This window comes from Rhodococcus sp. AQ5-07 (assembly GCF_009707305.1).
Taxonomy (GTDB): domain Bacteria; phylum Actinomycetota; class Actinomycetes; order Mycobacteriales; family Mycobacteriaceae; genus Rhodococcus_F; species Rhodococcus_F erythropolis.
Map to the genome: position 1 here is coordinate 4,064,956 of NZ_CP046099.1, position 460,066 is coordinate 4,525,021.

Annotated in this window: 444 protein-coding genes and 3 pseudogenes (1 of these 447 cut by a window edge); 230 read left to right on the plus strand and 217 right to left on the minus strand. The window is 61.8% G+C overall.

Annotated features, from left to right (window positions below; translation table 11 throughout):
- Positions 1-161 precede the first annotated feature (161 nt).
- Together GJB56_RS18910 and GJB56_RS18915 are read left to right on the plus strand one after the other, a co-directional pair.
- A complete protein-coding gene (locus GJB56_RS18910) occupies positions 162-299 on the plus strand; it encodes a hypothetical protein (RefSeq protein ID WP_019745545.1) in 138 nt (45 codons plus the stop codon).
- 302 nt (positions 300-601) lie between these two features.
- The gene (locus GJB56_RS18915) at positions 602-2,557 is read left to right on the plus strand and encodes an ABC1 kinase family protein (RefSeq protein ID WP_230091012.1); all 1,956 of its coding nucleotides are present in this window, start codon (positions 602-604) and stop codon (positions 2,555-2,557) included.
- Positions 2,558-2,571: 14 nt separating this feature from the next.
- Here the strand turns inward: GJB56_RS18915 and GJB56_RS18920 are convergent, their stop codons facing one another.
- From GJB56_RS18920 to GJB56_RS18935, 4 genes are all read right to left on the minus strand, one after another.
- Positions 2,572-3,303, minus strand: a complete 732-nt coding sequence (locus tag GJB56_RS18920; RefSeq protein ID WP_021331842.1) for a hypothetical protein — start codon at positions 3,301-3,303, stop codon at positions 2,572-2,574.
- Positions 3,304-3,341: 38 nt separating this feature from the next.
- Positions 3,342-3,626, minus strand: a complete 285-nt coding sequence (locus GJB56_RS18925) for a hypothetical protein (RefSeq protein ID WP_003939785.1) — start codon at positions 3,624-3,626, stop codon at positions 3,342-3,344.
- A gap of 127 nt (positions 3,627-3,753) precedes the next feature.
- Positions 3,754-5,361 (minus strand): AMP-binding protein, encoded by a 1,608-nt coding sequence (locus tag GJB56_RS18930; RefSeq protein ID WP_021331841.1) that lies wholly within the window; start codon positions 5,359-5,361, stop codon positions 3,754-3,756.
- A gap of 103 nt (positions 5,362-5,464) precedes the next feature.
- Complete coding sequence (locus GJB56_RS18935) at positions 5,465-5,656, minus strand: hypothetical protein (protein ID WP_021331840.1); 192 nt, start codon at positions 5,654-5,656, stop codon at positions 5,465-5,467.
- A gap of 25 nt (positions 5,657-5,681) precedes the next feature.
- Between GJB56_RS18935 and GJB56_RS18940 the strand changes: the two genes are divergently transcribed.
- Positions 5,682-6,197 carry a CGNR zinc finger domain-containing protein gene (locus GJB56_RS18940; protein ID WP_003940315.1) on the plus strand — a complete coding sequence of 172 codons (516 nt, stop codon included), beginning with the start codon at positions 5,682-5,684 and terminating at the stop codon, positions 6,195-6,197.
- 10 nt (positions 6,198-6,207) lie between these two features.
- On the opposite strand, the gene GJB56_RS18945 is transcribed toward GJB56_RS18940, so the two are convergent.
- The 3 genes from GJB56_RS18945 to GJB56_RS18955 form a co-directional block, all read right to left on the minus strand.
- A complete protein-coding gene (locus GJB56_RS18945) occupies positions 6,208-6,840 on the minus strand; it encodes a hypothetical protein (RefSeq protein WP_113682634.1) in 633 nt (210 codons plus the stop codon).
- Between the two features lie 87 nt (positions 6,841-6,927).
- Positions 6,928-7,464, minus strand: a complete 537-nt coding sequence (locus tag GJB56_RS18950; protein WP_230091013.1) for a hypothetical protein — start codon at positions 7,462-7,464, stop codon at positions 6,928-6,930.
- A 150-nt stretch (positions 7,465-7,614) separates the two neighbouring features.
- A complete protein-coding gene (locus tag GJB56_RS18955) occupies positions 7,615-8,778 on the minus strand; it encodes an LLM class flavin-dependent oxidoreductase (protein WP_019745553.1) in 1,164 nt (387 codons plus the stop codon).
- Between the two features lie 157 nt (positions 8,779-8,935).
- Here GJB56_RS18955 and GJB56_RS18960 point away from each other — a divergent pair, with 157 nt between their 5' ends.
- From GJB56_RS18960 to GJB56_RS18970, 3 genes are all read left to right on the plus strand, one after another.
- Entirely contained in the window at positions 8,936-10,267 is a 1,332-nt protein-coding gene (locus GJB56_RS18960; protein ID WP_113682883.1) for an MFS transporter, read from the plus strand.
- A gap of 141 nt (positions 10,268-10,408) precedes the next feature.
- Positions 10,409-11,074, plus strand: coding sequence for a TetR/AcrR family transcriptional regulator (locus tag GJB56_RS18965; RefSeq protein WP_029537099.1), 666 nt, complete (start codon positions 10,409-10,411; stop codon positions 11,072-11,074).
- On the plus strand, positions 11,071-12,726 hold the full coding sequence (locus GJB56_RS18970; protein ID WP_019745556.1) for an FAD-binding dehydrogenase: 1,656 nt from the start codon (positions 11,071-11,073) through the stop codon (positions 12,724-12,726). Before GJB56_RS18965 ends, GJB56_RS18970 begins: the two co-directional genes overlap by 4 nt.
- A gap of 193 nt (positions 12,727-12,919) precedes the next feature.
- On the opposite strand, the gene GJB56_RS18975 is transcribed toward GJB56_RS18970, so the two are convergent.
- The gene (locus tag GJB56_RS18975; protein ID WP_113682636.1) at positions 12,920-15,283 is read right to left on the minus strand and encodes an arylsulfatase; all 2,364 of its coding nucleotides are present in this window, start codon (positions 15,281-15,283) and stop codon (positions 12,920-12,922) included.
- A gap of 117 nt (positions 15,284-15,400) precedes the next feature.
- Here GJB56_RS18975 and GJB56_RS18980 point away from each other — a divergent pair, with 117 nt between their 5' ends.
- Both GJB56_RS18980 and GJB56_RS18985 read left to right on the plus strand, forming a co-directional pair.
- Positions 15,401-16,612: a DUF2254 family protein gene (locus tag GJB56_RS18980; protein WP_019745558.1), complete on the plus strand. Its 1,212-nt coding sequence runs from the start codon at positions 15,401-15,403 to the stop codon at positions 16,610-16,612.
- A 94-nt stretch (positions 16,613-16,706) separates the two neighbouring features.
- The gene (locus GJB56_RS18985) at positions 16,707-18,539 is read left to right on the plus strand and encodes an APC family permease (RefSeq protein WP_113682637.1); all 1,833 of its coding nucleotides are present in this window, start codon (positions 16,707-16,709) and stop codon (positions 18,537-18,539) included.
- Positions 18,540-18,547: 8 nt separating this feature from the next.
- On the opposite strand, the gene GJB56_RS18990 is transcribed toward GJB56_RS18985, so the two are convergent.
- Together GJB56_RS18990 and GJB56_RS18995 are read right to left on the minus strand one after the other, a co-directional pair.
- The gene (locus GJB56_RS18990) at positions 18,548-19,621 is read right to left on the minus strand and encodes a VIT1/CCC1 transporter family protein (protein WP_007729922.1); all 1,074 of its coding nucleotides are present in this window, start codon (positions 19,619-19,621) and stop codon (positions 18,548-18,550) included.
- 24 nt (positions 19,622-19,645) lie between these two features.
- Positions 19,646-20,491 carry an alpha/beta hydrolase gene (locus GJB56_RS18995; RefSeq protein WP_003939910.1) on the minus strand — a complete coding sequence of 282 codons (846 nt, stop codon included), beginning with the start codon at positions 20,489-20,491 and terminating at the stop codon, positions 19,646-19,648.
- Between the two features lie 191 nt (positions 20,492-20,682).
- On the opposite strand from GJB56_RS18995, the gene GJB56_RS19000 reads away from it, so the two are divergent.
- The gene (locus GJB56_RS19000; RefSeq protein ID WP_113682638.1) at positions 20,683-21,324 is read left to right on the plus strand and encodes a DUF4232 domain-containing protein; all 642 of its coding nucleotides are present in this window, start codon (positions 20,683-20,685) and stop codon (positions 21,322-21,324) included.
- Between the two features lies 1 nt (position 21,325).
- Here the strand turns inward: GJB56_RS19000 and GJB56_RS19005 are convergent, their stop codons facing one another.
- Genes GJB56_RS19005 through GJB56_RS19015 form a run of 3 tightly spaced genes read right to left on the minus strand, consistent with a single transcriptional unit; the run spans position 21,326 to position 23,675 of the window.
- On the minus strand, positions 21,326-22,396 hold the full coding sequence (locus GJB56_RS19005; RefSeq protein ID WP_230091014.1) for an ABC transporter permease: 1,071 nt from the start codon (positions 22,394-22,396) through the stop codon (positions 21,326-21,328).
- Positions 22,393-23,262, minus strand: a complete 870-nt coding sequence (locus GJB56_RS19010) for an ABC transporter ATP-binding protein (protein ID WP_080909865.1) — start codon at positions 23,260-23,262, stop codon at positions 22,393-22,395. Before GJB56_RS19010 ends, GJB56_RS19005 begins: the two co-directional genes overlap by 4 nt.
- The gene (locus GJB56_RS19015; RefSeq protein WP_007729675.1) at positions 23,259-23,675 is read right to left on the minus strand and encodes a GntR family transcriptional regulator; all 417 of its coding nucleotides are present in this window, start codon (positions 23,673-23,675) and stop codon (positions 23,259-23,261) included. The genes GJB56_RS19010 and GJB56_RS19015 overlap by 4 nt, the downstream gene beginning before the upstream one ends.
- A 308-nt stretch (positions 23,676-23,983) precedes the next feature.
- On the opposite strand from GJB56_RS19015, the gene GJB56_RS19020 reads away from it, so the two are divergent.
- From GJB56_RS19020 to cobU, 4 genes are read left to right on the plus strand one after another with little or no spacing between them, the layout of a single operon-like run.
- A complete protein-coding gene (locus GJB56_RS19020; protein WP_020970983.1) occupies positions 23,984-24,943 on the plus strand; it encodes an ABC transporter substrate-binding protein in 960 nt (319 codons plus the stop codon).
- Positions 24,944-24,950: 7 nt separating this feature from the next.
- Positions 24,951-25,985, plus strand: a complete 1,035-nt coding sequence (locus GJB56_RS19025) for a FecCD family ABC transporter permease (protein ID WP_019745569.1) — start codon at positions 24,951-24,953, stop codon at positions 25,983-25,985.
- Positions 25,982-26,770: an ABC transporter ATP-binding protein gene (locus GJB56_RS19030; protein ID WP_050657036.1), complete on the plus strand. Its 789-nt coding sequence runs from the start codon at positions 25,982-25,984 to the stop codon at positions 26,768-26,770. Before GJB56_RS19025 ends, GJB56_RS19030 begins: the two co-directional genes overlap by 4 nt.
- A complete protein-coding gene (gene cobU / locus GJB56_RS19035) occupies positions 26,770-28,092 on the plus strand; it encodes a bifunctional adenosylcobinamide kinase/adenosylcobinamide-phosphate guanylyltransferase (protein WP_113682639.1) in 1,323 nt (440 codons plus the stop codon). Before GJB56_RS19030 ends, cobU begins: the two co-directional genes overlap by 1 nt.
- Positions 28,093-28,094: 2 nt before the next feature.
- Here the strand turns inward: cobU and GJB56_RS19040 are convergent, their stop codons facing one another.
- Together GJB56_RS19040 and GJB56_RS19045 are read right to left on the minus strand one after the other, a co-directional pair.
- Positions 28,095-28,880, minus strand: a complete 786-nt coding sequence (locus tag GJB56_RS19040) for an IclR family transcriptional regulator (protein ID WP_113682640.1) — start codon at positions 28,878-28,880, stop codon at positions 28,095-28,097.
- A complete protein-coding gene (locus tag GJB56_RS19045; RefSeq protein WP_113682641.1) occupies positions 28,877-30,415 on the minus strand; it encodes an APC family permease in 1,539 nt (512 codons plus the stop codon). Before GJB56_RS19045 ends, GJB56_RS19040 begins: the two co-directional genes overlap by 4 nt.
- A 348-nt stretch (positions 30,416-30,763) precedes the next feature.
- Here GJB56_RS19045 and GJB56_RS19050 point away from each other — a divergent pair, with 348 nt between their 5' ends.
- From GJB56_RS19050 to GJB56_RS19085, 8 genes are all read left to right on the plus strand, one after another.
- On the plus strand, positions 30,764-31,354 hold the full coding sequence (locus GJB56_RS19050) for a MauE/DoxX family redox-associated membrane protein (protein WP_042925923.1): 591 nt from the start codon (positions 30,764-30,766) through the stop codon (positions 31,352-31,354).
- 44 nt (positions 31,355-31,398) lie between these two features.
- Positions 31,399-32,007, plus strand: coding sequence for a redoxin domain-containing protein (locus tag GJB56_RS19055; RefSeq protein ID WP_019745575.1), 609 nt, complete (start codon positions 31,399-31,401; stop codon positions 32,005-32,007).
- A 75-nt stretch (positions 32,008-32,082) separates the two neighbouring features.
- A complete protein-coding gene (locus tag GJB56_RS19060; RefSeq protein ID WP_029256402.1) occupies positions 32,083-32,754 on the plus strand; it encodes a methylamine dehydrogenase light chain in 672 nt (223 codons plus the stop codon).
- The gene (locus GJB56_RS19065) at positions 32,751-34,070 is read left to right on the plus strand and encodes a hypothetical protein (protein WP_113682642.1); all 1,320 of its coding nucleotides are present in this window, start codon (positions 32,751-32,753) and stop codon (positions 34,068-34,070) included. Before GJB56_RS19060 ends, GJB56_RS19065 begins: the two co-directional genes overlap by 4 nt.
- Entirely contained in the window at positions 34,067-35,656 is a 1,590-nt protein-coding gene (locus GJB56_RS19070) for a multicopper oxidase family protein (protein ID WP_113682643.1), read from the plus strand. The genes GJB56_RS19065 and GJB56_RS19070 overlap by 4 nt, the downstream gene beginning before the upstream one ends.
- Positions 35,657-35,683: 27 nt before the next feature.
- On the plus strand, positions 35,684-36,031 hold the full coding sequence (locus GJB56_RS19075; RefSeq protein ID WP_113682644.1) for a plastocyanin/azurin family copper-binding protein: 348 nt from the start codon (positions 35,684-35,686) through the stop codon (positions 36,029-36,031).
- On the plus strand, positions 36,031-36,354 hold the full coding sequence (locus tag GJB56_RS19080; RefSeq protein ID WP_092764752.1) for a cupredoxin domain-containing protein: 324 nt from the start codon (positions 36,031-36,033) through the stop codon (positions 36,352-36,354). Before GJB56_RS19075 ends, GJB56_RS19080 begins: the two co-directional genes overlap by 1 nt.
- A gap of 74 nt (positions 36,355-36,428) precedes the next feature.
- Positions 36,429-37,265, plus strand: coding sequence for a hypothetical protein (locus GJB56_RS19085; RefSeq protein ID WP_019745579.1), 837 nt, complete (start codon positions 36,429-36,431; stop codon positions 37,263-37,265).
- 95 nt (positions 37,266-37,360) lie between these two features.
- Here the strand turns inward: GJB56_RS19085 and GJB56_RS19090 are convergent, their stop codons facing one another.
- The 6 genes from GJB56_RS19090 to GJB56_RS19115 are packed head-to-tail and all read right to left on the minus strand — an operon-like array spanning position 37,361 to position 44,571.
- Positions 37,361-38,050: a SanA/YdcF family protein gene (locus GJB56_RS19090; protein ID WP_019745580.1), complete on the minus strand. Its 690-nt coding sequence runs from the start codon at positions 38,048-38,050 to the stop codon at positions 37,361-37,363.
- Positions 38,051-38,075: 25 nt separating this feature from the next.
- On the minus strand, positions 38,076-39,809 hold the full coding sequence (locus GJB56_RS19095) for an ABC transporter ATP-binding protein (RefSeq protein WP_113682645.1): 1,734 nt from the start codon (positions 39,807-39,809) through the stop codon (positions 38,076-38,078).
- A complete protein-coding gene (locus tag GJB56_RS19100; protein ID WP_230091015.1) occupies positions 39,806-41,608 on the minus strand; it encodes an ABC transporter ATP-binding protein in 1,803 nt (600 codons plus the stop codon). Before GJB56_RS19100 ends, GJB56_RS19095 begins: the two co-directional genes overlap by 4 nt.
- A 23-nt stretch (positions 41,609-41,631) precedes the next feature.
- Positions 41,632-41,979, minus strand: a complete 348-nt coding sequence (locus tag GJB56_RS19105; RefSeq protein WP_021331818.1) for a plastocyanin/azurin family copper-binding protein — start codon at positions 41,977-41,979, stop codon at positions 41,632-41,634.
- A 10-nt stretch (positions 41,980-41,989) separates the two neighbouring features.
- Positions 41,990-43,552: a multicopper oxidase family protein gene (locus GJB56_RS19110; RefSeq protein ID WP_113682647.1), complete on the minus strand. Its 1,563-nt coding sequence runs from the start codon at positions 43,550-43,552 to the stop codon at positions 41,990-41,992.
- Complete coding sequence (locus GJB56_RS19115) at positions 43,549-44,571, minus strand: ABC transporter substrate-binding protein (protein ID WP_113682648.1); 1,023 nt, start codon at positions 44,569-44,571, stop codon at positions 43,549-43,551. Before GJB56_RS19115 ends, GJB56_RS19110 begins: the two co-directional genes overlap by 4 nt.
- A gap of 146 nt (positions 44,572-44,717) precedes the next feature.
- Between GJB56_RS19115 and GJB56_RS19120 the strand changes: the two genes are divergently transcribed.
- Positions 44,718-45,449 (plus strand): TetR/AcrR family transcriptional regulator, encoded by a 732-nt coding sequence (locus tag GJB56_RS19120; RefSeq protein WP_113682649.1) that lies wholly within the window; start codon positions 44,718-44,720, stop codon positions 45,447-45,449.
- Positions 45,450-45,513: 64 nt separating this feature from the next.
- Here the strand turns inward: GJB56_RS19120 and GJB56_RS19125 are convergent, their stop codons facing one another.
- Positions 45,514-46,677: an alpha/beta hydrolase family protein gene (locus GJB56_RS19125; protein WP_113682650.1), complete on the minus strand. Its 1,164-nt coding sequence runs from the start codon at positions 46,675-46,677 to the stop codon at positions 45,514-45,516.
- 175 nt (positions 46,678-46,852) lie between these two features.
- Here GJB56_RS19125 and GJB56_RS19130 point away from each other — a divergent pair, with 175 nt between their 5' ends.
- Positions 46,853-47,293, plus strand: a complete 441-nt coding sequence (locus tag GJB56_RS19130; RefSeq protein WP_113682651.1) for a VOC family protein — start codon at positions 46,853-46,855, stop codon at positions 47,291-47,293.
- A 21-nt stretch (positions 47,294-47,314) separates the two neighbouring features.
- Here GJB56_RS19130 and GJB56_RS19135 read toward each other — a convergent pair whose 3' ends face one another.
- Together GJB56_RS19135 and GJB56_RS19140 are read right to left on the minus strand one after the other, a co-directional pair.
- Entirely contained in the window at positions 47,315-47,914 is a 600-nt protein-coding gene (locus tag GJB56_RS19135; RefSeq protein ID WP_031333823.1) for a TetR/AcrR family transcriptional regulator, read from the minus strand.
- A gap of 75 nt (positions 47,915-47,989) precedes the next feature.
- On the minus strand, positions 47,990-49,423 hold the full coding sequence (locus tag GJB56_RS19140; RefSeq protein WP_113682652.1) for an FUSC family protein: 1,434 nt from the start codon (positions 49,421-49,423) through the stop codon (positions 47,990-47,992).
- A 58-nt stretch (positions 49,424-49,481) separates the two neighbouring features.
- Here GJB56_RS19140 and GJB56_RS19145 point away from each other — a divergent pair, with 58 nt between their 5' ends.
- Complete coding sequence (locus GJB56_RS19145; protein ID WP_113682653.1) at positions 49,482-49,997, plus strand: MarR family winged helix-turn-helix transcriptional regulator; 516 nt, start codon at positions 49,482-49,484, stop codon at positions 49,995-49,997.
- Between the two features lies 1 nt (position 49,998).
- Here the strand turns inward: GJB56_RS19145 and GJB56_RS19150 are convergent, their stop codons facing one another.
- Complete coding sequence (locus GJB56_RS19150; protein WP_069145498.1) at positions 49,999-50,403, minus strand: PaaI family thioesterase; 405 nt, start codon at positions 50,401-50,403, stop codon at positions 49,999-50,001.
- A 118-nt stretch (positions 50,404-50,521) separates the two neighbouring features.
- Between GJB56_RS19150 and GJB56_RS19155 the strand changes: the two genes are divergently transcribed.
- On the plus strand, positions 50,522-50,965 hold the full coding sequence (locus tag GJB56_RS19155; protein WP_069145497.1) for a winged helix-turn-helix transcriptional regulator: 444 nt from the start codon (positions 50,522-50,524) through the stop codon (positions 50,963-50,965).
- 2 nt (positions 50,966-50,967) lie between these two features.
- Here GJB56_RS19155 and GJB56_RS19160 read toward each other — a convergent pair whose 3' ends face one another.
- The 4 genes from GJB56_RS19160 to GJB56_RS19175 all read right to left on the minus strand — a co-directional run bounded on the left by GJB56_RS19160 (position 50,968) and on the right by GJB56_RS19175 (position 53,154).
- Positions 50,968-51,423 carry a PPOX class F420-dependent oxidoreductase gene (locus GJB56_RS19160; protein ID WP_007729721.1) on the minus strand — a complete coding sequence of 152 codons (456 nt, stop codon included), beginning with the start codon at positions 51,421-51,423 and terminating at the stop codon, positions 50,968-50,970.
- Between the two features lie 33 nt (positions 51,424-51,456).
- On the minus strand, positions 51,457-51,900 hold the full coding sequence (locus GJB56_RS19165) for a hypothetical protein (RefSeq protein WP_442792726.1): 444 nt from the start codon (positions 51,898-51,900) through the stop codon (positions 51,457-51,459).
- Between the two features lie 211 nt (positions 51,901-52,111).
- Positions 52,112-52,927, minus strand: a complete 816-nt coding sequence (locus GJB56_RS19170) for a DUF72 domain-containing protein (protein ID WP_069145496.1) — start codon at positions 52,925-52,927, stop codon at positions 52,112-52,114.
- 44 nt (positions 52,928-52,971) lie between these two features.
- The gene (locus GJB56_RS19175; protein WP_007729726.1) at positions 52,972-53,154 is read right to left on the minus strand and encodes a hypothetical protein; all 183 of its coding nucleotides are present in this window, start codon (positions 53,152-53,154) and stop codon (positions 52,972-52,974) included.
- 81 nt (positions 53,155-53,235) lie between these two features.
- On the opposite strand from GJB56_RS19175, the gene GJB56_RS19180 reads away from it, so the two are divergent.
- The 5 genes from GJB56_RS19180 to GJB56_RS19200 all read left to right on the plus strand — a co-directional run bounded on the left by GJB56_RS19180 (position 53,236) and on the right by GJB56_RS19200 (position 57,062).
- Positions 53,236-53,556 (plus strand): GYD domain-containing protein, encoded by a 321-nt coding sequence (locus GJB56_RS19180; RefSeq protein WP_007729728.1) that lies wholly within the window; start codon positions 53,236-53,238, stop codon positions 53,554-53,556.
- Positions 53,557-53,600: 44 nt separating this feature from the next.
- Entirely contained in the window at positions 53,601-54,449 is an 849-nt protein-coding gene (locus GJB56_RS19185) for an LLM class F420-dependent oxidoreductase (RefSeq protein WP_175413801.1), read from the plus strand.
- A 75-nt stretch (positions 54,450-54,524) separates the two neighbouring features.
- Complete coding sequence (locus GJB56_RS19190) at positions 54,525-55,274, plus strand: SDR family oxidoreductase (protein ID WP_069145493.1); 750 nt, start codon at positions 54,525-54,527, stop codon at positions 55,272-55,274.
- 62 nt (positions 55,275-55,336) lie between these two features.
- Positions 55,337-55,801, plus strand: a complete 465-nt coding sequence (locus GJB56_RS19195; protein ID WP_113682654.1) for an RrF2 family transcriptional regulator — start codon at positions 55,337-55,339, stop codon at positions 55,799-55,801.
- Between the two features lie 118 nt (positions 55,802-55,919).
- Positions 55,920-57,062, plus strand: coding sequence for a GGDEF domain-containing protein (locus GJB56_RS19200; protein WP_020971004.1), 1,143 nt, complete (start codon positions 55,920-55,922; stop codon positions 57,060-57,062).
- 26 nt (positions 57,063-57,088) lie between these two features.
- Here GJB56_RS19200 and GJB56_RS19205 read toward each other — a convergent pair whose 3' ends face one another.
- Complete coding sequence (locus tag GJB56_RS19205; protein ID WP_113682655.1) at positions 57,089-57,973, minus strand: helix-turn-helix transcriptional regulator; 885 nt, start codon at positions 57,971-57,973, stop codon at positions 57,089-57,091.
- 167 nt (positions 57,974-58,140) lie between these two features.
- On the opposite strand from GJB56_RS19205, the gene GJB56_RS19210 reads away from it, so the two are divergent.
- The 4 genes from GJB56_RS19210 to GJB56_RS19225 all read left to right on the plus strand — a co-directional run bounded on the left by GJB56_RS19210 (position 58,141) and on the right by GJB56_RS19225 (position 61,496).
- Positions 58,141-59,178, plus strand: coding sequence for a zinc-dependent alcohol dehydrogenase family protein (locus GJB56_RS19210; protein WP_113682656.1), 1,038 nt, complete (start codon positions 58,141-58,143; stop codon positions 59,176-59,178).
- 42 nt (positions 59,179-59,220) lie between these two features.
- Positions 59,221-60,693 carry an MFS transporter gene (locus GJB56_RS19215; RefSeq protein ID WP_113682657.1) on the plus strand — a complete coding sequence of 491 codons (1,473 nt, stop codon included), beginning with the start codon at positions 59,221-59,223 and terminating at the stop codon, positions 60,691-60,693.
- Between the two features lie 111 nt (positions 60,694-60,804).
- Positions 60,805-61,053 (plus strand): DUF2255 family protein, encoded by a 249-nt coding sequence (locus tag GJB56_RS31670; protein ID WP_230091017.1) that lies wholly within the window; start codon positions 60,805-60,807, stop codon positions 61,051-61,053.
- A 29-nt stretch (positions 61,054-61,082) separates the two neighbouring features.
- Entirely contained in the window at positions 61,083-61,496 is a 414-nt protein-coding gene (locus tag GJB56_RS19225) for a (R)-mandelonitrile lyase (RefSeq protein WP_113682658.1), read from the plus strand.
- A 13-nt stretch (positions 61,497-61,509) separates the two neighbouring features.
- On the opposite strand, the gene lexA is transcribed toward GJB56_RS19225, so the two are convergent.
- Positions 61,510-62,199, minus strand: coding sequence for a transcriptional repressor LexA (gene lexA, locus GJB56_RS19230; protein ID WP_020909365.1), 690 nt, complete (start codon positions 62,197-62,199; stop codon positions 61,510-61,512).
- A gap of 77 nt (positions 62,200-62,276) precedes the next feature.
- Between lexA and GJB56_RS19235 the strand changes: the two genes are divergently transcribed.
- Positions 62,277-62,735: a hypothetical protein gene (locus tag GJB56_RS19235; protein ID WP_113682659.1), complete on the plus strand. Its 459-nt coding sequence runs from the start codon at positions 62,277-62,279 to the stop codon at positions 62,733-62,735.
- A 101-nt stretch (positions 62,736-62,836) separates the two neighbouring features.
- On the opposite strand, the gene GJB56_RS19240 is transcribed toward GJB56_RS19235, so the two are convergent.
- Positions 62,837-64,336, minus strand: a complete 1,500-nt coding sequence (locus GJB56_RS19240) for a flavin-containing monooxygenase (protein ID WP_113682660.1) — start codon at positions 64,334-64,336, stop codon at positions 62,837-62,839.
- Positions 64,337-65,107: 771 nt separating this feature from the next.
- On the opposite strand from GJB56_RS19240, the gene GJB56_RS19245 reads away from it, so the two are divergent.
- On the plus strand, positions 65,108-65,575 hold the full coding sequence (locus GJB56_RS19245) for a helix-turn-helix transcriptional regulator (protein WP_019745607.1): 468 nt from the start codon (positions 65,108-65,110) through the stop codon (positions 65,573-65,575).
- A gap of 167 nt (positions 65,576-65,742) precedes the next feature.
- The gene (locus GJB56_RS19250) at positions 65,743-66,630 is read left to right on the plus strand and encodes a ScbA/BarX family gamma-butyrolactone biosynthesis protein (RefSeq protein WP_019745608.1); all 888 of its coding nucleotides are present in this window, start codon (positions 65,743-65,745) and stop codon (positions 66,628-66,630) included.
- Positions 66,631-66,668: 38 nt separating this feature from the next.
- Here GJB56_RS19250 and GJB56_RS19255 read toward each other — a convergent pair whose 3' ends face one another.
- Complete coding sequence (locus GJB56_RS19255) at positions 66,669-67,313, minus strand: ScbR family autoregulator-binding transcription factor (RefSeq protein ID WP_019745609.1); 645 nt, start codon at positions 67,311-67,313, stop codon at positions 66,669-66,671.
- An 86-nt stretch (positions 67,314-67,399) separates the two neighbouring features.
- Between GJB56_RS19255 and GJB56_RS19260 the strand changes: the two genes are divergently transcribed.
- The 3 genes from GJB56_RS19260 to GJB56_RS31415 all read left to right on the plus strand — a co-directional run bounded on the left by GJB56_RS19260 (position 67,400) and on the right by GJB56_RS31415 (position 70,016).
- Positions 67,400-68,242: an NAD-dependent epimerase/dehydratase family protein gene (locus GJB56_RS19260; RefSeq protein WP_113682662.1), complete on the plus strand. Its 843-nt coding sequence runs from the start codon at positions 67,400-67,402 to the stop codon at positions 68,240-68,242.
- A 361-nt stretch (positions 68,243-68,603) separates the two neighbouring features.
- The gene (locus GJB56_RS19265; protein WP_113682663.1) at positions 68,604-69,722 is read left to right on the plus strand and encodes a hypothetical protein; all 1,119 of its coding nucleotides are present in this window, start codon (positions 68,604-68,606) and stop codon (positions 69,720-69,722) included.
- A 147-nt stretch (positions 69,723-69,869) separates the two neighbouring features.
- On the plus strand, positions 69,870-70,016 hold the full coding sequence (locus GJB56_RS31415; RefSeq protein WP_021345755.1) for a hypothetical protein: 147 nt from the start codon (positions 69,870-69,872) through the stop codon (positions 70,014-70,016).
- A 5-nt stretch (positions 70,017-70,021) separates the two neighbouring features.
- Here GJB56_RS31415 and GJB56_RS19270 read toward each other — a convergent pair whose 3' ends face one another.
- Positions 70,022-70,678 (minus strand): alpha-ketoglutarate-dependent dioxygenase AlkB family protein, encoded by a 657-nt coding sequence (locus GJB56_RS19270; RefSeq protein WP_205318832.1) that lies wholly within the window; start codon positions 70,676-70,678, stop codon positions 70,022-70,024.
- A 94-nt stretch (positions 70,679-70,772) separates the two neighbouring features.
- Here GJB56_RS19270 and GJB56_RS19275 point away from each other — a divergent pair, with 94 nt between their 5' ends.
- Genes GJB56_RS19275 through GJB56_RS19285 form a run of 3 tightly spaced genes read left to right on the plus strand, consistent with a single transcriptional unit; the run spans position 70,773 to position 72,071 of the window.
- Complete coding sequence (locus GJB56_RS19275) at positions 70,773-71,117, plus strand: ArsR/SmtB family transcription factor (protein WP_078377347.1); 345 nt, start codon at positions 70,773-70,775, stop codon at positions 71,115-71,117.
- A gap of 2 nt (positions 71,118-71,119) precedes the next feature.
- Positions 71,120-71,602, plus strand: coding sequence for an SRPBCC family protein (locus GJB56_RS19280; RefSeq protein WP_070795574.1), 483 nt, complete (start codon positions 71,120-71,122; stop codon positions 71,600-71,602).
- Positions 71,603-71,642: 40 nt separating this feature from the next.
- Positions 71,643-72,071 carry a VOC family protein gene (locus GJB56_RS19285; protein ID WP_070795573.1) on the plus strand — a complete coding sequence of 143 codons (429 nt, stop codon included), beginning with the start codon at positions 71,643-71,645 and terminating at the stop codon, positions 72,069-72,071.
- Here the strand turns inward: GJB56_RS19285 and GJB56_RS19290 are convergent.
- From GJB56_RS19290 to GJB56_RS19310, 5 genes are read right to left on the minus strand one after another with little or no spacing between them, the layout of a single operon-like run.
- Entirely contained in the window at positions 72,034-72,327 is a 294-nt protein-coding gene (locus GJB56_RS19290) for an Ada metal-binding domain-containing protein (RefSeq protein WP_113682665.1), read from the minus strand. The genes GJB56_RS19285 and GJB56_RS19290 overlap by 38 nt on opposite strands.
- A complete protein-coding gene (locus GJB56_RS19295; RefSeq protein ID WP_060937875.1) occupies positions 72,317-73,036 on the minus strand; it encodes a 2OG-Fe(II) oxygenase in 720 nt (239 codons plus the stop codon). The genes GJB56_RS19290 and GJB56_RS19295 overlap by 11 nt, the downstream gene beginning before the upstream one ends.
- Before the next feature lie 21 nt (positions 73,037-73,057).
- Positions 73,058-74,077, minus strand: coding sequence for an ABC transporter substrate-binding protein (locus GJB56_RS19300; RefSeq protein WP_113682666.1), 1,020 nt, complete (start codon positions 74,075-74,077; stop codon positions 73,058-73,060).
- A complete protein-coding gene (locus GJB56_RS19305; RefSeq protein ID WP_113682667.1) occupies positions 74,074-75,450 on the minus strand; it encodes an MFS transporter in 1,377 nt (458 codons plus the stop codon). Before GJB56_RS19305 ends, GJB56_RS19300 begins: the two co-directional genes overlap by 4 nt.
- Before the next feature lie 46 nt (positions 75,451-75,496).
- Positions 75,497-75,916 (minus strand): MerR family transcriptional regulator, encoded by a 420-nt coding sequence (locus GJB56_RS19310; RefSeq protein ID WP_007729752.1) that lies wholly within the window; start codon positions 75,914-75,916, stop codon positions 75,497-75,499.
- Positions 75,917-76,048: 132 nt separating this feature from the next.
- On the opposite strand from GJB56_RS19310, the gene GJB56_RS19315 reads away from it, so the two are divergent.
- The 3 genes from GJB56_RS19315 to GJB56_RS19325 all read left to right on the plus strand — a co-directional run bounded on the left by GJB56_RS19315 (position 76,049) and on the right by GJB56_RS19325 (position 80,458).
- Positions 76,049-77,458, plus strand: coding sequence for an ABC1 kinase family protein (locus tag GJB56_RS19315; RefSeq protein ID WP_019745620.1), 1,410 nt, complete (start codon positions 76,049-76,051; stop codon positions 77,456-77,458).
- A gap of 77 nt (positions 77,459-77,535) precedes the next feature.
- On the plus strand, positions 77,536-79,263 hold the full coding sequence (locus GJB56_RS19320) for a PucR family transcriptional regulator (protein ID WP_230091018.1): 1,728 nt from the start codon (positions 77,536-77,538) through the stop codon (positions 79,261-79,263).
- A 79-nt stretch (positions 79,264-79,342) separates the two neighbouring features.
- Positions 79,343-80,458 (plus strand): NDMA-dependent alcohol dehydrogenase, encoded by a 1,116-nt coding sequence (locus GJB56_RS19325; RefSeq protein WP_019745622.1) that lies wholly within the window; start codon positions 79,343-79,345, stop codon positions 80,456-80,458.
- Between the two features lie 57 nt (positions 80,459-80,515).
- Here GJB56_RS19325 and GJB56_RS19330 read toward each other — a convergent pair whose 3' ends face one another.
- Positions 80,516-81,511, minus strand: coding sequence for an alpha/beta hydrolase (locus GJB56_RS19330; protein ID WP_019745623.1), 996 nt, complete (start codon positions 81,509-81,511; stop codon positions 80,516-80,518).
- A gap of 201 nt (positions 81,512-81,712) precedes the next feature.
- Entirely contained in the window at positions 81,713-82,303 is a 591-nt protein-coding gene (locus tag GJB56_RS19335; RefSeq protein WP_019745624.1) for a GlcG/HbpS family heme-binding protein, read from the minus strand.
- Between the two features lie 184 nt (positions 82,304-82,487).
- On the opposite strand from GJB56_RS19335, the gene GJB56_RS19340 reads away from it, so the two are divergent.
- Positions 82,488-83,657, plus strand: coding sequence for a sensor histidine kinase (locus GJB56_RS19340; protein WP_029537118.1), 1,170 nt, complete (start codon positions 82,488-82,490; stop codon positions 83,655-83,657).
- Positions 83,654-84,283, plus strand: a complete 630-nt coding sequence (locus tag GJB56_RS19345) for a response regulator (protein ID WP_019745626.1) — start codon at positions 83,654-83,656, stop codon at positions 84,281-84,283. The genes GJB56_RS19340 and GJB56_RS19345 overlap by 4 nt, the downstream gene beginning before the upstream one ends.
- 20 nt (positions 84,284-84,303) lie before the next feature.
- Here GJB56_RS19345 and catC read toward each other — a convergent pair whose 3' ends face one another.
- Genes catC through catA form a run of 3 tightly spaced genes read right to left on the minus strand, consistent with a single transcriptional unit; the run spans position 84,304 to position 86,589 of the window.
- Positions 84,304-84,585 (minus strand): muconolactone Delta-isomerase, encoded by a 282-nt coding sequence (catC, locus tag GJB56_RS19350; RefSeq protein WP_003940264.1) that lies wholly within the window; start codon positions 84,583-84,585, stop codon positions 84,304-84,306.
- A 13-nt stretch (positions 84,586-84,598) separates the two neighbouring features.
- The gene (locus GJB56_RS19355; RefSeq protein ID WP_019745627.1) at positions 84,599-85,720 is read right to left on the minus strand and encodes a muconate/chloromuconate family cycloisomerase; all 1,122 of its coding nucleotides are present in this window, start codon (positions 85,718-85,720) and stop codon (positions 84,599-84,601) included.
- Between the two features lie 29 nt (positions 85,721-85,749).
- Positions 85,750-86,589: a catechol 1,2-dioxygenase gene (gene catA, locus GJB56_RS19360; RefSeq protein WP_113682669.1), complete on the minus strand. Its 840-nt coding sequence runs from the start codon at positions 86,587-86,589 to the stop codon at positions 85,750-85,752.
- A 198-nt stretch (positions 86,590-86,787) separates the two neighbouring features.
- On the opposite strand from catA, the gene GJB56_RS19365 reads away from it, so the two are divergent.
- Positions 86,788-87,558: an IclR family transcriptional regulator gene (locus tag GJB56_RS19365; RefSeq protein WP_029537119.1), complete on the plus strand. Its 771-nt coding sequence runs from the start codon at positions 86,788-86,790 to the stop codon at positions 87,556-87,558.
- Here the strand turns inward: GJB56_RS19365 and GJB56_RS19370 are convergent.
- Positions 87,555-88,493 (minus strand): AraC family transcriptional regulator, encoded by a 939-nt coding sequence (locus GJB56_RS19370; protein ID WP_047889028.1) that lies wholly within the window; start codon positions 88,491-88,493, stop codon positions 87,555-87,557. The two genes, GJB56_RS19365 and GJB56_RS19370, sit on opposite strands and share 4 nt — an antisense overlap.
- A 275-nt stretch (positions 88,494-88,768) precedes the next feature.
- Here GJB56_RS19370 and GJB56_RS19375 point away from each other — a divergent pair, with 275 nt between their 5' ends.
- On the plus strand, positions 88,769-89,338 hold the full coding sequence (locus GJB56_RS19375) for a flavin reductase family protein (RefSeq protein WP_019745631.1): 570 nt from the start codon (positions 88,769-88,771) through the stop codon (positions 89,336-89,338).
- A gap of 11 nt (positions 89,339-89,349) precedes the next feature.
- Complete coding sequence (locus GJB56_RS19380) at positions 89,350-90,978, plus strand: 4-hydroxyphenylacetate 3-hydroxylase family protein (RefSeq protein WP_020971036.1); 1,629 nt, start codon at positions 89,350-89,352, stop codon at positions 90,976-90,978.
- A 186-nt stretch (positions 90,979-91,164) separates the two neighbouring features.
- Here the strand turns inward: GJB56_RS19380 and GJB56_RS19385 are convergent, their stop codons facing one another.
- From GJB56_RS19385 to GJB56_RS19425, 9 genes are read right to left on the minus strand one after another with little or no spacing between them, the layout of a single operon-like run.
- On the minus strand, positions 91,165-92,055 hold the full coding sequence (locus GJB56_RS19385; RefSeq protein ID WP_020971037.1) for a phytanoyl-CoA dioxygenase family protein: 891 nt from the start codon (positions 92,053-92,055) through the stop codon (positions 91,165-91,167).
- Positions 92,056-92,065: 10 nt separating this feature from the next.
- The gene (locus GJB56_RS19390; protein WP_070796043.1) at positions 92,066-92,941 is read right to left on the minus strand and encodes an NAD(P)-dependent oxidoreductase; all 876 of its coding nucleotides are present in this window, start codon (positions 92,939-92,941) and stop codon (positions 92,066-92,068) included.
- A 5-nt stretch (positions 92,942-92,946) separates the two neighbouring features.
- A complete protein-coding gene (locus GJB56_RS19395; RefSeq protein ID WP_029256439.1) occupies positions 92,947-94,428 on the minus strand; it encodes a flavin-containing monooxygenase in 1,482 nt (493 codons plus the stop codon).
- A gap of 15 nt (positions 94,429-94,443) precedes the next feature.
- Positions 94,444-95,928: an aldehyde dehydrogenase family protein gene (locus GJB56_RS19400; protein WP_113682670.1), complete on the minus strand. Its 1,485-nt coding sequence runs from the start codon at positions 95,926-95,928 to the stop codon at positions 94,444-94,446.
- The gene (locus GJB56_RS19405; RefSeq protein ID WP_230091019.1) at positions 95,925-97,415 is read right to left on the minus strand and encodes an amidase; all 1,491 of its coding nucleotides are present in this window, start codon (positions 97,413-97,415) and stop codon (positions 95,925-95,927) included. Before GJB56_RS19405 ends, GJB56_RS19400 begins: the two co-directional genes overlap by 4 nt.
- Complete coding sequence (locus GJB56_RS19410) at positions 97,402-98,160, minus strand: gamma-glutamyl-gamma-aminobutyrate hydrolase family protein (protein ID WP_029256441.1); 759 nt, start codon at positions 98,158-98,160, stop codon at positions 97,402-97,404. Before GJB56_RS19410 ends, GJB56_RS19405 begins: the two co-directional genes overlap by 14 nt.
- Positions 98,138-99,223, minus strand: coding sequence for a Zn-dependent alcohol dehydrogenase (locus tag GJB56_RS19415; protein ID WP_113682671.1), 1,086 nt, complete (start codon positions 99,221-99,223; stop codon positions 98,138-98,140). The genes GJB56_RS19410 and GJB56_RS19415 overlap by 23 nt, the downstream gene beginning before the upstream one ends.
- Positions 99,224-99,243: 20 nt before the next feature.
- Positions 99,244-100,623: a glutamine synthetase family protein gene (locus tag GJB56_RS19420; RefSeq protein WP_019745640.1), complete on the minus strand. Its 1,380-nt coding sequence runs from the start codon at positions 100,621-100,623 to the stop codon at positions 99,244-99,246.
- Positions 100,616-101,290, minus strand: a complete 675-nt coding sequence (locus GJB56_RS19425; RefSeq protein WP_019745641.1) for a hypothetical protein — start codon at positions 101,288-101,290, stop codon at positions 100,616-100,618. Before GJB56_RS19425 ends, GJB56_RS19420 begins: the two co-directional genes overlap by 8 nt.
- A gap of 341 nt (positions 101,291-101,631) precedes the next feature.
- On the opposite strand from GJB56_RS19425, the gene GJB56_RS19430 reads away from it, so the two are divergent.
- From GJB56_RS19430 to aztD, 3 genes are all read left to right on the plus strand, one after another.
- On the plus strand, positions 101,632-102,225 hold the full coding sequence (locus GJB56_RS19430; RefSeq protein ID WP_019745642.1) for a TetR/AcrR family transcriptional regulator: 594 nt from the start codon (positions 101,632-101,634) through the stop codon (positions 102,223-102,225).
- A gap of 273 nt (positions 102,226-102,498) precedes the next feature.
- A complete protein-coding gene (locus tag GJB56_RS19435) occupies positions 102,499-103,956 on the plus strand; it encodes an APC family permease (RefSeq protein WP_037136700.1) in 1,458 nt (485 codons plus the stop codon).
- Between the two features lie 686 nt (positions 103,957-104,642).
- Entirely contained in the window at positions 104,643-105,890 is a 1,248-nt protein-coding gene (aztD, locus tag GJB56_RS19440) for a zinc metallochaperone AztD (protein WP_113682672.1), read from the plus strand.
- Positions 105,891-106,274: 384 nt separating this feature from the next.
- Here the strand turns inward: aztD and GJB56_RS19445 are convergent, their stop codons facing one another.
- Positions 106,275-106,742, minus strand: coding sequence for a VOC family protein (locus tag GJB56_RS19445; protein ID WP_019745645.1), 468 nt, complete (start codon positions 106,740-106,742; stop codon positions 106,275-106,277).
- Positions 106,743-106,844: 102 nt separating this feature from the next.
- On the opposite strand from GJB56_RS19445, the gene GJB56_RS19450 reads away from it, so the two are divergent.
- The 4 genes from GJB56_RS19450 to GJB56_RS19465 all read left to right on the plus strand — a co-directional run bounded on the left by GJB56_RS19450 (position 106,845) and on the right by GJB56_RS19465 (position 110,385).
- Entirely contained in the window at positions 106,845-107,819 is a 975-nt protein-coding gene (locus GJB56_RS19450; RefSeq protein WP_113682673.1) for a helix-turn-helix transcriptional regulator, read from the plus strand.
- A 121-nt stretch (positions 107,820-107,940) separates the two neighbouring features.
- Positions 107,941-109,149: an MFS transporter gene (locus GJB56_RS19455; RefSeq protein ID WP_230091020.1), complete on the plus strand. Its 1,209-nt coding sequence runs from the start codon at positions 107,941-107,943 to the stop codon at positions 109,147-109,149.
- Between the two features lie 102 nt (positions 109,150-109,251).
- Positions 109,252-109,920: a FadR/GntR family transcriptional regulator gene (locus GJB56_RS19460; protein ID WP_046379429.1), complete on the plus strand. Its 669-nt coding sequence runs from the start codon at positions 109,252-109,254 to the stop codon at positions 109,918-109,920.
- Positions 109,921-109,941: 21 nt separating this feature from the next.
- A complete protein-coding gene (locus tag GJB56_RS19465) occupies positions 109,942-110,385 on the plus strand; it encodes a hypothetical protein (protein WP_230091021.1) in 444 nt (147 codons plus the stop codon).
- Positions 110,386-110,478: 93 nt separating this feature from the next.
- Here GJB56_RS19465 and GJB56_RS19470 read toward each other — a convergent pair whose 3' ends face one another.
- Positions 110,479-111,093, minus strand: a complete 615-nt coding sequence (locus tag GJB56_RS19470) for a TetR/AcrR family transcriptional regulator (RefSeq protein WP_069145464.1) — start codon at positions 111,091-111,093, stop codon at positions 110,479-110,481.
- A gap of 176 nt (positions 111,094-111,269) precedes the next feature.
- Between GJB56_RS19470 and GJB56_RS19475 the strand changes: the two genes are divergently transcribed.
- The 12 genes from GJB56_RS19475 (at position 111,270) to GJB56_RS19530 (ending at position 122,495) form a co-directional block, all read left to right on the plus strand.
- Positions 111,270-112,505: a sedoheptulose 7-phosphate cyclase gene (locus tag GJB56_RS19475; protein WP_019745651.1), complete on the plus strand. Its 1,236-nt coding sequence runs from the start codon at positions 111,270-111,272 to the stop codon at positions 112,503-112,505.
- Complete coding sequence (locus GJB56_RS19480; RefSeq protein ID WP_029537128.1) at positions 112,502-113,530, plus strand: 3-oxoacyl-ACP synthase III family protein; 1,029 nt, start codon at positions 112,502-112,504, stop codon at positions 113,528-113,530. Before GJB56_RS19475 ends, GJB56_RS19480 begins: the two co-directional genes overlap by 4 nt.
- A gap of 3 nt (positions 113,531-113,533) precedes the next feature.
- Positions 113,534-114,736 carry an MFS transporter gene (locus tag GJB56_RS19485; protein ID WP_113682675.1) on the plus strand — a complete coding sequence of 401 codons (1,203 nt, stop codon included), beginning with the start codon at positions 113,534-113,536 and terminating at the stop codon, positions 114,734-114,736.
- A gap of 5 nt (positions 114,737-114,741) precedes the next feature.
- On the plus strand, positions 114,742-115,737 hold the full coding sequence (locus GJB56_RS19490) for a zinc-dependent alcohol dehydrogenase (protein ID WP_020909399.1): 996 nt from the start codon (positions 114,742-114,744) through the stop codon (positions 115,735-115,737).
- Entirely contained in the window at positions 115,730-116,551 is an 822-nt protein-coding gene (locus GJB56_RS19495; RefSeq protein WP_019745655.1) for an SDR family oxidoreductase, read from the plus strand. Before GJB56_RS19490 ends, GJB56_RS19495 begins: the two co-directional genes overlap by 8 nt.
- Positions 116,548-117,447 carry an NADP-dependent oxidoreductase gene (locus tag GJB56_RS19500; protein ID WP_019745656.1) on the plus strand — a complete coding sequence of 300 codons (900 nt, stop codon included), beginning with the start codon at positions 116,548-116,550 and terminating at the stop codon, positions 117,445-117,447. Before GJB56_RS19495 ends, GJB56_RS19500 begins: the two co-directional genes overlap by 4 nt.
- Positions 117,444-118,241 carry a VOC family protein gene (locus GJB56_RS19505; RefSeq protein ID WP_019745657.1) on the plus strand — a complete coding sequence of 266 codons (798 nt, stop codon included), beginning with the start codon at positions 117,444-117,446 and terminating at the stop codon, positions 118,239-118,241. The genes GJB56_RS19500 and GJB56_RS19505 overlap by 4 nt, the downstream gene beginning before the upstream one ends.
- Complete coding sequence (locus GJB56_RS19510) at positions 118,238-119,122, plus strand: TIGR03619 family F420-dependent LLM class oxidoreductase (RefSeq protein ID WP_020971055.1); 885 nt, start codon at positions 118,238-118,240, stop codon at positions 119,120-119,122. The genes GJB56_RS19505 and GJB56_RS19510 overlap by 4 nt, the downstream gene beginning before the upstream one ends.
- Entirely contained in the window at positions 119,119-119,787 is a 669-nt protein-coding gene (locus tag GJB56_RS19515) for an HAD-IA family hydrolase (RefSeq protein WP_019745659.1), read from the plus strand. The genes GJB56_RS19510 and GJB56_RS19515 overlap by 4 nt, the downstream gene beginning before the upstream one ends.
- Positions 119,784-120,746 (plus strand): ROK family protein, encoded by a 963-nt coding sequence (locus GJB56_RS19520; RefSeq protein ID WP_019745660.1) that lies wholly within the window; start codon positions 119,784-119,786, stop codon positions 120,744-120,746. Before GJB56_RS19515 ends, GJB56_RS19520 begins: the two co-directional genes overlap by 4 nt.
- 10 nt (positions 120,747-120,756) lie before the next feature.
- On the plus strand, positions 120,757-121,857 hold the full coding sequence (locus GJB56_RS19525; RefSeq protein WP_019745661.1) for an alcohol dehydrogenase catalytic domain-containing protein: 1,101 nt from the start codon (positions 120,757-120,759) through the stop codon (positions 121,855-121,857).
- 161 nt (positions 121,858-122,018) lie between these two features.
- Positions 122,019-122,495, plus strand: a complete 477-nt coding sequence (locus GJB56_RS19530) for a hypothetical protein (RefSeq protein ID WP_024487502.1) — start codon at positions 122,019-122,021, stop codon at positions 122,493-122,495.
- Between the two features lie 13 nt (positions 122,496-122,508).
- Here the strand turns inward: GJB56_RS19530 and GJB56_RS19535 are convergent, their stop codons facing one another.
- Positions 122,509-123,282 carry a DUF4190 domain-containing protein gene (locus GJB56_RS19535; protein ID WP_113682676.1) on the minus strand — a complete coding sequence of 258 codons (774 nt, stop codon included), beginning with the start codon at positions 123,280-123,282 and terminating at the stop codon, positions 122,509-122,511.
- Between the two features lie 175 nt (positions 123,283-123,457).
- Here GJB56_RS19535 and GJB56_RS19540 point away from each other — a divergent pair, with 175 nt between their 5' ends.
- The 3 genes from GJB56_RS19540 (at position 123,458) to GJB56_RS19550 (ending at position 126,285) form a co-directional block, all read left to right on the plus strand.
- Positions 123,458-124,165 carry a TetR/AcrR family transcriptional regulator gene (locus GJB56_RS19540; RefSeq protein WP_113682677.1) on the plus strand — a complete coding sequence of 236 codons (708 nt, stop codon included), beginning with the start codon at positions 123,458-123,460 and terminating at the stop codon, positions 124,163-124,165.
- Entirely contained in the window at positions 124,158-124,895 is a 738-nt protein-coding gene (locus tag GJB56_RS19545) for an SDR family oxidoreductase (RefSeq protein WP_113682678.1), read from the plus strand. Before GJB56_RS19540 ends, GJB56_RS19545 begins: the two co-directional genes overlap by 8 nt.
- Before the next feature lie 82 nt (positions 124,896-124,977).
- Positions 124,978-126,285, plus strand: coding sequence for a serine hydrolase domain-containing protein (locus GJB56_RS19550; RefSeq protein WP_113682679.1), 1,308 nt, complete (start codon positions 124,978-124,980; stop codon positions 126,283-126,285).
- 19 nt (positions 126,286-126,304) lie between these two features.
- On the opposite strand, the gene GJB56_RS19555 is transcribed toward GJB56_RS19550, so the two are convergent.
- The 3 genes from GJB56_RS19555 to GJB56_RS19565 form a co-directional block, all read right to left on the minus strand.
- Positions 126,305-127,141, minus strand: a complete 837-nt coding sequence (locus GJB56_RS19555) for a DUF1206 domain-containing protein (protein ID WP_019745667.1) — start codon at positions 127,139-127,141, stop codon at positions 126,305-126,307.
- Between the two features lie 61 nt (positions 127,142-127,202).
- Positions 127,203-127,604, minus strand: coding sequence for a hypothetical protein (locus GJB56_RS19560; RefSeq protein WP_020971062.1), 402 nt, complete (start codon positions 127,602-127,604; stop codon positions 127,203-127,205).
- A gap of 58 nt (positions 127,605-127,662) precedes the next feature.
- On the minus strand, positions 127,663-128,634 hold the full coding sequence (locus tag GJB56_RS19565) for a serine/threonine dehydratase (protein ID WP_113682680.1): 972 nt from the start codon (positions 128,632-128,634) through the stop codon (positions 127,663-127,665).
- A gap of 167 nt (positions 128,635-128,801) precedes the next feature.
- Between GJB56_RS19565 and GJB56_RS19570 the strand changes: the two genes are divergently transcribed.
- The gene (locus tag GJB56_RS19570; RefSeq protein ID WP_113682681.1) at positions 128,802-129,440 is read left to right on the plus strand and encodes an NAD(P)-dependent oxidoreductase; all 639 of its coding nucleotides are present in this window, start codon (positions 128,802-128,804) and stop codon (positions 129,438-129,440) included.
- A gap of 2 nt (positions 129,441-129,442) precedes the next feature.
- Entirely contained in the window at positions 129,443-130,390 is a 948-nt protein-coding gene (locus GJB56_RS19575; RefSeq protein ID WP_113682682.1) for a nuclear transport factor 2 family protein, read from the plus strand.
- Between the two features lie 38 nt (positions 130,391-130,428).
- Here GJB56_RS19575 and GJB56_RS19580 read toward each other — a convergent pair whose 3' ends face one another.
- The 4 genes from GJB56_RS19580 to GJB56_RS19595 all read right to left on the minus strand — a co-directional run bounded on the left by GJB56_RS19580 (position 130,429) and on the right by GJB56_RS19595 (position 134,894).
- Entirely contained in the window at positions 130,429-131,595 is a 1,167-nt protein-coding gene (locus GJB56_RS19580) for an alkane 1-monooxygenase (protein WP_020971065.1), read from the minus strand.
- Positions 131,596-132,016: 421 nt separating this feature from the next.
- Positions 132,017-133,000 carry an ABC transporter substrate-binding protein gene (locus tag GJB56_RS19585; RefSeq protein WP_113682683.1) on the minus strand — a complete coding sequence of 328 codons (984 nt, stop codon included), beginning with the start codon at positions 132,998-133,000 and terminating at the stop codon, positions 132,017-132,019.
- A 95-nt stretch (positions 133,001-133,095) separates the two neighbouring features.
- Positions 133,096-133,953 (minus strand): helix-turn-helix transcriptional regulator, encoded by an 858-nt coding sequence (locus GJB56_RS19590; protein ID WP_021331765.1) that lies wholly within the window; start codon positions 133,951-133,953, stop codon positions 133,096-133,098.
- Positions 133,950-134,894 carry a D-cysteine desulfhydrase family protein gene (locus GJB56_RS19595; protein ID WP_113682684.1) on the minus strand — a complete coding sequence of 315 codons (945 nt, stop codon included), beginning with the start codon at positions 134,892-134,894 and terminating at the stop codon, positions 133,950-133,952. Before GJB56_RS19595 ends, GJB56_RS19590 begins: the two co-directional genes overlap by 4 nt.
- A gap of 73 nt (positions 134,895-134,967) precedes the next feature.
- Here GJB56_RS19595 and GJB56_RS19600 point away from each other — a divergent pair, with 73 nt between their 5' ends.
- Positions 134,968-135,654 (plus strand): dienelactone hydrolase family protein, encoded by a 687-nt coding sequence (locus GJB56_RS19600; RefSeq protein WP_113682685.1) that lies wholly within the window; start codon positions 134,968-134,970, stop codon positions 135,652-135,654.
- Between the two features lie 13 nt (positions 135,655-135,667).
- Here GJB56_RS19600 and GJB56_RS19605 read toward each other — a convergent pair whose 3' ends face one another.
- From GJB56_RS19605 to kynB, 3 genes are read right to left on the minus strand one after another with little or no spacing between them, the layout of a single operon-like run.
- Positions 135,668-137,101: an amino acid permease gene (locus GJB56_RS19605; RefSeq protein ID WP_080909824.1), complete on the minus strand. Its 1,434-nt coding sequence runs from the start codon at positions 137,099-137,101 to the stop codon at positions 135,668-135,670.
- 52 nt (positions 137,102-137,153) lie between these two features.
- Complete coding sequence (gene kynU, locus GJB56_RS19610; protein WP_113682686.1) at positions 137,154-138,419, minus strand: kynureninase; 1,266 nt, start codon at positions 138,417-138,419, stop codon at positions 137,154-137,156.
- Positions 138,416-139,147: an arylformamidase gene (gene kynB / locus GJB56_RS19615; RefSeq protein ID WP_113682687.1), complete on the minus strand. Its 732-nt coding sequence runs from the start codon at positions 139,145-139,147 to the stop codon at positions 138,416-138,418. Before kynB ends, kynU begins: the two co-directional genes overlap by 4 nt.
- Positions 139,148-139,285: 138 nt before the next feature.
- Between kynB and GJB56_RS19620 the strand changes: the two genes are divergently transcribed.
- From GJB56_RS19620 to GJB56_RS19630, 3 genes are all read left to right on the plus strand, one after another.
- Positions 139,286-139,777, plus strand: a complete 492-nt coding sequence (locus GJB56_RS19620) for an Lrp/AsnC family transcriptional regulator (RefSeq protein WP_007730865.1) — start codon at positions 139,286-139,288, stop codon at positions 139,775-139,777.
- A 183-nt stretch (positions 139,778-139,960) separates the two neighbouring features.
- Positions 139,961-140,275 carry a hypothetical protein gene (locus GJB56_RS19625; protein ID WP_139120551.1) on the plus strand — a complete coding sequence of 105 codons (315 nt, stop codon included), beginning with the start codon at positions 139,961-139,963 and terminating at the stop codon, positions 140,273-140,275.
- A gap of 34 nt (positions 140,276-140,309) precedes the next feature.
- A complete protein-coding gene (locus GJB56_RS19630) occupies positions 140,310-141,266 on the plus strand; it encodes a phosphotransferase enzyme family protein (RefSeq protein WP_113682885.1) in 957 nt (318 codons plus the stop codon).
- Between the two features lie 48 nt (positions 141,267-141,314).
- Here GJB56_RS19630 and GJB56_RS19635 read toward each other — a convergent pair whose 3' ends face one another.
- The 5 genes from GJB56_RS19635 to GJB56_RS19655 all read right to left on the minus strand — a co-directional run bounded on the left by GJB56_RS19635 (position 141,315) and on the right by GJB56_RS19655 (position 146,453).
- The gene (locus GJB56_RS19635) at positions 141,315-141,941 is read right to left on the minus strand and encodes an MBL fold metallo-hydrolase (protein WP_113682689.1); all 627 of its coding nucleotides are present in this window, start codon (positions 141,939-141,941) and stop codon (positions 141,315-141,317) included.
- The gene (locus GJB56_RS19640; protein WP_007730860.1) at positions 141,938-143,026 is read right to left on the minus strand and encodes an S-(hydroxymethyl)mycothiol dehydrogenase; all 1,089 of its coding nucleotides are present in this window, start codon (positions 143,024-143,026) and stop codon (positions 141,938-141,940) included. The genes GJB56_RS19635 and GJB56_RS19640 overlap by 4 nt, the downstream gene beginning before the upstream one ends.
- Before the next feature lie 148 nt (positions 143,027-143,174).
- Positions 143,175-144,437 carry a helix-turn-helix transcriptional regulator gene (locus GJB56_RS19645; protein ID WP_020909420.1) on the minus strand — a complete coding sequence of 421 codons (1,263 nt, stop codon included), beginning with the start codon at positions 144,435-144,437 and terminating at the stop codon, positions 143,175-143,177.
- A gap of 22 nt (positions 144,438-144,459) precedes the next feature.
- Positions 144,460-145,629, minus strand: coding sequence for a DUF4185 domain-containing protein (locus GJB56_RS19650; protein ID WP_019745686.1), 1,170 nt, complete (start codon positions 145,627-145,629; stop codon positions 144,460-144,462).
- 119 nt (positions 145,630-145,748) lie between these two features.
- On the minus strand, positions 145,749-146,453 hold the full coding sequence (locus GJB56_RS19655) for a type 1 glutamine amidotransferase (RefSeq protein ID WP_230091022.1): 705 nt from the start codon (positions 146,451-146,453) through the stop codon (positions 145,749-145,751).
- Positions 146,454-146,584: 131 nt separating this feature from the next.
- Here GJB56_RS19655 and GJB56_RS19660 point away from each other — a divergent pair, with 131 nt between their 5' ends.
- From GJB56_RS19660 to GJB56_RS19685, 6 genes are all read left to right on the plus strand, one after another.
- The gene (locus GJB56_RS19660; protein ID WP_084325447.1) at positions 146,585-147,088 is read left to right on the plus strand and encodes a PASTA domain-containing protein; all 504 of its coding nucleotides are present in this window, start codon (positions 146,585-146,587) and stop codon (positions 147,086-147,088) included.
- Positions 147,089-147,217: 129 nt separating this feature from the next.
- Positions 147,218-147,994 (plus strand): aspartate/glutamate racemase family protein, encoded by a 777-nt coding sequence (locus GJB56_RS19665; RefSeq protein WP_230091023.1) that lies wholly within the window; start codon positions 147,218-147,220, stop codon positions 147,992-147,994.
- 36 nt (positions 147,995-148,030) lie between these two features.
- On the plus strand, positions 148,031-148,714 hold the full coding sequence (locus GJB56_RS19670) for a GntR family transcriptional regulator (protein ID WP_019745689.1): 684 nt from the start codon (positions 148,031-148,033) through the stop codon (positions 148,712-148,714).
- Between the two features lie 62 nt (positions 148,715-148,776).
- Positions 148,777-149,154: an ArsR/SmtB family transcription factor gene (locus GJB56_RS19675; RefSeq protein WP_021345802.1), complete on the plus strand. Its 378-nt coding sequence runs from the start codon at positions 148,777-148,779 to the stop codon at positions 149,152-149,154.
- Entirely contained in the window at positions 149,151-149,747 is a 597-nt protein-coding gene (locus GJB56_RS19680) for an SRPBCC domain-containing protein (RefSeq protein WP_021345803.1), read from the plus strand. Before GJB56_RS19675 ends, GJB56_RS19680 begins: the two co-directional genes overlap by 4 nt.
- A 133-nt stretch (positions 149,748-149,880) precedes the next feature.
- A complete protein-coding gene (locus GJB56_RS19685) occupies positions 149,881-151,920 on the plus strand; it encodes a YhgE/Pip domain-containing protein (protein WP_069145447.1) in 2,040 nt (679 codons plus the stop codon).
- Between the two features lie 38 nt (positions 151,921-151,958).
- Here the strand turns inward: GJB56_RS19685 and GJB56_RS19690 are convergent, their stop codons facing one another.
- The 12 genes from GJB56_RS19690 to GJB56_RS19745 form a co-directional block, all read right to left on the minus strand.
- Positions 151,959-153,158 (minus strand): DUF4185 domain-containing protein, encoded by a 1,200-nt coding sequence (locus GJB56_RS19690; protein ID WP_019745693.1) that lies wholly within the window; start codon positions 153,156-153,158, stop codon positions 151,959-151,961.
- Between the two features lie 173 nt (positions 153,159-153,331).
- Positions 153,332-154,117, minus strand: coding sequence for a RhlG family 3-oxoacyl-ACP reductase (locus GJB56_RS19695; protein ID WP_020909426.1), 786 nt, complete (start codon positions 154,115-154,117; stop codon positions 153,332-153,334).
- Positions 154,114-155,313 (minus strand): acetyl-CoA C-acyltransferase, encoded by a 1,200-nt coding sequence (locus GJB56_RS19700; protein WP_113682691.1) that lies wholly within the window; start codon positions 155,311-155,313, stop codon positions 154,114-154,116. Before GJB56_RS19700 ends, GJB56_RS19695 begins: the two co-directional genes overlap by 4 nt.
- Positions 155,314-155,392: 79 nt before the next feature.
- Entirely contained in the window at positions 155,393-156,376 is a 984-nt protein-coding gene (locus tag GJB56_RS19705) for an NADPH:quinone oxidoreductase family protein (protein WP_003943088.1), read from the minus strand.
- 31 nt (positions 156,377-156,407) lie between these two features.
- Positions 156,408-157,505: an acyl-CoA dehydrogenase family protein gene (locus GJB56_RS19710; protein WP_113682692.1), complete on the minus strand. Its 1,098-nt coding sequence runs from the start codon at positions 157,503-157,505 to the stop codon at positions 156,408-156,410.
- Positions 157,502-158,695 carry an acyl-CoA dehydrogenase family protein gene (locus tag GJB56_RS19715; RefSeq protein WP_003943047.1) on the minus strand — a complete coding sequence of 398 codons (1,194 nt, stop codon included), beginning with the start codon at positions 158,693-158,695 and terminating at the stop codon, positions 157,502-157,504. Before GJB56_RS19715 ends, GJB56_RS19710 begins: the two co-directional genes overlap by 4 nt.
- A 34-nt stretch (positions 158,696-158,729) precedes the next feature.
- Positions 158,730-159,488 (minus strand): 3-oxoacyl-ACP reductase FabG, encoded by a 759-nt coding sequence (fabG, locus tag GJB56_RS19720; protein ID WP_042446291.1) that lies wholly within the window; start codon positions 159,486-159,488, stop codon positions 158,730-158,732.
- 45 nt (positions 159,489-159,533) lie between these two features.
- Positions 159,534-160,568, minus strand: coding sequence for a phosphotransferase family protein (locus GJB56_RS19725; protein WP_029537145.1), 1,035 nt, complete (start codon positions 160,566-160,568; stop codon positions 159,534-159,536).
- Positions 160,561-161,343 (minus strand): SDR family oxidoreductase, encoded by a 783-nt coding sequence (locus GJB56_RS19730; protein WP_007730827.1) that lies wholly within the window; start codon positions 161,341-161,343, stop codon positions 160,561-160,563. The genes GJB56_RS19725 and GJB56_RS19730 overlap by 8 nt, the downstream gene beginning before the upstream one ends.
- Position 161,344: 1 nt before the next feature.
- Positions 161,345-162,565, minus strand: coding sequence for an acyl-CoA dehydrogenase family protein (locus GJB56_RS19735; RefSeq protein WP_019745701.1), 1,221 nt, complete (start codon positions 162,563-162,565; stop codon positions 161,345-161,347).
- Positions 162,552-163,355, minus strand: coding sequence for an enoyl-CoA hydratase-related protein (locus GJB56_RS19740; protein WP_113682693.1), 804 nt, complete (start codon positions 163,353-163,355; stop codon positions 162,552-162,554). Before GJB56_RS19740 ends, GJB56_RS19735 begins: the two co-directional genes overlap by 14 nt.
- A complete protein-coding gene (locus tag GJB56_RS19745) occupies positions 163,352-164,173 on the minus strand; it encodes an SDR family oxidoreductase (protein WP_020909431.1) in 822 nt (273 codons plus the stop codon). Before GJB56_RS19745 ends, GJB56_RS19740 begins: the two co-directional genes overlap by 4 nt.
- 158 nt (positions 164,174-164,331) lie before the next feature.
- Here GJB56_RS19745 and GJB56_RS19750 point away from each other — a divergent pair, with 158 nt between their 5' ends.
- Entirely contained in the window at positions 164,332-164,808 is a 477-nt protein-coding gene (locus GJB56_RS19750) for a MaoC family dehydratase (protein WP_113682694.1), read from the plus strand.
- A gap of 75 nt (positions 164,809-164,883) precedes the next feature.
- On the opposite strand, the gene GJB56_RS19755 is transcribed toward GJB56_RS19750, so the two are convergent.
- Positions 164,884-165,597, minus strand: a complete 714-nt coding sequence (locus GJB56_RS19755) for a TetR/AcrR family transcriptional regulator (RefSeq protein WP_019745704.1) — start codon at positions 165,595-165,597, stop codon at positions 164,884-164,886.
- A gap of 104 nt (positions 165,598-165,701) precedes the next feature.
- On the opposite strand from GJB56_RS19755, the gene GJB56_RS19760 reads away from it, so the two are divergent.
- A complete protein-coding gene (locus GJB56_RS19760; RefSeq protein WP_113682695.1) occupies positions 165,702-167,222 on the plus strand; it encodes an AMP-binding protein in 1,521 nt (506 codons plus the stop codon).
- 52 nt (positions 167,223-167,274) lie between these two features.
- On the opposite strand, the gene GJB56_RS19765 is transcribed toward GJB56_RS19760, so the two are convergent.
- From GJB56_RS19765 to GJB56_RS19790, 6 genes are all read right to left on the minus strand, one after another.
- Positions 167,275-167,562, minus strand: coding sequence for a putative quinol monooxygenase (locus GJB56_RS19765; protein ID WP_019745706.1), 288 nt, complete (start codon positions 167,560-167,562; stop codon positions 167,275-167,277).
- 56 nt (positions 167,563-167,618) lie between these two features.
- The gene (locus GJB56_RS19770; RefSeq protein ID WP_113682696.1) at positions 167,619-168,251 is read right to left on the minus strand and encodes an HAD family hydrolase; all 633 of its coding nucleotides are present in this window, start codon (positions 168,249-168,251) and stop codon (positions 167,619-167,621) included.
- Between the two features lie 38 nt (positions 168,252-168,289).
- Complete coding sequence (locus GJB56_RS19775; RefSeq protein ID WP_113682697.1) at positions 168,290-168,964, minus strand: TetR/AcrR family transcriptional regulator; 675 nt, start codon at positions 168,962-168,964, stop codon at positions 168,290-168,292.
- A gap of 68 nt (positions 168,965-169,032) precedes the next feature.
- Entirely contained in the window at positions 169,033-170,424 is a 1,392-nt protein-coding gene (locus GJB56_RS19780; protein WP_019745709.1) for an MFS transporter, read from the minus strand.
- A 250-nt stretch (positions 170,425-170,674) separates the two neighbouring features.
- On the minus strand, positions 170,675-172,330 hold the full coding sequence (locus tag GJB56_RS19785; protein WP_113682698.1) for an AMP-binding protein: 1,656 nt from the start codon (positions 172,328-172,330) through the stop codon (positions 170,675-170,677).
- 3 nt (positions 172,331-172,333) lie between these two features.
- Positions 172,334-173,305 (minus strand): phosphotriesterase family protein, encoded by a 972-nt coding sequence (locus GJB56_RS19790; protein WP_019745711.1) that lies wholly within the window; start codon positions 173,303-173,305, stop codon positions 172,334-172,336.
- Between the two features lie 158 nt (positions 173,306-173,463).
- Here GJB56_RS19790 and GJB56_RS19795 point away from each other — a divergent pair, with 158 nt between their 5' ends.
- From GJB56_RS19795 to GJB56_RS19805, 3 genes are all read left to right on the plus strand, one after another.
- Positions 173,464-174,024 carry a QsdR family transcriptional regulator gene (locus GJB56_RS19795; protein ID WP_003943195.1) on the plus strand — a complete coding sequence of 187 codons (561 nt, stop codon included), beginning with the start codon at positions 173,464-173,466 and terminating at the stop codon, positions 174,022-174,024.
- Positions 174,025-174,125: 101 nt separating this feature from the next.
- Positions 174,126-174,830, plus strand: coding sequence for a FadR/GntR family transcriptional regulator (locus GJB56_RS19800; protein WP_019745713.1), 705 nt, complete (start codon positions 174,126-174,128; stop codon positions 174,828-174,830).
- Between the two features lie 15 nt (positions 174,831-174,845).
- The gene (locus GJB56_RS19805; protein ID WP_113682699.1) at positions 174,846-175,652 is read left to right on the plus strand and encodes an ABC transporter ATP-binding protein; all 807 of its coding nucleotides are present in this window, start codon (positions 174,846-174,848) and stop codon (positions 175,650-175,652) included.
- Between the two features lie 12 nt (positions 175,653-175,664).
- On the opposite strand, the gene soxR is transcribed toward GJB56_RS19805, so the two are convergent.
- Positions 175,665-176,105 carry a redox-sensitive transcriptional activator SoxR gene (soxR, locus tag GJB56_RS19810; protein WP_113682887.1) on the minus strand — a complete coding sequence of 147 codons (441 nt, stop codon included), beginning with the start codon at positions 176,103-176,105 and terminating at the stop codon, positions 175,665-175,667.
- Between the two features lie 63 nt (positions 176,106-176,168).
- Here soxR and GJB56_RS19815 point away from each other — a divergent pair, with 63 nt between their 5' ends.
- Both GJB56_RS19815 and GJB56_RS19820 read left to right on the plus strand, forming a co-directional pair.
- Positions 176,169-177,599, plus strand: a complete 1,431-nt coding sequence (locus tag GJB56_RS19815) for an MFS transporter (protein ID WP_113682700.1) — start codon at positions 176,169-176,171, stop codon at positions 177,597-177,599.
- A gap of 32 nt (positions 177,600-177,631) precedes the next feature.
- Entirely contained in the window at positions 177,632-177,844 is a 213-nt protein-coding gene (locus GJB56_RS19820) for a hypothetical protein (RefSeq protein ID WP_020971089.1), read from the plus strand.
- A gap of 9 nt (positions 177,845-177,853) precedes the next feature.
- Here GJB56_RS19820 and GJB56_RS19825 read toward each other — a convergent pair whose 3' ends face one another.
- From GJB56_RS19825 to GJB56_RS19835, 3 genes are all read right to left on the minus strand, one after another.
- Entirely contained in the window at positions 177,854-178,948 is a 1,095-nt protein-coding gene (locus GJB56_RS19825) for a GGDEF domain-containing protein (RefSeq protein ID WP_113682701.1), read from the minus strand.
- Between the two features lie 237 nt (positions 178,949-179,185).
- Positions 179,186-180,325, minus strand: a complete 1,140-nt coding sequence (locus GJB56_RS19830; protein ID WP_113682702.1) for a serine hydrolase domain-containing protein — start codon at positions 180,323-180,325, stop codon at positions 179,186-179,188.
- A 104-nt stretch (positions 180,326-180,429) separates the two neighbouring features.
- Positions 180,430-181,299 (minus strand): oxygenase MpaB family protein, encoded by an 870-nt coding sequence (locus GJB56_RS19835; RefSeq protein ID WP_060938239.1) that lies wholly within the window; start codon positions 181,297-181,299, stop codon positions 180,430-180,432.
- A gap of 116 nt (positions 181,300-181,415) precedes the next feature.
- Here GJB56_RS19835 and GJB56_RS19840 point away from each other — a divergent pair, with 116 nt between their 5' ends.
- Positions 181,416-182,036, plus strand: coding sequence for a TetR/AcrR family transcriptional regulator (locus tag GJB56_RS19840; RefSeq protein ID WP_230091024.1), 621 nt, complete (start codon positions 181,416-181,418; stop codon positions 182,034-182,036).
- A 9-nt stretch (positions 182,037-182,045) separates the two neighbouring features.
- On the opposite strand, the gene GJB56_RS19845 is transcribed toward GJB56_RS19840, so the two are convergent.
- Positions 182,046-182,738, minus strand: a complete 693-nt coding sequence (locus GJB56_RS19845; protein WP_019745722.1) for a GntR family transcriptional regulator — start codon at positions 182,736-182,738, stop codon at positions 182,046-182,048.
- Between the two features lie 9 nt (positions 182,739-182,747).
- Positions 182,748-183,890: an acyl-CoA dehydrogenase family protein gene (locus GJB56_RS19850; protein ID WP_007730792.1), complete on the minus strand. Its 1,143-nt coding sequence runs from the start codon at positions 183,888-183,890 to the stop codon at positions 182,748-182,750.
- 127 nt (positions 183,891-184,017) lie between these two features.
- Between GJB56_RS19850 and GJB56_RS19855 the strand changes: the two genes are divergently transcribed.
- Positions 184,018-185,544, plus strand: a complete 1,527-nt coding sequence (locus GJB56_RS19855) for an aldehyde dehydrogenase family protein (protein ID WP_195849551.1) — start codon at positions 184,018-184,020, stop codon at positions 185,542-185,544.
- A 12-nt stretch (positions 185,545-185,556) separates the two neighbouring features.
- Here GJB56_RS19855 and sfnG read toward each other — a convergent pair whose 3' ends face one another.
- Positions 185,557-186,681 carry a dimethylsulfone monooxygenase SfnG gene (gene sfnG, locus GJB56_RS19860; RefSeq protein ID WP_020909446.1) on the minus strand — a complete coding sequence of 375 codons (1,125 nt, stop codon included), beginning with the start codon at positions 186,679-186,681 and terminating at the stop codon, positions 185,557-185,559.
- A gap of 98 nt (positions 186,682-186,779) precedes the next feature.
- On the opposite strand from sfnG, the gene GJB56_RS19865 reads away from it, so the two are divergent.
- The gene (locus tag GJB56_RS19865; RefSeq protein WP_047888996.1) at positions 186,780-188,000 is read left to right on the plus strand and encodes an SfnB family sulfur acquisition oxidoreductase; all 1,221 of its coding nucleotides are present in this window, start codon (positions 186,780-186,782) and stop codon (positions 187,998-188,000) included.
- 6 nt (positions 188,001-188,006) lie between these two features.
- Here the strand turns inward: GJB56_RS19865 and GJB56_RS19870 are convergent, their stop codons facing one another.
- Positions 188,007-188,669, minus strand: a complete 663-nt coding sequence (locus GJB56_RS19870) for a TetR/AcrR family transcriptional regulator (protein ID WP_113682705.1) — start codon at positions 188,667-188,669, stop codon at positions 188,007-188,009.
- A gap of 119 nt (positions 188,670-188,788) precedes the next feature.
- Between GJB56_RS19870 and GJB56_RS19875 the strand changes: the two genes are divergently transcribed.
- Complete coding sequence (locus GJB56_RS19875; RefSeq protein WP_113682706.1) at positions 188,789-190,183, plus strand: MFS transporter; 1,395 nt, start codon at positions 188,789-188,791, stop codon at positions 190,181-190,183.
- 6 nt (positions 190,184-190,189) lie between these two features.
- Positions 190,190-191,185: an ABC transporter substrate-binding protein gene (locus tag GJB56_RS19880; RefSeq protein WP_046379460.1), complete on the plus strand. Its 996-nt coding sequence runs from the start codon at positions 190,190-190,192 to the stop codon at positions 191,183-191,185.
- Here the strand turns inward: GJB56_RS19880 and GJB56_RS19885 are convergent.
- A complete protein-coding gene (locus tag GJB56_RS19885) occupies positions 191,172-191,999 on the minus strand; it encodes a helix-turn-helix domain-containing protein (protein ID WP_020971101.1) in 828 nt (275 codons plus the stop codon). The genes GJB56_RS19880 and GJB56_RS19885 overlap by 14 nt on opposite strands.
- A 139-nt stretch (positions 192,000-192,138) precedes the next feature.
- On the opposite strand from GJB56_RS19885, the gene GJB56_RS19890 reads away from it, so the two are divergent.
- From GJB56_RS19890 to GJB56_RS19905, 4 genes are all read left to right on the plus strand, one after another.
- Positions 192,139-192,807: a DsbA family protein gene (locus GJB56_RS19890; RefSeq protein WP_113682707.1), complete on the plus strand. Its 669-nt coding sequence runs from the start codon at positions 192,139-192,141 to the stop codon at positions 192,805-192,807.
- A gap of 145 nt (positions 192,808-192,952) precedes the next feature.
- Positions 192,953-193,384 carry a MarR family winged helix-turn-helix transcriptional regulator gene (locus tag GJB56_RS19895; protein WP_019745731.1) on the plus strand — a complete coding sequence of 144 codons (432 nt, stop codon included), beginning with the start codon at positions 192,953-192,955 and terminating at the stop codon, positions 193,382-193,384.
- Between the two features lie 70 nt (positions 193,385-193,454).
- A complete protein-coding gene (locus tag GJB56_RS19900; RefSeq protein ID WP_154606692.1) occupies positions 193,455-193,913 on the plus strand; it encodes a MarR family winged helix-turn-helix transcriptional regulator in 459 nt (152 codons plus the stop codon).
- Between the two features lie 48 nt (positions 193,914-193,961).
- The gene (locus GJB56_RS19905; RefSeq protein WP_046379462.1) at positions 193,962-195,626 is read left to right on the plus strand and encodes a DHA2 family efflux MFS transporter permease subunit; all 1,665 of its coding nucleotides are present in this window, start codon (positions 193,962-193,964) and stop codon (positions 195,624-195,626) included.
- A 74-nt stretch (positions 195,627-195,700) separates the two neighbouring features.
- On the opposite strand, the gene GJB56_RS19910 is transcribed toward GJB56_RS19905, so the two are convergent.
- The 3 genes from GJB56_RS19910 to GJB56_RS19920 all read right to left on the minus strand — a co-directional run bounded on the left by GJB56_RS19910 (position 195,701) and on the right by GJB56_RS19920 (position 198,086).
- A complete protein-coding gene (locus GJB56_RS19910) occupies positions 195,701-196,429 on the minus strand; it encodes a YdcF family protein (protein WP_019745734.1) in 729 nt (242 codons plus the stop codon).
- Between the two features lie 76 nt (positions 196,430-196,505).
- Positions 196,506-196,757, minus strand: a complete 252-nt coding sequence (locus GJB56_RS19915; protein WP_020971105.1) for a hypothetical protein — start codon at positions 196,755-196,757, stop codon at positions 196,506-196,508.
- Between the two features lie 45 nt (positions 196,758-196,802).
- The gene (locus tag GJB56_RS19920; protein ID WP_113682888.1) at positions 196,803-198,086 is read right to left on the minus strand and encodes a PucR family transcriptional regulator; all 1,284 of its coding nucleotides are present in this window, start codon (positions 198,084-198,086) and stop codon (positions 196,803-196,805) included.
- Between the two features lie 137 nt (positions 198,087-198,223).
- Here GJB56_RS19920 and GJB56_RS19925 point away from each other — a divergent pair, with 137 nt between their 5' ends.
- A complete protein-coding gene (locus GJB56_RS19925) occupies positions 198,224-199,099 on the plus strand; it encodes an SGNH/GDSL hydrolase family protein (RefSeq protein WP_097386729.1) in 876 nt (291 codons plus the stop codon).
- Positions 199,100-199,151: 52 nt separating this feature from the next.
- On the plus strand, positions 199,152-200,528 hold the full coding sequence (locus tag GJB56_RS19930) for a spinster family MFS transporter (RefSeq protein WP_113682709.1): 1,377 nt from the start codon (positions 199,152-199,154) through the stop codon (positions 200,526-200,528).
- Between the two features lie 51 nt (positions 200,529-200,579).
- On the opposite strand, the gene GJB56_RS19935 is transcribed toward GJB56_RS19930, so the two are convergent.
- Positions 200,580-201,830, minus strand: coding sequence for a Tat pathway signal protein (locus tag GJB56_RS19935; RefSeq protein WP_225989586.1), 1,251 nt, complete (start codon positions 201,828-201,830; stop codon positions 200,580-200,582).
- Positions 201,831-201,832: 2 nt separating this feature from the next.
- Positions 201,833-203,161, minus strand: coding sequence for a lipase family protein (locus tag GJB56_RS19940; RefSeq protein WP_113682710.1), 1,329 nt, complete (start codon positions 203,159-203,161; stop codon positions 201,833-201,835).
- Between the two features lie 156 nt (positions 203,162-203,317).
- On the opposite strand from GJB56_RS19940, the gene GJB56_RS19945 reads away from it, so the two are divergent.
- Genes GJB56_RS19945 through GJB56_RS19955 form a run of 3 tightly spaced genes read left to right on the plus strand, consistent with a single transcriptional unit; the run spans position 203,318 to position 206,766 of the window.
- Positions 203,318-204,067 (plus strand): succinate dehydrogenase cytochrome b subunit, encoded by a 750-nt coding sequence (locus GJB56_RS19945; RefSeq protein ID WP_041816310.1) that lies wholly within the window; start codon positions 203,318-203,320, stop codon positions 204,065-204,067.
- The gene (locus tag GJB56_RS19950; RefSeq protein WP_113682711.1) at positions 204,068-206,020 is read left to right on the plus strand and encodes a fumarate reductase/succinate dehydrogenase flavoprotein subunit; all 1,953 of its coding nucleotides are present in this window, start codon (positions 204,068-204,070) and stop codon (positions 206,018-206,020) included.
- Positions 206,017-206,766, plus strand: coding sequence for a succinate dehydrogenase/fumarate reductase iron-sulfur subunit (locus tag GJB56_RS19955; protein ID WP_047888993.1), 750 nt, complete (start codon positions 206,017-206,019; stop codon positions 206,764-206,766). Before GJB56_RS19950 ends, GJB56_RS19955 begins: the two co-directional genes overlap by 4 nt.
- A 3-nt stretch (positions 206,767-206,769) precedes the next feature.
- Here the strand turns inward: GJB56_RS19955 and GJB56_RS19960 are convergent, their stop codons facing one another.
- Positions 206,770-208,311 (minus strand): anion permease, encoded by a 1,542-nt coding sequence (locus GJB56_RS19960; RefSeq protein ID WP_154606693.1) that lies wholly within the window; start codon positions 208,309-208,311, stop codon positions 206,770-206,772.
- Positions 208,312-208,903: 592 nt separating this feature from the next.
- Here GJB56_RS19960 and GJB56_RS32000 point away from each other — a divergent pair.
- From GJB56_RS32000 to GJB56_RS20015, 11 genes are all read left to right on the plus strand, one after another.
- A complete protein-coding gene (locus tag GJB56_RS32000; RefSeq protein WP_021345840.1) occupies positions 208,904-209,455 on the plus strand; it encodes a LysM peptidoglycan-binding domain-containing protein in 552 nt (183 codons plus the stop codon).
- Between the two features lie 85 nt (positions 209,456-209,540).
- Positions 209,541-210,275: a signal peptidase I gene (gene lepB, locus GJB56_RS19970; RefSeq protein WP_070795527.1), complete on the plus strand. Its 735-nt coding sequence runs from the start codon at positions 209,541-209,543 to the stop codon at positions 210,273-210,275.
- Positions 210,276-210,380: 105 nt separating this feature from the next.
- A complete protein-coding gene (locus tag GJB56_RS19975) occupies positions 210,381-210,734 on the plus strand; it encodes a VOC family protein (protein ID WP_070795526.1) in 354 nt (117 codons plus the stop codon).
- Between the two features lie 54 nt (positions 210,735-210,788).
- Positions 210,789-211,838, plus strand: a complete 1,050-nt coding sequence (locus tag GJB56_RS19980) for a saccharopine dehydrogenase family protein (RefSeq protein WP_113682712.1) — start codon at positions 210,789-210,791, stop codon at positions 211,836-211,838.
- A complete protein-coding gene (locus GJB56_RS19985) occupies positions 211,835-212,419 on the plus strand; it encodes a TetR/AcrR family transcriptional regulator (protein ID WP_113682713.1) in 585 nt (194 codons plus the stop codon). Before GJB56_RS19980 ends, GJB56_RS19985 begins: the two co-directional genes overlap by 4 nt.
- 21 nt (positions 212,420-212,440) lie before the next feature.
- Positions 212,441-213,067: an SMI1/KNR4 family protein gene (locus GJB56_RS19990; RefSeq protein WP_113682714.1), complete on the plus strand. Its 627-nt coding sequence runs from the start codon at positions 212,441-212,443 to the stop codon at positions 213,065-213,067.
- Positions 213,064-214,164: a galactose-1-phosphate uridylyltransferase gene (gene galT / locus GJB56_RS19995; RefSeq protein WP_113682715.1), complete on the plus strand. Its 1,101-nt coding sequence runs from the start codon at positions 213,064-213,066 to the stop codon at positions 214,162-214,164. Before GJB56_RS19990 ends, galT begins: the two co-directional genes overlap by 4 nt.
- Positions 214,164-215,294: a galactokinase gene (gene galK / locus GJB56_RS20000; protein ID WP_113682716.1), complete on the plus strand. Its 1,131-nt coding sequence runs from the start codon at positions 214,164-214,166 to the stop codon at positions 215,292-215,294. Before galT ends, galK begins: the two co-directional genes overlap by 1 nt.
- Positions 215,295-215,413: 119 nt before the next feature.
- Positions 215,414-215,863, plus strand: a complete 450-nt coding sequence (locus tag GJB56_RS20005; RefSeq protein WP_003943059.1) for an RrF2 family transcriptional regulator — start codon at positions 215,414-215,416, stop codon at positions 215,861-215,863.
- Between the two features lie 31 nt (positions 215,864-215,894).
- Positions 215,895-217,088 carry a globin domain-containing protein gene (locus GJB56_RS20010; protein ID WP_060937831.1) on the plus strand — a complete coding sequence of 398 codons (1,194 nt, stop codon included), beginning with the start codon at positions 215,895-215,897 and terminating at the stop codon, positions 217,086-217,088.
- A 92-nt stretch (positions 217,089-217,180) separates the two neighbouring features.
- The gene (locus tag GJB56_RS20015; RefSeq protein ID WP_019745753.1) at positions 217,181-217,804 is read left to right on the plus strand and encodes a LysE family translocator; all 624 of its coding nucleotides are present in this window, start codon (positions 217,181-217,183) and stop codon (positions 217,802-217,804) included.
- Positions 217,805-217,806: 2 nt separating this feature from the next.
- On the opposite strand, the gene paaK is transcribed toward GJB56_RS20015, so the two are convergent.
- The 9 genes from paaK to GJB56_RS20060 all read right to left on the minus strand — a co-directional run bounded on the left by paaK (position 217,807) and on the right by GJB56_RS20060 (position 225,459).
- Positions 217,807-219,108, minus strand: coding sequence for a phenylacetate--CoA ligase PaaK (gene paaK, locus GJB56_RS20020; RefSeq protein WP_019745754.1), 1,302 nt, complete (start codon positions 219,106-219,108; stop codon positions 217,807-217,809).
- Positions 219,109-219,149: 41 nt separating this feature from the next.
- Positions 219,150-220,229, minus strand: coding sequence for a 1,2-phenylacetyl-CoA epoxidase subunit PaaE (paaE, locus tag GJB56_RS20025; protein ID WP_020909474.1), 1,080 nt, complete (start codon positions 220,227-220,229; stop codon positions 219,150-219,152).
- A gap of 4 nt (positions 220,230-220,233) precedes the next feature.
- Complete coding sequence (gene paaD / locus GJB56_RS20030) at positions 220,234-220,692, minus strand: 1,2-phenylacetyl-CoA epoxidase subunit PaaD (protein WP_044480149.1); 459 nt, start codon at positions 220,690-220,692, stop codon at positions 220,234-220,236.
- 50 nt (positions 220,693-220,742) lie between these two features.
- Positions 220,743-221,660: a 1,2-phenylacetyl-CoA epoxidase subunit PaaC gene (paaC, locus tag GJB56_RS20035; protein ID WP_042953177.1), complete on the minus strand. Its 918-nt coding sequence runs from the start codon at positions 221,658-221,660 to the stop codon at positions 220,743-220,745.
- 28 nt (positions 221,661-221,688) lie between these two features.
- Positions 221,689-222,006, minus strand: a complete 318-nt coding sequence (gene paaB, locus GJB56_RS20040; RefSeq protein WP_020909477.1) for a 1,2-phenylacetyl-CoA epoxidase subunit PaaB — start codon at positions 222,004-222,006, stop codon at positions 221,689-221,691.
- Entirely contained in the window at positions 222,003-222,971 is a 969-nt protein-coding gene (gene paaA / locus GJB56_RS20045) for a 1,2-phenylacetyl-CoA epoxidase subunit PaaA (protein WP_113682717.1), read from the minus strand. The genes paaB and paaA overlap by 4 nt, the downstream gene beginning before the upstream one ends.
- 92 nt (positions 222,972-223,063) lie before the next feature.
- On the minus strand, positions 223,064-223,849 hold the full coding sequence (locus GJB56_RS20050) for an enoyl-CoA hydratase/isomerase family protein (RefSeq protein ID WP_047890229.1): 786 nt from the start codon (positions 223,847-223,849) through the stop codon (positions 223,064-223,066).
- A gap of 27 nt (positions 223,850-223,876) precedes the next feature.
- The gene (locus GJB56_RS20055) at positions 223,877-224,734 is read right to left on the minus strand and encodes a 3-hydroxyacyl-CoA dehydrogenase family protein (RefSeq protein WP_113682718.1); all 858 of its coding nucleotides are present in this window, start codon (positions 224,732-224,734) and stop codon (positions 223,877-223,879) included.
- A complete protein-coding gene (locus GJB56_RS20060; protein ID WP_046379474.1) occupies positions 224,731-225,459 on the minus strand; it encodes an enoyl-CoA hydratase/isomerase family protein in 729 nt (242 codons plus the stop codon). Before GJB56_RS20060 ends, GJB56_RS20055 begins: the two co-directional genes overlap by 4 nt.
- 107 nt (positions 225,460-225,566) lie before the next feature.
- Between GJB56_RS20060 and GJB56_RS20065 the strand changes: the two genes are divergently transcribed.
- From GJB56_RS20065 to paaI, 4 genes are all read left to right on the plus strand, one after another.
- Positions 225,567-226,178: a TetR/AcrR family transcriptional regulator gene (locus GJB56_RS20065; protein WP_019745762.1), complete on the plus strand. Its 612-nt coding sequence runs from the start codon at positions 225,567-225,569 to the stop codon at positions 226,176-226,178.
- Positions 226,179-226,266: 88 nt separating this feature from the next.
- On the plus strand, positions 226,267-228,309 hold the full coding sequence (gene paaZ / locus GJB56_RS20070; protein ID WP_113682719.1) for a phenylacetic acid degradation bifunctional protein PaaZ: 2,043 nt from the start codon (positions 226,267-226,269) through the stop codon (positions 228,307-228,309).
- 6 nt (positions 228,310-228,315) lie between these two features.
- Entirely contained in the window at positions 228,316-228,627 is a 312-nt protein-coding gene (locus GJB56_RS20075; RefSeq protein WP_003943191.1) for an EthD family reductase, read from the plus strand.
- A 66-nt stretch (positions 228,628-228,693) separates the two neighbouring features.
- Positions 228,694-229,062, plus strand: a complete 369-nt coding sequence (paaI, locus tag GJB56_RS20080; RefSeq protein ID WP_195849625.1) for a hydroxyphenylacetyl-CoA thioesterase PaaI — start codon at positions 228,694-228,696, stop codon at positions 229,060-229,062.
- 18 nt (positions 229,063-229,080) lie between these two features.
- On the opposite strand, the gene GJB56_RS20085 is transcribed toward paaI, so the two are convergent.
- Positions 229,081-230,871: a CocE/NonD family hydrolase gene (locus GJB56_RS20085; RefSeq protein WP_113682721.1), complete on the minus strand. Its 1,791-nt coding sequence runs from the start codon at positions 230,869-230,871 to the stop codon at positions 229,081-229,083.
- An 82-nt stretch (positions 230,872-230,953) separates the two neighbouring features.
- The gene (locus GJB56_RS20090; RefSeq protein WP_080910340.1) at positions 230,954-231,400 is read right to left on the minus strand and encodes a cupredoxin domain-containing protein; all 447 of its coding nucleotides are present in this window, start codon (positions 231,398-231,400) and stop codon (positions 230,954-230,956) included.
- Positions 231,401-231,672: 272 nt separating this feature from the next.
- On the opposite strand from GJB56_RS20090, the gene GJB56_RS20095 reads away from it, so the two are divergent.
- Both GJB56_RS20095 and GJB56_RS20100 read left to right on the plus strand, forming a co-directional pair.
- Positions 231,673-232,035, plus strand: a complete 363-nt coding sequence (locus GJB56_RS20095) for a hypothetical protein (protein WP_029537164.1) — start codon at positions 231,673-231,675, stop codon at positions 232,033-232,035.
- Positions 232,036-232,042: 7 nt separating this feature from the next.
- Entirely contained in the window at positions 232,043-233,182 is a 1,140-nt protein-coding gene (locus GJB56_RS20100) for a cation:proton antiporter (protein WP_021345861.1), read from the plus strand.
- On the opposite strand, the gene GJB56_RS20105 is transcribed toward GJB56_RS20100, so the two are convergent.
- Entirely contained in the window at positions 233,166-233,927 is a 762-nt protein-coding gene (locus GJB56_RS20105; protein ID WP_031333849.1) for a DUF2127 domain-containing protein, read from the minus strand. The two genes, GJB56_RS20100 and GJB56_RS20105, sit on opposite strands and share 17 nt — an antisense overlap.
- A gap of 75 nt (positions 233,928-234,002) precedes the next feature.
- Here GJB56_RS20105 and GJB56_RS20110 point away from each other — a divergent pair, with 75 nt between their 5' ends.
- Positions 234,003-234,809: an alpha/beta fold hydrolase gene (locus GJB56_RS20110; RefSeq protein ID WP_019745770.1), complete on the plus strand. Its 807-nt coding sequence runs from the start codon at positions 234,003-234,005 to the stop codon at positions 234,807-234,809.
- A gap of 287 nt (positions 234,810-235,096) precedes the next feature.
- Positions 235,097-236,221, plus strand: coding sequence for a GGDEF domain-containing protein (locus tag GJB56_RS20115; protein WP_230091026.1), 1,125 nt, complete (start codon positions 235,097-235,099; stop codon positions 236,219-236,221).
- Position 236,222: 1 nt separating this feature from the next.
- Here GJB56_RS20115 and GJB56_RS20120 read toward each other — a convergent pair whose 3' ends face one another.
- From GJB56_RS20120 to GJB56_RS20155, 7 genes are all read right to left on the minus strand, one after another.
- Positions 236,223-238,550: a putative bifunctional diguanylate cyclase/phosphodiesterase gene (locus tag GJB56_RS20120; protein ID WP_113682723.1), complete on the minus strand. Its 2,328-nt coding sequence runs from the start codon at positions 238,548-238,550 to the stop codon at positions 236,223-236,225.
- A 237-nt stretch (positions 238,551-238,787) separates the two neighbouring features.
- Positions 238,788-240,410 (minus strand): MFS transporter, encoded by a 1,623-nt coding sequence (locus tag GJB56_RS20125; protein WP_029256518.1) that lies wholly within the window; start codon positions 240,408-240,410, stop codon positions 238,788-238,790.
- A gap of 92 nt (positions 240,411-240,502) precedes the next feature.
- On the minus strand, positions 240,503-241,666 hold the full coding sequence (locus GJB56_RS20130) for a VWA domain-containing protein (RefSeq protein WP_019745778.1): 1,164 nt from the start codon (positions 241,664-241,666) through the stop codon (positions 240,503-240,505).
- Positions 241,663-243,849 (minus strand): DUF5682 family protein, encoded by a 2,187-nt coding sequence (locus GJB56_RS20135; protein ID WP_021345870.1) that lies wholly within the window; start codon positions 243,847-243,849, stop codon positions 241,663-241,665. The genes GJB56_RS20130 and GJB56_RS20135 overlap by 4 nt, the downstream gene beginning before the upstream one ends.
- The gene (locus GJB56_RS20145) at positions 243,846-244,961 is read right to left on the minus strand and encodes an ATP-binding protein (protein WP_020909497.1); all 1,116 of its coding nucleotides are present in this window, start codon (positions 244,959-244,961) and stop codon (positions 243,846-243,848) included. Before GJB56_RS20145 ends, GJB56_RS20135 begins: the two co-directional genes overlap by 4 nt.
- Entirely contained in the window at positions 244,958-246,442 is a 1,485-nt protein-coding gene (locus GJB56_RS20150) for a DUF5691 domain-containing protein (protein ID WP_029256522.1), read from the minus strand. Before GJB56_RS20150 ends, GJB56_RS20145 begins: the two co-directional genes overlap by 4 nt.
- On the minus strand, positions 246,439-247,737 hold the full coding sequence (locus GJB56_RS20155; protein ID WP_029256523.1) for an SWIM zinc finger family protein: 1,299 nt from the start codon (positions 247,735-247,737) through the stop codon (positions 246,439-246,441). The genes GJB56_RS20150 and GJB56_RS20155 overlap by 4 nt, the downstream gene beginning before the upstream one ends.
- 116 nt (positions 247,738-247,853) lie before the next feature.
- On the opposite strand from GJB56_RS20155, the gene GJB56_RS20160 reads away from it, so the two are divergent.
- Positions 247,854-249,161: an HNH endonuclease signature motif containing protein gene (locus GJB56_RS20160; RefSeq protein ID WP_113682726.1), complete on the plus strand. Its 1,308-nt coding sequence runs from the start codon at positions 247,854-247,856 to the stop codon at positions 249,159-249,161.
- Between the two features lie 91 nt (positions 249,162-249,252).
- On the opposite strand, the gene GJB56_RS20165 is transcribed toward GJB56_RS20160, so the two are convergent.
- The 5 genes from GJB56_RS20165 to GJB56_RS20185 form a co-directional block, all read right to left on the minus strand.
- Positions 249,253-250,542, minus strand: a complete 1,290-nt coding sequence (locus GJB56_RS20165) for a PucR family transcriptional regulator (RefSeq protein ID WP_019745783.1) — start codon at positions 250,540-250,542, stop codon at positions 249,253-249,255.
- A 35-nt stretch (positions 250,543-250,577) separates the two neighbouring features.
- Positions 250,578-252,011 carry a phytoene desaturase family protein gene (locus GJB56_RS20170; RefSeq protein ID WP_113682727.1) on the minus strand — a complete coding sequence of 478 codons (1,434 nt, stop codon included), beginning with the start codon at positions 252,009-252,011 and terminating at the stop codon, positions 250,578-250,580.
- Positions 252,008-253,855: a DUF3556 domain-containing protein gene (locus tag GJB56_RS20175; protein ID WP_113682728.1), complete on the minus strand. Its 1,848-nt coding sequence runs from the start codon at positions 253,853-253,855 to the stop codon at positions 252,008-252,010. The genes GJB56_RS20170 and GJB56_RS20175 overlap by 4 nt, the downstream gene beginning before the upstream one ends.
- A gap of 85 nt (positions 253,856-253,940) precedes the next feature.
- Positions 253,941-255,413: a class I adenylate-forming enzyme family protein gene (locus tag GJB56_RS20180; RefSeq protein ID WP_113682890.1), complete on the minus strand. Its 1,473-nt coding sequence runs from the start codon at positions 255,411-255,413 to the stop codon at positions 253,941-253,943.
- Between the two features lie 132 nt (positions 255,414-255,545).
- Positions 255,546-256,439 (minus strand): LysR family transcriptional regulator ArgP, encoded by an 894-nt coding sequence (locus GJB56_RS20185; protein ID WP_113682729.1) that lies wholly within the window; start codon positions 256,437-256,439, stop codon positions 255,546-255,548.
- A 75-nt stretch (positions 256,440-256,514) separates the two neighbouring features.
- Between GJB56_RS20185 and GJB56_RS20190 the strand changes: the two genes are divergently transcribed.
- The 3 genes from GJB56_RS20190 to GJB56_RS20200 all read left to right on the plus strand — a co-directional run bounded on the left by GJB56_RS20190 (position 256,515) and on the right by GJB56_RS20200 (position 258,884).
- Entirely contained in the window at positions 256,515-257,135 is a 621-nt protein-coding gene (locus tag GJB56_RS20190; protein WP_020971145.1) for a LysE/ArgO family amino acid transporter, read from the plus strand.
- A 114-nt stretch (positions 257,136-257,249) separates the two neighbouring features.
- Entirely contained in the window at positions 257,250-258,572 is a 1,323-nt protein-coding gene (locus tag GJB56_RS20195; protein WP_113682891.1) for a ClC family H(+)/Cl(-) exchange transporter, read from the plus strand.
- 72 nt (positions 258,573-258,644) lie between these two features.
- Positions 258,645-258,884 (plus strand): DUF4440 domain-containing protein, encoded by a 240-nt coding sequence (locus GJB56_RS20200; protein WP_080572256.1) that lies wholly within the window; start codon positions 258,645-258,647, stop codon positions 258,882-258,884.
- A 29-nt stretch (positions 258,885-258,913) separates the two neighbouring features.
- On the opposite strand, the gene GJB56_RS20205 is transcribed toward GJB56_RS20200, so the two are convergent.
- The 3 genes from GJB56_RS20205 to GJB56_RS20215 form a co-directional block, all read right to left on the minus strand.
- Positions 258,914-260,101 carry a 4-hydroxybenzoate 3-monooxygenase gene (locus GJB56_RS20205; RefSeq protein ID WP_113682730.1) on the minus strand — a complete coding sequence of 396 codons (1,188 nt, stop codon included), beginning with the start codon at positions 260,099-260,101 and terminating at the stop codon, positions 258,914-258,916.
- A gap of 99 nt (positions 260,102-260,200) precedes the next feature.
- On the minus strand, positions 260,201-260,953 hold the full coding sequence (locus tag GJB56_RS20210) for an IclR family transcriptional regulator (RefSeq protein WP_019745792.1): 753 nt from the start codon (positions 260,951-260,953) through the stop codon (positions 260,201-260,203).
- A 79-nt stretch (positions 260,954-261,032) separates the two neighbouring features.
- Positions 261,033-262,400: an NAD(P)/FAD-dependent oxidoreductase gene (locus tag GJB56_RS20215; protein ID WP_019745793.1), complete on the minus strand. Its 1,368-nt coding sequence runs from the start codon at positions 262,398-262,400 to the stop codon at positions 261,033-261,035.
- 123 nt (positions 262,401-262,523) lie between these two features.
- On the opposite strand from GJB56_RS20215, the gene GJB56_RS20220 reads away from it, so the two are divergent.
- The 5 genes from GJB56_RS20220 (at position 262,524) to GJB56_RS20240 (ending at position 267,677) form a co-directional block, all read left to right on the plus strand.
- Positions 262,524-263,414 carry a LysR family transcriptional regulator gene (locus GJB56_RS20220; protein ID WP_113682731.1) on the plus strand — a complete coding sequence of 297 codons (891 nt, stop codon included), beginning with the start codon at positions 262,524-262,526 and terminating at the stop codon, positions 263,412-263,414.
- A gap of 92 nt (positions 263,415-263,506) precedes the next feature.
- Positions 263,507-264,970 (plus strand): benzaldehyde dehydrogenase, encoded by a 1,464-nt coding sequence (locus GJB56_RS20225; protein WP_113682892.1) that lies wholly within the window; start codon positions 263,507-263,509, stop codon positions 264,968-264,970.
- A gap of 132 nt (positions 264,971-265,102) precedes the next feature.
- Positions 265,103-266,620, plus strand: coding sequence for an MFS transporter (locus tag GJB56_RS20230; RefSeq protein WP_020909510.1), 1,518 nt, complete (start codon positions 265,103-265,105; stop codon positions 266,618-266,620).
- Between the two features lie 45 nt (positions 266,621-266,665).
- Entirely contained in the window at positions 266,666-267,013 is a 348-nt protein-coding gene (locus tag GJB56_RS20235) for a hypothetical protein (protein ID WP_021331699.1), read from the plus strand.
- Positions 267,006-267,677, plus strand: coding sequence for a Dabb family protein (locus GJB56_RS20240; RefSeq protein ID WP_113682732.1), 672 nt, complete (start codon positions 267,006-267,008; stop codon positions 267,675-267,677). Before GJB56_RS20235 ends, GJB56_RS20240 begins: the two co-directional genes overlap by 8 nt.
- Here GJB56_RS20240 and GJB56_RS20245 read toward each other — a convergent pair.
- Positions 267,660-268,589, minus strand: a complete 930-nt coding sequence (locus GJB56_RS20245; protein ID WP_113682733.1) for an alpha/beta hydrolase — start codon at positions 268,587-268,589, stop codon at positions 267,660-267,662. The two genes, GJB56_RS20240 and GJB56_RS20245, sit on opposite strands and share 18 nt — an antisense overlap.
- A 176-nt stretch (positions 268,590-268,765) precedes the next feature.
- On the minus strand, positions 268,766-269,851 hold the full coding sequence (locus tag GJB56_RS20250; RefSeq protein ID WP_019745800.1) for a TerC family protein: 1,086 nt from the start codon (positions 269,849-269,851) through the stop codon (positions 268,766-268,768).
- Positions 269,852-270,076: 225 nt separating this feature from the next.
- Here GJB56_RS20250 and GJB56_RS20255 point away from each other — a divergent pair, with 225 nt between their 5' ends.
- Positions 270,077-270,424, plus strand: coding sequence for a hypothetical protein (locus GJB56_RS20255; RefSeq protein ID WP_020909514.1), 348 nt, complete (start codon positions 270,077-270,079; stop codon positions 270,422-270,424).
- A gap of 4 nt (positions 270,425-270,428) precedes the next feature.
- Here the strand turns inward: GJB56_RS20255 and GJB56_RS20260 are convergent, their stop codons facing one another.
- Positions 270,429-271,661: a PucR family transcriptional regulator gene (locus GJB56_RS20260; protein WP_021345887.1), complete on the minus strand. Its 1,233-nt coding sequence runs from the start codon at positions 271,659-271,661 to the stop codon at positions 270,429-270,431.
- 171 nt (positions 271,662-271,832) lie between these two features.
- On the opposite strand from GJB56_RS20260, the gene GJB56_RS20265 reads away from it, so the two are divergent.
- On the plus strand, positions 271,833-272,660 hold the full coding sequence (locus tag GJB56_RS20265; RefSeq protein WP_113682734.1) for an SDR family oxidoreductase: 828 nt from the start codon (positions 271,833-271,835) through the stop codon (positions 272,658-272,660).
- Here GJB56_RS20265 and GJB56_RS20270 read toward each other — a convergent pair whose 3' ends face one another.
- The 4 genes from GJB56_RS20270 to GJB56_RS20280 all read right to left on the minus strand — a co-directional run bounded on the left by GJB56_RS20270 (position 272,661) and on the right by GJB56_RS20280 (position 277,031).
- A complete protein-coding gene (locus GJB56_RS20270; RefSeq protein ID WP_113682735.1) occupies positions 272,661-273,872 on the minus strand; it encodes a PucR family transcriptional regulator in 1,212 nt (403 codons plus the stop codon). It abuts the gene before it with no gap.
- A gap of 55 nt (positions 273,873-273,927) precedes the next feature.
- Positions 273,928-275,058, minus strand: a complete 1,131-nt coding sequence (locus GJB56_RS20275) for a thiolase family protein (RefSeq protein WP_021345889.1) — start codon at positions 275,056-275,058, stop codon at positions 273,928-273,930.
- Entirely contained in the window at positions 275,051-275,218 is a 168-nt protein-coding gene (locus GJB56_RS31420; protein ID WP_003942869.1) for a hypothetical protein, read from the minus strand. Before GJB56_RS31420 ends, GJB56_RS20275 begins: the two co-directional genes overlap by 8 nt.
- Before the next feature lie 235 nt (positions 275,219-275,453).
- Entirely contained in the window at positions 275,454-277,031 is a 1,578-nt protein-coding gene (locus GJB56_RS20280) for an AMP-binding protein (RefSeq protein WP_003942916.1), read from the minus strand.
- Positions 277,032-277,406: 375 nt separating this feature from the next.
- On the opposite strand from GJB56_RS20280, the gene GJB56_RS20285 reads away from it, so the two are divergent.
- Positions 277,407-278,756: an MFS transporter gene (locus tag GJB56_RS20285; RefSeq protein ID WP_020971159.1), complete on the plus strand. Its 1,350-nt coding sequence runs from the start codon at positions 277,407-277,409 to the stop codon at positions 278,754-278,756.
- On the opposite strand, the gene GJB56_RS20290 is transcribed toward GJB56_RS20285, so the two are convergent.
- The 5 genes from GJB56_RS20290 to GJB56_RS20310 all read right to left on the minus strand — a co-directional run bounded on the left by GJB56_RS20290 (position 278,757) and on the right by GJB56_RS20310 (position 284,270).
- Positions 278,757-279,392 (minus strand): TetR/AcrR family transcriptional regulator, encoded by a 636-nt coding sequence (locus GJB56_RS20290; protein WP_031333860.1) that lies wholly within the window; start codon positions 279,390-279,392, stop codon positions 278,757-278,759. It lies immediately after the preceding gene.
- Positions 279,393-279,452: 60 nt separating this feature from the next.
- Entirely contained in the window at positions 279,453-280,928 is a 1,476-nt protein-coding gene (locus GJB56_RS20295) for an acetyl-CoA hydrolase/transferase family protein (RefSeq protein WP_230091226.1), read from the minus strand.
- 160 nt (positions 280,929-281,088) lie between these two features.
- A complete protein-coding gene (locus GJB56_RS20300; protein WP_113682736.1) occupies positions 281,089-282,732 on the minus strand; it encodes an AMP-binding protein in 1,644 nt (547 codons plus the stop codon).
- Positions 282,733-282,746: 14 nt separating this feature from the next.
- Complete coding sequence (locus GJB56_RS20305; protein ID WP_020971163.1) at positions 282,747-283,625, minus strand: crotonase/enoyl-CoA hydratase family protein; 879 nt, start codon at positions 283,623-283,625, stop codon at positions 282,747-282,749.
- 45 nt (positions 283,626-283,670) lie between these two features.
- On the minus strand, positions 283,671-284,270 hold the full coding sequence (locus tag GJB56_RS20310; RefSeq protein ID WP_021331692.1) for a TetR/AcrR family transcriptional regulator: 600 nt from the start codon (positions 284,268-284,270) through the stop codon (positions 283,671-283,673).
- A gap of 117 nt (positions 284,271-284,387) precedes the next feature.
- Between GJB56_RS20310 and GJB56_RS20315 the strand changes: the two genes are divergently transcribed.
- The gene (locus GJB56_RS20315) at positions 284,388-285,029 is read left to right on the plus strand and encodes a nucleoside/nucleotide kinase family protein (protein WP_069145397.1); all 642 of its coding nucleotides are present in this window, start codon (positions 284,388-284,390) and stop codon (positions 285,027-285,029) included.
- A gap of 176 nt (positions 285,030-285,205) precedes the next feature.
- Here GJB56_RS20315 and GJB56_RS20320 read toward each other — a convergent pair whose 3' ends face one another.
- On the minus strand, positions 285,206-286,840 hold the full coding sequence (locus GJB56_RS20320) for a N,N-dimethylformamidase beta subunit family domain-containing protein (protein ID WP_113682737.1): 1,635 nt from the start codon (positions 286,838-286,840) through the stop codon (positions 285,206-285,208).
- A 256-nt stretch (positions 286,841-287,096) separates the two neighbouring features.
- On the opposite strand from GJB56_RS20320, the gene GJB56_RS20325 reads away from it, so the two are divergent.
- The 3 genes from GJB56_RS20325 to GJB56_RS20335 all read left to right on the plus strand — a co-directional run bounded on the left by GJB56_RS20325 (position 287,097) and on the right by GJB56_RS20335 (position 289,802).
- Positions 287,097-288,143, plus strand: coding sequence for a LacI family DNA-binding transcriptional regulator (locus GJB56_RS20325; protein WP_069145395.1), 1,047 nt, complete (start codon positions 287,097-287,099; stop codon positions 288,141-288,143).
- A gap of 90 nt (positions 288,144-288,233) precedes the next feature.
- A complete protein-coding gene (locus GJB56_RS20330) occupies positions 288,234-289,100 on the plus strand; it encodes an alpha/beta hydrolase family protein (protein WP_113682738.1) in 867 nt (288 codons plus the stop codon).
- A gap of 336 nt (positions 289,101-289,436) precedes the next feature.
- Entirely contained in the window at positions 289,437-289,802 is a 366-nt protein-coding gene (locus GJB56_RS20335) for an ANTAR domain-containing protein (RefSeq protein ID WP_113682893.1), read from the plus strand.
- A 136-nt stretch (positions 289,803-289,938) separates the two neighbouring features.
- On the opposite strand, the gene GJB56_RS20340 is transcribed toward GJB56_RS20335, so the two are convergent.
- Together GJB56_RS20340 and GJB56_RS20345 are read right to left on the minus strand one after the other, a co-directional pair.
- Complete coding sequence (locus tag GJB56_RS20340; RefSeq protein ID WP_113682739.1) at positions 289,939-291,273, minus strand: MFS transporter; 1,335 nt, start codon at positions 291,271-291,273, stop codon at positions 289,939-289,941.
- Positions 291,273-292,988 carry an amidohydrolase gene (locus tag GJB56_RS20345; RefSeq protein WP_020909525.1) on the minus strand — a complete coding sequence of 572 codons (1,716 nt, stop codon included), beginning with the start codon at positions 292,986-292,988 and terminating at the stop codon, positions 291,273-291,275. Before GJB56_RS20345 ends, GJB56_RS20340 begins: the two co-directional genes overlap by 1 nt.
- A 224-nt stretch (positions 292,989-293,212) precedes the next feature.
- Between GJB56_RS20345 and GJB56_RS20350 the strand changes: the two genes are divergently transcribed.
- The 7 genes from GJB56_RS20350 to GJB56_RS20380 all read left to right on the plus strand — a co-directional run bounded on the left by GJB56_RS20350 (position 293,213) and on the right by GJB56_RS20380 (position 299,480).
- Positions 293,213-294,115 (plus strand): Lrp/AsnC family transcriptional regulator, encoded by a 903-nt coding sequence (locus tag GJB56_RS20350; RefSeq protein ID WP_046379499.1) that lies wholly within the window; start codon positions 293,213-293,215, stop codon positions 294,113-294,115.
- A 79-nt stretch (positions 294,116-294,194) separates the two neighbouring features.
- A complete protein-coding gene (locus GJB56_RS20355; protein ID WP_020909527.1) occupies positions 294,195-294,851 on the plus strand; it encodes a FadR/GntR family transcriptional regulator in 657 nt (218 codons plus the stop codon).
- Positions 294,848-295,651 carry a class I SAM-dependent methyltransferase gene (locus tag GJB56_RS20360; protein ID WP_113682740.1) on the plus strand — a complete coding sequence of 268 codons (804 nt, stop codon included), beginning with the start codon at positions 294,848-294,850 and terminating at the stop codon, positions 295,649-295,651. Before GJB56_RS20355 ends, GJB56_RS20360 begins: the two co-directional genes overlap by 4 nt.
- A 56-nt stretch (positions 295,652-295,707) precedes the next feature.
- Positions 295,708-296,259: an acyl-CoA thioesterase gene (locus GJB56_RS20365; protein WP_020909529.1), complete on the plus strand. Its 552-nt coding sequence runs from the start codon at positions 295,708-295,710 to the stop codon at positions 296,257-296,259.
- A gap of 45 nt (positions 296,260-296,304) precedes the next feature.
- Positions 296,305-297,585 carry an NAD(P)/FAD-dependent oxidoreductase gene (locus GJB56_RS20370; protein ID WP_230091027.1) on the plus strand — a complete coding sequence of 427 codons (1,281 nt, stop codon included), beginning with the start codon at positions 296,305-296,307 and terminating at the stop codon, positions 297,583-297,585.
- A gap of 69 nt (positions 297,586-297,654) precedes the next feature.
- Entirely contained in the window at positions 297,655-297,978 is a 324-nt protein-coding gene (locus GJB56_RS20375; protein WP_019745820.1) for a DUF6292 family protein, read from the plus strand.
- An 80-nt stretch (positions 297,979-298,058) separates the two neighbouring features.
- Positions 298,059-299,480 carry a DUF2252 domain-containing protein gene (locus GJB56_RS20380; protein ID WP_019745821.1) on the plus strand — a complete coding sequence of 474 codons (1,422 nt, stop codon included), beginning with the start codon at positions 298,059-298,061 and terminating at the stop codon, positions 299,478-299,480.
- Between the two features lie 4 nt (positions 299,481-299,484).
- Here GJB56_RS20380 and GJB56_RS20385 read toward each other — a convergent pair whose 3' ends face one another.
- Together GJB56_RS20385 and GJB56_RS20390 are read right to left on the minus strand one after the other, a co-directional pair.
- On the minus strand, positions 299,485-299,742 hold the full coding sequence (locus GJB56_RS20385) for a WhiB family transcriptional regulator (protein WP_003943196.1): 258 nt from the start codon (positions 299,740-299,742) through the stop codon (positions 299,485-299,487).
- Between the two features lie 19 nt (positions 299,743-299,761).
- On the minus strand, positions 299,762-300,301 hold the full coding sequence (locus GJB56_RS20390; RefSeq protein WP_031333862.1) for an HNH endonuclease: 540 nt from the start codon (positions 300,299-300,301) through the stop codon (positions 299,762-299,764).
- 334 nt (positions 300,302-300,635) lie between these two features.
- On the opposite strand from GJB56_RS20390, the gene GJB56_RS20395 reads away from it, so the two are divergent.
- Complete coding sequence (locus GJB56_RS20395) at positions 300,636-301,646, plus strand: threonine aldolase family protein (RefSeq protein ID WP_019745824.1); 1,011 nt, start codon at positions 300,636-300,638, stop codon at positions 301,644-301,646.
- A gap of 1 nt (position 301,647) precedes the next feature.
- On the opposite strand, the gene GJB56_RS20400 is transcribed toward GJB56_RS20395, so the two are convergent.
- Positions 301,648-302,502: an LLM class flavin-dependent oxidoreductase gene (locus tag GJB56_RS20400; protein ID WP_020971177.1), complete on the minus strand. Its 855-nt coding sequence runs from the start codon at positions 302,500-302,502 to the stop codon at positions 301,648-301,650.
- Complete coding sequence (locus GJB56_RS20405; RefSeq protein ID WP_042953212.1) at positions 302,499-303,362, minus strand: patatin-like phospholipase family protein; 864 nt, start codon at positions 303,360-303,362, stop codon at positions 302,499-302,501. The genes GJB56_RS20400 and GJB56_RS20405 overlap by 4 nt, the downstream gene beginning before the upstream one ends.
- A 54-nt stretch (positions 303,363-303,416) precedes the next feature.
- On the opposite strand from GJB56_RS20405, the gene GJB56_RS20410 reads away from it, so the two are divergent.
- Together GJB56_RS20410 and GJB56_RS20415 are read left to right on the plus strand one after the other, a co-directional pair.
- Positions 303,417-305,102, plus strand: a complete 1,686-nt coding sequence (locus GJB56_RS20410) for a dihydroxyacetone kinase family protein (protein ID WP_195849552.1) — start codon at positions 303,417-303,419, stop codon at positions 305,100-305,102.
- Positions 305,103-305,203: 101 nt separating this feature from the next.
- Entirely contained in the window at positions 305,204-306,826 is a 1,623-nt protein-coding gene (locus tag GJB56_RS20415) for a long-chain fatty acid--CoA ligase (protein ID WP_019745828.1), read from the plus strand.
- A gap of 87 nt (positions 306,827-306,913) precedes the next feature.
- Here the strand turns inward: GJB56_RS20415 and GJB56_RS20420 are convergent, their stop codons facing one another.
- From GJB56_RS20420 to GJB56_RS20430, 3 genes are read right to left on the minus strand one after another with little or no spacing between them, the layout of a single operon-like run.
- On the minus strand, positions 306,914-307,540 hold the full coding sequence (locus GJB56_RS20420; protein WP_020909537.1) for a TetR/AcrR family transcriptional regulator: 627 nt from the start codon (positions 307,538-307,540) through the stop codon (positions 306,914-306,916).
- A gap of 12 nt (positions 307,541-307,552) precedes the next feature.
- Positions 307,553-308,314: a 3-hydroxyacyl-CoA dehydrogenase gene (locus GJB56_RS20425; protein ID WP_003942978.1), complete on the minus strand. Its 762-nt coding sequence runs from the start codon at positions 308,312-308,314 to the stop codon at positions 307,553-307,555.
- 28 nt (positions 308,315-308,342) lie between these two features.
- The gene (locus tag GJB56_RS20430) at positions 308,343-309,536 is read right to left on the minus strand and encodes a thiolase family protein (RefSeq protein WP_020971181.1); all 1,194 of its coding nucleotides are present in this window, start codon (positions 309,534-309,536) and stop codon (positions 308,343-308,345) included.
- Between the two features lie 367 nt (positions 309,537-309,903).
- Between GJB56_RS20430 and lanKC the strand changes: the two genes are divergently transcribed.
- Entirely contained in the window at positions 309,904-312,486 is a 2,583-nt protein-coding gene (gene lanKC, locus GJB56_RS20435) for a class III lanthionine synthetase LanKC (RefSeq protein WP_113682743.1), read from the plus strand.
- 629 nt (positions 312,487-313,115) lie between these two features.
- Here lanKC and GJB56_RS20440 read toward each other — a convergent pair.
- Positions 313,116-313,739 carry a hypothetical protein gene (locus GJB56_RS20440; protein WP_113682744.1) on the minus strand — a complete coding sequence of 208 codons (624 nt, stop codon included), beginning with the start codon at positions 313,737-313,739 and terminating at the stop codon, positions 313,116-313,118.
- A gap of 526 nt (positions 313,740-314,265) precedes the next feature.
- Here GJB56_RS20440 and GJB56_RS20445 point away from each other — a divergent pair.
- The 3 genes and pseudogenes from GJB56_RS20445 to GJB56_RS20455 all read left to right on the plus strand — a co-directional run bounded on the left by GJB56_RS20445 (position 314,266) and on the right by GJB56_RS20455 (position 316,117).
- Positions 314,266-314,442, plus strand: coding sequence for a hypothetical protein (locus GJB56_RS20445; protein ID WP_154606694.1), 177 nt, complete (start codon positions 314,266-314,268; stop codon positions 314,440-314,442).
- 158 nt (positions 314,443-314,600) lie between these two features.
- Complete coding sequence (locus GJB56_RS20450) at positions 314,601-314,816, plus strand: hypothetical protein (RefSeq protein ID WP_154606695.1); 216 nt, start codon at positions 314,601-314,603, stop codon at positions 314,814-314,816.
- Between the two features lie 62 nt (positions 314,817-314,878).
- Positions 314,879-316,117: pseudogene (locus GJB56_RS20455) on the plus strand (DUF222 domain-containing protein).
- Positions 316,118-316,243: 126 nt separating this feature from the next.
- On the opposite strand, the gene GJB56_RS20460 reads toward GJB56_RS20455, so the two are convergent.
- Positions 316,244-317,131: an SDR family oxidoreductase gene (locus tag GJB56_RS20460; RefSeq protein WP_019745837.1), complete on the minus strand. Its 888-nt coding sequence runs from the start codon at positions 317,129-317,131 to the stop codon at positions 316,244-316,246.
- Between the two features lie 232 nt (positions 317,132-317,363).
- On the opposite strand from GJB56_RS20460, the gene GJB56_RS20465 reads away from it, so the two are divergent.
- The 4 genes from GJB56_RS20465 to GJB56_RS20480 all read left to right on the plus strand — a co-directional run bounded on the left by GJB56_RS20465 (position 317,364) and on the right by GJB56_RS20480 (position 322,008).
- Positions 317,364-318,371: an AurF N-oxygenase family protein gene (locus tag GJB56_RS20465; protein ID WP_003943163.1), complete on the plus strand. Its 1,008-nt coding sequence runs from the start codon at positions 317,364-317,366 to the stop codon at positions 318,369-318,371.
- Between the two features lie 33 nt (positions 318,372-318,404).
- On the plus strand, positions 318,405-320,132 hold the full coding sequence (locus GJB56_RS20470; protein ID WP_019745838.1) for an FAD-dependent oxidoreductase: 1,728 nt from the start codon (positions 318,405-318,407) through the stop codon (positions 320,130-320,132).
- A 212-nt stretch (positions 320,133-320,344) separates the two neighbouring features.
- Positions 320,345-320,821, plus strand: a complete 477-nt coding sequence (locus GJB56_RS20475) for a Zn-ribbon domain-containing OB-fold protein (protein WP_113682745.1) — start codon at positions 320,345-320,347, stop codon at positions 320,819-320,821.
- Complete coding sequence (locus GJB56_RS20480; protein ID WP_020909545.1) at positions 320,818-322,008, plus strand: lipid-transfer protein; 1,191 nt, start codon at positions 320,818-320,820, stop codon at positions 322,006-322,008. The genes GJB56_RS20475 and GJB56_RS20480 overlap by 4 nt, the downstream gene beginning before the upstream one ends.
- Positions 322,009-322,038: 30 nt before the next feature.
- Here GJB56_RS20480 and GJB56_RS20485 read toward each other — a convergent pair whose 3' ends face one another.
- Positions 322,039-322,845, minus strand: a complete 807-nt coding sequence (locus GJB56_RS20485; RefSeq protein WP_080910312.1) for an alpha/beta hydrolase — start codon at positions 322,843-322,845, stop codon at positions 322,039-322,041.
- 168 nt (positions 322,846-323,013) lie between these two features.
- Between GJB56_RS20485 and GJB56_RS20490 the strand changes: the two genes are divergently transcribed.
- The gene (locus GJB56_RS20490; protein WP_020971187.1) at positions 323,014-323,985 is read left to right on the plus strand and encodes a helix-turn-helix domain-containing protein; all 972 of its coding nucleotides are present in this window, start codon (positions 323,014-323,016) and stop codon (positions 323,983-323,985) included.
- On the opposite strand, the gene GJB56_RS20495 is transcribed toward GJB56_RS20490, so the two are convergent.
- Both GJB56_RS20495 and GJB56_RS20500 read right to left on the minus strand, forming a co-directional pair.
- Positions 323,946-324,707, minus strand: coding sequence for an ankyrin repeat domain-containing protein (locus GJB56_RS20495; RefSeq protein WP_020971188.1), 762 nt, complete (start codon positions 324,705-324,707; stop codon positions 323,946-323,948). The genes GJB56_RS20490 and GJB56_RS20495 overlap by 40 nt on opposite strands.
- Entirely contained in the window at positions 324,704-325,414 is a 711-nt protein-coding gene (locus GJB56_RS20500; RefSeq protein WP_019745844.1) for a FadR/GntR family transcriptional regulator, read from the minus strand. Before GJB56_RS20500 ends, GJB56_RS20495 begins: the two co-directional genes overlap by 4 nt.
- A gap of 216 nt (positions 325,415-325,630) precedes the next feature.
- Here GJB56_RS20500 and GJB56_RS20505 point away from each other — a divergent pair, with 216 nt between their 5' ends.
- The 5 genes from GJB56_RS20505 (at position 325,631) to GJB56_RS20525 (ending at position 333,221) form a co-directional block, all read left to right on the plus strand.
- Positions 325,631-327,070, plus strand: coding sequence for an aspartate ammonia-lyase (locus GJB56_RS20505; RefSeq protein WP_020971190.1), 1,440 nt, complete (start codon positions 325,631-325,633; stop codon positions 327,068-327,070).
- Positions 327,070-328,515, plus strand: coding sequence for an amino acid permease (locus GJB56_RS20510; RefSeq protein WP_029256561.1), 1,446 nt, complete (start codon positions 327,070-327,072; stop codon positions 328,513-328,515). The genes GJB56_RS20505 and GJB56_RS20510 overlap by 1 nt, the downstream gene beginning before the upstream one ends.
- A 15-nt stretch (positions 328,516-328,530) precedes the next feature.
- Complete coding sequence (locus tag GJB56_RS20515) at positions 328,531-329,493, plus strand: asparaginase (protein ID WP_029256562.1); 963 nt, start codon at positions 328,531-328,533, stop codon at positions 329,491-329,493.
- Positions 329,494-329,670: 177 nt separating this feature from the next.
- The gene (locus GJB56_RS20520) at positions 329,671-332,385 is read left to right on the plus strand and encodes a helix-turn-helix transcriptional regulator (protein ID WP_113682746.1); all 2,715 of its coding nucleotides are present in this window, start codon (positions 329,671-329,673) and stop codon (positions 332,383-332,385) included.
- A gap of 14 nt (positions 332,386-332,399) precedes the next feature.
- Positions 332,400-333,221: a hypothetical protein gene (locus GJB56_RS20525; protein WP_020909552.1), complete on the plus strand. Its 822-nt coding sequence runs from the start codon at positions 332,400-332,402 to the stop codon at positions 333,219-333,221.
- Here the strand turns inward: GJB56_RS20525 and GJB56_RS20530 are convergent.
- The 3 genes from GJB56_RS20530 to GJB56_RS20540 are packed head-to-tail and all read right to left on the minus strand — an operon-like array spanning position 333,213 to position 336,298.
- The gene (locus GJB56_RS20530; RefSeq protein WP_019745850.1) at positions 333,213-334,913 is read right to left on the minus strand and encodes a SulP family inorganic anion transporter; all 1,701 of its coding nucleotides are present in this window, start codon (positions 334,911-334,913) and stop codon (positions 333,213-333,215) included. The two genes, GJB56_RS20525 and GJB56_RS20530, sit on opposite strands and share 9 nt — an antisense overlap.
- Positions 334,910-335,623, minus strand: coding sequence for a GAP family protein (locus GJB56_RS20535; RefSeq protein WP_113682747.1), 714 nt, complete (start codon positions 335,621-335,623; stop codon positions 334,910-334,912). The genes GJB56_RS20530 and GJB56_RS20535 overlap by 4 nt, the downstream gene beginning before the upstream one ends.
- A 15-nt stretch (positions 335,624-335,638) precedes the next feature.
- Entirely contained in the window at positions 335,639-336,298 is a 660-nt protein-coding gene (locus GJB56_RS20540) for a GAP family protein (protein ID WP_019745852.1), read from the minus strand.
- Positions 336,299-336,555: 257 nt separating this feature from the next.
- On the opposite strand from GJB56_RS20540, the gene GJB56_RS20545 reads away from it, so the two are divergent.
- Positions 336,556-336,768 (plus strand): hypothetical protein, encoded by a 213-nt coding sequence (locus tag GJB56_RS20545; protein ID WP_078377385.1) that lies wholly within the window; start codon positions 336,556-336,558, stop codon positions 336,766-336,768.
- Positions 336,769-336,880: 112 nt separating this feature from the next.
- Here the strand turns inward: GJB56_RS20545 and GJB56_RS20550 are convergent, their stop codons facing one another.
- The 3 genes from GJB56_RS20550 to GJB56_RS20560 all read right to left on the minus strand — a co-directional run bounded on the left by GJB56_RS20550 (position 336,881) and on the right by GJB56_RS20560 (position 338,519).
- A complete protein-coding gene (locus GJB56_RS20550) occupies positions 336,881-337,297 on the minus strand; it encodes a DUF7144 family membrane protein (protein WP_020909554.1) in 417 nt (138 codons plus the stop codon).
- A gap of 206 nt (positions 337,298-337,503) precedes the next feature.
- Positions 337,504-338,184: a cation transporter gene (locus GJB56_RS20555; protein WP_021333365.1), complete on the minus strand. Its 681-nt coding sequence runs from the start codon at positions 338,182-338,184 to the stop codon at positions 337,504-337,506.
- Complete coding sequence (locus GJB56_RS20560; protein ID WP_003943224.1) at positions 338,175-338,519, minus strand: ArsR/SmtB family transcription factor; 345 nt, start codon at positions 338,517-338,519, stop codon at positions 338,175-338,177. Before GJB56_RS20560 ends, GJB56_RS20555 begins: the two co-directional genes overlap by 10 nt.
- Before the next feature lie 128 nt (positions 338,520-338,647).
- Here GJB56_RS20560 and GJB56_RS20565 point away from each other — a divergent pair, with 128 nt between their 5' ends.
- Positions 338,648-339,412 carry an acyl-[acyl-carrier-protein] thioesterase gene (locus GJB56_RS20565; protein ID WP_113682748.1) on the plus strand — a complete coding sequence of 255 codons (765 nt, stop codon included), beginning with the start codon at positions 338,648-338,650 and terminating at the stop codon, positions 339,410-339,412.
- Here GJB56_RS20565 and GJB56_RS20570 read toward each other — a convergent pair.
- Positions 339,403-339,999, minus strand: a complete 597-nt coding sequence (locus GJB56_RS20570; protein WP_113682749.1) for a CHAP domain-containing protein — start codon at positions 339,997-339,999, stop codon at positions 339,403-339,405. The genes GJB56_RS20565 and GJB56_RS20570 overlap by 10 nt on opposite strands.
- Positions 340,000-340,130: 131 nt before the next feature.
- Between GJB56_RS20570 and GJB56_RS20575 the strand changes: the two genes are divergently transcribed.
- From GJB56_RS20575 to GJB56_RS20590, 4 genes are all read left to right on the plus strand, one after another.
- Positions 340,131-340,646, plus strand: a complete 516-nt coding sequence (locus tag GJB56_RS20575) for a toxin-antitoxin system HicB family antitoxin (protein WP_029256566.1) — start codon at positions 340,131-340,133, stop codon at positions 340,644-340,646.
- A 65-nt stretch (positions 340,647-340,711) separates the two neighbouring features.
- Positions 340,712-341,587, plus strand: a complete 876-nt coding sequence (locus tag GJB56_RS20580; RefSeq protein ID WP_020909560.1) for a DUF4097 family beta strand repeat-containing protein — start codon at positions 340,712-340,714, stop codon at positions 341,585-341,587.
- Positions 341,588-341,601: 14 nt separating this feature from the next.
- Positions 341,602-342,543 carry an ATP-binding cassette domain-containing protein gene (locus GJB56_RS20585; RefSeq protein WP_113682750.1) on the plus strand — a complete coding sequence of 314 codons (942 nt, stop codon included), beginning with the start codon at positions 341,602-341,604 and terminating at the stop codon, positions 342,541-342,543.
- The gene (locus GJB56_RS20590) at positions 342,540-343,331 is read left to right on the plus strand and encodes an ABC transporter permease (protein ID WP_113682751.1); all 792 of its coding nucleotides are present in this window, start codon (positions 342,540-342,542) and stop codon (positions 343,329-343,331) included. Before GJB56_RS20585 ends, GJB56_RS20590 begins: the two co-directional genes overlap by 4 nt.
- On the opposite strand, the pseudogene GJB56_RS20595 reads toward GJB56_RS20590, so the two are convergent.
- Together GJB56_RS20595 and GJB56_RS20600 are read right to left on the minus strand one after the other, a co-directional pair.
- A pseudogene (locus tag GJB56_RS20595) lies at positions 343,286-344,079 on the minus strand (2-phosphosulfolactate phosphatase). The gene GJB56_RS20590 and the pseudogene GJB56_RS20595 overlap by 46 nt on opposite strands.
- Before the next feature lie 12 nt (positions 344,080-344,091).
- Positions 344,092-344,919, minus strand: a complete 828-nt coding sequence (locus GJB56_RS20600) for a transglutaminase domain-containing protein (RefSeq protein ID WP_113682752.1) — start codon at positions 344,917-344,919, stop codon at positions 344,092-344,094.
- Positions 344,920-345,007: 88 nt separating this feature from the next.
- Between GJB56_RS20600 and GJB56_RS20605 the strand changes: the two genes are divergently transcribed.
- Positions 345,008-346,021 (plus strand): ABC transporter substrate-binding protein, encoded by a 1,014-nt coding sequence (locus tag GJB56_RS20605; protein ID WP_225989364.1) that lies wholly within the window; start codon positions 345,008-345,010, stop codon positions 346,019-346,021.
- Here the strand turns inward: GJB56_RS20605 and GJB56_RS20610 are convergent.
- Complete coding sequence (locus tag GJB56_RS20610) at positions 345,996-347,288, minus strand: MFS transporter (RefSeq protein WP_019745865.1); 1,293 nt, start codon at positions 347,286-347,288, stop codon at positions 345,996-345,998. The two genes, GJB56_RS20605 and GJB56_RS20610, sit on opposite strands and share 26 nt — an antisense overlap.
- 132 nt (positions 347,289-347,420) lie before the next feature.
- Between GJB56_RS20610 and GJB56_RS20615 the strand changes: the two genes are divergently transcribed.
- A complete protein-coding gene (locus tag GJB56_RS20615) occupies positions 347,421-348,542 on the plus strand; it encodes an endonuclease/exonuclease/phosphatase family protein (RefSeq protein ID WP_113682753.1) in 1,122 nt (373 codons plus the stop codon).
- On the opposite strand, the gene GJB56_RS20620 is transcribed toward GJB56_RS20615, so the two are convergent.
- Entirely contained in the window at positions 348,513-349,592 is a 1,080-nt protein-coding gene (locus GJB56_RS20620) for an alpha/beta fold hydrolase (RefSeq protein WP_113682754.1), read from the minus strand. The genes GJB56_RS20615 and GJB56_RS20620 overlap by 30 nt on opposite strands.
- Positions 349,593-349,698: 106 nt before the next feature.
- Here GJB56_RS20620 and GJB56_RS20625 point away from each other — a divergent pair, with 106 nt between their 5' ends.
- The gene (locus GJB56_RS20625; RefSeq protein ID WP_051253138.1) at positions 349,699-350,301 is read left to right on the plus strand and encodes a TetR/AcrR family transcriptional regulator; all 603 of its coding nucleotides are present in this window, start codon (positions 349,699-349,701) and stop codon (positions 350,299-350,301) included.
- Here GJB56_RS20625 and pip read toward each other — a convergent pair.
- Positions 350,289-351,248, minus strand: a complete 960-nt coding sequence (gene pip / locus GJB56_RS20630) for a prolyl aminopeptidase (RefSeq protein ID WP_113682755.1) — start codon at positions 351,246-351,248, stop codon at positions 350,289-350,291. The genes GJB56_RS20625 and pip overlap by 13 nt on opposite strands.
- A 100-nt stretch (positions 351,249-351,348) precedes the next feature.
- On the opposite strand from pip, the gene GJB56_RS20635 reads away from it, so the two are divergent.
- The 10 genes and pseudogenes from GJB56_RS20635 (at position 351,349) to GJB56_RS20680 (ending at position 366,917) form a co-directional block, all read left to right on the plus strand.
- Entirely contained in the window at positions 351,349-351,807 is a 459-nt protein-coding gene (locus GJB56_RS20635) for a hypothetical protein (RefSeq protein WP_019745870.1), read from the plus strand.
- A 4-nt stretch (positions 351,808-351,811) separates the two neighbouring features.
- Entirely contained in the window at positions 351,812-352,408 is a 597-nt protein-coding gene (locus GJB56_RS20640) for a hypothetical protein (RefSeq protein WP_113682756.1), read from the plus strand.
- A gap of 84 nt (positions 352,409-352,492) precedes the next feature.
- Positions 352,493-353,113 carry a TetR/AcrR family transcriptional regulator gene (locus GJB56_RS20645; protein ID WP_021333352.1) on the plus strand — a complete coding sequence of 207 codons (621 nt, stop codon included), beginning with the start codon at positions 352,493-352,495 and terminating at the stop codon, positions 353,111-353,113.
- A 9-nt stretch (positions 353,114-353,122) separates the two neighbouring features.
- Complete coding sequence (locus GJB56_RS20650; RefSeq protein WP_020971210.1) at positions 353,123-353,983, plus strand: 3-hydroxyacyl-CoA dehydrogenase; 861 nt, start codon at positions 353,123-353,125, stop codon at positions 353,981-353,983.
- Between the two features lie 185 nt (positions 353,984-354,168).
- On the plus strand, positions 354,169-355,212 hold the full coding sequence (locus GJB56_RS20655) for a ParB/Srx family N-terminal domain-containing protein (RefSeq protein ID WP_020971211.1): 1,044 nt from the start codon (positions 354,169-354,171) through the stop codon (positions 355,210-355,212).
- Between the two features lie 182 nt (positions 355,213-355,394).
- Positions 355,395-360,862 (plus strand): annotated as a pseudogene (locus GJB56_RS20660) (glutamate synthase-related protein).
- A gap of 31 nt (positions 360,863-360,893) precedes the next feature.
- Positions 360,894-362,666, plus strand: a complete 1,773-nt coding sequence (locus GJB56_RS20665; protein WP_113682757.1) for a sulfite reductase subunit alpha — start codon at positions 360,894-360,896, stop codon at positions 362,664-362,666.
- A gap of 46 nt (positions 362,667-362,712) precedes the next feature.
- On the plus strand, positions 362,713-363,606 hold the full coding sequence (locus GJB56_RS20670; RefSeq protein ID WP_113682894.1) for a hypothetical protein: 894 nt from the start codon (positions 362,713-362,715) through the stop codon (positions 363,604-363,606).
- Between the two features lie 132 nt (positions 363,607-363,738).
- Positions 363,739-365,370, plus strand: a complete 1,632-nt coding sequence (locus tag GJB56_RS20675; protein ID WP_113682758.1) for an ATP-binding cassette domain-containing protein — start codon at positions 363,739-363,741, stop codon at positions 365,368-365,370.
- The gene (locus GJB56_RS20680; protein ID WP_113682759.1) at positions 365,370-366,917 is read left to right on the plus strand and encodes an ABC transporter ATP-binding protein; all 1,548 of its coding nucleotides are present in this window, start codon (positions 365,370-365,372) and stop codon (positions 366,915-366,917) included. The genes GJB56_RS20675 and GJB56_RS20680 overlap by 1 nt, the downstream gene beginning before the upstream one ends.
- Positions 366,918-367,006: 89 nt before the next feature.
- Here the strand turns inward: GJB56_RS20680 and GJB56_RS20685 are convergent, their stop codons facing one another.
- From GJB56_RS20685 to GJB56_RS20695, 3 genes are all read right to left on the minus strand, one after another.
- On the minus strand, positions 367,007-367,468 hold the full coding sequence (locus tag GJB56_RS20685) for a hypothetical protein (protein ID WP_020971217.1): 462 nt from the start codon (positions 367,466-367,468) through the stop codon (positions 367,007-367,009).
- A gap of 222 nt (positions 367,469-367,690) precedes the next feature.
- Positions 367,691-368,776 carry an ABC transporter substrate-binding protein gene (locus GJB56_RS20690; protein WP_113682760.1) on the minus strand — a complete coding sequence of 362 codons (1,086 nt, stop codon included), beginning with the start codon at positions 368,774-368,776 and terminating at the stop codon, positions 367,691-367,693.
- 74 nt (positions 368,777-368,850) lie between these two features.
- Positions 368,851-369,681, minus strand: a complete 831-nt coding sequence (locus GJB56_RS20695; RefSeq protein WP_020971219.1) for a siderophore-interacting protein — start codon at positions 369,679-369,681, stop codon at positions 368,851-368,853.
- Between the two features lie 171 nt (positions 369,682-369,852).
- Here GJB56_RS20695 and GJB56_RS20700 point away from each other — a divergent pair, with 171 nt between their 5' ends.
- The gene (locus GJB56_RS20700; RefSeq protein WP_230091028.1) at positions 369,853-371,331 is read left to right on the plus strand and encodes a helix-turn-helix domain-containing protein; all 1,479 of its coding nucleotides are present in this window, start codon (positions 369,853-369,855) and stop codon (positions 371,329-371,331) included.
- Between the two features lie 126 nt (positions 371,332-371,457).
- Here GJB56_RS20700 and GJB56_RS20705 read toward each other — a convergent pair whose 3' ends face one another.
- Complete coding sequence (locus GJB56_RS20705; protein WP_021333340.1) at positions 371,458-372,114, minus strand: TetR/AcrR family transcriptional regulator; 657 nt, start codon at positions 372,112-372,114, stop codon at positions 371,458-371,460.
- A 167-nt stretch (positions 372,115-372,281) separates the two neighbouring features.
- Here GJB56_RS20705 and GJB56_RS20710 point away from each other — a divergent pair, with 167 nt between their 5' ends.
- Genes GJB56_RS20710 through GJB56_RS20735 form a run of 6 tightly spaced genes read left to right on the plus strand, consistent with a single transcriptional unit; the run spans position 372,282 to position 380,059 of the window.
- Positions 372,282-373,670 (plus strand): flavin-containing monooxygenase, encoded by a 1,389-nt coding sequence (locus GJB56_RS20710; RefSeq protein WP_020971222.1) that lies wholly within the window; start codon positions 372,282-372,284, stop codon positions 373,668-373,670.
- The gene (locus GJB56_RS20715; protein ID WP_042953259.1) at positions 373,667-374,821 is read left to right on the plus strand and encodes an EstA family serine hydrolase; all 1,155 of its coding nucleotides are present in this window, start codon (positions 373,667-373,669) and stop codon (positions 374,819-374,821) included. Before GJB56_RS20710 ends, GJB56_RS20715 begins: the two co-directional genes overlap by 4 nt.
- A complete protein-coding gene (locus GJB56_RS20720; protein WP_113682761.1) occupies positions 374,818-375,858 on the plus strand; it encodes an NAD(P)-dependent alcohol dehydrogenase in 1,041 nt (346 codons plus the stop codon). The genes GJB56_RS20715 and GJB56_RS20720 overlap by 4 nt, the downstream gene beginning before the upstream one ends.
- Positions 375,859-375,877: 19 nt before the next feature.
- Complete coding sequence (locus tag GJB56_RS20725) at positions 375,878-377,539, plus strand: class I adenylate-forming enzyme family protein (protein ID WP_113682762.1); 1,662 nt, start codon at positions 375,878-375,880, stop codon at positions 377,537-377,539.
- Entirely contained in the window at positions 377,536-379,281 is a 1,746-nt protein-coding gene (locus GJB56_RS20730) for an N-acyl-D-amino-acid deacylase family protein (protein ID WP_113682763.1), read from the plus strand. Before GJB56_RS20725 ends, GJB56_RS20730 begins: the two co-directional genes overlap by 4 nt.
- Positions 379,271-380,059 carry an SDR family NAD(P)-dependent oxidoreductase gene (locus GJB56_RS20735; protein ID WP_113682764.1) on the plus strand — a complete coding sequence of 263 codons (789 nt, stop codon included), beginning with the start codon at positions 379,271-379,273 and terminating at the stop codon, positions 380,057-380,059. Before GJB56_RS20730 ends, GJB56_RS20735 begins: the two co-directional genes overlap by 11 nt.
- Before the next feature lie 2 nt (positions 380,060-380,061).
- Here GJB56_RS20735 and GJB56_RS20740 read toward each other — a convergent pair whose 3' ends face one another.
- The 3 genes from GJB56_RS20740 to GJB56_RS20750 form a co-directional block, all read right to left on the minus strand.
- Positions 380,062-380,541 carry a carboxymuconolactone decarboxylase family protein gene (locus GJB56_RS20740; protein WP_113682765.1) on the minus strand — a complete coding sequence of 160 codons (480 nt, stop codon included), beginning with the start codon at positions 380,539-380,541 and terminating at the stop codon, positions 380,062-380,064.
- Positions 380,538-381,662, minus strand: coding sequence for an NAD(P)H-dependent amine dehydrogenase family protein (locus tag GJB56_RS20745; RefSeq protein ID WP_113682766.1), 1,125 nt, complete (start codon positions 381,660-381,662; stop codon positions 380,538-380,540). The genes GJB56_RS20740 and GJB56_RS20745 overlap by 4 nt, the downstream gene beginning before the upstream one ends.
- A 61-nt stretch (positions 381,663-381,723) precedes the next feature.
- Positions 381,724-382,404 carry an NUDIX hydrolase gene (locus GJB56_RS20750; RefSeq protein ID WP_113682767.1) on the minus strand — a complete coding sequence of 227 codons (681 nt, stop codon included), beginning with the start codon at positions 382,402-382,404 and terminating at the stop codon, positions 381,724-381,726.
- Positions 382,405-382,482: 78 nt separating this feature from the next.
- On the opposite strand from GJB56_RS20750, the gene GJB56_RS20755 reads away from it, so the two are divergent.
- The 6 genes from GJB56_RS20755 to GJB56_RS20780 all read left to right on the plus strand — a co-directional run bounded on the left by GJB56_RS20755 (position 382,483) and on the right by GJB56_RS20780 (position 392,531).
- A complete protein-coding gene (locus tag GJB56_RS20755) occupies positions 382,483-384,420 on the plus strand; it encodes an O-acetyl-ADP-ribose deacetylase (RefSeq protein ID WP_113682768.1) in 1,938 nt (645 codons plus the stop codon).
- Between the two features lie 270 nt (positions 384,421-384,690).
- Positions 384,691-385,833 carry an Ig-like domain-containing protein gene (locus GJB56_RS20760; protein WP_020909591.1) on the plus strand — a complete coding sequence of 381 codons (1,143 nt, stop codon included), beginning with the start codon at positions 384,691-384,693 and terminating at the stop codon, positions 385,831-385,833.
- 29 nt (positions 385,834-385,862) lie between these two features.
- Positions 385,863-387,608, plus strand: coding sequence for an Ig-like domain-containing protein (locus GJB56_RS20765; RefSeq protein ID WP_230091029.1), 1,746 nt, complete (start codon positions 385,863-385,865; stop codon positions 387,606-387,608).
- Positions 387,609-387,712: 104 nt separating this feature from the next.
- Positions 387,713-389,836, plus strand: coding sequence for a phosphocholine-specific phospholipase C (locus GJB56_RS20770; RefSeq protein ID WP_113682770.1), 2,124 nt, complete (start codon positions 387,713-387,715; stop codon positions 389,834-389,836).
- A gap of 80 nt (positions 389,837-389,916) precedes the next feature.
- Positions 389,917-391,386 carry a cellulase family glycosylhydrolase gene (locus GJB56_RS20775; protein WP_113682895.1) on the plus strand — a complete coding sequence of 490 codons (1,470 nt, stop codon included), beginning with the start codon at positions 389,917-389,919 and terminating at the stop codon, positions 391,384-391,386.
- 83 nt (positions 391,387-391,469) lie between these two features.
- Positions 391,470-392,531 carry an alpha/beta hydrolase gene (locus GJB56_RS20780; protein WP_113682896.1) on the plus strand — a complete coding sequence of 354 codons (1,062 nt, stop codon included), beginning with the start codon at positions 391,470-391,472 and terminating at the stop codon, positions 392,529-392,531.
- A 7-nt stretch (positions 392,532-392,538) separates the two neighbouring features.
- Here the strand turns inward: GJB56_RS20780 and GJB56_RS20785 are convergent, their stop codons facing one another.
- Positions 392,539-392,865 (minus strand): winged helix-turn-helix transcriptional regulator, encoded by a 327-nt coding sequence (locus GJB56_RS20785; RefSeq protein WP_019745900.1) that lies wholly within the window; start codon positions 392,863-392,865, stop codon positions 392,539-392,541.
- Between the two features lie 56 nt (positions 392,866-392,921).
- Between GJB56_RS20785 and GJB56_RS20790 the strand changes: the two genes are divergently transcribed.
- Positions 392,922-393,806, plus strand: a complete 885-nt coding sequence (locus GJB56_RS20790; RefSeq protein ID WP_113682771.1) for an SDR family oxidoreductase — start codon at positions 392,922-392,924, stop codon at positions 393,804-393,806.
- 60 nt (positions 393,807-393,866) lie between these two features.
- Here GJB56_RS20790 and GJB56_RS31930 read toward each other — a convergent pair whose 3' ends face one another.
- The gene (locus tag GJB56_RS31930) at positions 393,867-393,995 is read right to left on the minus strand and encodes a hypothetical protein (protein WP_003943237.1); all 129 of its coding nucleotides are present in this window, start codon (positions 393,993-393,995) and stop codon (positions 393,867-393,869) included.
- A gap of 179 nt (positions 393,996-394,174) precedes the next feature.
- The gene (locus tag GJB56_RS20795) at positions 394,175-394,747 is read right to left on the minus strand and encodes a TetR/AcrR family transcriptional regulator (protein WP_021333326.1); all 573 of its coding nucleotides are present in this window, start codon (positions 394,745-394,747) and stop codon (positions 394,175-394,177) included.
- A gap of 52 nt (positions 394,748-394,799) precedes the next feature.
- On the opposite strand from GJB56_RS20795, the gene GJB56_RS20800 reads away from it, so the two are divergent.
- Positions 394,800-395,237: a DUF2867 domain-containing protein gene (locus GJB56_RS20800; RefSeq protein ID WP_019745903.1), complete on the plus strand. Its 438-nt coding sequence runs from the start codon at positions 394,800-394,802 to the stop codon at positions 395,235-395,237.
- On the opposite strand, the gene GJB56_RS20805 is transcribed toward GJB56_RS20800, so the two are convergent.
- Genes GJB56_RS20805 through GJB56_RS20815 form a run of 3 tightly spaced genes read right to left on the minus strand, consistent with a single transcriptional unit; the run spans position 395,238 to position 399,137 of the window.
- A complete protein-coding gene (locus GJB56_RS20805; RefSeq protein ID WP_113682772.1) occupies positions 395,238-396,866 on the minus strand; it encodes a cation:proton antiporter in 1,629 nt (542 codons plus the stop codon).
- 37 nt (positions 396,867-396,903) lie between these two features.
- Entirely contained in the window at positions 396,904-397,569 is a 666-nt protein-coding gene (locus GJB56_RS20810) for a YoaK family protein (RefSeq protein ID WP_113682773.1), read from the minus strand.
- A gap of 14 nt (positions 397,570-397,583) precedes the next feature.
- Entirely contained in the window at positions 397,584-399,137 is a 1,554-nt protein-coding gene (locus GJB56_RS20815) for an MBL fold metallo-hydrolase (protein WP_021345977.1), read from the minus strand.
- A 244-nt stretch (positions 399,138-399,381) separates the two neighbouring features.
- On the opposite strand from GJB56_RS20815, the gene GJB56_RS20820 reads away from it, so the two are divergent.
- Positions 399,382-400,359 carry an ABC transporter substrate-binding protein gene (locus GJB56_RS20820; RefSeq protein ID WP_080910273.1) on the plus strand — a complete coding sequence of 326 codons (978 nt, stop codon included), beginning with the start codon at positions 399,382-399,384 and terminating at the stop codon, positions 400,357-400,359.
- A gap of 2 nt (positions 400,360-400,361) precedes the next feature.
- Here the strand turns inward: GJB56_RS20820 and GJB56_RS20825 are convergent, their stop codons facing one another.
- Complete coding sequence (locus GJB56_RS20825; RefSeq protein ID WP_113682897.1) at positions 400,362-401,240, minus strand: alpha/beta fold hydrolase; 879 nt, start codon at positions 401,238-401,240, stop codon at positions 400,362-400,364.
- A gap of 100 nt (positions 401,241-401,340) precedes the next feature.
- Between GJB56_RS20825 and GJB56_RS20830 the strand changes: the two genes are divergently transcribed.
- Positions 401,341-403,281 carry a BTAD domain-containing putative transcriptional regulator gene (locus GJB56_RS20830; RefSeq protein ID WP_113682774.1) on the plus strand — a complete coding sequence of 647 codons (1,941 nt, stop codon included), beginning with the start codon at positions 401,341-401,343 and terminating at the stop codon, positions 403,279-403,281.
- A gap of 10 nt (positions 403,282-403,291) precedes the next feature.
- On the opposite strand, the gene GJB56_RS20835 is transcribed toward GJB56_RS20830, so the two are convergent.
- Together GJB56_RS20835 and GJB56_RS20840 are read right to left on the minus strand one after the other, a co-directional pair.
- Positions 403,292-404,866 carry a carboxylesterase/lipase family protein gene (locus GJB56_RS20835; RefSeq protein WP_113682775.1) on the minus strand — a complete coding sequence of 525 codons (1,575 nt, stop codon included), beginning with the start codon at positions 404,864-404,866 and terminating at the stop codon, positions 403,292-403,294.
- Positions 404,867-404,978: 112 nt separating this feature from the next.
- The gene (locus GJB56_RS20840) at positions 404,979-406,307 is read right to left on the minus strand and encodes a diacylglycerol/lipid kinase family protein (protein ID WP_020909604.1); all 1,329 of its coding nucleotides are present in this window, start codon (positions 406,305-406,307) and stop codon (positions 404,979-404,981) included.
- A 154-nt stretch (positions 406,308-406,461) separates the two neighbouring features.
- Here GJB56_RS20840 and GJB56_RS20845 point away from each other — a divergent pair, with 154 nt between their 5' ends.
- The 4 genes from GJB56_RS20845 to GJB56_RS20860 are packed head-to-tail and all read left to right on the plus strand — an operon-like array spanning position 406,462 to position 408,437.
- Positions 406,462-406,896: a hypothetical protein gene (locus GJB56_RS20845; RefSeq protein WP_031333873.1), complete on the plus strand. Its 435-nt coding sequence runs from the start codon at positions 406,462-406,464 to the stop codon at positions 406,894-406,896.
- Complete coding sequence (locus tag GJB56_RS20850) at positions 406,893-407,156, plus strand: hypothetical protein (RefSeq protein ID WP_019745914.1); 264 nt, start codon at positions 406,893-406,895, stop codon at positions 407,154-407,156. Before GJB56_RS20845 ends, GJB56_RS20850 begins: the two co-directional genes overlap by 4 nt.
- A complete protein-coding gene (locus GJB56_RS20855; protein WP_020909606.1) occupies positions 407,144-407,788 on the plus strand; it encodes a TetR/AcrR family transcriptional regulator in 645 nt (214 codons plus the stop codon). Before GJB56_RS20850 ends, GJB56_RS20855 begins: the two co-directional genes overlap by 13 nt.
- A gap of 10 nt (positions 407,789-407,798) precedes the next feature.
- Positions 407,799-408,437 (plus strand): DUF5701 family protein, encoded by a 639-nt coding sequence (locus tag GJB56_RS20860; RefSeq protein WP_113682776.1) that lies wholly within the window; start codon positions 407,799-407,801, stop codon positions 408,435-408,437.
- Here the strand turns inward: GJB56_RS20860 and GJB56_RS20865 are convergent.
- Positions 408,434-409,867: an amidase gene (locus GJB56_RS20865; RefSeq protein ID WP_113682777.1), complete on the minus strand. Its 1,434-nt coding sequence runs from the start codon at positions 409,865-409,867 to the stop codon at positions 408,434-408,436. The two genes, GJB56_RS20860 and GJB56_RS20865, sit on opposite strands and share 4 nt — an antisense overlap.
- Positions 409,868-409,935: 68 nt before the next feature.
- Here GJB56_RS20865 and GJB56_RS20870 point away from each other — a divergent pair, with 68 nt between their 5' ends.
- The 3 genes from GJB56_RS20870 to GJB56_RS20880 are packed head-to-tail and all read left to right on the plus strand — an operon-like array spanning position 409,936 to position 412,780.
- Positions 409,936-410,568: a TetR/AcrR family transcriptional regulator gene (locus GJB56_RS20870; protein WP_230091030.1), complete on the plus strand. Its 633-nt coding sequence runs from the start codon at positions 409,936-409,938 to the stop codon at positions 410,566-410,568.
- Positions 410,565-411,419, plus strand: coding sequence for an alpha/beta fold hydrolase (locus GJB56_RS20875; RefSeq protein ID WP_113682778.1), 855 nt, complete (start codon positions 410,565-410,567; stop codon positions 411,417-411,419). Before GJB56_RS20870 ends, GJB56_RS20875 begins: the two co-directional genes overlap by 4 nt.
- 56 nt (positions 411,420-411,475) lie before the next feature.
- Positions 411,476-412,780 carry an HNH endonuclease signature motif containing protein gene (locus GJB56_RS20880; RefSeq protein WP_113682779.1) on the plus strand — a complete coding sequence of 435 codons (1,305 nt, stop codon included), beginning with the start codon at positions 411,476-411,478 and terminating at the stop codon, positions 412,778-412,780.
- A gap of 100 nt (positions 412,781-412,880) precedes the next feature.
- On the opposite strand, the gene GJB56_RS20885 is transcribed toward GJB56_RS20880, so the two are convergent.
- Positions 412,881-413,579, minus strand: a complete 699-nt coding sequence (locus GJB56_RS20885) for a type 1 glutamine amidotransferase domain-containing protein (RefSeq protein ID WP_019745921.1) — start codon at positions 413,577-413,579, stop codon at positions 412,881-412,883.
- A gap of 217 nt (positions 413,580-413,796) precedes the next feature.
- On the minus strand, positions 413,797-413,967 hold the full coding sequence (locus tag GJB56_RS31425; RefSeq protein ID WP_021333309.1) for a hypothetical protein: 171 nt from the start codon (positions 413,965-413,967) through the stop codon (positions 413,797-413,799).
- A gap of 152 nt (positions 413,968-414,119) precedes the next feature.
- Here GJB56_RS31425 and GJB56_RS20890 point away from each other — a divergent pair, with 152 nt between their 5' ends.
- Positions 414,120-414,533 carry a hypothetical protein gene (locus GJB56_RS20890; protein WP_020971251.1) on the plus strand — a complete coding sequence of 138 codons (414 nt, stop codon included), beginning with the start codon at positions 414,120-414,122 and terminating at the stop codon, positions 414,531-414,533.
- A gap of 20 nt (positions 414,534-414,553) precedes the next feature.
- On the opposite strand, the gene GJB56_RS20895 is transcribed toward GJB56_RS20890, so the two are convergent.
- The 3 genes from GJB56_RS20895 to GJB56_RS20905 all read right to left on the minus strand — a co-directional run bounded on the left by GJB56_RS20895 (position 414,554) and on the right by GJB56_RS20905 (position 417,013).
- Complete coding sequence (locus GJB56_RS20895; protein ID WP_019745926.1) at positions 414,554-415,828, minus strand: RNA polymerase sigma factor; 1,275 nt, start codon at positions 415,826-415,828, stop codon at positions 414,554-414,556.
- Between the two features lie 3 nt (positions 415,829-415,831).
- Positions 415,832-416,260, minus strand: coding sequence for a YciI family protein (locus GJB56_RS20900; RefSeq protein WP_007735729.1), 429 nt, complete (start codon positions 416,258-416,260; stop codon positions 415,832-415,834).
- A 159-nt stretch (positions 416,261-416,419) separates the two neighbouring features.
- On the minus strand, positions 416,420-417,013 hold the full coding sequence (locus GJB56_RS20905; RefSeq protein ID WP_113682780.1) for a hypothetical protein: 594 nt from the start codon (positions 417,011-417,013) through the stop codon (positions 416,420-416,422).
- Positions 417,014-417,106: 93 nt separating this feature from the next.
- Here GJB56_RS20905 and GJB56_RS20910 point away from each other — a divergent pair, with 93 nt between their 5' ends.
- Both GJB56_RS20910 and GJB56_RS20915 read left to right on the plus strand, forming a co-directional pair.
- Entirely contained in the window at positions 417,107-418,078 is a 972-nt protein-coding gene (locus GJB56_RS20910) for an alpha/beta hydrolase (RefSeq protein WP_021345991.1), read from the plus strand.
- 9 nt (positions 418,079-418,087) lie between these two features.
- Positions 418,088-419,167 carry a helix-turn-helix domain-containing protein gene (locus tag GJB56_RS20915; protein ID WP_229756694.1) on the plus strand — a complete coding sequence of 360 codons (1,080 nt, stop codon included), beginning with the start codon at positions 418,088-418,090 and terminating at the stop codon, positions 419,165-419,167.
- Between the two features lie 22 nt (positions 419,168-419,189).
- Here the strand turns inward: GJB56_RS20915 and GJB56_RS20920 are convergent, their stop codons facing one another.
- On the minus strand, positions 419,190-420,089 hold the full coding sequence (locus tag GJB56_RS20920; protein ID WP_113682781.1) for a LysR family transcriptional regulator: 900 nt from the start codon (positions 420,087-420,089) through the stop codon (positions 419,190-419,192).
- Between the two features lie 141 nt (positions 420,090-420,230).
- Between GJB56_RS20920 and GJB56_RS20925 the strand changes: the two genes are divergently transcribed.
- The 5 genes from GJB56_RS20925 to GJB56_RS20945 all read left to right on the plus strand — a co-directional run bounded on the left by GJB56_RS20925 (position 420,231) and on the right by GJB56_RS20945 (position 425,843).
- On the plus strand, positions 420,231-421,667 hold the full coding sequence (locus GJB56_RS20925) for an FAD-binding oxidoreductase (RefSeq protein ID WP_113682782.1): 1,437 nt from the start codon (positions 420,231-420,233) through the stop codon (positions 421,665-421,667).
- 13 nt (positions 421,668-421,680) lie between these two features.
- Positions 421,681-422,316: a histidine phosphatase family protein gene (locus GJB56_RS20930; RefSeq protein WP_113682783.1), complete on the plus strand. Its 636-nt coding sequence runs from the start codon at positions 421,681-421,683 to the stop codon at positions 422,314-422,316.
- Positions 422,316-423,500 (plus strand): winged helix DNA-binding domain-containing protein, encoded by a 1,185-nt coding sequence (locus GJB56_RS20935; RefSeq protein ID WP_113682784.1) that lies wholly within the window; start codon positions 422,316-422,318, stop codon positions 423,498-423,500. Before GJB56_RS20930 ends, GJB56_RS20935 begins: the two co-directional genes overlap by 1 nt.
- Positions 423,501-423,633: 133 nt before the next feature.
- Positions 423,634-425,109 (plus strand): aldehyde dehydrogenase family protein, encoded by a 1,476-nt coding sequence (locus tag GJB56_RS20940; RefSeq protein ID WP_113682785.1) that lies wholly within the window; start codon positions 423,634-423,636, stop codon positions 425,107-425,109.
- The gene (locus tag GJB56_RS20945; RefSeq protein ID WP_113682786.1) at positions 425,106-425,843 is read left to right on the plus strand and encodes an SDR family oxidoreductase; all 738 of its coding nucleotides are present in this window, start codon (positions 425,106-425,108) and stop codon (positions 425,841-425,843) included. The genes GJB56_RS20940 and GJB56_RS20945 overlap by 4 nt, the downstream gene beginning before the upstream one ends.
- Positions 425,844-425,925: 82 nt before the next feature.
- Here the strand turns inward: GJB56_RS20945 and GJB56_RS20950 are convergent, their stop codons facing one another.
- Positions 425,926-426,567, minus strand: coding sequence for a TetR/AcrR family transcriptional regulator (locus GJB56_RS20950; protein ID WP_113682787.1), 642 nt, complete (start codon positions 426,565-426,567; stop codon positions 425,926-425,928).
- Positions 426,568-426,860: 293 nt separating this feature from the next.
- Between GJB56_RS20950 and GJB56_RS20955 the strand changes: the two genes are divergently transcribed.
- Positions 426,861-428,210: a lipase family protein gene (locus GJB56_RS20955; RefSeq protein ID WP_113682899.1), complete on the plus strand. Its 1,350-nt coding sequence runs from the start codon at positions 426,861-426,863 to the stop codon at positions 428,208-428,210.
- A gap of 17 nt (positions 428,211-428,227) precedes the next feature.
- Here GJB56_RS20955 and GJB56_RS20960 read toward each other — a convergent pair whose 3' ends face one another.
- Genes GJB56_RS20960 through fepB form a run of 5 tightly spaced genes read right to left on the minus strand, consistent with a single transcriptional unit; the run spans position 428,228 to position 433,056 of the window.
- Entirely contained in the window at positions 428,228-429,070 is an 843-nt protein-coding gene (locus GJB56_RS20960) for a siderophore-interacting protein (RefSeq protein WP_113682788.1), read from the minus strand.
- A gap of 21 nt (positions 429,071-429,091) precedes the next feature.
- Complete coding sequence (locus GJB56_RS20965) at positions 429,092-429,916, minus strand: ABC transporter ATP-binding protein (RefSeq protein ID WP_020971265.1); 825 nt, start codon at positions 429,914-429,916, stop codon at positions 429,092-429,094.
- Positions 429,917-429,939: 23 nt separating this feature from the next.
- Complete coding sequence (locus tag GJB56_RS20970) at positions 429,940-430,989, minus strand: FecCD family ABC transporter permease (protein WP_230091031.1); 1,050 nt, start codon at positions 430,987-430,989, stop codon at positions 429,940-429,942.
- Between the two features lie 2 nt (positions 430,990-430,991).
- Positions 430,992-432,038, minus strand: a complete 1,047-nt coding sequence (locus GJB56_RS20975; protein ID WP_230091032.1) for a FecCD family ABC transporter permease — start codon at positions 432,036-432,038, stop codon at positions 430,992-430,994.
- Positions 432,039-432,042: 4 nt separating this feature from the next.
- On the minus strand, positions 432,043-433,056 hold the full coding sequence (gene fepB / locus GJB56_RS20980) for a Fe2+-enterobactin ABC transporter substrate-binding protein (protein WP_113682791.1): 1,014 nt from the start codon (positions 433,054-433,056) through the stop codon (positions 432,043-432,045).
- A gap of 103 nt (positions 433,057-433,159) precedes the next feature.
- Here fepB and GJB56_RS20985 point away from each other — a divergent pair, with 103 nt between their 5' ends.
- Positions 433,160-434,773 carry a helix-turn-helix domain-containing protein gene (locus GJB56_RS20985; RefSeq protein WP_113682792.1) on the plus strand — a complete coding sequence of 538 codons (1,614 nt, stop codon included), beginning with the start codon at positions 433,160-433,162 and terminating at the stop codon, positions 434,771-434,773.
- Here the strand turns inward: GJB56_RS20985 and GJB56_RS20990 are convergent.
- Entirely contained in the window at positions 434,761-435,138 is a 378-nt protein-coding gene (locus tag GJB56_RS20990) for a VOC family protein (protein WP_092765721.1), read from the minus strand. The genes GJB56_RS20985 and GJB56_RS20990 overlap by 13 nt on opposite strands.
- A 97-nt stretch (positions 435,139-435,235) precedes the next feature.
- Between GJB56_RS20990 and GJB56_RS20995 the strand changes: the two genes are divergently transcribed.
- Together GJB56_RS20995 and GJB56_RS21000 are read left to right on the plus strand one after the other, a co-directional pair.
- Complete coding sequence (locus GJB56_RS20995) at positions 435,236-435,961, plus strand: TetR/AcrR family transcriptional regulator (RefSeq protein ID WP_113682793.1); 726 nt, start codon at positions 435,236-435,238, stop codon at positions 435,959-435,961.
- 334 nt (positions 435,962-436,295) lie between these two features.
- Positions 436,296-436,532: a hypothetical protein gene (locus tag GJB56_RS21000; RefSeq protein WP_020971272.1), complete on the plus strand. Its 237-nt coding sequence runs from the start codon at positions 436,296-436,298 to the stop codon at positions 436,530-436,532.
- 7 nt (positions 436,533-436,539) lie between these two features.
- Here the strand turns inward: GJB56_RS21000 and GJB56_RS21005 are convergent, their stop codons facing one another.
- Positions 436,540-438,195, minus strand: coding sequence for an AMP-binding protein (locus tag GJB56_RS21005; RefSeq protein ID WP_230091033.1), 1,656 nt, complete (start codon positions 438,193-438,195; stop codon positions 436,540-436,542).
- Positions 438,192-440,042: an MFS transporter gene (locus GJB56_RS21010; protein WP_113682795.1), complete on the minus strand. Its 1,851-nt coding sequence runs from the start codon at positions 440,040-440,042 to the stop codon at positions 438,192-438,194. The genes GJB56_RS21005 and GJB56_RS21010 overlap by 4 nt, the downstream gene beginning before the upstream one ends.
- A 218-nt stretch (positions 440,043-440,260) precedes the next feature.
- Between GJB56_RS21010 and GJB56_RS21015 the strand changes: the two genes are divergently transcribed.
- Positions 440,261-440,959: a TetR/AcrR family transcriptional regulator gene (locus GJB56_RS21015; protein ID WP_223258012.1), complete on the plus strand. Its 699-nt coding sequence runs from the start codon at positions 440,261-440,263 to the stop codon at positions 440,957-440,959.
- A 15-nt stretch (positions 440,960-440,974) separates the two neighbouring features.
- Here GJB56_RS21015 and GJB56_RS32100 read toward each other — a convergent pair whose 3' ends face one another.
- Entirely contained in the window at positions 440,975-441,778 is an 804-nt protein-coding gene (locus GJB56_RS32100; RefSeq protein ID WP_442792692.1) for a CinA family protein, read from the minus strand.
- 77 nt (positions 441,779-441,855) lie between these two features.
- Positions 441,856-443,004, minus strand: a complete 1,149-nt coding sequence (locus tag GJB56_RS21025; RefSeq protein WP_113682796.1) for a glutamate--cysteine ligase 2 — start codon at positions 443,002-443,004, stop codon at positions 441,856-441,858.
- 160 nt (positions 443,005-443,164) lie between these two features.
- Between GJB56_RS21025 and GJB56_RS21030 the strand changes: the two genes are divergently transcribed.
- Positions 443,165-443,470: a hypothetical protein gene (locus GJB56_RS21030; RefSeq protein WP_019745955.1), complete on the plus strand. Its 306-nt coding sequence runs from the start codon at positions 443,165-443,167 to the stop codon at positions 443,468-443,470.
- A 57-nt stretch (positions 443,471-443,527) separates the two neighbouring features.
- On the opposite strand, the gene GJB56_RS21035 is transcribed toward GJB56_RS21030, so the two are convergent.
- The 4 genes from GJB56_RS21035 to GJB56_RS21050 all read right to left on the minus strand — a co-directional run bounded on the left by GJB56_RS21035 (position 443,528) and on the right by GJB56_RS21050 (position 447,092).
- Positions 443,528-443,797 carry a DUF7218 family protein gene (locus GJB56_RS21035; protein WP_019745956.1) on the minus strand — a complete coding sequence of 90 codons (270 nt, stop codon included), beginning with the start codon at positions 443,795-443,797 and terminating at the stop codon, positions 443,528-443,530.
- Between the two features lie 104 nt (positions 443,798-443,901).
- A complete protein-coding gene (locus GJB56_RS21040) occupies positions 443,902-446,070 on the minus strand; it encodes a catalase (RefSeq protein ID WP_029537226.1) in 2,169 nt (722 codons plus the stop codon).
- A gap of 143 nt (positions 446,071-446,213) precedes the next feature.
- Positions 446,214-446,450: a microaggregate-binding protein 1 gene (gene mbp1 / locus GJB56_RS21045; protein ID WP_029537228.1), complete on the minus strand. Its 237-nt coding sequence runs from the start codon at positions 446,448-446,450 to the stop codon at positions 446,214-446,216.
- A gap of 177 nt (positions 446,451-446,627) precedes the next feature.
- Positions 446,628-447,092, minus strand: coding sequence for a hypothetical protein (locus tag GJB56_RS21050; protein ID WP_020909645.1), 465 nt, complete (start codon positions 447,090-447,092; stop codon positions 446,628-446,630).
- A gap of 271 nt (positions 447,093-447,363) precedes the next feature.
- Between GJB56_RS21050 and helR the strand changes: the two genes are divergently transcribed.
- Complete coding sequence (gene helR / locus GJB56_RS21055) at positions 447,364-449,586, plus strand: RNA polymerase recycling motor ATPase HelR (protein ID WP_113682797.1); 2,223 nt, start codon at positions 447,364-447,366, stop codon at positions 449,584-449,586.
- Here the strand turns inward: helR and GJB56_RS21060 are convergent.
- On the minus strand, positions 449,548-450,309 hold the full coding sequence (locus GJB56_RS21060) for an IclR family transcriptional regulator (protein WP_019745961.1): 762 nt from the start codon (positions 450,307-450,309) through the stop codon (positions 449,548-449,550). The two genes, helR and GJB56_RS21060, sit on opposite strands and share 39 nt — an antisense overlap.
- 69 nt (positions 450,310-450,378) lie before the next feature.
- On the opposite strand from GJB56_RS21060, the gene GJB56_RS21065 reads away from it, so the two are divergent.
- The 4 genes from GJB56_RS21065 to GJB56_RS21080 all read left to right on the plus strand — a co-directional run bounded on the left by GJB56_RS21065 (position 450,379) and on the right by GJB56_RS21080 (position 453,864).
- On the plus strand, positions 450,379-451,206 hold the full coding sequence (locus GJB56_RS21065; RefSeq protein ID WP_024487713.1) for a 2-keto-4-pentenoate hydratase: 828 nt from the start codon (positions 450,379-450,381) through the stop codon (positions 451,204-451,206).
- Positions 451,203-452,147: an acetaldehyde dehydrogenase (acetylating) gene (locus GJB56_RS21070; RefSeq protein WP_020909649.1), complete on the plus strand. Its 945-nt coding sequence runs from the start codon at positions 451,203-451,205 to the stop codon at positions 452,145-452,147. Before GJB56_RS21065 ends, GJB56_RS21070 begins: the two co-directional genes overlap by 4 nt.
- Positions 452,148-452,191: 44 nt before the next feature.
- A complete protein-coding gene (dmpG, locus tag GJB56_RS21075; RefSeq protein ID WP_042448265.1) occupies positions 452,192-453,172 on the plus strand; it encodes a 4-hydroxy-2-oxovalerate aldolase in 981 nt (326 codons plus the stop codon).
- A 230-nt stretch (positions 453,173-453,402) separates the two neighbouring features.
- On the plus strand, positions 453,403-453,864 hold the full coding sequence (locus GJB56_RS21080) for a DUF6389 family protein (protein ID WP_113682798.1): 462 nt from the start codon (positions 453,403-453,405) through the stop codon (positions 453,862-453,864).
- Between the two features lie 33 nt (positions 453,865-453,897).
- Here the strand turns inward: GJB56_RS21080 and GJB56_RS21085 are convergent, their stop codons facing one another.
- The 5 genes from GJB56_RS21085 to GJB56_RS21105 all read right to left on the minus strand — a co-directional run bounded on the left by GJB56_RS21085 (position 453,898) and on the right by GJB56_RS21105 (position 457,480).
- Complete coding sequence (locus GJB56_RS21085; RefSeq protein WP_113682799.1) at positions 453,898-454,392, minus strand: DinB family protein; 495 nt, start codon at positions 454,390-454,392, stop codon at positions 453,898-453,900.
- 132 nt (positions 454,393-454,524) lie between these two features.
- The gene (locus GJB56_RS21090) at positions 454,525-455,019 is read right to left on the minus strand and encodes a hypothetical protein (protein ID WP_113682800.1); all 495 of its coding nucleotides are present in this window, start codon (positions 455,017-455,019) and stop codon (positions 454,525-454,527) included.
- A gap of 194 nt (positions 455,020-455,213) precedes the next feature.
- Entirely contained in the window at positions 455,214-456,248 is a 1,035-nt protein-coding gene (locus GJB56_RS21095; RefSeq protein ID WP_113682801.1) for a MerR family transcriptional regulator, read from the minus strand.
- Between the two features lie 13 nt (positions 456,249-456,261).
- Positions 456,262-456,927, minus strand: coding sequence for a HEAT repeat domain-containing protein (locus tag GJB56_RS21100; RefSeq protein ID WP_031333885.1), 666 nt, complete (start codon positions 456,925-456,927; stop codon positions 456,262-456,264).
- 82 nt (positions 456,928-457,009) lie between these two features.
- Positions 457,010-457,480 (minus strand): DUF2269 family protein, encoded by a 471-nt coding sequence (locus GJB56_RS21105; RefSeq protein ID WP_020971298.1) that lies wholly within the window; start codon positions 457,478-457,480, stop codon positions 457,010-457,012.
- Here GJB56_RS21105 and GJB56_RS32105 point away from each other — a divergent pair.
- Entirely contained in the window at positions 457,479-457,781 is a 303-nt protein-coding gene (locus GJB56_RS32105) for a hypothetical protein (RefSeq protein WP_372588525.1), read from the plus strand. The two genes, GJB56_RS21105 and GJB56_RS32105, sit on opposite strands and share 2 nt — an antisense overlap.
- Positions 457,782-457,786: 5 nt before the next feature.
- On the opposite strand, the gene GJB56_RS21120 is transcribed toward GJB56_RS32105, so the two are convergent.
- Positions 457,787-458,458, minus strand: a complete 672-nt coding sequence (locus GJB56_RS21120) for a DNA alkylation repair protein (protein WP_021333270.1) — start codon at positions 458,456-458,458, stop codon at positions 457,787-457,789.
- A 155-nt stretch (positions 458,459-458,613) separates the two neighbouring features.
- Here GJB56_RS21120 and GJB56_RS21125 point away from each other — a divergent pair, with 155 nt between their 5' ends.
- Both GJB56_RS21125 and GJB56_RS21130 read left to right on the plus strand, forming a co-directional pair.
- Positions 458,614-459,984 (plus strand): APC family permease, encoded by a 1,371-nt coding sequence (locus tag GJB56_RS21125; RefSeq protein WP_397509826.1) that lies wholly within the window; start codon positions 458,614-458,616, stop codon positions 459,982-459,984.
- 25 nt (positions 459,985-460,009) lie between these two features.
- Positions 460,010-460,066, plus strand: partial view of a hypothetical protein gene (locus GJB56_RS21130; protein ID WP_020971303.1) — the start only. Its footprint extends 321 nt past the window's final position; the window shows 57 of its 378 coding nt (coding positions 1-57); it begins with the start codon at positions 460,010-460,012; its stop codon lies beyond the right edge, outside the window.

The window sequence follows — 460,066 nt, forward strand, 5'->3', positions numbered from 1 at the left end:
AACGCAGAAGGCCGTAACCGCAGCGTACTGTCGGCGCTCGTCACTGACCTTTCGTGGCCTCATATGCCCAACTGCGCTGGGTCCGTACTGATGTCCCTCGTGTCGAGTGTCATACCACCAGTTTCAATCGATCACGCCATCACTACTCAGGAGGAATCACAATGGGTTCGATCAACGCATTCAACGAATGGGTCAACCAAGCTACGTATGCGGGCGACCCGTTTGCCACCGCCATAGCGATCGTCCAGTTCTTCGTGGTGAGTCTCGTCAACCTGTTCACCGGCGGCCCCATTCTTTAAAGGAGTCCACTCGGTCCCACTTCTGCTCGGCGTCCATCGCAGCCTGTTCTTCGGCTGTACAGCTCCGCGCGAAGGGGGCCGGGACCTCGCTGACGAGCATGATTCGTAGTTCGGCCTCGCGGATGGTCAGTGAACGCAGTTTTGGACGGTCGATCAGGACGAGTCGCCATCGGAGCGAATGAACACCGAAGTGCCCAAGCATGTTCGACGCTTGGGCACTGTCGGGCTTGTTACCCGTCAGTCGGGGTGGGCTCGGGGTTTTCCTGGATGTATCGCAGATCGCGAACCCGTACGCTATCGCAATGGACTTGATGGTCTGGATCGTCACGACGCCATTTCTTGCGGCAGCACTGGCGGGTGTGATGCGACGAACGCTGGGGACGAGAGTCGGATGGCCACGAACACTTCTGGTCGCGGTGATAGCGCTCTCGGTGGGTGTCCCCCTGTCTGGCTACGCCGCGACATTCGCAGGAATTGCCAGCCAGGACGATCAACTTTTGGTGAGCGTGGGAACAGCACTCATATTCTTCGGAGTTGTCGCGCTATGGGTGTTCGCAGCATGCCTGGCCGCATTGGTTTTCCTCGAAGTCGTGGTTCCTACAGGATCCCTACCAGGTCCGTCGGAAGCATTGCGGCGCAGCCGAAAATCGTGGCGCCGAACGAAGCGGTACGTCCAGATCATGGGCATCGTCGTGCGAGCGGGAGGCGGGCCCGCTCTCCGTGCTGGGCCGTCAGCGCCTCAGTTCGGGGACGCACTGGTAGAAGTAATCAACCGGTGCGGTGTCACTTTCGTCAAGTTGGGACAGATCCTCGGCACGCGAGACGACCTCATACCACCCGAGTTGGCTCACACCCTCTCTTCTCTGCAAAGTTCGGCACGCCCGGCTGATCCCGACCGTATCGCGGAGCTACTGGCATCGGAACTCGGCGACGCACCAGAGTCGGTGTTCGCGTCGTTCGATGTGGAGCCGTTCGCCGCCGCCTCTGTCGCACAGGTACATTCCGCGCGCACCGTTGAAGGCGTCGACGTTGTGGTGAAGGTTCAACGTCCCGAGGCGAGCGCACAAGTGAGCGTGGATTGCGATATCTTCCTTCGCGTTTCGGCGCTCGCGGAGACCCGTTTTCCCTGGGCACGCGATATCGGAGTTCATCGACTCGCCGGGGGCCTCGTCACGTCACTACTCGAGGAACTCGACTACCGCACCGAATCAGCGAATACCGGCGCGATTTCTTCCACCATGTCGAACCGCCCGGATATCGTCGTTCCGCACATCTACCCCAACCTCAGTAGTGGACGGGTGCTCGTGATGGAACGGCTTCACGGCACACCGCTCTCCGACGGTGAGGCCGCGCTCACCGGCCTCGACCGCGACACCCGCAGCAGCGTCGCCAACGAACTTCTTGCGTCGTTGCTCGACGGGATCTTTGTCCACGGGGTGTTTCACGCGGACCTGCACCCCGGCAACATCATGATCCTCGATGACGGCCGGGTCGGGCTCCTCGACTTCGGCGCAGTAGGGGTTCTGGACGGCGAGACACGGATCTTGTTCGCAGTGCTCCTCAACGCTGCCCTCGCAGGTGATCCGGTGGCGACAGTCGACGCCATGATGATGGCATTCGACGTACCGCCCGAAGTTGATCGCGGAGCACTACGTCACCAGGTGGGCCGAGAGATCACCCTGCTCAGTGTCCAACCCAATGTTTCCATGGCATCGTTCGCGAGAATGTTCACCGTGCTTCGAGAACACCGAATCGGAGTGCCGGGAGACGTTGCCGCCGCTTTCCGTTCGCTCGCGTCTTTGGAGCGCGCCCTCCGGCTCCTGGATCCGCAGATCGACCTCGTCGCTGCTGTTCGGGCCGAAGTACCCCGACTGTTGACCCAGGTCGCCAGCCCGACTGCAGCCGCGCAGGCAATCCTGTCGACGACGGCGGTCACAACCGCGGTGGTCAGGCGCCTGCCTGGTCAGCTCGACCAGATCGCGACCTCGATCGCATCGGGAAGCTTCACACTTCGCACACGCTCGGTCGCACACCCCGACGACAGGCGATGGCTACGACGGTCGGCGAACAACGCCCTGGGTATGGCGGCGGGAGTGACCGCGCTGATTGTCGCCGCGATCCTTCTGTTCGTACCTGGCGGACCACAACTCACACCTCAGCTGTCGGCCTACGCACTCGTGAGTGCTGTACTGGGCTTCGTCGGCGTCGTTCTGTGCATGCGGACCGTGTTCCGTTTGTTCACACTCGACAACAGGTAACCGAGAACTGATCTTCATCGCTTGATCTCGATGTCGTCGAAGTCGAGCGCCAGGAGCGTCGGGCGCGAGAGAACGCGGCCGCCTGGCCCTCTCGGGAGCACCCGTCGTCGAGTGGGAAAGGTGAGACCGTCGAACTCGCGATGCTGGTCGCAGTAGAGAGCAGCTTTCGCCCAGCTGCCTACCGGTTCGGCGACGAAGTCGTGACGGCGGATGAGGCCACCGTTGTCGACATAGAAGGTCTGCTGCCGGCAATGGGTCTCGATCGCCGGCGCGAACGTTGCCTGAAGTCGTCGCCATTGCTGCCCGGATTCCTGCCAAGGTTCGGCTTCGGTGACAGTGATGTCGTCGCGGGCGAGCAGCAGCGGTGCCGTCAGATAGTTCCAAAAGGCGTAGCCGGCGAAGTAAGCGGTGTCGAGTGCGTCCCAGTGGAGGTTGCGCCGGAGTCCGCTCATCCCGAAAAACTCTGGACGTGGGTCGGTTCGACTCCCGAGTTCTTCGCCGTCACGAGTTTCGATCCGCACGACGCCCTTGTCGAACACAGCGCACTCGCCGACACGCGGAAAGTCTTGGAGGACAGTGCGTTGCTCGGCGACTTCAACCTCGACCGTGAACTTCGCCAACTTGTTGCCTGGGAAGCGCGGAGGCAGCAGACCGCCCAAACGTCCCCGTGCCGTGATCGCTGAAACGGACTGCCAATGTTCGACTCCGCCATGTGCGGTGAGGACTTCATCGAGTAGTTCGTTCATATGTCGACGCTCTCCGTCCCCTGACGGAACTGTGGAAATCAGCGATCAGACGGACGCGTAGTTGTAGTTGCGTTCCTCCCGCGGTACCACTGCCACCCCGCGGTGATGATGACAGCGCCGGCAAGGGACCCGAGGATGCCGCTCGGGCGCAATGATAATCCGTCGCCTGCAATCAAACTCACGAGCAATCCGCCGACCAGCGAACCACCGATTCCCGCGATGAACGCGAAGGTCCAGTCCACTCGTGCGGTCGTTTTCCCCAGAATCAGCTGGGCTCCCGCTCCGATGACGATCCCGAACAGGAGTATTCCGATGATGAGCATGAGACAAGGCCCTTTCGTGGAGTGACGACGCAAGGCGCGAACGACTTACTCTGCACCATCTTTCCGGTATGTCTCTTATGTCGTGGTGAAATCCGTGTGAAAGATCGTCGTCGCCCATTCCACGTTGCTAGGTCGATGCCAGTGTCGTCGCCCAGCGGTAGTCCGCCTTACCGGCCGGGGTTCGCTTGACTTCATCGACAAGCACGATCGTGCGCGGCACCTTGTATCCGGCCAACGTCTTGCGGCAATGTTCCTGTACCGCTTCGAGAGTCAGCTCGTCGGCTCCGGGGTAGGTCGCGATCACCGCTGCGACCTGCTGCCCCATGCGCGCATCGGGTGCGGGAACAACGAGCGCGTCGGAGATCGCCGGATGTGCGTGAAGGGCAGCCTCGACCTCTTCGGCGAAGACCTTCTCGCCACCGGTGTTGATGCACTGCGAGCCACGCCCCAGGAAGACAATGGTGCCGTCTGCTTCCACCTTGCCCATGTCGCCGAGCACCGAAAGGCGGGTGCCGTCGGCGCGGGTCGGGAACGTGCGGGCGGTCTTCTCTTCGTCCTTGTAGTACCCGAGCGGGACGTTTCCGATGCGCGCGATGTAGCCCACGTCGTCGGAGCCCGCTGGAATCTCTTCGAGGCGCTCGTCGACCAGAATCATGTTCGGCGAGGGCGGCATTCGCAGATTGCCCGCCTCGTCGATGGAGAAGGCGCCGTCGTTACCGGACTCGGAGGCTCCGAAGTTGTCCCGCAGCAGCAGGTCCGGCTTCACCGCCAGCATGCGATCCCGCACGCTGGTGGACCAGATCGCGCCACCCGAGGTGATCGAGAACAGGGTGCTGAAATCGACCTCGTCTTTGCGTCGTTCCATCTCGTCGACCAACGGCAGTCCCATGCCGTCGCCGACGATCAAGATCACCTGTACCGAATCCTTCTCGATCGCTTCGACGACCTTCTCCGCGTCGAACTCGCGTCGTAGAACAACTCGCGCACCGAGGGTGAGGAAGGTGAACAGCGAGTACAACGCGGCGCCATGCATCAGCGGGGCAGCAATGAGGAACGAGAGTTCCGGAAATTCCTTTGCAGCACTGGCAATCTCGGCGAGGTCCTGCCGCGCTCCCTCACCGTACGGATTGCCGCCGGAGAGCGGCTTACGGAAGAAGTCGTCATGACGCCACATGACGCCCTTCGGGTATCCGGTGGTCCCGCCGGTGTAGAGGAGGTACACGTCGTCGCCAGAACGAGCGTCGAACTCCCCCACTGGCGACTGTTCACGGGCGTCGTCGAACGAAACCACGGAAACTTCATGCGCTTTTGCTGCTGCGACCAGTTCGGCGTCGATCTCGCCGATCACGATCACCGTCTTCACCTTCGGGCATGCACCGAAGAGGGAAGCAAGGACACGCTGATGCTCGGGGAGTTCCACGACCACCGCGACCGAGTCGGAGTTGGTGAAGATGTACTCGAGCTCCGCGGGTGTGTACCGGTAGTTCACGTTGATCGGGACCGCACGGATCTTGATCAACCCTAGGATCGACGTGACATGTTCGACGCTGTTCTTCAGGAACAGGGCTACATGATCGCCGCTCGAGATGCCGGCTTTCGCGAACAGGTTGGCCGTTCGGTTAGCCTCCGCGTCCAACTGAGAGTAGGAGAAGTTCTCTCCCTCGTAAGTCAATGCAACGCGATCAGGGACTGAGCCGGCAACGGTCTCGAATATGTCAGCAAGATTGAACTGCATTGTCTTTCCTTTCAGAGTCCGCGCCGCGACATCGAGGCAGATAACCCTGAATCTAGAACACGTTCCATGTCGCCGGAGGTAAAACGGAACGATTAGCTGATCATTACCTGGACCTGACCTTTATCGGTGCGGCGACGGCCGAGGCTGCCCCACCCGACATCCACTCGGCGAGCAAGGTCTGCCACGACCCACAATGGCAGCGCAGGTAGGTGACCGTCCCCTCGCTGGTTCGGTGCCGGGATTCGACCTCCCAGCGATGGATGCAACCGATCGGCGTGATCTCTGTTTTCTTCATGCAACGAGCATGATGTAATGGCATTGTGCATCTCAACCCTTACGGCGAATATGCGGTGACGCTGGCCGCCGACCTGGCCAATCGGAATCCCGAGACCTTGGCCGAACTCGTCGAACGCTGCGTCGATGCAGGCATCATTCTCGATTTCCCCATCGCCGAGAAGGACCTCGACGAGACCCTCGACCTTCTGATCGAGTGGTCGAAAATCGTCGACGTCACGGAGGAGGCAGCCCGCGCCGAACTGGTGAACGTCATGCTCGAGCAAGCGTCGGCGTATCCGCGCATGACCAACCACGCGAACGACGGCTGGCATCTGCACTACCGCGATCCCCAACAGTCGCTCGCCGAGGTCCTCAAGGCACTCTTCTCGGTAGGCACGGCGCTACACCTCGTCGGCCGCGGCATGCACCGATTAGGTCGATGCACCCTGGACGAGTGCACCAACATCTACGCGGACACCTCCCGCAACGGCAATCAGCGGTACTGCTCCCCCACGTGCGCGAACCGCGACGCGGTGCGGCGTCATCGTGCACGCAAGTGAGTTGCACCTACTACGACGTGGGACCCACTACCTCGAAATCCGAGCCACCTTGGTACTCGAACTGAAAGCTACCGCCGCTGCTTCCCGAGCTGATCCGATTCCACGCGTCGATCAAGTCCTGAACCGTGTTGTATCCCAGATCCTCCAAAGATCCTGAGAGACTTCCGGTTCCCGCGCCCTCGAACCAGCCGCCGACCACAACTGCCTGCGGAATCGCGATAGTGGGGTTGGTCGGATCGAGCAGTCGAACGCATGCTCCCGCAACGGCGTAAACCCCGGCCGGCAGATTACCGACGGTCCGCGTGATCGTCTGCCCAGGCGAAACGGCAAACAGATCGAGGATGTTACTGACGGTCGGGTACACCAACACGCCAGGCTGGAGCAGCTTTGCCGGATCGCGAATCACGTCGGGGACATCCCTGGCATTGAGGATCGCCACCGTGCAGTTGATGAAGCTGAACCGCGGGTTCGGGTTGGTGATGGTGAAGGTGATCGCATTGTCCGCTGCGCTCACCGATACCGGAGGCGGAAGAATCGCCGGTGCTGCCGACGCCGTCGCCGGAGTCATGACAACCAGTCCCACGACGGCGGCGGACGCCGCGACAACGCTTCCGAGAGCGCGTTTGAATCCACGACTTCGCATTTCCGAACCTCCAGGCAAGTCGGTCAGATCACCAGATGCATGAAGAATAGACCGCTCAGTCGGAAAATTGGGGAGACAGGCAGCGAGCTACCCGAAAAGCCCTTCGAGGCTGCCGCTACCGAACAGGTCGCTCAGGCTTCCGGTATTGATGCCGCTGAACGGTCCACCGATGACAACGAGGCTCGGCACGCCAGGAACGAGCTTACCCAACGTCTCGAGATCGAGAAGATCGGAGCAGGCACCGAGCACGGCGTAGGTTCCGTCCGGAACATCGGTCACGGTATCGGTGACCGTCTGCCCCTTGCCCACGTCGAACAGCGAGGCCGGATCGGTGATCTTGGGGTACACCACAAGGTTCGGATCAAGCAGTTTCAGCGGATCATCAAGCACAGCAGCAGAATCCGCGGCGTTGACGACAAACGCCTGGCACAACGGGGCAATTCCGGTGTTGTTGTTCGTGATCGTCAGCGCCAGATCGTTTCCGGTCACCTTGTACGAGACGACCGGGGGGACCACCTCGGCCGACGCAGTCGCAGGATTGACCATCGCGACGCCTGCCGCGGTTGCAGCGGCGACTGCCACGGTTCCCACTACGCGACGTACTCCACTCGTGCCCAGCTTCATCGAGGATCCTTTCGTACTGCGCCTTGAGTTCGGCAACAGTGCGCAGCCTAGATCGGATCTAGCGCCCGAAATGGCCCAATTGCCCCGCCGGGAGGGCATGCCCGAAAGATCGGGACAAACGTCCCCTTCTCGAAGAGCTAGCTTTTCGACTCAGTTCCCACTGGAGACGAAGGGCGTTCGCACCGGTCCGCCGACCGAACCGTGCGGTGCTACCAATCCACGCTTTTCGAGGATCGGACGCACACCCTCACCGAACTGATACGCCTCTTCGAGATGCGGATAGCCCGACAATACGAAGTGATCCAGTCCGATCGCCGCGTACTCGGCAATCCGATCAGCCACTTCTTGGTGCGAACCGACCAATGCGGTACCTGCTCCCCCTCGCACCAATCCGACGCCGGTCCACAGGTTCGGCGCAATCTCCAGCGACCGCGCTCCGATGCCCTCCTTGTAAGCCGAACCACCGCCGTGCAATTCGAGCATCCGACGCTGACCTTCGGAGCCGGATCGCGCAAGACTCGCCTGAGCCTGCTCGACGGTCGCCGGATCGAGCGCACTGAGCAGCCGATCCGCTTCTGCCCATGCCTGTTCCGAGGTGTCCCGGCTGATGACGTGCAAACGGATTCCGTAGTCGAGGTGACGACCTTGGACTTCCGCGAGGTCGCGGATCCAGGCGATCTTGGCGGCGACAGCGGACGGCGTCTCACCCCAGGTGAGGTAGGTATCCGCGTAGCGCGATGCGACGGTGCCGGCCGCCGGCGAGGATCCGCCGAAGAAGATGGGCGGTACCGGATCCGGAATACGCTGCAGCGTAGCTTTTTCCACGTTGACGTACTCGCCGGAGAAATCAACCGGACCGTTACCGGACCACAACTGGCGGATCACGTCGAGGAACTCGCCGCATCGTGCGTACCGTTGGTTCTTGTCGAGGAAGTCACCGAACGTGCGCTGCTCGTGGTCCTCCCCGCCGGTCACGACGTTGAGCAGCAGACGACCGCCCGACTGCCATTGGAAGGTTGCGGCCATCTGAGCGGCAAGCGTGGGGCTGAGCAATCCCGGGCGCAGAGCAACCAGAAACTTGAGTGTCTCGGTGGTCTCGAGCATCATCGCCGTCGTCAGCCATGCGTCTTCGCACCACGCGCCGGTGGGCGTGAGGACGGCTTCGAAGCCGTTCGTCTCGGCGGCCGCGCCGATCTGATTGAGGTATTTCAGCGTCGCCGGACGATCACCGGACATCGAGCTGCCGTGCCCACCCGCCATCAGATTCCGGGAATCACCGTAAGTAGGCAAGAACCAGTGGAAGCGCAGTGACACGGTGATTCCTTTCGTCGACGTACAGGCAGAACTCTTCTGTCATTACAACCACAGTCCACCTCGAAGAACAGGGTTGAAATCACCCTGATCGCTAGGGGTGCCCACTTTCGGCGCCGGCGATACCTTCGTGAATTTGCACCGCGACCCGGGGGCTCCGATGACCACGTTTGCCGAAGTCGAGCACAATTCACCGTTCTCGAACGAGACCGACGACGAGCGGCGATCCAGATTGAGAACCGTCGTCGCCGCGAGCCTGCTCGGCACGACGGTCGAGTGGTACGACTTCTTCCTCTATGCAACGGCAGCGAGTCTGGTCTTCAACCAACTGTTCTTCCCGAACCAGAGTTCGTTCGTCGGGACCATGCTCTCTTTTGCGACCTTCGCAGTCGGCTTTCTCGTTCGCCCCATCGGTGGAGTGGTGTTCGGTCACATCGGCGATCGCATCGGGCGCAAGAAGACGCTTGCTCTCACGATGTTCATCATGGGTATCGCGACGGCGCTGATGGGCGTTCTTCCGACCGCCGCTCAGATCGGAGTCGTTGCACCGATTCTGCTTCTGCTGCTTCGTATCCTGCAGGGATTCGCTCTCGGTGGCGAGTGGGCCGGAGCTGTTCTCTTGGCAGTCGAACACAGTCCGGAGAAGAAGCGTGGACTGTTCGGCAGCATCCCGCAGATCGGATTGGCTCTCGGGTTGGCATTGGGCACAGGAATGTTCGCGCTGCTTCAAACAGTCTTCGACGACGACCAGTTTCTCCGTTTCGGCTGGAGCATCGCCTTCGTCCTGAGCCTGGTGCTCGTGATCGTGGGGTTGGTGGTCCGCTTGAAGGTGGACGAGACGCCCGCCTTTCAGGCCGTTCGCGACCTCGAACAGCGCTCGTCCGCCCCGCTCAGGGAAGTCTTTCAAGGAAAAGCCGCGCGAAACACCGTACTGGGCATGTTGTCTCGCTGGGGCGAGGGCGCCGCGTTCAACACCTGGGGCGTCTTTGCAATCACGTATGCAACCAAGACTCTGCATTTCGAAAAGGTTCCCGTACTTCTTGTGGTCACCGTGGCCGCAGTAGTGATGGCGATCTTGCTGCCGTTTTCCGGTTTACTCACTGATCGGTTCGGCCCGCAACGGGTCTACATCGTGGGCATCGCCGCGTACGGCCTCGCGATCTTCCCCGCCTTCGCACTGTTCGGTACCGAGAATCTCCTGCTCTTCGGAGTCGCGATGGTCGTGGTCTTCGGAGTGATTCATGCCTTGTTCTACGGCGCCCAGGGAACGCTGTATGCGAGCCTCTACCCCACAGAAATCCGGTACACCGGGTTGTCGGTCGTCTACCAGTTCTCTGGTATCTACGCCTCCGGCGTCACACCTCTGATTCTGACGGCACTGATCGGCGCCAGTGGCGGTTCACCGTGGCTGGCATGTGGATATCTCGTGGCCACCTCGGCGATCAGCGTCGTCGCCACTGCGGCGATCAGGAAGCGTGATCTGCACTTGTAGCTGTCGTCATACAAATATCTTCCTATCTTGCATATTTGCTAGATATAGATAGAAACACCTGCCAAGAAGATCTAATCGAGATACGTCTTCGCATCGGATACATCGGTGTATCGTTTGGGTTCCACCCCGACGGAGGCGCCGATGACGACTGGAACGGACAACTCGCCGGCCAAGCGTGTCACCAAACGCCGTGGTCAAACCAGGCAGCGCCTGCTCGACGCGGCTGCGGACGCCTTCTCTGAATCGGGGTTCGGGCACGCCACGGTCGAGCAGATCTGCGAACGCGGCGGTTACTCCCGAGGCGCGTTCTACTCCAACTTCGATTCACTCGACGAACTGTTCTTCGCGATGTGGGAGCAACGATCTGCAGCTATGCTCGCCGATCTGCGGTTGGCGACGGAGTCGATAACCGCCGGTAACACCGTCGACATCCATGCCGCTGTCGCCCGGATCGTGGCGGTGGTTCCGGTCGACCCGCAGTGGTACCGGATCAACGCGGAATTCACCGCTCACGCGCTCCGCAACCCGGCACTTCGCAAAGCCCTTGCCGACCGTGAAGACGCGATCCTTCGCACCCTGTTGCCCATTGTGGAGTCCGCACTCAGCGACGTCGGGCGAACAATCGTCGGCGACCCGACTGCGTTGGGACGGGCATTGGTCGCAGTGCACGACGGCACCAGCGTGCAGTGTCTCGTCGACACCGACACCAACGCCGCCTTCGCACTGCGCCGCGATATCTTCACTCGAATCCTGCTGTCCTACAGCGAAATAATCCAGAACAACCAATCGGAAGAGGAGCTGTCGTGAGCGAACAAGCTGACGTCATCGTTGTCGGGGCAGGGCTGGCGGGACTGGTCGCCACCTACGAACTGACACGCGCCGGCCGCAAAGTCCTTGTCGTGGAACAGGAGAACGCAGCCAACCTCGGCGCGCAGGCATTCTGGTCGCTCGGCGGACTCTTCCTCGTGAACAGCCCCGAGCAACGCCGACTCGGCATCAAGGACTCTCTCGAGTTGGCAATGCAGGACTGGATGGGCACTGCCGGATTCGACCGTGAGCGCGAAGATCACTGGCCTCGCCAGTGGGCCAAGGCGTACGTCGAGTTCGCGGCCGGCGACAAGCGTCAGTACCTGCACGACCTGGGGCTTCGTCTGATGCCGAATGTCGGTTGGGCCGAACGCGGCCGCGGAATGGCTCTTGGACACGGCAATTCGGTACCGCGATTCCACCTCACCTGGGGAACCGGCCCCGGCGTGGTCGATGTCTTCCTGACCAAGGTGATCGCCGCCCAGAAGCGCGGACTGGTCACGTTCAAGCACCGCCACCAAGTCGATCAACTCGTCGTCACCGATGGTGCGGTCACCGGTGTACGCGGAACCGTCCTCGAACCTTCCAGTGATCTACGCGGCGTGAAGAGTTCGCGCACCCCCATCGGCGAATTCGAGTTCGCCGCACAGGCAGTCGTGGTCACCTCCGGTGGAATCGGCGGCAACTACGAACTGGTGAAGAAGAACTGGCCCGAGCGACTCGGCAAGGCACCGAAGCACATGCTGACGGGAGTACCTGCACACGTCGACGGACGGATGCTCGAAATCACCGAATCCGCGGGCGGAAACATCGTGAACCGCGACCGCATGTGGCACTACACCGAAGGCATCCAGAACTGGAATCCCATCTGGCCCAACCACGGAATCCGAATCATCCCCGGACCGTCCTCGATGTGGTTCGACGCCACCGGCAAGCGTCTGCCCGTCCCCAACTTCCCCGGCTTCGACACGATGGGAACTTTCAAGTACATCCTCGACAGCGGCCACGAGTACACGTGGTTCATCCTCGACCAGAAGATCATCGAGAAGGAGTTCGCACTCTCGGGATCGGAACAGAACCCGGACTTCACCAACCGCGACTTCAAGCTCCTCCTCGAACGAATCAAGAAGGGCGCGCCGGGACCGGTCGAGGCATTCAAGCAGAAGGGCGCAGACTTCGTGGTGCGCAACAACCTTCGTGATCTGGTCGACGGCATGAACGCCCTCACCGACGAACCGCTCCTCGACTACGAGGACATCGAGCGCGAGATGATCGCCCGCGACCGCGAAGTCGACAACAAGTACAGCAAGGACTTCCAGGTCACCGCCATCCACGGTGCTCGTAATCTGTTGGCAGACAAGATCGTGCGCGTCGTTGCACCGCACAAGATCCTGGACCCCAAGAACGGCCCACTGATCGCGGTCCGGTTGCACCTGCTCACCCGCAAGACCCTCGGCGGCTTGGAAACCAACCTGGATTCACAGGTCATCAAGGCCGACGGCAGTGTCTTCGACGGCCTGTACGCAGCCGGTGAGGTCGCGGGCTTCGGCGGCGGCGGAGTCCACGGTTACAGCGCGCTCGAAGGGACCTTCCTCGGTGGCTGCATCTTCTCCGGCCGCGCAGCCGGACGAGCACTGGCGCGCGACCTGTAGCCCCGAAATCAGGCGAGCGAATGCGTGACCAGTATGTGGTGGGCGCGCATTCGCCGTGCCTCATGCACGGATTGATGGTGGTGATGGTGCGTCGGCCCGCGCGCGTGGCGGACCAGATCGTGAACAGTACGGATGACGGTCGGCATTGCGACCCTCCCTCAGGAGATTGTGACTGCTGCTCTTGTCAGTGGAATCACTGTCTGGACAACGCCACTCGCGCCACCTCCTCCGGGTCGATCAGGTGGGTATGGTCATCGTCGCCGACGTCGATCTGCACTACCTCGATACGGCCGTTGAATGTGGTTGCGCCACTGTAGTCGACACTGACAGGCATGCCGTAATCGTCACCGATGTCGGTGGTCTCGTCCGCGGAGAAGACCATCGGTTGGGTCTGCTCGACGCGACCCGAGCCCACTTCGCGACCGTCATGATAGATCGTGACAGCGCCGCCCCTCGCGAGACCACCGCCGTCGTAGGCGAACTCAACTCTGATCTGATGTGATCCTGCCGGAATGTCAACGTCGGACCCGACGACGAACTCGGTCATGCCGAGCAGGTTGTAGACGAATTTGGCGCGACCTTCCCGCGCGTAAAGTGCCCAGCCGCCGAACCTGCCTCCCTGCGCGATCATCACACCGTTGGCGGTAATGCCATCCGCGATGTCGACTGCTGCTGTGACACTGAACGATCGGTTCTTGATACTCAGCACGCTGTGCTCGCTCAGCCGTTTCATTCCGGGAAACAGAACCTGTCGGTTCCCGGACACCAACTGCGGACGCCCCGCGATGTGAGGGTTGAACCGCTCGAATCTTCGGTCGTCGATCGGAAGCACGTTGTACTTGACTGCTTCGATCAACCACAAGCGTTGCAGTGCAGCAAGTTTCTCCGGCAACTCGGCCGCCAAATCCTTGGACTGCGTCCAATCCTGCGACCCGTCGTAGAGCTCCCACACGTCGTCGAGAGCGGGGAGTGCCTCCGCGAACAGCCACGGAGTGCTGTGTCTGGTGACCGCACTCCAACCCTTGTAATAGATACCGCGATTGCCGGCCATCTCGAAGTACTGCAGATCGTGACGTTCGGCGGCTTCGGCGTCGTCGAAGGTGTAGACCATGCTGGTCCCCTCGATCGGTGATTGTTGGACGCCGTTGACGAAGGTCGGTTCCGGCAGTTTCGCGACCTCGAGGATCGTCGGTGCGACGTCGATGACGTGGGTGAATTGCGACCGCGTCTCACCCTTGGTCCGAATCCCCGCCGGCCAGTGCACGATCGTTCCGTTGCGAGTGCCACCCCAATGCGAGGCAACCTGTTTCGTCCACTGGTACGGCGTGCACATTGCCCATGCCCACCCCACGGAGTAGTGGTTGTACGCGTCCTTGGTACCGAACTTGTCTTTCACTTCCGCCATGAACTCGGGTGTTTCGATGGCGGCGAGTCCGTTGAAGTTGGCCATCTCGTTGAAGGCTCCGTTGATCGTCCCCTCTGCGGACGCTCCGTTGTCGCCGATGATGTAATACACGAGGGTGTTGTCGAGAGCTCCGAGTTCCTCGATCGCATCGACAAGCCGGCCGACATGGAAATCGGTGTGTTCGAGAAACCCTGCATAGACTTCCATTTGGCGTTCGAGGACAGGCTTCATCTCCTCACTCATGTCCTCCCACGCCGGAATGGCCTCGGGGCGCGGGGTGAGGACCGCATCCGCGGGGACGACTCCCCGCTGCTTCTGCTGCTCGAGAATCGATTCGCGTTGCGCGTCCCAACCTCCTGCGAACCGGCCCTCGTACTTGTCTGCCCACTCCTTCGGAACATGGTGCGGTGCATGTGTGGCGCCGGGTGCAAAGTAGACGAAGAACGGCTTGTCCGGAGCCAATGACTTCTGCATCCGAACCCAGTCGATGGCGTGATCGGCCAGGTCCTCGGTGAGGTGATAACCCTCCTCCGGTGTCTTGTCCGCCTCCACGGGCGCGACACCCTCGTACAGCGCCGGGTAGTACTGGTTGTTCTCCCCGCCGATGAATCCGTAGAAGTGCTCGAATCCGCCTTCTCCCGTCGGCCACGATGTGAACGGCCCCACCGGGGATGTCTGCCACGGCGGTACCTCGTGGCACTTGCCGAACTGCGCCGTCGAGTATCCGTTCAGTTTCAACGTCATCGGCAGTGCGGCTTTGGTATTCGGGCGCAGACCGGAAAGTCCAGGAGCCGAGGTCGCGGTTTCGGTGACCGAGCCCATACCGACCGAATGGTGGTTGCGCCCACTCAGCAGTGCGGCGCGGGTCGGTGCGCACAGCGCAGTCGTGTGAAACCGCGTGTACGTGAGCCCATTACTTTGCAATCGCTCAGCAGTCGGTGTGTCCGCTGGTCCGCCGAAGGCACTGCTCGCGCCATATCCCACGTCGTCCAACAGGACCACCAGAACATTGGGTGCCCCGGCCGGCGGCAGTAGCGGAGTGATCGGCGGAAACTCCGTGTCCGGATCCTTCGCGTCGTACGTCACCAGACCAAGATGTTGTCGATCCGGAATCGGTAGTACAGCGCGGCTCTGGCCTGTCGGATCCGTCATGACGTCTCGCCTTCTGTCTCTCACATGGCTCTTTCAAGCGTTTCAGGATCACGACGGCGTCGACATCATCCGTTTCGGGTGAAGGCGCACCATTGCCGCAGCGTGGAGGCTTGAAGGGTGGATCAGCCCGGACGTTTCGCTCCCACCCCGATCGGGCATGCCTTCCTCGTCCCCCGGCGCCGTGTGCGTGCCGGCCTGACCCAGATCCTGTGCGTCGTCGTAGGACTGGCTGCCGGACTGGCGATGCCATATTTACGTAGCGGCCCAATGATTCCCGCCCGTCAGGTCAGCGAGATGCTCGTTGCACTCGGGCTGGGGTTACTGGGTGTAGTCGCAGTGATCTTCTCGCTACTGTTCCTTGTCGTCCAGTGGGCCGCGACCACCTTCACTCCTCGCTTGTTGTTGTTCCGCGACGACCCCATCGTGTGGCGGACGTTTGCCTTCGCCATAGGCCAGTCGGTTTTCGACATCACGGCAGCGCTCGCCATCAGCAACGAAACGGATGTGTCCGTGGTTGTGCCAAGTCTCGCAGTGCTGGCGCTCTTGGCCACGCTGACGCTGATCAGGCTGCTCCAGCTGCGCGCATTCTCGGCCATCCAGTTGGCTCCTGTACTGACCTCGATCTCGAGTCGTGGCCGAGCAGTCTTCGCCGCCGTGTACCCCACCACCGATCGGGAGTTGCCCCCTCTACCAACACTTCCGGTGATCACGACTATCGAGTGGCATCGACCGCCGGCCGTTCTGCAACAGATCCTCGTCGAAGATCTCCTGCAGAGCACTCGGAACTGCCGATCCATGGTGGTCCTCCGAGTGTCGCCGGGTAGCACGCTGCGAGACGGATTGCCGCTCGCCGACGTCTACGGCGGACCCATGCCCGCCAACACGATCCTTGACGCCTTGGTCAGTGGGAGTGAGCGGACCTTCACCCAGGACCCCCTACTCGCGATTCGGTTGTTGGCTGACATCGCGCTCAGAGCGCTCTCACCCGCTATCAACGATCCTGCGACGGCCGTGCAGGCTCTGGACGAGATCGAAGACCTCCTCTCTCTGGTGGCCTCCGTGCGCGCAGATTCGATCCGGGTCGTCGACGAGCGTGGTGATCTGCGTGTGGTGATTCCGCTACCCGACTTCACGACCTTCGTCAGAACCGGACTGGACGACGTCATAGCCTCGGCATCGAACTCACCACTCGTTCTGGGCCGACTTCGCGACCTACTTTCGCACGTCGCCGCCCAATCGGAGTCTCGGAACCGCGATATTCTCGCCATGCGCGCCCGCTGGATTGATCAGCTGTCACAAGGCTTCCCGCGACTCGAACCGCCGTTGTGAACCCGTACAGATTTGTTGGTGATCGCGTCAAGGCATCGTCAAGATCGGTCTCAGCTCAACGGGAAGTATCGATACTGACTCGGTGAGACATGCAGTGATACTCGGACACCGTGGAGTCATATCGTCGACCACCCGCGCCGGCGGCGAACCTGAGAAGCAAAAGCTCTCCGTCGCAACCGGACTGGCGGGTCTGTCGCTCGACGCGATGGCCTCGGTGTCGTACGGTCCAGAGGCCATCGTGTTGGTGTTGGCCCTCGCCGGCGGCGCGGGGATCGGCTTCACCGTGCCGGTGACGATCGCCATCGCCGTGCTGCTTGTGGTCCTGGTGGCGTCGTATCGCCAGGTGATCGCCGCATTTCCCGAAGGCGGTGGCGCATACGCCGTCGCAAAGAAGCATCTGAGTCCTCGCGCAAGCCTGACTGCCGCCGCATCGTTGATCGTCGACTACACCCTCAACGTCGCGGTGTCGATCGCAGCCGGTGTCGCGGCTCTGACCTCCGCCTTCCCTGCGCTTCTTCCCTATACGGTCTGGATCGCACTGGCGATACTCGGCGGCATCACGGCACTGAATCTGCGGGGCATCGCAGATTCCGCGCGGGTATTCATGTTGCCCACCGTGGTTTTTGTCGTCAGCATCTTCACGGTGATCGGTGCCGGACTGCTTCGGGAAAACCCTGCCGCCGCAACGGCTCCCTTTGTCGTCGACAACGCACACACGATCGGCATTCTCCTTCTGCTCAAAGCCTTTTCGAGTGGTTGCGCCGCATTGACCGGAGTCGAAGCCATCGCCAACGCGGTACCCAGCTTCAAGAAGCCTCGCGTGCGTAGCGCTCAGCGTGCCGAAGTAGCTCTGGGAATCCTGTTGGGCACCATGCTGATCGGCCTTGCCGTGTTGATCGAGAAGTTCTCACTCGCACCGGTCCCTGGAACAACGGTCCTGTCGCAACTCACTTCCGCTGCCCTCGGAAATGGTGTGGGCTACTACGCCGTCCAATTCTCCACCGTGATTCTGTTGGCGTTGGCCGCGAACACCTCGTACGGCGGACTTCCCAACCTGATGCGAATCCTCGCCGACGACAACGTGCTCCCGCACCGCTTCAGCCGGAAGTCGACGCGCGACGTCTTCACGTACGGCGTTTTGTCGCTCGGTGGCGTCGGTGCTCTCCTGCTCATCGGATCGGGCGGAAACATGAACACCTTGGTGCCGCTGTTCGCCATCGGTGTGTTCATCGGATTTACGCTCGCGCAGTTCGGCATGGTGCGCCACTGGCTCGCCGAACGGACACCGGGCTGGAAGTGGCGATTGGCGCTCAACGGTTTCGGGGCTGCGTTGACTTCGATCGCAGCAGTGGTGACTACCGCCATGAAGTTCACCGAGGGCGCCTGGCTGATCGCTCTCGCGCTCCCTGCGCTCGTCCTCGGCATGGAACGCATCCGCGGTGCGTACACACATATCGGTACGCGGTTAACCGTTCAGGGTGAGAACGATTCTCTGTCTATCGGATACAAACCAGCGGTCCTAGTACCCGTGTCCGAAATTACGTCGCTCTCCACCCGCGCGATGGCCGCGGCAACGGCAATGTCTTCGCAGCCCATCGCAATTCGAGTCTGCCTGGCCCACGAATCGACGACGGACTTCACCCGCCGATGGCAAGCCCGACACCCGAATTCGCGTTTGATCGTCATCGAGGACACCGAGAATTCCGTGGGGAACAGCCTCGCTCGATACATCCGCACACACTTCCCCCACCGGGAAACCTTTGTTGTCGTCGCCACCATCGACCCGGCGACCAGATGGCATCGGATACTCCCGAGCCAACGGACCGATGAGATCGCTCATGCACTGCGCAAACACACCGAGGCCGTGGTGTGCCAAATTCCGGTCCGGATCGATCCCGCTCACCGCGATCCAGCCCTGCGCGCATGAGCCGACGCTCAGAGCGAGGTCCCGAACAACATGCCGAGCAGATACGTTGCGCCGGCAGCGCCGTAGCCGATCGCAAGTTGGCGTAGCGCCCGCTTGAACGGTGGCCCGCCCGACAGCAACCCGACCACAACGCCCGTCGTCAGCAACGCGATCCCCACGAGTACGGACGCGACGATCAGAGCCGTCATGCCTTCCAGGCCGAACAGATACGGCAACACCGGAATGATTGCGCCCGAGGCGAAGAAGCAGAAACTTGCCGCCGCTGCGCCCAATCCGGTTCCGACGGCTTCATGGTCGTCGACAACGTCCGCGGCGCCGAAGGTGCTGTTCGCGAGGACCTCGGCGGCGCGCTGGTCCGCTTCCTCGGCGGACATGCCACGGGCCCGGTAGACCAGCGCCAATTCGTTGGCGTCGACGTCGAGCAGTCCGACGGCTTCGCTGGCCGCGGGACCAGGATTGGACGCTTCCAACAACTCTCGCTGCGAGCGGACGGAAACGTACTCGCCGGCTCCCATCGACAGGGCGCCGGCCAGAAGCCCGGCCATGCCGGTGATCAGAACGATCTGGTTGGAGACGCCGCTACCGCTGATGCCGAGCACGAGAGCGAGATTGCTGACGAGGCCGTCGTTGGCTCCGAAGACGGCGGCACGAAACGTCCCCGAAAGTCTGTTCCGACCCCGAGTGGCCAAGGCCCGCACCACTTCTTCGTGGATCTTCTCGTCCGCGCCCATCGATGCGGTCGCGTCGGCGTCGTTCGGATACGGGGATCGTGTCTCCGCGCGCTGGGCAAGAGCGAGCACGAACACGGAACCGAAACGCCTGGCCAGAAAGCCCAGTATCCGAGTGCGGATATCGCCGCGTAGTGGTTTGCCGACGTGATCGCCGAGAAGCGCTCGCCAGTGCGCCTCGTGTCGGCCCTCCGCGTCGGCCAGGGCGAGAAGGATTTCGCGCTCCTCGCCGCTGCGCCTACTCGCGAGGTCGCGGTAGACGGCGGCCTCGGCTTGTTCGTCGGCGAGGTATCGTCTCCAGCGCTTGACATCTCGCGGGTCTGGATCGGGTCGTGCGGCCGGAACTGTGGACATCGTGTTCCCCTTCCGGTGAGGCGGTCACGCTTCGAGTACGCGGTCCATCCACGTCGTCAGATCATTGATGACGTCGTCGCGGTTGGTCTCGTTGAAGATCTCGTGTCTGGCGCCCGGATAGGTGTAATAGGTGACGTCTTCGATCCCCGCCGAGTTGTACCGTTCGACTGCGACGTCGGTTCGGCTCAGCGCGGCGTTGAGAGGATCCGAGGTACCGACGAAGACCAGGATCGGAAGGTCTTGTCGCACACCCTCGACGTCGACGAACCTCGGCCCCGCTGCGATAAGTCCGCCCATGCCGGCGTCGTCCAGGCTGAAACCGCACAGTGGATCGTTGATGTACAAATCCACCTGCGCTTCGTCACGGCTGAGCCAGTCGTGCGGAGTTCGGGCCGGTTCGAATTCGGCGTTGAACTGGGCGAGGACGTCCGGGCCGTCGTTGACGAGGCTCTCGATGAGTTGATCGACCGCGGTGGTCCCCGACAGTGCGACGGCGTCGATCAGGTGCGAATGATCGAGGATGTACTGCTGCGAAGCGAACGAACCGAGGCTGTGGCTGAGCAATACGACGGGCAGGCCGGGGTGTTTGTCGCGGATGATGCCCGTGAGGGTCACCATGTCTGCCACCAAGCGGTTCCAGCCGTCGTCGCCGATGTTGCCTGGGCCGGCGTGCATGCTCTCACCGTGGCCGCGGTGGTCCGCCGCATAGACGTGGAACCCGCGAGCATTCAGGGCTTCGGCAACGTGTGCGTAGCGTTTTGCGTGCTCACCCATACCGTGCGCGAGTTGAACAACCCCTCGAGGTTCCTGCTCGGTGGGCCATTCGTGGACATGAATGACCACTCCGTCGTCGCTGGTGAAGGTGAACATGCGCTACTCCCGGTGGTCGCGATCCGGACAGGTCATTTCTCATGCTAGATCCGCAGCGGCAATCCATCCGGGAAGTAGGTCCTGATCACCGGCGAGCCTGATTCGTTTCTGCACATCCGGCCTCGGATTCGGATATACCGGACACGGATGTTCCGGAGCCAGTTGTCGACCAGCTTGAGGAGTACAGAGCGATGAATCCCAACCGCATGCGCAACGTCGGCTTGTTGGCGGCTCCACTTGCTGCTCTCGCCCTTCTCAGCGGTTGCGGCTCGGACGAAACGGGAACGGCCGAGAGTTCACCGGCACCCGCCTCAACCACGAGCGCCTCTGCGCCGACGACCCAGACCGGTACTGCCGCACCTTCGACGACCCATACCGACCACACCCAAACCACAACCTCGACGGCACCCAATCCCGAAGGCTGCGCGATCGGGGAACTGAACGTCACCCTCGGCGAGTCGAGTGGCTCCGCCGGTTCTGTGGAGCTTCCGGTGGTCTTCACCAACACGGGCGGTCGCACGTGCACGCTCGACGGTTTCCCCGGCGTCTCGTATGTCACGGGAGCGTCCGGAAGCGAAGTGGGTGCTGCAGCCGGCCGCTCCGGATCCGGATCACTCGTCTCCCTTGCCCCTGGCTCTGCCGCAACGTCTTTGGTGCGAGCTACGAACGTCGAGAACTACCCGGCAGATCAGTGCGGCGTGACCGACGTTGCGGGACTGAGGGTTTACCCACCCAACAGCTACGACTCGGTCTTCCTCGCCTACCCCACTAAGGGATGCTCGATGACCGGCGCGAACATCAATCAGCTGACGGTCGCGCCGGTCGCCCGCTGAGTCACGGCTTGAGGCGTCGTAGGCCCCAGAGCGCCGGCAGGAGGAACAAGCCCGAAAGGATCAGGACGAGTGCAGCTTCCGTGAATTGGAAACGCCAGAACCGATCATCCGAGTGGTAGCGAATTTCAAAGTGATCGACGCCTTGTTCACGTAGGCAGACCTCCAGATCCTTATCCTGCTGAGCCTGCAATACATCTATGCGGAGGTTGTATTCGGCGCCGGTCTCCTCGGGGCGCTGGTCGTAGATATTCGTGTCGAAGGGTTTGCCCCACGTGCACTCGTCGTACGTGACGTCGACCCAATCGCCTCGGATGTCGACATACCCCTGCTCAAGTTCCCAGTTGGCTGTGGGTGGGACACCATCGCTCGAATAGTAGGTACTGGATCCAGCCTGGGGTGATGTCCGGACATCCGGCTCAGCATAGTGCGGTCTAGCAACCAACTGAAACACTGCCAGGATCGCAATGACAGCCACCATCGTCAGGGCCATCGCGCCTATCGAACTGCGGACCAGCAGAGCCAGTGCTGCACCCAGCAAAAGTGCCATGAATGTGTACGCACCCAAGACTAATCCGCTGGATTGAAAGAACGGATAGACCAGACTCGAATAGCCATAAGACTGGGCGAATCCAGACACGAATGCGTAGTTGTCGCTGCGGCTCGAACTCCGTGTCCACTGGAGAGCGATCCCCAATACCACCGCTGCCAATGTCAGGGGAACGAACACAATCAAGACTCTCGTCCAGAACCAACGTGCCCGGCCGACCGATTGTGTCAGTCCCAAAACATGTGTGCCCTGCTCGATATCCCGAGAAAAGACCGTGACACCTACTAATGCGCCCAAAAACACCGGGAGCATCGTAGCCAACACCGTAGCCACGGTAAGTGCTGTTTCTGCCGCGCAAACCACCTTGCCTTCACCGAAACAGCTCACGAACGTGCCGAACGGACGACTGTTTCGATCGCCCTCGACCACCAAACCGCTGATGACCGTCAATAGAACAAGTGCTGCAACAATGCCCAACGACACAACGAGCGATGTCCGGTGGTGCCGCCACGTAACCCAGATCATGCCGCCACCATCGTTTCTGCGCTCAGGTGCCCGAGCACCACGTCATCGAGAGTTGCGTCGTCGATCACCCAGCCGGCCCGAGGGCTCGGACGGACTCCCTCCACCACATGAGAATTCGACCGAATCCCCTTGTCGGTATGAATGACCGCGCCGGCGCCGACCACGTCCGAAGGATCGCCGTCCCCGATCAATACGTAATGGGCAGCGATCAATTCATCCAACGGACCGGACAATCTCGCGTTTCCACCGCCCAGTAGAAGTAGTCGATCCGAGACATCCGCCAATTCGGAGACGATGTGTGAAGACAACAGAACCGTGGTGCCGTACTCGGCAACGTCTTCGAGCAGAGTGGTCGCGACGGACCGCCGCGCCACGGGATCAAGATCCGCCAAGGGTTCGTCGAGTAGAAGCAACTGCGGTCTGCGCCCGAGCGCCAAAGCCAGTGCAACCCTGGTTCGTTGACCTGGTGACAGAGTCTTCGCCTTTGCATCGAGAGCAATCCCAGCGCGCTCCACCAGATCCAGAGCGTACTTCGCATCCCACTCGTCGTTGGTGTATGCGCCGAATCGAAGAAGTTCTGCAACAGTGAATTTGGGATACAGCGGCTTGTGCTGAGCGAGGTACGACAGGCCTGGGCAGATGCCGTCCTGATCCGGCGTGCTGCCCAGGACGGAGATCGAACCGTGGTCAGGCATCGTCAACCCGACCGCCAAGGACATCAGAGTGGACTTGCCCGCTCCGTTCACCCCGACCAGGGCAGTGATGCTTCCCGTTGCGACCTCGAAAGTGCAGGCGTCGAGCACCTTCTTCTTGCCGAAGCGCTTGTCCACGTCCTGCATCGTCAGTGCCGATTCTTGCGCAGTCATGATGTCTCCCCCTGCTTTCCGGACGGATCCGATTCGATGAACGTCTTCTCGAGCTCCAAACTCACCAATGCTTCGATGTCCGTGCGCTCGAGTCCGGCGGCCACGGCATCTGCAACCCAACGCGCCAACTCACGACGTAGCGCAGAGCTTTCCGCCATACCGGGCTTGGCCAGGGACTTCACGACGAACGTGCCCAATCCGGGCCTCGGGGCAACAAGTCCGTCGCGCTCGAGTTCCTTGTAGGCCTTCAGGACTGTGTTCGGGTTGATCGCGAGCGCTCCCACGACGTCCTTGGCTGTGGGCAGCCGATCCCCGACTTGGAGATCACCGAGCCTGAGCGCCTGCTTCACCTGAAGGACCAATTGCACGTAAGTGGGAATGCCGGATCGGCGGTCGATACGGAAGTCGATCATCCGAACCCTTTCACTAGTTCATTAGTGGAATAGATATTTACCCTGCCTTGACCTCCCGGGTCAAGCCAGACGACCCCTGTAAAGTGCAGATGCCCCGGTTCACCGGGGTGCCACGCTGCTCGTGTGAAGTTCGGTGAAACCCCGGCACTGTCGACGCAACTGTGAATTCGCCCGTCACTACTCGAGGCGAACGAGTCAGGTCACCGGCCTCGTGGCGACACGATGGTTCTCGGACGAAGGACCGCTCGTGGCGCTTCGCCTCGCGGCCGCGCTGCTCGCGACCCTTCACCACTAGCGGAGGGGTGGCTGTGAGTACTCGGCCGACACGTAGATTCAGATCTGTACTTGCAGCACTGACGGTGAGCACCGCACTGCTTGCCGGTGCCTGCAGTAGCTCGACGTCCGATGCACCCGCAACCACAGCCGCCTCGGACGGCTCGTTCCCGGTGACTGTTGTTTCCGGTCCCACGGATTCCGGCACGGACATCACCATCGAGTCACGTCCGCAGTCGATCGTGTCACTCAGTCCCAGCGCCACCGAGACCCTGTGGGCCGTCGGCGCGGGCGATCAGGTGAAGGCCGTCGACAATCAGTCCGACTACCCGGCCGGTATCCCGGTCACCGATCTCTCGGGCTTTCAACCGAACGTCGAAGCCATCCTCGGCTACGCACCGGATCTGGTGATCGCATCGGATGACATGAACGATCTTGTCTCCGGGCTGCAAAAGGCGAAGGTGCCGACACTCCTGCTACCGGCAGCCACAAGCATCGACGACGTCTACGCCCAGATCGAGCGCGTCGCGAAGGCCACCGGCCACGAGGACAAGGGCACCGAAGTTGTCGACACCATGCGCTCGGACATCGACGCCGCTGTCGCCAGTGTTCCTGCGCGCCAACAGCCGCTGACGTACTTCCACGAACTCGACTCCTCGCTCTACACCGTCACGAGTTCGAGCTTCGTCGGGCAGATCTACTCGCTGTTCGGAATGAAGAGCATCGCCGACGCCGCGGGGCAGGGCGACTATCCGCAGCTGTCCGCCGAATTCGTGGTGCAGGCCAATCCCGATCTCATCTTTCTCGCAGACTCCCAATGCTGCGGAGTGACAGCAGAATCCGTCGCCGCCCGACCCGGGTGGAGCGGCATGAAAGCGGTTACCGGCAACCAGATCCATGTGCTCGACGAAGACCTCTCCAGCCGCTGGGGACCTCGTGTCGCCGATCAGGTGAAGGCCGTCGCGGCCATCGTTGCCCAAGTTCCCGCGGCCTGAGCACTCGATGATCAAAGCCGGTATCTCCCAACATCGGACCGCCGTTCTGCTCGGCGCCGCGCTGATTCTGTGCGCTGCCTTGCTGATCGGTGTTCTGGTGGGGCCGGCCGGTTTGACGCCTGATCGAACCATTCTCGAACTTCTGGACGGAATACCCGGCATCCACCTCGATTCCGGTCTCACCGCGACACAGCAGGCGATTCTCTGGCAGATCCGGCTTCCGCGAGTAGTACTGGGCGCGTTGGTCGGAGCAATGTTGGCCGTTGCCGGTGCCGCCTACCAGGGCGTGTTCCGAAATCCCTTGGCAGATCCGTATCTCCTCGGCGTTTCCAGCGGAGCCGGACTGGGCGCAACCCTCGCCATCGTTTCGGGTGGAGCGCTGGGCATGTTCGGAATTCCCATGGCCGCCTTCGTCGGTGGTGTGCTGGCCGTGTTCGCAACTTATTCGCTCGGCCGCAGCATTGGCGGGCCGCAGAACGCGGTAGTCATCATCCTCGCCGGTGTCGCAGTCGCGGCGTTCACGAATGCAGCGCAGACTTTTGTCCAGCAGCGGTTCGACGATTCACTCCGCGAGGTCTATTCCTGGCTGCTCGGCGGACTATCCACCGACGGTTGGTCGGAAGTTCTGGTTGTCCTGCCGTACGTCGCGCTGGCATCTGCCGTCATCCTGGTACACCGACGCGTACTCGACGTGATGGCCGTAGGTGACGTCGAAGCCGCCAGCCTCGGCGTCGACCCGGCCAGATCACGCCTGGTACTGGTGCTCGCCGCAACTCTGGGAACGGCGGCGGTCGTGAGTGCAAGTGGACTCATCGGCTTTGTCGGAATCGTTGTTCCCCATGCGGTTCGACTGGTCGTCGGCCCGTCGCATCGACTGCTTCTCCCCCTGTCACTCATGCTCGGAGCGGCGTTTCTCGTCCTCACCGACGTTGCCGCCCGCACGGTCATGGCACCGGCCGAACTCCCCATCGGGGTTGTAACCGCGATGATCGGCGCTCCGTTCTTCCTTCTGGTTCTGCGCCGCAGCCGGGTCTCGGCATGACCGACAGCGCAGTGCGGTGCCGCGACCTCCGAGTCAACCTCGGCGGCAAAGACGTCGTCGACGGCATCGATCTCGATGTGACACCCGGCGATTGGGTTGCCGTGGTCGGGCCGAACGGCGCCGGCAAGACAACCTTGATGCATGCCCTCGCTGGATTGATTCCGTCTACCGGTGAGCTCTCGGTCGGGGGACTGAGTCCTCGCAATTCCAGCCGCAAGGCGATGTCCGCCGTCGTCGCGTTGATGCCTCAGCGTCCGGTAGTACCCGAGGGCTCAACGGTTAAGGAACTGGTTGCGCTCGGCCGCACTCCCTATCTACGACGCTTCGGAACCGAAACCGCCACTGACCGTTCGGTGATCTCTTCGGTGATCGAGAGGCTCGACCTCACCGAGTTCGCAGATCGACGAGCCACCGAACTTTCCGGTGGCGAATTGCAACGCGTGGTCCTGGCTCGGGCACTGGCCCAAGAACCGCAGGTACTGCTCTTGGACGAACCCACCAGCGCCCTCGACATCGGTCACCAGCAGCAGGTTCTCGACTTGGTGGAGGAACTGCGTGAAGCCGACAACATCACGGTCATCGCCGCGATGCACGACCTCACTCTCGCGGGTCAGTACGGTCGACGAATCGTGCTGCTGGACAAGGGCAGCGTCGTTGCCGACGGCACACCCTCATCGGTGCTGGAGGCAGACCTCCTCGGCCGCGTGTACGGCGCTCGGGTCGAAATCCTGGACCGGCCCAGCGGTCCCATAGTTGTTCCGATTCGGCAGGAAGGCACCCGCTGATGGAATTGGTGATGCTCGGCACCGGCGCTGCCGACGGTTGGCCGAACCCGTTCTGCACTTGCCCTTCCTGCCTGGCCGCCCTGTCGAGTGAAACCATTCGCGGGCACACTGCTGCCCTGGTGGACAACAGAATCCTGTTGGACTGTGGACCCGAAATACCGCGTGCCGCGTCGCGATTCGGTTGTACGCTGGCACACGTCGAACACATCCTGCTGACGCATTCTCATCCCGATCACCTCGGCCCGATGGCATTGCTGTTCCGGTCCTGGGCCTCGCGCACCGAACCACTACAGGTTCTCGGACCACCCGACGCGCTCGCTCTCTGCCGAGACTGGGTGGGCCCGGATGACCCGGTGACCTTCACACCGATCGAGACCGGCCAGTCGATCATGTTGGGCACCTATCGTGTTCGCGCACTCGAAGCCGCGCACGAAGTACCCACCCTTCTCTACGACATCACCGACGCATCCGGAACCCGAATCTTCTGGGCCACCGACACCGGGCCTCTGCCCGAATCCACTGTCGACGCACTTGCCGACGCGCGTTTCGACGCCGTCTTTCTCGAAGAGACCTTCGGCTACAAAACTGACCACGGCACCGGGCACCATGATCTGCCGAGTTTCGCGGAGACGGTGACCCGACTACGCAATTGCACCGCGATCACCGATCGAACCGATGTGGTCGCCGTACACCTCGGGCACCACAACCCAGTCGAAAACGCACTCTCGGAAGCACTTCGCTTGTCCGGGGCGCGAGCGGTTCCGGATGGAGCTGTGCTCGAGATCGGGGTAGGACAGGGCCATCGAACTCTGGTCACCGGTGGCGCCCGCTCGGGCAAGTCCACTTACGCGGAGGGCCTGCTTGCCGGCTACCGGAACGTCACGTACATCGCCACCGGGGATCCGCAGGACGACGATCCCGACTGGATCGAACGAATTGCGTCGCATCGCGCGCGGAGGCCGTCGACGTGGACGACGGTAGAGACCTCCGAAGTGACCGAGATTCTTGCGGCCGCAACAACACCGATACTGCTCGATTGCCTCGGCACGTGGTTGACCGCACGTCTGGACCGACATCAGGCGTGGGCGACAGAAGATCTCAGCGCCGTCCACGCAGATATCGACCGGTTGGCCGACGCCTGGACCGCCTGTCCGGTTCCGATTGTCGCCGTCACGAACGAAGTGGGAAGCGGCGTCGTCCCGGACACGAAGTCCGGGAGGCTGTTCCGCGATCTACTCGGTCTGGTGAACAGCCGAATCGCCAGTGAATCGGAGTCCGTGGTCCTGATGACCGCCGGGCTCCCCCTGAGCCTGCGCGTGTGACGTCAGAGCAATCCGGTGAGCTGACGCGCGCAATCGAGTAGGAAACCGACCAACTCTCGATCCTCGTCCGTCACTCGCCCGCTCGCTCCCTGAACACACAACCCGCCGGCCACCTGGTCTGCGTGATCTCGAACCGGTACTGCCACTGCGGATCGACCCAGGCGGCATTCCTGGTTCTCGAATGCAAAACCCTGCAGGCGAACAGACCTCAACTGCTCATACAACGCATCGAAATCACCGAGGGTGAACTCCGTGACCCGGCGAAGTTCCAAACCCGAAAGCAACCGCTCGTCGTGCGCCAACAGAACCTTCCCCAGCGCATTCGCGTGAAGGTTCTTCGGCAGTGCCGCTATTCCGATGATCTCGTGGTCCGGATCCTTGTCGACGAACCTCAAGCGCCCACCGGCGAATGACGCGACGTGCAATCCGAACCTCGTGTGTGTCCGCATGTCCTCGACGCGCTCGTGCAGCGTGGGCGCCGGACCACTTGACGACGCCGCATGCGAGAGCTCGGCAGTCCGACGCCCCAACGCGAACCCTGACAGGTCCGGCACCCGCACGAGAAAGCCCTCCGCCACCAGCAGATTCAGCATCCGGTACGCCGTGGCCGATGGAACGCCTGCAAAAGTGGCGATCTCCTTCGCGGTTGTTCCCGGTCCCAGATGAGCCACCGCCTCGAGCATCCCCAGCGCCTTCTGGACCGCACGCGGTTGTTGTCCACTGAAGTGGGTCTCGTCGCCGATCTGTTTGCCTGATCGTGGACCAGCGGTTGCACGGTCCGCGGTCACCGCCCATGCTCCGGCGAGTCACCCTCGGCGGTCCCACGATCCGGAACGAGTCGCCTTCGCCCGTCACCGTCGATCAGCAGAGTACCCGTACCGGGCAACAGGTCCGCCGTCTCGACGCTGTCGAAAGCGCCTACCATCAGAAGGCTTTCCGGTCTGGCTCTCCGAAGCAATGAACTCCACAATGTCCCCGAGACCGCAACAACAAGCGCCGCGATCGGCAGTGCCCACATCCCGTGAACCGCACCGTCGAGAACGATGTAGGCCAGTAGACCGGCACCCGCAGCGCTCACGGATACGGTGCATATCCGAGTCAGCGACGTGTGTTCCCCGATTCGGCGCAAGAACTTCCACGAGGCAAAGGCCACCAGCGTGTAAGCGCAGACCAACGCGGTCTCCACCACGCCGTCGAAGGATCCCGAATCGTCGCGAACCGTATCCGAATAGATGAATACTCCCGCCGCACTTACCGCGACGAACGCAAGTACCGCAACGTACGGGGTACGGAACCGTCTGTGCACGCGAGCGAGCGGCGCAGGCAGTACCCGTTCGATCCCCATCGAGTACAACAACCGCGAACCCGCCTGCGCACAACCGAGAGTGGATGCGAACCAGGAACACGTCATTCCGATCTTGACTGCCAGAACCACCTCCGCGCTGGCCCCCGATGCCGTTCCCTCGAAGTACGCTCCGACGATCGTCGCGCCGTGACCAGTCATCGCCGCCCAGGCCGCAAAAACGAAGAGGACCCCGCAGATGATCGGCGAAATGAGAACCGTGCGTGTGACGCTGATGAGTGGTCGCTTCGCTTCCGGGCCGAAGAAGGCCGAGCTTTCGAAGCCCGCCATGCTGAGCACCGTCAGCATGGCGAGAAACGGCACAGCGCTCAGCGACGGATTCGGCAGGGCAACAGCAGTTGTCGTGTCACTGTGCGTCGCCAGCATGACCACGACGATGAGAATCAACGAGCACGCTTCGACGACCAGGATCGCTCGGGTGGCGAACCGGACGCCTCGCACTGCAATCCACGCGACGGCCAGGGCAATCGCCACCGTCGTGATCACCGTCGCGGCAGGCCCTCGCACGTCGGGGCCGACAATGGCGATGGTATCGAGCAGACTCGGAACTGCCTGCGAGAAAACCGAAACCGAGATTCCGAGATACCCGAGTACCAGTGCGGCACCCGCCGTCAGTGTCGCCCGGATACCGGAGCCTTGGAAGACGAAGCTGTACAACGATCCTGCTGCGGCCAGTCTCCGCGTGAACTGAGTGATGCAGAACGCAACGAGAAACACCGCCGAAGTTGTCGCAGCAATCGCAGCCAACCCGACGTAGCCGGGACTGTAGGTGATCATCCACAGGGCGATGAACACCATTCCCGTTGCCGGAGCGATCGTGGAAAGTGATTGCCCCAACAGGTCGATCGGGGTCAGACGTCCTCGTCCGAGACCACGGAGCGGGGAGAACACGGGCTCACTGTGTTGATCCGCATTCTGCGCTCGCGTGATCGCCGCACGCAGTGCCGCACTCACGGCCATGAGTCACCGTCCGTCGCGTCCAGGCCCGAACCTACGAGCGAATTGTCAGAATTCGGTCAAGTTAGTCCGCTTATGTTTCCGCGCAGTTTCCACGATGGCGCGCACAGAACTTTCAAGTGAGAATCCGACTCTGTTTCCCACCCAGCGTCATGCCGGATCAAGGGCGGCCGACGGTATCCGGCCCCTCCGGGAGCACCTTGACCTGCGAGTTCTCCGATTCTCACACGACAACTGCTCTCTCAGTTGCACCTCGTCCAGGCGTAGCGCGGTCGACGCGGGTTCGCAGCATCGCCCGTACAGGATGTGTCCCACACACCACCGGCACTACCCGAGAGGAACGGAGGAAGCATGCACTTGGTCAGCGCCACCACTTCGGCGATCATCGGATTTGTTCTCCTGCTCGCCGGCATTCCCAAGCTGAACGACCACGACGGGGTCCTTCGTTCGGTGCGCGGATACAAAGTGTTGCCGGTGCGACTCGAAGTACCGATCGCTCGCATCCTTCCCGTCGCGGAAACCGTCGTAGGCATCCTCCTGGTTCTCGGCGTGGCCCATCGCCTCGCCGCCTTGGTTGCTGCCGTCATGTTCGCGTCGTTCTTCACGGGCCTCACGATCAACCTCCTGCGTGGGCGACGCGATCTGGACTGCGGATGTTTTGCATTCGGAGTCGGCGAGATTCCGCGTATCGGATGGTTCCACGCCGTTCGCGCCGGAACACTCGCGGTGATCGCTGTGGCACTGTCGGTCACCGCCGGACAGGCTGAGATCGGCGTCCAGGTCGTGGCGGCGACCTTCGGATTCCTCCTCGTCCTGGCTGGAGTTGCTCTCGCACAAATTCGTTCGGTGGTCCACCTCGGACGACGCCCAGTCGACGACTATCTGTCGAGCGCCTCCATCCGCCTCCGAACCGCCGAAACCGCGTCCCGGTACGGCTCGTGAACTCACATCCCCACCACTGAAAACTCGAAGGCAGGACTACCACGATGACCACTTTCCTCCTTGTCGCGACAGTGATCCTGGTGATCGCCGTAGCCGTACTGTTCTTGATGGTTCTTGCTCTGGCTCGTGAAATCGGCCGCGTACAAGTACGTCTCGGACCTCTCGGTGCCCGGATGATGGATACCGGGCCCAAGGTCGAACAGGCCGGCCCGTCGTTTGCCGGTCTCATCGATCAGGAAGGACGGACCGTCGGAGTCGGTGGTCACCGCGACAAACCGCAACTCCTGCTGTTCACAGCACCGAGTTGCTCGACGTGCAAGAGCCTTCTTCCCGGCGTAAGGGCAATGGCCCGAGCCGAATCGGATCTCGACGTGATCATCATCTCCGACGGAACACCCGAAGAGCATCGCGAGTTCCTGGCCGGCAGCGGGATCGGTTCCGAGCTCAGTTACATCGACGCTCGAGACGTCGGTATCGCATACCAGGTGGGCACCACTCCGTACGGCGTGATTCTCGACGAGCACGGCAAGATCCGAGGAAAGGGCCTGTGCAATCACATGGCTCAGGTGGAAAGCCTGCTCAATGCCCTCGAATCCGGCACCCCCTCACTCCAGCACCTTCATGCCCAGGCGAAATCCGGCAGCGCGGCCTGATCTTCCTGCACAGTTCGATCCTCTTCACGAATCAGGAGAAAATCGTTGGACGACAATGAATTCCCGCAGCACAACATGACGGAGAATCGATATCCCGTCGACGAGGCGACAGTTCAGGCCCAGGCCGAATGGATGGCGGGCCAGGGCGGTTCGCTTACCAGCCGAACCGGACGTAAACTCTCCGAACGAGTTTCGCGGCGATCCATGATCAGTCGGATCGGCAAGTGGACCATGGGTGTGTCAGGAGTGGCACTGATCAGCACACTTCCCGTGACACGTAGTGCCTTCGCCCAAGAGCCCGAGGTTCCTGCGCCGGCACCTGGCCCCGAACCTCTTGTCCCTGTCTACGACGGTAAAGATCCGGCCGAGTGCGAGTACTGGCGCTGGTGCAACATGGACGGAACGTCCTGTGCCGCATGCAACGGCGGCGGTGTCACCACCTGCGCCCCCGGCAGCAAGCCCGGCGCAGAGTTCTGGGTCGGATGCTGCACCAACCCTGATACCGGCAAGACCTATCTGATCGCCTACTACGACTGCTGCGGTGCGCCTTCGTGTTCCAACGCATTCTGCGGCGAACCGGACATGCAGGCCGTGATGTACAACCCGGTCTCCGGAAGCTACGACCAGGAAATCATCTGGTGTGTCTCCGACGAGTCCCAGGCATACACCTGCACGATGGCGCCCATCATCGGTGAGGACTGCCAGACTCGACCGGCCGAGCGCCCCAAGGTCGGTGCCGGATCATGAGCAGTCCGCGAACCCGAAAACTGGCGCGACCCGCCGTTGCCGTCATCCCACTCACCGTCGTACTCGCGCTGGCCGGTTGCAGTTCGTCCGACAACGACGAACCTTCCAGCGCAGGCGATGTCACCTATCCGACAGTTCCGTTCACTGCTCCGGGCGAGGGGATCTCCCTCGGTCACGACGACCAAGAAATCGGCGATACCATTCCCGAGCCATTGCACGTCGGTTCGATCACCCCGATCGCAGCTGACCGCTTGCTGGGCGTCGAAGGTGGATTCGGCCAGCTCGAGCTCAGCGTCAACGTCATCGATCCGAAAACCGGTGTGGCCGAGAGCCGAATCACCGTCGGCCCGGGTATCTGGGATCCGGTCATTCACGGATTCGTCGGGGATTCCGCCGAGGATCCTGCGGTGCTCGCTGCCGAGGTATGGCGCCCCCGAGGTTCCCGCGGCGCAGCAGATTTCACGGTCAGCACCTACTCCGGAAACCTGCTGGAACCAGCCGAGGTCGTGCTTCCGGACGTCGCACGCGTACATTCCCGTCCCGGCTCGAACGCCGTGACGTCCGACGGCAAGTTCTTCGTCACGTGGGACGACGGTTTGTACGGAATCAGAGTGGTCGACCTCGAGAAGAAGGAAGCGACCGGTGCACTCCAGATAGTCGGCTGCGGTCCGTTCACGTGGATGGTCGATCACGAGCTGTACAGCGTCTGCGAGGACACCCGGGAACTGCTGCACGTCACGATCGGTGACGACGGTGTTCCGAAGGAAACCGCCCGAAGCAAGGTCCTACCCGAGGATTTTGTCTCCACCCGCAAGGTCACGTGGGCATCGAAAGCACAAAAAGCCTTGCTGGTCAGTGAGAACGGCGATGTGTACGTCTTCGACTTCTCCAACGGACTGCCTCAGGAAGGTGTCAAGCCGATCGGAAACGCCGGGCAGGACTCCGGTCGATTCTCGGAGAACGTCATCAATGCCGACGCAACCCGGCTCGCAATCGCGTACACGGACACGGCTATTCATCCGGACTCTGCTCGGGGAGGCTCACTGGTCAAGATCGACTTGTCCGACGCAACGACCTTCGCCCCGGTGAAGAGCTTGACGCTGGCAGACCTCGGCTTGACAGACATCAAGAGCATGACCTTTTCCGTCGACGGCGCCACGTTCTACGTGCTCGGTTCGGGACCTGAGGTCGAAGGCTCCGCTCCGCAGAAGATCTTGGGTTACAACGCGAGCACCGGCGAGCAGGTCAGTTCCGTCGATGTCTCGGGCAACGTCGGTGATGTCAGCGGGTTGATCACACCAGAAGTACTCCGATGAGTCGTCCCGGATCCGGTGTGGTGATGGGCCGGCGCCGCTTCCTGAGTTTGGGAGCACTCGGCGCCGGAGCACTCGGGCTCGGCGCAATGGGGACGATTGCCGGATGCAGTTCCACTGCAGCATCTCCGACGCCCACGACCGATCTCGACTACATCCTGCCCACCGACCCCGAAGTTGCCGCCGCAGAATCGGCGCGAGCCTGGAACGGGACCACCGCTGCGTTTGCCCTTGCCGCCGGATTCTCGACGGTAGATCTTGGCGGACGCCTCGTGGACACGTGGACGTACGGAGGCGCTGCGGTGGCTCCGGAACTTCGACTGAAGTCCGGTGACCGGGTGAACGTCAGCGTCCAGAACGGCCTCGATGCCGAAACAACACTGCACTGGCACGGAATTCGAATCCGCAACGACATGGACGGCGCGGCACCCACCACGCAGGCCCCCATCGGCGCCGGTTCGAGTTTCGAGTACAACTTCATCGCACCGGATCCGGGAACGTACTGGTACCACTCGCACAGCGGATTACAAGCCGATCGGGGGCTCTTCGGCGCCATGATCGTCGAGGATCCGAACGACATCACCGGGGCCGACGCCGATGCCGTTCTGGTGCTCGACGACTGGCTCGACGGATTGGGTACCACACCGGATTCCGTCCTGATGGCCCTGAACCCGGCAATTTCGGGCGGGCACGGCGGACACGGCGGTGGGGCAACGACTCCGGCGGAACACTCGGAAGCCGACATGTCCGTCGCGCAACAGTTGGTGAGCGGTGGACACGGTTCTTCCGAACCACTCGGCGGGATGACTCAACACATCGCGTATCCACTGCACTTGATCAACGGGCGGCCACCCAACGATCCTGCTGTCGTCACTGCAGCGCCCGGTTCGACCCTTCGACTGCGAATCATCAACGCAGCGGCCGAAACTCCGTACCGGTTTGCTGTGGCCGGTCACGAGATGACAATCGTCGCTACCGATGGCTACGACGTGGAACCAACTCCCGCCGACACCATCATCGTCGGAATGGCCCAACGCTACGACGTACTGGTGACGGTGAAGTCGGGAACATGGCCGGTGGTGGCGAAGGTCGAGGGCCGAGATGGTTATGCGTCGACCGTCCTACGCAGCACCGACGCGTTGGCGCTGGCGAATCCGGATGTGGGCGGAAACCTCTCGGAACTGGCCGGCCGACTGGTCACCGAAAGCGAACTCCGGCCCACGGAATCCGCACGGCTCGAGATGAAGTCGCCTGATCGCGACTACCACATCGAATTGATCCAGGCCGGCGATCGGTACGTCTGGGGAATGGCGGGAGCCGATGCGGGCAAGCTCGTCATGAAACAGGGCGAACGGGTCCGGATCACCATGAAGAACACGTCCACGATGTGGCACCCCATGCACACCCACGGCCACACGTTTGCGGTACCGGATTACGGCGGACTTCGCCGAGACACCGTCAACGTCCTACCCGGCACCGAGCTTGCCATCGAGTTCGACGCCGACAATCCCGGCGAGTGGATGTTCCACTGCCACAACGCCTACCACTTCGAGGCCGGCATGACGGCAAATCTGCGTTACGTCCGCTGACAAGTCGAAGAATGGAGAGAACACCTCATGAAGAAACTCGTTCCCGCTTTCCTGGCCGCGTGCGCCGCCCTGAGCCTCACCGCCTGCAGTAGTGATGCCGGTGCGTCGTCGGACGAACCTGCAGTCGTGATCGAGGTGAAGAACATGGCGTACACACCGGCATCGGTCACCATCGAGAAGGGACAGACCGTCGAATGGAAGTTCGACGTCAGCGGACTCCCCCACGACGTGGTCGGCAACGGTGATCTCGACGGGAAGCTGAAGAGCGAGTTGCTCACCGAGGGAACCTTCTCGTACACGTTCGACGACGCCGGCACCTTCACCTACCACTGCACGCCCCATCCGATGATGGTGGGCACCGTGATCGTTCAATAGTGAGGAGGTGGATCGTCGGCTTCGGCCTCGCTGTCGCGGCGACGTTTGTCCCAGCTTGCGGCACAGAAGATCCCGTCCCCGACGTGGTGGTCGAGATCAGCAATGTTCAGTTCAGCCCGATGGACGTCACCGTGGAACACGGCGGCACCGTCGAGTGGCGCTTCGACGACGGTGGACTCCTGCATCATGTGGAATCACCCGGCCTGTTCGACAGTGGTATCACCGGAGACGGAACGTTCCGGCACACGTTCGAGAGCGTCGGCGTCTACGAGTATTCGTGCTCCGTCCACCCGTACATGATCGGCGTCATCACAGTGCTGTGAACTCTGGCTCATCACTTTTCGCCGCGACTTCGGCTCAACACTTTTCCTGAACCACAAACACTTCGGAGGATCTGATGACTACTGTTCTCTCACACGGCCCACTGCAGACCGATGTCCCTGACATCCGGCCGACCCTTCAAGGCTCGGTCGGCACCGCGACCCGTGTCAGCCTCGTCGCTGCGGGCGCCGCTGCGGGTGCCGGCCTCGCACTCGTGGCCACGCCATCTGCGACAACAGCTTTGACCACAGCTGTTATCGGCGCCGGACTGGTTACGTCGCTGGCCGCGAACTGGTCGACCTGCGGAATGTCCGTCGCCGGAGTTGTTGCCGCGCCGAAGCAGGTCGATCGCAAGGGATCCTCTACTCCCGTCCGCCGACTCGGCTGGCACGCTCTGGGTTCGGTCACGACGGGAGCCGTCACCGGGGCATTGATCGGCGCTCTCGGTGCGGCGATGTCCGGGTACGTCCCGATCGGCTGGGCGCTGGGCGTCTGGGCCGTCGTCGCGGTTGCGTACGGGCTGCACGAGTTGGGTGCGGTGAGGATGCCGACTCCAATGCGGCGCCAACAGCTTCCGCGCCATCTGCGCCGCACAATGGCGCCCTGGAAAGTCTCGCTGATCTTCGGCGCGATCATCGGTCCGGGATTTCTGATCTTCATCCGCTCGAGTGCGTACTACCTCCTGGCACTCGGCGTCATGGCTTCGGGTTCACCGGCTCTCGGGGCGGCGCTGTTCACGGTCGTATCCCTTGGCCGCTGCATGCCCAGCCTCGCGGCAATCGTGCACACCAAGCGTGGTGGCTCGATGCCGGGATTCCTCTCGATCATGTGCGTCGTGGACCGTCGCGTGCAGAGCGTCACCGGCGCGGCATTGATCGCACTGGGAGCATTCGCCGCCGCAGCACTGATCTGACTGTCGAGCTAGCACCCTTCACCTCGAGTGAACACACGCTCCGACTCTCCGGAGCGTGTGTTCACTCGACAGAAACCGTGCGCACTCACCCCGCGTCAGGGAATCGACAGCGCCACCTGGACCGAGTCCTCCGACGGCGACGTCACCTTTGCGTCCCGACTCCAGAGCATGTCCAGCGCTGCCTTGGGCTTGGCAAGAACCCACTCCCGCGCGGCGTTCTTGATCAGCGTCGGAGTTGCGCACCCGCAATCGCTGTTCACACCGTCTGCGTCGATGCCGACGTCTCGGCACAACGCAACAGCGCGGGGCACGTGATACCCCTGAGTGACGATCAACGCCTTGGTTACCCCATACGTATGTATGGCCCGAAAGCAGGTGTCGTAGGTGTCGAGGCCGTACGGATCCCCCACGATGCGACGCTCATCTATTCCCTGCTCCACCAGGTAGTTCGTCATCGCCGCGATCTCGTCACCCGAGCCGCCGTTCGCGTCGCCGGAGACCAGGACCGCTTTAGCCTTTCCCGCTTCCACCAGTTCGACTGCTGCGTCCAGCCGCCCTTTCAGGAAAGCCATCGGCTTACCGTCCTTGATCTGCGCGCCCAGCACGATCACAACCGGAGCGTCGGGAGCATCGGCGGCGTCTGACGTATGTCCGGCCGACGCCACGGAGATCCACACGATCGAGCCCGCGTAGACAACTGCTCCGAGCACCGCAATGCCTGCGACCCAACGAGGCCACCTGCGCTTGCGCGGCGGTTTCACTGGATCTGCAGCGGCTTCGTCCATTCGTCGATCAAACCACACGGTTTGCTCATGGCTCGAGTGCTCGGTCGATCCTCCATCCCTCCGCGCCACTGCGCTCGGCCCACAGATCCGAGTACTTTCCACCTCGCGCGATCAGGTCTTCGTGGGAACCGACCTCCTCCACCCCTCCGGCTTCGAGGTAGACGATGCGATCTGCTCCCTGAATAGTCGACAGGCGATGAGCGATGATCACCACCGTTCGACCACGGGCCAATCGGTGAATTGCCTCGGTGATGGCGACTTCGTTCTCTCCGTCGAGGGCGGAAGTCGCTTCATCGAGAAGAACAATCGGAGTGTCCTTGAGGAATGCCCGCGCAATCGAGACCCGCTGACGTTCACCGCCGGACAGCAGTGATCCACCTTCACCTACCCTGGTCTCCTCACCGCTCGGCCAACGGTCGATCACTTCGCCTAGCCTGGAATCCACCACTGCTTGACGGACCTCCGACTCGGTGGCATCCGGCCTCGCCAACCGAACGTTCTCCAGGATGGTTCCGTCGAACAGGTAAACCTGCTGTGAGACAGTCGATATCCGAGACATCAATGCTCTCGTTCCGATGTCGCGAACATCGGCTCCCCCGATGGATACCGCACCTTCGTCGACGTCCCAGAATCTGGAGATCAGCCGAACCAGAGTTGTCTTTCCGGAACCGGAAGGACCGACCAGAGCAGTGACCGAGCAGTCCGGGAATTCGAGGCTCACGTTACGAATCACGCGATCCGGGCCGTAGCCGAAGGAGACCGAATCGAACCGAATATCATACGACGTAGGCTCTTTCGGCACCTCAGGCTCCGCCAGCACCGGTACATCGATCATCTCTCGGACAGATCCGAGCGACACCCGGGCCAGTGAGATACCTTCACCGAATCGTGCGAGCATTTGCATCGGCTCCACGAACCTCACGACCAACACGAGAACAACGATCACGCTTGCTGTGTCGATGGACCCGGTGGTGACCAGCAGTGCCGCCAGAACCAGCACGGTGAGAAAGGCAACCTGAACGACGATCATGAACCGCACTAGATACTTGTCGACCGATCCGATTTCCTGCAGGTGTGCGTCCCGGTTGGACACAAGAGCTTCGTCCAACCGAGTCCAGCCTTCGCCACTCTTACCGGCCGAACGTAGAACTTGCTGCGCCTGTGCATAATCGACGACGCGCGATGCCAACTCGGATTCGCTCTTGCCGATCGCCTCGTATTCGGGAACAACCGCCCGTTGCACGTTGCGGTAAGCCCGAATCCCCAGTGGAACGAAGACGACCATCGCGAGAGACAGTCGCCAGTCCACAAACAAGACAGCGATCGCCACTGTCGCTGGAGTCACCGTGACGGTGACGAGTTGCGCGATGATCATTCCCGGGATGCTCATCAAGATAGCCGTGCCCTCGGTGACCAGGCGAGTGAACGCTCCACGGTTTGCCTTGCTGAACCACCCGAGCGGAACCTGCACCAAGTGCTCACCGAGGCGATGCATGATTCCACCGGCAAAACCCTCGATTCCGATGCGGTACGCCCGATTCTCGGCGATCCACCGTACGGCGCCACAGGCCACCGCCACGAGAGCAGCCGTGACAACCCACGGCACTGCGGCGTCGTAATCGCCGCGAACCACCGCTTTCAGGATCGGAATCATCAGTGCAAAGACGACACCCTCGAGTATCCCGGCGAGCGTGAAACCTGCTATCTGACCTCGCATCCCATTGTCGCGCCCGAGGATTTCGTCCAGGTCTCGAATCATTGCGGCGCCTTTCGCGGAGAGATGTCTTCGACGAGGGGGTTCTGGAGCGCCCACATCCGCGCGTAGGTTCCGCCGAGCGCCGACAACTGTTCGTGCGTACCTTTTTCCACGATCCGTCCGGCGTCGAGAACGAGTATCTGATCGGCGTATCGGACGGTGTGCAGTCGATGAGCGATCACCATCAGGGTGCCGCCGTCTGCACTGATCTCGCCCAGTGCGCGTTGAACGGCCGATTCACTGTGGGGATCGGCCTGCGAAGTCGCCTCGTCCAGGATGACGATCGGCGGGTTCTGAAGGATGGCGCGGGCGATCGTCAGGCGTTGCTTCTCCCCACCCGACAGCTCACCGCCCGAACCACCACCGATCTCGGTGTCATACCCGTCCGGCAGTCGCATGATCACGTCGTGAATCTGCGCCCGCCTCGCCGCTGTCTCCACTTCCAGATCCGTTGCATCCGGTCGACCGAGCCGAATATTCTCGCGCACGCTGTCCCGCAGGAGCACAACATCTTGGAAGACGATGGCCATCGATCTCAAGACTTCACGACTGGACTGATCTCGTAAATCGCTTCCGCCCAGTCGAATAGACCCGTCCGTCACGTCCCAGAACCGCGGAAGTAGACGCGCCAAAGTGGTCTTGCCGGAGCCGGAGGGGCCAACGATCGCGGTCACGGTGCCCGGTTGCATCTCGAAGGAGATGTTCTCGAGGACGCGCTGCCCAGTGGTGTATTCGAAGCCGACGCTGTCGAATTCGACCAAAGTGCTGCGAGCAGGCACTGCATCCTGAGGTTCGGCCAGCTCTGGTTCGCCGAGGATGCTCTCGACGTGAGTCGCTCCCAGTTGGCCTTCGCGGTAGAGGTTGGCCATCGTTCCCATGTGCAGAACCGACGACGGAACACCGATTCCGACGACCAGAAAGGCAACAAGAGCTACCGGGGTAATCCAACCCCCGGACAACATTGCAGTTCCCGTCGCCGTGATGACCACGATGAGTACCGCCGGTGAGAGGAGGATCGACATCGCGACCACCGGCCTTCCCATCCCCGACATCCAGCGCACGCACACCGCAACCATCGAATCGACAGCGCTCGAGTAGCGCGCGAATGCGCGACTCCCACTCCCGTACGTCTTGACAACCTCGATACCGTCGCCCAGTTCTACTGTCGCAGAGGTCAATGTCGACATCGCAAGATTCCACGAGTCGACGTTCGTTCGATAGGCTCTGCGCATCGACGGCGCGGCAAGAGCTAGACACACTCCGATGTAGCCGACCAAGATCAGGCTGAACTTCCAGTCCATCGCCACCAGATAGATCAGGGCCACTATCGGCGACAGGATCGCGGGTACCACGTCGGCGGGAAGGTGAGCGACGAGAAGATGCATCCGCTTCACGTCGTCGGTCATCGCCTGCTTCACTTCACCGGTGCCACCATTTGCAAACCACCCCAGAGGAACTCGGGACAGATGCCGAGCGATACGCGAGCGGATCGAGTATTTGAAATGCGCGTCGGCGGTGTGGCACACGGTCAGCGCTGCGTTGTAGACGACAAAACCGAGAATTGTGCCCGCTGCACCGATTGCGGCCCACAGCCAGACCAGGTTCAACGACGAGTCGGTCAGGAGCACCCGCGCGATCTCGACCACCGAAACGTAGGGCAGGAATCGTAGCGGCACCGACAGCGCCGACAAACCCGCACCCAGGAGCAGGCGATTTCTCACGGGAGCGATCATGCGACCCAAAGCGTCTCGGTCGACCAGACCAGGCGAGTCTTCGAAGGCCACAGTCTCCTTCACTGTCATCGAGTTCACTGTCATCGAGTTACTCACTCTTCGACGATGATCGTGCCGGTCATGTTCGGATGTGGTGTGCACGTGTAGGTGAACGTTCCGGCTTTGTCGAAGGTCTGACTGTAGGTTCCGCTTCCTTGGAGATCGCTCTTGATCCCCAGCTCGGCGAACACGACATCGTGCGGCATTCCCTGGTCCTCGAAAATCCACGTGACCGTCTGTCCTGTGTGCACAGTGACGGAGTTCGGTGAGTACGCAAGGTTCTTCACCGAGATCTCGACCGGCGCTTGCTCGGTGGAACCCTGTGATTCACCTCCGCACGACGTCAGCGTGAACACCGCTGCAACAGCGATCAATGTGGTCAACCCGGTGCGAACTGACATTCTGCTCTCCTCATCGAACGTAGTGGAGGTCGGCAGTCATCCCGGCCTCGAAGTGGTACGCGTTGTGACAGTGGAACATCCACCGTCCTGGATTGTCGGCGTCGAAGTCGATCGCCAATTGTGCACGCGGAAGTACGATCACGGTGTCTCGGCGAAGCCCGCCGTACGAGGGAACCGAGAAGGTGTGCCCGTGGGTGTGCATCGGATGCCACATATCGGTGTTGTTGTTCATGACGATTCGTATTCGCTCGCCCTGCTTCATGATCAACCGACCCGCATCGGCGCCCGCCATTCCCCAGACGTATCGATCCCCGGCCTGGATGAGATCGACCGAATACTCACGATCCGGCACCCTCTGTTCCCACGCGCCCGACGGTCGAAGCGTCGGTTCCAGAACGAGTCGACCGCCGGACCCTGACAGCACTGCAGGAGAAGTCAGGTCGACGCTCGCTACCGAATCCGGAGTCCGAAGCAGGCACGCGGCGCCACCTGGCTTCCCTTCCACCTTCGCGGCGATAGGCCACGAACCGGACTGCACCGTCACCAATACGTCGTATCGCTGCGCGGGTGCGATCAGAATCTCGTCTCCGGCTGTGTAGGCGATGTCCTGCCCGTCAGCACTGACAACGGTCAACTCGTGCCCGGCGACCGAGAAACGGTACGGAGTCTCCGCCCCGGCATTGATCACCCGCAATCGAAGCCGTGTTCCGGCCGCTGCACTGACGACGAAGGGATCTTCCACAGGCCGTCCGTTGATCAGGTGCAGTGGATACGTGATGTGCGTTGCCATTCCACCGAGCGCCTCGGAATTACCGTGACCGCTGGCGAGAAGTTCTGCGGCAGAATCAATCTCTGCATCATCGACTTCCGGTGGAGCTCCGCCGTGCCCGTGGTGTCCTCCCTGCACGTCCGGTGACAATGCGCGAAGCACTGCATCCGGGGTTGTTCCCAGCCCGTCGAGCCAGTCGTCGATCACGATGACGACGTCCTCGTCGGCTCCGGTCCGGTCGTTCGGGTCCTCGACCACGAGTGCACCGAATAGCCCTCGATCGGCCTGCAATCCTGAATGGGAGTGGTACCAATATGTTCCGTGATCCGGGGCCACGAAGTCGTAGGTGAACTCGGTACCTGGTCGGATTCGTTCCTGGGTGACCGGTGGGACACCGTCCATGTCGTTGCGGATCGCAATGCCGTGCCAGTGCACCGAGGTCTCCGTCGGAAGGTCGTTCTGCAACCGAAGGTTGAGCCGGTCTCCCTTGGAGATTCGAATCTCCGGCCCCACCGCTTCTGCACCGTACGACCATGTGTCCACCCCTCTGGCGCCCAGACTCACCCGAGCGGGTGCAGCTGTCAGATTCCGTTGGACTGTGTGCCCGCTACGAAATCTGGCCTGTTCGGCAGCACGTACTTCGTCGTCGAACGGTGAAATCTCAGAACTGGTTTCGTTCGCCGAGCCACGGCTGCACGCACTCAATGCCACAGAACCCAAAGCCGCAGAACCCACAGCCGCAGAGCCGAGAGTCACCGCTCCCCATCGCAGAGCCAGGCGCCGACTCAACGCACTCGAACTCATGCCGTCAGCGCCGTGAATTCCTGATAGCGCGTCGCGGCAACAGCTTCGGTTCCGGTGCCGGTCAGATTGCCGGCAGCCATGGCATCCATGTCCTCGATCATCCAGAAAGTGGCGAAGGGATGAGTGGCGAGCCACATGTCTCCGTTGATCTTGGCCACTCGGTTCTCCTGCACCGCTGAAAGACTCGAGAACCCGGGAACACCGGCAACCTTGCCGAACTCGTACACGCCCTCGTCGAACACGGCTACGATCCGAGCATCCTGCGCCGGGATCGCCTCGTCGGACAGGGGCGCATACGGCAGTCCTCCAGCGGCATTCGCTCGCTGGGATTCCGGACGCCCGAAGCCGCTCTCCGCCAACAGCAACGACGGCGGCGCCTGCTCGGTGGTGGTGGCAAGGATTCCAGAACTGCTCATCAACACCGACACGGTGTTCGCTTCACCACCGGACCGAGCAGAGACGTCAGCGATCTTGCTCTCCAAAGCGACAGTCAACTTGTCGGCAACCGACTGACGATCAAAAGCGCGTCCGAAGAAGGCAAGATTCTCACGCCACGGAGTTGTGACGGCCGGGACCGGCACTGTGGGGACGGTCGACGCGAGGGAGTCGTAGTAGCTCCGATCGCCCATCGACGTGAAGATGACCAGTCCAGGATCCTGGGCGAGGACCTGCTCGATCGGGGGTGCACCGAGCGGCGGCACCGTGACCACCTCGGTACCCGCTGACGCCAAGATGTCCTGGCCGATCTCCGATCCCCACGACGTGAAGACCACGTCAGGGGTGATGCCGACGGCAAGGAGACCGAGTGCGGCGTATTCGTCGAGGGAAACAATTCGCCCGAGGTCGCCCGGAACCGACGTCTCACCGAATTCGTGGGACACAACATGCGTTCCCTCGGCAGGTTCCGTCGTCGGTCCCGCCTCACTCGAGCTACAGGCGGCCGCAGTCAGGGCAACGACACTGACCAGCAGCGAAGCACCCAGCCTCGATAGGTAACCGGGTCGCGTTTTCAACTTCATGGTGTCCTTCAGCTTCGAATAATCGGGGGTTCGCTACAAATCGGAGCATTGCTCGGATTTGGCAAGTAAACCTCACCTAAGTTCATCCGTCAATCGGTTGCGTCGACTACGCGACCCGATCCGACGCCGCTAAGCTCGGTCGGACCATGACTGCGCCATCACCTGACAAGAAGTCCGCCGCGAAATCACAGCGCCGCCGGAGTTACAACACCGGGATAACTGCGGACGCCGTGCTGACCGTGGCGCTCGGGCTCAGTCGCGAGCACGGAGTCGAGGGCTGGTCGCTGCGGCAGCTGCTCAGCGAACTCGATACGTCGTTCTCCGTCGTCTATCGACTCGTCGGAGATCGGGACGCACTCTCGGCTGCGGTGGTCGACAGTGCGGTGTCGGCCGTGAACGTGCCATCCGCACAAGAAGATTGGCGTCAATGGCTGACGCATCTGCTCTTGCAGATGCGAGAGGCCTTGATCGAGTGTCCAGGCGCGGCACAGTGGCTGCTGATGAACGGAGTTGCCACCCAGCGCAGCCGGGAACTCATGGAGGCCGGATTGGCTTCACTGACCGCCGCCGGGTTCGGGGAAGAAGCCGCTCAGGCTTACACCGTCGCCTTCACTTCGACAACCACACTGATTGCCATGAACGACGCCAGGCGCATTCCCAGCGGACAGCGTTCACCCGATCACAGCGCGATGCTGGAACGCCTGAGCAACGACGGACCCTCAGATCCCCGTTCATCGATGGAGACACTGATCGGGAAATTTGCCGGTCCACCGGATGCTGCGGAAGCAACACGGGCAGAACACTATCGCTACACACTCGACCGTGTCCTCGACGGTCTAGAGGCGCGACTGGACGCAATCAAAGAGTCACACAAATGACCGCGGGGTCGCTGTCGCACTTGTGCGACAGCGACCCCGCGGATGATCTGGATTCTCGGTATGCCTAGCGGAACAGGTTCGCGACGAACGGAATCGTGTCAGCCTGTGATTCGACCAAAGCGCCGCTGTGATCGGTGTTGTAGGTCTTGAACGTGACCGGTTCACCGTTGGCGACCAACGCTGCAACCAGCGAAAGTGCAGACGATGCAGGGACATCGACGTCAAGCAGGCCCTGGCCGATAAAGATAGGGCGGTCGTATCCACTGGTCGGTACACCCATGTAATCGTTCAGCAGACCCTGGAAGTTCGGGATCTGACTGAGCGGGCGGGAGAAGATGTCACCGAGGACCAGATCCTTGGATGCCTCGTCCAGGTCTGCGGCGCAGAGCTTTTCGGCCGAGTCGACCTTTTCCCTTCCCAAGTCGTTCAGGTAGGAATTCAAGTCGATCTCGGGGTGCGCTTCCCGCAAGCCCGCGAGGATGTAGAGCGCGTACGACGTCAACCCGCCGCCGAGGGCGATGGGAGGGAAGCCCGGACCGGCAGGCAGGAGGGTCAACTCGATGTTGGCCGGCACTCCGGTACCCACGCCACCGCGGTAGTCGAGCGAATCCCCTCCGTACTCGGTTGCGTAGCGGGCCGTCGTGATGGCCGCACCGCCGCCCTGCGACTGTCCGACCACTGCCCAACGATTCGAGATGGAGGAGTCGATGACCCGGGCCGCCTTGACCGAGTCGACTACGCTGTGCGCCTCCACCTTTCCGTCGAGGTACGGCATCAGCCCTGGTGTACCCAGACCGACGTAGTCGGTGGCGACGACGGCGTAGCCCTCCGAGAGCCAGCGCCCCAGGTACGGGTAGTCACGTTCGGGCAGGCCGGGACCGACCAGCGAAGGGGCACAGGAATCGTCGAGTCCAGTGGTGCCGTGCGCCCAGGCGATGACGGGCCAACCACCTTCCGGTGCCGGGCCGGCCGGGACGTAGTACGCGCCACTGCTCAGCGCGGGCCCGCCGTTGGAACCGATGGTCCAGTACGTGAATCGCTTGGCGTCGGCGGTACCCGGAATCCACAGATCCTTCGGTAGCGGCTCACTCGACACCACAGTGCCGGTGGCTTGCGAGGCGCTCGGCGCCTGCGCGGACGCGATGGGCGCAGCAACGGCGGAGCCGATCGTTGCAGCACAGAGGGCTGCGATGGATATGCGGGCAAACGACTTCGACTCGAATTTCACGTCTGACGACTCCGGTTCGTGCGGTGGGCGACCTCGTTGGACGTTATCGTAGATTTTGTTTAACCGATCGGTCAAGCAAAATCTTGCAGCTTTGCGACACGTACATGTCGAGATCCCGGCCCCGACTCCGACCCAGTATCGAACCGGCACGAAGAAACAGTAGGAGGATGTGTCCATGGCACACGTACAGCGTTTCGACCACATCGGCATCACCGTCGCGGACCTCGAATCAGCGACGGCGTTCTTCGTCGTTCTGGGTCTCGAGGTGGAGGGCACCGGATCCGTGGAGGGCGAGTTCGTGGAAACCGTCTGCGGTATCCCTGGAGCCAAGTGTGAAATCGCCATGCTGCGCCCTCCGGGCGAAGGGTCACGGCTCGAGCTCTCGTCCTTCGTCACGCCCGACCACGTACCCGGATCGCCTGCTCCGATGGCCAACGAGATCGGTCTGCGCAACGTGTCTTTCGAGGTGGGCGATCTCCAGGCGGCGGTCGACGCGGTGGCTGCGGACGGTTACGGGCTCATCGGCGGGATCGGCGAGTACGAGAACAGCGTGCGCATGGCCTACGTGCGTGGGCCGGAAGGGATGATCGTGTCCCTGTTCGAGCAGATCGCCTGAAGCGTCACGGCAATCGGACCGTCAGATCGCCTTCCACGAGCTGACCAGAGCGCCCATCGCGGCCGCGAATTCGGCAAACGCCGCGTCGATTCTGACGCGGTCACCGGTCGTCACGAGATCGAGCGTCAACCCCCGAATCTGCGCCAACACGATCGTCGCGTAGCGATCAGCGCGATCGGGCGGACATCCATGCGCGAGCGCAGCTTCCGTCAAACCACCCAACCAGTCCCCCACCACATGATCGAGAAACTCGCGATACCGCTCCGGATGCAACAACGCCTGTCCGTAGATCTCGAACATCAAGCGAAAGTTCGGCAACGATTCCGCTGATGTGCGCCTATTCCAGTAACTCGTCAACATCTCGACGATGTCGGTCCCGGAAGAGATGTCGAGAGAAGAGCTGTCTCGCAGGGTTGCGACTACTTCAGTGAGTAGTTGTTCCTTCGAACCGAAATGGTGGATGAGTGTCGCATGGCTGATCCCCAGGTCCTTGGCCAACGGCCGCATGGACAGTTCACCGACGCCGTTCGCCGTGACATACGCGGTTACCTGCTCGAGCAATTCGGCACGGCGATGCTGGTAACGCAGTTTCCGGCCGTCGATCGGCGTGCTGTCCTCCACCTGCAGGAGCCTACGCAGTACCGGAAACACAGCAGTACCGGAAACACAGCAGTACCGGAAACACAGCAGTAACGGTTACACAGTGACGTGGTGGCGATCCGATCGACTGATCGTGACAGCAGCGACGACGATACCGATCACCACGCCGATGAGAGTGTCTGCGACGCGAGCCACTGCCGCTTCGGTCCCGATCGGGGCACTGAAACCGATGAGAAGCAGTGCCAGCGGAGTGACGGCGAGTGACGTCAGCGCATAGTTCTTGATGACGAGCAGCTCCGCAGCAGTCTGCAGAATCACGATCACGGCAACGGCTTGCCAGTAGCCGAGTGTCAAAGCGATGAGCCCAGCGGCCACGACGGCGCCACCGACATTTCCCACCAACCGCTGAATCCCGCGCTGGACGGTCTGCTTGTAGTTCAGTCCCTGCATCGCGGCGATGGCACCCATCGACGCCCACAGCGGATGCTCCAACCCGGCTCCTGCCGCGAGCCAACCGGCCAGAGCCGAGGCCGCCACGATGCGGAGAGCATTCATCCGCACCGGGCGCGAATACAGTCGGCGCAATCCTTCGAAAAAATAGCCCTCGGGTGCGGCAAGCGTGGGCGCCGGCGCGAGGTCGTGTTCGATCATGCTGGAGCGCTTGAGCTTCCGAAGTTCCTTCTCGTGCTGAGCAATACTCCGGATCAAAGTCGCGTCGCCGTGCAACTGCCATTGCTGTACTGCCGCTTCTGCTTCGTCGAGCACTGCCACCAGTTCGCGTCCGTGATCGACGGTCGATTTGATCCGACCGCTCGACGCAATGACCAAGCGGGCGTTGGCAATCGATCCGAGCGCCGGTTCTACTGCGTCTGTGCCGGACTGTTCGAGACGCCCCACCGCGGAGACTGCACGAGCAACTGCCAGACGGGCAGGCCCCATCGGCAGTACGAGCGCTGGGAGCATCGCGGCCACCCAACCGACCACAACTCCGAGCGCACCGGCAGTCACCAGCCTCGCCAGATCATCGACACTGGAGGCATATCCGGCTGCGCCGGTCGCCGCGAAGACGAGGATGACCGGCCCTGGTCCGGTGATCCGGAAGCCCGACATGAAGCAGTACGACGCACCGGCAAGCAACGACAGGATGCCGATCTGCAACCACATCGGAACGCCCACAACACCCATTGCGCCGCCGAAAGCGATGGACACCACCAATGCGGCACCGACCATCGCCAGCTTGCCCGCCAACCGGGGATACGGCTCGTACCTACCGAACGCGGCGCACAGCGCGCCCAAGGCCGCGAAGCCGGCCAACTCCCGATGCCCGAGCAGTCCGCCGACCACGAGGACTACGGCGGTGGCGAGCCCGACCCTGATCGCGGGGGCGATGGTCGCGTCGGCGGATCCGACGCGAAAAGCCGCTCGCCACGTCGCCCCGGAGACCGTATGTGCGATGGCCTCACTCGAATGAGTGAGACGGCTGGGCGTCCTGGCTGCGGTTTCGGTTCGGGTCACCGACTCAGCATACATTTATTTCACCAGTAAATTACTTGTGAAGTAATGTGAATTCTGTCGCTAAGATGGGGCCATGGGTGCGACTGACAGATCCGAAGACGACTTCATCGACAAAGTCCGTCGCGAATGGAAGCGCGCCTACCCGGAGTTCGACACCGCTCCCGTCGAAGTGATGGGCCGGATCGCCCGCATCAACGCGCAGTCTCTTCACCAGCTCGACCGCGCCCTGGCGTCCAGCGGGGTCTCTCGCGCCGAATTCGATGTGATGAGTGCACTCGCTCGCAGTGACCGTCCCCTGCGAGCGAGTGAAGTCACCGCCGTCACGATGGTCAGCGGCGCCGCCACCACAAAACACGCAGACCGTCTGGCCAAGCTGGGCTTTGTCGAGCGTCAGCGTTTCGAACACGACGGACGGGTGGTTCTGCTTCAACTCACCGATGCCGGTCGCGCATTGGTCGAGGCAGAGTTTCCCCGTCGCGTCAAGCGAGACCGTCAAGTACTGACCGGACTCGACGAGGACGAACGCGCCCAGTTGACGGCACTGCTCAAACGAATCTCACGCAACATCGACTCGGGGATCTGGGACTGACCTACTTCGGCAGCGGTACGTTCTGCAATCGCACCTGACCGCGCGCCACCTCTTTGCCCGATTCCGGATCGGTGATGACCACCGACCACAACTGCTGAACGCGTCCCTGCTGAATCGGGAGAGCCACGACGTCCACGCGCCCACCCGTACGCGCCCGCAGGAAATCCGTTCCGTTGTGGACGCCGACGGCGAATTCGCCGCGATCTGCCACTGCAGTGCTGGCTCCGATACTCGCGGCCGACTCGACGGCGGTCGTGTAGACACCGCCGTGGACTACACCCCACGGAGTGTGATGCGCCTCGGACAGATCGATGTGCCCGACGACCTTCGTGCCGGACACCTCGTCCAGTTGCAATCCGGCAGCGCTGACAAATCCGCTTGCTGCCTCGAGATTCAATTCCGTCATGACGACCCCTCATCTGCTCCGTTGGATTTCTCGACCTACCTTCCGCCCTCGAATACATACCGTCAAGTGCTAAGTTGGAATTCCCAACTAACTTTTCCAACTAACAGGGGCCCCAGAGATGACGGCGACAAAAGGACGCAACTGCTCCATCGCCAACGCCTTGGAGGTCGTCGGCGAGAAGTGGTCACTGTTGGTGCTCCGAGAAATCGTCCTCGGGCAACGACGGTTCGACGAGATCGCCGCGGGCACGGGTGCGAGCCGCGACATCCTCGCCGCGCGTCTGCGCACCCTCGTCGAGTCCGACGTCCTCACGAAGCGTCGCTACGAAGACCATCCACCGCGCTACGAATACGTCGCCACCGAATCAGGGAAGGCGCTCTACCCGATCCTGATGGCACTCATGGAATGGGGAGATACCTTTGCGACGACGGGTCCGCCGCCTACCGTCGTCGAGCATCGTTGCGGTGAGATCCTGCACGCCCAAGTTGTGTGCGCACACTGCAAAGAACCGCTGGCCGCCAGAGATGCGCACGTAGTCGAACTCTCGCCACCTGCTCGATAGCGTCAGCGTCCGGGCGGAAACCCGCCTGTTGCGATCGGACCCCAGGAGTCGACGGTGACGCGGATCAGGCTCTTACCCTGCTTGCGCATGGCTTCGCGGTACTCGTCCCAGTCGGGATGATCACCGGCGATGGATCGGTAGTAGTCGACCAACGGTTCCACCGAGTCCGGGAGGTCGATCAACTCCGCGGTTCCGTTCACCTGGACGTACGGACCGTTCCACTCGTCGGAGTGGATACACAGAGACACCGCCGGGGTGCGGCGAACGTTCGCGGCCTTGGCCCGTTCCGGGTACGTGGAGATGACGATCCGGCCCTCGTCGTCGACCCCGCACGTCACCGGAGAGATCTGCAACTCGCCGGATTTCTTCACCGTGACGAACGTGGCCCGATGACGCGGCCTGATGAACTCGAGGAGTTCGGCAAACGAAACACGATCTGCGCTGGCGATCTTGGACATGACCTCAGCCTAATTCGATTTACGAGCTGACGCTCAGGGCATCTCGATGGTCTGAGCACGTGCGATTTCGTCGATTGCACGAATGACGTACGCGCTCTGAGCTTTCTTCACTCCGGTCGACAGACTTCCGATGACCAGAACCGCCGAACGCAGGTACGCGCCGTGCCCGATGCGAAACGAATCGTCCTCCAAATCCGAAATCCCGAGCGCCCCGGTGTAGACCGCAGCGAGCGCCTGCACGTCCAGATCCGGCAGCCACACGATTGTGGACTTGGCGCAGGCAGTAAGCGCATCCTGCACGTCCTCGCTGGACAAGCCGTCCGGATGCGTGTCCTCGAGCAATTCGCGCACGATCGCCGCGTGAACCGAGCTGACCTGCTCGAACGAGAGCCCGCGCAGTTCCTCGACAGCCACGAGCAGTCCGTCACGATTTGCCGCCCGCACCGCGGCGAGTGCGTCGGCCGTGGCATCGGCGATGTCACGGGCGACCTTCGGCCAATGCGTCGGCCAGCTCTGTTCTGGCGTCCGCTGTTCCGGCGTCCGCTGTTCTGGCGTCCGCTGTTCTGGCGTCCGCTGTTCTGGCGTCCGCTGTTCTGGCGTCCGCTGTTCTGGCGTCATCGTGGTATCTCCTCGGTCCTCGCGTTCATGCGGAAGCCTTCCACATCCCACCGACAGGCCAGGCGATCCGTCAGCGCAGCCGCTCCAACAAGGACATTGCGTTGTGCGGCGCAAAGCCTTTCATGTCGTTGTCGAAGTAGACGTACACGTCGAGGCCTTCGTCCATCCAATCCCGAAAGCGCTTGGACCACTTGTCCAGAGCTTCGTCGGTGTACCCACTCGCATACAGTTCCTTGTCCCCGTGCATCCGCACGTAGACAAAATCGGTAGTCGGAGTGGTGATGCGGGGATATCTGCCGGCGGTGTCTGCGACGACAAAACCGATGGAGTGCTCGCGCATCAGGTCCACGGCTTCGTCGGTCTCGAAGCTGGCGTGCCGCGCTTCCACCGCGTAGCGAATCGGCACATCCCTCTCGGTCTGGGCGAACACTCGGTCTTCGGTGAGCTTGTCGTCGTGCTGTGCTGCCAGATCGGCTGCAGCCTGCGTGGTGCGGGGAAGACCGTCGAAGAAGTCGGTCAACCGCTGCGGTTCGAACTGCAGCGTCGGAGGTAGCTGCCACAGGATCGGTCCGAGCTTGGGACCGATGGCGAGTGTTCCGGCGGCGAAAAAGTTGGCGAGTCCGTCACGGGCGTCGAGCAGTCGTTTCATGTGCGTGATGTACCGGCCGCCCTTGATCGCGAACACAAAATCTTCGGGAGTTTCACTGCGCCATTTGGTGTAGCTTTCCGGCTTCTGCAGGGCATAGAACGAGCCATTGATCTCGATCGACGTCAATCTCTCTGCGGCATAAGATAATTCTTTGCGGTGAGCAAGACCTTTCGGATAGAAATCTCCGCGCCACGCGGGATACGTCCACCCGGAGATACCTACCCGAATATCTGCCATCGATTCAGACTAAGCGGCACTCGAGCGTTTTGACACTCCGTGTTTCAAACTCCGGCACTGAGCGCGACGGATACCGGTACGACGGTCAGGCACACCACCGCACCGACGAACAACGCGATCACGAGGCGACGGTCCCACTTTCCGCGTGCACCACTGGCAGCCAGCATGAAGATCACAAAACCCACACACACGGACACGATAGTCACGATCACCGGAGTTCCAACCATGCCGTGATTGTCCCCTACCCATTGCCACCGAGCGCCCTACGGGTACACGATCGAAGTACCCATCCCGAGCAAGGAGTGGAAATGCCGAAATACCTCTGGCAAGTGACGTACTCACCCTCCGGCGCCGCCGGTCTACAGCAGGAGGGAGGCACTGCGCGGCGCGACGCGATAACGCGAATGGTCGAAAGCATCGGTGGCACAGTCGAATCCTGCCACTTCGCGCTGGGCGGTCACGACATGTTCGTCATCGGCAACCTGCCGGACGACGTCGCGGCAGCCGCATTGAGCATTCGCACGGCTGCGGCAGGTGCAGCACGCTCGGAGTCGATCACGCTGCTCACGCCGGAGCAGATCGACGAGGCAGTCAAGCGACCGACCGACTACCGCGCGCCGGGCAAATGACGACGGAAGGAATAGATCCCGGCAGCAGCCGAGTTGCACCCGCTGTGACGGAGACTACGAAAACACCTGACCTGGGCACCTACGGAATCTGGCGAGGAGCGGCTGGTTTGCCGCCCGAACTGGGAACAGCGATCGAGAAACTCGGTTTCGGCACCATCTGGATCGGCGGCTCACCACGCGCCGATCTACGGATCGCCGAGAAACTTCTCGACGCGACCGAGCACATCACCGTGGCGACCGGAATCGTCAACATCTGGTCCTCACCTGCGGCCGAGGTGGCGGAGTCCTATCACCGACTCGAAGCCGCGCATCCGGGGCGATTCCTGCTCGGCGTAGGCGTCGGACATCCGGAGGCGACCGGCGACTACACCAAGCCGTACGCCTCGCTCGTGTCGTACCTCGACGAACTCGACGAGGCCCAGGTCCCGGAATCGCGGCGCGTCCTCGCCGCACTGGGACCGAAGGTGTTGAAACTGTCCGCAGATCGCGCTGCCGGCGCGCATCCGTACCTGACCATCCCCGAACACACCGCCGAAGCTCGTGAAATCCTCGGCCCTTCGAAGATTCTTGCCCCTGAGCACAAGGTTGTTCTGGAAACCGATCCGGAGAAGGCCAGAACAATCGGTCGCCCCGCCGTCGCCAACCCGTATCTGTATCTGCGCAACTACACAAGCAATCTCGAGCGCCTCGGTTTTGCGCCCGAAGAGTTGGCGAACGAAGGAAACGATCGCGTCATCGACGCTCTGGTTGCGCGCGGTACCGCGAAGTCCATCGCGGATCGACTTCGGGAGCATGTCGCGGCAGGTGCCGATCACGTTGCGATCCAAGCACTTCCCGCCGAGGGTGATCCGCTCGCGACCTACGAAGCACTCGCAGCCGAACTCTTCGGCTGATCAGACAACCCTTGACTTGGATAAGTTGTGTCCGAGTATACTTGGACACGACTTATCCGAGTAAAGGAGAAAATCATGAAGATCGTCATTTTCGGAAGCGGACTGATCGGAAGCCAGGTCGCCGCCAAGCTCGCTCACGCCGGGCACGACGTGAAGGCGCTCGGTCGGGCAGACGGGATCGACATCACCACCGGCGCAGGAATCGCCGAAGCAGTCGATGGTGCCGACGTCGTCGTGGATCTGACCAATTCCCCGTCGTGGTCGGACGAAGACGTCTTGGCCTTCTTCCGTGACGGAACCAGCCATATCCTCGCCGCGGAAGAGAAGGCGGGCGTCGGCCACCACCTCATCCTGTCCATCGTCGGCGCCGATCGACTGCCCGATTCCGGGTACATGCGAGCCAAAGTCGCCCAGGAAGACCTGGTCAAAGCCGGCCCGACCCCATACACGATCGTCCGATCGACCCAGTTCTTCGAGTTCGTCGCCGGAATCGCCGACGCCGGAACCACCGACGGCACGGTCCATGCAACACAGGCACATCTGCAGCCCATCGCATCACGGGACGTCGTTTCTCACGTCGCCGAGGTAGTGACCGGTGCGCCGCGTAACGGCACGGTCGAGATCGCCGGGCCCGAACCACTGGGCATCGACGAACTGGTCCGGCGCCTGTTCGTCGTCACCGGCGACAAGCGCTCGGTGATCTCCGACCCCGAGGCCGGGTACTTCGGTGCGAAACTCGACAACTCGGCACTCACCCCGACACCCGGCGCCGACGCATGGATTGCGCCGACAACGTACGACGCGTGGCTTGCCGAGAAGGCCTGACGTCGACCACTCGAGCGACGTCCGGCCCGCATCACGTTCCACCACGTCGATAGAGTTCAACCATGAAGCTTTCCGGAGGCGTGGAGTGGTCACTCCACTGCTGTGTGGTTCTCAGCCAGGCCGAGGGGCCGGTACCCACAGCCAGACTCGCCGAACTTCACGGGGTGTCGAAGACATACCTGGCGAAGCATCTGCGAGCGCTCGCGCACGCCGGTCTGGTCAATCCGACCGAGGGCCGAGACGGTGGGTACGTCCTCACCCGGGCTCCCGAGAAAATCACCGTTCTCGACGTCGTCCAGGCGGTTGACGGCACTGAACCTGCGTTCCGGTGCACGGAGATTCGACAGCAAGGAATCCTCGCCGCTCCACCGGAGCAGTGCCGTTCCGCCTGCGGAATTGCCAAAGTCATGGCCGACGCCGAAAAAGCCTGGCGCGCATCGCTGTCGGGAGTCACGATTGCAGATCTTGCTGCAACCCTGGATCTTCCGGCACTCAGAAAGATCCTGACCACACCGATCGGACCTTAGAGCGGCCCACACCTCACGAGGCATCAATCCATCGTTCAACTATCGGGTACCTTGTTCGGGGATCAAATCTTGACGAAGAATCTTCCGGGAATTTTCGCAAGATCTCGGAGGGGGTTTCATGGGAGTCAGTGGCGCTGCGGGGTTGGGGCAGAACATTCGTCAAACAACTGGACTGTTGCGTCGCTGGTGGTCTCTTGCGTACGACGGTGAATGGTTCCCTCGGTTTCTGGCTGCTCGATCGATGTTGGGGACAGCCAGAGTGGTCGTCACCTTTTGGTGCGCCGTGTTCGTGGCACTCGCCGTACTGGCTCAATTCGTGAAGGGTGGCGCAACCGACCTCCCTGAACGGCTCGCGGCGGGCGCAGCATGCATGATCGCGCTCTACTGCATGATTCGCTGGTCACTCGGACGGTCCTGGCCGAGCCACCACCAATCCGTTCGTTTCATTTCGCTCACCAATATCTGCTTGTCCTTGATACTTCTCGCCGGAATCCATTCGAGCTTCCTGGCGTTGACCGGCGCCGTTCTGTTCGTGGTCGTCGCGAACTATTCGTCGGTATTCCACAGCCCTCGAATAGTCACGGCACAGATCGTCGGCGCGCTGTTCGTCGTTGCCCTACTGACAATTCGCGCTGTAACCGATCCGGATACCGATTCTTCGCTGTCGGTGTCCACTGGATTCGTCATCGGGTGTGTTATCGCGTCCGCCGCGATGACCGTGCATTTCCTCGTCTTGTACTTGACCGACGATGCACGACACTCTTGGCGCGATCCACTCACCGCTGCTCTGAACCGACGTGGGCTGCACAACGTCTGGCAACAGCTGTTCGGTGTCGGCGAACTCCAAGGACACGTTGTCCTCGCGGTGGTGATCGATGTCGATTCGTTCAAGAGCGTCAACGACAAACTGGGTCACGCAGAAGGTGATCGGATGCTGGTGACAGTCGGTCGGCGTCTGAACTCAGCGGTCGGAGAGGTCGGGCTGGTTGCCCGGACAGGCGGCGACGAGTTCGTGATTCTCATGCCCGTGGAGCCACGTCGCATCGAACAAACCGTGGTGGACATTCACAATTCGATATCGCGGCCCGCCGGTCGGCAGTCGATTTCCGTGAGCGTCGGAGCCAGCGTGTGGCTGTCCTCGACAATCCCGGACGCTTCAGGAACCATCGATCGGATACTTGCCGACGCCGACAACGCGATGTATCGAGCCAAGCGACGGGGTGGAGACCAGGTGGCCTGGGCGGTAACGCATCTGAGCTGATCGACAGGTCTACTTGCCGACCGAACTCAGAGCGCCGCTTCGCTGTCGTTCGCCGGATCCAACTGATCCTGGGTTGCCGCCCAACTCGCCAAGAGTTTGAGTGCGTCAGCCGTGGGCGTCCCCGGCGCCGCGGTGTAGACCAGCAGCGTCAGCCCGGGATTGGACGGCAGTTCCATCGCCTCGAAGTTCAGCTCCAGGTCGCCGACGACGGGGTGACGAACCTTCTTGAATCCCGTCCGATGAAAGCGCACATTGTGCTTCGCCCACCGGGTGCGGAATACCTCACTGCGAGTGGCAAGTTCACCGATGAGCTCGGTCAGCGCCTTGTCATGGGGATTGCGTCCCGCTTCCGAGCGGAGCATCGCGGCGATGTCGTCTGCCGCGCGCTCCCAATCTACGAAGAAGTCCTGCGACGCCGGGTCCAGGTACACGAAGCGGGCGTTGTTCGCCGGCCTACGCGGATCAGCCAAGACTGGCGAATACAACGCGCGCGCCATGCGATTGGCCGCCAGCATGTCGTGCCTGGCATTGCGTACCCACGCCGGCGCGTCGGTGATGGCGTCGAGTATCTGCTGAATCGCCGGGCTCACGCCCTTGGGGGCGGGCCGCTTTCTACTCGGTGCGCCTGCACTGGCGGCCTTCACGAGGTCGTACAAATGGGCAGTTTCGGCTTCGTCGAGTTGCAGTGCTCGGGAAAGGCTTTCGAGTACCGAATCCGACGCTCCCGCCAGATTTCCGCGTTCCATGCGCACGTAGTAGTCGATGCTCACACCGGCGAGCAGAGCGACTTCCTCACGGCGCAACCCCTTGACGCGACGGTTTCCGCCGTAAGCCGGGAGCCCTGCCTGCTCGGGTGTGATGCGAGCACGACGGGAGCTGAGGAATTCGCGGATCTCGGCTCGGTTGTCCATGCAGTTCACGTTACTCGAGCGGCGAAGACCGAGGGAGGTACTGCCGTTACCTGGAACAACAGACACTCCCGCGCTCGCGAGGCGCCGCGTTGACTGATTGCAGTCGACCGGTTCACGCAGAAACGTCGACTTCCAAGCACGCGAGACCAGAAGCAAGAGGGGACACCATGCGAGCAACCATCATGTACGGCGCCGGAGACGTTCGGGTCGAGACCGTGCCCGATCCGGTACTGCAGCAGCCGACGGACGCGATCGTGCGGGTCGTCAGGGCCTGCGTTTGCGGCTCTGACCTGCACCCTTACCACAACATGCCGGCAACACCCGGTGGTTCCCCGATGGGCCACGAATTTGTCGGAGTGGTCGAAGAGACCGGTCGCGAGGTGTCCACGTTGAAGAAGGGCGACTTCGTCATCGCCCCCTTCGCCTGGTCCGACGGGACGTGCGACTTCTGCCGCGAAGGCTTGCAGACGTCTTGCCGCCACGGCGGATTCTGGGCCGGAAACGGGATCGGAGGAGGGCAGGCGGAGGCCATCCGAGTGCCGTTGGCAGACGGCACCCTGGTCAAGGCGCCGGTCGGTGAGGACTCCGAACTCCTGCCGTCACTGCTCACGCTCTCCGACGTCTTCGGCACCGGCTATCACGCGGCGGTCAAGGGTGGCGTCAACCAACGCACGACGGTCACGGTCATCGGCGATGGAGCCGTGGGGCTGATGACAGTGCTCTCCGCCAAACGCCTCGGCGCCGAGCGCATCATCCTCATGGGGCGCCACAAGACCCGCACGGATCTCGGTCTCGAGTTCGGAGCCACCGATGTAGTTGCCGAACGTGGGAACGAGGGCATCGAGAAAGTCCGCGAACTGACCGGAGGCGACGGCACTCACGTCGTCCTCGAAGCGGTAGGTCACATGCCTGCCTACGAGCAATCACTCGGAGTTGTCCGACCGGGCGGCGTCATCAGCCGAGTCGGAGTACCCCAATACGAAGAAGCCCCAATCGGATTCGGGACGCTCTTCGGACCCAACATCACGCTCACCGGTGGACCGGCTCCGGTGCGCGCGTACATCGAAGAGCTGATGCCGGATGTGCTCGACGGAAAGATCGAGCCGGGCAAGGTCTTCGACCACACCGTCGGGCTCGACGACGTAGCGGAAGGCTATCGAGCCATGGACTCCCGTGAATCGTTGAAGGTCCTCGTCCGCCCGTAATCCACCACTTGCGAACGTCCACCACTTGCGAAGAAGAAGCGCGTGACCCACACTGCCAACCGTCCCGTTGCCGGTCGCATCAATTCCACCGCGATCCTGGCGATCATTCTGATCAGCTATTTCATGATCCTGCTAGACAATTCGATCATCTTCACCGGGCTACCCAGCATCCAAAGCAGCATGGGTTACTCGGCAACCGGGCTGTCCTGGGTCCAGGACGCCTACACCCTGGTGTTCGGCGGCCTTCTCCTGCTGGGCGCTCGTCTCGGGGATATTTTCGGCCGTCGTCGCGTATTCGTCTCCGGTCTCGCAATTTTCGCGATTGCGTCGTTTCTCGTCGGGGTCGCGCCGAACGGTTGGTGGCTCATCGCGGCGCGCGCTCTCCAAGGCGTCGGAGCCGCAGTGGTGGCCCCGGCGTCGCTGTCACTGCTGACCGCCAGTTTCCCGCCCGGGCCGGAGCGAACGCGCGCTGTTGCCTGGTACGGCGCTGCCGCAGGAATAGGCGCCAGCCTCGGACTCGTGATCGGCGGCGCCCTTGCCGACTGGGTGTCTTGGCGCGCAGGCTTTTTCATCAACGTTCCGATCGGAATCGCGATGATCGCGCTCACGCCCCGGTTCATTCCGGAAACCGAACCCAACTCCGGACGTTTCGATGTGGCGGGCGCTGTTCTCGCCACACTCGGCATGACCGCACTCGTCTTCGGCACCGTCAACTCGGCCGAAGCGGGGTGGACCTCACCGATCACTGTTGCGACACTGGCGGCCGGGGCGATACTACTGACCTTGCTCTTCCTCAACGAAGCGAGAGCGGAGCAGCCGATCATGCCACTGAGGTTGTTCCGCAGCCGGGAGCGATCCGGCGCGTACGCCGCCCGAATGCTCTATCTGGGCGCCATGATCGGATTTTTCTACTTCACGACTCAGCTACTCCAAGGCGTCATGGGCTTCAGCGCGTTCCAAGCTGGCATCGCCTTCTTCCCGATGACGATCGTCAATTTTGCTGTGGCGATGCTGATTCCGCGACTGACACCACGATTCGGAAATTCCGCAATTCTGTCGGTTGGCATTGCCGTCACCCTCGCCGGGATGGCGTGGCTCAGTCTGGTCCATCCCGGTAGCACGTATCTCACTGCGATAGCACTTCCGATGATATTGATCGGCGCCGGGCAGGGGTTGGCTTTCGCTCCGCTGACTTCTGCCGGTATCTCCGGGGTAGAGGCCGAGGATGCCGGTGCCGCATCAGGATTGGTCAACACTGCACACCAACTGGGCAGTGCTCTCGGACTCGGCATCCTCGTCGCAGTTTCCGCGGGCGCCGGAGCCTCTGCCGACGACGCTACAACGGCACTCACCGATCACGTATCAACGGCTCTCACCGCAGGCACCGCCCTGCTGGCCGCTTGTCTCGTCATCGTCCTCGCACTGATCGTCCCGGCTACGAGAACGCGAAGTACCACAAAGCAATTCGAACAGGAGAAAGGAAGCCGAGATGTCGCACTCGTGGACCGAGGCTGAACTGACCAAGATCGGTGGTGCCGAGGAATTGCAGATCTCCTCGTACCGCCGCGACGCACCGCAAGGCCGTACGTCACGATTTGGGTCGTCCGTGCCGACAACCAACTGTACGTGCGCTCGGCATACGGAACCGACAACCCGTGGTTCGTCCGAGCAACGGCAAGTGGAAGGGGCCGAATCCGCGCAGGAGGAATTGAGCGGGACGTGGCGTTCGAGTCCGCCGCACCGGATGCGCACTCGGCGATCGACTCCGCCTACCACACCAAGTACGACCGCTACGGCCCGCAGATCGTCGGCTCCGTCACCGGCCGCGCCGCCGCACCCAACACCATTCGACTTGTTCCGCTGACGCAGAACTGAACCGCCCCTTTCGATTCCGAGGAGACCTCATGGAAATCTTGAAGCCCCAGCCCACCAGCAAAGCACCCAGCGACTGGTTCACCGGCGACGTCTGGTGGGACGTCATCTACGCCGGCCAGGAGCCGTCGAGGATGCGCGCCAACATGGTTCGCTTTGCACCTTGTGCGCGAACCGACTGGCATTCCCATGTCCTCGGGCAGACCCTCCACATCGTCTCCGGGACCGCGCTGGTTCAAGCTCGCGGCGGCGAGATCGTCGAAGTTCACCCGGGCGAGACCATCTATACCCCGGCAGGAGAGGAACACTGGCACGGCGCGGCACCCGACCGTTTCATGACCCACCTTGCGCTGTGGGAAGGACCCGGCGACGGAATCACCGAAACGACATGGGGCGACAAAGTCACCGATGAGGAATACAACGGTCCCCGCGCCAACCATCGCTGAGACCGGACACCTCTCAGATACGTCGCATCACGGAAACAACCTTGCCCAGGATGGCCGCGCGATCGCCATCGATGACGCTGTATGCGGGATTACGAGGCTCGAGGTACACGTGACCGTCGCGACGTCGGAGCACCTTCACGGTGGCCTCGCCGTCGATCATCGCGGCGACGATCTCGCCGGAGTGTGCCTCGTCCTGGCGCCGCACCACGACGACGTCGCCGTCGCAGATTGCTGCGTCGACCATCGACTCACCGCGCACCCGAAGTCCGAACACCGTGCCGGAGCCCACGAGCTCGCGAGGAAGCGCCAGCACCTCGTCGGCGTGCTCCTCCGCGAGGATCGGCGCGCCGGCCGCAATGTCACCGACGACCGGAACCGTCACGGTGTTCGACGACGACTGTTCCTTCGCTCCCACGAGGAACGGCCGCACGTCCAACTGCCGAGCCATGGCCGCTCCCCTACGGAGGAAGCCCTTCTCTTCGAGGCTCTTGAGGTGCTTGGATACCGTCGACGTCGAGCGCAGACCAACCGCGTCTCCGATCTGCCGTGTGCTCGGCGTGCACCCGTTGGCAGCCACGAGATCCCGGATGGTCATCAGAATCTGCTGCTGGCGGAGCGGCAGGGAGGAGGCGTCGAGTCCACCGAACATGTCGAGATCGTCGTAATCGGTCACGACGAGAATCGTAGTGAGGGGTCCCGACATCCAATCCAGGCAGCCGCAGCCTGCCAGAAACGGCACAGACAGTTTGTTTCCCGAGCGGCGCATGGCACGCTGAGCTCATGGAGCCTCTCGAACCGATGCGCCCGGTTAGTGTTGCAGTCGACACGCGGACCAAGACTCCACTCTGGAAGTTGGTGGTGCTCTATCCGGCAGTGACATCGGTGTTCATGTTTGCCGCACTCACCACCCGAACGGGAATTGGTCTTGTCGTCCTGGGACTGGTCATTTTCGCAGTCGGCGCGAGCACTTATGCGATGTCGGAGCGACGGATGCTTCGGGAGAACTCGGGGGTTCGAGTTCCATACTTCGCCGGACCTCCTGTCGCCCCGCGGCACGTCGATCTACTCGCGGCAGCAGGGATGCCCCTGCTTACGAGTGGAGCGGTGTTGACCGTCCAGGCATCCGATACAGAACGTCCTTGGGTTTTCATATCGGTGTTAGTGATAGCGATGGTCCTGGCAATAACTGTCCCGATGGTTGTGCATAACGTGCGGGTCAAGCGGACAGAATCAGCCTGAGCAGTCACGCCATACCGATATCTCGCAGCGTCACGTTCAGCCTTCCCAGACGTCGGACCGACGTCTGGGTGGTGCGACCGGTTCACCCCCGGTGGAGTCGACTATGCGCTGGCGACCTTGCTATCAGGCACGACAGGAATGTCTACCTTGCTGAACTGCAGCACACCGTCTTCGATCTCGGCGTCGTGCATCAGCTTGCGGTCGCGGTAGTAATTGTTGACCACTTTCCACGCGCCGCGGGCACCCTGACGCGGCATTTCTCCGTCGCCGCGCTGGATGTAGCCCGAGGTCAGGGCTCCGCCCATGAGAGATTCTTCGGCGAAGTCCTCGGGTTCGGCGTGAACCTCGAAAGTCGTGTAGCTGCGATCGCGCATGATCTTGAGCACGCGACACAGATAGGACGCGGCCAGGTCAGCCTTGAGCGTCCACGACGCGTTGGTGTAGCCGAGGATCATCAGGAAGTTCGGGATGTCGGAGTAGAGCACGCTCTTGTAGGCCACAGTCTCGTTGAGCTTGACCGGCTCGCCGTCGATGCTCATGGTCGCGCCGCCCAGAATCTGTACGTTCAAGCCGGTCGCCGTGACGATGACGTCGGCCTCGATTTCGCGGCCCGACTCGGTCACGATGCCCTTCTCGGTGAACGTGGCGATACGGTCGGTGACGATGTCGGCCTTGCCGCTCTTGAGCACCTTGAACAGGTCCCCGTTGGGAACCACGCACAGGCGCTGATCCCACGGGTTGTAGCTGGGAGTGAAGTGACGCAGGTCCACGTTCTTGCCGAGCTGCAGGCGGATCTGGGCGAGGAACAGCTTCTTGGCCAGCTTCGGGTTGGTGCGAGAAAGCTGAAAGCTGGCGCGTTGCAGTGCGATATTGCGGGCTCGACCAATCTTGTAAGCAATCTGGTCGGGAACGCGTGCGAGCTTGAGACCCTTGGCAACAGGGTCCTCGGACGGAAGCGCCTGGATCCACGTGGGCGAGCGCTGCAGCATGGTGACGTGACCGGCGGTGGGGGCCATCGACGGGATCAGCGTGATCGCGGTGGCGCCGGAACCGATGACCACTACCTTCTTTCCGGTGTAATCGAGATCCTCCGGCCAGTGCTGCGGGTGCACGATCTGACCGCGGAAGTCGTCCTCACCGGGGAAGGCGGGGCGGTAGCCCTTGTCGTAGTTGTAGTAACCACAGGCGCCGACGAGGACGTTCGCGGTCCACGTCTCGGTCTCCCCCGTCGCCTCGACCAGGACGGTCACGGACCACTCCGCGGCGGTACGGTCGAAGTCCATAGACACGACCTTGCGGCCGAAGTTGATGTGGTCGGTGACGCCGTATTCCTTGGCGGTTTCCTCGACGTAGTCACGGATACTGGCGCCGTCTGCGAGCACTTTGGTGCCGATCCAAGGACGGAAACCGAATCCGAAGGTGAGCATGTCGGAGTCCGAACGGATGCCCGGGTACTTGAACAGGTCCCAGGTGCCACCGATGTTCTCGCGGCGCTCGAGGATCGCGTAAGTGCTTCCGGTCTGCTCACGAATGAGGTGGCAAGCCGCGCCGATTCCGGACAAGCCAGCGCCGATGATCAGTACGTCGACATGCTGTGTCATGGAGGAAACTCGTTTCGTAGGTCGTCGCGAAGCTACATCTGGCGTCGGCAGTGGCCGAGAACGATCGGCCGGTTCAGGCCGGGTTCCCTAAGGTCAGCGCCAATGTACAGGGTATGTGCAACTGGCGGTAACAGTCAATATCTCGACCCGACTGGGTACAGACCATTGAGAGTGCGACGCACCGGCCTCGCGGAAACTCGATCGAGACGACTGAATGCCGCCAGCCACTGGAGAGTCGTTCACGTCGCCGACGGAACGTCCCATGGCTCGTCTACGCGGGATACTCGTCGCCCAAATATTCAGCGCCCTAGCATAATTCGCGGGCACACCATCAGGTGTCTACGGGAGCTTTTATGTGGCACCGGAGGCGCCACACTCTATTCGCCTGGATGACGCGTCGAACGCACGAGTCTCCATGGGCGGACGGGCAACTGCGCTATCGCTGTCACCCTTCGTGCGCATCAGCGGAGAGGTCACTCCGATAACGAGCCCGCTGACGAAACCACGCTGAAACCAACGGTTTTGGATTCGCAACGAGGAAAACGGGCGGACTGGACCTCCACCGGTGATGTAGTCGCTATGACACACTCCAGCACAGTCACGGTGTACACCACTCATAGCGATCGAGGGTTCGCCAATGCAATCGCTGCCGGAATCAGCACCGGGGCCTATTCCGCGCCACAAACCGCAGACACGAGCCTGTTAAGGCACCACACCAGCGATCACGGTAGAGCGCTTGTTCTCCTACCACTCGGGGGCGTCGATTGGCACGTGAAGGAGCTTTCCGCACTCGAGGGATCGGTCCTGGTCGGCGATCTCAGTAGCGGCCGCTCCATGATTCGGGGGCTTGCTGCGGGCGCACACTCCGCGCTCAACTCTCAACTCCCGTTCGCATCGCTGCTCGATGAGCTGCAGGCCGCACTCAACCCCAATTCCACTCAACCTGCACACGAGAAGTCCTCGCTCGTACAACGCATCCGGTTGCGCACCGAAGAATCCGCACGAATCGGCAGTCTCACCGATCGCGAATTCGAGATCGTGGGTCTTCTCTACGGCGGTTCGAATGTCGACTCGATTGCTCGAACCGCCCACATCGCACCGACCACGGTTCGCGCCCACGTCCGAAGCATCCTGCAGAAACTGGGGGTGCACTCCCAACTGGAGGCATGCGCGATGCTCCGCCGCTCTGGTCACGACGCACGCAGACACCCGCTGGAACTTCGGATCGGACGCTTCTAGCAGGAAGTGCCCCAGACACACTCGTTGAGATGGGTGCTACCCCTGATCGAACTCGACCTTCGCAAAGATCGTCAATTTTGACGATTCGACGACGTGTCCGGACGTCGAAAATTGGTTCCTACACGACACCGAAGACACGAGCGAAAATCGAAAGGTGCATTCAATCAATGGAATACACACGCACAGTGCCGCGGCATCTCGTCCACAGACATGCTGTTGCCGAGGTTTTCTTGACGGACTACCGGATCGAATCGGACTCGGCGTACCAGGTTGCTGTGCAACTCCCGGTCTCGCACCGGATATTCGACGTATCGAGCGAGCAACACGATCCACTCGGGGTGGCAGAAGCATTTCGACAGGCAGTGGTGCTTCTCTGCCACACCCGATACGAGATTCCACTGCACTACAAGTTCCTCATGGAAACATTCAGCTTCGAGATGTTGGATGCGCTCGACGTGCAACCAGTCGCGGAGCCGTTGAGTTTCTCGATGACAGCGGACAACCTCACTCATCGCGACGGAGCGGTCTCGGGGGTCGAAGTGTCGGGGATCCTCAGAGAGGGCAACCGGCACGTCGCCAGATGCAAAGCTGTTGCGCGAGGAGTCAGCCCCGAGGGATACCGTCGAATTCGGCAAGGACGAGAAGACCACCGCCCGAGCCGGCGCATCCTTCCTTCCGGAACCGCGGTGGTCGGATCGGAGCGAGTCGGACGCCTAACCGATGGAGATGTGCTCATCAGCACTGATCCTGCTCGGCACACGATGTTCTGCACTCCCGATCCGCGCAACCACTCCCTTTTCGACCACCCCGTCGACCACATCCCAGGAATGATTCTTTTCGAGGCCGCCCGACAAGCGGTCCGATTCCACATCGGCAACCCAGCAACCAAGATCGCCTCACTCTCGGCGGTCTTTCCGAGGTTCACTGAATGGGAAACGCCGTGCGAGGTGTCAACGCCCCTCCTTGACGCGTCAGGCCATGTGCACCGAGTTCGGTTCACTCAAGATCTGGAAACCACCGCGGAACTTGAACTTACAGTTGCGGACCAATTATGAGAGGGAACGAACACATTCTGCTCGTCGCGTCATCCACGTCAAACGCTCGGTGGTTCCCACTCTCTCGGTGCAAGCGCCGCCAGTTGCATGACGTGCGCCAACTTGTCCTCGCGGACAATCGTTGGCAGCACCAAGTTCCACATCTGACTCAACCGCTCGTACAGATCGGTTCTGCCCGTAAGCATTTCCGAGAGAATCTGCACTCCGGTGAACGACCCCACCACAAATCGAGCCAACGCGTCGATATCGGTGCCCGGGACGATATCGCCGGCTTCGGCCGCTTGGGTTGCCACCTGCTTGATAGCCTCGATCCAATCGAGATACGGCTGTTCGATGGGACCTTGAATACTGCCGATCTCCATCGTCAACCGCATGCCACCTCGCGCGATGGGCTCGGTCACAAGCTGCCGAGCCATCTCCTGCGAAACGAGCACCAGGGTTTCTACCGCGATGTCGGAATGCGCAGCAACCCTCCGGGTACCCTCCATCGCCATACCGTGCTGCGCTGCGATGACCGCGTGCGCAAGCTCCTCCTTCGACGCGAAATGAAAATACATCGCACCCTTGGACACGCCCCCGTGTTGCAAGATCGTGCCCAGACTGGCGGAGTACCCGAACTTCTCGAAGCTCTTCGCAGCACCCAAAATGACGGCCTGGCGCGTGAGGACCGCACGCTCCTGCATGATCTACCCAGCTCTCGTTGCCGACGGAATGAATCTCAACGATACGTCGAAAGACCCGGCAGCAACGCCCTCGACACGGACACACCATGACGACTCTGGTACTCGGAGCCACTGGTTTCATCGGCTCAGCAGTGATGAACCAGCTGGTTTCCCGGGACGGAAACGCTGCAATCGGTTTCGTTCGCACGGACAGCGCAGCCAAACAACTCAGCCGCAACGGAATTGCCGCCGCTATCGGCGACATCAACGAAAGCGCCTCTCTACGAGTTGCAATGAGCCAGGCGTCGACCGTCATTTGCTGCGTGTCGTACGTGGGCGACGACGAACAACAGTGCGTTCACGTCAACGAACACGGCATACGAAACGTTGCGTCGATCGCCGCCGCCGTCGGCGTCGAACGGCTGCTCTACGTCAGCACCGCCGCGGTGTACGGGCCAGGCCCGTTTCGAGACCTGCCCGTCAACGGCGCACCTCTCAAACCCCTCTCACCTGCCAGCCGCACGCGCGCCCTCGCCGAGGAGTTCGTGCGCGACGCCGGAGGCCTCGTCGTCCGGCCCCATCTCGTGTACGGACCCGGCGACAGATGGTTTCTGCCGACACTGACGCGAATCGTCTCTCGACTCGGCTCGATCATCGACAATGGTAGCGCGATCCTGTCAGTAGTCGACGTAAACCTACTCGCCCGATCTATCTACAAACTGTCGACAGAACAGCAATTTCGCTACGGCTCAACACTTCACGTCAACGAACCTGTCCCGCGGACAGTCATCGACCTTCTCGAGCATCATGCGCGGGAGACCAATTGGACTCTGCCCCAAAGCTCTATCCCCCGCGCCGACGCAGTGAAAGCTGCTGCCCAGCTGGGTCTCGACATGCACAAGATAGACATGATCAGTCTCGATCACTGGTTTCGGTCGAGACTGTACTGATGACACAAAGGTTGCTCTCGCCAAAACAACTGCCTCCCAAACTTTTCAGTTCTCATTCGGGATCTTCCTGCGCAATGAACAGGACCTATTGCGCTGTCACTACAGACGAACAGTGCGAGCACTGATGGACGAAACAATGGCTGCCCAAATACGGCAGTGGTCGCGCCCACCAACAATGGCCGCGTTCACGCGACTGGCAGCAGCCGGGGGTTCCCTTCCGTCCACCTTCGCCGCCGAATGCAGCGTGTGACGATCTACGTCGTGCGCGACGAACCGGCCAGGAGCTCTGACATCACGGGAGAAACCTCTCCATCTCGCCGACCTCGGCTACCGTCATCTGAACCAGAAAACGGGAGAACAGATGCTCACTGCGGATATTTTGCTGTCGGGACCGCGCGGGCGCCGGATGCTGCTCGCGTATGCGATCGACGCCGAACGCACCCTGCGGCCCGAGCCAGGCGACGGTATGTTCCGCATCAGCGCTCACCGGGCGGCTTATCACCTCGACGTCAGGCAAGGCACCTCCCGAGTGTTGTTCGGCCCGGGCGCCGAAGAGGCCCGGCGGACAATAGTCACCGCCGAGGATGTGGCGCGTAGCCTCTCGGAAATCTCGCTCCCCGACGTCACCGCCGTCGATCTACGCTCCGCCCTCGCAGAAGCCGTCGATGCGGCACGCTACTGGCAGGAACCCGACGGAGAAGACGTCCTCGTCGCCACCGAGGTTATGCAAGATGAGCTTCGACGCGTCGCGGAGCACATTGCCGGCTCCGAATGCGCGCGGTGGTGGTCAACCTCGCTCGCCTCATCCGACCAATGGTCGATCATGAGCAGAGGTGAGGAATCTCCGGACACAGACGAAGTGCCTGCTGCGCAACAACTCCTCAGCGAGTGGCGCACGAGCACCCTGGAATCGGAAGAGAGAGCTGAACGTGACCGCCCGGTGGATCCCGCGGCGAACTGGTCAGGTTATTGGTGGTCGAATCCACCCACTCAGGATTCGACGAGGGCGCTGTTCGACGGGACTCCGGCGGGCTTGTGGTTCGTCGAAGACAGCATGGGATGGGAACGGGTCGTCGTGCGAGCATTGCGGCCACCGACTGGCGCACGCATCTACGAGATCGACAGCGCACAAGCCTGGTCGGATCTGTGCAGACGGTTCCCACTCGAGGTCACCGCGGAGAAGCGGCACGATTGGTACCGGACGACCGGCCGATCAGGCAGGTGGGTCATCCCGGACTGGGTGCAGGTCGCGGAAAGTTTTGAGGGAGTGCACCTTACCGTGACGGGATACCTGGCGGCGGCAGGAACCGCGATCGAGGTCGATGCCGACACGGCGAGCGTCATCGCGGGCTGGGCACCCGACGAAACATACTGGTTCACCGATGCTGCCACCTACATCTCCGAGCCGTGTGTTTGGGTGCTGCACGACGGCCCGGAAGTGACCGACCAGCCCGCATGGACGCTGGAATCGCAGCAATGACCCACACGTGAGGGTCTGCTAGGCATGAGATTCCGTGAGGAATCGATCGCAGTTGCCCTCCGGGTCGGGTCAACCTCAACGGCCTACCGAGTTGCACCCGGCCCATCCCCGACTGGTGGATCGGAGCCGGAAGTCGATAATGAGGGCATGAACGAGACACAACCCCACAACCTCGAACGAGAGCGCTGGCGCACGCTGCCAACTCCACCGTCGAACGAGTTGATCGAGATGGTCGGGGACGGACCTTCGAGCGCAGACTTCGACCCTGCTGCACCAATGGCACAGCAGGGGTGAGACAGTCACGACATTCCGGTATCCCGCAGGGTGATGTTCAGCCGCCCGGACGGCAGACCAATGTCGGGACTTGCACTTCCCGCAATAACTTTCGGCACTCCGTGATACGCGAACCGAGACTCCCCACCGAAGACGAAGAGATCACCCGAATGGAGTTCGACGTCGGTGTACGGCTTGTTCCGATTCTCGGAATTCCCGAACCGAAAGACACAACTCTGCCCGACGCTCAGTGAGACGACGGGAGCGTCGCAGCGCTCGTCCTTGTCCTGATGCATACCCATCCGAGCGCCCTCGTCATAGAAATTGATCAGCGCAGTGTCCGGCGTGTACCGCTCCCCCACAGTCGGATCATCATAAGCCGCGGCAACTGCGCTACGGCCGAGGCCAACGAGCCAGTCGGGCACAGCGGCAACCGGTTCACCGTTCACGTCGTCGGCGGTGCGCGTGTATTTGTACGGCTGCCAGTGCCAACCGAGACAGACTGTTTGCACCGACATCTTGCGCCCACCAGGGACGACGGCCGAGCGCATCGGCACGGGCGCGGTCGCCCACCGTCGGCACTCGGCCACCAAGGTGCGCTGTTGTTCGATGCTGAGCCAATCCGGAACGAGAATCGCCCCTGGCGCCACTTCCATTCGTGGCCGAGGAATCAGAGCGTTCATGAATTCCACGCTAATCGGTTTCGAAGCATTGACACCCTCCGTATGGGCTCGTATCGTAATCAACAGATTGGTTGATAAAGGAGATGGTTGACAAGTGATCGTGGATCCAGGGGCAGACGAGCGCCTCGACAAAGCGTTCATGGCGCTTGCCGACCCGGTACGACGGCGGATCATCGCCCGCCTGAGCACCGGCCCCCACACGGTCAACGAGTTGGCCGAGCCATTCGAGATCACGAAACAGGCCGTCTCCAAACATATTCAGGTACTCGAAGCCGCGGGTTTGGTCACTCGCAGCCGCGAAGCACAGAGGCGGCCGGTACATCTCAACGCCGCAACTCTCGAGGCTTTGACCGCCTGGATCGACCACTATCGACTGATCCACGAACAACAGTTCCGCAAGCTCGATCACCTACTCAGCACCACACAGAAGGAGACTTAGCCATGGCTACCACCAAACCCGTCACCATCACGGCTCCTGAGGGCGTGCCGTACATCGACATCACCCGCGAATTCGACGCACCCGTCAGTGCCGTCTTCGCAGCTCATTCGAATCCCGAACTGGTCAAGCAATGGCTCGGCCCCAACGGATACGAGATGGAGATCGACGAATACGAGTTCGTGAGCGGCGGTCGATACAAGTACGTCCATCGCAACCCCGAGGGCGAAGAGTTCCGGTTCAACGGTGTATTTCACGTTGTTCGCGAGAACGACTTTGCCATCCAAACCTTCGAATACGAGGGATTTCCCGACGTCGTCAGCATCGAATCGATCACTTTCGAGGATCTGGGCAACGGACGCACCCGCCTCTCCGGCCATTCCGTATATCCGAGCCTCGAAGCGCGAGACGGAATGATCGAGAGCAATATGGAGCTCGGCGTCACCGAAGGTTACGAACGCCTGGACAAGATCGTCGCGCAACTCTGACCACCTGTTTGCCCGAACCTCTTCAGCGAAAGGCAGTTTCATGGACTGGACCCTCGAAGTAGTCATCGTTCCCGTCAGTGACCTCGACCGCTCCATCGAGTTCTACCGTGACAAGGTCGGTTTCGATCTCGACCACCACACCGTCAACGAACACATGACGGTCGCCCAGCTCACTCCGCGTGGTTCGGGCTGCTCGATCGTCATCGGCAACCTGCCGTCGCAAACCGAGATGGCCCCTGGTTCGTTGAAGGGATTGCAGTTGGTCGTGGCCGACGCTGCAACGGCTCGCCAAGAGCTCATCAACCGCGGCGTCGATGCCAGTGAGGTCACCGTCTTCGACGAGCGCGACGGGGGCACCTTCTTCGGATTCGCCGACCCGGACGGCAATACCTGGGCTGTCCAGCAGCTGAAGGTCCGCGGCGACAAGCCGCTCATTCCGAAGGAGTACCGCGACCGCTTCGGCGCGTAGCAACTGCCTTCCAGGCTGCGTAACCTTCGGGCATGCAGACAGCACAGGGGCGATAGCCGGCCGCAATCGCGGTCGGCTCGTCCGCGAAGAACACCCGACTGGCGACATACCCACCATGCGCGATTGCCTGCGCAGCCCCTCGACAGTCGAGTCGACCGTAGATCTTCGTTTTCCGGTGCCCGCCAAGGACACCGGGCGTCGAACTCTCGTAGGGTTTGTTGCGAGCGTCGCGGAGAGTGTACGTTTTACTCGGCATCATGAAGCACCAATCCCAATGTTCGACGCGTGCCGGAGTGCACCACGCTGACACCATGTCGCACAGGGGCTCTCGACCACCCCCGCGAACTCTGCACCGGTCGATCCCGCGTGGTGAAGATCAACGCGTGACCTTGCTCGAGAACTGTCACCGTCCCTTTCGACTGGGCGCGCGGCCGCTGTTCCACGAGCAAGAACTCGCCGCCGGCGTGGTCGATGCGAGGTCTGTCGAGCCCGATCACGACTTGCAAGGGAAACACCAACTCTCCGTACAAGTCCCGATGCAATGCATTCCAGTCACCAGGTCCGTACGACAGAAGGATCGGGGTAGGGCGATTCTGACCGGCGTCGTGACACTGATCGATCCATTCTTCGAATGAATCCGGCCACGGTGCACCCTCGCCCAGCTTGAACGCCCACTCCCGCGCCACGGGCAGCAGGTGTCGGTAGAAGGCGGATCGCATAGCCGTGATCGGCTCCGGTACGGGATCGCCGAAGTACCGGTACTCCCCCTGGCCGAAGCGGTATCGAGCCATGTCGATGGTGCTCCGGAACCGGTCGACGTCCGAGTACCAGGAAGCAATTTCGCGGCACTCCGACTCGTCGAGTATCGGCGCCGTCTGGGCACACCCACTGGAGTTGATTCCCTCGATCAGCGCAGGCCAATCGAGGGAATCAACTCGAGCAGACAGATCGGTGAAGAGGTCCATACGTCGTAGACGACGCGGCGGTCAGGAATGTGAGAATGCCAGCAGCTGGTCAGCCAGATTGTTGTACGTACGGGCGATCCCGGCATAACTGAGCACGGGTTCCGGATTCCAGGTCCCGATCTTTCCCGCCTTCACCGCGGGCAAGTTGGACCACGCAGGATTGGTTCCGAGCGTATCCAGTTGCAAACTGGACGGGCGATCGTCGAGGAAGATCATGTCGGCCGGATAGTGGTCCGCCATCTCCCAAGCCAGTTTCTCGACGTAGACCGACGATCCCTCGGCCGGATCGACGACGGCAAGTCCCAATCCCGCCAGGTCTGCGAGGATCGGGAATCCCGAAAGACTGACACGAATCGTGTCCGGATCTGCGGACGCGAACAAAACCTGTGAATTATTCAGCGAAGAAGCAACTTCGGAGATCCGCGCACGCGCAGCGTCGTAGTCTTTTCGCTGAGCCTCCATATCCTGGTCCGCTCCGAGTTCCACGGCCAGTTCCACGATCTCTTGCACGGTTCGGTCGATGGTTCCTGCTGCCGTTTCCACGAACAGTACTGTCGACAAGCCTTTCACCGCATCCAAGTTCGCCTCGTCTAGTAGTGCCGAACCACGCAACTGAGGGACGATGACGACGTCCGGCTCCAGCACAGCGATCTTCTCGAGTTCCACTTGTCCCCAGAGCTGCCCGACCATGTCGGTCTTCGAGAAATCCAAGTTGCCGGAGATGCTGGTGTCCGTTGATCCCGGTGATCGTGTCAGCGCCCCGAAAACACCGACAGGCACCAGTCCGTAATCCCAGAGAGCACCCGCGATACCGGTGTAGGTGACAAATGTCCTTGGCGGTGAATCCAATTCGATCAGGTTGCCGCGATCATCGGTGAAGGACCAGCCTGCATCGCCTTCACCCCCGGCGTCTGCGCCCGAATGCGAGCAACCGGTCGCTGCCAGCGCAGCAGCCAATCCTGCTGCAGCGCCGAGGAACCTGCGGCGACTCCAGTCCATCTCGAGACGCCGGTGCGGTCGTGGAGTGAACAGCGTGGTCATGTGTGTGCCCTTTCGGCGATTGGCTGAACTGTTGCAGGAGTTGACGAACGAGAAAAGAGAAGGATCGACACCAAACCCGTGAGCATTCCGACGCCGGCGCAGAAGACCAACGGCCACAGCAAGGCGAACTCGTCCGGACCGGCGAAGAGAGAGCCGCACAACGCAATTCCGACGGCAAGCCCGAATTGACGCGACGAGTTGGCTGTCGCCGAAGCCGTCCCGGCGCGCTCTGCCGGGGCGTCCGACATCGCGGCACCCGGCAGCACCGGCGACACCATCGCGGAACCGACACCGGTCAGAATCAGTCCGGCGATCAGCGCGGGCCAGACCGGCTCGGCGAGAACGTACAGCATGGCCACGCAACCGATTCCGCAGAGAATCGTCCCGAATCCGAGCGACAGTCGAAGGTCGACTCGCTGAAGCCGTGATCCACACAGCGCCGACACGAAGACAAAAGCGAGCGGTTGAATCGAGAGCACGAGTGCGGCCGCCGATGCCGACAGTTCCAGCCCGTTCTGCAGCCACAATGAAAGGACTACGAGCGGGCCGTAGGCCGCGAGGTAGTACCCGAACGCAGCGACGAGGACGCCGTCGAATTTCAGGGATCGGAACAATGCCGGATCGAGCATCGGACTGCTGCCTCGACGCTGCCAGGACACAAACGCCGTCAGCGCACCGATTGCGATCAGGAAGGCAAGAACTGTCGACGACGAAGCCCACCCGATGTCGCCGCCCCACGTCACGCCGAGAACCGCGGCAACGGCAGCGAGGGTGAACAAAACGATTCCGGCCCAGTCGATGTTGTCGTCGCCGCGCTCACTGTCGGCGAAAGAGAACACAGCCATTGCGAGCGCCACTGCGGCCACGGGTATTCCGAAATAGAAGACCGCACGCCAGTCGAAGAGCTGCGTCAGCAGCCCTCCTGCAACGTTCCCGATTCCCGCCGCCAATCCAGCGACGGCGCCCCACGCGGCAAAGGCGACGTGACGATCGCGGCCCGAATATGCGTCGCCGAGCAGAGGCAGGAGCGTCGCGAACATCGCCGCACCGGCAATTCCTTGCGCGCCGCGAGCAACGACCAGAACCGTGACGTCCGGAGCAATCGCGCACGCGGCCGTTGCAACCAGGAACACGACCAGTCCGCAGATGTAGAGGCGTTTACGTCCCCACGCATCGCCGAGTGCGCCCATGCCCACCAGAAGCGCAGCAAGAGCCAGCGTGTAGGCGTCGACGACCCAGGACATCGCGCCCGTACTGCCGTCCAAACCGACTGCGATGGCCGGCACCGCGATTGTCGTGATGGTGGCGTACGTCAGTAACAGGAAAGTTCCGATGCATGCGGCGATGAGCGGCAGCCATCGTCGTGCCGACATGGTCAACCTCCGGATAGGGCGGTAAGTGCGCCCTAACTATGAAGGTTCAAGTCAACTTGAAGTCAAGCGCCGCTTCGACGCGTATGTCGAGCTGCTCGAGCAACCACGGGCACTGCATCGGACGCTCTTGCCGACACGTCAGGTGATGCTCGAGAATCAGCTTCGCTCGCGTAGCAGCGGCGATCTGTGCCTCGAGTGTCGACACTTGATCTGCGAGAACCGTCGAGAACTGGTCGGACGTGGTGTCGGTTTCGATGAAGGACCGCACCTGTTCCAAGGACATTCCCGTCTCGGTGTACATCCGGATCAATGCCAGCCGGCGCAGCTCACGCTGCCCGTACCAGCGTTTGCCGCCAGTTCGCGACCGCGCGGACAGCAGTCCTTCATCCTCGTAGTAGCGCAAGGTCGACGCCGCAATTCCGAACGATTTTGCAACCTCGCCGATCGGGATCAAGTGCTCACGCATTCACCGATCGTAGGCTGAACGCGTAGGCGGTTCCGGCAGTTATGTGTGACTTGGCATACTGACTAACGGAAGGGGTCGCGTAAGTGATCTCACGGCAAAATGCTGGATGCGCTCGTAGAACGAGGGAGAGCTGTGCTGGATCCAACGCGACCTGTCGGGCCGTACTCGTCAGGAGTGCCCGCCACTGCCCTCGAAGTCCACATGCCGGACCTCGAACGCTTCGGCCTCGCCCAGTTGTGGCGTTCCGCGATCATCGCCGTCGTGTTGTCGACGTCGATCATGCTGGCACTGATCGTGTGGCCTTTCCGCAAGCGTGGACGCACGTGGGCTGACGCTGCCTCTGACGGGATGGTCGACGGCTTCATCGCTCTGGGTCCCACCTTCGTCAAGCTCGGTCAACTGGTCGCGTCGTCGTCCGGCCTGTTCCCGGCCCCCGTCGCCAATGCATGCCTACGTTGCCTCGACGACGTTCCGTCATTTCCTGCCGAGCAGGCCAGAAGCGTCGTACACGAGGACCTCGGATACTCCGTAGACGACCTGTTCGCGAAATTCGACGACGTACCTCTCGCGGCCGCGTCGGTGGCGCAGGTACACGCGTGCGTTCTGCACGATGGCCGCGAAGCTGTCATCAAGATCCAGCGTCCGGACATCTATGCGCGGATGCTGATCGACCTGCGGGCGGCGTATTGGGGCGCGAACATCCTCGAGAAGTTTGTCGAGTTCCTTCGAATTGCCAATGCCACCGCCATCATTCGCGATCTGCACAATGCAACGATGACGGAATTGAACAGCGCGGTCGAGGCCGACCGGCAAACCACATTCCGGAACAACATCAGCGCATTCGGTGACAACAAAGGAGTCACGACACCGGAGGTGTACTGGGACTACTGTGGTCCCCGCGTCATCTGTATGGAACGCATGCGCGGCGTTCCACTGGATCGGTTCGTCGCCGGTCCGGACGGCATCGACGAAGCCCGCATGCTGATCCGGCGCGGAGTGAAGGTCTGGCTCGAATCAGTCATCGTTCACGGTCCGTTCCACGGAGATGTCCACGCGGGAAATTTGTGGGTCCTCGACGACGGCCGGATAGCGATGCTCGACTTCGGCATCGTCGGCGTCCTTCCCGAGACATGGAGATCCATCCTTTCCGACATGTTCCGAGCCACCCTCATCGACGGTGATTTCGCCCGTGTCGCCCGCGGAATTCGATCCTTGGGATATGCAACCGACTACGAAGTCGACGACGATCAGCTCGGCATGCAGGTCGCAACGGCCCTGGCCCCGATTCTCGGCCGTGACCTCGGTGAACTCAAGCTCAGTGAATTGATCATGGCACTGATTCAGTTGGGCAAGCAGTGGGGTGTTGCAAGTCCCGAGGAATTGGTTCTTTTCGGTAAACAACTCGGATACTTCGAGCGATATGCGACGGCGTTGGCACCTGGTTGGGTGATCGGACAAGACCTTTATCTGTTCAAGAACGTTTTTCCAGAGGCAGTCGCCGAAAAGGTGCAGGAACTCGGCATCACCATGCCTGACGAATAAATTTGTCCTCTATTTCCTTATTCTGCATTTCGTCTGTCGGGGTTAGCCTGTAGTGACCCACCGGCCGAGGAGCAAATGTGCAGCCACTTTCTGTAGCCCTCCCGCAAGCGTCGACAGGTCCGAGGAATAACGGGCCGAGTGTCGGCACCACCCTCGGCGCCCTCATGCATTCCACGGACAAGTCCGTGATCGAACTTCTGGAAAGCCCGGAAGGACTCGATGTCGAAATCCGCTCGATCGCCCTCGTCGAGTCCTCCGATATCGACGGCACCGACAGCCGTGGTGCGATCTCCGACATCTACCTCCCCGTGGGGGTTCCCGAATCGACGTTGACGCAGTGGCTGCGAAAGTTCGAAGGCAGGCCGGCGAGGCGTCGTCCGAAGCTTCTGCTCGTCAAGAATGCGCGCGAGGCGACGACGGTTCTCACCGCCGCACGTAACATCGGGATCGCAGTGGCCACGGTACATCCGCAGGCTAGTTCCGGGCACGTCTATTCGCTCGTACTACGGCTTCTGACACAGAGCATGTACCGTTCGCGGGCCGTCGCAGGAGCTGTGGCCGGTGGTGATTCGGATCTGTTCGCGCTCTCGGAAACGATCGCCGAATTGACTGGCGGACTCGTGACGATCGACGACACGGCACTCCATGTCATCGCATATTCCTCTGCTCACGAAGGCGAAGACGAACTCCGTCAGCTCTCCATACTCGGCCGGGAGTGGCCGATTGAATACACCGAATGGATAGAGAGCAGAGGCGTGTTCGAGCATCTCAGGCGATCGGACGAGGTCATCAGTCTGCCCTCCGAGCCGAGCATCGGAGCCGCGCAGAGGCTGGCTGTGAGCATCACCCGCCCAGACCTGTCAGCGCCGACGGGTTCTGTTGCACACCAACACAATCTCGGCAGCATCTGGGTGCAGCGCGCCTCTGAACCTCTTTCCCACGACGCCCAAGCGGTATTGCGGGGTGCAGCGGCGGTCGCCGCACGCATTCTCATGCGTACCTTGGACGCCTCCAGCCGCGAGAATGCCCAAGTGCAAAGGCTGTTCGGTGTTCGCTCCGGTGGGGTCGACATGCACTCGCTGGCCGGTTCTTTCGGCATCAACACCGACGGACCGTCTGCGGTCATCGGATTTGCGACATCACTCTCGCCCGGATCGAATCTCGATCGAATCACCAACGCCTTGCGCCTGCGCGCCAGCGCATTCCGCAGCGACGCGGTCACGACGATCATCGACAACCGGATCTACGTATTGTTCCCTCAGGCCGACCACGAGGTCGCTGTCAGCGACTGGGCTTACGACACCGTGCGAGTAGTCGAGGACCGTGCGGGCATCAGCGTGCGCGCCGCAGTCGCGGTCCCGATCGCGCGGTTGCACGGCGTACCCGAGGCGCGTCGAGAGGTGGACCGCGTGCTCGATACCACCGATGATCACGAAACCTCGAAGGTCACCACACTCGCGGCGTCACGCACCGCGGTATTGCTGGGCGAGATACTCGACCTCGTTGCTGATCACGAGCGATTGCGAGACCCTCGTATCGACAGACTCGTCTCCTACGACGACAAGAACACCTCTGACATGCAGTTCACGCTCACGGCCTACCTGACAGCTTTCGGGGATGTGAAGAAGGCCGCCTCGTCTCTGAAAGTACATCCGAACACACTGCGCTACCGCATTCGGCGCGCTGAACAGATCATGGGCATTTCGTTGGACGAGCCGGACACGCGACTGCTCACCGAACTGCAACTCGCCATCTTGGGACGAACCCCGGACGAATCCGAAAAATACGAAACGTCCGATCAGTGAGATGGGCCTCGAGCCCGTCCTGAACTCTCGAGTAGACAACTGAGGTAGCCGAAGAACAACTCTCACCTCAGGAGAAACCTTGCGCACTCGTGGAGCCGTCATTCGCCAAGCACCAGGCACATACGAGGTGGTCGATCTCGAACTCGATTCACCCCGCAGCGGCGAACTCACTGTCAAGATGGTCGCCTCCGGCCTGTGCCACTCGGACGATCACATCGCCAGCGGCGACCACGGAGTCGGCCGCTATCCCATCTGCGGTGGACACGAAGGCGCCGGAATCGTCGTCGAGGTCGGGCCGAACACCGAAGGATGGTCCGAGGGCGATCATGTCGTGTTCTCGTTCCTCGCCGCCTGCGGCCGGTGCCGTTGGTGTGCAAGCGGAATCCAGAACCTCTGCGACAACGGCGCTGCCATCATGACCGGTAGCAGGCCCGGCGAAACCTCCAGTTACAGAATGTCTCTCGACGGTCATCCAGTCGCACAAACCTGCGGCCTGTCCACCTTCAGTGAATACACCACGGTCAGCACTCTCTCGGCAGTGAAAGTCGACAAACACCTGCCGCTCGACGCTTTGTGTCTGCTCGGTTGCGGCGTCGGAACCGGTTGGGGCGCCGCGGTCAACTCCGCTCAGGTGTACCCCGGGCAGACCGTCATCGTCATGGGGGTCGGCGGAATCGGAATCAACGCGGTACAGGGCGCCTCGCATGCCGGCGCCGCCCACGTGATCGCGGTGGACCCGGTTGCGTTCAAGCGCGACAGTGCATTGAAATTGGGGGCGACCCATGCCGTGGCCACCATGGAGGAAGCCACGGACATCGCGCGCTCGTTCACCAACGGCCAGGGCGCGGATTCCGCCATCGTCACCGTCGGCGTCACCACCGGAGAACATGTCGCGCAGGCGTTCTCGTCAATCCGCAAGGCAGGAACTTGCGTCGTCACCGGTCTCGGGAAGATGACGGACATCGGCATTCCCGTGAGCCTGATGGAACTCACCTTGTACCAGAAGAGAATTCAAGGATCCTTGTTCGGCGCATCCAATCCCACTGCCGACATTCCCTGGATGATCGATCTCTATACCAGCGGTAAGCTCGAACTCGACGGACTCATCACCAACCGGTACAGCCTCGACCAGATCAACGACGGTTTCGCCGACATGCATGCCGGTCGCAACCTGCGCGGAATCATCACCTTCTGAGCGAGTTCTCTCCGGACTTGACGCATACGCCAGTCCGGAGAGATCCTCACATCTGCGTCACCAGGCGTTCATGGTGTCGAGAATTTGTCCTCTGGCCATCCACAATTCAGCAGACCAATACGGCCAGGAGTGAATCCCGGCGGGCGGAAAGCTGTACGTCGCTGGGATTCCCATGGATTTCAGACGAATCTCGAATGCACGCGCATGCACCCACGAGAGCGCCTCCAGCCCCATACCTGTCGCCGTGTGGAAGTAATCGATCGGCGCAGACGGATGATCGTACGGTCCCGGGATGCCGTTGGACGACGAAATGTACATCGACAGTCCGCGAAGCGATTCCGCGTTGACGAACGGGTCGTTGCGAAGCCACCCCGATGACCACGGCGGGCCCCACATCGAATCGACGTTGTACCGGCCGGCGTCGAACATGGCTACGCGGATCGCCTCACGCATACCCGGGCCCGAGATATTGATGTAGCCGGACAGCGAGCCCGCGAACTTGAACTGATCCCGATGATGCCCCGCCAGGTTCAACGCGGCACTGCCGCCCATCGACAACCCGATGATCGCATTGTTGGTTGGTGAAACACCATACCCTGCAAGGAAGTCCGGAAGCTCGCGTGTGAGAAATGTTTCCCACCTGTACGTTATGGGCTGAGCATTGAAATTGGACGGCGCGTACCAGTCCGTGTAGAAACTCGACTCACCGCCGACCGGCATCACCAACGTGATGTTGTCGTTGCGGTACTGATCGAGTGCGTTGGTTTCGAAACTCCAAGCATTCCTGTCGTTTTGCGCGCGAAGACCGTCAAGTAGGTACAACGCGGCGTTGCCGCCCCGCGCGGCCCACTGCACCTGAACCTTGATGTTTCCCATCGAAGACGGGACCCACAACTCGTCGTAACCACCCCATGGCGCCGTATGCGCCGGAGTAGCGCTCACGGCGGTCGGACCGAACATGCCGCCGAGGAGGAAGATCGACAGCAACGCCGCTACGAGCACCCGTACCCGCCGTGTATTGCGTTCGGGCAACCTGAATCTGATTCTCTGCAAGGTTGTGTCTTTCCCCGAAACTGCGCATCAAGAAACTCGCTTCGGTAAGTGCATCGTCGGTTCCACTGTCGACGTGTTTGTCCCTTTCCGGGGGCTCCGGTGTTACAAAGTCGAGGTCATCGCAACAATCGGACAACTGTCGTGCCGAGCGAATCCAGGTGGCGAAAAGCACAATTCACGAAGCACGCTGAATGCGCTCACTCAGCCGAGTGACGAAGCGATCGCATCACGACCTGCTGCAGCACACGCTTGGTCCTGCATTCCGTCCGGTGCACCACCGACACCGATGCCGGCGATCGACGCGGATCCAGCCTTCACAGTGACTCCACCTGCAAGGAAGAGAGTGCCGGGGAGGTCGGCGATGGTCGATCCCTCGCCTTTGGTACGCTGCGAGAGGTCACTGGTGTCGGCTCCGAAAGCTGCAGAGGTGTACGCCTTCTCACGTGAGGCCTCCACCGTGTGCTGGGCTGCGTTGTCGCCGCGCACCATGGCGATGACATTTCCCGCACGGTCGACGACGGAGACGGTGACAAATCCGAGCCCGTCCGCCCGGCATTTTGCCAGGGCCGCACCAGCAGCCTTCACTGCTGCGTCGGCGCTGAGTCGATTCTGAGTGACAATCGCCGAATCGCCGGTCGCAGCAGGCAGCTGCGTGGCAGAAATCGACGTCGTGCTCGATGCGTTCGCCACCGGTGTGTCGGTGGTCGAGCACGCGGCGCTGGCAAGGATTGCGACAACCGGAACGGCGACAGCGAGCGTACGGGGAAGTCGTGTGTAAATGCGGTGGTTCATGTCGGGCACACTTTCAGTCGAATGGTTCGAAACCGTCCACTACAGCGTCGCGTCCGAGTGCGGGTGCGCACATCGGGCGCTCGGGTGACGAACCGTGCCCCGTCTGGTTGTGCAGATATCATCCGAATGGTTGATACGACGGCCTGGCACCCTCCGTAATATTCGAGGGATGAGTAACGGAGCCATGAACGCCGACGCCGAACTCGGCCTGCGCGGCCCGTTGGCATATGCGATCCACGCGTCGTTCTTCGTACTGCTGTCCACGTCAGGAGTCCGGTACGTCACAGTCCACGGGACCAGCGGTCGGTTCGGGGTGGTACTCGTCCTGGCCGTGGTCCTCGCCTTGCTCTACGCCGTGATGGCTACGGTGTCTTCGCGAGATGTGGTTCGCCAACGACTGTGGATGTGGCCGGTACTGAGCACCTGGACAGCGCTGGTCTGGCTTGCGCCGAGTTTCGCGTGGTGTGCGTTCCCCGTTCTCTTCCTCTGTATTCGTCTGTACCCGAGCAAGATCGCCTACCCCCTCGTCGGGATCCTGGGCGTCCTCGCCGGAATCGCGTTCTACCGAGTCACCGGTCGTGCCGAATTGGTGACACTGCTCGGACCTCTGTGCACCGCGGCACTGGTCGCGGCAGCGTACGGGCAGATGGAACGAGATGCCCGAGAACGCCTTCGGCTTCTACGTCAGGTAGCAGAAGCGCAATCTGCATTGGCAGATACCGAACGTGCTGCCGGCGTTGCCGCTGAGCGAGAGCGCCTCGCGCGCGAAATCCACGACACCGTTACTCAGGGACTGGCGAGCGCTCTTCTACGACTCGAGGCATCCGAACAAACTTGGAATACAACGGGTTCGCCGTCTCGAGCCGATGTCGATGCCGCAGCAGAGAACATCCGAACGAGCTTGATGCAGAGTCGCGACCTCGTCCACGATCTGGCACCGGCCAAGGGCGGTACGGGCGACTTCGACGCCTTGGTCGTGGCCGCCGCCCGCCAGTTCGTCCCGACCGTTCGGATCCGCACCGTCGGTGAAGCCGTCATCTTGCCCTCGGACGTAGCTCATGCCATCGTGCGAGTGGTCTCGAGCGCGTCCTCCAACATCGCCCGCCACGCTCGCGCCGAAACGGCGGGCGTGACGATCACGTATCTCGACGACTCCGTCTCCGTGGACATCTTCGACGACGGCGTCGGCTTCGATCCGGGAAAGCTCGCCGACCATTCTCGGTACGGTGGATACGGCCTACGTGCGATGCGAAGTCGCATCGCACAGCTCGGCGGATCGTTCACCGTGGAAAGTGCACCGGGAGACGGCACCGTCGTCGCGGCCCAGTTCCCTCTCGAACGGAGGATCCGGTGACCACCACCATTCGCGTGTTCCTCGTCGACGATCATCTGGTCGTGCGAGCCGGGCTGAGAGCGCTGCTGAACACTCAGCCGGACGTCGAAGTAGTCGGCGAAGCATCGTCCGGTGAGGGGGCGGCCACGGCGATACCGTCTGCCTCACCGGATCTGGTGATGATGGATCTGGACATGGGCACCGGCATGCACGGTGCAGAAGCGATCAAACGCTTGCGAAGCGACGGTGTCGATGTTCCCGTACTGGTTTTCACGACGTATGACACCGACGCCGACGTCGTGCGGGCCGTCGACGCCGGTGCCATCGGTTACCTACTCAAGGACTCAACGCCCGACGAGATCTTCGGCGCGGTGCGCGGCGCGGTCGCCGGGCGCAGCGTCCTCTCCCCCACCGTGGCCTCTCGTCTCGTCCAGCAGATGCAGCGCCCGCAGGAAGCGCTCACCGCCCGTGAGTCCGAACTGCTCAGCCTGCTCGCCGAGGGGATGACCAACCGCGAGCTGGGTAAGGCACTCTTCATCAGCGAAGCGACGGTGAAAACCCATCTTGGGCACATCTACGCCAAGCTCGGCGTCGATACCCGCTCTGCCGCAGTGTCCGTCGCATTGCGCCGCGACGGAATACGCTGACCCGCCCGCCCGCGCAGGCTCTACTTGATCGAAGATCCGTGCTGCGTCAACGGCATGACCTCGATGGTCATGTACGGGAACAGCGGGAGGTTCCAGAGAATCTCATGGAGTTCGTCAGCCGACTCGACGTCGAAGATGCTGATGTTGCTGAACTGTCCCACAATTCGCCACAGATGCACCCACTTTCCCTGTCGCTGAAGGTCTTGCGAGTACGCCTTCTCCGTTGCGACGGTATCGGCGCGTACTTCCGGATCCAGGTCGCGCGGAATATCGACGTCCATTCGAACGTGAAAGAGTGCCATGTTCTTCTATCCTCTAGTTCCTGGTCCAGGTCTTGACGGCGTCCATGTTCAGTTCGACTCCCAGTCCAGGTCCGGCGGGGAGGTGCAACTGACCCTCGGAATACTTCAGGGGTTCCTGAAGCAACTCTTCGCTGAAGAGCAGCGGGCCGAAAAGCTCTGTTCCGAAGTTGATTCCAGGCTCGGCGCACGCGAAGTGCAACGAAGCGGCGGTGCCGATCGGGCCTTCGATGGACGTCGCACCGTGGCACGCGATACCGGCGGCCTTGGCAATTGCGACGATGTCGCGGCTGCGCTGGAGGCCACCACACTTGGTGGTCTTGAGGGCGATGACATCGGCGGCGCTCCGGCGGGCGATTTCGAGAGCGTCGTGTGGGGTCTGCACACTCTCGTCGGCCATGATCGGAATCGGTAGTAGCCTGCTGAGTTCGGCGAGGACCTCGATTTGGTCTGCCGGAGTGGGCTGTTCGATCAGTTCGACTCCACCGTCTGCGAGCTGTGGCAGGTACCGCAGCGCCGTGAAGCGATCCCACCGCGCGTTGACGTCGACGCGGACGCCGGCGTGGCCGTCGAGCGCCTGCGCGATGCTGACGATGCGCGCGACGTCGACCGCCGGGTCGAGTGCTCCCATTTTGAGTTTGAAGCTGAAATTGAGCCGTGATTCGAGCTTTTCGTGAGCTTCTTCGATGATCTCGTCCGCCGGCGCAGCACCCAGTGCCCACGTGACGTCGACACTCTCGCGGAAAGCCCCGCCGAGGAGCGTGTGCACGGGGACTCCCAGGCTACGAGCCCAGGCGTCGTGCAACGCCACGTCGACGGCGGCCTTCGCGAATCGTGCATTGGCAACAACTTTTTCGATGTCGGCCATGATCGCGGTGATCTGATCCACACGCCTGCCGACCACCACCGGCGCGATGTACTTCTCGATGATGACCTGCATCGTCTCCACCGATTCGCCGCCCCACCACGGACCGCCCGGAACGACACCTTCGCCATATCCGATAACACCGTCGGATGTGCGAATCGCGACCAGCAATAACGGCTGCGCCGTCATCGACGTGGTGGCGAACTTGTGGGGGCGGACCAAAGGAACGTCGAGGATGGTCGTCTCGATGGAGACGATCGACAGGTCTGTCATCAAATCACTTTCTTTCGAACAGTTGTGGATCAGGCCGGGTCGAGCACGAAGTCGTACGTGACCCGGTTGATTCCATCGGCACCCGGCTTCGGACCGAGAATCAGTTCGGGCTTCGTGGCAGTTGCCACGTCGTTCTCGATCCACTCACCGTCCTTGAAATAGAGCTGCGTAGTGATCGTGCGCTTGCCGGGTGCCTTCACCATGAGGTGCAGGTGAGCCGGACGCCACGGGTGCCAGCCGGCCTTCTCGATGAACCAACCGGTGGGGCCGTCGGTCGGGATCTGGTACGGCGCAGGCTGAATCGTGGTGATCTCGAACCGTCCCGCTCCGTCGGTCACGATCGTTCCGCGGAGGTTCCCGTCGGGGATGTGCGGCGCGAAATGGGAGTAGTAGCCCTCGTCGTCCGCATGCCACAGCTCGACGGTGGCCCCATCCAACCCGTTGCCGTCGAGATCGCGAACCTGGCCCTCGAAGACCAGCTTCGATCCAACCTCGTTGTCACGCATCGGAAGTTCACACTTGGATGGCAACGTCTTGGCGTCGGCGACGTAGTAGGGGCCCTCGATGCTTCCCTTGGTGCCGTGCTGGCCGCGGTACGCAACCTCCTCGACGTTGTGCTCGAGGAAGACGTCCAGCCACAGGGGCCACTCGCCGAACTGGCCGATGTCGATGAGCCACTGCTTGAGTACGCGGTACTCGGGGTAGGTGATGCCGTGCTTGTCGATGACGCCGGCAAGTGCCTCGAGCACGTCCTTGGCGATGGCCGAGACGCGCTCGGGCGGGGTGTCCGCGCTGACTCGTTCCTGGAGGAACTTGTCGGTGGCGGCCGTGCCCGAACCTACTGCGGTGGGGCTCTCGGAAGTGGTCATGTGGTCCTCCTCGGGGCCGTATGTGGCTGTTACCGGGTGGGTGCCGTACTGCTGGGCTGAGTCGGCTTCCCAAGTCTGGTTGTACGCTGTGCGTACCTCTGTTACGCTGTGCGTACGCTTGTACTGTGCGCCCAGTCACAAGGTTTGTCAACCTTCGAGGGCACTGATCAGGCATACCCGCAGATGAAAGGTCATTCCGTGAGCGAGAACGATCGCGATTACATCCAGAGCATCGAGCGTGGATTCGCTGTGCTGATGGCCTTCGACGAGAAGAACCCCAACCCGTCGCTCGCAGATCTTGCCGCCGAAACGGGCCTCTCCCGCCCCGCGGTCCGGCGTATCCTCCTCACCCTGCAGAAACTCGGATACGTCACCGGCAACAACAGTCGGTGGTCGCTCACCCCGCGCGTTCTAAGCATCGGCCAGCACTTCTCGGCATCACATGCCCTGACCGAGGCGGCGCTCCCCCGCCTGCTGGAGATCGCAGAACACACCCACGAGTCGGCGTCGCTCGGGGTCCTCGACGGCGTCGACGTGGTCTACGCCGCGCGAGTACCCGTACGCCGGATCATGAGCATCAACGTCAGCGTCGGTACCAGAGTGCCTGCATATGCGACCTCCATGGGCCGCGCCCTGCTAGCTTGGGCGCCAACCGAAATCGTCGACAAAGTCATCGCGAACTCCACGTTCGACGCCCTCACACCCACCACGATCACCGACGAAGGCGCATTCCACACCGCACTTCGAGTGGTGCGCGAGCAGGGTTATGCACTCACGTCCGAGGAACTGGAAGACGGCCTGATTTCCCTCGCCGCCCCCGTCCGCGACGCCGGCGGAAGCGTCGTCGGTGTGGCAGCGTGTTCTACCTCGGCCGGACGCACAACCCCGGAAGCCTTTCGCGCCGACGTCGCACCGTTCCTCGTCGAGAAGGCGAATCAGCTCAGCGCGGACATGGGATACCGGAGCTAACTTCTCAATACTTCGGAAGGCAACACACCGTACTTACGCCGAAAAGACGACGCGAATCGTCCGGTGTGCGTAAAACCCCATCTCACAGCGACATCGGTGACCGTCGTCGAGTCGTCGGCATCCACCAGATCTGCGTGGACCCGCTCGAGGCGGATGTCGAGCAGGCATTCCGACGGACTCCGGCCCACGTACTGCCGAAATCCCTCCTGCAATCTCCGTACGCTGACGCCCGCCACCTCGGCCATCTCTGCTGCGGTCCACACGCGGGCCGGGTCGTCGTGCATCTCGTCGAGCACCCGCTTGACGATGCGTGGCCTGGCATGTCGCACCGCGTCCTCACTTTCGGGCATTGCAGCGAGGACGAATGCCGTGACCACGGCACCGGAGAGCTGAGCTGCCACCAGTTCGTTGTGCAGCACGCCGACCGGGCCGAGGATCTGATCCGACAGTGAGCGAACAAATTTCAGCCATCTGGCTCCGTCGTCTCCCCGAAGATCCACCTGATCAGGCAAGTGCATTCCGGGCCGGCCGAGTACCTTCTCCATCTCGCGGTCGAGGTACTGACGGTCCATCCGGACTCCGACAATTTCGCAGTCCGCGCTCCACCGCGTGATTCTTGTGGTGATGTCGGGCGGACACACCGTCGCAACGCCCTCCGTCGAGAGCACGTGCGAGCCCGCGAACACCGACTCGAGCTCGCCCGAGAGCGGGATGTTCACCCCGTAGGCACCGGGATGCTCGGATTCGACCGCGACGTCTGCTCCCCATCGAATATGAGCGATCCTCAGCGGTCCCAACTCGGCGGTGCACACCCCGACTCCGCTGGCCGCGTGCCGTGACAACGGCGTGAGCGTGTGCGGAAAATAGGCGTCCGAAACCGCATCACACGCCTCGTCCCAGTCGCGGGGAGCTGTACCGATCTTGGAGTCGACCATCGTCCTTCTTCACCTTCCAAACCCGTGACCAGCCACATTGCCGAGCATGAGCGCTGAACATCATTGAACACTGTGTCCCCGGTCACTTCCAAGAGGAAACGGATACAGGCTTCGATCGGGTGCGCAATCCGGATAGACACCGCGCTGTACGGATCGACCGAACGCCGCGCTCGCCGTACGTTCGTCTTCACTCCCGGCGCGAGTCGTCCAGCACCTCCGCCTCCCGCACTTCGCGGCACCCTCACTCACCAGCCATCCGACAAGGAGGTCCGGTCATGGAACAAAATCAGCTTCGAGGCATCTTCGGCCAATTCGCCAGCGGCGTCACCGTCATCACCTGCACCAACGCCGACGGTCAGCCACACGGAGCCACCGTCACCGCATTCACGGCAATCTCCCTGGAACCACGCCTGTGCCAGATCACGATGACGCGAAAGTCCAAGGCGTGCGGCTACCTCGGCAACGCGCCGTTTGCCGTCAACATCCTTGCCGCCGACCAAGTGGACACGGCCATGCATTTTGCCGGCCGACCGCAGCGCACCGAACCGAAGTGGATCGACGGACCGACCGCCCCCCTGCTCGACGGCGCCGCAGCAACCATCTCGTGCGTCCCGTGGAAGGAGTACGACGGCGGTGACCACATCATCTTCATCGGTGAGATCGTGGATGCGCAGTCGAGTGGCAAGGATCCGCTTCTGTTCTACCGAAGCACTTTTCACGACCTAGGCGCCACCTCGTCGACCACAGTCTGGAACGGCAGTCAGGACGACCCCCACAGCGGATGGTTCGACGCCACCACTTCCTTCACCCCGATTCATCTTCAGCCCGCACCCCAAACGATCTGAAAGGCTTTGCCATGACGACCACCGAAATTCCTCCCACCGGCGTCGACCCCGCAGATTCCGGAGCGCCACAGGTCAATCCGGCCGCCGACAGCGAAGCCAACCGCACGAAGAACTTCGCCACCCGGCCGATGACGGGCGACGAGTACATCTCGAGCCTGCAGGACGGTCGCGAGATCTGGCTTCACGGTGATCGCGTCAAGGACGTCACGACGCACCCCGCCTTCCGGAATCCGATCCGCATGACCGCAAGGCTGTACGACGCTCTGCACACGGGCGAGCACGTAGACGCCTTGACCGTTCCGACGGACACGGGCAACGGCGGTGTCACCATGCCGTTCTTCCGCACTCCGACGTCGTCGGCTGATCTGCTCAAGGAACGCGACGCCATCGCGACGTGGGCACGTATGACCTACGGCTGGATGGGCCGCTCCCCCGACTACAAGGCAAGTTTCCTGGGAACCCTCCACGCCAACAAGGAGTTGTACGCACCGTTCCAGGACAACGCCGAGCGCTGGTACCGCGAATCGCAGGAGAAGGTTCTGTACTGGAACCACGCGATCATCAATCCCCCGGTGGATCGCCAACTTCCACCTGACGAAGTCGGCGACGTCTTCATGAAGGTGGAGAAGGAAACCGACGCCGGTTTGATCGTCAGCGGTGCCAAGGTGGTCGCCACCGGATCGGCGATCACGAACTACAACTTCATCGCTCACTACGGTCTGCCGATCAAGAAGAAGCAGTTCGCCTTGATCTGCACGGTACCGATGGACGCTCCGGGTGTGAAGCTGATCTGCCGCACCTCGTACACCGAACATGCTGCGGTGATGGGCAGTCCGTTCGATTACCCGCTGTCGAGCCGCATGGACGAGAACGACACCATCTTCGTCTTCGACAAGGTGTTGGTTCCATGGGAGAACGTCTTCATGTACGGCGACGTCGACCGGATCAACGCATTCTTCCCTCAATCGGGTTTCCTGCCGCGCTTCACCTTTCAGGGCTGCACTCGCCTGGCCGTCAAGCTCGACTTCATCGCCGGACTGTTGATGAAAGCACTCGAAGCCACCGGCGCCGGCGGCTTCCGCGGAGTCCAGACCCGTGTCGGCGAGGTGATCGGGTGGCGAAACCTCTTCTGGTCGTTGACCGAATCGATGGCACGCGATCCCGAACAGTGGGTCGGCGATTCGGTGATCCCGAAGCTCGAGTACGGCCTGACCTATCGAATGTTCATGATCCAGGGGTACCCGCGGATCAAGGAGATCATCGAACAGGACGTGGCGTCAGGCCTGATCTACCTGCCTTCGAGTTCACTCGACTTCAAGAGCCCGGACGTGCGTCCGTACCTCGACAAGTACGTTCGTGGTTCGGACGGCATCACCGCCGTAGACCGCGTGAAAGTCATGAAGGCGCTGTGGGATTCGATCGGTACGGAGTTCGGCGGGCGCCACGAGCTCTACGAGCGCAACTACTCCGGCAATCACGAGAACGTCAAAGCGGAACTGCTGTTCGCAGCCCAGAATCGTGGACACGCAAGTTCCATGAAGGGACTTGCCGAGCAGTGCCTGAGTGAATACGACCTCGACGGCTGGACGGTTCCTGACCTTATCGGCAACGACGACGTCTCGTTCTTCAAGAACCGGTAGCTCACGCGGTACGAACACTGCACCCTTGGTCAGGACTAGGCAATTGCCTAGTCCTGACCTGAGACACACGATGTCAAGGTGAATCAGCTGGAGTACGCCCATGACGGATATGTTTCTCGATTCGAAACCCAGAAACTACTGTGCGAGTTGGGTTGCGGGTGGCAAGCGACGTGCAGGATCGAGGGTTCAGCGGGCAGTCGGGAGTTCGACGGCGCCGTTTTCGAGGAGAACGTGTGCGTCGATCATCTGACCGCCCCGTTCGACGTAACCCATCAGGTTCGCTCCGGACCCCCAGCCGAGCAGTCGCTGTACCTCTTCGGAAAGATCAAGCAGTTTTTCACGCGGGATTGACAGGTATTGGTTCTCTTCCTGACGTAAGCAGGCGAGGTCGAATGCCATCGTCAAGCCGGTCCGTGGCGCCTCGGACGAGTTGTTACCACCGCCGTGGTACGTAGAACCGGTCCAGATGAGGGCAGCACCGGCCCGCATCACGGTCGGCGCCGCTTCGGCTTGTTTCGGGCCTCGTTGGTCGTCCCACCGATGGCTTCCGGGTATGACGAGGGTGCCGCCGTTTTCTGCTGTGAAATCGCTGACCGCCACCATGATCTGCAGTCGGCCCTCGCGTCCGTAGTCGGGGTGGCGCCACAGAAAGCTCGTGTCGTCTCGATGGAGACGCTGGGCACCCTGCCCTGGGTGGATTTCGATTGCCTGAGTGACACCGATCTGGATATCAGGCGTGATTTCGATCTGGTCGTCTCCGACCCAGACGGACAGGGGCACCTGAAGGATCTTCTTGGCGGCCCCGTAGTAGAGCGGGTGGAGCGCGATCTGGGGCATGAGGTCGATCCGACCGAACAGCCCTCCTGCTCTTCGCGTTTGGGTTCCGGCGAAGAATTCGTCTTCTCCGTAGCCGGTGCTTTCAAGGACGGGGCCAAGTTGGGCGCGCAGCTCGTCGAGCTGGGGGGTGTCGAGGAAATCTTCGACGATGACACCGCCGTCACGGTGGATCACGTCGACGATCTCGTCGACTGTTGTTGTCGAGGGCAGGGCGGTGAGGTGATTGGCCATGGTTGTCATTGATGTCTCCTTAGATTGCGGATTGAGGGTTGGCGGAGAGTGTTTCGATTTGGGCGAAGATGCCCTTGTCCCCGTGCCCGGCTGCGCATGCACGTTGCAAGTTGTCGAGATTCGCCGTCATCAGAGCGGCGCGTTGGCCTGCTCGCTGCATCGATTGTTGCCAGGCTTCTACTGCGGCTGCGTATACGTTCAAGGTTGCCTGATCGGTCTCGTACTCTCCAGATTCGAACGCTTTGAGTGCTTCGTGAAGGAGTTCGAGAAGTTTGTCGGTCCACAGGTGCAAACTGTGGCGCATCTCCGCGATCGCGACGTCCTCGGACCGCACGTACGCTGCTGCTTCGTGGAAGGCACCGAGCGCGACGTTGAAGAATGCGCCTGCCATGGCCGCGTCGATCACGTTGGCGGCACCGGGACGGGCTCCGACATATCGTGATTGGGCGGCGATGGGTGTCAGAAGGCTCTGGACGTCCTCCCACACGTCCTCGTCTCCGGAATAGTTGATCCCTGAACTTTCGGTTCCGATGTCCTCCGGGTATGCAGCTATGGCTCCGTCGAGGTACCGAGCGCCTCGCCCTGCGATCCACTCGGCGAACTGGTTCGCTTCCTCCGGCGTACCGGTTGCGGTGTTGACGATGATTTTTCCGGCAATCGAATCTGCTTCTGTAACGACATCTTTGGCGATCTCGTAGTTCAGGAGACTGATGACGATTAGCGGGCTGGCCGCAATCGCAGATTGTGGAGATTCGGCGACTGTAGCTCCAGCCTCAGCGAGGGGTAACGCTCTGTCGGCGGTTCGATTCCACACCGTCACCTTTGTCCCGCTGCGTATGAGCGCCTGAGCGAGAGCTGTTCCCATCAAGCCGGTGCCGAGTATTGATACGTCCATGTTGTTCATCCTTTGCCTGTCGTCAGTGCACGGAAGTCGGACTTGCGGAATAGCCTGGTGCGCAACCAGTATTCGATTGTGCTGGCCGGCCACAGGGTGTCGATTCGACCGTCAGCGGATTGATACCAGCTGTCGCAGCCACCCGATGCCCATACAGTTCGGCGCATGCGTTCCTGGGTGGCGGCGTAGCTGCCTGTCTGGACGGTGCGATCGAGTTCGAGGGCAGAGATACTCTTTCGGCGCATGTACTGCACTGCCGAAGCGATGTATCTGGCTTGTGCTTCGATCATGAAGATGATCGAGTTGTGACCGAGACCGGTATTCGGGCCGTTGAGGAACCACAGGTTCGGGAACGCGGCGGATGCAAGCCCGAGCTTTGTTGCGGCGCCCTCGCGCCAACTGTCGGAGAGTTCGACTCCTTCGCGGCCGAATACTTTCATCGGTGCCAGGAAGCTGGTTGCCTGGAATCCCGTCGCGAAGATCAGGGTGTCGACTTCGTGTTCCGCTCCCTCTGAGTCAATGATCGAATGCGGGCGGATCTCGGAAACCCCCGAGGTGTTCAAGTGCACATTTTCCCGTTGCAGCGCGGGGTACCAGTCGTCGGATATCAAGCGACGTTTACAGCCGGGATCGTAATCTGGGGTGACCTTCTGCCTCAAGTCCGAATCCGGCACTTGCTGTTGAAGATTGGCGAGCGCCTGGGATCGGTACTGTTCGACGAGTTTGCGATTTCCGAGGAAGGCGCTGGCGAGCTTTTCGAATGCCCAGTAGGTCCGCCATCGCAGCCACCGTTGACGATAAGGACGCCGTGAGAATCTTTCGCGGGTGGCGGGCGACAGCGCGGCATCACCACGTGGCATGACCCAGTTGGGTGATCGCTGAAACACATGCAGGGTCTCGGTGTGCGGGGCGATTTCGGGGACGAACTGGATCGCACTGGCGCCGGAACCTATCACCGCGACACGCCTTCCCGACATGTCGAGGTCATGTCGCCACTTGGCGGAGTGGAATGCGGCACCCTCGAATGATTCCAGTCCGGGTAGCTGCGGGATGTACGGATTACTCAAGCCCCCTGAGCCGTTGACGACAACGGCCGCCGTCACTGATTCGCCGGATGCGAACTGGATGTTCCACCGGAGCCGGTCCTCGTCGAACCGCATTTCGGAGACCTCGACACCGAAGCGGATGTGCGGCAGCAAATCATACTGCGCAGCAACAGATCTGAGATAGTCGAGCAGTTCCGACCATGGCGGGAAGATACGGGTCCAGTTCGGGTTCTGAGCGAAGGAGTAGGAATACAACACGCTGGGCACATCGCAGGCTGCCCCTGGGTATGTGTTGTCGCGCCAGGTTCCGCCGACATCGTCGGCGCGTTCGTACAGGACGAAGTCGTCGATGCCCTTCTTCTTCAGTTCGATCGCCATGCACAGCCCGGAAAACCCGGTTCCGATGATCGCGATGTGGCCGTCGTTGACCCGTGATGACATGTGCTGTGCCTTTGTTCAGAGATGGATCCACGTCGACTTCGTCGACGTGAATTTGTCGAGTGCATGGATGCTCTTGTCCACACTGTGGCCTGAGAGTTTGCGACCGCCGAAGGGGACGGAGAGATCCCCTTCCTCGTAGCAGTTCACCCAGACAAGACCTGCGTCGATTTCGCGCGTGAGCCGATGGGCTCGTGTGAGATTCGACGTCCACACCCCCGCTCCGAGACCGAACGGTGTGGCGTTAGCCAACCTGACGGCGTCAGCGTCGTCAGTGAAACGGGTGACTGCGAGGATCGGTCCGAAAACTTCTTCGAGGAACAGGCGGTGCTCGGCCTGAACATCGGTGAACACGATCGGATCCAGGTACGCCCCCGAACCTGCTCGTTCCTGCAGCGAACCGTGGGCGAGCGTTGCGCCTTCTGTGTGAGCAGTTCTCGCGTGTTCGAGGACGTCCGCGCGATGCGCCCGACTCGCGACGGGCCCGATGTGGGTATCGGGATCGAAAGGGTCACCGACAGTGCAGCGCTTGATTTCCGAAACGACCTCGGCGACGAATTGATCCGCGATCGTTTCCTCGACCAACAAGCGAGCACCTGCAGTGCACATCTGTCCGGCGTTGAAGGTAATTGCCCACGCCACGGTGCGCGCTGCAACGGCGAGGTCCGGAGCATCGGCGAATACCAACTGTGGGCTCTTGCCGCCGAGTTCGAGATGCACGGGTTTCGCATTCGACTCACCCGCGTAGATCAGCAGCTGTTTGCCGACGTCCGGTGATCCGGTGAAGGTGAGACAGTCGACGCCGTTGTGGCGAGCAAGGGCAGCTCCGGCCTGTCCACCGCTACCTGTGACAACTTGCAGCACGCCGTCGGGAAGTCCTGCAGCCGAACCCAGCTGAGCCAAGCGAAGCAAGGACAACGGTGACTGTGTAGCGGGCTTGATGACCATGCTGTTGCCTGCAAGCAACGCAGGGGCGATTTTCCAACTACTGAGAGTGAGTGGGAAGTTCCATGGGGTGATCGCCGCGACCACCCCCACCGGCTCACGGCTCACCAACGCGACCGCATCGATCAGGCCGCGTGGCGACTCGTCGTAGAGTTTGTCAGCCAGTTCTCCATACCAGCGGAAGGTGTTCTCGACGGCGCGCAGCTCGATATCACGTGCCATCTGGATCGGCTTACCCATCTCGAGTGTGATGAGCGCAGCGAGTTCGTCGCGGTGCTCGTAGACGAGCTCTGCCCACCGCTGCAGTACCGCACCACGCTCGCACGCACTGATCCTCGCCCACCGGCCATCGAGAAACGCCGCGCGAGCACCTTCGACGGCTCTGTCGACGTCGGCGTGAGTGGCCAGCGGGACACTGGTTACGACGGTGTCGTCATGCGGGGATAAGACATGGTGGCGCTCACTCCCGTCACCGTTGAACCATTGACCGTTCAGCCACATAGCCGATGGCGCTTCGATTGACGTCGCGAATCGTGTCCATTCCTCGCGGGTGTTCATGTGCGTTCCGTTTCCGAGTAGAGGGTCGGCATTTTTTCCGTTTCTGGGAGGAGCGGCTTGCCGGCATGAATCGGTGGGACGCGGCCTGCCCATGGGACGGCTTCCTCGAGTTGCGCGGCCACGGCAAGCAACAGATCGTCACGGCCGGGAGCTGCGGCGAGCTGCACTCCGATCGGCAGTCCGTCACACATTCCTGTGGGGATGGAGATAGCCGGTTGGCCCGTGACGTTGTAGATGGCAGTAAAGGGCGAGTACTTCGCCAAGGTGTCCACCCACTCGCCGGCGGTGATACCCCGCCGGTTGGAGTCGAGTTCGCCGACGTGCCAGGCGGTCGTCGGTGTGGTGGGCGTGAGAGTGAGGTCGAAGAATTCGAAGAAGCTCGCCGTGCCACGGGTCAGGTGATTCTGGTAGCGGCGGGCGCGGGCGATGTCCGCCCATTCCACGGTGAATCCGTGACGAACCATGGCGGCAGTCGAGCTCTCCAGCGAGGAGTACATGTCCTCGATGGCGCGTACTCCGGTCAGTGCGCGCATGGACTCTGCGATCGACGCAGACCAGAAAGTGAGATTGAGATCCCGAAACAGTTCGGGGTCAACATCTGGTGCCGCAATCTCGACGTGGCCGCCGAACTGTTCGAGCAAGCGCGCGATGCGCATCACCTCGGCTGTCACGGCGGGGTCCGCAGCGTGACGACTGCCAGGTGATTCGGTCGACACAGCGATCCGGAGGCCTTTCGGTCGCCGGCCGACTGCTCGGCTGTAGTGGCCGGGGCTTCGACGCGGCTGAAAGTACCGGTCCCCCGGTGCGCTGCCGTGCACTACGTCCATCAACGCGGCGGCGTCGCGAACTGTCCGGGTGACCGCGAACTCAGTCGTGAGGCCGAAGAGCGGTTCATCCGAATCCGGGCCGGGTGGAACGAGCCCGCGGGTCGGTTTGAGTCCCACCACCCCGCACAGTGCGGCAGGGATTCTTATGGATCCGCCGGCGTCGTTGGCGTGCGCCCACGGCAAGGCCCCGGCGGCAACGAGCGCCGCGGAGCCACCGCTGGATCCACCGGCGACCCGCTGTGGGTTCCAGGGGTTGCGGGTAGGACCGTTCACTGCCGATTCCGTCGTTGCGCTGAATCCGAATTCTGGTGTGGCAGTGCGACAGGTCACGGACAGTCCGGCAGCGCGCCACCTAGCCATCAGATCGGAGTCACGTGTGGCGATATAGCCTGCGGTTGCTGCGCTACCGTTCTCGTTCGCTATCCCCGCCGCAGTGCACAGGAGATCTTTGAGCGCGAACGGAACTCCGCTGAAAGGACCGGATGTGGAATACGTCGGTGGTGGGTCGAGTGGAGGACCGACGGTGGCACCGAGGTGCGTGTCGACGTGGGAGATTGCAGCTAGTGCGGCTTCGCGCACTTCAGCAGGGGTTACTTCTTTCCGGTCGAGTCGACATTTCAGATCCGTGGCGTCCATGTCCGAGTATTCATGCAACTCCATCGAGCACTTCCTTTCGCGCGAGAGCGACCTGGACCAACCAAGCGAAGACGGGGTCCTTCCGGCGCCATTCCGGATGCCATTGGACGCCGACGATCGGTCTCCCGCGCATCTCCACCGCTTCGACGACACCGTCCGGAGCCCACCCGCTGGGAGTGAGGCCCGGGCCGAGCCGGTCCACTGCTTGGTGGTGCAAGGAGTTGACCTCTACGTGTGCGCCGTATATCTCGAACACCGTCGAATCAGTGGCGATCCGTACGGGGTGGGTCTCCTCGGCTATGCCCAGTCCTGGTGACTTGTGGTTGATGTCTATGGTCGGAAGATCAGGCACGAGCGTGCCTCCCAATGCCACATTCAGCATCTGCATCCCGCGACAGACACCCAGCAGTGGAGTACCGAGTTCTACTGCACCCGATATTAATTCGATCTCATACGCATCTCGACGCGGGTCACTGTCCGGGTCGGTGGGCGCGGCGTCGATACCCAGTGTTTCGGGGTGAACATCCTGCCCACCAGAGATGACTATTCCGTCGAGCCGCTCAATCAGGTCGATTCCGCTTGCCTCATAGGGAATTTGGACGACCAGGGCGCCTTCGGACGACAGCCGGGTGGGAAAATCGGAGTAGTGCATGTCGAACTCGAGATGGCGGTACCGAGGTTCGACGGCCAGGCGTTCCGCGCTCGAGCGCCGACCGGTCACTCCGATCAATGGGCGACGCGCACGCTCAGGCGAATTCGACGACGACACGATTCACCCCTCCTTCACGAAGCGCTGCGATTCCTGTGTTGATCTCGCCGAAGGGGACTCGCAACGAGATCATCTCGTCGAGTTCGAGTCGGCCCTGGACGTACAGCTCGGCCAATCGCGGAATATCGGTCGGGAATTGGTTCGACCCGAGGAGGGAGCCTTGCAATCGCTTCTCCTGGAAAAACAATTCCGACGCTGTGATCCGCAGCGGCTCGTCATCAGGAACCATGCCGAGGACCGTGGCCACTCCGCCGGGAGCGAGCATCGAGAATGCCTGCTCGACAGTGACTCTGCGGCCGATCGCCTCGAATGAGTAGTCCACCCCACCCGGACACAACGCGCGTACGGCGTCGACTGGTTCGATCTCAGCCGCGTTCACTGACGCAGTCGCCCCGACTCGAAGAGCCTGATCGATACTTCGCTGGTCCACATCGATCGCGATGATCCGGGCCGCGCCGGCTAGCCGGGCGCCCTGAATTACCGAAAGCCCCACGCCTCCACAACCGATGACGGCAACCGACGACCCTGGTTCGATGCGAGCACTGTGCCAGACCGCCCCGACGCCGGTGATGGTGGCGCACCCGAGCAAACTCGCGCGATCGAGAGGTACCGAATCGTCGACGCGGACGACGCTGTTCTCGTGCACGAGCATCTGTTCGGCGAATCCACCGATGCCACCCATTCGTCCCACTGCGCGCCCGGCCTTGGTCGTCAACGCCGGCTCGGGCCGCGAGCGGAGGCGGGAATGATTGGAGCAGAGGGTGAGTCGACCTGCAATGCAGTATCGGCATCGGCCACAAAAAGCTGTCATGCACGTCACGACGTGGTCGCCAGGCGCTACAGCCGTGACGTCTGACCCAACCGATTCGACGATGCCCGATGCCTCGTGACCGAGCACCTCCGGAAGTTCTGTTCGCCAGAGCGCGTCCACGTAATGCAGATCGGTATGACACAGCCCGACGGCTGCTGTACGTATGCGAACTTCTCGAGGTCCGGCCACGTCGATGTCGAGTTCTTCGAACTCGAGCCGACCAGGGGCAGCGTTCAGTATTGCTGCTTTCATCTTCAGACCTGTCCTCGTTGTCAGACGTGCTCGAAGTAGCGTTCGAGCTCCCAGTCGGAGACTCCTGCGGCCGGGTCTCCCCCAGTGGTGAAGAACTGCAACCATTCCCACCGGCGCGTGCCGATCCAGTACTCCACCAGCTCTCGCCCCAAAACCTCCGTCAGGTTTACATCGCCACTCAATTCCGCGATCGCTCGAGAGAGGCTGGCTGGCAACTTCGGGGTTCCCGGCGGCAATCCCCAGGCCATGACGGTGCATTCGAGGCCAGGATCGCTGTGATCGCGCAGACCGATCAGACCGCCGGCAAGGAACGATGCCATCGACAGATAGATGTTCACGTCCGCCGACGGGACGCGATACTCGACACGAGAGAGCTTCTCGGTCGTGCAGACGGCTCGAACGGCCGCACTCTTGTTGTCAACACCCCACGTGACGGTGGTGGGAGGTCCGTCGAATTCTGCGATTCTGCGGTATGAGTTCACGGTCGGATACTGGAAAGAACTGGCCGCCGCCATTGTGTCGAGGACGCCACCGATGAAGTTCCGCATCGTCTCCGACGGGCGCGAGGGCTCAACTTCATCGAAGAAGGCGTTCCGTCCGTCCTGTTGAAGCGAAAGGTTGATGTGAGCGCCCTGCCCGAACTGGTCCGGCGACCACCGAGCCATGAAGGTGATGGTGCGACCGTGCTCGTAGGCGACTTCCCGCATGATCTGCTTCGTTCGTACGTACCAGTCCGCTGCGGTGAGAATGTCGGTCGGTGGGAGATTTACTTCGATTTGGCCGTGCGCGGACTCGTCTGCCCAGCCTTCCCAAGGGATTCCGGCCCGTTCGATGCGGTCAGCTATTGCGTCCATGAGCGTCGTGTAGTCCCGTGATCTGCTCAACAGGTAGATCGCGCCCTGGGTACCGCCGAGTGGATGCAGGTTCGTGAAACGCTGTTCGCGGGCCTGCTCGATCGACTCTTCGAACACCGTGGCCTCGATCTCCACGGCCGCCTTACCTGTAAATCCAAGCTCGGCAAGCTCTTTGACCACACGTGCGAGCGTGGATCGCGAACACACCGGAAGCGGTGCCCCGTGTTGATCGACCAGATCACACATCACCGTGGCGAGACCTGGTAGTGATGCGTCGGTTGACAGAGTCGTAAGGTCGGGACGAAGGAAGACGTCGTGCATCTCACCGCGCCAATCACCGAAATCGAATCCGAGCTGAGCGGTGTTCCCGAGATCGACTGCGAGGGCGATATCAGCGAATCCCCAGCCCGATTGCGCTCCGGACTCAAACTTTTTGGGTGACAGATGTTTTCCGACCAAGGCACCATCCAACGTCACGGTTTGTGCGCGAATCGTGCGAACGGAATTGTTGCCGATCCATTCACCGAGGTTCGTCGTGTCAGACATGGAGGACCGCCTTCATTGATGCTCCCGCGACGACCGACAATTGTCGGTTCGTGCCTTTGATGTAGAACTTCCCTGCGCGCAGGGAATAGACGAACAACTCGAAACCCGCTAGCAGTCGACGTAGATCCATCTCGAGCCCGTGAATTTCATACGCATCCGTTGTCGGCCCCACGTGCACGGCTGCGCCCGTGTCGAGAGCAGCCAATGACAATCCGGGCATTCCAGGCAGGCCCGAAGCTTTCTCCCAGAATTCACACGCTGCGATGTCCAGCGTCGGTGGCTCTGGTTCGATAAGAGGGGTTAACGCGGCAACATTCGCAGTGCCCGCCAGGGGCTCGTCCTCGGATATCGCCAGTTCGTCGACGCTGATTCCGACAACAGGAACTGTCGACCCCTCGGGGCTACTGACGTGCACGCCGGTTGCTGTTCGAGTCAATCGCGCGCTTTGCGGATCACTGGTCGACTGCAGGTCGACCTCGGGGGGCATTGCCTCGAGAGCTTTCCTGCCTGAGTCGGAATCGAGAGCAACGCGCAGGCGGGTCACGACAGCTCGTACCAACGGGGGTGGGTCGAACTCCATCGTGACGGCGACGTCGGGCGCACACCGGGTATGGGATTCATCGGGTCGCGGTGGATCTGTATCCACCCGCTCTCGGATGTCGGTCATGGGGTGGTCCCTCCAGTTTCGGGGCATGGGGCAAGCGATTTGGTTGCGCGTCAGAGAGACGCGGTTTTGTGCGATGTCGCAGCTCTCGCCCTGGTGTGATCTGCCAAGCGCTATAGTCGAGCAATGAAGTCAGTCACATGACTAACTCATGTGACTGAGATTATGGCGGATCGGAGCTAGCGTCAATAGGCAAACTGCAAGAGATCCCGAAGAGCGGCAACGACGCACCCGGAACGCACCGGGCAGATAAAGGATCGACCAGGGTGTCACGCACGCTGAGTGACATCGATACGCTCGACCCCTGGAGTCCCACGACAACGAGAAGGTGAACGGTAAAGCGAATGGCGTATCTGACAGCATCCGAGCGGCGGACTGCGATCGTCAAGGCCGCCGCCCGAGTCATCATTCGCGACGGACTGGCCGCGGCGACCACCCGCCGCATCGCCGACGAAGCCGGAGTCAACCTCGCTGCGTTGCACTACAGTTTCGACGGCAAAGGAGAGATCTATACCGCCGTGGACGACATGTTTCGTGCCACCACAGTGGGATCACGCCTGGTACCGACAACTGGCTGGACACGTCAAGAGATCATCCGTTCATTGCTCGAACGCTTCCAAGATCTTCTCCACGCCGATCGGGACGTCCCGATCGCCCAATACGAGCTGCTGCTGTGGGCGCTGCGCAATCCGGACAAGGCCGAACTCGCCAGAGCCAGCTACACGACGTACATATCCGCCTTCGCCGATGAGCTTCGGCACGCAACCGACATCGCCGGCAGCGACGCCACACTGCTCGCCCGCTACACGATCGGCGCAATCGACGGAATCTACATGCAAAATCTCGCAACTGGCGCGACCGGAGTGAGCGCACCCGAACTCGACGCCATCTCGTCCGCAATCGTCGGCATCATCGATTCGATCCACCCGCCCCACTAGAGTTTTCCCGTTTCCCGCCCGGCGTTGCAATCGACAGCGCCGGGCCGCAGTCGTGCCCGTCATCATCCGAATCCCGCAGCTGCATTCAAGGAATTTCCCGGAACTCGTTGACGAACAGCAAGGGCGAAGCTAATCTCAGTCGATCGACTCAGTCATGTGACTGACATCACCATCTCCTGAGGGCTATCCCGATCCTCACACGCGCGATCGCGGCCGATCCCGGCATATAGCCCCTGCCCGCACTCGACAGTGCACAAATTCAAGGACGCACACATGAATCACTCGTCGAATAATGCTGTAGCACAGACTGATACGGAGTCCATCAACCTTGAATCCGGCCATCTCAGCCGCCTTCAACTGACCTCGCTGGCCATCTCGTCAATGATCCCTGCCGTCGGCATGGCGTCGTTTCCAATGCTGCTGGTACTCAACGCAGGACTCGGTGGTTGGGTCGCTGCTCTGCTCGCAGCGCTGACAGTCATCTGCGTCGGCAGAGCAGTAACCGTCTTCGCTAGCCGGTATGTCGCCTCCGGATCGCTCTACTCCTACGCCGGCGAAGTATTCGGGCGATGGGCACAGTCACTGATCGCAGCCTCGTTGTTCCTCGGGTATCTGGCGATGGTCGCAAGCATTTTGCTGGTCATCGGCGCGTACAGCGGTAGCTTCCTGCAATCTATCGGCATCAACGGCGGCCTCGATCGCCCTGCACAAATCGCGATCTACCTCGCCTCCGCAGCAATTGTCGCGGCGATCACCTGTCGCGGCCTAGATGTTTCGATCGTAATCGCGGTCCTACTCACTGCGATTTGTCTTCCACTGTTGCTGGCCATTACCGGGGCGAGTGCGATTCACACTGGTCTACATCTGCAGGAACAACTGACTCTCCAGGGCGCGTCCGTCAGCGGGATCGTGGCCGGCATCGCATCCGGAACTGCGTTCCTGGTCGGTTTCGAGGGGAGCGCGGCCCTGGCCGCCGAGACCCGCGACCCGAAGAAGAATGTGCCGGCCGCCGTGATGAGTGTCCCCATTGTGCTTGGAACCTTGTACGTGATCGCAACCTTCCTACAGGCACCAGGAATCACGGAGACGTCCGACCAAATCCTTTCCGGCACATCATCCCCCGCCGCCCTGGCCGAGAATGCGGGCTTACCGACCGCAATGGGACAAATGACGGACCTCGTTGTCGCCGTAGCGACCTTCGCCGCACTGATCGGATTCGTCAACTACGGATCCCGCTTCGTCGCCACCCTGTCAGCCGAAAAGCTTCTACCACAAAGGTTCACACGCATACACTCCCGATTCCACAGTCCTGTTTCCGCAATCCTGCTGATCATTCTCGGTGGCCTCTTCGGCATTTGCACTTTGGTGATCGGCGCCACGGGCCCACTTCCTTCCATCTATAACGCAGTGTCAACTCTGGTCGTCTATTTCTGGGTGAGCCCATACGTCGTCATCAGCATCGGCGCCGTGATGCTCCTCTTCCGCGAGCGCGCAGCCACCGCCGTGACAATCGCAGCACTGATCGCCGGCGCCGTCGCAACCTCATGGATCTATCTCAACGGAATCTTCTTCCCCGCACCGTCTCCGGTCAGTGCCATGTCCTACGTTGCGCTCGCAACCATCACGCCGGCCACTATCGCCTTTTACCTGATGGGGCGTCGAAGCCACGCTGACGCCTCCCAGCCGCCACCTCACCTGAACTCGGAACGAGCGACGGCCCGAGAGCAGTAGACGAACCTCAAATTCAAGCCACCAAACCGGCTTCCCCGTCGCGAGGCACGGGCCCACCGGTGCATGAAGACCACGCCGCCTAACCTGCACTGGAACTAAAAGCGGAAGCGCCGTCGGCGCCAATTTGCTCGAGTTGGATCAGTGGGCCAAAGACATGGTCCTTGAAGCCGTCGCTACGTCGCGTACGCGTCATCCTTCGGGCGCAACCCTTCGGCTACTACGCGTGCGCGGCAGCCAACAACGCTGTGGCGCATGGAATGCCCTTCGACCATGCACTCACTGATGGAGACCTTCGGATTGATACTGAGCGTTCCGGATTCCTGATCAACACCGAATTCGGAGTCCTCGGTATCAGTCCGACATCAGGACCCACATACTCGAACACCGGCCGACCTGGGCGGAAATACACACTATGCCCAGGCCTGCTGCCAGCCCTGGAATCCTGGGTCATGACTGACGCCGACGGCCATGATCCAATGTCGAGGCGTTCGACGCGGCTGATTCCGTACGCGGCAAAAGAATCGCAGGCATGTTCTCAACCGCTCAATATCGGAACGCCCTTTCTGGGAACTCGTGTTCGGGGTCATCGGCTCGCGAATGCTCGAGCGCGGTGCCCACGCCCGACATGCGAACATTCGCATACTCGACTTTGACAATCATTTACATTAAGCAGTAGATCTATACCCATGCACCTCAACACCCGCATGTCGCGGCGCCTCACCCTTGCCACATCAGTTGGCCTCTCACTCGCCCTCGTTACGGGCTGCTCGTCCGACAACAAGGACTCGGCCCCGCCGGAGACCACCACGACAACCGCGTCCGCACCCACCGAACAAGCCTCGGCAACACCGCGTCTCGCAGTCTCCTACGACGGTGGCGTCCTGGTGCTGGATGCAACGTCGCTCGACGTGGTCGGCGAGACCAAGATCGACGGCTTCACGCGACTCAACCCGGCCGGCGACGGTCGCCACGTCATGATCTCGTCGGGTGAGGCGTTCAAGGTGCTCGACACCGGCACGTGGTCCTCGGCCCACGGCGACCATTCCCACTACTACACAGCCGATCCCGCGATGTCCGAGGTCGAGTTCGCAGCCAACGAACCCGGACACGTTGTACGCCATGCCGGAAAGACCGTCCTCTTCAACGACGGCTCGGGACTCGTCGAGATCTTCGATCCGGCGCAACTGGCAAAGCGCCAACCTCGCGTCGAGACGTACACCACGCCAGAACCCCATCACGGCGTTGCGGTCGCACTTGCCGACGGCAGCCTGTTGACGACCATCGGAAATTCGGAGTCCCGCAACGGCATTGCCATCCTCGATGCCGACCGCAAGGAAATCCTGCGCAACGAACAGTGCCCCGGTGTCCACGGCGAAGCAGTCGCTGCCGGCGAAGCCATCGTGCTGGGCTGCCAGGACGGGTTGCTCGTGTACAAGAACGGAGCGATCACCAAGGTCCAGAGTCCGGATGCATACGGCCGCATCGGAAATCAAGCAGGCTCGGAGGAGTCGGACATCGTCCTGGGTGACTACAAGACTGACAAGGACGCCGAACTCGAACGTCCGCAACGGGTCTCGCTGACCAACACGACGACGTCCGAACTCAAGCTCGTCGACCTCGGCACCAGCTACACCTTCCGCTCACTCGGCCGCGGACCGCACGGAGAGGCACTGGTGCTCGGCACCGACGGCGCCATCCACGTCATCGACCCGAACACCGGCGTCGTCACCAAGAAGATCGCCGTCATAGACGCATGGACCGAGCCCACCAAATGGCAAGAGCCCAGGCCGGCACTTTTCGTGGAAGACCACACCGCGTACGTCACCGATCCCACGTCGAAGAAGCTGATCGCCGCCGACCTCGAAGACGGCAGCATCCTGACCGAGACCACCCTCGATCACGCCCCCAACGAATTGACCGGTGTCACCGGCTGATTCAGATCCTCATCTCAGGCCCCCATCTCACACCGAGATGAGGGCCTGAGCCGTTCTCGTGCTTCGCCTACTGACCAGGGAATCTCGATACCCAGGCAATCCTCGAGGTGCTACGACGCGCACCTCAGAGAATCGAAGCCGTTGTCGCCAGCTCTGCTGGAGCTGAGCGATGAGCAGGACCACGATTGACCGCGGCACAAGTCAGCTTGGAATAACTCTGCGTAGAAGTTCGTTGTAGAGGGTGTCGGTGTTCGATTCTTTGCCCCGGGTACCACCCCAGAATTGCCACTTCGAGTGGCCACTTGCCGAGAGGCGCAAGACGGGCACCGACGCGCTGGAGCCGCTGGACACCTTTCGGTGCCAGCGGCTTTGTCGTCTGAATGATCAGGCCGGGTTTTCGCCGGCAGCGACGTCGAGGATCCACGTCACCCCGAACGCATCGGTGAGCATGCCGAATCCGGGGCTCCACGCCGCCGCGGCAAGACCCTCGATGATGGATCCACCGACAGAGAGTTTGGCCCAGTAACCCTGCACCTCTTCGAGCGATTCACCGCGAACCGAGACGAAGAACGGTTGGTCGGTGATCGTGGTGCCGTTCTCACGGTGCGTCGTGCCGGCATTGGCGGTCGAACCGCCCGACTGTCCTGGGATGTCGTACGCCATCACGCTGAAGCCGTCCGCGGTTTCGACTTGGCCGAACACAATGTTCTCAGCGCCAGGCACATCCTTGGGCATTCCGAAGTCGCCGTAGGTTGCGATCGTGACCTGGCCACCGAAGACGGACTGGTAGAACTCCAGAGCCGCGCGGGCGTCTCCGCGGAAGTTGAGGTGGGTCGTTGTCTTGATGCTCATGTCTGCTCCTAGTACGAACGTCGCCCGGGTTTTCCCTGACAACGTCGACTCTTACAGCCGTATAGGACTGTTTTCGTCCTAGACTCGTCGTAGTCTCACGACATGGCGACCACCACTCGGCTCTTGAATCTGCTGTCCCTCTTGCAGACGAGGCGCGACTGGCCGGGCGCTCTACTCGCCGAGCGGCTCGACATCAGCCACCGCACGGTCCGCCGCGACATCGACCGGCTCCGGGAGATGGGTTACAGCATTGCGGCGACCATGGGTCCGGACGGCGGATACCGACTCGACGCCGGCAGCGAGCTACCACCCCTGCTGTTCGACGACGATCAGGTCATCGCCTTGGCAGTCGCTCTGCAGGCGGCGACGCTGACCGGCGTCGGCATCGAAGAGGACGCAGTGCGTGCGCTGACCACCTTGCGGCAAGTGATGCCGTCGCGTCTGCGCCATCGCCTCGACGCACTCACGTTCACCACGATTTCGACCGATTCCAGCGACGCAGACTCGGTGTCCCCTGAGGTGCTCGTAGCGATTTCCGCAGCGGTGCGCGCTCGCGAGGTGCTCCGCTTCGACTACTCGACCGGCCGCTCAACTGACAACATCGAAATAACACCCCCACGCCGCGTGGAGCCACATCATCTGGTGACCTCCAAGCGTCGCTGGTACCTCGTCGCGTGGGATCTCGAGCGAGACGACTGGCGAATCTTCCGCGCCGATCGCATCACTCCACGCACCCCGAACGGCCCGCGGTTCACACCGAAGGGGATCCCCGGCGGTGACGTGAGCGAATACGTGGCCGCGCGCTTCAAGGGATCGGAACATATCAACAAATGGCCGTGCCACGGCAAGGTCGTTCTCCATCGACCAGCCAGTTATGTTCTTCCCTTTGTCGAGGACGGCGCCGTCGAAGATCTTGGCCCCGACCAGTGCAGCCTCGAAGCCGGATCATGGTCCTGGACGGCGCTGGCAGCCTCCTTCAACCGATTCGACACCGACATCGATGTCGTCGGCCCGGCAGAACTGACCCACGCTTTCGCACAACTCGCCGCCCGCAATGCCGCGACTGCTGCGAGCTAGGCAGTCGTCGCGAATGAGATCCAGGTCTCCAACACAACCGTGCGTCCGTGGGTTCATGTAGGTTTCAAGTCCTCAGAGGACCTGAGGACTTGAAGACCTGAACGAAGGGATGCCCAAGGAGATGAAGAAGGGGCAAGTTGCGTTTCTCACCGGCACACACGTCGTGAACGATCTGTACCAGGGGGCTGTGCCTGCACTGTTGCCGTTCATGATGCTGGAACGCGGATATTCCTACTCCGCGGTTGCCGGAATCACGCTCGCCGCGACCGGACTATCCAGTGTCGTGCAACCCGCATTCGGCATGCTGGTCGATCGAAAGAGCCGGAATTGGCTGGTACCCACAGGTTTTGTGACGGCCGCAACGGGAATTGTCGTGGCCGCGATGAGCACCACCTACATCGTTACTTGGCTGGCAATTGCTTTGGCCGGCATCGGCATTGCCGCATACCATCCGCCCGCCACAAATTTGGCACGCGCAGCTGGAGGTCACTCGCAGAAGGCCATGAGCGTGTTCTCCGTGGGCGGCACGTTGGGAGCCTCACTGGCGCCACCGTTCGTCACGCTCGTGGTCGGTTCGCTCGGATTGTCCGGCGGCTACCTGCTCGCAGTTCCTGCAGTGGTAGCGGCTATTTGGTGGATCGTCGCCCAATCACGACCAGCCGGCACGGGCACGGACGCCGAATCAGCCCAATCGTTGAGTTCGCAGCTAGCAGCGAACGGTCCCGTGTCAGATGATTGGCGCTCGTTCACCCGACTCGTGCTGGTAACGGTGTGTTGGTCAATTCCATATGTGACCACGCTGTCGTTGGTCTCACCGTACGTACTCAACGGACTGAACGGATCATCCTCGAGTGCAGCAATCGTGTTGTCCTCCTTCACCTTGGCGGGAGCGGCCGGCACGCTACTGGGCGGAGTCCTCGCGGACCGTCGTGGTCGACGTGCATCCATCCGACTCGGTTACCTGCTTGCCGTACCATCACTGGCATTGCTCGCCGCGGCTCCGAACGTGGCAATTGCCGAACTTGGAATCGTGTGTCTCGGATTCGCGATGTTCTTGCCCTTCGCGCCACAGGTGACGTTGGCGCAGGACTACCTACCGAACCGCCCAGGCACGGCAAGTGGGGTGACACTCGGACTCGCAATGTCAGTGGGAGGCATCGCCTCTCCGCTGTTCGGTTACCTGGCAGATCACTTCGGACCGCGCATGGCGATCGGGACGACAACTGCAGTGCTGTTGGTCGGAGCCGTCATCGCATTCACCTTGCGCGATCGACGCCTCGACCCGGAAGACGAGACGGAGCGCGAACTGGACGTCATCGCCCTTCGATAACCCGACAGACTGCACCGTAGTCTGAAGATTCATCGGAGGACATGAAGTGTCACTCGGTGGGCCGCTCCACGGCGGTTCACCGAGTCAGTCAGGAGCAGACACATGGCAGTGCGCCAGGTCAAGCAGCAGTCACTGGTACAGAAAGCCGCAGACGAACTTGCGCGCCTCATCGGCGACGGCGAGTGGCCGGTCGGGACGAAAATCCCGAACGAGCAGGATCTGAGCACGCTCCTCGGAGTCGGGCGTTCGACCGGCAGGGAAGCCGTGCGTGCACTGATCGCGTCGGGACAGCTCTACTCTCATCAAGGATCCGGCACCTACGTCATGTCCTCGACTCCGGTCACAGAACTCGAGCGAGAACTCAAACGCTCGGACCGCCGCGAAGTCTACGAAGTGCGCAGACTCCTGGAGGTGGAAGCGGGCCGTCTGGCTGCCATGCGTCGAACTTCCGCCGACGTCAACCTGTTACGGGTGGCACTCGAAGCCCGTGAAAATGCTTCGACACCAACAGAATTTGTCGACGCTGACATGGAACTACATCGCGCCGTGGTGAATGCTGCGCACAACAGCGTGTTGTCGATGGTGTTCGATTCATTCATCGAAACGCTCCGCAACTCGGCCCTGGACGTTATCACCGACGTCACGGCACGAAACCCCCAATCCATCGACGACGAAGCCGCTGCCCACCGAGATCTGGTGGAAGCAATCGTCGCGGGTGATGCCGACGCTGCCAGCGCGGCAACGCGCAGGAACATGGACGGGCTCGACTGACCCTCTCTATCGTTGTCAGGCATGACGTCCACATCGCTCCCTCCACGGGGTCTCCGGATCGGTCTGTCCGCCATCGCGTGGCTCAACCTGCTCTCTGCGCTCGTAGGAATGGCGGGCCTGACGATCGGCAGCGGGATGGGCCTGCCTCCGGAGTGGATCGAGGGAACCGTCTTCCCTTCATATTTCTGGCCCGGAATCCTCCTCGGCGTTGTCGTCGGAGGCATCCAAGCCGCCGCGCTCTTCGCTCAGCACAACAGGTTCCGCCTGGCATGGGGCCTGCACGCCGCCGCCGGCCTGACGATGATGATCTGGATCTTCGTCGAAATCGCCATGATCCTCGTCTGGTCGCCGCTGCAAGGCATCTTCTTCACCACTGGATTGGCCCAGACGATCCTCGCCGTTCTCGCACTCGGCGCCTGGCCCCGCCCCTTCCTCCAACGAACCGACAGCCATCACGGTCAGTGACGAATTACATTGGGATAGAAGGTCACTAGGACCGACCTCGATGCTCTCCATCGCCCAATCCAGCTCGACCCCCGACCGTCAACTGAAATCTGTTCAGCCGATGAGGTCTTTCGAGAAGTTCAGCGAGTCGAAAGACCTGTTCGCTACGAGTTCCAATTGCCTCTGTGTTGCACCGTCTCGGGCGCGCTGAGACATGCCTTGGATGACTACACCGATGAACTCGGCAAGGTCCTCGGGATCGGAGTCAGCGGGTATGAGTCCGTTGGCGATATCGGCTGCGATCCTCTGCGACAGCAACACCACGTTGGCATTTCGCATGTCGCGCAATCGGTTTGCTATGTGACTGTTGGCGTCGGTCACGCTGACCGCCGCGCTGATGATCAGACAACCACCCGGACAAGACTCGTCGGTGTAATGGGACGCCGCGTCGTTCAAGAGGCGGCGAATCAATTCGGATGCCTCGCGCTCTTCGGCGAACGCCCGGTCCATGAAGTCGCCGCGAGTCGCGTTGTAGTGATCGACGGCGGCAAAGAACACTCCTTCCTTGCCGCCGAAAGCACTGTAGAGACTCGGTGGATTTATCTGCATCGCAGCAGTCAACATGGCAACGGATGTCCCCTCGTAGCCGTGCTCCCAGAAGGCATACATCGCCTTGTCCAAGGCCGCGTCTACGTCGAACTTCCGCCCTTGTCCCGGCACCCCGGCCATGCAACCTCCCAATTCCGCAGCATCTACCGATCCAAATGTGATCTATTCTACTCTTGTAGCGATCACTATGCGAATGTCCTACTGTTCTCCTCGAAAGTTCATTTCGTTCACTGAAGTACCGCCGTACTGCTGACACAGCTCGCGAACGCTCTTTCACACCGTCTAGGGGGATCGACATGCGTAGTGCCGCTTCATTCAAACTGGGTCTCAGCCACAGCGCGGCCACCGATTCGACATGGAAGGTCGAAGCGGTCAAACAGGTCGAGTATCACGTGATTGCCGCACGAAATCTGTTCGCCAAGGACAGCACTCGACTACTCGACGGGTGCAGCGCAGCGTCGCTACACCGCGGAGACCGACGCTTGATCATCATCGACGCGAACGTCGACCGAATTCACGGGGATAGAATTCGAGGCTACTTCGAACACCACGGAATACGAGCATCCTTCGTACCGATGCGAGCCGACGAGACGGTCAAAGAGTGGGGTTCTGCGGTGCGGGTGGTCGACGCGATGAACGGATTCGGCATCGACCGACGCAGGGAGCCGGTAATCGCGATCGGCGGGGGTGTTCTACTCGACATTGTCGGTTTCGCCGCGAGCGTCTACCGCCGCGGAACGCCGTACATCCGGGTCCCCACCACACTGATCGGCCTCGTCGACGCCGGGGTCGGCGTCAAGACCGGAGTCAACTACGGCATGGGCAAGAATCGACTGGGGACGTATGCACCGGCCCTGGCAACTTTTGTCGACCGAGCATTCCTGCGTACCCTCGACAACCGACACTTGTCCAACGGCCTTGCCGAGATACTCAAGATGGCCTTGATCAAATCCCTCGACCTCTTCGAACTGCTGGAAATCTTCGGGGAACGATTGATCGGTGACAGGTTTCAGGGCTCTTCCGACGAACTCGACACAGCAGCAACACAAGTCATCGCCGAGTCGATCCACCTGATGCTCGAGGAACTGCAGCCCAATCTGTGGGAATCCTGCCTCGAACGCTGCGTCGACTACGGCCACACATTCTCGCCCACGCTCGAGATGGAAGCACTACCGGAACTTCTGCACGGTGAAGCCGTAGCTGTCGACATGGCATTGACGTCTGCACTGGGTTATTTGCGGGGAAGTATCAGTGAAGCTGAACTTGATCGCGTCCTGACTGTAATGAGGCGCCTCGGCCTTCCCACCTGGAACGACGTCTTGTCCACACCGGGCGTCCTCGGCGCCGCATTGGCCGACACAGTGCGTCATCGGGACGGGCGGCAACGGCTGCCTTTGCCGGTCGGGATCGGTGGACACCACTTCGTCAATGATGTCACGATCGACGGAATCAACTCTGCCTCCGCCCTTTTGAACAGGAAGAGCGACGAGCTACGCGTCCGTGAGACGTCGGTGACGAAGGTCGCGTCATGAGGTGGGGCGGCCTCTACCTCGAAGGCTTCGGCTCATACCTACCGGACAGGCGGGAACAAGCCTCCGACATGGTGACCGAAGGACGGTTCGATCCCGTCGAACAGCAGAAGACCGGACAGACTTCGGTTGCAGTGTCGGACCCTGATATCGGCGAATCCGCGCCGGAGATGGCAGTCTTCGCAGGCAGAGCTGCGTTGGCCGACAGCGGAATCAGCAGCAACGAAATCGACCTACTCGTGCATGCAGTGGTTCTGCACAACGGCCTGGAGGCGTGGAACTGCGGCGCCTACATTCAGAACGAACTTGGCATCGACGACTGCCTGCCGATCGAGATCCGAACAGCCTGCGCCGGAGCAATCGTCGGAATCGAACTGATCGGCCGCTGGTTCGACGGACACGGCAAAGGCCTGGTAACTGCATCCGACGCTTGGCGTCTCCCCCTGTTCGACCGGTGGAATTCCGACAGCGGTCTCGCCTACGGAGACGGCGCGGCCGCTGCTGTCATCGGCCCGGATCCGGGTCCCTTTCGTATTCTTTCGACTTCCGTAGTCACTGATGCACACCTCGAGCAGATGCACCGCGGGCACGAGCGCACAAGCATGCCTGTCTACGGCACCGCCGACCCGATCGATCTCCGAGCACGGGTGGGGGGCTTCACCGAGACTCACTCCATCGACGAGTTCTGGTCACGCAACGCGGCCGCTCTGTCTCGATGCGCTGAAACAGCTTTGGGTGATGCCGCCACTCATCACGGTGACATCGCCACCTGGATCGTACCGAATTTCGGCAACGTCCTACTCCGCAAACAATGTTTCGAGCCGCTGAAGATCCGCGCCGAGCAGACCTTGGTCGAACTCGGCAGAACCATCGGCCACACCGGTGCTGCCGACCCACTACTGGGCCTCGACCTGCTCCGCCGCAGCAAGGCCCTGCACCCCGGAGACCGGATCATGCTCACCGGCATCGGCGTCGGGTTCACATGGGGATGCGCAGTCGTCGAATACACCGGATACGAGAAGGGATAGGCCATGGTGGTCGAAACTCCGCACAAATTGACGACAACGGCTCGCTCTACCAACGCGAATGCCGCAATAATCTGGATGCTCCTGGCAGTGTTCGGCGTCGGCACTGTCGAATACCTTGTGGCCGGCGTACTTCCGGACATCTCCACCGACCTCGGGGTCAGCACCTCCACAGCCGGACTGCTCGTCACCATCTATGCCGTCACAGTGGTCATCGGTGGCCCTCTACTGACGATCGCTACCACCAGGGTGCCGCGGACACCTCTCATCGCGGCTCTGATGGCTCTCTTCGTCATCGGCAACATCGGAACTGCGCTGGCACCGAACTTCGCAACCATGGTGATATTTCGGATCATCACTGCTCTGCCACACGCGACGTTCTTCGCTCTGTGCCTGGTGCTGGCGACGTCGTTGGTGGCGCCTGAATTCCAAGGGCGTGTGATCGCCCGCGTCACCCTCGGACTGAACCTGGCGACGGTCCTCGGCGTCCCCTTGGGAACTCTCATCGGTACACAACTGGGTTGGCGCTGGTCTTTTGCGATCATCGCCGTTTTCCAACTGCTGGTCACCGCTGCGCTGATCGCCTCGACGCGCAACGCCGCTCCCTCGCACCAGACCGGCAACGTCAGCTCAGAGCTACGGGTGTTCACCCGGGGCCCAGTTCTGTGGGCGATCGGGCTGACCGCTCTCAGTCAGGCAGCGCTTTTCGTGGTGTTCACCTACATCTCGCCGTATCTCACCGAGCATGCCGGCATCTCGGTGTCGACGGTGACGGTGGTGTTGTTCGTATTCGGCGTCGGGTCTGTTGTCGGCAATCAACTCGGTGGTTACTACGCAGACAAGGACCTGGACAAAACGCTGTACATCGCGTTGACCGCGCTCGCGTTGGCACTTCTCGCTCTCTTCGTCTTCGGCGGAACGTCTTGGTTTGCCTTCGCCTGGATGTTCGTACTCGGTGCTACCGGTTTTTCCATTATTCCGCCGCTCGCCTCGAAACTCATCGGTGCTGCAAGCGAAGCCCCGCACCTTGCTGCCACGGTCAACATTGCAGGATTCCAACTTGCGAATGCTGCCGGCGCGTGGATCGGCTCGATCGCTCTGTCCGGCGGCAACAGCGTTGCAGTCCTGCCTGCTATCGGGGCAGTCCTCGCGGCGGGCGCAGTACTGCTGCTGTTCGTCAGTCGGCGCACTGCTCGGAGCGTGACGTGAAAGCCATGAGAGCTGCGATGATCGACGCTCCCCGTTCCGTGTCGATCGTGACGATCGACCGTCCCAACTGCGGGCCTGACGATGTCGTCGTCAAGGTTGCCTATGTCGGTCTGTGCGGTACGGATCTGGAGTTGTTGCACGGCACGTCGTCATACCTCACTGACGGCCTTACGTCGTTTCCGCATCACTTCGGGCACGAATGGGTGGGCACCGTAGAGCAGACCGGCCCGAATATTCACGATCTGTCGGCGGGTGACGTAGTCACCGGGAGCACGATGATTTTCTGCCAGGCGTGTTCGGCCTGCGGGGCCGGACGACGCAACCAATGCTCCGATCTGCGTGAGGTCGGGCTATACGAACATCCTGGTGCCGCAGCCGAATTCCTCCGCATGCCGCGGCGCACGGTCGTTTCACTCGGTCGCGTCACAGTCGAACCGGAGCACGTTCTCATCGAGCCGCTCGTGACGGTGCTCGAGGCGCTCGACGCTGCTTCGGTGTCGCCGGGTGATCGGGTTCTCGTCGTCGGAGCGGGCACGATCGGCAGCTTGTCCATCGCCATGCTGAGTCGATACCCGATCACCGTCGACGTTCTCGAACCCCGGTCGATCGAACACCTCGACTCCGGCACCGTCACACACAGTTTCACCGATGCCACACACCTGACCGGGCAGTACGACGTGGTCGTGGAGGCGTCTGGTGGCGCCGGTGCGCTGGGTACCGCCGTAGGCGTTCTCCGTCCGGGAGGCAAGTGCATCCTCGTAGGCGTCGCGGCGCACACGGAATCGATCGATCCCGGAGCGGTTGCGCTGGCCGGCATTTCGATCATCGGAGTACGTCACGGGGTAGATCACTACCGCCGAGCCGCGGAACTGTTCCCGCTGATTCGCCCGGCATTGACCGCATTGATCGACAGTGTGGTTCCTCTGACCGAAGCACAGTCCGCATTCGATCGTCTCGAAGGCCACAGGACACGGCCGAAGGTGGTGATCTCTGTTGAGTGAGCTCGAATACACAGTGATAACCGGAGCGAGTAGTGGTATCGGCCGGGCAATCGCGCTCGCGCTTGCGAAAGAGGGTCACAACCTCGTCCTCGGATACGGCAATGGTCTCGATCGCATCGCACGGTTGGTGAGCGAACTAAATGCGCAGTTCCGCATCGACGTCGTTCCCCTGCAACTGGACCTGCGCAATGCCGAATCGACAGTCGACGCCGTTCTGAGATGCACAGATGAACTGGGTGAGATCCACTGCCTGGTAAACAATGCCGGAATCAACGATCGATCACCCGCAGATGCACTCGCCATCGATCGAATGCGCGAGGTCATGGCCGTCAATTCGATCACCCCACTTGCGTTGGCCTCGTCGGTGGGGCGCCGGATGATCGCGCGAGGTATCGCAGGATCGATCGTCAACATCACATCGATCCATGACACGGTCCCCATCACCGGCGGTGCAATCTACTGCGCCAGCAAGGCAGCATTGGCGGCGTCGAGTCGTGTCCTCGCCCTCGAATTCGCGCCCCACGGAGTGCGCGTCAATTCCGTCGCACCGGGAGAAACCGCCACCGCGATGAACGGCATCGATGACGAATCCTCGTATGCGGACATCGATCGCCCCGCTATCCCGTTGGGGCGTCCGGCCGGTGTGCACGAGGTCGCAGCAGCCGCGGCGTTCCTCGCCGGGTCCGGTTCGAGCTATCTCACGGGGACCACCGTTACCGTCGACGGCGGACTGGTTCTGACTGCAGCCGAAGCGAATGCCCGCTACGCCGTCGATCATTCTCCAACGCAAGGTCTCATGAAAGGAATCGCATGAAAGCCATCGCAATCGAAGCCATCGGCGACCCAAGCGTTCTCACTCTCACCGAGGTTGACGAGCCGACATCCGGCCCCGGAGACGTCACTGTTTCCGTTGCAGCCGCTGCCGTCAACCCTGTCGATCTGAAGACCCGTTCGGGGTTCTTGCCCATCGAGTTGCACTTCCCAGCCGTATTGGGATGGGACGTCTCCGGAACTGTTATCGCAGTCGGATCCGCGGTAACACGCTTCACGCCAGGAGACCGCGTCATCGGAATGATCGCGCAACCGGCACACCGCTACGGAACCTATGCCGAACGCGTCACCGCCGACCAGTCCTTGTTCGCACCCGCTCCGTCGAACGTCACCCTCGAGCACGCTGCTGCGATCCCACTCGCAGCGCTCACCGCTGTGCAATGCCTCGAGAAACTCGACCTTGCACCAGAATCCACGGTGTTGGTGACCGGTGCTGCCGGCGCGGTGGGCCGAATAGCGTCGGCGCTGCTGATCTCGCGGGGACACCGCGTCGAAGCCCTCGCTCGCGAGAGCGACACTGACGAACTCTTGGCCCTCAGCCTCAGCCGGGTCATAGCGAGTCCCGTCGACCTGCCGCAGAAGGAGTACGACGCCATCGTCGACACGGCGGGTATTGCCGAATCCGTCGACAGTGTGCGAGACGACGGCGCCTTCATCTCCATCGACGACAACGAGCAACCCGCACCGCAACGTGGAATCACACCGGCGAAAAGCTATGTCGACGAGGACGGCTCGGGCCTCGAATCATTCGCCGAACTGGTATCGACCGGTTCGGTCACCGTCCCTGTCGCCCGAACATTCCGGTTCGACGAAGCACCCCAAGCCCACGCTCTGCTGGCCGCGGGCGGAACCCGAGGAAAGGTACTGCTGATCCCATGACCGTGACCGCGAATGTCGAAGATGCCTTGTCCACAGTCGGTGTCACCGTTCCCGATGCGGACGCCGCCGCCAACTTCTTCGCTTCACTCCTGGGTGCGAACCGCGTCGTAAGATACCCCGGACGTGTCTCCGTACCGATCGGATTGTCGGGGGTCGTGGATTTCGTATCAGCGGATTGGCCCCATCAACCCCCACCGCGGTTGGTCGACATCGGTACCAACCATCTCTGCTTCACTGTCGGCGATATCGAACTCGCTGTGAGCTACCTTGATTCGCGAAGCGACGTGACAGTCCTCGGCGACGTGATCGAGGTACCCGAGGGTCCGATTGCGGGCAACAAGTGGGTGTACTTCCGGTCGCCGTGGGGCGATCTCTTCGAACTTCAGCAGTGGCCCGAGGAGCCGGGATACTTCCACGAGACCCAGGCCCGACTCCACCACAGACGAGAGGACATCGCGTCAGCCCTTCTCCCGACCTGCCGCGGTTTGGATCACACGGGCTACAGCGTCCCGGACCTCGACGCCGCGATAGCGCGTCTGGTGACCGCCCATTCGGGAACCGAGGTGCTCCGCACCGACATCGCAGCGGATCGCGGGTTCATGACGGCACAGTTCGATCTCGACGTCGAAGGAACGTCCCGGATGGCGATGGTATCCGTCGGCGACTTGAACATCGAGTTGTTCGAGCACCACATCGGCCGGCAGGAGGCCCCTCGCCCTTTGACCGCCAACGGGGGAAACTTCCTGACGTTCCGCCACGGGGGCGCCGCGCGACTGATTCCGAGTTCGCTGTGAAGTACGGAATCAATCTCCCCAACTTCGGGCCGCAGATCGACCCCGAGGGGATTCTCGCGTGGGCCCGGACAGCGGAAGCTGCCGGATTCGACAATGTCCTACTCTCGGATCACGTGGTGTTGACCGACGACGCGAATCGCCGCTCTCCCGCTCCGTTTTACGAGTGCCTGGCCACGCTGTCCTGGCTCGCAGCGGGTACCGAGTCGATTCGCCTGGGCAGCGGCGTGCTGATCGGCAGTCACCGACACCCGGCCCACCTCGCCCACGCGACCGCGACGATTGATCGACTCAGCGGCGGACGGTTGATCGTGGGCATCGGGGTCGGCTGGACTGCACAGGCTTTCGACGTCCTCGGCGTTCCGTTCACACGTCGAGGCCGACTGACGGATACCACTCTCGAAACCCTGATCGCAGCGTGGACGTCGGAGACATACGACGCACCGGGCTCGGCCGGAACACATCGCGTGCACAACGGACCTCTACCGCTGCAGCAACCACACCCTCCGTTGTGGATCGGCGGCAACGGACCCGCTGCGATCGACCGAACCAACAGATTAGGCACTGCATGGCACCCATTGCACCCTACCCGGGGCCTATGCATCGCTGGAGTCGCTTCACTCGCCCCCGGGCGTGAGTTCGTCCCCCGCATCTACTTTCTCCCCACCGAAAGATCTGTCGAATCACCAGACCGTCCACTCGGGTACGGAACCATCAACCAGATACGTGCCGACATCGATTTTCTGTCTGAGATCGGTGCACAGACGATTGTGCTCGATACCGATCCTGGCGACCAGCGACTGCGCCGCTCAACCGACCACGATCTCGATCTGATTCGCATTGCCGGCGAAAGTTTGGGAATGAGTCGGGTAGCCGTCTTATGACTCTGCGGCCCAGCTTGATTCGACAATCCATTTCGACCTCGGCACTGCTGTTCGACATGGACGGAACCCTCGTCGATTCGCAGGCGTCGATCGAGGCTGTCTGGTTCGAATTCGCGGACCGGCACGGCGTTGATCGGGCGGTGGTAGCGCAGGCACTTCCAGGCCGCATCGCTTCCGACATCATCGTTCGGGTTCTCGGTAATCGAGCAAACGTCGAATCCGAACTGAACTGGATCAGGCAAAGCGAAGAGCAGAACTCGCACCCAGTTCGCGCCATCGCCGGCGCCAAGGACTTTCTGGCGTCTGTGCCCCGGGAGCAATGGGCGATTGTCACGTCGGCCCCTCGATCGATGATGGTGCGAAGGCTCACTGAAGCGGGCCTCCCGCTTCCACACGCGTCGGTATGCGCTGAGGACGTGCGCGCCGGCAAGCCAGATCCCGAGGGCTTTCTTGCAGCGGCGGCGCGCTTGAAGGTTTCCGCCGACTCCTGCACCGTATTCGAAGACTCCTCGGCCGGCATGGCTGCTGCGGCCGATTCCGGCGCATCATGCGTTGCAATCGGAGCCGAGCCCGGACGAAACCTTTTGAGAGTGAATAATTTTACTTCACTACGACTCTCCCGAGAGAGATCGGAGCTCGTAATCGACGTGGTACCGGAACTATGACGGATACCGTATCGGTCGATCTGGGAGGTACGTGGCTACGCATCCGCAGCGGTGAGCGAACCGAACGGCTGCCATCGCCCAGCGTGCTCCGACAACCGTCTGCCACTCCCGATCAACTCCTGCGCGAGCTGATCGAGACACTGGATCGATATCTACCGCCGGGTGCCGCAGTGAACATGGCGTGCGGGGCCGCGCTCGACGAACAGAAGGGCGTCGCCCATGGATCCGGCCCATTGTGGGGCGGCACTCCTGCCGGTGAGATTCCGTTGCTGCGCCTCCTCGAATCCCACCGCCCGGACGTTCGATGGACACTCGTGAACGACGTGACGGCAGGGTTGGCGTCATTCGCTCGTGGGTTTACACGTCCCACCGATCGGCGCATCGCCTACCTCACCATCAGCAGCGGGATCGCACTGCGGATAGCTGATGCAAGAGAGGGAGTGATTCCAGTGGACGCATTGGGGTTGCAAGGTGAGGTCGGCCACCTTCGTGCAGTGACGTCGGGGCCGGATACAGTGCGACAGTTGCCCTGCGCATGTGGAGGCATCGGACATGTCGCGGCGATCTCGTCCGGCTCGGCGTTGGCTGCTGTCGCCTCGGCTCTCGAATTGCCCTATGACAGAGATTCGTTCGGTCCAGCACTCGAGTCAGGCGCCCCTGGTGCATCACTTCTGTTGAGCGTGGTCGTCGAGCCGATCGCCGAGCTGGTCAGAACGATGATCGCCCTCGATCCACGACTGGATCGCATCGGGATCGGTGGCGGGCTCGCCGAAGGTCTGTCCGAGATGTACGAGAGGGAACTTTGTTCCCAACTCGCCTCGGTGCGATCGTACGCGGACACGTCACTGACTCCCGAGAGAATCCGTAAGACGATATACCTGTGCCGTCCTCACGACATCGACACCCTGTCCGGTGCCGACGATATTGCCGCCGGTCGCCTCCGCGTAAGCAAGCTGTGAAAGAGGATTCATGACAACGCAACTCACCCATCGCGCAATCGTGAGAAGGGGCAGTCGGTCGAGCGTCGAAAAGCGGCCGACTCCAACTCCCGGACCCGGCGAACTTCTCGTCGCCCCCGAGAAAGTCAGCCTGTGCGGGACTGACATTCAGATTGTGCGCGGAGACAGGGACGACCCCTCGCCCATCGTCGGCCACGAAGGCGCTACCCGCGTCGTCGAAGTGGGCGACGGCGTCACCGGCTTCGAGGTAGGTGATCGAGTCGTGGTCAACCCGACGCATCCGCATGATTCATCGTTTCTTCTCGGCCACAACGTCGAGGGGTTGTTTCAACAACGCGTCATCATCGGCGTGCCCGCGGTGAGTGGAGGGTTGGTCACGCCGTTGCCACTGGAACTTTCCAGCGCACGCGCTACTCTCGTCGAACCGTACGCCGTCGTCAGGTACGCGCTCTCCTGCCTCTCCCGTGAGTCACCGGGGACGCTGCTCATTTTCGGCGACGGTCTCATCGGAAATCTGGCTGCGGCCCTCGCACCCTCCGTTCTCTTCCCAACCGTCCGAGTAGTAATGGTCCACCGCACCGAACTCGGCATGGAGTGGACGACAAATCACTTTCCATCCGTGGTCAACTCGCTCGCTACCGAGAACTGGGTACGCGAAACCACAGGCTCGGTCGCCGTGCTGGTCGCGACTCACCGCGCCGGCACAGTAGCGTCGATCGACACCGCTCTGGAACGCCTCGGCGATCGAGTTGTCTCCGTGCATCCGATTGGTGGAGTGCCGGCCAAGGCCACGTCCGATTTGTTACCCGGGGTGGACATCGCCGGGGTGCGACAAGCCAACACGGGTGGACCGACACCACCCGCGATCACGACGTTCACCAGGGGCTCTCTGCGCGTTGCCTTGACGGGCAACAGAGGAGTCACGAACCACCAACTCGCCTCCGCTGCAGCTGCATTGACGAGCGCCGACGACACGATCGACACGCTACTCACACACCAACTCGGCATCGATGAGGGCACCGCATTGATGAACGTGATCTGCGAGAAACGGACCCGAGAGGTGGACGGCGAGTTGGTGATTCGATTGGTGGTGAATCTTGCGGGTCATTGAAGGTATTTGATCCGACGAACTCGGGGAACAACCAGCCAAGACCTCCCGCCCGAGATCCCCCACGGACTCGCATTGCTAGTGTTGATGACGTGTTTGCCACGGGACCCAACGCGCTGACGGTAAAAGGCCAACCGACGCTTCAACACATAGATTTCACCTTTTTGGATTCTTTTCGATTTCCCGACCGGCAGGGCTTCCCCGATTCATATCGCGCATTCATCCGGCACGCAGGGTGGGCGCGGACCTTCGGACTCTGGCTCATCTATCCGCCCGTCCTTCCCGGATTTGCCGACGGCTGGCAAGGGCGCGCCCGCAACCTCACCGCTCATCTTCATTCGGTCTACACAGAAGGACAGGATGACGAGTTCGATTGGATGATCGAACCCGACGGCGATTGGTCACTCCCCGACTCGCTGCAGGTTTTCGGATGGAGCGAAAACGGTGACGCCCTCCTGTGGGACACAGCATCACGCGACACCGACGGAGAGTTTCCGGTTTGGGAATCGCGATCGTTCAACTCCCTCCACCGCCTCGGCGGGAGCCTCTACGAAGCACTTCCGTCCATTCGCACCCGGACGGCGAGCCTGTTCGGACCCCGCGCCTACGACATCGAGCCACTCCAGCCCACCCAACTCTGACGCGCGACCCAAATTATCGAAAGGCCGCGGGCACAGCCACTAGTACGACACCTACGATGACGACCAGCGACAGATAGCCGAGAACGAGGCCGGCCACTGCCAATCCGCGCCCACTTTCGCCGGAACGGCGAATCTGGTTCAGCGACACATGGCCCACGGGAATAGCAAGAACCCCACCGAAGATTCCAAGTACCAGTGCGACGATGGCCAAGGCATTCGTACCGCCGACCACCCCTGGCGGCGGCGACACCCCCTGCCTGACAGGCCCGAATGCCGAACGAAGGCTCCTCCCTAACAGCAGCGCCCCGACCATATACAGCGACAGTCCCGCCACTGATCCGGCTACCCAGGCTCCACGAAACGCCGGCCCGTCGACGTCGAGGATCCTCCCCGCCGCCCTTACCCCGGATCCTGCTGCACCGACCGCGATACTCAAATTCACTGCGCCAGGAAGAACGGCAAGCAAGGCAATAGCACCGATACCAAGCGAAAATGCCGGGCCACCTCGGCGCCGCCACGCCAACGAACTCATCAGCGCTGCGAACAAAGTCACAGCAATGCCTAAAAGCCCAGTCACAAATCCGACAACGACTCCCGTCTCGAAGTCCCCACCTAGATGACGAGCAACCCACTGTGCCCAGGCCCGTGCGAATGGCGGCCCGAGCGTCAGCGAGGCAACGACCGTTGCAACCGCAACACACGCCACGACACTGACGACCCGCAGAATCCACCCCAGATAACCGGAATGCGAATTATTCGGCGCAACAGTAGTTTCCGAGTCGATCACCAGGATTCCTTCGTTCAGAGTGTGACAACAGAACGGCTCTAGCCGTCACTCCACACAGAACCGTGGCCGGACCGGCTCACTCATCTGATCAAGTTCTGGTGCCTGTGTCTGTAGTTCGTTCGCACGACCAAACCCGCGATAGCAACGATTACACATTTATGTTAGCGTTGTTTTCATGAGTTCGAGAGCAAAGATTCTGGCAGCAGCAACCGAGTTGCTCAACACCTCCCCCAACGGTGACATCTCCACCCGTGCCGTGTGCGAGATGGCCGGCGTCGGCGCCCCCGCGCTCTACCGTCAGTTCGGCGACAAGGACGGACTGCTCGCAGCCGTCGTCGAGGCAGGATTCTCCGAATACCTCGAAGGCAAACGCGCTGCGACACCTTCCGATGACCCCGTCGCCGATCTACGGGCCGGCTGGGATGCGCATACAGCCTTCGCGCTCGCACATCCCGCTCATTACCGACTGATGCACTCACCTTCCGCCCAGAGTGCCGACACCGCCTTGCAAGCCCAGGCGCTACTTCGATCCGTTCTCGAACGATGCGCTGCGGCAGGCGTTCTGACCGTATCGGTCGACGTGGCTACGCAGATGGTGATGTCCGCCAATGCGGGTGTCGCTCTGATGCTCGTCGTAAGGCCGGAACAGTACCCCGATCCGACACTGTCACAGCGAGTTCGCGACGGAATCATCGCGTCCATCATCGACGAGTCCGACGCCCACCCGGACGCCTCCCTCAACAGAGTTGCATCCACTCTCGACGCTCAACTCGCCGCCGCAGATTCAACTTCCCTCTCCACCAACGAAGTCGGCCTACTACGGGAGTGGCTCCGCAAGCTGTCCGATGCACCCAAACCAGTTCAGGAGTTACATCATGACTGACACCACCATCCGCGTCGCCATCGTCACCGGAGCTTCCGGCGGCATCGGGCGAGAGACTGCCGAGAAGCTCGCCGCCGACGGAATGGCTGTCGCCGTGCACTATTCAGGAAACCTGCAACGCGCCCAGGAAACAGTTGACACCATCGTCGCAGCGGGCGGTCGCGCCATCGCGGTGCATGCCGACGTCGCCGACGAAGGTGAAGTCGCGACCCTGTTCGATACGGTCGAGGAGGAGTTCGGGGGCATCGACGTCGTCGTCCATGCAGCCGGAATCATGATTCTCTCCACCGTCGCAGAACTGAACTTCGACGATTTCGATCGGATGCATCGGACCAACGTCCGAGGGACCTTCGTGGTCGACCAGCAGGCAGCCAGACGTGTCCGGACCGGTGGTGCGATCATCAATTTCTCCACCTCCGTGAAGAAGCTGGCGTTTCCGACTTATGCCGCGTACGCCGCCACCAAAGGTGCTGTCGACGCGATCACTCTGGTTCTCGCGAAAGAGCTACGGGGACGCGATATCACGGTCAACGCCGTAGCTCCGGGCCCCACGGCCACCGATCTGTTCCTGGACGGGAAAGACGAAGCTACAGTGGAGAACCTGTCCAAGCTGGCTCCCCTGGAACGCCTCGGCACACCGGTGGACATCGCGGAGGCTGTCGCGTTTCTCGCCGGCCCAGCTCGTTGGGTCAACGGCCAGGTCATCTACGTCAACGGCGGCGTAATTTAGCAAATCCATCGTCTAAGGACCACACCTTGGCAATTCCGACAAAACAGTCAAACTAGTCGACTTTGGTTGTAATGTGCAAACAATGGAAAACCAGGATCGAGGGTCCGCCCGGACGTCACGACGACAGTTCATCAGCGTTGCAGGGCTGGCGGCAACCGCCGTCATAACCCTCGCGACCTCCTCGACCGCCAGCGCCGCCGGCCCCACGGCACCCAATCCAGGTTCGCGGGTCGGCGATCCTGCGGAAGCCCAAGCGGTACAGCGCGTCGCAGAGACACTGCTGAACAGCGGAGTCCCCGGTCTTGCCTTCGCCATCGTCAAACCGGATGAGAAGAACCGCAATGCGAGTGTCACCACTACGTACCACTACGGCCAGGCCGACGTCGAAAACGGCGTGAGAGTCACTCCACGAACGCAATTCGAGATCGCCTCGGAGACCAAGACCTTCACCGCTGCACTACTGGCGAAACTGATCGCTCGGGGAGAAGTCGGATTGGACGACCTGGCGAGCAAGTATTCGGACGGCAACCCGCTGCCAAAAGGCAGCAGTGGCGAGGAGATCACGCTTCGCCAATTGGTCACCCACCGTTCCGGTCTTAGCGACGACCCACCCAATCTCTCGGCTGGGTGCGCAGATCCCACACAATCGTGCGTGGACGAGAAAGCGAAGTACACGAGAGACATGCTCTGGGAAGGACTCCGGGCTCCCGGGGCCTTGGAGTTCGCCCCCGGTAGCCACTGGCTGTACTCGGACTTCGGGTTCGGACTGCTCGGCACACTCATGGCAGACAAGATCATTCCGGGACAGGAGAAGCCGCCTTTCGCGGCAGCAGTTGCCCGCGAAATCACCGACCCGCTCGGGATGATGGGTACCGTGATCGAGACCAAAGCAACCGACCTGGCCGTTCCGTACTACCTCGACGGCACAAGAGCCCCTCTGTGGAACAACACGGGTGCGATCGCAGGCGGGGGTGGCCTCGTCAGCACCGCCGAGGATATGTCGATCTGGGCCGCAACAACTCTCGGCTATGGCAACAATCCGCTCAAACCGGTCCTGACCTCGATGCTCGAGCAGATCGACACGCAAGCTCCGGAGAATCCTGCATTCGGAATGGGAATGGCGTGGCAGCTCCAACCCCCGACGCCGAACTTCCCACAACGGTTCGCCAAGAAGAACGGAGACAGCTCGGGATCCAACTGCATCACCCTGTTGGTTCCCGACAGCGGTTGGTCGATCACGATTCTTGCGAACGGTGGAAATGCGGCGATGATCGACCCTGCAGCAGTGAACCTGATGCATGATCTGGTTCCGAGACGACCGATATTCGGTAGCTCGACGGGAAGTTCGTCGGGCAGCGACGCCGGTTTCCAGACCGGGTCATTCGGATAGACCCACTTACCCGCGGGCGCTACATCTTCGTCGAGCGTGCCATCACGAAGCAGTAGAGCCCGTAGGTGATGATGCCCAATCCGGCAAGGATCAGCAGGGCCACTCCGTACGGCTGCGCACCCAGCGTCTTGAACGCTCCGTCGAGTCCGGAGGACTTGCCGGGTTCGGAACTGTTGACCGCGAGAAGAACCAGAACGCCGACAGCCGCGATGGCCAAGCCCTTGGCGACGTACCCGACGGTTCCGAGTCGGCGCACGAAGTTGCTGGGTGTGCCTTTCAAATCATCCAGGAAGTTCTGGCTCGCGCCCTTGTACACGTGGTAAACACCAACAGCGATGATCGCGATCCCACCGATCACCAATGCGATAGTCCCCAGCGTGTTCTCCATCAAACGCGCCGTGATTCCCGCACTCTGACCGCTGCTGGACTTCCCGCTTCCGCGGGCGAATCCGAATGCAGTGAAAGCAAAACCGAAATAGACGAGCGAAATGCCCAGAGCCTTTGCGCGGTTGAAGAACTCCTTCTTCTTGTCGTCCGAGGACGGCGACGACGAGCTCCCCAACGCAGCTTCGGCCAATCTCCACAACGCCATGGCAAGGAAGGCCACGACGCCGACCCACAGAGCAAAGACACCCCCTGGTTTTCCTGCCAACTCGGCCATCGCACCCGATTGGTCCGCAGACCCGGATCCACCGAGAGCAAGGCGGATCGCGATATATCCGATCAGCAGATGAACCACACCGCTGACGACAAATCCTGCGCGGGCAAAGCGCTCGAAGACATTGTTCTGTGCGACGTCAGCCGCCGTGGACGTGACACTTTTCTGGTCCTGCGGTGACGATTCTTTGTTCATCATGATCGTCGAACCATATACGGGCAGACGCTTCCCTCGAACGCCTGCATCAAGTGTTTCGAGATCAAGGGTTTCGAGGGTTCTGATCCGGCGTCGACCGCGGTTCTTCGGGGTTGGGAACCTTGGGGTCGATCGTGTCTGCATGATCTCGTTGCTGGTTCAGTTCCTCGCGAGAGCTCGTCGCCTCTTTCCGATGTTGCGCTGCATGATGTTGCAGCGCAGACGCTTCCGCCGCCTTGGCGTCGGCCTCTGCCTGCACCATGCGCGCTTTGGCTGCTGTCTCTTCTGCCCGCGCCTCGCGCTCGCCTACTTGCAGCGACTTGTCTGCGACGTCTTCGCGGATCTGTTCTGCCTCGATGTGACGACGCTCGTCGCGCCTGTTTCGCGCCACCCACAGGAGTGCGGCCACGATCGCTATCACCACGACCACGGCAACAATTATCCAGATAATGCTGCTGGTACTCATACTGCGAGAGGTACCCACCTGGGACTTTCTCACACGCAGGCAAAGAAATACGCAAAAATTACAGGTCGGTCGGATGCGTGTTGGCACCGCACAAAACGACGCACAATTCACCGTCGGACGGCGGCGTCACCGTTCCGTTCAGAACCGGAACCATTGCTGCCGCGGTTCCCAACTCCACCAGGATCCGGAACTCCCGCCACAGGAACGCCCGCGCCTGCCGGATCGAATCATCGTCGACCACAACGCTGTTAACCGAACTCTCATGCAGCGTCTCCCAGGCGATGGCGCCAATCCGTGTGGCCCCCAATGAGTCCCCGGCGATACTGTTCACTTCGATATCGATCGGACGCCCCGCATCGAGCGAGGTGCGCAAGGTGGCAGCCCCGGTCGGCTCGACGGCTACCACTTGATCTTCGGGACGAGCCGCCGCGACGATTCCAGAGACCAACCCGCCGCCGCCGACTGCAACGCAATACGTGATCGGTCCGGATGCGTCGTCCTCGATCTCGAGAGCAATGGTCCCGGCTCCGCTGACGATGTCGGGCAGGTCGTAGGCGTGCAGTTCGAGCGCACCGCTCGAGCGTGCGATGTCCGCCGCAGCGGCAGCAGCGAGTGCATACCGGTCGCCGACCTTGTGAACGGTTGCACCCAACTCCCCAAGTGCCTTCACCTTCGCTTCGGGCGCTGTCTCCGGCACCACCACTGTGCAGGTGAGCCCTCGGCGCCGCGCGGCCCACGCAGCGCCGATCGCAGCGTTGCCGCCGGACGCGATCACCACGCCTGCGTCAGGCATGGTGCCGTCGGCGACCGCTCGTTCCACGGCATTGAGACTGCCGCGCACCTTGAAGGAGCCGCCGTGTTGGAGGTACTCGAGCTTGAACAGAACCGGCACCTCACCGTGTGGTGTCGGCACCGCAGTTCGAAAGATGGGAGTACGCCGCGCCAGTCCTGCGATACGAGTCCGCGCAGCTTCGACGTCCGAGCGCTCGATTGCCAGCGGACCTGCGTTGTTGTCGGCGGTGAGAGTCATGTACCAACCCTACGGTTCGCAACTTCGACCCGAAGCAGTCGGCCCATCGTCATCAAGATGTCTGTTTTTCACCAATTACTGCCCGCATCTGACCGAGACATCGACCTTCCAGGTGAATAAATTTACTACTACAAGCACAACGACGACATCAAGGAAAGGCACACGCCATGTCGAAGATCGCAGTATTCGGTGGAAACGGTTTTGCAGGAAGCGCAATCGCGAAGGAAGCCGCTTCACGCGGCCACGAGGTAACCGTCGTCGCTCGCAGCGCGCAGTCCGGAACCGACACGAATGTCGTGCAGGGTTCGGTTCACGACAACACGATCGTGGAGCAGATCACGGCAGACAACGACGTCGTTGTCGTTGCCATCCCCGCTCGCGAGATCGACGGCAAGCGCCTGCTCGACGCCGTCACTCCCCTCGCCGATGCCGCCGCACGCAACGGTGCTCGCATTGCCGTAGTCGGTGGCGCCGGCAGCCTGTTGGTCGCCGAGGGTGGGCCGCGCGTCGTCGACACCCCCGACTTCCCGGACGCATACAAGGGTGAGGCGCTCGCTCACGCCGACGTCCTCGACGCGCTCCGCGCGACCGACAGCAATGTCGACTGGTTCTACGTGAGCCCGGGCGCAGCATTCGGCGCCCATGCCGGCGTCGCTCCGAAGGGGTCCTTCCAGGTGGGTGGCGACATTCTGCTGACGGACGCCGAGGGTAACTCCGCCATCGCGGGCGAAGACTACGCCCACGCTTTTGTCGACGAGATCGAGACTCCGGCCCACCGTCGCCAGCGTTTCACCGTCGCACACTGAACATGAGCAACCTCCGTAGGCGCGCAGCCTGGATCACTGTTCCCGCTGCCGCCGCTCTCCTGCTCACCGCGTGCTCCAACGACGCGGAATCCGCAACGCCCAGCAGTTCTACGACGTCCACGAGCGTTGTCGCCCAGCAGGGCGATCAACTCGAATCCAACAAGACCGTCGTCACGGACTTCTACGAACTGGCGTTCAACGGCCGTCAGGTACAGCAGGCCGCCGACCGATACCTTGGCGACGTCTACATCCAACACAACCCCACCGCCGCCGACGGGGCAGCCGGATTTGTCAGCGGCATAGGCGGTTACGTCGAGGCCACACCCGGATTGCACGCCGAGATCACTCGTGTTTTCGCCGAGGGCGATCTGGTTGCCCTCCAGTCTCACACCACGTCTGCACCCGGCGACCGCGGCCAGGCCGTGTTCGACATCTTCCGCGTCGACAACGGCAAGATCGTCGAACACTGGGATGCCATTCAAGACGTGCCGGAAACGTCCGCAAATCCGAACACGATGTTCGACGGACCCACCTCGTCGCCGTCCAAGTCGTCAGAAGTCTTGGAGCGCAACACGGCCAACGCGTTGACGTTCCTGCAACTCGCCTTCAACGAAGGCAAAGCCGCCGAGGCTGCCGACCAGCTGGTCGGTCCGACCTACACCCAGCACAACCCCTCGTTCGCTGACGGCAAGGACGCATTTGTCACCGCACTGGCCGGGATCGAACCCGTTACCGGAGACAAGGCCACCAAGTTTCCACGGACGGTAGCCGAGGGCGACTTCGTCTTTGTTCAGACCTTCGCTTCGTCCGGTGAGGGAACGGCCGGCAGCGGCTCGATGGACATCTTCCGATTCGACGAGAACGGCAAAATTGTCGAACACTGGGACGCGGTCCAGGACTACCCTTCGACGACCGCAAGCGGTAACACCGTGTGGGATGACGGTCGCTGAGACGACAACTCCGAACAGTTCAGCGGACGGCTACGTGATCAGCCGACGTTGATTCGTTCTGTGTCGCCGTCGTAGTAGTCCAACAATCTCTGATCCATCACCCGGCGCCACAGTGGTGGAATCCACGCGATCACGATCATCACTGCGTAGCCGGCCGGAAGTTGCGGCGCTTCGGCCGCGCTACGCAGACTTTGGTACCGCAGCTTCGGGTTGGCGTGGTGATCGCTGTGCCGCTGCAGTTGGTAGAGAAACAGATTGCTCACGACGTGATCGCTGTTCCAACTGTCAGCGGGGCTGCAGCGAACGTACGAGCCGTCAGCACGCTTGCCACGCAGCAGACCGTAATGCTCGAGGTAGTTCGCCGCTTCGAGGAAGGTGAATCCGGCAACTGCCTGCAGCAGGAGCCAGGGCGCGACCTCCCAACCGAAGATACCGATCAGCGTCGCGAAGAGGACAACACTCATCGCCCAAGCGTTGAGAATATTGTTCTCGAAGCTCCAGGTTCGTTTGCCTTTCCTCTGGAGTCGAGCGCTCTCGATGCGCCATGCCGACCGCAGCCCGCCGAACACACTTCGTGGCAAGAACCTCCAGAAGCTCTCACCGAACCGTGAGCTGGCCGGGTCCTGCGGAGTAGCTACACGCACATGGTGGCCGAAATTGTGTTCCACGTAGAAGTGCCCGTAGAGAGATTGCGCAAGCGCCACTTTCGCGAGCCACTGTTCGACCTTCTCGCTCTTGTGGCCGAGCTCGTGGGCCGCGTTGATACCGACGCCGGCGACGACACCCACCGTGAACGACATCGCGATCTTCTCCGCGATTCCCATCGGAGCGTTGATCCAGCACCAGCAGGCGAAGACCAGACCGGCGTATTGCAAGGGGAGGAACGCGTAAGTGCACCAGCGGTAGTAGCGGTCCTTCTGCAGTCGTGGGATCGCATCGTCCGGCGGACTTTCGCCGTCTTCACCAGCCAACATGTCGATGATCGGGATGACGATGACCAGCAGCCACGCGCCGGTCGCCCAGAACAATCCGAGACGAAGGTTGTCGACGAGAAACCAGGAGATGAACGGGCTGAGTGGAATCAGCAATCCGAGCGGCCACAGGTACCTTTTGCGGTCGCGCCAGCGCGGGTTTTCGCCAGACGGCGAGTCGGTGTTCTGGACAGCCTTCGATTCGGTATGCCGTGCGTCGGAAGTCGCTGTCATTCGCCGATCTCGCCTTTCGTCCCCTCGAACGATTCGCCCCACGCACCGTTCACGCTCAGCAAACCACGACTCGCGCGCTGACGGATGTGGCCGTGAACGCACGACGCCCTACTGGAAACCCGACCGGGACACATGTCCGGCACGCGCTCTCCCCCGAGTAGCCACTGTTCACCCCGACAGCTGATTCGGACAAAATACCCCATCGATCTGCGGAAATGGACACCGCATCAACCTTTTGCCGCGCCTCGAAACGTCAAGGGTCTGGCAAGACCAGCCCTGGTCCGGTTCAACGAAGTAACGGTAACCAGCCGTGACAGAAATCATAAGCAGAGGACAGGATTCTCACCCGGAGCGGCAACCAAAAAGACTGCGCGCCCTCAACTGGTCAGTTGCGGGCGCGCAGTCAAAAGGTGAGCAAGCGTCAGAGCGTTGCAAACACCTTCGTTTTCACTTCGTTCAGCCAACCGTTCGCGGTCACGAAATCTGTGACACTCGACTGCAATCCGAAGACGTGGCCAGCCTGCGCCGCCGGCATCCTCGTGAAGAGGTTGTCGTCGAGGACCGCCTGAACCGCCGCACTGGTCGACCCGTCCGCGTTCAGCGGATACAGCACGACCGTCACACCGTTCATGATGTCGGCCAGCTGCTCCATCGGGTAGGACTCGTATCCGGCAGCGGTGTAATTGGTCGGAACACCGGGCCCGTACGCCAATCCGAGTTCGTTGACGACCAAATTGCCGATCGCACCAGTGGGCTGCTGAACCGAGAAAGCGCCGGGTGCGTCTCCGAGCGAAATGTGAATCCACTTGTTGTTCGCGATCACGTCCGCGTACTCGCCACGAACACGTTCGAGATTCTCTTCGTAGGCAGTGCGCGTCGACTCGAGCACGTCCGTCTTGCCGATCGCCTCGGCGATCTCCGTGGTGATCGTCTTCCAGTCGCCTCGACTCTCGCCCTTGACGATGACAGTGGGCGCAATGCCAGACAGACGGTCGAACGCCGCTTGGTCCACCTCGTCGGCGTCGCCGACGATGATGTCGGGATCTGCCGCAGCGATCGCTTCGAAGTTCATTTCCCCGTAGGGCCCGATGGTCGGGAGCCCGTCGACGAAGGCCTGCTGCTCCGGCGTGAATTCACTGATCCACTTGCCGTAGTCCTGCACAGCAGCCGGTTTCACTCCGAGGGACATGAGCTGCCAAGGAGTGTCGTACGACGCGGCGACGACGCGCTCCGGCGAGGCGGGAACCTCGATGTCCCCGTATGCCGATGCAACGGTCCGGACGTCCGTCGGCTCGGAGTCGGCCGATGACGAGGAACAGCCAGTCACCACCATCGCACCGACAACGGCAACTGCCGCCGCTGCGATGACTCTGGAACCGAAAGATAATGATCGAATTGCGCGCACGCAGAACTCCTACAGAGGTGATTGTTTAGCCAACCCTAAGTTCATTCTGTGGCACGACACAAGTCCGATCGAGGTGCTTTGAGTCGCTGTTCGGACTAGTCCTGTAGCCAATCGGTCATTGGCGCGCGCGGATGATCGATCAGGCTTGCGAACTCCCCCGGGGTCACACCCATCGTGCGACGAAAAGCCGCACCGAACGCGCTTTCGGAACGGAAACCCGTCCTCCTCGATACAAACGAGATGCTTCGACCAAGTGCCAGAAGTTGCATCGCATGATGAGCCCGCAGTCGCATACGCCATTCCGAGAAGGTCAATCCGGTTTCGGCCGGAAACCTTCGTGTGAGAGTCCTCGTACTGACCTTCGCGTCGGTGGCCCACTCCTCGACCGATCGGGTGTCGGCCGGGCTGGCAACCAACTGATCTGCGATCTGCCGAAGCCACGGCGTCGTCGGCAGCGGCACATCGAAAATCAGTCGCGGAACGGGTTCGACGAGGTCGATGGCAAACGCCTCGGCTCGTCGACGAGCCGCGTCGGTCAAGTCGTCTCGGGTGAGGTGATCGAGTACTTGTTCGAGCAGCGGAGGGGTGGACAAGGCCACCACACGATCCAACCCGGTCACATCGGATGCCACCAACCACGTGCACGACAATTCTGTGCCGCTACGCGCCGTCACCTCGTGGGGAACATAGGACGGGATCCACAGACTGACCCCGCTCGGCACCGTGTACACAGTCTCCGGAGTACGGACCTCGAGAACACCGTCGATCGCCCACAGCAATTCGTGATCGCTGTGGCGGTGCATCTCCCACGTGTAGTCGGAGTCGACTGACAGCCGATTGGTCGCCAAACGCAGATACCCGTCGGCACTGACACGCAGCGGTCGCACGACGCGTTGCCACTCGGACAGCTCGTCGAGCGGGCTGCTGAGCGGGTAGTCGATCTGCTCGCTCACCGCAGCGTCGACAGTTCGGGATGTCCGAACAGGCCAGGTAACCCACCGGTGTGCAGGAAGACCGTTTTTGATCCCGCCGTGATGGCTTTGTCCTTCACGAGTTGGATCAATCCCGCAAAGGCTCGGCCGGTGTACGTCGGGTCGAGGAAGATGCCCTCCGTACGAGCCAAACATCGGATCGCGCCGGCTGATGCTTCCGTGAGCGTCGAATATCCTTGTCCAACTTGGTTTCGCAGGATCTGAAGATCCGCGGCTCGCACGGTCGGACCAGGCATCTCGTCCAATAACCCAGCGACAGTCGACACTGGATCGGCAACAGCCCCGACATCGACGCCGACAACTCTGTCGACGCCCAGATGCGCGACAAGTCCAGCCATCGTTCCTCCCGATCCGAGTGCAACCACGACGCGTTCCACTCCGGGGAGTTGCTGCTCGATCTCGCGTGCGCAGTCGACGTAACCCTGCGCGGCCACCGCGCTGGTACCACCGAAGGGAATGACAAAAGGAACTCCGCCCGAGTCAGCGACGGCCTGCACCGCGGCGCCGACCGCGGATGCCGTGTCCCCACCGGCCCAGACGATCTCAGCGCCCGCGAGTGCATCCAGAACGAGATTTCCCTGCGCGGATTCCGGCTCGGCACCACCGAGCACCAGCACACAACGCAATCCCAAACGGGCTGCTGCGGATGCAGTCAACCGAGCGTGATTGCTTTGCGGTGCACCGGTAGTAATCAAAGTCGTCGCGCCGACGGCCAAAGCCTGAGCGCAGGTGTACTGCAGCTTTCGGATCTTGTTGCCGCCACCGCCTAGTCCGGTGACATCGTCACGTTTGATCCACAGGTCTTCCGGCCCCAATCCGAGTGCCTTCGCGCAACGCGCCAAAGGTTCGACGGGCGTCGGCCAACTGCCCAGGCTGATCGGCGGAACGTCGGAACTGAACATTCGACGAGTCTAGTTCGACCGTGCACCCACAGTCCGTACTCGAATACAGTCCGTACTCGCATACAGTCGGGACATGGGAACTTTCACGACGACCACACGTGACGTACCGCTGACCGTCAGCCGACCGGATTCGCCGAGTGAACCGAGACATGCGGTAGTAGTTCTCCAAGAAGCGTGGGGCGTGAACCAACACATCGAGAGCATCCTCGAACGCCTCGCCGACGCCGGCTACCTTGCCGTCGCCCCGCATCTCTACCACCGCGGCGCACAGACCTCCTTCACCGACTTCCCGTCCGCGAAGGATGCGCTCATGGCACTCGACAGCACAAGCATCGGCCACGACGTACGTGCCGCTGTCGACTACAGCCGATCCGAGGGAGCAGACAGAGTCGGCTCCCTCGGATTCTGCATGGGCGGCACCGCGTCACTGTGGTGTGCCGCGGCACCCCTCGTCGATTCCGCTGTCACATACTACGGCGGCGGTGTCGCCGAGGCCCGATGGGACGGAATCGCGGCAGGCACCGAACTTGCAGCGCAACTGCAGGTCCCGTGGCTCGGTCACTACGGCGACCTCGATCCGAGTATCCCGCCGGAGAGCGTCGAGCAATTGCGCGCAACCGCGTCCGATCTCGCCCGGGTGTACCGCTATGCCGACGCCGGCCACGCGTTCAACAACGACACTTCGACCAGCCACTACGCCCCGGATTCTGCTGCCCTCGCCTGGACCCGCACTATGGAGTTCTTCGCCGAAACCCTGTGATTGCCAATGTAAGTCAGGGAACCCGCTTGACCACCGTGCCGGTGATCTCGTCCTGAACCTGTTCAGCCGTTACCGCTCGACTCTGCGCCCGACGTGATCGGGTGAAGTAGTAGATGCCGATCACGGCAAGAACAAACGGAACTCCGAACACCAGCGTCATCTTGAAATCGTCGACCCACAACGTGGTGATCAGAATCGCGACCATGAGGACTCCGCCGAGGATTGTTCCCACCGGAAAGAACGGAATCGTAAAGGAAAGTTTGGTTCCGTCCTCCTTCATCCGCTTGCGAAAGAACCAGTGCGTCACGAAGATCAGCAGCCACGTCGCCATCGCTCCGAACATCGACAACGAGATCATCAACGTGAATGCCTGCTCGGGAAAAAGCACGTAGACGATTGTGGCGACGGCGATACCCGACGTCGACAGTAACAGGGCGTTGACCGGCGAGCCGTTGGCCCTGACCTTGCCGAGAATGGCCGGCGCGTCACCAGCACGCGAGAGCGAGAACATCATTCGCGAAGACACGTACAACTGACTGTTCATCGCGGACAGCGCGGCAATGATCACCACGAAGTTCAACACACTGTCTGCGCCCGGAATCTTCACGACCTGCATCACCGTGACGAAAGGGCTTCCGCCGCTCAAGATCTTGTCCATCGGAGCAATTGCCAGAATCAAAGCAAGGGTTGCGATGTAGAAGACGAACAGCCGGACGATCGTCACACGGAACGCCTTCTTCACCGCCACCGCGGGGTTTTCCGCCTCACCGGCCGCAATGGCGATCATCTCGATGCTCAAGTAGCTGAAGATCGATACGATCACGGCAAACCACATGCCGGACAAACCATTCGGGAAGAATCCGCCACCGGCCGTGTAGTTGTGGAATCCATAGTCCGGGTTCCCGCTACCGAACACGACGTACGCTGCCATCACGATGAATGCCACGATCGCGAAGACCTTGATCGTCGAGAACCAGTACTCCATCGTTCCAAAGGCCTTGACGTTGAACATGTTCACGCCGATCAGCACTCCGGAGAACAACACGATCCACAGCCACGACGGTACGTCGGCGAACCAGAACTGCATGTACTCACCGATCGCGGTTACCTCGGTCCCGACCGCGAGGACGATGCATGACCAGTAGAGATAGCGAACGAGGAAGCCGATCAACGGTCCGACGTAGAACTCGGCGTACGCACCGAACGAACCTGATGTCGCATGTGCGACGGTCATTTCGGCGAGGGCACCCATCAGCAGCAGGGCGATCAACCCGCCGATCGCGTAACTGATGATGACGCTCGGGCCGGCAAATCCGATGGCGAACTTACTGCCGAGGAAGAGTCCGGTGCCGATTGCACCGCCGAGCGCGATCATGCTCATCTGCTTGGGGCCGAGTTCGCGTTTGAGACCTGATTCTCGCTGCTGAATGTTTTTGAAATCACTCATGAAAGCTCCTTGCGAAAGGCGGTACCTCCCGGTCCGCGGAAACTTGGAAGAATCAGGTGACTGCGTCGCGCTCGCGGAATTCGGGGCGATCCCAGGACTTGTTCTCGAGGATGTCTCGCAACACGTCGACGGCGTTCCACACGTCGGCGTATCCGAGATAGAGCGGAGTGATACCGAACCTCAGCACTCCTGGTTCGCGGTAGTCGCCGATGACGCCCCGCGCGATGAGAGCCTTCATGATGGAATAGCCCTCGGGATGAACAAAACTCACGTGCGAGCCACGACGCTCGTGCTCGCGCGGCGTGATCAACTCCAAACCGTAGGCAGCGCAACGCTCCTCGACGAGGCTGATGAAGAGATCGGCCAGCGCGAGCGACTTGCTGCGGATGTCGGCCATGTCAGCTTTGAGCATGACGTCGAGACCACATTCGACGAGTGACAACGACGTGATGGGTTGAGTACCACTCAGAAACCGTCGTATTCCTGCGCCCGGTTCGTAGGCCGACTCCATCGCAAACGGTCGCGCGTGCCCCCACCACCCGGACAGCGGCTGGATTCCGGTGTTCTGATGGCGACGGTTGACCCAGATGAATGCAGGTGAACCCGGACCACCATTGAGGTACTTGTACGTACACCCGACCGCGAAGTCGGCGTCGGCTCCGCTCAGATCGACAGTGACGGCGCCGGCCGAGTGTGCGAGATCCCAGATCATGAGGGCGCCACGTTCCTGCACTGCTGCAGTGACTTCCGTCATCGCATACAGGTTTCCGGTGCGGTAATTGACGTGCGACAACATCACTACGGCGGTGTCTGGTCCTACTGCTTCGGTGAGGTCGCCCGGTTGGTCGATCAGGCGTAGTTCGTATCCCTGATCGAGCAGCGAGATGATGCCCTCCGCAATGTAGAGGTCAGTGGGAAAATTGTCGCGCTCGGAGACGATCACCTTCCGGCTGGGATCCTGAGCAGCCGCGATGGACAGTGCGGAGGCCAATGCCTTGAACAGGTTGATCGACGTCGAATCCGTCACTACCACTTCGCCTTCACCTGCTCCCAGCAACGGGGCAAGTTTGTCACCGAGGCGGACCGGGAGGTCGAACCATCCAGCCTCGTTCCAACTGCGAACCAAGCCGTTGCCCCACTCGTCGCCGATCACTCTCGCGGCGCATTCCTGTGCGGCAATGGGACGCGCGCCGAGCGAGTTTCCGTCGAAGTAGAGAACGCCCTCCGGAATCGCGAACTCGCGGCGGAACTCCCTCAGGGGATCCAGCGCGTCGGCCTTGACGCAGTCTTCCAACGAAAGGGTGGTTGTCGATGTCATGACGATTCTTCTCCTGCATGTGTCGGCGTTGAAAGTGATGAAGGCAGAGTCCGCAGCACGGCGCGTACCGGGCTGGCATCGAGGTCGAGGAACTTCAGCGGCAGTGCGATCAACTCGTAGTAGCCTTCGTCGACCTCGTCGAGGCACAGTCCTTCGAGGATCGCGACGCCACGATCGCTTGCCGCGTGGTGCCCGTCCATGGTCTTGCTGTCCATCGGATCGAACGAGGCGCCGTCGATTCCGATCAGAACGCCCCCGCGGTCGGCGAACCAGTGAGTCAGGTCCGGAGAAACGCCGGCGAAGTCGTTGTCCCACTCGCGCGGGTACTTCGGGTAGGTCCTCAGAATCAGCCGCTGCGGCAGATGGCCGCCGAGTCGCTCCACCGTCTCTTCGACGGGCTTGATGCATGCGGCACCGTCGACCCCCGTCATGTCGACCACCAGGGCCTCACCGAGATAGGGCTCAAGGGGAACAGAACCGATGGGCGCACCGTCGATGCGGGTGTGCGCCGGCGCATCGGCGTGAGCACCGATATGAGGAGTGGTGGTGATTCGGTTGATGGTGACGGCGTCACTGCCGCCGAGGTCTGACGTAACAGCGCGGGTGAAGGCGGTATCGCCTGGCCACACGGGCGTCGATTCGGAGATAGGCGGGCTGATGTCGATCAACCGTGCCACCCAGTCGCCCATGTGTCCGTCGCCCGTGTGTCGGCCGATCCTCGGAAGCATCCAGACCCCTTCGTCCGCAACAGTCGACTGTGTCGATCTCGACCGTTTGATAATTCGATGTGTTTGGCAAAAGCTAGGATCATCGACGGGCGCGGTCAATAGATGCTGAATATTTTCGCGACGGCAGGGAGAAATCGGATGATAAATGCGATCGAACGGGCAGCTGCCGCAGCTCGGCCGAATCATGTTCGGCTCGACGACGTCGATACGGCGATTCTCCGCGAACTCGTCCGGGATGCGCGCATCCCCAACAATGCACTCGCCGAGAAGGTCGGGATAGCGCCGTCGACCGCTCTGGCGCGGATGCGCGCTCTACGCGAATCGGGCGTCATCAAGGGGTTTCATGCAGACATAGACCTCGAGCTACTCGGCCTCGAGATCTCGGCGATGGTGTCGATTCTGATTCACTCCCACGCCAGGAGCCGGATGACGGAAATTGCCGAGCACCTGAGCGGATTGGATTCCGTTCAGCGAGTGTTCCTGATGAGTGGGGACCGTGATCTCCTGGTGCACGTCTCGTGTGAATCCCCCACTCGGCTTCGCGATTTCGTCAGCGCACACCTCAACGATCCGGCTATCGCCAATACACAGACCAACCTGATCTTCAGCGAACTGAGTCAAGGCGGCTGAACCGCAGCTGTCGCCAAGGCCGATTCGGTGTACTCTCGTAACCTTCGTCTCCGGACGGAGTACGCGGAGCGCTGATCAATGTCGGAACATAAGCAAATGCAACCCCCGGACTACCACCGATGCCTCGAAACGGTGTTCTCCTCACCCGCCGCATGCCGCGAGATACTGGAAAGACTGTCCAAGATGACGGAGGCAGAAGTCCAATCGCGATGGTCGCCGTGGGTTGACCAGGAACCCCCACCCTTCGGTTCGCATGTCAAGGATCAAGTACCCGCAGAGGTGCAGTTGGCGGCGCTACAAGTCACATACGATTCCCATCGAAAGTCGACTATGGCGCTGTGGCGCCAGTTGTCGGACATCATGGGCATCCCCGTCATGCAGGAAAGCCTCGTCGAACTCATCTGGAGTGTGCGTATGACGATCGAGCGGCTCAACAACCGAATCGAGATGCTCGAAAACGCAGCTACACAATCGGGCAAACCTGCTCCTGACGCATGAGATGACTGTGTTCATCCCACTAAAGTCGGACAGCATGTTGCCACTCGGGTTGTCCATGCTCTGGGAGTCGGTGGAGCCGGAAGCCGCTCTGGAGGAGCGATTCGGATTCAACAGCTTTGGCGCAGCCACCCATTGGGTCTCGGCGGTACTCGAGCAGACTTGGGGGTTGACGGCCCTCGAGTGCTCGCGAATGGCGATCAGTGACCAGAACGCGATTGTGTGGGTTGCGAGCGACCGAGGTGGGCTGGTGGTGAAGTGGTCGCGCGCCACAGAGCGCTTCGCGAACCTGGAGGCGTCGACGCGCCTGCTGAGCGCACTCGCCGGGCAGGGTGCGCCCGTTCCGTCGCCAATCACTTCCCTGAACGGATTGGACCGGGAAACACTGGAAGGGCCTTCGTGCGCAGTGTCGTTCACCGTACTGCCGGAGTTGGCGGGAGATTGGTTGGACGTGCAGGACCACGCGGCGGTCCGTTCGGCAGGAGCATGTCTGGCAGAAATACACCGAACGCTCGGCGCCACCCATGTCGACGGATCGGTTTTCTCGTCGCGCAGCACCGGATTGAAGGAGCGCATCGGTGGTTGGCTCGAGAATTTCGACCGCGGGTTCGCGCCTGAGGCAACGCGTAGGCTCGTGGACCTCCTTGCGCGGGTGCCCGAGCTCGATGACCAAACACAACTGGTATACAACGACTTCCGTGCAGCCAACATCTTGACTCGAAACTCTCAGACCACCGGAGTACTCGACTTCGACGACGTGGTGATCGACCACCGGGTGAGCGACCTGGCCAAGGCAAGCGTCTATCTGGGCACCCTGTTCACCGATTGGCGACCGACACCGATCGCGGTACGGCAGAGCCTGCGCGCCGGCTACGAATCTGTACGTCCCCTCAGCCGATCCGAGACAGAATGGTTCGAGATCCTCGAACTGTGGCACGGCCTGATGGCAATCCCGGGTGAGAACGACACCGCCGGTTGGGCATCAGCGTTGTGACAAAGTGGGGACGCCGGTACCGTCGTCCCCACTTCGCTTCTGATCACATCAGGATCCGGCGCGGATCCATTCTTCGAGATGCGGCGCCTCGGTACCGATCGTCGTGCCGTCGCCGTGACCGGTGTGAACCTTGGTCTCGGCGGGGAGCGCGAACAGCTTGTCGCGAATGGACCCGATGATGGTCGGGAAGTCGGAGTACGACCGCCCGGTAGCACCGGGACCACCGGAGAACAAGGTGTCACCGCTGAACAGTTCCCCCGCCTCGGGCAGGTAGAGGCAGGTCGACCCCGGGGAATGGCCGGGTGCATGGATGGCCAGAATGTCCGTGCCCGCCACAGCAATACGCTGATCATCTTCCAAGCTCAGATGCTTCACCCCGGGGTGAGTCATCTCCCAGAGGACATCGTCGGCCGGGTTCAGGTAGATCGGAGCGTCGAGCTTCTCGGCCAGCTCCGGCGCAACCGTGACGTGATCGTTGTGACCGTGGGTGCAGACGATTCCGATCACCTTGCGTCCGCCGACAGCGTCGATGATCGGCTGCGCGGTGTGAGCTGCGTCGACGATTACCACTTCGTTGTCGTCACCGATCAGCCAGATGTTGTTGTCGACGTCCCAGGTTCCGCCGTCGAGGCTGAACGTGCCCGAGGTGACGACGCGATCGACTCGCAATGTCACAGGACCACCACCGAACGGAGGACCTCGCCGCGGTGCATCGTCTCGAATGCCTTCTCGACCTCGTCGAGCTTGATGCGCTCGCTGACGAACTTCTCGAGCGGCAGACGCCCCTGCTGGTACAGGTCGACCAGAACGGGGAAGTCACGCTCGGGCAGGCAATCGCCGTACCACGACGACTTGAGGGCTCCGCCGCGCGAGAAGAAGTCCACCAGCGGCATTTCCAGCTTCATGTCCGGCGTCGGAACACCCACCAGCACTACAGTTCCCGCGAGGTCGCGGGCGTAGAACGCCTGCTTCCAGGTCTCCGGGCGACCGACTGCGTCGACAACCACGTCGGCACCGAAACCTCCGGTCAGCTCCTGGACTGCCTCGACGACGTCGTCGACCTCGGTGGCATTGATCGTGTGCGTGGCACCAAGTTCCGTCGCCCACTCCAGCTTTCGCGGATCCCGGTCGATGGCGATGATGGTATTGGCGCCGGCCAGGCGTGAACCCATGATCGCTGCGTCGCCGACACCACCACACCCGATCACGGCCACTGAATCACCGCGTCCGACGTTGCCGGTGTTCATCGCGGCACCCATGCCGGCCATGACACCGCAACCGAGCAGTCCGACCACGGCCGGATCGGCCGAGGCGTCGACCTTGGTGCACTGGCCTTCGTGAACCAGCGTCTTGTCTGCGAATGCGCCGATACCGAGTGCCGGCGTCAGTTCGGTGCCGTCTTCGAGCGTCATCTTCTGCTCGGCGTTGAACGTGTCGAAGCAGTACTGCGGGCGGCCACGCTTACACGCACGACACTGCCCGCAGACTGCACGCCAGTTGAGGACGACGAAGTCGCCCACCTCGACGTGAGTGACACCGGGGCCGACGCTCTCGACGATGCCCGACGCCTCGTGTCCGAGCAGGAACGGGTACTCGTCGTTGATTCCGCCGTCGCGGTAGGTCAGGTCGGTGTGGCACACACCGCACGCTGCAATGGCGACCACTACCTCGTTGGCACCGGGATCGGGAATCGTGATGGGGACGATTTCGACGGGGGCACCCTTGGATCGGGCGATGACGCCGCGTACCTGCTGTGGCATGGCTTTGCTCCTGGCTTCGTGCGATTGAGGACGTGTCGTCACATGGCGCCGTGTTTTCACATTGCGATATGTGCACTCGTTCAAAGGTTAGCCCGAAGCAGGTGCCCGCAACCCTGGTCGAACTGACTGACCGACCTGGCCGAAAGGACTAGGGTGCAGGCTTCACGCCGGCCTCCGCGCCCGCGGCGGCCGCCGCACCCCGACTCTCGACGCCCAATTTCCGCAGGACCCCGGCAACATGAAACTTGACTGTGCTCTCGCTGACGCCGAGGCGCTCCGAGATCGCCTTGTTGCGCCGTCCGGCCACCAGATGCTCGAGTACCTCGAACTCCCGCGGAGCCAGTTCGGTGAGGACGTCGCGGTTCGGTAGAGCGACGGGGGCGTCGAGCGGGATGGTTGCGCTGATCCGGTTCCCCCACCCGGGCGTCGACTCGGATTCGACGGTTCCACCCAAAGTCTCTACCCTCGAACGTAATTGGCGTTCCACGTCAACCACGTCGGCTTCACCACCGCCGTCGTCGCGAATGTCGATCGAGAGTGAAGCCGCGTCGAGCGTCCAGGCCACCCGGATACGCGAGAGCATCTGCTGATCCGACAACGCCAAGACCGCGCCGCGGACGACCGCGCGGGCGCCGTGCGCCACTTCACCTGGTAACCCACGCCCGTCGACGGGTGGCTCCACCAACTCCAACGCGATTTCCCGATGCTTGAGCAGCGAACGCAATTCCCCACGCATCCGCGCAAAAGCCGTGGTGGTCGACTCTTCGGCCAACTCGCGGTGCACGTCGACGGCTGAACGCAGGCCGATCAGGGCCGAAGCCGCAGTCTCCCTGGCCGAGGTTCGCGCACGTGTGTCGTCGAGATCCGCCGAGCGCAGCGTCGCCAGCATCGTCTCGAGGGTGGCCGCATGCACCTCCGTCATCTCCGCCACGGTGCGCGCACGCTCGGACGACGCTGCCCGTGACTCGGCGAGATATGCCGGGCTCGCGTTCCGGACCTGGAGCTGGATTCCGGTTGCAGTCACTGCGAACAGTGCCTGGATCAATTCGAGGGATGCTGTCTTCACCGGTACGGGGTGCGGTGTCAAAACGAGAAGCGTATCGGTTCGATCAAGCATCGCAAGCACTTCACGGTCCCGGCCGGCGATAGCGCATTTTCCCCGAAAGATCTGTCCGACAGTGAGATCCGTACGGATACGGTCGAGTTCGGCGATGGTCACACGATCGACGACGGCTGGATCCCCGGCGACCTTGCGCGGCCTACCGGTGCATTCACGAGTGAAGATCACCAGGGAAGTGTGCGGCGCCATGTCCGCGATCAACGTCGAAAATCGTCGGCCGATTTCGGGTAGTGGTCCCACCAACACGTCTCGAAGGGCGGTGATCAGTAGCGCATTGTCGGTGGTGCTCACCGTTCAACGATAACCATCCGGTTCACTGGTGCAGCGTGGTCTTCATGAGCATCACGTTGTAGTCGGACCAGGTGGTGGCGAGAAAGTAGAGGTCCTGCCCCTGTGACCAGGGGTGCATGTACGCGCCGTAGAGTCCCGGAACCTCGTCGGTGCCGATCACTACGTCGGGCGCACTCCACGGGCCGGTCAGGTCCGACGCCGTCCGCAGCACCAGCGCTCCCCACTCGTTGGAGTACATCGCGACGAACTTGCCGAGATAGTCGTTGTACTGCACCGACAGTTCGCTGACATCCCCGTCGAGAACTACTGCAGCGGCAGCGGGATTGTTGGGGACCCAGGCTTTTCCGTCCCAGTATTCGTACGCCGCGACGTCCGCGATGGAGGCTTCCTTGACCCGCGAGAGGCGCCCCTCGCCGAAACGTCCCGCGGGGGTACCGAAGTTGTAGACGTAACCACCGTCTTTGACGAAGGAACCCATCTGGAAGTTGTCGTTACCCGTCAACGGCAGATTGGGCCGGGACGAGGCCGGTTCGACCTGCCAGGTCTCACCGTTGTCGTGCGAGGACGCGATCTGCGAGAAGTTGGTGACCCACTCGCCCGACCCTCCCCACGAGCGAATCGACATGTAATTGACGTATTGAACGCCACCCACCGAGATACCCGTCGTCGGAATGCTGCTGGTTTCGACGCCGGTGACTTTCAGACTTCCGATGATCTCGCGTGAGTGATTCGGCCGGTCGGTCGGTGAGGAGTCGATGTTCATGCCGTCGGACAGATTTCCGTCCGAGCTACGGAACAGGACGTTGCTGCGCCAGTCACCGACCACCCCGGAGCACAGGGGGTCAGATCCGATTCCGACAGTGTCACCGAAGGCTGTCAGGACCTGACCTGCGCCGTTGTCCCACATGATGCCGAGATCCGTGCCGAGAACATTGAAACGCTCGACGGTTTGGTTGGGGCTGAGCGCGCCGGTGATGTACTCGACCGCCGAGGTGCGGCCCTGCAGTTCCGGAAGTTTCCCGTCCGTTCCGTTGAGCCAGGGAATCGGATTGGTCGGCCCACCTGATTGATCCAAGCTGCCGGTGACGTTGCAATCCCACGGGGATGCATGAGCCTGGGTCGCCCCCAAGACCGCGGTCGACGCGAGTACACACGTCACTGCAGCTGTCGATATCTTCCGTATCCGGCGCATCGCTCCCCTTTCGCGGGGGAGATCCGGACTCTACGAGGTGTCTTGCTCGACCGGATCGGTTCATCCACCCACGACAACACAAGGTAACAGGTAAATCGGCCAATCAGGACAAAACGGCCTTATTCAAGAGAGATCGATTTCAACCACTTCTCCATCACCGCTGCGGCAATCTCGAGCCCCTGAGACTCGGCAGCACCCAACTGCTGCATGAAGACGCGCGGACCGTCCGCTCCCAGCGAAGCATGCAGCGAGTCGCGGTACTCGGCCAGTTCCATCCATTCGCGCGCCACCTCGGAGGACGCTTCGAGGTGAAACTGAACGGCGTAACTCTGCTTGTATCGGAAGAGTTGATTCGGATACTTGGCAGAACCAGCGAGCCGCACCGCGCCGTTCGGAATGTCGAAGGTATCCGAATGCCATTGCATTGCAGGAAATGTGGAGGGCAGATCTCCCCACACGGGATCTTGCCGGCCCTCGACAGTCAAGGTGATCTCCTCAACTCCGACTTCGGGCACAGCGCCCGTGTAGACGCGAGCACCCAGCGCCGCGGCGAGCAACTGCGAACCCAGACACACTCCCCACACCGGGACGTCGTTCTCGACCAGATCGCGAATGTATTCGATCTCGGATGCCAACCACTCGACCTCGCCCTGATCGCCGACGCCCATCGGCCCGCCCATCACGATCACGGCGTCGAACCGTCGATGGGTGGGAAGCGGGTCGGTACCCAGAAGAACGGTCTGCACATCTCCGTAGCTCTCCAGGACAGGCGAATACGCCGCTGGGGGTTCACACTGCGCGTGTCGTAGTTCCAGAAAATGCATGTAGGCAATTCCTCTCGAATCCGGTGCCGAAAGCCTATGGTTCTATTCGACATAAGGCACATCGACGGCGTCGGATGTGCTCTGCGCTCGAATCTCCCCTTTCATCGCCCCTTTACCGACAAGGAACGTCTGTGCGCGCATCACACCTCTTTTCGACATCGATTCGCCCGTCCTCAACTGCCGTTCGCATCGCACTCAGCGCATTCGCCTTGGCGTCTCTTGCCGCATGCTCAGGGACAAGCACCGACAGCGAGGCCGAATCAACATCCACCGCGACCACCACTGCAACCTCGACAACTCAACCCACGACGACTAAGGCTCCATTGACCACCTCGGTGGCCGGTCCGACGAATACTCCACTGGCCACCACCCCAGTCACCGCAGAAGTGACGCCCGCTGCAACTCCTGCGATCATGCCCAATGTCGTGTGTATGAATCTTCAAGACGCGCAGGACACCATTCAATCGGCCGGAGTCTTCTTCTCCAGAAGTGCTGACGCAACTGGCGCGGGTCGACGCCAACTGGTCGATTCCAACTGGATTGTTGTCGATCAGACACCTTCTGCCGGAAGCCCTTTCGGGGAAATCGAAGCCGTGCTCTCAGCCGTCAAGATCGGCGAACCCAACCCCTGTTGATCGAGCGAGATCTCGAACTTCGCAATTCCGGGAACGCCGCGCCCTACTTGACAACTACCTTCAACCTCCTTCACTGTAGTCAACATTACGAGTATCCAATATATTGGATGCGAAAGGTTGGATTGCAACATGAAGGTGCAACGAATACGGCAGAGCGCCAACTCTCCGGCGGGCATGAGCGAACCCGTCATCGGAATACTCGGAGGCATGGGGCCGGCCGCTACTGCGGACTTCTACTCCAAACTCGTTGCCCTGACGCCAGGTTCGACGGATCAGGAGCACCCCAAAGTTGTCATCTGGGCCGATCCCACGGTTCCCGACCGGACATTGGCACTCACCGAGGACGGCCCGGACCCCACCCCCTGGCTGCTCCAAGGTGCGCGCGTCCTCCGAGAGTCGGGCGCAACGACGCTCGCCATCCCATGCAATACCGCCCACGCCTTCCTGCCCGCCATCTCATCCCAACTGGGACTTCCCGTCGTCCACATGATCGACGAAGTTGCTCGGCACATCCGGACGCTCTCACCCGCCGTCACATCCGTCGGACTGTTGGCCACCACGGGGACGGTCCGCACCGGGTTGTATCAACAATGGCTGTCGGAATACTCGATTGACGTCCTGGTGCCAGGACCTGCGATCCAGGACGAACTGGTGATGCCGGCGATCCGAGCAATCAAGAGTGGCAACGTCGGAGACGAGACCACCGACAAACTCGTCAGGGCCGCCGATCTTCTCGTCGAATCGGGCGCGCAGGTCGTCGTGGCCGGATGCACCGAGATTCCGCTCGGACTGCCCGCCGACGCCACAACCTGTCAGATCATCGATCCGGCAACAATTCTCGCCCGCGCGCTGCTCCTACGCGTTGCGGATGCCCGGAAACACGCGTCGTTGGCCGACCTGGGCTGACCTGCGACAAGCAACGTGCAGAGTACGATATCCAGTATGTTGCGTGGCGGTAAACCGGTTGAGCGAGCACGAATGAGCGACATCGCTCTCGAACGCATTCGCGAAGCGATCGTCACCGGTGAACTGGCGCCGGGCTCGAAGATCAAGGACAGCGAACTCGCCGAGTATCTGGGATTGAGCAGAACTCCGGTCCGCGAAGCGCTCGCAAGGCTGGTCGACACCGGACTCGTGGAAGCGAAGCCCGGTGCGTACACGCGCATCACCACCCTCGACCGCGGCGACGTCGAGGCAACACTCGCAGTCATCGAAGCTCTCGACCAACTGGCCGTCGTCACCGCTGTACCGAACCTCACCGACGAGATGATCGGGGCGATGCGCTCCGCCAACAAAGACTTCGCCGCTGCCGTCAAGCGAAACGACATAGGCCGAGCGCTGACCGCGGACGATCGCCTACACAGCGTCATCATCGACGCTGCGGCAAATCCGCTGTTGAAGAAGCTGATTCACCAGGTTCACCCACAAATTCACCGCATCTACTACCGCAAGTTCTCGAGCCTTCTCGGCAGCCAGGACTCCGTCGACCATCACAACAAGCTGATCGAGCTGTGCGCAGACCACGATGCCGAGGCGGCAGCGACACTGTCGGCCGAACATCGACGCCATCTCGGCGGGCTGATCGGTGAACTCTTCGACGCCGACGAGTTCGCGCTCTCGGACTGACCGACGCCCGAATACAAGTTTCGGCGCTTGCCTATATTGGCCATTGCCGATATAAATGACTGGTGCATGCGTTCGACGTTCTCGGAGACCCAGTTCGGCGAAGAATCATGGAGATCCTGTCCAGCGGCGAGCGCTCGGCGGGTCAGATCGCCGAAGTCGTGGCAGCGGAGTTCGGAATCTCGCAACCGACCGCGTCCGGGCACCTGCGAGTGCTCCGAGAAAACGGATTCGCCACAGTCCGCAGCGAAGGCACCAGGCGTCTCTATGCCGTCGAGCCCGCGCCATTGCAAGAAGTGGACCATTGGCTCGACGGATTCCGGCAGTTCTGGAGCGGTCCTCTCGACGCATTGGCCACAGAACTCGCACGAGGGAAACGACGCGGCTCCGAGCGGAGCAGATCTTCACAATCGAATTCTTCCGACGAAGGAGACTCACAATGACCGAGATCGCGAACCAGGACACCAGCCTCACCGCGGTGGAGCGGAGCATGGGCAACCGCGACATCGCAGAAGGTGCGGCTCGAACTGCCGTACTCAAGCGCCGCTACAACGCGTCGGTCGACGACGTCTGGGACGCCATCACGACCCCTGACCGCATCAACCGTTTCTTCCTTCCGGTGAGCGGAGACTTCCAGGTGGGCGGCTCGTACGCCTTCGAAGGCCAGGCAAGTGGCGAGATCCTGGCCTGCGACGCCCCACGCCTGCTGCGACTGCAGTGGACACCGCCCGGCGATCGCGGATACAGCGATCAGGTCGAGATCAGGCTGACTGCAGACGGCCCCGACGCCACCTGGCTCGAGTTGGAGCACGCCTCCGTCGCCGATGTCTTCCGCAACGACCCTGACACCGGCTGCTACGGCGTCGGAACCGGCTGGGAAGGCCCACTTCACTACCTGGGCGAATACTTGCGCGGCACTCTCCCTGATGCGCCGAGCACCGAGTGGTACACCTTCGACGAAGCAGAGGAGCTTCGTCTGGCCAACTTCCGAGGGTGGGAGTGGGCAAAGATCGAGGCAGAGCACGGCGGCCGATAACGCCCAATTCTTCGAAAACGGTCACAAGATGGCCGTTTGCTTTGTATCGTGACCGAGCTGGACGTATGTCCAGCAGTTTTGGTGGCTTCCTTTCGTGCCACACCTGCTTCGGTCCACGAGAAGAGAGCTCCACATGGCGCCACAACCCGTAGTCGACAACGCGGCCACGACGCGACGAACGCACATCATCCGGACAGTTCTCGCTGTCCTCGTCATCGCACCGCTGTCGATTGCGGCGTTCTACATGTGGGCACTGTGGGATCCGGGCGACACGGTCAACCGCTTGCCCGTCGCCATCGTCAACGCCGATGCCGGCACAGAACTCGACGGAACACGTCTGCAAGCCGGCGATGAAGTTGTTGCCGCGCTCGTCGAGAGCGGAGACGTTGCATGGAAGGTCGTCTCGGAACAGGAAGCCGCCGACGGCGTCAACGACGGCACCTACTACTTCTCGGTCGTCATTCCCAAGACTTTCAGCGCAGACGTGGCCAGTGCCGCATCGGGTTCGGGCCGCAAGGCCGAACTCGACGTCTTGTACAACGATTACAACAGTCTGGTCGCCGGCCCGGTCGGTGAAAGCATCATCGCTCAGGTGCGCTCGGCGGTCTCCGAGTCGATCGGCGAGCAGTCCATCGACCAGGTGCTGGTCGGGTTGGGTGAACTCGGAACAGGATTCGGTGAAGCAGCCGCTGGCGCGCAACAACTCTCCGACGGATCCTCCGAAGCACTCGCCGGAACCAACGAGCTCTACGCCGGAAGCAAGGAACTCGCCACCGGCATGGGTGAAGCGAATCAAGGCGGCAAGGAGCTGGCCGCCGGAGCCGGCGAGCTGGCTGCTGGAGCGAACGAAGCTGCTGCAGGCTCGGGCGAGCTGAGCAGCGGACTCAACCAGTTGGTCGGGGGAACCGACGAACTCGGCGCAGGAGCCCTTCAGATCAGCGAAGTGGTCGACATGGTCACCACCCCGGTACTCGACCTCGCGGGGTCCTCGGACGCCGTCGTCGGTCAGATCGACGCCCTCACGTCGATGCTTCGAAACTCGGCTGATCCGGTCTCCGCCGGACTCGTCGAAGCCCTGGATGGACTGCGGGCTTCCCTGACTGCACAACCGTCGGACGACGACGTGATCGGTCAGCTCGGCCAGCTTCGCGACGGTGCGCGGGAGATCTCGCGCCAACTCACCGATCCGAGCAGCGACTACCGTGGCGGGCTTCTTGCCGCGGCGGCCGGTGCAGGTGAACTCAACACGGGACTAGGCCAACTGTCCGACGGCGCAGGCCAACTCTCTACCGGCGCACTGGAACTCTCCACCGGCCTCGGGCAGTTGGACACCGGAAGTATTGCGCTCCGTGACGGTCTCGGGCAGCTATCGGCCGGCGTCGGCGAGCTCGACGCGGGCAGCGCAGAACTCGCCACCGGTTTGTCCGACGGCGCCGCCCAGGTGCCGCAGTTCTCGGACGACGAACGCGCCACCACAGCCAATCTGCTCTCGTCCCCGGTTGCCGTCGACGCGCGGAACAACTATCCCGCAGCCGGTTTCGGACCGGGAGCCGTCCCTGCGGTAATCTCGGTGGCACTGTTCCTGTGCGGAATTCTCACGTGGTTCGTCGTCCGTCCACGACGCGGACGTTCACTGAACTCGCACACCAGCGTGGTGCGTGAGGGGCTGCGCCGCTACCGCATTCCCGCCCTGGTCACCTTGGTCGCGGCGCTCGTGTTGTCGGTGGTGTCACTGACCGTGGCAAGCGTCGAACCACCTAGTGTTCTGGCGATGGTCGCAGTGATGATCCTGGTGGGTGCCGCCGCGGTCAGCTCGGGCAGGCTCTTCACCGTGGTGTTCGGAGCCGTCAACGGAACCTTCATCGCATTGGGCGCCTTGATGATTCAGATCTTCGCCTTCGGCGCGGTGTACCCCATCGAACAGATGCCGACGGTTCTGCAGTGGCTGCACGCCCTGATGCCACTCACGTGGGCGCGCAACGCCATGCGCATGGTCCTTGTCGGATACTACGGCCCGAAATTCTGGGTGGCGGTAATCGCTCTGGCTGCCTTGGTGATCGGAGCCGTCCTGTTCACCATCTGGTGGCGCCGCCGACAAGAACCGCCGACCGACGCCGATGACGACGCGCCGATCACCGAGGAGATCGTGTACCTCCAACCAACGCAAATGTAACTCGGCGCAAACCTGAGTCAGCGCAAACGTGAGTCGGATCAGCGAACGAGCGTCGTACGCATCAACATGACGTTGTAGTCGGCCCACGTGGTGGCAAGGAAGTACAGATCCGAACCACTGGACCACGGGTGGATGTATGCAGCGTAGATACCGGGAACCTCGACCAGATTGACCAATGTTTCCGGTGCCGTCCACGGACCGACCGGACTGGGAGCGGTTCGCATCACGATCGAACTGAACGCGTCGGCGTACATCGCCACGAACTTGCCGAGGAACTCGTTGTACTGAACGGAGATCTCCCCGATGCGGCCGCCCATGACGGGTACGGCCGCAGCGGGATCAGCTCGGATCCAGCCGTTTCCGTTCCAGTACTCGTAGGCGGAAAGATCGAGGATCGCCCCCTCGGGCACGCGAGAAAGTCGAACCTCGCCGGATCGTCCCGCGGGGGTTCCGTAGTTGTAGACGAACCCGCCGTCCTTCACCATCGAGCTCATCTGAAAGTTCTCGCTACCGGCGACGGGGGCGACACCCGCGGGAAGAACCCCACCGATATTGGGGCGCAGCGTCTCCGGACGCATGGTCCACGTCTCGCCGTTGTCCGAGGAGGTGGCAATCTGTGAGTAGTTTGTACTCCACTGCCCGGCCTCGCCCCAGTTGCGCACCGACATGTAGCTCAGATACTGCACACCGTTCACTGCTATGCCGCTCGTGGGGATACTGGAAGCCTCGACGCCCGGAATCTTCAGACCGGAGATGATCTCACGCGCCTGACCGGTACCGTCCTTCGGCGCGCTGTCGATGCGCATCCCGTCGGCGAGTACCCGATCCGAGCTGCGGAAGAGCACATTACTTCGCCACTCGCCCACCAAACCGTCGCAGGTGGGGTTACGACTGAGCCCGGTGGTATCGCCGAAAGCGGTCAGAATCTGCCCCGCACCGTTGTCCCACATGATGCCCAGGTCGGTTCCCAGGACATTGAAGCGATCAACCGTCTTGTTGGGACTGTATGTGCCGGTGATCTTTTCGATCGCGGTAGTACGACCGGACAGACCTGGCAACCCTCCGGTGTTGCCGTTGAGCCACGGCGCCGCATTGGCCGGACCTCCACTACTACCGACGCCACTGACTCCGACGCATCCCGGCGCAGCCATCGCCGGCGAAGCCACCGCCGTGACGGCAGCAGCTGCCAGAGCAGCAACTACCCCGAACACCCCCAACGATCTCCCCGCGCGAAACATGACTCCCCCATGGCCGGGATTGTTGGTGTTGTCGTCGTCGTTCCCCCCGAACCTCGGACAATCTAGCAACTGCAGTCACAGATAACCCAATCAGACAAAGACGCGAAAAGGCCTGAAAGTCATAGTAGTTCAGACTTTCAGGCCTTTTCGGACAGAGAAGATCAGTCAGTAGGTCAGCGCGCTCCGCTCGCACCGCCGTCGAGTGGAATCACCGCGCCGGTCAGATAAGCCCCGGCACGTGAAGCCAGGAAAATGGCAAGACCTGCAGCATCCTGGGGAGTTCCGACCCTGCCCAACGGGACCGAGTCCGCCACAGCCTTTGCACTTTGCTCGTCCTCGAGGAGGAATGCCATCATCTTCGACGGGAACGGGCCCGGCGCAATGGCATTGACCGTGATCTGTTCCCCCGCAAGCGTTGCCGCGAGCTTGCGCGTCAACATGTGCACCGCAGCCTTACTGGCTCCGTACGAGAAGTTCTCCGAACCCGACACCACGAGTCCGTCGATCGATCCGATATTGATCACGCGCGCGGGATCTTCCGCAGTGGCTGCAGAACGCAACTGCGGCAACAGCTTCTGCGTCAAGAGGAAGATTGCCTTGACATTGATGTCGAAAATCTTGTCGAAGCCGGCGGCCGGAAAATCGTCGACGGGAGCTCCCCACGTGGCACCGGCGTTGTTGACCAGTACGTCGAGCGTCGGCGAAATCTCGGCGACCTTCGCAGCGAGGCTCTCGATCCCCTCGTCCGTGGACAGATCGGCCGGATGCGAAATGCAGGTGCCGAACTCCGAAAGCTCTCGCGCGGCTTCGTCACAGGCTTCGGCTTTTCGGGCCGAAATGACGACCGTCGCTCCGCCTTCGACAAATCCGCGAGCGATCATGTATCCGATGCCGCGTGATCCACCGGTGACCACAACGGTCTTGCCACTGACGTCGAACAGTCCCTCGATCAAGCTCATGCGACCTCGAAAAGCCCGGCAGCACCCATGCCGCCGCCGATGCACATGGTCACCACCACGAGCTTGGCTCCGCGCCGTTTTCCTTCAAGAAGAGCATGGCCGACCAGACGAGCACCCGTCATTCCGTACGGATGGCCGACGGAGATACCGCCGCCGTCGACGTTGTACTTCTCGGGATCGATCCCGAGCTTGTCGCGGCAGTACAGGGCCTGAGAGGCGAAGGCCTCGTTGAGTTCCCAGAGATCGATGTCGTCGACCTTCAGTCCGTGAAGATCCAGCAGACGCGGAATCGCGAACACCGGTCCGATGCCCATCTCGTCGGGAGCACAACCCGCGACAGCCATCCCACGGTAGATACCGAGAGGAGCCAACCCGCGGCGTTCCGCCTCGCCCGCCTCCATCAGCACCGAAGCGGAGGCACCGTCCGAGAGCTGAGACGAGTTGCCCGCAGTGATGGAGGAATGCGCACTGACAGTCCCGTCGGCCAGAACCGGTCGCAGACTCGACAGCCCTTCCAACGTGGTGGAAGCGCGGTTGCCTTCGTCCAGGGTCAGCGTCACGGACTCGCTGCGGATCTCACCCATCTCCTTGTCCTGCACTTGCTTGATCGAGGGCAGCGGGACGATCTCGAGATCGAACCGACCTGCGTTCTGAGCTGCTGCGGTCCGCTGCTGCGAGACGAGCGCGAACTCGTCCTGCTGCTCGCGGGTCACTCCGTAGCGCTCGGCGACGATCTCGGCCGTGTGCAGCATCGGCATGTAAATCGACGGCTTGTTTTCCTTCAGCCACGGATCAGCCGCGCGGAAGTTGTTCATGTGATCGTTCTGGACCAACGAGATCGATTCGACTCCGCCGCCGACCGCGATCTGCATTCCGTCGTCCACGATCTGCTTTGCTGCGGTCGCGATGGCCATGAGCCCGGACGAGCACTGACGATCGATCGTCATTCCGGAAACCGAGTCCGGAAGCCCGGCCCGCAGCACCGCTTGCCGTGCGACGTTGCCGCCGGAAGATCCCTGCTGCAGCGCGGCGCCGAGGATGACGTCCTCAACCTCGCCGCCCTCGAGGCCCGCGCGCTGAACTGCATTCGAAATGGCATGTGCAGCAAGCTCTTGAGCCTGAGTGTTGTTGAACGCGCCGCGGTACGCCTTACCGATCGGGGTACGGGCGGTGGAAACGATGACAGCTTGCCTCATCGGGGAAACCTTTCGTCGAACACGAAGTGCTGTGCGCCTTTATTAACCACCGGGGGTTAATAAAGGCGCACAGCAAGAATCAGGGCTGGAACACGACGCGACCGACAGTGGTGCCGTCGCCGAGGCGACCGATACCGTCGGCAACGTCCGTCAACGACAGCCGCTCACTGATCAGTGGTTTGACCAAGCCGGCATCGGCGAGCCTGGTGAGCTCGACGTGGCAGTCGTCGATGGCCTGCTGGTTGTAGGCCTTGTACAGCCCCCAGTGCAGTCCGATGATCGAATAGTTCTTGATGAGAGCGTGATTGAGGGCCGGCTGCGGGATCGTGCCACCGGCGAAGCCGATGATGACGATCCGTCCCTCGAAGGCGATGCACTTGGTGGACTTGGCGTAGGCGTCGCCGCCGACCGGATCGAAGACCACGTCGGCGCCCTTGCCGCCGGTGAACTCCTTGACCGCTGCCACGAAGTCCTCACTGTGACGGTCTACGACGAGGTCTGCGCCGAGCTTGCGCGCGTACTCGGCCTTGTCCGGGCCGCCGACGACACCGATCACCTTGGCGCCTGCCGCCTTGCCGAGTTGCACTGCCGCACTACCGACACCACCCGCAGCAGCGTGGACCAACAACGTCTCACCCTCGAGCAGTTGGGTGCGGCGATGCAGAGCGAACCACGCTGTCTGATAGCCGATGCTCAGAGCGGATGCTTCCGCGTCGTCGAGAGCCGACGGCGCCGGGAACGTGTTGTTCTGATCCAGTACCGAGTACTCGGCGAATCCGCCGGACGGCAGACTCGGATTACCGATCACCCGGTCCCCCACTGCGAATTTGGTCACCGATTCACCGACCGAGACCACTTCACCACACAGTTCGACACCGGGTGTGAAGGGCAGCGGCGGCTTGATCTGGTACTCACCCCGGCACATGAGGACGTCGGGGAAGTTGGCCGGAGCCGCCAGCACCTTGACCAACATCTCCGTCGCATTCGGGGTGGGATCCGCGGTCTCCTCCAACGCGAGCACATCGCGGGGTTGACCGAGTTCGTTGACGCGCCAAGCCTTCACAGCAATTCTCCAGACAGATAGTGGGTGAGTTTCAGGACGAGATCGGGAGGTCGACCAACTCGGCGAGGCGTGCCCGATGCTGATACGCGGTTCCCAGCGACAGCTGATCGCTCTTCGCCCGTTTGAGGTACAGGTGCGCCGGATACTCCCACGTCATTCCGATACCACCATGAAGTTGGACGCACTCCTCGGCAGCATGAACCGCGACGCCGCTGCAGAATGCCTGGGCCACCGTCGCTGCGATCGCCGCATCTTCGTCGCCGCGTGCATAGGTGTCCGCCGCATAGCGTGCTGCCGCGCCCGAAGAGCTGACTTCGAGCCAGAGATCGGCGAGGCGGTGCTTGATCGCCTGGTACGAACCGATCGCCCGGCCGAACTGCTTGCGCTCCTTCACATACGCGAGAGTCGTTTCGAGGCACCACTGAGCTACAGCGAACTGTTCGGACGCCAGAAGTGCGCTCCCGCAGAGCAACGCTTCCTCAACCGCTTGCGCCGCATTGCCGCTGTCGACACGGACCGACGACGAACCCGAGAACTCGACGTCCGCCAATCGGCGCGTCATGTCCAGGGACAGAACCGGCGTGACGGTGGCGTCGGCGATCCGAACGGTATGCAGCTCCAGGCCGCTCTCACCGGCAACCGGAACAACAAGAACATCGGATTCGGCGACGCCGGCAACCGTCGTGACGCTGCCGACGAGTCCACTCGCCGTTGCCTTGACAGTAGGTGTGAAAGTTCCTGGTGCAGTGGACAGCGGGATGACCAGAGCAGCCGTCGAATCCCCCGCTGCCAATTGACCGAGCACCTCGGTCTCGCCGGCCTTCAGCAACGCCGTCGTCGCCAGCACCGCGCTGGTGAAGAACGGAACGGGAGCGACCGCACGTCCGATCTCCTCCATCACGACCGCCGCCTCACGCGTCGACGCACCTGCCCCGCCCAGTTCCTCGGGTACCAGCAGTCCCGCCAAACCGAGTTCCGACGCCAGCGACTTCCACAGCCCGGTGAAGTCGGCGGACACGTCGTCGTACGCCGTGACCACGGTGTCGGCGCCGGCCCGCTCGCTCAGCAGTCGTCTGACGCTGGCTCGCAGATCTTGTTCGGTCTCGGAGTACAGCAGATCGGCGCTCATCGGGGTAGGTCCTTCCAGGCGATGTCCTTGTCGACGCGATGCTCGGGCGGCAACCCGAGTACACGTTCTGCGATGACGTTGCGCAGGATCTCCGACGTTCCGCCCTCGATCGAATTGCCCTTGGCTCGCAGGTACCGGTATCCGGGTTCACGCCCGGTGAAGTCGACGGAATCCGGTCGACGCAGTGTCCAGTCGTCGTAGCGCAGACCGGCTTCGCCGTGCAGTTCGAGGTCGAATCCAGAAATCTGCTGGGCCAAACCGGCAAACGCGAGCTTCATTCCCGAGCCTTCGGGGCCGGGCTGGCCGGCGGCGAGCTGCTGGCGCAGTCGCTCCCCGGTCAGACGCGCAACTTCGGATTCGGTCCAGAGTCGCATCAACTCGTCGTGCATCGCCGGGTTACGCAGCTCGGGCTCGTCACGCCAGGCCTGAGCGACCTTTCCGATCATGCCGCCCTCACGCGGTGCGCCCGAACCGATGGCAACACGCTCGTTGTTCAGGGTGGTGGTCGCAACCTTCCACCCCTGGCCTTCGGCTCCGAGGCGATTGGCGTCCGGAATCCTGACGTCCGTGAGGAATACCTCGTTGAATTCGGCCTCGCCGGTGATCTGACGCAGCGGCCGGACATCGACGCCCGGATCGGTCATGTCGCAGATGAAGTAGCTCAGACCCGCATGCTTGGAACGTGACGGATCGGTCCTGGCCACGAGAATCGCCAGCTGCGCATTCTGCGCGCCCGACGTCCATACCTTCTGCCCGTTGACTATCCAGTCGTCGCCGTCGCGGACGGCGCGGGTAGCGACGGCCGCGAGGTCCGAACCTGCGCCCGGTTCACTGAACAGCTGGCAGTAGACCGTCTCCGCAGTCCACAACGGGCGCAGGAACTTCTGCTTCTGCTCCTCGGTGCCGAAGGCAGCGATGGTCGGTGCCGCCATGCCCAGTCCGATCCCGTTCTTGCCGGTGGCCGGGCCCGGTGCACCGGCGGCCTCCAGCTGAGCGTTCACCTGACGCTGAAAGCTCTGCGGTACACCGAGTCCCCCATGACCTTCGGGGAAATGAACCCACGCCAGTCCGGCGTCGAATCGTGCGCCGAGGAAGTCCGATACCGACACGCTGTTCGGATCGTTCTCCGCGAGAAGCGTGTTCACCTTCTCGGTGAGATCACGCGATACTGCCTCTTCGTCGAAAGCCATGCCCATTCCTTCGGTTCGAGCGGTGAGCGGACGGTCAGTCCTTCGGTCCACCGGCGACGTAGACGACCTGACCGGAAACGAAGCCTGCGCCTTCGCTGACGAAGAACGACGCGGTGTGCGCGATGTCCTCGGGCTGTCCGACGCGATTGACCGGAATCTGCGAAGCGGCAGCGGTCTTGAAGTCCTCGAAGCCGACGCCCATGCGCTCGGCCGTTGCGGCGGTCATCTCGGTTTCGATGAATCCGGGGGCAATAGCGTTCGCGGTCACGCCGAACTTGCCCAGCTCGAAGGCCAATGTCTTGGTGAAGCCCTGCATTCCGGCCTTCGCAGCGGAGTAGTTGACCTGTCCACGATTACCGAGAGCCGACGTGCTCGAGAGGTTCACGATGCGGCCGAACTTCGCTTCCACCATGTACTTCTGCACCGCACGCGACATGAGGAACGCTCCGCGCAGGTGGACGTTCATCACCGAATCCCACTCGGCAACACTCATCTTGAACAGAAGGTTGTCGCGAGTGATACCGGCATTGTTGATCAGCACGGTAGGTGCACCCAGGTCTGCGGCCACACGATCCACCGCTGCAGCAACCGAAGCCTCGTCGGAGACGTCAGCGCCCACGGCCAGTGCTTGGCCGCCTGCGGCCTTGATCGCGTCGACGGTTCCGGCACACGCTGCTTCGTCGAGGTCCAGCACGGCAACGGCAAAGCCGTCTTCCGACAGTCGCTTGGCCACTGCCGCACCGATTCCGCGTGCTGCACCCGTGACAATTGCGGTTCTACGTTCCTGGCTCACTGGCCCTCCATAATTTCGTGATTCGACGGACACCGGACGATCTCGTCAGATCCCGGCCTGATCTGCAATTTCCCTGGCTTTGGCTACCAAGGCGTCAATACGTTCCACGGTGGGAGTTCCGCTCTCGGCGGCATTCTGCGGTTCGTCGCGGGCGCGACGCATCACGCCCTCGGCGATCACGGCGATCTTCCACAGCCCCAAGGTGTGCCAGAACTTCAGCGCAGCCGGATCCCGTCCGGTGGCCTCGAGATAGATCCGGGAGATCTCCTCTCGCGAAGGGAATCCCGGGAGCGCTGACGCCGGGAAATCGCCACCAGTGTCCTCCCCTGCCGCCGGCCAGTACGCCAACAAGCTTCCGACATCGGCCAACGGATCACCGAGTGTGCAGAGTTCCCAGTCGAGGGCCGCGACAACTTCGCCGTTCTCAGCGGAGGTGATCACGTTGCGTAGGTGAAAGTCGCCGTGCACCAACGTGGTTTCGGTGTGAGCCGGCTGAGCTGCAATGAGACGTCGGGTGAGATCGTCCAGGTCAGGGCATTCCCGCGTCTTCGACTGTTCCCACTGTCCGCCCCAGCGCTTCAGCTGCCGTGCAGCGTAAGGCTTGTGGCTTGCCAGGTCGTCGAGACCGGCCTTCCCGAGGTCGACGGCGTGTATTTTCGCCAGCGTCTGAGCGAGCGAGATTCCGATTGCCCGGCGACGATCTTCCGACAACGCCTCCGCAAGAGGCATTCGGTCCACCACTTCGCCGTCCACGAATTCCATGAGGAGCAGCGGAACTTCGGTGACGGCTGGATCCTCGGTCAACCCGAATACTCGCGGCGAAGGCACGTCGGTGGATTCGAGAGCGCTCAGGATTCGAGCTTCGCGCGCCACGTCGTGAGCCGAGGCCAGCAGGTGCCCCAGAGGTGGGCGTCGTAGCACCCAGCGATTGCCGTCTTGATCGCGAACCAGGTACGTGAGATTCGACTGCCCCAGGCCGATTCGATCGAAGGACAACGGCCCGGTGAAGTCGATCCCCAGGCCTGCTATCCACCCGGTGACCGCTTCGGTATCGAGTCCCACTACTCCGACGCTAGCCACCGACGGACGCTCCCTGCCGGAACGGGAGTGCGTCACCCAACAACTGGCCACCGTCGATGGTCATGATCTCGCCGGTGATCCACTGGGCTGCATCCGAAACCAGGAAGGCGATGGCAGCGGCCACGTCCTCGGGTTCACCGATGCGTCCGAGAGCGGTCGACGCGGACACCGCTTCTTCATGTTCTTTCCACAGAGCTTCGGCGAGTTTGGTTCTCACCACTCCCGGTGCAACGGCGTTGACACGAATCTTCGGCGACAACTCGAGCGCCAACTGCTTGGTGATGTGGATCAGAGCAGCCTTCGACGCGTTGTATGTACCGATCCCGGCCTCGAACGCCATGCCGCCGATCGAGGCGGTGTTGACCACGGAACCACCGTGCTCGCCCATCCAGGCCCGCGCTGCCAGGCCGGTCCACAGGACTGGAGCCCACACGTTGACGTCGAAGGTCTTGGCGAAGCGCGAGTGATCCTGGTTGATGATCGGCCCGAACGACGGGTTGGTGCCCGCGTTGTTCACCAAGATGTCGAGACTGCCGAAACGCTCGATCGTCTGCTCGACGCACTTGCGTGCAGCATCCTCGTCCGTCGCGTGAGCGCCGACGCCGATCGCGTTGCCGTTCACCTGCGCGGCAGCCGCATCTGCGGATTCCTGTGAGCGCGAAGTCAGTACGACGTTTCCGCCCGCCGCCGCAATCGCCTGCGCGGTCGCGAGGCCGATGCCCCGCGATGCGCCTGTGACGATTGCCGTCTTACCGGTGAGATCCAGTCCTGCCATGTCAGTTCGCCTTGACTTCGCGGTACTTGCGCAGTTCCTGCTTGGCGATGGCGCGCTTGTGCACCTCGTCCGGGCCGTCAGCCAGGCGAAGGGTGCGCATGTGGGCGTAAGCCATCGCGAGCGGGAAGTCGTCCGTGACGCCGCCGCCGCCGTGAACCTGGATGGCGCGGTCGATGATCTTGAGCGCGATGTTCGGCGCCGCAACCTTGATGGCTGCGATCTCGGTGCGCGCTTCCTTGTTGCCCACCGTGTCCATCATGTGAGCGGCCTTGAGCGTGAGGAGTCGAACCATCTCGATGTCGATACGAGCCTCGGCGATCCAGTCCTGGATATTCGCGTTGTCGCTGACGGGCTTTCCGAAGGTGATGCGGGTGGATGCGCGCTTGCACATCAGTTCCAGTGCGCGCTCGGCCATTCCGATTGCACGCATGCAGTGGTGGATGCGGCCGGGGCCGAGGCGGGCCTGGCTGATCGCGAATCCTTCGCCCTCGCCGGCGAGAATGTCCTTGGCCGGGACGCGCACGTCCTCGAAAGTGATCTCGCCGTGTCCTTCGCGGTCCTGGTAGCCGAAGACCGGCAGGTTGCGCAGGATCGTGACGCCGGGAGCATCGATCGGAACGACCATCATCGACTGCTGACGGTGGGTGGCGGCATTGAAGTCGGTCTTGCCCATGACGATCAGAACCTTGCAGTTCTGGTGCAAAGCGTTGGAAGCGAACCACTTACGGCCGTTCAGTACGTACTCGTCGCCGTCACGGTCCATACGAAGCTGGATGTTGGTGGCGTCGGAACTGGCAACCTCGGGCTCGGTCATCGCGAAAGCAGAACGGATTTCGCCTTCGAGAAGCGGCTTGAGGTACTTCTCCTTGTGCTCGTCGGTGCCGAAGAGCGTGAGTACCTCCATGTTTCCCGTGTCCGGAGCGGCGCAGTTGGTGGCTTCGGAAGCCAGGTGGCTGCGGCCCATGATCTCCGCGAGCGGTGCGTATTCCAGGTTGGTCAGGCCGGGGCCCCATTCGGGATGCGGGTGAAAGAGGTTCCACAGCCCGCGCGCCTTGGCTTCCTTCTTCAAGTCGTCGATGATCGGCGGCTGGAAGTGCGGGTTACCGGACTCACGCATCTGCTCTTCGTAGACCGCTTCGGCCGGGTAAACGTGCTTGTCCATGAAATCGAGCAGTTCGGCCTGGTACTTCTTGGTGCGATCCGAGAACTCAAACACTGACATGTGAACTCCTGACAGAGAGGGAAGGAAAATTGGGGGCTCGATGTTCGAGATGGCTGTTGACGCCCTCGACGACATCCGGGCCGTGAAATGCGTTCAGCATCAGCGATTCCGCACGCCTGGCGGAATCGGTGAAGGTCGAGTGCGCGTCGGCACTCATCTGAGATTTGATGACGGAGAGGGACGTCGGCGAGCAGTTGGCCGCGATGTCCTCGGCGTACGCAATCGCCGCATCCAGAACGTCACCGCCGCTGACCAGGTGGTCGATCAAACCGATACGGTACGCCTCGTCGGCATCCACCATCCGGCTGGAAAGCAGAAGATCGACTGCTCGACTGTGACCGACCAAGCGGGGCAACATCCAGGAGATGCCGTACTCCGCAATCAGGCCTCGACGCGCGAACGCGGTAGTGAATCGCGTTGCACTCGAGCCGAAACGAACGTCACAGTACAGAGCCTCGACCATTCCGAGCCCTGCGGCGACGCCGTTGACGGCAGCGATCAGCGGCTTGCGAATCGTGGTCGGGAAATCACGGTCCCGTGGTCGGACAAGATCACTTTCGGAGACGTCGCCGACGTTCTTCAAATTGCCGAGGTCAGCCCCCGAGCAGAATCCTCGACCGGAGCCGGTGACAACAATTGCTCGGACACTGGGATCTTCGTCTGCTGCGGCCAAAAGGTCGTAGTACTGATCTTCGAGCTCGTTGGTCCACGCGTTGAGAACGCGGGGCCGATTGAATGTCAGGACCAGCACCGCTCCTCTCTGCTCGGAGAGGACGAGTTCCTCGGTCATCGCGTTCCCGCGAGCAGCGACGCCTGATACCGGCGCATCCCGCGCAGCCAACGGTCGTAGTCGGCGCCTTTCTGCCGGTACATGTCTAGAACGTTCTTGTGCGGAAGGATGAGGAATTCCTCGGCATCTACTGCGGCAAGAACGATTTCGGCGCATTCAGCAGGCTCGAGAACATTGCCTGCCGCAAGCACGGCCCCGGTTGCGGCCTTGCCGACCGGATCGCCGGAGTTCTCGCCTTCGTAGAGAAGCTTGGTGTTGACACCCATCGGACACAGGCAACTGACGCGAACGCCCTGATCTCCGTAGGTGATCGAGAGCCACTCGGCAAACGCGACCGCGGCATGTTTGGTCACCGAGTACGCGGCGGACCCGACCTGACTGAGCAAGCCGGCAGCAGAGGCAGTGCTGATGAAGTAGCCTTCCCCGCGCTCGGTCCAACCAGGGACGAGGAGCCTGGCGGCACGAATGTGGGCGCGAACGTTGACGTCGATCGTCGTGTCCCAGACGTCCTCACTGATGTCGAGGCCCATGCCTCCGGTGACACCGGCATTGGCGAAGTAGAGGTCGACCGGGCCGAATTCCTTTTCCGCCTGCGCGATGAGGCCCGCAATGACCGTCTCGTCGGAGACGTCGCCACCCGCAGACACTGCTGCGCCGGGATGCTCCATGTTGATCGCCTCTGCCACTGCCGAAGCTGCCGCCCCGTCGAGGTCGGCTACTACGACGCGAGCGCCCTCTGCGGCCAGTCGCTGCGCCAACGCACCGCCGATCCCCCCGCCGCCACCGGTGACAATTGCTACCTTCTGGGCAACCTTCATGAGCGATTCCTCTCGCTTGCGTCATACCTACGCGCTGACAGTGATCCACGTCTCCCCTCATGTATAGTTGAATCCGGCGTCAGTTTCAACCGTCGAATCGCGACGGTCACCCGAACGGCCCGTTCCGTCCTCCTGAACTGCGATTAAAGGGATCAACGATGACTGAAAACCAATTGCCCGTCCGCCCGTCCATCTTCGCCGAGCTCGAGAAGCTCATCGGCCAGGAACTTGGCCCGACGGAGTGGTACGACATCACCCAGGAGCGCATCAACGCGTTCGCCGAAGCCACAAACGATCATCAGTGGATTCACGTCGACCCGGAACGAGCCGCATCGAGCCCGCTCGGCAGCACGATCGCGCACGGACTCTTCAGCCTCTCGCTGGGCCCACAGTTCTCCTACCAACTCATCCACTTCGACGGCTTCGCCCACAGCCTCAATTACGGCTACGACAAGGTTCGCTTCCCCGCTCCCGTTCCCGTGGGATCCCGGGTCCGCATGCGTGCAACCGTTGTGTCCGCGGAGCAGTTGCCCGGCGGAATCCAGGTGAAGATGAGCCAGGTGGTTGAGCGCGAAGGTTCCGACAAGCCAGTCGTCGTGGCCGAATCCGTCGCTCGCGTCGTCGAGAAAAGCTGAACAGAGAAAAGCTGAAACAAGACCCGGCACGTCCCGGCCGCTCGAACGTCGATACGGCCGGGGCGACCTGCCGCTTCAGGATCGGTCAGGGAACTTCAGCGCGTTAGCCCACAGGTCTGTCACCGTGGCGACAATCTGATCGAACTCCGGCGAACGCCCGTCCACCTCACCCTCATGGAGGGTGAACAGACTGTAGGCGAGCCGACTCACCATGCCGGACAGAGCAATTGACGCTGTCATTGGATCCAGCGTCGTGTCCGCGATACCACGACTCTGCAGATCTGCAATCCCGCGGGCATTACGGCGTATGAACGCATTGGCACGCTCGCTGCGGAACTTCCGGAACTCCGGGTCGATGTGAGCAACCTGCTCCATGAGCCCCATCAATTTCGCATTGCGTTGATACGCCGCCAGATACGCTCGATTACTTGCCTCGAGCACGGCGTACGGATCGTCTGCGCCCGCCACGCGTCCCATGCCCGGGTGCATCATGTCGTCTCGCGCGACCTCGAGGACGGCGGCGAAGACCTCTTCCTTGTTCGCGAAGTAGGTGTAGAACGATCCCGTCGCGCAGCCGGCTTCTTTGGCGATGTCGATCAGACGGGCATCGAGATAGCCACTACGCTCGAATACCGTCCGGGCAGCGGCAATCAGCGCTGCGCGCGTGCGGGTTCCCCGCTCGGTGGTGGGCCGATCTCGGAGCAGCGCAGGCGGAGCCACCGGCAGGGCGGCAATTCGCGATTCGTCATCGAGCACGGTGCGCTCCCCATCCTTCCGAGCCAACATCATTTCGGGACAATCCCAGCAGACTCGATGTTGACGCCGGATTCAAGTGTACGCTCTGGTGAGACCCAGGACACACAATCGGTCGATTCCTCCCGAAAGGCAGAACCATGGTTAGCGTTCTCGACCCGGTGACCCGTCACGCGGAAGTCACTCCGGACAACATCGCAATTCGAAACAGCATTGCGATCCGCGGCACGGCTGAACACTGGACTTACCGGCAGCTCCACGACGCGTCCCTGGCGTTCGCCGGCCGCATTCGCGACGCCGGGTTGAGCGTAGGCGATCGGGTTCTCCTAGCGGCACCGTCGGTAGCGGAATTCGTCGTGGCGTACATGGGAATTCAGGCCGCAGGTTGTGTCGTGGTGCCGATCAACACGATGTCGGCGCAACCCGAAGTCGAGTACGTTCTGGACGACGCGGAGATTTCCCTGGCCATCGCGTGGCATCAGCTCGGTCCCGCAGTCCAAGATGCAGGGAGTGCGCGCGGCGTCCCGGTGTGGACACTCACCGAAGAGTCGGCGAAGGCCGATCATGCACCCGCAACTGTGGTCGACCGTGAAGCAACAGACACCACGGCGATTCTCTATACCTCCGGCACCACCGGACGCCCGAAGGGCGCTCAGCTGACCGTCGGGAATTTGTTGTCCGCCGGTGAGATCGGCGCCGAGAGCAGCCGCGGAAACCCTTCGGACCGCACCGGAACCGGACTGCCGCTCTTTCACATCTTCGGCCAGGGTTCGGTCATGATGGCAACCTTCACCGGCGGCGGATCACTGTCCCTGCTCGCCCGGTTCGACCCCGCTGCCATGCTCGACCTGGTCCGCCGGGACAAGCTCACCATCATGGCCGGTGTCCCCACCATGTGGAATGCCATGCTGCACGCCGCCGCCGATGTGGACAGCTCCGACTTCGAACAACTCAGGATCGCAATCTCCGGTGGCGCATCACTTCCCGGTGAAGTCGCTCGTGCCTTCGAAGCACGGTTCAACTGCACGATCCTCGAGGGCTACGGCCTCACCGAGACGAGCGCGTTCGGGACTTTCAACAGCATCGACCGCGTCGCAAAGATCGGATACACCGGCCGCGCCGTACCGCGCACCGAGGTCGAGGTGCGTGATCACGACGGAAATGTTTGCGAGGCAGGCACAGTGGGCGAGGTGTTCATCAAAGGACCGACGGTCATGAAGGGTTACTGGAAGCGCCCTGAAGACACTGCCGCCGTTCTTTCCGACGACGGATGGTTCCGCACCGGAGACCTCGGTGAGACCGATCCCGACGGGGACCTTCGCATCGTCGACCGAGTGAAGGACCTCATCATCCGTGGTGGATACAACGTCTATCCGGGCGAGGTCGAAGAGGTGCTCTACCAGCACCCCGACATCATCGAAGCCGCAGTGATCGGCATACCCGACGACTACTACGGGGAGGAAGTTGCCGCAGTGGTGGCCGTGCGTCCAGGCTCCGACCTCGAAGCAGACGCCGTCACTTCGTGGGCTCGGGAACGTCTCTCCGCCTACAAGATTCCCCGAGTCGTCCAGTTCATCGACGCACTCCCGAAGGGTTCGACGGGAAAGATCCTCAAGAGATCGATCGACCGAACCGAACTCCTCGCCCAGAAGCAGAACTGAAAACACAGGTGAGCCCCGGCGAGATTTCGCCGGGGCTCACCTGTTCACTCACTCAGAGAGCGTCGAAGTACTCGATCTGCGGGGCGCCGGCGAGGAAGGGTGCCATCGCCTTTCCTGCAGCCTGGAAATGCTCGGACGTTCCGTGAGCCTTGATGGCAGCACCGTCCTGATACAACTCCATGAACTTGTAGGAATTCGCATCCGTTTTCGATCGGATCAGTTGATACAGAACCGTTCCGGGCTCCTCCGTGCGCACCTTCTCCGCAAGTTCGGCGATTACGGCTTCGAACTGCTCGCCGCTTCCGTCCTTGACGGTGATATCCGCGATGACAGCAATCATTCGTTCCTCCAAAAGTGTTCCAGCAGTATTCGAGTGTTACCGAGAAACCTACAGTTTCACTGCGTGGGCAGTAGTCCGAACGTCGATGCCAATTGTCTGCGAGTGCTTTCCGCGTCGGTGTGGAGAATGCCGGCGATCCCCAATCGTGCCGCACCGTCGAGATTCTGTTGCAGATCGTCGATCATCACCGCATCTTCGGGCGCGACGCCCAGTCGCTCACACGCGATGGTATAGATCTGACGAGAGGGCTTACGAATCCCGACTTCCGAGGAGATCACCACTTCGTCGGCCAGGTCCTCGAGGACAAATCCCGCATAACAATCACGCCCGAAAGCATTGGACACGAGCGCAACAGGGTGTCCCGCCGCCCGCACGTCTGCGAGCAGACGCACCATCTCCTCGTCTCGAATCAGCCCGGCTTGCATACGGTCGACCAATCCAACGCTGTCGACGACTGCGCCGTGCGCTCGTAGACGTTCTCCGAATCCGGCCTCGAAGGCCTCCTGGTCGATCTTTCCGGATTCGTGATCGGAGAGCAGCCTCTTCGAGACGTCGTCGCGGGAGAGCAGGGTCAACGGAAGTCGTGGGTCGCCCCCAAGCGAGGCCCCGAAGTCTTCGAAGGCCTGAAGAACACTGGAGGTGAGAACTCCACCGAAATCGACGAGCACTGCCGCACGCGTAGGTGTCATTGCTCCATCAGACACCAAACATGAACCCGGCGTCAACATCAGTTTTGGCGCAGCGAGAATTGTAAAGTGTTGATCCACAACCGGTTGACCGTATCGAGCAGACCATCGAAGGTCACTCCGGCGGCGCCGTCCTCGCCGCCGCGGGATACGAAGTACCCGAACGCAAGTCGACTGATCATCCCGGAGAGTGCCCGAGACGTCAGTAGCGGATCCAGGTTCGCGTCCGCCAGACCGGCTTTCTGCAGCTTCTCGATACTGCGCGCGTTGCGTCGAACAAACGCGTCAGCACGCCCGAGCCGGAGAACCCGGAACTCCGGATCGATACTTGCGACCTGCTCGAGCAGTCCCATCAGCTTCGCGTTACGTCGGTACGCCTCGAGGTACGCGCGGTTGCTCGCCGCGATGACCTCAGCGGGATCCGCGCCTTTCGGAGTGTGCGGCATGCCCGGATGCATCATGTCTTCGCGCGCCAGCTCCATCACAGCCGCGAAGATCTCCTCCTTGCTTGCGAAGTAGGTGTAGAACGTACCGGCCGAGCACTGCGCCTCCACCGTGATGTCGATCAGACGCGAGTCCAGATAACCTGTCCGTTCGAAGACGGTGCGAGCCGCATCGATCAACGCTCGACGCGTACGCAAACCACGCTGAGTGGAGGGGAGTTCCCGTGACACTGTCGACGAAGCATCTTCGGAGCCTGTGCGTGCTGCAGCCATGCTCCAGTTATACGTCAGACGCCCGCTACCGGTGACCGATAGCGGGCGTCTGTTCGAGACCGAAGGTATTACCTGGCGTAGAGGTGCGCGCCCGGAATTGCGTTCGGATCGTCCCGAACTTCCTTCGGGTTGGTCTCTTTCAGCACCCAAGCGCTGAAGAAGGTCACCAAGCCCATGAGTGCTACGAACACGGCAACCCATGTCGTGGTTCCGGTCTTCGCGATAAGTGCTGTCATGATGAACGGGGTGCCGCCGCTGACCGTGATCGCAGCCAACTGGTAGGCCAACGATGCTGCCGAGTAGCGCACGTTGGGTGCGAACAGTTCACCCATGTATGCCGCGATAGGCCCGTAGGTCATCGACTGGAACACGCTGCCGACCGTGACTGCGATGAAGAACAGCGGCAAGGACTTGGTGTTGATCAACCAGAAGTACGGGAATGCCCAGACCACGATCGCCGCGGCGCCGATCAGGATCATCGGACGACGACCGATCTTGTCGGACATCTTCCCGGACCACAGCACCACGCCGACTGTCAGCAACGCGCTCAGGAGCGAGATGATGAGCAGTGAGTTCCGCTTCAACCCCAGTTCGGTTGTGCCGTAGCTGAGCACGCCGGCGATGCTGATGTAGAACAGTGCATTGGTGGCGGCCAGAAGTCCGCAACCGAGCAGAATCTTGCGCCAGTGATCCTTGAGCGCCTGCGCCAGTGGAGCCTGAACGACGACATCCTTTTGGTTCTTCTTGGCGTCTTCCTGCAACTCGAGGAATTCCGGCGTGTCCTCGACCTTCGTCTGGATGTACAGAACCACAGGGAAGAGCAGCGCGCTGGCGAAGAACGGAACCCGCCAACCCCAGCTCAGGAATGCTTCGTTGGAAATGGTCGCGGTCGCGACGAGGAAGACCAGGTTGCCCAGCACTACACCGAACGAGACACCCATCTGACCGAAAGTGCCTGAGAATCCACGCTTCTTGGGACTCGCGGATTCGGTGAGGAGAAGGACGATTCCGCCCCACTGGCCACCGCAGGCGAGACCTTGGATGAATCGCAGTGTCACCAGAAGAATCGGAGCGACGACGCCGATTGCCGACGCACTCGGAATCGCGCCGATCAGGAATGTCGCGACAGCCATCAGCAACAGGCAGGTGACGACGGCGGGCTTGCGTCCGTACTTGTCGCCGAAGTGTCCGGCGACCAAACCGCCGATGGGGCGGGCAACGAAGCCGGCCCAGAACGTACTGAACGAGAGCAATGTGCCCATCAGTGCGGATGAATCGGGGAAGAACACATGCGGAAAGACCAGTGCCGCAGCCGTTCCGTACAAGAAGAAGTCGTACCACTCGATGGAACTGCCGAGCAGTCCCGCGCCGAGAAGTTTGCGGTGCGCTTTCTTCTTCTTCCGTTCCTGATCGGACAGGCCCCCTGCCTGCGTGTTCGAATCCACTGCCGATCTCGTCATGGGTTACTCCTCGATGGGTCGGACGCTCGTCGCGCCGGGAGTTGAGAAGTGAAACCGGGCCAGAAGTAGAAACTGACACCAACTTCAACTCTGTGGCGTTGCGATCAGTCTGCGATACAAAAAGAGTGATGTCAATCACTGAAATGCATTGCCGCATAAGGGACTAAATCCCCTATCGATGCTCGCCGATCACCACGACGAATGGCCGGCTCACCTTGTCGGCGGCCGGCAATTCGTTTGTCAGGCAGATCTAGTTCGGTACCCGCAGTTCACGACGAAGAATCTTGCCGCTCACTGTTTTCGGCAGGTCATTCATGACCTCGACGATGCGTGGATACTTGTATGCTGCAAGCCTTTCCTTGCAGAACTCGACCAGATCCTCGGTGGTCGCCTCGGCACCGTCCTTGAAGGACACGAAGGCCTTCACGGTTTCGCCGCGATACGGATCCATGACACCGACGACGGCAGCCTCTCGTACGGCAGGGTGTTCGTAGAGAACATCTTCCACTTCGCGTGGCCACACTTTGAAGCCCGAGGCATTTATCTGATCCTTCATCCGGTCTACGATGTAAAACCAACCGTCGCCGTCCATGAATCCGATGTCGCCGGTGTGAAAACGCCCGTCCGGCATCGCATGTGCGGTCTCGTCCGGCTTGTTCCAGTATCCGAGTGCAACCTGGGGACCGGAGACCACGATCTCGCCGTACTCCCCGATCTGTACCGGCCTGTCGTTCTCGTCCACCACCTCGGCGTACGTATTCGATACCGGAACGCCGACAGCAACGGCCCCCGACGCCGGATCTACCGGCGCTTCACGCGAATTCGGCACCACGATCGCCGGGCTGTTCGTCTCGGTCAGCCCGTAGCCGTTGTGAATGTAGTGACCGAACTTCGCCCGGAACGCTTCCAACGCCGCGTGCGGGATCGGCGCGCCACCTGAATACACCGACTCGAGAGAGCTCAACGATTCCTTCGAGACTGCGGCGCTGTCCGTCCACGCGATGAATACGGTGATCGCTCCGATGATCGCGGTAGCCCGATGCTCCGAAATCGACTCCGCTGCAACGATGGGATGGAATCGGCAGGTCAGAATCGTGGGCGCGCCGGCCAGGAGTGGAGCCGCGACGTGCCCGATCAACCCGGTGATATGGAACAGTGGCGCCACCGCGAACATCGCGCCGCCGGGGCTCAGCCCCAACCAGTCCCGATAGATCTGCGCTGCGAACACGACATTTGCGTGCGTGTTCATCGACCCCTTCGGCGGGCCGGTCGTCCCCGACGTATAAGGAAGGTAGGCAAGGTCTTCCGGGGACAGATCGACCTTCTCGGGCTTCTGTCCTCGATGAGCCTCGATCAGTTCCAATAGGTCCGGAAATCCATCATGACGAATCCTGGACGCCGAACCGAAGATCCGTTCATCGTCGCGCGACTGAAAATCCCGTTCCGACGTGGTGATGACCCGTCGCACTTCGGTGCCCTCGGACGCAGTCGCCACGGTCTCGGCCGAGGACTCGAGACAGATGACTGCTACCGCGCCGCTGTCCGCGAGTACGGTGGACAGCTCACGGTCCCGGTACATCGGATTGACCGGAACGACGACAGCGCCGAGTTTCCAGACTGCGACCGTCGCGATGACGAACTGCGGAACATTCTGCAGGACAAAGGAAACTCTGTCGCCGAACCCGATTCCGTCCACGGCGAGGGCTACCGCAAGCGCGTCCGACATCTCGTCGAGCTCGGCAAAGCTGACGGTCCTGTCGAAGTACCTGATGATCGGGGCGGTGCGATCGCGCTCCAGCGACGCACGGAACATCGCGAGGGCATTGACATGCTCGATGTCCACATTCGGCGGAGTGTCGGCGTCGTAATTGGCGAGCCATGGCTTGCTCTCGTACACGTTGGTCATAACTCAGCTCTCGAAGTACCGACGCGGATTATCCACCAGCATGGTGTTGATCTGATCTTCGGTGACGCCACGTTCGAGCAGCGTGGGAATGACCTGATCGCTGATGTGGGTGAAATTCCAGTTCGGCACTGCGGCTGCCTTGGCCTCACTCGAGAACCAGTCGATGAAGCACGAGGCATCATGTGCCAGAACCATTTTCTCGGCATAGCCTCGGCGGGCCAGTTCCACGACGGTGTTCACCCGCTCCTCGAACGGGAGCAGAACATCGAGACCGAAACGGTCCATCCCGAGTAGCGAACCCGCATCGGCGAGAGCACACAGGTAGTCCAGGTCGGTCGAATCACCCGAGTGCCCGATGACGACCTTGCTCAGATCTGCACCTTCCTCGGCCAGAACCTTCTGCGCAACGAGGCCCGATTCCGTGTGCGGGTTCGTGTGAACCGTGATCGGTACCCCGGTTTCGACCTGCGCCTGACCGACCGCTCGCATCACACGCTCGACGCCGGGAGTCAGACCAGGTTCTTCGATGGCGCACTTGAGGAACGACGCGCGGATGTCTGTGCCGGCAATGCCGTCCTTGATGTCCTTCACAAATAGATCAACCATCGGCTCGCGCACGTCGAACAGCAAACCTGGACCGGTGTAATGGAATTGGAACGGAATGTCGTTGTACGTGTAGACGCCGGTGGCGACGATGATGTTGAGATCGACCTGCTCGTTGATCCGCGCAATACGCGGGATGTAGCGACCGAGTCCGATGACCGTGGGATCGACGATCGTGCTGATCCCTCGCGACTTCAGTTCGGACAGCTTGGTCACCGCATCGGCTACTCGAGCCTCCTCGTCCCAAGGCTCCGGGTAGTCGGGATAGTTCTGACGCATCTCCTCCCCCAGAACGAAGACATGCTCGTGCATCAACACCTTTCCCAGATCGGCTGTGTCCACCGGCCCACGAACGGTTTGTACTGAACTCATCGATCGAACCCCTGACTGTGATCGCCATCACTAACATGAGACAATGAGCTAGTGTGTCTCACGTCGCTTGGTTCGTCAATAGGTTCGATCCACCCGAAGCCCACCTCTGTTCGACCGCCGAAATTGTGCAGTACCGGACAACCGGAGAGAATGTCCCGATGCCTACCGACCTCGAACGCCGACGCGCGATCGACACCGCCGCGAGCATGTACCTCGCGGAGGAACCACTCGACATGTCACTGCTCGCCGAACGTCTCGGAGTAGGCCGCGCGACGCTCTACCGCTGGGTCGGCAATCGCGACGAACTGCTCGGAACAGTGCTGGCCGAGGCCACCGAACGGACATACCGGAAGGCGATGTCACAGGCGTCGGGGCAAGGTCCGGAGTACATCCTCGACGTCTTCGGACGCGTCATGCGGTCGGTGGAATCGTCGACCGAACTGCGAGCTCTGACGAAACGCGAACCGATGGTGTTCATCAAACTCGCGATGATGCCCGGCTCCATCGAATCGATCTCCGCTTCCATCACCGCCGAAATCTTGCAGTCCCAGGTCGACGCCGGCCAACTGACGATCACGCTCTCGCCGCAAGTGCTGGGCGAAGCTCTCGTTCGCATCTGCGACGTGCACCTCTACGCCCCTCTACTCGGGCGGGAAAAGGCGGAGATCGAGACGGCCCTCGACCTGATCGCACTGCTCCTCGGCGTCACCCGTAACTGACGGTATCGACTGCGTGAGCACTGCTCCGACACACGGCCCACCCGAGTCCTCAGACGTCTGATGAGTTGTTACGCTGTCGGTACCCCCACGAGAGGCAAGCCGTGTCCGACGACCACACAGGATTCACACTTCGCAGTGGTCCGCTGGTGCCGCAACTCGAACAGTTGCTTCGCGGGCGAATCAGGCAAGGAACGTGGGCGCCGTCCGAGCGCATACCGAGCGAGGCGGCCCTTGCCGTCGAACTCGGCGTCGGGCGTTCCTCGATTCGCGAGGCAATCCGCCTCCTCGCTCGCGACGGACTACTCGAAGTCCGACACGGCGTCGGCACCTTCGTGGCTGCCGCGTCCGAACTCGAGCACGTCGACGAATTCACCAAGCTACTTCGACGCTCACGCATCCTGGAGGTCTTCGAAGTCCGTCGCGCACTCGAGATCGAGGCCGCCAGACTGGCCGCGGAGCGGGTACAACCCGAGGACCTCGACGGCCTGCGGCGGCGACTGACCATGCGACACAGTCATTTCGAGGGTGACGTTGAAAAGTTCGTCGACGTCGACCTCGACTTCCACACCGAAGTCGTTCGGTTGTCCGGAAACGCGGTTCTGCTCTCGCTGTTCACGTCGGTGCGTCCACTCCTTCGTGAATCCCTCGTCGAGATGATGGCCCACGAGGCCGGCGTCCCCGACACCTCACATGCCCATGATCAGTTGGTCGAGGCCCTTCAAGACGCCGACCCAGAAGCCGCGGTAGCGGCAACCCGAGCAAATATCGACACCGTCTTACGGCGGTTGCGTGTGCTCGACGCCTAAGAGAGGTTAGTTCTCGTGCAACACCCCAACGGCACAGTTCTGTCGACCGAACACGTGGATCTCGTCCGCGACGGCCGATACTTGTTGAAAGACATCAACATTTCGATCGAACCCGGGCAACACTGGGTACTCCTCGGCGCGAACGGTGCAGGCAAGAGCACCCTACTGAGCCTTCTCGGAGCAACCGCCCACCCCACTCGCGGTTCCGTCTACGTCCTCGGGCACAAGCTGGGCCGAGTCGACATGAGGGAACTGCGGATGGACATCGGGCACGTGAACCCGCGCCACACGATCGGAATTCCGATCACCGTCCGCAACGTCGTGATCACCGGCCTCACCAACACCACCGAGGTAATGCCGCGGTGGTCACCGACGCCGGAGCAAGAGGCTCATGCCGACGCACTGATCGATCTACTCGGGATGAGTCCGCGTTCGGACGCACTGTGGCCCAACTTGTCCCAGGGCGAACGGGGGCGAGCCCTGATCGCCCGTGCACTCATGGTGGAACCACGCCTGCTCCTGCTCGACGAACCGGCGACCGGGCTCGATCTTGCTGCGCGCGAACAGCTCTTGACGGCTCTGGACGATCTCCGCAATCAGAACCCGTCACTTGCCAGCATCCTCGTGACGCATCACATCGAAGAGATTCCGAGCACCACCACACATGCTCTCCTGATCAGGGACGGCGTCGTGACCGCCAGCGGCCTCGCCGAGAATGTGATCACCACCCAGAACATCAGCGAGTGCTTCTCGCATCCCATCGAGATCGAGCGTCGTGGTGGTCGGTGGAATGCTCAGTCGCGGCCACGCGAAAGAGTGTGACCGACAGTAGTTTCAGAGACGTCTGGCGCCGGGCCCCTCCCGGCCCAGTTCGTCTCCAGGGTTGAGCAGGTTGCATGTCTTGAGTGACAGACACCCACAGCCGATACAGCCCGTCAGTTCGTCCTGCATCCGGCTGATGGCCTGCTTGCGCTCCTCGAGGCGCTGATTCCACTCCGTCGAAATCTTGCGCCAGTCCTTCTTCGTCGGAGTTCGTCCCTGCGGCAACGACCCGAATACTTCGGCAACTTCGGCCAGAGGTATCCCGAACCTGACTGCCAACTGGATGAGCGACACCCGCCGGATCGAGTGCCGCGGGAACTTCCTCATATTTCCTGCCGTCCGCTCTGCAGGAACCAGACCGAGTGTTTCGTAGTAGCGCACCGCCGACACGGCGACGCCGGTGCGCGCCGATACCTCACCGATCGAGAGAAGTTCGTCACTCTTACGGATCATTCTGCCTCCCAATGGCTGCGCGACATTGACCTGAAGCGCACTTGAGATTCTACCTTCGACAACATGCACTCCCCCACCGATGCTCCCGCCGGAACCTGGCGGCAGCTCCTGAGCGGTCGATACCTCGGCACCGCTACCGTCCTCGCAGGCGGCGTCGCGCTGTACGCGACCAACGTCTACCTGACGACCAGCCTGCTTCCGACTGCCATCGACGACATCGGCGGTCAGCAGTACTACGCCTGGACCGCGACGGTCTTCCTCATCGCTTCCGTCATCTCCTCGATGTTGGTCACCAACGTCCTCGCCGCCAGGGGACCGCGCGGGGCCTACCTGATCGGCCTCGCGATCTTCGCGCTCGGCACCGTCGTCTGTGCGGTCAGCCCGACCATGGAATTGCTGTTGGTCGGCCGCACGATCCAGGGTTCGGGAGGTGGCCTGCTGGCTGGTCTCGGTTACGCCGTCATCAATGCCGCGCTCCCCAGACATCTGTGGACCCGCGGGGCCGCGCTGGTTTCGGCAATGTGGGGAGTCGGCACCTTCGCCGGCCCTGCAATCGGCGGCGTCTTTGCTCAATTCGGAGCCTGGCGATGGGCTTTCGGCGTTCTGGTTATCGCGACGATCGCAGTCGCAGCTCTCGTCCCCAGCGCGCTACCGGCACATGAACCGGGCAGCACCACCAGTAGCCCGGTACCGGTCCTCTCACTGGCATTGCTGACTGCGGCAGCTTTGCTGGTCAGCGTTGCCGGAATTCTGTCGAACCTCGCAGTGACCGCAGCAATGGTTCTCGCCGCTGTGCTGCTACTGATCGCCTTTGTCGCCGCTGACCGTCGCTCGCGCCACGGCGTACTACCGCCGTCGACGTTCAACGCGTCGTCGCTCAAGTGGGTGTACCTGACCATCGTCGTCCTAGCTGTTGCGTCGACCGTCGAGACGTTCATTCCACTCTTCGGCCAACGACTTGCCGGACTGGCACCGCTCGCGGCCGGATTCCTCGGGGCCGCACTCGCTCTCGGCTGGACTCTCGGCGAAATCCCGAGCGCCTCGGCGACTTCCCCTCGTATCGTGCGACGAATCGTTGTCAGCGGTCCGATCCTCGTCGCGATCGGGTTGGGCATCATGGCAGCATTTCTCACCGAACACGCCGGCGCCGGTGCGATGGTCGCGTGGGTGATCGGACTGCTGGTCGCCGGCGTCGGAATCGGCATCGCCTGGCCCCATCTTGCAGTCGGTGCGATGACCTCGGTCACCGATCCCGGAGAAGGTGCGCGTGCCTCCGCTGCCATCAACACCGTTCAGCTGATCGCAAATGCCTTCGGCGCAGCCCTGGCCGGAGTGCTGGTGAACATCGGCGAACCGTCGACGCTTCGTTCTGCGCAATTGCTTCTCTTCACCTTCGCCGCTATCGCGATCATCGGCATTGCCGTGGCAGCTCGCGCACTTCCGCGAACGCCCGACAAAATCGACAGCCCCGAAATCGTTCACGACGCTCGCTAAACTGTGGAAAACCCACACGGAGGAGTTGACCAGTGACAGAACCGGATCCGGGCACAGTGGAAACCGACTTCCCGAAAACGGGAGCTCCCGCACAGCGCGCGCTGATCGGAGCGGGCTACACCCATCTCGCGCAATTGACGTCCGTGTCCGAGAAGGAACTCGGCGCTCTGCACGGGATGGGACCGAAGGCTCTGAGGATTCTGCGTGAAGCACTCGCCGAACGCGGCCTGAGCTTCGCCGACTGAGCTCTCACATCAGACCAGGCTCGCCCGAACCTGGTTGCCACCTTCGCGCTTCGCTTCGTACATCACCGAGTCCGCGACGCGGAAGAGTTCGGCAAAGGCTTCGTCGACCGACTCACCCGGATGCCGGGGCGCGGTCCGGACCGCCATTCCGATGCTCGCGCTCGTCGGTGGATCATCGGTCGCCCCGTCCATTGCCGAGCGGATCTGTCCTTCCAGCCTCGCTATCACGCTGACCGGCACCCGCTCGACCACGACGAACTCGTCACCGCCCACGCGGGCGGTCAGTGCAGCTTTGGTTGTCCACAGACGAATACGCAGCGCCGTTCGCAGGATCGTGCTGTCCCCCACGTCGTGGCCGTGAACGTCGTTGATCGTCTTGAATCGGTCGAGATCGATCACCACCACGAGAACCGCGTCGGCCTCGGTCACCGGAGGCCCCATCAGATCCTTCACCCGACGCGAAAGCCCGCGACGGTTGAGCAGACCGGTCAACGGGTCTATGTCGGAAGTAGTGGCGTCAGATCCCAGAACTGCCAAGACAATTTGGGACACCACGGGAATCACAATGATGGTGGCCATCACGACCGCGATTTTCGCCAACCCCAAGCCGACGTCCGCTGCTGGCCCCAACAACAAAGTCCACCCCGAAAACACCGTGACCATCGAGGCGAAGACCAAGTGACCGACTTGGAGTTTCGGATTGTGGAAGAACGCAATATAGCCGCCGATCGACGCGAACACGACGCACGCGATGAGCCGACCCAGCGGTTCCGAGTCGGTTGCGGCGGCCGCCGCAATCGCAGCGTCGGAACCCACGACAAAGGTGTACGACCACAGCGGCGTCGGCGGAAACAGCCACCAGATCAGGGCAGCGCCGAGGCACAACACGATAACCGTCAGATTGACCGCTCGCCAGAACGTACCTTGCGGACCGACGTCACTGAATCGCGCCGACAGCAACACCAACCCCATCCAGAGTGCCGTTCCGCCGACCAGCGCCCGGCAGGAAGTCAAGAACCCACGATCTTCGAGGTACCTGCTGAAACTGTGGAACTGGTCCGGCAACTGCCACCAGCGCATGACAACTTCGACGAAACCGTTCATCGCCGGTCAGCCGATTCAGGTCTGCAACTTTCGGGCATACTTCGACGTAGCGGACAAGCTGATTTCCCCCCGGAGCACACTGGCATATCCGGCAGCATAGTCAGCTGCAGTGGACGAACCAACCGTTCCGCCGGATTAGCGATCGAGCCTACAACCAGCCCCGTCGGCTACTACTCAGCAAGGATTTGAGTAGCGTTTCGCCCTCCCTGTCATATCGATCAAACGCAGTCACATCGATCAGCTCAGTGCGTCGTAGGCAGCCGATACGTACTGCGCCGATCTCTCGGAACCGAGCAGGCCCGGCCCCATCTTGTTCATCACGTACGAGAAGGTCATGCGCTTCTCGGTGTCGATGATGATCTGCGAGCCACCCCAACCTCCCCAGAAGCAGATTCGCCCCTCCGGAATGAACGGGACGGACTCGGGCGTCGGCAATCCGAATCCGACGCCGAAGCGGACCGGCACACCGAGGACGAGGTCGACCCCGTACGACTGCTCCTCGAAGATCTTGTCGATCGTTTCCTCCGACAGCAGGCGAACGTCACCGACCTTGCCACCGCACGCGATCACCGATTGGATCCTTGCGAGTGCCCTCGCATTCGAATGACCGTTGGCCGCACCGATCTCGGCGGCTCGCCACCCGTCGGTCCACGAACCTGTCGCGTCGGCCGGCGGTGCGGTGAAGGTCTTCACCATGATGTTGTCCATCCCGAGTGCCGCGATGTCGATCGGCAAAGGCGGTGGCGCAATCACATTCGAGACTCGCCCGTATTCCGACTTCGGCAAGCCCAGGCGGAAATCAGCATCGAGCGGACCGGCTATTTCCTCGTCGATGAAGCGGCCGAGGGTTCGACCGTCGATGCGCCTGACGACCTCGCCGATCAGGTGGCCGTAGTTGAGGGCGTGATATCCGGATGCAGTACCCGACTCCCACCACGGAGCCTGCGTCGCCAACCGGGCTGTGGCGTACGCGTCGTCGCAAATGTTCTCCAAGGTGAACGGTTGATCCCACCCCGAAACACCCGAAGTGTGCGACAACAGTTGCCGGACCTGAATACGGTCCTTACCCGCTGCTGCGAACTCGGGCCAGTACTGCGCGACCGGGGCATCGAGATCCAGCAACCCGCGGTCGACGAGCATGAGCGCGGCCAGTGCGGTCACGGTCTTACTGCAGGACCAGACGTTGGTGACGGTGTCGCGGGCCCAAGGAGCAGTGTGCTCGACGTCGACCCAACCGCCCCACATGTCGACGACGGATTCGCCGTCGATCGTCAGTGCGATCGCTGCCCCGACGTCCTCGCCGGAATCGAGATTGTGTGCCAGCGCCTCCTTCAAGCCAGAGAATCGCTGGTCACATACGCCTTCGATGTTCGCCACTGACAGCCTCCACAGGAAAGTTAAAACTTGACGTCAACTTCAACTATGTCGAGTATGTGTCCGATTCACCTGTGGTGTCAATCACTTCAAGTGTCAGAGTCGGCTCAGACCAACGGGATTCCCTTGGCGATGCGCCGACGCAGATCCCAGAGATAGAAGTTATAGGGGAACATCCGCAGAATCTTCGGGCTGAACCGATTGACCAGCGCGGCGACGCGCATGGATCGGTCGAAGTTACGCTGCTGACGCGCTGACCACGGGAGCCGCATTTCGTCACGAAAGGCCTGGGGCAGGAACCCGGTGGTGACAAATCGGTTGAGCGGACCGACCACGGGATGCAACAGCTTCGGCGTGAAGGTCGCCGACGCGATCCCGTAGAGATGCTCACGAATCGTCTCGTCGATCGCCACCTTGCCGAGGTTCTCGTTCCAGTAGACCTCGAACGCATCCCGGTCCGCCGGCCACATGTCGCGTCGCATCTGAAGGGTTGTACCGAACGTGGCGCTTCGCTGATAGAACGCATCCTGGGTGACCGGATCGAGATCCCCGTACAAGATTTTGTAGACGTCCTCGAAGCCTCGGTACAGGCAGGCGGCTACCCACAACTGCAGCTCGGGATCGAACGCGTTGTATTCGACCGCGCTGTTCTCATCGGAGCGAACGTGCTTGTGAGAGCCGTTGACTGCGCGTCGGTACAGCTTCTTTTCTTCGTCCGTCGCCAGGCTCGCGACGGCGAGATACGTCAGCGTCGTCCGGGTTCGCTTCACCGGATGCCGATCCAACCGACCCGTCTCGACCTTGCTCTCGTACACGCCGTACCCCACCGCCGGGCGCGCCAACTGCATGATGACGTTGGCGCCGGCGGCCAACAGTCCGAGCCCGGACATCGCTTTTTCGACCTCGGCGTCGATGTCGACCGCCTGGACGCCGACCGCTCCGATGCCGCCTGCCACCGCTTCCTCGCGCCCGTCCATCGAATCCCTACTCACCGTCATGGCAGAACCCCTTCGAGTCGATATCTGCGAACGCATGTTCTCAGATGAGTGAAACGCCGAAATGCCGAGATGTCAAGCAATCTCGGGATGCAAAGATGGTCTTCATGAATGACCAACCGCGTTCGTACGGTGGCGTCGACGGCGCGCTCCGCGTAGCCCAACGACGAGAGACGCTGATCGAGGCCGGTCTGGAACTCATGGGCTCCGCCGAGCCCGAACTCACGGTCCGCGGAGTGTGCAAGAAGGCCGGTGTCGCGGCACGGTACTTCTACGAGAGCTTCACCGATCGTGATGCTCTGATGTCGGCCGTCTACGACACCGTCATCACGGACATCGCCGTTTCAACCCAGGCCGCGGTGGAAGCCGCCGAGACCGAACGAGGCAAGGCGCTCGCCGGAATCGCGAACATCGTCCGCACGATCGCGCGGGATCCCCGTCGCGGACGTCTACTGTTCTCCAGCGCCCTGACGAGCCCTGTCCTGGCCGAGAAACGACGAGCGTCGACGACGATATTCATCGGTCTCCTGGCCGCCAACGCCAAGACCTTCTACCGATTGAACGACAGCGGCCACTTGACGCTGACGGCAACCTTCCTGGTCGGCGGCCTGGCGCAGACCCTCAGTGCATGGCTGGACGGATACATCGACGTGACGGAAGAAGAACTGGTCGCCGAATGTGCAGCGATCCTGCTCGCTCCCGCCCTACCTCCGTCTTGAGCTCCTGATTCAGTCCCAGATCCCGATGTTGTCGAGGTGAGCGAGAAGTCGAGCAGCGCCGTCGGAGAACTGCAGACTCATCTGCGCGTCCACCTGTTCTCGATCGTGCTTCTCGAACGCCTCGATCAAAGCGTCGTGGCTCGATACCGCAAGCTCACCCCAGCCTGGATCCGTCGCGTAGAGACGAGCAGGGGTGTACCGAATCGCGCCGAACAGGAACCATGCCAGCTTCGCACCACCCGCAGCGCGATTGATCAAGCGGTGGAATTCGAATTCGCACTGCTCGATCGCAGCTGCATCCGAGGCGTCCACCGCCGCTCGCAAATCGGCGTTGAGTTCCGTGAGTTCCACCAGTTGATCAGCTGTGATGGTGTCCATCGCCCGCAAAGCCAGCTTGACTGCGATCTGCCCCTGCAACCAGAAGATGTCTTCGATGTCTTGGCGACTGAGGGGCGAGACGAGATAGCCGCGATGCGGAACCAACTCGACCATTCCCTCGCCGCGCAATGCGACGAGGGCTTCTCGCACCGGCGTCACGCTGACACCGAGGTCGGCTGCGGTTTCGTCCAATCTGACGAACTCGCCCGGACGCACAGCGCCGGACATGATCAGGTTACGAACGTGGTTGGCCACGTCCTCCGACAACTGTGGCCGTCTCCTCAGCTCAGATGTCGCCCTCCGAGTGCGTGCAGACGTTGCCACAACCGATCCTCACAGTCCGTACGTTTTGCCGATGATGTCTCGCTGAATCTCGTTGGTACCACCATAAATGGAGGACACAAGAGTCTTTCGCACATGGTGCTCCATGTCGAACTCAGTCGCGTAACCGTACCCACCCATCATCTGCATCCCCTCGAGCGCGACCTTCTTGGCGGTCTCGGTCAGCTTCAGCTTGGCCATCGACGCTTCCCGCGGGAACATCTTGGTCGGGTTGGCGTCGACCATTCGGGCAACGCTGTAGACCAGCAGACGGCCGCATTCGATCTCCGTGGCGAGATCCGCGATCCGGTGGCGAAGCGCCTGAAACGATCCGACCGGACGGCCGAACTGCTTACGCGTGGTGACGAATTCGAGGGTGTCGTCGAAAGCGCGCTGCGCGGTCCCGAGCATCATCGCCGCGAGGATGAGGCGTTCGATGTTGAGTCCGGCCATGAGTTGACGCCAGCCGTTGCCGACTTCCCCAACCACCGCGTCCTCGGGCAGGAATGTGTCGGTGAAGTAGAGATCGTTGACCTCCTTGCCGCCCATGGTGTCGATTCCACTGATCTTCAATCCGGAGATGTCGGCCGGGACATGGAACATCGTCAGGCCCTCATGCTTGCCTTCACCTCGGGATGTGCGAGCCACCAGAAGGATGTTCTCGGCGAAGTGCGCGTTGGAACACCACGTCTTCTGGCCGTTGATCAGCCACCCACCGTCGACCTTCTCGGCGCGGCAACTCAAATTTCCCACGTCGGAGCCTGCTTCGGGTTCGGACATCGAGATCGACTGCGACGCGCCACGGACGATCCCGCCGAGCACTGCCTCCTTCTGGGCCGGACTGCCGAACTTCTCGTATGCAGCCCCGGTGATGACGGTCGGGCCCAGTCCACCGATCGGCGCCATGCCCTTGGCTGCTTCCTCCAGGAAGATGCACAGGTCGACCGTACTTCCGGCAGATCCGCCGTATTCCTCCGGGACAGTCAGCCCGAGCCAACCCAATTCCGCCATCTTCTCGTAGAACGCCTGGTTGTGGTTATGGGCGCCATGATCGGTCAGCAGGTCTCGCTGCTCACGGGTACCACTTTCCTTCTTGCAGAACGACGCTACCGACTTGGCGAAATCAGACTGCTCCTGCGTGAAATCCATGTACATCGAAAACTCCCGAGTGAGATGAGGCTGGAGGCTTGTCGGAGCTCGGTCCGACGCATACTGTGACTACCAGCACAGTAAATCACATCACATATATGTGATGCACCGACATGTGGAGGATCTGAAGAACATGACAGAACAGCTCGGCCGCCAGAGCACGTCCACGTCGACAGATCCGAAATCGGACGATCACACCTTCGCGAGCCTCGACCCTCGCAACGATTCCGTGGTCGCGCAGCACCCCATTGCAGATCAGCAAGAGATCGAGAAAGCGGTCGCCGCAGCACGCACGGCGTCGAAGTGGTGGGATCAACTCGGATTCCAAGGCCGCCGGAAGGTGCTCGGCAATTTCCGCGCCGCGATCGCCACTCACGCCGAATCGATGGCGGCGATCATTTCCGCCGAGACCGGAAAACCCAGCGACGACGCCCTTCTCGAAGTCATGCTGGCCGTCGAACATCTCGACTGGGCGGCACGCAACGCACAGAAAGTATTGCGCCGCAGACGCGTCGGTGCAGGACTGATCAGCGCCAACCAGTCTGCATCCGTCGGCTACCGGCCGATGGGCGTCGTCGGTGTGATCGGCCCCTGGAACTATCCGCTGTACACACCGATGGGTTCGATCGGCTACGCACTGGCCGCCGGCAACGCCGTCGTCTTCAAACCGAGCGAACTCTCACCAGGCGTCGGCGTCGAATTGGCCCGGCTGTGGAACATCGCCGCACCCGGACACCCTGTCCTGCAGACCATTACCGGTGACGGAAAAACCGGTGCACTTCTGTGTTCGTCCGGTGTCGACAAGATCGCATTCACCGGCTCGACGGCTACCGCAAAGCGCGTGATGGCCGCCTGCGCGGACACCCTCACTCCCCTGGTCGCCGAATGCGGCGGCAAGGACGCCATGCTGGTGGACTCCGACGCCAACCTCGATGCGGCCGTGAGCTTCGCTGCATTCGGGGCAGTGGGCAACGGCGGACAAACCTGTGCCGGCGTCGAACGAATCTACGTCGCAGCGCCCGTGTACGACGCCTTCTTGTCCAAGCTCACCGCCGCGCTTCAGGACGCCCACGCCGGCGCCACCGACAGCTCGACCTACGGGCCGATGACGCTGGGAAAGCAGACTGCGATAGTCCGGGGCCAGATCGAAGACGCTCTCGGTCGCGGCGCGAAAGCTGTACTCGGCGGACTTGATTCGTTCAACGGTCCGTTCATCGATCCGATCATCCTGACGGATGTTCCGGAGGATTCCACGGCGATCACCGAGGAAACGTTCGGCCCGAGCGTCGTGGTGAACAAGGTCGCCGACATGAACGAGGGGATCGAGCGTGCCAATGCGTCGAAGTACGGCTTGGGCGCCTCGGTGTTCACCAAGAGTTCGTCGAAGGGTCGAGCGATTGCCGAGAAGCTCGAATGCGGTGTCGTCACGGTCAATTCGGTTCTCGGATTCGCCGGAATCGCCGCCCTGCCGTTCGGCGGGGTCGGCGATTCCGGGTTCGGGCGTATCCACGGAGCCGATGGGCTGCGTGAGTTCAGCAGTGTGAAATCACTGGCCGTTCAGAAATTCAGCGCTCCGTTGGACCTGCTGACCATCGAACGAAAAGCTCGGGACATGAAGATCTCTCGTTGGATGCTGGCGAAGCGCCACGCAAAGTCCTGAGAGGCCAGGCGATCAGCCGGCGGTGACGAGCACCTGCTCGTCACTGTCGGCTGCTTCGAGTTCACGAACCAGCGGGAGCACCTTGGCCCCGAAGTACTCGATCTCTTCCTGGAAGTGCAGGAATCCGCCGAGAATCAGATCGACACCGCGACGGCGATATTCGACGATCCGATGGGCGATCTGTTCCGGTGTGCCGATCAGTTGCGAGCGGAAGCCGTCGTTGTACTGAACCAAGTCCTCGAATGTCGAATCTGCCCACATCCCGTCCTTGGACGAGGTCGACGCGCCGGCTTGTTGGACTGCATTCTTGAAACCCTCGACTGCTGGACGGTTCGCCTTGGCGATAATTTCCCGCAGCGTGTCTTTTGCTTCGGCCTCGGTGTCGCGGGCGATGATGAATCCGTTGAGCCCGAACTTGACCTCCCGATCGTTCTCGCGAGCAACACGGCGGACGTCGACCAACTGTTCGGTGACGCCGTCGTAGTCCTTGCCGTTACTGAAGTACCAATCCGAATAGCGACCGGCGTTCACACGGGCTGCCGCCGAGTTACCGCCTTGGAACAGTTCGGGATTGGGGCGCTCCGGAGTGTTCAGAGGCTTAGGCTTCAACGTGAAGTCGTGAATGCGATAGAAGTCGCCGCGGAAATCGACGTCGTCCTCGGTCCAGATCTTCCGAAGAACCTGAAGGAACTCGGCGCTACGCCGATAGCGCTCGTCGTGCTCGAGCCACGGCTCGCCCAGATGAGTGAACTCGTCCTTGAACCAACCACTGACGACGTTGACGGCAAATCGACCGTTCGACAGGTGGTCAGCGGTAGCGCCCAATTTTGCCAACACTGCCGGCTGCCAGAGTCCGGGATGCACGGCGGCGATGACCTTGAGCTTCTCGGTGGCCAAGAGAAGCGCAAGGCTGAAGCTCGTGGATTCGTGCTGGAACTCGGCCCCGTAACTTGCCTCGTAACGAACCTGACTCAGGGCGTACTCGAAGCCGTTGTTCTCGGCGGTCTGCGCCAACTTCTTGTTGTACTCGTAGTCCCAGCTGGTCCGCTGCTCGATGTCGGAGGTGACCAGACCACCACTGACATTGGGCACCCAGTAGGCGAACTTGATCTCGTCGGCGATACGTTCAGTAGACATGAAATCCAGCAAACATGCAGTTCCCGGGGGTTTCCAGGGTAGCGATCACACAGGTTGTAAGTGTTGGGTGGGTGCTGCGACTGTGAAACGGTGGCAGCATGACTGCTGTGGACATTCAGGAGATCGCGCACCGCATCACCAGTGAAGACGAGGCGCTCTCGGTAGCGTCACAGCTGTCCGACGAGTTCGCGGCAGGTGCCGGCGTCCGCGATGCGCAGCGCCTCCTTCCCCACGACGAGGTTCGCACCCTGGCGCAGTCCGGTCTGCTGGGGCTCTCGGTGCCGAAGGAGTTCGGTGGCATCGACGCGAGCACCGAGACGTTGGCCGAGGTCTTCCGCCTACTCGCCGAGGGCGATCCCAGCATCGCGCAGATTCCGCACAGCCACTTCACTTTCCTGGAAGCGCTCCGGTACCAGGGGTCTAACGAGCAGAAGCAGTTCTTCTACGCCGAGGCGTTGTCGGGTAAGCAGTTCGCCAACGCCCAGAGCGAGCGCGGCAACAAGACCATCGACATCGACGGCACGACTCTCACACCCGACGGGGAAGACTTTGTGCTCGAAGGTCGAAAATTCTATTGCACAGGAGCGCTTTTCGCAGATTGGATCGTGGTGCGTGCCGCCAATGCGGATCAGTTCACCGAGACCGGCGCACAGGTGAAATCCGCGGTCTACCTACCCCGGAATACTCCCGGACTGTCGATCGTCGACGACTGGGACGGCATGGGGCAGAAGACAACTGCGAGCGGAACCGTGACACTCGAATCCGTGTCGGTGCCGCGGTTCAACGTCGTACCCTTCACATCATTGTTCACTCACCCGACCACCTACGGGGCACAGGCCCAGATTCTGCACGCCGCGATCGACACGGGCATAGCGTCGGCCGCATTGCGTGAATCCGTGAAACTCGCGGCAAAGGCGCGGCCCTTCTTCGAGGCGAAAGTCGATACAGCGGTGGAGGATCCACTGCTCGTTCAACTCGCCGGCGAAGCGGCAATCGAGGTTCGCGCTGCCAGATCCCTCTTGGCGGAAGCGGCGCGATCGATCGACGTGGCGCGTCGTAATCCCACCGAGGACTCCACGGCCCGAGCATCCATCGACGCTGCAACTGCCAAAGTGGTCGGTGCCAGGGCGTCATTGGCGGCCACGAGCACGCTGTTCGAGATCGGTGGCACGAGAAGCGCGGGCGAATCAGCGAACCTCTCGCGATTCTGGCGTGACGCACGCACGCATACTCTGCACGATCCGACGAGGTGGAAGGTCCAACACATCGGCCGCTGGACGCTGTCGGGGACAATCCCACCGAGGCACGGGCTGTTGTAAACACTCTCAGCCGGAATTTGTGTATCCACTGATCAAGACCTCGAGACCTTCCAGGTAACTCTCAGTCGTCGTCCCTCCCGGCCAGTCCTCGAGCACCTCACTGAGTACCGGCAGTTTCTCGGGACCGATTTCTCGGATCTTGACCGCGAGAGGTGACACACTGCCTTCCGGTCGTGTGGTGATGTCGTAGATGTTGAGCAGTGCACCGAGTGTGTAGTTCCACAGCGCTCGATAGACCAACAGTGCGCGGCGCGGCGACATCCCGAGTTCGACACACGCGGCCATGGCCCGATCGACCAAGACCACAGCGCCGCTCCCGCCGCGCCCACCTCGCTGAAGCAACTCGATGATCCAGCGCTCCGATGCCAGCGTTTCGAAGATCGCGGTGAAGATCATGCGAAGCCGTTCGACCTGATCCTGCGGCAGGACCAGCGCGCCGAGATCTTGTGAGTACACATCGAGAACCGCGCTGATCAGCTGTTCCTTGTCGCCCACGTGCCGGTACAGCGCCATCGGCGTGGTGCCGAGCGACTTCGCCAACGCGCGCATGCTCAACGCGTCGGCGCCGCCGGACTGGAGTTGCCGTTTCGCCTCGTCGACTATCTGCTCCGACGTGATCGTCGGGGGACGTCCGAGCCGCGGTGATCTCGGTTCCATCTTTTCGGCCATCCGTCGATTGTGCGCGCCCCTCCTACGACGCTCTCGCCCGGGGAACCCCTTGCATCTCAGTCGTCAGCAAGGTAAACCTAACTACTTATGAGAACGCGTATACAAATTAGGTACCTGCAATGACAACAACAACTCGAGCGGTAGCCGCACCGGCTTTGGTCCTCACAGCCGCCGCGGCAGCGCAGTTCCTGGTGGCCTTCGACATGTCGGTCATCAACGTCGCGCTGCCAGACATCCAGGAATCGCTGAACTTTTCCGACGCCGGGTTGTCCTGGGTCGTCAACGCGTACGCCCTCGCCTTCGGTGGACTGCTGCTTCTCGGCGGTCGTCTGTGCGACGTGATGGGCACTCGTCGAGTTCTGGTTTCCGGGCTTCTGCTGTTCGCCCTCGTCAGCATCGTCGGCACCTTCTCCGTGTCCGCCGAAATGCTTGTCGGAGCTCGGGCGCTTCAAGGCGTCGGCGCTGCACTGATCGCGCCGGCCGGGCTCGCCGCCCTCAGTCAGGCCTTTCCCACCGGACGCGCCAGAGCCAAGGCATTCGGCATCGGCGCAATGTCGTCAGCACTGGGCGGCGCACTCGGTGTCGTCCTGAGCGGCATTTTGACCGAAGGGCTCAGTTGGCGATGGGTGATGTTCGCCGGCGCACCGGTGGCCCTGATCGCCGCGGTCGCAGGTGCCCGTGGCCTGCCGGCCGGCCAAGCCGCCAGAGGTGGCTCCCTCGATCTCCCCGGAGCCATCTTGGCGACGGCCGGAATCACCGCCCTAGTCGGCACAGTGATCGCCACGGAATCACATTCCTGGACTTCGGGTTACGTGCTGGGTGGATTCGCACTCACGGTCGCCCTGCTGACTGCCTTTGTCGTAGTCGAAAGCCGCTGCGCCACACCACTGGTACGACTGTCCACCCTGCTTCGACCCCGAATCGGACTGGCCAACGCCATCATGTGCCTGGTGTGTGCGGCCCAGTTCAGCGCGTTCTTCTTCGTCTCACTCTTCCTGCAACGCGGGCTGGGCTATTCACCGACCACCACCGGTCTGGCTTTCCTGCCTTTCTGCTTCGGCCTGGTGATCGGCATCCTCGCGTCCACCAAACTCCTTCCGCGCTACGGAGTTCGACCGCTGCTCGTAGTCGGAACAGCAGTCGCCGCAATCGGGACTTTCATGTTTTCGACCATGAACCTCGACAGTCCCTTCTGGGCCGTCATCCTGGTGCCTTCGCTTCTGGCAAGCATCGGCATCGGTCTGTCGTTCATGCCGCTCAGTAACGTCGCCACCGCCGACGCTCCCCCCGAAGAAGTCGGCATGGCATCAGGGCTACTGAGCACATCGCGTCAGATCGGCGGTTCACTCGGACTAGCCGTTCTCGTGAGCGTCGCCGCTTCCTCGACGGCGCATTCGGACAGCGCACCGACCGAAGCACTGGTTTCCGGATACTCCCAAGCCCTCTTCGTCTGCTCCGGCCTACTGCTGGCCGGCACCCTCCTGTCCTTCTTCTTCCCACGAATGGATCGTTGACCTCAGATGTTCACCACCCGAACCGCATTCGGCATCGTCTCGGCGCTTCTCCTCACCGTTACCGGCGCAAGCGCGTGCAGCAGCTCCGCCGAGTCCGAAACCGCTTCTGCAACTCGCTCCGTCACACACGAACTCGGCACCGTCGAAGTTCCGGCCTCACCGCAGCGCATTCTCGCGCTCGACGAGTACGCGGGGCTGAGTGCACTCGCACTCGGCGTGAAGCCCACCGTCGTCTACAGCACCCTGCGATCGGACGTCGCCAAGTCGATTCTGCGCGAGCAGGGCGTCGAAGTTCTCGACAAGCCGACTTTCTTCGCCAACCCCGCAGTCGAAGAGATCGCGTCCGTCGAACCCGATGAGATCCTGATGAGCAATGCCGGTCCACTACCGAGCCTGTTCGCGCAGATCAATTCCGTGGCGCCAACCTTGGTCCTCCCGTACTCGGCGCCGTGGCGTGACGTGCTCGAACAAGCTGGGGCACAGCTCGATCGAGGTAGCGAAGCAACCGCCATGATCGGAAAGCTGGAATCCGGCCTCGAAGACGTCAAGTCCGCGGCTGCCGGCCAGAGCCTTGCGATCCTTCTCGGCTACAGCGGAAACCTGTTCACCGTGCCACCGACCACTCCCATCTCCACACTGGTCACCGAGGCCGGATTCACCAGGCCGGCATCGGAAGTCAACGCGACCAACAATCAAGACACCGGCACGATTTCGCCCGTCTCACCTGAACTCCTACCCGAGCATGCGGCGCAGACCGTCGCCGTACTTTCCGGGCAGCAGTACGACGCGTCCATCGTGCGAAACACTCCACTGTTCGACAACCTGACACCCGATCCGGCGCACGCATTGAACGTCAGCGGCGATCTCTGGTTCGGCAGCCATCCTTTTGCCATCTACTGGATCATCCAGGATCTGGACGGCATCGCACATGGCAAGGGGCAGAACAGCATCGGAACCCTCGAAAGCGCCGACGCACGATGGGCGGCGTTCAGCGCGCTCTGACGTCCTGACGGAAGGTCAGCGGAGAAACACCCACCCGGGTGGCGAAGAATTTTGTGAAGTTCGCAGAATCGTCGAACCCCAGCTTCGACGCCACCTGGGTGACCGTGTCCGTGCCGAAAGACAGCAGACGTTTCGCTTCGAGCACCACACGCTGATCGATGTACTGCTTTGCCGTCATTCCGGCAGCAGCTCGGGTAGCTCGCAATACAGTCTTCTCGGAATACCCGATCTTGTTGGCGTACTCCGAAACCGAACGGACCGTGGCGAAGTCACGTTCGACAACGGCATGAAACCTTTCGAACACGTCATTGTGTGCCAGCACGGAACTCTGTTCCTGTCCACCGAGGTGGGTCAGTTTCAACAGAATTGCCGTCAACGTGTGCCGCAGAATGGCCGCGCGAACGACCGGCGCAGAAGTATCCGGACAACCGTAATTCAAGTTCAGGTGTTTCATACCTGCGCTGATGGTCTCGAGGTTCTCGCCGGACAACTGCCACGCTGCCTGCCGACTGTGAGCGTTCCCGTCCAACAACTGCTGGCTGACGGCATCGAGCGACGAGGGTGTGAACAGAACAACCATCGCCTCGAAATCCTGGATTCGCCCCCACTGTTGCACCTGCCCCGGTCTGACCCAGAACACGGTCCCCGGGCTCACCGCGTAGTTGACGAAGTCGATGGTGTGTAGCGCCGAGCCCTCGGTCACCAGCGCGAGTAAGTGAAACTGCGGGCGTTGGGGGCCGACGAACTCTGCACTACCCCCGTTGATGCGAATGGTGTCCAGGCTGAGTACTTCGATCTCGGTCGCGTCAGCCACCGAAGACGCGTACCCGACGTCCCGGACGGGTACTTGTCTGTTTTTCACTAGTTCGGGACTCATCTTCACCGTGACCGAATACCCGAATGCGACATACCGTCAGAGTATCAATCAGTTCGCGCTCGGATAGGAATCAACAGTGCAATCGACAGGCTCGAAAACAGCAGGCACGACGCAACTCACCTACGTCTTCGACGCCTATTGCGGGTGGTGTTTCGGCTTCGGCCCTGCTTTGACGGAGTTCGTCCGTCAAAATGCCGATTCCATCAACTTGTCCGTGGTCAGCGGCGGGCTGTTCACTGGTGAACGCGTCGCACCCATGTCTTCGGCTCCGTACCTGAAATCAGCCAACGCCACCATCACAGCCCAGACCGGCGCCGCTTTCGGTGACGGATATTCACAACTGGTGTCTGACGGGCGGTTCGTCATGGATTCGACGGATGCTGCGATCGGACTCGCCGCGCTTCGCACACAAGATCCGACTCGCGCACTCGACATCGCGGGGGCCATGCAGACCGCGTTCTACCGAGACGGTCGCAGCCTCTCCGATCCCGAGACCTACCGAGCCATAGCGAAATCGCTCGGGCTCGACCCATCCGCCGCAGTGTCTTCCCTGTTCACCGCAGATTCGAAGGACGCCGCCCGCGCCGATTTCGTCCGGGCACGCAGGCTCGGCGCCACTTCGTTTCCGACGCTGTTGTTCCACGGGAGCGACGGGTCCGTCGTGAAATTCGGTTCTCCGACCAGTACAGCAGCTGATCTCACCCGCGACCTGAACACGTGCGTGCGGGCGTATGCGGTGGCTTGACCCACCCACTTTCCGAGCGAAAGGTACGTTCAGCGCCTTCAGTACGCCGAACGTACCTTTCGCTCAGCGTGACTTCACCCAAATCACTCCGGCCCCCCTTCTGGTTTGATGAACACCGAACGAATCGCACCAAAGGGGAACGACAGTGGTTTCAGATCCGATCACGGGCCTGGAGATGGAACTTGCCGACATGTGGCAACGAGGACGCGCCCAGGCGCGCACCTATGCGCGTGCAATTCATCCCAAACTCGATCCGGCGCTCTACCCGGTTCTTGTCATCCTGAACCGTTCCGATGCCGTGCGGATGTCCGACTTGATCTCCACGCTCGATATCGAGAAGTCCACCCTGACCAGGCAAATTGATGCCGCAGCTCGGCTCGGCCTGGTGGAACGGATCCCCGACCCCGACGACGCTCGCGCGAAGCTGGTGACCCTGACCCCTGAGGCTCGGACGAAGCTCACGACGATCCGCAATCATCAGATCGATCGTTGGCGCGCCCGACTCGCAAAATGGGAAACTGACGACATCACCACGCTGACGGCCTTGCTGCACCGACTGGGCAGTTCCGAGGACTGACAACAAAGTAGTTGTGCAGTGCAACCAACTTGATCTATAGTTGCAAATATCAACTATTCGAGGGGTGGCCGTGATCACTCACGACAGTGCCGAGGCAATCCTCGACAACCTTCGCGCCCTAGTCCGGCGCCACCGCGAGGTTTCGTCGACCGGCTCACGCCAACTGTCCCCCGACATGTTGCCGGACCCACTGGGCGCCCTCCTCTCGCAGTTGTCGGCCGCAGATTCCACGAGATCGACGGATCTGGCGGAAAAGTTGAGAGTGACAGTCTCGACGCTGAGCAGACAGATCACACACGCCGAATCTTGTGGATACATTCAGCGGCGACCGGACCCGGACGACGGACGGGCATCGCTCCTGTCCTTGACTCCACTCGGCGTCCAGACCCTGGTCTTCCATCGCCGCGCCCAGGCGCAGCGACTCATCGACCATCTCGACGGATGGACCGAAGAGGACGCCGTCGACGTCGCATGTGCACTCGATCGACTACGACGCTCGACCTGCCCAGAGTCCCACGCGGCGCACTGACCGACGCTGCACGATCAGATCGAATCATTCTCCGATGCAAGGACATTCATGAGTTCTTTCACGTCTACCGACGTTCCACCATCTCAGTCATCGACCGATGCGCCGATGACCCACAAGCAGAAGATCGAGGCACTTGTCGGGCTCCTACTCGGCATGTTCGTCGCATTCCTGTCATCGACGATCGTCTCGAATGCACTCCCCACCATCATCACCGAACTACACGGCACCCAGGATCAGTACACCTGGGTCGTGACGGCAACGCTGTTGGCTTCCACCGCAACAACTCCCATTTGGGGCAAGTTCTCGGATCTGGTGAGTAAGAAGCTGTTGGTCCAGCTGTCCATCACGCTGTTCACGATCGGCTCGATCCTAGCGGGCATGTCGCAATCGGTCGGCATGCTGATCGGTTTCCGCGCTGTTCAGGGACTGGGCCTCGGCGGCTTGCAAGCCCTCGTGATCATCGTGATCGCGGCGATGTTCAGCCCGCGTGAGCGTGGTCGATACCAGGGACCGATCGCAGCCGTCATGTCCGTCGCGACAGTCGCCGGCCCGCTGATCGGCGGCCTGATCGTGGACACTAGTTGGCTCGGCTGGCGCTGGACGTTCTTCGTCGGCGTGCCGCTGGCAGTCATCGCATTGATCGTCGTGCAGCGTACGTTGAACCTCCCGATCGTCAAGAAGGACGTCAGCATCGACTACGTCGGTGCAACCCTCATTGCCGCCGGTGTCAGCACTCTTTTGATCTGGGTCACTTTGGCAGGTAAGAACTTCGAGTGGGCTTCTGCGATGTCGTTCTTCCTCGTCGGACTCGGCGTCGTGCTGCTCGCCGCAGCGCTGTGGGTGGAAAGCAAGGTCAAGGAACCCATCATTCCGCTCCGCCTCTTCCGAGATCGGACTACCACGCTGGCAACACTGGCAAGCATCGCCGTCGGCGTCGCAATGTTCGGCGGAGCAGTGTTCTTGGGTCAGTACTTCCAGATTGCCCGCGGCTACTCTCCCACTGCCGCAGGTCTTCTGACACTGCCCATGGTGATCGGTTCCATGCTCTCCGCCGGCCTGTCCGGGGCAATGATCACGAAGTTCGGGCGCTGGAAGGGCTTCCTGATCGCCGGTGCCGTCGCAATGTCGGCAGGCTTCTTCCTCCTCTCGACCATCGATCACGCGACGCCGATGTTCTGGGTCGGACTGTTCCTCTTCGTGCTCGGCGCCGGGATGGGCATGGTGATGCAGAATCTTGTTCTCGCAGTTCAGAACACCGTCGCGCCTAGCGATCTCGGCACCGCAAGTTCGACGGTCTCGTTTTTCCGCTCACTCGGCGGCGCGGCAGGCGTGTCCGTCCTCGGCGCAGTGCTCTCCACTCACGTTGCAGATCTGACGACCAAGGGCCTCAGCGCAATCGGGGTCGATCTGAGTGCGTCCGGAGGATCCGGCGCAGGGCTGTCGAACCTCAACGAACTACCCGAAGCGATCCAGGATGTGGTCCGCGCTGCGTACGGCGATGCCACCGCACGGGTCTTCCTCATCGCCGGAATCCTGGCTCTGTTGAGTCTGATCGCGATCGCCTTCATCAGGGAGAAGGCGCTTCGGACGGAAAGTGGTGACGAGCAACTCCTGGCGAAGATCGCCGTTCCCGGTGAGATCGATTCCGACACCGTCGATGCCGAACTTGCGCTTCTGACCGAAGGTGACGACGAGTTGCAACGACGAAAGTAGCAACCCAGAAACAGTTCCGCGTACCGTCCGGGTGATTCCGGCGGTACGCGGAACTGTATGGGCAGCTGGGTGCGTCAGGTCGCAGCGATCACGCCTGCGACCGGGATCCGGCCGAGAACTGCAACCCGGAAGTCCACCATCGCGCGTTCCACGTGATTGGCGCTCGAGACCACAACCACGCCCGTTGCTCCTCGATCGGCGAGAATCCGAGCAGAGTTGAGCGCGTTCTCCACCGTGGACCACGACGTTCCTTCTTCGGTGATCCGGCCCGGGTCGACGCCGTTGGCGACGAGCCACTCGCGCATCGCCCTGGCTTCCGTCACTCCGGCCTTCGGCGCCCCACCGCTCGTGATGATCGGAGACTGCGGGTACTGACGAGCCAGCTGCAGCGCCGCCTGAAGTCGGTCGACCAGCATCGGACGCATCGTGCCATCGTCGAAGAGGCCGGCGCCCAAGACGACGATGTTTGTACCCACCGGGTTGAGGTCGAGCAGCACGGGCGACTGGCGCGTCAGCGTCTCAGCACCCGTGCACGCAAGGATGAGAGACCGCACCGGCGTCTGGCAGCCGCCGACAGTCGACAAGATACCGTTGACGACCGTGGTCGGTGTGATGTCGGCGCTCGCTGTCGCCGGCGAAAGGCCCACGCCAGCTGCGGCGATCACCGAAGCAGCGATCAATCCCTTCGTCACAGACCTGCGAACATTTGCCATGTAGCCGAACCCCCAGATTGTCGGTTGTCCAGCACACGGTAGCGAACATTTCGCCACGGTTGCATCATTTGACTCAAATTTACTGTTCACTGACCGTCACACAGACTAAACATAAATATTGGGCAACAATTCGGGTTCGAAACCGTCATCTACCAGCATCTCGAATCTACGCGCCCGCCGCATTACCTATCTGAGCAGCAGAGTCACCGAGAAGGTTGACAACGCGGAACGGCAACAATTCGTCGTTACAGATCACGATGTTGCATCCAGGTGTTCTCGCCCGCCCCGTCCCGGCCGAGGTGTCGAAGATCAATTCAGGGTTCGCGAAACCGACAAGCACTGCCGGGTCGTCGACGAGCGGACCACCCGAACCGTGTGTGGGTGGCCCGACATGCAGCGCCTGGCCATGTCTCCCCACCGGATCGCCAGCCCTCCGGCTCGTTCACCGAGAACCACAGACGCATCACGTTTGGGAAGAGTCCGCCTCCATACCGATTGCGCGACGCGCTCCCAGCGCCATGGTGACTTGCACAAGATCCTTCGGAGACGACAGGTCAAGTCCCGTCAGGGAACTCGCCTTTCGCAGGCGGTACACCACTGTGTTCGGATGTACGTGTAGCTGCCGGGCGGTGGCGGCTCGATCGAATCCGGAGTCGATGAAAGATTCGAGCGTCTCGAGTACCGCGCTATCGGACTCCAACGGCAACAACACATCTGCGAGTATCGGCAGCGCAGCACTGAAGCGGGTCAGTTGATACTCCACTGCGAGATCCTCGAGACGGACGACCCCACTGGTGCGTCCGTACTTTCGGGCAACGTTCAGCACCTCGCGCGCCTGCGTGACGGCCGCTGGAATTGCCGTGGGCGCCGCGACGTGTACAGCGGCAACCGTCGATGCACCGATGACCTTCTCGAGATCACCCAAACGTCGACACAATGACAAATACTGCGGACTCGACGCCCAGTTTCCCTCTGCGGATTCCGATTCCACAATGGGAATCAGTACGGCTCCGCCGCTGCTCCCGAGCACCCCGAGGGCTTTGTCACGTCCCACCTGATCGAGCTCTCGTTGCAGGTGGCGCACCTTCCTCCGCTCGGCGACGGCAGTGTCCACCTCGGTCGAGGACTCGTCGTCATTCCGCTCGACGTGCAGAGCCACCACCCAGTACAGGCGCGCCAACCTGATTCCCACCTCGTCGGAGACGCGATCCACGTCGACACCCGTCGAAAGTGCTACGAACAGGGACCTTCGCGCCGAATCCTCGTCCGTCTGGGTGGCGTGGTCGGAACCGTAGCCGGCAAGAACCGCGGACGTGGAGGCCGCGGTGTATGCATTCAGGAGTCGTCCGGTGCGGGCAAGTGCAACACCGTCTTCCGGGACCGCCCATTCGCTGATCGTCTCCCACCACAACCCTGCTGCCAGGTGATATGCGCGCAGTACCTCACTGAGCGGAACCAATTCCTGCGCCCGTTGACGAGCCGATTCGCTGATGTCGGCGAGCAACTCGGGCGCCAGATCTGCGCCCGTCCGGAGCATCGAAATGAACAGTTCCAAATTTCGCCTCACGATGGTCGTCACGTCGTTACGCAACGCCTCGTCCGGAAGCAACCGGTAGAAGGTGACGTCGCGGTGGACCAGATCGACCGTCGCATTGACCAGCGGATGGGTGCGTTGCGCCAATCGGTCGGCTAGAGATCTGCCGCCAACCACTATCGGTTCGAACGGCAGATCTTTGTTTCCTGACACAAAACCCTCCACAGAATTGAATTGCCACCACAAGGCCGACCTGCCTTTTTCCTATCACTATGTAACCCACGCCACTCTCGAATTCACAATCAGCGGCGTACCTGGAAGTCCCACCTTCGACCAAATAGGAGCCTCGAGTGACGTGGAAAACGCACAGCGCAGCCATTCTGGCAGGCGTCGTGGCTGCCGGTTCGATCGCGGCACTCGGGGCCGGTGTGTCACATGCCGAAACGCATGCCAGCCCCATCCAATACGTCGCTCTCGGCGATTCCGCGGCGGCCGGCCCGCTGGTCACCGAACAAGATTCATCGGCGCCGGGCTGCCTACGATCACTAGGCAACTACCCTTCCGTGGTGGCGCAAAGACTCGACGCTCACCTCACGGATGTGACCTGCTCGTCGGCGCGATCCGCCAACGTCACGGACACCGCACAATCGACGTTCTCCGGTCAAGTACCGCCGCAGGAAACAGCATTGGGGCCCGATACCGACCTCGTCACCATCACAATCGGCGCCAACGACATCTCGTTGTTCCCGACAGTTCTGAGCTGCGTAAACCCGCTCCCCGAACCCACCGGAACGTCCTGCCGTGACAAGTTCACCGCAGGCGGCGTCGATCAACAGCGACAGTTGGTCGAAAATGCCTCCGCAGGTTGGAGTTCCATGCTCGAATCGGTTCGCGACCGAGCACCCTCGGCGCGCATCGTCGTGATCGGATACGGAACATACATCGCCGCCGACGGATGCCCCGGCACCCAGCCGTTCTGGCCGCGCGACGCCGACTATCTCCAGAGTGTGATCGACTACGGCAACACGGTCATGGCAGCAACGGCGGCCCGTCACGGCGTCGAGTACATCGACATCACCGAAGCCACTGCCGGGCATGACATCTGCACTGACCCTGCCACTGCTTACTACACCGGAATCGTCCCTACCCAGCCGGCGGTTCCACTGCATCCCACTGCGGCCGGGATGCAGGCGATCGGCAAAACCGTCGCCGACGCTCTGTCCTGAGCCTCTCCCCCAACACAATTCATTCAGCACTCGCGAAAAGGGTGGAACAATCATGTCAATTCAACGAGACGCTCCGCCGCTGCCGTCCATCGACGGCGCCCCTGTCGGAACACGCGACAAACTTCTGGGCGGCACACTCGTCGCACTGTTTCTCGCAAACATGCTCAACTTCTTCGACCGGGCGATCCCCTCGGTCGTTGCCGAGCCGATCAAGAACGAGTTTTCGCTCAGCGACTTGCAATTGGGATTGATCACCTCTGCATTCACCCTCGTCTACGCAGTCGCAGGGCTGCCTCTGGGCCGGTTGGCCGACACGAAGAACCGTCCCAAGATCATCGGGATCGGACTCCTGGTGTGGAGCGGACTGACGGCAGCAACCGGTGCCGCCGGCAGCTATGTGCTGTTCATCCTCGCGCGTCTAGGCGTCGGTGTGGGCGAAGCGACCTTCACACCTGCAGCCAACTCGATGATCGGTGATATCTACCCGGCAGAACGACGCTCACGCGCACTTGGTGTCTTCATGCTCGGTTTGCCGATTGGCCTCATGCTCGCCTACTTCACCGTCGGCAAGATCGCCGAGGCATTCGACAGCTGGCGTGCACCGTTCTTCCTCGCGGCGATTCCCGGTGTCCTGCTGGCAGTCGTGCTCTACCGCATGGCAGATCCGGTTCGTGGTGGTTCCGAAAGTCCGGAGGCCCGCGCAGCCGCTGTTTCACAGGCACCGATCACCCGTCCGATCCGTCGTCTGCTCGCAATTCCCACGCTTCGTTGGCTCATCCTTGCCGGACTGACGTTCAACTTCGCCGCCTACGCAGTGAATTCGTTTGTCGTCCCGCTTCTGATGCGCCAGTACCACCTGAAACTGACTGCTGCGGCATCGGTCACCGGCATCATCGTCGGAATCACGGGCCTGATCGGATTGCTTCTCGGCGCTCGCTACGCTGACAAGACCAGCGCACGCTCACCGCGCGCACGGTTGATGATCGGTGTCGGAACCTCGGCATTGGCAGCACCTTTGACGGCACTGGCACTGTTGCAGCACGGCGGGAACGTCGTGATGTTCACGCTCTTGTTCTCGGCCGGGTGGTTGTTGGCCTACGGCTTCTACATCAGCGTCTACCCTGCCATTCACGACGTCGTGGTTCCCAGGCTCCGAGGCACTGCGACGGCGTTGTTCTTCGCTGCCATGTATCTTCTCGGCGGATTCTCGGGACCAGTTGCCGTGGGCGCGATTTCGGACTGGTTCGCCAAGCGCGCGCTTGCCGATGCCGGTACCGGGAAGTTGGCTCAGTACGCCGGCGACGGGTTGAACTCGGCCATGTATCTCGTGCCGATCATGTTGGCGCTCACTGCGGTATTCATCTACCTGGCCACTCGCACTGTCGGCAAGGACGCCGCGCGTATGCAAGCGGAGCTGAGCCAGGCCTGACCCAGGAGTTCACGGCGGTGGCGGGGCCCCGAGGCCCCGCCACCGCCGAGTTCAGTTGACCGTGATCGCCAGAGTTGCCAGCATGGACCGCAACATGTCCGGCAAGCGAGCGATCATTCTCTGCTCGGTTATCCGAACGGAGACGGGCGCTGCCAGCGTCGCTCGCCACAGTTCCGGTTGATTGTTCATCAGGTTGTTGTAGACCGGGAGCAGCTGACCGTTGATGTAGGTCCAACGACCGTCCCGGTCCGCCCAGTTGAAGTCCGGAAGCGGTGTTTGCACAACGGCATTGCCCACCGCGAACGAGAGCGGGTTCGACTCACGCGGCGGTACGACGCCAGGCATGGACGGTGATGCGGCGAAGGTGGTCAGGTAGGTCAACGAGCGACCGACGCTGCCGCGGTAGGCCTTCGCCTCGTCCCACTGATCACCCACCGACTGGTACTGCTCACGGCGCAGCAGACGCACATTGCCGTCGAAGACCGACTCCGGTGTCCCCGAGGCAATGTTGTCCCACGCGATACGGGCGTTCTCGTCGAGCAGCCCTGCCCGATCGAGCTCGGCGATGCCGTCGACACCGTCGTGAACCCACGCCATGTGCATGGGAATCAGATCCGAGAAGATGTGTTTGCTCATCGCAATCACTTTCCCCTGGAACCACATCACGTCCTCGGGGCGGATGTCGTGGCCGACCTGGAGCAGCGCCGCAACGTCCTCGGGTGCTCCCATCGACGTTGCGACCGGCGACCCGATGCGGTCGATCTCTCGCCACACCAGTGCCATCGCTTCGCTGATCGCTTGGACTTCCAGCACAACCCGCCCGTAGTCCAAGTCGAGGAGTCCACCGGCAAAAGCGGGCCCGACCATTCCGCCCATGCCTGCCCACTGCAGTTCTTGATGCTCGAGCTGCAGTCGCTCGTAGAACTGGAAAGTGTTGGTGAGGTTTCCGAGATTCGCGTGCACACCGTCGAAGGGAGTCCACGAAGCGAGATCGATACCTGCCGACTCCGTCCCGACTGCGAGCCAGTACTGCTTGAGCAGTGTCTGATAGCGGTGCGGAGCCACTCCCGATGCTCGGGCGGTATCGACCAAACTCCGCAGCGTCGCGGAATCCGACGGCAGTGAAGGATGCAGACCCCCCGCGGCTTCGGCGTTTGCGTTCACCGCTTCCAGGTCGAGGTACCTGTCGAGTTCACCAGTACCCGCAGACGCCCGGCCTCCCAGTACGACCGCACCGCCGATGCCTGCCGAAGCGACGAGAACTGTGCGCGCGAAATCCCTGCGTGTCAAAGACTTCCGCATACTCATTTCCCTTCGGCTTCGTCGAACGTCTTCGCCAGCCAGGCGATGTCCTGCATACCCAGCTGATCGGTCACCGTCTTGTACAGGTTGGTCACGTAATCGAGCGGCCCGCACTGCGACGGGAGCAGGTCCACGTCGCCGCCGTCTGCTCGATATGTCTGCGCCAATTGCTCTGCCTCACTGAAGGGAACGAGGAAGTCGTCCTCACAGGAAGAAATCAGAAGCTTCGAGGCCGGCGCCTGCTTTCCCAACGTGTTGTCCGCGTACGCCGCGGCCAGTGCCGGGATCGTTCGGGGCGCCGGATTGGTGAGCAGGACGTCGAAGGGAACGAACGGGAGTCCGAGGTAGAGCGCCTGGCAGGACGCGCGGAATGCTGCGGCGACGTTGTGACCGATCGGAGTGAGATGATCGTCGAGCCGAACGTCGGGGTAGCCCGCGTCGAATCCGAGAATGCTCGAGAAGACGAAGCCGGAACCGATCCCACCGGCCGCCGTCTCCTCGAATGTTGCCGGGTCGATCATCATCGCCTGGATGGCGCTGGCCTGTACGTTCAGTTCCGGCGCGTAGTCATGCGCCTGTTCTGCGGCAAAGCCCGCTGCGACACCGCCGCCGGCGACACCGTAGATGCCGACAGGGGTGTCTGATTCGAGGCCGGCGTCCGGAAGCGCGAGTGCTGCCCGAACGCCGTCGAGCGTTGCCTTGCCCGAGAACTGTCCGATCGAGAACGGATGGGGAGCAGTGTCGCCGTCGTTGCCGACGTCGCTCATCATCACTGCCCAGCCGTGACCGAACATCTGGGCCACCGGGCCGAGCGCCGAGAACATCGCCGGGTCGCTCTGATTGCCGCCGGTCCACTGGTGACTTGGTGCGCAGTTCGCCCCCAGGCTGTCGTTCGCTTCGGCGTATCCGATGATCTTGCGATCGCCTGGCGCAGTTCCGTCCTCGGGAATCATCAGAATTCCGGTACTGATCACCTGGCGACCGAAGTGATCAGTGGTTGTGTACATGAGTTGGTGAGCCGAGACCACGTCCGGGCGGACCTGGTAGACCTGAACACTGACCGGACGCGCTTTGAGAAGAGTTCCGGGGGCGGTGACGGGCTCGATTTCGGGCTCGTCGAACCACGGATCGTCGGACGAGAGCCCGAGTGGCGTCAATTCGGTAGAGATATCAGCGCCTTGAAGTGCCTTCACGACCAACGGGTTGAACACGTCGGCCAGGTCGACGGTCTCCTGCGCACCAGCCGGCGACCCCACCGCAAACAAGGCCACTGCCAGGGCCGATGCCGTTCCGGCGCGCCATGACCACCGTCGCCACGTCGAGTCAAACATCGTTCACAGGTTCCTTACTTTCGGGTAATGAGCACCCCTACACTCCCATTCACCTGCATTAACAGACAAGTCGGGCACCGATCCGTTGGCCGAAAACCTCGATCGGGCTTAGGCTGACGGCACCTGTCCGGCAAGTCTGGCGTGGGAGGTTTGTCTGTGAGTGCTCCGACCCGTGTATCGCGAGCTACCGGCGATTCACCTCGCGCTCGACCGCGGCCGTCCAATATCACGTGCAAAATTCTGATGGCCGTGACGGGACTGATCTTCGCCGCTTTCGTGCTCGTCCACATGATCGGAAACCTGAAGGTCTACACCGGGGCCGATCACTTCGACGACTACGCACACTGGCTACGCACAGTGTTCGAACCCTTCCTGCCATACGAGGGACTTCTGTGGATTCTTCGCATCGTCTTGCTCGCGTCATTGGTCGCACACGTCTGGTGCGCCTGGTTGCTCACCGTCCGTGGCCGCCGAGCTCGAGGGAAGTTTCGACGTAAAGGCTTGGGAATCAAGTCCTTTACCGCGCGCACAATGCCCGTCACCGGAGCAGTGCTGCTGCTGTTCGTCATCTTCCACATACTCGACCTCACGACCGGAACCCGACCCATCGGCAGCGCCGAGTACGAAGCAGCCACGCGCACGCAGAGTTACGCATACGACAACCTGATCGCCAGCTTCGAGCGTCCACTGGTGGCGTCGTTCTACATCGTCGCGATGGCTCTGCTGGCAATGCATCTCGCGCACGGACTCTGGAGTGCGGTCAACGATCTCGGCGTGACCGGCCAACGGCTGCGCCAGATTGCCGTTGCACTCTCCGGAATCTTTGCGCTCGTCGTGATGGTCGGAAACATGTCGATCCCCATCGCGGTGATGACCGGCGTCATCTCGAAGACAGGAGCGTCATAAGTGAACAGCTTCGAACTCGACGATCTGCGCAGCATCGGGACGCCGGTGGACGGTAAGGTCCCAGCCGGCGATCCGGAGACAGCCTGGCCCACTCGCAAACTCGACTACAAGCTCGTCAGCCCGCTCAACCGGCGCAAGTTCACGGTCATCGTCGTCGGTACCGGACTCGCCGGCGCGGCCTGCGCCGCCTCACTTGGTGAACTGGGCTACCACGTCGAATCCTTCACCTTCCACGATGCACCGCGCCGTGCACACAGCGTCGCCGCGCAGGGCGGCATCAACGCCGCTCGTGCCCGAAAGGTGGACAACGACAGTCTCGCCCGCTTCGTGAAGGACACCGTCAAGGGCGGCGATTTCCGCGGCCGCGAGGCCGACTGCTTCCGACTCGCAGAGGAATCCGTACGCGTCATCGATCACATGAATGCCATCGGAGCACCGTTCGCCCGTGAGTACGGCGGCACTCTCGCTACCCGATCCTTCGGCGGCGTACAGGTGTCGCGCACGTACTACACGCGCGGGCAGACAGGCCAGCAGTTGCAGATAGCGTCGTCGCAGGCACTGCAACGTCAGATCGCAGCCGGAACGGTCAACCTCCACACCCGAACCGAGATGCTCGATCTCATCGTTTCGGACGGCCGAGCACAAGGGATAGTCACACGCGATCTCGTGACCGGTGAGATCGGCGCCACCACAGGCCATGCCGTCGTACTGGCCTCCGGTGGGTACGGCACCGTGTTCCACAAGTCCACACTTGCGAAGAACTCCAACGCCACCGCCGCATGGCGAGCGCACCGACGCGGCGCGCTGATTGCCTCACCCTCGTTCATCCAATTCCATCCGACGGCACTTCCCGTCAACTCCGAGTGGCAGTCGAAAACCATTCTGATGAGCGAATCACTACGCAACGACGGCCGGATCTGGGTACCGGCCAAGCCCGGAGACGATCGCGAACCCGGCGACATTCCCGAAAATGAGCGCGACTACTACCTCGAGCGCAAATATCCGGCGTTCGGGAACCTCTCTCCCCGCGACGTCTCTTCACGGGCCGCCCGCGAGCAAATCGACTCCGGTCACGGCGTCGGCCCTCTGAAAAACAGTGTGTACCTGGATTTCCGCGACGCATTGGCACGGCTCGGCCGCAAGACCATCGAGGAAAGATACGGAAATCTGTTCTCGATGTATCGCGACGCCACCAGCGAAGACCCCTATACGGTGCCGATGCGCATCGCCCCCGGAGCCCACTTCACCATGGGAGGACTGTGGAACGACTACGACCAGATGACCTCCATCCCCGGCTTGTTCGTCGGTGGCGAGGCAGGGTGGGGATACCACGGGGCCAACCGCCTCGGCGCCAATTCGTTGCTCTCGGCATGCGTCGACGGCTGGTTCACCCTCCCGTACGCGATTCCGAATTATCTTGCGCCGCTACTCGGATCAGCACCTCTCGAACTTTCCGATCCCGCCGTGACGTCGACGCTCAGTGACGTGAGCGGTCGGGTGGACCTGCTGCTCTCGGTCGGCGGAACACACGGCCCCGACAGGTTTCATCGACAACTGGGCGAGATCCTCTATGCGGGTTGCGGTGTCACCCGAACGGCCGAAGGCTTGACCAAGGCCATCTCCGAAATCCGAGCATTACGAGGCGATTTCTGGTCGAACCTACGAGTCGCCGGCAGCGGAAACCAGTTCAACCAGGAGCTGGAAAGGGCCGGCAGGGTAGCCGATTTCCTCGAACTCGCCGAACTGATGTGCGTCGATGCTCTCGATCGTGACGAGTCCTGTGGAGCGCACTTTCGGGCCGAACATCAAACTCCCGACGGCGAAGCACAGCGAAACGATCAAGACTGGTGCTTCGTCTCCGCGTGGGAAACCGCCAAGGACGGCAGCCACATTCGACACGACGAGCCGTTGTCCTTCACCGCTGTTCCACTGCAGACGAGGAACTACGTATGAAAATCACCGTGGACGTGTGGCGCCAATCCGGACCGGAGTCGTCCGGTGCATTCGACACCTACCAAGTAAACGACGCGACAGTGGAGATGTCACTGCTGGAACTTCTCGACCGACTCAACGACCAACTCGTGGAGAGCGGCAACGAACCCATCGCCTTCGATTCCGACTGCCGAGAAGGGATCTGTGGGTCCTGCGGCATCACGGTCGACGACGTTCCCCATGGGCCGGTTGCGAACACTCCCACGTGCCGTCAGCACCTGCGCAGCTTCTCCGACGGTGACCGAATCAAACTGGAACCGTTCCGCTCCGCCGCTTTTCCGGTGGTCCGCGACCTCGTGGTCGATCGTTCGGCTCTCGACCGGGTCCTCGAAGCCGGTGGCTATGTATCGGTCAATGCGGGAACTGCACCGGACGCAGACAGCCAGCCGCTCTCGCATCAAAGTGCCGAAGCTGCACTGGACTTCGCCGCGTGCATCGGCTGCGGCGCTTGCGTAGCAGCCTGCCCCAACGGTGCCGCGCACCTCTTCACCGGTTCCAAACTGACCCACCTGTCCCTCGTCACGCAGGGACGCAACGAACGTGGCAAGCGGGCCCGAGCGATGTCGCACCAGATGGAGGCCGATTTCGGGCCGTGCTCGACCTACGGTGAATGCGCGGAGGTGTGTCCCGCGGAGATACCGCTGACCGCGATTGCCGCTGTCAACAAGGAATCGATGCGATTCGGATTGCGGCGCAAGGACAACTGAGCCTCACCAGGCGCCGATCAGCTTCATCCACGCGCCGCCGATGATCGTCCAGATCAGGATGATCACGACGCTCATCACGAAACCGATTCGGAACCATTCCGAGGTCTTGATGTATCCGGAACCGTAAATCACTCCGGCCGGACCGGACGCGTAGTGCGAGATACCGCCGAACAGGCTGCCGATGAAGCCGAATACCAGGGCTGAGAACAGCGGCGGTGCACCGGTTGCCACCGCCGCGCCGAGAAACACCGCGTACATCGCGACGATCTGCGCGGTGTTCGACGCAAACAGATAGTGCGCGTAGAAGTACACCAAGGTCAGGATCGCAAAAGCCCAGATCCACGGCAAACCGTCGACACTCGAGGAGACCTGGGTTCCGATCCACGAGATCACGCCGAGTTCTTCGAGATGGCTTGCCATACCGACCAGCACGGCAAAGAACACGAGCGTCTGCCACGCCCCGGTGTCGTGGACCAGGTTGTTCCACGTCAGCACCTTGGTCACCAACAGGATGCCGATTCCGACAAATGCTGTTGTAGTGGCATTGACGTTGAGCTGCGAGCCCAGGCACCAGAGCACCAGCAGCAGAACAAAGGTGGCGGCCATGATCTTCTCGTTGCGGCTGATCGGACCTGCCTTGCGCAGTTCCTCCCTGGCTTGCTCGGGCGCTTTCGGAGTCTTCAACATCGTGGGCGGGAAGATCTTCGACATCACCCACGGGATCGCGATGAGACTTGCAATTCCCGGAACCGATGCTGCCAGCGCCCATTTGCCCCACGAGATGTCGATGCCGATCTTGGCCGCCGCATCGACGGCGACGGGGTTACCCGCCATGGCGGTAATGAACATCGCGGAGGTCACGACGTTGACTTGCAGCGACGTGAGCAGCAGATATGCTCCGAGCTTCTTGCGAGAGTCCTCGGGCTCGGGATTGGAGTCCTCCAACTTGCTCAGTGAGACGATGATCGGATAGACGACGCCACCGGCGCGGGCGGTGTTCGACGGTGTCGCCGGAGCAAGTATCAAGTCCGTCAACGCCATTCCGTACGACAATCCGAGGCTCGACTTGCCGAGTTTGGTCACGAACATGAGTGCAACCCGTTTGCCGAGCCCCGTGACCAGAAAGCCCTCGGCGATGAAGAACGACGCGACGATCAGCCAGATCGTGGTGTTACTGAAGCCGGACAACGCTTCTGTCGGCGTCTCCGTCTGGGTGATCATGGCGATCGACAGGCCCACCAGCGCCACCGAACCCGTCGGCAGTGGTTGCAAAATCAACGCCACGATGGTGCCGACGAAGATTCCGAGCATGTGCATGCCCTTGGGGTCCACACCGTCCGGAACCGGCATGAAATAGATGATCAAGCCGAGGATGACGGGCACCGCAGCCGGGTAGTACCGCCTGAGCACCGATTGTTTCGACGGCTCCGTCGGCGGTGTCTTTGCCGGCGGTGTCTTTGCCGGCGGTGTCTTTGCCGGCGGTGTCTTTGCCGGCGGTGTCGTTCCAGCGAGAGACTCGGTGCTTTCGGATTTGGCCTCGGACATGTACATCTCCTCGACTTCTCGCCCCAGGTGATCGCCCCAGATCATTGTCCCCCAAACGTCCGGTTTTCGTGCGGTCAATCGAAGGTCGAGAGAATGCCCTCCTGCGGTATCCGATTCTCTGGATTCCGCAGGAGGGCTCATCCCGGGGCGCAGACAGCGGCCCGGGGCGCGACACATCTCCCTCATAAGGGTGCGCCAATCGATCAACAGGAGGCGCCGGCGTGCCGCAAGCTTGAATCTCGGAGAGACCCTGTTTCGGTGTTGTTTCAGCATGCCAATCGGCGCTCGTCTGCACATGGGTCGAATGGCCTGTTCAACTACCTGTTTCCGCTCAGCACCGAGTACACCGACGTTTTGTATCGGTCCGCAAAACAGGTATGTAACCGGGTAATTGAGCCGTTGTCGGCGAGCGTGTGAGACCGCGAATCTAGTCACGCCTCCGAACTGCAATCTGGAGACGAGGCCTTCACAGTCTGTCCACCTCAATCACATTTCAGCACTGACGATTTCGTCTACCGCGATATGCAGCAGAACACTCGAGCCGCACGCCTAGCCGAGATCGCAGTCCCTCAGACCGATCAAGGAAAATATCATGGGAAACCACCGGAAAAACAAACGTTCACACACCAAACGATTCGTCACGATAGCCGCCGGAGCAGGCGTTCTGACAATTGGCGGTGCAATCGTCAACACCGGCGTAGCCAGTGCGCACGACTGGTCGCAGGTGGCCATGTGCGAGAGTTCCGGCGACTGGAACATCAACACCGGCAACGGCTTCTACGGCGGACTTCAATTCACGCAGTCGACGTGGGATGCATACAAACCGGCAGGTGCACCGGCTCGCGCCGACTTGGCGTCGACAGCCGATCAAGTCGCGGCCGCGGAAGCAACCCTCTCAGCTCAAGGCATCGGCGCGTGGCCGGTATGTGGCGCTTACCTAGGTTGGGGCGGCACCACCCCTGATTCGACAACCTCGGCTCGATCGTCGGTAGGTTCAGCGGGCGACACGGTGACAGTCTCCGAGGGCGATACGTTGTTCAACCTTGCTGCTGCGAAAGGTATTCGTTGGCAAGATGTTTGGGTCATGAATGCGTGGATTGCCGATCCCGACCAGATCCGTGTGGGTGATGTGATCCGATTCTGAAGCAAATCGGCCGACAAAGTAGACCCTCGAATCGAGAACGTCGGTATCGGGCCGCCGACTGGTTGCGCCATCTATTGTCGGGAATGTGACGGAATCCGACGCCCACGAAGACTCGACTGAACCGACGACGGCTGATCACCCGAGAAAACGTCCACTGTGGCGTGAGATTCTCATCCTCGTTGTCGTCGCACTTGTCCTGAGTGTTGTCATCCAGAACTTCGTCGGACGCATATTTCTGATCCCGTCGGAGTCCATGGAACCGACGCTTCACGGATGCACTGGCTGCACCGGAGACAAGATTTTCGTCGACCGGATCAGCTATAGATTCGGGGATCCACAGCCTGGGGATGTGGTCGTGTTCAAGGGACCCGAATCCTGGAACGACGAGTATCAATCCATTCGATCGGACAACTCGGTGGTCCGGGCACTTCAAGGACTCGGATCCATGGTCGGTTTGGTCCCGCCGGACGAGAACGATCTCGTGAAGCGGGTAGTCGCGGTCGGTGGGCAAACCGTGCAGTGCCTGTCCGAGGAAGAGGGGCTTCGAGTGAACGACAAGCCGCTGACCGAGCCGTACATCGACAATCGCATCTCAGGTAACGGTATCCCCTGTCAGGGAATATATTTCGGTCCGATTACCGTTCCGGACGGGAACCTGTGGGTGATGGGTGACAATCGCGGCGACTCCAAAGACTCACGATTCCATATCAAGGACGAACTGAGCGGAACGGTTCCGATCGACAATGTCATCGGCAAGGTTCAATTGATCGTCCTTCCCTTCTCCCGGTGGGGAACTGTGAGCTCGTTCGATCCGCAGTGACAAACGAATCAGCCAGGTAGCCCGCGCCCTCGGACGACACAGTCGACATGACTCCGCTTTCGGACGATCATCGAGCACATCTGTTGCCGAGAGTAGGAGAACCACATGCGTACACGACGCATCACCGCCAATCTCAAAGTCGCCGATGTCGGAGCCTCCAAGAGTTTCTACTCCGACTATCTCGGCCTGAGCACCGAAGAGTTCAACATGGGGTGGGTCGCTCGCTACACCTCTCCCGACTCCGGCGCGAACGTACAACTCGTCACGCACGACGCCACTGCAGCCGAGGACTCGGTCATCTCCGTCCACACGGACGACGTCGACGGCGCCTACGAAGAGGCCCGAAGACTCGGCTACGAAATCGTGCACCCCATTACGACCGAAGAGTGGGGTGTTCGCCGATTCCTCGTCCGGGCACCCGACGGCAACGTCGTCAACATCGTGCGACACCGGGACTGAGCACTGGAAAGACTCCATTCGACGTTTTAGGTCATTTGACCTAGAGTTGAGTGCATGACCGAATCATTGCAGTATTCAGCCGACGGCCCCATCCTCGTGGCAGGCGGATACGGAACCGTGGGCAGCGCCCTGACCGCCTTGCTCGCCCCCGACTTCCCACTACTCCTCACCGGACGCACCCCCGAGCGCGGCAACGAACTGGCCAGCCGTCACGGCGCTTCCGTCCGCCGCTGGGACCTCCTCGACCCGACGCCCTTCGACGCGTCCGTACGCGCGGTCGTATCGACGGTCAACGATCCCCACGATCGTGTCCTGTCCGCCGCCGTCGAGGCCGGAATTCCCTACGTGGACATCACCCGCTGGACAACCCGCGTCGCTCGCGCCGCCACTCTGGCGGGTCAGAAGTCGCCGAGCGCACCGGTGTACCTGTCGTCCGGATGGATGGGCGGAGTCACCAATATCGTCGCCGCAGCGCTGGCCGAGGAACTAGGTGGCGCGAGCACGATCGACGTCTCGATTCGCTACGACGTCAACGACATTGCCGGGCTCGACTCCGTCGACTTCATTGATCGTCTCGGCCAGGATTTCGAGGTGATGCAGCAAGGAAACCCGATCACCGTCAGCCCGTTGACGGATACACGCTGGGTCGACTTCCCCGGATCGCGCACCAAGGTCGGAAGAATCGACACTCCGGAACAATTCACGTTCCCCATGACCCTGGGCGCCGAAACTGCCAGCACTCGAATAGGTTTCAGTTCGCACGCATCCACAACTGCGCTGCTCGCCGCCAAGAAGGTGGGTCTGTTCCGTTGGGGTCGCGGCGACCGCTTCACACCGCTACGACGCGGACTCCTGTACTCGCCTGGCAAGGGCGGGAGCGCGCAAGTACGCATCGACGTCACCGGCCCGAGCGGCACGACAAGCGCAACAATCGTCGACCCGCAGGGCCAAGCTCACCTCACCGCGGTGGGCGGCGCGCTTGCCGTCAGACAAGCCTTGGCCGACGATGCCCAGCCTGGAGTCACTTTCCCCGAGTCGCTTCCGAACCCGCGCCGCACCGTCTCCGAGTTGGAGAGCTTCGGGGTGGCAGTATTGCGGGCATGACCCCCTCCAAGGGCGCCGCCCGCGCGGAAGCACTTCTCGACGCAGCAGAACAGGTCCTCGCCACGCAGGGCAATGCCAACTCGGCGATGCGCGATTTCGCAGCCGCAGCCGGAGTGCGGGTGGGGCACCTGCAGCACTACTACCCCACCCGTGCAGATCTCATCCGCGCAGTCATGTCACGGGCATTGACCCGCTCACTGGATCGCCTTGCCGTCGTCACGGATACGGATCAGGGTCTTTCCCGTGAGGAATCCGAACACTTCATCGGAGTCCTGCTCGGAGAACAGGACGACCAGGCCACGGTGCGTCTGTACGTCGAAGTATGGGCGATTGCGGCAGCGGACCAAGAAGTGGCGGTCGTGGTTCGAGACTTCTACGCGCAGTACATCGCACACGTAGAGCGCGCTGTTGCGTGTGCACAACCGGATCTGGATGCGGCGGACCTGGGCGCGGCAGCGCAGACCATCGTGAGCCTGCTCGAGGGTTCCGCAATTCTCCGATCGGGAATCACCGGCCGAAAGTCCAAGGCTTCGGACCGAAAGCTCGTGGACACACTGCAGTACCTGATTCACGGGTCCTGACTCGGACGTATCGTAAAGCCCATGAGCGTTGCAAACGAATGGAGCCGAATCGAAGCGTGGTGCCGTACACACGCACCGGTGACGGCTGCAGCGTTTCAGCCAGGGCTCGGTGACGCCGTTATCGAGGAATTCGAAGCGTCGACCGGCGTCACGTGGCCCCAGGAACTTCGCGAGCTGTATCGGGTGCACAACGGCAGCCTGACCCACGACGACCGGACCGGGCTCTTTCTCGGCAGCGTGCTTCCCGACAAGTTCTTCTACCCCATCGACGTCGCAACCGAAGTTCGACTCACTCTGCTCGAAACGTGGGACGAGACGATCTACGAGAATCCGGACCTCTACGCCGAGGACGAGATGGATCGACACGATCAACGCGACGCAGGCACTGCCGCAACCATGTTCATCCCCTCGTTCCTTCCCTTTGCCGGACTGGACGAGTACCACTACTTCGTGGACACACGAAACGGCGCACTCCATCATTGTGTGACCGAGTATGCGTCGGACGCCACTGACAACGGCGGTCCGATCTGGGCGTCCATCTCGGTCGTGTTGGGCGCCCATGCCGCAGCCTTGGAAACAGGATCCACGATCGGAGTATGGAAACCCGTTGTCAGCAAGGGTGTTCTGGAATGGGAAGTCGACGCATGACACCCAAGCAGGATCCGACCCGTCGCACCCTCGCCGACGGGCGTCAGATCTTCTACTTCGACGATGCCGGCCGTACCCGCGCCCACTCTGCGCGAGATTCCCGCGAATTGCCGGCTCTCGACCACTCGTCTCGGATGAGGTTCGACGTTCTCACCGGGGAGTGGATCACCATGGCTTCGCATCGCATGAAACGGACACATCTCCCCTCCGCCGCCGAATGCCCATTGTGCCCGACCAACGAAACCCGCACGCCCACAGAGATACCCGACGGAGACTACGACGTCGCGGTGTTCGAGAATCGGTTTCCGAGTTTTGCAGCGGCGTCCGAGGAAGCCATTGACAGTCCCGGAGACGGAGGGGGTGATCGCCCAGCTGTCGGCCACTGCGAAGTGATGTGTTTCTCGAGCGATCACACGGCGTCCGTCGCCGAGCTTCCACTCGAACGCATGCGTACGATTGTGGGTGCATGGATTTCTCGGACCGAAGAGTTGTCGGCGGATCCGGTTGTGGAACAGGTGTTCTGCTTCGAGAACCGCGGCGAAGAAATCGGGGTGACACTCACCCATCCACACGGACAGATCTACGCATACCCGTATGTCACGTCACGCACCCGATCGATGTTGACGCAGGCGGACAAACACTTCGAGCGCACCGGTCGCTCACTGCTCGCCGATGTTCTGGCGTTCGAGCGCGAGGACGGGGCCCGGTTGATCTACGACGGCGATCACTGGAGCGCCTACGTCCCGACCGCCGCACGATGGCCCATCGAGATTCACCTGGCACCGCACCGAGACGTCCCGGACCTTCCCTCGTTGAACGACCAAGAGCGCGAAGAGCTTGCGGACGTTTACCAAGATCTCCTGCGCCGTATCGATCGCTTCTATCCGGGCGTCGATCGGGTACCGTACATCGCGGCCTGGCACCAAGCTCCCGTCCGCATCGACCGACCTCTGGGTCGACTGCATCTTCAGCTGTTCTCGATCTTGCGCGCACCAGGCAAGCTCAAATACCTCGCCGGGTCCGAGTCCGCCATGGGCGCCTGGGTGAACGACACCATTCCCGAGGCAGTCGCGGCCCGCCTACGGGAGTTGAAATAGTGGATACCGTCTCGAAACCATCTGTGCTCCAGCAGTTTCACGACGCCTATGGCTATCCGGCAACCGGAGCCTGGGCGGCACCCGGTCGAGTCAACCTGATCGGTGAACACACGGACTACAACGGTGGATTGTGCCTACCGGTCGCTCTCGAGCAGCGAACGCTGGTTGCCGTCGCACTGCGCACCGACGGGGTCGTCCGCGTGCACAGTCGGCAATCCGACGAGACATACACCGGGCCCATCGGCGACATAGCAGCAGGATGGGCCGCCTACCCCACAGCCGTTCTGTGGTCTCTTGCGCGCCGAGGCCTCCCGCTCGGAGGAATCGATCTGGCAGTCGACTCGTCGGTACCGGTCGGGGCCGGGCTGTCGAGTTCCGCTGCCCTCACCTGTTCGGTTGCATTGGCCGTCAATGAACTTCACGATTCACCATTCACCCGCGATGAGCTGGTACAGGTGTGCATCCAGGCGGAGAACGACGGCGTCGGCGCACCGACGGGCGGGATGGATCAAACCATTGCCCTCTTTGCCCGACCCTCGACTGCGCTCCTGTTGGACTGCCTGGACGGATCCACCGAACCCATCCCTTTCGAACTCCACGGTGCGGGGTACGAACTGATCGTCATCGACACTCGGGTCAAGCACTCGCTCGCAGACGGACAGTACGGGTTGCGACGCTCTCAATGCGTCGATGCAGCAGCAACTCTCGGCGTCGGCAGCTTGCGAGAGGCTTCTGCAGACCAAGCCGAGACAGTGCGAGACCCGATCCTCCGGGCGCGGGCACGGCACGTCGTGACCGAGATCGAACGGACACGGAAGACCGCAGAGCTTCTGCGCAGCAACAGATTCAGCGACGTTGGCGAGCTGTTCGACAATTCTCACGCGTCGTTGCGCGACGACTTCGAGGTCTCGTGTGAAGAACTCGACGTCGCCGTTGCCGCAGCACGACGCGGCGGCGCGATCGGTGCGCGGATGACCGGCGGCGGATTCGGAGGTTCGGCCATCGCATTGGTTCCGGAAGGAAGTCATGCGGAGGTCATCGCGTCGGTGAGCCGCGACTTTGCGGCGCGGGGTTGGCGAGCACCCCACTTTCTCGACGTCGTTGCCGGGGGTTCGGCCGCCCGCCTCTGAGCGAACGGCACGTTCAGCGCACTGGAGGCGCCGAACGTACCGTTCGCCCTGGTTGGGACCCCTCGAGATCCCCCTCACATAAATAGTCATCTCAGATGCGAATTATGTAGGTTCAGATCATGCAACTGACGCAGTTCACCGATCTGGGATTGCGCGTCGTCATGCGGTTGGCCGTACTCGACGCGGATGCCTCCCCCAGTACCCGGGATGTTGCGCAGCAGCTCAACGTGTCGTACTCCCATGCCACCAAGGTGGTTACACGGCTCGGTGAGCTTGGCATCGTCACAACCAGGCGTGGTCGCGGCGGTGGGCTTTCCATCACCGAACTCGGCCGCACCGCCACCATCGGCTGGCTGGCCAGACGCCTCGAAGGCCCGGGTGAAGTCGTCGACTGCGAAGGCGACAAACCGTGCCCACTTCGCGGCGGCTGCCTCCTTCGGAGCGCTTTGCGCGAAGCACAGGAAGCGTTTTTCGTTTCACTCGACGCGGTCACGATCGAAGACGTCATCCGGCAGCCGTCCAAAACTGTCCTGCTACGCCTCACCACCCGGAGCGACGAAGCAGGCTGATCAATCGAATTTCGACCGAACGGAGCAGCTCATGCTTTCCCCACAGTCAACCGAGGTCATTCGCGCCACCCTTCCCGTGGTCGGCGCCGCCATCGGCGATATCACAACCCTGTTCTACCGCAAGATGTTCGACGCACATCCTGAACTCGAACGTGATTTGTTCAATCGCGGCAATCAGAAACAGGGCGAACAGCAGAAGGCTCTCGCCGGCGCCATCGCGGCATTCGCGACGCTTCAGCTCGAGCCGGACAGCGCCAAGGTCGATCTCATACTCTCACGCATCGCGCACAAGCATGCGTCGCTGGGAATCACGCCCGACCAGTACGCAATCGTGCACGAACACCTCTTTGCCGCGATCGTCGAAATACTAGGCGATGCAGTCACTCCCGACGTCGCAGCAGCCTGGGACGAAGTCTACTGGCTGATGGCGGAAACCCTCATCACGATGGAGCGTGGCCTCTACCAACTCGCCGGCGTCGACGCCGGTGACGTCTGGCGCACGGTCAGGATCAGCGAACGAGTTCTTCAGTCCGCCGATACCGTCTCCCTGACGCTCACTTCGCTAGACGGCAGTGCACTCCCCACCTTCGCACCCGGACAGTATCTTTCGGTCGGGGTTACGCTGCCCGACGGCGCTCGCCAGATCCGCCAATACAGCCTGTGTTCGATACCGAGCAGCGCAGACTGGCGGATCAGCGTCAAGCGAATCTCCGGTACTCCTGATGGCGAGGTGTCGAACTTCCTCTACAACAACGTATTCGAAGGTCAGGAACTCTCCGTCACCACGCCTTTCGGTGATCTCACCATGCCGGATGACAACTCACCTCTCCTACTCGCGTCGGCCGGAATCGGTTGCACACCGATGATCGGGATGCTCAATCATCTCGTGGACACCGGCGCCGAGCGTTCGGTCTCTGTCATTCATGCTGATCGATCCATCGCGGACCATGCTCACCGCGCGGAACTCAGCACACTCGTCGACAAGATTCCCGCCGCAACTTTGCATCGTTGGTACGAGGATCTCGGCACGCACGTGGCGTTCGGATCTGTTCACGAAGGACGGGCGGATTTGCAAGACATTGCAGTGGAGCCCGATACCCAAGCCTTCCTCTGCGGGCCGATGCCGTTCATGTTGGCGATGCGCGCATCGTTGCTCGAAAGGGATGTTCCGGCAAAGAATATCCACTACGAGGTCTTCGGGCCCGACAGCTGGGCCAACACCTGAGCGGACCACTGCCTGCGAACTGGACCTTGGCGCGCCACGGTAATCCCTTGTGTACTCGACGAAACATACGTACCGAGTAGTGGGAGACCGACATGATCACGTCAGCGTCGATGACGGGAGTCGCGCTGATAGCCCTGGCGATGGTTCTGACACCGGGCCCCAACATGATCTACCTGGTGTCACGCAGCATCAGCCAGGGCCGCCGGGCAGGCTTGATCTCGCTCGGCGGAGTCGCAACCGGTTTCCTGGTCTACCTCGCCGCCACGTGCGCTGGACTGACAGCGGTTCTCTTCGCCGTACCCACGGTGTTCACCGCGGTGAAAATCGGCGGCGCCCTGTATCTGGCCTATCTCGCCTGGTCGACGCTCCGACCAGGTGGAAAGTCCGCCTTCGAGGTGGGCGAAGTCGACCGCCACGGTAGCGGCCGTCTGTTCGGGATGGGGTTGACCACCAATCTGCTCAATCCCAAGATTGCGCTGATGTACGCGGCCCTGATCCCCCAGTTCGTCGATCCCACTGCGGGCCCGGTCTGGCAACAGGCACTCGTACTCGGCGGCGTGCAGATCCTGGTCGCAGTCACCGTCAACGCGTTGATCGTGTGCTGTGCGGCGGCCGTGTCGACCTTCCTCGTGGCACGTCCGGTATGGATGCGGGCTCAGAAGTGGCTAGCTGGTGGCATTCTCGGAATCTTCGCCACCCGCATGGCCCTGGAGTAATTTCAGTCCTTCGGGCGTTGGTCGATCAGCCGACGCGCTTTACCGATCGAGCGTTCGAGTCCGCCGGGTTCGAGAACGTTTACCTCGACCGTGACACCGATCTTGTTCTTCACCAGCTTCTGCAATGCAGACGACGCTGCCGCATGGTCCGAAATTGCCGCGTCTGGGCGAGCCTCGACGCGAACTGTCAGGGTGTCCATACGACCCGGACGCTCCAGCACACACTGGAATTGAGGCGCGAGGGCGGGGACCGTCAGGATCAGTTCTTCGATCTGTGTGGGGAACAGATTGACCCCACGCAGGATGATCATGTCGTCGGTCCGGCCGGTGACCTTCTGCATCCGTCGCATCGAGCGCGCCGTCCCGGGCAACAGACGGGTCAGGTCCCTGGTTCGGTAGCGAATGATAGGCAGCGCTTCCTTGGTGAGCGAGGTGAAAACGAGCTCACCTTCCTCTCCGTCCGGCAGCACCTCACCCGTGACCGGGTCGATGATCTCCGGGTAGAAGTGGTCTTCCCAGATATGGAGCCCGTCTTTGGTTTCCACACATTCCATTGCCACGCCCGGGCCCATGATCTCGGAGAGTCCGTAGATGTCGACGGCGTGCATGTCGAGTTGTTGTTCCAACTCGGTACGCATCTGTTCGGTCCACGGCTCCGCTCCGAAAACTCCAACCCGCAGCGAGGTTTTCGAGGGATCAATACCCTTCTTAATCATCGCATCCACGATGGTCAACATGTACGACGGCGTCACCATGATCGCGTCGGGTTCGAAGTCCTCGATCAGTTGGATCTGCCGCTCGGTCATGCCACCGGACATGGGAATGACCGTGCAGCCCAAACGCTCCGCACCGTAGTGTGCTCCCAACCCGCCGGTGAACAGACCGTACCCGTAAGCCACGTGCACCTTGTCCGAAGACCGCACGCCGCCGGCCGAGAGACTGCGCGCGATGAGATCGGCCCAGTTGTTCAGGTCGTTGCTCGTGTACCCCACCACCGTCGGGCGACCGGTGGTCCCCGAAGACGCGTGAATTCGCGAGACCTTGTCCTGGGGCACCGCAAACATCTTGAACGGATAGTTCTCACGCAGATCCGCTTTGGTGGTGAAGGGGAACTTCGCGAGATCGCTCAGATCCTTCAAGTCGCTCGGGTGGACGCCGGCGTCGTCGAAAGCTTTGCGGTAGTGCGGAACATTCGTGTACGCGTGCATCAGTGACCATTGCATCCGCTCGAGTTGGAGCGTCGAAATGCGGTCCCGGCTGGCAAATTCGATTTCTTGCGAAGTAGCAGTGGCGAGTTCGGTCATGATTGTCTCCGGTGGGCTCAGTGAGGGCGCTGTGCGGGCGGTCAGGCGTCGAAATCGACTGTTATCTGTTCACCGACAGGAAAGGTCTGGCAGGTGAGCACGAAACCCGCGTCGACTTCGTAGTCTTCGAGTGCGTAGTTCCTGCGCATCTCGACATCACCGCAGGTGACCTTGGCGCGGCAGGTTCCGCACACTCCGCCCTTGCAGGCAAAGGGCAGATCCGAGCGGTACTGTTCAGCCGCATCGAGAATCGACTGGTCGCGTGGCAACGTCGCGGTGGTCGATCGACCGTCGAGAGTAATAGTCACCTCGCTGCTCGGTCCGACAATTCCGCGCTCACGATGCACTGCGACCGGCGGAGCGACGTCGTCGACGTAGAACAGCTCGTGATGGATGCGGTCCTTGGCAATTCCCAAGCCGGCCAGCGCTTCCTGGGCGTCGTTGACCATCCCGAAGGGGCCACACAACCAGAATCCGTCGACTTGGTCGCACGGCACGAGAGAGGTGAAGATCTCACGCAACCGGTCGGCGTCGAGACGGCCCGAGAACAACTCGACCTCCCGCGGCTCGCGAGAGAGAACGTGAATGACGTCCAGGCGTGCACCGTACCGGTCCTTCAGGTCGGCGATTTCTTCGGCGAACATCACCGAACGGGTGCGCCTGTTCCCGTACAGCAGGGTGACATCGGCCTCGGGGTTCGCCAAAAGTGTTGCAGCGATGGAAAGCATGGGCGTGATGCCAGAGCCCGCCGCGATCAGAACGTGCCGTCCACCCAGTGCCGGATCGGCGACAAAATTGCCCGAAGGACCCTGGACGTCGATTTGATCCCCGGCCTTGACGTCGCGCACCAACCAGGTGGAGAAGAGTCCGTCTGCTACTTCGCGAACCCCCACACGTGGAGACGCCCCTACCGGTGCACAGATCGAGTAGGAACGCCGGTGTTCGACGCCGTCGATCATCCGCCGCAGTGTCAGTGACTGCCCGGCGCCGAAATCGAATTGATCGGCGATATCGGCAGGCACGTCGAAGGTGACGGCAACTGCGTCGTCGCACAGTGATTCGACACCGGCAACCGTCAACGGGTGAAAGGGTTTGTTCCGGTTCGTCGTTGCGGTACTCATCTGTTCAGATCTCCTTCACGTGATCGAACGGCTCGAGGCAGTCGAGGCAGCGATACAGCGCTTTGCACAGGGTCGCACCGAATTCCGAACTCAGTCTGGTGTTTGCCGAACCGCACTGGGGGCAGAGGATGTCGCGGGGCTTGGCCGTCAAGGTCAATGCGATCGGCCCCGAGGTGCGGCGCGGCGCTGCCCCCGGCACCGAGTACCCAGCCGTCCGAAGTTTCGCGAGCCCCTCTTCGCTGATCCAATCCGAACTCCAAGGCGGCGACAGTTGAGTCTTGATCTGGACGCTGCCGTATCCCGCATCGTTCAGCTTGTGCTCGATGTCGTCTCGCATCGTCGCCATTGCGGGACACCCAGAATAGGTGGGAGTGATTGTCACACAGACGAAGTTCGCTTCGACGTCGACCGATCGGATGACGCCGAGGTCGGCCAGAGTAAGCAGTGGCATCTCCGGATCCATCACCGAGGCGACGATCTCCTGCGCGGAAGAGACGGTGGTGGCAGCCACGGTCACCACACCCCTTCCGGGTGCTCCCGAGCGACGCTCTGCATTTCGGCAAGAAGTAGTCCCAGCGCCCCGGTGTGCAGTCCGGCACGTCCACCGCGGCCGCCGACGAAACCGGAGAAACGTGAAGGGGGCTCTTCCATTTCGGCCGCATGGAGGACCTGGGCAAGAACAGCGTCGAACTCCGGCCGAACAGTACGCGGATCCACTCCGACGCCAACTTCTGCCAAAACGAGTTCGTCCTGGGTGGGAACAAAGAGTTCGTCCACGAACGGGAAGATCTCGAGCAAGGCGTCGGCCGTCCGACGCTTGGATTCTGCCGTGCCGGCGCCCAAGGTGACGACCCATCTTGCCGCGTAGTCGCGGTGATAGGTCAGTTCCTTGACACCTTTGTTCGCCACAGCTGCGAGAACCGGATCGCGCGACGTGCGCAGCCGATCGAACAGAGCCAGCCGCCAGGTCGAGAACACGAGTAGCCGAACGACCGTGTGCGCGAAGTCGCCGTTGGCGAGTTCCACCAGTCTCACGTTGCGGAACCCGAACTGATCACGAAAGAAGGCGAGCGCATCTTCGGCCGGCACCGGCGACGTATCCGAGATGAACGGAACCACAGTGGAATCGGCTGCTGCCGCGCGAGCCAGCAGCAGCCTGGCCTGCCCGATCAAGTCCAGGCCGACGTTGGCGAGAGCTACCTCTTCTTCGAGTTCCGGTGCTCGCGTGGACCATTCGGCGAGTCGTTGCGAACTGACGAGCGCGTCGTCACCGAGCATGAGGCAGTAGCGCGCCAGCGCACCGAGATCGACGTCGCCGGGCACCGTGGTGTCGACTCCGGCGAGGGGGTCGTCGAAGCTGGTTCCGAACGCCCACTGACCGTGGCCGTCACCGTCGACCAGGCCGTCGTAGGCACTGTCGTGATCGTTCATCTGTTGGTCCTCGAAGTCGAAGTGATTCTCACATGTGGGGAACGGAGTCCGGGATGTCGTAGAAGGTCGGGTGCCGGTAGACCTTGTCGCCGCTCGGCGCGAAGAACGGATCCTTTTCTGCCGGACTCGAAGCCACGATTTTCGCGGATGGCACGACCCAGATACTCACGCCTTCGTTACGTCTGGTGTAGACGTCGCGCGCGTGGCGTAGCGCCATCTGGTCGTCTGCCGCGCGCAGGGATCCGACATGCACGTGGTTCAGTCCGCGCTTTCCCCTCAGAAATACCTCGTACAAAGGCCATTCGCCCCGCACCTGATCGCCCTGTACCTGATCGTTCTCGCTCATGATGTTTCCCCAGTCGTGCGATCGTGCGCGAGTCTTTCGCGCTGTGCAAAGGCGTGGGCGGCGTCGCGAACCCAGGCCCCGTTGTCGTGTGCGGCTTTCCGATTGGTGATCCGCTCGACGCTCGCCGCTCCGTTGCCGCGGACCACATCCATGAATTCGCTCCAGTCCGGCTCGCCGAAATCGTGTGCGCCACGCTCGGGGTTCCAGCGCAGGTCGGGATCAGGGAAGGTCACACCGAGTATCTCGGCCTGCGGTATCGACATGTCCACGAATCGCTGCCGCAGTTCGTCGTTCGTGTGCCGCTTGATGCGCCACTTCATCGACTGCTCGGTGTTCGGCGATTCGTCGTCCGGCGGTCCGAACATCATCAGAGCGGGCCACCACCATCGGTCGACGGCTTCCTGCACCATCGCACGTTGAGCTTCCGTGCCGCGCATCATCGTCGCCAACAACTCGAAGCCTTGCCGCTGATGGAACGATTCCTCCTTGCACACACGGATCATCGCGCGCGCATACGGCCCGAAGGAGCTGCGGCACAGCGGAACCTGATTGCAGATAGCGGCTCCATCGACCAGCCAGCCGATCACACCCACGTCGGCGTAGGTCAGCGTCGGATAGTTGAAGATCGAGGAGTACTTCTGCTTTCCCTCGATCAGTTTGGTGGTCAGATCGCCACGATCGGCACCGAGCGTCTCGGCCGCGGAGTAGAGATACAGACCGTGCCCGGCCTCGTCCTGGACCTTCGCCATCAAGATCGCCTTGCGTCGCAACGAAGGCGCACGGGTGAGCCAGTTTCCCTCGGGCTGCATTCCGATGATCTCGGAGTGCGCATGCTGGGCAACCTGACGAATCAGAGTCTTGCGGTAGCCGTCCGGCATCCAGTCGCGAGGCTCGATGCGCTGGTCTGCCGCGATCGTCTCGTCGAACAGGTTCTGCAGGTCTTGTGGAGCTTCCACGTTGGTCATCGTACCTACCTTTTATTACCGAATGATCGGTTGGTAACTAGTATGCACCGAGGTGTCCCAGCGCACAAGAGAATCTTTCGACGCACCAGAAATCAGCGGCCCTCGAAAACCGGCTTCTGCTTCGACAGGAAAGCCGTGACCGCGCCTTGATGATCTGCCGTGGAACCCAGCTCCACCTGCGCGTTCGCCTCGGCCTCCAGCGCCTGGGAAAGCCCAGGAGCAACGGCACGGATCAGCGATTTCACGTGGGCGAAGGCCGCGGTGGGTCCGTCGGCAAGTCGACGGGCAAGTACCCGAGCCTCAGCTGCGACGTCCTCGTCGGCCACCACGCGATGAACCAAGCCCCACTCCAGTGCGCTCTGCGCGTCGAACTTGTCGCCGAGCAACATCAGGCCACTGGCACGGCTAGGTCCGAGCGCGTGCACGAGCGCATGACTGAGCCCGGAGTCACTGGCCAGACCGATGCCGGTGAATGCCGTCGCAAAGCTCGCGCGAGCCCCCACGACACGGATGTCTCCGGCCAACGCGATCCCCAACCCGGCTCCGACGCAGGCCCCTCCGATACCCACCACTACCGGGACAGCGAGCGTCGACAGCGCCGTGACGATGGGGTTGTAGTGCGCGGCGACGGTATCCATCGCGTGCGCCGGATCAGCATCCAACGCTGCCGCGTGCTCGCCCAGATCCTGACCGACGCAGAAGTTCTTGCCTTCGGCGAGAATCAACACCGCTCGAACGCCTGCGTCCGCGCGGACCTGCAGCAACGCTTCGAGCAGCTGAGACTTCATTTCGCCGTTGACGGCATTGGCTGCCTCAGGCCGGTCGAGAGTGATTGTCGCCAAACCTCGCTCGATCTCCAAGCGGATCACGTCAGTCATCGATGTTCCTTTCGCAGGCAGTTCGGTTCAGCTCCATGTGTGAAAACCCTGTCCCGTCTTGCGCCCCAACTCGCCGCGAGCCACCTTCTCTCGCAGCAATGCTGGAGGAGTAAATCGATCACCGAGAGTGCTCGCGAGGTGTTCGGCGATCGCCAGGCGCACATCCAACCCGACCAGATCTGTCGAACGAAGCGGCCCCATCGGATACCGGTACCCCAATTCCATGGCCCGGTCGATCGATTCCGCGTCCGCCACACCTTCTTCGAGCATGCGGATGGCTTCGAGCCCGAGACCGACGCCAAGCCGGCTGGTTGCAAAACCAGGTGAGTCGTTGACGAGCACCTCGGCCTTGCCGAGCATCGACACCCATGCCCGTACCGAGTCGACAACCTCGGGGCGGGTCTGAGGCGCCCGGACGATCTCGACCAACAGCGACGCCGGGACTGGATTGAAGAAGTGCATACCGATGAACCGGCTCGGATCCGTCAGCGCTGCGCCGAGTTCGGCGATCGACATGGAACTGGTGTTGCTGGCGATCACGGTGCGTTCTCCGGCAACGGTTTCCGCAGCGGCGAGCACCTCGACCTTGAGGGCCGCAATTTCCGGGACCGCCTCGACGATCAGGTCGAGCGACGGGGGTAAGGAGCTCACTGCGCCTACGACGCTCACGCGCGCGAGGACCGTCGCGGGATCCTGGTCGCCGAGTTTCCCTCGCTCGTGGGCGCGGTCGAGGCCGGTGGAAACACGCTGTAACGCTGCCTCGGCGTCGCCACTCTCCGCGATGGTGACCGCCCCGCCGAGACCGGCGAACACCTGGGCGATACCTGCACCCATACGTCCACCGCCGATGACTCCGACGGTCTTCGGTGCAACTGCTTCAGTCATGATTTCTTCTCCAGGAAGGCCGTCATGCGATCGTGCTTGTCCGAACTCTCGAACAGGACAGCTTGGGCGATGTCGTCGGCAAACGGATGCGATCCCGGCGCGTCGACGATGATCTTCGTCAATCGCAGTGCCAGCGGGGACAGTCGGGAAATACGGTCGAGCAGCCGATGCGCTGCGTCGACATGGCAGTTCGGTTCGGTCACCTCGGCAACCAGGCCCGCTCGTAGCGCCTGCTCGGCGTCGAGGTTCCTGGCACCGAGGAGCACTTGCTTCGCGATCGAGACTCCGACGAGCTTCGGCAGCCGATAGCTGGCGCCGGCGGCTGCCATTATGCCGAGATTGGGCTCGGGATTACCGAAGACCGCCGTCGTTGTCGCGATGCGAATGTCGCAGGCGTAGGTCAACTCTGCCCCGCCGCCGAGCGCATAACCGCTCACGGCGGCCACGGTGGGCAGCGGGAGCTTTCCGATACGGTCGAACAGGGTCCGGTTGATACCCGCAAACGCTTCCTCCCGTCCGCGCTCTCGGAGCTCCGCGATGTCAGCGCCGCCCGCGAAGTGGTCTCCGCGCCCGGCAAGCAGGAGCAGCTTCGGATCCCGTTCGAGGCGTCCACAAATCTGATGCAGTTCGTCGATCATTTCCGCGTTGATCGCGTTGCGTTGCGCGGGCCTGTCGAGGGTGACCACGACGCGATCCTCGCGCTCGTCCACGTGCAGGGTGTTCACATTCGCTCCTTCTCGCTCTCTTACATTAATAACCGAACATTCGGTCGTTTGGCAAGGATGAAAACAAGGATGGTGCACAGCTTTGCCCGAACTGAGAAGATGGGGACATGACTACGGCACGCCCCACTCGACGCACCGGCCTCCCCGGACGTCCCGGCTACGACCTCGATTCGCTCCTGGCCGTGGCCGTGAAGGTGTTCAACGACAAGGGCTACGACGGCGCCAGTATGGAGGTGCTCGCCAAGAAGCTCGGCATCACGAAGTCCTCGATCTACCACCACGTGTCCGGCAAGTCGGAACTTCTCGAACTCGCACTTTCGCGTGCCCTCAACGCCCTGTTTGCGGTCACGACCGAAGAAGGCGCCACCACCGGTCCGTACATCGACCGGCTCGAATACCTGGTCCGGCGCAGCGTAGAGGTGCTGGTCGCAGAGCTTCCGTACGTCACCCTGCTCCTGCGCGTCCGCGGCAACACGACGGTCGAGCGGGCCGCACTCGCCCGTCGACGCGAATTCGACAACTTCGTCGGAGGCCTCGTCTCGTCCGCCGCAGCGGAGGGAGACCTGCGCCCGGACATCGAACCGGCCCTCGCCAGCAAGCTGATGTTCGGCACCGTCAACTCACTGATCGAGTGGTACAAACCCCGAGCGGGCGAGTCCGTCTCCGACATTGCCGACGCGGTCGTCGCCGTCACTTTCGACGGACTTCGCAAGGCCTGATTCCAGGCAGTTCTGCCGAATCCTTGACAACGCGGCGTTACCGGGCGATCGTAATTACCGACCGAACGTACGGTGAGATGGAGTTGTCGTGAGCAGACTGTTGGAAAGCTATGTAGCCGGTCGCTGGTACGCCGCACCGGACGCAGGTACCCCGTTGCCGAGCGCAGTGGACGGATCGGAGGTGGCCCGGATCTCCGCAACCGGCGTCGACCTCGCCGAGATGGTTACGTACGCACGCGAGGTCGGCGGGCCTGCACTGTCTGCGATGACCTTCCATGAACGTGCCGGCGCGCTCAAGGCTCTCGCCCTCACGTTGATGGCAGGAAAAGCCGAGTTCTACACACTCTCCACTGCCACCGGCGCGACGACGCGAGATTCCGGCGTGGACATCGACGGTGGATTCGGAACCCTGCTGAGCTACGCGAGCAAGGCTCGGCGCGAATTGCCCGACAGCACAGTCTTTCTGGATGGAAACGTCGAAGCTCTGGGCAAGGGCGGAACTTTCCTCGGGCAACACATCTATACGTCACGCCGCGGCGTCGCCGTACAGATCAACGCCTTCAATTTCCCGGTGTGGGGGTTCCTGGAGAAGCTGGCACCGGCATTCATCGCGGGTGTGCCGTCCATCGTCAAACCTGCCAGTTCCACGGCATATCTCACCGAACTCGTCTTCCGGCGCATCATCGAATCAGGCTTGCTCCCGGAGGGTTCCGTCCAACTGCTCTCCGGTAGTGCACGGGGCCTCCTCGATCACCTCGGCGGGCAGGACTCAGTGGCATTCACCGGATCCGCCGACACCGCCGCAACGCTGCGTGCTCACCCGAACGTCGTCGGCAAGGGCGTCCATTTCAATGCCGAGGCCGATTCACTCAACGCGTCGATCCTTGGCGAGGACGCCGTACCAGGAACGCCCGAATTCGATTTGTACGTCAAACAACTCGTCACCGAAATGACAGTCAAGGCGGGTCAGAAGTGCACGGCGATCCGGCGCGCCCTGGTGCCGGTCTCGCTGGTCGACGCCGTTGTCGATGCCGCATCCGAGCGACTGAACAAAGTGGTCGTGGGACACCCCGATGCCGACGGCGTCACGATGGGTGCGCTCGCCAGCATCGAGCAGCGCGATGAAGTCTTGAAATCCATTCGCGGTCTGACGAAGTCGGCAACTATCGTATTCGGAGACCCGGACAACGTCGACGTGATCGGTGCCGACGGCCAGTCAGGGGCCTTCCTTTCCCCTGTCCTTCTCCGGGCGGAAGAGAATGCGCACGAGGTACACGAGCTGGAGGCCTTCGGACCCGTCAGCACCGTCATCGGATACGACGGCATCGATCATGCGATCGAACTCGCGGCCTGTGGCGAGGGAAGCCTCGTCGCCTCGGTGGTCACTGCCGACACCGACATCGCACGTCGACTGGTGCTGGGCCTCGCAGCTTTTCACGGCAGAGTGCTCGTCCTGAACCGCGACGACGCCAAGGAATCCACCGGCCACGGCTCTCCCCTTCCAGTCCTCGTACACGGCGGTCCGGGCCGTGCCGGCGGCGGTGAGGAGCTGGGTGGCATCCGCGGAGTTCTACACCACATGCAGCGGACGGCCGTGCAGGGCACACCCGACGTGCTCACCGCGGTCGGCGAGCGCTGGTTCACCGGGTCAGCGCGCACGACCGGATCCGAACATCCATTCCGAAAGAGTCTCGCCGAGTTGAAGATCGGCGACACCGTTGTCGGCGGTCCGCGCCAGGTCACACTCGCAGACATCGATCATTTTGCAGAGTTCACCGGTGACACCTTCTACGCACACACCGATCCGGTGGCCGCAGCGGCGAACCCGCTGTTCGGCGGCATCGTCGCACACGGCTATCTGGTTGTCTCACTCGCTGCCGGTCTGTTCGTCGACCCGGCTCCCGGCCCGGTTCTCGCGAACTTCGGCGTGGACAGCCTCAGGTTCCTGACCCCGGTGAAAGCCGAAGACAGCCTGACGGTCACCCTCACAGCCAAGACCATCACACCTCGCAGCAGCGCCGACTACGGTGAGGTTCGTTGGGATGCCGTGGTGACGAACCAGGACAACGATCCGGTCGCGACATACGACGTCCTGACTCTGGTAGCCAAGACTCGCCCCGAAGGGAATTGAAAGCACATGACCTATCGAGTAGCAGTATGTTACGGACGCCCCACCGATCCGGAGGCTTTCGACAAGTACTACAACGAGATCCACGTCCCGCTCGCCAGCGCAGTGCCAGGACTCTCGGACTTCACGTTCAGCAAGTGCTCGACGCTTGACGGCTCCGATCCAGTCTTCTACGCCGTCGCCAACCTGGTTTTTCCCGATCTCGAGACGATGCAGAGCGGCCTGAAGTCCCCGGAGATGGGCGCCGCTGGAAAAGATGTCGCAAACTTTGCCACCGGCACAGTCGACATGTACGTCCAGGAAGTTGTCTCGGTCCTCTAGACCCCTGCAATTCTCCGATCCCACAGGAGTTGTCTCGTGAGCACAGGAAGCATCACCGCCAGAGAGATGTTCGACGCGGACCAGGCGTCGCAGGCACTCGGTATCGAGATTTCCGAGCTGGCGCCCGGTAGCGCAACCGTGACCGTCACCGTGGGCGAAACCATGGTGAACGGTCACGGAATCACACACGGTGGTTATGTTTTCCTGCTCGCGGACACCGCGTTTGCGCTCGCCTGCAACGGCTACGAGGATTCAGCCGTTGCAGCGCGCGCGGACATCCGATTTCTACGTCCGACCCGTCTGGGCGACACCTTGACCGCGGTCGCCACCGAGAAGGCACGAGGCGGTCGAAGTGGGATCTACGACGTGACCGTTCGCAAGGGCAACACCGTCGTGGCCGAGTTCCGCGGCGACAGTCGAACCATTTCTCGCTGAAATTCAGCCCACGGTGTTTCAGCTCACGACGGGAAGTTCGAGGGGGCCGGAACCGTCGGCAAAGATCGTCACCGGCATACCTTGCAGTCCCCCACGGAAACTGATGTCGCCACCGGTGATCGCGAGACGCACGGAATGCCCTGGCTCGAATCGATGCACTATCGCCGGCATCGTCACCGGGACCGGCGGGGACGGATCACTGATGCGTATGGGCGCAATCAGTCCGTTGATCAGCGAGGAAGTTCCGTCCGGGGCCACGTCGTAGAGTTTCGCGAACACCACCGGCTGTCCGGGCGCCGCAACACGCAGCGTCACAGTGGGGGCTCCCACCACGTCCATCGCCTCGGTCATCGGCGCAGTGGTCCAGAGCGCCTCGGTTCCCGGAATCTGTGCATTCGGAATGTTTCCGGCCGGATTGATATTGAGCGGCTCTATGCCCGTCGGCAGACCACCCGGTGCCGTGACGATCGTCTTCGGACCAGGTATCACCGGCGTGCCGTCCGGCAGCAGTCCCCCGTCAGCGGACAGATGGAAGGCGCGGGCGGTCCCGACATCGACGGTGTCGGACGTCGCGTATGCCGGCGCCGCGTTTCCCTCGTAGTCGATCCAGTTACGGAAATACGCGAATTCCGGTCCCGTCTCCGTGTTCTCGTCCTTGAGGTAGTGATCGAACCAGTCCATGAAGCGACCGGTTTCGTATTGCGCGTCTTCGTCGGGAGCGGAGAAGCTGAATTCGCCGGGCGCAGCGGCCAAATGGCTGTGCCCCCACGAATGCCAGATCATCTTGGCATCGACGCCACGATCCTTCAGCGCGTCGTAAGTCGCGGTTGCCTCGTTCAGATCGAACAGGGTGTCCTGTTGTCCCTGAGCAAGCAGTACCGGAATGTTGATCCGGTCGACGAACGACGAGACCGACGACGCTCGGAGCTCACTCACTACCTGCGGTCCGATGTCGCCGGTCACCACCGCCTCGGCGATCGCGTTGCACATGTAAGGGACGTAGTTCGGGCAGCCGGGTAGCCGTGCGGGATCTGCGATGTAGCCGTCCACACCGGGATTCGCGATGCCCGCGCCGAAGAGCAGCGATGCAAAGAGCACCTTCGCAGCTCCCGGCTCCGCTGTCGACACACCGGAGATGATTCCCGTGCTGTTGGGCGCCAGAGAATACGAGAGATCGTTCCAGGTGATCATGGGGATGATCGTGTCGATACGGGGATCGACACTCGCGGCGGCGAATTGAATCCCGCCGCCGTAGGAGCCACCCGTCATTCCGACCCGCGGGTCGTTCGTCGACGGTGCACCGGTGTGATCGACGGAGTCCTGTACCACCGCGGTGAGCGCCGGATAGGGCTGCGTCAGAGCCTGATCCGTGAAGGCAATCCCTTCTTGGCCGCCGAGGAAGCTGACCAACTGGGAGGCGGCGACGCCGTCGTACGCGGGAGAGTCGAGTGTGATCTTGCAACTCGAGCCACCGAAACCCAATCCCGAATACGTCAGTCCGACATACCCGTTCTCGGCGAAGTTCTGCAGCGCGGGAATCTGGTCCTTGTACGAACCACCGAACCCGTTGGTGGTCAGGATCGCGGGCGCTGGGTTGTCCGCATCGACGCCGTCGGGAACAAAAAGTTCACCGACGACGGTGCACGGAGTCGAGAGTTCAGGCCCGACATCGACCGAGAAGTACAGCAGCTGTGACGAATACGAGCCGTTCGGTGAATCCGCGAGCGCCGGCGGCGAAAAGCCGAGGGCACAAACCACGAGCGTGACGACACTGATCGCAATTCTCCGGCGCACCTGAAAACCGTACACCCGGATCTGTTCTCCACCAGCCTGATCGGGTGCGCGCCGCCGAAGTTTCCGCAGCAAAAGCTACGCCGGACGGGGACGACCTCTACTTGACCGTCAAGGTGCCGCGCATACTCGGGTGGTAGGTGCAGTGGAACGTGTACGTTCCAGGCTCGTTCGGCACCGTGATGGTTTCCGTCTCACCCGCTTCGATGTCCTCGTTGAACAACCCTGAGGTATCGGACGTGACCGAGTGCTCGACGGTGTCGTTGTTCTGAATGGTCAGTACCTGTCCGGGCATCACCGACTCCGGCGTCGAATATCCGAAACCGCTGATCACGATTCCCATCGACGACGCTCCCGGCGTCGACATACCCAGAGGCATACTCGGCATCGACATACTGGTCGGCATGCTGGTCATCGCCATGCTGGTCATCGCCATGCCGTCGTGATCGGCCGAATCGTTGTCCGACGAATCGTTGTTGTCACTGCACGCGGTCAGTGCGAACACCGCCAGGATCAGCGCTGCGAGCACTGCGAGAATCCGCTTCATTGCTTCGCCTCCTGCTCGTTCCCCCGCAGTCTGCTGATTACCCGCCGCCTAGGGGGCCAAACAGCTCCGATGTGGTGCCTGCGGCGCTGATAGTGCACGATTTCTGCACCAGCTCCACTCGCGGACCGACACTGAAGGAAACAGCACAGATGGCCAAGAGCAAAACGTCGAAGGCAGCCCAGCCGAAGGCTCCCAAGACAGCCCAGCCGAAGGCTCCCAAGACAGCAGAGCCGAAGGTAGCCGAGAAGGCTCCTGCCGTTCTCTGGAAGGACCTGCCGGACGAGCACGACTACCCGGCGGCCCGCGATTACCTCCAGTTGGGCGCGACACCGGTTCAGGTCCAAGCTCTCGTGTACGCCCTCAAGACGGCGACGCTGGTCTCGAAGAAGGCCAAGGACATCCTGCGGGCCGCCGGGCTACCCCTGCTCCCGGTCGACAACCCGCACGTTGCTGCCGACCTGTTGAAGATCCGCAAGGGGATCGCGCTGTCTCCGATCCTGCTGGTGCAGGGAGACTTCCGCGCCGGAGTACCGGCGCAGATCGCCGACGGCTACCACCGTGTCTGTGCGAGCTACCACGTGGACGAGAACACCGGCATCCCTGCAAAGATCGCTCCCTCGACAGTGACGTCGTAGGTCGTCGATGACCTTCGGCATCCTTGCCCTCGTCGCGCTGGCCGGCATTCTCGGCCCGCTGCTCGGCGCTCGCGTCAGCTGGCATGTCCCCGTGGTGGTCGGCGAACTTGCCGCGGGCGTCGTCTTCGGTGTCACAGGTTTCGGGCTGCTCGACTCTTCGGACCAGACTTTCACGTTCCTGGCCGATATCGGGTTCGCGCTCACGATGATGGTGGCCGGCTCACACGTCCCGGTCCGCGATCCGGCAGTTCGTGCGGCAATCGGCAAGGGTGCCGTTCGTTCGGTTGTCGTCGGACTCCTGTCGGTTGTTGCCGGCTACGGTGCGGCGACGGCATTCGGCACCGGTCACGCCGCGCTGTACGCGGTCCTGATCGCGTCGTCGTCCGCGGCGTTGATTCTCCCCATCGTCGATTCGCTGGGGCTCGGTGGAACCTCGGTTCTGCAGATGACTGCCCAGGTCGCGATCGCGGACACCGTCTGCATTGTCGCGCTGCCTCTGGTGATCGATCCGGACAATGCCCCTCGTGCCGGTGTCGGCGCATTGGCGGTGGCGGCGTGTGCGGTTGCCTTGTTCTTCGTACTGCGAGCCTTCCACCGGTCCGGCCATTGGCGCAAGCTCCACAAATTCTCGGAGAAACGAAAGTTTGCACTCGAACTCCGGATCAATCTGGTGATCCTCTTTTCTTTGGCAGCGCTGGCCTCCAGCACTCACGTGTCGATCATGCTCGCGGGCTTCGCCTTCGGACTGGTCCTGGCCGCGATCGGTGAACCCCGCCGCCTCGCCAAACAACTCTTCGCGATCACCGACGGTTTCTTCGCGCCCCTCTTCTTCGTCTGGTTGGGAGCGGCGATCAATCTGCGCGACCTCGTCACCCATCCGTCCGCCATCTGGCTCGGATTGGTCTTGGGCGGAGCAACTCTCGTGGTTCACGCCGCGATACGCGTCCTCGGTCTTCCGCTCCCGCTCGGCGTGCTGTCCGCCGCACAACTGGGAGTACCGGTTGCCGCAGTGACGGTGGGCACTCAATTGGGGGTGATGGGCGACGGTGAACCCGCAGCCATCCTCCTCGCCGCCATGATCACGATCGGGGCAGCAACACTGGCTGGTGCTGCCGCGTCGAAAGCCGGTCTCACGAAGCCTGTTTGACCGCGGCCCGCTCCACCGTCAGCAGGCTCTCCTCCGAATGTTCGGCGTGATACGCCGCGCCGCCGCCGCGGACACCGAATAGCCGCTTGCTCCAGATCAGCCACACGACGGCGGCGACGTTCACCAGCAGCAGCCCGGCCCTCAACCACGTGATCTTCTCGGTCAATTCGTAGATTTCGAGGGGCAGGAACAAGCTGGTCGCCACCACTGCGAAGTACTCGCCCCAGCGTTTGACCATCCACAGCCCGACGGCCTCGATCACTTGCAGGCCGGCGTAGACCAACAGACCGACCGCGATCCAGGTGAGCGTCGTCGCCGACAACGAAAACGCCTGCTCGATGTGATGGACCAGTTTGGAATCGTCGATGTTCCAACCCAGCTGGCGGGCCAATGGTCTGATCAACGGCAATTCGTTCTCGAAGGCGTCCTCGACGCGCCCCTTCGACGATCTGAGTTTGAACACCCCGATCGCGAGAAGAACCAACCCCAGAGCGCGGAACATTCTCTCGGTGGCAAGAAGTCGCATGATCAACCGGTCGCGAAGCAGCCGTCCCCGCGGAACCTCGGGAGCGGCGTCCGCCGGCCCGGACGCTCGCGGCGCTCCCGGGACGAAGTTGCCGCAACGTAGGCACCGCCATGCCTGGCCCACCGCAGTGTCCACATGTAGTCGCCCCCGCAGCTCAGGTTCGTCCGGAGCGTAGGTCTCGTGACCGTGCCAACTGCACGAGCGCAATGCGAAGTCCACGGGTGAACTCTATGCCGCATATGCCCGGTAGCGTGGATACCCGCTGACCGTGCACTTCGAACGATGAGGATTCCGATGACAACCACCAAGATCGAAACCCGGCATGGCGTCATGGCAGTCGACGACAGTGCCACCGATGGTTTCCCGGTTGTCTTCATCCACGGAAACTCGGCCAGCCGCTCCATCTTCCGTCATCAGGTCGACGCCGGCTGGGCGGGCGACTACCGCATGATCACTCTGGACCTGCTCGGCCACGGCGACTCCGAGGACGCGAGCGAACCCGAAGCCGCGTACACGCAGAACGGTTACGCCGACGCCATCGTCGATGTTCTGGCCGAACTCGGCGTCGAACGAGCGGTTGTCGTCGGGTGGTCGCTCGGCGGACACATCGCCCTCGAGTTGATCGCGAAATTCCCCGGGCTCACCGGAGTCGTCATCACCGGTACGCCACCGGCAAATCCCGAGACGCTCGGCGACGCATTCAATGCCGGCGACGGATTGTCCATCGGCGGCACCGAGGTCATCACCGCGCAGGAAGCCGAACTCTACGCACGGATGACCGCCGTTCCCTTCGAGCAGTCAGCCCTCGACGCCGCGATACGCACGGACGGGCGAGCTCGCAAGATCATGTTCGACGCATTCGGCGCGGGCCGCGAATCGGATCAGAAGGCCCTGGTTGCAACGGCGTCTGTGCCACTCGCGGTGATCGACGGCGCCGAGGACCCGTTCGTGAACACCTCGTATGTCGCGTCGTTGACCTTCGCGAATCTCTGGGAGGGCACCTACCACGTGATTCCCGGTGTCGGGCACGCAGCGTTCTGGGAAGCACCCGAGATCTACAACCCTCTGTTGCAGCGGTTCCTCGCCAGTTTCGCGAAGTAACTGGAATTCTGAAATCCGGCTATCCGTCCCAACGAAATTTCGCCCACTCTGGGTCGCACTGGGTGTCATCCTCGTCGCCGAGTGCATGAAAAGGTCTTGTACTCGAAAAGTCGGATAGCTCGGGACTATCTCGACCAACAAGCAAAACAGTGCCGACAACGCTCGAAACAAGCATCGAGTAAGCGCTCGACTCGGTAAGAGAACCTCTTCCCCGAAAAAAATCGAGCCGGTGGAACCGGTCGAACACAGATTTTCTCTTTACCTAAATTCAAGGCAAAATAGACAGCATGCCGAGCACTGTCATCGCCTCCGAAGGGCACAGTTCTTGGCAAACACTTCACGAATGGTTCAACGAACCACACGACTACGAGTGGATAAAGCACCAGAGATCCGGCCGAACAATCATTCCGATCTTCCGAACCTTGCTCGGAATGATGACGATCATCTTCGGACTCTCCGCGTTCTACAAATTGATCGGCCCGGATACGCCGCCGACCACTCTCGGCAAAGCTCTTTCGATTTTCATGATCTGCACGTGTGTGGGAATCGCCGCGTGCTGGTTCACACAACCATTTCCCGGACGCCGGGGGTTGCTTGCATTCGGGATATTCGCAGATCTCGGGATCGCGGCCGCAGTCCTTCTGGTGCCGGATCGCTCGTCCGCGACGTTCGGTTGCACCGTCTTCGCAGTCACCGGAACCTTTGCGACTCTTTTTGTCAGCGCAAGGTGGCTTGTCGCTCATGTCGTTTGGTCGACGACCATCACGACTACCGTTTTTGTTCTTGCCTATCTAGAAGGCGACGTCGATATCACGACGCTTCTGGCCCGTGGCACCGTTCTTTTCGGAGCTGTCACACTCGTTCCCATTTTTGCGCACCTGACCTGGCGCACTCTCTACCGCGATGCCCAGTATTCGGACCGGGATCCCCTCACTGGCCTGTTCAACCGTCGGGGACTGGAGGGGGCAGTCGGCGATCTCTTCGAGAGCACCCGAGACGATTCTTCGTCTCTCGCTTTCGTCGTCGTCGATATCGACAAATTCAAGACGGTGAATGATCTTCACGGTCATGCCGAAGGCGATCATGTCATCAGAAGAACCGCGAACCGATTGAGCACACATCTCGGCGAACACGGAATCATCGCTCGTACGGGCGGAGAAGAATATCTGGCTGTCATTGCCGGTGATCCCGAATCGACAATCCTGTTGATCGAAGGGATAAACGCGGCGCTGTCGGATTGTTCCGACGCGATCCCCACAACGGTGAGCGTCGGAGCTGTGATGATGACCGCCGAATCGAAGGCGTGGAGCGGCGGTGCTTCCGCAATCCTGGCGGCGACAAACGTCGCGGATTCGATGATGTATCAAGCGAAAGCGGCAGGCGGTAATACGATCCGCTCGGCTCAGATCTGATTCACAGCCACGTAAGTGGGTGGACGCTGCGCCCGGTTTCCGTGTCCGTGGCGGCAAGATACACATCGACGCGCTCAGCGGTCAGAGCCTTGCTGATGTGATAGCCCTGGACCAGGTCACACCCGACCCACTGAACGCGGCGGAACTGCTCGATGGTCTCGACGCCCTCGGCCAACGATTTCATACCGAGGGCCGCGGCCAATTCGACAATGGACTTCACCACGGACATCTTCGGATCGTCCGAGTCGGTGACCAGCATGCGATCGATCTTGAGAACGTCGATTGGAAGTCTCTGGAGCGTGGCGAAGGAAGAATAGCCGGTGCCGAAATCGTCGAGCGCGACGGTAACCCCGAGCTCACGCAGCTTGTAGAGATCCCGGATCGCGCGATCGTCCACAACACCTGTCTCGGTGATTTCGAGCTGCAGCAGATGCGGAGCCAAGCCCGAATCCGTCAGAGCTTTCTTCACCATCGCACCGAACTCTCGCGACACCAACTGCACTGGTGAAACGTTGACCGAGACGCCGATTCCGGTCGGCCACCCCGCAGCAGCCGCGGTCGCCATCGCCATTGCCTGCGCGCCGAGGGGAATGATCATTCCGGTTTCCTCCGCCACCGAGATGAACTGGCTGGGCCCGATGAGGCCGCGGCTGGGATGGTTCCACCGTAGAAGAGCCTCGAAGGCCACCACTTCACCGGTCTGAGTATCGACTTGAGGCTGATAGTGGAGATCGAACTGCCCTTCCTCGATCCCTCTGTCCAGCTCGTGGAGCGCAGTCGCCCGCGCCGATGCCCTCGCCCGCAGCAGCGGCGAGAACTTGCCTACTCGATTGCGCCCCGTCGACTTCGCTTCGTATAGAGCCAGATCCGCCAGCATCACCAATCCGTCGGCGTCTGTTGAATCCTCGGGCGCGCTGGAGTAACCGATCGTGGCCCGCACTTCTATTCGATTGCCTTCGACGAAGAATGGTTCGTGCAGCACTTCCAGGTACCGATCGAAGATCACTCCGGGATCGTCGCGCGACGACGTGCAGACGATCAGCCCGAATTCGTCGCCGCCCATCCGCGAGCACATGTCCGAACCTACGACCTTGCGCAGGCGTGTCGTGACTTCGAGAAGTAATTGGTCCCCGATCGGATGTCCAAGGGTGTCGTTGACCGATTTGAAATTGTCGAGGTCGAGAATCCCGACGAGAACCTGCTTGTCCGGCGCCCGAGAATTGATCGCTTCCTCGAGCGCCACACCGAACGCACGACGGTTCGGCAACCCGGTCAACGAGTCGGTGGCCGCAAGGCGAAGGATCTCTTGCTCGTGGACATACCTCTCCGTGATGTCGGAACCGACACCGCGCCAACCCAGAATCACGCCGGATTCGAGGACCCGTGGATTACCGGAAAGAGACCACCAGCGTCGCCTACCGTCGACATGCACCGGCACGACGGTGTCCCGGAAGGGGGCACTCGATTCGAGTTTGTCGATCATCTGGGCCGCGGCCGCACGCCCCTCCGGACTCGACGCGATCTGGAGTCTGGTGAGGAGTTGCCCGAAGGTGAGTTGCTGCAACTCGTCCACCGTCATACCTGCGACCTCGGCGAGACGTGCCGAGGTGTGGGAGAACCGGCCGTTGGTGTCGCACTCCCACAGCCAGTCGCGGGAACCGCCCTCGAAACCGTCGAGCAACAACGCCACAGTCTGACGCTCGGATTCCGCCTGAAACTCTGCGAGACAACGTCTCTGGAACGAGGCCGACAGATAGACCGCCCCTACGGTGAGCGCAAACATGTAGATGCACAACTGAATCGCAAGTACGCGAAAGTGGGGTTCGGCGTGGACGATGAGAACAGTGAAGACGCCGAGGCCGTGAATGTAGATCCAGGTCAGGCTCACCGATCTCAGACTGGAGAACGTCACGGTCCCGGCGCCCATGATTCCTGCCATCGTCGCGATCAGAACCAAGTCGCGGGAGACGTCCATGTCGTGAAAGAGCAGGGCAAAAAGTGCGACGTCTAGGGTCGCGACAACGATCACTTCGACGAGCAGACCCACGTAGTCGTAGCGCGGTGTGTGCTTCGACGGTCGCCAGCGAAGCGGTATCCATACTCGAATCGAATTCGCGAGGACAAGAAAGATGAGGGCGCCGCCCAACCACCTGAGCGTCTGACGTCCAGGCGGGACGGTGTAGGTCAGAATCACGACCAAACTCGCCATGTACGCAAGATTGGCGAACGGCGCGACGGCCGCAGCCTCGTCGATCTGACGGCGAAACAGGCTGTTGCAGTCGGTCTCCGAAGCAGGATCATGCCGACTCAATCGACTCAGACGGTTCATCAGTGAGGCATCCCGACACCAGCGCAGGCGCCATCAGCGGGCGTCGAATCCGCTCGCCTGGCCATCCGAACCTCCCCTGGCTCCCCACCGAACCCTTATCCGGTGAAACGTCAGTGTTTCAGACTCGCTGCTTGTTTCCTTCACAACGGTAGCCATCTGACGAATCGATTGTGCGCAGATCACTATATCCAGAGGTCGTTCCGTCGATCTTCCAGGTCGATCCCCGATTGCTGATTCTTAGCTCGAACCACGTTTGTCGCCGACCGCGACGCGGGGGATTCGAGCGGTCGGGAACAACGCGGCGATTGCGAGCAGCGCTGCCACGGCAAAAGCGACACGCAACGCGTCCAGCCTGGCTTCTTCGTTCACGTCCACGATCGCATCCGCCGTGGACTCGGCGACGCCGGCGTCATTGAGAGCGGATCGGAGTTGCGTCGTCGACAGGAACGGCACGCCCGAGGCCATGTCGGTGCTCGCTTGCTGCTGCACCGATGTCGGAACCGCCGGATTGTCTTCGATTCCGGCGATCGCCGACGTCGTGAGTGTGGCAATGAGAACCGATCCGATCAGGGCAGTTCCCAAGGAAGCGCCGAGGTTGGTGGCGGTGTTCTGCAACCCGCCGACCTCGGTACTGCGCTCGTCCGGGACCGAGGACACCGTGACGGCTCCGAGCTGCGAAGACAGGCACCCCAAGCCGAAACCCATGAACAGCATGGGAATCATCACGATCGCCGCATTGGCGCCGGGGTCCATGCCTGCCACGAGCATCAGAATGCCGACGACCATGACCAACAATCCGACTCGGACCACGCGTCGCGGGTTCGCGGTAGGCCGTAGCTTCGGAATACCGATCGCCGCCACGACGAGCGCCGCCGACAACGGCAGGATGCGAATTCCGGTCTCGAGAGCGCTGAGCTCCAGAACTACGGACAAGAACAAAGGAACCGCGAAGAACACGCCCGCCTGCACCAGAAACTGCGCGAAGAACATCGACAGCCCGCCACTGAGTTCGCGGTTTCGGAGCATCGCCGGATCGAGCAGAGGCTCCTTCCCCGCAGCGGCCAGGCGACCCTCCCATCGCAGGAATCCGTAAACGACAAGGAGCCCGACGATCAGCAGCCACACCACCGGAGACAACCCCACCAGTTGCGGCCCGCCAGGTTTGGCCTGTACCCAACCCCACTCGCTCGAACGCAGAACACCGAAGACGATCATTCCCAGTCCCACCACGGACAGGATCGAACCGAAGTAGTCGAGGCGGGACTTCGACGGTGGGACGTCGACCACCTTGCTGAGCACCAGCAAGATCAGGACAACGATCACGACTTCACCGACGAACACGTAACGCCACGACGCAAATGTCGTCGCCGCGCCGCCGATCAGCGGCCCCACTGCCACGGCTATCGCGCCTGCTGCAGCGACGAGGCCGTAGGCCGCCGGACGCTTCTCCGCCGGGAAGTTGGTGGCGACGAGCGCAACGATCGCGGGCATGATGAGCGCCGCGCCGACGCCTTCGAGGAACGACCAACCGATCAACAGGACCACGAGATTCGGAGCGAGCGCAGTCGTCAGAGAACCAGCGCCGTAGATGACCAAGCCGAGTGCGAAGGCTCGGCGACGGCCCATCATCGAACCGACTTTGCTACCCGTGATCATCAGAGTCGCCATGACCAGGGTGTACAGCGTGATCGCGGTTTGAATGCCGGTGATGCTCGTGCCGACGTCCTCGGCGACGGTCGCCATCGAAACATTCATGACCGAGCTGTCCAGGGTCATCAGGAACTGGCTGCTCGCCAACACCGTGAGAACCAGCCCCGAACCCGCCTGCGTAGTCGAACCAGCAACCTGTCCGTCACCCATCGTGCGGGTGTACCCGGTGCTCAGGTCTTCGAAGCAGACCGGTCAGTGCTGTTTGAGGCTGTTCGAGGCTGTTTGAGTCAGTGCCGTTCGAGTCAGCGCTGTTCGAGTGCGAGTTGATCCGCCCAGGCCGACACGTCGCCGCGTTCCAGAGCGACCGCGAGCAGTTCCGGAAACTTGTCCGGCGTGCACGCAAACGCGGGAATCCCGAGGGCACTCAGCGCCGCTGCATTGTCGTGATCGAACGATGGAGCGCCGTCGTCCGAGAGCGCCAGCAGAACCACAACCTGAACGCCGGCATTCTTCATGGCCGCCATGCGCCGCAGCATCTCGTTCCGAATACCGCCCTCGTAGAGGTCCGAGATCAGAACAAACATCGACTCGGCAGGACGCGAGATCAGCGACTGGCTGTACGCGATTGCGCGGTTGATGTCCGTGCCCCCACCAAGTTGGGTCCCGAACAGGACGTCGACGGGGTCGGACAGTTTGTCCGTCAGATCGACGACGGCGGTGTCGAAAACCACGAGCGAAGTCTTCAGCGCTTGCATCGACGCCAACACCGCGCCGAACACGGACGCGTAGACGACGCTGGACGCCATCGAACCCGATTGGTCGATCGCCAGGACCACGTCGCGCTGCACAGATTTCGACTTGCGGCCGTATCCGACGAGCCGCTCGGGGACGACGGTTCGATACTCCGGCAGGTAGTGCGACAGATTTGCTCGGATGGTTCGGTCCCAGTCGATGTCACGCAACTTCGGATTCGACGTTCTGGCCGAACGATTGAGTGCCCCGGTCACCGCGGCCTTCGTTTTCTGCGCGATTCGCTCTTCGACTTCCTGAACCACCTTGCCGACGACCATTCGAGCAGTGGCCTTGCTGGCCTCCGGCATGACCTGGTTGAGGCTCAGCAGCGTCCCGACCAGATGTACATCTGGCTCGACGGCATCGAGCAGCTCCGGTTCGAGCAGCAACTGCGCCAAACCCAGTCGGTCGATTGCGTCCTTCTGCATCACCTGCACCACCGTGCTGGGAAAGTACGTCCGGATATCGCCGAGCCATCTGGCGACGGACGGCGCCGACGCCCCCAATCCGGCTGAGCGGCGGCGCCCCTTGGTCGGGCCGGACGAGTCGTAGAGCGCTGCGAGAGCTGCATCCATTCGACTGTCGCCCGGTTGGCCCAGCCCTCCCGTCGATTCTTCGGCGGATTCCCCGAGCATCAATCTCCAGCGCCGAAGGCGCTGATCGTCGTCGCTCATACGCGCGCTCCCAGTATCTCGGCAACGACCGCCATTGCCGCTCGGCCGCGTCGAGTATCGGTCTCCACTGTCGTCTCGACGCGTCGTCCACCTCTGACCGCCTGACCGATCGCTCGACGCTCCCCTGCCTCGAAGGCTCCGAACGTGCGTCGAAGCAACGGAAGCGTGTCGATGAAGTCCTGCTCACGAAGTTGGCGGACCCACGTGTCGATCAGCGTGAGCAACGCTCGATCGTGAACGAGCACAAGCCCTCCGCCGCCGAGAAACCCGTCGACCCACCCGGCTTTGGCGGTCGGCGCGCTGCCCACGGACAGGGCCCGAGACAAGCGCTGGGCTGCAGCGGTTTCCGTGATCGAACCGCTGTCGCGCAGTAGCCGCACCATCCGTCCGACGAGTAAACCGTTGACGTCGTCACGGTCGATCACGCCGGCCATCGCCTGCAGCCACCGTGCGCTCGCATCGCGATCGTCACGGACCATGACTGCCGAGTGAACCTTGTCGAGGTGATCGCGAAACTCCTCGGCGCTGGGATCGTCCAGTCCTGTGACGGCGACTGCGAGGCCGGTGCAGATCCGGATCAACAAGCTGTCGGCGACGTCGATCAACGCCGTCACATCGGTTCCGCGCACATCGCCGTATCGCAGCGTTCGGGTCAGCGTCGGTAGCGCCGCCATCAGATGTGACACGTCATGGTCTAGTGCCGCAACTGTTTTCACACTCTCCAAAACCGCAGACAAAGCTGCCGGGAGGTTTGCGAGCAGTGAGTTCTCCAGTAGTCCGATCAGTGACGCGAGAGTGATGTCCGGCTCGTTGATCTTCGAGACGACACGTGATGCCGCCGCTGCGGCCACCGTCGTACCCCACAGCGACGCCTCGATCACCGAGACCGAGAATTCGGGCTTCCATTGCAGCGCCCAAGTCTCTCGGAAAGTTCCGGTGGAACGGACCTCACTGTCGGCCGGGGTTCCCCAATCGATCTCGAGGATCCCCAGTCGGTGCAGGAACTGGGAACGCTCGACGTCGATATCGCGTCGCAGGTCCAGATCGAGATTCTTGGCTCCCGCTTGTTGTTTGAGCCGCAAAGTCTTCGAACGTGCTCGCAGGTCTGCTTCGAGCGGAACCGTCGGAGTTTCTTCGGGCACCGCGCCCAGGGCTTCGCCCACAACGAGTCTTCGTGTGATCAGATCCAGAAGAACGTCGTTTCCGTCGCACATTACCGACCTCGTAGCCTCGGTAACTTCCGACAATCCGGCCAGCGGGCGAGAACGCAGTGCAGCCAACGTATCTGCCAATCGGACAGCTTCGATGACGTGAGCACTCGAGATCGGAAGGTCCTCGTCCCTGAGCACCCTCGCAACTTTGGTGAGCCACCGCGTGATCGTCTTGTCGTTCGCGGTGAACAGATGGTGATACCAGCCCGGCGAGGTAATTCCGGCTCCGTAACCCGATGCCGACGCCAGGCGTGAATGTGTCCAGGGAACCCAGGTCAGCGAGGTCTTGACCTTGGACATCCCCTTGAGAATGCGGGCGTCGGGTGCCGCAGGCCCCAAGGCTCCGACCAACGCCGGCGCGTGCCAGGCACCGCAGACGACCGCTACCCGCTCGGCGCCATCCTTCAACGTCTTTCGCAGCACCTGCCGCATATATGCTTCGCGATGCGCTGTCTCCTCGTCGATCGGCACCGTCTCACGCAGCGCCTCCATCGCCTCGGTGATCGCATCGAAAGAATCTGCGCCCGAACTTGATTCGATCACCGAATCCCACCAGCGTTCGGTGTCGTCGAAACCCGCGGCCGCGGCCAGTTCAGACAGAGGATCGCCCTCGCGGACAGTACGAATCCCCTGATCCGCCAACACGTTGAACGCGGGCAGATCGCAGAACCTTGCCTGCACACCGTTCTTCGCAGCCCACTGCAGCGCTTGCCATTCAGGTGAGAACACCGCAAACGGCCAGAATGCCGCCTTCGACGGTTCGCCAGTGGCGTACGCGAGCAACGCAATCGGCGGTTCCATCGACTCCGATGCCGCCAGCATCACCAACGGGTCTGCATCCGAAGGACCTTCGATCAGGACCACGTCGGGGGAAAACTCGTCCAGGCCCTGCCGAACCGAACGAGCAGATCCCGGGCCGTGGTGACGGATACCGAAGACCCGGACACGCAGGTCCGGAATCACGATGGTCACCCGGTGACCTCGCGGCACGCCCGGTAGAAGTCGGACCACTCGCCGCGTTCACGCACTACTGCCTCGAGGTACTCGTTCCACACAACCTTGTCTGCGACCGGATCCTTGATCACCGAACCCAGGATTCCGGCAGCGACGTCGGATGCCCGCAGTACGCCGTCCCCGAAATGCGCAGACAACGCCAAACCGTTGGTGACCACCGAGATCGCCTCCGCCGTCGACAGAGTTCCGGACGGGGACTTCAACTTGGTGCGGCCGTCGGTGGTCGTGCCTGATCGCAGTTCCCGGAACACGGTGACGACCCGGCGAATTTCCTCGGCTGCTGCGGGGGTTGTCGGCAATTCCAGTGCTGCGCCCAACTGTTCGACTCGGCGTGCCACGATAGCCACCTCGTCCTCCTCGCTGGCCGGCAACGGGAGAACAACTGTGTTGAACCGTCGACGTAGTGCGGACGACAGATCGTTGACACCGCGATCGCGATCGTTGGCGGTAGCGATCAGATTGAAGCCCTTGGCTGCCTGCACCTCGATGCCCAGTTCCGGCACCGGCAACGTCTTCTCGGAGAGAATGGTGATGAGGGCGTCCTGCACGTCGGCCGGAATACGCGTCAACTCTTCGACGCGGGCGATCTTCCCGGTTTCCATCGCGGTCATCACAGGTGACGGCACCAGCGCACCGGCGGTCGGCCCCTCCGAGAGAAGGCGTGCGTAGTTCCAGCCGTAGCGGATAGCTTCCTCGGGCGTACCCGACGTGCCTTGAACCAGGAGCGTCGACGCACCCGAGATTGCAGCCGAAAGGTGTTCGGAGACCCAGGTCTTGGCTGTACCCGGCACGCCCAACAGCAGTAGCGCCCGGTCGGTGGCAAGGGTTGCGACGGCCACTTCCATCAACCGCCGTGGACCGACGTACTTCGGTGAAATGACCGTTCCGTCGTCGAGAGTGCCACCCAACAGATACGTAACCACGGCCCAGGGCGACAAGTTCCACGACGGTGGACGCGGGCGGGTGTCCTGCGCGGCCAGTGCTTCGAGTTCGAGTGCGTACTCCTGCTCCGCGTGGGGCCGCATCAGCTTTGCCGGTTCTGTGGTGGGCACGGTTACGCTGTCAGTCATGTGAGCTCCTCGAGCAGGGTCTTGCGGTGGGTGATGGCGCTGGCAGTTCTGGCGAAGGTCTGACGCCAGTCCGGGTCACGTGCACGCTCCGCAGCCCGATCGAGCAAAGTTACTGCGCTGTAGGGAAATCGACTCTCGGCTAGGCGTAGCGATGCGCTGTATTTGTAGCGCGAGAATTCGCCGGCCTTGGCGCCCCCATCGGCACGTCTGGCCGCAACTCGTTCCCACTGGGCCACGACTGCCCGGGTGATGTCGTCTGGCCATGGACCTGGCAGAGCGTCGTAGATCGCTGCCCGGCCCGGGTGCAGAACATTGGCGTCGCCGTTTCCAGACCTCAACAGGTCAGCCAACGCCTTGGCCGGCACCAACGGGAGTAGGCGTCGATCGGTGGCCGTGCCGCGTATGCGAAAGAGTTCCAGCGCCCATTCCGCATTGTTCTGCGCGACTGCAGCGGTGGACCAAGCGTCGTGAAGGATCGGCTCCCAGCCTTCGTCAACGCTCATCCCCATGACCTTGCCGGGTTCACCGATCATGTTGTTCCACAGAGACAACGGTGCAGAACTGATCGCCTGACGCACATACTCGGCACGATAGTCGGTGTGTGGATTCGGCCGATCTTCGATGCCGTCTCGCCTCGACGCCGCATCGACTTCCTCAGGCGGCAGGATGACCAACGTGGATCGAAGCAGTTTCCGCTCCACCCGCGCCCATTTCTGAACCCGCGCAGCCATTCGCTCCCCGAACTCCGATTCGGGAATACGTCCGAGCACCTCCGCTGCTGCGCGTCGCACGTCCTTGCGACGGTCGTCGAGGGCTTCCTCCAACAATGGTTGATCGTCGGCGCTCGATCCGATTGCCAGAGTCGAGACAAATGCAGCCTTCTGTTCGCCCCGCTCGGTGCCCCACGATTTTCTGAGTTCGGCCAGTGCCAGCGCGGGATCTGTTCGGCGAGTGTCTATCAGCCACTGCGTGCGCTGGGACGAACTTCCGTGACGCCAGACATCCGGATTTGCATCCCTGGTTCGGACGAGCTTGCTCCACTCGGGGTTTTGCGCGGCTAGCCATCGGCCACGCTCGCCGACGATCTGCAGGATGCTCTCCCGGTGAGCTTCGCTCGCACGTGCAAAGGAAAGCAACTCGGCGACCAGATGATCAGGCGCACGGTAGTTGCGCTCCAACGCGACTGCGAACCACTCGTCGAGCAAGGTCGCTTTGGCCGCGAGCATCGACAGCAGGTGCGCCGATGAGGATTCCGGCAGCGTGAATCGCACATCGTCTGGAGCAGGTGTCGGCACGGCCGCCGTGGTGGAGCCCGCACCGCCACGGCGGTACGCCCTCTCCAACGCTGCTGCTGCGAGAAGCATCTCGGCAGGATCGCCGTCGAGTTCGCGGGCGTGGCCCCGCACTTCGGCCGGCAGCTCCTCGAATGTTGTTGAGGTTCTGGCAGTCCCGAGAAGAGCAGCCGAGATCAAAGTGCTCACAGCACGATCACCTGCCCTCCCGTGAAAACCGAGATCGGAGCAAGAGCCAGCGCATTCCACGTTCCGCAGACCGTGACCGGGTAACCGCCGGAAATACCGAGCAACTTCCACAGAAGATCCGAATCACCTTCTGCCCGAAGCGCTGTGCCTGATTCGTCGACGAGAAACCAGGAACCGTCGACGAACGACGGGACCACCGAACTGATCACTGCCGGCCACGAGCGCAACCAGGGATCTGCGGCGAGGGCATCGGTAAACTGCTGCAACGCAGCGTCGATGCTTCCGAACGGCATGGTTGTGAAGGGCTCCGGTTCACCGTGCGTTGCCCCCATCCGCGCCCGCAATGCCGCGGCACCGGGATAGAAATGAACATCGGCATTGAGCAGAAACCCGACTGGCGGCGTTTCGGTGGCAAAGTTGGGTGACCCGTGGGAGAAGTCGAGCAGCATGGCCCACCGTTTCGAATTCCTGCCGAGCATCCACACGGTTCGGGTGAACAGTCGCTTCTCCTCGGTGATCCCGGAACCGAGAATCATCCAGTTCTCTTTCACCGGAATCGATTCCATCACACTCTCGGTTGAGACGGGATAGCCGACGTGCGCTTTCACCGAATGGGCAAGATCTTCCGGCAACTCGGACAGCTTCTGATGCGCAGCGACCAGCAGGTGCAACCGAGCCAACTCGTCGAGGACCTTCTCGGGCCAGTTCTCCGTAGACGCAACGATTCCCGCCAATGCTCGAAGCGTGCCTGCAATACCGGGCGCCTGAGCATCCACCATTCGAGCGGCTACCGCGTCGAAGCCCGCCCAGGATGTGTCCATCGCTGCCAGACCACTGCGGATCTGATCGGTGATCCACAGGTCCAATTCGACGAGCCCGCCCGCAACGCGGTCGGCGCGCTTCTGCGCTGTCGCCGGGTCGGGAGACTTCTTGGGCGCCTCGTCGCCGCTTTCGCCGGTGTTCTCGGCCTTCTCCTCGCGGCGCGACAACCACTCTGCCGCGAAGTCGGCCGGCTCGTCCGTCGACGGCACACGCCCTTCCGACCATTCCACCAGCAGCCCCAGAGCATGTTTGCACGGAAACTTTCGACTGGGGCACGAGCACTTGTATGCAGGGCCCCGCAGGTCAACCACTGCTTGATACGGCTTCGAGCCGCTGCCCTGACACAGCCCCCAGAGCGCGAGACCGCTACTTCCGGCATGGCTCCACGAACCAGCCAACTTGCGCGCAGCGGCCAGCGATGCGGCGTCGGGAGCTACCGACGCCACCTGCCCAGCTGTCCACGGCGAAGTCACTCGACCACAGTATGACAACCCGCTGACATCGCAGAGTCAGGCCGATTCTTTAGTGAATTAGCTCTTGACTCGAACACATATTCGAATATGGTTTGAGGTGGGGACCGGGGGATTCAATGAGTATCAACACATCATCTGACGTCGTTTGTGGTTCTGCGGTGGGCTTGCGCGGACGTCTGTGGCAGCTGACCACGGCGGAGCTGCGGGCCGTCGCTATCGAGGCGAGTTCGGAGATTCTGCGTCTCGAGGCTGTGCGGGTGGCGGTGGTGGACGAGTTGTCGATGCGTCCCGATGATCAGGTGATCGCCAGCCGCGGTGTCGGTGCGTGGTTGGCGGCAAACACGATGCTGCAGGTCCGGGACGGGAAGAAGATCGCCGCCCTCGGTGCAGCGCTACGCCCGTTTCCGGCAGTGGCGGCCAGATTCGATGACGGGGACTGCTCGTTCGATCATGCAGTGTTGATCGTGGCGTTCTGCGAATCACCGCCGAAGGGCATGCCGGAGGAGGCGCTCCCTCGCTGTATCGACTTGTTGTTGGCTGCTGCGTCGGGCGTGGAGGCCACGACCACGAAAGTACGGAACGTCATCGCGACCTTGGAGCGAGTGTTCGAGTCCGATGAGATTCCGCCCGCCGAGGATGTGGATCGGAACGAGTTGCGGATCGCGTCGACGTTGAATGGTCGGGTGGTGGTGCGCGGTGATTTCGACGCCCTCACCGGGGAAATGTTGTTGTCGGCGTTGTCGAATCTGACGATGCCGACCCCGGCACCGGATGGAACCCCGGATTCTCGGTCGGCGGCGAAGCGGACTGCGGATGGGTTCACGGAACTGATCCGGCGTTACCTCGATTCCGCCAAGACTGGCACCGACGGTGGTCAGCGGCCGCACGTGAACGTGCACATCAACGCTCGTGATCTCGCCGAGCACCGGGACTGCGCCGCCGCACCCTCGCCCGATGGTGGTGCTGTGGCTGTGTCGGATCTTGATGTCGGGCACATGCCCTGGCTGGGGCCGCTGTCGGTGTCGCAGACAAGGCTTCTCGGGTGTGATTGTTTCCTGTCCACGGTGCTGCTCGACGGTCACGGCGCGCCTTTGGATGCGAAACCCGGGAAACGGTTGGTCTCTGCGGAGCAGCGAGTGGCGTTGATCGCCCGGGACAAAGGCTGCGCGTTCCCTGGTTGTGCGTGTGTTCCGGCCTGGACCGACGCGCACCACATCCGGCACTGGGCGAACGGCGGCCCGACGGTGATGAGCAATCTTGTCCTGCTGTGCCGTTCACATCATCGGCTGATGCACCGGAAATCCGGGTTCGTCGGGAAGTGGGAAATCCGAATAGGCGTCGACAACAAACCGTGGTTCATCCCACCACCCTCGATCGACCCCGGCCAGCACCCACGGCCGGCGAACACCACCTTCAAAACCTGAGAAGAACCTCAGGCACAACAGAACACGGCCAGGCTCCGCATCGGACATCAAACCCCGATACGGAGCCCACAGGCCGTGTCGCGTCCATGACTCACGAGGTTTTAGCGGGGCGCAGAACCGATCTACCCAACAACTCACAAACCTGCAGGGCCAGAGCGAGATCCAACTTGTCTCGGCCGGCAGCGACTGGATCTCCGAGCGCCTTGTTGATGCGATACTTCACGGTATTCCGGTGCAGATTCATGTGATTGGCAGTGTGCAGATGGCTTTCTCCGTGGGCGAAGTACACACTCAACGTCGTCCGCAAGGATGCAGCAGAAGGCGTATCGTCCGCCAACGGGCCTAGCACCTCCCAGACCCATGACTTCGTAGAATCGATGTTCTCGGACAGAAGTGAAACCACAGCGACGCCGCGGTCCCCGAAGCTCACCACCGGCCGTTGCGGCGTATCCGGCACGGCAGCAACCGAATAGGCGGCGGTTGCCTGTTCGTGAGATCGCTTGAAACCTTCGACCCCTGACCCTGGCAGTCCGATTGCCACCCGCGCTCCGCCGTCCAACGGCACTGCCGCAGCGAGAACCTCCGGATCCGGCGCAGGCACCCGGCGACCGAACGGCAGCCACGCCCACACCGTGCGTCGATCGATGGCGGTGATGATCGGCGGCTTGTCCGCTCCCGCCGCTGCGCCGAGATCACGTACGAGTCGATCGAGCGTGTTGATGCCCATGACGTCCGCATCCCACGTCGACCAAACCACCAGGGCGACGTGGTTCTGACCGAGGCGGTATCCGGTCTCAGCTTCGAATGCAGCGGTATCTGCGTTGGTGCCGGACAGGAGGGCGTGGATCGCGGCCGAATGGAGGTTTCCCTGCGCTGCCATCCATCGACTGCGTTCCCGCTCGTACGCGTCGAAGACGTAGAGCGTGATCCAGTCGATGTAGCTGTAGACCACATCCGAAGTGTGTTTCAGGACAGCCAAAGTGAGTCGCGCCGGAATATCCAGTGTGCTGATCTCGTCGTGACAGATCCGCATCAGATCGCCTTGGCCCATGTGGTAGGCCCGAACGAGAGAGTTGGACGGAACGTCCCGCTGCGCCAGACGCAGAGCGTATTCCACTGCGGCAGTGGTCGGTTGGAGATGATCGATCGGAATGTCGTTGGCCAGTACGTGGATGATCGTCGTGATGTTTCCCTGCACGCTGGCCTCGAGCATTTCGAGCAATTTGGCGTCTGCATCCAATTGGTCGATTTCGTGAGCCATCATGAAGGCCATCTCACGCGCGATGTCGGCACTGCGCTCGTCGAGTCGTCGGGCCAACTCGGCAACCACCGCAAGCACTTCCGGCTCCGCGGCTGCAGGCACTCGGGCGAGGCGCCGCATCGCGCCGGCGCCTCGCTCCTTGTGCGATGGACTACTCACAGAACTTCCGCACCCTTTCGTCGCAGGTACTTCAGAGCCGATTCGGCCGCGTTGTACCCGCACATTCCATGTGCTCCGGCACCCGGCGGGGTCGAGGCCGAGCACAGGTAAGTGCCCGCGATCCCCGTGCTGTACGGATCGACTGCGACGCGCGGACGCAAGACAACCTGCAGTTCGGTGTTGGCACCTCCGATGATGTCGCCGCCTACCTGATTCGGATTGTCTTGTGCCAGGTCAGCTGTACCACTGCTCGATGTCGCGACGATCTGATCCCGGAATCCTGGCGCAAACCTCTCGATCTGACGAATGATCGCCTCTGTAGCGTCGCCGGCATATCCGTGTGGCACGTGCGCATAGGCGTACAGCGGATGAACGTTCCCGGCGGATCGGGTGGGATCAGCCAGGTATTGCTGACCGAGGAGCACGAACGGCCGGTCCGGCATGCGGCCTGAATTCGTCTCACGCTCAGCGGCCACGATTTCGTCGAAAGCACCTGCCAGATGGACAGTTCCGGCCCGAGCGCAATCCGGATTGGTCCACGGCACATGACCTTCGATCGCAAAATCGACCTTGAACGCTCCGGGAGCCTGCTTGAACTTTCGATAGGCTCTCGCCACTCGGCCAGGGAGTCGATCGCCCAGTATCTCGAGCGCACCCCCCGGATTGACATCCAGCAGAACAACATCGGCGTCCGGAATCTCGGAGGCCGTGCGAACCCGAATGCCGGTGTCGATCTTGCCGCCGTGATCGAGGAGCATCGCGGCCATGGCGTCGGTGATCGAACGCGAACCTCCCTCGGCAACCGGCCAACCGTAGCGGTGACCAGCAGCAGTGATCATCAATCCCACCGCCGAGGTGGCCGGACGGTTGAGTGGATAGAAGGCGTGCGCGGCAACCCCGCCGAACAGCGCCTTCCCTTTGCCGGTCTTCCACAACTTCGCGGTCACGGTTGCCGGAAGCAGCGCTCGCGGACCGAAAGCTGCGAGCCGCAGCGGATGCCGCGGGACATTGACGATCGGGCGCATCAGGTCGGACGCCAATGCATCGAATCCCGTCGACAAGTCACCGAACATGCGTTGCCATCGAGGTCCGTCCGCGCCGAGTCCCGCCGCCGTCTGCTCCAGCGAGCGGTACAGAACACCGGCGTCCCCGTTGTCGAGCGGATGCGCGCAGTCCACCTCTGCCCATCTCCAGATCAGCCCGTATCGCTCGAGGTCCAACTTTGACAGGTACGGCGAGCCGATACCCATCGGGTGAAACGCCGAGCAGTGATCGTGAATCAACCCCGGCACGTCGATCGGACCGGAGCGGGTGCCTCCGCCGATCTGGTCGGCGGCCTCGAGCACCTGCACGTCCACACCGCTACGTGCGAGGTGTACCGCGGCAGCGAGCCCATTGGGCCCGCTACCGACGACTACGGCCTTTGTCACTTACTCACCTCTTGCTCGCTACCGCTGACCCTCGTACGCATCTTCGGTTCGGAGACCACCTGCGGATCTGTTGCCGCGCGGTCGGCCCGTACGTCCAGTGTCCACTGAACGTCGAACGGAATGGGCCCGTTCGGCAACCACGGTTGTTCGGCAACTGCGTCGGCGACCTTGAAAGTACCTCGTTCGATGACGCCGAGAGCTGCGTCGATCACCTGGTACTCCTGCGTTCCCTTGTGGATGGGCTGCGATTCGATCCAGGTCACCAGGAACTCGCCGGGCGCGAAATTGCAGCGACGCTGAATGGCGGCAATCAACTTCGCGTCGTGCAGGTGCCCGTCACCGAAGTTGAAGGCGACGATGGAGTTGCACATGAACTCGGCTTCCCGCAGCGAGTACGTGTTGATGTCGTCGCCGAGGTGCCTGATCATCAGTGAGAACAGTGCACGCCCCTGGCTGTGCATGGAACGCCAGCCCAACAGCTGATGCAGAACGACATCGGACACATCTTCGGGGTACATCGTCATCAACTGATTACGCGTATCCGGCGACGGACGCTTGATGTACTGGTCGATCTTTGCTTCGGCGCCCGGCGCGAATGCCCACGTCGCAGATGCCCAGTTGCCGGCGTACTGACGCATCGACGGCAGGAACGACACCAGATCGGGTCGAAGGTTTCCGAGAATGGGGAAGAAAGCAAGGGCTGCAATAATTCCCGCTGTGATCCAGGGTGAAGACATGGCGCCGAGGCCGTAGCCGTCCCACGCCGGGAAGCCCAGGAACAGGAAGACCGAGGCGTAAGCGAACAGAAGATTCCATTCCAGCGGAACGGCCAGCGGGAAGGTCGACGCGATGAAGAGATGGAATCCGACCATGAGGATCACGGCGAGGATGGTGAGTGTCTTGTTCGTCGAGAAGAGCAGTATCAACGGGGTGACGATTTCGACCATCGTTCCGGCCACGTGTGCGACCCCGCCGCCGAGGTGCGAGGGTCGCAGATCCTCCGGGAAATTCCGGTAGTGCGCACGCTTGATCTTCTTCGACGGGATCCACGGCGTATTGCTGAGCATCGGGGGGACCACCAGCGAGAAGTGACGGCCGAACTTCGAGACACCGGCACCGATCCACACCATGACGATCAGCAGTTTGAGCGCCAGAATCATGTCGACGAAGGGCAGGAACGTGAAGAAGAAGATCGCCGGCAGGTACTGCTCACTACGGGCAGCGATGAAGGGCACCTTGTCCCGCAACCCGAGAATCACCACGAGCACGAGGAAGGAGTACAAGACCGTCGGGCGTACCAGTCCGGCATTGTCGGCGATTGCCGAATCGATTCCTGCGGTGTGAACGCCGGGAAGAACCGCGGCAACAAGAAGATTGGCGACTACGGCGACGTAGATGACGACGTCGAACACCGTGCGGGTGTCACCCGAGGTGAGCGGCACCTTGCCCGGCCACGGTGGCAGGCGAATCGTGCCGGGGCGGATCCAGTAGAGAACTCCACCGGTCATCGGTTTGAAGTGGCCGGCCAATGGACCCCAAGACCCTGCCAGGCCCAGGATTTCGAGCATCATGGTCCAGATGATGAGTTTCTGGTAGACGATCGGCTGGTTCCACCATGATCCGATGTCGAACCACGAGAGGCCGGAAGTCAAAGTGGCAACGGCTGTTCCAGCTGCCAGGTAGAGGAACAACAGTTTCATGATGTAGACGGTGTGGACCATCTTCGGTGTACCGAAGCCGTAATCCACCCAGTGCGTGGACATGTCACGCAGACGCTCGAGAAACGGCTTGTCCATGAAGGTTGCCGGATCGACGGGAGGGAAGTTTCCTTCTTTGAATCCCATGATGTGCTCCTGAAATACGGAATGTGGGCATGACGGATCGACTCGACGCACGTCGTCGAGTTGTGCTGGTATTACGGGGAAGGGACTAGTGAGCGGGAGTTGCGCTCAGAGCTCGTCTCATTCCGGGTTTGTCGATCTTGCCCACCGGGTTTCGGGGAAGCGTATCGACGACGTAGATCGCCACTGGCACCTTTACTCGGGTGAGCAAGGCCGTGACATGTTCGAGCAGTTCGCCTTCGGTGACGGGCGCGTCGGGGTAGGCAACGACATAGGCAACTGGCACCTCTCCGTAGACCTGGTGCGGAGCGCCGATGACGGCGGCCTCGAGCACGGAAGGATGTGTGGCGAGCGAATTTTCGATCTCCTTGGGGTAGATGTTCTCGCCCCCACGGATGATCATGTCCTTGATGCGATCGACCAGGGTCAGGTAGCCGTCTTCGTCGAGGACCCCGACGTCGCCGGTATGCAACCAACCATCCTTGACGGTCTTCGCGGTCTCCTCCGGCTTGCCCAGATAGCCACGCATCACGTTGCCGCCCTTGATGACCACCTCTCCGGCAGTTCCGACGGGAGCAAAGGTTCCGTCCTCGGCAAGAATGGCAATCTGCTGGCCGGGCAACGCCGGGCCGACCGTACCCAGTTTGCGCAGGCCCTCCACAGGATTACAGGCCGACGCACAGGTCCCCTCGGTGAGTCCGTAACCCTCCACGATCACGAAACCGAAACGCTGCTCCGCGCGTTCGAGGAGTTCCTTGCTGATCGGCGCCGCACCGCACACGGCAAATCTCAAAGATGACGTATTGATCGAGGCGTCTTCCGGCTGCGAGGTCAGCATCGCGTAGATTGCCGGCACCGCCGAGAAATACGTGGGGCGAAGCCGCGCAACGTCGTCGAAGAATCTCGAAACCGAGAACTTCCCGGTGACACTCACCTGTCCGCCGACAAGCAAGGGCGTCAGGACGCTGACGCAGATCGCGTTGACATGGAACAACGGCAGAATCAGCAGGCAGTGATCCGCGCCGGTAACACCGATGTTCTTGCCCATCGACGAAGCCATGAACTGCAGGTTGGAATGCGTGAGCATCACTCCCTTGGGCCGTCCAGTGGAGCCGCTGGTGTAGATGAGCAACGCCAGATCGTCTGCTGCAACATCGATTCCGGGTCGGGGATCGGTCGGCGGCACTGTCGCCAGATCGTCGACGGCCAACACCGCACGGCCACCCGAGGGCGCATCGGCAGAGGCGGTGATGACCAACTCGGCCCCGGAGTCCGCGATCTGGTAATCCGCTTCGTTCGCGGTGAACATCGGATTGATGGGCGTAGCTGCAGCACCGATGCGCCAGGCAGCCATGATCGCGATCAGCAACTCGGCGCGATTGGGCAGCATGATCGCCACCACGTCACCGAGTCCGATTCCGAGTCCGGCCAATTGCGCGGCAACAGCTTCCGTACGATCTGCGAACTCTTCATACGTGAGTTCGACGTGGTCGTCCCGCAGGCACGGCTTCTTCCCGTACTTCTCCGCAAGATCCCAAGCCAGATATCCGATGTCCGCCACGAGAGTCAGCACCTTTCATTCGTGTGTGACTCAAAACACTATCGGCGTCCTGCGGCCGAAGAAACGGTCTCAGGGGATCAACTTATCCAGGTTCTTTGTTCCCTGAGCACAACGCCGCAAGGGCGGCGAACATCAGATCGAGGGCTGATGCAACACTTCGTGGGCACGTCGGGTCACCACTTCGAAGATCCGGCGCAAGACGGGTGACGACAGTTTCCACTGCTGCCAGTACAGCGGAACGTCGTCCACGAAGTCCGGATCGAATCCGATCAGCACCCCGCCGCGATCGTCTTCGCCGCACTGCAGGTCCGGTATCAACCCCCACCCGTATCCCCGCCTGACGGCGTCCGCGAAGTCTGCCGATGACGGAACAAGATGGCGAGGCGGATCTGCCGGGCGTCCGACCTTTTGATCGAGGTACCGATCCTGCAGCAGATCCTTGCGATTGAACACCACCAGCGGTGCCTCCGAAAGAGATTCGGCCGTGACACCATCTGCGAACCAGCGACGGCAGAACTCTGCGCTCGCCATCGGCCGATACCGCATGATGCCCAACCGACTGGAGGTACACCCTTGAATCGGTGACGCAACCGACGTGACGGCAGCCATGACCGAACCGTCGCGCAGCAGTTCGGTGGTGTGGTCTTGATCGTCGAGATGAAAATCGAAACTGACTTCTTGCGTGAACTCCGCGAGGGCCCCGAGAACCCAAGTGGACAGCGAATCGGCATTGACCGCGATCGAGACGCGGGCGAAGGTGTTCGAACCGTTTTCCAAACCGAGTTCTCGCACGGTGTCACGCGACAGTGCGTCTATCTGACGGGCAAGACGCAGGACTTCTCTCCCGGAATCGGTGACCTGGATGGGTTTGGTGCGCTGCACCAGGATCCGGCCAACCGAGGTCTCGAGAGCTTTGATTCGTTGGCTGACCGCCGAAGGCGTGATGTGTAACTTCCGCGCCGCCGCCTCGAAGGTTCCCTCGTCGACCGCAGCGTGCAATGCCCTCAGTTGCTCGAAATCCAACATAATCTGAAGCTACTCTGATGCGTCCTAAGAATCATTAGCTGGACTGAATGAAATCTGAGCGGCAGGCTCGACAACATGCTCAGCACCAACGACCCTGCGTCGGCCCTCGTCGGTTTCGGAGTCGGACTGTCATTGATCGTCGCAATCGGCGCCCAGAATGCGTTTGTTCTTCGCCAAGGCCTGACGCGATCGCACGTACTCCCGATCGTCGCAGTGTGCGCGTTGTCAGACGCAATTCTGATCCTTGCAGGCATCAGCGGAATCGGGACCCTCCTCGAACACGCACCGTCGCTGATCACGTTCGTTCGTATCGCCGGTGCGGTCTTCCTCCTCAGCTATGCAATCTTCGCCGCCAAGCGGGCGCTTCGACCCCAGACGCTGGCGCCGGATCAGCACGGCAACGGTTCGAGGCTGGCCGCCGTCACGATGGCATTGGCTCTCACCTGGCTCAATCCACACGTTTACCTCGACACCGTGGTGCTCATGGGTTCAATTGCCAACGGTCGCGGCGAAATCGGACGTTGGTGGTTTGCGGCCGGTGCCATCACCGCGAGTGTGGTCTGGTTCAGCGCCCTCGGTTACGGCGCACGTCTGCTGACGCCGCTTTTTGCGAAACCCAACGCCTGGCGGATTCTCGACGCTCTGATCGCCGTGATGATGGCGGTTCTCGGAATCAGCCTGCTTGTCGAATTGTGACTCGGCTGCACAACCTCGATCCGACACTGCGGGTATCGGGATGGGTTACCGTCCAAGGTGAGCAAGCTCAATTCACCTGTCGCGAGTTGTGACCATCAGGTAGGGCTGATCACGATGACCGAGGACGACGGCGGCACCGAACCGCGTGACTCCAACCGCGGACTGAGTTTGCTGTGCCTTCTCGCTGCGGTCGCCGGCGTCGGGGTCGGATTTGTCGGCGGCGCATTCCGTTGGTGTCTGATCAGGGCCGACGAACTCCGTCGGACGATCGTGAACTGGGCGCATCACGTTCCGTACGTCGGGTGGCTCGTGCCGGTCGTCCTGGTGGCCTTGTGCACCGTGCTGGCCGTACTGATCGTCAGACGAGTCCCCCTCGCAAAGGGAAGCGGCATCCAGCACGTCGAGGCGGTGTCCCGCGGCGAAGCGAAGCCGCCGGGAATCAATCTCGTGCCTGCCAGATTCATCGGCGGCCTCTTGGCGATCGGCTCCGGTCTGGTTCTCGGCCGCGAGGGCCCCACCGTACACATGGGTGCGGCGATCGGGGCAGAAGCGGGACGGCGGGCCCGCCTTGCCGAACCGGACGTCGCCATGCTGCAAACATCCACGGCCGGAGCAGGACTCGCCGTCGCGTTCAACGCGCCGATCGCCGGGGCACTGTTCGTCTGCGAGGAGGTGACGCACTCATTTCGGCTGCGCACCGTGCTGCCAACACTTTTCGGTGTTTCGGTCGCGGTGGGCTGTGCACGACTTGTCATCGGTGACCAACCCGATTTCGAGGTCGGCACCGTCCCGACGCCTCAACTCGCACTCTTGCCACTGTTTGTCGTCTTCGGAATCCTCACGGGGCTACTCGGTATCGCCTACAACCGCTTGATTCTGGGTCTACTCGACGCCGTTGCACGACTCGACAGGATCCCGCCGACTGTCATCGGCGCAACGATCGGCGCCACCATCGGCCTGACGCTGTTCCTCGACCCGCTGGCCAGTGGGGGCGGCGACGTTCTTGCACAGATGATCGTCGGCGGAAGGACCTTCGTACTGCCGATCCTGCTGCTGTACTTGGCGGTTCGGTTCTTCACTGGCCCGCTCTCGTATGCCGCTGGAACCCCCGGCGGACTGTTCGCTCCCTTACTTGCACTCGGCGCACTCTGGGGGTCGATCTTCACCGGACTGTCGAGCTTGGTGCCCGGAGTGGACGCCGGGCTCACGGTCACCATGGCCACCATCGGCATGGCTGCCTTCTTCGGCGCTGTAGTGCGCGCACCGTTCACCGGCATCGTGATCGTGGTCGAGATGACAGCGGTGACGTCGACGCTCGTCCCGATGCTCGCTGCCACTGCGGCAGCGGTATTCGTCGCCACCGCGGCAGGGTCGGCACCTATCTACGACAGTCTCCGAGAACGGATGTTGGAAACTCAACGCCCACCTCTGCGATGATCACGATCGACATCGTGCCCGGCCTATGCGTAGGCAGAGGAGCATTCATGACCCCACAAAGACTTCACCGAGATAGGTGCGTCGGGTAGCGTCCGGGACCTACCGTCGACCGTTGAATCACTGCGAAACGAACCCATCGACGGCGACGGCATCGAAGTTCACAACTTGACCGGTCGAATCATCGACGACGGATACGTCCTGACACAGTGGGATTCCGTCCGAGACGTGCGTCGTGCGCGGCGCACATCCCTGTGGCGCCGCGCCCCGATCGGATGGCAACTGGTACACCATCAAGGCACCCCGCTCCACTGATTACGCACCGCAAAATCTGCGACAGCTCTCTAGATCAAGGGCGTTCCGACGTAGTTCTCGGCGATCAGCGTTCGTCCGGCGACCGAACGCGTGACCATGTCCAACTCGGCCAGTTGACGGCGATGCCCGAAACCGCTGTCGTCTGGCAAGCGATGGAGCATCGACGACATCCACCACGAGAAGTGCTGCGTCCGCCACACACGCGGCAGCACCGTTTCGGTGTACCCGTCCAACATCTTTCGGTCGGACGAGGTGAAGAAACTGTCCATTGCCTTCGCCAGAGCGTAGACGTCGGCGATCGCGAGATTCATACCCTTCGCACCGGTCGGCGGCACGGTGTGCGCCGCATCGCCGGCAAGAAACAGGTTGCCGTGCTGCATCGGTTCACAAACGAAGCTGCGGAACTGAAGGATCGATTTCTGAAAGATCCTGCCGTCCTTGATCTCTGCTCCGTCGCCGTCGACGCGCATGTGCAGCTCGTCCCAGATTCTATCGTCGGACCAGTTGTCCACGGAGTCGTCCGGATCGACCTGAAGATAATGACGCTGCACGTCGGGGGTCCGCGTGCTGATCAGTGCAAACCCACGCTCATGGTTGGCGTAGATCAATTCTTCCGATGACGGCGGAGCCTCGGCCAGGATGCCGAACCACGCGAAGGGATACTGGCGGAAATGATCCGTTCGGATCGACGGTTCGGGAATCAGCTTTCGCGTTTGCGTACGTGATCCGTCGCAACCGGCCACCAGGGCGCACTCGAGCTTCTGGTCGTTTCCGTCCGAGTCGACAAAAGTGATGCTCGGGCGATCCGACTCGTGATCGTGCACTTTCGCGTCGGACACTCCGAACCGAATGTCCCCGCCGTCAGCGAGACGTCGCGCGATCAGATCCTTGAGCACCTCGTGCTGCGGATACACCGTGACGGCGCGCCCGTCGGTCAATTCGTCGAACGCAATTCGGTGCCCTCGCCCGCCGAATCGCAGCTCGATTCCGTGATGTTCGAGGCCCTCCCGCTTCAGTCGATCACCGAGTCCGGTCTCGACCATGAGATCAACCGTGTTCTGTTCGAGCACGCCGGCACGAATGGTGCCTTCTACCTCTTCACGGGTGCGACATTCCAGGACTACCGAATCGATTCCCTTCAGATGCAACAGATGCGAGAGCATCAACCCGGCGGGACCACCACCGACGATTCCGACCTGGGTGCGCGAAGAAGACATACAGAGAACTCCTGAGGTGAGTGACGATTGAGACCACCATCGACCACGATCACTCCCCTGAACAGCTGTAATTTCACTCAGTGAAAGACCGAATACGAGCTATCCAAGTCCACCGCCACCAAGCCCGCGTGAAATTCCACGGGCGGCCGCGACCAAGGCCGGCAGCAATGGAGCCGGATCCTGCTCCACCGGAACAACTGTCGAGACCGCTGCGACGACATTGCCGCCGGCTTCGCGTACCGGAGCAGCGACGGCAAGGGTTCCGACGTTCAGATACTCACGGCAGACGACAAATCCGGTGCGTCTGATCTCGTCGAGAGTTGCTCGCAAAATCCGCTCGGACGTAATGGTTTTGGGAGTGAACGACTCGAGACCGGCCTGGAGGACGTCGTCGAGAAGCTCGGTTCCGCCGTGCGCGAGGAGAATCAATCCACCGCTGGACGCGTGCAACGGCAATCTTCCCCCGGCCCGACCGACAACGGTGACAGCACTACGCGAGGACAAGCGCTCGAGGTACAGCGCCTCGGTACCCTCACGAACGACCAACTGCACATTCTCCCGGGTGACCTCGTACAGGTCCTCGAGGAACGGCAACGCCACCTGCCGCAGGCCGTGAGCGCCGGGAGCAAGAGCGCCGATCTCCCACAACCGCACTCCGACCTGGTACTTACCGTCGCTCCGACGCTCGAGTGCGCCCTCAGCCACCAACTGCCCACACAGCCGATGAACGGTAGGCAGAGGTAAACCGCTGCGACGACTGATCTCCGACTGCGTCAACCGCGGCGATTTCGCGTCGAAGGCACCGAGCACGATAAATGCCCGGCCGATCAACGAACGGTCGCCTGATGCCATTCACACAGTGTGACAGGGCAGTGCCACTAAGAATCCACTGTGACTGACATCAGGCGAAACGTGTTCAGGCGGTGCGGAGCTACGCGGAGTGCGCCAATTCCGGTTCGCGTTCGGTCACCGGCGGCGCGGCCTCGATCTTCATCGGTTCCTGCGCGTAGTGGAAGTGCGGACGACGGTGACCGATGAACGAACCGAACCACGACATCACAGCGACATACCGGTTGCGGAAGCCCACCAGATACATCACGTGCACGGCCAGCCACATGAACCAGGCGATCGTGCCCTTGAACTCGACCTTGCGGACGCGACATACAGCGCTGAATCGGCTGATGATCGACATGCTGCCCTTGTCGAAGTACTTGAAAGGCGTTCCGGCCTTGACCTTTCCGTTCACAGTCTTCGCGGCGTGACGGCCACCCTGCATTGCAACGGGCGACTGACCCGGCAGACCGTTCAGCGAAGTCATGTCGCCGATGGCAAAGACGTTGGCAAACCCGCCGACGGTCAAGTCCGGATTGATGAGCAGACGACCTGCGCGGTCACTCTCACAACCGGTTGCCTCGCCGAGCACTGCGGCGAAGTCGTTGGCGCGTACACCGGCCGACCAGATGACGGTCTCGGCGTCGATGCGCTTCTCTTCCTTGGTCTTTGCCGAAGAGACGGTGACACCATGCTCGTCGATGGCGGTGACCATGGTGTTGAGGACTACCTCGACACCCGACTTCTCGAGCGAGGCCTGCGTGTACTCACTGAGCTTGCCGCCGAAGGCCGGAAGCGCAACGCCGGCGCCCTCGACCATGGTGACCGTGACCTCGTCGGCACTGATGTTGTTGATGGCCTTCGCAAAGTAGCGACGCGCCAGTTCCTTGATCTGTCCGGCGAGCTCGACGCCGGTCGCGCCGGCACCCACGACAACGAAACTCAGCAGGTTACGGCGAACCAGCGCGTCGTTGGTGGTGTGCGCTTCCTCGAAGCAACGCAGGATCTGCTTACGCAGCACCTCGGCGTCCTCGACGGTCTTGAGCTTGTAGGTGACCTTTTCGAACTCGTCATGACCGAAGTACGCCTGCGTGGCACCGGTGGCTGCGATGAGCGAGCGGTACCCGAGCGTGTGGCGGGTGCCCGAGGCTTCGTAGACGACGGTGTTCTCTTCGGCGTTGACCTCGACGACGCGGCCGAGGCGGACGTCGGCGTTGGGGTACTTCTGCAGGATCGTGCGGATGGGCGGAGCAACTTCGCCGGCCGACAGGACACCCGTCGCCACCTGGTAGAGCAACGGCTGGAAGAGGTGCTCGGTGGTGGCGGAGATGAGAACGAACGGCGTCTTGGACTTCGCGAGGGTCTTGGCCGCGGCGAGGGCTCCGAATCCCGAACCGACGATCACAACCTGAGTCTTCTCGTGTCCAGTCGCGTCGATGTCGGCGCGACCCGCAGCTGTTCTATCCACAACGAACTCCTCAACCAAATTGAAAGTATGACTATTACGGTATGGACTGATCATGGGTCGGGTCCAGCTAGCTGGAGTATTCGCAAGACTGTTATCTCGATTGCTCATAAGTAAGCTGTCCTCATGGACTTCCGCCAACTCAAGTACTTTCTCGTCGTGAGCGAGGAACTGAGCTTCAGTCGCGCTGCCGAACGCTGCTTCATCTCGCAGTCGGCGATCAGCCATCAGGTCGCACGACTGGAGAAGGAGCTCGGGGCGACACTCTTCGAGCGCTCGACCCGGGCGGTTCGCCTGGCCCCGGCAGGATCGCGACTGGTGCCCATCGCGCAGCAAGTCCTCAGTCTCGAAACGATGGCGTACTCCGTCGCACGAGACCCGAGCGCCCGGATCCGAATCACCGGAAACATGAGCTTTGCCGCTCAGACGCTGGACGCCATCGCACACGTGCGCGAACTTCATCCGGACCTGGACGTCGAGTTCGTCATCAAGAGCTTTGCCCACCGCATGGATGCTGTGGCCTCCGGTGACGCGGACATCGCCCTGATTCGCGGCGGCGTCGACCGCCCCGGACTCGAACCCTTGGACCTCGGCGTCGAAGATCTGCTGGTCGTCATGTCGAGCCGTCACCCCCTAGCCGGCCAGCAAAGCGTCGACCTCAATGATCTGGCCGCATATCCCCTGCTCCTGCCGCCGCGCCAAAGTCAGGTGCTCATTCACAAGGTGGTCGAGGACGCATTCCGCGAGATCGATCGACGCGTCCAACTGGGCCCCGCAATTCCGAGCGATCACACAGCCACGCTGGACGTGATCACCAACCCGCGCGCCTGGACCCTGCTCTATTCGATCACCGCAGGCGAATCTCCGCGCGCTGGAATCAGCTTCATGCGAGAATCGCACGGCCGCTTGCGCATTCCTGTCTCGGGTGTGACCCGCAGCGGCGCTACCCACTCCACCGAGTTCGCCGATCTGATCCAAGCACTCAAGGACGCCATGAATCCGTCTTTCACTGAGTGAAAGTGTGATGGCGATCGACCCCCTCACAGAGCAACGTGGTGGGCAACCATGTGATGCGGCGCGCGGTTGCATCCCTTTACCGAGGAGCGGCCATGACGCGTTTGCTGAGCGAACCTGTGTGGGAATCGAAGATCTTCGACGGCGAATGGGTTCGCGGTAGCGCCGACGATCGTATTGTCGTCGAGCCGGCCACCGGCAAGCAGTTGACGACGGTCGGCATGGCAACACCCGACGACGTGGCGGCCGCTGCAACAAAAGCTACTGCAGCTCAGAAGAATTGGGCGGCAAGGCCATACACTGAACGAGCCGCCGTTCTACGCCGCGCCGGTCAACTGTTCGAGCAGTACGCCGACGAAATCGGCGAATGGGTAATCCGCGAGGCCGGCAGCATCCCGGCCAAGGCCGGGCTGGAAACCCGTACCGCTGCCGAAGAGTGCTACAACGCAGCAGCTTTGGCCGCGCACCCTGTCGGCGAGGTTCTGCGCTCGGAGCAACCTCGGCTGAGCTTCTCTCGTCGCGTACCCGTCGGAACCGTCGGCGTCATCGCGCCGTTCAACTTCCCCATCATTTTGTCGATCCGTGCAGTCGCTCCCGCACTGGCGCTGGGCAATTCGGTGATCCTCAAGCCTGACCCGCGCACGGCGATCTGCGGCGGTGTGGTTCTCGCTCGCATCTTCGAAGAAGCAGGCTTGCCCGCCGGAGTGTTCAGCATGCTGCCGGGCGGCGCTGACGCCGGTGAGGCAATCGTGGTTCATCCGAGCGTTCGCGTCATCGCATTCACCGGGTCGACCCGAGCTGGACGCGCGGTCGGCGAACTGGCGGGCCGCCATCTCAAGCGCGCTCATCTTGAACTCGGCGGCAACAATGCACTGATCGTCATGGATGACGTCGACCTCGAAAAGGCCGCATCTGTCGGCGCTTTCGGATCGTTCATGCACCAGGGACAGATCTGCATGACCACCGGCCGCCAACTGGTCCACGAAAGTATCGCCGCCGACTACACCGCACTCCTTGCCGAACACGCCGACAAGCTTCCGGTAGGCGACCCGTTCACCGGTCAGGTCGCACTCGGACCCATCATCGACGCCAAACAACGCGACCACATCCACTCTCTGGTCAACGGAAGCATCGCGGCCGGAGCAAAACTGGCTGCCGGCGGCACCTACGAGGATCTCTTCTACCGGCCCACCGTGCTAGCCGACACCCCACTCACCGCGCCGGCCTTCGCCGACGAGGTCTTCGGGCCGGTCGCACCGGTGACCTCCTTCGCCACCGTCGAACAAGCCGTCGCCATAGCCAACGATTCCGAGTACGGATTGTCGCTGGGCATTCTGACCTCCGACGCCATGCGCGGACTCGAACTCGCCCAACAGATTCCCACCGGCCTGGTCCACATCAACGATCAGACGGTCGGCGACGAAGCCGTCATCCCGTTCGGCGGCATGGCGTCTTCGGGTAACGGCGGCCGTGTCGGCGGTATCGGTGCAAACCTCGATGCCTTCACGGAAACACAATGGGTGACGGCGCAAAGTGCACTCCCGGTATACCCCTTCTAGAACGAATTCACAGGGCACGTCCCACTCGGTCGCTGACCAGCATTGACGGGATCGATCTCGCGGACTTACCATCCAGAGAAAATTACTTCGCCACATTAAGCATTTTCTCTTGTTGTTCCCGAGAAGGACCCGTTGACGAACACAGTTACGACGAGCAGTGCCGCGAGCCCCAGCGCTACGCCAACTGCCACCGATTCCCCGGACCAGTCCGTAGCAAGATCGCCGCGCCGGGAGGCCGTGATCATCGGCGCTTTGAGCCTGGCAGCGATGATCGTCTCGATGATGCAGACGCTGCCGGTTCCGATCCTGGGACGGATTCAGTCCGACCTCGGAGCCTCGTCCGCCGGCGTCAGTTGGGTGACGACGGCGACCCTGCTTTCCGCTGCCGTCTTCACTCCCCTGCTGGGACGCTACGGCGATCAGCACGGCAAGAAGCGCACCTTGGTCGGCGTCCTCGTCGTCATGGTGATCGGTTCGATTGTCGCGGCATTGGCGCACAATCTGCCACTGCTGATCCTCGGCCGTGTACTCCAGGGAACAGCCACCGCGATCTTCCCTCTCGCACTCTCGGTCTTGCGCGAAGAGATACGACCACAGAAGCTTCCCGGCGCCATGGCCCTGGTCAGCGGAACTCTCGCGTTCGGCAGCGGTCTCGCCCTCGTGGCAACCGGTCTGCTCACATCGGCTCCGGATGCCGACTACCGCAACGCCTTCTGGATGGCCACCGGATTCGCAGTGCTGGCCTTGATTGCCGTCGCCACGCTGGTCCCGCCCACCACGCACAAAAGCGGTGGGCGCGTGGACCTCATCGGTGCGCTGAGTCTGGGCGCGGCACTACTTCTGCTTCTTCTGGCGATTTCTCAAGGCCACCAATGGGGGTGGTTGTCGCCCTTGACCGTCGGTGTTTTTGTGGCCTCGATCGTGATGTTCGCAGTCTGGGTATGGATCGAGAAGATCGTCGACGAACCGCTTGTCGACATGCGGATGTTCGTCCACCGCCCGGTGATGATGGCAAATCTTGCCGGCGTCGTGGTGGGCTTCGGCATGTTCGCGAACTTCCTCGGGATCTCGTATCTCGCACAACTTCCCCGCGATCTCACCGGATACGGCTTCGACGCGAGCATTCTGCGTGCGTCGGTCGAATTCCTGCTGCCTGGCGCGATAGTTTCGCTGATCGCCGCCCCGATCGGCGGTCGTCTCATCAGGCTGCGTGGGCCGCGATTCGTTCTGGGACTCACTGCGATCCTGGGCGCGGTGCCGTTTGCGTGGCTCGCGTTCGACCACACCCACACCGCGTCGGTCATCGGTGCGGGCATGGTGATCGGCGCCGCCCTGAGCCTCGGCTATGCAGCCATGCCCGCCATCATCATGTCCAACGTCCCGCATCATCAGAGCGGCATCGCCAACGGCATCAACTCGATCTCACGTTCCACCGGCAGCGCCATCGGCAGCGCAGTAGTGACAACGATTCTGGCGTCGATGACAATCGCGAACCTCCCCGAAGGGGTTCCGGCGATGCCAAGCGAATCTGCCTTCACCGTCACGTTCGCGACCGCGGGCGTTGCCTTCGTTCTGGTGGGACTGGTGGGGTGGCTGGGGCTGCGACCGGCGCACTCCCCTTCCGCTTCCGAACAACCTCCCGCTGCGTGAGATCGGTAGTACCGCAGAGACTTAGACGGAACGTAGCCTGCGCACATGGCAGGTGAGACTCTCTACGTGATCGACCGGATCGTCACGAATCCCGGATGCGGGCAGAAGTTCGTCGACGAATGGCGTGCCGGCTACCTGCCGAACGCCCGGCGACGCTGCCTGACCCTCGACAACATACTTGTCAGTCCGCCGTTGTGGTCCGAGTACGAACCGAACGTCGTGACTATCACGTGGACCGTCGACGGAGCCTCCGGTTGGTGGGCAATGACTCGTCTGAGTCGCGGCGACACCACGCTTCGGCAGTGGTGGGATGCCATGGAACCACTCATCTGCGAACGTAGCCGCACCATGGCTGCTGCTGCCGACGACGTCGAGGCACTGGCCGATGTATAACGTCACTAGGGTTGTTTTTGCTGCCGACAGCACGGACTCGGACGGCTGGGCGAATGCGGTGAACACCATTGCAGCAGTGGCAGAATCGTCGGGCGCAGTTCGCCATCTCGTCACCTCTACTCTGCCCGGCGCCATCAACGGCGGAGATCTGATCGTTTATCTTCAGTTCGCGAATGAAGCCGCGTGGCGGGCCGTTAGCGATTCCGTCGACGCAGAACTTCACCACGATGCCATCGAATGCTTTCACGGCGCCGAGTACGTTTCCGGAACCGAGGGTCGCTCGCGCGCCACCGGCCCGAACGGGGTGTACCGAGCATTGCTGATTCGCGTTGAACCCACTACCTCCGAGGACGAAATCGAACAGTTCGAAAGCGACTTGCTGAAGATGCCCGGGCATATCTCCTCGATCGCTGCCTGGCGACTCAGTCGGGTGAGTGCGGCGACCGGCGCAACACCTACACGTGACGAAGCGCCGTGGACCCATGTGTGGGAGCAGGAGTTCACCGACCTCGAATCACTGCGGACCCAATACCTCGATCATCCGATCCACTGGGGCGTCGTTGATCGATGGTTCGATCCCGAATGCACCGAAGTCATTGTGCGGGAAAGAATCTGCCATACCTTCGGCGAACTGGGCGACGAGATCCTATCGAGCGGCGGCTGATACCTCGCGGATCATCGCCCAAACTTTCTGGCGTGCCGGCTCTGTGAGCGACAATGACGGAATAGTGAGGAACCCGTGAAACAACCCGTCGAAGCGATGATGCTGCACGGGGACGCCGTCCGAGGCAAGCAGTTTCGCGTACTCGTCACCAGACGAGCACGGCGGATCCAGCTCGGCTGTCACGACAACAGCAGCGGGAAGATCGGCGAACGACTCGGTCCGAGTGGGTATCACCCGCACGTCATCTCGGCGTTCGGGAGCATATTGGTCCCAGTACCACTTCATGGCCGTGGTCGTGTTGTAGTGGTCGGTACCGTAGAGACGGTAGGACTCGGTGTCGAAATCGTCGTCGATCACCGGATAGATGAGAACCTGCGCCGCAACCGCCGGCCCCCCACGATCGCGGGCGGCGATGGCAACTGTCGCAGCAAGATTGCCGCCCGCGCTGTCGCCGGCAAGGACTATCTTGCTCGGGTCTGCGCCGTACTGTGCCGCGTGTTTCGCCGCCCACTCCAATGCGGCGTAGACGTCGTCGTGTGCTGCCGGCGCGGGGTGCTCAGGGGCCAGACGATAATCGACGGAGACGACGACTGCGCCAACCCCTTCTGCCATGGACCGGCAGAATTCGTCATGGCTGTCCAGGTCACAGAACACGAAGCCTCCGCCATGAGCGAAGACGACCAGCGGTATGGCGTCGGAGGAAGTGTGCGGGCGGTAGACGCGGATCGCCAGATCACCACCGGGGCCCTCGATTGCGAGGTCTTCGACCGTACGCAAATCGGGAAGCCGCTCCAACGGGGCGCGTCGATTCCGAAGCAGAGCACGTAACTCCGACGGCTCGAAGCTGGTGACATCCGGAAATGCGGCGTTGAGCGTGGCCAGCATGGTGATGACTTCCGCGTGAATTGTCATGTGCACTCCTGATCTCGGACGTCGGGCATCCGCCAAGGTAGATCGCTCGCGGCCGAGTGAGAACACACCTTCCCGATCAGTGGTCTGTTTGGTCGCGAGAAGGGGTGAGAAACGGAAAGGGAGACCACACCTCGTTGTGTGGTCTCCCTTTTCGATTCGGTTCAGCCGATCAGGCGTCAGCTCCTACTGCGAGCATCCACCTTGTCGTCATCGTCGTCGTGCTCGCCGGCAGCAAGTGCGATGTCGGAAGACTCGACGCCCCCATTCGGGCCTGTCTTCTCGAGGTCGACCGGTGCATCACCGGACGCAACCTCTTCGGCCTCAGGCTCTTGCGGTAGCGGTTTCTTGAGGCTCAGGATGATCGAGCCTGCCAAGACCACGATGATCACCGCGAGGCTGACCAGCGAGGGGATCTCGGGGATCGACGTGCTGATCACCTTGTGGCTGGCCTGCATGATCAGCTTCACGCCGATGAAGGCGAGGATGATCGACAGCCCCTTGGAGAGGTAGTGGAACTTCTCGAGCAGACCCGAGAGCAGGAAGTACAGGGCACGCAGACCCAGGATCGCAAACGCGTTACTGGAGTACACGATGAACGGGTCGTCGCTCACTGCCAGGACTGCCGGGACGCTGTCGACTGCGAACACGAGGTCGGCGGCTTCGATGGCGACGACGACGGCGAACAGCGGTGTTGCGACGCGCTTTCCGGCTTCCTTGACGAAGAACTTGGTTCCCGCGTATTCCTCGCGAACCGGCATGATCTTGCGCAGCAGGCGAACTGCCAGCGACGTACCCGGATCGAAGCTCTCGTCGTCGTCCTTGAGCAGCTTGTAAGCGCTGTAGAGCAGGATGGCGGCGAAGACGAACAGCACGGCCGTGAACTTGCTGACCACGGCAACGCCGGCAGCGAGGAAGATTCCGCGGAAGATCAGGGCGCCGATGACACCGAAGAACAGCACACGGTGCTGGTACTCACGGGGCACCTTGAAGTAACCGAAGATCAGGGCGAACACGAAGAGGTTGTCGACCGAGAGGCTCTTCTCCAACAGCCAGGCTGTTGTGAATTCGACGCCCGAGTTCACCCCCAAGGTCAGGGTGACAACCACCGCGAACACGAGAGACAAACCGACCCAGAGTGCACTCCACCAGGCCGCTTCCTTGAAGCCGATGACATGCGCGCCGCGGTGGGCGAGCAAGTCGATGAGCAACATGACGACGATGACTGCGGCGAACGCGGCCCACGCCCACATGGGAACGTTCATCGCTGACCACCTACCCGAATGGCACTGATGACTGCGGTCACGGGGAGCTCCTTCACTGGGTTCGGACGGCCGTCTCGCCGTCTTCTCCAGTGTTCCTTGCCGACTTCTATCCATCCCCGTCGAAATATCGACGACTTTTGTATCTAAAGTTGCCGAGATCATGCAATCTAAAGGTGTTGCATCCGAAACCGCCGTTGGAAGGCAACTTGTTCTAGCCTGGCAAACATGAGCACCTCGTTGTACTACTCCGCCGTCCGCTCCACACCGCTGACCGACGACGAGAAGGCCGAAGTCGACCGACTCATCGCCGTCCACAACGACGAATTTCCGTTCGACTACGAGGTCCTGGACCTCTACCCGTCGGATATCCCCAACACTCTGCTCAACGGCTCGACCAAGATCTCGAGCGATCCGACCGAGGTGATTCCGTCACTCGTCTACTGGTTCAACGCACTGACCGAACTCCGGCGAGCGGTGCCCGACGCCGACTGGGACGTTTCACTCGATGACACCCCCGCAGATTGGGATGACAACTCCGGCTACTCGCTCCCCGGACTCGATGACATGCAGTAGCGAATCACGGCGCCGGCGCGATAGTGGCTCCGTAGCTCTCCAGTGCGATGAGGGCCAACTCCGTCGGCAGCCGACGCTGGTCGACGCTGCGACCCAGTAGCTTTTCGGCCTGATCGAGTCGATACCGCACGGTGTTCTTGTGCAGGCCGAGGGCAGCGGCAGTAGCGGCCGCGGTGCAGTTGTTCTCGTAGTAGACCCGGACGGTGTCACGGATGCGCGTCGTGACGCCGTCCGCGCCGGCCAGGCCTTTCAGTTCCCGAGCCACCAACTCACGCAGTTCGCACAGATCTTCGGTGAGCAGACAGGGAACCTGAACATCCTCGTAGACGGTGATACCCGGCGAGCCCCCGGAACGGACCGCCACGCGCTGCGCGGCGAGCGCCTCGCGATGACTGCGAGCGAATCCTTCCATTCCGTAACCGCTCGCTCCCACTGCAACGCGAAGATCCGAATGCCGGGCATCAACATGTGACGCCCACTCCTGGCCGTCGAAATGCGCGACCCACGACCACAGCTCACGCGCGCCCGAAGGCAAAGTCAGAACACGCTCGCCGTTGGACTCGTCTACGAAGGTACGGGCATACGAGTCCAACCGCGCCAATACGTCTGCAGCCGGGTCGGTGTCGTCCGTCCAGAGAACAAACGCCGTGTGGTGGCGCCGCATCGGATAGTCCAGGATCCGGGACGCTTCGTCGGAGTGAAGGGCTTCGCCCGCGACAATCGCGTGCACCGTCTCGGACCGACGCGCAAAAGCGCCGCGCGCCAAGCTCTCCCGCTCCTTCGCGTACGTCGCGACCAACAATTCGGTGGTCACTTCCAGCCATCTCATCGCCGAACCCCACACTCGAACCAGAAGTGCGCGTTTGAGTTCCGGACCTATCGGGAGTGCTTCTATCGACTCGTCGACGAAACCCAGCATCGCGAGGCGTCCGGCGCCGTAGATCTTGAGCAGGACCCGAAGATCCATACCGCGCCGGGCGACGGTGAGTGCAAGCGCAACCGACTCCGCCGGCGGCGTGACCTCCTGGGAACCGCCCGCGATCGCCGCCACGATGACGCGGAGCTGCGCCGCGGTGCTCGCATCCACATCGCGTCGTAGCTCCCGATCAGCCGCTACCTCGGGATTGGCCTCGGCAATGGCGTCGTCGATGCGTTGGACGAAACCGTCGATCACCTCCGGCTGGAGATAGATGGGTGCGAGATTCGCAATCCAGCCGTCCAACTCCGATGTTTCCATGGCGCCTCCCCGAATTGTGACTTAGTCATAAATCTATCGCCTTGGTTCGGCCAACAAGCCCTATCTACCCAACTTCAACTGGTCCACAATCACATCTCACTGCAGTTTCACGTCGCTGCAGATTTACGTCACTGCAATCCCATCCCTCTAGTTTTTGGAGACGCTCGCGATATGAACAAGCCTTTCGACGGTCAGGTAGTGGTCATCACCGGTGGCGCCAGGGGCATCGGATACGCCACCGCGAAACGGCTCATCAGCCTGGGCGCGAGGGTCGCGATCGGCGACATCGACGAAGCCACTCTCGCGCAGGCTGCAAAAGATTTGGGCATCCGTACGTTCGGGCGTCTCGACGTCACCGACCCCGCGTCGTTCTTCGACTTCCTCGACACCGTCGAAGGTGAACTGGGCCCGATCGACGTACTGGTCAACAATGCGGGCATCATGCCGGTCGGACGGATCGTCGACGAGGACGACACCGTGACCAGACGCATCATCGAGATCGACGTCCTCGGCGTGATCACGGGAACCAAACTCGCACTGCGACGGATGCTTCCACGCGGACGTGGACACGTCATCAACATCGCTTCGCTTGCCGGCGAACTCCCGTGCCCCGGTTTGTCGACGTACTGCGGCGCCAAGCATGCGGTGTTGGGCTTCACCGATTCTGTCCGCAAGGAAGTTCGTGGCACCGGAGTGAACGTCTCGTCCGTACTGCCGACGCTCACCAACACCCAACTCACTTCCGGGACTTCGGGAATGAAGGGTTTCCGTGAGGTTCAGCCGGAGGAAATCGCCGAAGCAATCGTCGGCTTGATCACCAAACCTCGACCACGCGTGCGCATTACGCGAGTGTCCGGACTGCTTGTCCAGGCACAGGGTTTCATGCCCCGACGGCCTTACGAGGCATTGAGCCGACTGTTCGGCGTCGAGACGCAGTTTCTCGGCGACGTCGACACCGCGGCCCGTGCTGCCTACGAGGAACGGGCACGCACCAGCTGATCAGGCCAGCTCCGTGGCCGGCCAGTCGAGCAACTTCGCGCCCAGCACGGCAGCGTGGAGCGCGAAGCTGTCGTTGGGGTCGTTGACGTTCTGGCCGGTGAGTTCACGGATACGGTCCAAGCGGTACGTGACCGCCCGGACCGACAAATGCAGGTCTCGGGCGGTCTTTGCCGTATTGCCGCCGGCGGAGAAGTACGCGAGCAGGGTGTCGATCATCGGCCCAGCGCCGCCGCGTGCCTCGAGCAGCGGGGTGAGCAGGGTGTGGATCAGGTCGGTGACCGCCGGCCTGTCGTTGACCAGAACGCGGTAGACCAGCAGGTCACGAGCATCGATGATCGGTGCGGTCAACGAGAGGCGCTGCGCCAGGTCCAGTGCGTCGAGCGCCTCCCGGTACGACGCCACGACGCCCGAAGCAGTGGTGCGAGGGCGCCCGACACCGATCTGCCAGGTTCCGTCCAAAGCACGCCGCTGCAACTGAACTCGCCCGTCGTCATCGGTTCCCGGTCCGAGAGCCGACCGAATACCCGCCAGCACGTGGTCAACGGCATCACGGTCCGGCGCCGCGAAAACGACGACCAGTTTGCCGCTCTTGCTGGCAACCAGCGCGTCGGCGTCACCCTTGCTGCCGAGCACGGCACGTTCGACGGCCCGCACCAAGGGATTGTCGTCGGTGAACTCGCGCGTCGCGGTCACCACCGCGACGGCATGCGGACCGCTGAGGTGGAGACCGAATCCCGAAGCACGACCCAACAATCCGACGACATCGGCTCCACCGGTCAACAGGTCGTCGACGAACTCACGGCGTGCCGATACCTGCGAGCGGACCAGAGAACGCCTGGCCAACTGGAATCCTTCGGCCAGTTCGGCGACGGCATCGTCGACGGCGCGGAGCATGACTTCGCCGGCCGAGACCACGGCAGTCGGATCCGATTGTGCCGCAATAACAGCGGGGAGCTCACGCCACAGGCGCCAGGCCGAGGAGAGATAAAGATCGAGCAGGGCTCGCAGGGCAACACCCTGCTGCGCCGCTTCTTCACCGCGGGCACGGAAACGATGCAGCTGACGACGCTGCAGCGGCTTCCCCTCGCATACGGCGACACTGAGCACGTCCAGGAAATCACCCAGCAGTTCGACGGGTAGGCCACCGGCGTCGTCCGCCCCTGCCGCGGCTACCCGGGAAAGCACTTCTGTGGGCACTCCGGTTGCGTTCACCCCCCGCATTCTTCCACCACGTTCCGAAGGCGGGGGGACTGTCGTACCGGAACCGCTAGTCTTCGCCGACCAGGATGTGCGCGTAACTCACTCCGCCGGCTCCGATCATCTGCGCGAATCCGATCCGCGCACCGTCGTGCTGACGGACCCCGGACTGCCCACGAATCTGCTGCGTGATCTCGACGAACTGGGACAGGCCGGTAGCTCCACCGGGATGCCCACGGCCGATCAGTCCACCGCTGGGGCTGACCGCGACACGGCCTCCGATGTGGAAATCGCCGTCTGCCATCGCGAACGACGCCTTCCCTTCCGCCGCCAACCCGAGATCCTCGATGTACTGCAGTTCTTCGACGCTGAAAGCCTCGTGAACCTCTACGACGTCGACGTTGTCGGGGCGAATGTCAGCTTGCTCGTAGGCACGGGCGGAGACCCGCTTGGTCACACCGAGATCAGGCATGAACGCGGCAGCCCCGTGCCACTTGTCCGTCTCCGCTACGGCGGCAGCCACTCGGACGGCCCGACTGGCGTTCGCGAGTTTTCTGCTGGTGATGACGACTGCCGCTGCGCCGTCACCGATCGGGCAGGATTCGACGCGCCGGAGCGGATCCACCAGCATCGGTGCAGCTTTCAACTCGTCCATCGTCAATGCTTTGTTACGCTGCGCCATGGGGTTTCGGCTTGCATTGAAGAGGTTCTTCTCCACCACCAGGAGGCTGGCGTCGGCCGATTCGCCGTGTCGATGCATGCGGGCCTGCTTCATCAACGCAAACGGAACAGCAGGAACTGCGATGCCGGATACAGAAATCAAGTCCGGTTCACGTTCCCCTTCGGCAGCGCGGCTCATCAAGAGAGCACCGAGGCTTCCGACTCCGACCACCGCGGCAGTTTCCACCTGCCCCGATGCCACAGCAGCGCGGGCCTGCTCGAAAGCCGCTGTGCCGGTGGCTGATGCGTTCTCTACCGCAACAGCAGGAATCCCGGTCCACGCCATTTCGTGCAGAACCAGCGGAGCGGTCGACATTCCGGTACCGACGGCACCGACCACGAGCAGGCCGACTTCAGCCCAGTCCAGTCCGGAATCCCCGAGGGCCGCGTTCAACGCCTGTCCACCCTGAACATGTGGCGGTGTCGTCGTTTTGGAAACGAACGGCGTCATTCCGACGCCCGAGATGTATACCTCACGCATCGCGCGACTCCTTTTCGAAACCGTATGTCGTGAACAGTGAGTCTTCCGTGCCCGCACTCCGGGGAACAACGGAAACCACATCACCGATTCGAACGGGATCGGCACTGACTCCCAGAATTTCGATGTCGGCGTCACCGATACGCACCTGCGCGATGGTCACGGGAGGTTGCGCTCCGGCAATCGGAAATGCTGCAGTGCAATGCGATAAGACGGTACCGGACTCGGCCAGTTCGATCTGGGTCGCCGGGGCGTAGCACTTGGCGCAACGCTCACGGCAAGGGAAGCTGATGTTCTCGCACCGACTGCACTGCGAAGCCAGCAGTCTGATGCTCGTGCCTTCACATCGCAGGGCGGCATCGTCGAATGAAGGGTGCATTATTCGTCAGTCCTGTTCTTCAGACTCGTCGAGCCTGATCAGCCCAGTAGAGTTCTCGGAGATCCTTCTTGAGGACCTTCCCGTTGACGCTGCGCGGGAGTCGTTCGACGAAGTCGATTCGCTTGGGACTACGAACACCTCCGAGCTTGTTGCGGCACAGAGCAATCAGCTCGTCGGCACCTACTTCTGCGCCCTCGTTGAGCTCGACGACAGCGGTGACGGCCTCGCCCCATTCCGGGTCCGGAATGCCGATGACGGCACAGTCCTGCACAGCGGGGTGCGACCAGATCACCTGCTCGACCTCAGCTGGGAAGACGTTGAATCCGCCCGAGATGATCATGTCTTTCTTGCGGTCGGTGAGCGTCAGAAACCCTTCGTTGTCGAGGTATCCGATGTCGCCGGTGTGAAGCCAACCGTCACGTATGGTGTCGGCGGTCGCCTCGGGGTTGTTGTAGTACCCCTTCATGACCAGGTCTCCGCGTACGCAGATTTCGCCACGCTCACCGCTCGGAAGCGCGTTGTCTTCGTCGTCGCGGATTTCGACTCTGATCAACGGCGACGGCCGACCACAAGACAGCAATCGGGCGTCGTCGGCGATCTCGCCGTCGACAAAGTGCTGCTCGGGGCGCAGGAAACTGATGGAGCCGGGAGCTTCTGTCTGGCCGAAGCATTCGATCATCACCGGACCCAGAACCTTCAAGCACTTGCGCAGCTTCTCGGCCGACATCGGGGCAGAACCATAGAGGAAGTACCGCAGCGACGTGAGATCGTAGTTCGCCAGATCCGGATGTTCGATCAACCGGTAGATCACGGTGGGCGGCAGGAACAGGTCGGTGACGTTGTATCGGTCGATCGACTCGAGCAGGGTCTCCGGATCCGGCCGCTTCAACACGACGACGGCGCCGCCGCGGGCAGTTGCCGGCAGGGTCAGCATTCCGGCGGAGTGCGTCATGGGGGCAGCCGCGAGGTTGACCACCTTCTCGTCGGCGCGATAGTGCATGGCAAGCATCAGCTGCGCAACACACATCGAGAAGCTGCGGTGGGTGTTCATCACGCCCTTGGGAGCGCCTGTCGTACCGCCGGTCGGCGAAATCATCGCCACGGAATCCTGCGGAACGTCGACCCTCGGATGCGTCGACGGAGAATCGCCGAGCCAGTCCGTCAAAGCGCGGGCGTAGTCACGAACACACTCGGCGGAGTCCACTGCTCCTTCGAGGCGGATGTACTGGATGCGGTCGCCGACTGCAGCGTGAATCTCGTCTACAGCTGCTGCAAGCGCAGGGTGATAGAAGAGAATCTCGCAATCGAACTGGTTGACGAATCCAATGCTGTCCGTGATCGGACTGTTCGGGTTGAGAGGCACCCAGGTTCCACCGGCACGCCAGGCAGCGATGACGCATAACCACGCCGCTGGATCATTGGGAGAGAGAACGCCGATCTTCGTTTCCGGCTTCATTCCGTCTCGCAGCAACGCGTTCGCGACACGACAGGACAGCGAACCCGCTTCTTCGAACGTCCAGTCGACGTCGCCGTGACGATATGCGATGGCAGCGGGATCGACGCTCCACCCTTGGTCGAAGAAATCGGAGAGGGCCATGGGAAACCATTCCTTCCTTCCTGCGGGCCGCAGCGTCCCAGGAAGTTGTCAGTAACTGTTTACATCTCGGCGAAACGTAAGCTCCCCCGGCCGACCTGTCAACCATCGACAACTGCAAAACTGTTGCACAACAACAGAATAGAGCTAACAGTCGAACAGACTCAGCAGAATCATCCCGTCTCGTACACTAAACCATACGCCATTAGGTTTACCGAAGGCGTATGCGTTGACCATTTAACCGAACTGCGTTAGATTAACCGATGTGACTTGAGGCACATCGATTCAGTGTCCACTCGAAAACTGCTGCTGGTGAACATCACCCGAGCGCACAAGCCAAGTCACACCCGCAACCACCCCTTCCGACTAAGGAACACGATGGCTTCAGCACGCGAACTGATCGATGCGTCTCCACTCAGCAGACTCCAAATACGGGTAATCCTTCTGTGCACGCTGGTCAACATGGCCGAGGGATACGACATCCTTTCGATGTCACTCGCCATACTGCCGATCACGGACGACTGGGGAATATCCGGCACCCAGTCCGGCATGCTTTTCAGCGCCGGCCTCATCGGCATGGCGGTCGGCTCGATCGCCTTGGGACCGGTCGGCGACCGATACGGGCGCCGCCCCCTGCTGATCGGTTCGCTGGTCGTCATCACAGTCGGTCTTCTACTGTCCGCAGCGAGCGGCGACGTCACACAACTTGCGCTTGCGCGTCTGCTGGCCGGCGTCGGTATGGGCGGCATCATCCCGAGTTCGCCGATCATCGTCGGCGAGTACGCACCTGCACGCAAGCGCTCGACGCTCATCGCGCTGTTCGCGATCGGCATTCCACTCGGTGGTGTACTCGGCGGCGCCGGAGCAGCGGTGCTGATGTCGACGTACGGCTGGCACTCCGCATTCCTGCTCGGCGCGGTCGTCACGGCAATAATGGCGGGTGTGGCCTATTTCGGAATCCCAGAATCGCCGGACTTCCTCGCCGCCAAGGGAACCGAGTCGTCGCGAAAGAAGCTGGACGAACTGATTTCCAAGATGAAACTGACCGGAGTCCCGGCCACGGGTAATCACACGACACCTGTGCGGCGGTCACCGAACGTCTCCGGATCGGCTCACCTGAAGTCCTGGGCCCTGGCGACGACATGCATCGTCTTCGGCCTGGTCAACATCGCATACTTCTTCGGCAATACCTGGACACCGAAACTTCTCAAGCTTGCCGGCATGTCCAACAACGCCGGAATCAGTGGTGGACTGATGTTCTCGCTCGGCGGCGCGCTCGGAACGCTGGTCTTCGCCGGCCTGGCCCTTCGATTCGCCTCGATGTGGATCACCATGGGCTTCATCCTCGCCGGCTCGCTACTGTTCGGCGTCCTCGCTCTGGTCTCGACTCAACTCAGCCCCGCGCTGGTGGCGTCAGCTCTGCTCGGGCTGTGTATGACCGCGGCCTACACCGGCCTGTATGTCATGGTGCCGATCCTCTTCCGCCCCGAAGCACGTGTCTCCGCTCTCGGAATCGCAGCGGGACTCGGCCGCATCGGAAGTATCGTGACGCCGTTGGGGATCGGTCTACTCGTCGACCGATCCTGGACGACGGAATCCATCTTCTTCCTCTTCGTCGTACCGACCCTGCTCGCCGCCGCAACGATCGCATACGCGCAGGTTCGCAATACCAAGGAATCAGTCGCCCTTGCCGTCGACGGCGAAAAGGCATCTGTACCTGCCGCTTGATCAGATCGAGTTATCCACCTGGTCGGCGTGAAGAACCCCGTAGAGGAAACTTCGCATCATCTGTTCGTACAACTGCCTGGGCGTACGTTGATTCGACTTCAGCGCGGCGTCGAGAACCGGATGGGCAATTCGATCTACGTTGGCAAAAACGGCGGAACGCTTGGCCTCGGGCCTCATCGCCTCAGTGAGGGTGACACCCAAGGTCAGCTTCTCGAGGCCGTCGAGGATCTGAACATGCAGCCGCACAGGAACTCCCGAACCCTCGAGGTAATCTGCTGCAGCCTCGAACATGTCAGTCACGAGGTCTCGCGGAAGAAACTGCAACATCACCGGCGCGGCATTGCGGTGACGCAGAATCACATCCCGAAAGTTCAAGCCGTACGCGACAACCCAGTCCTGCCAATCACCTGACGCGGGCTGACGCGGAATCCTGGTCTCGAACACGATTGCTCGCGCAACCTCCGTCAAAATCTCGTTCTTGTCGGAGAAATGGTGATACAACGACGGAGCTTTGACGTCGAGGTACTTAGCCAGACGCGGAAGGCTGAAAGCGTCCAAGCCCTCGGCATCGATAATCGAGATTGCTGCGGCAACTGCGGTGGTTCGGCTGATCAACGGTTTCGACGGTCGAGCCATGTCGCTCTTCACTCCTGATTTGCTCGGCGTCCGAAGATCGTACAAGCACCGATCGGAAGGTCAGGACAAGCGCATCGAACCCGTGTCGATGTACCGCTGATGGAACGAGAATGCCTCGCCCAGGATGTGCGGCGTCTGCCCCGCGCCCGGCTGAGCGTCGGCGCGAGCGATGTAATCGCGGAGCAGTGGCCGGAACTCCGGGTGAGCACAGTTGTCGACGATCAGGCGCGCGCGTCGCCGCGGAGACAGACCGCGCAGATCGGCCAACCCCTGCTCGGTGACCAACACCTGAGTGTCGTGCTCGGTGTGGTCGACGTGCGGAACCATCGGAACGATCGCCGAGATCTCACCGCCGCGGGCCGTCGACGGGCTCAAGAACATGGACACGTAGCCGTTGCGGGCGAAGTCCCCCGAGCCGCCGATTCCGTTCATGATCTTCGTCCCCATGACGTGCGTCGAGTTCACGTTGCCGTAGATGTCGGCCTCGAGCATGCCGTTCATGGCGATGATTCCGAGTCTGCGCACCACCTCTGGGTGGTTGCTGATTTCCTGCGGACGGAGCGTGATGTGGTTGCGGTAGAAGTCTATGTTCGCGGTCAGTTCTTCGATGCCCTCGTCGGTGAGCGCCAAAGCCGTCGACGACGCATGCGCGACGGTTCCGTCCTTGATCAGCTTGAGCATCCCGTCCTGGATGACCTCGGAGTAGCAGGTCAGGCCGCGGTACGGCCCCCGATCGAGACCGCCGAGGACCGCATTGGCAACATTGCCGATGCCTGCCTGCAGCGGAAGCAAGGTATCCGCCGGCATCCGTCCGGCGCGCACCTCGAAGTCGAAGAATTCCAGGACGTGGCCGGCGATCGCCTCACTGACGGCGTCGGGTGCAGTGAGAGGGCTCGCGCTGTCTCGGCAGTCCGTCTCGACAACGGCCACAACCTTCGCGGGATCCACTCGGAATGTCGTCTGGCCGATCCGGTCTTCGACGCGGGTGATCTCGAGAGGCTTGCGATGCGGCGGCAACGCGGTGCCGTAGTAGACGTCGTGGATGCCTTCCATCGCCTCGGGCACCCAGGAGTTGACTTCGAGAATGACCTTGTCTGCGACGTCGAGCCACGTCTTGTTGTTGCCGATCGACGCGGAGGGAATCAGTTCACCTGATTCGGTGATACCGGCGACTTCGACGACCGCGACGTCGACGTTGCCGTAGTAGCCCTCCCACACCTGCTGAGCAACGTGGGAGAGATGGATGTCGACGTAGTCCATGCGACCGTCGTTGATGCGGCGACGCGCGGTGGCCTCGGACTGATACGGCATACGCAGCGCGATTCCGTCGACCTCGGCGAGCAGCCTTTCGGTCTCGGTGGACACCGAAGCACCGGTCAGGAGATTGATCGTGAAGTTCGATCCGTTGCCGCGGGTGTGGTGAATGCGCTCGGCCAGTGCCGGAATGATCACCTTGGGGGTACCGGCGCTTGCGAAACCGCTGATCGAGACCGTGTCGCCGGGGTGAATGAACTTCACAGCGTCGGACGCGGCCATCACCTTCGACGCAAAGGCTGTGGCGCGGATGCGGCTGGAGGTGGCTTTGTGTCCGGTCTCACCGAAAGATGAACTCACGCCACCAGGATAAACAGGGCACATCGGAGCGATTTAAGGGGATAACCCAGACAGAATCGCTCCGACGTGCTATGCGCTCGGGTCAGCTGACGACGCCGTAGGCGCCCTCGCCGACCAGGCTTGCAATTCGATATTTCTGAATCTTGCCCGAGCCGGTCAGAGGAAATGCTTCTGCACTGAACCACTCCTTGGGTGCTTTGTGGCGTGCCAGTCGCTCGGTGCAGAACTCGACCAGTTCGGCTGCGGTCGGCTGGTCGGACTCGTCTTTCCACATGATGACGGCAACCACCCGCTCGCCCCATACCTCGTCAGGCACACCCACGACCGCCACATCGAGGATCTTCGGATGTGTGAAGATCACGGACTCGACCTCTCGCGGATAGATGTTCTCCCCGCCGCGGATGATCATGTCCTTGAGCCGGCCGGTCACCCGGACGTATCCACGCTGATCCATCGTCCCCAAGTCGCCGGTATGTAACCAACCGTCCTTGTCCACGGTGGCGGCCGAAGCCTCCGGGTTGCGGAAGTATTCGGTCATGACGAGGTACCCGCGCGCGCAGATCTCACCTTGTTCGCCGAGTGGCACGCTGTCCCCGGTCACCACGTCGGAAATCTTCACCTCGACCTGCGGCAACGCGAGACCGACCGTCTCCGATTTGTCTTCGGGGGTGTCGGCGGGGCTGGTCTGCGTGATCACGGGGCTCGCCTCGGTTTGTCCGTAGACGATGCTGAACCCCGCACCGAAGGCCGATTCCACCGTGCTCACGAGTTCGGGCGGGACCGACGACCCACCCGACACGACCACCGAACAGGCCGAGAAATCGCGGCTCGCGAAGCTGGCGTCGTTGATCATCGCGATCAGCATCGTCGGAACTCCACTGACCACGTCGGCCCGAAAGCGTTCCGCCGCATCGAGAACCGCAGTCGGGTCGAAATACTGGATCAGACCGATGGACATTCTTCGCTGTGCGGCGCCGAGGACCAGGATGCCGCACCCAGCGGTGTGGAAGAGCGGCATCGCCGAGACCACCGAACCCCGTTCGGGGAATTGACCTCTCCGACTGACGAAATCGGCATTGTTGACCAGTCCTCGGTGATGCAGCAGCGCACCTTTGGGAACTCCGGTGGTTCCCGACGTGTACTGGATCTGCGCATTGTCGTCAGGAGAGACTTCCGGCAGTGCGCCCCGTTCGCCGGCCCAACCTCGAACCTGACGATCCCAGTCCTCGAAGTTCACTGCCAGAACTTCTGCTCCCGCAATCGAAATCGCCTCGGATGCCACCGCCGCCATGTCACCGCCGCGAAACTTTCCGGTGTGGAACAACCCGCGGGACTGGGACTGCGACAGGACGTACGCCAACTCCTCGGCGCCCAACGCCGGATTGGCAGTCACCAGAACCATTCCGGCGAGCGCGGCGCCGTACTGCAGAATCATCCACTCCGGAATGTTCGGAGCCCAGACCGTTATCCGGTCGCCGCGGTCGAACTGCGACAAGAGGTAGTGCGCGCACCCCTCCGCTTCACCCAGGAGTTCCGCAAAGGTCCAGGTGCGATCCGTCTCGGAGGCACCGGACAACGAATGCGATTGCGTCGGAACCACTTCTCTGATTGCAATCAGGTTCGGCGAGTCCGCGGCGCACTCTCGGAGCAGCCCGCCGACCGTTTGTTCCACTATCGGGTCCGACACGTCCGCGGGGAAGTACGACGTTTCGAGAACACTGCTCATCTCACATCCACTTTCTATCGTGAAGGGGTGTCGGATTCGGGGAGCGGCCCGCCTCCGTCTGGAATCTTGCGGCCGGAATCGCGGTACTGCACCGCGGCGTGAAATCCGTCGCGTTCGGCAAAATCCTTGAACCAGCGCCCTTCCGGCGAGTGGCGCGTGATTCCGTCGAACAGGGTTGCCAGCACCTGGGTACCCTGCAACCCCATGTTGTCGTACGCCTGATTGATCATCATCTTCTGCATTGCCAATTGATTGAGCGGGACACCGGCGATGCGATCCGCCAACGCCTCCACCGCAGCGTCCAGTTCGTCGGCCGGCACCGATTCGAGCGCCAATCCCCAATCGGCGGCGGTGACACCGTCAATGGTGTCTCCCGTCAACAACATTCGCTTGGCGCGTTGCGCCCCGAGGCGGTACACCCACATAGCTGTGGTCGGGCAACCCCAGACGCGAGCAGGCGGGTATCCGATGCGGGCGTCGTCAGCCATGATCAGCATGTCGCAGGACAGCGCAATATCGCTTCCGCCTGCGACTGCATGACCCTGAACTTTGCAGATGGTCGGCTTGAGCGATCGCCAGAGGGTGAAGAAGTCGTCGGTGTTCTGCTTCATACCCCGAAAGTCCTTGATGGGGTCCCACACCGGGCCTTGATTCCACTTTCCGTCGAGATCTCCTTCGGCGAACTTCTTGAGGTCGTACCCGGCGCAAAACGCCTTGCCTGCGCCTTGCAAGATGATCACGCGAACGTCGTCGTCGTCATTGGCCGCCGCAACTGCATTTCGGATGTCCGACGGCATCCGATCGTCGATTGCGTTGAGCCGATCGGGGCGGTTCAGGGTGATGTACGCCTTACCACCAGAGGTCTCGTATTTCAGGGTCGCAAAATCTGTCATCATCGGTCCTGTCGATCGAGCGCATTTCGAACGAAACGAGTTGCGCTAGTTCTGGGTGAGCAGCAGGCGAACTACGCCCGCCCATTGACTGATCGAACGACGCGCAGAGGCATCGCTCTTGTGTACCGCCCGGGACAACGCCAAACCACGGAGCATCAGCACGGTTAGATCTGCAATTTGCGAATAGTTCTCGGAAGCAACAATTTCAGGCCCGAACGCGTCATGGACAACTCGCTGCAAATCCCGCCCGGCGACGCGCTCCGATTCGCGGAGAACCTCCGCCAACACCGGATCCGTCCGAGCCGCCGACCACAGTTCGAGTTCCGCTTGGAACGGCGGCTGAGTCAACGCCGAATACAAAGCGGAGATCGAGTTCTCGATCGTATCCACCGACGGGTCTTGTCGAGACATCGCCGACCTCACCGCCGCCTCGTTCCGCACGACGATGTTCGACACCAACGCGGCAGTGAGCTCCTGCATATTCGGAAAGTGGTGCAGGAGAGCGCCCCGACTGACTCCGGCAGCCGTTTGAACCGACTGCGTCGTCAACGACGAATACCCGTCCGCTATCAGTAAATCCGTTGCCGCATCGAGAATCCGGTGGCGCGTGGCTTCGCGCTGCGCGTCACGCAGGGTCACGGTCACACCTCCAGTCTCTCGAGTGGCATGGCTCACAGTTTCACAGTCCATTCAGACTGTCAACGGTCGAAGACCTCCGGCGTACCCTCGATCCACCGGACCTCGGACTGATCGGAGCAACAAGTGAGGACCTCACCGCCGACCGTCTCGCTGACGCTCGATCAACTTGCCTCACGCGCCGCTTCACTGATCACCGACAACGGCCGATACATTCTCGGCATCGCGGGAGCCCCCGGAGCCGGGAAATCGACGGCTTCACAGGCAATTGCGCAGAAACTGGACTCACTCTGCACCGTCGTCGAGATGGACGGCTTTCACCTTGCCAATCGGGAACTCGACCGACTCGGCAGGCGTGGACAAAAAGGCGCTCCGGAAACTTTCGACGCCGACGGATACGCGGCGCTTCTACACCGCCTCCGATCCGAAGACTCCATTGTGTACGCGCCCGTCTTCGATCGCGAGATCGACGAATCAATCGGCAGCGCAACCGCTGTCGAGCCTCGAACGCCGTTGATCGTCACCGAGGGAAACTACCTCCTCCTACCAAACGGCAGCTGGCCACAAGTACGAGCGGCGATCGACACCGTCTGGTACCTCGAGGTTCCGGAGGCGACACGCACGCAGCGGTTGGTGAAACGCCACAGCCGCTTCGGGAGGAGTTCCGAAGCGGCCGCGGACTGGGTGAGACGGGTGGATCAACCGAACGCCGACGTAATCGCAGCGGCCAGGTCACGTGCGGATCTGATCGTGGAGATCCGCACGTGACTGCCGAAGTTCGGCAGCTCCCCACACCCACCCGTCATCCAACTGAACGGCGAAGACTACGGTAGTTTGGATTAAAAACCCTGGTCAAGTCGATTTCCATCTCCATACATACGTACGTATGAATCCTCCTTCGGCCATCATCCTCGGGCAACAAACTCTACCGCTGGTCGCCGCCGTCAGTCTGTCTCCTCAGTGAAACTCGACAGTTGCGCAGCAAACAGATTCAGTACGTTTGCGGTTATTCGTTCGGTGAAAGGATCCCGGTGAATCAGTCCACTGACCCACTCGGTCGTCCCGGCATTGAAAACGGTTCCGAGACCGCGCTGATGTGTCGCCACCATTCCCGAACCGTATTCGAACTCGCGCAGATGCTCGGGGAGTTCTCTCCCATAGGCACTTTCGAAGATTCCCGACAACTCGGCGAAGGGCGCACCAATCGGAACGGTGCCGTTCCAGTTGTCCCGTGACCCCGAAACTGCCGGCGCCATTGCGATGATTTCCAGATCCTCTGGTGCACCGTCGACACCGGTGGCGTACGGCAGACCCTTCCTGAACGTGTAGTCCGCACCGTCCATTGCGAAGGCAGCAATACAGACCGGCGCGATTCCGAAGTTATCACCGTAATACAGGTCGGTTCCGTTCAATGCCCAATGGTCGGGCCGGTATACGGTAAAGCCGCCGGATGACCTCGGAGTTGTTGCGCCGTAACGGTTGTACACCCCCGCCATCGCGGTCAAACCCATCGTCCACGCGCCCGGCCGATCAATCTCGGGGGAATCCCATGCCGTGGTGACGCGGGTGGGGTCTACTTCTCGTATGGGATCGTCGAAGGGGTTCTTGTAACAAATCTGCGCGTCACCTTCGATGCGTACCTGCCACAGGAAGTTCCCGCCGAATCGCGCCAGGCCGCCTCCTCCTTCGACAAATGCGTCGAGACGATCACGCATTTCCCACGACCAGTACTCGTCGTGACCGACGACGACTGCACACGAATATCCGCGCAGCGCTGAAGGATCCTCATGTAGGTCGTGCTGGGTGATGTGGTGTACGAGAAACGCTTGCTCCTCCGCCCACACCGTGAACGGGCGTTCGTACGTCGCCCAGAATGCGTCGGCGTGATGGCGCGAGTATCCGTTCACCCAGGCCCATTCGTACGGCGGGTGCCGCGGAACCCATCCGATTCCCGGCATATCGGTGTGAATGTTTCGCGCTGCACCTTCGGGTTTGCGCAACATCCCGCGCGCGATGGGACGCTGCGTCGACGAAATCGGTGTCGCCACGTCGCCGAAACCGTCCGGGGCACCACGGAAATTGTTGGCTCCGCCCCAGTCGTTGTAGGCCAACATCGTGCTCGTGGTGTGGATGAGGACCATGTCAGCGTGCTCGGGTTCACGTGCCTTGACAATGAAGAAGCCCTCACGTTCGACGACCACACCTTCGTGACGCATTCGAACCAGGATCAGGTACATCCCCGAAGCCCAATTCGGTGCAACGGTGAAGGCAACGGATTCCGACCAATCACACCCGGTCGCATAGGCGTCGTCGGGCGTCGACTGTTGTTTTCCTGGTAGCCCGATGTACTTGACGATGCTCTGTGGGCGCGCGCCGTCACGCACCACCTCGATGTCGTATTCGTCAGCGGTGGTGTGGACCCGCACCGAGACGGTGTCACCGGCGAAGTAGGAGAACTTGTCTGCGTAGACCCAAATCTCAGGCGCTCCCGGAATCAATCCCGGCCGTTCGACAAAGCCACCAGGGGCCGACCACGCGGCAGCAGCGCCCGCGCGACGCGGACGGGTTTTCTCGATCATGGGGGTAACTCCGTGGATCGTCGTATTTAGGCGCATGGACTGGGAATGAGGGTGCCCGAGGTCGACCGAATTTCACTCGAAGTTGTCCCGGTGTTCTACGAAAGTGCCGAAACGTTTCGGCATAGTCAATAGCTCTGATGAAACGATTCGGCGAATTTTCTTCGACTGAACAATCGTCCGCCAGGTTCCCCCTGCTGAAACGATTGGGCGTTACTCTTGAGTAGAAACCGCCCAGCAACTAGAGGACGCGACCCCGATGATCACGCCGAACGTCCCGACGCTTCGCGATGTCGCGACAGCCGCCGGCGTCGCCGTGTCCACAGTTTCCTACGCACTCAACGGCAAGGGCAGAGTCGACTCGGCCACCCGGGCGCGTGTTCAAGAGGTTGCGGATCGCTTGGGTTACCGAGCCAATCGGTCGGCACAAAACCTTCGCTCGGGTCGAACCGCCACCCTCGGGTTGATGCTCCCGGCACCGGACGAGCCTTCCTCGGCCGAATACCTCAACTTCGACTGGTACGGCCGCGTGGCGACCGCCGCCACACAGGCAGCGTTCCACGCCGATCACTCACTCCTGTTGTTGCCGTCGATGAAAGACCCGAACGGACTGCGTCGCATCGAGATGGACGGTGTGATCGTCGTCGACCCGATGATGCACGACCCTCGCGTCGACATCTTGGAGAAACTCGGAATACCTTCTGTCGTAGTGGGTCCCGGCAACCCCGAGCAATTCGGATGGAGTATTTCGCCGGATCTCTTCGCCACGACCGAAACGCTCTTGAACCACCTCACCGAACAGGGCGCAACGGATATCCTTGTCCTCAATCCCGGAATGGATTCGGCATGGACTCGCGCAACGACCATCGCTTACCTCCAATGGTGCCGCATCCACGGCGTGTCGCCCCGAGCCGCCGACGACCTGGCGTCGTTCGAGGGCGTCAATTCCGTCGAACAACTCGTCGCCGCGGCATACACGGCGACTCACAAAGCACTGACATCCGAGAATCCCCCTGACGCGATTCTCTCGGTCATCCTCGGTTGCGCCCCCGCCGCTGCACGAGCGGCGCTCGATCTCGGCCTGTCAATTCCCGGAAGTATCTTGATCGCCCAGGACAGCGACGAGCCCGCTCTACTGATCTCCGATCCCCCGATCACCGCGGTCGACTTTTTTCCCGAAGAACAAGCGGCGTCGGCAGTGGAGGCACTTCTTGCACTGATCGACGGTGACGAACCCTCTGCGCCGACCCACACGCGTAGCGAACTACGCATACGAGCAAGCACCGCAAATTCGCTCACCCCATGAATTCACTCGGCACCGATAGACTGATTTCCTGACAATCGTCCGTCGCAGACCGAGAGGAATCAAGCCATCGCGCACCGCTCCCGCGACCGCTTGGCCAGGTACCTCGCCGTAGCGCTCGTCTGCATCTTCACGCTCGTGATCTCGGTCGCCAGCGCCTCCGGTCTCGACCGCGATGTCCCTCCGGTGCGCATCGCTTACGCCGCTGCCGCAGATACTTTCGGCGATCTGTATCTCCCACCCGGATCGGACGGCGACCTGCCAGTCGTCGTATTGATCCACGGCGGCGGCTGGGCGCAGAAGAGCAATCTGGAGTACGCGGGTGCGTGGGCAAAAACGCTGACCCCCTACGGAATTGCGGTCTGGAACATCGAATACAGACGTATAGGTGGGCAGGGCGGTTGGCCGACTACTCTTTCCGATACCGTTGCGGCGACCAACGCGCTTGCCGACATCGTTCAGGAAAAGGCCTCCGGGCGACTGGATTTGGGTCGCGTGCACATCGCCGGATACTCCGCGGGCGGACAACTGGCCGCGTGGGTCGCGTCGCGACCACAACAGGACACGGATGCTCCCGCGCCTGACCTCACCGTGCCGATTCGTTCGGCGACGATCATGGCCGGCGTCTTCGACATGACACTCGCCGCAACCGCGGGCAAAGATCGATTTGTTCGAAATCTTCTGGGCGGCATGCCGGTCGATCATCCTGACCGTTACCGCATCGCGTCACCGATCGAACATCTCCCCACCGGGCTCCCCGTCACGGCGATCCACGGACTCGGCGACAAGGTCGTGTCGGTCGAACAGAGCCGGCGCTATGCCCGTGCCGCACGAGCAGCAGGCGACGTGGTCGACCTGATCGAACTACCCGGCGTCGGCCACGGCGACTTCGGCAACCCGACAACCAACGCCTGGGCTATCACCAAGCAAGCAATAATCGATCACGTAAACACTCCTTGAGCAGGTGAAACCGTCTACTGTGAGCATGATCGCCCGCAAAAGGATTAGCTGAAACCAACTCCATGACGTACGGTGGGGTTATCAGAGGGCAGCCGTCAGTCAGGCAGCCGGTCGCTTCGCCCGGAACGACAGTTCCAATATTCGTTCCAGGGGCAGACTTCCAGTTCGGTGCAAATCCGCGCCTTTGATCACTACGCACTTTCATCAGTCCCGCAGATTGTTGACCAGGCCGAAGGCTCCGACAGAGTCCGCCGCCAATCGCGTACCGACTGCACCAGTATCAACATGCGCTACACACCGCACGGGTCCAAAACCCTTGCGGTTCAAAGGAATACCTTGTACAACACCATGATTCACCCCGACGACACGAACAACCAGACGAACAGTGTCCCGACAAACGGACTACGGATCCCGACCAATTCGGGCCGTCTCCGCGAACGGGCTCTCGAAATTGTCTGCACGCTCTACCGCTGCAGCACAGACGAAGCCGCCGACCTGCTGCTACGACATTCTCAGACCAACAACCTCAAGGTCACCAGCCTGATCAAGGCGCTTGTCGCCTTGATCGACGAGGACACCTCCGGCACCGGCTACGGAAGCAACAACGCGCTGGCGTCTCACTTCTGGCTTCGCGAGATCAGGAATCTCAGCCAGGCCCACCGACGCAGCGATCACTTTCACCGCCATCTCGTCGGCGCGTAACAGTCGCTGAACGACAACTGACCTGAAACGACAGCTGGGGCAGTACACGGAAATCGTGTACTGCCCCAGCTTCGTGTTTTCAGTTGTCAGGCGGAAGCCGATTCTCGGCAGTCAGGCGGAAGCCGATTCTCGGCAGTCAGGCGGAGGCCGATTCCTTGTTCAGGTCCTGCCGGACGTCTTCGGTATCCGTCGCCTCGTCCACATGCTGCGGAGCGAAGAGCAGGCAGACGATGCTCAGGATGCACATGCCGATCAGCAGTGCGATGACCGGCCAGATGCTGCCGGTTGCCTTGTACATCAGCGTCGACACCAGCGGAGACAATCCGCCGAAGATCGCGCCGGCACCCTGGTACGCCAACGAGATACTTGTGTAACGAGCCTGCGGCTTGAACATCTGCGAGAGAACGGCGGCGATCGGACCATACGTGGCAGCAAGCACCAGTCGCATGACCGCAAACGTCAGGAAGATCAGGAACACGGATCCGGACTTCAGCACCAGGAACTGCGGCGCTGCGAGTATTGCGACCGCAGCAAGACCCCAGATGACCACGCGGACGCGCCCCACCTTGTCGCCGAGCCACGCAACTCCCAGGGTCGCGATCAACTCGACCACTGCAGCGACACTGAGCGCGTTGAGAATCAGCGTCTCCGACAAGCCGACGTCGGGGTCGGTTGCGTATGCCGTGATGAAGGTCGTCACGAGGTAGTAGCCGCCGACTGCGACCGGCAGAATGCCGATACCGAGGATGATCGGACGCCAGTTGGTCACCAGCGCGTACTTGAGCGGCAGCATCTCCGGAACGTCCGCGGACTTCACCTCGGACTCGAAGACCGGGGACTCCTCGACCTTCAGGCGAACGACCAAGCCGACCAGAATCAGCAGTGCCGAGCAGAGGAACGGCAGACGCCAAGCCCACTCGCGCAGAGCGTCGTCGCCGAAGGTGGAGAGAATGCTGAAGAAACCGGTGGCAAGAAGGGCGCCGGCCGGGTTGCCCAGCTGAGCGAATCCGCCGTAGAAGGTCTTCTTGTCCTCGGGAGCATGCTCGACAGCCATCAGGACTGCGCCACCCCATTCGCCGCCAACGGCGAAGCCCTGGACGAAGCGGAGTACGACCAGCAGTAGCGGCGCCCAGAACCCGATCGACGCGTACGTGGGCAACATGCCGATGAGGAATGTTCCTGCACCCATCAGCGTCAGGGTGACAACAAGAGCGGTGCGTCGGCCCATCTTGTCACCGACATGGCCGAACACGATTCCACCAAGGGGGCGGGCGAAAAACCCGACGGCGTACGTCGCGAACGCCGCCGCAACGCCGGTCAGGCGATCGGTTCCGGGCGGGAAGAAGATGTCACCGAACACCAGGGCGGCTGCCGTGGCATATACGTAGAAGTCGTACCACTCGATGGTTGTACCGACGAAGGCTGCAAATCCCGCCTTGCGGGCCTTCACGATCTGTTGCTCTCGGTTCATTACTTTTCCTCGGTGGTCGAAGTGCTCGACAATAGGTGGTTATAACCTGAATGTGCGAGTTCGCCGTCGATCCAGGTCTCCCGGACCTCGATCTGCGCAATCGCGTCGGCCGGAACCTCGAGGAGATCCGCGCCCAGAATCACGAAGTCGGCCCGCTTGCCGACCGAGATGCTGCCAAGTTCCGCTTCACGGCCCAGCGCACGCGCGCCGTTGAGCGTGTGAGCCTGCAGTGCCTGGTCGGCGGAGATGCGGAGTGCATCGGAGCCGAGCTGATGGCCCTGACGCGTCACACGAGTGACGGCCGCCTGAATGGCCTCGAGCGGCTTGGGCTCTGCGACCGGGGCGTCGGAGCTGATGGTCACGGGAACCTCGGCAGCGATGAACTCCCCGAGCGGGTTGAACCGCTCGCCCGGAGTGCCGATCGCCGCGGTGACGCCCTCACCCCAGTTGTAGTAGTGCTGCGGCTGGTTCACCGGGTAGACACCGGCCAGGTTCATCCGGGCGATCTGCTCGGCAGTCGGGAGTCCGCAGTGCTCGATGCGGTGACGCGCGTCGGCGTCGGGGTGAGCCTTCTGCGCTGCTTCGATGGCGTCGAGCACCATGTCGATGGCGGTCGGCGACTGTGCGTGTGTGGCGGTCTGCAGACCCACGGAGTGTGCCTTGGCAATGAGCTCCGAGTAGTCCGCCGGCTCATGGTAGAGCTGCCCGGTGCGGCACGGGTCGCCCACGTAGCCGTCGGGGAAGTATGCGGTCCAGCCGCCGAGAGTGCCGTCGGCGTAGAACTTGATGCCGCCGAACGCGAGCCGCGAATTGCCGAAGGCGCCATGCATTCCCGTGTCGATGACGTGATCGAGGAGATGGCTGAGCATGTACATGCTGACACGCGTCTTGAGCTGATCCTGCTCGGCCAGACGCAGGTACATGTCGAATTCACGACGCGTCACCTGGCAGTCGCCGATGGTGGTGACGCCGCCGGCCAGGAACTTGTCCTGAGCGACCGACAGCTGGCGAAGGTGCTCTTCCGGCTCGTCCTCGAGATGGAAGTTGGGTCCGTGATGGCCGACCTTCACACCGTTGACACCGGTGAGGATGTTGCACGCGGCGTCGGACAGCTCGCCCGTCAACTCGCCGTCTGCATCTCGGAAGAACTCGCCACCGGCCGGGTTCTCAGTGCTCGCATCGATGCCGTGCTTGTCGAAAGTGAAGGAGTTGACGACGCCGCCGTGACCGCTCGCGTTCATGAGGTAGACCTCGCGATCGGTGGCCACCTGATCGAGCTCTTCCTTGAGCGGATGACGCCCTTCGATCAGGTTGCGGTGCTCATAGCCGTATCCGCGAATCGGGACACCTGCAGGAGCTGTGAGTGCCGCTTCCTGAAGCAGGGCAATGATTCCGGGAATCGAGTGCGCCTTCTCCGGCCCGCAGTCCACCCAGCTGAGCATCTGTCCGTACATCAACGGGTGCGCGTGCGGATCGACGAATCCGGGGACGACGGTGGCGCCGTCGAGTTCGACCACCGCGGTCGTGCGAGTGCTCAGGCGTCGCGCCTCCGTGCGGCATTCCTCGAGTGTCCCCACCGCGGCAAAGCGGTTTCCGAACACCAGGAACGCTTCGGCTCCCGCCGTGCTGTCGTCAACGGTGTGGATCTTGGCGCCGGTGAAGATCGTGGCGGTGGCGTCGAGCGGCGAGGCTTCGTGCGTGTGCAACTTGCGCATGGTGGTCCTTCGTCGAGATGGTGGTGCAGGTCACTGCGTGTTGAGCGAAAACTACGCCCTGACCTGGAGCTATGCAATGCATCAAAGTTTCAGACCAGGTGGTACACAACTTTTTTGTACAAGTTTTCGAGCATTTCTGCACTTATCCACATCATCTATGCCCACATGCGACTGTTCTAATAGGAAGCTCATACAGAAAAATCTCTGGAAAAGTTGGGGCATCCATGACGGTCGATCTCGATTCCAAGCTCATAGCTGCTCTTCAACGCAATGGGCGAGCGACGTACCGCGAACTGTCCGTGGCGGTCGATGCCCCACGCGCGGCAGTGTCCACCAGGGTGCAGGCACTACTCGACTCGGGAACGGTGTCCGTGGTTGCCGTCGCACACCCCGAACTTCTCGGCCTGAAGGCACTCGCACACGTGTCGATCGCCGTGTCCGGACCGATGACCCCGGTACTGGACGCGTTGATCGGATCCGAGGCTGCGGTCTACATCTCGGCAGTCAGCGGGCAGTACAACGTGATCGCAGAACTTCGGGTGCCCAGCCACGACGATCTGTACCGCGCCATCGCCGAACTCCGCTCACAGCGTGGCGTCAGATCCGTGAGCACGCTGGTCTACGTCGACGTCATCAAGGGAATCTTCATGCCCGAAACCGCTTTACAAGCCGACATCCGACTCGATTCGACGGACGTCACCTTGATCGAACTGCTCGAACGCAACGGGCGCATGCCATTTCTCGAGCTGGCCGAACACACCGGCCTGTCGCCGAGCGCTGTGCGCAATCGCGTCAATCACCTGATCGCGAGCACGGCACTGCGCGTCGGCGCTGTCGTCAAGCGGCGAGGTGGTGGCCGGACGCTGGCGATGGGCATCGGCGTCAATCTGGGCTCACGGGACGACAACGCGGTATCGGAGATCGAGTCCCTGCCCGGAATCGAATTCCTCGCGCGGACCCTGGGACGGTACGACGTGATCGCGACGGTCGCCGCCAACTCGTCCAACGACCTCCATGCCCTGTCCGAGCGAATCCGGGGCATCGACGGTGTCAGCGGCTTGGAATCGTGGGCGCATCTCGAGGTCTTCAAGGAGCACTACGCCCGCAGCCTGGACGTACGCGGATAATTCCCAAGTCATTGACCCACTCGTGAGAGCACGCTAACCTCGGACAAAGTCATTGACTCACTTACCCGAGGTGGCACACATGTCCGACTCCGGACGCAAGGTAGACATCGTCGCTGCGGCGATCGAGGAGGCGATATCGACCGGCCGATGGCCCGTCGGATCGAAACTCCCGCCGGAGACCGCACTGGTGGAGGAATTGGGAGTCGCCCGAAACACCATGCGCGAAGCGGTACGGGCGCTTGCACACGCCGGAGTTCTGTCCGTTCGTCACGGTGGCGGCGTGTACGTCATGGCGGCGTCGCCGGTCGAAGGACTACTCGGGCGCAGGCTCGCCAGAGGTGACGTTCTCGACGTACTGAGCCTGCGACGCGGACTCGAAGTCGAAGCCGCGCGACTTGCAGCGCAGCGCCACACCCCCGAAGATCTCGCGCGGATACATGCAGCCTGGAATGCCCACCCCGGTCACGTCGGCGGCTTCACTGTCGAAGCCGGCATGGCCCTGCACCTTTCGATCGTCGAGGCGTCCCACAATTCCGCACTGATCGACGTCTACCGGGGAGTCCTTGCCGCCGTGACGGATTCGCTGTCCGCCGTCAGTGTCGGTCCAGGTTTCCACGTCGACGAGCACCGACCCTTGATCGCTGCCATCGAGGAACGCAACCCCGACGAAGCAGCGCGCGCGGCGGGCGCAGCGCTCGATACGGTCATCGACGCAGTCGAAAGGAGCTTGGCGTGAATCAGGGAAACTGGAACGGTACGACCTATTCGCCTCTTGCCGAGCAACTCTCACCGGCATCGACGGAGGCACTTCGCTCGATCGGGCATGTGAGCACGGTGTACGACGTCTGCGCCGGAACCGGGAACTTTGCGCTCCCGGCGGCTCAGTCAGGCATGACGGTCCACGCACTCGACCTCTCCGCCAGCCAGCTCGAGGTCGCACGCGAACGCTGGATTCCCCACCCCGACACTACCCAACCCACCTTCACGATCGGCGATGCGCAGTCTTTACCCTGGCCGAATTCGAGTGCCGACGCCTGCGTCAGCATCTTCGGGATCATCTTCTGCCCCGACCCCTCGATTGCCCTCGCAGAGATGATGCGGGTGACCCGGCCAGGCGGAAAGATCTGCGTCGCGACGTGGTCGGAGAACGGGTGGGCAGCAGCACTCCGCAGAGAGGCCGCCTCGGCGTGGAATGGCATCACACCACTACCGACGACATGGTCGAGCTCGAGCGAATTCGAGAAGGCAGCAGCTGGATTGGAGTCGGTGAGCTCGGCCTCCCACCTGATCGAGTGGCAACTACCAGCCGGATCGGATCCCGTCGAGGAACTGTGCGACCAGGCACCGGCGTTGAAGAACTTTCGCGAGGCCGTTCGAAGCACAGGGAATTGGGCTTCGATGTCAGCGCACCTCCGCTCGACGCTCGAGCCCTATCTCAGGTCGAGCGCGGCCGGCCCCGTCGCCACCAGCGAATACATCCTCCACGTTGGCACTGTCCCGAACTCTGACACCGCGCTCTTCCGAACGCGCGGGTAACCCTTTTGGCCGGATACGGTCTCTTCACCGTCCACCGACCCGAAGAGGCCCGCTCGATGTCCGAATCGAACTCCCTGCCCGAATTGAAGCAAGCATCGCAGCAAGCATCGAAACAAACCTTGTCCATGACCGTCCTCATGACGCCGGACATGTCCAATTTCTCGGGCAACGTTCACGGCGGAACGATTCTGAAGTTTCTCGACCAGGTCGCCTATGCGTGCGCGAGTCGATACGCCCAGACGTACGTCGTGACCCTGTCGGTGGATCGTGTGGTGTTCCGCGAACCGGTGCATGTCGGAGAACTCGTCACGTTCAGCGCTTCGGTCAATTACACCGGGCGCACCTCGATGGAAATCGGAATACGCGTCGAAACCGAAGACATTCTTCTCGGAAAATCTCGACACACCAATAGTTGCTACTTCACGATGGTCGCAATGGGCAGCGACGGAAAACCGGCCGAGGTACCCCAACTCCGGCCGACCGGAACAATCGCGAGGCAGCGATTCGAGGCCGGTCGTCGGCGTCGTGAACTGCGCAGAGAGAACGAGCTTCGTGAACAGTCCATCCGGGCCGCGGTTCGGGACTTAACGCCCGAACACGATGACTAAATCCAGTCAAATTTAAGTTATAACCTTATGCATTAAACTGATCGAGTGACTTCGAAGGCACGGGAAAACTATGACGTTGTGATTGTCGGCGCGAGCATCGCAGGATGCGCGGCCGCAATCATGTACGCCCAGCAAGGTCTGCGGATAGCGCTTCTCGACGCTCGCTCCGACATCCGGGCGCACAAAGTCCTGTGCACTCACCACCTACAACCCTGCGGTGCCCCGATCTTGCAACGACTCGGCGCCACGGAAAAACTGCTCGCCCTGGGAATGGTGGAAACCGTTCCGAAATTCTGGACCCCGTGGGGAATGATCACCCCTGATGCTGCAGAGAACTCACCGCCGCCTGGATTCAACGTCCGAAGGGAAACTCTCGACCCCCTCCTGCGCCGACTCGCGAACGACTACCAGAACGTCGACCTTCTTCTCGGACATCGTGTTTCCGGACTACTGACCACGAACGGCACTACTGCAGGCGTCTACGGCACCGAACAGGGTTCGGCCTTCACTGTCGAAGCACGATTGACCGTCGGAGCAGACGGCAAGGATTCGACCGTCGCACGATCCGCGCGTTGCGACTCGGTGAGTGCGTCCAACGGGCGCTTCAGCTACTTCGCTCAACTCTCCGGACTCGAACGACCCGACGGAGAATCTTCATTGTCGTGGTTCATGGATCCCGACGTCGCCTATCTGCTCCCCAACGACGGCGGAATCAGCGTGCTGGTCGTCTTCCCTGCCCTCGACAAGCTCGGCCCGTTCACTGACGACCTGTCTACTGCTTTCCTCGCGTACGCCAACGCATTACCCGGCGCTCCGCCCGTTCGCCGAGAGCACATCGTCGGGAAGATCGTTGGTACCAAACACTTCTCCACAATCCTCACCGACCCGGTAGGTAACGGGTTCGCACTCATCGGCGACGCCGCGGCAACCAACGACCCGTTATGGGGCATCGGATGCTCGTGGGCACTGGAGACCGCTCAGATGCTGGTCGACGCGACCGCCCAAATGCTGACGGAGACGACGTCACACACACTCGACTCGCATCGGAACGTGAACGCTGCCTTGGCCGAATACCGCAGTGCCAGAGCGAGTATGACGAAACACATCGATTACATGAGCGGTTACGCCGGTGGGCGAAAGTTCACCGCGATCGAACGTCTGCTCATCTCCGCGGCCACACATGACCACGACGAAGCCCAAAGGTTCTACTTGTTCGGTTCCCGGTTGATACCCGCCGAGCAGTATCTCTCGACTCGCTCGGTCGCGCGGGCAGCACAAAAACATCTCAGACACCGTCTGCGTCGTAGATCTGTGGCCGGGACGTAATCTGCCAAGCGTTTTTTCGGCGCCGGCAACGGGGAACCCTCCGATCGCAACCGAGCCGGAGGAGCGACCATGCGTGCACACATCGCCATTCCGAGTGAATCGACTTGTCACAGGTACGTAGTCGCCGTCGCCAGCTCCACCTTCGCCGAATCGGTCATCTGGTGCGACGGCCCCGCGTTCGACGCAGTACTCGTTCTGGGCAGCGAGATTCCGCAGCACAGTGGCCACCGAGCCGTACTCGCCTGGAATCACTACTTCGGGTGGGCGCTCGGCGTGGAAACGACACCGGATACGTCGTTCGCCGTTGTCGAATGCCTCGGTATCGGGAGAATGCCGGACCCGGAACTGTGCGCCGACCGCGCTGTCGAGTTGATTGCCCAGGCGGGTAGTTAAGGAACTCGTCGCGCGGCGCGCAATCCAGCGGGCATAGGATCGAGCGCGAGTTTCGCACGCCCGACGAAAGAGAGCCCGACATGGACCCGGTGAACAGGCCTGCCGGTCAGCTGGCTCTCGAGAACGAACCGGACGGCAGGGCGACTTTGCGGGCGCGTCAGACGCCCCGCAGTGAGCGTCGCAAAATCGGGAAGGGCCTGCGCAAGCGAGTAGCACGATCGTCGCTTGGTGATTGGACGCCCCCGCCCAACCGACGCGATCCGGTCGATCAGGTCAACACGGCACACGAGGGAAGACTCGACTGGTTGGTTCCGATTCGTGTAGGACGCATGGTCGCTTCACCGTACGGTTTCCTGCGCGGTACCGCCGGCTTGATGGCAGAGGACATGGCGCAGCTCCCGTCCACCGGCATCACTCCCGTCATCTGCGGGGATGCGCACGTCGGAAACTTCGGGTTCTACGGGTCCCCGGAACGTGAACTTGTCATAGACCTCAACGATTTCGACGAAGCACATCCGGGCCCCTGGGAATGGGACCTGAGAAGGTTGGCTGCGAGCATCTGGGTGGCCGGGCGGCAGAACGGTCTCACCGAAGCTCAATGCGAAACAGCGACAACCTCGTGTGTGTCCGCATATCGCCTCCACTTGGCAAAGCTTTCCGAGCGTCCACTGTTCGATCGCTCCTTCGACCGGGTCGATCTCGACGGACTGACCGACCACGTCACTGATCCCGGGTTGCTGGCCGAGATCCGCCGCGCCGCGGAGCGGGCACGACGGCGTACGAGCGATCACGCGGTTCCTCGGTTCACTGTCGAGGATCACGGACGGCGCCAGTTGGTCGAAAACCCGCCGCTCACAACACGACTCACGCCGCAGGACACCGACTTCCTCCTGGAGGGTCTGGACGAGTATCTCGAAACCCTTGCACCACACTGGCGCCGAGTCGTCTCGGGATACAACGTCATCGACGTTGCGCACCGGGTTGTCGGAGTCGGAAGCGTCGCTCTGCGTGCATACGTCGCCTTGTGCGAAGGGAGCATCCCGGACGACGTCATCTTCTTGCAGCTCAAGCAGGCTCGCCGATCCGTCGTCGCCCCCTTCGTGCACGGCGACTCGGCCTGGCACGACCATCAAGGACGACGCGTCGCGGAATACCAGCAGGCTCTCCAGACAGTCAGCGATCCACTGCTCGGGTGGTGCACCGTGGACGACCGCCAGTACTACGTCCGTCAGTTCCGGAACATGAAAGGTTCTGTGGACCTGAACAATATCGATGCAGCAGCCTTGACCGACTATGTCGCGATCTGCGGTCGCCTACTGGCCAAAGGACACGCACGAACCAGTGGCGCGTCACTGATTTCCGGTTACCTGGGAACCTCGGACACGGTCGACACCGCCCTCACCCGGTTTGCTCGGCTCTACGCCGATCAAACCGAACGTGACCACGACGCTCTGTGCCGGGCGGTATCGGCCGGTACGATCGCCGCGGAGCCGGGAATCTGATCCCTCACGCCGCGACGATCCTGCCCTGCTCGAACTTCACTCCTCCCCAGATTCCGGTCTGGCCAGTGGCAGAGGCGAATTCGCGACACGATTCCGCAATCGGGCACCTGTTGCACACGTCGGTCGCGTAGTCGTATCCTTCGGACGGAAAGGGAAACCAGCGGTCCGGCTCGGGGTCTCCTCGACATTCCGCCTGCCACCAGGTTCGGTCGTCCGAGATCGGCAGAAGCTCAGCCAGATTCGAGATTTCGTCAGCGCACATCACTTACTCCTTTCGACCGTCACGTCCGACTCAATTCACGCCAGATCTTCTGCTGCACTTTCTCGATGCGTCGAGGTGCCTTCGGTTCCCACAGCAGCCGCATGCCGGCCTCAGCCGGTGTGCGATCCGCTTTGCGCTGATTGCAGGAACTGCAGCACGCCACCAGATTCCCCCACGTGTTGGGCCCGTTGCGGCTTCGCGGCTGGACGTGGTCGATGGTCGTTGCTCTGGCGGCGCAGTACGCACATTGACGACCGTCCCGGTCGAAGATGCCGGCGAAGGTCGCTCGGCTGGAATCGGTGACCGTAACCCGGTGGGCGACATACACGTACTCGGCAAGCAGGATCGTCCGAGGCAGTGGGATCTCGACGTGCTTGGAGCGCACCGGAAATATCGGGATCACGTCTTCGGTGGACTGCGCGGAACCGGTGGCGATCAGGACGACCGCACGATCGGCGCTCACTTCACCGAGGTACTCATACGTTGCGTTGAGTACCCGGACGGACCGGTTCATCCAACTGTGAGAAGCGGCGGTAGATGCGCGGTTCGGGTTCCGCATGAGACGTCTCAGTTCATGTCGAGGAGTGGAACTCCTGGACACGAGGACGGGTCAGGAGCAAATACAAGAAACGGGGAACGGCATATATCCAGCGCCACTCTGTTCCCCGAATGCAGGAAGGGAAATGCCGCGGGGTGAGTGCCCGCGCAGGTGCAACGCTTGCTTCGAGTCGCGCATGCCTGTCCCTTCCACTTCTTGTTCTCTTCACCGACGATTGCCGGCGCCCATCATCACACGGAAGGCATCCTCAGCGATATTGATTTATCAGGCCGGAATAGCCGTCCAGCAAAGGCCGCGGTTTGACGCCGGAACACGCGGCTTGATCGAATGAGCCATGACTTCGTCGTACATCGACCTACGCTCGGACACCGTCACCAAGCCTGATGCGGAGATGCGGAAGGCGATGGCTGACGCCGAGGTCGGTGACGACGTCCTCGATCACGACCCGACCATGGCGGCGCTCGAGGAAGAGGTCGCACATACTCTGGGCTTTCCGGCGGCCTTGTGGGTACCGAGCGGATCGATGGGCAACCTGATTGCGCTGATGCTGCACCTTCGCCGCGGCGATCAGTTCCTCGCACCGGAACACTCTCACGTCTTGGGGTCAGAGTTGGGCACCGCTGCTTGGCTCGCACAGGGAATGCCGATGGCGCTGCCGCACGACGGCGGACCCGGACGTCCCAGTCCCGAGACCGTCGTGAAGGCGGCGGGCTCCCCCGGCCCGTACTTCACGTTGAACACCACGCTGCTCTGTCTCGAGAACACCCACAATTTCGCCGGCGGCGCCGTCATGAATCCGACGGAGTGGACGAAACTGGTCGACGCGGCGAGATCACGCGGCTTGAAGATTCATCTCGACGGCGCCCGCCTCTGGAATGCCGCTGCTGCACTCGATGTTTCGCCCACCGAATTGACTTCCGGCGCCGATACCGTCCAGGTGTGCCTGAGCAAGGGACTCGGTGCGCCGGTCGGCTCGATTCTGGCCGCATCACCTGAATTGATCACCGAAGCCCGAAGGATCCGCAAGATGCTCGGCGGCGGCGTTCGTCAGGGCGGGGTGCTTGCCGCAGCCGGCATCGTCGCGCTTCGCTCACAAGCTCGCCTGTCCGACGATCACGACAATGCGCAACGCCTGGCGTCGGGCCTTCGTGAACGCGGTTGGGCTGTCGACGAACCCGCAACCAACATCGTTCTCGCCGCCACAGCCGATCCGTCGGCCACCGTTGCTCAGCTCGCCGCTGTCGACGTCGGTGCAGTCACCGTCGCCGGGAAGGTTCGGTTCGTGACACATCGAGACGTGAGCACTGCCGACATCGACGAAGTTCTGTCCCGACTAGCCGCCTGAGCTACACCATCAGCGGTTGAACCTCCTGCGCGACAAGGCGAATGAACTCGCGAACGTCCGGCTCGTCAACGGTCGGTTGGAGTACCACGGTGGTTGCACCCGCGTCCACCCATCGCACTGCTGCGGCCGCAACGTCGGCCGCGGTCCCCACGGCAATCGCTTCCTCCGGCGACTCGCACCCTGACGCTGCGGCCTCGGCAAGGGCGCGCTCACGACCGCTGGAACCAAATGCACAGATGACGTAAACGACCACCTCGAGATCCTGCGCTCCGATATGAGCGATCGCCCGGCGAACGCCTTCCGGGGTCGTCCCACCCGAGAGCACGGTGCCCTGCGCCAACTCACCACTGAGCGCCAAAGTCTTTGGCCCCGTGGCACCGACGAGCAACTGCGGCACCTTCTCGGGCGGCCACGCCAGCTTGACGTCCGTGAGATTCACGTATCGACCGGATACCGTCACCGACTCACCGCGCAGTAATCGCTCGAGTGCTCCGAACTGCTCCCGGAGGAGGGTCAACGGCGATTCGACCTTGGCGCCGATCTGCCGCATCCAACTCTGAACGCCGTGACCGAAGCCAACCCGCAGTCGATCCGGATGAACTCTGGCCAGCGCCGAAATCTCCATCGCCGTGATCGCGGTGTTGCGCATCGGAGTCGGCAGCACACCGATCGCTACTCCCAGGCGCGTGGTTTCGGCCAATACAGTTGCAGCAGTGGCTATTCCTCCGCCGAAGAAGCAGTCCTCCCACAGCCAGACCTCGTCGATACCGACTTCGTCGGCATACCCCGCATGCCGAACCAGATCTTCCGGGGATTGCTCCGGGCGCAGGACCACGGCAATCCGTGCGGCGCTCATGCCGTCACCAGAAACGCAGCGATCTCGTCAGCTGTTCGGCGACCCTGTTCGCGTCCCAGTTCGGCTGCCGGGCGCCTTGTCGCCGGCGAGAGAGAGTTGGTTCCGATCGCTTCCACGACGGCGTCGTCGGCGAAGATCGCCAGTACCCGTGACTGCGTCATCGCGTCGATTTCCTCTCGTAGGCTGCCGCCCAGCAGATTCGGGGCGGGATCGGCAGCAGGTGAAAGAACCACGACCACATCGCAGTCGGCAGCCAAATGAACATTCGAGCCACTTGCCATTCCGCCGTCCATGTACCGGTCGCCCTCGATCATGACTACCGGCCACACCCCTGGTACGGCGCAACTTGCTCCGACTGCGTCGATCAGTTCTACGCCGTCAGCACTGCCGAACACCCTCAACTCACCGGTTTGTGCGTTGATCGCCGGGATGCGCAACTCCCGCTCGGGCCACAACCGATTGGGCAGCCTTGCCTCGATGACCGCACGACGCACGGCGGGTTCGACGGTGTCGGCGGCCATCGCTGCCTCGCCGAGCGCACGAAGTTGTTCGGACCGATCCGCGGAGCCCGCGATCGCGTCGACGAACATCTGACCGAGGACCTCGACATCTACCTCCGGATCGATCTCACCGGTCGCAGCGGCCGTTTGTGCGTCGAAAAGCTCCTGAAGTGTCGCGCCGCCCGCAATCTGAGCAGTCACGGTGGAACCTGCAGAAGTGCCGATCAATACGTCCGCTGCCAGCAGCGCTGCGGCAGCGTCCGGCGATTTGTCCTGAACGCCCAACAGAAAACCGGTTTCCCAGGCGATTCCCGCAACGCCGCCACCGGCAAGTACCAACCCCAATTTCACGCCGTCCACCTCTCGTCGATCACGATCCGTGCCCGAAGTCGACGTTAGACCTACTCTGAAGTGATGTTCATGCGCAGCGCAAAGACATTTGTTCCCGACGCACTCCGCGGGTTGATCGCATCCACCGACGACATCGCGTGGAACCCCGATCCCGGATACCTCACTCGTGCACAGCCCCTTCCGCGCGGGCGAGTCGCGCTCGTCTCCGGCGGCGGCTCGGGTCACGAACCCATGCACGCCGGATTCATCGGCGAAGGAATGCTCACGGCCGTCTGTCCCGGGTTGATCTTCAGCTCACCCAACGCACTGCAGATCCATGAAGGATCCAAAGCTGCCGACGCCGGTGGCGGCGTCCTGCACATCGTGAAGAACTACACCGGCGACGTGATGAATTTCGGTATCGCACGGGAACTACTCCGCGAGGACAAGATCGACACGGACGTCGTCTTGGTCGACGACGACGTCGCGACCGAACGCGCAGACGGTAGCGGCCCGGGGCGACGCGGCACTGCGGCAACGATCGTGGTGGAGAAGGTCTGCGGCGCGTCGGCCGCCCGCGGTGACGACCTGGCCGAGGTGACCCGGATCGGACAACACGTCGCGCACTCGGCTCGCAGCATGGCCGTCGCTCTTCGCCCATGCACCTTGCCGGGGGCTGACGAGCCGTCGTTCGACCTACCGGACGGGCAGATAGAACTCGGTATCGGAATCCACGGCGAACGCGGCACAGAACGCGTGGACGCCCTGCCCGCACCGGAATTGGTGCGACGGCTGACGGATCCGATCATCGAGTCCCTGAGTCTCGCCGAAGGTGATCGCGTCATCGCCGTCGTCAACGGCCTCGGCGCCACCCACCCAATGGAGCTGCAACTGCTGTTCGCCGAACTCGGAGACTATCTGGCCGACCAGGGAATTCACATCGAGCGGACGCTGATCGGAACGTTCGTCACTGCATTGAACATGGCCGGAGCATCCATCACCCTTGTTCGCACAAACAAAGAAATCCTCGAATTATGGGACGCGCCAACAAAAGCGCCCGCCTGGCCGAATGCTATGGCACGTGAGTACAGCGGCATGGGCAAGCGTGAATCATTCGGTCCCACATTCACACCCGACACCTCACGCACTGCCGAAGGCAGCTTCGTCGGCGGCTGGATTGCGGACTGGGCCGCGAAGGTACTGGAGCAGGAACCTGCCCTGACCGATCTCGACCGACGAGCAGGAGACGGCGACTTCGGGACCAACATGGTGGCCGCACTGGATCAGCTCGACATCTCGGCGATCCGTGACACCTATTCCACTGCAACGATATTCGATGCAGTCTCCCAGGCGTACCTCGGTCACGCCGGCGGTACGTCCGGCGCGTTGTTCGGCATCTGGTTCCGGCATTTCTTCCGCGTCGCCGCAGAATCAGCGGACTCCGAACTCGACCTCGGTGCGATCGCGACTGCAGCACGGGCGGGGCTCGACAACATCACCTCGCTCGGCGGCGTACGCGTCGGCGACAAGACGATGGTCGACGCGATAGTTCCGGCGGTCGAGTCGTTGGAGCAATCCGTGAACTCGGGAGCCGATCGGGACGCTGCTCTGGCCAGCGCAGCGGCAGCGGCGGCGGCCGGCTCGGAGTCGACCGAAACCATGCTCGCGAACCGCGGACGTGCAAGTTATGTGGGCGAAGCCGCTCGCGGAGTGGTCGATCCGGGAGCGCTACTCATAGCGTGGTTCTTCGCTAGTGCAGTGGGTCACTAGCGAGCACTTCGGAGCTGTGACTAATCTGGCAGCCACAGCACATCGTTTGTGAGGGCCCGTGGGCAAAAGCACCGGTCTCACACACCACACAGGAGCAGCCCATGCTGAGCACCATGCAAGACGCCCCCCTCTCCATTGCTCAACTTCTCCGCCACGGTGCCTCCGTTCACGGCGCTTCCGAGGTTGTCACGTGGACCGAGTCCGGCCCGCGCCGTGTGTCATACGCAGACGTCGGCAAGCGCTGCGCACAGCTTGCGCACGCCCTGCGCGGACTCGGTGTCGAGGGTGACGAGCGAGTCGCCACGTTCATGTGGAACAACTCCGAGCACCTCGAGGCGTACCTGACGATCCCCTCGATGGGTGCTGTGCTCCACACGCTGAACATTCGCCTGTTCCCCGAGCAGTTGATCCACGTCGCCAATCACGCCGAGGACCGCGTGATCATCGTCGATCCGTCCCTGATTCCGCTTCTCTCTCCGCAGCTTCCGTCGCTGACAACCGTCAAGCACATCATCGTCACCGGTTCCTCCACTGCGGGACTCGAAGCTCCCGAGGGCGTGCAGGTTCACACATACGAGGGCTTGATCGCCGATCAGCCAACCGAGTTCGACTGGCCCGAGGTCGACGAACTCAGTGCTGCCGCAATGTGTTACACGTCCGGCACCACGGGCGACCCCAAGGGCGTCGTCTACTCCCACCGTTCGATCTACCTGCACTCCATGCAGGTCTGCATGAGCGACGGCCCCAACCTCGCGCAGGGCGATCGTGCACTCGCCGTAGTGCCTCAGTTCCACGCCATGTCGTGGGGACTTCCCTACGCTGCGTTCATGATCGGCGCCTCGCTGATCATGCCCGATCGCTTCCTCCAGCCTGCTCCGTTGGCTGCGATCATCGCCAGCGAGAAGCCGACGTTCGCCGCGGCCGTACCCACCATCTGGCAGGGCCTGCACCTCTACCTCGAGCAGAACCCACAGGACATCTCCTCGATGCGTGAGGTTCTGATCGGCGGCTCCGCTGTACCGCCTGCCCTCATGCACGCATTCGAAGCCGACCACAACGTCTCCGTCCTGCACGCCTGGGGCATGACCGAAACCTCCCCACTCGGATCCGTTGCCCGCCCGCCGGCCGGTGTCACCGGCGACGCGATGTGGAAGTACCGCTACTCTCAGGGCCGCTTCCCGGCATCCGTCGAGGCACGTCTCATCGACGATGACGGCAAAGTTGTTGCACACGACGGCGTTTCCGTCGGCGAGCTCGAAGTGCGCGGCCCCTGGATCACCGGGTCGTACTACGGCGTCGATGCGGAAGACAAGTTCAACGACGGCTGGCTCAAGACCGGTGACGTCGGATCCATCACGGCCGACGGCTTCCTGAGCCTGTCAGACCGCTCCAAGGACATCATCAAGTCCGGCGGCGAATGGATCTCATCGGTCGACCTCGAGAATGCCGTCATGGGTCACCCTGACGTCACCGAAGCTGCCGTCATCGGCGTGCCGGACGAGAAGTGGGACGAGCGCCCGTTGGTCGCGGTTGTTCTGCGCGCCGGATCCGAGACCACGATGTCCGAACTCCAGCAATATCTTTCGGACAAGGTCGCCAAGTGGCAGCTCCCCGAGAACTGGGCTGTGGTTCAGGAAGTTCCGAAGACGAGCGTCGGCAAGTTCGACAAGAAGCGCCTGAGGGCCGACTACCACGAAGGCGGACTCGAAGTCACTCGCCTCTGACACGGAGTGAATGCTGAAGTATGAATACTGAAGGTGGGCAACAGGTTTTCACTCTGTTGCCCACCTTCGTTTAACGAGCAATGCGCTTTACGGACGATAACCGACCGTGTGAAAAGCGATGTCGACGTACTTCTGCGCCAATTGCGTCGGCGACATCGGCCCGCCGGTCTGGAACCAACGCGGCAGTGACTGCGCCATACCGAGTATGGCCCGGACGGTCTCTTCGGTGTCGGTGACCGCGAAATCTCCCGATGCCACACCGTCGTCGACGATCCTGCGCATGAGCAACTCGAGCCGCTTACGACTCGCGGCGTATCGACTTCGGCTTTCCGGTGAGACATGCCGAATCTCGGTGTCCAACGCAGCATGCCGCGACCGGTGGGTCATGTAGAGAACAATTGCCTCCACAACCAAGGCGAAGCGTCGTACCGGATTTTCGCCGGCTTCCACCTCTGCCGCTTCGGTTCTGGTATTCAGCTCACTCATCGAGATCTCGAACAGAGCGACGAGGACTGCCTCTTTGTTCGCGTGGTGATAGTAGAGCGCGGGAACGGTTACCCCGACACGGTTGGCAATCTGCCGCACCGTCGTGCCGTGGTAACCGTTCTCGTCGAACAGCTCGAGCGAAGCCATCAGGATGTCGGTCATCACCAGCGGCGGGAAAGTCCTCCAGTCCACTGCCACCGAATTCACGGGCTCCACCTCGCCAGTCATGAATAGCCGAAATTACCGCGGTGCCATACGGATTGCACCGTCGAGGCGGATCGTCTCACCGTTGAGCATAGGGTTGGAGACGATATGCGCAGCAAGCGCGCCGTACTCGCTGGGATCGCCCAGGCGAGAGGGGTGAGGCACCTGCTGACCCAGCGACGCCTGAGCTGCTTCAGGCAGTCCGGCCAGCAACGGGGTCTTGAACAGGCCGGGAGCGATGGTGTTGACGCGGATCAGCAGCGACGCGAGGTCACGGGCGATGGGGAGCGTCATACCGACGACGCCACCCTTCGACGCGGAGTACGCAGCCTGCCCGATCTGACCGTCATAGGCTGCGACGGAGGCGGTGTTGATGATGACGCCGCGTTCACCGTCGATGGGTTCGGTCTTCGAAATACGTTCCGCAGCAAGACGAAGAACGTTGAAGGTGCCGATCAGGTTGACGTCGATGACCTTCTTGAATGCGTCGAGCGGGAAAGCACCCTTCTTGCTGACCGTCTTGACTGCGTTGCCGATTCCGGCGCAGTTGACTGCCACGCGCAGGGGTCCGAGGGACTCGGCCACGTCGAGTGCAGCGGTGACCGCAGCCTCGTCGGTGACGTCTGCAGCCGCGAAGCGGACCCGGTCGCCAAGTTCCTTGGCGATGGCTTCACCGTTGGACGACGGAAGGTCGATGATGACGACGCTGGCACCGTCGGCAAGAAGGGCTTTGGTCGTAGCCAGGCCGAGGCCGGATGCTCCACCGGTGACGACGGCGACGCTGTCGTTGACGATCATGAGAGTTCCTTTCGAAAGGTTATGTGTTTCAGATGCGTTCGATGATGGTGGCGTTGGCCATGCCGGCGCCCTCGCACATGGTCTGCAAACCGTAGCGTCCGCCGGTGGCCTCGAGGTGGTTGACCATCGTGGTCAACAGTCGAGTACCCGAGGACCCCAGGGCATGGCCGAGTGCAATCGCGCCGCCCCACGGGTTGAGCTTTGCCGGATCGGCGCCGAACTCGTGAGCCCAGGCGAGCGGGACGGGAGCGAAGGCCTCGTTGACCTCGTAGGTGTCGATGTCGTCGATGCTCAAACCCGCGCGAGCGAGCACCTTGTGGGTGGCTGGGATGGGTGCGGTGAGCATAAAGATCGGGTCGTCGCCCGCAACGGAGAAGGAATGGAAACGAGCTCGCGGGGTCAGCCCCAGCTTCGACGCCATTTCTTCGCTCATGATCAGTGCTGCGGACGCGCCATCGGTGAGCGGCGACGAGTTACCGGGAGTGATCGACCACTGCGCTTCGGGGAAGCGCTGCGCGTACTTCTCCGAGTAGAACGACGGCTTCAAGCCGGCGAGTCCCTCGGCGGTAGTAGACGCGCGAACCGTCTCGTCGAAGATATGCGAGACGGTCTCACCGGCGGCGTTGGTCACCGAGATCGGCAGAATCTCCTTGTCGAAGAGCCCCTTCGCCGCTGCCTCTGCTGCCCGCTGGTGGGACTGCGCGGAGAATGCGTCGAGAGCGTCGCGGTCAAGCTTCCACTTGGCGGCGATCAATTCTGCAGAGATTCCCTGGTTGACCAGGCCTTCGGGGTAGCGAGCCGCGATGCCCGGACCGGAAGCATCCTTCCCCATCGTCGTGGTACCCATCGGGACACGACTCATGGATTCGACGCCTGCCGCGATCACGATGTCGTAGGCCCCGGCGATCACGCCCTGCGCCGCAAAGTGCGCAGCTTGCTGACTTGATCCGCACTGGCGATCGATCGTGGTGGCGGGTACCGACTCGGGGAACCCTGCCGACAGGACCGCGCTGCGGGTGATGTTGAGCGCCTGCTCACCGGCCTGGCCGACGCAACCGCCGATCACGTCGTCCACCAGGGCGGGGTCGAGGCCGTTTCGCGAGGTGATGGAACGCAGAACGTGGGCCATCAGTTCGACAGGGTGCGTCCCGGACAGTGCTCCACCCGGCTTTCCCTTGCCGGACGCGATCCGGACTACATCGACGATCACTGCCTTGGTCATCTTCGTTCCCTTCGAGGACGTGCATTGCTGGGGCGGTCCGGCACCCGAGTTCGTGGCACCGGATGCCGGACCGAGATCGTGGGAGCATCCTGACTTAGCGCTCGCTAAACAATTACCACCGAGTCGGATCGTCCGTCAAGAGAGGGCTACCGAACTCGAAGCAAATATGGACGGACAAAAAAGCTGGACGATCAGGAACCCCTGACCAACGCCCTTCATTAGTACTTTCGAATGATAGGTTTTCAATCTTCGCCCGAAATGTCCGGAATCGGATAACCTTCCGCCACAAGCAATCCAAGCCACAGGGGATTCGGGGCGTGGCACCAATCGATGACAAACCGCAGGGGGACTGACCCGGAGGTAGAGCGTGGACCTGCGATACGTTGCATTCACACGTGCCGACTCGCATTTCTACGACCGAATCAGAACGGTCACTCGACCTGACGCACCGACTGACCAGCACTTTAAGCCTGCAAAGTCGGTGGACTGGTCACTCTGGCGACGCGGTCCCCAAAGCGGACCGTGGAACTACTTCCAACCGCCTGACAGCGTGCTGCCAGAACAGGGATGGAAGATTCACTGCTCCGCTACCCAAGCCAACGCGCAGGAGCTGCTCGATACCGTCTCCGCGTATTGCGGCCACAATCTGGTGCCTTTCAAATTTCTTCGGACGGCAGCAGACCTCATGTTCTCCAACAGCAAGCAGGCCAATCGAACATCCAGCGGAAAATTCATCACGATCTATCCGGCGGATAGCGTTGCCACACAACGTGTCATCACCGAACTGGACGAGCTTGTCACGGCTGCCGACGGGCCATACATCCTCAGCGATGTGCGATGGAACCGGGGACCACTGTACTTACGGTACGGCGCGTACCTGCCCATGCACACCAGCGATTCATTCGGCGATCGCGTCCCGGCAATACGGCGCCCTGACGGATCGCTCGAACCCGATCTGCGCGGCACTTCCTTCAGAACTCCAGACTGGGTACAAATCCCGGACTTCGTTCGCGCGCAGCAAGACAAGCTGAAATCACGCGACGCCTTCCCCTATTCGATCACTGAAGCCCTGCACTTCAGCAACAGCGGGGGGATCTACTCAGCGCTGGACGACGCCGGCATCAATCTGGTCATCAAAGAGGGTCGACCCTTCACCGCCCCGGACGCCAACGGCCGGTACGCAATCGACCGCATCCGCAACGAGTACGACACGCTGACTCACCTTGCCGACAACCCGTACTCACCTTCCGCGCTCAACTTGTTCGAGCGCGAAGGACACCACTTTCTTGTCACCGAGCGCGCTCCCGGCGCTCCCCTGAATCAGGAGATTGCGCTCCGCTATCCGCTGATACGCGCGGATCAGACACTCAGCTCCCGAACGGAATACAGAACCTGGGCGCTCGACATCGCACAACAGTTGACCACAGCAGTCGAGAGCTTCCACAACGCCGGAATCGTTCATGCCGATCTTCACCCCGGCAACGTGATGTGCTCACCGTCCGGTATTCGGATCATCGATTTCGAGATGGCCCACAACATCGACGAGCAACCGCCCCGGTCCACCGGGGCTCCCGGGTACACCGCACCGCAACAGTTGACAGGAATCGAGGCAGATCGATACTCCTTGGGATGCATCGAGCTGGGACTCTTTGTTCCACTTACTACATTGCTCCCCCTCGATCGCAACAAGATTCCCGAACTCATCGGCTACGCGGTGTCTCGATTCGATCTTCCTCGTGCCTTCTGTGCCTCGCTCTATTCGATGCTCGACGCACAGCCGCCGGAACCGGAGGATCACCCGCATCGTTGGGACACGTCGTCGAGGGAAACCTTGCAACGTATGGACGCTCGATTGCGCTGCGGCATCCTCACCACACTTGATCTCTCCCGCGCTGATCGACTCTTTCCCGGTGACATCGCCCAGTTCGAAGTGAACGGTTACGGCATTGCTCACGGCTCGTGCGGAAACCTACTCGCCGATGATCTTCCCACCGACACCTTGGAGAAAGTTCTGGAATGGACTGAACATCAAGTTGATTCGGATACGCAACCACGGTTCGGTTTCTTCGACGGTCTCGCAGGTGCGGTGCATACCTTTCGGCAACTAGGACGACACTCGACTGCCGACAGGTGGGTCGAGGCTTTGCGTGGAGTCCCACTCGACGCGCTCGACTCCAGCCTCTTCGGCGGCCTTTCCGGAATCGGGTGCCTTCTACTCGAGGAATCGGAGTCATGTCCGGCGGCATCGTCAACTCTCGCTCTCGTCACCGAAACTCTGCGGGATCGCCTTCCGGCTGCTCGCGCACACGTCCGCTTCACCGACGGAACATCCTGGGCGACAACGGGTCGCGGCGGCTTGATGAGAGGGCCGAGCGGGCAAGCACTGTTCTGGACTCGCCACTACGAACGGACCGGCGATCCTCGATCGCTGGAACACGCGCGACAGCTTGTCGACATCGATCTGTCCGTGATGCGGATGTGCCCTGACGGTTCGATGCAGCTGACAGAAGAGCGCCGCACAATGCCGTACCTCGGATCGGGATCCGTCGGCGTGGGCCTGGTACTTCTTCAACTTGTTCGACATGTCGACGAGCCGCGCTACGCGTCTGCGCTACTTGCCATAGCCCGCGCTGCCGCCGTCGAATTCACTGCCCAAGCCGGACTACTCAACGGGCGAGCCGGGCTGATTCTCTTTCTCGGCGAACTCTCCAAGAGTCCATATGCCGGCGCCGATTGTGAGCAGACGCTTGCCCAGCAGTTCCAGCTTCTGGGCTTACACAGCCTCAATCACGCAGGAGGACTGCACTTTCCAGGTGAACAGAACCTGAGACTCTCGACAGACTGGGCAACCGGATCTGCAGGAATACTGGCGTCGCTCCGACATACCGGATCGGCAACTGCCCGACAGTCGTTTCCACTGATGTGCGCGTCGAACTGCCACATCGCCTAATTGTTCGGAAGTTATCACCCACGGCAGATTGGAGCACAGAAGTACCAGGCGAAAAACCTGGAATTAAATCAACACCGCAAGCAAACTCGATCGATCAAATCCATCGGCAAGAACGCCGATCAACAAAGGAAATGACAATGGACGCTATTCTCTCCCTTCAAGATCTGTCAGTCGCCGCCGGCAACGTCGGAGACGCAGGCCAGCTCGAGCAGAACGCGGCAATCAGTTCGCTCAGTTTCTTCTGCCTCTGACCTCAGGCCGATACCTCGGAGCAGGTCCGGGGTATCGGCTTTCGGAATCCGTGCGGATCACCAGACGAACAGTATTGTTTCATCATGAGACGCATCCGCACTTCACCAAGCTGTATTCGCCGATGATGTGCGCGACCTGGCGGCAATGCCGAGGGCAGATCGGGCGGCCAGCGGCGGTGATATTCCTCCTGATCCTGACAGCCGCGTTTTCAGGTTGGTTCGTTCAGCGTTCGGCGAGAGTTGGGACTTCGGGGACATCTGCTCACGCTGGTACGACGGAGGTGGCAGTTGCCGCACCGACACCGCCTTGACCTTCACGACGCTTTTCGTACTCCTACTTCCCTTCGCCTCCGGAATGCTGGTCTGGTGGTTTGAGAATCAATACGTGTCAACGACGAGATGAGGGAATCGGTACCATCCGCCCCCGATGTCTTCCAGCCGGAGCTGAATGAAGGTCTTGTCGGACACACCATCGGGTGCGTACACCCAGCCGGGATTGTCCAAGATGTCCAATCCATCTCGTGCGTCATAGAAATAGACGTGGCCTTCACTGCTGACGTTGGCATAGGAGATATCGAATCTGCCGATTCGTAGATCACGATGATACCCATCGGAATAGGGATCGTCAGGTTCTTGAAGTAGTTGCTGTGCAACGGTTTCGAAGTCTGCCCGATACTGATCGAAATGTGGCTGCCCCGCGGCCGCGATCCCGAGTGCGATCACCATGAGAACCGGAACAGCGACAACGGACCACAACCATCGGCGTCGCTGCCACCAGCACACTCCGAGCAGCACGATTGCAACAGTCGCGGTGAGGACCCAGAGAACGATCGCACCGGCGATCGAGAGTGCACTATCCCCAGGCTCGGGCCAGGTGAGATGGCATTTCGCTGCGACATACATCGCCGACGCCGACGCTGCGATAAGTGCGTTTACCAAACCAACCCAACGAAGAGCACCGGACCTTCTCGTTGCCTGCGAGTTCGACACTGCCTGATCCATTCGATGAGGATAGCGAGCTGTTTGTCGCGGACTAGCAGTAACCACTTCCCCGATCTCACGATCGATTGTTTCTCGGCACGGAGAAAGTGTCCACGGTGCTATCTTTGCTGAGTATGGGAGGCAGGGCTGCGAGAATGGTCGATTTGGACTACCGATGTCAGGAGAGTTCGGCGACTCCCAAAGTCGACAGGTCAATTTTGAGCACGGCTGGATTCGGTGGATCGCAGCAACCAATACCATCGTCACCTCATGATGACGTGACTGTTGCGGGCGAGTCGTGAAGATTCGATTATTACGAGCAAGCCAAGCGTCTTTAGCAATATCGCTGATCGCACTAACCTTGGTCTATTTGTTGGACGCATTTTCTTTGCGCCTCCAACATCAGCCCAGCTGGTGCATTGATCACTATGGAATCCCATCACGATTCAATAATCTCCTTCCCGACCGGGCGGAGAGGGTAGCGGCAGGAATTACAGACTTCTGGGGATGGTTCCCTCCAGGCATAAGCTGTACATTCACTGATGCAGTGACCAAAGAAAGCGAAACGGTGGCACCGGCCGCGGACAGGTCGTACATCGTCGTCGTTCTTGTGGCGCTGATCATGATCTCGGCTGTCGGCGTATTGTTCGGCCGCCGGAAAGCGCTGAAGATTGGTTCTGGCTCGGGACTGCAGATGCGCACTCGACACCAGACCGATGAGTAACAAATCGGTGTCCGTCGTATCCGGCGCTTCCACTACTCGTCGATCTTCGCGAATCCACCGGCCGTGTTCGAGGGTATTTCTTGCGGTCCTGGTGGTCTTCGTTCCCATCACGCTGGCGATGACACTCCTGGGCCTGGTGCTCGGCTGGACCCATACGCTTGCCGGGGACAGACAACTGCCTTCGAGAACAGGGAATCGATCACTATGCCGTGGTCTATCACCCGCAGAGCCGGTACTGGCATTTTCAGTTCATCGAGACCGCCGTGATCCTGTTGCGCTCCGGGTTGATGGTGGCGCTCGCACTCGTCGGCGCACGTGGACTACGTCGGCGACCCGCCTATAACCGAATGTCCGAATTGTCGAAATCGATTTGATAGCAGCAATTTTCGATCAACAATCTCTTGTGTTCGAAACTTTGTTCGATTAGACTTTCGGCATGGACAGTCGGGAAGCATGGCAACTGGATGGTGAGGGCCTCAAGCGTGAGGTTCTGGATCTGGTGCGTGTCCGACACGAGTTGCAGTCGCGGATGGTGCTGCTGATCGTGGAAATGTTTTCCCGTGAGGTTCTCGGCGGGAAGGGTTTTCGGGCGATCGCGCAGTGGTTGCACGGTTCGACGAATCTGGAGATCGGCGAGTGCAGTCTGCTGGTCGGGTTGGCGCGGTTGTTGATGCTCGAACCCTTTGTGGCGGATGCGTTTCACCGTGGTGACGTGGATGCGTTGAAGGCGCGGCAGGTGGCGTCGTTTTGTCAGCATCCACCGAAGAACATGACCCTGGCGGATGTGGACAAGGCCCGCGGGATCTTGCTCGGGTTGGCGTCGAAGAACATTGCCGATTGTGATGCGGTGCGGGCGGCGATCCGCCGAATCGAGAAGCAGTACGGAAAACGCGAGGACGGTGTTCCGGTCGGCGAGGATTCGGAGCGCAACGAGTTCTACGCCTCGAAAGGCCTGTACGGCAGAGTAACTGTGAAGGGTGATCTGGATGCGGTCAACGGGGCCCGTCTGATCACGCTGCTGTCGAGCCTGTCCGCTCCGACACCGGAGAAGGACGGTGTCAAGGACACCCGCACTCCGGCGCTACGGCGGGCGGACGGGTTCTGCGAACTCCTGCGCCGGTACGAGCGGGCGGGGTTGGGCCCGATCGAAGGCGGGGTGAAACCACACATCACGGTCACCGCGTCCGCGAAAGACATGACCGACCTTAAAGTTCTGAAAGACCTCTTGCCGTCCACCGAGGAGCTGGGATTCGCGTGGACGGACTGGGTGGGCCCGATCAGCATCGACACCGCCCGGATGCTCGCCTGCGACTGCACCGTCACCCGAATTTTGTTGGATGAAAATGGTGTTCCGCTCGACTGCGGTAAGGAAGCGAGAACAGCAACGGTGCCGCAGCGGCGGGCGTTGGCAGTTCGTGATGGCGGGTGTGCGTTCCCGGGATGCGGGACTCCGTAGGGGTGGTGCGATGCCCATCATATCGTTCACTGGAACGATGGTGGCCCAACAGATCTCGACAATCTGATCTTGTTGTGCGGTCATCACCACCGGACGATGCACCACACGGAATGGCGGGTGGAGATCGGTCCGGATCGAAAGACGGTGTTCTATCCACCGATGTCGGTTGATCCGTATCAACAGCCGATCGGCGGGAACAGCCCACCCACAGCGGCGTGAATCGCGACAATCGAATACATCAGCACCGGGGACGAACCATGCCCCGGTGCTGGTGCACGTTTCTGGTCAGATCCCAACCCCTCAGATCCCAACCCCTCAAATCCCAGCCCCTCAGATCCCAGCCCCTCAGATCCCGGCCCTTCGCACGAGAGCGTCAGTGGCAGAAGGGGATACAACGTCGATCGCTCGTAACAGCCCCGCGTACCGCGGATACAGCTCGACGGGACGCGTATTGATCGCCCTCAAGATCCACGATGCAGCTTGATCGGCCGTCAGCGCCGGCTGGCTCACGTAATCCGCCGTCGGCGCGATCATCGGTGTTCGTATGAGTGGGAATTGCACTGTGGTGACATCGACACCGGTGCCGTGACATTCCGCGCCGAGGCTTCGGCCGAAGGCACTGAGAGCAGACTTCGACGCGTGGTAGGCACTGAACCTCGGCATCACGCCGGCAGTGACTCCCCAGGTTCCGACGTTGATGATGTGTCCGGACTTCGCCTCGAGCATCGCGGGCAGCAGACGCAACGTCAGTCGTGTAGGTCCGAAGTAGTTGAGTGCCATAGTGCGCTCGTAGTCGTGGAATCGGTCGACCGAATCCAACGCGGTACGCCGGATCGAGCGACCCGCATTGTTGACGAGGATGTCGACCGACCCGAATCGATCCGCGATCGTCTCCGCGAGTTCGTCGACGGCTTCACCGCGGGAGAGGTCCGCAGGCACGATGTGCGCCCACCCTCCCCTGCGGTGGATCTCGTCCCGTACGTGTTCGAGGTTTTCCTCACCGCGCGCGACCAGGATCATCTCGGCTCCCCGACGAGCCAAGAGATGAGCTGTCGCCTCGCCGATCCCCGAGGAAGCTCCTGTCAGAACGATCGTCTTGTCGGAGAGCGTGACACCGCGTGACGGAACAAGAGAGCGCAGACGCGTCGGCGGACTCAAGGCAATATTGCTGAGCAGCGTTCTGATCACATCGGCCTCGGTTCGATCTTCGCGTGCGTTTCGGTGCGAACCCATCCCTGAACAGCCAACTTCGAGCGCACCGCGGAAATTACTCAAAAGTAAGTTATGGCGCCGTTTCGACCGTGTCAAGAATTCGTCGAGATCCAGGAGTATCTGCCACTAGCTTTTCCTGATACCTCGGGTTACATTAAACCCAGACCGAGTGCCAGCGATCACACAACCGGCCCTCGATTCCACCGAACACCGCGAGAAATACCAGCGGTGACCGAAACGAAGAGGAGACGCCATGACGCTCACATCGCCGCTCGACAAGCGCGGAGAAGCATCCGACGACTCGTACAACGAGACGCTTCGACTCCTGTCCGAGGGCTCGGTGCACAAGCACTTCGACCCGTACCTCGACATCGACTGGGACTCCCCCGAGTTTGCCGTCGTCCCGAACGATCGCCGCTGGATCCTCCCGGCCGAGACAGACCCGCTGGGTGCTCACCCCTGGTACCAGTCGCAGTCCGAGGCCAGGCAGATCGAAATCGGCATGTGGCGCCAGGCCAATGTCGCGAAGGTCGGTCTCCAGTTCGAGAACATTCTGATCCGCGGCATGATGCAGTACGTCTTCTCGCTGCCCAACGATTCGGCCGAGGCGCGCTACTGCACGCACGAGTCGGTCGAAGAGTGCAACCACACGATGATGTTCCAGGAGATGGTCAACCGCATCGGTGCCGACGCTCCCGGCATGAGCCGTCCGATGAAGATGCTTGCACCCTTCATTCCCCTCGCTGCGGGTCCGTTCCCCGAACTGTTCTTCGTCGGTGTCCTCGCCGGTGAAGAGCCGATCGACCACATTCAGAAGAGCATCCTGCGTGCCGGCGGCCAGATCCACCCGATCATGCAGTCGGTCATGGCCATCCACGTAGCCGAGGAAGCGCGTCACATCTCGTTCGCGCACAAGCTTCTGAGCCGTCGCATCCCGCTGATGTCACGCCCGAACCGGTTCGTCCTCTCGCTGCTGTTCCCGATCGTCATGCGCATTCTCTGTGACGCCATCGTCATCCCGCCGAAGTCCTTCTGGAAGCAATTCGACATCCCGAAGTCCGTGAAGAAGGACCTGTTCTGGGATCTGCCCGAGTCGCGCCAGACCCTGCGCAACTACTTCGGTGACGTCCGCATGCTGGCCACCGACACCGGCCTGATGAACCGTGCCTCGCGCCTGGTCTGGAAGGCCTGCAAGATGGACGGCCGCGCATCACGTTTCCGTAGCGAACCTCACCGCAGCTCGCACAACGCCGCCGCGTAGCTCCCGGACAGTCGAGATCGGACTCATAGCGCCATGCCACACGTAGTCACGCAGTCCTGTTGCAGCGACGCCTCGTGCGTCTACGCCTGCCCGGTCAACTGCATCCATCCGACGCCGGACGAGCCGGACTTCCTCACCGCCGAGATGCTGCACATCGATCCGCAGGCCTGCGTCGACTGCGGCGCATGTGTCTCGGCCTGCCCGGTCGACGCCATCGTCCCCGAGTCGAAGCTGACCGACCCGCAGCGAGTCTTCCTGTCCATCAATGCGGACTTCTACAAGGAAGAGCGGCCCAGGCCGCTTCTCGCCAAGGTCATCCCGGCAGCCCACGTCGACAAGGGCCGACCGCCGTTGCGCGTTGCGATCGTCGGTTCCGGACCGTCGGCGATGTACGCCGCGGACGAGTTACTGACTCAGCCTGACGTGCAGGTCAACGTCTTCGATCGCCTTCCTGTGCCTTACGGCTTGGTTCGCGCCGGCGTTGCTCCGGACCATCAGAAGACCAAGCAGGTCACTCGCTTGTTCGACAAGATCGCCGCACAAAAGGGTTTCGAGTTCTACCTCAACGTCGAGATCGGCAAGCACATCTCGCACAGCGAACTGCTCGAAAATCACCATGCGGTGCTCTACGCAGTCGGCGCTTCGTCCGACCGTGGTCTCGGCATTCCGGGTGCTGATCTGCCTGGCACGGCATCGGCCACCGACTTCGTGGCCTGGTACAACGGCCACCCCGATCACGCCGACGACGTCTTCGACCTCTCGCATCGCCGCGCGGTCATCATCGGAAACGGAAACGTCGCGCTCGACGTCGCTCGCATTCTCACGGCCGATCCCGAGAAGTTGGCGGGCACTGACATCTCCGCTCACGCACTCGCCGCTCTGCGGAAGAGTCGCGTCGAAGAAGTTGTCATCGTGGGTCGACGCGGAATCGCGCAGTCCGCGTTCACAGTCCCCGAGTTCACCGGCCTGATGGCACTGCCGGACATCGAACTCTCTGTGGGACCCGACGACATGGTTCTCGACTCGGCCACCGAAGAACTGGCAAAACGCGGCGAGCTTCCGCATGCCGTCGAGCAGAAGTTGCGTCTACTCGAAGCCCTGAAGAACCGCGATCACGTCGACGTCGGCAACAAGCGCATCACGTTGCGCTACCTGCTCACGCCGACGTCGATCACCGGCGACGATCAGGTCAGTGGAATCGAGTTCGCTCGCAACGCCCTGGTCGACGCCAACGGAACCGTGCAGATCGAGGCGACGGGCGATACCGAGACCATCGATGCCGGCTTGGTCCTCACCTCGATCGGCTACCGCGGAGTGCCCATCACCGGCGTCCCGTTCGACGAGCGTGCTTCGGTCATTCCGAATGAGAACGGCCGCGTCCTCGAAGCTCCGAACGGCGATCCCGCAACCGGCGTCTACGCGACCGGTTGGATCAAGCGCGGACCGAGTGGGTTCATCGGCACCAACAAGTCCTGCGCGCAGGAAACGATCAGGATGCTCGTCGACGACTTCAACGACGGACGCCTGACCAACCCGGTCGCCGACGACTCCGCAGTCGATCGTCTGGTCCGGGCGCGACAGTCCGACGTAGTCGACCGCGAGGGCTGGCACGCCATCGACAAGGCGGAACTGGAACGCGGCGCTGCGCACGACCGTGTCCGCGAAAAGGTTCTGGATCAGGTCGAAATCACCTCCATCCTCGACGCTGCGGCCCGGGTGAAACCGGCGCGTCGATTCGGTCGACCCGTTCGCGCTCGCTGATCCACTACAGGTAAACAGCTACTTTCACGCACACGGCCCCGCCTGCAGACTCGTCTGCCCGGCGGGGCCGTCTGCGTTCCGGCAGCGTCCCACTCAGCGAAAATTTTTGCCCGTCAGCGGCCAAAATCGTGTAATACTGCAACCTGTTCCAGTAAGCGGCACAGCGGGCCCACGATCCCCCGGATCAGGCTCGCCAACCAGATGAGGATTGCATGAGCGAGACTGCAACGCCGGCGCCGAACGGGAGTGTGACACCTGCAGTAGAGGGTTGGTTCACCACCGGCGACGAACCTGCTCTGATCGGCACGAAGTGCCAATCCTGCGGCACCATTTCCTTCCCTCGTGAGGCGACGTTCTGCAAGAACCCGAGCTGCTTCAGCGAGGAGTTCGACGACGTGGAACTCTCCCGCCTCGGCACTGTCTGGTCGTACACCGACGCGCAGTACCAGCCCCCGCCGCCGTACATCCCGCGCTCGGATCCGTACGAGCCTTTTGCTCTCGCAGCAGTCGAGTTGTCGGAGGGGATCGTCATCCTCGGCCAGGTGGCCGACGGATTCGGCGTCGACGATCTCAAGGTCGGCAATACCGTCGAATTGGTTGTCGAGCCGCTGTACACCGACGAAACCGGAGTACGTACGACGTGGCGCTGGAAGCCTGTCGCCGCAGCTGATCAGGAGTCGCAGTCATGAGCAAGGACGTCGCAGTACTCGGTGTCGGAATGCACCCCTGGGGCAAATGGGGGCAGTCGTTCGTGAAATACGGCGTTGCCGCCGCTCGCGCCGCGCTCGCCGATTCGGGTGTGAATTGGCAGGACGTCGACTTCATCGTCGGCGGCGAGACAGTCCGCAACGGTTACGGCGGATACGTCGCCGGAGCCACCTTCGCACAGGCACTCGGCTGGAACGGCGCTCGCGTCGCCACGTCGTACGCAGCGTGCGCGACGGGAGCCCAGGCACTCGACACCGCTCGCGCACGAATTCTGGCCGGCCTCAGCGAAGTTGCCCTGGTCGTCGGAGCCGACACCACCCCCAAGGGTTTCCTCGCTCCCGTCGCCGGTGAGCGTTGGGACGACCCGGACTGGCTGCGCTTCCGCCTCATGGGTATGACCAACCCGGCGTACTTCGCGCTCAACGCGCGTCGTCGCATCGACCTCTACGGCGCCACCGCGGAGGACTTCGCCAACGTGAAGGTCAAGAACGCCAAGCACGGACTCAATAATCCGAATGCGCGCTACCGCAAGGAAGTCACCGTCGAGAACGTGCTGGCATCCCCCGTGGTGTCCAATCCCCTGCATTTGCTCGACATCTGCGCGACGTCCGACGGCGGCGCCGCAATCTTGCTGACGTCGATGGAATACGCCCGCAAGATGGGCATCGCGGAACCTGTTCGCATCAAGGCTATTTCGACGGTCACGCCGACGTTCCCACAGACGATCATGGATATGCCGAACTTCTCCACCGATTCCAGCTCCGCCGTCCCGGCTCCGGAGCGCACGTTCAAGGAATCCATCGGCTACGCCGCGTACGAGGAAGCCGGGATCTCTCCCGAGGACGTCGACGTCGCCGAGGTCTACGACCTCGCTACCTCGGTGGAACTGGACTGGATCGAAGACCTCGCGCTGTGCAAGCGGGGCGAGGCCGAGCACCTTCTGCGTGCGGGTGACACCAGCATCGGGGGCCGCATCCCGGTCAATCCGTCCGGCGGTCTCGCGTGCTTCGGCGAAGCCGTTCCCGCACAGGCACTTGCGCAGGTGTGCGAGCTCACCTGGCAGCTGCGCGGACAAGCCGAAGGCCGTCAGGTCGAAGGAGCTCGCATCGGTATCACCGCCAACCAAGGTCTGTTCGGACACGGCTCCTCGGTAATCGTTTCCGCCTGACCCCGTTCTACTTTCGTGGCGGTCGCACACTCACCCGTGAGCGGCCGCCACGATCACGTCTGCCACTGCCCCTGGCTGTGAAACCAGCGAGGCATGGGAGGTCGGGAGTTCGCTGGTGTTCGCGCCCATCCGGTTTGCCATGAACCGCTGCGCCGAAGCTGGGATCACGCGATCCTCACCGGCGACCAGATACCAGCTCGGTGTGTTCGCCCACGACGGTGGCCCGCCGAGTTCGAGGTTCGCCCACAAAGCGGCGGACTTCTGGTGAGCCAACATGGTTGCCGCCGTCTCGTCGGAAACGTCCTGAGCGAAGACGGAATGGAAATACTCGTCCGTGACGTAGCCGTCGACGTTCTTCCCGCCGATCGCGTGAGGATCGTCGACGATCTTCAATCCCAGAGCGGGAGGAAGCAATTGGCTGCCAGGGAATCGAATCGGGTCGATCGTGATCTGTACCGGCTCACCCTCCACCGGACCGAACGCCGCGATGTAGACCAGCGACTGGACTTTCGGATCGTGGACATTGGTGATCACCGCGCCGCCGTACGAGTGCCCGACGAGAACGACGGGGCCGTCGATGTCCGCAACCGTCTTCTCGATCACGGACGCGTCGTAAGCCGGCCCGCGCAGAGGATTGTCCGGCGTCACGACGCGATAGCCACGCGAGCGTAGGTCGGCGGCAACTCCGTCCCAACTGGTGGCGTCGGCAAAGGCGCCGTGAACCAGAACGACAGTTGGCTTGGGGCTCGCCACCGCAGCACCGGAACCGAAGATCAGTCCGGCCGCGACTGTCATGAGCATTGCCAGAACTGCTGTGAATACACGTGAGATCTTCATGCGTTTCCTTCACTCTCTTAGGCAAGCGAGAAACTGCGGTAGGCCGGGACACGCCCGTTTCGATCCTAGAAATACCTGCTGCGACGGACGTGACTGTCCGTGCAGACTTCTGGGCTCACGGTGCACAAATTCTGGTTGAGCGTCCACATCCCGGGGTATCAAGGCTGCATGGCTTTGCTCCTGGATACTTCCGTGCTGGAGCCTGACCAACGCACGGACGCCTTCGTCGACGCGATGGGACGCGCATCGGTTCCCTGTGCGATCCACTTGGAGGATCCGGCGGGCGTGAGCGCCCGGATGAACGTGTGGAATCTGGGCGCAGCATCACTGTTCCGCTCCGAGTCGACGGGGATGCGATTGACCAGAACACCGCGGCACGTGCGATCAGCGTCGATGCCGGTTCTCGCGATTGCCCTGCAGGAGAGCGGAATCGGCCATCTAGATCAGCACGATGAACAACGCAGAGTCCCGGCCGGTGAACTACTCATGACGGACCTGACGTCGACCTACGATTTCTCCTGGACGGGAACGGGCGCTTCCCAGTGCCTCTACGTTCCGATGGATCGGCTGGGACTACCGATCGACACCGTGCGAGACGCTGCCACGCGACCTCACCACAGCAACCTGTACCCCTTGATGATCGCGCACGTTCGTGAATTGTTCCGCAGCGCCGATCAGTTGGAGACCGATCCTGCCGCCGAACAATTGGGCGAGGCCTCGATCGAACTGGCGCGCGCTTTGGTCGCATCGATCGCGCATGCAAATCCCGACGCCTCCGCTCCGAGATCGGCACTCACGTTGACATCGATCCGCAGATACATCCGCGAACACCTTCACGATCCGGCGCTGCATCCTGCACGAATTGCCCACGCCCACAACATCTCACTGCGCCAGCTGTACAAGATCTGTTCGGACAACGAATTCCGGCTCGAGCAGTGGATCATCACCCAGCGCCTGCAGAAGGCTCGGGACGAACTGGCTCGACCCGCTACCGTCGACCTGCCGATCGCCACCATTGCGCGCCGTGCGGGATTTGTCGACGCCGGACACTTCAGCCGACGGTTTCGGCAGGCCTACGGAGTCAGCCCGACTCGTTGGCGTCAGCTCCGCGATTGCAGCAGCGCCACAACGTCTGACTGACCACGGCTTTCGGCATTGTCCAATGCGGTCTTTCCCGACGCATCCCGGATCGAGGGATCTGCCCCGGCGTCGAGAAGCTGAGTGATCACGTCGACGTAGCGCGCCGAGCCGTCGCCATACACAACGGCCTCGAGAAGCGCCGTCCACCCCGGATCATTGACGTGATTGACCGGTACCCCGGCAGCAATCAGCATCCGGACGGTCTCGACATGCGCGTGTTCACTCGCGGGAATCAGAGCCGTACCGCCGTAACGGTTCACGCTGTCGACATCCGCGCCATGGCTGAGCGTCAATGCCAGAATCTCGTTCAATCCCTCGGCTCCGGAATACAGGAAGGCCGAATCCTGCATGGAGTCCTTCGCGTTCACGTCAGCTCCGGCAAGAATCAACGTAGAAGCCGCAGCGACGGCGTTGTTCTTGGTGGCCTCGACGAGTGGAGTCCGTTCGCCCTCGCCGCGCGCTTCGATGTTCGCGCCGGCAGTCAGGGCAGCGGTAACAGCTGCGGGATCATTGCGGTCCACAGCATCGAAGAGCGTGCGTTCGGATTCCGGCGTCGATGCTGGCTTTACACCCGTAGGCGGTACAGCTGCCGTTGTTGTCGCTGACGCCGCGGTGGTCGGCGTCAGCGGGGTGTCGGACGAACTGCAACCCGCCAACGCTCCGGTCACCGATGCCGCGAAGATTGCGCAGGCGAGGACAGACCTGCGCGGCCGCGCCGTCACAGCGAATCACTTTCTTGGACAAGTGTTTCGAGCGTCACCCTGACGGCGTCCAGGTGTTCGGCCATCGCCCTGGAGGCGTGGTCGTAACTCCCGGATGCAATTCCTTCGACTATTCGTTCGTGTTCCTCGTTCGACTTTTCCTGGCGACCTGCAACAAGATTGAGTGTCTCGGATTGCCTTGTCAGCGCTTCACGGATATCGACGATTACCGACTCGAAGACACGATTCCTACTGGCTTTTGCAATCAGTCCGTGAAATTGGGCGTCGAGTGCAACCCATACGAGCGGATCGTCCTCGTCACGCATCTGCTGTACCAGTCCGCGGAGTGCTGCCAGTTCCTCCGCGGTGTGCCGTTGCGCAGCCCATCCTGCGGCCGGAATTTCGACATGAGGCCGTGCTTCGACCAATTCGTTGGCCGCATAGCTGCCGAAATCGAGGTCTCGCGCTATCGAATCACTGACGACGAACGTGCCGAGCCCGGATTTTGTCTCGGTGAGCCCGAGAGCGTGGCACGAGCGCAGGGCTTCGCGGATAACCGATCGACTGACCCCGTGCCTTTCGGCCAGGGACGCTTCGGACGGGAGACGCTCTCCGACTGCCAGATCGCCGGAGGCTATTGCGGCACGAAGGTCTGCGAGGACTGCCTCGGCAGCACTCACCCGCGCGGCGACTGGTCGCCTGGTGGCCCAGCTGTCTGACAGGTTCATGCCGTCATTGTTGCGACTGCCGAAGTCCCGCGTCAAACATCGCACCTGGTGACGGGTTGACGTGCAGGAGTGAGCGAGGTAACAATTAGACCTGTCAGACAGCCTGATAGCCCGATAGCTGGGCGGGTCTACTACTTGTCCGTCAGCGCTGCGATCCCGAAATACACCCACCGCGCAGAGTGATGCTTGCGCGAAGAGACACGAGGAATTGATCAAGTGCTCGAAACGCGAACAGAACACGATCTGCTCGGCGATCGCGAAGTTCCAGCCGATTCGTACTGGGGAATCCACACCTTGCGCGCGATGGAGAACTTCCCGATCACTGGTCGAACAATTGCCACGAACCCGCATCTGATCCGCGGCATCGCTTACGTCAAATGGGCCGCAGCCAGCGCAAACGAGAAGCTGGGCATCCTCGATGGCCCGCGAGCCGAGGCCATCTCACAGGCATGCAAGGAAATCGTGGACGGCCGGTGGCACGAACAGTTCGTAGTGGACGTCATCCAGGGTGGTGCCGGAACGTCGACGAACATGAATGCCAACGAGGTAATCGCCAATCGCGCATTGGAAATCCTCGGCCACCGGCGCGGCGACTACGAACGACTTCACCCCAATGAGCACGTGAACCTGAGCCAATCGACCAACGACGTCTACCCCACGGCCGTCAACATCTCGACGATCTTCGCGATCGAGGACCTGCTGGATGCACTTCGTGTACTCCAGAATGCGTTCACGACCAAATCTCTCGAGTTCGCCGACACAGTGAAGATGGGACGCACCCAACTGCAGGACGCCGTGCCGATGACTCTGGGTCAGGAGTTCGGCACCTACGCGGTCATGATCGAGGAGGATCGAGCGCGCCTGGCTGAGGCTGCTCTTCTCGTTCACGAGATCAACCTCGGCGCCACTGCTATCGGCACCGGTCTCAACGCACCTGCCGGCTACGCCGAGGTGGCCTGTTCCGACCTGGGCGCACTAACCGGGCTGCCGCTGGTGTTGGCAACGGATCTGGTCGAAGCGACCCAAGACGTGGGCCAGTTCGTCCACCTCTCCGGCGTACTCAAGCGGGTCGCTGTGAAGTTGTCCAAGGTGTGCAACGATCTTCGGCTGCTCTCTTCTGGTCCGCGAGCCGGATTGAACGAGATCAATCTGCCTCCGGTGCAGGCAGGTTCGTCGATCATGCCGGGCAAGGTCAATCCGGTAATTCCCGAGGTCCTCAATCAGGTCGCGTACGAAGTCATCGGCAATGACGTGACGATTACGATGGCTGCGGAATCCGGGCAACTCCAACTCAACGCTTTCGAGCCGATCATCGTGCACTCACTGTCCGAAGGAATGCGACACCTCGGTGCGGCTTGCCGCATTCTGGCGGACCGGTGCGTACTCGGTATCACGGCCAACACCGAACTGTTGCGCGCGCGAGTCGAAGACTCCATCGGCCTCGTCACTGCGCTCAATCCCTACATCGGATATACCGCGTCCACACGGATTGCCCAGGAGGCGTTGATTTCCGGGCGTCGCGTCGCCGATCTCGTGATCGAAGCGGGCCTGCTCGACCGCGAGGAACTCGATCGGTTGCTAAGCCCCGAACATCTCGCCAATCTCCGCGTTGCGGGCGAGAAGCCTCATGCTACCGCCGTTGTGGAGGAGGTTTGATGACCGTCGAACGGGAAGAGACACCCCACGCCGAGGTTGCCGCCGAAGAGGATCTCGGATATCAGAAGGCACTCGGCCCCAGACAGATTCAGATGATCGCGATCGGTGGTGCGATCGGAACAGGCCTTTTCATGGGTGCGGGAGGGCGACTCCAACAGGCGGGCCCGGCCTTGGTTCTCGTGTACGCGCTGTGCGGGTTCTTCGCGTTCCTGATCCTGAGGGCACTCGGCGAACTGGTGATGCACCGACCGACTTCGGGATCCTTCGTTTCCTACGCACGCGAATTCTTCGGCGAGAAGATGGCTTTCGCTGCGGGTTGGCTGTACTGGATGAACTGGGCAATGACTGCCGTGGTCGATGTCACGGCTGTGGCGTTGTACATGAACTTCTTCAAGAAGTACTGGGCGCCACTGGGGCACATCGATCAGTGGATGTTCGCTCTGATCGCGGTGGTGTTGGTTCTCGGACTGAATCTGGTGTCCGTCAAAGTCTTCGGAGAGCTGGAGTTCTGGTTCGCGTTGATCAAGGTCGTTGCGTTGACCGCATTCCTCGGGTTCGGTGTCTATTTCGTACTCTTCGGCACGCCCATCGAAGGGCATTCCTCCGGATTCAGCCTGATCACCGACAATGGCGGGCTGTTCCCCAACGGAATACTGCCGGCAGTCGTGGTGATTCAAGGCGTCGTGTTCGCTTACGCTTCAATTGAACTCGTGGGAACCACGGCCGGAGAGACCGAAAATCCCCGGAAGGTGATACCCAAGGCAATCAACACAGTGATCATTCGGATCCTCGTCTTCTACGTGGGATCGGTACTACTGCTCTCGCTGTTGCTCCCGTACACGGAGTACCACGCCGGTGAAAGTCCATTCGTCACATTCTTCGGTTCGATCAACATCCAAGGCGCGGATGCGATCATGAATCTGGTCGTTCTCACGGCAGCCTTGTCTTCCCTCAACGCCGGATTGTATTCGACCGGACGAATACTCCATTCGATGGCGATGGCAGGCTCGGCGCCTGCCTTCGCTGCCAAAATGAACAAAGCCGGAGTGCCGTACGGGGGAATCGCACTCACCGGCGTGGTCATCCTGTTCGGCGTCGGGCTCAATGCTGTTGTCCCAGCGCAAGCTTTCGAAATAGTCCTCAATCTTGCAGCCCTCGGCATCATCAGTGCGTGGGCAGTCATAGTGTTGTGCCAGTTGAAGCTCTGGCAACTTGCGAAACAAGGCAAAGTCACCCGCCCTCCCTTCCGCATATTCGGCGCACCGTACACCGGGATCGCGACACTGGTTTTTCTTGCGGTCGTTATCGTATTGATGGCATTCGACAACCCTGTTGGAACATGGACCGTCGGCTCCATCGCGATCATCGCACCGCTGTTGATGATTGGTTGGTACGGCGCCAGGAATCGCATTCGCGAGTTGGCCATCCATCGACCCGCAGCTTGACGTGAAAGGACCTCAGTGTCGAAAGTCGCAGTCGTCACCACTGGTGGCACCATCGCCAGCACCCGAGATGCGCACGGAATCAGTCGGCCCGCAATCACCGGTGCAGATCTGCTCGGCAATGAGCAGACCGACATCGATCTTCGAGTCGTGGACGTGATGTCGAAGGACAGTTCGAGCATGACCTTCGCGGACATGGATCGTGTTCGCGACGCCGTAGCCGACGAATTGAAGGATCCTGGACTCGACGCGGTGGTCGTGCTTCACGGCACCGACACGATGGAGGAAACTGCGTTCTTGTTGGACCTGCATCACGACGACCGACGTCCGGTGGTCTTCACCGGGGCGCAGCGCACTTTCGACCATCCCGAGTCCGACGCTCGTTCGAATCTGGCCGCGGCGATCGCGGCCGGACTCGACATCTCGTCGCAGGGACGTGGTGTCCTCATCGCCTTCGGCGGTTCGGTCCACCCGGCAGCAGGTACGCGAAAGGCCGACACGACGGCACTTGATGCCTTCCACTCCTTGCGCATCGATCCGGCCCTGCTGCGCACTCCCGAACCATTGCCGTGGCATCCGATTTCGAACACCCGCGTCGACATCATCGCCGTGTATCCCGGGGCAGACCGCGTACAGATCGACGCTTGCGTGAGCGCCGGGGCAAATGGACTCGTTCTCGACGGACTCGGTTCGGGAAATGCCAATCCGACGATCGTCGAGGCCGTCCGAGACTGCGTAGGCGCTCACATTCCGGTGGTCGTGACAACTCGTGTGCCCTCGGGGCCAATCTCCCCGGTTTACGGAGGTGGTGGCGGCGGCCACGACTTGATCGCCGCAGGCGCTGTATTTTCCACCGATCTTCGGGCCGGGCAAGCACGTGTACTTCTGGCGGCCTTGTTGTCAGATCCGGATCTCGTGGGCCTGGAAAAGGCATTCGACCGATATTCGAGGTTTGCTCGCACCCCGCCGTTCAGGCGGTAGCACTGGCGACGCCGTTCGTAGTTCGAATGCACCCCTCGCTAAATCAGGGACTTTGGTCCGAATCTTTTGATTCGGACGCTTAACAAGTGTCCGAATTGGGTAGTTTCACATCATCTAACTCGTTACGTATGTCGATCCAGCGGTCACGTCCAGTGCAGCCAGTCGAACAGGAGTCGGATGAGCAGCCCATTTCGTGATGCCGCTGCAGTGACGCTCGACGCGTCTCACCGCGTCGGGCACACTCACGCGTCGGACGCGCCTGTCAGCGGGCGCTTTCACCCGCCCTCTGCAATCAAGGGACTGGTTCCACGTCCCCGGTTGCACCAGAAACTCACCGCGTCCACCACTACCGAGGGCTCGGGACCCGGGTCCGTCGGGCTGCTTTCTGCACCGGCCGGAGCGGGAAAGACCCTGCTGCTGGCGAATTGGGCTCGTGAGTATTCGCGGGCGTCCCCTGACGTGGACCTCGCCTGGCTGACGTTGGCCGAGCGCGACAACAACGTGTCGGTGCTGTGCGAATCCCTCGCCGAGGCCATCTCGACGCCTCTCGACCCGGCCGGTCGCGCGCCCACCGGGCAAGGGTTCCCGGCACAGGCGGGATCGAGACGACCCGTCGAACAGTGGCTCGCGCACTTCGCGGAAACCGTCGAAGCTCACGATCGCCGAACGACGCTGATCCTCGACGACGTTCACACACTTCACGATCCGATGTCGATCGGTCTTCTCGACCAGATACTCACGCACACCCCGGACAATCTGTCGATCATCGTCGCTGCTCGATACGAACCTCCGCTCACCTGGCATCGTCTCGCGCTCGATGGCCGACTCACTCGCTTCGCATCCACCGATCTCGCCTTCGACCGCACCGAGATCACTGCGATGTTCGGCGAATACGACATCGCCCTCGGCGACGACGAGCTCGCAATCGTCGAGAACTTCACCAAGGGGTGGGGCGCTGTTGTTCGCCTGACCGCAGCGTTCCTGGCAGGCCGGAGCGACATCGGTGATGCATTGAACGAGTTCACCCATACGCCGCGCCCGATCGCCGACTTCCTCGTCGACGAGGTCCTGACATCCTTGCCCGAGCATGTCACGACATTCATGTTGCGGACATCCGTCGTCGATTCGTTCTCTGCTCAACTCGCAGAAACGTTGACCGATTCGAATGCGCGGTCCGAGATCGACGCTCTGATTCAATACAACTTCCCCGTGACGCGGACCGACTCCGCTGACCACACCACGTGGTTCAGCTACCACCCCCTTCTCCTCGAACACCTCCGCGCAGAGTTCCGTCGGGTCGATCACGAGGAGAGAAATCGCGCGCACCTTCGAGCAGCAACCTGGTTCGAGAGTCATCATTTCGAACTCGAGGCGCTCGAACTCGAGGTGTCGATCGGCGACCCGTGCCGCATCCTCGCTTTTCTCGAGCGCTGCGGACTGGGCCTCGTACTCGACGGGCACAGCGGAGACGTCGTCCGAGTGCTCGAATCCGCACCGACGCAGGTCTCCGAATCTCCGATCACCCGCCTGGTCCTGGCTGCGGCCGCCCTCCATTCCGGTGACATGACCTCTGCGACAACGTGCCTCGATCTCCTCGAGGCAACTCATCCGCCTATTGCGGACGAGCCACTGTTCCTGGCGATGAGTCTGGAAATCTCCTGTGCTTCGCCAACTTCCGACAACAAACCATTGGTTTCGCGCCTGGTGCGGCGCCAGAACAGCACTCACTCGGACGTCGAAGCCTACGCTCACCTCGAGGTAGCGACGGCCCTCCTACTCAAACGCGAGTTCGACAGGGCAACTGTCGAATACACCCAGGCGGTCGCGCTCGGAACACTACGAGGCAGGTCGCGATTCGTACTGAAGGCACTGACCGGGCTAGGATTCGTCGCCTCACTCAGCGGGGACATCGAGGCGATGAGGGCACACTCCACCTACGCCATCGACTACGCGGTCGAACACCGAATCACAACGACGGCGGAGTACGAGTTGTCCGCGTCTGTGGTGGCCTTCGCTGCATATCTCTGCGCCACCAGCGAACTTCCGTACCGCATACCGACTATCGGAAACTACCGGAGCACAGATGTTCTCGGCGCCAGCGTCCCGGCATTCGGGTGGCACACCGTCGTCACGTTCGGGCTCCACAGTCTCGGCGACGCGGCCGATCGACGGTCGACCGCTGCCGACGTCCGCGATGCGATGCTCAGCGCAATCGCACTGCGCACCTTCTCATTGGCGACTCTTGCCCTACTCCCACCGGTCGTGAACGCATGCCTGTCGGTCGGCGAAGTGGAATGGGCCGGCCGACTCGTGCGCGATGCGGCTGATCAGTTCGGCGAGACTTCCGAGATACACCTGGCGCGAGCTGCCGTGGCTTTCTCGTCCAACAAGTTCGCAGAAGCACTCGTCGAGGTTTCCGAAGCCCTCGGATCCACCGAAGAGCCTGTGCTCGCCCACACCGTCTACGCCTGGACACTCGAGGCTGGGATCCACGCTGCCACCGGTCACGAGCGCAAGTCGTTTCGTTCGCTGCAGAAAGCCCTGCGAGCCGCAGAAACCGGTGGGCTGTTACGACCTTTCCTCGACTACGGCGCGTCACTGCGTCCGATCTTCGACGAGTTCAGTGGGCACTTCGGCGATCAGGAAGCTTTTGCCGAACAGGTACGCAACCGCATTCTTCCACAAGAGCTGGTGAGTGCACCGATCCTCACACCGGGCGAATACACCGTGCTGCGCGAACTGGCCTCGGGAGACACCACCGAGTCGATCGCCGACACGCTGTTCCTGTCCGTCAACACCATCAAGACGCATCTACGCGGGATCTATCGGAAGTTGGAAGTAAGTAACCGACGCGACGCACTCAAGGCTGCGCGTCGCGGCGGACTCATCTGAGCAAGACTGCTTCCATGCCCCCGAAGCTGTACTCCGATACGCGCGATCGAATGACCGTCTGGGCGAGACGCACACCAAGCCGACGGTTGGCTACCGACGCGACGATCGACGTCTTCGAAGTCGGACTCGTCGACAGCGCCATGACTTTGGCAGCCCAGGCGTTCACGTCCTTGCTGCCGGTGATGATCGCAGCGTCCACCCTGGAAAAGCTGAAGCCCTTGGCCGATGTCGCCAGAGACGACCTCGGGGTGCAGCTTCCCGACGCCGTGATGACCGACACCTCCACGGCGGCCGCGTTTGGCATTGTCGGCCTGCTCATGCTGTTGATCAGTTCCACGTCCTACGCTCGCGCCCTTGGCCGGATGTACGGACGAATCTGGAGCGTGCCGACTGCGACGCTTCGCCAGGCATGGCGGTGGATCGCGGTCGTGTTCGTCGTCGCCGCGTCAGTGGTCGGTGCGGCGCTGTGCCGCGAACTGAATGCCGTTCCGAGGGTGGGCAGTCTCCTGGAATTTGTTGCGGTCTACGCAGTGTGGGCACTGGTCTGGACTGCTGTGCCCATGCTGTTGACCGCCAATCGCATGACCACTCGTATGTGTGTCGGGTCCGGCTTGCTCACCGCGACGGGTCTGACCGGACTGCACGTGGCCGGCACTCTATTTCTGCCGCGGATGACCAAGACGTCTCAGGACGAGTTCGGCCTTCTCGGCGTGATGTTCACCGTGATCGGGTGGCTGTTCATCTTCTCTGCCATCGTGGTGGTCGCGTCGTCGATCGTCGGATCGGTCGCAAAAGACGCGGGACCACTGGGAATCTGGCTGCGGACGTCACGCTGAAGTGTTGTCCCGGCCCTCGAGTGCCTGCGAGACGGTCGGATAGACGTCGACCTTCAGCGCACCCTCGTCGGCCCCGGACAAGACATCGCGGAACTGCCCGATGTCGCGGGCCACCCGGAAGCTCACATTCTTGCGAGCCAACGAATCTCGAAGCTGAGCCAACATCTGGGCCGCGCTGACGTCGATGAACGGTGAAGTCTCGGCGTCGAGAATGACCGTCGTGGTCCCGGTGGTCACCATGCCGGTGATCTGATCACGCACGTGATCGGCATTCGCGAAGAACAGTCCGGATTCGACCCTGACCACCACGACGCCGTCGAGTGTCCTCAGATCAGGATGGCTGCTGGTGTCGACCCAGCGCGTGCCGTCCTTGGCCAGAGCGGCCACGTGCGGTTTGGAGACTCGATACAGGAGCAGCAGCATCGAGACGACAATTCCGATGATCAGACCGGGCAAGGTATCGAACAGGAGAACTCCGAACATCGCCGCGACAGCGGCGGCGAAATCGGCCCGAGCGGCGTGCCCGTAGATGCTGCCCAATCGCTTCGTCCAGACCCGGTACAGCGCTGCGAGAGAAGAGAAATCCACTAGTTCGATCACTGCGGCGATGACCACCGCCGATAGCGTCGCTTCCGGTAGTTTCTCGAACAACCCAGTCAGGAACAGCAGTGTCAGCAGCGTCAATGCGGCGACCACCAACCCGCTGACCTGTGATTTGGCACCCGCTCCCCCGTTGACAGCCGTCTTCGAGAGGCTGCCGTTGACCACCATTCCCGAGCAGATGCCCGATCCGAGATTGGCGGCCCCCAGTCCTACCAGTTCCCGATTGGCGTCGATCGTGTATCCGGCCTTCGCCGCGTATGTCTTTGCAGCGCCGAGACCTTCGGCGAACCCGATGAGTAGAACACCGACGGCCGGCCCCACTAGGTCGAGGTAGTCCTCGGCTCCTACTCCACTCGGCAGGCCCATAGTCGGCAAGCCCGAATCGATGTGTCCCACGATGTCGATGCCACGGTCGTCGAGTCCGAACAGCGCCACTGCGGTAATCCCCAGTAACACAACCAGAAGCGAACCTGGCACGAGCGGGAGCCATCGCTTGACTCCCAGAACCATTGCCAAGCTGAGTAATCCGATGACCACCGTCGGACCGTCGACCTCGCCAAGTTCCTTGATCACCGTCCACGCCTGGACGAAGAAGTTCCCCTCGCCCTTGTCCACGCCCAGGAGTTTTGGTACTTGACCGATGATGATCGTGAGTGCCAAACCGACTATGAATCCCTTGAGAACCGGCTCGGAGATGAAGGATGCGATGAATCCGAGGCGCATGAATCCTGCGAGCAATCCGACGAGTCCGGTCACGATCGCGAGCCCGACCGACAATGCGACAAATCTGGTGTCGTCTCCCGACGCCAGTGGCGCGATCATCGCCGCGGACAACGCGGCAGTGGCCGACATCGGTCCGACGATCAGATGCCGCGAACTACCAGCTGCTGCATACAGAATCAGTGACGGAACTGCAGCGTAGAGCCCGACCACCGGCGGAACTCCGGCGATGGTGGCGTACGCGAGCGCTTCCGGGACAAGGACAGCCCACACCGTGAGGCCGGCGATGATGTCTGGCCGAAGCCAGCCTCGCTGATAGTCGGACAGTGATCCGAAGACCCACCACGTCCGTGTGTGCGGAGCACTCATAGCCCTTGCACCCCTTTACTGATCTGCATCGCCGCGATCAGGACGAGGAGCCCGACGTTCAGCAAGTGCGTGTTGGTGGCTATCCAGGTACGGATCTTCTGCAGCGGTTCGGTGGCCTCCTCCTTCTTGATCAGGAGAAGGGCGACCGGCACGGCGACCGAGGTCACGGACACGAGAGAAAAGATCACGGCCGAGACGATCTGCGACGTCGGCACCACGGTGCTGAGGCGAAAGTTCATGGCAGCGGCAATCGCACAGGACATGTCGATGGGATTGAGAACGAACAGCGCGAACCCGAGCACACCCGATCGCATCGGCTGGAAGTGTTCTACCGACTGGAGCATTTTCGGCAGTTGAGGGGCCGCCGCGACAACATCTCCCGGAGCCACTGCAGCCGCCATCGCCTGCACTCCGCGCCGACTACGCGTGTAGACGAACCAGGCACCCGCGAGCAACGTCACGCCGAGAACGAGGTGGAGGATAGGCACCCACAGGGGTGGGTGCGTTCTCTGATGAACTTGGAGTGCGGTCAAGATGATGTACGACCCGGCCAGGGCGACAACTATTCCGAGATACCACCCGATCAGGTACGCAATGCTGTTGAGACGCGCTCGTTCGGAAAAGAGCACGGCGACAACGGCGACAACCGCCAGCGGGCTCATGATGATACCGAGTGCCAGCGGGATCTGTTGCAGTAGCAGCGATCCCATAACTACCTCCCGTTGTCAGAGACCGCCGATGCCCTTACCGATGAGAACAACACCGATAACCAGGATCAACACGCTCATCACAGTGGCGTTGTTGTCCTGCAACCACACCTTCAGCTTGGCCAGCGGACCGCGCAGTCGCTCCGCGGCAACGAGGTAACCGATCACGGGCACGCACACTGTCGAGGCAGCGATGATGGTGAAAACCAGAACCGCGACGACTACTTCGCCGGAGCCCAATGACGCAGAGCCGATCGAGATTCCAGCCGCGATACACATCATCAGATTCTTCGGATTGATCGCTGCCAGCGCGAAGCCCAAGCCGAGGCCCTTGGCAGCGGTCATGTCGTCGATAGCTTGCATCCACTTCGGGGTTTCATGCTCGCCACCGCGGCCGCGCCATTGCTTGACTCCGAACGCAAGTAGCAACACACCCAACGCCAGCTTGATCCACGACACCGTCGCAGAGGGATCACCTTCGGAGTCGCCGAGCTTGCTGGACAGGAGCACGAAGATCACAGTGGCGACAACGATTCCGAGTATCCAGCCCAGGGCGAATCCGACGCTGGTGCTACCGGCTCGCTTGGACAACAACATCAAGATCGCCGCGATGATCGGGATGGGCGATACCGCAACACCGACCGCTAAGGGTAGAAGATCCCCGATGACAGATCCCATGCCGACCTCTTCTCTCTCCCGGTCGACACTAGGGGTGACGATCCTTCGCAGCCTCACACAAAAGGGATGAATGGAGCCGCGATGACATTCACCCGTTGGGGATGACGCCTCGGGAGCGCGTGGGAGCAAGACTGGATCTCACGGATACGGAGTCCTGGATCGAGCGGCGACGCCGATTGCCCCTGACGACACGTGATTTCGAGGCTCGACGCGGTACTGACCGAACCTCATGGCCCTACGAAATGGAGCGGACACTGATGAATGCTCCCACTCGGTATCAATTCCTCATCGACGGCGAAGTGTCGGACCGCGTCAAAGCGGCGTTTCCCGAACTCAGCGTTGCCAGTGCCGCCGGCGGATTCACCAGTTTGTACGGGCCCGTCGCGGATCACACTGCTATGCGAAGCATCATGGCTCGCCTCGATTCCCTCGGCTTGACCGTTGCCGAACTGCGAAGGCTCCCAGACTGATCCGAACAGAATGATCCGAGCCGCCCCTCCGTCGGGTCGTCCCCCGCGCACGAGCGATGGTCCCGACCGAGTCGATTCGGTCGGGACCAACTGCTCTCGAGTTGTTCGGCGCCTAGACTCTGTCTGTGTCCCAGGTCGCGACGGCCCAGATCACAACGACGTCGAGCGCGATGACCAGGATCGACCACAGCGGGTAGTACGGCATCCACAAAAAGTTGGCGATGATCGAGAGCGACGCAATGACTATCGCCGCCGCCCTGGCCCACACTGCACCGGTGAAGAGGCCGAGAGCCACCACGATTCCGATGATGCCCAAGATGATGTGGATCCAGCCCCACGTCGTGATGTCGAACTTGTACGTGTAGTTGATACCCACGACAAACAGATTGTTGTCGGCGACCGCCGCAATGCCCTGAAGCAGAGCGACAATGCCTGCGGTGAGCAGCAGAATTGCTGCTGCAAACGTCGTACCTACCGCGAAACCCTGCCGGACAGGGTGATTCGCGGGTTCCCGCGGTGGAGCAGTCATCAGCGTTCCTTTCGACAGAATGCACTTCCCATACTCAGTCTCGAGGGGCTGGGAAGCGAAAACATCACCCGTCGCGGATGAACCGCAGGTCACCGACCCGTACCCGCTTGCCGGCGTCGCAAACCTAACCGAGCACCCCTTTCACCGAGTGAGCACCCTCTCCGATGCGCTGCAGACGGTGTTCACTCAACTGAACCTGTGCTCACTCAGCAGCAGTCGCACTCGTCACCGCTCTCGGGCACCGTCACAACCGGGCAGCACGGATCACCCTTCCACGCGTTGATGCCTTCCTTCACGGCGATGACGGCGATCACCAGTGCCGCAATCGGGTCCGCCCACGACCAGCCGAGCACCGAGTTGAGCAGCAAACCGACCAGCAAGACCGCAGAAAGGTAGGTGCAGAGCAGCGTCTGCTTCGAATCCGCGACCGCCGAAAGCGAACCCAACTCCCGACCTGCTCGGCGTTGCGCATAGGACAGAGCCGGCATGATCGCCAAACTCACTGCAGCCAATACTATTCCGACGCTCGTGTGCTGCGCTTCACCCAGACCGAACAGCGACCGAATCGCGTCGAACGAGACGTACGCAGCGAGCCCGAAGAACGAGAATGCGATCACTCGCAGTGCCGTCTTCTCACGGCTCGTCGGATCCGGAGCCGAGAACTGCCAGGCAACCGCTGCCGCCGAGGACACTTCGATCACCGAATCGAGGCCGAAACCGAACAGTGCTGCGGACGACACCCGCGTGCCCTCCGCCAGCGCGATGATCGCTTCGACGACGTTGTAGCTGATGGTGATCGCCACGAAGATGCGAATTCGTCTCGACAAGAGCGCACGCCGGGCAGTCGAGAGGCCGCCACCGTCAACGGGCGCGACCATCAGCAGCATCCTTCTGATTCACTGTCCGGGCAGTACGACGGATCCACCGCGAGTACGACCCCGAGCAGGTCGTCGAGGGCCTGACCGATATGTGCGTCGGCGAGTTCGTATCTGGTCCGGCGCCCTTCCGGGACGGCCACTACCAAGCCACAACCGCGCAGACAAGCCAGATGATTGGACAGCTTCTGCCTGGTCACAGCCAGTGTTTCAGCGAGGTCGGACGGGTACCGAGGGGCGGTTTTCAGTTCGAGCAGTATCCGTGTCCGAGTCTCGTCGGACAAGGCATGCCCGAACCTCGCAAGCACCGCCACGTTGGTCACCACATCTACGCCCTCGATATCCATACGTACGACAGTACATCGAAATCTGTATTCAGAAAACAGTGAACTCAGATGGTTCAAGATCCCTCCATCGGGTAACGCAAGCGTGAAGCCACCCGACCGGATCAGCGAACACCGGGAGTCCACATCCGATGAACCGTACAAAAGTCGACGATCACGTAGCGATGGCCGAACTACCGACAACCGGAAGCATCTTCCAGGTCTCCTGGCCGGTGCGTACGGGCGACATCCACACCGACAAGCAACTGCGCCTCGACGCGATCGCGCGCTACCTCCAAGACGCGGGCTTCGACAATCTCGTCGACCGCGGCGCCATGGATACACACCCGCTGTGGATGGTGCGAAGGACGGTGATCGACGTACTCGAACCCGTCATCTGGCCGGATCGAGTTCATCTGCAGCGCTGGTGTTCCGGACTCTCCAGCAAGTGGTGTTCGATGCGGGTTCGGATCAGGTCCGACAGCGGTGGATTGATCGAGACCGAGGCATTCTGGATCAACATCGACCCGAAAACCGGAATGCCGGCAACCATCAGTGAAAAGTTCACCGCTGCCCTGGCATCGACGGCCGTGGACGAGCATCTTCACTGGCGTCGGTGGATCGACCCCGACACCGACGATTACGCGGATTCTCCATTCCCGTTGCGCTCGAGCGATTTCGACCCTTTCGATCACGTGAACAACGCGATCTACTGGCAACCCGTGGAAGATGCACTGCCCGAAAAATTACGAAGCGAACCCTTTCGCGCGATCCTCGAGTACACCCAGCCCGTCAAGAGAGGTGAGCAGGTGAGCGTGCGAACCGGCACGAACACGCTGCACATCGACGCCGGCGGCGAGGCACGTGCATCCGCTCGATGGTTTGCCCTGACCTCGAACCACAGCGATCAGGGGTGAAGTTTTCCGAACCCCACGACGGCGGAGTCGGATTGCCAGTGAAGATCATGGACCCGCACCTTGCCGAACTCGTTGCCGCCGACCGTGATCGCCGAGTCACCGTCCACTGCCACAACGATGTTGGTGTGCTGACCTACCCATCTCGAACTGTCGTAGATCACCACATCACCCACGCTCGGGGTGTACCCGCTGCCGTTCTCGGCGTACGCGCCGATCCCCTGGTAGTACTCCTGCAAGGTGTACACCCCCGGGATACGCCAGCTTCCGGAGTTCGGGTTCGACAACGGTCGACCCGCTTCCCTCATTATCCAGCTGACAAAATCGGCGCACCATTCTTCGTCGATACCGTCGGAATAGAAAGTGCCCGGACGGTCCCGCTCATGCTCGGATTGCAGCAGTTCGAGCACTCGAGTCTGGTCCGCAGTCACCGAACTGGCGTCGACCGTCGGGAACTCGGCAGTGTCCCAGGGCAGATACCGCGAAGGCGCGACCGCGACGACAACCGCCCCGACCACGATCACGACGCCGAGCACCCCGGCAATCCAGAGCAAGATACGGCGGCGACGGTTGGGTTCGGCAGGACTCACCCTTACGAGTGTGCCAGCCTGCCGAGAATCGAAACGCCAACCACCCCGATGAGCTGGCACTTCTCATCAAACTCACACGAATGTGCCACCAAACTATTGCTATGGCACCAAAGTGGTGCCATAGTGATGCCATGGACTTGACACCGTACGTAGACAACCTTCGCCACGAACTCGCGGTGGCGGCCGAAGCAGGCGGAGAAGACGCAAAGGCCCTCGCCGATCGTTTGACCGCACCGCTGGAATCAGCAGTGCGACTCACCCTTCTCGACGCATTGTCTGCGGCAGCCGCCGAGATCACGCGTGACCTCGCCCCAGGCTCGGTGGACCTGCGCCTACGGGGACGCGAACCCGAATTCGTGGTGGCACCAGCCATCAGCGAACCGGCTCCGGCCCCCGCCGAAGAGGAACCGACTCCGGCTCCGCGCCCCGTCACGGAGTCCGACGACGCCTCGATGACTCGAATCAACCTGAGGCTGGGGCAAGACCTCAAAGACCGGATCGAGGCGGCGGCCAAGGAAGCCGGGATCTCCGTGAACGCGTGGCTGGTTCGCTCGGCTGCAACTGCGCTGGAAGGCGGCATGAGCAGAAGCACTCCGAGACAGCGCACGTCCCAAGGCTCCGAAAGCTTCAGCGGCTGGGTGCACTGACACCGGCTTCACCTTTCGCACGACCCTCTATCACCAACCGAGACAACCTCATCGGGAGTATCACCATGCCTACATTCAGCACACCTGACCCCATCACCTTGAACTTCGACGTGGCAGTCGGACACATCCGGATCGCTGCGAGCAGCCGCAACGACACTGTCGTGGAAGTGTTGCCCAGCAACTCGTCTCGCGAGGTAGACGTTCGAGTCGCCGAACAAACGCGCGTCGAATTCGCAGGTGGCCGGCTACAGATCAAGACTCCGAAACAGCGCGGCCTCGGCATTTTCGGGAAGACAGGATCTGTCGACATTGCCGTTCAGCTTCCCTCCGGCTCGGAACTCGAAGGCACTGCAGCAGTTGCCAGCCTTCGCGCCGAAGGCACTCTCGGACGCTCACGCGTGAAGGTCTCGGCCGGTGATTGCACACTGGACACCACCGGACCGCTCAACGTCAGCACCGGCGCCGGAGCGATCATCGTCGAGCATGTGGCCGGTGACATCGACACGAGCACCGGGTCCGGAAGCATCCGCATCGGCCGCGTCGACGGCAACGCGGAGGTCAAGAATTCCAACGGCGACATCAACATCGGCACGATCACCGGCGCGCTGAAGGCGAAGACCGCCAACGGAAGCGTCGCCGTCGAACACGCCGAATCCGACGCGAGCGCCGCAACCGCCAACGGCGACATCCGTTTCGAGACCATCGAGAGTGGAGTCGTATCCGCCAAGACGGCCGCCGGGCGAATCCATATCGGCGTTCGATCCGGAACCGCCGCACGATTCGACGCTCATACGTCCTTCGGCCGTGTCGACAACCAGATGAATGCCACGCACGGTCCGGCTTCCACCGAACGCCGGGTAGACGTCCGGGCACAAACCAGCTACGGCGACATCGTCATTCGACGTTCGGAGCCCCGAGAAGAATCCAACAAGAAGATCTAGCGAAAGGAACGCTGATGTCCCGTAAACCAGCCATCACCGCGACGGGTCTGAAGAAGGCCTACGACGACAAGACGGTACTGGACGGAATCGACATCTCTGTCGACCGCAGAACCGTCTTTGCACTCCTCGGCCCCAACGGCGCCGGCAAGACCACCATCGTGGAAATCCTCTCGACCCTCGTTCCCGCAGACGGCGGCGACATCCGCATCGCCGGGTACAACCCTTCCGACGATCCTGACGCAGTGCGTTCGCGCATCGGTGTCACCGGACAATTCTCGGCGGTAGACGACTACCTGTCCGGCGAGGAAAACCTTCTCCTCATGGCCGATCTTCACCACCTCGGCAAGGACGAACGCCGCACTCGCACTGACGAACTCCTGGAGATGTTCGATCTGCAGGGCTCCGCGGACAAACTCGCGTCGACGTACTCGGGCGGAATGCGCCGACGGCTCGACCTGGCAATGACGTTGATCGGACGACCGGAGATCATCTTCCTGGACGAGCCCACCACCGGCCTCGATCCCCGGAGTCGACGCACCATGTGGCAGATCATCCGGGAGTTGGTCAAGGGCGGTGTCACCATCTTCCTCACGACGCAGTACCTCGAGGAAGCCGATCAACTGGCCGACCACATCGCCGTCCTCGATCAGGGACGGATAGTCGCCCAAGGTACGGCAGCGGAACTCAAACGACGCATCCCCGGCGGCCACATTCGTCTTCACTTCATCGATCGAGACCAACTCGACTCTGCTGCTGCTGTTTTCGACGAGTCTACCCGTGACGATGCCGCGTATGTTCTGCAGGTTCCCAGCGACGGCGGTGTCCGCTCGCTGCGCTCTCTTCTCGACCAACTCGACGCTCACTCGATCGACGTCAAGGAACTCTCCGTGCACACACCGGACCTGGACGACGTGTTCCTGACTCTGACCGCCACCGAAAGGACCGACGCGCGATGACCACCATGACGCTTGCCTATCAGGACTCGAAAACCATGCTGCGTCGCAGCATTCGACACATCCTTCGATATCCGTCGATGACGGTGATGCTTGTCGGGATGCCAGTCGTCTTCCTGCTGCTGTTCGTCTACGTGCTCGGCGGAACGCTCGGGAACGGCCTCGGCCCAGGCGGTGGCGGCCGAGCCGAGTATGTCAATTACGTTGCACCGGCGATTATTCTGATGACTGTGGCATCAGCGGCACAAGGTACTGCCATCTCCGTCGCAACCGATATGACCGCGGGGATCATTGCACGATTCCGCACGATGGCGATCACGCGCACGTCCGTCCTGACCGGTCACGTTCTCGGCAGCCTCCTTCAGACGATCGTGAGCCTCGTTGTAGTCATCGCCGTGGCGATAGCCGTCGGCTTCCGGCCTACTGCAGGCTTCGTGGAGTGGGTTGCCGCGTTTGCTCTCCTCATCCTGGTCTCCATCGCGATGATCTGGTTGTCCGTTGCCTTCGGCCTCGTCAGCAAGAGCGTCGAGACGGCCAGTAATCTTCCAATGGTGTTGATCCTCTTACCTTTCCTGGGAAGCGGATTTGTCCCCACCGATTCGATGCCGACCGCGTTGCGATGGTTTGCCGAGTATCAGCCGTTCACTCCGATCATCGAGACTCTTCGAGGACTTCTTCTCGGCGAAGCGATCGGGAACAACGCCATACTCGCGATCGGATGGTGCGTCGCAATCACCTTCCTCTCCTACCTCTGGGCGCGGAGTTTGTTCAATCGACGCCCGGTGCGCTGACCTCGAAACACACGATCTTCGAGAACAGGTACGGTGTCGCTGTCGTCGAGTTCCGAGGCGATGGCGACGTCGTGTGGAAACCCCATGACGATCAACTCGCGTCCTGAGGCACAGTCCCGCAGGCGGTCCTCGTACGAATCCGACACCGCTGTCCAGGCATCCGCCGCCATCTGTGCCTCGGGCGACAGGGAACCTTCCCAACCAGCCGCGGTCAACGCCGTGACAACCCCGCCGGCGCCCCACAGATCCTCCACTGCAGGACGCAACTCTCCACCGGGCCACTTCTCCCCGGATGCGACTATCGCAACCCGCGATCCCGGACCATGTTCGTGCACAATCCAATCAGCGACGGCGGAAGCGTTCCTCAATGAAGCGCCGACACACACCGCAACCTGGGACGCCAACGCAAACGCGATAGTCGACCCGTTCGGCGACGGAAGTACCAGCCGACTCGGGACCTCGGACTCGCGAATCGTCCTGGGAGACAGACTGATCTGCCCCTCCTGGCCACACTTCGTCGCACTGCAAGAACCGCATCGGCATCACGCGCGTAATCGACCGCACTCTCGTCGTTCCAGGAATAGGGAAGTACGTCGATTCCCGCGTCGGCGGCGACGCTCAGCGTCGTCGTGAACGAGAGGACATCTACCACCACTGCCACATCGACGCCGACAGCAATTGCTTCGGCGCCGCGCAGGCCCCAGTCGAATCGAAGTCCGTACTCGAGTTGGCGATGCTCCGGATTCATCGCACCAGCATCTCAGAAACGAATCAGGTTGTCCGGCACGCACAAATCCTCGTGCTCGTACAGCGCTCGCACGGCAACTGGATCGTCGCCGGCGCACACCTCGGCTATATCGTCGAGCAGTAGGTCGTAGTCGGCGCCGGTCTTTCCGTCGTAGGCGTCAGTCATACGACCCCACTCGTCCCACGGCAGGGTTTCGACCTTGTTCATCGCGGCAAGATCCTTCACTGCGTTGCCTCGGATCTCGGCCGGCCCCCAGTTCTGGGTGCCGTACACCCCGAACTGGGACGCGTCGATCTCGCCGCGTCGATACGCCAGCCACGCCTCACCACCACTGAGGAATTCTCCCGGCTGCAGGTTATGGGCGTGAGGAAGGACGTTCTGTCCGAGGATCTCCGAGTCGATGCGGATCCACCGCTTGCCGGCGTCGTCCCAGTACTCGGTGATCCAGTGGTCCACGCCCTGTCCCGGTTGAAAGTAGGTGGCAAAACCACAGCGGACGCGAGCGGCAATTCCGCGATAGCGCAGAAACGCACAACTCAAAACAGCAAAGTGCCGACAGGTTCCGACGAGCCGCTTGTCGGGTTCTCGGGCGGAGGTCACCGGTGCCGGATCGAGCGCAAGCAAGCGTTGAAGCAGAACGCTTGCCGGCCGGATCTGGTTTTCGTCGAATCGGTCGGTGGGCAGCTTCAGCGACCGTGCATCGGTGGGTTGGACCACCAGGTACGGCACTACCCGGCATATTTGCACGGGGTCGGTGGGGAGTGACTCGAGGGCAAGCGGGTCCACTCCGTCGATGCGGGTGAACGGTCCTGCTGATGTGTAGTCGAGAACCGCCGTCATGGGCGGAGACTAACAAACACTGCCGACACTGCCGCTCCACTATGGTTAGGGTCCCATAACCATGAAACCCGAGGTTGCTGTGAACCCAATGTTGAGCCGCCGTGCCATGCTGTCCGTCACCTTCGCCACAGCAGCAGGTTTTGCCCTTGCTGCCTGCGGCGACAGCGCGAAGGACGAATCCACTCCCGGCACCGAAGGTGCTCACGCCGAGGCCAACGCCTTCCCGGTGACGATCGACCACAAGTTCGGCTCCACCACCATCGGGCAGGCACCCAGCCGCATCGCAGCGGTCGGCATCGGCGACGCAGACGTTCTGCTTTCCCTCGGTCTGACGCCCGTCCTGGTCCCGGTGTGGAAGGGATCGACCGACGACGGAATCGGAGTCTGGGCCGACTCGGCAGTCCAGGGCGCCGAGCCGACACCATTGGCCAACGCCACCACCGATTTCGACATCGAAACGATCGTGGCAGCAGCGCCTGACCTGATCATCGCCGTCAACAACGCGATCGACGAGGATCTGTACAAGCAGCTCAGCGCCATCGCGCCGACTGTGCTTCACGCCGCCGATCAGACGGATTGGGTGCTGCCCTGGCAGGAAGTCACGACCCGCATCGGTACGGCTGTGGGCGTTCCCGCGCAGGCAAAGCAGGAGGTCCAGGAAGTCGAAGACCTCATCGTTCGCACCCGCGCGGAGAACCCCCAGTTCGAAGGCAAGACAGCAGCTCTCGTCATTCGCTGGAGCGATGGAAATCTGCGGGCGTTCAGCCCTGAGGCAGCGCGCGCTCAGTTGCTCACGCAATTGGGATTCACGGCTCCTGCCGCACTGAAGGATCGGTTCGCGGGCAAGCTGAACTACGAGATCTCCGCCGAGAACTACGACCTCCTCGAGTGCGACTACCTGCTCTTCGACAACTACGAAAAGGCTCGCCCCGAGATGGAGACGCAGCCGGCGTTCACCAATCTGAACGTGGTCAAGACCGGCGGCCTGATCAGCTTGGACCCCATCGTCAGTGACGCGGTGTCCATGCCGAACCCGCTCACCATTCCGTTTGTGCTGGAAGATTTTGTAGCAAAGATCAATCAGACGATCGCGGGTCGATAACCTTCGTTCGACCGGACCACACCCACAACACCACAGCCGACACGGCCACGCAGACCGAAACGATCACCCATGGTGACGCCGGCGCTGCGTGGCCGTTGTCGACTAGGTCGTACACGAATCCGACTCCCACGGTTCCCAGGAGCGCGAGCAGACCGCCGATCGTGTTGAGCATGCCGAAGTGCGCTCCGAGGTTGCTTTCACGACCGAGGATGGCAATGGTGTCTCGCATCGGCGGCACCATCAACATCTGTCCCAGGTGCAGCAGCCCGATCCACACCGCCAGACCGACTATCTGCGTCGACGCCGAAGCTGCGGATTCGACGCCGGTGACCAGCGGAACCAGGAACGACACCGAAATGAGCACAAGCCCGAAGGTGATCGCGCGTCGATGCCCGATGCGGTGGGCAACCGCGACCGTCGGTCCCTGCCCGACGATCACCAACACCGCTGCGCCCACGTAGAACCATCCCAGCGCCGACTGTGAACCGATACCGCGCTCGAGCTGTTCCGGCAGCATCAGGTACAGCTGGCTGTACGCAACCAGCTGAAAACTGCAGAGCGTCGCGAAGAGCAGAAAGTTGTTGTTGGTCAGCACGCTTCGCCAGACGTCGCGCAGCGTATAGGTCGACACCGGGCCGTCGTGGGCATCGCCCGGCCGCGGGAACCAGATGAAGAACCCGACCCACATGATCGCGAACAGCAACGCCGCGCTCGACGCCGTCCACGAGAACGGAAACATCAACAGAGCAGCACCCAATGCCGGACCGATCACGGTTCCCAGGCGGCTGCACATCTGTTCCACTGCAAACAGATCCGTACGACGCATGACTCCTGAGGTTTCGAGTTCGCGTCCGTATTCGGCGTTGGCCGACTCCACTGCGGGTGCGAACAGAGCCGCGGCGAACCCGACCAGAAGCACACCGACGATCACCGCTGCCATACTCTCGGCCAAACCGAGCATCAGGAAACCGACCACGCGAACTGCGATGCCCAGCAGGATGATCGGACGCTTGCCGAACCTGTCGGCGAGGCTTCCACCGATGAAGAACATGCCCTGCTGACTGAACATCCGGAGTCCGAGGACCAGGCCGACAATCCAGGCCGCGAATCCGAGGTCCTCCGAAAGGTGCACCGCGAGAAAGGGGACAACCAGATAGAACCCGATGTTGAACAGCACCATCGAAAGAAGGAGCAACTTCACCACCGGCGGCAGGACACGAACCTTCGCGAAGGTCTTGTTACCGGGAAAACGCTCACTGAGTACCACGACCAGAAGACTATTGCCCGCGCGGTGTTCTGTGGAAATCTGCCATTTTGCAATTGGTTAACTGTCCGTTTAGGTAGCGATGGTAATCATCTTCCGGGGGTTCGAGCACACGACAACGAGAGCCGGGATTTGATGAATGGATTGACGCGCCGTCAGATGGTCAAGGCGATGGCGGTAGCCGCAGGGACAGTCACCGCAAGCGCATTTACCTTGGGTGCCAATACCTCCGTCGCGGGGGCGAACCCCGCGCAGGAGATCAAAGTGCTCTCCCTCAATACCTGGCACGGCGGAACCAAGATCAACGGTGGCCTGCAGCTGATCGCCGATATGATCATCTCGACCCAGGCGTCGATAGTTCTCCTGTCGGAAGCCGGCACTGCGACAACTGTATTGGCCGACATGCTGACCAAATCAGGAACCACCTTCTACGGAGCAGCGTCCTCCGACGTGGGGATTCTCTCCAAGTTTCCGATCGAGGAAACAGCCGACCTGAACTCGATGATCAAGGCAGTCGTGACGGTCGACGGCAAACAAATCGCTGCTTACTCGGCACATCTGGCCTACACGTCCTACGCGACCTATCTACCGCGCGGATACGGCGCGGGTGTTCCCAAGCCTGGAGAGTTCTCCGAGTTCGGCTGGAACAAGATGCCGTCCGGTCCGGTCACGGACCCCGAGACGGTTCAGCGTGTGAACGTCAATTCGGGACGACCCCTGGCAATTTCGACGTTCATCGACGATGCGGCCGCAGAACGGGCGAAGGGCAGGTCCGTCATCCTAGGCGGCGATTTCAACGAACCGTCGGCCCTGGACTGGACCGACGGCACGCGAAATCTGTTCGACCACAACGGTGTCGTCATTCCGTGGGAATCCACCCGTCTGCTCGACCAAGCCGGATTTGTCGATGCATACCGCAGCAAGTACCCGAACCCGGCTACACACCCGGGCTTCACCTGGCCGTCCGACAATCCCGACGTCGACACCTCACAGCTCACCTGGGCACCCGAGGCAGACGAACGCGATCGGATCGACTACATCTTCGCCGACCGCGCTTCCGAGCTGAAGTTGGGATCTGTAGGAATCATCGGACCCCGAAAGACGATCGTGCACAACAAAAGAGTGGAGGAGAACTCCCAGGACAACTTCATCGCTTCACCGACGCCGTGGCCGACCGATCACAAGGCCGTTCTTGCGACGTATCGTTTTGCCAGCTTCGGCGGCGGATCATCTACCGGTTCGTGGAGCGGTTCCTGACAGGGCATCTCGTAGCCAGTCGATCATCATCGGCGTCAACTCGGGCAGCTTGGTCACTGCGCAGTGCCCCGCATCCCGGATGACGTGTACCTGCGTGTTCGGGCGCTCTTCGAAGAGTGTTGTGTCCGAGAGCGGGATGTGTACGTCGTCGGCTCCGTTGACCACAAGCATCGGGGTCCGGCCGTCGTCGGCGGTCATCAAGACACTGCGATCGAACGCACGGAGACCCTGTACCAGCGCCTCTTTGGTTGCCGGGGCATCGAAACCCAGTGCGTTTCCGACGATGTCGCCCATGCCGTAGACCAGGCGCTCGGCATTCGCGGTCTCGAACGCACCCTTGACCGGGGCGCCGATGTTGATCACCGCATCGACGGCGCCGGTCAACCCCGAGCGCACGGCGAAGTTGCCGCCGAAGGAGACTCCCAGGTGCGCCACCTGCCCGTTGCCGAGAGCGCGAGCCGTCGATACGAGCCCGTCGATCACCTCGTCGCCGAAAGCATCGAGAGGAACGGGTGATTCACCAGTTCCCGGCTGATCGAAAGCAACAACCGTCACCCCGGCGTTCGTCGCGAACGCGCTGGCCAACGGATGCATGTCCATCTTCCAGCCGTCGACGCCGCCGCTGAGCAACAGGACGGGTGCGTCTTCGTACCGTCCGTCCGCCGAGAGGATGTGTACCGGTAGCTCGATCTCGCCGTTTCGGTAGGGCAGGGAGAGGATTCGACGCTCGAACTCGAGCCCGAATCCTGGTGCTGCCTTGACGTATTCGTCCACCTGATTGCGCAGAGCCCGTCGACGGGATTCGTTGGCCAGCACCGGGAACTTGGCGATTCCGTAGATCATCGCTGCCAGGGAATGATTGCCGGCCGCGGAGTACTTCGCCGCCAGCGCCGACCACTCGTACGACCAACCACCCGGCGCGTCGGCCCAGGTCGAGTTGATGGACGCGCGCAGTTCCTCGAGATCCGAGACGGGGAGCCCGAAGCTCAGAAACTGTCCTGTGCGCTCTTCGAAGAGACCTCGGTGATCGACAGGAAATTCGTATGACATGGGAAAACACCCCTCAATTCATCTCTAATGCAACGAGCAGTTGCATTAGCTCAGTGAATCACGCGCCTCCAGCTAACACAACACCTTGTTGCGATAAGGTTTACCCATGACCTCGACACCACAACGGCCCGGAGGGCGTAGCGCCAGGGTGCGCGAGGCCGTCCTGGCTGCCACCGCGGCCGAACTGTCCGAACGCGGATTTGCAGCGATGAGCATCGAGGACATAGCCGCCCGTTCCGGAGTCCACAAGACCACCATCTACCGGCGATGGAGCACGCTGTCCCAACTGGTGGCCGACGCGGCTGTCGAGGTGTCGGCAACTACCGTCCCCATCCCGGATACCGGTTCCATCGAATCCGACCTGCGCGAGATGGCCAGATCGATAGTCGCACTGGTGACAAGCGAGTCGGGCGGCGCGTTGGTGGCTGCACTGTTCTCGGACGCGGTTCGTACGCCAGAAGTGGCAAGACTCAAGCGCGAGTTCTATTCCGCACGTTACGAACTGGCCGACATCGTGGTCCGCCGAGCAGTCGAACGCGGGGAAATCTCCGAGAAGGTCTCAGCTGCTGATCTTCTGGCGGCCGTCGCCGCGCCCATCTACTATCGCCTGTTGGTCGCCGATCTACCTGTCGACCAGTCGGTTGCCGATCGCGCTGCTGCCGGCGCGCTCGCTGCGGCGCACGCCGGAGCACTCGATCAGACCGAATGAGCCAGTGAATTCAGCGCTTCCACGATTGCCTCGTTGAATCCACCCCCGCCATGCCCGGCGTCGTCGAGCACCACCAACTCACTGCCCGGCCAACGCTGGTGGATCGCCCAGGCAGTGTCGAGTGGTCCGGAAATGTCATACCGGCCGTGCACGAGAATCGCGGGAATCTCGGCGAGACGGTCCATTCCGTCCAGGATCTGATTCGGCGCGAGGAAGCAATCGTTGGCCCAGTAGTGCGTGACCAGCCTGGTCATCACCCGACGGAAGTCCGGATTCTGGTATCGAACACTCGGAGTCCACCCCGGCATCAGCGACACATGTACGTCTTCCCAGCGGCACCACTGCACCGCAGCATTTTCCCGCACAACAGGATCCGGATCGGCGAGCAGTCGCGCGTATGCCGCCGGGAGATTCCCGTCACGCTCTTCCACCCGCAGCGGCGCGACGAACTCTTCCCATTCGCGCGGAAATATCCTGCCCATGGCACGGGTGATCCATTCGATTTCCACTCTCGTCCCGCCGGTGATCGCGCCCAAAGCCATCGCGATCACCCGCTCGGGAAACGCTTGGGCGTACACCAGACCCAAACTGACGCCCCAAGAAAGGCCGGAAACGATCCATCGTTCGATACCGAGATGTTCACGAAGACGCTCGATGTCGTCGAGGATGTGCGCCGTCGTGTTCACGGTGAGATCGGCGTCCGGGCTACTCGCGAGAGGAAGGCTGCGCCCACAGCCTCGTTGATCGAACAGAACTGCGCGAAAGGTTTCGGGATCGAAAAAACGCCTGGCGCCGACAGTGCACCCGGAACCGGGGCCACCGTGGAGATAGAGAACCGGGACACCGACCGGGTTACCGACGGTCTCCCAGTAGAGGCTCTGACCATCGGGCACTTCCAACAGTCCCGACTCGTACGGTTCGACGGGCGGGTACAGGACAGCGCTCATGGGCGGTAATTCTTCCATCAACCGACGTGTCCGGTAAGCAGCACGCGTCCGGGCTATGGCCTAGCGTGGACAGGACACCTCTGCGACGGGAGTACACCAGATGCGTGATGGGTTCAGGTTGCCGGGGTACGGCGGCGCCGCGGTATTCCTTCGCAGTCATGCGGTACCCGCCGCTGTCTTCGAATCCGACGTACCCACACTCGTTTTCGACGTAGGCCTGCTCAGCCCCGATCGGTTCAATCAGTATCTCAGCAGACACACCGACGAAGGATTTGTCGAACGGCTGGCGGCGTTCTTCTTTCACGCGGCCGCAGACTTTCATCCCGAGAAATCGCTTCCGGCGTTCACCGACGAACGACTCGGGCTGATGATCTCGGTCTGTTCCAGCACCGATCGAGAGGTGGAACTCGACTTCTCACTCGCCGAGGATCCCGAATCGGAGGACACCGAACGCGACGAGATGACCTTCGAGACAAGCCGAGTCGTCCTCGCGACCTCGGCTCAAACGGTTTCTCGACTCACCGGTGGAGTAACCACCCACTTCGACGGAGAGTGGTGACGACATGGGATTCCTCTTCGAGGTTCTCGATTTTCCCGACGGCAGTCGGATGACCGACCTGTGGAACAACACGTGGGCCGAGCCGGCAACCGGAGAGGAGATCGCGTCCGGCCACTTCATTCACCTCGGAGACGATCAGCACGTCGACGTGGAGACAGATTTCCTCAGTAGCCACCTCCCCTTCAACGTGGCAGGCTTCGGCGGAGTCTTTCCCGACGGCAAACCCTGGATGTTCGTCATGCAGAAGGCACCGGCCGACCTCGCGACCAGGCTGCGCGGTGAGGACGATCCACACTCGCTTCTGCGCGGATCACTCGACCGCGCCATGTCTTTCAATCCCGATGCACTGGTGGCCGAGGAATTGTCCTGGAGGCATGACGATCTGGTGAAGGTGTACGAGGAAGAGGGGATCCGAGCAGCATCCATCGCCGGCTGGTCGGCCGCGGACCTCCTGCGCGGCCTCTTGGCGCAGTGTTGCAATGCCGAACTTGCCGCCGTCGTCGCCGGATACCCCGAATGTGCCTACCCCGAATCGGCGCATGCGTGCGAAGCAGACGTGTTCTCCGACGTGTTCGCCGGTTGGGTCAGCGGACTGCGGTGATGTGACGGAGGAGACCCCACCCTCTCAATATTTCAGAGTAGACTCATTTATGAGCGTGATCCGAAATGAGACGAGGTGAGCGGGATGACGAAATCGGACCAAGAGTTGGGTCGTCGTGAACGCAACAAACTCGAGAAGCAGACACGCATCTTCGACGCCGCGGCCGAACTGTTCGCGGAAAAGGGCTACAGCGCAGTCACAACTCAAGAAATTGCCGATCGCGCCGATGTAGCCGGTGGCACCCTCTTTCGTTACGCCGCAAGCAAAGCCGAGCTACTGCTCATGGTGTACAACGCGGAGTACCGCAAGCAGATCGAACTGGGAGAAGAGCGTGAGGCCAAATCGACGGGCACAGAAGATCGTGTCCTCGAGCTGGTTTCACCCCTGCTGATCGCGAGTCGCCGAAACGACGAGAACACCGGTATCTACCAACGCGAAGTGTTGTTCGGCGAGCCCAGCGAATGTTTCCGGGCCGAAGGCCTGGAACTCTCGCAGCGCCTGCAAACGCGGATTGCGCAAATCTTGCTCGAGGGGCACCCCAACCACACCACCCGAACCATCACCGCAGCGCGAACGATTTCCAACGTGCTGCACTTCGAAATAGCCCGCGCGGCATTGGACCGGATCACGGCTGACGAACTCACGAACATCGTTGCCGCACAAGTTCGATTGACGCTTGCCGGACTACCCACCGAAAAGGATTGAGGATCGAAAATGACTGAACTGAAGCAGATCACCGTTCTGGGTACCGGAGTTCTCGGCTCGCAGATCGCCTATCAGACCGCCTATCACGGATTCGACGTCGTCGCGTACGACATCAACGCCGAGGTCATCGAGAAGGCCAAGGCTCGGTTCGACTCGTTGGCCGCGGCCTACAAGGCCGAAAACGTCGAGGGCGCCAAGGAAGGCAAGGCCGACGAAGCGCTGCAACGTATTACGTACTCGTACGATCTCGCCGAAGCCGTGACCAAGGCCGATCTTGTCATCGAGGCAATTCCCGAGGACATCACCATCAAGCGCGACACCTACGAGAAGCTCGCGGCAGTAGCTCCGGAGCACACGGTGTTCGCAACCAACTCCTCGACGCTTCTGCCGAGCGACCTCAAGGAGTTCACCGGCCGCCCCGAGAAGTTCCTCGCACTGCACTTCGCAAATCACGTGTGGGTCAACAACACTGCCGAGGTCATGGGCACCGAGTCCACCGACCCCGCCGTGTACCGCGAGGTCGTCGAATTCGCGAAGAACATCGGCATGGTGCCGATCGAACTCAAGAAGGAGAAGGCGGGTTACGTACTCAACTCGCTCCTGGTCCCGCTTCTCAATGCAGCATCCGACCTGCTGATCGACGGCATCGCCGATCCCGACATGGTCGACAAGACGTGGCGTATCGGCACCGGAGCCCCGTTCGGCCCCTTCCAGATCATGGATGTCGTCGGGTTGACCACCGTCTACAACATCTCCTCCCAGGGCGGCGAGAAGCAGCGCGCGTTCGCCGACTACATCAAGAAGAACTACATCGACGAAGGCAAGCTCGGCGTCGCTGTCGGCGAGGGCTTCTACAACTACAAAGGCTGATCAACTGCAGGGCTGACCAACCAACAGAGCTGATCAACCAACAGGCTCACCGCACGGTGGCTACGACGTGAATTCACGTGGTAGCCACCGCGCGGACGTCTGTTGTCAGTAAGTCCGAAACCACCCTGAGCGATTGTGACGCAAGCTTCTTCACGTGCGAACCCATCCTCAGGAGAGATCCCCACATGCGTCGTTCCGCCATCTCGGCACTCACAACACTGGTACTGCTCGGCGCCGGAACACTGGTCAGCACACCCGCTGTCGCCGCTCCCCTCGCGTGTGACGGAATCTCCACCGGTTCGTTCTCAGGCTCCGCCGGCGGCTCGGAGTACCTGTGCGCCAAAGAAGGTGACCTTCTGGACGTGCGCATCGGCGACGTTCATGCGACGCAGCCTTCCCTCGGCTACGACGAGGTGTACTACAAGCTCGGGCGATACACGCTCGGAAACGACACGATCAACAAGAAGTTCGACGACTGGTGCGAGGCGAACGGCCAGATCCAGGCTGCGACCGCTACTCCCGCCTCGACGCTGAAGGACCCGTCGTCCTTCACCTGCCAGATTCCAGTGGGTCAGGAAACCGCCGAGAGCATCGCGCCCATGAAGACCGTGGTCGTCGGACCCCGCGGCGATCTCTACCTGACCGACGGTCACCACACCCTCACGTCCTTCATCGAGACGGCCGACGGAGGCCCCGACCTGCACGTGCGACTGCGGGTTCTCGGCAACCTCAGCGGCCTGAGTGAAGGCGCCTTCTGGACCGAGATGGAAAAGAACAAGTGGGTCTGGTCGCGTGACGTGGACGGAAACCAGGTACCGGTCCAGTCCCTGCCGAAGAGCGTCGGCCTGGCCAACTTCGCCGACGACAAGTACCGCAGCCTGATGTACTTCTCCCGCGACATCGGATTCGCCGCCGGTACGATCCCGTTCCAGGAGTTCTACTGGGGTGCGTGGGTCCGCGACGCCGCGCCCGTCGACCTCACCAACTGGAATCGCGACGACCTCTCCAGCTACCTGGCCACCGTGAAGTCGGTGACCAAAGCACAGACCGCGTTGGCGGGCGATGCCGTCGTCGACAGCGGGTTCACGGCTACCGATCTCGGAGTCCTGCCGGCCTGGAACGACGGCAAAGCGGAGTCAAAGGGCGAGTTCGGAAAGCTGTCGAAGCCGTACACAGACGACAAGCCGGGCAAGATCGCCTACGCACTTGCCTACAAAGCAACCCTCTGACCTGCTCGGATCCAAGTCACACCCAGCAAACTTGACTAAGGTAAGCCTCTACTCAGTAGTCTGATCCCATTCGGGTGCCGCTTCATCGAAGCAGCGACGCCCTGCCCTGACGGAAACCATGCCGTCGTATCTGCCCGGTCGATCAATCTCCGGGCAACCAGGACAGGGAGAAGGTTGCTGCAGTGAGCACGTCCATCGTCGGTTTGTACGACCCCGCAGATGACAAGAGCAGTTGCGGGGTCGGGTTCATCACGCGCAAGGACGGCGTGCAGACCCACGATGTCCTGATCAAGGGCAGCGAAGCGCTCTGCTCGGTTCCGCACCGCGGCGGTATGTCCTCCGAGGGCGTCGGCGACGGCGGCGGCGTCTCGGTGGACCTCTCCCTCCGGTTCTTCCGCAAGGTAACCGGGCGCCCCGACCTTCGCGCCGGACGCTTCTGCGTCGGCAACTTCTTCCTTCCGGACGACGACGCCCAGCATGCACGCGCTGCCGCCCTGGTCGAACGTGAACTTCTCGATCGCGGTTTCACCACTCTCGCAGTGCGCGACGTCCCGGTCGACAACTCGGCGATTCGGCCGGCCGCGATCGCGCATCAACTTCCGGTCAGGCAGTGGATTTTCGAGGTCCCCACTCCGCGTCCCGAGCCTGCGGTAGTCGATCGCCTCGTGCACGAGGCCCTGCTCGCCATCGAGGCAATCGCGTACAACACGCCTGCACTACGCGGTTTGTACCCACTGTCCCTCAGCGCGAGGACTCAGGTTCTCAAGGGCCGCTTGAACTCCGACGAAGTGATCCCGTACTTCCGCGACCTGGTCGACCCCGATCACGCTGTCCACACGATGTACTTCCACACGCGGTTCTCGACCAACACGGACCCGCATCCCACGATGGCGCAGCCGTTCCGATTCATGGCTCACAACGGAGAACTGAACACGGACAAGAAGAATCGGCTCTCCGAAGCAGCGGTGGCAAGCGCAAAACGACGTGCGATCGTCCGTCCGCCCGGTCAGTCCGACAGTTGCCGACTCGATCAGACTCTGGAAGCACGCGTCATCGAGGACAGCGTCGATTTGGTGACAGCTGTGGTCTCGATGATGCCCCCTGCCTGGGAAAACGACACCACTCTCTCCCCCGCAGTTCGTGCGATGTTCGAGTACTTCTCGCTGTACGAGGAGAAGAACGACGGACCGGCAGCGCTGGTGTTCGGCGACGGCACCATCATCGGCGCCCGCCTGGACCGCCTCGGCCTGCGTCCACTTCGCACGATCGAGACACACGACTACGTGTGCGCATTCTCCGAAGCCGGACAGATCGCGTTCGCACCCGAGACGGTGATCCACCGTGGCCGCGTCGAGGCCGGCGGAATGCTGTACTTCGATCATCGAGATCGCCATACCTATACCGCCCGCGAAGCCCTGGAAAAGATTGCCGCACAGCGCGACTACCAGTCTCTGCTGGAGCAGTCACGAATCCTGATCGAAGACATTCCCGCCGTACCTGCGGAGAAGGTCAGCTCACCGACGCGCTACAACGGAACGTTCGAGGTTCATCAGCGCTACATGGCGTACTCCCTGGATCAGGAGAGCTTCAAATTCTTGATGGATCCGATGCTCACGCACGGAGCCGAGAAGGTATCGGCCATGGGTTACGGCAACGCCATCAACGCGTTTTCCGATCGTGAAGGCGGTGTGGCACGCTACTTCTCGCAGCGATTCGCCCAGGTCACCAACCCTCCGCTGGACAGCATCCGGGAAGCGGACGGCATGACCCTCCGGGTCGCGTTGGGCGCGAAGATGACCGCCGGACAGGGCAAGCAGATCGTCATTTCGTCGCCGATCCTCGGGCATCTGGACATGCTCAAGATCCGCGAACAGAAGCACACCCCGCATCGCCGATTCGAAATGCTCTACCCCGCCGCGGGTGACGCGCAGGCGATGGTTGACGCGATGACCGCGCTCGGCGACGCCGTTGTCGCCTTCGCGGCAGAACAGGGCGGGATCGCAGTCCTGACCGACCGGCACGTATCTCATGAGCGCGCAACGCTTCCCGCGATCATGGTCGTCGGAGCACTGAACCAACGCCTCATCGACGCAGGCCTGCGATTGCGTGTCTCTCTCATCGTGGAGAGTGGCCAGATCGAGTCCTCCCACCACGTTGCGGCTGCACTCGGATTCGGCGCTTCCGCCGTCTACCCGCTCTCCGTTCAGTTACGAGCCGAGGAGAAGTTCGCCGCTGATCCGGATGCCGCGTTCAGACGTTTCGCGAAGGCTGCCGAGAAATCCCTCATGAAGACGATGGGACGCGTCGGCCTGTGCACTGTCGAGAGCTACATCGGCGGAGAGTTCTTCGAACCCAACTTCCTCGATACGTCCGACCCTGTTCTGCGCCAGTGGTTCCCCAACATGAAGTCACCGGTGGGTGGCGTCGGTTTCGACACCGTCGCGGTGACCTCGAAGCAGTGGCACGAGCGTGCAAGTGAAGTCGAGGGTGAAAAGGACCTGCCACTGCTCGGCCTGTTCAAGGAGCGCGCAGACGGCGCAGGGCATTCGTTCGGTACCACCGCAGTCCGCAAGTACGTCGAGCTCACCGAAGAGAAGATCGCGTTCGACAGTCCCTCCGGCACCGAGCAATTCGACGCTCTTCGCTTGCTTCCACTCGGGCGACTCGACGACGCATTCCGCCTCGACGCCGGGGCCTACCGGGCAACGAGCTTCGACCGGTTGATCACCGAACAAATCGACGACTTCGACATCACCGCGGGGTACCGGGACTTTTCTACCGTTATGGCTGCGGAACGATCGCGTCGGCCCGCAGCGTTGCGCGACGTCATCTCTGTTCCCGCCGACGTCACGTTTGCGGTTACGACAGCCGAGTTCGCCGAGCAGATCAACCGATTCTCGGTACGCGGCAACACTACGATCGTGATGCGCGGGGTCCAGTGTGAATCCGCCGCAGACGACCGGTACACGCTTCGCCTGGACGGTCCACTGGCCGGTGACAGCGCGCGAGCAAAAGCACTCGGCGACGCTCTCTGCGCCACCTTTGCCGCCGATATCACCATTGAAGCCATCACACCGGATCTTGCGCTGAGGGCAACCGGCATCGGGGCAGAGTTCCTGTCCAAGCTGAGGGTCGCACCGGCAGGTGTGCCTCTCTCCGAGGTACAAAGCGCCAGCGACATCACCCCGAAGTTGGCGTCGGGTGCCATGAGTCATGGCGCACTGAACGCTCCGGCGCACGAAGCCGTCGCTCACGGCACGAACATGGTCGGCGCGATGTCCAACAGCGGCGAAGGCGGCGAACACCTTTCGCGCTACAACACGATTCGTGCGTCGCGCATCAAGCAGTTTGCATCCGGACGCTTCGGAATCTGGGCGGGATACCTCGCCGACCCGATGCTCGAAGAGATCGAGATCAAACTCGGCCAGGGCGCAAAACCCGGTGAGGGCGGGCAGCTTCCGGCCGCCAAGGTCACCGTCGACATTGCTGCTGCCCGCGGCGGAACGCCCGGCGTCGAACTGGTATCGCCGCCGCCGCACCACGACACCTACTCCATCGAGGACCTCGCTCAGCTCATCCACGACTGCAAGGCAGCGCGCATCCGGGTGATCGTGAAGTTGGTGTCCTCGGAAGGAATCGGCACCATCGCCGTCGGTGTCGCCAAGGCCGGCGCCGACGTCATCAACGTCGCCGGAAACACCGGTGGCACCGGCGCCGCTTCGGTGACCAGCCTCAAGTACGCGGGTCGTGCGGCCGAGGTCGGTATCGCGGAGGTCCATCAAGCTTTGTGTGCCAACGGGCTTCGCCAGAAAGTCGTTCTGCGATGCTCGGGCGCGCATCAGACCGGCAGCGACATCATCACTTCCGCGCTACTGGGCGCAGACAGCTTCGAGTTCGGTACGTCTGCGCTGATGATGATGGGCTGCGTCATGGCCAAGAACTGCAACATCAAGTGTCCGGCCGGTCTGACCACCAACCCGGAACTGTTCGACGGCGATCCCCGCGCCATGGCGCAGTACCTTCTCAACATCGCTCACGAAACTCGTGAACTGCTCGCGAATCTGGGAATGCGATCCCTTCAGGAAGCGCGGGGTCGAACTGATCTCCTGCATCTGCTCGATCACCCGTCCATCGTCGGCAATCTGAAACTGGACGCGATGTTCGAGTCCGCCCCGAACATCACCGTCGACAATCCCGTGTACCTCGAGCGTGAGTACGCGTTCGACGAGAAGATCATGGACGAGGTTCGCACGGTGCTCTTCAACCGTGGCGAGGCCTCGGTCGCCGTGTCCGGATCTGAATTCGCCGAAGGTGCACTGCACCTGGGTAACCGGAACAAGAGCGTCGGTGGGCAGTTGGCGATCGACCTCGAACGCGAACTCAACTACGGAGCGGCCGGCCTTCTCGCTCCGGGGTACTGACTGACGAGCGTGGGCGACGATATCTGGCTCCGGGCAGCGTGCGCGTCCTGACGACCGGATCTGCTGGCCTGTCGTTCGGCGCATTCTGCAACGACGGCATGCACCTGGAACACACCGGGACATGTAACGACGGTGTGGGAAAGAGCATGAGCGGCGGCGTGATTGCCGTGCGCAGCCCAGGCGGCGGCTCCAGTGACGCCGGCGGAAACGTGTTGATCGGCAACTTCGCGCTCTTCGGCGCCACCGGCGGACGAGTGTTCGTCGAAGGTGAAGCAGGCGATCGCTTTGCAGTTCGCAACTCCGGCGCCAGTGCTGTCGTCGAAGGTGTCGGCGACTTCGCCGGCGAGTACATGACCAACGGTGCTGTCGTGAATCTCGGCGAGTTCGGCAAGGGTGTCGGCAACGGCATGAGCGGCGGGTTCTTCTACCAGTACGACCCTCGCGGCGAACTGGCACTGCGAGCAAGTACCGATTCCGTACTGCTCGGCTCGATCACCGCTGCGACCGATCCTCTGGCCGCCGTCCACAACCACGCGGTACAACTCCTGCTCGAACTGCATGTGGAAGCAACGGGATCCGCACTCGGAACCCGACTGCTCGAGAACTGGGAAGTCGAACAGCACTCGTTCGTCTACGCCATGCCCAAGGCACTGATGCTTTACCAGGACAGCGATGCAATCCTGGCTGCGAAGTCGCACAAAGAGCTTCTCGAAGAATTGGCGTCCGCCATCGCAGCACGTCAGGTCCGCACGTTCAAACTCGCAGTGCGCGATGGGCGCCCCGCGCTGAACGGAGCAGTCCCCGCCTATGGCGAGACCGATACCGCGACGATGTATGCGCTGCTCAGTGCGTACACCGTGCTTCACTTCGCACAACAACTCGCCGCCGCCCGCACGCCGGGTGCGTCCGGACCCGACGATCCAGCAGTGCAGAAGGCGGCCCGAAACCTGGTGCTGACCGAGGACTTCGCCCTCGTCCAGCACTTGGTCAAGTACTCGAAAGAGATTCTCGCCGGCTACGACGACGAACAGTTGGCTGCGTTGATTGCAGCCAAGCGCGTCGACGACTACAAGCAGGCGCTGAGCCTGCGCAACGTGTTGGCCATGGACGGCCCGGCGACGTACGGCTGGATTCTGTTTCAAGACAACAAGAATCGGGACAAGCTCGGATCACTGCCGAACTTCGACGAACTGTTCGCTTCGCGCACGATCCCCGACCTGGTGTCCTGACCTCCTCCCCCGAACGTAGGTGAGATTCAAAATGGAAATCCCGTACATCCCCGAATACGCACCGTTCAACGGCGACCAACGCGCGTGGCTTTCCGGATTCCTGGCCGGTCTACACTCACGAACTGTCATGCCCGGTCAAACCGGTGCTGCAACAGCGACAGTGGAGAGAACTGCCGGCGCGGCAGTGCACATCCTCTACGGAAGCCAGACCGGCAACGCGGAGTCCGTGGCCGAAGACGCGGCCGCAGCTGCTCGTGCCCACGGTCTCGAACCACTTGTCGCGGGTCTGGACACCGTGGATATCAATGCACTTTCCGCCATGCGCCGGGTGCTCGTCATCACCTCCACCTACGGCGAGGGCGAGATGCCTGACAACGCGCAGCTGTTCTGGGATGCAGTCGAATCCGAGAGTGCGCCCCGGCTGGAGGGTCTCTACTTCGGAGTACTCGCACTCGGTGACACCAGCTACGACGGGTACTGCCAGTCGGGAAAGAACATCGACGCCCGCTTCGAAGCGCTCGGCGGGACCCGGGTTGTCGACCGCACCGATTGCGACGTCGACTACGAGGATGCTGCTGCCGAGTGGATCGTTCGGGCCGTCGCTGCGGTGGCCGGTGTCGACGGTGATGCGGGAGCCGCTGCCGCGCCGGTTACGTCCGCTCCGACGAAGACCAAGTCCCAGTGGACTCGCAAGAACCCTTATCCTGCAACCGTCCTCGCCAACCGACTGTTGTCCGGCGAGGACTCCGCCAAGGAAGTCCGCCACTTCACCTTTGCGCTCGGCGAGGACGGTCTGGACTACGAGGCCGGAGATGGATTGGGCATCCGCCCGATCAACGACCCCGCTCTGGTCGAGGCGATCATCCTTCAGCTCGGTGCGAGCAGTGACTACGTCGTCACCGCGAAAGACGGCTCGTCCGCACCGTTGGACCAGGTGTTGACCAGCGACTACGAGATCTCGATTCCCTCGCGCGATTTGATCGAAGACATCGCCCGACGCAGCGGCGACGCCGAACTGCAGCACATTCTCGACACGGAAGATCGGGAAGCGCTCGATGCGTGGCTGTGGGGCAAGGACGTTCTCGATCTCCTGCAGTTGGACAACAGCATTCGATTGAATCCCGAAGATCTGCTTGCACTTCTGCGCCCGCTGCAACATCGGGTCTATTCGATCTCCTCCAGCCCGCTGGCCCACGACGGCACCGTGCATCTGACGGTAGCGAGTGTGCGCTACCGCTCGGGCGAGCGGGACCGCGGCGGCGTCTGCTCGACGTACCTGGCGGACCGCGTCGGCGAGGGAGATCGGGTCGGAGTTTTTGTCTCCAAGAACAATTCGTTCCGCCTACCTGCCGATGACACTGCTCCCGTCGTGATGATCGGACCCGGCACCGGTATCGCACCCTTCCGCGCTTTCCTGCACGAGCGTCGCGCACGCAACGCGTCGGGGCAGAATTGGCTTTTCTTCGGCGATCAGCATCAGTCGAGTGACTTCATCTACGAGGACGAGTTGAACGGTCTGACCCGTGACGGTGTCCTGACGCGTCTCGATCTGGCATTCTCGCGTGATCAGTCCGAGAAGGTCTACGTCCAGACTCGTATGCGCGAGCAGGGCCGAGGCTTGTTCGACTGGCTCGAAAACGGTGCGCACGTGTACGTCTGCGGCGACGCGACCCGGATGGCAAAGGACGTCGACGACGCGTTGCACGAGGTGGTCGCCGAGCACGGTGGGTTGGATGCGGACGCCGCCGAGGATTACGTCAACAACCTCAAACGATCGAAGCGGTATCTACGGGATGTCTACTGAGATGTGCCCGCACCGTGGCGAATGCCGTTGCGCAGCTTTGGCGCGCATGTCGGACCTGGACGCACTACTTGCGCGTCCAGGATTCCGCGGCGGACTGATCGACACCGCACCTGAGGTAGTCGGCAAAATGCTGCCACTCTTGGACGACGCCGTAGCAATCACCGTTGCAGGTCCGGTGGCTGTCAACGACTCGGGCAAGTACGCCGTTCCAACAGTTCCCGGCGATCCGCTGGTCTGCACGCCCGGACTCGTCTCTCTACGTTTGAACCCTTCTACCCTCGGTTCGGTGGTGAACACTGACGCAGAACAGCACCTGCCCCCGACGCTTCGGATGTTCGATACCCACGGATCGAGTTCACACACTACGTATTTGACCCCGAACTCGGATCGTCTCGCCTTCGAAGCGATGCGAACTGCGCCCAACACTGCGAGGGAATCAAGCACTCCCGTCCAGACATCGAGTACTCCCGCCTTTTGGGCCGAGGCCGATCAGCTGACACAGCTCGACTTCATCCTCGCGGACAGCGGCACCGAACGTCGTAGCGGCTTGGTCGCTCTGGGTGCCCTCGGCTACCGGCGAGTCGATCCTCACCTCATGGCTGCCGGGATGGAGCACCTGTCCTACCACCAACTGCCCGTCACGAGTGTCGTCGCCGGCAACGGCTGCCTGCAGATCCACCGCGGTGATCTCGACGCCGCAGCCATGTTCGGCGGGACATTGACTCTAGCCTCGGACACCTGCCGAACGATGATCGATCTGAACGGCGTCTCGGAGTGTTGGCTGACCCGCACCCACGGAGTGCACGGTTTGACGACGTCTGTCGAGGTGTACGACTTCCGCCGCAAGTGCGTAGCCGTGTTCACTCAGACTGGCCCAACCGAATCCGCGGTCATGAGCGTATGGGAAGACGTCATGAGTTCCATTTCGGCCGCATCCTGAAGACCGAAGTACGACCCATTCGGGTGTAAGAAATCGGCGCATCGCGATAACTGGACGTGACGACCGAAGCCTAGCCTTGGGTTTCGGTCATTTGTCGTGTCTGCACCCGGACGCTGATTCAAGGAGTTATCCATGCCCCGCCCTCTCGTCGAACCGTCGCTGGTCCCGGCTTTGCGCCCGGCGCTGCCTGCATTGGCCGCCGGGGTGCTCGCGGCGGCAGCGTCAGGGGTCGCGACGCTCGGTGCGCTCTGGAGCGTCGTGCAACTCATCGGTGAACCGTCGATGACTTGGGCCGGGTGGGCATGTGGGCTGTGGCTCACCGGGGTAACGCTCGCGGCCACGTCGTCGTGGCTCTCGCATCACGCCGAGCCGCTCTTCGAGGCCAGGCTTCGACGCCAGCTCGCAGCTCATCTCGTTCGACTGCCCGCAAGCACGCTGTCCCGCTACAGCGGAGACGCACTGAGGAGGCTCGTTTCGGACGACATCTCGGCGCTGCACCATATGACTGCGCACCTACCGGCCGAGTTCGCGACACTGATCGTGGTCCCGGCGGTCACGATCGCGGTACTGGTTGCCTCAGCCGGCCCCGTAGCGCTTCTCGCTCTCGCTCCCGGCATCGTGGCAGCACTGTTCTACTTGTTCGTAATCCCCAGAATGGCCGCTCGGCACAGCGCCGAAAGTGCGGATGTCATGGGCGGCATCGTGACCGCCGTGGACGACTATGCCCGCGGTATCCACGTCTGCCGGATCTACGGCGCGCAGACCGGCGCTGCCGCCGACTATGCAGAATCGACAGCACGGTTCACCCGGGGAATGCAGGAGCGCGTTCGACTCGTGGCTACCCCCGCGGCCGTCGCGGTTGCCCTCATGCAGGCGACGGCGACGTTCGCGATCGCCTATGCCGTCGGATATCGCTGGGATGCAACGACATTGGCCGCCACTATTCTCTTCAGCCTCGCAATCGTGACACCGGCCCTGCGGCTCGGGCACGGCCTCGACTACGTCGCGGCTGGACGCGCTGCTGCAGTCCGGCTCGCCGCTGCCCTGGACGAACCCACCCTCCCTGCCGGTGAAGCACTCACCGTTCCGGCGTCGAGTCCCTCCGACCGCCTGGAGATCGTCGACCTGACTGTCATGATCGCGGACCGCAGAGTCGTCGACGGCGTCACGCATGCATTCCGCCCAGCCGCGATCACTGCGATCACGGGACCGAGTGGAGCGGGCAAGTCGACGCTCCTGAAAGCACTGGCCGGCTTCGAGATCCCGGAACTCGGTACCGTCCGCTACGCGGGCCAGAGCGTCCTCACGATCGACGAGAACCTGCGGCCACAGTCCATTCTGCTCACACCCCAAGGCGCAGACGTGTTGCCGGCCACGGTGCGCGAGAACATCGCACTGGCCGCCCCCGATGCAACGGACGCGGAATACACCGCCGCACTACGCCGGGCACAGATCGACATCAGCCTCGACACCGACGCCACTTCACTCTCCGGCGGAGAACGTCAACGAGTCGGGCTCGCTCGGGTATTCCTCTCGCCCGCAGCAGTACTGCTGCTCGACGAGCCGACCAGTGCGCTCGACGATCGGACAGCGGCCGAACTGCTGAAGGAACTGCGCGACTTCGCGCACGCTGAAGGGAAGACGATCGTGATCGTCACCCACGACCCTGCTCTTGCAGACGACGCCGACGATCGACTCGACCTCGACAGTCCCAACTCGCACAACGCCGCCTCGCGTAATGCCGCCCTGACTGGAGCCGAATAATGAACAGCGCCAATGCAGCCCGTCGCCGCTTGATCACCATCGGATTCGGTTGGGTGTCCGTTGCTGTCCTCGAGGCGATCGCGTACACCACCCTCGCCCTCTCGATCGCTGATCACCGGTCGCCGGTTCTCGTGCTGGCCACGGCCGCAATCGCTCTCTTCGTGACCGTCCTGGTCTCGCGGGGTGGTTACTTCACCGGGGCTCGACTCGTCGGCGATCTCTACGATGCGCTCGGCGACGCCTTCGCCCGCACCAAGCTGTCGTGGTTCACCGACGACAACCGGGCGCTGCTCGCCACCGTCGCCGGGCGCGGAATCCCGTCACTGATGAGCGTTCCCGCGCACCAACTTCAGACCTTCCTCGTTACGCCGCTGATTCCGCTGCTCCTGCTTCCTGGGATCGCGGTCGTCGCGGGGCTAGGCGTCATGCTGCTCGTCGGCGGACTGCTCGCCGTGTCGCTCGCGGCTCAGACACTCGCCCAACGCGCTCTCAGCCAAGCGGACGCGCGCCGGCACGAGGCCGAACTCGCAGCAACGCAGTCGACTCTCGAGCTCACCGATCATCTCGAATTACTGCGCACGGCAGCCGGTCCCACACGTTCCGTCGAACGTATCGAGCGAAGTTGGCGGGATCAGGAAACCGCGCTTGCACGGACCAATCTCGCCGCTGCACCAGCGACATTCATCTCGGCGATCGCCACCATTGTGCCGCTGGCAGGCGCAGTGATCTTCCTCGCCGCCACCGGATTCGACGATCCCGCAGCCGCTCTCGCGCTCGTCATCCTCACCGCCCGCGCCGCTGCCCCGCTCGACGAACTCGCTCTGGCCGGAATCGGAGTCAATGAACTGCGTGCAACGGTTCGCGATTATCGGGCCGCGACTTCGGCTCCCGCACTACCCGAGCCCGCGTCCCAGGACGCCGCGCGCCCTGTTGGAACTGACATCAAGGTCGTAGGAGTGGACCACGCTCCGGTTCTGCGCGGCATCAACGCGGAGATCCCCGCCGGGGAGCGTGTTCTCGTCGCAGGGCGCTCGGGTACGGGGAAGAGCACCCTTCTCGGGCTGCTCATGCGCTTCGACGACCCGGACCAAGGCAGCGTCACTCTCGGCGGAGTTTCATTGCGCGACTTGCCATACGACGACCTGGCTGCTCACATCGGCTACGTGCCACAAGATCCACTCGTGTTCTCGGGCACGCTCGGCGAGAACATCGGACTGGGAAGACCGGGCGCTACCGAAACCCAGATCGAGGAAGCCGCCAGGCGCGCTGCCCTCGGCGCCGTTCTCGACCGCTCGACGCTCGGCATTCATCAGGACATCGGTCACCAAGGATCCGCTCTCTCCGGTGGCGAACGTCAGCGGGTGGCGATCGCTCGTGCCTTCCTCAAAGACGCTCCCGTCCTGGTGCTCGACGAGGCTACTTCGGCTCTCGACGAGGGCACCGAGCGCCGCATCGCCGGCGCCGTGCGGGAAGTGGCGGCTACCGTCTTCGTCGTCACCCACCGCGACCCCGCCATCTGGGAGCCCACCCGCACGATCACGCTCTGACATAGCGTTCCCCACAGCCAGGCCTGCGTCGACGCGGCCTGGCGGATCCAGCGAAAGCCTCTGCCCTGCAAATCGACCGGTCCTTCGAATCAGCTTCCCGTGAGCACCAGCGCGGGGAGCATTGACGAGCCGATGGCGGCCGACCCAATACCTAAGGGGATGAGCGCCGACATCATGTTTCGGTAATCAACGGCTTCGATGGGTGGAAGCCCGGGGATGGGATTGGGAACTGGAGCGTGGCGTTCCCAAGCCCCGCATCGGTCGGAGGTGAAGCTGGTGTCGCCCCACATGATTTCTATCGTTTCTGGTCCACCGCCGAAGTTGTTTTGAATGATGTCTCGGCCGTAGCCCGTCCGTTCCCAGTAGCAGGACCGTCCGCCGGAAGTACTCCACAGGCCGGGCAGCATCTGGCCTTCGCCGCTGCCGACACGGTAGGTGCCATCAGCACCAGCGGGGATATAAGTGCCCGCGTTCGCGACACCGCCACCCACAAAGATCAAACCGGCAGATGCTGTGGCACACAACAGTGACCCGACTAACTTGTTCTTCACTGACTCTCCCAATACTCGCAAACTTGACCAGCGAACCTTAGGCGACCGACCGGTCGGATCGCGCACACCTGCCCGAATTGTGAAGTATTTCACCCCTCAGTGAACGAAGCCCTCGACGATCACGCCCAGCGCCGACCCCGTGTTATCACTGCGACACGAACAACCCGTCGCCACACAATCATGTGGCGACGGGTGGGTGCTTTCCGTTCTCCAGTTGTACGCCTACAGCTTCGCGCTGACGAGCGGCACGATATGTTCAGCCGCCCACGTCGTTCCGATCGGGCCACCGCTCGTGATTGCCCACAGAACATCCCCGCCGTCGGCGGTGCGAGGAGGCAGGCCAACCCAATGACCGGAGGACACAGCGCCGAGTGCTTGGAAGAGCTTCCCGCCGGTCAGCTTGTCGAAATCCTCTTCGCTGCCTGCGGCACTGCGACCGATCAGCAGGAAATCCGCATCGATGTTCTCGAGTAGTTCCTCTCCGACCGTGCTCTGGGTGACGAACTCCTTCGCACGCGGATTCTCGGCGAAACCAAGCTCACCCAGGAATGTTGCCGGCGCCGAACCTGGCGCTGAAAGATACTGCAGCCCATTGCCGGTGCCGTAGAAGATCGCCCAAGTCGCAGTCAGACCCGCGAGTTGCGGGTTCTCCTCACGCACTTTGGCGAAGTACTGATCATGCTCTGCCACAACCTTTTCAGCCGCATTCGAGAGATCGAGGGTCTCGCCCAGAACACGGATCGACTCCTTCCACGGCACGAGCATCCGCGACTTCGTGTCGGGGCTCGTCACAACCGGTGCGATGGAGGACAAACGCTCGTAGTAGTCGCCCATGGACAAACCACCCAGGCCGTCAGCCCAGCCGACGGCGACGATGAGGTCCGGTTCGCTCGCGGCGATGGCTTCGACGGGAAGTGTTCCGCCCATCGCGAACTCGAAGGTGTCGAGATCCTCTGCGTCGTAAGGCAACAAGTACGACTGGGAAGCCGATTCCTTCACCATCGACGAGGAGAGCACGGGTTTGACGCCGAGCGCGAGGAGGATTTCCGTGTCGACGGCATTGGGCACGATGGCGGCGATCCGCTCCGGTCGCTTCTCGAGAATACTTGTACCGTATGGCGATTCCAGGGTCAGCGGGTAGGTAGTCGTTCCTTCCGCAGCGGGCAGGGCGTTCCCCTCCGAACCGGGAGAGGATGCCGTTTTCGAGTCTTCGGCCGAGGCCGAGCACCCGGCTACGAGGAGCGCTGCGGCGAGCGCGGCCCCGATCAGTCCGGTGATCCGTGATCGTCTGGTGCGCAGGACTGTCATTTCTGCCTTTCGGTGTTATCGAGCACTTTCGGTGTTGCTGAGGTGAAGGGTGTTGGGTGAGCGATGGAGCCAGGTCAGGAATCTGCCCGAACGGCCCCGCCGCGTTTCCAGTAGCCGGTGAAATCGATGTGGGTCTTCGCAATTCCTCGATCACGAATCAAATGACGCCGAAGCGAGCGAACCGTCGCCTGTTCGCCTGCAAGCCAAGCGAATACGCGTCCGTCAGGCCATTCGGCAGCACTGACCGCGTCGAGCAACAAAGTAGTAGCGCCGGGCTCGACCCCCTCGCGCGGCAACCACGTGACACTCACCCCGGACAACTCGCGCACCGATTGGATGTGAGCCGAGTCCGCAATTTCGACGAACACATGCCCCCTGGCATCGGCGGGCAATTCCTCGAGCAGACGTGCGATCGCCGGCAACGCGGTCTCGTCACCGACGGCCAGCAGATACTCGTAATCTTCCGGGAGTCCCTGCGATACAGAGGGGCCCGCGATGTGCATTCGGTCGCCCGGGCTGGCGTCCCGCGCCCAGGTGGTAGCCACTCCGTCGCCGTGAACAACGAAATCGACGTCGAGTTCCCTTGTTTGCGGATCGTAGCGGCGCACGGTGTATGCGCGGGCAAGCGGACGGCGCCCCGCAGCGAAAGTCACACTGCCGTCGACCATTACCGGCAGGACCGGGTCGGTTTCGCCGGGGTAGGTGAACAGCAACCGGATGTCGTCGTCGAAGCCCGTACTCGCGAAGGCGGGTTCGGCAATTCCGTCGGCGTTGGTGAAGGTGTCGAGTTGGGCTCCGGTGAGCGTCACTCTCCGCATGCCCGGCGTCACCTCTGTCACCCGATGTACCTCGAGTTCACGCAAGGTAACGGGGTACGCCGTTGTCGGACGGGTGTTTCGGGGCACGGAAAGTCTCCTCGGAAGCGCACAGACGGGGGTCCGGCCCACGTTCGATCACGACGGGAGGGCCAATAAATAAAGCTAGCCTGCCCTAATCAGTTAGGGTTATCCGTGCGTGCCGACTTCTTACACTCATCGGTCGGCTGGAAGAGAATGCATCGACGTCGGGAGGGCATCGTGGGACCACGGTTGGTGTTCCCCGCAGGCGAAGTCCCCGAGATCCCCGCTGCTCGGCTCGCCTCGACCGCGAATGAACGCGAGCCACTGCTGTTCTGGGTACATACCGGGCGCGCAGAATTGCAGATCAGCGGCCGTACCCGCAGTGTGACTGCGGGGGCGGCAATCTGGGTACCGGCGGGAATCGCGTACAGCATCCGGGTCGATCCGGGCGCGGTCGCATTTCCCATCCCACTGCCCGCGGCCGACCTGCCGCCCGCGTTGAACCGGGTCATCGACTTCGAGATCCCAGCAGACTGGCAGGACTGGCTCGTCCACCAATTCGCGCACAACTTGGGATTTCTTCGGGGTGAGACGGCAGCGGGAGCCGGACTGATCGAGCTTGTCGCGGGTGTTCACTCCGACGGGGACGACAACTCCCCGTCATACTCGCCACCGCGCTTGCCACGCTCGGCCGAAACCCTCGAGATCGCACGCACGCTGCTGCGGACGCCATCCGACGACACCGAACTTTCCCGGTTCGCCCAGCAACTCAAGATCGGTGTCCGCACCCTGCAGCGCCGATTCACCGAGGAAACGGGATTGTCATTCGTGCGCTGGCGTACTTCGGCCCGGATCGCGGCAGCGACCTCATATCTGGCCGCCGGCCGCGAAATCGGCTGGACGGGTAGCCAGGTCGGATTCGCGACACCCGCGGGCTTCACCCGCGCCTTCCGAGAACACACCGGCATGACACCCACCGATTACGCACGCGCCAACCGGCGCCCGACGCCGCCCCGTGAAGACGAGACCCTGGCACAGGGCGTTGCATTGTTGTCCGAAGAAGGCGCCCGGTCAGGATCGGCACCAGCACCCCCGACGATCCCCGCAAGTGGAACGTGGGCACGGGTCAACGACTTTCACGTCGTTGTCTGGATCTACCGAGGCTCCGCCCGGGTCACTTTCGGCGACCGAACCTGGAATCTGAGACGGGGTGACGCGATGTGGCTTCCCGCTGGAGTGCGCAACAGCGTCGAGATCGCCGAAGGCTCTTTGTTACTCCCCCTCGGATCCCAGCCGGGTGCCTCTCCCGTCACCGCACCGCCCCCACGTGTGCTGCACTTCACGCGCGAAGCGCAGGCGTATCTGCTGCACACGGTGGTCGCCAATTACACCCACCTGCGCCCCGAGATCCACGACCCCGCCCGGATCGCGAGGCTGATTCGAAGTGCCGCGGCAGCACCCCTACCCAGCGGCGATCAGGCCGATCCAGTCGAAACGATCCTTGCCGCACTCCGGAAGAACCCCGCCGATTCGCGCACGCTGCCGGATTGGAGCGCTCGGCTCGGCGTCGACGAGGACATGCTCCTCAAAGACTTCGTAGCGGCCACCGGCCAGAGCTTCCCGCGCTGGCGCGGTCAGTTGCGGATGACCCTCGCCCGCGCTTATCTCGAGGAGGGCCTCGCGGCCGGAGAGACTGCCCGTCGACGCGGTACGTGATCGCGGCCGGATTCACCAAGGTCTTCATCGCGGCTCACGGCATGTCGCCCCGGGACTACCAGCGCCGCGGATGGCGGGGCGCTCCCGAAGGACTCATCGACCCGTGAACCTCCGTCGGATTCACATCTACCGCTCGTCGCCGCCCTTGGATTCCGGCGACAGAGCCGGGAACCAAATGTCCGTCAGAACCTCGGCCGCCTGCATCCGAGTCACGTCGATCGTCCCCTGCACGGCCCAGCGTGTGAAGAATCGCTCCAGCTGGCTCACGAGCAATTCGACGCGCAACCTCGCCTCGTCATGCTGTTCCACCGGCCACCGACCCAGATACTTGGGCATGGCATTCGGTAGTTCGGTCATACCGTCTCGCGCTGTCTCGCGGAACTCCGGTTCGAGTGCCACGGCCTCGTCCCACGCCGGCAGCAGGCGCTTGTTCTCGTCGAACCAGTCGAAGGCACGCTCCAGCCACGCAGTGAACTCCACGCGAGAGTTCGTGTCGAGGACCCGATCGAGATCGATGTAGAAAGCGAACGCACTCGCCGCCATCCCGGCCGCGCCGATCGTCTTGAGCATCTCCACCTTGCTGGCGAAATGCACGTAGAACGTGGCTCTACTGCATCCGACGACCGAGGAGATGTCGTCGACCGTGACAGCCGCGTATCCCCGTTCCTCGAACAGAGTGCGTGCGGCGTCCACGAGTTTGGCCCGCGTCGCGCGTTTCTGCTCGTCGCGAAGGGTTCCCCGCCTGTTCTTCGGGCCATCGGTAGTCGTGCTCACGTCGCCCACCTTGCTCGCATTTCGACTTCCTGGCAAATCACCGACTCACCGTCATCAAAAAACATTGCGTCATTCATTGACACATCGTCAGCGAATGGCGCACTATGACTCAAGTCACTTCTCGGGCTTCGATTCTTCTTCGCGCACGCCCGAGACAGAACAGAAAGCGATGGCGAATGAGCCCCTCCCCCTTGCCGAGCGTCTGCATCATCGGCGCCGGGCCTACCGGAATCACGACGGCCAAGCGAATGAAGGAATTCGGAATACCCTTCGACTGCTACGAAGCGTCCGACGAGGTCGGCGGAAACTGGTACTACAAGAACCCCAACGGAATGTCGGCCTGCTACCAGAGCCTGCATATCGACACGTCGAAGTGGCGCTTGGCATTCGAGGACTTCCCGGTCTCTGCCGACCTTCCCGATTTCCCCCACCATTCCGAACTCTTCCAGTACTTCAAGGACTACGTCGAGCATTTCGGCCTGCGTGAGTCGATCATCTTCAACACCAGTGTTGTTGCTGCAGAGCGTGATGCAAACGGACTGTGGACCGTCACGCGCTCGGACGGCGAAGTCCGTACCTACGACGTCCTGATGGTCTGCAATGGTCACCACTGGGATCCCAATATCCCGGATTACCCGGGTGAGTTCGACGGCGTCCTCATGCACAGCCACAGCTACAACGACCCGTTCGATCCGATCGACATGCGCGGCAAGAAAGTTGTCGTGGTCGGAATGGGGAACTCAGGCTTGGACATTGCTTCCGAACTGGGGCAGAGATACCTCGCCGACAAGCTCATCGTCTCGGCGCGCCGCGGCGTGTGGGTGTTGCCGAAATACCTGGGCGGCGTGCCGGGAGACAAACTGATCACCCCGCCCTGGATGCCTCGGGGGCTGCGCCTGTTCCTGAGTCGTCGATTCCTCGGCAAGAACCTGGGAACCATGGAGGGCTACGGACTACCCAAGCCAGACCACCGCCCCTTCGAGGCACATCCGTCAGCCAGTGGCGAGTTCTTGGGACGCGCCGGGTCCGGCGACATCACCTTCAAGCCGGCGATCACCAAACTCGACGGAAAGCAGGTTCATTTCGCCGACGGCACCGCGGAGGACGTCGACGTGGTCGTCTGCGCCACCGGCTACAACATCAGCTTCCCCTTCTTCGACGACCCGAACCTGCTGCCGGACAAAGACAACCGTTTCCCACTCTTCAAACGCATGATGAAGCCCGGAATCGACAACCTCTTCTTCATGGGACTGGCTCAGCCCATGCCGACGCTCGTCAACTTCGCCGAGCAGCAGAGCAAGCTCGTTGCCGCCTACCTGACCGGGAAATACCAACTGCCGTCCGCGAACGAGATGCAGGAGATCACCAAGGCCGACGAGGCGTACTTCCTCGCCCCCTATTACAAGTCACCGCGCCACACCATTCAGCTCGAGTTCGACCCGTACGTCCGCAACATGAACAAGGAAATTGCCAAAGGCACCAAGCGTGCCGCGGCCTCGGGGAACAAGCTACCTGTTGCGGCGCGTGCAGCCGCACACGAACTCGAGAAGGCGGATCGCGCATGAGCACGGTGAACGGTCACTGCAACAACGAGTTCGAAGCCGTCCGCACCGCCTTCGAGGCGCAACTCGAATCCGGTGAGGAGTTGGGTGGCTCCATCGCCATCACCGTCGACGGAGAAGCAGTAGTAGACATCTGGGGCGGATACGCCGACGAATCCCGTACCACTCCTTGGGGTCCGGACACCATCGTCAACACCTTCTCCATCACCAAGACCATGACGGCTCTGTGTGCACTCCTGCTGGTCGAACGCGGCCAATTGGACGTGTACCAGAAGGTTGCTCACTACTGGCCCGAATTTGCGGTAAACGGCAAGGAGGACATCGAAGTTCGCCACCTCCTGTCGCATACGTCTGGCGTCTCCGGTTGGGAGCGCCCGATCGAGCTGAAGGACATCTACGACCTCGAGACGTCCACCGCTCGCCTCGCTACCCAGAAGCCTTGGTGGACCCCGGGTACGGCGTCGGGCTATCACGCGATCAACTACGGCCATCTCGTCGGTGAAGTCATTCGTCGCATCGACGGTCGGACCCTCGGCAGGTTCTTTGCCGAAGAGCTAGCCGGTCCACTGGGAGCCGACTTCCACATCGGCACGTCCGCAGAGCATTTCGGTCGAATAGCCACCATGGTTCCGCCGCCCGCGTTGGAGTTCGACCTGTCCACGCTCGACCAGGACAGCATCTTCATCAAGACCCTGACCTGCCCACTGCTCGACTACCCCGAGGTCAACACCGCGCCCTGGCGGGAGGCCGAGATCGGCGCAGTCAACGGCCACGGAAACGCACGTTCTATCGCTCGGATCCAATCCGTGATCTCGAACGGTGGTGTGCTCGACGGCCAGAAGCTGCTCTCGCAGAGCACCATCGACCTGATCTTCGAGATCCAAGCCGACGGTATCGACCTCGGGATCATGACTCCGCTCAAGTTCGGCATCGGATACGGACTGCCGCACCCGGATACCGCACCCCTGGTTCCCGACGGACGCGCCTGCTGGTGGGCCGGTATCGGCGGCTCGATGCTGGTCAACGATCTGGACCGCCGGATGACTTTCGCCTACGTCATGAACAAGATGGCACCCGGTCTGATCGGGTCCGACCGCAGCAACGCCTATCTGAGCGCTGCGTACAACTCCGAGATCAGCGAGGTCAGTTCATGAAGGCAGCTCAGCTCATGGGGCCTGGTCTCCTCGAGATCAACGACGTGCCGATCCCCGAGATCAGTCCATCGGAACTGCTGATTCGGGTGGGCGCAGCGGGAATCTGCCACTCCGATCTGCATCTCCTGCACTTTCCGTACAAGATGCGCGAAGAACCGCTGACCATCGGCCACGAAATTGCCGGAACGATCGAAGCCGTCGGGAGTGGCGTCGACGGCCGTTCCGTCGGAGAGCGTGGCGTCGTCTACCTGTGCTGGTCCTGTGGACAGTGCCGAGAATGCATGAGCGGCAACGAGAACATGTTCCTCGCCGCTGGACGCACCGCGATGCCGCCCTGCCCCGGGCTCGGTCCCGAAGGCGGAATGGCCGAGTACGTCAAGATCCCGGCTCGCTCATTCGTACCCATCGGAGACCTCGACTTCCTGCAGGCTGCACCGCTCGCCGATGCAGCACTGACGAGCTACCACGCCATTCGCGGCGCACGCGAACATCTCCAGCCCGGTGCCACCGCCGTCGTGATCGGCGTCGGCGGACTCGGTCACGTTGCAGTACAGATACTTCGCGCAATCAGTGCCGTGCGCATCATCGCCGTCGATGTCGGACAGGAACAACTCGATCTCGCCAAACGTTGCGGCGCCGACATCACGCTCGAATCGGGACCGGACACCGCGCAGCACATCCTCGACCTCACGTCGGCCAGAGGCGCAGAAGTCATCTTCGACTTCGTCGGTATCGACGCAACTGCACAGATGTCCGTTCAAGCGGTTGCGCCGAATGGCGCGTATCGCATGGTGGGTCTCGGAGGCGGAAACCCGGGAATCACAGCCGAAGCTGCCGGCGGACCGGGCTGGCCGTGGGGCGCATCGATCCGGAAGTCCTATGGCGGCACCAGAAACGACCTCGTCGATTCCATCGCCCTGGCACAGGCCGGTCTGGTAACGGTAGAAGTAGCCCGCTTCGACCTCGCTGATGCCCGCGACGCACTCGACCGTCTCGAACACGGCAAGGTCACCGGACGCGCAGTGCTCGTACCCTAATCTTCGAAAGGCACTTCACGTGACTACTTCCGCTGATACACAAGCATTCATCGCGTCCGTCATGGCTGGGCTGACCGGCCCTGGTGGTCCTTTCGAGATGCAAGTCGAGGATGTACTCGGCAGCTCGATGCCCGTCATGAAGAACCGTGACAAGGCACTCGGCGACGTGCTCGCTGCATCCTTCGATTACGGATCACGCGACTACCTGGTGACCAAGGACCGACGCTTCAGCTACCTCGAGCACGGCGAGGCCGTAGCAGCATTGGCCACTGCGCTGCGCGAGCGTTACGGCGTTCGCAAGGGCGATCGGGTGGGCATCCTCGCCGCCAATACGCCGGAATGGGTGATGACCTTCTGGGCGGCTCAGTCGCTTGGCGCCATCGCCGTCGGGTTCAACTCGTGGTGGGTGGCCCGTGAAGTGCAATACGGCATCGATCACACCACTCCCACCGTGGTGATCGCCGACGCCAAACGCGCACAAGTTCTTTCCGAAGTGAACACCGATGTTCCCGTGCTCACGATGGAAGAAAATCTACCGGCCTTGATGGAGAAGTATTCGGGTTCGGCACTGCCCCGCACGTCCGTCGACGAGGACGATCCGGCCGTCATTCTTTACACGAGCGGAACCAGCGGCCGCCCCAAGGGAGCTGTTCACACTCATCGAAACGTGTTGGCCGTCATCGACTACCACCGCTACAGCGATCGCCTCGCTGCGGCGTTCACCGGCCGACCCAGTGACGGCCGACCCAGTGACTTGCGGTATCTGCTGACCGCGCCGCTGTTTCACATTGCAAGCCTGCATAACCTGGCGATCCCACGACTCGCGACGGGCGGAGCCGTGGTCATCCATCAGGGCGCCTTCGACGTCGACGAAGTCCTTTCCCTTGTCGAACGCGAGAAGGTCACCAACTGGGCGGTGGTCCCCACCATGGCAACCCGTCTCCTCGAACATGGCAGTCTCGAGAAGTACGACCTGACCTCACTGAGCGCCTTTGCACTCGCGTCTGCGCCGTCATCTCCGGCTTTGCAAGACCGCCTGCGCGCACGACTGCCTTTTGCGCAGCACACCTTGGTCGACAGTTACGGGCTCACCGAATCCTCCACCGGCATTTCGGTTGCCACGCCACCAGAACTCGCCGCGTTCCCCGGAACTCTCGGACGGCCCATCATCGGTGTGAGTGTGGAGGTCCGTGATCCATTCGGTGATGCGGTTCCCGACGGTGAGGAGGGCGAAATCTGCGCTCGCAGTCCGTATGTGATGTCGGGATACTGGAACGACGAGACTGCAACTGCTGCCGCCATCGGTCCCGACCGATGGCTCCGAACCGGCGACTTCGGAGTTCTCGAAGACGGCCGACTCCGCCTGACGGGCCGCCGGTCCGATCTGATCCTGCGCGGCGGCGAGAACGTCTACCCTCTCGAAATCGAGCAGACTATCGACGAGCATCCCGCGGTACTCGAATGCGCTGTGATCGGCATTGATTCGGCAGACCTCGGCCAAGAAGTGGCGGCCGTTGTCGTTCTTCGCAGCGAGGGAGCGGCGACCGAAGAAGAACTACGCGACTATGTCGCCGAACGACTGGCCTACTTCAAGGTGCCGGTGAAGTGGAAACTGAGCACAACTCCTCTGCCTCGCAATGCAACCGGGAAGACGATACGCGCAAAGGTGGCTATCTCATGACCTACGACGCCGTGATCAACAACGGTCTGTGGTTCGACGGCACCGGGGCGAAACCAGCTGTCCGCAATCTGGGTATCAGAGGCGGGCTGGTCACTGCCATCTCCCTCGATCCACTCGACGAAACCGACTGTCCCCGTGTCATCGACGCGCGGCGCAAGTGGGTGATCCCGGGCATCGTGGACATCCACACTCACTACGACGTCGAGATCCTCGAAGGCCCGGCGCTGAGCGAATCTCTCAGACACGGGGTCACGTCGATCTTTGTCGGATCGTGTTCCCTGTCCACCATTCACGCCAGCCCGTCGGACGCCGGCGACCTTTTCGGCCGGGTCGAAGCTATCCCACGCAAGCACGTCGTCGAAGCACTCACGCGGGCCAAGACCTGGAACTCCGCGAGAGAGTATGTTGCTGCACTCGAGGCGCTTCCGCTAGGTCCCAACATTGCAGCCTTCATCGGACACTCCGACATGCGAGCCGCCGAGATGGGACTAGATCGTGCTACCAGGAAGGACGTGCACCCCACCGACACCGAACTCGCGTCGATGGAAGCACAGTTGACCGAAGCTCTCGACGCAGGATTCGTCGGGATGTCCAGTCAGCAATTGTTGTTCGACAAACTCGACGGCGAGACCTGCCGCTCACGCACGCTGCCGTCGACGTATGCAACCACGAAAGAACGACGCCGACTCAATGCGATCCTGCGCCGCCGAGGACGGGTATTTCAGGCCGGACCTGACCTCTCCAACCCGATGAGTACCGGAGCGATGGCGTTCTCCAGTGCGGGTATCTGGCGTAAGCGACTCAAGACGAGCATGCTTTCGGCGGCCGACATCAAGTCCAACAAGTTGGCCGTGGTGATCCTCGGCCCACTGGCACACTTGGTCAATCGACTCGGCGGCGACCTGCGCTGGCAGCACCTGCCAGTTCCCTTCGAGGTATATGCCGACGGCATCGACCTGGTTGTCTTCGAGGAGTTCGGATCCGGCGCTGCAGCACTGCATCTGACCGACGAGATGGAACGCAACGTCCTGATGCAGAGTGAGAAGTACCGTCGACAGTTCCGCAAGGACTACGATCAAAAATTCGGCGTCAAAGTCTGGCACCGCGACTTCTTCGACGCCGAAATCGTTTCCTGCCCCGACGAATCCCTTGTCGGCAAGAGCTTCGGGCAGGTCGGCGTCGAACGAGGCGGCCTCCACCCTGTCGATGCATTCCTGGATCTGGTCCTCGAACACGGCACGAAAGTGCGTTGGCGCACAACCATCTCGAACCACCGGCCGGAGATTTTGGACAAGTTCGCCCAGGACAGCGGCGTCCAACTCGGGTTCTCCGATGCCGGAGCGCATTTGCGCAACATGGCGTTCTACAACTTCGGCTTACGACTGCTACGACGTGTCTACGATGCCCAAAAGGTCGGCCGTCCCTTCATGACCGTCGAGGCAGCGGTGCATCGCCTCACCGGCGAACTGGCCGAGTGGTACGACGTCGATGCCGGGCACCTTCGATTAGGTGACCGCGCCGACCTGGTTGTGATCGATCCCGCCCATCTCGACGATTCACTCGAGGCGTACGCCGAAAGTCCGGTCGCGGAGTACGACAACCTCTCCCGCATGGTCAATCGCAACGATCAGACCGTCACCGCAGTGTTCGTCGGCGGCGAGTACGTCTTCGGCGACGGAGAAGCAGCACCCGTTCTCGGCAACCGCCGAACCGGAAAGTTCTTGAAAGCAGGTGCCCATTAACACGTCCAGATTTGCCGGCAAAACCGCGGTTGTCACCGGCGCAGCATCAGGTATCGGTGCAGCCATCGCACTACGACTTATCGGCGAAGGCGCACAGGTAGCCGGAATAGACATCGATGCAGAGGGTTTGATGGAGTTAGCCTCCCAGCACGGCGCGTCTTTCCTCGCTGTTCCCGCCGACGTCACCAAGGAATCCGATGTTGCCGAGGCTATTGCCGCTGCGGCTGCGGAATTCGGCGGTATCGATCTGGCTTTCAACGTTGCCGGGGCGTCGAGGGTGGGGCAGATCGTCGACCTCGACGAGGCCGACTGGGACTTCACCATCGACCTGGTGCAGAAGGGCGTCTTCCTCTGCACCAAACATGAAGCGCGGCATATCCGAGAGCACGGTCGCGGTGGTGCGATAGTCAACGTGTCCTCATTGAACGCGCACGTGCCGAGCCCCTACGGGAGCGCGTACGCGACAGGCAAAGCCGGGGTCGAGATGTTCAGCAAGAATGCCGCGATCGAACTCGCTGCGTCGGGGATCCGGGTCAATGCCGTTCTACCCGGCCTGGTCGACACGCCACTGGTCGCGCCGGTCATGAACTACGAACCCGCCCGCGACATGTTTCTCAGCCGAATTCCCATGTCCCGAGCGGCAACTCCCGACGAGATCGCGGGCCCCTGCCTCTATCTCGCCAGCGACGACGCCTCGTACATCACCGGAACCAGTCTGGTCGTCGACGGCGGCTGGGAGGTCTCGAACTACCCGGATCTGACGACGCTGGGCAACTAGGTTCAGTTGCCGGGCAACACACATTGAGCATCGAGGCCGAGGACGTGGTTGAGCCGGCCGAAGGCCAACCACGATCCGAGGCACATGCTCAATTCGACGATTTCTCGCTGTGAGTAGTGAGCTGTCATGCGTTCCCAGAACTCGTCGTCGAGCCCGTGGTGGTCGAGGGCGTATCTCTCGGCGTATTCGGCAGCGAGGCGTGTCCTGTCGTCGAAGGCATCTGTGGTGCGCCAGTCGGTGACAGACTGATCGAATGTCGACTCCACAGTCTCGCCGTCACGCTCGGTGCGCCAGTCCTGACAGAAGATGCACCCGTTGATCTGAGCGATCCGAAGCCTGGCCGCCTCGAACTCGCGGAGTCCGAGAGTGCCGTCCGTGTAAACCTTTTGGGAGAACCCGGCGGCCGCGGGCCCGATGCCGGGGACCATCTCTCCCCACACGTAGCCGATCGGGTTCTTACCTTCGGGTATGTCGATATTCATGTGAGTACCTCCGAGTTTCGGGCACCGAGCTTGCCGACGCCGGGTGTGAGCGGAACGTCCAGCGCGTCGTAGAGGCCGGGTTCGGCCTGACGTAGCCACGGAATTGCGTTGACGAGACGTCCTACGGCCGTGGCATTTCCACCGGCCGCGCGGTTTCCACCTTCATCGGTGGCTTCGACGTTGATCTCGATTCGTGGTCGCCCTTCGACGATCACCTTGTGCGCGCCGTCGCCTCCGTCGGGCGGGAGCGGCCAGTCGCGGGCACAGGACGGATGAATACGCGTGACGTGTTCGATCACGATCAAGGGTTCCCCGCCGACGATTCCCTGAACCTCGAATCGCAGTGCGCCTTGGGTGCCGGCCGCGAACTCCCCCATATGTTCGGTCGACACGGTTTCCTCGAGCGGGCGGCGCAGCAAGGTCTCGCGGATCTCGTCGAGTTCCACCCCGAGCGCTCGGGCGATGAGTCGAATCTGCCCGCCCCAGACCATGGTGGGAACACTGGGCGCGACCATCGGAGGTTCGTAGTCCATCGGCTGACCCATCCCGATCAGGTAGCGGACAGAATCCGGCTGTTCGTAGGTCGTGTAGTCGAAGATTTCCTGACACCGGATCTGGTCGATTGTCCCCGCGAGCCCGCTGACGAGAATCGGCAGGATGTCGTTGCCCCAACCTGGGTCGATACCGGAGACGAACAGAGCGCCGCCGCCCGCCTTGGCAGCAGCTTCAACGGGATCACGAAGTTCGGGAGGCGCAGATTTCGGGTCGTACAGCGCATATACCGAAGGCGTGACCACTACAGCTCCAGCGGCCAGCGCCCGCGTGATGTCGGCAACCGCGTCATCGGGCCGAATGTCGCCGGACGCCGCGTAGACCACCGCGCCGGGAGACGCTGCGAGCACGGCATCGGCGTCGTCGGTAGCCGCGACGCCCAGGTGCACTCCCAGATCGGCGAGGTCACCGGCGTCTCGCCCGACCTTTGCGGGGTTGGCAACGATGACGCCGACAAGTTCGAGGGCCGGATTGGCTGTCACAGCGCGAATCGATGCACGCCCGACGTTGCCGGTACCCCACACGACAGTCGGAATCTTGGACTCGGCTTCATTCGAAACTGCACCCATCAATCGGACATTACCCAGCTCAGCGCGTCAGGTCAGCAGAACTGCAAGAATTCGTTTCACTTCATCCGGTCAAAAATGCCATTGCCTGCGCAGTCAGTGCGCCGTCACCCCGCCTCCGGTACGTCTCAGCGGGTCGGCCGTTACCTGGTCTGCTCATCTCGCCGGTACTTTCGAGCGCGTCGAATACCTGCCGACGGAAGCTGTCCTTCTGGAACGGACGATCGAAGATCACCTCGTACAGTCCCCGAAGTTCGGCGACGGTGAACGTCCCGCCCGACAATCCGTCCGGATCCACGTACGACGCATACCTCGCGCGTAGGTCCGTGACCGCGAGTCGCACCATGTCGGCGTGATCGAACGCGAGTCCGCTCACTGCCTCGTCGTCGTACACATCGACGAGAAGCGCCGAATCGGGCAGCGCCGATTCCGGTAGGCAAGCCGTGTGTGCGACCGACAAAACCCATCCACGGTCGTCGCGGTCCGGTCGGTCGAAGATCGCCAACTGGCGAAAGCTCGTCTGGGCCAACTCGGCCTTGACCGACAGGGCACGATCGGCTGCGGCCGTGAGCAATTCGCGTTCGTGCAGAAAAGTTCCCGGTAGCGCCAGCGCACCGAGAGGGTGCCGAACCACCAGAACTTTCAGAGATCCACCGCTGTACGTCAGCACCGCGACGTCCACTGCCACGGACGGACGCGGATAGTCCGTCAATCCCTTGCCACTCGTGTCTGTCCATTTATTCACCCTTGCATGTTATCTCAAACATGATCTATGGTTAGCGCAAAGTTGATCAAACGATCGTCGCGAACCGAAGAGGTGGCTATGAAACTCACCGCACAGCAGTCCGATCGAGCGGCCGGCGTTCTGCTCGGCACCGCAGCAGGAGACGCACTCGGCGCTGGCTACGAATTCACCTACCCGAAGGCCGAGGTCACGATCGACATGATCGGTGGCGGCCCGTTCGACTGGGCGCCGGGAGAATGGACCGACGACACCTCGATGGCAGTTGCGATCGCCGAGGTGGCCGCCACCGGAATCGACATCGGAAGCTCTGACGGTCTCGATGCCATTGCAGCACAGTTCATCCGGTGGTACGACTCGAAGCCCGCGGACATCGGCAACCAGACGCGAGCAGTGTTGTCCGTCCGCTCCGAAAGCGCAGCGGCGATGGCGGATCGTGCGCGGGCGATCAGCGGCCGCAAGGCCGGCAACGGCTCGCTCATGCGCACCGCTCCCGTCGCCCTCTCCTACTTGGACGATGCAGAAGGTGCCATGGCGGCCGCGCACCGGATCAGTTCACTCACGCACGACGACCCGCGTGCCGGACAGGCGTGCGAGTTGTGGACCCATGCCATCCGCCATGCCGTTGTCGCCGGCAACTTCGACGGCGTTCGAGGCTTCCTCTCCGTTGCCGATCAGGAGGTAGCCGAATACTGGGGCCCGCTGCTCGATCAGGCCGAAACCGGGAACCCGCAGGACTTCTCCAAGAACGGTTGGGTGGTGCATGCACTTCAGACTGCTTGGTGGGCCATCACTTCCACGGACAATGCCGATGCTCGCCACCTCCAGTACGCATTGGAAGCAGCCGTACGAGCCGGCGGGGACACCGACACGACTGCGGCTATCGCGGGTGGCCTTCTCGGCGCCCGTTGGGGAGCGTCGGCTGTTCCCGCCCGCTGGCGCCGAATCATGCACGGCTGGCCGGGATACCGTTCCTCCGATCTGGTTCGCCTGTCGATCAAGACTGCTCGCGGCGGTACCGACGACAAGAACGGATGGCCGTCGACCGCAGAACTCGATTACTCGAAATTCCGCGGAACCCACCACCTGACCACACATCCGCATGACGACGGCGTCACGCTCGGCGGCGTCGATGCGGTGTCCACTGCGGACTACGACGCCGTGGTCAGCCTGTGTCGCATGGGAACACGGCAGGTCAGCTCCGATCACGTCGAGTTCTGGTTGGTCGATGACGGTCACGATTCCAACGCCAACCTCGAGTTCGTTCTCGACGACGCAGCGCGCACCGTCCAGGCGTTGCGGGCCGAGGGAAAGCGCGTACTCCTTCATTGCGTTCAGGCGCACAGTCGCACACCGTCGGTTGCGGCGCGATACTCGATGTTGATCGGACGTGACCCCTACGACGTACGCTCGGCTATGCCGTGGGCTCGCCCGAAGCGTGAACTCTGGAACACGGCAGTCGGAAACACGGCCGTCGGAAACACAGCCGTCGGGTACCCAGGAGGATCCATGCCCGCTATTACCGTCGTCGAAGGTGACATCACGACGCTGACCGTCGACGCCATCGTCAACGCGGCCAACTCCAGGCTCCTCGGCGGTGGCGGTGTCGACGGCGCGATCCACCGAGCCGGAGGACCGGAGATCCTGAAGGCCTGCGAGGTATTGCGCAACACCAGCCTTCCCGACGGCCTCCCGGTGGGTGCGGCCGTGGCCACCACCGCGGGAAAGCTCCACGCCAAGGCCGTGATTCACACCGTCGGCCCGAGGTATTCGCGCTCCGAGGACCGATCCGGATTGCTTCGGTCGGCGTACACCCGCAGTCTCGCCGTTGCCGACTCGATCGGCGCACGAACCGTCGCCTTTCCGTTGATCTCGGCAGGGGTCTACGGCTGGCCGAAGGAAGATGCGGTCCGACAGGCCGTTTCAGCGATTCGCGCGGCGAAGACCGAGGTCGAGACGGTCACACTGGTCGCATTCAACAAGGAGACGGCAGAACTGATGCGCCGCGCGATCGCCTGACCGTTTACCGGGCCCACTTCACGCCACGTCAAAGCAGTGCAGAGCGGTCAGAGAAGTGGAGAAATTTCGCCGGTTGGACGTTTGTCCAACAATTTGTCCGAATCGCATATTTCGCGGCTCGCTCTGTGTTCTACTCCTCTCCAGGGTTTGAGCTGGTGGTGAGCAAACGACGAAGACGTATTCGCTTCTCTGTCAGCTCGAGGCCGGTTCCCGGACCCGGCTTCAAGCCGAGAGCTCGATCTTTTCGAGCGCTACTCAAGGAGAATGTGAATGGTGTCGACGTTGATGCGCCGAGGAGTAGGGGTGGCCGCATCCTTGACCGGATGCGTTGCCCTGGTCGTCGGCGGAGCGGGAGTTTCATCCGCCGCTGATGTGAACCTTCCGTTCACGGCATCGTGTCACGGGTGGCAGTTCCCCGGTCCGATCACACACAACGAGACGCGTGATTCCGGCGTCACGATCAGTGCCCCGACCGTGGTTCCGCCGAACTCGACCTTCACCTACCGACTCGCCCCCAAGCCGATGACGGTCCCCAATGACGGCTACGACCTCAGGTCCGTCGTGAACTGGACGCGTCTCAAGTTCGATTTCGACATCCCTGCAGGCACCTCCTACGTGGGGGCGCAGATCGTGGCCGGCACCAGCTCGAATCTGGGTGGGGTCGCCCCGACGATCACGCGGGTGAACGATGCCGGTTCACCCGATCCGAATGGGACGCATCTTCGTATCTCCGGCAACAACATCACGGCGGGCAACGGACCCAACACCGACGACAACGGCGGCGGCGGAATCGAGGTCGGTGGAGGAAAGACGTTCCAGCTCCCGGCAGTCGACGTCACCGTCACGTCAGGGGCTGTGGGAACCCAGATCAAGCCCATGCTCCGCGTTTCCGACACCAACTCCGGTTCCTACGACAGTGCCGCCAACTACCTGACCTTCCTGCAACAGGAGACACTGCTCGGCGGCGTCAAATACTGGCTGACCACCAATTGCTCACCACGCGACAATCGTTCGGCCGGATTGAACGCAGGCGGCCAGCCGCTCGCCGTGATCAATGTCGACTCCAGCCTCGCTCAGACACAGACGCGAATCGACGCACCCGGTAAAGCTGTCGTCGGTGACTCCGTGGAGCTGACGGCAACGGTCACTCCTTGGCCGTCGGGAGGAACAGTGCAGTTCCGTGACGGAGGGGTCGACCTCGGCGCTCCGGTGGCCGTCGTCAACGGCGTCGCGAAGGCCAACCGCACGATGACAACAGCGGGCGACCACAACATCACGGCGTACTACACGGGATCTGCCGGTTTCATGGAATCGATGTCGGGCGCCGTGACGATCAACGTGGTCGAACCGTCCGAGCCCGAGCCTGGCACCGGTAGCCTCGGCAGCCTTGGTACCCCCGGATTCGGGTCGTGAAAACTGTGAACAGAAACCAGGATTCGTCGATGAACTCGAGACTGTTACGCGGCTCTGCGATTGCAACCGTCTCGGTACTGGCCGGCGGGTTGTTCTCCATCGTCGGCGGCGGGACCGCCTCTGCTGCCCCCGAGACCAAGAGCGTGGCCTTCACAACTGCATGCCATGTGCGCGAGATGGACGGTGCGGCAAGTCCGATCACATTCAACGAGACGCTCGGCTCGGGGGTCACCATCACCGCACCGACCACCGCGGCACCAGGTGAGACCGTCACCTACCGCGTGCAGCCGAACGAGATGAAGGCAAACAGCGGCGGCCACGCCAGCCGTGGAGTCGTGCATTGGGCCCGGATCAAGTACGACTTCGACATCCCGTCGGGCGTCGAATTCGTGAGTTCCCAGCTTGTGGCGGACAGTGCGTACGGCCTCGGATCCGACAGTGCCACTCCAACAGTCACACAGATCGACGACGGCGGTAATCCATCGGCATCCGGTACGCACCTGCGTATCTCCGGATCGAATCGGACCATCGGAAACGGTCCGTCCTCCGCGGTTCGATCGAGTGACGGCATCATCGTCGGTGCCAACACCAAGTTCCGACTCCCCGCAGTCGACGTCACAGTCAAAGCCGGTGCGGCTGGTAGCGAGATCAAGCCTTCGCTGCGAGTTTCCGATCCCGGCTCCGCCAACTACGACGACGACCGAAATGCGCTCACATTCGTCCAGCGCGAGAAGGATGTCTTCACAGTCAACTACTGGGAGCGCTACAACTGCTCCCCGCGGGACAACAGGAACTCCGGCCTCAACGCCGGTGGGCAGGCCCTGACCACCATCTACGTCAGCCAACCGACAACCACCACAATCCAGATGCCCGACTCGATCCAAGCCAGCACACCGACAGAGCTTGTCGCAAAGGTGGATCCGGCTCCGGTCAACGGAAACGTGCAGTTCAGGGTGGACGGCGCTGACGTCGGTACACCTGTCACGCCCGGTGCCGACGGCACTGCCCGGCTACCGCATACCTTCTTCACCGCCGGAACCGCGCGGGTCTCCGCAACGTTCCAGGGAGTCAACGGATTCCAGAGTTCCAACTCGACAGAGACGATGGTCACGGTGACTGCCGCACCTGTCGTCAAACAAACCGACACTGCCGTGAACGTTCCTACCGATGCAAAGACGGGCGTATCGGTGTCGCTGAGGGCGCAGGTCACGCCGACCCCCACTGGTGGCACTCTCCAGTTCAAGGATGGCGCTGCAAATATCGGTGCCCCGATCCCGGTGGGCGCTGACGGAAAAGCCACTCTGGAACACGCATTCACCTCGGCCGGATCTCATGCAGTCTCGGCCTACTACTCCGGCGCAACAGGATTCATGCCGTCGATGGCATCAGCCCAAACGGTCACCGTGTCTGATCCCGCGCCGTCCGATGTCACCACCTCGACCTCACTGGCAGCTCCTACGACGGCCAAGCAGAATGTCGCGGCAGAACTTTCCGCAACGGTCAGTCCTAATCCGGGCGGGGGTTCGGTTCAGTTCTTCGACGGTGACCAACCCATCGGACAACCCGTTGTCGTCGGAGTCGATGGTGTGGCGCGACTGACGCACACTTTCGCATCGACGGGCGATCATCCGATCAAGGCGGCATACGCCGGGCGAAGCGGATTCACGCAGTCTGCGTCGGACGAATCCGTCGTAAAGGTTTCTGCTGCGCCTGATGATGGCGGAAACGGCGGCTCGGGCAGCCTCGGTTCGCTGGGCGGTCTCTTCGGTTCCTGATCGCATTTCTCTCGACACTGTTGCCGCTGCACCGATTCGGAGCAGCGGCAACAGCATGTCGCGGCCGTAGTCATAGCACTGATTGATTGATCGATGGAGCACAAGTGTCCAGGAATTCCTTTTCTCGACGGTCGTTTCTCGCCGCCGGGGTCGGCGCGACTGCAGTCGCCGCCGCTTCCCTTCTGCCGCCGTCGCTTCAACGTGCACTGGCGACACCCGCAAACTCCGGCGGGCTCGATTCGATCGAGCATGTAGTCCTCGTCATGCAGGAGAACAGATCTTTCGACCACTACTACGGCGCTCTGAGGGGTGTTCGCGGCTTCGGGGATCCGAATGCGTTGCGTCTACGCAGCGGCCAAAGCGTCTTCGAACAACCCGGACCTACCGGTCCTGTGCTCCCCTTCCCCATCCGCGATTCCGCTGCAGCACAACGCATGGACACCCAGAACGTCACCGGGCTGGATCACAGCTGGGCGGGCGGACATGCCGCACTCGCCGACGGCTGGCACGACGGTTGGATTGCGGCAAAAACCGGTACGACGATGGCGTACTACGACCGGCAAGACATTCCCTTTCATTACGAACTGGCGGACTCGTTCACAATCTGCGACGCCTACCACTGCTCCGTTCCGACGTCGACGAGCCCCAACCGGAACTATTGGGTCTCTGGATACACCGGATACGAGCCACTTTCGCCTAATCCGACCGAGTCGGTCCTGCCTTCGGATCCGCCCGGCCCCGAGGGAAGAGCTGTAACCAATGCGGCCTACAACCCCTGGCACGCCGGCTACGGATGGACGACGGTTCCCGAGCGGTTGCAGTCCGCCGGCATTTCCTGGAAGACCTACCAAGAGTGGGACAACTTCGGAGACAACAACCTCGAATACTTCACTGCCTTCAAGAAAGTGGCGGCAGGGCTGCTTGGTCGGCCAAGCCTGCTCCCCTACGAACTGCAGACCTTGGCCGGGTTCTATCTCGCCCTGCCGTCGATGCCGGCGCCGGTCCAGGACGCAGCGGTACTGGCCCTCGAGAATGCTGCAGACCAACTGTCGCCTGCTGATCGCCAACTCTACGATCGCGCACTGTACCGATCCCGGCCCGGCACACTGGCCGCCGAGTTCAGGAAGGACGTCGAGTCGGGCCGACTGCCGCAAGTCAGTTATCTCGTTCCGTCCGAAGTGGATTCGGAGCACCCATCGGGATCGTCACCTGCGGCGAGCGCAACACTGCTATATCAAGTGCTCGACGCCGTCGCCTCCGATCCCGATCTGTGGGCGAAGACGGCCGTGATCGTCAACTTCGACGAGAACGACGGGTACTTCGACCATGTACCGCCACCTCGACCACCGCGCTCGGTCGAAACCGAATGGGTCGGCAATCAGCCGCTCGGCCTCGGCCCGAGGGTGCCGATGACGATCATCTCGCCGTGGACTGTTGGCGGTTTCGTTTGTTCACAAGTGTTCGACCACACGTCCGTCACGCAATTCCTGGAGAAGCGGTTCGGAATCACGCAGCCGGAAATCGACCCGTGGCGACGCACGGTGAGTGGCGACCTGACGTCGGCGTTCGACTTCGCCAACCCGCGTAGCCGACCGACTTTGGCGCGCCCGCAGCCCACTCCGCCTCTGGAACCGCGGTGGACACCGACCCCACCCGCCGAACAGAGAATGCCCCTGCAGGAAAGCGGCACTCGACCAGCACGGGCCCTTCCCTATCAGCCCGACGCATACACGACGGTGAACCCGGAAACCGGCTCGTTGACGGTCCATCTGGTCAATGCCGGTGCCGCATCAACTCACCTGGCCTTGTACCCGTACGCAGGTGAGTTCGACGAGCCACGGCATTACGACCTCCTGGGCGAGGTCGATGACATCGTTGCGCTCAGTGATCGCGTCTACAGCCTGACCCTGTTGGGTCCCAATGGTTTCAGGCGCGAATTCAGTGGAGCGACAGACAGTGCGGCAGCCTCGCTCGACGTCTCGACAACCATCGACGCAGGGTCGCGCGCGCTTGTACTGACCGCGAACAATTCCGGAAGTCGTGCACTCTCCGTCGACGTCGACGGGGACCGACGGAAGCTCGCTGCCGGCGCACGCGGCCGGTGGGCGGTGGCGTCGGTGGACGGCTGGTATCAGGCCACCGTGACGGTCGACGAAGATCTTGAATTCAAGCGCGTGCTCGTCGGACACATCGAAAACGGGCGTACCAGCGTAAGCCAACCGACGTGAATCGACACCGAGTGATCAAGACCAGACCTGAATCCTCAGTCGGACAAGTCAATCCATCCACACATCCAGGAGGAGTTTCCGTGCGCCGTATCCCGCTCTCAGCATTGATAGTCGCGGGCTCACTGATACTGGGCGGCGGCATTGCCGCGGCTCAGGGCAGCCTGCCCACGTCGGGGAGCGCCGGAGGCACGGACGTGCCGCCGTCGTACCTGACCGACGACGCCGGCCGCTCCTTGATCCTGCGAGGGTTCAACACGGCGTCGAGCGCAAAAAGCGCACCCGACGGCATGCCGAAGTTCACCGAAGCCGACCTCGAGCGCGAACATGCAGACATGGGAACAAATTTCGTGCGGTTCCTGATCTCCTGGCGTTCGGTCGAACCGGAACCAGGACAGTACGACCAGGAGTATCTCGACCGCGTCGAGGACCGGGTCAGCTGGTATGCCGAGCGCGGCTACAAGGTCATGCTCGACATGCATCAAGACGTCTATTCCGGCGCGATCACACCAGAGGGCAACAGCGGCAACGGCGCCGGCAACATCGGCAACGGTGCCCCGGCCTGGGCGACATACATGGACGGCCTTCCGGTCAGCCCTCAAGACCGCTGGGAGCTGTACTACATCCAACCCGGCGTGATGCGCGCATTCGACAACTTCTGGAACACCACCGGCCAACACCCCGAACTGGTCGAGCACTACGCGAACGCATGGCAGGCGGTGGCCGAACGTTTTGCAGGCAATGACACCGTCGTGGCATACGACCTGATGAACGAGCCGTGGGGCGGTTCCCTCCAAGGCCCCGCATTCGAAGGCGGGCCCCTCGCTGCCCTGTATCAGCGAACCACCAACGCCATCAGGGAAGTCGATCAGGACAGCTGGGTGTGCGTGGCCCCGCAGGCCGTCGGTGTCAACCAAGGTGTCCCCAGCGGACTCACGAAGATCAACGACCCGCGAGCCGGCGAACAGCGAATCGCCTACTGCCCACACCTGTACCCACTGCCCCTCGACCTCGGTGACGGATACTCCGGCCTCTCACGCACACTCACCGACGCGACCATCGACACCTGGCGCGACAGCGTCGAACACATCGCCGGAAACGTACTCGGCGGCGTCCCGGTCATTCTCGCCGAATTCGGGCTCGACACAACACTGCCCGGCGCAACCGACTACATCGACCGCGTCTACGCGACCGCCCGAGAACTCGGCGCGGGCGTCTCGTACTGGTCCAGTGATCCGGGGCCTTGGGGCCCGTACCTGCCGGACGGAACACAGACACTCCTCGTCGACACCCTGAACAGGCCGTATCCGCGTGCCGTCGCTGGCACACCCACCGAATGGTCCTCGAGCGTTGACCGCCTTCAGTTGACGTTCACCCCGAACCCCGCGGTGACGGCACCGACCGAGATCTACCTACCCGAGAGCGGCTTTCCCGGCGGCGTCGACGTCGCAGGCGCCGACATCGTGAACTGGAACCCCCAAAGCCGGCTTCTCACAGTGGAAACCGCGGACGACGCGGGCCCCGTCACAGTCACGGTGACGCCGGCAAGCTGATCGCGAGCGTCGAAGTTCCTGGATATTTGTCCAGTTCTTTCGTAACGTACAAGCGACGGGTGATCAGCCGACGGAAGGCGAGTATGTCCACGGAGAAGATGTCTGTCCAAGATCGTGTTGCGCGGGTGGTGCTCGATGTCGTTGGCGCCTTACCGACCGGCGCGCAGCGCATTCTCGGTGGCAAGCCGAAGGAGATCGACGGACAGACTCTGCACCCCGAGATCCAGCTTGCACTGCGATTGCTCTCGGCAGTGGAAGGTACGAGCTTCGAGCATCTTCCGGTCGAAGAGGGACGAGCTCAGATCGACGCCGAATCGCGACTGTTCGGCGGTACGCCCATCGACATCGAAACGGTTCGCGACCTCGAGATCCCGGCCGGAGACCACGCGATTTCCGCTCGGCTGTATCGCCCGGCCGGGGTCTCCACGCCCGCTCCACTTTTGGTGTACTTCCACGGCGGCGGGTTCGTCCTCGGCAGCCTCGAGAGCGGCGACAGTGTGTGCCGCTTCCTGGCCCGCCACGGCGAAGTCAGTGTGCTGTCGGTGGACTACCGGCTGGCACCGGAGTTCCCCTTTCCCGCCGGGATCGACGACGCCGTCGCCGCATTCCGGTACTGCGTCGAACATGCCGCGGAACTGGGCGCCGATCCGAAATCCATTGCAGTGGGCGGAGACAGCGCCGGCGGGAACCTGGCTGCCGTCGTCGCGCAGTCCACGACCGAAGACGACGTCAAACCCGCATTCCAACTGCTCTTCTTTCCCTGGGTGGACCTTTCGTCGAAGCGCCCGTCGCACAAGATGTTCGGCACCGACTTCTTTCTCACCGACGCCCAACTCGACTGGTATGCAGCCCATTACCTGTCGGGCGGCACTTCGGCTCTCGACCCGCGAGTCTCACCGCTGCTCACTCCGGACCTGGCCGGCCTACCGCCCGCGTACGTTGCGATCGCCGGTTTCGACCCACTACGCGACGAGGGCGAAGCGTATGCGAACCGGCTGCGAGAGGCCGGAGTCCCGGTCGCACTGAGGCGTCACAGCGGTTTGATCCATGCCTTCGTCAACACCACCGGCGTCGGCCACACCGGACAAGACGCGATGTTCGAGGCCTGTGGCGCTCTGCGAGTTGGACTTTCGGGCCCGCGCTGAGGGCACGTCAGGAAACGGGGAGTGCCAGATCCGCCCACTCGACCATCGCTTCGAGCACGGAGCGCAGTTCCATCCCCGTCGCGGTGAGTTCGTACTCCACTCGCGGCGGCACCTCGGCGTAAGCAGTCCGGGTCACCAGGTCGAACTCCTCGAAACGTTTGAGCCTGGCCGACAGTGTCCTTGGACTGATGCCGGGCAAAGCGCGTCGTAGTTCCGTGAAGCGCATGGGGCCGTGCGTGAGCTCACGAACGATCAGCGTTGCCCACGGTCCGTCCAGGACCAGCAGGAAGCGCGCGACGCCGCACTCCGGAAGAACGTGACCTGATTCACTCATCGAGTCTCCATTAGTTCACTTGAAGTAACTGGTTCCCGATGTGAACTATAGGCGTCATGACTTACACAGTGCATGGCGCCACCGGCGCACAGGGTTCTCCCGTTCTCGCAGGATTGGTCGCGGCTCTCGCCGGATCGGCAGGGGCCGAAGTCCGAGCAATCACGCGTAACCCTGACCAGACCTTCGAGGGTGCGAACACCGTCGTCGCGGACAATGCGTCAGTCGACTCTCTCGCCGACGCTTATCGCGGGGCGGACGGGGTGTTCTTTCACCTGCCACTCGCCGGAGACACCGAGACGCTAGCTGGTTATGCCCACAATGTTCTCGCTGCAGCGAGAGCGGCGCGCCCTTCGCGGTTCGTGATCTCTACCAGCGGCACGGTGATCGGCGACGCTACTTCGCCGCTTGCCGGTCCCAACACACCCGTTCTCTCCGAGCTCGTCGACGGACTTCGCGCCGAAGGCATCGCGGTGACCGTTCTGACCCCACGTTTGTTCCTCGAGAATCTTCTTCTGCCCACTGTGCTGTCGGGAGTGAAAGACGAAGGCGTCCTGCGTTACCCACTGCGTGCCGATCTCGCGGTCGCATGGAGTTCACATCTCGACGTCGCTGATGCAGCCGTCGCGGCCCTGACTCTCGACGTAGCACCGGACGCGGTCGACATCGGACAGATTCCGGCGATCACCGGTATCGAATTGGCCGAGGCATTCGCCGAACACTTCTCGCGCGCGGTAACTTTCGAAGCCGTGACACCCGATGCCTTCGGTGCATCGATTGCGCCGATCATCGGAACGGGTGCAGCAGCCGGGGTTTCCCAGCTCTACACGGGACTCGAATCTGCCGACAGCGTCGCGTTCGACTCCGCGACGGGTTCTACTGCTGCCTTGGGTATCACTGCCCGCAGCACGCGGGCCTGGCTGGCAGATCTCGGGGTGAACTGACCGGACAACGCAAAAGGCCGGCTCCGCGAAGTATCGCGTGGAGCCGGCCGATTTCCGGGGTTACCGGTGCGTGCGGGTCTTCAACTGGCGGTTCAGCTGCCGACTCCCGAAGTCCAGACCGGCACCGTCACTGGTGGCCAGCACGGTGAGTCCAGCGGCGACCAGCAACGAAATAAGCACAACGCTCATGGTGAGTCACCTTTCTTCCTGTCGTGAAACGGTTTTGCGCCTCCGGGAAATGCCGACATATCCGGCACCCCACTTCAGCTGACCTCAAAGTATCTGTAACTATGGGTTACGCGCAATGTGTGGTCCCTCACCTGAAAGCGCAGGGTGATGCGCAGATCACGCTGCATTCGATGGCGGACTTACCCGGCCAGAACCATGCTCACGAACTCGTCGGCGAGCGCGTGAGCGTCCGCACCGCTGCCAGGAACCACATCTGGCGCACTGTGCACCAATTGCATCTGCCCCAGGTACATCGAATAGGCAAGTACGCCACGATGTTCCGCTTTCTGCCTGTCCATCCCCAGATCGACCAACAACGTCACGATGTAGGCGACTCGACGCTCGGTGACACGTCGAACCGCTGCCGAAACCACAGGATGGTCGATCCCGGCAAGCAGTTCCAACTCCGCACGGCGACCGGCCAGTCCGGTTGTGACCGCGTCGACCAGGCGACGCAACCTCACCTCTGCCGGTTCGCCGGAGGCCTCGACGGAAGAGATCAGTCGCTCGGTTGCCAGAACTTCCCATCGATCGAGCGCAGCCTGCAGCAATTCGTCACGGTTCGCAAAGTGCCAATAGAAGGAACCCTTGGTCGATCCCAGCGTGCGTGCCACCTTCTCCACAGCGACGGCACCTGGCCCGTGGCTGGTCAGAGCCTCGAAAGCAGCATCGATCCATTGATCGCGGGAGAGTCGGGCGCGGGCATTCGTCACCTCCGTACGGTACCGTATGGGTAGTTCCATACGGCACCGTACGGAGGATGAAATGACACTCGCATTCAAGGCAATGCCTGCACCGGACTGGGCAGAAGCCACCACGATCACCATCCCGTCTGTTCCGACCCATACATCCGAGGAGTGGGCGCAGGCCGTCTTCGACGTCAGGAATGTCCCCGCACCAGTCCTCGCGATGTTCTGGCTCAGGGAGCGGGTAGTCGGACTGCTCGGCATCGCCAAGGGACGCCCGGACACCTTTACCGTCGACAAGATCGCCGACGGCGAGGCCCTCATCGAGGCGGACGAGAAACACCTACGATTCGTCGCCTCGGTTCAGGCCGACAACGACGCCGGTCTCCTGCACGTCGTCACTGCCGTGGAGCTGAAGAACCGCGCGGGCCGAATCTACTTCGCACCAGTTCAGGTACTGCACGGCGTGATCACCCGGGCAATGATGACGTCTGCTCGAAAGAGACTGTGCACGTGATCAACCGTCCGGACCGCCCTTGAGTTCGAGGCTGATCTGATCGGCGTCCAGCGCGGCCAGTGCCGATCCGAGCATCCGTGCGTCGAACAGGCCGTCGTCCCGCGCGTCGAGTAGCGCTTGGCGCTGCGCGTCGATCACGTCGAGCCGGGTCTTCTTCCTCGACTGCCCCTCGGGTGGAACGAAACTCGCAGAAGCATCCTCGAGTAGAGCGAGCAAACGTCGATGTTCGTCGAGTTCGGAATCGGTGAGGTCCTGCGCTGCCGGACCGACCGCCACTACGACGCGCTTCAACGTCCCACCCTGAAGGATCAACGAGCCGGCTGCGACCAGGAACGCCACCAAGATCAGAAGCGATCGACTCGGAGTGTCTTCCGGAAGAGTCTGCGCGGCAGCCAGAGTGACCGCTCCGCGCATACCGGCCCAGATGACGATCGTCCCTTCACGCCATCCCAACGGCGCGGCAAGGTAGTAATCGATATCGGCAACCGTCCGCCGCACCCGGATCTTGAACCGTTCCATCTGATTCGCCGAAGGCGCCCGGCGCCTGCTACGCCGCCCTTCGTCCGGTGGGTAATCCTCCGGATTGTCGAGACGATTCGCGATGTCGGAGAGTCTGGGTTTCATGCGTTCGCGAAAGTTTGCCCGCGCTTGGAGTGCTCGCAGTAGCGGCGCGACGTACAGAGCCCGAACCAAGATCGTGAGGAACAGTGCACCCGCAGCGACGAAGAATGCGGTGGGTATTCCCTCGTGGTCGACCCGGACATCGTCGACTATCGACGAGAGTTCGAGGCCCATCACCAGAAAGATCGCACCTTCGAGGACCAGTTCGACTGTGCGCCAGTTCTGGGAGTCCGACAACCGGTGACGCGGCGAAAGCTTCCGAGGAGCGTCGTAGCCGGTGACGAGCCCAGCCACGACGGCAGCAACCAACCCCGATGCACCCAACTCTTCGGCGGGGATCGCGGCCAGAAACGGCACCGTGAACGAGATGACCGTGTTGACCGTCGAGTCGGTGACACGGGCACGAACCATCAGGTTGACCTTGCCGACGACAACACCGATGACCGCGGCCACGACGACGGCAAAAGCGAACTTGCCCAACACACTCCACAGCGATACCGACGCGGCCGCTCCGGCGATGGCAGTACGCAACAGGACCAGAGCGGTAGCGTCGTTGAGCAGGCTTTCGCCTTCGAGGATCGACACCACCCGCGGCGAGACCGGGAGTTTCTTGACGATGGACGTCGCGACGGCATCCGTCGGGCTCACAATCGCGCCGAGTGCAATGCCCCACCAGATGCCGAGTCCTGGTATCACCCAGGAGAAGAACACACCCAGAACAAGCGCACTCACCACGACGAGGAGAACTGAGAGCCCACCGATAGCACCGAATTCACGCCGAAACTCCATCGACGGCATCGAGACCGAAGCTGAGTACAGCAGCGGCGGAAGCACACCCGCGAGAATCCATTCCGGATCGATGTCCACTGCTGGGACAAAGGGGAGGAGGCTGACAACGATCCCGGCCATCACCAGAATCAGCGGCGCCGCGACTCCGATCCGCGCCCCCAGCGTCGAGGCGGCGACGATTCCGAGTAGTCCCAGCACAACGATGATCAGAGCATCCACAGTTCCCCCGCACTCCGGCTTGTGTACCCCGCTCTTTTTACACCTGTGCCGGCGCCGGGGGCGAGACCCGCCACGCGACGGCGATCAGAAGAACCGTGAATGCCGAAGCAGGCCACAGAGCGTGAAGGCCGATCCACCGATGAACGAGCGCACCGACTACCGCGCCCGCGATCAACCCCGCGCACATCCCGAAGTGCTGCAGCCACGCCCACTTCGGGCCGCCCAGAAAGGCTCCGGTGAGACGCTGGCCCATCTTGACCAGCGCACCGGTCATGTACGTGACACCGATCGTCACCTCACCGTCGCGTTGGAACACCGAGTTGACGGCTCCCATCGCCAGGGCCATCGCCGAGATCGCGCCTGGGGTGACGTCGAGGCCGCTCATCACCGAACCGATGGCCAGCAGTCCAGCCACAACCGCAAGCACTGTGACCTTGCGGGTCCGGACGGAGTACCGCTCCGTGAAGTGGGTGACGACGGTTCCCAGCGCGATTCCCAGGAGGAAGAGCACGATGATGCCGCCTGCCACCCGCGCGGTCGACCACACCCCGTCGGCAAATGCGACGCTCGCCTGCGTCATGTTGCCGCTCATGAACGAAACGAAAGGCCCACCGAGCGTGATGAATCCGAGCGCGTCGACGTAGCCGGCCAACCCGGCGAGCGCTGTCGCCAGGCCGATCAGCGACCTGCTGTATCCCGTCACCCGACGAGCTCGGTTCAGCTCAGCTTGCTGGTGCGCAGCTCGTGGCCCTTGGACGTCTTGCACCGGCCGGTCTCGAGATCCCACTGCCAGCCGTGCAAATCGCAGGTGAGGTTGGTGCCGTCGACGACACCGAACTTCGACAGGTCAGCCTTGAGGTGGGGGCAACGACGCTGAATCTCGTAGCCACCCAACTCGATAGACGCGCTGTCGTCGTGCGCCTCGGCGAACCAGCCGTCGGCGTATGCGATGCGCTCGTCGGTGAGGCACTTGAAGAACGTGTAGAGGAACTCGTTGTACCCACCGATGCGCCACGCCGTGAAGCGTGTCGACAGGAAAATGGTGTTGACCCAGTCTGGCTCGTCGTCACGCAGAACGGTGCGAACCAGTTCGGGAGCAATGCGGAAGCCGTAGCGGTACTTACCTTCTCCGTCGATGGGCTCGCGAACGATCCGCTTCGGGAAGTCGAGGACGACCGTCTCCTCTCCCATCACGAGTCCGACGGGGTAGCCGATTCCGTCGCAGATCAGATCGGACTGCGCCATGATCGGCTCGAACTTGGCCTTCAGACCGTCGAGCAGCGGCTCGCCTTCGGCCGGAGCCCACGTAGCCTTCTGCGCGGCGATGACCGGTGCCATCTTCTGCGCCATCTTCTCGATGTACTCGGCCTTGTTCGAGAAGATCTTGTCGACGTCCGCGTCCGGGATGGGATGCGTCAGGGCAACCTTCTCGCTTCCGCGAAGTTCGACGGTCGAGCCGGGGATCATCAGCAGACCACGATCGTTGCCGTTGATGCGCATCTGCTCGAGGAACGTGATCTGGTCGGGGAAGATGTTTCCCTCGTCGCCGTGATCGTCGTTGAGGTAACGCAGGTCGTCGTCGAGGAAGACCGGCGGGCCGGCCGACGGGACAACCCAGGCAGCGTCGACCTGGGAGATGTAGTTGCGGCAGCGGTCCATGCCGCGCTGACGCTTCTGCTTGCCGAAGTTGCGCTTGGTGCCCTTCGGGATGTCGTAGACCATCGGGTACCAGATCGCGCCCGAGTACTGCAGCAGATGGATGTCGACCTTCCCGAAGGCGTCGGTCAGCGGGTCGAGGTCGACGGGCCTGGCGTCGTTCATGTTGAAACAGGTGGTCTCCCCGTCCGAGACGACCAGGCCTGAGTCACCGATCGGACCGTCCGCGGGAGCGCGCAAAGCGATGATCATGATGTCGAGATCGCCCTTGGGACCGCTGACGGTGTGCTTGACGGAGTCTTCCGTCTCGAAGAACTTGTGGAAGCCGAGCTTCTCGAGCTCACGCTTGAGGTCCGGCACCGGGTAATCGGGGAGCAGGACGGTGGCGTCCTTGTTGACGTGCGCGATCAGGTTCTTCGGATCGAAGTGGTCCTTGTGCAGGTGCGAGACGTAGAGGTAGTCGCAATTGCCCAGCGCGTCCCAGTCCAGCTCGGTGTTGTCGGGGAACGGCACCCAAGACGCGAAATACGTCGGGGTCACCCATGGATCACACAGGATGGATCCGGCCTCGGTCTGGATGTGAAATCCTGCGTGGCCGACGCTGGTGATCTGCATTGCAACCTCCGAAATCGTACTGCTGGTGCACCCAGCATAGTCGGCGCCATCAGGGCCAAATCGCGATCGAGGAGGCGGCCGGTTGTGACGTCATGCACGTCAAAGGTCGAAAGTGGGTTGTGATTCAGGCGGGCCGGTGACGCCGACAACACTCTGCGCGCTGGCGTGTTCGCCGTATTTCTTGGCGCTCATGGGAGCTGTTTCGCCATTCCCGAAGGCAGCCCCTAAGGCTAACCTAACAAATATGACTCGACTTCTTTCTCCCTCCACGACCGATCGCGACTACTGGGCGATCGTGGACAACCTGACGCGGCGCGGTTTCTTCGGCGTCGGCGCGGGCGTCGCTGCAGCCGCGTTTCTCGCCGCCTGCAGCAGCACGGAAAGTTCGACGCCCGATAACGCGGAGACCTTCGAGTTCACACGCGGCGACGAGAAGCTGATCATTCCGACGGACCCCCAGAACGTCGTTGCCCTCGATCCACGCGACGGCCTCGAATTGTCGATCCTTGCGGGGTACCCGGTAACCGCCTACCCGACCGGCGCCGCCGAACACCTTCGCCGCGAGGTCCCGGATGCCACCGGTGTCGAGATTTTCGCCGAAGGTGCTTCGGATCCCAACTTCGAATACATCTCGACCCTCGGCGCGGACCTTCTCGTCCTCAGCGCCGGCTGGTGGGACACCGGGTCGTACGGCAACGACCGGATGCAGCAGATTGCACCGGTACTGCCCGTCGGCAAGGACTTCACCCCGGAGTGGCGCAAAGTCATGTCGGACTTCCTCACCGGCATCGGGCGCAGCGATCGCGCCGAAGAAGTACTCGCCGAGTACGACGCCCATATAGCTCAGGTCCGCCCGACCGTCGAACCGCTGATGGCCGGCAAGAAGGTTGCCTTCGTTGCCGCCGCCGAGGATCAGATCGCGTGGTTCCAGAACGATTTCCGCACCGCCGTCGCCGAGGACCTCGGGTTCGAGGTGCTCCGTGAAGGCCCCGACCTTCGCGTGATGCTCGGGTCGGAGCAGTTCAACCGTCTCGAAGAAGCCGACGTCATCTTCGCCTTGGATCGCAGCGCCTCCGGCAGCGTGTACACCTCGCCGACGTGGCAGCGCCTGCCCGCCGCACAGGCCGGTCGCGTGATTCCGTTCGACTACTACAAGGCCGCGGGATACGCATTGACCGCCAAGGTCCTGGTCGACGACTTGGCGGCCGGGGTCAAGCGCTAGAACTACCTTTTCAGCAGAGTGCGGATCGCCTCGACCACTTCGGCAGGCGCCTCTTCTGCCATGAAGTGACCTGCGGACAGCGTGCGGTGCTCGAGATCGGGCGCCCACGCTTTCCACAGGGCCTCGGCGTCGTAACCGAGCATCGAACCCCAGTCCTGCTGAATGACCGTGACCGGCATGTGCAGTTGGTTACCCGCATCGCGATCGGCCCGATCGTGTTCGATGTCGATGCCTGCCGACGCCCGGTAATCGGCAACGATCGACGGCACCGCCTCCCGTGAGGCGCGCAGGTATTCCGCCCGCACGTCTACCGGAATCGCTTCGCGGTTCTGCGTCCACACGTCGAGAAAGTGCTCGAAGAACACGTCGGCGCTGGCGCTGATCATCTGCTCGGGAAGACCAGGTGGCTGAGCCATGAGATAGAGATGGAACGCCACAGCAGCATTCGATCCGTGCAGGATGTCCCACATATCCAAGGTCGGGAGCACGTCCAGCGAACCGAGCTGTGTGATCACATCCGGGTGGTCCAGCCCAGCTCTGACGGCAACCAGCGCACCACGATCGTGGCCGACGAGGGCGAACTTCTCGTGTCCCAGCTTCTTCGCCACCTCGACAATGTCGGCAGCCATTGTTCTTTTGGAGTAGGTGTCCGGGTTTTCCTCGACCGGTTTGTCGCTGGCTCCATATCCGCGGAGATCCGGGCAGATGACGGTGTGATCCGACGCCAACGCAGTGGCGACGTGACGCCACATGAGGTGCGTCTGGGGGAAACCGTGAAGAAGGACGAGTGGTGTTCCGTTTCCGCCGACCGCGACGTTGAGCCGCACCCCGTCTGTTGGGGAAATCTGCTGATAGTCGAAGCCTGGAATGGTGATCGTCATCGGTCGCTCTCGTTTGTCGGGGTGATGCCAAAAGTTCGGGTGATGGCAATCAGCCTCGCCGTGGTCGATGAGCATTCGATGAGCGCGATAACGTGGGGAAATGCGAGACCACACATTTTTTGGAGTTCTCGGACCCGTGGTCGCGTGGAACAATTCGTCAGGGTTGATCGATCTGAAGGGCCCGCGACACCGAGCGGTTCTCGCTCGTCTGATCATTGCCCGAGGACGTGTTATTCCGGTGGACGTGATTGTCGACGACTTCTGGGGCGATCCTCCGGCCGGGGCTACCAGTGCAATACGTACGTTCGTTTCCGCACTGAGGCGCGCGCTCGAACCGGATCGTGCCCCGCGAACGAAGCCGAAAGTCATTGTCACCGAAGGCCCTGGCTACGCCTTTCGTGCTGCACCCGACGCGGTCGACGCTTGGGAATTCGAAAGACTGGTACGTGAAGCCGCCGATTCGACGCCGGCGCAATCACTCGAACTGCTCCGAACCGCGCTCCAACTGTGGAGAGGGCCTGCCTACGCGGAGTTCGCCGAAGAACCGTGGGCTCGATCGGAGCGGTCACGCCTCGAGGAACTGCGTCTGACTGCCGTCGAACGCTTCGCATCCGCGCAACTCGATCTCGGGCGAACTGCCGAAGCGATTCCCGATCTGGACGCCCACGTCACGGAACACCCTTGGCGCGAGGACGGTTGGCGACTACTCGCTCTCGCGCTGTACCGGTCCAACCGTCAAGGCGATGCTCTGGCAGTCCTACGTCGCGCACGCGAGCTACTCGCCGAAGAGTTGGGCATCGACCCCGGGCCACGACTGACCGACCTCGAGTCCGACATTCTCCGCCGCGAAAACCACCTGGATCCTGTAGCGGCAGAACAGATCTTCACTCAGGTTTCGGCAGCGTACGACCGGACCGTAGCGGCAGGATCGAAATCGAGATTGGAGTCAACCGTCGGCCTCCTCCGAAGTTTGGCAGTTACGGGCGGAAGCGGACTCGAGACTGCCCGAAACCAACGACTGACAATCATCGGTGCCGCTGAACAATTGGACGATGTCGAACTCACCGCACGGATCATCGGCAACTACGACGTGCCCGGAATCTGGACACGATCCGACGACCCTCGGCAGGCTGCGCAGATCGTCGCGGCCGCTCAGCGCACCCTCGATCGACTTCCGGTCGGCAACGAACCCGCTCGGGCCAGACTGTTGGCGACAATTGCACTCGAATCGCGCGGACTGTCCGGTCATCGTGGGCTCGAATGTGCCCGCGCTGCAGTGCAGATCAGTCGCGCTCTCGACGATCCAGGTCTCCTGGCTTTCACTCTGAACGGATTGTTCATGCAGACGTTCTGGAGTACCGGTCTGGCCTCCGAGCGCGACGGCATCGGCCGTGAACTGGTCGACCTCTCCGCTCGACACGGACTGTCCACCTTCGAGATTCTCGGCCATCTGATCCGTATGCAAACCCTCAGTGCCCTGGGGCAATTCGACGCAGCCGAGCTACACGCCGAGACAGTTGATCGATTGGCCGGACGTCACGAACGGCCGTTGGCAGCGGTGTTCACCACCTGGTTTCGCGCTATGCGAACGGCCACCACCGGCGCAGAAGCGGCGCACTGCGAGAAGCTGTACGAAGCTGCGGCGGTGAACCTTTCCGGTTCCGGCATGCCGGGTCTCGAGGACGGCATACTCCCTCTCGCAATTCTCGCCCTCCGCGTGTGGCGGGGACTGCCGGCAATTTTCGACCCGGCTACGCAGTGGGGCCCGTACGAACCCTGGGCCCGGCCACACCTGCTCATCGCACAGGGGCAGGCGAACGAAGCAGCGAAGGCCGTCGAGGCATTGCCGGACCCGCCCAAAGACCTACTCTCCGAGGCACTGTGGTGCCTGACTGCCGCGGCGGCCACTGCAGTCGGCGACAGTCGAGTCAAGGAGCGTGCTCGAGCGGCGCTCTTACCTGCCGCCGCCGAAATTGCCGGCGCCGGAAGCGGAATGCTCACTGCGGGACCCGTCTCGCACTATCTCGCCACACTGCACTAGACCGAAACCATCAGGTGAACGCAATCACCGTGTCGCCCCACGCCTCCCGGATTTCGCAATCCAGATCAGCGACGACGGCATCGTGCTTGTCGATCAACAGTGTCGAGCGTGTGTCGGTGTCGTAAGTTGGCCATCCCGGGTCCGCACCCAGTTCACGATCGGCCCCGGTGCCGTAATCACCTGCAGCTCTGGCGAAATCCAGCCACCTCGCCTGCATGCGCTCTGACACGTGACGCGCCGCGCTCAGCCCACCCAATTTGTAGGTGATGTCCCGCGCTCCGTGATTGATGTTGCCGAAGACGTAGGCAAGTTCGGTCCCGTGGGTCGCACCAATTTTCAGCGCCTTGAGCATCGGCGGCGCGTAGTCGAAGCGGTACAACCACGTCGGTGCAATCTTGCTGTGCGCCTCGGCAATCCACAGCGTGGGCAAACGAAATCCGAAGTCACGGGTCAGCCCGAGACCGGCGCCCAGCTTGGACAGCCCCGAATACGCACCTTCGATCTGAGAATGATCGGGTAGCTCGAGCCCAGGGTGCTCGTCGGCGATCTCCGCGAACATCGACGTGATCACGACGGGATCGATCGGCATCAACGGCGATTTCATCATCCGGAAGAGCGAAGATTCGTCTTTGTTGGTTCCGATGATCAGCGGAATCGGGTGTGCGTTGCCGTGACGGAACGCGCGCACCGGGTAATCAGGGAGCAGATCACCGTCGACGATCGGCGCGAACGCCAAAGTGCCGGGCGTCTCCTGAGGGACGCGAGCAAACAGTTCGTCTGACGGCCCGATCAAGTCTTCGGCAGACGTGGACCGCAATAGACCCAGATCGCCCCCGCCGCTGAAGATCTCGAGGAAGAGCTTCGCGACGATCTCGCCACGTTCACTCCCGTACACCGAAGTGGCGGGGGAACTCTCGGCGATAGCGCGATGAAACAGGCCACGGGCGGACGGCACGGTCATCAGCGTCGTCACAGCGCCGCCACCTGCCGACTCGCCGAACAACGTCACCCGATTCGGATCACCACCGAAGGCCGCGATGTTGCCTTGAACCCATTGCAGCGCTGCAATCATGTCGCGGAGAGCGACATTGGGCTCGAAGGTGTGTTCTTCCGAGTTGAAGGACGAGAAATCGACGAAGCCGAACACACCGATGCGGTAGTTGATCGAGACGACGACAACGTCACCGTTCTCAGCCAATGTGGTTGCGTCGAAAAGTGGTTGGCTGGATGCTCCGCGAAAGTACGCACCGCCGTGAATCCAGACCATGACCGGTTTACCCGGCGCATCAGAGCCGACGGGGCCCGGCGCCCATACGTTGAGAAACAGGCAGTCTTCATCCATCGGAACGTTCTCACCGAGCGGGATCATCGCAAGTCGACTTTGCGGTTCACACGGACCGAATTCTGTTGCGTCTTGAATCTCGGTCCACGGCTGTGGCGGAACGGGTGCGCGGAAACGCAACGACCCGACCGGAGGTGCCGCGTAGCGGATCCCCTTCCAACTCGATACCGCACCTTCCGTGGATCCACGAACCGGCCCGTACGTTGTCTCGACTACCGGCGCTTCGCTGGGTGTGATCGTCATTCGATTGCTCCTCGAGGATCCGTACCGGCCCTCAATGCTGCCAGCATCCGGTGCAAATCGGACATGTTTGCCGGATTCACTCTGCTGGCAGTCATGCAAGGCTATCGCCAGGTCATGCGCCGGATTTCGTGAACTTAGCCAACTCTCGCAATCGGACCAGATCCCAGGCATGCCTGGGCCTACGGACGCCCGGACGGTCTCGGGGGACTCTGACTCTCAGTGCCTGCGGGCTGACCGTGCACCTGACGGGAGTCGGCATCACCAGAGCCTCGCCGTCGACGCCGACCGGAATCTCGTCGGTGTCGGCGTCGATGATCACCTCGAATCCGGTGCCCTGAGCCAGGCCTCGTTGATGCGCCCGATGGAGTAACCCGACGGCCTGACGGGCGCTGCCGACGGAGATCGCCACGATCCCGAGAGTGCCCCGGTCCAATCGCGGGCGATGACCGAGCCCCGCCAAGTCGTTCATCTCGTACGGTCCGTTGCTGACCAGAACCGCCTGTGGACCCACCGCGGACACGCTCGGGGAGCGCGCGGTCAGCACCGCTCCGGCGCGTCCGGCGAGCAGATCCGGGAGTTTCTGCAGGAAGGTGCTGGTTTTGGCGTCGCGGTACTCCGGACTCTGGACAACTTCGGCGTATGCCCCGAACGATGCGTTGTTGACGAAGGTTCGACCGCCGACATTACCCAGATCCACCGTCACCTCGACGCCGTCGACAAGAGCGTCGAGGCACCGTGACGGATCGTCGAGGTCGAGACCCAGATCCGCGGCGAAGTGATTGCGCGTCCCGGCGCTGACGACGAGGAAGGGCAGGTCGTGTTCTGCCGCGACAGCGGCAACCAACGCCTGAGTTCCGTCGCCACCGGCAACACCGAGTAGGTCGGCGCCGTCCGCGACCGCCTGCCTGGCCAAGGCCGTCACGTCGATCTTCTCCGGCCCCTCGAGCAGTACGACCGTGGCCCCTCGTTCCTCGGCCTTGCGTTTCAAGTCGAACTTCTCGACCTTGCCACCGCCGGAGTTCGGATTCATCACGAAGAACGGTTTGGCGGGCGGCGGCGCCGGTCGCTCGACCACCGGCAGTTCCTTCTCCTCCCCCTCCAAAGCGGCGCGGGCGCAGATACCGGCTATGACGAACAATCCGATCGAGAGCAGCACCACCCACAAGAGGCGTTCTCGGATCAGGAAGGCGAGCACCACGATCGGCGTCAGAACCGCCACAGCCAGCGAGATCCAGCGGAGAAATCCGCGGGTGGTCAGAAACCAGTACACCGCTACGACGCACACGACCACCCCACCGATCCCCAGGATCAGCATGGTCAAGGTTTTCAGTCCGGCGAAAATCAGCAGCACCACGACGGCAAGAACCAGCGCAGCAAATGCCGCGCGCGCCAACCAACTCTGTTTCGACGAGGGCCGATCCGTGCGGACAGGGGTCGTCATCGAGCCACCTCCCGCAGTTCGCCTCGTCGGATATTCAACTGTTGATATTGCCGTGTCTGTCTCCTCAGGACTAGCCAATTACCTACCCTCGGAAACCCACTTTTCCAGCGCTGATACTTTATGACGACACCTCGTCATAAAAAGGAGAAGGCCCGTGACAACACCGACGTCCGCAGCATGGGGATCTTCGGAGGAGCCTCTGACCGTGGTGCGGAAAGCCGGTCTTCACGGACTGCGGTGGACGGCCTGGCTGGCCGGCGCGACAGGCCTCGCACAATTGGTGTCGATCGGGCTGAACCTAACCGACACCGTCCACGGAATCGTCCCGACCACGTACCCGCCTGTAGACGTGGCCTGCAGCGTTGTCGCGCTCGTTCTCCTGGTCAGCCTGCTTGTCGGCCGACCCAACGGCCCCGCGATGTTGTCGGGTCTCGCCCTCCTCATGGCCATGCTGATGGCGCCGACCCTCCACAAACATGCACCCGAGTCGCTCTGGCTGGCGGCGGCACACGCCGTTTCGGTCGTCGCCGTCATCATGCTGTCCGTGATGACTTCGAGGTTCTCCAGTGCCGAGTTGGATCGGCCGTGACACCGGATTCACCCCTCTCGCTTGCGGCCGAAGAATGGATCACCGATCTGACTGCCGCGGAGATGGAGCGATTGCGCAAACGCACGACGCTCACCGCCGCCGAAGCGCAGGAAGTCTGCCGATCCGTACGCTCGATCGCGCAGCAGATGATGCTTGTACCCGTCTCGATGTGGCAGGGTGATCCACGCCTTGTTGCGGATCTGTTCGACCTCCCCGTGACCATGAATCAGACACAGGAGGATCGACCATGCCGAAGCTGACCGGTGGCGCGACAACCGCAGAACACAAGATCGCGACCCGAGAAGCCATGTTGGACGCGTTCATTCGCGAACTTCACGAGCAGGGCTGGCAAAACGTGAAGCTGCAGACTGTGGCCCAGGCAGCCGGTGTCTCACGGACAGCGGTGTACAACTACTTCCCCGACAAATCTGCGTTACTGCTTGCCTGGTCCACCCGCGAGATGGACAGATTCCTGCTCCTGGCCGAGCGTGAACTCGCGGATCGCGAGAATCCTGTCGACCGAATCGAAATCCTCGTCAAACTGACGCTCGTCGAGTTCTCACTGCAGCGATTCACGGGAATCGCGTTGGTCGAATTGCTGTCCGCGCAGGATCGCGAAAGCTTCCTCGAACATATTGTCCCGCTGTCGGTTCTGGTAGAACAGCTCGTCCAGGAAGGTGTCGACGCCGGCGTCTTTGTCGATTCCGATGCTGCCGCGTCCGCGCAACTCATCCTCGCCTGCGTGGAAAGCCGTCGCCCGATGCTCATGGCCGGCGACCGAGTGGACACTGTCGTGGCGACCACCGTCCCGTTCATCATGCGCGCGTTGGGCGTCTCGTGGCCGACTTCCCTCACCGCCGATCCCACCGATCGGCCTGCTCACGATCGGTAGGATCGCAGGTATGCACTTCGACCTCCCGCCCATCGATCAGCAGGCCGAACGATTGATCGAACTCGGGGTACACGAGATGGCCGGGCTTTCTGCCGGCGACGTCAGGGCAGCCGCCGCAGCCGGACAAGGTGAGGTGGGACTGCTTACCGTGCACGAAAAACTCGCTCCAGCTTCCATTTTGACCCCCCTGCTCGAGCACAAGAACAGGAGGGGCTTCGTTGTCGTCGACATGGCCGACGTCGATCTGTTCGCTCCTACCGAGCCGGCCGCATTGCCAGACGCCGCGATGTATCTGCTCGGTGAAGTCGACCGCGGGGATCACCTGGCCAATTGGAGCCCGGACGAAGCACTTCCCGCGATCGTTGATGCCGACCGTACGCCGCTGACCCTCACCGAAGGCATTCACTGGCTGTTGCAGCGCCCCGACGTCCTCGAACGCGGAAAGTGCTTCATGACCATCGGCTCCCGATTGCGTAAGCCTGACGGAACTTTCGACACCAGAACCCCGGCTGTGTGGATCAGCAACGGAACCGGCCGGGACGGCAAAGACAACCGCAACGCCCCGAAAGTCGGGTGGTGTTGGTGGGGTAACCGCCACACGTGGTTGGGGTTTGCATCGGCCGGCGGGCGGACGTCGCTCCCCGGTTAGAGCACGGTTGCGCGGTCGAATCGGTATCGATCCTTCCACGGCATCGCGTTCTCCAGCGTTGCAGCGGCAGAGAGCAATTCTGCGTCGCAACCCCATTTCGCCGAGATCATCACGCCGAGTGGAACACCGTCTTCCGTCCAACCGAGTGGCAAGCTGATCGACGGAAATCCAGTTGCGTTGGCGACGATGGTGTTTCCCGTGAAAGCGACCATGTCGATCAGTTCGGTCGCGGGGTCTTCGTCATTACGTAGCTCACCGACTGCCAACGGCGGTGTTGTCACCGTCGGAGTGACAACAAGATCGGCGGCGGCGTAATCCAGGCTCCACCGCCGCGCCCATGCCTGAACAACTCCGATTGCCGCGGCCAGATCGCCCGACGGCACTTCGTTTGCTCGAACACGTAAGTGCTGCACTATCGGACGGAGAAGGTGTTCGTACTCTTCTGGAATGGGCTTGGTGCCGGCCAAGGACGAGAACATCGTGGTGAAGGCATCGACGAAGGCGTCGTCTCGGGCCTGAGGACGTTCGAACACGTTGTGTCCCAGGCTCTCGAGAACGACGCCCACCCTCGATACCGCCTCGGAGACTCGTGGGTCCACCGTGCCGCCGGATACCGAGCCATGAGCGAGGGCGACGGTCAGGGGGCGAGAGTGCGACCCTTCTGCCTGGACGACAAACTCTTCGAACGACTTCGGCCGGGGCGGGTGAATCGTCCCGGCGCCAGGTCGCGTCGCCAGAACATCCAGCAGTGCAGCGGTATCGTGAACCGTTCGGGCGATCGGCCCCTTGCTCGCAAAACCGAAGTTGTCGTGACCTGCCACCCCCATCGTGATCAGACCGCGACTCGGCTTGAGGCCCACGACTCCGCACGTACTTGCCGGTGAACGCAACGAACCGGCGGTGTCACTTCCCTGAGCAAACGGCACCAGACCAGCGCCGACGGCGGCCGCGGCGCCACCACTGCTACCGGCAGCACTTCGTGTGCGATCGAACGGACTGCGCGCGGGCGGAGCAACTTCCGGCTCGGTGTAACACGCTGCCCCGAACTCGGGCACCGTCGTCTTGCCGATATCGATCAGACCACCTTCTCGGATCGCCTCGACGATCTCGTCATCGGCGTCCGGCACGAAGTCCCGAAAGAGCGCCGATCCGAAGGTCGTGCGGATGCCGCGAGTCGCGTCGAGGTCCTTGATAGCCGTCGGGACGCCGAACAGGCGCGGAAGCGGTCCGGCGTCCCGCTCGTCCAACCTTCGCTGGGCCTGCTCGGCGAGTTCGATCGCATGTTCCCCGGCGATCGTCGTGAATGCACCCACGTCATCGGAAGTGGTCGCACGATCGACGAAGTACCGGGCCACCTCGGGGATCGAGACCTGCTTCGCGGCGATCACACCGGCGAGTTCGACAGCGGACAATTGATGGAGATCAGTCATCGGGCAGCACTCCTTGTAGGTCAATCGACACTTGTAATTTCGATACGCGTATCGCTATTGTTGTCAGCATGGTATCCGAATCCGCCGGCTCTGCAAGGGCCGGTCGACCAAAAGCATTGAGTCACAGACAGATACTCGATGCTGCGGCCGAGATCGCCGATACGGACGGCCTGGACGCGGTCTCATTTCGAGTGCTCGCCGAGCGACTGGGCATATCGCCGATGTCCGTCCACCGCACTACCGGCGGCATCGACGCGTTGAGGCGAGACCTGATTTCCACCCTCGTGGGAGAAGCCGTCTCGTCGATCGACTGGCCGACCGACTGGCGCGGGGTTGCCCGCACGTTCGCCTACGGTCTACATGACCTTCTGATGAGGCATCCTCTCGTTCTGGAAGCCCATCGGCAGGCATCACTGGAAGCACCCGGCGCCGACGATACCGCCCACCGAGTCGTGCGAGCGCTTTCGCAGGCCGGCCTCGATGACGAACAGGCCACTTACGCGTACGGCGCCGTGCATGATTTCGTGACCGGACACGTCGCAATTCAATTGGGACGCGGAGCTTTCGACAGTGCACCCGCCGATCGACGCGAGGCATCGGTGTTCGCGCTTCATCACGATCCCGCCCGAAGGTTCGAATTCGGAGTCACGCTCATTCTGGATGGTGTGGCGTCGATCGCGCAGCGAGGAAGCACAAAATGACAAGTAGCGTGGCGACAACCGAAATTCGTGGTACCTCGGGGCGCCGTATCGCGTTCTGCGAGTATGGCGATCCGACTGGCCGGCCGGTAGTCGTGGTTCATGGATCACCTGGCAGCCGATACGAGGGGCTCTCACTCGACAACGCGGCTGTGACGGCGGGTCTACGGCTGATCGTCCCCGATCGTCCCGGTTTCGGGCGCACAGATCCACACACGGACAAGGGATTTCATTCCTGGGACGACGACTACGTCACTCTGATCGATCATCTCGAGTTGGACTCGGCCGCACTGATGGGCTTCTCCGGAGGCGGCGGTTACGCGCTCGCAGTCGCTGCGGCCGTACCCGAACGAGTCTCGAAATTGGTGCTGGCGTGCGCCATGATTCCCGGAGCCCCACGAGATACTTTGCGGCGCAGGATAAAACTGGTATCCGCGCTGTACTTTGCCGCCAACTGGGCTCCCCGCATGGCTGGCGCAATGCTTGCGGGAACCGGAGTGTTCTCCAAGTTGCGCAGCGACTCCGTCTCGATCTGGCCGGCCGCCGATCAGGCCGTCATGACCGACGAGTCGCATCGCCCTGCTCTCCAATTGGATTCATCCGAAGGGATCGCACAGGGCGGATCCGCAGGGGTTGTCGACTTGGCTCGGTATCGCCACGAGATGCCAGGGTTGCTTCAATCCATCTCGGTACCAACGGTCTTCCTGCACGGAACCGATGACAGGAACGTACCCATCGAAGTTGCCCGCTGGGCCCACTCGATGATCCCCCACTCTCGCTTCGAAGAGGTCAGCGGGGGCGGCCATTTGTTCGTAGTCGCGGACCCCACTCCACTCATTCGCGCCCTCACATAACCTCTTGACTCGAACTGATGTTCGAGTATTGTTAGAGGTGGGGATCGGGGGATTCAATGAGCGTCTTGTTGTCGGATGTGGTGTCTGGTTCTGCGGTGGGGTTGCGCGGACGTCTGTGGCGGTTGTCTGCTTCTGAGTTGCGTGCGGCTGCGGTGTCGGCGAGTGCGGAGATTCTTCGTCTCGAGGCGGTGCGGGTGGCGGTGGTGGACGAGTTGTCGTTGCGGCCGGATGATCAGGTGATTGCCAGCCGCGGGGTGGGTTGCTGGTTGGCGGCGAACACGATGCTGCAGGTCCGGGACGGGAAGAAGATCGCCGCGTTGGGTGCTGCGCTACGGCCGTTTCCCGCGGTGGCAGCTCGGTTCGATGTCGGGGACTGCTCGTTCGATCATGCGGTGTTGATCGTGGCGTTCTGCGAATCCCCGCCGAAGGGCATGCCGGAGGAGGCGCTCCTTCGCTGTATCGATTTGTTGTTGGCTGCTGCCTCGGGGGTGGAGTCGACGACCACGAAGGTGCGGAACGTTATCGCGACATTGGAGCGAGTGTTCGAATCGGATGAGATTCCGCCCGCCGAGGATGTGGATCGGAATGAGTTGCGGATCGCGTCGACGTTGAATGGTCGGGTGGTGGTGCGCGGTGATTTCGATGCTCTCACCGGGGAAATGTTGTTGTCGGCGTTGTCGAATCTGACGATGCCCACCCCGGCACCCGATGGAACCCCGGATGCTCGGTCGGCGGCGAAACGCACGGCGGACGGGTTCACGGAACTGATCCGCCGGTATCTGGACTGCGCCAAAACCGGCACCGATGGTGGTCAGCGGCCGCATGTGAATGTTCACATCAACGCCCGTGATCTGGCGGAGCACCGGGACTGCGCAGCCGCACCCTCGCCCGATGGTGGTGGAGTGGCTGTGTCGGATCTTGATGTCGGGCACATGCCGTGGCTCGGACCGCTGTCCGTGTCGCAGACCAGACTCCTCGGGTGCGACTGCTTCCTGTCCACGGTGCTGCTCGACGGTCACGGGGCGCCGTTGGATGCGAAACCCGGGAAACGGTTGGTCACCGCGGAGCAGCGAGTGGCGTTGATCGCCCGGGACAAGGGGTGCGCGTTCCCGGGCTGCACATGTGTGCCGGCGTGGACGGATGCGCACCATATTCGGCACTGGGCGAACGGTGGCCCGACGGTGATGAACAACCTTGTCCTGCTGTGCCGTTCGCATCATCGGTTGATGCACCGAAAAGCCGGGTTCGTCGGGAAATGGGTGATCCGGATCGGGGTCGATAACAAACCGTGGTTCATCCCGCCGCCCTCGATCGACCCGCAGCAGCACCCTAGGCCGGCGAACACCACCTTCAAAACCTGAGGTAGTACTCCTCGGGCACAACAGAACACGGCCCAGCACCGCATCGAAAGAGTCCTCGATGCGGTGCCAAAAGCCGTGCTCGGGCCTAGCCGGTGATCGTTCAGCCCAAGTCCGCGACGATCCGCTCGGCGAGCGGCTTCGACGAAGCCGGATTCTGACCGGTGTAGAGCTTCCGGTCCACCACGACATAAGGCGACCACGCCTCAGCCTTCGAGAATTTGCCGCCCAACTCGCGTAGCCGAGTTTCGAGCAGCCACGGAGCCTTGTCCGCCAGACCAGCCTGCGTCTCCTCTTCGTTGGTGAACGCCGTCAGCTGATAGCCGTCGAACAGCCAGCTTCCATCGGATCTCTGGGCGGGCAGAAGTGCCGCCGGTGCGTGACAGACCGCCGAAACCACCTTGTCGGCGTCCAAGAACTTCACCAGAAGCTCGCCGAAGGATGCCGACACTGCAAGATCTTCCATCGGTCCATGTCCACCTGGCACAAAGACCACGTCGTAGTCGGCAGCATCGGCGTTCTCCAGAATCTCCGGCGAATCCAGCACCGGCTGCAGATCGGCGATGTACTTGCGCATACGATCAGCGCCTTCTTGCCCGCCGTTGACCTCAGGCGCCAGGCTTCCCTCATCCACAACGGGGGCTTTACCGCCTGGCGTCGCGATCACGATGTCGTAACCGGCCTCGACGAAAACGCGATGCGCCTCGACCAGTTCTTCCGCCCAGTATCCGGTTGGGTGGGCTGTCCCGTCGTTCAGCGTCCAGTGATCTGCAGAAGTGACTGCAAACAACAGCTTTGTCATCGCGCAACCTTTCGTCGTAGCCAGGAACCGTCGTAGTTCAGGAACCGTCGTAGCCAGGACCCCCGAGACACGGAACCCCGGCGAACGCTCCCTTGGATGAAACGCACTCAACCGGAGGGAATTCCGCATCGGCCGTTCCAGTGCGACTTCTCACCAACGGGGCATGCAACCCGTCATACCCACATTCCAGCTCGGATATTTGGGTCGAACAGTGCGATCAGGTCAGTACGAAGGCCACAGCAAAAAGTGTCCAGGCGGCAGCAAGAACCGTCGACGCCGCAGTAACTGCCCCGGTCACGGCAGGTCGAGTGCTGCAGTTGCGCGCCGCGATGATCCCGACCGTCATCAAGGTCAGCGCCATCAGGAATGACAGAACCACGATCTTCACCAGCAACCCCTTCGACGTCGGCCAACAGAACCGAAGGCCATTTAGATAGTACACAAATAGATCGCGCATTAATCAAATGGAATAAGTCAGGAAATTCTTGACAACATTCAATTGAAACTGTCAGGCTAAACCTGACGAATGGAGAACTTCTCATGCAAGATCTGATCGAGACCGCCCTGACCGCAAAGATCGAGACCGCCGCAACTTCGACGGCCAACGTCGCAATCGCCGAGGCCGGCGCGCAGGCGGACAAGATTGTCGGAACGGATCCATTACCTGGCAGCCCCGAATGGGAGGCAGAACAGGACACCGACATCCCGGCGCAGCGTCAGATGGCGTGGCAATTGGCAAGTTTCCGGATCCAGCTCGCCGCAGGCATCGATTCGACGGCAAGCGTCATGAGCCTGCGAAGATTCGGCGCAACATGGGCAACCATCGGCCGCGCTGCCGGCATGACCCGTCAGTCCGCCCATGAACGGTGGGGTCGACGTGTATCGGACATGCTCGATCCGTACGGAGTCGGGATGCCGCCCATGGTGCCGAATGATGATCCGACTCAGCCCTGACTACCAATCGCGTGGCGTGACTACTGATCCGACAGCAGCGCATCTGCTTTCGCGACCAATACTGCACGCTCACGCTCGTTTCCGGCCAGCCTCGCTGCCTCGAGGAGTTCGGTTCTAGCCTCCTCGGATCGGCCGAGCTGACTGAGCAACTCCCCCCGAACACTGGGAAGCAGGTGGTAGCCCGTCAATTCACCTGAAGCGACAAGCTTGTCGACGAATTCGAGCGCAGGGCCAGGACCGTATGCCATGGATACCGCCGCCGCATGATTGAGGTCGACCACGGGCGACGGGGCCAGTTGCGCCAGAGCCTCGTAGAGGATGACTATCTTCTTCCAATCGGTGTCATCGAAAGTTGCTGCTCGCGCATGACATTCGGCTATCGCTGCCTGCAAACCGTACGGGCCACGTCCACGCCCGACGGCGTCAGCTCGTTCCAGCGCTGCAAGCCCGCGCGAGATCTGTAGGCGGTCCCACCTAGTCCGGTCCTGGTCCGCCAGCAGGATGGGCTCACCTGTCGAGGTTGTCCGAGCGCCGAATCTCGAGGCTGTCAGCTCCATCAACGCGACAAGGCCGTGCACCTCGGATTCCCCGGGGACCAATTCGGCGAGTATTCGCGCGAGCCGCAGAGCTTCAGCACTGAGGTCCGCTCGCATCCACTCGTCCCCCGAGCTGGCTGCATAACCTTCGTTGAACACCAGGTACAGGACTCCGAGGACGGCGCTCAACCTGCTCGAAAACTCTTCTCGTCCGGGAACTTCGAAAACCGCTTTCGAAGCGGTCAACGCCTTCTTAGCACGGACTATCCGCTGCTGAACTGTCGCGGTCGGCGTCAGGAACGCCTTCGCAATTTCTTCGGTGGTCAACCCGCCCACAACCCGAAGAGTCAAGGCCACCTGCGCTTTTCGATTCAACACCGGGTGACAGGCGATGAACATCAGGCGAAGGACATCGTCGTCGATCCGATCCGGATCCCAGCTGACGTCGTCGAAATGCGAAGCGTCGTTCTCGAGTTCACGCGCAAAGTGGGCGTAGCGCTCGTCCAGCCTCTCACGTCGTCGCCACCCGTCGATTGCTCGACGCGTCGCAACGGAAGTCAGCCAGGCAGCGGGATTTCGGGGAACTCCGGTGGCAGGCCACTGCTCGACAGCTTCGAGCAGAGCCTGCGCTGCCAGGTCTTCCGCGAGATCAAGATCTCCGACGGTGCGAGTCAACGTGGCGACGATCTTCGCGGATTCGATTCGCCAGACCGCGTCGACAGCCTTTCTCGTTTCTTCTCGCACCGCCTCGTCGGTCATGGTTCAGCCTGCGACCGGACGATCGGTACCGAGCTCTTCACGCCAGCCGGCTTCCTTCTGGATGTATTCGTTGTCCTGATCGAAGTCCGACATCTCGCTCACGCGGCGCACCTCGAGCTTGCTTCCCGGCCCGAGCGGGCAGCGCTTCGCCCATTCCAAGGCTTCGTCTTTGGTCGACGTCTGAATGATCCAGAATCCCGAGAACAACTCCTTCGTCTCGCCGTACGGTCCGTCGGAAACCAGCGGCGGATCGGACTCGAAATCGACGATGAATCCCTCCTCCATCGCCAATCCCTCACCCGCCAGCAGCACACCGGCCTTGATCAAGGACTCGTTGTACTGCCCCATCGCGGCGATGATCTCGTCGAAGTCCATGTCCTTGGATGCTTCGATGGCTTCGTCGGTGGAACGCATGATCAGCATGTACTTCATGAGAATCTCCTTCGTTTGTGGACCGCTCATTCGGTCCCTCTGCCTACACGTCGAACGGCAAAGACGCCGATCGACAAACTTCCGAAACTAATTTTCGAAGGACAAATCCGCCGGTCGAATACGTTGCCCACGGTATCGGCAGAAAGGTCGTCTGGCAGCTCAGAAATCGAGAAATCCTGGCACGACTTCAACGGCGTGCCCGGCCGCGTCAGCGCTCCCGTAGAAATACACCGAGCCGTAGCCAAACAGGTATTCCTCGACGAACTCGGGTTGCGGCTCGGCAACCACCGGCCATCCCTCTTCATTGATCTGGAACAGGAAGCGATGCCCGTCCGCCTCGACGGCATCGGCGTAGGACGGTTCATTTTGTATGAGCACCGGTTGCGGCGCGATCAACACCAACGGCATCACTTCGTCGTCTGCGGGAAGATTGACCAACGCCGCGCTCCCCAGGCCCTCGTGAGTGCCGGCCGATTCCGCACTTCGTGATGACAGCGGGTGCAGGACTGCCCTGAACCCGATGTCCGGGTATTCGAGGTCGTCGTCGCCGATGGAGAATCTCCGACGGATGAAGACGGAAAGCTCTCGCGCACCGAGCCACGGAGCCGTGTGCGCCGCGAGCGTCAAAAGATACTCATGCGTCTGCAAAATCGGCTGACCAGCGAAAACCTGCGGCGGGAGTCCACCAATCCTGGACCCAACTTCCGAATCGCTCGAACCCACCCCGAGATGTACTCTGTCCACCGGCGTCATCCTAGGGAGATCCGACGGGCGTCGGAAGAAGACTCTCCGATTTCCTACAAACCACTGGTGACGTAGGCCACATTCAGGCTCGATGATGAGTGCATGACAACATTCCCCACTCTCGACCCCGAACTCGCCGCAGCACTCACCATGCTCCCGAAGGTGGACTTCGCTGACCTCCCCAACGCGCGGGCCACCTACGACGCTCTGATCGGCGCCATGTTGGCCGACCTGCCATTCGACGGAGTCTCGCTTCGTGAACTGTCCGCTCCTGGCCTGGACGGCGATCCGGAAGTCACGATTCGTTTCTTCACCCCGGACAACACCGCCGGCCCTGTCCCCGTTCTGCTCTGGATCCATGGCGGCGGATTTGCAATCGGCACCGCTGAGTCCAGCGATCCATTTTGTGTCGAGGTAGCGCGCGAACTCGGATTCGCCGTTGCAAACGTGGAGTACCGCCTCGCCCCCGAAACCTCCTTTCCCGGCCCCGTCAACGACTGCTACGCCGCACTCCTCTACATCCACGCCCATGCCGAGGAACTGGGGGTCGATCCCAGCCGCATCGCAGTGGGCGGGCAGAGTGCAGGCGGCGGATTGGCCGCGGGCACTGTCCTCAAAGCCCGCGACGAGGGCGTTGTGCCTGTGGCATTCCAATTCCTCGAAATTCCTGAACTCGACGACCGTCTGGCGACGGTCTCGATGACGAACTTCGTCGACACACCGTTGTGGCACCGCCCCAACGCCATCCTGTCGTGGAAGTACTACCTCGGCGAGTCGTATTCAGGTCCCGAAGATCCTGACGTCTCCATTTACGCTGCGCCGTCCCGGGCGACCGACCTCACCGGTCTGCCGCCGACCTACCTGTCCACCATGGAACTCGACCCACTCCGTGACGAAGGAATCGAATACGCCCTTCGACTGCTGCAAGCGGGAGTCAGCGTCGAATTGCACTCCTTCCCCGGAACCTTTCACGGGTCGGCGCTAGTCGCGACCGCAGCGGTCAGCGAAAGAGGTGCCGCCGAAGCCCTCACTGCGCTCCGGAGAGGGTTGCGTTCGCTGTCGCCTGTCTCGTAGCGTTGCGAGATGCAAGGACTGATGTACCGGCTTGCCGAGCTCGATGCAGACTCGGCAGGCCTGGTACGTGTCATCGATTACTTCGACACGCTCGTGCGGCACGGCTCCGACACCGCATCTCTGCTTCGCGCGAGCGCGCAGTTGGCGGACTGCGTTGTAGGTATCGAGATCGTGGAACACGGTAGAAGCAAGAAGAATTTGCGCCGATGTGACCCACGCGGCCGATGGTCACCCGAACCCCAGTTCCCTCCGAGCATGGCCAGGGACATCGCTGTAGACGACGAGGTTCTCGGGAAGGTATGGATCGAGCGTCCTGGTGCGCACTTGCCGCTCGACGAAATGCTCGTCGATCGAATGGCCCTGACCGCAGCGATAATCCTGCAACCCCGACGCTTGCCTACCGAAGCCGAGCACACTCGAAATCTGTTGTTCCCGATGGATGAACTCGCGGTGCTCACCTCCTGCGCCGGTCTCGGTATCGAACCCCAAACCCCAGTCCGCGTCATGGCAACCAAGGCAGTCTCAGACACGGCCGGCGGCACTGCACACCTTGTTATTTCGCAAGATTGCACACCTGGCAAAGCTGTTGGGATAGAAGCTGATGGCGAGTATCTGAATCTCGTGGCGGGTTCGTTTGCACCGACACCCGAGCTGTCCGAGTCAGCACTGTCGTCATCCATTCGCGCCGGAATATCTTTGGCTGCTTCCGCTTCCGAAGTGAATACAATACTCAGCACTGCACGATTCGCTCGTGCACAGGCGTCAGCAACAACACCGATCGTGAACGCAGACGATCTCGGCGCCCTCAACCTCCTGGCACCGGGATCACACATCGATCACTCGCGAATACCGGATCTGGTTCTTGCCGAAGAGATCGGCGATACCAAACAGGGATTAGAACTACTCGAAACCTTGAGGGCATACCTGCAATCCGGAACATTGAGGGCCGCAGCCGATTCCATGCATCTTCATCACAGCAGCGTCGCGCACCGATTGGCAAAGCTGTCCCAGCACGTCGGATTCCACGTCGACACCATCGAGAACCGGGCACGCGCAACGGCCATGATGCTGGTCCTCGATGGCGGATAAGGCCCACCGCGCATCACTTGCGCTACGCAGTGGTTGACGATCTTTCGCGTTCGGCGAGCGCAACGAAGGGTGCAAGCGCGGGATTCGGGTTGTCCGGACGGTAGGTCACGGCAACTTCGAGAGTCGGCTGCACACCGGCGATCTCACACAGATGAATACCCGGAATTCGGAGCATCCGGGCCCGCCCCTGCGGGATCGGCGCAATTCCCACCCCGTCCGAGACGGCGTGCAAAACCTGCTCGTCGTCAGCCTCGAATCGAACGATATTGGGAGTGCTGTCGGGCCAAAGCTGTTCGAGCGTACGCGAATACATCCCGGGTGCATTCGCCTCGGGCCAGAATACGACGGGGATGTCCGCCAAATCTCCGAGTTCGAGTGTCGTTCGATCCCCGAACGGATGATCCACGGGAACGGCGACCAGGATAGGTTCGGTGTCGAGGACGATCAGGGGAAGTTCACGATCGTCGTCATCGAGCGGCGGTCGCACAACCGCGATGTCGACGGCTCCGGTTCGGACGAAGTCGACAGTCTGCGCCGAAGTGCCCCGGTGCACGACAACTTCGACGCCTGGATAGAGCTTGCGATAAGTGCTGACCAGATCCCCGACGGCGCCACCCGCCCACGAACGGGTGTACGCGATGCGCAGTTCCCCGTCCACACCGCGAGCAGCCAATCGAATTCGTTCGACCGCCCGGTCTGCGCACCCGAGCAAGAAGCGTGCCTCTCGTACCGCTACCCGCCCCGCGTCGGTGAAAGTGAACTGCGGACCTCGGCGATCCACCAGAGGAACGCCGAGTTCGCGCTCGAGAACCTTGATCTGCTGACTGAGTGCAGATTGCGCCACGTGGACGTTCGCGGCGGCGCGAGTGAAGCTGCCGTGATCCGACAGAGCAATCAGATAGCGGGCGCGCTGCAGGTTCATACGGCGATTATAAGAAGAACAGATGGTGGTGTCACTACTTGGTCTTGGACAGCGCATCACCTGAGGTCGGAGGATCGAGTGCAGATTGCTCCACCGCTCGTCTCTCGAAAAACTGTCCCCCGAACGATCACAAGGTTGAACATGAGCCCCCGAACACTCGTCGAAGCACGCGAACCTGCAACGGACGCGAGGTTCCTCGACGCCCTCGCAGAGATCATCGACGCCCTCGCAGAGATCGTCGGCGAAGCGCATGTTCTCACCGATCCAGAGCTGATCGAGGGTTACACACGCGACTGGACGGGACGTTGGATCGGTGACGCAATAGCTGTGGTCCGTCCGGCCGACACCGCCGAAGTGTCCGCCGTCGTCACGACCTGCTTCGAGGCCGGGATTCCCATCACCCCGCAAGGTGGAAATACCGGACTGGTCGGTGGCGGAATACCGTCGGCTGGATCAGTGGTGCTGAGCACCAGGCGCTTGGATTCGATCGAGACCGTCGACCCCATCGGCCGGACAATCGCGGCCGGTGCGGGCGTGACCGTCGCTCGCGCCGACCTGGCGGCCTCCGCACATGGCCTCCGATTCGGAATCGATTTGGCATCAAAGGAATCCGCGACCCTCGGCGGCATCGTCGCAACCAACGCCGGCGGTACCCGCATGGTCCGATACGGAAATACACGGGCACAGATACTCGGGATCGAGGCAGTACTTGCCGATGGTTCGGTACTGAGTAGATGGACTCCACTCGTCAAAGACAATGTCGGATACGACATCCCAGGGCTTCTTGCGGGCAGTGAGGGAACGCTCGCGATTGTCACCAAGGTCCTGATGAAGTTGGTCACCCCGGCGACCGACACCCAGGTCGTGCTCGCGGGTGTGCGCGACGTCGATCAAGCGCTGCAGCTGTGTAATCGAGTGCGCCAGAGCGGGTTGACCGTCGAAGCCGCCGAAATCATGACCGACGACGGCATCTCCCTCGTCTGCGCACACACCGATGCCCGTCGCCCGTTCGGAACACCGTCACCGATGTACACCCTGATCGAGGTGTCATCGCCGCGCGAGACGGAAGAGTCACTCCTCGAAGTTCTCTCCGCCTCTGCCGATCTCATCGAGGACGCGACAGTCGAGCCTGGCCCCGCTCGAAAGCTGTGGACTCTGCGAGAAAGCCATACCGAAAGCATCAGCGCTTCATCGACGACGCCGGTGGTCAAACTCGACATCTCCGTCCCCTTGTCCGTGATGGGCATGTTCGTCGAGAGCCTCCGCGAAGTACTCACCGAACGATTCGTCCATGTGCGTCCAATGTTGTTCGGACACTTCGCCGACGGGAATATCCATGTGAATCTTCTTGACGCCGAACCGAGCATCGCCCACGAACTGACCGATACGGTCTTCGAACTCGTCTCCGCCCATCACGGAAGTATCAGCGCCGAGCACGGGATCGGTCGCGCGAAGTCACCGTGGATAGCGCTGGGGCGCACGGAAACCGACATCGCCGCCATGAAGCTGATCAAATCGTCCTGGGATCCGCGTGGAATCCTCAATCCTGGAATACTGTTGCCCGAAACGGTCGGGTAACAGAAGGGGTCTCGTGCAGGATCTTTACGTCGTCACTCATCCTCATGCCGAACACACAGCACAGGATATCGTCGGAGGTTGGCACAATTCCGTTCTCACGCCCGCAGGCAGGCGCGATGCAGAATTGATCGCCGAAGAGTTGAAGCGTCGACGCGCAGGAACTTCGCGCCCGATCCGCATCACCTCTTCCGACCTCGAACGGTGCGCCGAGACATCCGCGATCATCGCCCGGACGCTCGATGTTCCGGCGACAACAGACTCTCGATTGCGCGAAATCAGCTTCGGAGAAGCCGAAGGGCGCCCGAACTCGTGGCTGACCCAGCGGCAGGTTCCGGCTCCTGACAACAACCGCCTCGATCACCGTGGCCCCGTTGCCGGTGCCGAAACCCGCCGCGACATCGCATCAAGGGTCGGCGAGTGCATTCGCGAACTGATGACCGAACTCGATCACATCGTCGTAACACACGGATTTGCACACACATTCGTCGTCTCCGCCTGGCTGCAGATCCCCGTCGAAGCCACAGGGTTTGCGAACTTCGCGACCACGCCCGGGGCCATCACACATCTCCAACACGACGACTACTGGCGCAATCGAACTCTCGCGCAACTAGCCGATACGACGCACTTGGCCTGTGGCACGATGGCCTGATGCGCCATGTCTCCGACGACGAACGCCGTGCACGCATAGGAGTACGTCACGCGCTGGCGCCTTCGTTCCGCGTCGATTCTCCGGAAGCTGCCACTCGGGCGATGACGGTACTGCACGCCACCGAGTCAGCGACGGTCTATCTGTCTTGCTGGGCGAGGGTTCGGTCATTGGACGCCGCCGACGTCGACAACGCGTTGTACGACCAACGCAGTCTCGTGAAGCAATTGGCTATGCGCCGCACGCTCTTCACGTTCCCCCGAGACTTGCTGCCGGCCGCGTGGTCGAGTGCGTCCGCCCGCGTCGCGAACACCGAGCGCGCACGAATGGCCAAGGATGTCGTCAAGGCCGGAATCGCCGTCGACGGCAACGACTGGCTCGATCGCGCGCGGGCGGAGGTTCTGACACTGCTCACCGAAGCCCCTGAAGGACTTTCCGCACTCGAGGTCCGTCAGGCAGTACCGATGACAGACGTCAAGGTCGAGGGTTCGGCAGGCGAAATCTGGTCGGCACCCAGGGTTCTCACGCACCTCGGGGCGACCGCAGACATCATGCGCGGCACCAACACCGCCCGATTCCCCGTCTCACGCCCACTGTGGACTCTCACTCGACACTGGCTCGACGACGCCCCCATCGATCTCGAATCTGCAGACGGATACCGAGAAATAGTCCGACGCTGGCTCCACTCCTTCGGACCGGGGACGGAAGACGACATCGTCTGGTGGCTGGGCTCGACCAAGACGGTCGTCCGGGCCGCCCTCGCCGAACTCGAAGCCGTTGCAGTCTCACTCGACGGTGGCGACACCGGCTGGTTACTACCGGATGACGTCGCCACGGTGTGTGATCCAGGTCCTTGGGCGGCACTCCTACCGGTGCTCGACCCGACGATCATGGGGTGGAAGAACCGTGACTTCTATCTCGGCCCGCACCGCAACCAACTCTTCGACACCCGAGGTAATGCCGGCACCACAGCTTGGGTCGACGGTCGTGTCGTGGGCTGCTGGATCCAAGACGCCGCCGGAGTGGTCCACGTTCGAGTACTCGAATCCGTGTCCGCGGATGCGCAACGGGCGCTCGACGCCGAGGCAGTTCGTCTGACCGAGTGGCTGGGTGGCGTCAAGATCGGCACCGGTTATGTCTCGCAGGCTATGAAGCAAGCGGTTGGAATTGCTGCAGCTACGCCTTGACGACGTAACCAGAACACTGTTCTAGCTGATCTTTCTGCTGACGCCATCCATGGGAGGCAAGGCGACCATCGACAAGTGTACGAAACGTACAGTACACTTTGTCGGTCAGTGATTGACCGATCTAGGAGGTTCCATGGAAGGTCAAGCAGTTCGTGAATACGGTGCGTTCATCAACGGAGCGTTCCGAGCCATGGGCACATCCACATTCGAGGCCCGTAACGCCGCTTCCGGCGCTCTACTCGCCACGCTGTCTCGGTGCGGGCCCACAGAGATCGACGACGCGGTCGAAGCCGCCAGGCGGGCATTTCCTGCATGGGCGAACCTGACCGCTGAAGAACGATCCGCCAAAATCTTGCAGTTTGCCGCGCTCGTGGAGGATCAGGCCGAAGAGCTTGCCCAGCTCGAATGTATGGATACCGGGCGCCATATCAGGGAGATGCGCGAGGACTATCGAGCCGCCGTCTCACACCTGCGATACTTTGCGTCAATCTCGCTGGCCCACCATGGCTTCGGCCGCGAGTTGGCATCGGGATACCTGGTCGCGAAGCGAGTGCCATTGGGCGTATGTGGACAGATCATTCCCTGGAACGATCCCGTGGTAATGACGGCGTTCAAGATTGCACCTGCTCTCGCTGCGGGAAACACAGTGGTCCTCAAACCTGATGAAAATGCTTGCGTTTCCGTCATGGAGCTGGCCAGGATCGCCGCCGACGTGTTTCCCGCAGGCGTTTTCAATGTTGTCCCTGGTCTTGGCGAGGAAGCCGGCGCAGCCCTGATAGACCATCCGAAGGTCAGCAAACTCGCTTTCACCGGAAGCACCGAAGTCGGCCGACTCGTGGCACACGCCGCAGCCTCACGACTGATCTCGACCACACTCGAACTCGGCGGCAAGAGTCCCAGCATCGTGTTTCCTGATATCGAGGACATCGATGCAGTGGTCGCCGATGCCACCGCAGGTGTCCTCATGTGCAACGGCCAATCCTGCTTGGCCGGAACACGTCTCTTCATCCACGAGGACATCTATGACACCTTCGTGGAAAAACTCGTCGCAGGATTCCGATCATTGCGAGTCGGGCCGCCACTGAACGAGGACACCGAACTGAGCGGATTGATCCACCGGGAACACGCCGAACGTGTGATCTCCATGATCGAATCCGGGATCGACGAAGGCGCACAACTACTTACGGGCGGGGATCTGGTAGAAGTGCCGGGATTCGAAGCCGGAAACTTCGTCGCGCCGACGATTCTCGAGGTCACCAACTCGATGCGAATCGCACAGGACGAAATCTTCGGACCTGTCCTGTGCGTCCTCAGATGGAACAACTACGAGCACGTGATCGCAGAAGCCAATGACACTCCGTACGGTCTCGCTGCTGGGATCTATACCTCCAACCTGAAGAACGCGATGGAAACCGCGGATCGTCTTGATGCGGGCTGCGTCTGGATCAATCAGTACTTCAATCTGGGAGGCGGTGTCCCCTTCGGGGGATTCAAGGAAAGCGGCCTGGGGCGAGAGTTCTGCCTCGAGACGCTCAACGAATACACCCAACTCAAATCCATCACTGTCGCCACGTCGACGCCCACGACAAACCAAGGAAGCACAAATTGAAAATCTCGGGAAATACCATCTTCATTGCCGGCGGAACCTCCGGTATCGGCCTCGCACTTGCAGTGGGATTGCAGAACGAGGGGAACAAGGTAATCGTCGGAGGGCGTCGATCCGCTCTGCTCCAAGAGATCTCGGACAAGTACCCGGGCATTAGCACAGTCGTTATCGACGTGGACGACCCGAAATCCATTCGAACGGCGCATGAATCCGTCACCGAGGAATTTCCCGATCTGAACGTCCTCGTGACGATGTCGGGAATCATGTACCCGGAAGACTTGAAGAACCCGGACTTCCTCGACATCGCCGAGAGAACCGTCACGACAAACCTTCTCGGAACAATTCGCTTGGCCGGCCAGTTCATCCCGCATCTGATGACGAAGCCCAATGCCACCATCGTCACCGTCTCATCCGCCGTCGGCTTCGTCCCGCTGCCCGTCACGCCCACGTACAACGCGACAAAGGCGGCGGTTCATCTCTTCACCGAGAGCATGCGCGTACAACTCGCCGATACCTCGATCCGGTGCATCGAACTCATCCCGCCAGGAGTCCGCACCACGCTGATGGATCAGGAGAACTCGGAATCAGCTCTGCCACTTGATGACTACATTGCCGAGACCATCGGCCTACTGAAGGCGCACGACGACGCCACGGAAATCGTGGTCGACGCCGCCAAGCCGCTTCGCAACGCCGAGATCAACGGTGAGTACCAGCTAGTACTGAAGATGCTCAGCTGACACCCGAGTGTTGAGGCACATCGCAGTGCGGGGAGGGCAATTCGCCCTCCACCGCGCTGCGGATTCTCAACGGAGAACCCGTCTATGCACCACTGCGGAGTCCACGAACTGCGTGATCGATGATCGAGCGCACAGTGTTGTCGTCGATACCCGCGTGCCCGACCAACATCCGATAGATCAACGGCCCGAAGAACAGATCGATCGCTTCCTCGGTGTCGATGTCTTCGCGAAAGTAGCCGGAATCCACACACCGCCGAATCAGTTGGGCGAAACCTCGACGACGTTCGTCGAGGAAGAAAGTGCGGAAGTATGCCGCCGTCGTCGGATCATTGGCACACGCGCCGACAAGTTCGGCAAAGATCGACCCGAGTGGACCTCGGTAGAACTTTCCGATGTCACCTAGATAGTCGTTCAAATCGGCTTGCGCACTATCGGTCTCGGGAAATGTCAGATGACGAGCCATGAGCACACCGAATGCTTCAGCAGCGATAGCTTGCCGCGATGGCCAGTGCCGATACAGAGTCACCTTGCTGACACCGGATTGTTCGGAGATCGCATCGATGGTCGCGGCCTTCATTCCACCGGATTTCAGAAGAGCTTCTGCTGATCTGAGGGCCTTCTCGTGGGCCGCCTCACTACGTGCACCCCTCGGAGGAGTCAGCAATCCCGTCTCGGCATCCCCCGAGTCCCGAAACACGCCGTCGTCGGGAGCGCGCTTACCCATGTCCACTCCTTAGTCCTTCAAGACCTTGCAGCACAGAGCATTTCCCGGCATCGGAGGACCCGGCACAGCCCAAGGCAGCAACTTGTCGCGATAGCTACTAGTCGTATCGTACACATGACACCCTGGACCGAATCAGCCTGGTCGCAACAACACGCCCAATTTGATTGCGTCCGCGCATGATTCAAACAACCAGCGCAACCCTCTCGTTTATTACTCAAAAGTAAGATAGCGTGTGGTCGTCATCACACCAGCCCGTCAAGTACCGAGAGACATACGAAACCGAAGGGTCGATCGTGGCATCGAGGATTCTCTTTCAGGGAGCGGTGGCGCTGACAGCCATTGCACTCACAGGCATCACAGCACCTACTGTCGCCGCGCAACCGTCGGCGGATTCCTTCTATCAGTACGACGGTTCGGCACCGCTGTCGTCGTATCAGCCTGGGGCCGTTCTCAAAACGAGAACCTTGCCCTATCACGTCGTCAACATTCCTACCCCGTTGCAAGCCGTGCAGGTGTTGTACCGGTCGACCGACGCTCTCGGCCGGCCGTCTGCGAATGTCACGTCGATTCTTCGACCACCCAATGCCCAGCCGGACAAAGTTGTCTCGTTCCAGTCGGCCTACGATTCGCTGAACCCGGAAGACGGTCCGTCACGAGCTGTCGCGGGGGACACCTCGATCGGCAGCCTGACCGCCAGCGGACGGAACGTCGCCTTCGGCGGGACTCTCGCTTCCGGCGAAGCTGCCATGTTCGGTCCCCTACTGGCACTGGGTTACACCGTCGTCATTCCCGACACCGAAGGGCCGAACGCAGACTTCGCGGCGGGACCCGAATACGGAATGATGACTCTCGACTCTCTTCGCGCCGCCCGTAGCACTCCCGAGACAGGTATTGCCGACTCAGCCGAGATCGGCCTGATGGGATACTCGGGCGGAGCAATCGCCACCAACTGGGCGTCCATCCTCGCTCCGGACTACGCCCCGGACATCAACGAGGACCTGATCGGCGCCGCCCAGGGTGGACTGTTGGTCAACCCGGCGAACAACCTCCGGTACGCAAACGGAAGCATCGGCTGGGCAGGCGTTGTCGGGATGGCAGTCGTCGGGCTTGCCCGTGCCTACGACATAGATTTCGATCCGTATCTCGGCGATCGCGGACGCGAACTCCTACCTCGCATCGAGGATGCCTCGATCGGGAACGTCATCCTGCAGTACCCGGGGGTGACCTGGCAGGACCTTGCCAAACCAGAGTATGCGAACCCCAACTCGGTGCCCGAGTACGTCGACGTCGCCAACAAAATCAACATGGGCAACGCGCCGATACCCACCATCCCTATGTTCATCGCTCAAGCCGCAAACGGAGCCCTCGAGGGCACCCAGCCAGGTGGACCCGGCGTCGGCCCTGGCGACGGAGTCATGGTTGCCGGGGACGTCCGCACACTCGCCACTCGTTATTGCGACGCAGGTTTGTCGATCCAGTACGACCAGTACGACACCATCAGTCACGTTCCCGGTGGCGCGCTTTGGCTCCCCGGCGCCATCACCTGGCTCAACGACCGTTTCAACGGGAATCCGGCGCCGAACAACTGCTCGAACATCGCACCGGGCAATTCACTGGCGCCGGAAGAACACGCGGCGAGTTGAAGTATCCAACCGCCGGGTCAGATCCCGATGGCGAGATCGTCGATATCCGCGAGGGTGCCGCCGTTTTCGAGGATGCTCGTGTAGTTCCGAAGTCTGTTCTGATCTATCTCGGTGGTGCTGACTCCGCGCTTCCAGTACCCGAAGACAACCACGTCGTCCTTCTCCAGGCCGACAGTCTTACGGAAATGCGCTCGGATGGAGCGCATTTCGTCTCGCTCACCGGCACCCCACACCGCATAGTCTCCTGGGTTCTCGAGCTCGAGGGCATACTCGGCAAGGCGATCCTCGACATGATGCAATTCGAGGCCGGGGATCACGGGCAGTTCCGCGAAAACCTCGGCGTCACCGGTGGCGACCCAACCAACACCGGTCACACCCTCGGGCCACTGAAGCAGGATCGAATAGAGGGCAGGTATCGCGGTGTCGTCGGCAAACAGTGCGACGCGGCGACCAGCGATCTCGGGAACGAGGAAGTGCGGGCGAGGGCCGGTGAGCGAGAACGTGTCACCCACACGACGGTCGTCGGCCCACCGCATCATCGGGCTGGTGTGACCGTGCAGCACGACGTCGAAGGTCATCGAACCGCTCGACGCATCGAAGGTGCGCACCGTGTAGACACGCGAGACGTCGTCGTACTGCGGGCCCAACTGGATGCGGAATGCGACGTTGGGACGCAACCAATTCGGGTCGTCCGCCGATGAGGTCAGCTGGGCGGTGATGCGCAAGATGCTCTCGGTCGGACGTTCGACGCTTTCGACGACGGCAACCACGTCGTTGAGACCGCGGTCGTGATCTTCGCCGCGTGGCGCCTTTGCCGACGCAGAGGTTTCAGTTTCTTCAGGTCGAGATGCGGTAGTCATTGATATCTCCTGATCGATGGTTCAGTTGTGGACGGGTAGCTGACTGGCAGGTCTTCGATCACGCGGAACAACAAGTGGCCGTCCGGTTTCGGGGTCTTCGAGGACCAGAGCCTCGAGGTCGAACACTTCACGCAGCAACTCAGGGGTGAAGACGTCCGAGGCACTGCCCTGCATGACGATTTTTCCGGACCGCATGGCAACTACGTGCGTGGCATATCGAGCCGCGAGGTTCAGGTCGTGCAGGACCGCGACCAACGTTCGACCGGACTGGTGCAGTTGGGAACACAGGTCGAGAACCTCGATCTGGTGGGCGATGTCGAGAAAGGTGGTCGGTTCGTCGAGCAACAACACCGGGGTGCGCTGCGCGAGTGTCATGGCGATCCATACCCGCTGCCGTTGTCCACCGCTCAGTTCGTCCACCAATTGATCTGCTGCATCGCGCATTCCGACCTCAGTGAGCGCTTCGGCGACAACACGCTCGTCTTCGGGTGACCATTGGCGCAGCATGCTCTGGTACGGGTATCGGCCGCGAGCCACGAGGTCTGCCACGGTGATCGCTCCGGGTGAGAGCGGAGACTGCGGCAGCAGAGCGATGCGCCGAGCCACTACCTTGGTGCGATAGGACCGAATGTCGTTACCGTCGAGCAGAACCCGACCCGATCGCGGCGCGAGCATTCTGCCGAGCGCACGCAACAACGTCGACTTGCCGCACCCGTTCGGTCCGACGACCACGGTGAAACCGCCGTCGGGGATCTCGAGACTCAACTCGTCCACGATGGTTCGATCGGCGTACCGGAGCTCGATCTTCTCGGCGTGTAGCCGCGATAACGGAGTAGCTGTAGTCATGAATCTCTTTCGTAGCAAGGTTTTCAGGCCTGACGGGCCAGCAGCCAGATCAGATAGGCACCGCCGAGCAGACTGGTGACAAGACCGACCGGCGTTCGGAGGCCGACCTCGACCGCTTGGGCAATCAAGTCGGCGCCCGCCAACAGAACCGCGCCGAGCAGGAAGGAGGTCGCGACAAGAACACCGCTGCGCCGAGCCAACCGTCGTGCGATCTGGGGAGCTGCGAGCGCCACAAAGGCGATGGGACCGGTAGCTGCAGTCGCTGCTCCGGTGAGCGCGACCGCAAGCAGGATGCCGGCGAATCGGTATCGCTCCACGGAGATTCCGAGCGAAGACGCTGCGTCGTCGCCCATTTCCATCATGGTGACGCGCCTGGACACCACGACGAGAGCAGGAACGAGAACACCGACGGCGATCGCAACGCTGATCGCGTGTGGCCAACCGCGCCCGGTCAGCGAACCAGCCGTCCACTGCTGCACCACGGTGGCGTCGTCGATATCCGCGCGTACCACCAGGAACGACATCACGGCGCTCAGCATCGCCCCAACACCGATGCCGACCAGGACGAGTCGAAGACCGCCGCTGACTCCGTCTTTGCGTGCCAGCGCGTACACGAGCAATGCGGTCAGCATGCCGCCGAGAACAGCAGCGCCCGCGGTCTGGAGTACCCCGCCGCCGAAGAACACGATCTGGACCACCGCCGCCGTCGCAGCGCCGGTGGTGAAACCGATGATGTCCGGCGAGCCGAGAACATTGCGCGAAAGCGTCTGGAAAACCGCGCCGGCCACACCGAGGCTTCCACCCACCCCGATCGCGGTGATCAGCCGCGGAAGACGGCGATTCTGGACGGACCGAACCGCCGCTGGGGTGCCTTCGCCGTTCAGAGCGCGCCACACCTCGCCCAAGGACAGGTCCAAGGTTCCGTACATCAGCGTGGCAAACGAGAGCGCCGCCAATGCCGCGCTGATTGATATGGCAACGAACAGCGCTCGCGGGACTATTCGCCACGACCACGACCCGATTCGAACCACCCAACCGCGAAAGAGCGGTGGGACCGGCTGCGCTGCAATCATGTTCACAGTGACGCCACCCGCCGTGAACGAACGAGCGCGACAAACAACGGTCCGCCGAGCACAGCCACCGCGATCCCCGTCTGCAGATCTCCCGGCGCGGTGACAACGCGACCGAGCACGTCGGCCAAGAGCAGAAACGCCGGCGCGACGACGAGCACGCACGGCAGAAGAAGACGCAGATCCGGTCCGACGACGCTGCGCACGATGTGCGGCGCAGCCAGCCCCACGAATCCGAGTGGGCCTGCCGCCGCGGTGGCCGCCCCCGCGAGCAGGATGACTGCTACAGCGGATCCGGCCCGGGCGGGACCAGTGCGGGCGCCGAGCCCTTTGGCGACGTCCTCACCAAGAGCAATCGCATTGAGTGGACGAATCAGCAACAACGACAACACGATACCGATCGCGATGAAGGGAAGAACGGTGACGATCACGTCTCCGCCGCGCCCCTGCAACGAACCCACTGCCCAGAATCGAAACTGATTGAAGGCAGCCTCATTGCTGATGAGAACCATGCTGGTGAGCGCCGTGATCGCCGTTGCCACAGCGGCACCGGCGAGCGCCATGCGCGCTGGGGTCGCGGCGCTGCGATGCGCAGACCCCAACATGTACACACCCACCGAGGCAACGGCCGCGCCGGCGAGCGCGAACCACAGATAACCGCCGACCGAAGTCACCCCCAGATAGGCAATCGCAATCACGACTGCCGCTGATGCTCCGGCGTTCACACCCAGTAGCCCCGGACCGGCCAGTGGGTTGCGGGTGATCGACTGCATCAGCGCGCCGGCCAGCCCGAGCGCAGCCCCGATCACCAGGCCGAGAATTGTTCGGGGCAAGCGTGATCCGATCACCACGAGGTGTTCGTTGTTGCCGGTGTCGTAGGAAAGGATCGCATCGAGCACGGTGGCGACGGGGATGTTGCGAGAGCCGAGTACCAGCCCACCGACGGATGCCAGCACGATCACGACCACGGAGGCCACGACCAACAACCCCGCACGCGCGGCTGTCCCGGACCGCAGCGGTGCTTCGGTCCGGGACTGTGAAGAAGCGCTCACTCCGTCATCCACCGAACGTGGACACCAGCGACTCGACTGTCTGCTTGGCACTGAAGTAGTCGAGGCGGAAAGCCGCCGTTCCCATTGCGTAGACCCGATCACCCTTGACAGCAGGTTGATTCGCGAGAAGCGGATCGGCGGCAAGTTGCTTCTCCACATCCTTGGGTCCCATCGAGACGGCAAACAGCGTCTGCGAGCCGTCAAGGGCGGCAGACATGTTCTCGGAGCTGACGATCGCGACGCCGGAGGCGCCCCGCTTGTCCGGAGCGACAAACTGCTCAGCGGGCTCGGCATAGGTAAAGCCGAGCGAGGTCAACAGATTGCCCTGTGGGCTGTCGGCCCGGAACGTCCAGACACCGTCGGCACCCATGTAGACCAGCGCCGTCACCGGCTGCTCGGGAAGTTTGATCTTCCCGGCCTGCGTCGTCACCCAGCTGTCGTACTCGTCGACGGTCTTGCCTGCCTCGCTCTCGAGTCCGGTGACAGTCCCGAGCTGATCAGCGAGTTCCTCCCAGGAGCTGGCGCCGTAGTCGAGAAGAACGGTGGGTGCGATGTCGCTCAGCTGCGCGTAGGCGTCGAGCGTCGAGTCACCTCCGTTGGCGGACCCGATGATCAGATCGGGTTCGAACGTCTCGATCGCGTCGAGGTTCAGCTCGAGATTTCGGTAGAGAACCTCTACTCCACGATCAGCTGCCACATCCGACCACTGGGAGAAGAACCCCTGGTCATCGGTCATTCCCGACGGCGTCGTTGCCGCGCTGGCGACGACCGGCGCACCGATTGCAAGCAGCGTGCCGGTCAACGACGGCGAGGTGGACACGATTCGGGTCGGCTTCGAGGTGATCTCGGTACTGCGGTCGCCGTGATCGACGGTGCGCGGCCATCCCTCGGCAGAACCTGAGGTTTTCTGGGTGTCCTCGGTTCCGGTATCGCTATCTGACGAGCTGGAGCAGCCGGCAAGAGCGAGGGCGACGACCGCGGCGAGTATTGCCGCCGTCGGGCGAAGTGATCTGCGCATGAGTATGGCTTTCTGAAGGTACGAGAGTGCGCCGCTGCGAACGCAGACAGCAGAGGTAAAGTTAGCCATACTTAAGTAGCAAGGGTTGTCCAGGAGCGCCAACGTGTTACCACTATCAGAACCGGACGCGATCGGGTTAGGGCCGGTCCGCGCGAGCGCCACCGAGCCCAGTACCGCCCGCTCACCGCTGTTGTTCTGGGTTCTTGCAGGCAGCGGACGCGTCCGAGTCGAATCGACGGTCCACGAGATACCAGCTGGCGAATCGCTGTGGATCCCGGCGGGTGCGCGATACGCAATGGAGACGGACTCGGATTCCGTCGCGTTTCCCATCCTGCTTCCGCCCTCGAACGGCGTCAGCGCCGGGCCGGCTACCGTGACGCGCCTGCGCGTTCCGCCCGGATGGGAAGACAGACTGATCCACGAGTTCGTTCACAACCTGGGCTATCTGCGCGGCGACGCTGCACACCCGTCGTCCTTGTTCGAGATGATCGCCCGGGCTGACGACGGGGCCACCTCGCTGCCGCGATTGCCGCAGTCACGGGAAGCGTTCGAGATCGCGCACGCCCTTTTGCGAACGCCTGGCACCGACGACACCGAGGGACAATTCGCGAAGCGTGCCGGGATCAGCATTCGAACGCTCCAGCGGTACTTCGTGGAAGAAACCGGCCTCACCTTCACGCGCTGGCGGCTTCGAGCTCGGATCGCCGCCTCGTTGGAGTATCTGAAGCAGGACCGCGAGATCGGTTGGATTGCAAACGAAGTCGGCTTCGAAACAGGAAGCGGATTCACCCGCGCGTTCCGGGCCCAGATGGGAGAGAGCCCGAGCGACTACCGTCGACGGGCCCTCTCCGGTCCAACCGATCGCAGCGTGGACACCGACAACGATCAAGCATTGGTCCGCATGCTCGCAGAGCCCAGGCAACCCGGAGAAACTGCGCCGCCGATACCGGCCAACGCGACGTGGCCGCGCGTCAACGGCGCCCACGTCGCAGTGTGGGTTTACCGAGGCCAAGCCCGGGTGGACGTCGCGGACCGCAGCTGGGAACTGCGCACCGGCGAGGCCATGATTCTGCCTGCAGGCGTCCTCAATACCGTCACGGTTCCGACGGGTTCACTGCTGCTACCGCTCGGCTTCCGCTCCTCGAACGGGTCGACCGTATCTGCCGACGCCCTCGAGACCGTGCAGTTCTCCCCCGATGACGAATTGGCATTGCTGCACACTTTCGTCGCCGCCTACACACCCTTGCGCCCGCGTGGCCACGACAGCGCCGCAGCATTCGACATCATCGCCACCGGCCCTCTCGCACAATCGGTTTCGAACGGGTCTGCCGCCGATTCGATTGCCACACGACTGGCAGCGACAATCGCCGCCCGACCGGCCGACCCTCGCACTCTGGACGAGTGGGCGCAAGAGGTCGGTACCGACGCGGCCAGGCTGCGCCGGGAGTTCCGTATCGAGACCGGCACTACGTATCCGCAATGGCGATCGCTTTCACGGATGACCCAGGCACGCACCCAACTCCAACTCGGGGTTGCACCCGGAACGGTGTCGAGGAACCTGGGTTACGCGCACCTGCCCGCATTCAGCCGAGCGTTTCGCACTGCGCACGGGATCTCACCGCAGCGCTTCCAAGCTCAGTCCGTCGAACGCGCCCTCTGGTTACGTTCTGTGCCGCGCGCCGCCGAGCCGAGCGCTCGGGTTCTTCACACCCACTGAACGAGCTGCCACACAATGCCGTTGGGATCGACGAACTGGCAGTAGCGCTCGCCCCACGGTTCGGTCTCCGGCTCTGTGACGACGGAGGCACCTTCGGCAGCGATGCGGGCGAACTCGGCGTCGACGTCATCGACCACGAATGCGATGAGCATGCCTTGCCCGGCCGAACCTGCGACGAAGTCCGGCTTGAACGTACCGAGACCGGTGCGCAGGAAGACCACGTTGACCCCGGCATCCGGATGATTCAGAGAAACGAATCCATCGTCGGACATGGCCTCGGTGAAGCCGAAATGGGTTTTCGCGAAGTGGGCCGACGCGTCCGTGTCGGCAACGTTCAAGGACAGAGCAGTGCTGGTGATTTTCATCGTGGCCTCCATGATCATAAACCTTGTGCAGTGCATACAGTATGCACCGTATAAGGTATACTACTGTTGAGGTATTCCCGATTTCTGGAGACGGCAGATGGCACGCGAACTGATCGACCTACTGTGGCGCGATCACCCCCTCGCACCGAAGGGCGGGGCCCGCGGCCCTCGCGCGAAGGTCACCACCTCACAGGCGGTCGACGTCGCTCTCGCCCTCGCGGACGCGGAAGGGCTGGACGCGGTGACGGTGCGCCGATTGGCCGCCGAGCTCGGAATCTCGGGCATGGCGGTGTACACCCACGTCGGGTCCCGTGACGATCTCCTGGTGCTCATGGTCGACACCGTGCGCAGCAACAGTCCGCGCCTGTCGTACGGGAACATGACGTGGCGCAAGCGCGTGCGCCGGGTAGCCGAGGAGGAACTTGCCCTCTACTCGGAGCACTGGTGGCTCCTGGACATCACCGATCAGCGCTCCGCGTTGGGTCCGGGAACTATCGCGAAGTACGACCACGAACTACATGCGTTCGACGACACCGGGCTGAGCGACATCGAGCGGGATTCCGCGCTGACGTTTGTCGCCGACTTCGCCCGGTCCTCGGCGCAAGCACGGCGCCCCGACCCCCGAGCGGCCGACATGGCCGAGGTGTGGTCGTCCTGGAACCAGCGTCTGGCTGCCTATCTCGGCGACAACTTCCCGCTGGCGCAGCGAGTCGGAGGAGCGGCCGGCGAAGCCAAGAACACCCCGTACAGCCCCGAGGCAGCGTGGAAATTCGGGCTGGACCGGGTCCTCGACGCCCTGGAAGGTCTTGTTCACATCGAATGACATTCCTGCAATTCGAAAACGCGAGAGCTGTTGCACGCCTATGAGAATCAATCGACCCGAGAGGTACGGGGTTCCGGTGAGCTTCTGATCGAGATTCCGCTGCGCGACGCAACCAGCTAGCCCCGACTTCAACGGCATATATCCGCGGAGAAGGGGTAGACGAGTAGATACCGGCGGCACATCGACTCGACTCCAGGCGTGGTGGACAATGTTTCTCAGCGACCAGTCAATTCGTCATCACACCCGCCGTTTCGGTGCAGCTCTGTCGCCTTCTCACAAATGGCCTCCCCCGACCGAAACACAGCGCGTCGCACGCTGGAGTGAGAGGTCGGAGATGCTCGGCGCGCTGTCAGTACTCCTGTTCTGGGCTTTCGGCTTCGGCATCCTTCTGGGTGCGGGCGCGATTACAACAGGAATCTTTGCGCTCCGACGTCGCCCGAAGAAGTCTGGCGGGCATCTGCTCTCGAATGCCCGCCAGCTGCCGTGGGATGCAATAGTCGGCCTCTTCACCGGCGTCATCGGTCTTGCCCTGAGCGGTTGGTTCTTCGTCGTGGTCCTACCCAACATGTAGGCGTCTGCTAGCCAAGGCCGTTCGCGTCAGTGGCCAATGTTCGGAGTTCCCGTCGTAGGATCTTGCCCGTGGTGGTGAGCGGCAAGCTGTCGATGAAGGTGATCTGCCTGGGGTACTGGTAGAAAGCAAGGCGGCTTTTCACGTGGGTCTGCAACTCCTGGCGAAGCTCTTCCGAAGCGTTCGTTCCTTCGGACAGAACGACAAAAGCGTGAACGGCTTCCCCGCGCAACGGATCCGGAACACCGATGACGCCGGCCATAGCTACCTCGTCGTGCGAGAGCAGGCACTCTTCGATCTCGCCGGGGCCGATCCGGTACCCCGCGGACGAAATGACGTCATCGGCACGCCCCTGGTACCAGAAGTTCCCCGCTTCATCGGTCCGACCCAGATCACCGGTATGAATCCACCCGTCGTAGACCTTTTCATCAGTCTTCGACGGTTGGTTCCAATAGCCGAGGAACTGTCCGGGGTTGCCTGCCTTCACACAGATCTCGCCTACCTGCCCCACCGCTACCGGCTCGCCGAGCGGATCGAGGAGGGTGACGTCGAAGCCCGGAAAAGCGCGACCCATCGAGCCGCTCACGGGCGTCCACTTCGAACGCGAAGTGCCGATGGTCAGATTCATTTCCGTCTGCCCGTAGAACTCGTTGACAGCTACGCCGAGTGTGTTTGCAACCCACGCCTGCAATGCGTCACCGAGGGCTTCACCACCAGTTCCCAATGCCCGCAGCCGAATACCACGCGCAGCGGTGCCGTCGACGCCGATACTCCGCATCTGCTTGAGCGCAGTCGGAGGAATGAAGGCACCCGTTACTTTGTGACGGCTCAGAATCTCGACCGCACGCGACGGCGTGAATTTGTCGGGCGTCGCAACCACGGGGCACCCCAACGCAAGGGCTGGAAACAGAACGTCGAACAGACCGCCGATCCAGGCCCAGTCTGCCGGCGTCCAGAAGACGTCTCCCCGCTGCGGCGCATTGTCGAATGCCGTCCGCATACCGGGCATGTGCGCCAAGAGAATTCGGTGCCCGTGGAGGGCGCCTTTCGGATTCCCCGTCGTTCCCGAGGTATAGATGATGATGGCGTGTGAATCGGGGCCCGTCGCTGCCAATTCCGCGCTTTCTGCGGCACTGTCGACGAGGCTGTGGAAATCGAGAAGTCGAACGGGGGTCGAATCGGAGGGCTGATCCGTCTTTCCGACAACGATGACGGCTTCGATGCCGGGTATCTCACCTATTCCGTCGGCAACTCGTTCGTAACAGTCCTTGTCGACCACAAGCACTTTCGCTCCCGAGTCACGCATACGATGAACGACCGCATCCGACCCGAACTTGACCGATAGCGGAACGGTGACCATTCCGGATCGGAAGGCGCCCAGATGTGTCGCGAGAACCTCGATCCCCTGTGGGACCATCACACCGACGCGATCCCCTGAGACAAGGCCGAGATCCGCAAGCACGGTTGCGAACTTTCGGCTTGTCGTGGCGACTTCACCGAAGGTGTACCGACTCCAATGTCCACCGGTGTCTACGACGAGGGCTAGATCATCGGGATTCTGCACATCGACACAGGCGTGCGCGATGTTGAATTGCTCTGGCACAGTCCATTCGAAGTTTTCTGCTTCGAGATCCTGCCACCATGACATATCCGGCCGAGAACTCACCGAGCACCCACTTCGAGGTCGAGAGAATGGGTCTCGCCTACCAGGAAAGAGAATTCGCCGGAGAAAACAAGGTCTCCGTCTTGGTTGACGAGTGAGCCTTTCGACGACACGATCGCGGTCTCACCGTCCGAGCGAGGGCGCACCGACAGCACTTCCGACACCGCATGCACCGAGTCGCCGAGGTAGGTCGGCCGGTGGAACCTGACGTGATCAAGTCCGTAGAAGCACTGGAGGTAACGGGGATCCAACTCCACCAGGCCGAGCAAGGTGGACAGCATGAGTGCGCCGTGGGCGATCTGGCGACCGAAGCGCGTCTGCTGCGCGTAGTCGGGGTCGAGGTGAAGAGGATGGCGATCCCAGGTGAGGTCGGCGAAACTTCGCACATAGTCTTCGGTGACGACCCGCGGGTCCGTTACCGCAATGTCTCCGACAGAGATCTCTTCGAAACTCTTTGTGATCATTGAAGTTTCCTCTACTAGTTGACAACCGTTGAGCGTTGATCGACCGGCGGTAGATAGGCCCCCGTTGTCATCGATGTACATGTCGCGGCTTCCTTCGTCGAGGTCGGTGTCACGGACGAAGTAGACGCTGATCAGCGAAATCACCGACAGGGCAGCGATATACACAGCCACCGCGAACGATCCACCTGTCGCGCGGACCAACATGGCCGCGACCATCGGCGCGATTGCTCCACCCAAGAGCACACCGATCTGGAAAGCGATCGAGGCCGCGCTGTAGCGCACCCGGGCGTCGAACAATTCGGCGATGAACGTCGCCTGCGGCCCGTACGAGATGCTGAGCATGAAGGCGCCGACCGCCAATGCGCCGGTGGTGATCCAGAAGTTGCCGGTATCTATCGCGGCGAATGCAACGAAGACCCACAGACCCATGCCGGTGATCCCGACCATCAGGATCCGGCGTCGGCCGAACTTTTCGGACAGTTGACCGAAGATCGGAATGAAGATGACGGCAACGAGGGCGGAGACCATGACCGCGCCGAGCATGAGGTTCCCGGACAGCAGATCGAATTGATCGGCGTACGTCAGGCTGTAGGTGTTGAGGATGTAGAAGTAGGCGCCGGTGCTGATCATCGAACCTGCGGCAAGAATGATCTGGCGAGGATAGTTCTTGAACGCGTCGACCATCGGGATCTTGACCGCGGTGTTCTGCTGCTTCACGCGAGCGAATGCCGGAGTCTCTTCCAACGCCGTGCGAATGTACAGCCCCACTGCAACCAAAGCGATACTCAGCAGGAACGGAATTCGCCATCCCCACACCAGGAATTGGTCTCCGGTGAGCGCCTTGGTGCCGAACATGACGGCCGTCGCCAGCAGAAGGCCGGCGGGCACACCCACCTGCGGCATGCTGCCGTAGAAGCCGCGGCGATTCTTGGGTGCGTACTCCACAGCAGTCAAAACTGCACCGCCCCACTCGCCGCCGACGCCGAATCCTTGAATCAGCCTCAACACAACGAGAAGAATCGGGGCCCACACACCGATCTGGGAAGACGTCGGAAGGACGCCGACCAGGAATGTTGCAGCTCCCATCAAGAGAAGTGCAAGCACCAAGACCTTCTTGCGTCCGATGCGGTCACCGAAGTGGCCCATCACAACACCGCCGAGTGGCCGCGCCAGAAAGCCGACCGCAAAGGTAGCGAAGGAGAGAATCGTCGCCAGCGCGGGATCTGCGCCCGAAAAGAACAGCGGCGCAAAGACCAAAGCGGCGGAGGCGCCGTAGATCTGAAAGTCGTACCACTCGATCGTGGTGCCGACCAGAACTGATCCGGCTACACGCCGCAGGGCAGGCCTGTCGACAGTTGCGGGAGATGGAGGATTCGCGTCGTTCATGTCATTGCTCCTTGTATGGAGTGCCCTGTTAGCTCGCGCACCGAGGGGAGGCTCGACAAGAACACTATGCAGTGACCCAACGCACAGTCAAGCATTTTTCAATCGATCGATTGATGAATAGATATGTAATTTGCCAGTACACAGGCAGCTATCAATCAATTGATTGACGGTCAGTCGATTTCGGCGGCGATGCTAGCATGATTGGGCAACCAACCGAAATGAGGATCATGGACCTGGGGCGCGTTCAACGGGCGGCAGTCACGCTGTTCGCGACGAAAGGGTTCGCCGCTACCGGCATTCGTGAACTCGGAGCAGAAGCCGGCATCAACTCGGCAACGCTCTATCACTACGTCGGCAGCAAAGAGTCACTGTTGGCCTCGATCATTCGGTCGTGCCTCGACGAGCTGACACAGTCGGGAGAGCGGGCGATGCGCCGCAGCGCCGATCCCGTGGTCCAGCTCGCCGGCCTGGTGTCGTCGCACGTCGGCATTACCGCTGTCAACCAACTGACTGCCCGCGTCGCCGAGTACGAGATGCGCGGATTGACCGGAGACAACCGCATCGAGTTGCAGACGCTGCGCGACGAGTACGAGCTTCTATTCGGACAGATCCTCGAACGCGGACAACGCGTGGGCGCCTTCGACATCGAAGATCTGGCATTGAGCCGACTCGCGATACTGGAGATGTGCACCGGGGTTGCGCACTGGTACCGGCCCGGTGGCCGTCTCGAGTTGGAAGATGTCCAGCGATTTTTCGTCAGCACCACATGCAAGCTTCTGTCAGTTCCGTCCGACGAACTGAACGGAGTGGAATTCATTCACGAAGTTCGAAAGCTGGACAGCGAACCCGAGACTCAGTCCTCCGAAATTTGGGGCACCCACGCACAGAGCGACTTCGTACGCCAGTCCGAACTGTAATCAGGCCAGGACTCCCTAGCCCTTTGTGTGAGGACGGTTGCCGGAGGCGGATCTACCCGCAATAGTCGATGTATGGATCGGTACAAGATCACGATGCCCGACGGCTCCTCGACCGAGGAACCTTTCGACTCCGACAAGGAAGCAATCGCGTGCGCCGTGGATGCCAATCGAGGCGTCAGCAAGCACCTTGTAGTCGAGAAATACACGGCCGACGGCCGTCTGATTCCTACTGCTCAGGCTCCTGCGAAACACAAGGGACATCACAAGAATCGTTCGAACAGTTGAATTCTCGACTACACCACGCCTGTCGAACTTGGTGCGACGACCCGACGCGTGACGCAAAAGTAGATGGATCGCATGCTCGACGGTTGCTCCCAGGACGGCTTCGGGGTCACCTGAGAAGACCTGTTTCTCTGTTTCAGCGGTCCCATGGTCGACGACTCCGAACCACACAGTTCCCGGTGGGACGTTCTCCTGGGTATCCGGACCGGCTTCGCCGGTGACGGCCAGTGCCAACGTCGCGCCGAACAGTGTGGCAGTGCTGTGTGCCATGACCCGAGCAGCGTCCTCGCAGACGACTGGGCCGTCAGGAACATGAAGAACGGAATGCTTGACCGCTCGGGTATATGCGACGATCCCGCCACAAAACCAGGAACCGGCGTTCGGCGCCTTTCCTAGATGTGCGGCGATGTTCCCGGCGGTCAACGATTCCGCCGTCGCCACCGACAGACCGTGTTCCTCTACTACTGCGGCCAACTGCCTGCACATATCGTCGAGATCCTTGTCCGACGCAAGCTCGGGTCGTGGATCGCCATTCATATGTTGCTCCTCCTGCTGTCCGATCGGTGACCTCGATAAGAAATTGGAGGTCTTGGAATGCCAATTCCAACCGTGCCCTACAGCTCACTGCCACCTTGTGAACTGCACCCTTCGAAAGTGCGTCGGGCGCACTCGTCGATCACATCGGCCACCCGTGACCGGCGCGCGAGTTGCCGGCGCTGCATGATCGCTCCGTTTCCGTTGCTGAAGACCTTGTCCAAGGAAGCCGTGACCTGCTCGAACTCTCCGAATGCGGTCAGAGCAGGTTCGACATGATCCACCAACCGCCGAACCGCCTGGTGTGCAGTCAGCAAGCGCACGGATTCCACGTCCAGCGACCTGCCGTCGAGTCCGTCGCGTGCTGCACGCCAGCAAGCCGCGCGGAGTAGCTCCTGATCGACGGCAGGCGCAACCTCACCTTTGGTGATCGCAGCGGATGCGGTGCCGACGAGTGCCTGCACCAGTGTGGCCAGAGTCATCGTCTCCTCCACGGTGGCGGGCACGTCGCTGATCCGAATCTCCACGGTGGGAAGGTGATCCGACATGCGCACGTCCCAATAGACCATGTGTGGATCGAGAATGACCCCCGTCTCCAGCATCGCTGCAACGGCATCTTCGTAGTGCCCCACGGACTCGAAGAAGGGCGGCGGACCCGAACTGGGCCATCTGCCGAACAGAACGTAACGCCAACTCGCATAACCGGTATCGCGTCCCCCGCTGATCGGGGAGTTCGCCGTCAATGCCAACAAAGTTGGTAACCATGGACGCAGATGATTGATGATCTGGACCGATCGTTCTCGATCTTCGACACCCACGTGAATGTGGCAACCACACATCACACCTTCGGTGATCGCACCGAATTGACCGGCCATCCGTTGGTATCGCGACTTCTGCGTGATCTCGTCGACCGGTGGATCGTAGAAAGGCGTTCCGACAGCGATGAGTTGACATCCCACGCGGGCAGCGGCATCGGCGGTGAGGGCACGAGACTCACAGAGTTGGTCACGAAGGTCACGAATGTGGCTGCCGATCGAAGTGGAAGTCTCCACCTGACAACGTGTGAGTTCGAGTTGCAACGAGATACCGAGTTCTCGCCCGGCAGCAGCAACCTCGGAGTTGCGCAGACTGGGACGCCCAGTCTGCGGATCGCAGAGCAAAAACTCCTCCTCGACACCGAGAGTCGGTGTACCTACCGAGAATAGGTCAGGAGTCGGCTTCCCATTCATAGGCCTTCCTCGCACCGGTTTTCCTCCACACCCGATACTTCGAGCGTACGGCTTTCTCCGCGCTTCGGCACTACTCCATCCGTTTCATTCACCCATTGATCGGGTAGTTGCCCTGTGAACCGACGACGAGCGAAGAATCGCAAGTCTTCATGAGCGAAGGATGGAGTGCGCCGTGACCAACATGAGCGGGAGTTCACCGGTAGATGACGAACATACCAATCGATCGCACGTCGGGGAGGCAATCAGCGACGGGCGCAACTATCCCGGATACCTGCTGATCGGGCTGGGTCTGGCAACACTCGGATTGACCTTGGTGGCAGCAGGTTACGGATTTCGCGGATGGGCAGTCATCGCCGGCGCGGTGTGCGTCGTGTCCTTCGTCGTCGGAACACTGGCCATCTTGATGGAACACCGTCGGGTCAAGCGACTGGAAGGTCAGGAACTCTTCGATCAAGAAGGGCACTGAACCGAACGCTCGAGTTGTATTCTGCACAAGCAGAATACAACTCGAGCAGAATCCGGCTCAGTGATCGCGGAGTTTCTCGATCAGCTCACCCTTGTTCAGTTTCGAGTACCCGTGCAGATCGAGTTCCTTGGCGCGTTTCTTCAGATCGTCGACCGTCCACTCCTCGTACGGCGAAGATTGTCCGCCGGACTTGGCGACAGTCGACCGCCCTAGATTGGCGGCCGCATTGGAGATTCGAGCCGCCTTCTCCTTGGGATCGCCCTTCTCACGTAGCTCTTCGTAGAGTTCTTGATCCTTGAGTTGAGGTTGTGAGTCCTTGCGAGCCACTGTTTCGTCCCTTCACTCGTCTTCACTCCGACGGTGTGGCCGAACTTGCGGTGTGGCCGAGTTGGCAGTTCGGCCACACCGCAAGTTCGAACGTACGCCGGCACTCAGGATGTGGGCGGCACCTCGAAACGCCCCCACACGCGGTGTGTCTTCAGAAGCTGAGCGAGTGAGGCGAGGGCTCCTTCCGCGTCAGCATCGACGACGACTCCCAATGCAGACTCGTCGATACCGGCGGCAGCCAGCGCACTCATGCTCTCACCCCAACCGCCAATTGCCTTGCTGTGACGATACATTTCGTTCAGCAGTGTCTCCACCCGTGGATCCAACTTGCCCTCGCCGATCCGAGAAACGTCGCCGCTCAGCAGGATTGCATCGAATTCGATCGAACGAGCCGTGAGGTACGTTCGCTGCACCGTCACCGCGTCGTCACCGTCCCCGATGGTTCCGCCGTGCGGGCCGAGGATCAGCGGCACCATGCCGGCGTCGAAGATCTTGTCTCGAATGGCAACCACGGTGTCGAGATCGGAGTTCTCGTCGACCAGTAGCGCGATGATCCTTCCGTCGACGGGCCATTCCGCGCCAACCTGAGACAGTGCAGGGCTGAGCTCCGGATCGCTCAACGGCTCCGTCGGTTCGGGAACCGGAAGGCCAAGCCCCCCTGCGACGATCGACACGAGACCCGCGTCGATGTTCGCCAAGATGCCCAGATTCCGGGTCTTGATGTTCTCCTCGTAGCACTTGCCCAATTCGAAGGTATACGCCTGCGCAACGTGCTCCTGTTCGACAGGGGAGAGACTGCGATAGAAGAGTCGAGCTTGCGAGAAGTGATCGTCGAACGATGCCGGCGCCTGCCTCACCTTTCGCCCTGAAACTTCCTCGGGCACCTCGATATAGGCCGCGCTGTCCGCCGAGGCCATGAACGGGCACCCACCGTCCAACGAATTGGGATGGTACGGCGCGACTCCGGTATGCACACCGTCCTGATGGAAGCCGTCGCGAAGCATGTCGTTGACAGGAGCGTGAGGACGGTTGATCGGAATCTGGTCGAAGTTGGGGCCACCGAGTCGCGTGATCTGGGTGTCGAGGTACGAGAACAAACGCGCCTGCAGGAGACGATCGTTGGTGATGTCGACGCCCGGAACCAAGTGGCCCGGATGGAATGCAACCTGCTCGGTCTCGGCGAAAAAGTTCGTCGGATTGGCGTCGAGTGTCATCGTTCCGATGACCTGAACCGGCGCTAGTTCTTCGGGCACGATCTTGGTGGGATCCAATAGATCTATGCCTTCGAACATTTCGTCTTCGGTATCAGGGAACACCTGCACGCCCAGATCCCAGGACGGATATGCGCCCGCCTCGATGGCGTCGGCAAGATCGCGTCGATGGAAATCCGGATCCACACCGCCGGCGATCTGCGCTTCCTCCCACACGAGTGAATGCACTCCGGCGGCCGGCTTCCAGTGGAATTTCACCAGATTCGTCTCGCCGTCGGCATTCACGAGCCTGAACGTGTGAATGCCGAAGCCCTCCATCATGCGATAGGAGCGCGGGATGCCTCGATCGGACATGTTCCACAATGTGTGCGCCGTGGCCTCGGTGTGCAGCGACACGAAATCCCAGAACGTGTCGTGCGCGCTCTGCGCCTGCGGAATCTCCCGGTCCGGATGGGGTTTCGCGGCATGAATGATGTCCGGAAACTTGATTCCGTCCTGAATGAAGAACACCGGGATGTTGTTGCCCACCAGATCGAAGACACCTTCGTCCGTGTAGAACTTGGTGGCGAAGCCGCGTGTGTCTCGGACGGTATCCGCCGAACCGCGTGAACCCAGAACTGTCGAGAAGCGTACGAATACCGGAGTTCTGGCACCTGAAGCGAACAACGAGGCTTTACAGATGTTTTCGGCTGCGCCATTCGCCAGGAACGTGCCGTGCGCGGCCGCCCCGCGGGCGTGGACGACACGCTCCGGAATTCGCTCGTGATCGAAGTGTGTGATCTTCTCACGCAGATGGTGATCCTGCAGAAGAGTCGGGCCCCGCTCGCCTGCGGTCAGTGAGTGGTCGGTCTCGTAAAGCCGCGTACCGGTGGCGGTGGTGAGGTACTCCCCCCGCTGGCCACGTCCATTTCCCTTCACCTTCTCTTCGGCACCCGCGACGGTACGCACCTCCGGCTGCCGCTGGTCGTCCTTGGGCGGCAACGGCTGTCGAGGCTTGACCGGTTCTTTCAGGTCCGGCGCTTTCGGGGCCGGTGCACCTGGGACGGACTGAGATGAAGGCATCGAACAGCTCCTCTTGATCGTCATGCTGGGCGCACGAATCTTGTTACGCCCTAAGTAAGTAGAGATTTCAAACTGAACGCGGAGCCACGACTCACCCTCGGGCTGGGATCAATCCCAGGCCGAGGGTGACGAGTGCGTCAGGGCTATTGCTCGGACTTCTGTCGCGCTTCGTCTGCGGCCGCATCGGCGCGAGCCTTCTCGGCTTCCGCCTCTTTCTTCGCGACTTCTCGCTGGCTTTCGGCCTTGTCCTGCTGGGCGCGGCCCTCTCGGGTCAAACTGTCGTTTCCGGAAACCGCACCAACGGCTTCCTTGGCCTTACCCTTGACGTCCTCTACGACGCCTTTGATTCCCTCGCTGGGACCGCTCTTGTCATCTGGCACGTTGACCCTCCAATAGGTTTCGGATTCTCGCTCAGGGCTCCCACACAGGCAGGACTCCCACACAGAAGGCCCTACCCCGTCGAAAATCGCATAAACATCCGTGCACCGACCAGGCGCAGACCATGACTCGTCGTAGCCGAACGACGAGGTCGTTCCTCGAGTAACGATCAACCGTTCTCAGAAACTGTTTACCGGGCACAGGAATTGGCGGGACTCGTTCCAGAAGGGGAAGAGATCGGTGGTGGTTGCCGTGGGGTGGTCGATCTCGGCGAGAGTGTAGAAATCGAGAATCGTCCGACCAGCTGCGGCGCTGACCTCGCATGCTTGCAAGCTCAGCTTTGCCTCCGCCACGAAGCCGATGCTGCGGGCGAAGGGACCGAGAGTTCCCGCATTGACGAAACTGTCGAGGTCTTGTCCCCACTGGTTGTAGTCCGACTGCAAAGCGAAGCTGCACGTTTCGCCGAACAACTCGCCGCAGGTGGTCGGCTTTCCGCCGATCGTGTGCACCGTATCGGCAAGCTCGTGTGAGGTGCCTTCGCGCGGAGATCCGGAAAGGAAAAGCAAGATGGCAACGGCCAAGGCAACCACCAGAAGGATGCTTGCGGCCGTTGCCAGTATCGCCTTCACAATCCCTCGATCCACGTAAGTTCATGAGGGCAACCGATTTTGGAACACCGGCCACTAGATTTGTACCCGTGGCGTTCAGGGTCCAAACATCGACCAGGCTGGGAGCCATACGTCAGTCTGGGGGATCTGTTACAGGAACTGTGAGGGAGGATCAACACTCCCTTCCACTATCAATATATATCCCACTGGGGGCCTTGCGGCAAGGCCCGGGTAGTGCCGCAGAATGGCTCTTCCGATCCCGCACGACCGACTACGGGATCGGAACAGCCAGCGGAAGTGAGGGCACGTGCCAACCCAGGGATACGAAGACGAACTGCGATCCGAGCGGAACTATGTGGAGGGGCTCTACGCGCGCCTCGATGCGGAGCGCGCCCGAGTCAAAGGCAGGTACAACACCGCTCTGCGCGGAAACGGCGAAGCACTCATGGAACGCGACGCCGAGGTGCGCGCGCTTGCCAAAGAGGTGAAAAGGCTGGACGTAGCCGACAACGGACTGTGTTTCGGCCGGTTGGACTCGCTTTCGGGCGAGACCTCCTACATCGGCCGGATCGGCCTTCTCGATGCGGACAACGACTACGAACCGGTGCTGCTCGATTGGCGGGCGCCGGCGTCTCGCGCGTTCTACGTTGCCACCGCTGCCAACCCGGAGAACATGCGTCGACGCCGTCAGTTCCGCACCCGGAGTCGGCGCGTGGTCGATTTCACCGACGAGGTACTCGGGCGCCCCGACGGCGTAGAACACGACACGCACAGCGATTCCGCCCTACTCGCGGCAGTCAACGCACCCCGCGGCGAGGGAATGCGGGACATCGTGGCAACCGTCCAGGCCGAACAGGACGACATCGTCCGACTCGAACACCCCGGGGTGCTGGTGATCGAAGGTGGCCCAGGTACCGGGAAAACCGTCGTCGCCTTGCACCGCGTCGCCTACCTGCTCTACACCCAGCGAGAGCGGATGGAACGTCACGGCGTTCTCGTGGTCGGGCCGAACCCGGCGTTCCTGAACCACATCGGCCGCGTACTGCCCTCGCTGGGAGAGTCCGACGTGGTGTTCATGACCACCGGTGATCTCGTTCCCGGTCTACGCGTCACCGCCGAGGACACTCCGGAGGCCGCTGGGCTCAAAGGTTCGTTGAAGATCCTGGACGTTCTCGGCGCAGCGATTGCCGATCATCAGCGATTGCCCGAGAACCCACTGTTGATCGAATTGGCGGACGTCACGGTGCGGATCGACGCCGAAACCGCGGAGTGGGCCCGAGAAGAAGCCCGTTCGAGCGGACTCCCCCACAACGACGCACGCACTGTGTTCACCGAAATCCTCACCTGGGCGCTGACCGAACGGGCGATAGCGCGGATCGGCAAGGGGTGGTTGACACGCAGTGACCGTGAAGCCTGGGAGCAAGTGCGGACGGACCTGACCGCAGAGCTGGTGGAAAACAGCGCATTTACCGCGGCGCTCGACACGCTCTGGCCGATCCTGACTCCGAAAGAGCTACTGACACAGCTGTTTACTTCTCCCGCGCGACTACGCGCGGCAGGCGCGGACGAGAAGCTGCTTCGCCAGGACGGTGATGCCTGGACCGTCTCGGACGTTCCGTTACTCGACGAGTTGGTGGACATGCTCGGCCGGGACAAGCCCGTCGACCAGAGTGCCGAACGTGAACGCCGCGACGAGGCCGCGTATGCAGCGGGCGTGCTGGACATGATGATCAGCCGCGAGGATCTGATGGACGACGAGGATCACCTTCTCGCCCAGGACATGCTGTACGCCGAGGACCTGGCGGATCGTTTCGTCGAACGCGATACCCGGGAACTCGCCGAACGCGCTGCTGCTGACCGAGACTGGACGTACCGGCATATCGTGGTCGACGAGGCCCAAGAGCTGTCCGAGATGGACTGGCGAGTCCTGATGCGCCGTTGCCCGGACCGGTCTTTCACGGTGGTAGGTGATCTCGCGCAACGCCGTTCCCCCGCAGGTGCCCGCTCGTGGGCGACGATGATGGAGCCGTACGTCCCCGGCCGCTGGATCTACCGATCCCTGTCGGTGAACTACCGCACCCCCGCCGAGATCATGAGCGTCGCCGCCGCCCTGCTCGCCGAGTTCGCGCCGGACGTGCAGCCACCCGAGTCCGTCCGCGCCTGCGGGATCGCGCCGTGGTCCAGACAAATATCCTCCGACGAACTAGCCTCCGCCATCGACGAATTCAATCAGGACGAGGCCGGGCGCGAGGGTACGAGCATCGTCATCGGACCTGCGGACGTGCCGGGCGCTGTGCCTGTTTCGGAAACGAAGGGGCTGGAGTTCGATGCCGTGCTCGTCGTGGAACCGGAGCGAATCATCGCCGACGGCCCACGCGGCGCGTCGGAACTCTATGTCGCCCTCACTCGCGCAACCCAACGTCTCGGCGTCTTACACGAGGGGCCGTTGCCGCAGGCATTGACCGGGCTCGTCCAGGCAGGGACGGCCGGATCACCGCAGTCGTTCGCGGCGAGCGATGGTGCTGTGTAGGCCTTCGGCAGCGGCGCGAACGTAAGGCACTTGGCTCTCGGGAACGAAGCGACTGGTGGGACCGGTGACACTGATGGCGGCGACGGGTTTGTCGTTGGTTCCGAATACCGGCGCCGCAACGCACGCGAGACCCGGCGCTGATTCCTCGCGCTCGAACGCAATACCGGTCTCGACCACTCGGTTCAGTTGGGTATTGAGAATGCCGGGCGCAACGATCGTGTGCGGGGTGCGTCTGGTCATCGGTTCCGACAACACTTCGCGACGAAATTCGTTGTCGGAGAAAGCCAGGAGTGCCTTGCCGATTGCGGTGCAATACAGCGGTATCCGGCCACCGGTCCGGGACGGCGAGGTGGCTTGCCGGTGTCCGCCTATCTTCGCGACGTATACGACGTCGTGGCCGTCGCGAACTCCCAGGTGAACTGTCTCGTGGGTCCGCTCGTACAAGTCTTGGAGAAACGGCATTGCCATCTCCAGGAGGCTGCGTTCGAGGGAGGCGAGCATGCCGAGTTCGAAGAGGCCGCCGCTGAGCCGGTAGCCACCGTCGATTCGGTCGAGTAACCGGTTCGCGACCAGTTCGTTGGCCAGGCGGTGCACCGTTGCCTTGTGCAGTCCGGTCCGTTGGACCAGGGTGGCGAGAGGCAACACGTGGTCGTCAGCCCGGAAGGCACGCAGGATCGTCACCGCCTTGCCGAGCACGGTGTCGAGGTTTGCGCCGCCAGTCACCTGCCCAGCGTATCGCTGAGTGAGACAGTTCCCTGGCGCAATCTCGGCGCCACGGCGAAAGTAATGGCCATGAGCCAGCCCACGAATACCAGTACAGCGAGCGAGACGGACATCTCAGCTGCTGCTGACCGCCTCGCAGCCGCCATCGCGAGCGGTACTCCCTGCGCACCGGTGCGCGATCTGATCGGCGCCGACGATCTCGTCGCTGCCTACGCTGTCCAGCGCCGCGTCGATGAAATCCGTCGGCAGGCGGGTGCCGTCGTCGTAGGCCGCAAGATCGGCCTGACCTCGGTGGCAGTCCAGCAACAGCTGGGCGTCGACCAGCCCGACCTCGGCGTTCTGTACGCCGACATGGAGTTCCCCGCCGGCGGCACCATCCCCATGAGTCGTTTGATCCAGCCCAAGGTCGAAGCGGAAGTTGCCTTCGTGCTCGGTGCCGACCTCGTGGACGGACCGCTGGACAGTGCGCAGGTGCGCGAAGCGATCGACTACGCCGTCGCAGCGATCGAGATCTGTGACAGCCGCATCGCGTCGTGGGACATCAAATTCGGTGACACCGTCGCCGACAATGCGTCTTCGGGCGTCTACGTCCTGGGAACCGAACGCCGCACCCTCGACGAGGTGGAACCCGCCGGCGTCGTCATGTCGATGTCCGTCGACGGCACCGAGGTGTCCACCGGCGTCGGAACCGCTTGCCTGGGCGATCCGATCGAAGCAGTCGTCTGGCTCGCCCGCACGGCGCGCGAGTTGGGGCAGCCGCTGACTGCAGGCCAGGTGATCCTGTCCGGCGCACTCGGCCCCATGGCACCGGTCACCGCAGGCAACGAAGTCACCGTGACCGTCTCCGGGTTCGGTTCCGTCACCACCAGTTTTTCCAGCGAAGAGGACAACGCATGAGCAAGGTCAAGGTCGCGATCATCGGATCGGGCAACATCGGCACGGATCTGATGATCAAGGTGCTGCGCAACTCCGACTACCTGGAGATGGGCGCGATGGTCGGCATCGACCCGGCGTCGGACGGCCTCGCCCGCGCAGCGCGTCTGAACGTGCCGATCACGGCTGAAGGTGTCGAGGGTTTGATCGGTCTGCCGAACTTCGACGAGATCGAGATCGTCTTCGACGCCACCTCGGCAAAGGCTCACGTCGCCAACAACGCGCGGCTGGCTCCCCTCGGCAAGCGCATGATCGACCTGACGCCTGCCGCCATCGGCCCGTACGTCGTGCCGGCCGTCAACGCCGACGAGCACCTGGACGCACCCAACGTCAACATGGTGACGTGTGGTGGCCAGGCCACGATCCCGATGGTTGCGGCTGTTTCTCGGGTCGTCCCGGTGGCGTATGCGGAGATCGTGGCGTCCATCGCCTCCAAGTCCGCCGGTCCCGGAACGCGCGCCAACATCGACGAGTTCACCGAGACCACATCCGAGGCGATCGTTGCTGTCGGCGGCGCCCGCCGCGGCAAGGCCATCATCATCCTCAACCCCGCTGAGCCGCCGCTCATCATGCGCGACACGGTGTTCTGCCTCGTCGACGCCCCGGACCCGGCTGTTCACGAGGAGATCCGTCAGTCCATCGAGAAGATGGTCGGCGACGTCTCCGCCTATGTTCCGGGCTACCGCCTCAAGCAGGAAGTCCAGATCACCGAGATCCCGGCCGACCAGCCCGTCGAGACGTTGCTCGTCGACGGCAATCGCCCCACCCATCAGGTGTCGGTGTTCCTCGAGGTCGAGGGTGCTGCACACTACCTGCCTGCGTACGCCGGCAATCTCGACATCATGACGTCCGCCGGAATGCAGATCGCGGAGCGCATCGCCCAGCAGAAGGAAGCAACCAAGTGAGCAACCGCAAGATCTTCGTCCAGGACGTCACCCTTCGCGACGGCATGCACGCTGTCCGCCACCGTATTTCGCCCACCGACGTCAAGCGGATCGTCACAGCTCTCGATGCTGCCGGCGTCGACGCGATCGAAGTTGCACACGGTGACGGCCTCGCCGGCGGCTCGCTCAACTACGGCCCCGGCTCGAACACCGACTGGGAATGGATCGAAGCAGCGGCCGAGGTACTCGAGCACGCTCGTCTCACCACGCTGCTGCTTCCGGGTGTCGGCACGATCAGTGAACTCAAGCACGCTTACGACCTCGGTGTTCGCTCGGTTCGCGTTGCCACGCACTGCACCGAGGCCGACGTCTCCGCGCAGCACATCGAAACCGCCCGCGAGATCGGCATGGACGTCTCGGGCTTCCTGATGATGAGCCACATGGCGCCGGCCGAAGAACTGGCGAAGCAGGCCAAGCTGATGGAGTCGTACGGCGCGCACTGCGTCTACGTCACCGACTCGGGTGGACGTCTGGTGATGAACGACGTCGCGGATCGTGTTCGCGCATACCGCGACATCCTCGACGAGGGCACCGAAATCGGTATCCACGCGCATGAGAACCTGTCGCTCTCGGTTGCCAATTCCGTTGTCGCAGTGCAGAACGGCGTCACCCGCGTCGATGCTTCGCTTGCCGGTCACGGTGCCGGCGCCGGTAACTGCCCCCTCGAAGCCTTCATCGCCGTCGCGAACATCGAGGAGTGGGAGCACGGCTGCGACCTGTTCGCCTTACAGGATGCCGCCGACGACATCGTCCGTCCGCTGCAGGATCGGCCGGTCCGCGTCGATCGAGAGACCCTCACGCTCGGCTATGCCGGCGTGTACTCGAGCTTCCTGCGCCACGCCGAGGCCGCTTCGGAGCGCTACGGAATCGACGTTCGCACACTGCTTCTCGAAGCCGGCCGCCGCCGTCTGGTGGGTGGCCAGGAAGACATGATCGTCGACATCGCACTCACCCTTGCAGCGCAGGCAACAAAGGAAGCTGTCTGACGCGCTGCCGAGTTCGCTGATACCCGAGTCCCGCTCCCGTCTCCGGACGGGGGCGGGACTTGCCATTTCAGCCGAGAGAGCCCACCGACACGGCACTCGAAAAGCTGGCAAAGTTCGTCGCACGACATCTCTGACGCTCAGGGTAGAAACTTATCCGCTACAGACGAATTCAGGAAACCAGCTTCATCGATGCAAGATCTGCAGGGTGATACCTTCGATATGCTGAGCTCGTGGAACCTACCGAATACCGTGACGAATTGAGATCTGTCTTCGATACCGCGTCGGGGGTAGTGAGCGATCGACTGGCTGCGATCCACAACGCGGCAACCCCGCGCACCCAAGGGATCGTCATCGACGTCTCGCTCGACCAAGACGGCGAGGGAACATTCGGCGTCTGGGCACGATACGAGGGTCCCGACGCATTCAGTCTGAATCAGCAGATCGGTGACGAGAGAGAGCTATTCGGCGTGATCTGGGGCGAGGAAGGCTGGGAACCGCCGGTTCCGCATCGACCGCGAAAGTGGTCACGTGTGGAACTCGAGAAAGTGGTCGTCGGTGTCGTGGCCAAATGGATCGACGGGCTCATTCCCTCGACCGCCACCGAACTACCCTGGGAAGTAACGACTCCCGACGGAACTGTCGACGCTGTACCCGTGGGCCCAGAGATCAGCCGTGGACATTCGCCTCGGTGAAAGCGCGGAAGCATCGGCGAACATGTTGCAGCGTCAGCGTCCGGTCGAACCGTCGATCAATTCGCGGAGGATGTCAGCGTGCCCGGCATGGCGTCCGGTCTCTTCGATCACGTGCACGAGCGCCCAGCGGACACTCGGAGCGGGTCGTTTCGCCCCCGGTCGCGGGATGGGCGCGGCAAGATCTGTGCATCCGTCGAGAACTGCGTTGGCGCGCTCGACCGTCTCGCGATAGCGACTGACGACACCGTCCACGCTGTCTTCCGATGACGGTTGAAACGTCGCTTTCCAATCCGTCACGTTTTCTGCAAGGAACATCGATCGTTCGACAAAGGTCAGATGATTGGCCAGCCCGAGCAAGGTTGTTCCCGACGGAACAATTGTGGTGCGCACCTGAGGTTCCGGAGCACCCTCGACCTTGGCGGCAATCGAATCACGGAGGTAGTCGAGAAACGCTCGTAGTGTGGCTGCCTCGCTATTCCCTGTCCGGGGTGGTGGGGCATCTCGGCGGCTGCGACGCGACGTTGCCATGGCGGTTCTCCTTCCTCGGCGAAGAACGATGAAGAGGCTTCATTCCTGGATGGGCAGAACCGATCCTTCCGAACTCACTCCGATCCCGCATCAAATTTTGCCGTTACAGCAAAGACAACTTGGTTGCCGGTGTCAGCGTGCCGAGCTCAGGTCGCGCACAAGTTGGGGTCTCCGCCACTTGCCGACCTCGAAAGGCCACCGCCGCAGCGGATAGGCGAGACGAGCCACGAAGTAATTGACGTACTCGACGACGCCGAAAGCCCACACCGCCACGACGCCCACCGCCGCGCCGGAGTGATCTGGTAACCAGATGACAACGCCGAGAAGAGCTATCGCCAACAAGAGAACATCGAGGACCCGAAACACGCGGTAAAGCGCTGCGAGGCGGGCCGGCATCGGCTCCAACTCGACCCAGCCCCGCGCAAGCAGCCAATAGACACCTACTTGCACGAGGATCACAAGAAGTGGGGCCAGCGCCGACCACAACGCCGCGGAGTCTCGCGAACCTTCGAGCCGGGGCATCACGACACCGACCGCCACAGCGGCAAATACAGCCGCTGCAGCCAGTTCGCCGAGGCCGAGGCTCAGGTACCTGCGTCTCAAACTCTGTTGCCGTTGATCCACCACGTAAGAACCCTATCCGTTGATCACCATCGCTTGCCACGTGGCGGTCGGACCGATTCTGCAGCGCGAGTGAGGAATACACTTCATCTCGACTTCGATCTCGAGCGCCATGACGCGGGTGGATCATCCTCGGACGTGTTGGCGAATCCGGCGGGAAACCTTTTCTGCGTGGGTGATCCGCACTAGCTGCGCCGTTGTCAGTCCCCGATACGCGGTCGTTCGCGCCGACGTGGTCCTCGATCGCGCATCTCGAGAATCGCTGCTGCCGTGGACGCGACCGTCTTGTCGTCGTCGTGGGTGATCCTGGCGAGCGCTTCGCGTGCTGCAGCGCCGGGAATCTCGGCGAGCGCCTGCGTAATTCGCAACCTCGTCGGGGCGTCGTCAGTGCCGTCGAGCCTTGCCTGCACGGCATCGACGACCTCACCGCTTGTAGGTGAGTGCTCCGCGAGAAGACCGAGCACCTCGCCTGCCTCGACGTCGCGCCGCCCGTCTGCGACCATCTCGAGGAGAGCGGGCATCGAGACAGCCTCTCCGCGAGATCCGAGGGCGAGAGCGGCGTCGGCGCGGACTATCGCGTCCGAATCATCGAGAGTTCGCTTCAGCGCCCGAGTTGCTTCCTCGGTGTTGATCCCGGATATGGCCGACGTCGCGCGGCGTCGAACCTCGACGTCCTCCGATTCGAGCCCCTTCGTCAGACCTGCAAGGCCTGCACCTTCGGTCCTCGCCAATGCCCACTGCAACGCTCCCGCCACGTTGGCATCCCTCTCCGACAGGATGGCCTCGACGAGTGCGTCCACGGGCAATGCCGCATTCGCGTCCTGCGACAGAATCGCTTGCTGGCGGTGGGCGGCGAACTCGGATTCGAGTGCACGCAACAGCGAGACCATGCGCAGGACGTCGTCCCACTCCGAAGGGGCGGTGGCGTCGACCCTTTCGAGTTTGGTCAGCAATTCCTCCTCCGCCGCGATCCGTTGCCGAGTGTGTTGCATGAGTTCACCCACCAAATCGGCCGGTGCAAAGTCTGGTTCGTCCAGTGCACGCTTGGCCTCGTTCAACGAGAGCCCCAATGTCCTCAAGCTCTCGACGTGGAAGAGGCGACGGATGTCGTCAGCGGAGTACTCGCGGTAGCCACCGGACGTGCGGCCCGTCGGCTTCACCAGCCCCAAAGTGTCGTAGTGACGCAGCATCCGTGTGCTGACACCACAACGCCGCGAGACCTCGCCGATCAACATCCGTCTCCCCTTCCTACGCGTCCGGTCCGATTGCCGCGACGCGCTTCGCCAATTCGTGTGAGAGAGCGAATCCACCGTCGGGGTCGTGCCAGAGTTGCTTTGTAGCATCAGCATGCGCTCGGACACGCGGATTCGGGCTCGTACCGGCCGCGTCGAGCACCGGGAGCACAGCCTCGCCGAGCCCGGTCAGGGCGCGGCTCAGACTGAGCTGCATCTGCAGTTCACCCCGACCGAGTTCTGTGGCCAGATCGGCCGCGAGTGCGCCCTCGTCTCCCGCCGGCACGAGAGCCACAGCCGCGCGCCACGCACTGCGCGCAACCTCGTCGTCCTGGTCGTGGACCAGCGCAGAGACCTCGGGCCACGCGATCGGATCGCCGATCTTGGACAAAGTGTGGAGCGCCTGACTGCGGGCTTGCGAGCCATCGGACCCGAGCTCACGGATCAGCCTCGGCACCGTGATTTCGGCCGGCAAGCGGCACAACGCCCAGGTCAGCATGTCGCGGACGAAGAAGTCCGGCTCGACGGCGCACCGATCGATCAGGGCATCCGTCAACTGAGGATCCGGGCGTGTGCCGACAGCAAGCGCGGCGCGCAGTCGAACCGAGGGATCTGCTGCGGCCAAGGCGTCGACGAGGTGAGCATGCTGCCCACCGTGGTTGGTTGTGTTCACGACAACCACCTCCTTCACCGACCAGTGGAACCCTTGTCACTGTGTCAAGGTCAAGCGTCACTGCCTCCGACACGTGAAATGTCGCCTCGGATCACACGCCGGTTGTCGATCCTGGCCGAAAGATCATCAGCACGACGACAACGACCCAGAGCAGATTGAAGATTCCCGTCGCGGTGCCCAGCCGACGGGTGAGCCGCGTTGCGACATCCACAACGGACCCGGTTCCTTCGATCGCCGCCATTGTCAGCCGTTGGGCGGGAAGCACGACCGCGGTGAGTATCACGGCGGCAACGACGGTGAGTGCGATCGAGGTGAGGATCCACACGTCACCGAGCACTCCGAGATTGACGGCGGTGGCGACACCGAGCATCGGAACGACAATGCCGATCGTGGCATACACCCGAACGATGCGATGCAGCATGCCCGTCGTCGCAACACTGGCGCTGTCCGGATCGGCGAGCGCGGCGCGGCTCGCCACCGGGAACATACTCGCTGCCACAGCGACAGGGCCGATGGCAAGAATGGCCGCAATCACATGGAGGGACAGCAGGATTCCGGTCATGAGATTTCTCGCGTTTCGGTACGCACAAGCGTATTCACGCGGCGTCCGGGGCGAAGGTGACTACAGGCTCGGCGCCCTTCGCCGACCACACCGTTCCTCGACGCTCGTAGTCGAAGAGCGCTTCGACCTCGAGACTTATCCGAGGCCCGAGGCATCGTTCCAGCAGATACAGGCCCACTCCATCGAACGTGTTGCGGGACAAGTCGGATTCAATGCCGTCACCACGTTCCGCGAACGCTTCCGAGACCTGGTCGGCACCAGTCCACAGCGATACCGGACGCAGTTTCGAACGTCGCGCTAGCTGACCTACTTCTCGCTCTGTCGACGCACCATCTCCGAGATCCAGATCGGCGCAAACGGCGAGGTGCAGTTCGGGGGAGTCGGGTAGTCCTCGAGCACCCGCAGACGTTCACCGATGTCGATTGCACGGGCCCGGTACTCGGCATGTTCGATCCCGATCTGGGCCAAGCAGTGGTTCATCGCCCATTGCAGGCGATCAGGGGCATCCTTCATCTCCGCCTCGATGACGTCGAGCAATCCTGAAAGATCAAGGCCCTCCGGCTTCTTCGCTACGCGCTCGGTAGTCAGAGCCCAACCGGCGCTCGCAACCACGGGATCGGAGTCGGCGGTCCAGGCCACCCGCAAATCCTCCGCGTGCGGGTTCTTCTTCACCACGTAGTTGACGAGCCAGTCATGCACCTTGGGAGTACGAGCCTCACGCAACATGACGTCCAACTCGTCACGCTCGAACGCCTTCGGACGACAGATCAAGAGGGCAAGCAGCCTCGCTGCGGTATCGCCCGTCGCCCAAAGTTGTTGTGCAAGTTCCTGCTGAGTTTTCAGTCGCTTCGCGACTGCCCGCAGTTTTGTCAGGTTCACACCGTGATCGTCACCGTGCTTCTCGTTCACTGCGCGCACCTTCGGATCCTCGAGCGCAGCCAACTCGTCCATCACCGCGGCAACCGTCGATTCAGCCACGCCGTCCTCCAGTCACTACTTCTGCGATTCACCTACTGGCAAGTCACCTACAAGGAAAGCACGGGACGGCACGCGGCGACGCATCCACGTTCGACCCGTGTTTGAAACTTCGACCAATGGGTACATGTCTGCTCCTGAGGTGGCGGCACGTCACCATGAAGACAGGACGAACCTTGCATATGCGACGCGCCGCGGGTGCCGAGAACGTGGACGAAACCGCAGGCGGAGATGAAGGCGGCAGTAAGAACGTTCTCACTCGGGCTATAACCGGCCCACTCCTTTTCGTGTTCATCCTCGGAGACGTCCTGGGCGCCGGTATCTACGCATTGGTGGGCGTCATCGCCGGTGAAGTTGGTGGAGCCGTCTGGGTACCACTGCTCGTAGCGCTCGTCATGGCATTGCTGACAGCAACGTCGTATGCCGAACTGGTCACCAAATATCCGCGGGCGGGCGGTGCAGCAGTATTCGCCCAACGGGCGTATCGGAAACCTCTGATCTCATTCCTCGTCGGCTTCTCGATGCTGGCGGCCGGTGTCACGAGTGCAGCAGGACTCGCCCTCGCATTCTCGGGTGACTATCTCAAAGCCTTCATCGACGTCCCGACCGTTCCAGCCGCGCTCGTCTTCCTCCTCCTGGTGGGGCTTCTCAATGCCAGAGGCATCAAGGAGTCGATGCGCGCAAATGTCGTCATGACAGTCGTGGAGGTCACCGGCCTCGTCATGGTTGTCGTCCTCGCCTGCGTAGTTCTCGGGCACGGCGACGGAACCTTGAGCCGTGTCGTGGAGTTCGACGACAGTCGATCGCCTGCACTCGCCGTGTTGGCAGCGGCGCTCCTCGCGTACTACTCGTTCGTCGGCTTCGAAACCTCGGCGAACGTCGCCGAAGAAGTGAAGAACGTGAGCAAGGTCTACCCACGCGCACTGTTCGGAGCCCTGTTGACGGCGGGCGCCGCCTATGTCCTTGTCGGCCTGGCTGTCTCGGTGGTGCTGCCCGCCGACGAGCTCGCCGCGTCCTCAGGCCCCTTACTGGCAGTGGTGTCAGCCGCCGACGTCGGTGTTCCGCCTCGCCTGTTCAGCCTGATCGCTCTGGTAGCCGTCGCCAACGGCGCACTGCTGACAATGATCATGGCAAGCAGGCTGACGTACGGAATGGCGTCGGAAGGGTTGCTCCCCAGCGCATTCGCGCGCGTGCTGCCGCGGCGCCGGACCCCTTGGGTGGCGATCATCGCAACCACAGCCGTTGCCATGGCTCTCTGCGTCACCGGATCGTTGTCAGCCCTGGCAGAGACGGTGGTACTCCTGCTGCTTTTCGTATTCATCAGCACCAATATCGCGGTCCTGGTTCTGCGTCGTGACGCAGTGCAACACAGTCATTTCCGGACACCGATCATCTTTCCGATCCTCGCCCTCGGTACGTGCGTTGCGTTGCTCACCCAGCAGAGCGCCGCAACGTGGTTGCGCGCATCATTACTCTTGACGGTCGGAGTAGTGCTGTACGCCCTCTCCCGCCGTCGATCCACGAAGTAAGGTGCGATGTTCGAAAGGGGGTGTGATGACCGACAGTTCTGACACACCAGATGTAATTCAGCGTCGAGAGCGAAAGATCAAC

What these genes read in the sequence shown, in the direction of transcription:
- GJB56_RS20605 (WP_225989364.1), top strand. Translation starts at nt 345,008, where the DNA reads ATGTTGAGCCGCCGTGCCATGCTGTCCGTCACCTTCGCCACAGCAGCA.
- GJB56_RS20015 (WP_019745753.1), top strand. Translation starts at nt 217,181, where the DNA reads ATGATCACGTCAGCGTCGATGACGGGAGTCGCGCTGATAGCCCTGGCG.
- GJB56_RS19480 (WP_029537128.1), top strand. Translation starts at nt 112,502, where the DNA reads ATGAGGTGGGGCGGCCTCTACCTCGAAGGCTTCGGCTCATACCTACCG.
- GJB56_RS19240 (WP_113682660.1), bottom strand. Translation starts at nt 64,336, where the DNA reads ATGACACAGCATGTCGACGTACTGATCATCGGCGCTGGCTTGTCCGGA.
- GJB56_RS19210 (WP_113682656.1), top strand. Translation starts at nt 58,141, where the DNA reads ATGCGAGCAACCATCATGTACGGCGCCGGAGACGTTCGGGTCGAGACC.
- GJB56_RS19975 (WP_070795526.1), top strand. Translation starts at nt 210,381, where the DNA reads ATGCGTACACGACGCATCACCGCCAATCTCAAAGTCGCCGATGTCGGA.
- GJB56_RS20225 (WP_113682892.1), top strand. Translation starts at nt 263,507, where the DNA reads ATGACGCGTTTGCTGAGCGAACCTGTGTGGGAATCGAAGATCTTCGAC.
- GJB56_RS19815 (WP_113682700.1), top strand. Translation starts at nt 176,169, where the DNA reads ATGCACTCCCCCACCGATGCTCCCGCCGGAACCTGGCGGCAGCTCCTG.
- GJB56_RS19595 (WP_113682684.1), bottom strand. Translation starts at nt 134,894, where the DNA reads ATGTTCAGTTCCGACGTTCCGCCGATCAGCCTGGGCAGTTGGCCGACG.
- GJB56_RS19070 (WP_113682643.1), top strand. Translation starts at nt 34,067, where the DNA reads ATGAGTCGTCCCGGATCCGGTGTGGTGATGGGCCGGCGCCGCTTCCTG.
- GJB56_RS20375 (WP_019745820.1), top strand. Translation starts at nt 297,655, where the DNA reads ATGCGTGCACACATCGCCATTCCGAGTGAATCGACTTGTCACAGGTAC.
- GJB56_RS20385 (WP_003943196.1), bottom strand. Translation starts at nt 299,742, where the DNA reads ATGTGCGCTGACGAAATCTCGAATCTGGCTGAGCTTCTGCCGATCTCG.
- galT (WP_113682715.1), top strand. Translation starts at nt 213,064, where the DNA reads ATGACACCCAAGCAGGATCCGACCCGTCGCACCCTCGCCGACGGGCGT.
- GJB56_RS21070 (WP_020909649.1), top strand. Translation starts at nt 451,203, where the DNA reads ATGAGCAAGGTCAAGGTCGCGATCATCGGATCGGGCAACATCGGCACG.
- GJB56_RS20145 (WP_020909497.1), bottom strand. Translation starts at nt 244,961, where the DNA reads ATGACTGACAGCGTAACCGTGCCCACCACAGAACCGGCAAAGCTGATG.
- GJB56_RS21000 (WP_020971272.1), top strand. Translation starts at nt 436,296, where the DNA reads ATGCTCGGCGCGCTGTCAGTACTCCTGTTCTGGGCTTTCGGCTTCGGC.
- GJB56_RS20785 (WP_019745900.1), bottom strand. Translation starts at nt 392,865, where the DNA reads ATGAGTGAATCAGGTCACGTTCTTCCGGAGTGCGGCGTCGCGCGCTTC.
- GJB56_RS19880 (WP_046379460.1), top strand. Translation starts at nt 190,190, where the DNA reads ATGTTCACCACCCGAACCGCATTCGGCATCGTCTCGGCGCTTCTCCTC.
- GJB56_RS19375 (WP_019745631.1), top strand. Translation starts at nt 88,769, where the DNA reads ATGGAACAAAATCAGCTTCGAGGCATCTTCGGCCAATTCGCCAGCGGC.
- GJB56_RS19420 (WP_019745640.1), bottom strand. Translation starts at nt 100,623, where the DNA reads ATGTCTGACACGACGAACCTCGGTGAATGGATCGGCAACAATTCCGTT.
- GJB56_RS20175 (WP_113682728.1), bottom strand. Translation starts at nt 253,855, where the DNA reads ATGGGATTCAAAGAAGGAAACTTCCCTCCCGTCGATCCGGCAACCTTC.
- GJB56_RS20185 (WP_113682729.1), bottom strand. Translation starts at nt 256,439, where the DNA reads ATGTTGGATTTCGAGCAACTGAGGGCATTGCACGCTGCGGTCGACGAG.
- soxR (WP_113682887.1), bottom strand. Translation starts at nt 176,105, where the DNA reads ATGATCCGTAAGAGTGACGAACTTCTCTCGATCGGTGAGGTATCGGCG.
- GJB56_RS19395 (WP_029256439.1), bottom strand. Translation starts at nt 94,428, where the DNA reads ATGTCATCACGGGTCAACGACGGCCACATCGCGATCATCGGAACCGGG.
- GJB56_RS19795 (WP_003943195.1), top strand. Translation starts at nt 173,464, where the DNA reads ATGCCTACCGACCTCGAACGCCGACGCGCGATCGACACCGCCGCGAGC.
- GJB56_RS19110 (WP_113682647.1), bottom strand. Translation starts at nt 43,552, where the DNA reads ATGAGTTCGAGTGCGTTGAGTCGGCGCCTGGCTCTGCGATGGGGAGCG.
- GJB56_RS20420 (WP_020909537.1), bottom strand. Translation starts at nt 307,540, where the DNA reads ATGACTGGCGAGGTGGAGCCCGTGAATTCGGTGGCAGTGGACTGGAGG.
- GJB56_RS20245 (WP_113682733.1), bottom strand. Translation starts at nt 268,589, where the DNA reads ATGACAATTCACGCGGAAGTCATCACCATGCTGGCCACGCTCAACGCC.
- GJB56_RS20565 (WP_113682748.1), top strand. Translation starts at nt 338,648, where the DNA reads ATGAACCGTACAAAAGTCGACGATCACGTAGCGATGGCCGAACTACCG.
- GJB56_RS19630 (WP_113682885.1), top strand. Translation starts at nt 140,310, where the DNA reads ATGTTGCCACTCGGGTTGTCCATGCTCTGGGAGTCGGTGGAGCCGGAA.
- GJB56_RS19120 (WP_113682649.1), top strand. Translation starts at nt 44,718, where the DNA reads ATGACTGCGCCATCACCTGACAAGAAGTCCGCCGCGAAATCACAGCGC.
- GJB56_RS19130 (WP_113682651.1), top strand. Translation starts at nt 46,853, where the DNA reads ATGGCACACGTACAGCGTTTCGACCACATCGGCATCACCGTCGCGGAC.
- GJB56_RS19520 (WP_019745660.1), top strand. Translation starts at nt 119,784, where the DNA reads ATGACGGATACCGTATCGGTCGATCTGGGAGGTACGTGGCTACGCATC.
- GJB56_RS20400 (WP_020971177.1), bottom strand. Translation starts at nt 302,502, where the DNA reads ATGAGCGCCGCACGGATTGCCGTGGTCCTGCGCCCGGAGCAATCCCCG.
- GJB56_RS21025 (WP_113682796.1), bottom strand. Translation starts at nt 443,004, where the DNA reads ATGAATGGGAAGCCGACTCCTGACCTATTCTCGGTAGGTACACCGACT.
- GJB56_RS21105 (WP_020971298.1), bottom strand. Translation starts at nt 457,480, where the DNA reads ATGACCGGAATCCTGCTGTCCCTCCATGTGATTGCGGCCATTCTTGCC.
- GJB56_RS19665 (WP_230091023.1), top strand. Translation starts at nt 147,218, where the DNA reads ATGAAGGTGCAACGAATACGGCAGAGCGCCAACTCTCCGGCGGGCATG.
- GJB56_RS20765 (WP_230091029.1), top strand. Translation starts at nt 385,863, where the DNA reads ATGAACTCGAGACTGTTACGCGGCTCTGCGATTGCAACCGTCTCGGTA.
- GJB56_RS19780 (WP_019745709.1), bottom strand. Translation starts at nt 170,424, where the DNA reads ATGACGAGATCGGCAGTGGATTCGAACACGCAGGCAGGGGGCCTGTCC.
- GJB56_RS21015 (WP_223258012.1), top strand. Translation starts at nt 440,261, where the DNA reads ATGAGGATCATGGACCTGGGGCGCGTTCAACGGGCGGCAGTCACGCTG.
- GJB56_RS20555 (WP_021333365.1), bottom strand. Translation starts at nt 338,184, where the DNA reads ATGCTGCTGATGGTCGCGCCCGTTGACGGTGGCGGCCTCTCGACTGCC.
- GJB56_RS19140 (WP_113682652.1), bottom strand. Translation starts at nt 49,423, where the DNA reads ATGTATGCTGAGTCGGTGACCCGAACCGAAACCGCAGCCAGGACGCCC.
- GJB56_RS19305 (WP_113682667.1), bottom strand. Translation starts at nt 75,450, where the DNA reads ATGTCGGCACGACGATGGCTGCCGCTCATCGCCGCATGCATCGGAACT.
- GJB56_RS20860 (WP_113682776.1), top strand. Translation starts at nt 407,799, where the DNA reads ATGCACTTCGACCTCCCGCCCATCGATCAGCAGGCCGAACGATTGATC.
- GJB56_RS19010 (WP_080909865.1), bottom strand. Translation starts at nt 23,262, where the DNA reads ATGACTGCGCAAGAATCGGCACTGACGATGCAGGACGTGGACAAGCGC.
- GJB56_RS19025 (WP_019745569.1), top strand. Translation starts at nt 24,951, where the DNA reads ATGATCAAAGCCGGTATCTCCCAACATCGGACCGCCGTTCTGCTCGGC.
- GJB56_RS20890 (WP_020971251.1), top strand. Translation starts at nt 414,120, where the DNA reads ATGCAAGATCTGATCGAGACCGCCCTGACCGCAAAGATCGAGACCGCC.
- GJB56_RS18965 (WP_029537099.1), top strand. Translation starts at nt 10,409, where the DNA reads ATGACGACTGGAACGGACAACTCGCCGGCCAAGCGTGTCACCAAACGC.
- GJB56_RS20470 (WP_019745838.1), top strand. Translation starts at nt 318,405, where the DNA reads ATGCCACACGTAGTCACGCAGTCCTGTTGCAGCGACGCCTCGTGCGTC.
- GJB56_RS20285 (WP_020971159.1), top strand. Translation starts at nt 277,407, where the DNA reads ATGGCTTCAGCACGCGAACTGATCGATGCGTCTCCACTCAGCAGACTC.
- GJB56_RS20115 (WP_230091026.1), top strand. Translation starts at nt 235,097, where the DNA reads ATGCCGAGCACTGTCATCGCCTCCGAAGGGCACAGTTCTTGGCAAACA.
- GJB56_RS20465 (WP_003943163.1), top strand. Translation starts at nt 317,364, where the DNA reads ATGACGCTCACATCGCCGCTCGACAAGCGCGGAGAAGCATCCGACGAC.
- GJB56_RS19115 (WP_113682648.1), bottom strand. Translation starts at nt 44,571, where the DNA reads ATGAAGTTGAAAACGCGACCCGGTTACCTATCGAGGCTGGGTGCTTCG.
- fepB (WP_113682791.1), bottom strand. Translation starts at nt 433,056, where the DNA reads ATGCGCAGATCACTTCGCCCGACGGCGGCAATACTCGCCGCGGTCGTC.
- GJB56_RS19160 (WP_007729721.1), bottom strand. Translation starts at nt 51,423, where the DNA reads ATGTCCAAGATCGCCAGCGCAGATCGTGTTTCGTTTGCCGAACTCCTC.
- GJB56_RS20340 (WP_113682739.1), bottom strand. Translation starts at nt 291,273, where the DNA reads ATGAACCGAGAGCAACAGATCGTGAAGGCCCGCAAGGCGGGATTTGCA.
- GJB56_RS20650 (WP_020971210.1), top strand. Translation starts at nt 353,123, where the DNA reads ATGACTGAACTGAAGCAGATCACCGTTCTGGGTACCGGAGTTCTCGGC.
- GJB56_RS20590 (WP_113682751.1), top strand. Translation starts at nt 342,540, where the DNA reads ATGACCACCATGACGCTTGCCTATCAGGACTCGAAAACCATGCTGCGT.
- GJB56_RS20790 (WP_113682771.1), top strand. Translation starts at nt 392,922, where the DNA reads ATGACTTACACAGTGCATGGCGCCACCGGCGCACAGGGTTCTCCCGTT.
- GJB56_RS19310 (WP_007729752.1), bottom strand. Translation starts at nt 75,916, where the DNA reads ATGCGTGAGCACTTGATCCCGATCGGCGAGGTTGCAAAATCGTTCGGA.
- GJB56_RS20665 (WP_113682757.1), top strand. Translation starts at nt 360,894, where the DNA reads ATGGAAATCCCGTACATCCCCGAATACGCACCGTTCAACGGCGACCAA.
- GJB56_RS20355 (WP_020909527.1), top strand. Translation starts at nt 294,195, where the DNA reads ATGTCCGACTCCGGACGCAAGGTAGACATCGTCGCTGCGGCGATCGAG.
- GJB56_RS19265 (WP_113682663.1), top strand. Translation starts at nt 68,604, where the DNA reads ATGCTCACTGCGGATATTTTGCTGTCGGGACCGCGCGGGCGCCGGATG.
- GJB56_RS19105 (WP_021331818.1), bottom strand. Translation starts at nt 41,979, where the DNA reads ATGTCAGTTCGCACCGGGTTGACCACATTGATCGCTGTTGCAGCGGTG.
- GJB56_RS20585 (WP_113682750.1), top strand. Translation starts at nt 341,602, where the DNA reads ATGTCCCGTAAACCAGCCATCACCGCGACGGGTCTGAAGAAGGCCTAC.
- GJB56_RS19560 (WP_020971062.1), bottom strand. Translation starts at nt 127,604, where the DNA reads ATGAGTACCAGCAGCATTATCTGGATAATTGTTGCCGTGGTCGTGGTG.
- GJB56_RS20925 (WP_113682782.1), top strand. Translation starts at nt 420,231, where the DNA reads ATGAGCCCCCGAACACTCGTCGAAGCACGCGAACCTGCAACGGACGCG.
- GJB56_RS20910 (WP_021345991.1), top strand. Translation starts at nt 417,107, where the DNA reads ATGACAACATTCCCCACTCTCGACCCCGAACTCGCCGCAGCACTCACC.
- GJB56_RS18920 (WP_021331842.1), bottom strand. Translation starts at nt 3,303, where the DNA reads ATGAACGAACTACTCGATGAAGTCCTCACCGCACATGGCGGAGTCGAA.
- GJB56_RS20055 (WP_113682718.1), bottom strand. Translation starts at nt 224,734, where the DNA reads ATGACTGAAGCAGTTGCACCGAAGACCGTCGGAGTCATCGGCGGTGGA.
- GJB56_RS20645 (WP_021333352.1), top strand. Translation starts at nt 352,493, where the DNA reads ATGACGAAATCGGACCAAGAGTTGGGTCGTCGTGAACGCAACAAACTC.
- GJB56_RS19540 (WP_113682677.1), top strand. Translation starts at nt 123,458, where the DNA reads ATGAGTTCGAGAGCAAAGATTCTGGCAGCAGCAACCGAGTTGCTCAAC.
- GJB56_RS19850 (WP_007730792.1), bottom strand. Translation starts at nt 183,890, where the DNA reads ATGTACATGGATTTCACGCAGGAGCAGTCTGATTTCGCCAAGTCGGTA.
- GJB56_RS19405 (WP_230091019.1), bottom strand. Translation starts at nt 97,415, where the DNA reads ATGGAGTTGCATGAATACTCGGACATGGACGCCACGGATCTGAAATGT.
- GJB56_RS19605 (WP_080909824.1), bottom strand. Translation starts at nt 137,101, where the DNA reads ATGAGTGATTTCAAAAACATTCAGCAGCGAGAATCAGGTCTCAAACGC.
- GJB56_RS19180 (WP_007729728.1), top strand. Translation starts at nt 53,236, where the DNA reads ATGCCGAAATACCTCTGGCAAGTGACGTACTCACCCTCCGGCGCCGCC.
- GJB56_RS19710 (WP_113682692.1), bottom strand. Translation starts at nt 157,505, where the DNA reads ATGAGCGCCGATCTGCTGTACTCCGAGACCGAACAAGATCTGCGAGCC.
- GJB56_RS20710 (WP_020971222.1), top strand. Translation starts at nt 372,282, where the DNA reads ATGAGCCCCTCCCCCTTGCCGAGCGTCTGCATCATCGGCGCCGGGCCT.
- GJB56_RS21040 (WP_029537226.1), bottom strand. Translation starts at nt 446,070, where the DNA reads ATGCCTTCATCTCAGTCCGTCCCAGGTGCACCGGCCCCGAAAGCGCCG.
- GJB56_RS19960 (WP_154606693.1), bottom strand. Translation starts at nt 208,311, where the DNA reads ATGTCCGAGGCCAAATCCGAAAGCACCGAGTCTCTCGCTGGAACGACA.
- GJB56_RS19750 (WP_113682694.1), top strand. Translation starts at nt 164,332, where the DNA reads ATGACTGAAAACCAATTGCCCGTCCGCCCGTCCATCTTCGCCGAGCTC.
- GJB56_RS19825 (WP_113682701.1), bottom strand. Translation starts at nt 178,948, where the DNA reads ATGAACGGTTTCGTCGAAGTTGTCATGCGCTGGTGGCAGTTGCCGGAC.
- GJB56_RS19000 (WP_113682638.1), top strand. Translation starts at nt 20,683, where the DNA reads ATGAATCCCAACCGCATGCGCAACGTCGGCTTGTTGGCGGCTCCACTT.
- GJB56_RS20485 (WP_080910312.1), bottom strand. Translation starts at nt 322,845, where the DNA reads ATGAAGATCTCACGTGTATTCACAGCAGTTCTGGCAATGCTCATGACA.
- paaB (WP_020909477.1), bottom strand. Translation starts at nt 222,006, where the DNA reads ATGAGCGAGAACGATCAGGTACAGGGCGATCAGGTGCGGGGCGAATGG.
- lexA (WP_020909365.1), bottom strand. Translation starts at nt 62,199, where the DNA reads ATGTCGGGACCCCTCACTACGATTCTCGTCGTGACCGATTACGACGAT.
- GJB56_RS19980 (WP_113682712.1), top strand. Translation starts at nt 210,789, where the DNA reads ATGACCGAATCATTGCAGTATTCAGCCGACGGCCCCATCCTCGTGGCA.
- GJB56_RS20580 (WP_020909560.1), top strand. Translation starts at nt 340,712, where the DNA reads ATGCCTACATTCAGCACACCTGACCCCATCACCTTGAACTTCGACGTG.
- GJB56_RS20460 (WP_019745837.1), bottom strand. Translation starts at nt 317,131, where the DNA reads ATGGGTTCGCACCGAAACGCACGCGAAGATCGAACCGAGGCCGATGTG.
- GJB56_RS19930 (WP_113682709.1), top strand. Translation starts at nt 199,152, where the DNA reads ATGTCAATTCAACGAGACGCTCCGCCGCTGCCGTCCATCGACGGCGCC.
- GJB56_RS19730 (WP_007730827.1), bottom strand. Translation starts at nt 161,343, where the DNA reads ATGGCAGGACTGGATCTCACCGGTAAGACGGCAATCGTCACAGGCGCA.
- GJB56_RS20905 (WP_113682780.1), bottom strand. Translation starts at nt 417,013, where the DNA reads ATGACGCCGGTGGACAGAGTACATCTCGGGGTGGGTTCGAGCGATTCG.
- GJB56_RS19195 (WP_113682654.1), top strand. Translation starts at nt 55,337, where the DNA reads ATGAAGCTTTCCGGAGGCGTGGAGTGGTCACTCCACTGCTGTGTGGTT.
- GJB56_RS19430 (WP_019745642.1), top strand. Translation starts at nt 101,632, where the DNA reads ATGGCGTATCTGACAGCATCCGAGCGGCGGACTGCGATCGTCAAGGCC.
- GJB56_RS19370 (WP_047889028.1), bottom strand. Translation starts at nt 88,493, where the DNA reads ATGGTCGACTCCAAGATCGGTACAGCTCCCCGCGACTGGGACGAGGCG.
- GJB56_RS21085 (WP_113682799.1), bottom strand. Translation starts at nt 454,392, where the DNA reads ATGGCAACGTCGCGTCGCAGCCGCCGAGATGCCCCACCACCCCGGACA.
- GJB56_RS20010 (WP_060937831.1), top strand. Translation starts at nt 215,895, where the DNA reads ATGCTTTCCCCACAGTCAACCGAGGTCATTCGCGCCACCCTTCCCGTG.
- GJB56_RS31415 (WP_021345755.1), top strand. Translation starts at nt 69,870, where the DNA reads ATGAACGAGACACAACCCCACAACCTCGAACGAGAGCGCTGGCGCACG.
- GJB56_RS18945 (WP_113682634.1), bottom strand. Translation starts at nt 6,840, where the DNA reads ATGCGAAGTCGTGGATTCAAACGCGCTCTCGGAAGCGTTGTCGCGGCG.
- GJB56_RS20875 (WP_113682778.1), top strand. Translation starts at nt 410,565, where the DNA reads ATGACAAGTAGCGTGGCGACAACCGAAATTCGTGGTACCTCGGGGCGC.
- GJB56_RS19235 (WP_113682659.1), top strand. Translation starts at nt 62,277, where the DNA reads ATGGAGCCTCTCGAACCGATGCGCCCGGTTAGTGTTGCAGTCGACACG.
- GJB56_RS20235 (WP_021331699.1), top strand. Translation starts at nt 266,666, where the DNA reads ATGGCAGGTGAGACTCTCTACGTGATCGACCGGATCGTCACGAATCCC.
- GJB56_RS20050 (WP_047890229.1), bottom strand. Translation starts at nt 223,849, where the DNA reads ATGACTGACGTGATCCGCTTGGAGATCGAGCGAGGTTTGGCGACAATC.
- GJB56_RS20915 (WP_229756694.1), top strand. Translation starts at nt 418,088, where the DNA reads ATGCAAGGACTGATGTACCGGCTTGCCGAGCTCGATGCAGACTCGGCA.
- GJB56_RS18975 (WP_113682636.1), bottom strand. Translation starts at nt 15,283, where the DNA reads ATGACGGATCCGACAGGCCAGAGCCGCGCTGTACTACCGATTCCGGAT.
- GJB56_RS20305 (WP_020971163.1), bottom strand. Translation starts at nt 283,625, where the DNA reads ATGACAGATTTTGCGACCCTGAAATACGAGACCTCTGGTGGTAAGGCG.
- GJB56_RS19050 (WP_042925923.1), top strand. Translation starts at nt 30,764, where the DNA reads ATGCACTTGGTCAGCGCCACCACTTCGGCGATCATCGGATTTGTTCTC.
- GJB56_RS20220 (WP_113682731.1), top strand. Translation starts at nt 262,524, where the DNA reads ATGGACTTCCGCCAACTCAAGTACTTTCTCGTCGTGAGCGAGGAACTG.
- GJB56_RS19355 (WP_019745627.1), bottom strand. Translation starts at nt 85,720, where the DNA reads ATGACAGACCTGTCGATCGTCTCCATCGAGACGACCATCCTCGACGTT.
- GJB56_RS20065 (WP_019745762.1), top strand. Translation starts at nt 225,567, where the DNA reads ATGACTACGGCACGCCCCACTCGACGCACCGGCCTCCCCGGACGTCCC.
- GJB56_RS19500 (WP_019745656.1), top strand. Translation starts at nt 116,548, where the DNA reads ATGAAAGCCATCGCAATCGAAGCCATCGGCGACCCAAGCGTTCTCACT.
- GJB56_RS20100 (WP_021345861.1), top strand. Translation starts at nt 232,043, where the DNA reads ATGACCTTCGGCATCCTTGCCCTCGTCGCGCTGGCCGGCATTCTCGGC.
- GJB56_RS19940 (WP_113682710.1), bottom strand. Translation starts at nt 203,161, where the DNA reads ATGTTTGACTCGACGTGGCGACGGTGGTCATGGCGCGCCGGAACGGCA.
- pip (WP_113682755.1), bottom strand. Translation starts at nt 351,248, where the DNA reads ATGAGCGCTGTCCTGTACCCGCCCGTCGAACCGTACGAGTCGGGACTG.
- GJB56_RS21095 (WP_113682801.1), bottom strand. Translation starts at nt 456,248, where the DNA reads ATGTTGATCGGCGAGGTCTCGCGGCGTTGTGGTGTCAGCACACGGATG.
- GJB56_RS19545 (WP_113682678.1), top strand. Translation starts at nt 124,158, where the DNA reads ATGACTGACACCACCATCCGCGTCGCCATCGTCACCGGAGCTTCCGGC.
- GJB56_RS20525 (WP_020909552.1), top strand. Translation starts at nt 332,400, where the DNA reads ATGCCCCCGAAGCTGTACTCCGATACGCGCGATCGAATGACCGTCTGG.
- GJB56_RS20210 (WP_019745792.1), bottom strand. Translation starts at nt 260,953, where the DNA reads ATGGCATCAGGCGACCGTTCGTTGATCGGCCGGGCATTTATCGTGCTC.
- GJB56_RS19935 (WP_225989586.1), bottom strand. Translation starts at nt 201,830, where the DNA reads ATGCGGAAGTCTTTGACACGCAGGGATTTCGCGCGCACAGTTCTCGTC.
- GJB56_RS19145 (WP_113682653.1), top strand. Translation starts at nt 49,482, where the DNA reads ATGGGTGCGACTGACAGATCCGAAGACGACTTCATCGACAAAGTCCGT.
- GJB56_RS19755 (WP_019745704.1), bottom strand. Translation starts at nt 165,597, where the DNA reads ATGATGTTGGCTCGGAAGGATGGGGAGCGCACCGTGCTCGATGACGAA.
- GJB56_RS32105 (WP_372588525.1), top strand. Translation starts at nt 457,479, where the DNA reads ATGAGATTTCTCGCGTTTCGGTACGCACAAGCGTATTCACGCGGCGTC.
- GJB56_RS20755 (WP_113682768.1), top strand. Translation starts at nt 382,483, where the DNA reads ATGAAACTCACCGCACAGCAGTCCGATCGAGCGGCCGGCGTTCTGCTC.
- GJB56_RS20490 (WP_020971187.1), top strand. Translation starts at nt 323,014, where the DNA reads ATGGCTTTGCTCCTGGATACTTCCGTGCTGGAGCCTGACCAACGCACG.
- GJB56_RS19765 (WP_019745706.1), bottom strand. Translation starts at nt 167,562, where the DNA reads ATGATTGCTGTCATCGCGGATATCACCGTCAAGGACGGAAGCGGCGAG.
- GJB56_RS20510 (WP_029256561.1), top strand. Translation starts at nt 327,070, where the DNA reads ATGACCGTCGAACGGGAAGAGACACCCCACGCCGAGGTTGCCGCCGAA.
- GJB56_RS19155 (WP_069145497.1), top strand. Translation starts at nt 50,522, where the DNA reads ATGACGGCGACAAAAGGACGCAACTGCTCCATCGCCAACGCCTTGGAG.
- GJB56_RS20110 (WP_019745770.1), top strand. Translation starts at nt 234,003, where the DNA reads ATGACAACCACCAAGATCGAAACCCGGCATGGCGTCATGGCAGTCGAC.
- GJB56_RS20440 (WP_113682744.1), bottom strand. Translation starts at nt 313,739, where the DNA reads ATGGATCAGGCAGTGTCGAACTCGCAGGCAACGAGAAGGTCCGGTGCT.
- GJB56_RS19065 (WP_113682642.1), top strand. Translation starts at nt 32,751, where the DNA reads ATGAGCAGTCCGCGAACCCGAAAACTGGCGCGACCCGCCGTTGCCGTC.
- GJB56_RS19745 (WP_020909431.1), bottom strand. Translation starts at nt 164,173, where the DNA reads ATGAAGGTTGCCCAGAAGGTAGCAATTGTCACCGGTGGCGGCGGGGGG.
- GJB56_RS19955 (WP_047888993.1), top strand. Translation starts at nt 206,017, where the DNA reads ATGAAAATCACCGTGGACGTGTGGCGCCAATCCGGACCGGAGTCGTCC.
- GJB56_RS20345 (WP_020909525.1), bottom strand. Translation starts at nt 292,988, where the DNA reads ATGCGCAAGTTGCACACGCACGAAGCCTCGCCGCTCGACGCCACCGCC.
- GJB56_RS20415 (WP_019745828.1), top strand. Translation starts at nt 305,204, where the DNA reads ATGCTGAGCACCATGCAAGACGCCCCCCTCTCCATTGCTCAACTTCTC.
- paaI (WP_195849625.1), top strand. Translation starts at nt 228,694, where the DNA reads ATGTTCGACGCGGACCAGGCGTCGCAGGCACTCGGTATCGAGATTTCC.
- GJB56_RS20480 (WP_020909545.1), top strand. Translation starts at nt 320,818, where the DNA reads ATGAGCAAGGACGTCGCAGTACTCGGTGTCGGAATGCACCCCTGGGGC.
- GJB56_RS20715 (WP_042953259.1), top strand. Translation starts at nt 373,667, where the DNA reads ATGAGCACGGTGAACGGTCACTGCAACAACGAGTTCGAAGCCGTCCGC.
- GJB56_RS19075 (WP_113682644.1), top strand. Translation starts at nt 35,684, where the DNA reads ATGAAGAAACTCGTTCCCGCTTTCCTGGCCGCGTGCGCCGCCCTGAGC.
- GJB56_RS20740 (WP_113682765.1), bottom strand. Translation starts at nt 380,541, where the DNA reads ATGAATATCGACATACCCGAAGGTAAGAACCCGATCGGCTACGTGTGG.
- GJB56_RS19225 (WP_113682658.1), top strand. Translation starts at nt 61,083, where the DNA reads ATGGAAATCTTGAAGCCCCAGCCCACCAGCAAAGCACCCAGCGACTGG.
- GJB56_RS20075 (WP_003943191.1), top strand. Translation starts at nt 228,316, where the DNA reads ATGACCTATCGAGTAGCAGTATGTTACGGACGCCCCACCGATCCGGAG.
- GJB56_RS32000 (WP_021345840.1), top strand. Translation starts at nt 208,904, where the DNA reads ATGGGAAACCACCGGAAAAACAAACGTTCACACACCAAACGATTCGTC.
- GJB56_RS20670 (WP_113682894.1), top strand. Translation starts at nt 362,713, where the DNA reads ATGTCGGACCTGGACGCACTACTTGCGCGTCCAGGATTCCGCGGCGGA.
- GJB56_RS19870 (WP_113682705.1), bottom strand. Translation starts at nt 188,669, where the DNA reads ATGGCCGAAAAGATGGAACCGAGATCACCGCGGCTCGGACGTCCCCCG.
- GJB56_RS19300 (WP_113682666.1), bottom strand. Translation starts at nt 74,077, where the DNA reads ATGACCACGCTGTTCACTCCACGACCGCACCGGCGTCTCGAGATGGAC.
- GJB56_RS19570 (WP_113682681.1), top strand. Translation starts at nt 128,802, where the DNA reads ATGTCGAAGATCGCAGTATTCGGTGGAAACGGTTTTGCAGGAAGCGCA.
- GJB56_RS20815 (WP_021345977.1), bottom strand. Translation starts at nt 399,137, where the DNA reads ATGCAGATCACCAGCGTCGGCCACGCAGGATTTCACATCCAGACCGAG.
- GJB56_RS19055 (WP_019745575.1), top strand. Translation starts at nt 31,399, where the DNA reads ATGACCACTTTCCTCCTTGTCGCGACAGTGATCCTGGTGATCGCCGTA.
- GJB56_RS19580 (WP_020971065.1), bottom strand. Translation starts at nt 131,595, where the DNA reads ATGACAGCGACTTCCGACGCACGGCATACCGAATCGAAGGCTGTCCAG.
- paaD (WP_044480149.1), bottom strand. Translation starts at nt 220,692, where the DNA reads ATGGATCCGGAGATGCCACTGCTTACTCTGGCCGACCTCGGCGTCATC.
- GJB56_RS20365 (WP_020909529.1), top strand. Translation starts at nt 295,708, where the DNA reads ATGTCCGAATCGAACTCCCTGCCCGAATTGAAGCAAGCATCGCAGCAA.
- GJB56_RS20190 (WP_020971145.1), top strand. Translation starts at nt 256,515, where the DNA reads ATGCTCAGCACCAACGACCCTGCGTCGGCCCTCGTCGGTTTCGGAGTC.
- GJB56_RS19715 (WP_003943047.1), bottom strand. Translation starts at nt 158,695, where the DNA reads ATGGCTTTCGACGAAGAGGCAGTATCGCGTGATCTCACCGAGAAGGTG.
- GJB56_RS19205 (WP_113682655.1), bottom strand. Translation starts at nt 57,973, where the DNA reads ATGGACAACCGAGCCGAGATCCGCGAATTCCTCAGCTCCCGTCGTGCT.
- GJB56_RS19650 (WP_019745686.1), bottom strand. Translation starts at nt 145,629, where the DNA reads ATGCGCCGGATACGGAAGATATCGACAGCTGCAGTGACGTGTGTACTC.
- GJB56_RS21030 (WP_019745955.1), top strand. Translation starts at nt 443,165, where the DNA reads ATGGAGTGCGCCGTGACCAACATGAGCGGGAGTTCACCGGTAGATGAC.
- GJB56_RS19985 (WP_113682713.1), top strand. Translation starts at nt 211,835, where the DNA reads ATGACCCCCTCCAAGGGCGCCGCCCGCGCGGAAGCACTTCTCGACGCA.
- GJB56_RS19465 (WP_230091021.1), top strand. Translation starts at nt 109,942, where the DNA reads ATGACGTCCACATCGCTCCCTCCACGGGGTCTCCGGATCGGTCTGTCC.
- GJB56_RS20990 (WP_092765721.1), bottom strand. Translation starts at nt 435,138, where the DNA reads ATGAAAATCACCAGCACTGCTCTGTCCTTGAACGTTGCCGACACGGAC.
- GJB56_RS18960 (WP_113682883.1), top strand. Translation starts at nt 8,936, where the DNA reads ATGACCACGTTTGCCGAAGTCGAGCACAATTCACCGTTCTCGAACGAG.
- GJB56_RS19690 (WP_019745693.1), bottom strand. Translation starts at nt 153,158, where the DNA reads ATGTTTCGCGCGGGGAGATCGTTGGGGGTGTTCGGGGTAGTTGCTGCT.
- GJB56_RS19285 (WP_070795573.1), top strand. Translation starts at nt 71,643, where the DNA reads ATGGACTGGACCCTCGAAGTAGTCATCGTTCCCGTCAGTGACCTCGAC.
- GJB56_RS19190 (WP_069145493.1), top strand. Translation starts at nt 54,525, where the DNA reads ATGAAGATCGTCATTTTCGGAAGCGGACTGATCGGAAGCCAGGTCGCC.
- GJB56_RS19460 (WP_046379429.1), top strand. Translation starts at nt 109,252, where the DNA reads ATGGCAGTGCGCCAGGTCAAGCAGCAGTCACTGGTACAGAAAGCCGCA.
- GJB56_RS19445 (WP_019745645.1), bottom strand. Translation starts at nt 106,742, where the DNA reads ATGAGCATCAAGACAACGACCCACCTCAACTTCCGCGGAGACGCCCGC.
- GJB56_RS20550 (WP_020909554.1), bottom strand. Translation starts at nt 337,297, where the DNA reads ATGACTGCTCCACCGCGGGAACCCGCGAATCACCCTGTCCGGCAGGGT.
- dmpG (WP_042448265.1), top strand. Translation starts at nt 452,192, where the DNA reads ATGCACGCTGTCCGCCACCGTATTTCGCCCACCGACGTCAAGCGGATC.
- GJB56_RS19575 (WP_113682682.1), top strand. Translation starts at nt 129,443, where the DNA reads ATGAGCAACCTCCGTAGGCGCGCAGCCTGGATCACTGTTCCCGCTGCC.
- GJB56_RS19550 (WP_113682679.1), top strand. Translation starts at nt 124,978, where the DNA reads ATGGAAAACCAGGATCGAGGGTCCGCCCGGACGTCACGACGACAGTTC.
- GJB56_RS19840 (WP_230091024.1), top strand. Translation starts at nt 181,416, where the DNA reads ATGGTCTTCATGAATGACCAACCGCGTTCGTACGGTGGCGTCGACGGC.
- GJB56_RS32100 (WP_442792692.1), bottom strand. Translation starts at nt 441,778, where the DNA reads ATGAATGGCGATCCACGACCCGAGCTTGCGTCGGACAAGGATCTCGAC.
- GJB56_RS19045 (WP_113682641.1), bottom strand. Translation starts at nt 30,415, where the DNA reads ATGGCCGTGAGTGCGGCACTGCGTGCGGCGATCACGCGAGCGCAGAAT.
- GJB56_RS20655 (WP_020971211.1), top strand. Translation starts at nt 354,169, where the DNA reads ATGCGTCGTTCCGCCATCTCGGCACTCACAACACTGGTACTGCTCGGC.
- GJB56_RS20380 (WP_019745821.1), top strand. Translation starts at nt 298,059, where the DNA reads ATGGACCCGGTGAACAGGCCTGCCGGTCAGCTGGCTCTCGAGAACGAA.
- GJB56_RS20635 (WP_019745870.1), top strand. Translation starts at nt 351,349, where the DNA reads ATGCGTGATGGGTTCAGGTTGCCGGGGTACGGCGGCGCCGCGGTATTC.
- GJB56_RS19175 (WP_007729726.1), bottom strand. Translation starts at nt 53,154, where the DNA reads ATGGTTGGAACTCCGGTGATCGTGACTATCGTGTCCGTGTGTGTGGGT.
- aztD (WP_113682672.1), top strand. Translation starts at nt 104,643, where the DNA reads ATGCACCTCAACACCCGCATGTCGCGGCGCCTCACCCTTGCCACATCA.
- GJB56_RS19100 (WP_230091015.1), bottom strand. Translation starts at nt 41,608, where the DNA reads ATGACAGTGAAGGAGACTGTGGCCTTCGAAGACTCGCCTGGTCTGGTC.
- GJB56_RS19775 (WP_113682697.1), bottom strand. Translation starts at nt 168,964, where the DNA reads ATGGCTGCAGCACGCACAGGCTCCGAAGATGCTTCGTCGACAGTGTCA.
- GJB56_RS19150 (WP_069145498.1), bottom strand. Translation starts at nt 50,403, where the DNA reads ATGACGGAATTGAATCTCGAGGCAGCAAGCGGATTTGTCAGCGCTGCC.
- GJB56_RS19670 (WP_019745689.1), top strand. Translation starts at nt 148,031, where the DNA reads ATGTTGCGTGGCGGTAAACCGGTTGAGCGAGCACGAATGAGCGACATC.
- GJB56_RS19260 (WP_113682662.1), top strand. Translation starts at nt 67,400, where the DNA reads ATGACGACTCTGGTACTCGGAGCCACTGGTTTCATCGGCTCAGCAGTG.
- GJB56_RS20870 (WP_230091030.1), top strand. Translation starts at nt 409,936, where the DNA reads ATGGTATCCGAATCCGCCGGCTCTGCAAGGGCCGGTCGACCAAAAGCA.
- GJB56_RS18995 (WP_003939910.1), bottom strand. Translation starts at nt 20,491, where the DNA reads ATGTTCACCTTCACCAGCGACGACGGAGTGGTCATTCATGTCCACGAA.
- GJB56_RS19295 (WP_060937875.1), bottom strand. Translation starts at nt 73,036, where the DNA reads ATGGACCTCTTCACCGATCTGTCTGCTCGAGTTGATTCCCTCGATTGG.
- GJB56_RS19015 (WP_007729675.1), bottom strand. Translation starts at nt 23,675, where the DNA reads ATGATCGACTTCCGTATCGACCGCCGATCCGGCATTCCCACTTACGTG.
- GJB56_RS19475 (WP_019745651.1), top strand. Translation starts at nt 111,270, where the DNA reads ATGCGTAGTGCCGCTTCATTCAAACTGGGTCTCAGCCACAGCGCGGCC.
- GJB56_RS20895 (WP_019745926.1), bottom strand. Translation starts at nt 415,828, where the DNA reads ATGACCGACGAGGCGGTGCGAGAAGAAACGAGAAAGGCTGTCGACGCG.
- GJB56_RS20255 (WP_020909514.1), top strand. Translation starts at nt 270,077, where the DNA reads ATGAGCACCTCGTTGTACTACTCCGCCGTCCGCTCCACACCGCTGACC.
- GJB56_RS19515 (WP_019745659.1), top strand. Translation starts at nt 119,119, where the DNA reads ATGACTCTGCGGCCCAGCTTGATTCGACAATCCATTTCGACCTCGGCA.
- GJB56_RS18915 (WP_230091012.1), top strand. Translation starts at nt 602, where the DNA reads ATGGACTTGATGGTCTGGATCGTCACGACGCCATTTCTTGCGGCAGCA.
- GJB56_RS19170 (WP_069145496.1), bottom strand. Translation starts at nt 52,927, where the DNA reads ATGGCAGATATTCGGGTAGGTATCTCCGGGTGGACGTATCCCGCGTGG.
- GJB56_RS20575 (WP_029256566.1), top strand. Translation starts at nt 340,131, where the DNA reads ATGGACTTGACACCGTACGTAGACAACCTTCGCCACGAACTCGCGGTG.
- GJB56_RS19790 (WP_019745711.1), bottom strand. Translation starts at nt 173,305, where the DNA reads ATGAGTTCAGTACAAACCGTTCGTGGGCCGGTGGACACAGCCGATCTG.
- GJB56_RS20855 (WP_020909606.1), top strand. Translation starts at nt 407,144, where the DNA reads ATGCCGAAGCTGACCGGTGGCGCGACAACCGCAGAACACAAGATCGCG.
- GJB56_RS19505 (WP_019745657.1), top strand. Translation starts at nt 117,444, where the DNA reads ATGACCGTGACCGCGAATGTCGAAGATGCCTTGTCCACAGTCGGTGTC.
- catA (WP_113682669.1), bottom strand. Translation starts at nt 86,589, where the DNA reads ATGACCACTTCCGAGAGCCCCACCGCAGTAGGTTCGGGCACGGCCGCC.
- GJB56_RS19785 (WP_113682698.1), bottom strand. Translation starts at nt 172,330, where the DNA reads ATGACCAACGTGTACGAGAGCAAGCCATGGCTCGCCAATTACGACGCC.
- GJB56_RS19270 (WP_205318832.1), bottom strand. Translation starts at nt 70,678, where the DNA reads ATGAACGCTCTGATTCCTCGGCCACGAATGGAAGTGGCGCCAGGGGCG.
- GJB56_RS19855 (WP_195849551.1), top strand. Translation starts at nt 184,018, where the DNA reads ATGACAGAACAGCTCGGCCGCCAGAGCACGTCCACGTCGACAGATCCG.
- GJB56_RS20825 (WP_113682897.1), bottom strand. Translation starts at nt 401,240, where the DNA reads ATGACGATCACCATTCCAGGCTTCGACTATCAGCAGATTTCCCCAACA.
- GJB56_RS19555 (WP_019745667.1), bottom strand. Translation starts at nt 127,141, where the DNA reads ATGATGAACAAAGAATCGTCACCGCAGGACCAGAAAAGTGTCACGTCC.
- GJB56_RS19255 (WP_019745609.1), bottom strand. Translation starts at nt 67,313, where the DNA reads ATGCAGGAGCGTGCGGTCCTCACGCGCCAGGCCGTCATTTTGGGTGCT.
- GJB56_RS19280 (WP_070795574.1), top strand. Translation starts at nt 71,120, where the DNA reads ATGGCTACCACCAAACCCGTCACCATCACGGCTCCTGAGGGCGTGCCG.
- GJB56_RS20835 (WP_113682775.1), bottom strand. Translation starts at nt 404,866, where the DNA reads ATGACGATCACACCCAGCGAAGCGCCGGTAGTCGAGACAACGTACGGG.
- GJB56_RS20005 (WP_003943059.1), top strand. Translation starts at nt 215,414, where the DNA reads ATGCAACTGACGCAGTTCACCGATCTGGGATTGCGCGTCGTCATGCGG.
- GJB56_RS20530 (WP_019745850.1), bottom strand. Translation starts at nt 334,913, where the DNA reads ATGAGTGCTCCGCACACACGGACGTGGTGGGTCTTCGGATCACTGTCC.
- GJB56_RS20950 (WP_113682787.1), bottom strand. Translation starts at nt 426,567, where the DNA reads ATGGGTAAGCGCGCTCCCGACGACGGCGTGTTTCGGGACTCGGGGGAT.
- GJB56_RS19380 (WP_020971036.1), top strand. Translation starts at nt 89,350, where the DNA reads ATGACGACCACCGAAATTCCTCCCACCGGCGTCGACCCCGCAGATTCC.
- GJB56_RS20880 (WP_113682779.1), top strand. Translation starts at nt 411,476, where the DNA reads ATGAGCGTCTTGTTGTCGGATGTGGTGTCTGGTTCTGCGGTGGGGTTG.
- paaE (WP_020909474.1), bottom strand. Translation starts at nt 220,229, where the DNA reads ATGAGTACCGCAACGACGAACCGGAACAAACCCTTTCACCCGTTGACG.
- GJB56_RS20240 (WP_113682732.1), top strand. Translation starts at nt 267,006, where the DNA reads ATGTATAACGTCACTAGGGTTGTTTTTGCTGCCGACAGCACGGACTCG.
- GJB56_RS20430 (WP_020971181.1), bottom strand. Translation starts at nt 309,536, where the DNA reads ATGACCAAGGCAGTGATCGTCGATGTAGTCCGGATCGCGTCCGGCAAG.
- GJB56_RS20205 (WP_113682730.1), bottom strand. Translation starts at nt 260,101, where the DNA reads ATGTCTTCTTCGCGCACCCAGGTCGGAATCGTCGGTGGTGGTCCCGCC.
- GJB56_RS19335 (WP_019745624.1), bottom strand. Translation starts at nt 82,303, where the DNA reads ATGAACCACCGCATTTACACACGACTTCCCCGTACGCTCGCTGTCGCC.
- GJB56_RS20745 (WP_113682766.1), bottom strand. Translation starts at nt 381,662, where the DNA reads ATGGGTGCAGTTTCGAATGAAGCCGAGTCCAAGATTCCGACTGTCGTG.
- GJB56_RS20390 (WP_031333862.1), bottom strand. Translation starts at nt 300,301, where the DNA reads ATGCGGAACCCGAACCGCGCATCTACCGCCGCTTCTCACAGTTGGATG.
- GJB56_RS19565 (WP_113682680.1), bottom strand. Translation starts at nt 128,634, where the DNA reads ATGACTCTCACCGCCGACAACAACGCAGGTCCGCTGGCAATCGAGCGC.
- GJB56_RS20090 (WP_080910340.1), bottom strand. Translation starts at nt 231,400, where the DNA reads ATGAAGCGGATTCTCGCAGTGCTCGCAGCGCTGATCCTGGCGGTGTTC.
- GJB56_RS20760 (WP_020909591.1), top strand. Translation starts at nt 384,691, where the DNA reads ATGGTGTCGACGTTGATGCGCCGAGGAGTAGGGGTGGCCGCATCCTTG.
- GJB56_RS20350 (WP_046379499.1), top strand. Translation starts at nt 293,213, where the DNA reads ATGACGGTCGATCTCGATTCCAAGCTCATAGCTGCTCTTCAACGCAAT.
- GJB56_RS19470 (WP_069145464.1), bottom strand. Translation starts at nt 111,093, where the DNA reads ATGGCCGGGGTGCCGGGACAAGGGCGGAAGTTCGACGTAGACGCGGCC.
- GJB56_RS20730 (WP_113682763.1), top strand. Translation starts at nt 377,536, where the DNA reads ATGACCTACGACGCCGTGATCAACAACGGTCTGTGGTTCGACGGCACC.
- GJB56_RS19490 (WP_020909399.1), top strand. Translation starts at nt 114,742, where the DNA reads ATGAGAGCTGCGATGATCGACGCTCCCCGTTCCGTGTCGATCGTGACG.
- GJB56_RS20325 (WP_069145395.1), top strand. Translation starts at nt 287,097, where the DNA reads ATGATCACGCCGAACGTCCCGACGCTTCGCGATGTCGCGACAGCCGCC.
- GJB56_RS19600 (WP_113682685.1), top strand. Translation starts at nt 134,968, where the DNA reads ATGGGAACTTTCACGACGACCACACGTGACGTACCGCTGACCGTCAGC.
- GJB56_RS20290 (WP_031333860.1), bottom strand. Translation starts at nt 279,392, where the DNA reads ATGGCTCGACCGTCGAAACCGTTGATCAGCCGAACCACCGCAGTTGCC.
- GJB56_RS20250 (WP_019745800.1), bottom strand. Translation starts at nt 269,851, where the DNA reads ATGAACGTTCCCATGTGGGCGTGGGCCGCGTTCGCCGCAGTCATCGTC.
- GJB56_RS20865 (WP_113682777.1), bottom strand. Translation starts at nt 409,867, where the DNA reads ATGACTGATCTCCATCAATTGTCCGCTGTCGAACTCGCCGGTGTGATC.
- GJB56_RS20965 (WP_020971265.1), bottom strand. Translation starts at nt 429,916, where the DNA reads ATGACTACAGCTACTCCGTTATCGCGGCTACACGCCGAGAAGATCGAG.
- GJB56_RS19695 (WP_020909426.1), bottom strand. Translation starts at nt 154,117, where the DNA reads ATGAGCTTGATCGAGGGACTGTTCGACGTCAGTGGCAAGACCGTTGTG.
- GJB56_RS19835 (WP_060938239.1), bottom strand. Translation starts at nt 181,299, where the DNA reads ATGGACGGGCGCGAGGAAGCGGTGGCAGGCGGCATCGGAGCGGTCGGC.
- paaC (WP_042953177.1), bottom strand. Translation starts at nt 221,660, where the DNA reads ATGAACGATCACGACAGTGCCTACGACGGCCTGGTCGACGGTGACGGC.
- GJB56_RS20130 (WP_019745778.1), bottom strand. Translation starts at nt 241,666, where the DNA reads ATGAGCGACGACGATCAGCGCCTTCGGCGCTGGAGATTGATGCTCGGG.
- GJB56_RS19770 (WP_113682696.1), bottom strand. Translation starts at nt 168,251, where the DNA reads ATGACACCTACGCGTGCGGCAGTGCTCGTCGATTTCGGTGGAGTTCTC.
- GJB56_RS20160 (WP_113682726.1), top strand. Translation starts at nt 247,854, where the DNA reads ATGAGTATCAACACATCATCTGACGTCGTTTGTGGTTCTGCGGTGGGC.
- GJB56_RS19250 (WP_019745608.1), top strand. Translation starts at nt 65,743, where the DNA reads ATGGAATACACACGCACAGTGCCGCGGCATCTCGTCCACAGACATGCT.
- GJB56_RS20840 (WP_020909604.1), bottom strand. Translation starts at nt 406,307, where the DNA reads ATGACGACCCCTGTCCGCACGGATCGGCCCTCGTCGAAACAGAGTTGG.
- GJB56_RS19685 (WP_069145447.1), top strand. Translation starts at nt 149,881, where the DNA reads ATGGCGCCACAACCCGTAGTCGACAACGCGGCCACGACGCGACGAACG.
- GJB56_RS20995 (WP_113682793.1), top strand. Translation starts at nt 435,236, where the DNA reads ATGGCACGCGAACTGATCGACCTACTGTGGCGCGATCACCCCCTCGCA.
- GJB56_RS20540 (WP_019745852.1), bottom strand. Translation starts at nt 336,298, where the DNA reads ATGGGATCTGTCATCGGGGATCTTCTACCCTTAGCGGTCGGTGTTGCG.
- GJB56_RS20165 (WP_019745783.1), bottom strand. Translation starts at nt 250,542, where the DNA reads ATGCGGCGCCTCGCCCGAGTGCCTGCAGCCGCGGAGCCGGAAGTGCTT.
- GJB56_RS18950 (WP_230091013.1), bottom strand. Translation starts at nt 7,464, where the DNA reads ATGAAGCTGGGCACGAGTGGAGTACGTCGCGTAGTGGGAACCGTGGCA.
- GJB56_RS20125 (WP_029256518.1), bottom strand. Translation starts at nt 240,410, where the DNA reads ATGGGTGACGGACAGGTTGCTGGTTCGACTACGCAGGCGGGTTCGGGG.
- GJB56_RS19990 (WP_113682714.1), top strand. Translation starts at nt 212,441, where the DNA reads ATGAGCGTTGCAAACGAATGGAGCCGAATCGAAGCGTGGTGCCGTACA.
- GJB56_RS20545 (WP_078377385.1), top strand. Translation starts at nt 336,556, where the DNA reads ATGAATGCTCCCACTCGGTATCAATTCCTCATCGACGGCGAAGTGTCG.
- GJB56_RS20535 (WP_113682747.1), bottom strand. Translation starts at nt 335,623, where the DNA reads ATGGGATCGCTGCTACTGCAACAGATCCCGCTGGCACTCGGTATCATC.
- GJB56_RS20195 (WP_113682891.1), top strand. Translation starts at nt 257,250, where the DNA reads ATGACCGAGGACGACGGCGGCACCGAACCGCGTGACTCCAACCGCGGA.
- GJB56_RS20935 (WP_113682784.1), top strand. Translation starts at nt 422,316, where the DNA reads ATGCGCCATGTCTCCGACGACGAACGCCGTGCACGCATAGGAGTACGT.
- GJB56_RS21125 (WP_397509826.1), top strand. Translation starts at nt 458,614, where the DNA reads ATGAAGACAGGACGAACCTTGCATATGCGACGCGCCGCGGGTGCCGAG.
- GJB56_RS20300 (WP_113682736.1), bottom strand. Translation starts at nt 282,732, where the DNA reads ATGAGCAGTGTTCTCGAAACGTCGTACTTCCCCGCGGACGTGTCGGAC.
- GJB56_RS20820 (WP_080910273.1), top strand. Translation starts at nt 399,382, where the DNA reads ATGACTCGACTTCTTTCTCCCTCCACGACCGATCGCGACTACTGGGCG.
- GJB56_RS19640 (WP_007730860.1), bottom strand. Translation starts at nt 143,026, where the DNA reads ATGCCACAGCAGGTACGCGGCGTCATCGCCCGATCCAAGGGTGCCCCC.
- GJB56_RS19005 (WP_230091014.1), bottom strand. Translation starts at nt 22,396, where the DNA reads ATGATCTGGGTTACGTGGCGGCACCACCGGACATCGCTCGTTGTGTCG.
- GJB56_RS20675 (WP_113682758.1), top strand. Translation starts at nt 363,739, where the DNA reads ATGCCCCGCCCTCTCGTCGAACCGTCGCTGGTCCCGGCTTTGCGCCCG.
- GJB56_RS20425 (WP_003942978.1), bottom strand. Translation starts at nt 308,314, where the DNA reads ATGATCGTCAACGACAGCGTCGCCGTCGTCACCGGTGGAGCATCCGGC.
- GJB56_RS20970 (WP_230091031.1), bottom strand. Translation starts at nt 430,989, where the DNA reads ATGATTGCAGCGCAGCCGGTCCCACCGCTCTTTCGCGGTTGGGTGGTT.
- GJB56_RS19525 (WP_019745661.1), top strand. Translation starts at nt 120,757, where the DNA reads ATGACAACGCAACTCACCCATCGCGCAATCGTGAGAAGGGGCAGTCGG.
- GJB56_RS19905 (WP_046379462.1), top strand. Translation starts at nt 193,962, where the DNA reads ATGAGTTCTTTCACGTCTACCGACGTTCCACCATCTCAGTCATCGACC.
- GJB56_RS18925 (WP_003939785.1), bottom strand. Translation starts at nt 3,626, where the DNA reads ATGCTCATCATCGGAATACTCCTGTTCGGGATCGTCATCGGAGCGGGA.
- GJB56_RS21065 (WP_024487713.1), top strand. Translation starts at nt 450,379, where the DNA reads ATGAGCCAGCCCACGAATACCAGTACAGCGAGCGAGACGGACATCTCA.
- GJB56_RS18930 (WP_021331841.1), bottom strand. Translation starts at nt 5,361, where the DNA reads ATGCAGTTCAATCTTGCTGACATATTCGAGACCGTTGCCGGCTCAGTC.
- GJB56_RS19455 (WP_230091020.1), top strand. Translation starts at nt 107,941, where the DNA reads ATGAAGAAGGGGCAAGTTGCGTTTCTCACCGGCACACACGTCGTGAAC.
- GJB56_RS19385 (WP_020971037.1), bottom strand. Translation starts at nt 92,055, where the DNA reads ATGACAACCATGGCCAATCACCTCACCGCCCTGCCCTCGACAACAACA.
- GJB56_RS19090 (WP_019745580.1), bottom strand. Translation starts at nt 38,050, where the DNA reads ATGGACGAAGCCGCTGCAGATCCAGTGAAACCGCCGCGCAAGCGCAGG.
- GJB56_RS21010 (WP_113682795.1), bottom strand. Translation starts at nt 440,042, where the DNA reads ATGAACGACGCGAATCCTCCATCTCCCGCAACTGTCGACAGGCCTGCC.
- GJB56_RS20260 (WP_021345887.1), bottom strand. Translation starts at nt 271,661, where the DNA reads ATGGAAACATCGGAGTTGGACGGCTGGATTGCGAATCTCGCACCCATC.
- GJB56_RS20500 (WP_019745844.1), bottom strand. Translation starts at nt 325,414, where the DNA reads ATGAACCTGTCAGACAGCTGGGCCACCAGGCGACCAGTCGCCGCGCGG.
- GJB56_RS19290 (WP_113682665.1), bottom strand. Translation starts at nt 72,327, where the DNA reads ATGCCGAGTAAAACGTACACTCTCCGCGACGCTCGCAACAAACCCTAC.
- GJB56_RS19620 (WP_007730865.1), top strand. Translation starts at nt 139,286, where the DNA reads ATGATAAATGCGATCGAACGGGCAGCTGCCGCAGCTCGGCCGAATCAT.
- GJB56_RS20265 (WP_113682734.1), top strand. Translation starts at nt 271,833, where the DNA reads ATGAACAAGCCTTTCGACGGTCAGGTAGTGGTCATCACCGGTGGCGCC.
- GJB56_RS31930 (WP_003943237.1), bottom strand. Translation starts at nt 393,995, where the DNA reads ATGAGCGTTGTGCTTATTTCGTTGCTGGTCGCCGCTGGACTCACCGTG.
- catC (WP_003940264.1), bottom strand. Translation starts at nt 84,585, where the DNA reads ATGGCACTCTTTCACGTTCGAATGGACGTCGATATTCCGCGCGACCTG.
- GJB56_RS19680 (WP_021345803.1), top strand. Translation starts at nt 149,151, where the DNA reads ATGACCGAGATCGCGAACCAGGACACCAGCCTCACCGCGGTGGAGCGG.
- GJB56_RS20475 (WP_113682745.1), top strand. Translation starts at nt 320,345, where the DNA reads ATGAGCGAGACTGCAACGCCGGCGCCGAACGGGAGTGTGACACCTGCA.
- GJB56_RS20520 (WP_113682746.1), top strand. Translation starts at nt 329,671, where the DNA reads ATGAGCAGCCCATTTCGTGATGCCGCTGCAGTGACGCTCGACGCGTCT.
- GJB56_RS20410 (WP_195849552.1), top strand. Translation starts at nt 303,417, where the DNA reads ATGTTCATGCGCAGCGCAAAGACATTTGTTCCCGACGCACTCCGCGGG.
- GJB56_RS19875 (WP_113682706.1), top strand. Translation starts at nt 188,789, where the DNA reads ATGACAACAACAACTCGAGCGGTAGCCGCACCGGCTTTGGTCCTCACA.
- GJB56_RS20960 (WP_113682788.1), bottom strand. Translation starts at nt 429,070, where the DNA reads ATGACTACCGCATCTCGACCTGAAGAAACTGAAACCTCTGCGTCGGCA.
- GJB56_RS19760 (WP_113682695.1), top strand. Translation starts at nt 165,702, where the DNA reads ATGGTTAGCGTTCTCGACCCGGTGACCCGTCACGCGGAAGTCACTCCG.
- GJB56_RS19700 (WP_113682691.1), bottom strand. Translation starts at nt 155,313, where the DNA reads ATGAGGCAAGCTGTCATCGTTTCCACCGCCCGTACCCCGATCGGTAAG.
- GJB56_RS19735 (WP_019745701.1), bottom strand. Translation starts at nt 162,565, where the DNA reads ATGTCAGTGTTTGAGTTCTCGGATCGCACCAAGAAGTACCAGGCCGAA.
- GJB56_RS19400 (WP_113682670.1), bottom strand. Translation starts at nt 95,928, where the DNA reads ATGAACACCCGCGAGGAATGGACACGATTCGCGACGTCAATCGAAGCG.
- GJB56_RS20280 (WP_003942916.1), bottom strand. Translation starts at nt 277,031, where the DNA reads ATGGCCCTCTCCGATTTCTTCGACCAAGGGTGGAGCGTCGATCCCGCT.
- GJB56_RS20615 (WP_113682753.1), top strand. Translation starts at nt 347,421, where the DNA reads ATGAATGGATTGACGCGCCGTCAGATGGTCAAGGCGATGGCGGTAGCC.
- GJB56_RS19450 (WP_113682673.1), top strand. Translation starts at nt 106,845, where the DNA reads ATGGCGACCACCACTCGGCTCTTGAATCTGCTGTCCCTCTTGCAGACG.
- GJB56_RS20600 (WP_113682752.1), bottom strand. Translation starts at nt 344,919, where the DNA reads ATGACGGCGGTTCTCGACTACACATCAGCAGGACCGTTCACCCGCATC.
- GJB56_RS20395 (WP_019745824.1), top strand. Translation starts at nt 300,636, where the DNA reads ATGACTTCGTCGTACATCGACCTACGCTCGGACACCGTCACCAAGCCT.
- GJB56_RS19485 (WP_113682675.1), top strand. Translation starts at nt 113,534, where the DNA reads ATGGTGGTCGAAACTCCGCACAAATTGACGACAACGGCTCGCTCTACC.
- GJB56_RS19085 (WP_019745579.1), top strand. Translation starts at nt 36,429, where the DNA reads ATGACTACTGTTCTCTCACACGGCCCACTGCAGACCGATGTCCCTGAC.
- cobU (WP_113682639.1), top strand. Translation starts at nt 26,770, where the DNA reads ATGGAATTGGTGATGCTCGGCACCGGCGCTGCCGACGGTTGGCCGAAC.
- GJB56_RS19625 (WP_139120551.1), top strand. Translation starts at nt 139,961, where the DNA reads ATGACGGAGGCAGAAGTCCAATCGCGATGGTCGCCGTGGGTTGACCAG.
- GJB56_RS20640 (WP_113682756.1), top strand. Translation starts at nt 351,812, where the DNA reads ATGGGATTCCTCTTCGAGGTTCTCGATTTTCCCGACGGCAGTCGGATG.
- kynB (WP_113682687.1), bottom strand. Translation starts at nt 139,147, where the DNA reads ATGCTTCCGAGGATCGGCCGACACACGGGCGACGGACACATGGGCGAC.
- paaA (WP_113682717.1), bottom strand. Translation starts at nt 222,971, where the DNA reads ATGACCAACGTGGAAGCTCCACAAGACCTGCAGAACCTGTTCGACGAG.
- GJB56_RS18910 (WP_019745545.1), top strand. Translation starts at nt 162, where the DNA reads ATGGGTTCGATCAACGCATTCAACGAATGGGTCAACCAAGCTACGTAT.
- GJB56_RS20900 (WP_007735729.1), bottom strand. Translation starts at nt 416,260, where the DNA reads ATGAAGTACATGCTGATCATGCGTTCCACCGACGAAGCCATCGAAGCA.
- GJB56_RS19740 (WP_113682693.1), bottom strand. Translation starts at nt 163,355, where the DNA reads ATGACCGAGGAACTCGTCCTCTCCGAGCAGAGAGGAGCGGTGCTGGTC.
- GJB56_RS20320 (WP_113682737.1), bottom strand. Translation starts at nt 286,840, where the DNA reads ATGATCGAGAAAACCCGTCCGCGTCGCGCGGGCGCTGCTGCCGCGTGG.
- GJB56_RS20830 (WP_113682774.1), top strand. Translation starts at nt 401,341, where the DNA reads ATGCGAGACCACACATTTTTTGGAGTTCTCGGACCCGTGGTCGCGTGG.
- GJB56_RS19030 (WP_050657036.1), top strand. Translation starts at nt 25,982, where the DNA reads ATGACCGACAGCGCAGTGCGGTGCCGCGACCTCCGAGTCAACCTCGGC.
- GJB56_RS18990 (WP_007729922.1), bottom strand. Translation starts at nt 19,621, where the DNA reads ATGTCCACAGTTCCGGCCGCACGACCCGATCCAGACCCGCGAGATGTC.
- GJB56_RS20560 (WP_003943224.1), bottom strand. Translation starts at nt 338,519, where the DNA reads ATGGATATCGAGGGCGTAGATGTGGTGACCAACGTGGCGGTGCTTGCG.
- GJB56_RS20690 (WP_113682760.1), bottom strand. Translation starts at nt 368,776, where the DNA reads ATGACAGTCCTGCGCACCAGACGATCACGGATCACCGGACTGATCGGG.
- GJB56_RS20920 (WP_113682781.1), bottom strand. Translation starts at nt 420,089, where the DNA reads ATGAACCTGCAGCGCGCCCGCTATCTGATTGCTCTGTCGGATCACGGC.
- GJB56_RS20720 (WP_113682761.1), top strand. Translation starts at nt 374,818, where the DNA reads ATGAAGGCAGCTCAGCTCATGGGGCCTGGTCTCCTCGAGATCAACGAC.
- GJB56_RS19095 (WP_113682645.1), bottom strand. Translation starts at nt 39,809, where the DNA reads ATGATTCGAGACCTGGACGAAATCCTCGGGCGCGACAATGGGATGCGA.
- GJB56_RS18935 (WP_021331840.1), bottom strand. Translation starts at nt 5,656, where the DNA reads ATGAAGAAAACAGAGATCACGCCGATCGGTTGCATCCATCGCTGGGAG.
- kynU (WP_113682686.1), bottom strand. Translation starts at nt 138,419, where the DNA reads ATGACATCGACAACCACCCTTTCGTTGGAAGACTGCGTCAAGGCCGAC.
- GJB56_RS19415 (WP_113682671.1), bottom strand. Translation starts at nt 99,223, where the DNA reads ATGAAAGCAGCAATACTGAACGCTGCCCCTGGTCGGCTCGAGTTCGAA.
- GJB56_RS19425 (WP_019745641.1), bottom strand. Translation starts at nt 101,290, where the DNA reads ATGACCGACATCCGAGAGCGGGTGGATACAGATCCACCGCGACCCGAT.
- GJB56_RS19435 (WP_037136700.1), top strand. Translation starts at nt 102,499, where the DNA reads ATGAATCACTCGTCGAATAATGCTGTAGCACAGACTGATACGGAGTCC.
- GJB56_RS20780 (WP_113682896.1), top strand. Translation starts at nt 391,470, where the DNA reads ATGTCCACGGAGAAGATGTCTGTCCAAGATCGTGTTGCGCGGGTGGTG.
- GJB56_RS20800 (WP_019745903.1), top strand. Translation starts at nt 394,800, where the DNA reads ATGACACTCGCATTCAAGGCAATGCCTGCACCGGACTGGGCAGAAGCC.
- GJB56_RS20275 (WP_021345889.1), bottom strand. Translation starts at nt 275,058, where the DNA reads ATGCGTGAGGTATACATCTCGGGCGTCGGAATGACGCCGTTCGTTTCC.
- sfnG (WP_020909446.1), bottom strand. Translation starts at nt 186,681, where the DNA reads ATGTCTACTGAACGTATCGCCGACGAGATCAAGTTCGCCTACTGGGTG.
- GJB56_RS19390 (WP_070796043.1), bottom strand. Translation starts at nt 92,941, where the DNA reads ATGGACGTATCAATACTCGGCACCGGCTTGATGGGAACAGCTCTCGCT.
- GJB56_RS20680 (WP_113682759.1), top strand. Translation starts at nt 365,370, where the DNA reads ATGAACAGCGCCAATGCAGCCCGTCGCCGCTTGATCACCATCGGATTC.
- GJB56_RS19340 (WP_029537118.1), top strand. Translation starts at nt 82,488, where the DNA reads ATGAACGCCGACGCCGAACTCGGCCTGCGCGGCCCGTTGGCATATGCG.
- GJB56_RS19060 (WP_029256402.1), top strand. Translation starts at nt 32,083, where the DNA reads ATGACGGAGAATCGATATCCCGTCGACGAGGCGACAGTTCAGGCCCAG.
- GJB56_RS19865 (WP_047888996.1), top strand. Translation starts at nt 186,780, where the DNA reads ATGACTGCTGTGGACATTCAGGAGATCGCGCACCGCATCACCAGTGAA.
- GJB56_RS20885 (WP_019745921.1), bottom strand. Translation starts at nt 413,579, where the DNA reads ATGACAAAGCTGTTGTTTGCAGTCACTTCTGCAGATCACTGGACGCTG.
- GJB56_RS19655 (WP_230091022.1), bottom strand. Translation starts at nt 146,453, where the DNA reads ATGCATTTTCTGGAACTACGACACGCGCAGTGTGAACCCCCAGCGGCG.
- paaK (WP_019745754.1), bottom strand. Translation starts at nt 219,108, where the DNA reads ATGACCGAACTCGCCACTGCTACTTCGCAAGAAATCGAATTTGCCAGC.
- GJB56_RS20620 (WP_113682754.1), bottom strand. Translation starts at nt 349,592, where the DNA reads ATGTCATACGAATTTCCTGTCGATCACCGAGGTCTCTTCGAAGAGCGC.
- GJB56_RS20940 (WP_113682785.1), top strand. Translation starts at nt 423,634, where the DNA reads ATGGAAGGTCAAGCAGTTCGTGAATACGGTGCGTTCATCAACGGAGCG.
- GJB56_RS20625 (WP_051253138.1), top strand. Translation starts at nt 349,699, where the DNA reads ATGACCTCGACACCACAACGGCCCGGAGGGCGTAGCGCCAGGGTGCGC.
- GJB56_RS20295 (WP_230091226.1), bottom strand. Translation starts at nt 280,928, where the DNA reads ATGGCCGCGTCCGACGCTGTGAAGTTCATTCACCCCGGCGACACGGTC.
- GJB56_RS19200 (WP_020971004.1), top strand. Translation starts at nt 55,920, where the DNA reads ATGGGAGTCAGTGGCGCTGCGGGGTTGGGGCAGAACATTCGTCAAACA.
- GJB56_RS20120 (WP_113682723.1), bottom strand. Translation starts at nt 238,550, where the DNA reads ATGAACCGTCTGAGTCGATTGAGTCGGCATGATCCTGCTTCGGAGACC.